The sequence below is a fragment of the Serratia sp. NFX21 genome (assembly GCF_048517035.1).
GTDB lineage: Bacteria > Pseudomonadota > Gammaproteobacteria > Enterobacterales > Enterobacteriaceae > Serratia > Serratia quinivorans.
This window is the reverse complement of record NZ_CP183196.1, coordinates 109,488-570,860: the sequence shown is the minus strand read 5'-3', so window position 1 is coordinate 570,860 and position 461,373 is coordinate 109,488. Positions and strand designations below refer to the sequence as shown.

General features: G+C 54.9%; 392 protein-coding genes, 6 tRNA genes, 6 rRNA genes, 1 pseudogene and 1 riboswitch (2 of these 406 running past the window's edge). Of the genes and pseudogenes, 190 read left to right on the top strand and 215 right to left on the bottom strand.

The window, feature by feature from the left end; all coding sequences use genetic code 11:
• The 3 genes from ACNT1W_RS02650 to ACNT1W_RS02640 form a co-directional block, all read right to left on the bottom strand.
• Positions 1-2,064, bottom strand: the 5' portion of a protein-coding gene (locus ACNT1W_RS02650) for an outer membrane usher protein (RefSeq protein WP_419246851.1). The gene continues 480 nt to the left of window position 1, outside the view; only the first 2,064 of its 2,544 coding nucleotides appear in the window; the start codon lies at positions 2,062-2,064; the stop codon falls past the left edge of the window.
• 148 nt (positions 2,065-2,212) lie between these two features.
• Positions 2,213-2,749: a fimbrial protein gene (locus tag ACNT1W_RS02645; protein ID WP_419246383.1), complete on the bottom strand. Its 537-nt coding sequence runs from the start codon at positions 2,747-2,749 to the stop codon at positions 2,213-2,215.
• An 87-nt stretch (positions 2,750-2,836) separates the two neighbouring features.
• Positions 2,837-3,364 carry a fimbrial protein gene (locus ACNT1W_RS02640; RefSeq protein WP_419246382.1) on the bottom strand — a complete coding sequence of 176 codons (528 nt, stop codon included), beginning with the start codon at positions 3,362-3,364 and terminating at the stop codon, positions 2,837-2,839.
• A gap of 431 nt (positions 3,365-3,795) precedes the next feature.
• Between ACNT1W_RS02640 and ACNT1W_RS02635 the strand changes: the two genes are divergently transcribed.
• Positions 3,796-4,593 carry a winged helix-turn-helix domain-containing protein gene (locus ACNT1W_RS02635; RefSeq protein ID WP_419246381.1) on the top strand — a complete coding sequence of 266 codons (798 nt, stop codon included), beginning with the start codon at positions 3,796-3,798 and terminating at the stop codon, positions 4,591-4,593.
• Position 4,594: 1 nt separating this feature from the next.
• A complete protein-coding gene (locus ACNT1W_RS02630) occupies positions 4,595-5,065 on the top strand; it encodes a hypothetical protein (RefSeq protein ID WP_419246380.1) in 471 nt (156 codons plus the stop codon).
• 80 nt (positions 5,066-5,145) lie between these two features.
• Here ACNT1W_RS02630 and ACNT1W_RS02625 read toward each other — a convergent pair whose 3' ends face one another.
• From ACNT1W_RS02625 to ACNT1W_RS02585, 9 genes are all read right to left on the bottom strand, one after another.
• Positions 5,146-6,504 carry an FKBP-type peptidyl-prolyl cis-trans isomerase N-terminal domain-containing protein gene (locus ACNT1W_RS02625; RefSeq protein WP_419246379.1) on the bottom strand — a complete coding sequence of 453 codons (1,359 nt, stop codon included), beginning with the start codon at positions 6,502-6,504 and terminating at the stop codon, positions 5,146-5,148.
• The gene (locus ACNT1W_RS02620; RefSeq protein ID WP_419246378.1) at positions 6,501-6,902 is read right to left on the bottom strand and encodes a hypothetical protein; all 402 of its coding nucleotides are present in this window, start codon (positions 6,900-6,902) and stop codon (positions 6,501-6,503) included. The genes ACNT1W_RS02625 and ACNT1W_RS02620 overlap by 4 nt, the downstream gene beginning before the upstream one ends.
• 3 nt (positions 6,903-6,905) lie before the next feature.
• Positions 6,906-7,520, bottom strand: coding sequence for a response regulator transcription factor (locus tag ACNT1W_RS02615; protein WP_419246377.1), 615 nt, complete (start codon positions 7,518-7,520; stop codon positions 6,906-6,908).
• Between the two features lie 940 nt (positions 7,521-8,460).
• The gene (locus ACNT1W_RS02610; protein ID WP_419246376.1) at positions 8,461-10,794 is read right to left on the bottom strand and encodes a primase-helicase zinc-binding domain-containing protein; all 2,334 of its coding nucleotides are present in this window, start codon (positions 10,792-10,794) and stop codon (positions 8,461-8,463) included.
• Positions 10,795-10,808: 14 nt separating this feature from the next.
• Complete coding sequence (locus tag ACNT1W_RS02605; RefSeq protein WP_419246375.1) at positions 10,809-11,144, bottom strand: DUF5375 family protein; 336 nt, start codon at positions 11,142-11,144, stop codon at positions 10,809-10,811.
• Entirely contained in the window at positions 11,141-11,404 is a 264-nt protein-coding gene (locus ACNT1W_RS02600) for a hypothetical protein (protein WP_141130869.1), read from the bottom strand. The genes ACNT1W_RS02605 and ACNT1W_RS02600 overlap by 4 nt, the downstream gene beginning before the upstream one ends.
• Entirely contained in the window at positions 11,401-11,829 is a 429-nt protein-coding gene (locus tag ACNT1W_RS02595; RefSeq protein ID WP_419246374.1) for a host cell division inhibitor Icd-like protein, read from the bottom strand. The genes ACNT1W_RS02600 and ACNT1W_RS02595 overlap by 4 nt, the downstream gene beginning before the upstream one ends.
• Positions 11,830-11,950: 121 nt before the next feature.
• Positions 11,951-12,196, bottom strand: a complete 246-nt coding sequence (locus ACNT1W_RS02590; RefSeq protein WP_419246373.1) for a hypothetical protein — start codon at positions 12,194-12,196, stop codon at positions 11,951-11,953.
• Positions 12,193-12,456, bottom strand: a complete 264-nt coding sequence (locus ACNT1W_RS02585) for a helix-turn-helix transcriptional regulator (RefSeq protein ID WP_419246372.1) — start codon at positions 12,454-12,456, stop codon at positions 12,193-12,195. Before ACNT1W_RS02585 ends, ACNT1W_RS02590 begins: the two co-directional genes overlap by 4 nt.
• A gap of 502 nt (positions 12,457-12,958) precedes the next feature.
• Between ACNT1W_RS02585 and ACNT1W_RS02580 the strand changes: the two genes are divergently transcribed.
• Positions 12,959-14,070, top strand: a protein-coding gene (locus ACNT1W_RS02580) for an IS3 family transposase (protein ID WP_419246371.1) whose coding sequence is annotated in 2 segments (ribosomal slippage) — positions 12,959-13,220 and positions 13,220-14,070 — 1,113 coding nt in all. Because the reading frame shifts where the segments join, the coding sequence is not laid out codon by codon here.
• Positions 14,071-14,795: 725 nt separating this feature from the next.
• On the opposite strand, the gene ACNT1W_RS02575 is transcribed toward ACNT1W_RS02580, so the two are convergent.
• The 7 genes from ACNT1W_RS02575 to ACNT1W_RS02545 form a co-directional block, all read right to left on the bottom strand.
• Positions 14,796-16,625, bottom strand: a complete 1,830-nt coding sequence (locus ACNT1W_RS02575) for a hypothetical protein (RefSeq protein ID WP_419246370.1) — start codon at positions 16,623-16,625, stop codon at positions 14,796-14,798.
• On the bottom strand, positions 16,618-17,091 hold the full coding sequence (locus ACNT1W_RS02570) for an ABC-three component system middle component 2 (protein ID WP_419246369.1): 474 nt from the start codon (positions 17,089-17,091) through the stop codon (positions 16,618-16,620). The genes ACNT1W_RS02575 and ACNT1W_RS02570 overlap by 8 nt, the downstream gene beginning before the upstream one ends.
• Positions 17,079-17,852, bottom strand: coding sequence for an ABC-three component system protein (locus ACNT1W_RS02565; RefSeq protein ID WP_419246368.1), 774 nt, complete (start codon positions 17,850-17,852; stop codon positions 17,079-17,081). Before ACNT1W_RS02565 ends, ACNT1W_RS02570 begins: the two co-directional genes overlap by 13 nt.
• 254 nt (positions 17,853-18,106) lie before the next feature.
• The gene (locus ACNT1W_RS02560) at positions 18,107-19,273 is read right to left on the bottom strand and encodes a tyrosine-type recombinase/integrase (protein WP_419246367.1); all 1,167 of its coding nucleotides are present in this window, start codon (positions 19,271-19,273) and stop codon (positions 18,107-18,109) included.
• 162 nt (positions 19,274-19,435) lie between these two features.
• Positions 19,436-19,530, bottom strand: a tRNA-Sec gene (locus ACNT1W_RS02555).
• A 101-nt stretch (positions 19,531-19,631) separates the two neighbouring features.
• Positions 19,632-20,978 (bottom strand): esterase-like activity of phytase family protein, encoded by a 1,347-nt coding sequence (locus ACNT1W_RS02550; protein WP_261099659.1) that lies wholly within the window; start codon positions 20,976-20,978, stop codon positions 19,632-19,634.
• A 76-nt stretch (positions 20,979-21,054) separates the two neighbouring features.
• Complete coding sequence (locus tag ACNT1W_RS02545) at positions 21,055-22,254, bottom strand: CynX/NimT family MFS transporter (protein ID WP_012004579.1); 1,200 nt, start codon at positions 22,252-22,254, stop codon at positions 21,055-21,057.
• A gap of 126 nt (positions 22,255-22,380) precedes the next feature.
• Here ACNT1W_RS02545 and ACNT1W_RS02540 point away from each other — a divergent pair, with 126 nt between their 5' ends.
• Positions 22,381-23,235, top strand: a complete 855-nt coding sequence (locus ACNT1W_RS02540) for a LysR family transcriptional regulator (protein ID WP_017891192.1) — start codon at positions 22,381-22,383, stop codon at positions 23,233-23,235.
• Between the two features lie 5 nt (positions 23,236-23,240).
• On the opposite strand, the gene ACNT1W_RS02535 is transcribed toward ACNT1W_RS02540, so the two are convergent.
• From ACNT1W_RS02535 to xylF, 6 genes are all read right to left on the bottom strand, one after another.
• On the bottom strand, positions 23,241-23,681 hold the full coding sequence (locus tag ACNT1W_RS02535; protein WP_017891191.1) for a hypothetical protein: 441 nt from the start codon (positions 23,679-23,681) through the stop codon (positions 23,241-23,243).
• Positions 23,632-24,252: a nucleotidyltransferase domain-containing protein gene (locus tag ACNT1W_RS02530; protein WP_259191402.1), complete on the bottom strand. Its 621-nt coding sequence runs from the start codon at positions 24,250-24,252 to the stop codon at positions 23,632-23,634. The genes ACNT1W_RS02535 and ACNT1W_RS02530 overlap by 50 nt, the downstream gene beginning before the upstream one ends.
• Before the next feature lie 67 nt (positions 24,253-24,319).
• The gene (gene xylR / locus ACNT1W_RS02525; RefSeq protein ID WP_017891190.1) at positions 24,320-25,498 is read right to left on the bottom strand and encodes a D-xylose utilization transcriptional activator XylR; all 1,179 of its coding nucleotides are present in this window, start codon (positions 25,496-25,498) and stop codon (positions 24,320-24,322) included.
• 104 nt (positions 25,499-25,602) lie between these two features.
• The gene (gene xylH / locus ACNT1W_RS02520; protein ID WP_017891189.1) at positions 25,603-26,787 is read right to left on the bottom strand and encodes a xylose ABC transporter permease XylH; all 1,185 of its coding nucleotides are present in this window, start codon (positions 26,785-26,787) and stop codon (positions 25,603-25,605) included.
• Positions 26,765-28,306, bottom strand: a complete 1,542-nt coding sequence (locus ACNT1W_RS02515; protein ID WP_112363441.1) for a xylose ABC transporter ATP-binding protein — start codon at positions 28,304-28,306, stop codon at positions 26,765-26,767. The genes xylH and ACNT1W_RS02515 overlap by 23 nt, the downstream gene beginning before the upstream one ends.
• A 29-nt stretch (positions 28,307-28,335) precedes the next feature.
• Positions 28,336-29,331, bottom strand: a complete 996-nt coding sequence (gene xylF / locus ACNT1W_RS02510) for a D-xylose ABC transporter substrate-binding protein (RefSeq protein WP_012004572.1) — start codon at positions 29,329-29,331, stop codon at positions 28,336-28,338.
• A gap of 366 nt (positions 29,332-29,697) precedes the next feature.
• On the opposite strand from xylF, the gene xylA reads away from it, so the two are divergent.
• The 5 genes from xylA (at position 29,698) to ACNT1W_RS02485 (ending at position 35,630) form a co-directional block, all read left to right on the top strand.
• Complete coding sequence (gene xylA, locus ACNT1W_RS02505) at positions 29,698-31,017, top strand: xylose isomerase (RefSeq protein ID WP_085115228.1); 1,320 nt, start codon at positions 29,698-29,700, stop codon at positions 31,015-31,017.
• A 42-nt stretch (positions 31,018-31,059) separates the two neighbouring features.
• Positions 31,060-32,511, top strand: coding sequence for a xylulokinase (xylB, locus tag ACNT1W_RS02500; RefSeq protein ID WP_419246366.1), 1,452 nt, complete (start codon positions 31,060-31,062; stop codon positions 32,509-32,511).
• A 146-nt stretch (positions 32,512-32,657) separates the two neighbouring features.
• On the top strand, positions 32,658-34,052 hold the full coding sequence (locus ACNT1W_RS02495; RefSeq protein ID WP_012004569.1) for an amidohydrolase family protein: 1,395 nt from the start codon (positions 32,658-32,660) through the stop codon (positions 34,050-34,052).
• A 100-nt stretch (positions 34,053-34,152) separates the two neighbouring features.
• Positions 34,153-34,704 carry a cysteine hydrolase family protein gene (locus ACNT1W_RS02490; protein ID WP_419246365.1) on the top strand — a complete coding sequence of 184 codons (552 nt, stop codon included), beginning with the start codon at positions 34,153-34,155 and terminating at the stop codon, positions 34,702-34,704.
• Between the two features lie 2 nt (positions 34,705-34,706).
• The gene (locus tag ACNT1W_RS02485) at positions 34,707-35,630 is read left to right on the top strand and encodes a GlxA family transcriptional regulator (RefSeq protein ID WP_419246364.1); all 924 of its coding nucleotides are present in this window, start codon (positions 34,707-34,709) and stop codon (positions 35,628-35,630) included.
• Here ACNT1W_RS02485 and ACNT1W_RS02480 read toward each other — a convergent pair.
• Entirely contained in the window at positions 35,625-36,617 is a 993-nt protein-coding gene (locus tag ACNT1W_RS02480) for an acyltransferase (RefSeq protein WP_419246363.1), read from the bottom strand. The genes ACNT1W_RS02485 and ACNT1W_RS02480 overlap by 6 nt on opposite strands.
• A 218-nt stretch (positions 36,618-36,835) precedes the next feature.
• Between ACNT1W_RS02480 and ACNT1W_RS02475 the strand changes: the two genes are divergently transcribed.
• Positions 36,836-38,083, top strand: coding sequence for an MFS transporter (locus tag ACNT1W_RS02475; protein WP_012004565.1), 1,248 nt, complete (start codon positions 36,836-36,838; stop codon positions 38,081-38,083).
• Between the two features lie 65 nt (positions 38,084-38,148).
• Here the strand turns inward: ACNT1W_RS02475 and ACNT1W_RS02470 are convergent, their stop codons facing one another.
• The 9 genes from ACNT1W_RS02470 to fdnG all read right to left on the bottom strand — a co-directional run bounded on the left by ACNT1W_RS02470 (position 38,149) and on the right by fdnG (position 48,723).
• Positions 38,149-38,331, bottom strand: coding sequence for a hypothetical protein (locus tag ACNT1W_RS02470; protein ID WP_126501188.1), 183 nt, complete (start codon positions 38,329-38,331; stop codon positions 38,149-38,151).
• A gap of 143 nt (positions 38,332-38,474) precedes the next feature.
• Positions 38,475-40,322, bottom strand: a complete 1,848-nt coding sequence (selB, locus tag ACNT1W_RS02465; protein ID WP_419246362.1) for a selenocysteine-specific translation elongation factor — start codon at positions 40,320-40,322, stop codon at positions 38,475-38,477.
• The gene (selA, locus tag ACNT1W_RS02460) at positions 40,319-41,710 is read right to left on the bottom strand and encodes an L-seryl-tRNA(Sec) selenium transferase (protein ID WP_419246361.1); all 1,392 of its coding nucleotides are present in this window, start codon (positions 41,708-41,710) and stop codon (positions 40,319-40,321) included. The genes selB and selA overlap by 4 nt, the downstream gene beginning before the upstream one ends.
• A 66-nt stretch (positions 41,711-41,776) precedes the next feature.
• Entirely contained in the window at positions 41,777-42,382 is a 606-nt protein-coding gene (locus ACNT1W_RS02455; RefSeq protein WP_012004562.1) for a glutathione S-transferase, read from the bottom strand.
• Between the two features lie 34 nt (positions 42,383-42,416).
• Positions 42,417-43,064, bottom strand: coding sequence for a DcrB-related protein (locus ACNT1W_RS02450; RefSeq protein ID WP_012004561.1), 648 nt, complete (start codon positions 43,062-43,064; stop codon positions 42,417-42,419).
• Between the two features lie 138 nt (positions 43,065-43,202).
• The gene (gene fdhE, locus ACNT1W_RS02445) at positions 43,203-44,132 is read right to left on the bottom strand and encodes a formate dehydrogenase accessory protein FdhE (protein WP_261132770.1); all 930 of its coding nucleotides are present in this window, start codon (positions 44,130-44,132) and stop codon (positions 43,203-43,205) included.
• On the bottom strand, positions 44,132-44,767 hold the full coding sequence (gene fdoI / locus ACNT1W_RS02440; protein ID WP_012004559.1) for a formate dehydrogenase cytochrome b556 subunit: 636 nt from the start codon (positions 44,765-44,767) through the stop codon (positions 44,132-44,134). The genes fdhE and fdoI overlap by 1 nt, the downstream gene beginning before the upstream one ends.
• On the bottom strand, positions 44,764-45,663 hold the full coding sequence (gene fdxH / locus ACNT1W_RS02435; RefSeq protein WP_012004558.1) for a formate dehydrogenase subunit beta: 900 nt from the start codon (positions 45,661-45,663) through the stop codon (positions 44,764-44,766). The genes fdoI and fdxH overlap by 4 nt, the downstream gene beginning before the upstream one ends.
• Before the next feature lie 12 nt (positions 45,664-45,675).
• Positions 45,676-48,723 carry a formate dehydrogenase-N subunit alpha gene (gene fdnG / locus ACNT1W_RS02430; protein ID WP_419246360.1) on the bottom strand — a complete coding sequence of 1,016 codons (3,048 nt, stop codon included), beginning with the start codon at positions 48,721-48,723 and terminating at the stop codon, positions 45,676-45,678.
• A 171-nt stretch (positions 48,724-48,894) separates the two neighbouring features.
• On the opposite strand from fdnG, the gene fdhD reads away from it, so the two are divergent.
• From fdhD to ACNT1W_RS02405, 5 genes are all read left to right on the top strand, one after another.
• The gene (fdhD, locus tag ACNT1W_RS02425) at positions 48,895-49,704 is read left to right on the top strand and encodes a formate dehydrogenase accessory sulfurtransferase FdhD (protein ID WP_419246850.1); all 810 of its coding nucleotides are present in this window, start codon (positions 48,895-48,897) and stop codon (positions 49,702-49,704) included.
• 127 nt (positions 49,705-49,831) lie between these two features.
• Complete coding sequence (sodA, locus tag ACNT1W_RS02420; RefSeq protein WP_012004554.1) at positions 49,832-50,452, top strand: superoxide dismutase [Mn]; 621 nt, start codon at positions 49,832-49,834, stop codon at positions 50,450-50,452.
• 127 nt (positions 50,453-50,579) lie between these two features.
• Positions 50,580-52,508, top strand: a complete 1,929-nt coding sequence (locus ACNT1W_RS02415; protein WP_419246359.1) for a methyl-accepting chemotaxis protein — start codon at positions 50,580-50,582, stop codon at positions 52,506-52,508.
• 93 nt (positions 52,509-52,601) lie between these two features.
• A complete protein-coding gene (gene yiiM, locus ACNT1W_RS02410; RefSeq protein ID WP_419246358.1) occupies positions 52,602-53,273 on the top strand; it encodes a 6-hydroxyaminopurine reductase in 672 nt (223 codons plus the stop codon).
• Positions 53,274-53,387: 114 nt separating this feature from the next.
• A complete protein-coding gene (locus ACNT1W_RS02405; RefSeq protein ID WP_419246357.1) occupies positions 53,388-54,167 on the top strand; it encodes a class I SAM-dependent methyltransferase in 780 nt (259 codons plus the stop codon).
• Between the two features lie 34 nt (positions 54,168-54,201).
• On the opposite strand, the gene ACNT1W_RS02400 is transcribed toward ACNT1W_RS02405, so the two are convergent.
• A complete protein-coding gene (locus ACNT1W_RS02400; protein WP_017891171.1) occupies positions 54,202-54,564 on the bottom strand; it encodes a YibL family ribosome-associated protein in 363 nt (120 codons plus the stop codon).
• 72 nt (positions 54,565-54,636) lie between these two features.
• Positions 54,637-56,103 (bottom strand): PLP-dependent aminotransferase family protein, encoded by a 1,467-nt coding sequence (locus ACNT1W_RS02395; RefSeq protein ID WP_218217377.1) that lies wholly within the window; start codon positions 56,101-56,103, stop codon positions 54,637-54,639.
• 139 nt (positions 56,104-56,242) lie between these two features.
• Between ACNT1W_RS02395 and ACNT1W_RS02390 the strand changes: the two genes are divergently transcribed.
• Entirely contained in the window at positions 56,243-56,851 is a 609-nt protein-coding gene (locus tag ACNT1W_RS02390; protein WP_012004548.1) for a LysE family translocator, read from the top strand.
• On the opposite strand, the gene ACNT1W_RS02385 is transcribed toward ACNT1W_RS02390, so the two are convergent.
• From ACNT1W_RS02385 to glyQ, 6 genes are all read right to left on the bottom strand, one after another.
• Positions 56,848-57,399, bottom strand: coding sequence for an MltR family transcriptional regulator (locus ACNT1W_RS02385; RefSeq protein WP_012004547.1), 552 nt, complete (start codon positions 57,397-57,399; stop codon positions 56,848-56,850). The genes ACNT1W_RS02390 and ACNT1W_RS02385 overlap by 4 nt on opposite strands.
• Before the next feature lie 94 nt (positions 57,400-57,493).
• Entirely contained in the window at positions 57,494-58,645 is a 1,152-nt protein-coding gene (locus tag ACNT1W_RS02380; RefSeq protein WP_112363455.1) for a mannitol-1-phosphate 5-dehydrogenase, read from the bottom strand.
• Positions 58,646-58,703: 58 nt separating this feature from the next.
• On the bottom strand, positions 58,704-60,623 hold the full coding sequence (locus ACNT1W_RS02375) for a PTS mannitol transporter subunit IICBA (protein WP_135344773.1): 1,920 nt from the start codon (positions 60,621-60,623) through the stop codon (positions 58,704-58,706).
• A gap of 549 nt (positions 60,624-61,172) precedes the next feature.
• On the bottom strand, positions 61,173-61,892 hold the full coding sequence (locus ACNT1W_RS02370) for a DUF3053 domain-containing protein (RefSeq protein WP_012004544.1): 720 nt from the start codon (positions 61,890-61,892) through the stop codon (positions 61,173-61,175).
• Positions 61,893-62,225: 333 nt separating this feature from the next.
• Positions 62,226-64,295, bottom strand: coding sequence for a glycine--tRNA ligase subunit beta (gene glyS, locus ACNT1W_RS02365; protein ID WP_112363456.1), 2,070 nt, complete (start codon positions 64,293-64,295; stop codon positions 62,226-62,228).
• A gap of 9 nt (positions 64,296-64,304) precedes the next feature.
• A complete protein-coding gene (glyQ, locus tag ACNT1W_RS02360; RefSeq protein WP_012004542.1) occupies positions 64,305-65,219 on the bottom strand; it encodes a glycine--tRNA ligase subunit alpha in 915 nt (304 codons plus the stop codon).
• Between the two features lie 262 nt (positions 65,220-65,481).
• On the opposite strand from glyQ, the gene ACNT1W_RS02355 reads away from it, so the two are divergent.
• Both ACNT1W_RS02355 and ACNT1W_RS02350 read left to right on the top strand, forming a co-directional pair.
• The gene (locus ACNT1W_RS02355; RefSeq protein ID WP_261277898.1) at positions 65,482-66,822 is read left to right on the top strand and encodes an MFS transporter; all 1,341 of its coding nucleotides are present in this window, start codon (positions 65,482-65,484) and stop codon (positions 66,820-66,822) included.
• Positions 66,823-67,185: 363 nt separating this feature from the next.
• Complete coding sequence (locus ACNT1W_RS02350; RefSeq protein WP_041418424.1) at positions 67,186-67,845, top strand: acyl-homoserine-lactone synthase; 660 nt, start codon at positions 67,186-67,188, stop codon at positions 67,843-67,845.
• On the opposite strand, the gene ACNT1W_RS02345 is transcribed toward ACNT1W_RS02350, so the two are convergent.
• Both ACNT1W_RS02345 and ACNT1W_RS02340 read right to left on the bottom strand, forming a co-directional pair.
• Complete coding sequence (locus tag ACNT1W_RS02345) at positions 67,804-68,550, bottom strand: LuxR family transcriptional regulator (protein ID WP_261414625.1); 747 nt, start codon at positions 68,548-68,550, stop codon at positions 67,804-67,806. The genes ACNT1W_RS02350 and ACNT1W_RS02345 overlap by 42 nt on opposite strands.
• A gap of 794 nt (positions 68,551-69,344) precedes the next feature.
• The gene (locus ACNT1W_RS02340) at positions 69,345-71,333 is read right to left on the bottom strand and encodes an autotransporter outer membrane beta-barrel domain-containing protein (protein ID WP_115183489.1); all 1,989 of its coding nucleotides are present in this window, start codon (positions 71,331-71,333) and stop codon (positions 69,345-69,347) included.
• Between the two features lie 198 nt (positions 71,334-71,531).
• Between ACNT1W_RS02340 and ACNT1W_RS02335 the strand changes: the two genes are divergently transcribed.
• From ACNT1W_RS02335 to ACNT1W_RS02290, 10 genes are all read left to right on the top strand, one after another.
• Positions 71,532-72,095 (top strand): DNA-3-methyladenine glycosylase I, encoded by a 564-nt coding sequence (locus tag ACNT1W_RS02335; RefSeq protein ID WP_012004537.1) that lies wholly within the window; start codon positions 71,532-71,534, stop codon positions 72,093-72,095.
• Positions 72,071-72,529 (top strand): N-acetyltransferase, encoded by a 459-nt coding sequence (locus tag ACNT1W_RS02330; protein WP_012004536.1) that lies wholly within the window; start codon positions 72,071-72,073, stop codon positions 72,527-72,529. The genes ACNT1W_RS02335 and ACNT1W_RS02330 overlap by 25 nt, the downstream gene beginning before the upstream one ends.
• A gap of 268 nt (positions 72,530-72,797) precedes the next feature.
• Positions 72,798-73,460 (top strand): OmpA family lipoprotein, encoded by a 663-nt coding sequence (locus tag ACNT1W_RS02325; protein ID WP_135314588.1) that lies wholly within the window; start codon positions 72,798-72,800, stop codon positions 73,458-73,460.
• A gap of 137 nt (positions 73,461-73,597) precedes the next feature.
• A complete protein-coding gene (locus tag ACNT1W_RS02320) occupies positions 73,598-74,614 on the top strand; it encodes a LacI family DNA-binding transcriptional regulator (protein WP_037410627.1) in 1,017 nt (338 codons plus the stop codon).
• 184 nt (positions 74,615-74,798) lie between these two features.
• Entirely contained in the window at positions 74,799-75,551 is a 753-nt protein-coding gene (locus ACNT1W_RS02315) for a sugar phosphate isomerase/epimerase family protein (RefSeq protein WP_112363460.1), read from the top strand.
• A gap of 6 nt (positions 75,552-75,557) precedes the next feature.
• Positions 75,558-76,517, top strand: a complete 960-nt coding sequence (locus tag ACNT1W_RS02310; RefSeq protein WP_012004532.1) for a sugar kinase — start codon at positions 75,558-75,560, stop codon at positions 76,515-76,517.
• Between the two features lie 97 nt (positions 76,518-76,614).
• Complete coding sequence (locus ACNT1W_RS02305) at positions 76,615-77,883, top strand: MFS transporter (RefSeq protein WP_012004531.1); 1,269 nt, start codon at positions 76,615-76,617, stop codon at positions 77,881-77,883.
• Between the two features lie 104 nt (positions 77,884-77,987).
• The gene (gene ghrB / locus ACNT1W_RS02300) at positions 77,988-78,965 is read left to right on the top strand and encodes a glyoxylate/hydroxypyruvate reductase GhrB (protein WP_218217369.1); all 978 of its coding nucleotides are present in this window, start codon (positions 77,988-77,990) and stop codon (positions 78,963-78,965) included.
• 160 nt (positions 78,966-79,125) lie between these two features.
• Positions 79,126-81,192: an alpha-amylase gene (locus ACNT1W_RS02295; RefSeq protein WP_419246356.1), complete on the top strand. Its 2,067-nt coding sequence runs from the start codon at positions 79,126-79,128 to the stop codon at positions 81,190-81,192.
• Between the two features lie 134 nt (positions 81,193-81,326).
• Entirely contained in the window at positions 81,327-82,580 is a 1,254-nt protein-coding gene (locus ACNT1W_RS02290; RefSeq protein ID WP_017891156.1) for a valine--pyruvate transaminase, read from the top strand.
• A gap of 54 nt (positions 82,581-82,634) precedes the next feature.
• On the opposite strand, the gene ACNT1W_RS02285 is transcribed toward ACNT1W_RS02290, so the two are convergent.
• The 3 genes from ACNT1W_RS02285 to ibpA all read right to left on the bottom strand — a co-directional run bounded on the left by ACNT1W_RS02285 (position 82,635) and on the right by ibpA (position 85,411).
• Positions 82,635-84,293: a putative transporter gene (locus ACNT1W_RS02285; protein WP_112363463.1), complete on the bottom strand. Its 1,659-nt coding sequence runs from the start codon at positions 84,291-84,293 to the stop codon at positions 82,635-82,637.
• A 167-nt stretch (positions 84,294-84,460) separates the two neighbouring features.
• Positions 84,461-84,889, bottom strand: coding sequence for a small heat shock chaperone IbpB (ibpB, locus tag ACNT1W_RS02280; RefSeq protein WP_012004522.1), 429 nt, complete (start codon positions 84,887-84,889; stop codon positions 84,461-84,463).
• 108 nt (positions 84,890-84,997) lie between these two features.
• On the bottom strand, positions 84,998-85,411 hold the full coding sequence (gene ibpA, locus ACNT1W_RS02275; RefSeq protein WP_004950577.1) for a small heat shock chaperone IbpA: 414 nt from the start codon (positions 85,409-85,411) through the stop codon (positions 84,998-85,000).
• 304 nt (positions 85,412-85,715) lie between these two features.
• Between ibpA and ACNT1W_RS02270 the strand changes: the two genes are divergently transcribed.
• On the top strand, positions 85,716-86,060 hold the full coding sequence (locus ACNT1W_RS02270; protein ID WP_012004521.1) for a YceK/YidQ family lipoprotein: 345 nt from the start codon (positions 85,716-85,718) through the stop codon (positions 86,058-86,060).
• A gap of 33 nt (positions 86,061-86,093) precedes the next feature.
• Here ACNT1W_RS02270 and ACNT1W_RS02265 read toward each other — a convergent pair whose 3' ends face one another.
• From ACNT1W_RS02265 to ACNT1W_RS02230, 8 genes are all read right to left on the bottom strand, one after another.
• Positions 86,094-87,374: a DUF3748 domain-containing protein gene (locus ACNT1W_RS02265; RefSeq protein WP_112363464.1), complete on the bottom strand. Its 1,281-nt coding sequence runs from the start codon at positions 87,372-87,374 to the stop codon at positions 86,094-86,096.
• A gap of 46 nt (positions 87,375-87,420) precedes the next feature.
• The gene (locus tag ACNT1W_RS02260; protein ID WP_259191373.1) at positions 87,421-88,713 is read right to left on the bottom strand and encodes an MFS transporter; all 1,293 of its coding nucleotides are present in this window, start codon (positions 88,711-88,713) and stop codon (positions 87,421-87,423) included.
• Between the two features lie 218 nt (positions 88,714-88,931).
• Positions 88,932-90,080, bottom strand: coding sequence for a galactonate dehydratase (gene dgoD, locus ACNT1W_RS02255; protein ID WP_419246355.1), 1,149 nt, complete (start codon positions 90,078-90,080; stop codon positions 88,932-88,934).
• On the bottom strand, positions 90,077-90,694 hold the full coding sequence (locus ACNT1W_RS02250; protein ID WP_012004517.1) for a 2-dehydro-3-deoxy-6-phosphogalactonate aldolase: 618 nt from the start codon (positions 90,692-90,694) through the stop codon (positions 90,077-90,079). The genes dgoD and ACNT1W_RS02250 overlap by 4 nt, the downstream gene beginning before the upstream one ends.
• Complete coding sequence (locus ACNT1W_RS02245) at positions 90,678-91,571, bottom strand: 2-dehydro-3-deoxygalactonokinase (protein WP_419246354.1); 894 nt, start codon at positions 91,569-91,571, stop codon at positions 90,678-90,680. The genes ACNT1W_RS02250 and ACNT1W_RS02245 overlap by 17 nt, the downstream gene beginning before the upstream one ends.
• Entirely contained in the window at positions 91,568-92,266 is a 699-nt protein-coding gene (locus tag ACNT1W_RS02240; protein ID WP_419246353.1) for a FadR/GntR family transcriptional regulator, read from the bottom strand. The genes ACNT1W_RS02245 and ACNT1W_RS02240 overlap by 4 nt, the downstream gene beginning before the upstream one ends.
• Before the next feature lie 243 nt (positions 92,267-92,509).
• Complete coding sequence (locus ACNT1W_RS02235) at positions 92,510-93,457, bottom strand: 2-hydroxyacid dehydrogenase (RefSeq protein WP_419246352.1); 948 nt, start codon at positions 93,455-93,457, stop codon at positions 92,510-92,512.
• Positions 93,450-94,766, bottom strand: a complete 1,317-nt coding sequence (locus ACNT1W_RS02230; protein WP_419246351.1) for an MFS transporter — start codon at positions 94,764-94,766, stop codon at positions 93,450-93,452. Before ACNT1W_RS02230 ends, ACNT1W_RS02235 begins: the two co-directional genes overlap by 8 nt.
• 274 nt (positions 94,767-95,040) lie before the next feature.
• Here ACNT1W_RS02230 and ACNT1W_RS02225 point away from each other — a divergent pair, with 274 nt between their 5' ends.
• Both ACNT1W_RS02225 and ACNT1W_RS02220 read left to right on the top strand, forming a co-directional pair.
• Positions 95,041-95,646 carry a helix-turn-helix transcriptional regulator gene (locus ACNT1W_RS02225; RefSeq protein ID WP_261099706.1) on the top strand — a complete coding sequence of 202 codons (606 nt, stop codon included), beginning with the start codon at positions 95,041-95,043 and terminating at the stop codon, positions 95,644-95,646.
• Positions 95,643-96,611, top strand: a complete 969-nt coding sequence (locus ACNT1W_RS02220) for a threonine/serine dehydratase (RefSeq protein WP_012004511.1) — start codon at positions 95,643-95,645, stop codon at positions 96,609-96,611. The genes ACNT1W_RS02225 and ACNT1W_RS02220 overlap by 4 nt, the downstream gene beginning before the upstream one ends.
• Positions 96,612-96,727: 116 nt before the next feature.
• On the opposite strand, the gene yidA is transcribed toward ACNT1W_RS02220, so the two are convergent.
• The 5 genes from yidA to dnaA form a co-directional block, all read right to left on the bottom strand.
• Positions 96,728-97,543 (bottom strand): sugar-phosphatase, encoded by an 816-nt coding sequence (gene yidA / locus ACNT1W_RS02215; RefSeq protein ID WP_259191364.1) that lies wholly within the window; start codon positions 97,541-97,543, stop codon positions 96,728-96,730.
• A gap of 123 nt (positions 97,544-97,666) precedes the next feature.
• Positions 97,667-100,081, bottom strand: a complete 2,415-nt coding sequence (gene gyrB / locus ACNT1W_RS02210) for a DNA topoisomerase (ATP-hydrolyzing) subunit B (protein ID WP_012004509.1) — start codon at positions 100,079-100,081, stop codon at positions 97,667-97,669.
• Between the two features lie 18 nt (positions 100,082-100,099).
• Positions 100,100-101,185: a DNA replication/repair protein RecF gene (gene recF / locus ACNT1W_RS02205; RefSeq protein WP_012004508.1), complete on the bottom strand. Its 1,086-nt coding sequence runs from the start codon at positions 101,183-101,185 to the stop codon at positions 100,100-100,102.
• Between the two features lie 111 nt (positions 101,186-101,296).
• A complete protein-coding gene (dnaN, locus tag ACNT1W_RS02200; protein ID WP_112362298.1) occupies positions 101,297-102,397 on the bottom strand; it encodes a DNA polymerase III subunit beta in 1,101 nt (366 codons plus the stop codon).
• 4 nt (positions 102,398-102,401) lie between these two features.
• A complete protein-coding gene (gene dnaA / locus ACNT1W_RS02195; RefSeq protein ID WP_012004506.1) occupies positions 102,402-103,793 on the bottom strand; it encodes a chromosomal replication initiator protein DnaA in 1,392 nt (463 codons plus the stop codon).
• 682 nt (positions 103,794-104,475) lie between these two features.
• Here dnaA and rpmH point away from each other — a divergent pair.
• From rpmH to ACNT1W_RS02145, 10 genes are all read left to right on the top strand, one after another.
• Entirely contained in the window at positions 104,476-104,616 is a 141-nt protein-coding gene (gene rpmH / locus ACNT1W_RS02190) for a 50S ribosomal protein L34 (RefSeq protein WP_003849659.1), read from the top strand.
• Positions 104,617-104,634: 18 nt separating this feature from the next.
• Positions 104,635-104,994 (top strand): ribonuclease P protein component, encoded by a 360-nt coding sequence (gene rnpA / locus ACNT1W_RS02185; RefSeq protein WP_004950547.1) that lies wholly within the window; start codon positions 104,635-104,637, stop codon positions 104,992-104,994.
• Complete coding sequence (yidD, locus tag ACNT1W_RS02180; RefSeq protein ID WP_012004505.1) at positions 104,958-105,215, top strand: membrane protein insertion efficiency factor YidD; 258 nt, start codon at positions 104,958-104,960, stop codon at positions 105,213-105,215. Before rnpA ends, yidD begins: the two co-directional genes overlap by 37 nt.
• Before the next feature lie 2 nt (positions 105,216-105,217).
• Entirely contained in the window at positions 105,218-106,855 is a 1,638-nt protein-coding gene (gene yidC / locus ACNT1W_RS02175) for a membrane protein insertase YidC (RefSeq protein WP_012004504.1), read from the top strand.
• A gap of 102 nt (positions 106,856-106,957) precedes the next feature.
• Positions 106,958-108,322, top strand: coding sequence for a tRNA uridine-5-carboxymethylaminomethyl(34) synthesis GTPase MnmE (mnmE, locus tag ACNT1W_RS02170; protein ID WP_012004503.1), 1,365 nt, complete (start codon positions 106,958-106,960; stop codon positions 108,320-108,322).
• Positions 108,323-108,351: 29 nt separating this feature from the next.
• Entirely contained in the window at positions 108,352-109,152 is an 801-nt protein-coding gene (locus tag ACNT1W_RS02165; protein ID WP_419246350.1) for an MBL fold metallo-hydrolase, read from the top strand.
• A 122-nt stretch (positions 109,153-109,274) separates the two neighbouring features.
• Positions 109,275-110,588 (top strand): lysine N(6)-hydroxylase/L-ornithine N(5)-oxygenase family protein, encoded by a 1,314-nt coding sequence (locus tag ACNT1W_RS02160; protein WP_419246349.1) that lies wholly within the window; start codon positions 109,275-109,277, stop codon positions 110,586-110,588.
• A 96-nt stretch (positions 110,589-110,684) separates the two neighbouring features.
• Positions 110,685-111,410, top strand: a complete 726-nt coding sequence (locus ACNT1W_RS02155) for a 4'-phosphopantetheinyl transferase family protein (RefSeq protein ID WP_112362302.1) — start codon at positions 110,685-110,687, stop codon at positions 111,408-111,410.
• Between the two features lie 174 nt (positions 111,411-111,584).
• Entirely contained in the window at positions 111,585-112,151 is a 567-nt protein-coding gene (locus ACNT1W_RS02150) for an NADPH-dependent FMN reductase (RefSeq protein WP_012004499.1), read from the top strand.
• Between the two features lie 95 nt (positions 112,152-112,246).
• Positions 112,247-113,299, top strand: a complete 1,053-nt coding sequence (locus ACNT1W_RS02145) for a hypothetical protein (RefSeq protein ID WP_218217351.1) — start codon at positions 112,247-112,249, stop codon at positions 113,297-113,299.
• Between the two features lie 173 nt (positions 113,300-113,472).
• On the opposite strand, the gene ACNT1W_RS02140 is transcribed toward ACNT1W_RS02145, so the two are convergent.
• Entirely contained in the window at positions 113,473-114,810 is a 1,338-nt protein-coding gene (locus ACNT1W_RS02140) for an NCS2 family permease (protein ID WP_012004497.1), read from the bottom strand.
• A 225-nt stretch (positions 114,811-115,035) separates the two neighbouring features.
• On the opposite strand from ACNT1W_RS02140, the gene yieH reads away from it, so the two are divergent.
• Positions 115,036-115,701, top strand: coding sequence for a 6-phosphogluconate phosphatase (gene yieH / locus ACNT1W_RS02135; protein WP_012004496.1), 666 nt, complete (start codon positions 115,036-115,038; stop codon positions 115,699-115,701).
• On the opposite strand, the gene ACNT1W_RS02130 is transcribed toward yieH, so the two are convergent.
• From ACNT1W_RS02130 to asnC, 23 genes are all read right to left on the bottom strand, one after another.
• Complete coding sequence (locus ACNT1W_RS02130) at positions 115,694-116,434, bottom strand: amino acid ABC transporter permease (protein WP_017894485.1); 741 nt, start codon at positions 116,432-116,434, stop codon at positions 115,694-115,696. The genes yieH and ACNT1W_RS02130 overlap by 8 nt on opposite strands.
• Before the next feature lies 1 nt (position 116,435).
• Positions 116,436-117,149: an amino acid ABC transporter permease gene (locus ACNT1W_RS02125; protein ID WP_012004494.1), complete on the bottom strand. Its 714-nt coding sequence runs from the start codon at positions 117,147-117,149 to the stop codon at positions 116,436-116,438.
• 77 nt (positions 117,150-117,226) lie between these two features.
• Entirely contained in the window at positions 117,227-118,066 is an 840-nt protein-coding gene (locus ACNT1W_RS02120) for an ABC transporter substrate-binding protein (RefSeq protein WP_012004493.1), read from the bottom strand.
• 168 nt (positions 118,067-118,234) lie between these two features.
• Positions 118,235-118,969, bottom strand: coding sequence for a phosphate signaling complex protein PhoU (gene phoU / locus ACNT1W_RS02115; protein ID WP_012004492.1), 735 nt, complete (start codon positions 118,967-118,969; stop codon positions 118,235-118,237).
• Between the two features lie 11 nt (positions 118,970-118,980).
• Positions 118,981-119,757: a phosphate ABC transporter ATP-binding protein PstB gene (gene pstB, locus ACNT1W_RS02110; RefSeq protein WP_012004491.1), complete on the bottom strand. Its 777-nt coding sequence runs from the start codon at positions 119,755-119,757 to the stop codon at positions 118,981-118,983.
• Positions 119,758-119,805: 48 nt separating this feature from the next.
• Positions 119,806-120,696, bottom strand: a complete 891-nt coding sequence (gene pstA, locus ACNT1W_RS02105) for a phosphate ABC transporter permease PstA (RefSeq protein ID WP_261099717.1) — start codon at positions 120,694-120,696, stop codon at positions 119,806-119,808.
• Position 120,697: 1 nt separating this feature from the next.
• The gene (pstC, locus tag ACNT1W_RS02100; protein ID WP_012004489.1) at positions 120,698-121,654 is read right to left on the bottom strand and encodes a phosphate ABC transporter permease PstC; all 957 of its coding nucleotides are present in this window, start codon (positions 121,652-121,654) and stop codon (positions 120,698-120,700) included.
• Between the two features lie 92 nt (positions 121,655-121,746).
• A complete protein-coding gene (gene pstS, locus ACNT1W_RS02095) occupies positions 121,747-122,787 on the bottom strand; it encodes a phosphate ABC transporter substrate-binding protein PstS (protein ID WP_012004488.1) in 1,041 nt (346 codons plus the stop codon).
• Positions 122,788-123,116: 329 nt separating this feature from the next.
• A complete protein-coding gene (gene glmS / locus ACNT1W_RS02090) occupies positions 123,117-124,946 on the bottom strand; it encodes a glutamine--fructose-6-phosphate transaminase (isomerizing) (protein WP_012004487.1) in 1,830 nt (609 codons plus the stop codon).
• Between the two features lie 211 nt (positions 124,947-125,157).
• On the bottom strand, positions 125,158-126,528 hold the full coding sequence (glmU, locus tag ACNT1W_RS02085) for a bifunctional UDP-N-acetylglucosamine diphosphorylase/glucosamine-1-phosphate N-acetyltransferase GlmU (RefSeq protein ID WP_115183504.1): 1,371 nt from the start codon (positions 126,526-126,528) through the stop codon (positions 125,158-125,160).
• A gap of 296 nt (positions 126,529-126,824) precedes the next feature.
• The gene (locus tag ACNT1W_RS02080; RefSeq protein WP_004950490.1) at positions 126,825-127,244 is read right to left on the bottom strand and encodes a F0F1 ATP synthase subunit epsilon; all 420 of its coding nucleotides are present in this window, start codon (positions 127,242-127,244) and stop codon (positions 126,825-126,827) included.
• 20 nt (positions 127,245-127,264) lie between these two features.
• Positions 127,265-128,647 carry a F0F1 ATP synthase subunit beta gene (gene atpD / locus ACNT1W_RS02075; protein ID WP_012004485.1) on the bottom strand — a complete coding sequence of 461 codons (1,383 nt, stop codon included), beginning with the start codon at positions 128,645-128,647 and terminating at the stop codon, positions 127,265-127,267.
• 32 nt (positions 128,648-128,679) lie between these two features.
• Positions 128,680-129,543: a F0F1 ATP synthase subunit gamma gene (gene atpG, locus ACNT1W_RS02070; RefSeq protein ID WP_012004484.1), complete on the bottom strand. Its 864-nt coding sequence runs from the start codon at positions 129,541-129,543 to the stop codon at positions 128,680-128,682.
• A gap of 58 nt (positions 129,544-129,601) precedes the next feature.
• Positions 129,602-131,143 carry a F0F1 ATP synthase subunit alpha gene (atpA, locus tag ACNT1W_RS02065; protein ID WP_012004483.1) on the bottom strand — a complete coding sequence of 514 codons (1,542 nt, stop codon included), beginning with the start codon at positions 131,141-131,143 and terminating at the stop codon, positions 129,602-129,604.
• Between the two features lie 12 nt (positions 131,144-131,155).
• Positions 131,156-131,689: a F0F1 ATP synthase subunit delta gene (gene atpH / locus ACNT1W_RS02060; protein ID WP_012004482.1), complete on the bottom strand. Its 534-nt coding sequence runs from the start codon at positions 131,687-131,689 to the stop codon at positions 131,156-131,158.
• A 14-nt stretch (positions 131,690-131,703) separates the two neighbouring features.
• Complete coding sequence (gene atpF, locus ACNT1W_RS02055) at positions 131,704-132,174, bottom strand: F0F1 ATP synthase subunit B (protein WP_004950476.1); 471 nt, start codon at positions 132,172-132,174, stop codon at positions 131,704-131,706.
• Between the two features lie 57 nt (positions 132,175-132,231).
• On the bottom strand, positions 132,232-132,471 hold the full coding sequence (gene atpE, locus ACNT1W_RS02050) for a F0F1 ATP synthase subunit C (protein WP_004093904.1): 240 nt from the start codon (positions 132,469-132,471) through the stop codon (positions 132,232-132,234).
• Between the two features lie 49 nt (positions 132,472-132,520).
• Positions 132,521-133,342: a F0F1 ATP synthase subunit A gene (atpB, locus tag ACNT1W_RS02045; protein WP_012004481.1), complete on the bottom strand. Its 822-nt coding sequence runs from the start codon at positions 133,340-133,342 to the stop codon at positions 132,521-132,523.
• A gap of 20 nt (positions 133,343-133,362) precedes the next feature.
• Complete coding sequence (atpI, locus tag ACNT1W_RS02040) at positions 133,363-133,746, bottom strand: F0F1 ATP synthase subunit I (protein WP_012004480.1); 384 nt, start codon at positions 133,744-133,746, stop codon at positions 133,363-133,365.
• Between the two features lie 640 nt (positions 133,747-134,386).
• On the bottom strand, positions 134,387-135,007 hold the full coding sequence (gene rsmG / locus ACNT1W_RS02035; protein ID WP_012147576.1) for a 16S rRNA (guanine(527)-N(7))-methyltransferase RsmG: 621 nt from the start codon (positions 135,005-135,007) through the stop codon (positions 134,387-134,389).
• A gap of 137 nt (positions 135,008-135,144) precedes the next feature.
• Positions 135,145-137,034, bottom strand: a complete 1,890-nt coding sequence (mnmG, locus tag ACNT1W_RS02030) for a tRNA uridine-5-carboxymethylaminomethyl(34) synthesis enzyme MnmG (protein WP_012147575.1) — start codon at positions 137,032-137,034, stop codon at positions 135,145-135,147.
• Positions 137,035-137,415: 381 nt separating this feature from the next.
• Positions 137,416-137,856: an FMN-binding protein MioC gene (gene mioC, locus ACNT1W_RS02025; RefSeq protein WP_012147574.1), complete on the bottom strand. Its 441-nt coding sequence runs from the start codon at positions 137,854-137,856 to the stop codon at positions 137,416-137,418.
• A 97-nt stretch (positions 137,857-137,953) separates the two neighbouring features.
• A complete protein-coding gene (gene asnC, locus ACNT1W_RS02020; protein WP_004950461.1) occupies positions 137,954-138,415 on the bottom strand; it encodes a transcriptional regulator AsnC in 462 nt (153 codons plus the stop codon).
• A 155-nt stretch (positions 138,416-138,570) separates the two neighbouring features.
• Between asnC and asnA the strand changes: the two genes are divergently transcribed.
• Positions 138,571-139,563 (top strand): aspartate--ammonia ligase, encoded by a 993-nt coding sequence (gene asnA, locus ACNT1W_RS02015; RefSeq protein WP_012147573.1) that lies wholly within the window; start codon positions 138,571-138,573, stop codon positions 139,561-139,563.
• 3 nt (positions 139,564-139,566) lie between these two features.
• Here the strand turns inward: asnA and viaA are convergent, their stop codons facing one another.
• Positions 139,567-141,030 carry an ATPase RavA stimulator ViaA gene (viaA, locus tag ACNT1W_RS02010; RefSeq protein WP_012147572.1) on the bottom strand — a complete coding sequence of 488 codons (1,464 nt, stop codon included), beginning with the start codon at positions 141,028-141,030 and terminating at the stop codon, positions 139,567-139,569.
• Between the two features lie 2 nt (positions 141,031-141,032).
• Positions 141,033-142,541 carry an ATPase RavA gene (ravA, locus tag ACNT1W_RS02005; RefSeq protein ID WP_419246348.1) on the bottom strand — a complete coding sequence of 503 codons (1,509 nt, stop codon included), beginning with the start codon at positions 142,539-142,541 and terminating at the stop codon, positions 141,033-141,035.
• A 283-nt stretch (positions 142,542-142,824) separates the two neighbouring features.
• Here ravA and kup point away from each other — a divergent pair, with 283 nt between their 5' ends.
• The 7 genes from kup (at position 142,825) to rbsR (ending at position 150,701) form a co-directional block, all read left to right on the top strand.
• Positions 142,825-144,693: a low affinity potassium transporter Kup gene (kup, locus tag ACNT1W_RS02000; protein ID WP_012147570.1), complete on the top strand. Its 1,869-nt coding sequence runs from the start codon at positions 142,825-142,827 to the stop codon at positions 144,691-144,693.
• A 190-nt stretch (positions 144,694-144,883) separates the two neighbouring features.
• Positions 144,884-145,303: a D-ribose pyranase gene (rbsD, locus tag ACNT1W_RS01995; RefSeq protein ID WP_012147569.1), complete on the top strand. Its 420-nt coding sequence runs from the start codon at positions 144,884-144,886 to the stop codon at positions 145,301-145,303.
• Between the two features lie 7 nt (positions 145,304-145,310).
• Positions 145,311-146,816 carry a ribose ABC transporter ATP-binding protein RbsA gene (gene rbsA, locus ACNT1W_RS01990; RefSeq protein WP_112362308.1) on the top strand — a complete coding sequence of 502 codons (1,506 nt, stop codon included), beginning with the start codon at positions 145,311-145,313 and terminating at the stop codon, positions 146,814-146,816.
• Between the two features lie 6 nt (positions 146,817-146,822).
• A complete protein-coding gene (rbsC, locus tag ACNT1W_RS01985; protein WP_419246347.1) occupies positions 146,823-147,788 on the top strand; it encodes a ribose ABC transporter permease in 966 nt (321 codons plus the stop codon).
• A 24-nt stretch (positions 147,789-147,812) separates the two neighbouring features.
• Positions 147,813-148,700 carry a ribose ABC transporter substrate-binding protein RbsB gene (gene rbsB, locus ACNT1W_RS01980; protein ID WP_041419089.1) on the top strand — a complete coding sequence of 296 codons (888 nt, stop codon included), beginning with the start codon at positions 147,813-147,815 and terminating at the stop codon, positions 148,698-148,700.
• A 67-nt stretch (positions 148,701-148,767) separates the two neighbouring features.
• The gene (rbsK, locus tag ACNT1W_RS01975) at positions 148,768-149,694 is read left to right on the top strand and encodes a ribokinase (RefSeq protein ID WP_218217345.1); all 927 of its coding nucleotides are present in this window, start codon (positions 148,768-148,770) and stop codon (positions 149,692-149,694) included.
• A gap of 5 nt (positions 149,695-149,699) precedes the next feature.
• Complete coding sequence (rbsR, locus tag ACNT1W_RS01970) at positions 149,700-150,701, top strand: ribose operon transcriptional repressor RbsR (protein WP_419246346.1); 1,002 nt, start codon at positions 149,700-149,702, stop codon at positions 150,699-150,701.
• Here rbsR and mdtD read toward each other — a convergent pair.
• Both mdtD and ACNT1W_RS01960 read right to left on the bottom strand, forming a co-directional pair.
• Positions 150,698-152,113 (bottom strand): multidrug transporter subunit MdtD, encoded by a 1,416-nt coding sequence (gene mdtD / locus ACNT1W_RS01965; RefSeq protein ID WP_012147563.1) that lies wholly within the window; start codon positions 152,111-152,113, stop codon positions 150,698-150,700. The genes rbsR and mdtD overlap by 4 nt on opposite strands.
• 64 nt (positions 152,114-152,177) lie before the next feature.
• Positions 152,178-152,867 carry a FadR/GntR family transcriptional regulator gene (locus ACNT1W_RS01960; protein ID WP_012147562.1) on the bottom strand — a complete coding sequence of 230 codons (690 nt, stop codon included), beginning with the start codon at positions 152,865-152,867 and terminating at the stop codon, positions 152,178-152,180.
• Between the two features lie 523 nt (positions 152,868-153,390).
• On the opposite strand from ACNT1W_RS01960, the gene ACNT1W_RS01955 reads away from it, so the two are divergent.
• The 4 genes from ACNT1W_RS01955 to rrf (ACNT1W_RS01940) all read left to right on the top strand — a co-directional run bounded on the left by ACNT1W_RS01955 (position 153,391) and on the right by rrf (ACNT1W_RS01940) (position 158,510).
• Positions 153,391-154,933: ribosomal RNA gene (locus tag ACNT1W_RS01955) — 16S ribosomal RNA — on the top strand.
• 143 nt (positions 154,934-155,076) lie between these two features.
• Positions 155,077-155,152, top strand: a tRNA-Glu gene (locus ACNT1W_RS01950).
• A 235-nt stretch (positions 155,153-155,387) separates the two neighbouring features.
• A 23S ribosomal RNA gene (locus ACNT1W_RS01945) occupies positions 155,388-158,297 on the top strand.
• A 97-nt stretch (positions 158,298-158,394) separates the two neighbouring features.
• A 5S ribosomal RNA gene (gene rrf / locus ACNT1W_RS01940) occupies positions 158,395-158,510 on the top strand.
• Together the 16S, 23S and 5S rRNA genes with 1 tRNA gene alongside form the textbook arrangement of a ribosomal RNA operon.
• Before the next feature lie 71 nt (positions 158,511-158,581).
• Here rrf (ACNT1W_RS01940) and mobB read toward each other — a convergent pair.
• Together mobB and mobA are read right to left on the bottom strand one after the other, a co-directional pair.
• A complete protein-coding gene (gene mobB, locus ACNT1W_RS01935; RefSeq protein WP_261278118.1) occupies positions 158,582-159,100 on the bottom strand; it encodes a molybdopterin-guanine dinucleotide biosynthesis protein MobB in 519 nt (172 codons plus the stop codon).
• On the bottom strand, positions 159,093-159,686 hold the full coding sequence (mobA, locus tag ACNT1W_RS01930; protein WP_419246345.1) for a molybdenum cofactor guanylyltransferase MobA: 594 nt from the start codon (positions 159,684-159,686) through the stop codon (positions 159,093-159,095). Before mobA ends, mobB begins: the two co-directional genes overlap by 8 nt.
• A gap of 152 nt (positions 159,687-159,838) precedes the next feature.
• On the opposite strand from mobA, the gene ACNT1W_RS01925 reads away from it, so the two are divergent.
• The 3 genes from ACNT1W_RS01925 to dsbA all read left to right on the top strand — a co-directional run bounded on the left by ACNT1W_RS01925 (position 159,839) and on the right by dsbA (position 161,852).
• Positions 159,839-160,108, top strand: coding sequence for a YihD family protein (locus ACNT1W_RS01925; protein ID WP_012147559.1), 270 nt, complete (start codon positions 159,839-159,841; stop codon positions 160,106-160,108).
• A gap of 104 nt (positions 160,109-160,212) precedes the next feature.
• The gene (locus tag ACNT1W_RS01920) at positions 160,213-161,199 is read left to right on the top strand and encodes a serine/threonine protein kinase (protein ID WP_112363676.1); all 987 of its coding nucleotides are present in this window, start codon (positions 160,213-160,215) and stop codon (positions 161,197-161,199) included.
• Between the two features lie 29 nt (positions 161,200-161,228).
• Positions 161,229-161,852 (top strand): thiol:disulfide interchange protein DsbA, encoded by a 624-nt coding sequence (dsbA, locus tag ACNT1W_RS01915; RefSeq protein ID WP_012147557.1) that lies wholly within the window; start codon positions 161,229-161,231, stop codon positions 161,850-161,852.
• Between the two features lie 44 nt (positions 161,853-161,896).
• Here dsbA and ACNT1W_RS01910 read toward each other — a convergent pair whose 3' ends face one another.
• Positions 161,897-162,787 (bottom strand): acyltransferase, encoded by an 891-nt coding sequence (locus tag ACNT1W_RS01910; RefSeq protein WP_012147556.1) that lies wholly within the window; start codon positions 162,785-162,787, stop codon positions 161,897-161,899.
• Between the two features lie 504 nt (positions 162,788-163,291).
• Between ACNT1W_RS01910 and polA the strand changes: the two genes are divergently transcribed.
• Positions 163,292-166,096 (top strand): DNA polymerase I, encoded by a 2,805-nt coding sequence (gene polA / locus ACNT1W_RS01905; RefSeq protein ID WP_017894471.1) that lies wholly within the window; start codon positions 163,292-163,294, stop codon positions 166,094-166,096.
• A 533-nt stretch (positions 166,097-166,629) separates the two neighbouring features.
• Here the strand turns inward: polA and yihA are convergent.
• On the bottom strand, positions 166,630-167,280 hold the full coding sequence (gene yihA, locus ACNT1W_RS01900; protein ID WP_012147554.1) for a ribosome biogenesis GTP-binding protein YihA/YsxC: 651 nt from the start codon (positions 167,278-167,280) through the stop codon (positions 166,630-166,632).
• A gap of 748 nt (positions 167,281-168,028) precedes the next feature.
• On the opposite strand from yihA, the gene yihI reads away from it, so the two are divergent.
• Positions 168,029-168,580, top strand: coding sequence for a Der GTPase-activating protein YihI (gene yihI, locus ACNT1W_RS01895; RefSeq protein WP_012147553.1), 552 nt, complete (start codon positions 168,029-168,031; stop codon positions 168,578-168,580).
• A 182-nt stretch (positions 168,581-168,762) separates the two neighbouring features.
• Positions 168,763-170,136, top strand: a complete 1,374-nt coding sequence (gene hemN, locus ACNT1W_RS01890) for an oxygen-independent coproporphyrinogen III oxidase (RefSeq protein ID WP_017894469.1) — start codon at positions 168,763-168,765, stop codon at positions 170,134-170,136.
• A gap of 47 nt (positions 170,137-170,183) precedes the next feature.
• On the opposite strand, the gene ACNT1W_RS01885 is transcribed toward hemN, so the two are convergent.
• The 4 genes from ACNT1W_RS01885 to glnA form a co-directional block, all read right to left on the bottom strand.
• Complete coding sequence (locus ACNT1W_RS01885; protein WP_017894468.1) at positions 170,184-170,306, bottom strand: YshB family small membrane protein; 123 nt, start codon at positions 170,304-170,306, stop codon at positions 170,184-170,186.
• 113 nt (positions 170,307-170,419) lie between these two features.
• On the bottom strand, positions 170,420-171,832 hold the full coding sequence (gene glnG, locus ACNT1W_RS01880; protein ID WP_012147551.1) for a nitrogen regulation protein NR(I): 1,413 nt from the start codon (positions 171,830-171,832) through the stop codon (positions 170,420-170,422).
• Positions 171,833-171,840: 8 nt separating this feature from the next.
• Positions 171,841-172,890 carry a nitrogen regulation protein NR(II) gene (gene glnL / locus ACNT1W_RS01875; protein ID WP_419246344.1) on the bottom strand — a complete coding sequence of 350 codons (1,050 nt, stop codon included), beginning with the start codon at positions 172,888-172,890 and terminating at the stop codon, positions 171,841-171,843.
• Positions 172,891-173,074: 184 nt separating this feature from the next.
• Entirely contained in the window at positions 173,075-174,484 is a 1,410-nt protein-coding gene (gene glnA / locus ACNT1W_RS01870) for a glutamate--ammonia ligase (RefSeq protein WP_012147549.1), read from the bottom strand.
• Positions 174,485-174,854: 370 nt separating this feature from the next.
• Between glnA and typA the strand changes: the two genes are divergently transcribed.
• From typA to fabY, 5 genes are all read left to right on the top strand, one after another.
• Positions 174,855-176,678: a ribosome-dependent GTPase TypA gene (gene typA / locus ACNT1W_RS01865; RefSeq protein WP_012147548.1), complete on the top strand. Its 1,824-nt coding sequence runs from the start codon at positions 174,855-174,857 to the stop codon at positions 176,676-176,678.
• A gap of 164 nt (positions 176,679-176,842) precedes the next feature.
• Entirely contained in the window at positions 176,843-177,433 is a 591-nt protein-coding gene (gene yihX, locus ACNT1W_RS01860; RefSeq protein ID WP_012147547.1) for a glucose-1-phosphatase, read from the top strand.
• 49 nt (positions 177,434-177,482) lie between these two features.
• Complete coding sequence (locus ACNT1W_RS01855; RefSeq protein WP_419246343.1) at positions 177,483-178,373, top strand: virulence factor BrkB family protein; 891 nt, start codon at positions 177,483-177,485, stop codon at positions 178,371-178,373.
• Complete coding sequence (dtd, locus tag ACNT1W_RS01850; RefSeq protein WP_012147545.1) at positions 178,370-178,807, top strand: D-aminoacyl-tRNA deacylase; 438 nt, start codon at positions 178,370-178,372, stop codon at positions 178,805-178,807. Before ACNT1W_RS01855 ends, dtd begins: the two co-directional genes overlap by 4 nt.
• 23 nt (positions 178,808-178,830) lie before the next feature.
• Positions 178,831-179,775, top strand: coding sequence for a fatty acid biosynthesis protein FabY (gene fabY, locus ACNT1W_RS01845; RefSeq protein ID WP_012147544.1), 945 nt, complete (start codon positions 178,831-178,833; stop codon positions 179,773-179,775).
• Between the two features lie 78 nt (positions 179,776-179,853).
• Here the strand turns inward: fabY and ACNT1W_RS01840 are convergent, their stop codons facing one another.
• The 3 genes from ACNT1W_RS01840 to ACNT1W_RS01830 all read right to left on the bottom strand — a co-directional run bounded on the left by ACNT1W_RS01840 (position 179,854) and on the right by ACNT1W_RS01830 (position 185,340).
• Entirely contained in the window at positions 179,854-181,797 is a 1,944-nt protein-coding gene (locus ACNT1W_RS01840; protein WP_419246342.1) for a S8 family serine peptidase, read from the bottom strand.
• Positions 181,798-182,147: 350 nt separating this feature from the next.
• The gene (locus ACNT1W_RS01835; RefSeq protein WP_419246341.1) at positions 182,148-183,809 is read right to left on the bottom strand and encodes an AsmA family protein; all 1,662 of its coding nucleotides are present in this window, start codon (positions 183,807-183,809) and stop codon (positions 182,148-182,150) included.
• A gap of 130 nt (positions 183,810-183,939) precedes the next feature.
• Positions 183,940-185,340 carry a nucleobase:cation symporter-2 family protein gene (locus tag ACNT1W_RS01830; RefSeq protein ID WP_419246340.1) on the bottom strand — a complete coding sequence of 467 codons (1,401 nt, stop codon included), beginning with the start codon at positions 185,338-185,340 and terminating at the stop codon, positions 183,940-183,942.
• A 242-nt stretch (positions 185,341-185,582) separates the two neighbouring features.
• On the opposite strand from ACNT1W_RS01830, the gene gltS reads away from it, so the two are divergent.
• Positions 185,583-186,794, top strand: a complete 1,212-nt coding sequence (gene gltS, locus ACNT1W_RS01825; RefSeq protein WP_017894460.1) for a sodium/glutamate symporter — start codon at positions 185,583-185,585, stop codon at positions 186,792-186,794.
• Between the two features lie 59 nt (positions 186,795-186,853).
• Here gltS and recG read toward each other — a convergent pair whose 3' ends face one another.
• From recG to gmk, 5 genes are read right to left on the bottom strand one after another with little or no spacing between them, the layout of a single operon-like run.
• The gene (gene recG, locus ACNT1W_RS01820) at positions 186,854-188,935 is read right to left on the bottom strand and encodes an ATP-dependent DNA helicase RecG (RefSeq protein ID WP_419246339.1); all 2,082 of its coding nucleotides are present in this window, start codon (positions 188,933-188,935) and stop codon (positions 186,854-186,856) included.
• Complete coding sequence (gene trmH / locus ACNT1W_RS01815; protein ID WP_012147538.1) at positions 188,932-189,627, bottom strand: tRNA (guanosine(18)-2'-O)-methyltransferase TrmH; 696 nt, start codon at positions 189,625-189,627, stop codon at positions 188,932-188,934. The genes recG and trmH overlap by 4 nt, the downstream gene beginning before the upstream one ends.
• A gap of 5 nt (positions 189,628-189,632) precedes the next feature.
• Entirely contained in the window at positions 189,633-191,744 is a 2,112-nt protein-coding gene (spoT, locus tag ACNT1W_RS01810; protein ID WP_012147537.1) for a bifunctional GTP diphosphokinase/guanosine-3',5'-bis pyrophosphate 3'-pyrophosphohydrolase, read from the bottom strand.
• 19 nt (positions 191,745-191,763) lie between these two features.
• Entirely contained in the window at positions 191,764-192,039 is a 276-nt protein-coding gene (gene rpoZ, locus ACNT1W_RS01805; RefSeq protein ID WP_004953385.1) for a DNA-directed RNA polymerase subunit omega, read from the bottom strand.
• A gap of 54 nt (positions 192,040-192,093) precedes the next feature.
• Entirely contained in the window at positions 192,094-192,717 is a 624-nt protein-coding gene (gene gmk / locus ACNT1W_RS01800) for a guanylate kinase (RefSeq protein WP_012147536.1), read from the bottom strand.
• Between the two features lie 284 nt (positions 192,718-193,001).
• Between gmk and ligB the strand changes: the two genes are divergently transcribed.
• Positions 193,002-194,723, top strand: a complete 1,722-nt coding sequence (gene ligB, locus ACNT1W_RS01795; protein WP_259191882.1) for an NAD-dependent DNA ligase LigB — start codon at positions 193,002-193,004, stop codon at positions 194,721-194,723.
• Here the strand turns inward: ligB and ACNT1W_RS01790 are convergent.
• Positions 194,713-196,284: an MFS transporter gene (locus tag ACNT1W_RS01790; protein ID WP_419246338.1), complete on the bottom strand. Its 1,572-nt coding sequence runs from the start codon at positions 196,282-196,284 to the stop codon at positions 194,713-194,715. The two genes, ligB and ACNT1W_RS01790, sit on opposite strands and share 11 nt — an antisense overlap.
• A gap of 116 nt (positions 196,285-196,400) precedes the next feature.
• On the opposite strand from ACNT1W_RS01790, the gene ACNT1W_RS01785 reads away from it, so the two are divergent.
• Positions 196,401-197,294 (top strand): LysR family transcriptional regulator, encoded by an 894-nt coding sequence (locus tag ACNT1W_RS01785; protein ID WP_419246337.1) that lies wholly within the window; start codon positions 196,401-196,403, stop codon positions 197,292-197,294.
• Between the two features lie 7 nt (positions 197,295-197,301).
• Here ACNT1W_RS01785 and ACNT1W_RS01780 read toward each other — a convergent pair whose 3' ends face one another.
• Positions 197,302-197,919, bottom strand: a complete 618-nt coding sequence (locus ACNT1W_RS01780) for a trimeric intracellular cation channel family protein (protein WP_017894457.1) — start codon at positions 197,917-197,919, stop codon at positions 197,302-197,304.
• A gap of 282 nt (positions 197,920-198,201) precedes the next feature.
• Here ACNT1W_RS01780 and ACNT1W_RS01775 point away from each other — a divergent pair, with 282 nt between their 5' ends.
• Positions 198,202-198,636 carry a DUF3574 domain-containing protein gene (locus tag ACNT1W_RS01775; RefSeq protein WP_259191880.1) on the top strand — a complete coding sequence of 145 codons (435 nt, stop codon included), beginning with the start codon at positions 198,202-198,204 and terminating at the stop codon, positions 198,634-198,636.
• Positions 198,637-198,673: 37 nt separating this feature from the next.
• On the opposite strand, the gene ACNT1W_RS01770 is transcribed toward ACNT1W_RS01775, so the two are convergent.
• Positions 198,674-199,858: a NupC/NupG family nucleoside CNT transporter gene (locus ACNT1W_RS01770; RefSeq protein WP_012147531.1), complete on the bottom strand. Its 1,185-nt coding sequence runs from the start codon at positions 199,856-199,858 to the stop codon at positions 198,674-198,676.
• A gap of 360 nt (positions 199,859-200,218) precedes the next feature.
• Between ACNT1W_RS01770 and ACNT1W_RS01765 the strand changes: the two genes are divergently transcribed.
• The 4 genes from ACNT1W_RS01765 to ACNT1W_RS01750 all read left to right on the top strand — a co-directional run bounded on the left by ACNT1W_RS01765 (position 200,219) and on the right by ACNT1W_RS01750 (position 204,894).
• Positions 200,219-200,614, top strand: a complete 396-nt coding sequence (locus ACNT1W_RS01765; protein WP_026142598.1) for a hypothetical protein — start codon at positions 200,219-200,221, stop codon at positions 200,612-200,614.
• 651 nt (positions 200,615-201,265) lie between these two features.
• Positions 201,266-202,804: a class I adenylate-forming enzyme family protein gene (locus ACNT1W_RS01760; protein ID WP_419246336.1), complete on the top strand. Its 1,539-nt coding sequence runs from the start codon at positions 201,266-201,268 to the stop codon at positions 202,802-202,804.
• 11 nt (positions 202,805-202,815) lie between these two features.
• A complete protein-coding gene (locus ACNT1W_RS01755) occupies positions 202,816-203,706 on the top strand; it encodes an SDR family NAD(P)-dependent oxidoreductase (protein WP_012147528.1) in 891 nt (296 codons plus the stop codon).
• 9 nt (positions 203,707-203,715) lie between these two features.
• The gene (locus ACNT1W_RS01750) at positions 203,716-204,894 is read left to right on the top strand and encodes an acetyl-CoA C-acyltransferase (protein WP_012147527.1); all 1,179 of its coding nucleotides are present in this window, start codon (positions 203,716-203,718) and stop codon (positions 204,892-204,894) included.
• Here ACNT1W_RS01750 and ACNT1W_RS01745 read toward each other — a convergent pair.
• The 7 genes and pseudogenes from ACNT1W_RS01745 to ACNT1W_RS01715 all read right to left on the bottom strand — a co-directional run.
• Positions 204,888-205,066 (bottom strand): annotated as a pseudogene (locus ACNT1W_RS01745) (integrase core domain-containing protein); the annotation flags it as partial. The gene ACNT1W_RS01750 and the pseudogene ACNT1W_RS01745 overlap by 7 nt on opposite strands.
• Before the next feature lie 14 nt (positions 205,067-205,080).
• Complete coding sequence (locus ACNT1W_RS01740) at positions 205,081-206,094, bottom strand: LysR family transcriptional regulator (RefSeq protein ID WP_419246335.1); 1,014 nt, start codon at positions 206,092-206,094, stop codon at positions 205,081-205,083.
• 122 nt (positions 206,095-206,216) lie between these two features.
• Positions 206,217-208,016: an SMP-30/gluconolactonase/LRE family protein gene (locus tag ACNT1W_RS01735; protein ID WP_419246334.1), complete on the bottom strand. Its 1,800-nt coding sequence runs from the start codon at positions 208,014-208,016 to the stop codon at positions 206,217-206,219.
• A 575-nt stretch (positions 208,017-208,591) separates the two neighbouring features.
• A complete protein-coding gene (pqiC, locus tag ACNT1W_RS01730; protein ID WP_419246333.1) occupies positions 208,592-209,140 on the bottom strand; it encodes a membrane integrity-associated transporter subunit PqiC in 549 nt (182 codons plus the stop codon).
• Entirely contained in the window at positions 209,137-210,780 is a 1,644-nt protein-coding gene (gene pqiB / locus ACNT1W_RS01725) for an intermembrane transport protein PqiB (RefSeq protein ID WP_419246332.1), read from the bottom strand. The genes pqiC and pqiB overlap by 4 nt, the downstream gene beginning before the upstream one ends.
• Positions 210,764-212,062 carry a membrane integrity-associated transporter subunit PqiA gene (gene pqiA, locus ACNT1W_RS01720; RefSeq protein WP_419246331.1) on the bottom strand — a complete coding sequence of 433 codons (1,299 nt, stop codon included), beginning with the start codon at positions 212,060-212,062 and terminating at the stop codon, positions 210,764-210,766. Before pqiA ends, pqiB begins: the two co-directional genes overlap by 17 nt.
• Positions 212,063-212,212: 150 nt before the next feature.
• The gene (locus ACNT1W_RS01715) at positions 212,213-212,842 is read right to left on the bottom strand and encodes a TetR/AcrR family transcriptional regulator (protein ID WP_419246330.1); all 630 of its coding nucleotides are present in this window, start codon (positions 212,840-212,842) and stop codon (positions 212,213-212,215) included.
• Between the two features lie 71 nt (positions 212,843-212,913).
• On the opposite strand from ACNT1W_RS01715, the gene ACNT1W_RS01710 reads away from it, so the two are divergent.
• Both ACNT1W_RS01710 and ACNT1W_RS01705 read left to right on the top strand, forming a co-directional pair.
• Positions 212,914-213,816 carry an alpha/beta hydrolase gene (locus ACNT1W_RS01710; RefSeq protein WP_419246329.1) on the top strand — a complete coding sequence of 301 codons (903 nt, stop codon included), beginning with the start codon at positions 212,914-212,916 and terminating at the stop codon, positions 213,814-213,816.
• A complete protein-coding gene (locus tag ACNT1W_RS01705) occupies positions 213,813-216,224 on the top strand; it encodes a membrane-bound PQQ-dependent dehydrogenase, glucose/quinate/shikimate family (RefSeq protein ID WP_419246328.1) in 2,412 nt (803 codons plus the stop codon). Before ACNT1W_RS01710 ends, ACNT1W_RS01705 begins: the two co-directional genes overlap by 4 nt.
• Before the next feature lie 272 nt (positions 216,225-216,496).
• Here ACNT1W_RS01705 and ACNT1W_RS01700 read toward each other — a convergent pair whose 3' ends face one another.
• Positions 216,497-217,360, bottom strand: coding sequence for a YicC/YloC family endoribonuclease (locus ACNT1W_RS01700; RefSeq protein WP_017894448.1), 864 nt, complete (start codon positions 217,358-217,360; stop codon positions 216,497-216,499).
• Positions 217,361-217,486: 126 nt separating this feature from the next.
• Here ACNT1W_RS01700 and rph point away from each other — a divergent pair, with 126 nt between their 5' ends.
• Both rph and pyrE read left to right on the top strand, forming a co-directional pair.
• On the top strand, positions 217,487-218,203 hold the full coding sequence (gene rph, locus ACNT1W_RS01695) for a ribonuclease PH (protein WP_012147518.1): 717 nt from the start codon (positions 217,487-217,489) through the stop codon (positions 218,201-218,203).
• Between the two features lie 91 nt (positions 218,204-218,294).
• A complete protein-coding gene (gene pyrE, locus ACNT1W_RS01690) occupies positions 218,295-218,936 on the top strand; it encodes an orotate phosphoribosyltransferase (RefSeq protein WP_012147517.1) in 642 nt (213 codons plus the stop codon).
• Positions 218,937-218,984: 48 nt separating this feature from the next.
• On the opposite strand, the gene slmA is transcribed toward pyrE, so the two are convergent.
• The 3 genes from slmA to coaBC form a co-directional block, all read right to left on the bottom strand.
• A complete protein-coding gene (gene slmA / locus ACNT1W_RS01685; RefSeq protein WP_012147516.1) occupies positions 218,985-219,581 on the bottom strand; it encodes a nucleoid occlusion factor SlmA in 597 nt (198 codons plus the stop codon).
• A 255-nt stretch (positions 219,582-219,836) separates the two neighbouring features.
• On the bottom strand, positions 219,837-220,295 hold the full coding sequence (dut, locus tag ACNT1W_RS01680) for a dUTP diphosphatase (protein WP_012147515.1): 459 nt from the start codon (positions 220,293-220,295) through the stop codon (positions 219,837-219,839).
• Positions 220,273-221,490, bottom strand: coding sequence for a bifunctional phosphopantothenoylcysteine decarboxylase/phosphopantothenate--cysteine ligase CoaBC (gene coaBC, locus ACNT1W_RS01675; RefSeq protein ID WP_012147514.1), 1,218 nt, complete (start codon positions 221,488-221,490; stop codon positions 220,273-220,275). Before coaBC ends, dut begins: the two co-directional genes overlap by 23 nt.
• A 180-nt stretch (positions 221,491-221,670) precedes the next feature.
• Here coaBC and radC point away from each other — a divergent pair, with 180 nt between their 5' ends.
• The 4 genes from radC to mutM all read left to right on the top strand — a co-directional run bounded on the left by radC (position 221,671) and on the right by mutM (position 223,922).
• Positions 221,671-222,354, top strand: coding sequence for a RadC family protein (radC, locus tag ACNT1W_RS01670; protein WP_012147513.1), 684 nt, complete (start codon positions 221,671-221,673; stop codon positions 222,352-222,354).
• Between the two features lie 263 nt (positions 222,355-222,617).
• Positions 222,618-222,854 (top strand): 50S ribosomal protein L28, encoded by a 237-nt coding sequence (gene rpmB / locus ACNT1W_RS01665; RefSeq protein WP_004953342.1) that lies wholly within the window; start codon positions 222,618-222,620, stop codon positions 222,852-222,854.
• A gap of 11 nt (positions 222,855-222,865) precedes the next feature.
• Positions 222,866-223,033, top strand: a complete 168-nt coding sequence (gene rpmG / locus ACNT1W_RS01660; protein ID WP_004392084.1) for a 50S ribosomal protein L33 — start codon at positions 222,866-222,868, stop codon at positions 223,031-223,033.
• 79 nt (positions 223,034-223,112) lie between these two features.
• Positions 223,113-223,922, top strand: coding sequence for a bifunctional DNA-formamidopyrimidine glycosylase/DNA-(apurinic or apyrimidinic site) lyase (gene mutM / locus ACNT1W_RS01655; RefSeq protein WP_419246327.1), 810 nt, complete (start codon positions 223,113-223,115; stop codon positions 223,920-223,922).
• Here mutM and coaD read toward each other — a convergent pair whose 3' ends face one another.
• The 3 genes from coaD to waaA are packed head-to-tail and all read right to left on the bottom strand — an operon-like array spanning position 223,923 to position 226,463.
• Entirely contained in the window at positions 223,923-224,408 is a 486-nt protein-coding gene (gene coaD, locus ACNT1W_RS01650; RefSeq protein ID WP_012147511.1) for a pantetheine-phosphate adenylyltransferase, read from the bottom strand.
• A 3-nt stretch (positions 224,409-224,411) separates the two neighbouring features.
• Positions 224,412-225,185 (bottom strand): glycosyltransferase family 2 protein, encoded by a 774-nt coding sequence (locus ACNT1W_RS01645; RefSeq protein WP_261100521.1) that lies wholly within the window; start codon positions 225,183-225,185, stop codon positions 224,412-224,414.
• Positions 225,186-226,463, bottom strand: coding sequence for a lipid IV(A) 3-deoxy-D-manno-octulosonic acid transferase (waaA, locus tag ACNT1W_RS01640; RefSeq protein WP_012147509.1), 1,278 nt, complete (start codon positions 226,461-226,463; stop codon positions 225,186-225,188).
• A 125-nt stretch (positions 226,464-226,588) separates the two neighbouring features.
• Between waaA and ACNT1W_RS01635 the strand changes: the two genes are divergently transcribed.
• Positions 226,589-227,602 carry a glycosyltransferase family 9 protein gene (locus ACNT1W_RS01635; RefSeq protein ID WP_012147508.1) on the top strand — a complete coding sequence of 338 codons (1,014 nt, stop codon included), beginning with the start codon at positions 226,589-226,591 and terminating at the stop codon, positions 227,600-227,602.
• A gap of 31 nt (positions 227,603-227,633) precedes the next feature.
• Here the strand turns inward: ACNT1W_RS01635 and ACNT1W_RS01630 are convergent, their stop codons facing one another.
• The 3 genes from ACNT1W_RS01630 to rfaQ are packed head-to-tail and all read right to left on the bottom strand — an operon-like array spanning position 227,634 to position 230,940.
• Positions 227,634-228,731, bottom strand: a complete 1,098-nt coding sequence (locus ACNT1W_RS01630) for a glycosyltransferase (protein ID WP_419246326.1) — start codon at positions 228,729-228,731, stop codon at positions 227,634-227,636.
• Positions 228,732-228,733: 2 nt separating this feature from the next.
• Positions 228,734-229,861 carry a glycosyltransferase family 4 protein gene (locus ACNT1W_RS01625; protein WP_261414131.1) on the bottom strand — a complete coding sequence of 376 codons (1,128 nt, stop codon included), beginning with the start codon at positions 229,859-229,861 and terminating at the stop codon, positions 228,734-228,736.
• Positions 229,858-230,940 carry a putative lipopolysaccharide heptosyltransferase III gene (rfaQ, locus tag ACNT1W_RS01620; protein ID WP_115183524.1) on the bottom strand — a complete coding sequence of 361 codons (1,083 nt, stop codon included), beginning with the start codon at positions 230,938-230,940 and terminating at the stop codon, positions 229,858-229,860. The genes ACNT1W_RS01625 and rfaQ overlap by 4 nt, the downstream gene beginning before the upstream one ends.
• Positions 230,941-231,152: 212 nt before the next feature.
• On the opposite strand from rfaQ, the gene ACNT1W_RS01615 reads away from it, so the two are divergent.
• Both ACNT1W_RS01615 and ACNT1W_RS01610 read left to right on the top strand, forming a co-directional pair.
• A complete protein-coding gene (locus ACNT1W_RS01615; RefSeq protein ID WP_012147504.1) occupies positions 231,153-232,109 on the top strand; it encodes a polysaccharide deacetylase family protein in 957 nt (318 codons plus the stop codon).
• A 1-nt stretch (position 232,110) separates the two neighbouring features.
• Complete coding sequence (locus ACNT1W_RS01610; RefSeq protein ID WP_419246325.1) at positions 232,111-233,214, top strand: glycosyltransferase family 9 protein; 1,104 nt, start codon at positions 232,111-232,113, stop codon at positions 233,212-233,214.
• Here ACNT1W_RS01610 and ACNT1W_RS01605 read toward each other — a convergent pair.
• The 6 genes from ACNT1W_RS01605 to rfaD are packed head-to-tail and all read right to left on the bottom strand — an operon-like array spanning position 233,211 to position 239,575.
• Positions 233,211-234,191 carry a glycosyltransferase family 2 protein gene (locus tag ACNT1W_RS01605; protein WP_419246324.1) on the bottom strand — a complete coding sequence of 327 codons (981 nt, stop codon included), beginning with the start codon at positions 234,189-234,191 and terminating at the stop codon, positions 233,211-233,213. The two genes, ACNT1W_RS01610 and ACNT1W_RS01605, sit on opposite strands and share 4 nt — an antisense overlap.
• Positions 234,192-234,195: 4 nt before the next feature.
• A complete protein-coding gene (locus ACNT1W_RS01600; protein ID WP_419246323.1) occupies positions 234,196-235,425 on the bottom strand; it encodes an O-antigen ligase family protein in 1,230 nt (409 codons plus the stop codon).
• Between the two features lie 22 nt (positions 235,426-235,447).
• Positions 235,448-236,611, bottom strand: a complete 1,164-nt coding sequence (locus tag ACNT1W_RS01595) for a glycosyltransferase (RefSeq protein WP_419246322.1) — start codon at positions 236,609-236,611, stop codon at positions 235,448-235,450.
• Positions 236,608-237,573 carry a lipopolysaccharide heptosyltransferase RfaC gene (gene rfaC / locus ACNT1W_RS01590; protein ID WP_419246321.1) on the bottom strand — a complete coding sequence of 322 codons (966 nt, stop codon included), beginning with the start codon at positions 237,571-237,573 and terminating at the stop codon, positions 236,608-236,610. Before rfaC ends, ACNT1W_RS01595 begins: the two co-directional genes overlap by 4 nt.
• A gap of 2 nt (positions 237,574-237,575) precedes the next feature.
• On the bottom strand, positions 237,576-238,622 hold the full coding sequence (gene rfaF, locus ACNT1W_RS01585; protein WP_012147499.1) for an ADP-heptose--LPS heptosyltransferase RfaF: 1,047 nt from the start codon (positions 238,620-238,622) through the stop codon (positions 237,576-237,578).
• A 23-nt stretch (positions 238,623-238,645) separates the two neighbouring features.
• Positions 238,646-239,575 carry an ADP-glyceromanno-heptose 6-epimerase gene (rfaD, locus tag ACNT1W_RS01580; protein WP_419246320.1) on the bottom strand — a complete coding sequence of 310 codons (930 nt, stop codon included), beginning with the start codon at positions 239,573-239,575 and terminating at the stop codon, positions 238,646-238,648.
• Between the two features lie 240 nt (positions 239,576-239,815).
• Here rfaD and kbl point away from each other — a divergent pair, with 240 nt between their 5' ends.
• Both kbl and tdh read left to right on the top strand, forming a co-directional pair.
• On the top strand, positions 239,816-241,012 hold the full coding sequence (kbl, locus tag ACNT1W_RS01575; RefSeq protein WP_012147497.1) for a glycine C-acetyltransferase: 1,197 nt from the start codon (positions 239,816-239,818) through the stop codon (positions 241,010-241,012).
• A gap of 9 nt (positions 241,013-241,021) precedes the next feature.
• A complete protein-coding gene (gene tdh, locus ACNT1W_RS01570; protein ID WP_112363650.1) occupies positions 241,022-242,047 on the top strand; it encodes an L-threonine 3-dehydrogenase in 1,026 nt (341 codons plus the stop codon).
• Between the two features lie 103 nt (positions 242,048-242,150).
• On the opposite strand, the gene adiA is transcribed toward tdh, so the two are convergent.
• Positions 242,151-244,436 (bottom strand): arginine decarboxylase, encoded by a 2,286-nt coding sequence (adiA, locus tag ACNT1W_RS01565; RefSeq protein WP_012147495.1) that lies wholly within the window; start codon positions 244,434-244,436, stop codon positions 242,151-242,153.
• A 132-nt stretch (positions 244,437-244,568) separates the two neighbouring features.
• On the opposite strand from adiA, the gene ACNT1W_RS01560 reads away from it, so the two are divergent.
• Positions 244,569-244,847 carry a hypothetical protein gene (locus ACNT1W_RS01560; protein ID WP_419246319.1) on the top strand — a complete coding sequence of 93 codons (279 nt, stop codon included), beginning with the start codon at positions 244,569-244,571 and terminating at the stop codon, positions 244,845-244,847.
• Here ACNT1W_RS01560 and ACNT1W_RS01555 read toward each other — a convergent pair.
• From ACNT1W_RS01555 to gpmM, 3 genes are read right to left on the bottom strand one after another with little or no spacing between them, the layout of a single operon-like run.
• Entirely contained in the window at positions 244,795-245,751 is a 957-nt protein-coding gene (locus tag ACNT1W_RS01555; protein WP_419246318.1) for a divergent polysaccharide deacetylase family protein, read from the bottom strand. The genes ACNT1W_RS01560 and ACNT1W_RS01555 overlap by 53 nt on opposite strands.
• A gap of 2 nt (positions 245,752-245,753) precedes the next feature.
• The gene (envC, locus tag ACNT1W_RS01550; RefSeq protein ID WP_026142594.1) at positions 245,754-247,088 is read right to left on the bottom strand and encodes a murein hydrolase activator EnvC; all 1,335 of its coding nucleotides are present in this window, start codon (positions 247,086-247,088) and stop codon (positions 245,754-245,756) included.
• A gap of 9 nt (positions 247,089-247,097) precedes the next feature.
• A complete protein-coding gene (gpmM, locus tag ACNT1W_RS01545) occupies positions 247,098-248,642 on the bottom strand; it encodes a 2,3-bisphosphoglycerate-independent phosphoglycerate mutase (RefSeq protein WP_129939594.1) in 1,545 nt (514 codons plus the stop codon).
• Positions 248,643-248,941: 299 nt separating this feature from the next.
• Between gpmM and ACNT1W_RS01540 the strand changes: the two genes are divergently transcribed.
• The 5 genes from ACNT1W_RS01540 to cysE all read left to right on the top strand — a co-directional run bounded on the left by ACNT1W_RS01540 (position 248,942) and on the right by cysE (position 252,130).
• Positions 248,942-249,376, top strand: a complete 435-nt coding sequence (locus ACNT1W_RS01540; RefSeq protein ID WP_012147491.1) for a rhodanese-like domain-containing protein — start codon at positions 248,942-248,944, stop codon at positions 249,374-249,376.
• A gap of 28 nt (positions 249,377-249,404) precedes the next feature.
• Positions 249,405-249,653 carry a glutaredoxin 3 gene (grxC, locus tag ACNT1W_RS01535; protein ID WP_012147490.1) on the top strand — a complete coding sequence of 83 codons (249 nt, stop codon included), beginning with the start codon at positions 249,405-249,407 and terminating at the stop codon, positions 249,651-249,653.
• A gap of 59 nt (positions 249,654-249,712) precedes the next feature.
• The gene (secB, locus tag ACNT1W_RS01530; RefSeq protein ID WP_017894429.1) at positions 249,713-250,183 is read left to right on the top strand and encodes a protein-export chaperone SecB; all 471 of its coding nucleotides are present in this window, start codon (positions 249,713-249,715) and stop codon (positions 250,181-250,183) included.
• On the top strand, positions 250,183-251,202 hold the full coding sequence (gene gpsA / locus ACNT1W_RS01525) for an NAD(P)H-dependent glycerol-3-phosphate dehydrogenase (RefSeq protein WP_012147488.1): 1,020 nt from the start codon (positions 250,183-250,185) through the stop codon (positions 251,200-251,202). Before secB ends, gpsA begins: the two co-directional genes overlap by 1 nt.
• A gap of 106 nt (positions 251,203-251,308) precedes the next feature.
• Positions 251,309-252,130: a serine O-acetyltransferase gene (gene cysE, locus ACNT1W_RS01520; RefSeq protein ID WP_419246317.1), complete on the top strand. Its 822-nt coding sequence runs from the start codon at positions 251,309-251,311 to the stop codon at positions 252,128-252,130.
• A gap of 63 nt (positions 252,131-252,193) precedes the next feature.
• On the opposite strand, the gene ACNT1W_RS01515 is transcribed toward cysE, so the two are convergent.
• From ACNT1W_RS01515 to cpxR, 4 genes are all read right to left on the bottom strand, one after another.
• Positions 252,194-252,865 carry a DUF3313 domain-containing protein gene (locus ACNT1W_RS01515; protein ID WP_012147486.1) on the bottom strand — a complete coding sequence of 224 codons (672 nt, stop codon included), beginning with the start codon at positions 252,863-252,865 and terminating at the stop codon, positions 252,194-252,196.
• A gap of 151 nt (positions 252,866-253,016) precedes the next feature.
• Entirely contained in the window at positions 253,017-253,490 is a 474-nt protein-coding gene (gene trmL, locus ACNT1W_RS01510) for a tRNA (uridine(34)/cytosine(34)/5-carboxymethylaminomethyluridine(34)-2'-O)-methyltransferase TrmL (RefSeq protein WP_012147485.1), read from the bottom strand.
• 63 nt (positions 253,491-253,553) lie between these two features.
• Positions 253,554-254,927 (bottom strand): envelope stress sensor histidine kinase CpxA, encoded by a 1,374-nt coding sequence (gene cpxA / locus ACNT1W_RS01505; protein ID WP_012147484.1) that lies wholly within the window; start codon positions 254,925-254,927, stop codon positions 253,554-253,556.
• Complete coding sequence (cpxR, locus tag ACNT1W_RS01500) at positions 254,924-255,622, bottom strand: envelope stress response regulator transcription factor CpxR (RefSeq protein ID WP_004953234.1); 699 nt, start codon at positions 255,620-255,622, stop codon at positions 254,924-254,926. The genes cpxA and cpxR overlap by 4 nt, the downstream gene beginning before the upstream one ends.
• A 149-nt stretch (positions 255,623-255,771) precedes the next feature.
• On the opposite strand from cpxR, the gene cpxP reads away from it, so the two are divergent.
• The 4 genes from cpxP (at position 255,772) to ACNT1W_RS01480 (ending at position 259,662) form a co-directional block, all read left to right on the top strand.
• Positions 255,772-256,266, top strand: coding sequence for a cell-envelope stress modulator CpxP (gene cpxP, locus ACNT1W_RS01495; protein WP_017894426.1), 495 nt, complete (start codon positions 255,772-255,774; stop codon positions 256,264-256,266).
• 116 nt (positions 256,267-256,382) lie between these two features.
• Positions 256,383-257,285, top strand: a complete 903-nt coding sequence (fieF, locus tag ACNT1W_RS01490) for a CDF family cation-efflux transporter FieF (protein WP_012147482.1) — start codon at positions 256,383-256,385, stop codon at positions 257,283-257,285.
• A 231-nt stretch (positions 257,286-257,516) separates the two neighbouring features.
• Positions 257,517-258,479 carry a 6-phosphofructokinase gene (gene pfkA / locus ACNT1W_RS01485; protein ID WP_012147481.1) on the top strand — a complete coding sequence of 321 codons (963 nt, stop codon included), beginning with the start codon at positions 257,517-257,519 and terminating at the stop codon, positions 258,477-258,479.
• Positions 258,480-258,672: 193 nt separating this feature from the next.
• A complete protein-coding gene (locus ACNT1W_RS01480; protein ID WP_261409604.1) occupies positions 258,673-259,662 on the top strand; it encodes a sulfate ABC transporter substrate-binding protein in 990 nt (329 codons plus the stop codon).
• Positions 259,663-259,728: 66 nt separating this feature from the next.
• On the opposite strand, the gene tpiA is transcribed toward ACNT1W_RS01480, so the two are convergent.
• Complete coding sequence (gene tpiA, locus ACNT1W_RS01475) at positions 259,729-260,496, bottom strand: triose-phosphate isomerase (RefSeq protein ID WP_012147479.1); 768 nt, start codon at positions 260,494-260,496, stop codon at positions 259,729-259,731.
• A gap of 127 nt (positions 260,497-260,623) precedes the next feature.
• Entirely contained in the window at positions 260,624-261,214 is a 591-nt protein-coding gene (locus ACNT1W_RS01470; protein WP_041419085.1) for a DUF1454 family protein, read from the bottom strand.
• 201 nt (positions 261,215-261,415) lie between these two features.
• Between ACNT1W_RS01470 and ACNT1W_RS01465 the strand changes: the two genes are divergently transcribed.
• Complete coding sequence (locus ACNT1W_RS01465; protein ID WP_112363578.1) at positions 261,416-261,841, top strand: DUF805 domain-containing protein; 426 nt, start codon at positions 261,416-261,418, stop codon at positions 261,839-261,841.
• Between the two features lie 9 nt (positions 261,842-261,850).
• On the opposite strand, the gene fpr is transcribed toward ACNT1W_RS01465, so the two are convergent.
• Together fpr and ACNT1W_RS01455 are read right to left on the bottom strand one after the other, a co-directional pair.
• A complete protein-coding gene (fpr, locus tag ACNT1W_RS01460) occupies positions 261,851-262,597 on the bottom strand; it encodes a ferredoxin--NADP(+) reductase (protein WP_419246316.1) in 747 nt (248 codons plus the stop codon).
• A 3-nt stretch (positions 262,598-262,600) separates the two neighbouring features.
• A complete protein-coding gene (locus ACNT1W_RS01455) occupies positions 262,601-263,224 on the bottom strand; it encodes a helix-turn-helix transcriptional regulator (RefSeq protein ID WP_261097189.1) in 624 nt (207 codons plus the stop codon).
• Between the two features lie 296 nt (positions 263,225-263,520).
• Between ACNT1W_RS01455 and emrD the strand changes: the two genes are divergently transcribed.
• Positions 263,521-264,705 carry a multidrug efflux MFS transporter EmrD gene (gene emrD / locus ACNT1W_RS01450; RefSeq protein ID WP_012147474.1) on the top strand — a complete coding sequence of 395 codons (1,185 nt, stop codon included), beginning with the start codon at positions 263,521-263,523 and terminating at the stop codon, positions 264,703-264,705.
• Between the two features lie 32 nt (positions 264,706-264,737).
• Here emrD and glpX read toward each other — a convergent pair whose 3' ends face one another.
• From glpX to ACNT1W_RS01435, 3 genes are all read right to left on the bottom strand, one after another.
• Complete coding sequence (gene glpX, locus ACNT1W_RS01445) at positions 264,738-265,748, bottom strand: class II fructose-bisphosphatase (RefSeq protein WP_017894418.1); 1,011 nt, start codon at positions 265,746-265,748, stop codon at positions 264,738-264,740.
• A gap of 130 nt (positions 265,749-265,878) precedes the next feature.
• Entirely contained in the window at positions 265,879-267,387 is a 1,509-nt protein-coding gene (gene glpK / locus ACNT1W_RS01440; RefSeq protein ID WP_017894417.1) for a glycerol kinase GlpK, read from the bottom strand.
• A gap of 43 nt (positions 267,388-267,430) precedes the next feature.
• A complete protein-coding gene (locus ACNT1W_RS01435) occupies positions 267,431-268,276 on the bottom strand; it encodes an MIP/aquaporin family protein (protein ID WP_012147471.1) in 846 nt (281 codons plus the stop codon).
• Positions 268,277-268,815: 539 nt separating this feature from the next.
• On the opposite strand from ACNT1W_RS01435, the gene zapB reads away from it, so the two are divergent.
• Entirely contained in the window at positions 268,816-269,055 is a 240-nt protein-coding gene (gene zapB, locus ACNT1W_RS01430; RefSeq protein WP_012147470.1) for a septal ring assembly protein ZapB, read from the top strand.
• A 56-nt stretch (positions 269,056-269,111) separates the two neighbouring features.
• On the opposite strand, the gene rraA is transcribed toward zapB, so the two are convergent.
• The 7 genes from rraA to priA all read right to left on the bottom strand — a co-directional run bounded on the left by rraA (position 269,112) and on the right by priA (position 277,196).
• Positions 269,112-269,597 (bottom strand): ribonuclease E activity regulator RraA, encoded by a 486-nt coding sequence (rraA, locus tag ACNT1W_RS01425; RefSeq protein WP_012147469.1) that lies wholly within the window; start codon positions 269,595-269,597, stop codon positions 269,112-269,114.
• An 80-nt stretch (positions 269,598-269,677) separates the two neighbouring features.
• A complete protein-coding gene (locus ACNT1W_RS01420; protein WP_012147468.1) occupies positions 269,678-270,595 on the bottom strand; it encodes a 1,4-dihydroxy-2-naphthoate polyprenyltransferase in 918 nt (305 codons plus the stop codon).
• Positions 270,596-270,687: 92 nt separating this feature from the next.
• On the bottom strand, positions 270,688-272,022 hold the full coding sequence (gene hslU / locus ACNT1W_RS01415; protein WP_017894416.1) for an HslU--HslV peptidase ATPase subunit: 1,335 nt from the start codon (positions 272,020-272,022) through the stop codon (positions 270,688-270,690).
• A gap of 12 nt (positions 272,023-272,034) precedes the next feature.
• The gene (gene hslV, locus ACNT1W_RS01410) at positions 272,035-272,565 is read right to left on the bottom strand and encodes an ATP-dependent protease subunit HslV (protein ID WP_012147466.1); all 531 of its coding nucleotides are present in this window, start codon (positions 272,563-272,565) and stop codon (positions 272,035-272,037) included.
• Positions 272,566-272,667: 102 nt separating this feature from the next.
• Positions 272,668-273,618, bottom strand: coding sequence for a cell division protein FtsN (ftsN, locus tag ACNT1W_RS01405; RefSeq protein ID WP_419246315.1), 951 nt, complete (start codon positions 273,616-273,618; stop codon positions 272,668-272,670).
• A gap of 65 nt (positions 273,619-273,683) precedes the next feature.
• Positions 273,684-274,712, bottom strand: a complete 1,029-nt coding sequence (gene cytR, locus ACNT1W_RS01400) for a DNA-binding transcriptional regulator CytR (RefSeq protein ID WP_012147464.1) — start codon at positions 274,710-274,712, stop codon at positions 273,684-273,686.
• 288 nt (positions 274,713-275,000) lie between these two features.
• Positions 275,001-277,196, bottom strand: coding sequence for a primosomal protein N' (gene priA, locus ACNT1W_RS01395; protein ID WP_112363574.1), 2,196 nt, complete (start codon positions 277,194-277,196; stop codon positions 275,001-275,003).
• A 198-nt stretch (positions 277,197-277,394) separates the two neighbouring features.
• Here priA and rpmE point away from each other — a divergent pair, with 198 nt between their 5' ends.
• A complete protein-coding gene (rpmE, locus tag ACNT1W_RS01390) occupies positions 277,395-277,610 on the top strand; it encodes a 50S ribosomal protein L31 (protein ID WP_012147462.1) in 216 nt (71 codons plus the stop codon).
• An 81-nt stretch (positions 277,611-277,691) separates the two neighbouring features.
• Here the strand turns inward: rpmE and metJ are convergent, their stop codons facing one another.
• Positions 277,692-278,009: a met regulon transcriptional regulator MetJ gene (gene metJ, locus ACNT1W_RS01385; RefSeq protein WP_012147461.1), complete on the bottom strand. Its 318-nt coding sequence runs from the start codon at positions 278,007-278,009 to the stop codon at positions 277,692-277,694.
• Between the two features lie 317 nt (positions 278,010-278,326).
• Here metJ and metB point away from each other — a divergent pair, with 317 nt between their 5' ends.
• The 3 genes from metB to metF all read left to right on the top strand — a co-directional run bounded on the left by metB (position 278,327) and on the right by metF (position 283,046).
• Entirely contained in the window at positions 278,327-279,487 is a 1,161-nt protein-coding gene (gene metB, locus ACNT1W_RS01380; RefSeq protein WP_012147460.1) for a cystathionine gamma-synthase, read from the top strand.
• Between the two features lie 2 nt (positions 279,488-279,489).
• Positions 279,490-281,925: a bifunctional aspartate kinase/homoserine dehydrogenase II gene (locus ACNT1W_RS01375; RefSeq protein WP_419246314.1), complete on the top strand. Its 2,436-nt coding sequence runs from the start codon at positions 279,490-279,492 to the stop codon at positions 281,923-281,925.
• Between the two features lie 227 nt (positions 281,926-282,152).
• On the top strand, positions 282,153-283,046 hold the full coding sequence (gene metF / locus ACNT1W_RS01370) for a methylenetetrahydrofolate reductase (protein WP_012147458.1): 894 nt from the start codon (positions 282,153-282,155) through the stop codon (positions 283,044-283,046).
• A 106-nt stretch (positions 283,047-283,152) separates the two neighbouring features.
• Here the strand turns inward: metF and ppc are convergent, their stop codons facing one another.
• Complete coding sequence (gene ppc, locus ACNT1W_RS01365) at positions 283,153-285,789, bottom strand: phosphoenolpyruvate carboxylase (RefSeq protein WP_012147457.1); 2,637 nt, start codon at positions 285,787-285,789, stop codon at positions 283,153-283,155.
• A 258-nt stretch (positions 285,790-286,047) separates the two neighbouring features.
• A complete protein-coding gene (argE, locus tag ACNT1W_RS01360; RefSeq protein ID WP_165366704.1) occupies positions 286,048-287,193 on the bottom strand; it encodes an acetylornithine deacetylase in 1,146 nt (381 codons plus the stop codon).
• A 216-nt stretch (positions 287,194-287,409) separates the two neighbouring features.
• Between argE and argC the strand changes: the two genes are divergently transcribed.
• From argC to argH, 4 genes are all read left to right on the top strand, one after another.
• The gene (gene argC, locus ACNT1W_RS01355; protein WP_012147455.1) at positions 287,410-288,414 is read left to right on the top strand and encodes an N-acetyl-gamma-glutamyl-phosphate reductase; all 1,005 of its coding nucleotides are present in this window, start codon (positions 287,410-287,412) and stop codon (positions 288,412-288,414) included.
• 29 nt (positions 288,415-288,443) lie between these two features.
• Positions 288,444-289,217, top strand: coding sequence for an acetylglutamate kinase (argB, locus tag ACNT1W_RS01350; RefSeq protein WP_012147454.1), 774 nt, complete (start codon positions 288,444-288,446; stop codon positions 289,215-289,217).
• A gap of 25 nt (positions 289,218-289,242) precedes the next feature.
• Positions 289,243-290,463 carry an argininosuccinate synthase gene (locus ACNT1W_RS01345; RefSeq protein ID WP_115183540.1) on the top strand — a complete coding sequence of 407 codons (1,221 nt, stop codon included), beginning with the start codon at positions 289,243-289,245 and terminating at the stop codon, positions 290,461-290,463.
• A gap of 77 nt (positions 290,464-290,540) precedes the next feature.
• Positions 290,541-291,914 (top strand): argininosuccinate lyase, encoded by a 1,374-nt coding sequence (argH, locus tag ACNT1W_RS01340; RefSeq protein WP_419246313.1) that lies wholly within the window; start codon positions 290,541-290,543, stop codon positions 291,912-291,914.
• Between the two features lie 64 nt (positions 291,915-291,978).
• Here argH and ACNT1W_RS01335 read toward each other — a convergent pair whose 3' ends face one another.
• Positions 291,979-293,427, bottom strand: coding sequence for a dihydrolipoyl dehydrogenase (locus ACNT1W_RS01335; protein ID WP_012147451.1), 1,449 nt, complete (start codon positions 293,425-293,427; stop codon positions 291,979-291,981).
• Positions 293,428-293,504: 77 nt separating this feature from the next.
• Positions 293,505-294,236, bottom strand: coding sequence for a glutathione peroxidase (locus tag ACNT1W_RS01330; protein WP_012147450.1), 732 nt, complete (start codon positions 294,234-294,236; stop codon positions 293,505-293,507).
• Between the two features lie 151 nt (positions 294,237-294,387).
• Here ACNT1W_RS01330 and oxyR point away from each other — a divergent pair, with 151 nt between their 5' ends.
• Complete coding sequence (gene oxyR / locus ACNT1W_RS01325) at positions 294,388-295,305, top strand: DNA-binding transcriptional regulator OxyR (protein WP_012147449.1); 918 nt, start codon at positions 294,388-294,390, stop codon at positions 295,303-295,305.
• Here the strand turns inward: oxyR and sthA are convergent.
• Complete coding sequence (gene sthA / locus ACNT1W_RS01320) at positions 295,288-296,685, bottom strand: Si-specific NAD(P)(+) transhydrogenase (protein ID WP_012147448.1); 1,398 nt, start codon at positions 296,683-296,685, stop codon at positions 295,288-295,290. The two genes, oxyR and sthA, sit on opposite strands and share 18 nt — an antisense overlap.
• A gap of 217 nt (positions 296,686-296,902) precedes the next feature.
• Between sthA and fabR the strand changes: the two genes are divergently transcribed.
• Entirely contained in the window at positions 296,903-297,535 is a 633-nt protein-coding gene (gene fabR, locus ACNT1W_RS01315) for an HTH-type transcriptional repressor FabR (protein WP_041418829.1), read from the top strand.
• A 13-nt stretch (positions 297,536-297,548) separates the two neighbouring features.
• Positions 297,549-297,917 carry a YijD family membrane protein gene (locus ACNT1W_RS01310; protein WP_012147446.1) on the top strand — a complete coding sequence of 123 codons (369 nt, stop codon included), beginning with the start codon at positions 297,549-297,551 and terminating at the stop codon, positions 297,915-297,917.
• Positions 297,918-297,961: 44 nt separating this feature from the next.
• Here the strand turns inward: ACNT1W_RS01310 and trmA are convergent, their stop codons facing one another.
• The gene (gene trmA, locus ACNT1W_RS01305; protein WP_012147445.1) at positions 297,962-299,065 is read right to left on the bottom strand and encodes a tRNA (uridine(54)-C5)-methyltransferase TrmA; all 1,104 of its coding nucleotides are present in this window, start codon (positions 299,063-299,065) and stop codon (positions 297,962-297,964) included.
• A gap of 120 nt (positions 299,066-299,185) precedes the next feature.
• Positions 299,186-299,399, top strand: a riboswitch (cobalamin riboswitch).
• Between the two features lie 67 nt (positions 299,400-299,466).
• Here trmA and btuB point away from each other — a divergent pair.
• The 13 genes from btuB to yjfF all read left to right on the top strand — a co-directional run bounded on the left by btuB (position 299,467) and on the right by yjfF (position 312,949).
• Positions 299,467-301,338 (top strand): TonB-dependent vitamin B12 receptor BtuB, encoded by a 1,872-nt coding sequence (gene btuB, locus ACNT1W_RS01300; RefSeq protein ID WP_012147444.1) that lies wholly within the window; start codon positions 299,467-299,469, stop codon positions 301,336-301,338.
• The gene (murI, locus tag ACNT1W_RS01295; RefSeq protein WP_012147443.1) at positions 301,283-302,146 is read left to right on the top strand and encodes a glutamate racemase; all 864 of its coding nucleotides are present in this window, start codon (positions 301,283-301,285) and stop codon (positions 302,144-302,146) included. Before btuB ends, murI begins: the two co-directional genes overlap by 56 nt.
• Positions 302,147-302,589: 443 nt before the next feature.
• Positions 302,590-304,132, top strand: a 16S ribosomal RNA gene (locus ACNT1W_RS01290).
• 102 nt (positions 304,133-304,234) lie between these two features.
• A tRNA-Ile gene (locus tag ACNT1W_RS01285) sits at positions 304,235-304,311 on the top strand.
• 124 nt (positions 304,312-304,435) lie between these two features.
• Positions 304,436-304,511 (top strand) — tRNA-Ala (locus tag ACNT1W_RS01280).
• A 193-nt stretch (positions 304,512-304,704) separates the two neighbouring features.
• Positions 304,705-307,614: ribosomal RNA gene (locus ACNT1W_RS01275) — 23S ribosomal RNA — on the top strand.
• 97 nt (positions 307,615-307,711) lie between these two features.
• Positions 307,712-307,827: ribosomal RNA gene (gene rrf, locus ACNT1W_RS01270) — 5S ribosomal RNA — on the top strand.
• Positions 307,828-307,921: 94 nt separating this feature from the next.
• A tRNA-Asp gene (locus tag ACNT1W_RS01265) sits at positions 307,922-307,998 on the top strand.
• 53 nt (positions 307,999-308,051) lie between these two features.
• Positions 308,052-308,127, top strand: a tRNA-Trp gene (locus ACNT1W_RS01260).
• Between the two features lie 319 nt (positions 308,128-308,446).
• Positions 308,447-309,403, top strand: coding sequence for a galactofuranose ABC transporter, galactofuranose-binding protein YtfQ (gene ytfQ / locus ACNT1W_RS01255; RefSeq protein ID WP_012147442.1), 957 nt, complete (start codon positions 308,447-308,449; stop codon positions 309,401-309,403).
• A gap of 23 nt (positions 309,404-309,426) precedes the next feature.
• Positions 309,427-310,941, top strand: a complete 1,515-nt coding sequence (ytfR, locus tag ACNT1W_RS01250) for a galactofuranose ABC transporter, ATP-binding protein YtfR (RefSeq protein WP_115183545.1) — start codon at positions 309,427-309,429, stop codon at positions 310,939-310,941.
• A 17-nt stretch (positions 310,942-310,958) separates the two neighbouring features.
• Positions 310,959-311,960 carry a galactofuranose ABC transporter, ATP-binding protein YtfT gene (ytfT, locus tag ACNT1W_RS01245; protein WP_041418828.1) on the top strand — a complete coding sequence of 334 codons (1,002 nt, stop codon included), beginning with the start codon at positions 310,959-310,961 and terminating at the stop codon, positions 311,958-311,960.
• The gene (gene yjfF / locus ACNT1W_RS01240; protein ID WP_012147439.1) at positions 311,957-312,949 is read left to right on the top strand and encodes a galactofuranose ABC transporter, permease protein YjfF; all 993 of its coding nucleotides are present in this window, start codon (positions 311,957-311,959) and stop codon (positions 312,947-312,949) included. The genes ytfT and yjfF overlap by 4 nt, the downstream gene beginning before the upstream one ends.
• Before the next feature lie 4 nt (positions 312,950-312,953).
• Here the strand turns inward: yjfF and hdfR are convergent, their stop codons facing one another.
• Positions 312,954-313,781: an HTH-type transcriptional regulator HdfR gene (gene hdfR, locus ACNT1W_RS01235; protein WP_026142584.1), complete on the bottom strand. Its 828-nt coding sequence runs from the start codon at positions 313,779-313,781 to the stop codon at positions 312,954-312,956.
• Positions 313,782-313,900: 119 nt separating this feature from the next.
• Between hdfR and ACNT1W_RS01230 the strand changes: the two genes are divergently transcribed.
• Positions 313,901-314,239, top strand: coding sequence for a DUF413 domain-containing protein (locus ACNT1W_RS01230; RefSeq protein WP_012147437.1), 339 nt, complete (start codon positions 313,901-313,903; stop codon positions 314,237-314,239).
• Positions 314,240-314,266: 27 nt separating this feature from the next.
• Here ACNT1W_RS01230 and ACNT1W_RS01225 read toward each other — a convergent pair whose 3' ends face one another.
• Complete coding sequence (locus ACNT1W_RS01225) at positions 314,267-315,790, bottom strand: YifB family Mg chelatase-like AAA ATPase (protein WP_419246312.1); 1,524 nt, start codon at positions 315,788-315,790, stop codon at positions 314,267-314,269.
• Between the two features lie 341 nt (positions 315,791-316,131).
• Here ACNT1W_RS01225 and ACNT1W_RS01220 point away from each other — a divergent pair, with 341 nt between their 5' ends.
• The 10 genes from ACNT1W_RS01220 (at position 316,132) to ACNT1W_RS01175 (ending at position 326,505) form a co-directional block, all read left to right on the top strand.
• The gene (locus ACNT1W_RS01220; protein ID WP_135344814.1) at positions 316,132-317,364 is read left to right on the top strand and encodes an MFS transporter; all 1,233 of its coding nucleotides are present in this window, start codon (positions 316,132-316,134) and stop codon (positions 317,362-317,364) included.
• A 133-nt stretch (positions 317,365-317,497) separates the two neighbouring features.
• Positions 317,498-317,596, top strand: coding sequence for an ilv operon leader peptide (ilvL, locus tag ACNT1W_RS01215; protein WP_015962288.1), 99 nt, complete (start codon positions 317,498-317,500; stop codon positions 317,594-317,596).
• A gap of 142 nt (positions 317,597-317,738) precedes the next feature.
• The gene (ilvG, locus tag ACNT1W_RS01210) at positions 317,739-319,385 is read left to right on the top strand and encodes an acetolactate synthase 2 catalytic subunit (protein WP_419246311.1); all 1,647 of its coding nucleotides are present in this window, start codon (positions 317,739-317,741) and stop codon (positions 319,383-319,385) included.
• Complete coding sequence (gene ilvM / locus ACNT1W_RS01205) at positions 319,382-319,639, top strand: acetolactate synthase 2 small subunit (protein ID WP_012147433.1); 258 nt, start codon at positions 319,382-319,384, stop codon at positions 319,637-319,639. The genes ilvG and ilvM overlap by 4 nt, the downstream gene beginning before the upstream one ends.
• 22 nt (positions 319,640-319,661) lie before the next feature.
• Positions 319,662-320,588 carry a branched-chain amino acid transaminase gene (locus tag ACNT1W_RS01200; protein ID WP_012147432.1) on the top strand — a complete coding sequence of 309 codons (927 nt, stop codon included), beginning with the start codon at positions 319,662-319,664 and terminating at the stop codon, positions 320,586-320,588.
• A 105-nt stretch (positions 320,589-320,693) separates the two neighbouring features.
• Positions 320,694-322,544, top strand: a complete 1,851-nt coding sequence (gene ilvD, locus ACNT1W_RS01195; RefSeq protein ID WP_012147431.1) for a dihydroxy-acid dehydratase — start codon at positions 320,694-320,696, stop codon at positions 322,542-322,544.
• Between the two features lie 5 nt (positions 322,545-322,549).
• A complete protein-coding gene (gene ilvA, locus ACNT1W_RS01190) occupies positions 322,550-324,094 on the top strand; it encodes a threonine ammonia-lyase, biosynthetic (protein WP_012147430.1) in 1,545 nt (514 codons plus the stop codon).
• 113 nt (positions 324,095-324,207) lie between these two features.
• A complete protein-coding gene (locus tag ACNT1W_RS01185; RefSeq protein WP_419246310.1) occupies positions 324,208-325,203 on the top strand; it encodes a hypothetical protein in 996 nt (331 codons plus the stop codon).
• A complete protein-coding gene (locus tag ACNT1W_RS01180) occupies positions 325,203-325,781 on the top strand; it encodes a hypothetical protein (RefSeq protein ID WP_419246309.1) in 579 nt (192 codons plus the stop codon). Before ACNT1W_RS01185 ends, ACNT1W_RS01180 begins: the two co-directional genes overlap by 1 nt.
• A 22-nt stretch (positions 325,782-325,803) precedes the next feature.
• The gene (locus ACNT1W_RS01175; protein WP_135344816.1) at positions 325,804-326,505 is read left to right on the top strand and encodes a DUF2461 domain-containing protein; all 702 of its coding nucleotides are present in this window, start codon (positions 325,804-325,806) and stop codon (positions 326,503-326,505) included.
• Here ACNT1W_RS01175 and ilvY read toward each other — a convergent pair.
• Positions 326,500-327,384: an HTH-type transcriptional activator IlvY gene (gene ilvY / locus ACNT1W_RS01170; protein ID WP_017894391.1), complete on the bottom strand. Its 885-nt coding sequence runs from the start codon at positions 327,382-327,384 to the stop codon at positions 326,500-326,502. The genes ACNT1W_RS01175 and ilvY overlap by 6 nt on opposite strands.
• A gap of 179 nt (positions 327,385-327,563) precedes the next feature.
• Between ilvY and ilvC the strand changes: the two genes are divergently transcribed.
• Positions 327,564-329,039: a ketol-acid reductoisomerase gene (gene ilvC / locus ACNT1W_RS01165; RefSeq protein ID WP_017894390.1), complete on the top strand. Its 1,476-nt coding sequence runs from the start codon at positions 327,564-327,566 to the stop codon at positions 329,037-329,039.
• A 197-nt stretch (positions 329,040-329,236) separates the two neighbouring features.
• Here the strand turns inward: ilvC and ACNT1W_RS01160 are convergent, their stop codons facing one another.
• Together ACNT1W_RS01160 and ACNT1W_RS01155 are read right to left on the bottom strand one after the other, a co-directional pair.
• Positions 329,237-330,169, bottom strand: a complete 933-nt coding sequence (locus ACNT1W_RS01160) for a sugar kinase (protein WP_259191168.1) — start codon at positions 330,167-330,169, stop codon at positions 329,237-329,239.
• A 165-nt stretch (positions 330,170-330,334) separates the two neighbouring features.
• The gene (locus tag ACNT1W_RS01155) at positions 330,335-330,538 is read right to left on the bottom strand and encodes a 2-hydroxymuconate tautomerase family protein (RefSeq protein ID WP_012147423.1); all 204 of its coding nucleotides are present in this window, start codon (positions 330,536-330,538) and stop codon (positions 330,335-330,337) included.
• A gap of 144 nt (positions 330,539-330,682) precedes the next feature.
• Here ACNT1W_RS01155 and pdeH point away from each other — a divergent pair, with 144 nt between their 5' ends.
• Together pdeH and ACNT1W_RS01145 are read left to right on the top strand one after the other, a co-directional pair.
• Entirely contained in the window at positions 330,683-331,468 is a 786-nt protein-coding gene (gene pdeH, locus ACNT1W_RS01150) for a cyclic-guanylate-specific phosphodiesterase (protein ID WP_259191172.1), read from the top strand.
• A 102-nt stretch (positions 331,469-331,570) separates the two neighbouring features.
• The gene (locus ACNT1W_RS01145) at positions 331,571-333,607 is read left to right on the top strand and encodes an AsmA family protein (RefSeq protein ID WP_419246308.1); all 2,037 of its coding nucleotides are present in this window, start codon (positions 331,571-331,573) and stop codon (positions 333,605-333,607) included.
• A 29-nt stretch (positions 333,608-333,636) separates the two neighbouring features.
• On the opposite strand, the gene ACNT1W_RS01140 is transcribed toward ACNT1W_RS01145, so the two are convergent.
• The 3 genes from ACNT1W_RS01140 to yhjD all read right to left on the bottom strand — a co-directional run bounded on the left by ACNT1W_RS01140 (position 333,637) and on the right by yhjD (position 337,179).
• Positions 333,637-334,434 carry a CDP-diacylglycerol diphosphatase gene (locus ACNT1W_RS01140; protein WP_419246307.1) on the bottom strand — a complete coding sequence of 266 codons (798 nt, stop codon included), beginning with the start codon at positions 334,432-334,434 and terminating at the stop codon, positions 333,637-333,639.
• A 74-nt stretch (positions 334,435-334,508) separates the two neighbouring features.
• Positions 334,509-335,831, bottom strand: coding sequence for an MFS transporter (locus ACNT1W_RS01135; RefSeq protein ID WP_012147419.1), 1,323 nt, complete (start codon positions 335,829-335,831; stop codon positions 334,509-334,511).
• 328 nt (positions 335,832-336,159) lie between these two features.
• Positions 336,160-337,179, bottom strand: a complete 1,020-nt coding sequence (gene yhjD / locus ACNT1W_RS01130; protein WP_419246306.1) for an inner membrane protein YhjD — start codon at positions 337,177-337,179, stop codon at positions 336,160-336,162.
• A gap of 340 nt (positions 337,180-337,519) precedes the next feature.
• Between yhjD and ACNT1W_RS01125 the strand changes: the two genes are divergently transcribed.
• Entirely contained in the window at positions 337,520-338,386 is an 867-nt protein-coding gene (locus ACNT1W_RS01125) for a crotonase/enoyl-CoA hydratase family protein (RefSeq protein WP_017894383.1), read from the top strand.
• A 16-nt stretch (positions 338,387-338,402) separates the two neighbouring features.
• Here ACNT1W_RS01125 and pdeR read toward each other — a convergent pair whose 3' ends face one another.
• Entirely contained in the window at positions 338,403-340,397 is a 1,995-nt protein-coding gene (pdeR, locus tag ACNT1W_RS01120) for a cyclic di-GMP phosphodiesterase (protein ID WP_017894382.1), read from the bottom strand.
• Between the two features lie 561 nt (positions 340,398-340,958).
• Here pdeR and spy point away from each other — a divergent pair.
• Positions 340,959-341,459, top strand: coding sequence for an ATP-independent periplasmic protein-refolding chaperone Spy (gene spy / locus ACNT1W_RS01115; RefSeq protein ID WP_012147415.1), 501 nt, complete (start codon positions 340,959-340,961; stop codon positions 341,457-341,459).
• Between the two features lie 128 nt (positions 341,460-341,587).
• Here the strand turns inward: spy and ACNT1W_RS01110 are convergent, their stop codons facing one another.
• The gene (locus tag ACNT1W_RS01110; protein ID WP_261133083.1) at positions 341,588-342,421 is read right to left on the bottom strand and encodes a phosphoenolpyruvate hydrolase family protein; all 834 of its coding nucleotides are present in this window, start codon (positions 342,419-342,421) and stop codon (positions 341,588-341,590) included.
• Between the two features lie 12 nt (positions 342,422-342,433).
• Positions 342,434-343,651, bottom strand: a complete 1,218-nt coding sequence (locus tag ACNT1W_RS01105; protein WP_419246305.1) for a Tm-1-like ATP-binding domain-containing protein — start codon at positions 343,649-343,651, stop codon at positions 342,434-342,436.
• 326 nt (positions 343,652-343,977) lie between these two features.
• On the opposite strand from ACNT1W_RS01105, the gene ACNT1W_RS01100 reads away from it, so the two are divergent.
• The 4 genes from ACNT1W_RS01100 (at position 343,978) to ACNT1W_RS01085 (ending at position 352,614) form a co-directional block, all read left to right on the top strand.
• Positions 343,978-344,613, top strand: a complete 636-nt coding sequence (locus ACNT1W_RS01100; RefSeq protein WP_261133087.1) for a TetR/AcrR family transcriptional regulator — start codon at positions 343,978-343,980, stop codon at positions 344,611-344,613.
• Between the two features lie 405 nt (positions 344,614-345,018).
• Positions 345,019-348,120, top strand: a complete 3,102-nt coding sequence (locus ACNT1W_RS01095; protein ID WP_419246304.1) for an autotransporter outer membrane beta-barrel domain-containing protein — start codon at positions 345,019-345,021, stop codon at positions 348,118-348,120.
• A 68-nt stretch (positions 348,121-348,188) separates the two neighbouring features.
• On the top strand, positions 348,189-351,290 hold the full coding sequence (locus ACNT1W_RS01090; RefSeq protein ID WP_419246303.1) for an autotransporter outer membrane beta-barrel domain-containing protein: 3,102 nt from the start codon (positions 348,189-348,191) through the stop codon (positions 351,288-351,290).
• A gap of 472 nt (positions 351,291-351,762) precedes the next feature.
• Entirely contained in the window at positions 351,763-352,614 is an 852-nt protein-coding gene (locus ACNT1W_RS01085; RefSeq protein WP_012147410.1) for a helix-turn-helix domain-containing protein, read from the top strand.
• On the opposite strand, the gene ACNT1W_RS01080 is transcribed toward ACNT1W_RS01085, so the two are convergent.
• From ACNT1W_RS01080 to ACNT1W_RS01065, 4 genes are all read right to left on the bottom strand, one after another.
• Positions 352,604-354,388 (bottom strand): hybrid sensor histidine kinase/response regulator, encoded by a 1,785-nt coding sequence (locus ACNT1W_RS01080; protein ID WP_129939700.1) that lies wholly within the window; start codon positions 354,386-354,388, stop codon positions 352,604-352,606. The two genes, ACNT1W_RS01085 and ACNT1W_RS01080, sit on opposite strands and share 11 nt — an antisense overlap.
• Positions 354,385-354,879, bottom strand: coding sequence for a molybdopterin-dependent oxidoreductase (locus ACNT1W_RS01075; protein WP_112363550.1), 495 nt, complete (start codon positions 354,877-354,879; stop codon positions 354,385-354,387). Before ACNT1W_RS01075 ends, ACNT1W_RS01080 begins: the two co-directional genes overlap by 4 nt.
• Positions 354,880-355,037: 158 nt before the next feature.
• Entirely contained in the window at positions 355,038-356,390 is a 1,353-nt protein-coding gene (gorA, locus tag ACNT1W_RS01070; protein WP_112363549.1) for a glutathione-disulfide reductase, read from the bottom strand.
• Between the two features lie 254 nt (positions 356,391-356,644).
• Positions 356,645-357,487, bottom strand: coding sequence for a 23S rRNA (adenine(2030)-N(6))-methyltransferase RlmJ (locus ACNT1W_RS01065; RefSeq protein ID WP_012147387.1), 843 nt, complete (start codon positions 357,485-357,487; stop codon positions 356,645-356,647).
• Positions 357,488-357,622: 135 nt separating this feature from the next.
• On the opposite strand from ACNT1W_RS01065, the gene ACNT1W_RS01060 reads away from it, so the two are divergent.
• Entirely contained in the window at positions 357,623-358,027 is a 405-nt protein-coding gene (locus tag ACNT1W_RS01060) for an ASCH domain-containing protein (RefSeq protein WP_419246302.1), read from the top strand.
• Here the strand turns inward: ACNT1W_RS01060 and ACNT1W_RS01055 are convergent, their stop codons facing one another.
• Positions 358,028-358,939, bottom strand: a complete 912-nt coding sequence (locus tag ACNT1W_RS01055; protein ID WP_261139723.1) for a LysR family transcriptional regulator — start codon at positions 358,937-358,939, stop codon at positions 358,028-358,030. It abuts the gene before it with no gap.
• Between the two features lie 108 nt (positions 358,940-359,047).
• Between ACNT1W_RS01055 and ACNT1W_RS01050 the strand changes: the two genes are divergently transcribed.
• From ACNT1W_RS01050 to ACNT1W_RS00995, 12 genes are all read left to right on the top strand, one after another.
• Positions 359,048-360,490: an amidase gene (locus ACNT1W_RS01050; protein WP_419246301.1), complete on the top strand. Its 1,443-nt coding sequence runs from the start codon at positions 359,048-359,050 to the stop codon at positions 360,488-360,490.
• A 91-nt stretch (positions 360,491-360,581) separates the two neighbouring features.
• Entirely contained in the window at positions 360,582-361,043 is a 462-nt protein-coding gene (locus ACNT1W_RS01045; RefSeq protein WP_261099919.1) for an HIT family protein, read from the top strand.
• A 303-nt stretch (positions 361,044-361,346) separates the two neighbouring features.
• Positions 361,347-362,423, top strand: a complete 1,077-nt coding sequence (locus tag ACNT1W_RS01040) for a mandelate racemase/muconate lactonizing enzyme family protein (protein WP_012147382.1) — start codon at positions 361,347-361,349, stop codon at positions 362,421-362,423.
• 10 nt (positions 362,424-362,433) lie between these two features.
• The gene (locus ACNT1W_RS01035; protein ID WP_017894362.1) at positions 362,434-363,207 is read left to right on the top strand and encodes an SDR family NAD(P)-dependent oxidoreductase; all 774 of its coding nucleotides are present in this window, start codon (positions 362,434-362,436) and stop codon (positions 363,205-363,207) included.
• Positions 363,197-364,222: a zinc-binding alcohol dehydrogenase family protein gene (locus tag ACNT1W_RS01030; protein WP_419246300.1), complete on the top strand. Its 1,026-nt coding sequence runs from the start codon at positions 363,197-363,199 to the stop codon at positions 364,220-364,222. Before ACNT1W_RS01035 ends, ACNT1W_RS01030 begins: the two co-directional genes overlap by 11 nt.
• 46 nt (positions 364,223-364,268) lie before the next feature.
• Positions 364,269-365,255 carry a C4-dicarboxylate TRAP transporter substrate-binding protein gene (locus tag ACNT1W_RS01025; protein WP_017894360.1) on the top strand — a complete coding sequence of 329 codons (987 nt, stop codon included), beginning with the start codon at positions 364,269-364,271 and terminating at the stop codon, positions 365,253-365,255.
• 54 nt (positions 365,256-365,309) lie between these two features.
• On the top strand, positions 365,310-365,780 hold the full coding sequence (locus ACNT1W_RS01020; protein WP_017894359.1) for a TRAP transporter small permease: 471 nt from the start codon (positions 365,310-365,312) through the stop codon (positions 365,778-365,780).
• Positions 365,777-367,054 (top strand): TRAP transporter large permease, encoded by a 1,278-nt coding sequence (locus ACNT1W_RS01015; protein ID WP_419246299.1) that lies wholly within the window; start codon positions 365,777-365,779, stop codon positions 367,052-367,054. The genes ACNT1W_RS01020 and ACNT1W_RS01015 overlap by 4 nt, the downstream gene beginning before the upstream one ends.
• Positions 367,055-367,096: 42 nt before the next feature.
• Complete coding sequence (locus ACNT1W_RS01010) at positions 367,097-367,789, top strand: FCD domain-containing protein (protein WP_012147376.1); 693 nt, start codon at positions 367,097-367,099, stop codon at positions 367,787-367,789.
• Positions 367,790-367,880: 91 nt separating this feature from the next.
• Positions 367,881-369,923, top strand: coding sequence for an oligopeptidase A (prlC, locus tag ACNT1W_RS01005; RefSeq protein ID WP_012147375.1), 2,043 nt, complete (start codon positions 367,881-367,883; stop codon positions 369,921-369,923).
• A gap of 8 nt (positions 369,924-369,931) precedes the next feature.
• The gene (gene rsmJ / locus ACNT1W_RS01000; protein ID WP_017894355.1) at positions 369,932-370,678 is read left to right on the top strand and encodes a 16S rRNA (guanine(1516)-N(2))-methyltransferase RsmJ; all 747 of its coding nucleotides are present in this window, start codon (positions 369,932-369,934) and stop codon (positions 370,676-370,678) included.
• A gap of 149 nt (positions 370,679-370,827) precedes the next feature.
• The gene (locus ACNT1W_RS00995; protein WP_419246298.1) at positions 370,828-372,726 is read left to right on the top strand and encodes a bifunctional metallophosphatase/5'-nucleotidase; all 1,899 of its coding nucleotides are present in this window, start codon (positions 370,828-370,830) and stop codon (positions 372,724-372,726) included.
• Positions 372,727-372,770: 44 nt separating this feature from the next.
• Here the strand turns inward: ACNT1W_RS00995 and ACNT1W_RS00990 are convergent, their stop codons facing one another.
• The 8 genes from ACNT1W_RS00990 to uspA all read right to left on the bottom strand — a co-directional run bounded on the left by ACNT1W_RS00990 (position 372,771) and on the right by uspA (position 381,858).
• Entirely contained in the window at positions 372,771-373,370 is a 600-nt protein-coding gene (locus tag ACNT1W_RS00990; protein WP_419246297.1) for a KpsF/GutQ family sugar-phosphate isomerase, read from the bottom strand.
• On the bottom strand, positions 373,370-375,007 hold the full coding sequence (locus ACNT1W_RS00985) for an FGGY-family carbohydrate kinase (RefSeq protein WP_012147371.1): 1,638 nt from the start codon (positions 375,005-375,007) through the stop codon (positions 373,370-373,372). The genes ACNT1W_RS00990 and ACNT1W_RS00985 overlap by 1 nt, the downstream gene beginning before the upstream one ends.
• Positions 375,008-375,017: 10 nt before the next feature.
• Positions 375,018-375,971 (bottom strand): ABC transporter permease, encoded by a 954-nt coding sequence (locus ACNT1W_RS00980; protein ID WP_012147370.1) that lies wholly within the window; start codon positions 375,969-375,971, stop codon positions 375,018-375,020.
• Between the two features lies 1 nt (position 375,972).
• Positions 375,973-376,962 carry an ABC transporter permease gene (locus ACNT1W_RS00975; protein ID WP_419246296.1) on the bottom strand — a complete coding sequence of 330 codons (990 nt, stop codon included), beginning with the start codon at positions 376,960-376,962 and terminating at the stop codon, positions 375,973-375,975.
• A complete protein-coding gene (locus ACNT1W_RS00970; RefSeq protein WP_419246295.1) occupies positions 376,955-378,454 on the bottom strand; it encodes a sugar ABC transporter ATP-binding protein in 1,500 nt (499 codons plus the stop codon). The genes ACNT1W_RS00975 and ACNT1W_RS00970 overlap by 8 nt, the downstream gene beginning before the upstream one ends.
• A gap of 100 nt (positions 378,455-378,554) precedes the next feature.
• Positions 378,555-379,541 carry an autoinducer 2 ABC transporter substrate-binding protein gene (locus ACNT1W_RS00965; RefSeq protein WP_012147367.1) on the bottom strand — a complete coding sequence of 329 codons (987 nt, stop codon included), beginning with the start codon at positions 379,539-379,541 and terminating at the stop codon, positions 378,555-378,557.
• 339 nt (positions 379,542-379,880) lie between these two features.
• A complete protein-coding gene (gdhA, locus tag ACNT1W_RS00960; protein ID WP_012147366.1) occupies positions 379,881-381,215 on the bottom strand; it encodes an NADP-specific glutamate dehydrogenase in 1,335 nt (444 codons plus the stop codon).
• Between the two features lie 196 nt (positions 381,216-381,411).
• Complete coding sequence (uspA, locus tag ACNT1W_RS00955; protein WP_012147365.1) at positions 381,412-381,858, bottom strand: universal stress protein UspA; 447 nt, start codon at positions 381,856-381,858, stop codon at positions 381,412-381,414.
• A 612-nt stretch (positions 381,859-382,470) separates the two neighbouring features.
• On the opposite strand from uspA, the gene uspB reads away from it, so the two are divergent.
• Positions 382,471-382,806: a universal stress protein UspB gene (gene uspB, locus ACNT1W_RS00950; RefSeq protein WP_026142575.1), complete on the top strand. Its 336-nt coding sequence runs from the start codon at positions 382,471-382,473 to the stop codon at positions 382,804-382,806.
• 74 nt (positions 382,807-382,880) lie between these two features.
• Here uspB and pitA read toward each other — a convergent pair whose 3' ends face one another.
• Positions 382,881-384,383, bottom strand: coding sequence for an inorganic phosphate transporter PitA (gene pitA / locus ACNT1W_RS00945; protein ID WP_115183577.1), 1,503 nt, complete (start codon positions 384,381-384,383; stop codon positions 382,881-382,883).
• Between the two features lie 299 nt (positions 384,384-384,682).
• Between pitA and ACNT1W_RS00940 the strand changes: the two genes are divergently transcribed.
• Complete coding sequence (locus ACNT1W_RS00940; protein ID WP_115184907.1) at positions 384,683-385,879, top strand: NAD(P)/FAD-dependent oxidoreductase; 1,197 nt, start codon at positions 384,683-384,685, stop codon at positions 385,877-385,879.
• A gap of 4 nt (positions 385,880-385,883) precedes the next feature.
• Here the strand turns inward: ACNT1W_RS00940 and ACNT1W_RS00935 are convergent, their stop codons facing one another.
• Positions 385,884-386,747 carry a helix-turn-helix domain-containing protein gene (locus ACNT1W_RS00935; protein WP_115183578.1) on the bottom strand — a complete coding sequence of 288 codons (864 nt, stop codon included), beginning with the start codon at positions 386,745-386,747 and terminating at the stop codon, positions 385,884-385,886.
• Between the two features lie 338 nt (positions 386,748-387,085).
• Here ACNT1W_RS00935 and ACNT1W_RS00930 point away from each other — a divergent pair, with 338 nt between their 5' ends.
• Together ACNT1W_RS00930 and ACNT1W_RS00925 are read left to right on the top strand one after the other, a co-directional pair.
• The gene (locus ACNT1W_RS00930) at positions 387,086-387,532 is read left to right on the top strand and encodes a nuclear transport factor 2 family protein (protein ID WP_112364434.1); all 447 of its coding nucleotides are present in this window, start codon (positions 387,086-387,088) and stop codon (positions 387,530-387,532) included.
• A 302-nt stretch (positions 387,533-387,834) separates the two neighbouring features.
• Positions 387,835-389,757 (top strand): NAD(P)/FAD-dependent oxidoreductase, encoded by a 1,923-nt coding sequence (locus ACNT1W_RS00925; protein ID WP_261099944.1) that lies wholly within the window; start codon positions 387,835-387,837, stop codon positions 389,755-389,757.
• A 112-nt stretch (positions 389,758-389,869) separates the two neighbouring features.
• On the opposite strand, the gene ACNT1W_RS00920 is transcribed toward ACNT1W_RS00925, so the two are convergent.
• On the bottom strand, positions 389,870-390,793 hold the full coding sequence (locus tag ACNT1W_RS00920; protein WP_419246294.1) for a LysR family transcriptional regulator: 924 nt from the start codon (positions 390,791-390,793) through the stop codon (positions 389,870-389,872).
• A 112-nt stretch (positions 390,794-390,905) separates the two neighbouring features.
• Between ACNT1W_RS00920 and ACNT1W_RS00915 the strand changes: the two genes are divergently transcribed.
• Together ACNT1W_RS00915 and ACNT1W_RS00910 are read left to right on the top strand one after the other, a co-directional pair.
• Positions 390,906-391,691 carry a hypothetical protein gene (locus ACNT1W_RS00915; protein WP_012147357.1) on the top strand — a complete coding sequence of 262 codons (786 nt, stop codon included), beginning with the start codon at positions 390,906-390,908 and terminating at the stop codon, positions 391,689-391,691.
• A gap of 133 nt (positions 391,692-391,824) precedes the next feature.
• Positions 391,825-392,586: an SDR family NAD(P)-dependent oxidoreductase gene (locus ACNT1W_RS00910; RefSeq protein ID WP_261099948.1), complete on the top strand. Its 762-nt coding sequence runs from the start codon at positions 391,825-391,827 to the stop codon at positions 392,584-392,586.
• 105 nt (positions 392,587-392,691) lie between these two features.
• Here ACNT1W_RS00910 and ACNT1W_RS00905 read toward each other — a convergent pair whose 3' ends face one another.
• Positions 392,692-393,114: an Lrp/AsnC family transcriptional regulator gene (locus ACNT1W_RS00905; protein ID WP_017894339.1), complete on the bottom strand. Its 423-nt coding sequence runs from the start codon at positions 393,112-393,114 to the stop codon at positions 392,692-392,694.
• 143 nt (positions 393,115-393,257) lie between these two features.
• On the opposite strand from ACNT1W_RS00905, the gene ctlX reads away from it, so the two are divergent.
• On the top strand, positions 393,258-394,184 hold the full coding sequence (ctlX, locus tag ACNT1W_RS00900; RefSeq protein ID WP_419246293.1) for a citrulline utilization hydrolase CtlX: 927 nt from the start codon (positions 393,258-393,260) through the stop codon (positions 394,182-394,184).
• On the opposite strand, the gene ACNT1W_RS00895 is transcribed toward ctlX, so the two are convergent.
• The 9 genes from ACNT1W_RS00895 to ACNT1W_RS00855 all read right to left on the bottom strand — a co-directional run bounded on the left by ACNT1W_RS00895 (position 394,176) and on the right by ACNT1W_RS00855 (position 403,196).
• Positions 394,176-394,787: a response regulator transcription factor gene (locus ACNT1W_RS00895; RefSeq protein ID WP_115183583.1), complete on the bottom strand. Its 612-nt coding sequence runs from the start codon at positions 394,785-394,787 to the stop codon at positions 394,176-394,178. The two genes, ctlX and ACNT1W_RS00895, sit on opposite strands and share 9 nt — an antisense overlap.
• A gap of 2 nt (positions 394,788-394,789) precedes the next feature.
• Complete coding sequence (locus ACNT1W_RS00890) at positions 394,790-396,424, bottom strand: Wzy polymerase domain-containing protein (RefSeq protein WP_419246292.1); 1,635 nt, start codon at positions 396,422-396,424, stop codon at positions 394,790-394,792.
• Between the two features lie 24 nt (positions 396,425-396,448).
• Complete coding sequence (locus ACNT1W_RS00885; protein WP_012147351.1) at positions 396,449-396,988, bottom strand: fimbrial protein; 540 nt, start codon at positions 396,986-396,988, stop codon at positions 396,449-396,451.
• Between the two features lie 18 nt (positions 396,989-397,006).
• A complete protein-coding gene (locus ACNT1W_RS00880) occupies positions 397,007-398,011 on the bottom strand; it encodes a fimbrial protein (protein WP_419246291.1) in 1,005 nt (334 codons plus the stop codon).
• 14 nt (positions 398,012-398,025) lie between these two features.
• Entirely contained in the window at positions 398,026-398,640 is a 615-nt protein-coding gene (locus ACNT1W_RS00875; RefSeq protein WP_017894335.1) for a fimbrial protein, read from the bottom strand.
• Positions 398,641-398,651: 11 nt separating this feature from the next.
• Positions 398,652-399,377: a molecular chaperone gene (locus ACNT1W_RS00870; protein WP_165366733.1), complete on the bottom strand. Its 726-nt coding sequence runs from the start codon at positions 399,375-399,377 to the stop codon at positions 398,652-398,654.
• A gap of 49 nt (positions 399,378-399,426) precedes the next feature.
• Positions 399,427-401,928, bottom strand: a complete 2,502-nt coding sequence (locus ACNT1W_RS00865; protein ID WP_017894333.1) for a fimbria/pilus outer membrane usher protein — start codon at positions 401,926-401,928, stop codon at positions 399,427-399,429.
• Between the two features lie 98 nt (positions 401,929-402,026).
• Positions 402,027-402,578 carry a fimbrial protein gene (locus tag ACNT1W_RS00860; RefSeq protein WP_012147346.1) on the bottom strand — a complete coding sequence of 184 codons (552 nt, stop codon included), beginning with the start codon at positions 402,576-402,578 and terminating at the stop codon, positions 402,027-402,029.
• Positions 402,579-402,665: 87 nt separating this feature from the next.
• Complete coding sequence (locus ACNT1W_RS00855) at positions 402,666-403,196, bottom strand: fimbrial protein (protein ID WP_006317526.1); 531 nt, start codon at positions 403,194-403,196, stop codon at positions 402,666-402,668.
• A 762-nt stretch (positions 403,197-403,958) separates the two neighbouring features.
• Here ACNT1W_RS00855 and ACNT1W_RS00850 point away from each other — a divergent pair.
• The 5 genes from ACNT1W_RS00850 (at position 403,959) to fetB (ending at position 407,441) form a co-directional block, all read left to right on the top strand.
• The gene (locus ACNT1W_RS00850) at positions 403,959-404,372 is read left to right on the top strand and encodes a hypothetical protein (RefSeq protein ID WP_012147345.1); all 414 of its coding nucleotides are present in this window, start codon (positions 403,959-403,961) and stop codon (positions 404,370-404,372) included.
• A gap of 2 nt (positions 404,373-404,374) precedes the next feature.
• Positions 404,375-405,523: an FKBP-type peptidyl-prolyl cis-trans isomerase N-terminal domain-containing protein gene (locus tag ACNT1W_RS00845; protein ID WP_261435556.1), complete on the top strand. Its 1,149-nt coding sequence runs from the start codon at positions 404,375-404,377 to the stop codon at positions 405,521-405,523.
• Positions 405,524-405,538: 15 nt separating this feature from the next.
• Positions 405,539-405,820 carry a FaeA/PapI family transcriptional regulator gene (locus ACNT1W_RS00840; RefSeq protein ID WP_041418798.1) on the top strand — a complete coding sequence of 94 codons (282 nt, stop codon included), beginning with the start codon at positions 405,539-405,541 and terminating at the stop codon, positions 405,818-405,820.
• Between the two features lie 183 nt (positions 405,821-406,003).
• Positions 406,004-406,681, top strand: coding sequence for an iron efflux ABC transporter ATP-binding subunit FetA (gene fetA, locus ACNT1W_RS00835; RefSeq protein WP_012147342.1), 678 nt, complete (start codon positions 406,004-406,006; stop codon positions 406,679-406,681).
• Entirely contained in the window at positions 406,668-407,441 is a 774-nt protein-coding gene (gene fetB, locus ACNT1W_RS00830) for an iron efflux ABC transporter permease subunit FetB (protein ID WP_012147341.1), read from the top strand. The genes fetA and fetB overlap by 14 nt, the downstream gene beginning before the upstream one ends.
• Positions 407,442-407,671: 230 nt before the next feature.
• On the opposite strand, the gene ACNT1W_RS00825 is transcribed toward fetB, so the two are convergent.
• On the bottom strand, positions 407,672-408,508 hold the full coding sequence (locus ACNT1W_RS00825) for a TIM barrel protein (RefSeq protein WP_419246290.1): 837 nt from the start codon (positions 408,506-408,508) through the stop codon (positions 407,672-407,674).
• A gap of 46 nt (positions 408,509-408,554) precedes the next feature.
• A complete protein-coding gene (locus ACNT1W_RS00820; RefSeq protein ID WP_419246289.1) occupies positions 408,555-409,982 on the bottom strand; it encodes a sugar porter family MFS transporter in 1,428 nt (475 codons plus the stop codon).
• A 563-nt stretch (positions 409,983-410,545) separates the two neighbouring features.
• Here ACNT1W_RS00820 and ACNT1W_RS00815 point away from each other — a divergent pair.
• Complete coding sequence (locus tag ACNT1W_RS00815) at positions 410,546-412,051, top strand: CoA-acylating methylmalonate-semialdehyde dehydrogenase (protein ID WP_012147338.1); 1,506 nt, start codon at positions 410,546-410,548, stop codon at positions 412,049-412,051.
• A 170-nt stretch (positions 412,052-412,221) separates the two neighbouring features.
• Positions 412,222-413,043, top strand: coding sequence for a 5-deoxy-glucuronate isomerase (iolB, locus tag ACNT1W_RS00810; protein ID WP_419246288.1), 822 nt, complete (start codon positions 412,222-412,224; stop codon positions 413,041-413,043).
• 117 nt (positions 413,044-413,160) lie between these two features.
• Here the strand turns inward: iolB and ACNT1W_RS00805 are convergent, their stop codons facing one another.
• Positions 413,161-413,997, bottom strand: a complete 837-nt coding sequence (locus tag ACNT1W_RS00805) for a MurR/RpiR family transcriptional regulator (RefSeq protein WP_012147336.1) — start codon at positions 413,995-413,997, stop codon at positions 413,161-413,163.
• Between the two features lie 197 nt (positions 413,998-414,194).
• A complete protein-coding gene (locus ACNT1W_RS00800; protein WP_012147335.1) occupies positions 414,195-416,123 on the bottom strand; it encodes a bifunctional 5-dehydro-2-deoxygluconokinase/5-dehydro-2-deoxyphosphogluconate aldolase in 1,929 nt (642 codons plus the stop codon).
• A gap of 534 nt (positions 416,124-416,657) precedes the next feature.
• Here ACNT1W_RS00800 and iolD point away from each other — a divergent pair.
• The 4 genes from iolD (at position 416,658) to iolE (ending at position 421,556) form a co-directional block, all read left to right on the top strand.
• The gene (gene iolD, locus ACNT1W_RS00795) at positions 416,658-418,598 is read left to right on the top strand and encodes a 3D-(3,5/4)-trihydroxycyclohexane-1,2-dione acylhydrolase (decyclizing) (protein ID WP_112364237.1); all 1,941 of its coding nucleotides are present in this window, start codon (positions 416,658-416,660) and stop codon (positions 418,596-418,598) included.
• Positions 418,599-418,662: 64 nt separating this feature from the next.
• Positions 418,663-419,676: a Gfo/Idh/MocA family protein gene (locus ACNT1W_RS00790; RefSeq protein WP_115183591.1), complete on the top strand. Its 1,014-nt coding sequence runs from the start codon at positions 418,663-418,665 to the stop codon at positions 419,674-419,676.
• Positions 419,677-419,715: 39 nt separating this feature from the next.
• The gene (locus tag ACNT1W_RS00785) at positions 419,716-420,600 is read left to right on the top strand and encodes a sugar phosphate isomerase/epimerase family protein (RefSeq protein ID WP_419246287.1); all 885 of its coding nucleotides are present in this window, start codon (positions 419,716-419,718) and stop codon (positions 420,598-420,600) included.
• Positions 420,601-420,659: 59 nt separating this feature from the next.
• Positions 420,660-421,556 (top strand): myo-inosose-2 dehydratase, encoded by an 897-nt coding sequence (iolE, locus tag ACNT1W_RS00780; protein ID WP_017894322.1) that lies wholly within the window; start codon positions 420,660-420,662, stop codon positions 421,554-421,556.
• 60 nt (positions 421,557-421,616) lie between these two features.
• On the opposite strand, the gene ACNT1W_RS00775 is transcribed toward iolE, so the two are convergent.
• Together ACNT1W_RS00775 and ACNT1W_RS00770 are read right to left on the bottom strand one after the other, a co-directional pair.
• Entirely contained in the window at positions 421,617-422,795 is a 1,179-nt protein-coding gene (locus ACNT1W_RS00775; RefSeq protein WP_419246286.1) for a P1 family peptidase, read from the bottom strand.
• Positions 422,792-423,310: a GNAT family N-acetyltransferase gene (locus ACNT1W_RS00770; protein WP_419246285.1), complete on the bottom strand. Its 519-nt coding sequence runs from the start codon at positions 423,308-423,310 to the stop codon at positions 422,792-422,794. Before ACNT1W_RS00770 ends, ACNT1W_RS00775 begins: the two co-directional genes overlap by 4 nt.
• A 387-nt stretch (positions 423,311-423,697) precedes the next feature.
• Here ACNT1W_RS00770 and ACNT1W_RS00765 point away from each other — a divergent pair, with 387 nt between their 5' ends.
• From ACNT1W_RS00765 to gntK, 4 genes are all read left to right on the top strand, one after another.
• Positions 423,698-424,393 (top strand): pirin family protein, encoded by a 696-nt coding sequence (locus tag ACNT1W_RS00765; protein WP_012147328.1) that lies wholly within the window; start codon positions 423,698-423,700, stop codon positions 424,391-424,393.
• 131 nt (positions 424,394-424,524) lie between these two features.
• Positions 424,525-425,520 (top strand): gluconate operon transcriptional repressor GntR, encoded by a 996-nt coding sequence (gene gntR, locus ACNT1W_RS00760; RefSeq protein ID WP_017894317.1) that lies wholly within the window; start codon positions 424,525-424,527, stop codon positions 425,518-425,520.
• A 330-nt stretch (positions 425,521-425,850) separates the two neighbouring features.
• Positions 425,851-427,167 (top strand): gluconate transporter, encoded by a 1,317-nt coding sequence (gene gntT, locus ACNT1W_RS00755; protein ID WP_012147326.1) that lies wholly within the window; start codon positions 425,851-425,853, stop codon positions 427,165-427,167.
• A 104-nt stretch (positions 427,168-427,271) separates the two neighbouring features.
• The gene (gene gntK / locus ACNT1W_RS00750; protein WP_012147325.1) at positions 427,272-427,799 is read left to right on the top strand and encodes a gluconokinase; all 528 of its coding nucleotides are present in this window, start codon (positions 427,272-427,274) and stop codon (positions 427,797-427,799) included.
• A gap of 48 nt (positions 427,800-427,847) precedes the next feature.
• Here the strand turns inward: gntK and ACNT1W_RS00745 are convergent, their stop codons facing one another.
• The gene (locus ACNT1W_RS00745; RefSeq protein ID WP_012147324.1) at positions 427,848-428,441 is read right to left on the bottom strand and encodes a YhgN family NAAT transporter; all 594 of its coding nucleotides are present in this window, start codon (positions 428,439-428,441) and stop codon (positions 427,848-427,850) included.
• 238 nt (positions 428,442-428,679) lie between these two features.
• On the opposite strand from ACNT1W_RS00745, the gene asd reads away from it, so the two are divergent.
• The 6 genes from asd (at position 428,680) to glgP (ending at position 439,852) form a co-directional block, all read left to right on the top strand.
• Positions 428,680-429,783 carry an aspartate-semialdehyde dehydrogenase gene (asd, locus tag ACNT1W_RS00740; RefSeq protein ID WP_115183594.1) on the top strand — a complete coding sequence of 368 codons (1,104 nt, stop codon included), beginning with the start codon at positions 428,680-428,682 and terminating at the stop codon, positions 429,781-429,783.
• A gap of 497 nt (positions 429,784-430,280) precedes the next feature.
• Entirely contained in the window at positions 430,281-432,467 is a 2,187-nt protein-coding gene (gene glgB / locus ACNT1W_RS00735; RefSeq protein ID WP_419246284.1) for a 1,4-alpha-glucan branching protein GlgB, read from the top strand.
• Positions 432,464-434,449, top strand: coding sequence for a glycogen debranching protein GlgX (gene glgX / locus ACNT1W_RS00730; RefSeq protein ID WP_419246283.1), 1,986 nt, complete (start codon positions 432,464-432,466; stop codon positions 434,447-434,449). Before glgB ends, glgX begins: the two co-directional genes overlap by 4 nt.
• A 12-nt stretch (positions 434,450-434,461) precedes the next feature.
• Positions 434,462-435,739 (top strand): glucose-1-phosphate adenylyltransferase, encoded by a 1,278-nt coding sequence (glgC, locus tag ACNT1W_RS00725; protein WP_012147320.1) that lies wholly within the window; start codon positions 434,462-434,464, stop codon positions 435,737-435,739.
• A 140-nt stretch (positions 435,740-435,879) separates the two neighbouring features.
• Positions 435,880-437,313 (top strand): glycogen synthase GlgA, encoded by a 1,434-nt coding sequence (glgA, locus tag ACNT1W_RS00720; RefSeq protein WP_012147319.1) that lies wholly within the window; start codon positions 435,880-435,882, stop codon positions 437,311-437,313.
• Between the two features lie 91 nt (positions 437,314-437,404).
• Complete coding sequence (gene glgP / locus ACNT1W_RS00715) at positions 437,405-439,852, top strand: glycogen phosphorylase (protein ID WP_012147318.1); 2,448 nt, start codon at positions 437,405-437,407, stop codon at positions 439,850-439,852.
• Positions 439,853-439,895: 43 nt separating this feature from the next.
• Here glgP and glpD read toward each other — a convergent pair whose 3' ends face one another.
• The gene (gene glpD, locus ACNT1W_RS00710) at positions 439,896-441,404 is read right to left on the bottom strand and encodes a glycerol-3-phosphate dehydrogenase (protein WP_112364245.1); all 1,509 of its coding nucleotides are present in this window, start codon (positions 441,402-441,404) and stop codon (positions 439,896-439,898) included.
• A 385-nt stretch (positions 441,405-441,789) separates the two neighbouring features.
• Here glpD and rhuM point away from each other — a divergent pair, with 385 nt between their 5' ends.
• The gene (gene rhuM, locus ACNT1W_RS00705) at positions 441,790-442,791 is read left to right on the top strand and encodes a RhuM family protein (RefSeq protein WP_012147316.1); all 1,002 of its coding nucleotides are present in this window, start codon (positions 441,790-441,792) and stop codon (positions 442,789-442,791) included.
• A 36-nt stretch (positions 442,792-442,827) separates the two neighbouring features.
• Here rhuM and ACNT1W_RS00700 read toward each other — a convergent pair whose 3' ends face one another.
• From ACNT1W_RS00700 to malT, 4 genes are all read right to left on the bottom strand, one after another.
• Positions 442,828-443,586: a DeoR/GlpR family transcriptional regulator gene (locus ACNT1W_RS00700; RefSeq protein WP_012147315.1), complete on the bottom strand. Its 759-nt coding sequence runs from the start codon at positions 443,584-443,586 to the stop codon at positions 442,828-442,830.
• Positions 443,587-443,622: 36 nt separating this feature from the next.
• Positions 443,623-444,459 carry a rhomboid family intramembrane serine protease GlpG gene (gene glpG, locus ACNT1W_RS00695; RefSeq protein ID WP_012147314.1) on the bottom strand — a complete coding sequence of 279 codons (837 nt, stop codon included), beginning with the start codon at positions 444,457-444,459 and terminating at the stop codon, positions 443,623-443,625.
• Positions 444,460-444,625: 166 nt separating this feature from the next.
• On the bottom strand, positions 444,626-444,952 hold the full coding sequence (gene glpE, locus ACNT1W_RS00690; protein ID WP_012147313.1) for a thiosulfate sulfurtransferase GlpE: 327 nt from the start codon (positions 444,950-444,952) through the stop codon (positions 444,626-444,628).
• Positions 444,953-445,035: 83 nt separating this feature from the next.
• Positions 445,036-447,750, bottom strand: coding sequence for an HTH-type transcriptional regulator MalT (gene malT / locus ACNT1W_RS00685; protein WP_017894307.1), 2,715 nt, complete (start codon positions 447,748-447,750; stop codon positions 445,036-445,038).
• A 151-nt stretch (positions 447,751-447,901) separates the two neighbouring features.
• Here malT and ACNT1W_RS00680 point away from each other — a divergent pair, with 151 nt between their 5' ends.
• The 3 genes from ACNT1W_RS00680 to malQ all read left to right on the top strand — a co-directional run bounded on the left by ACNT1W_RS00680 (position 447,902) and on the right by malQ (position 452,800).
• Positions 447,902-448,225 carry a hypothetical protein gene (locus ACNT1W_RS00680; protein ID WP_223272804.1) on the top strand — a complete coding sequence of 108 codons (324 nt, stop codon included), beginning with the start codon at positions 447,902-447,904 and terminating at the stop codon, positions 448,223-448,225.
• A gap of 69 nt (positions 448,226-448,294) precedes the next feature.
• Positions 448,295-450,700, top strand: a complete 2,406-nt coding sequence (gene malP / locus ACNT1W_RS00675) for a maltodextrin phosphorylase (protein WP_218218598.1) — start codon at positions 448,295-448,297, stop codon at positions 450,698-450,700.
• 9 nt (positions 450,701-450,709) lie between these two features.
• Positions 450,710-452,800, top strand: a complete 2,091-nt coding sequence (malQ, locus tag ACNT1W_RS00670) for a 4-alpha-glucanotransferase (RefSeq protein WP_419246282.1) — start codon at positions 450,710-450,712, stop codon at positions 452,798-452,800.
• 82 nt (positions 452,801-452,882) lie between these two features.
• Here the strand turns inward: malQ and nfuA are convergent, their stop codons facing one another.
• Together nfuA and gntX are read right to left on the bottom strand one after the other, a co-directional pair.
• On the bottom strand, positions 452,883-453,458 hold the full coding sequence (gene nfuA, locus ACNT1W_RS00665; RefSeq protein WP_012147309.1) for a Fe-S biogenesis protein NfuA: 576 nt from the start codon (positions 453,456-453,458) through the stop codon (positions 452,883-452,885).
• A gap of 67 nt (positions 453,459-453,525) precedes the next feature.
• Positions 453,526-454,209 (bottom strand): DNA utilization protein GntX, encoded by a 684-nt coding sequence (gntX, locus tag ACNT1W_RS00660; RefSeq protein ID WP_419246281.1) that lies wholly within the window; start codon positions 454,207-454,209, stop codon positions 453,526-453,528.
• A 42-nt stretch (positions 454,210-454,251) separates the two neighbouring features.
• On the opposite strand from gntX, the gene bioH reads away from it, so the two are divergent.
• Both bioH and ACNT1W_RS00650 read left to right on the top strand, forming a co-directional pair.
• Entirely contained in the window at positions 454,252-455,046 is a 795-nt protein-coding gene (gene bioH / locus ACNT1W_RS00655) for a pimeloyl-ACP methyl ester esterase BioH (RefSeq protein WP_259191281.1), read from the top strand.
• A gap of 244 nt (positions 455,047-455,290) precedes the next feature.
• Positions 455,291-455,572, top strand: coding sequence for a YdgH/BhsA/McbA-like domain containing protein (locus ACNT1W_RS00650; RefSeq protein ID WP_012147306.1), 282 nt, complete (start codon positions 455,291-455,293; stop codon positions 455,570-455,572).
• Between the two features lie 54 nt (positions 455,573-455,626).
• Here the strand turns inward: ACNT1W_RS00650 and ACNT1W_RS00645 are convergent, their stop codons facing one another.
• From ACNT1W_RS00645 to ACNT1W_RS00630, 4 genes are all read right to left on the bottom strand, one after another.
• A complete protein-coding gene (locus ACNT1W_RS00645; protein ID WP_012147305.1) occupies positions 455,627-455,866 on the bottom strand; it encodes a FeoC-like transcriptional regulator in 240 nt (79 codons plus the stop codon).
• Positions 455,866-458,181, bottom strand: coding sequence for a Fe(2+) transporter permease subunit FeoB (feoB, locus tag ACNT1W_RS00640; RefSeq protein ID WP_411227898.1), 2,316 nt, complete (start codon positions 458,179-458,181; stop codon positions 455,866-455,868). Before feoB ends, ACNT1W_RS00645 begins: the two co-directional genes overlap by 1 nt.
• 71 nt (positions 458,182-458,252) lie before the next feature.
• On the bottom strand, positions 458,253-458,477 hold the full coding sequence (gene feoA, locus ACNT1W_RS00635; RefSeq protein WP_012147303.1) for a ferrous iron transporter A: 225 nt from the start codon (positions 458,475-458,477) through the stop codon (positions 458,253-458,255).
• Positions 458,478-459,119: 642 nt separating this feature from the next.
• A protein-coding gene (locus ACNT1W_RS00630; protein WP_017894300.1) for a Tex family protein crosses the window boundary here: on the bottom strand, positions 459,120-461,373 show its 3' portion. It continues 80 nt past the right edge of the window; 2,254 of the gene's 2,334 nt are visible here — the last part of the coding sequence; the start codon falls outside the window, past its right edge; the stop codon is at positions 459,120-459,122.

Sequence of the window (461,373 nt, the reverse complement as noted above, 5' to 3'; positions counted from 1 at the left end):
CGGAATGTCCGGCACGCCGTCGGTATCCAGCAGCATGCGGGTACCGCCAATCATGCCGGAGCGATGCAATGCGGCACCTTTCAGGGTGGCGGTCGCGCCACCTTGTAACGACAGCCCTGCCGAGGAATAACGCCCCTCCTGATAGCTGGCATTGGCATTTACCTGAGCCAACGATCCCTGATGGGTGTAATAACCACTCGCCATACCTCCACTGCGCGACATGCCACTGTTCAATTGGTAGCTATCACCATTTTCGAGGCGATCGTAGTAACCCACCTGATGGCTACTATCGTTGCGATCATAGCTTCCGCTGTAGCTGACCGTGCCGCTGCCACCCAATGGCATCGACAACGAGAGGTACATGCCGTCATCATTGGTACCGTTAAATTTGTTGCGGTAGCCCGTCAGCGACAAGCTCAGGTTTCTGAACTGGCCAATGTCAAAGTTGTGCGACAACGTCAACGTGTAACGATCGTTGGCCGCACTGTTCCAATACGTCTGGTGGTTATAGTTCAGGTAGGCACTTAACCCGAGATCGCGAAAGTGCTGGCTGAGACTGATGGTGTACATCTCTTTGCTGTTCTGATTGCGCATGCCGTAGGTGCGAGCATCCAAATATTCGCTCATCGACATGTAATTGCGCTCCGAGAAGCGGTAGCCCGCGAAGGTCACCTGGCTGTCGTACTCGTCAAAGTTTTTCGAGTAACTCAACCGGTATGAACCGCCTGTGAGTGTGCCGTCTTCCAGCTGCGGCAAGCGCGCCCGTGATTGGGTGACGTCAAATGACAAGGCACCAAACATCATCAAATCGCGACCGATACCCACCGCCAGCGCGTTGTAATCCCCCCCTGCCACGCCACCGCCATACAGCGACCAGCCGTTGCTCACACCCCAGGAAAACTCACCGGTAGCAAATAACGGGCCATTGGTGCTGTGCTTCCAGTCCGAAGGTCGACCACTGGCCACCTTGTAACGCACGGTCCCCGGGCGGGTCAGGTACGGAATGCTGGCAGTATCGATGCGGAATTCCTGCACGCTGCCGTCCTGTTCTTCAATCCGAACATCCAACTGCCCGGAGACCGCATCATTGATGTCCTGAATTCGAAAGGGTCCCGATGCAACCTGAGTTTCGTACAGCACACGGCCCTGCTGGCTGATCACTACCTTGGCGTTGGTACGCGCTACACCGTTAACCTCCGGGGCATAACCCCTCAGGTTGGGTGGTAACATGCTGTCATCACTGATCAGGCTGGCGCCGGTAAAGCGGAAGCTGTCAAAAATATCGGAATACAGGTAGTTTTCGCCCACCGACAATTTTGCCCCCAGGCGAGGAATAGCCCGGTAAGCGTAATAACGGCTCCAGTCCCAGCTCTGACGTGTCGCCTCCCCACTGCCCGTTTGATGATCCAGCCGCGTTTGCCAGTCAGCACGCATACGCCAGGCCCCCAGGTTGGCACCAACGGTGCCGTTACCGCTAACGTTATACCCCTGCTCGCCACGCTGGTGCTGACGTTGTGTCTGGCCATTAAGGTAATAATCCAGCAGTAAGCCAGGAATACCTTCATCCCAGCGTGAGGGGGGGTCCCAGTTTTCAGCTGCATATTCCAGATAGGCCTGTGGCACGCTCACCGTCAGGCTGGCGCTCCCCAAATCGGCGCGTGCCGACGAACCCGGCAGGCTTTCCAGAGACAGGCAGTCCCCGTGATGCCACCAGGTGACTTTACTCATCATGTCCGGCTTTAAACCGAACTGTTCGACCATTGACGGGCCGATACAGGCGGCGCTGTCATTGGCGTCACTTTCTGTGGGGTAAAAAATCACGGATTGCTCAGGCAATTCCTGCTTATTAATGCGTATCAACATCATGTAATCGCCCGGCATGATGTAACCACCGCGAGAAAACTGGCCCAAATCAATGTTTCCGCGATCTTTTACATCCAGAACATCAGTATTGAACTGTATTTCTTCAGCACTGGCGTAATACCCTATGCCACTTAGCGCACTGGCTATATATATGCCCAATGCTCGTGGGCGAAAAGGTAATGCTAACCAGTTAGCTATCATCATGCTGCTTCAATCCCTTTTATATTTATTCACGCCAAAGCTATTAAGGAAAAACAGAGCCCTTCCATGCTCAATGGAATAAAAATTAACGAAAATCGAGTTGTTACTATTGAAAGTTTTTTAATACATATTCATAAGCAACCGATTTTTAGTAATAGTCTATTTTGAAGCGAATCGCCGAGCTATATTCCCCGGAGCGCAACACCTGAGAATTACTCACCAGACGCACGGAGTAATTCAACTGACTATCACCTTCACTGATATTTATGGCAGGCAGTGGCTTTCCTGGTGCAGCAATGTTTCCATCGTTGTCTGTCAGTTCTAAAGCAATCCCCTGAGCCGGGCCATCGACTGCGAATAGTCCATTATCACCCCGTCCATCAAACGTCACCTGAAAGCGTTGCCAGTCAGGTGATTTTTTATCTATTCGACCCAAAACACAATTAATCAGTCGTATATTGAACTCGCGTTTAAGCCCATGCCCATCACGGATTATTTGACTCAGTGGTAAAATAAACATATCAATAGTTTGATCACGGCTCTCGGTATCAATAGCGCAGGCCGTTTCAATCACAGCACCTTGCATGTTGACCCGTCCCCAGCCAGAAGCCTGCAGCGGAAAACTTACCAAAGGTAACAGTATCAACAGGCAAAATGCCGAATAGCGAGATAATACTTTTTCCATTGAAAATATTGCCTCTGTACTTGGTTTTTAATAAAAATACCTGTGGGAATGCCCCACAGGCATGATTAACAGGGTGAAAAAGTCAGATTATTTGTAGTCAAGAATGAAGTTGGCCACACTCTGGAACTTACCTGGGATAATTGACGTAGCATCGCCACCGTCACCTTTCAGATAAGCCGTGAAGCCCAGGGTCGCTTCGGTTGCACCCGCACTGATCAACTGACCGGTTGAAGGTTTACCCAAGGCAATAGGTGCATTACTGCCGTCAATAATAGCAATACTGGCACCTTGAGCGTCGCCGGTGATACCCAGCAAGCCGTCTTTCCCTGGTGCACCATCAAAGGTGGTCGTCACAGTTTGCGCGGTAGTCAGGCTACATTTTTCCAAACGAATTTCGAATGGTTTTGGTGAAGAAGTACCGCCATCCAGCAGAGCAACATTGGAAACAGCACCCAAATCAACCGTCTGGTCAACGGTATTAGGGTCAATTGAACACGGCGCATCAATAATAGAACCGGTAAAGGTGACAGTACCGTGGCCCTGGTCCGCAGCCTGTACACCAGATACGGTGCCAAATGCCAATACGGCTGCCATCATGACTTTATTCAATTTCATTTATTACTTATCCTTTAATAAAACAGTTTTGTCCTAATTGACGTTGTCATAAGTTCATTCACACAACCGCAGGGGAGGTATACTCCCCATTTACCAGCCAGCATCCCGGTAATGAATCTTGTTGACCGGACAAATCTTACTTGAGCAGCGCATCGGTTTATATTTAATTCTGTTTAATTGTAATTTTCAGATAAAAACTCGATTAATTAATGTTAATTAAGAATTAACTATCAAAAAGTGATAACAATGAAATACAGTGCAGTACGTAACTTCAATTAGAAAAACCATGAATTTTATGTGAAATAAATTAAATAAAGTAGAATTTGACTCCAGAGTGAAACCTCACTATCTTCCATCACAAGATAAAAATAAGACTAATCTTAATGGTAATTCTTAGTTAGATGCTCACACCAGAGGAATGAATCATCCCCATGAAATATATAATAAATACCATTATCGTTTTTGATCCGGTCACTCGAGATCTCGTGTTGAAAAACGACCCCCAGCTATCCGTCGAATTATCAAAACCGGCAAGTCGGCTGTTATGTGAGTTTATTGAGTACAATAATGTCACTCTTGTTAGAGAGGATATTATCAAAAGCGTATGGGAAGATTATGGTTTTACACCATCAAAAGGTAATTTAAGCAACAGTATTAGCGAGCTACGAAAAGCATTCGAAAGCTTGGGGCTCAATAAAGAAATTATCATCACCGTACCCAGAACCGGTTTCAAGATGAAAGCAGATATTCATCCGGTTATAAAAAATGAAGAAACCACCTCGGAGAGAGTGACAGAAGTCATAAAATCTGCGTCTACGGTGCCCCCTCCGCTTACATCTACAGATATGTTATCCAGCATAATAAAACCGGTAGATAGGAGAATCGCACAAAACAGTCGCTTGATTATTGCCGGTTCTGTTTCTATCACAATGATAGTCGGGCTTATTTTGTTCATGTGGCCTAAAAGCGAACAAATTCGCCTGGTAACCACCATAGGAATGTGCAACATCTTCGGTTTGAACAATGCCAAACCACCGTCTGATTTCACTATTAACGTAAATAAGATGATAGAAACTGAAGGGGTAAACTGTATCAATGAATCCGCTGACATTTATTACGCTGATCCCCGACCTAGCAATAGCCTTTTAAAGATACGCTTCATGGCAGTATGTAGAGACAATGGCACCTCCAAATATCAGAATTGCACCAATTACAAGGTCGTTAAGTAAGATGAAAATCAAAATAACCCTTACAATGCTGCTGATTACGCTTGTTCTCTGTAGCCTGCTTTACTATCACTACAAAAAAAATCGGCCATTTCGCTGTGATGCCCAGTTGGTTTCACATATGGAACAAGATGGCGGTAAGATTGATTTGAATTTAAATGCCAACATGATTTTCACTTTACATAATGAAAGCGTAGTTTCTTTTAATGGATCAGTTACTCAGGATGGGCAAGAATACCGTGTCAGCAGAAGGCTTTTTTTCACGATCACACCGTCAGAGTTAAACGGTGTCGATAAAACAAAAATTACACGTGAACAAATAAGTAAATTTGACAAACTGCCTGCGGGACTCTGGCAACAGTACATCTTTCAGGGAATCGAATTCTATACGCAAATGATAGCCGTCAATAATAACGGTTTTTTATTGCAAGACCTTTCAAATCCTTTCTTTGTCTGTGTTCGTTCAGATAATTAAGCTTAATTCTTTCATTTTTCACTCCCGATTAAATCGCTTACGCTATGTAAGCGATTTTTTATGGCTACAGATGATCTGGTTTATGGATACATTTCAGCAATCCGCAGGGTATACACCATGGTCGCATTAGGAGGTACTTTGGGAGGATATCCTTTATCACCGTACGCAAGTTCTGGAGGAACAACGAGCGTTATCGTTCCGTGATTTTTCAGTAGCTTAATTGCCTCTCTAAACAGGGGCGGGAACTGTTCAATGGGCTGAGACAAAGTTGCGCCACTGGCTTCCATATCCTGTATGACAGTACCATCGACCAAGGTTTCCTTAACTACAATATCGACGGCCGCTTTTTCGGGGAGCTTAGCATCACCCGCATAGTCAACACGGTACCAAAAACCGTAAGGCGCTTGGCTAACCCGCTTATCTTTCTTGAATTTATTTAGGTAGACACCACCACTTTGTTTTTGAGAAGTGATGATTTTCTCTCTCGCAACAGTAATCCGCTTTTCTGCAGTAGTTAATGCCTTATTTAGTTCATCATCCGTCAGCGATCGTTTGCCGGTAAAAGCGTCTGTAATACCCGCAAGGATCAGCTGTGTGTCTGCATTAACACCCCATTGGCGTCGTTCTTGCTGCATTTGCAAGATTTCTTCACCTAAAGATACCCCTGCCGCGTAATCCTCGCGTAACTCAGACTGTTTCAGTCTATCAGCATCTACCTGCCGGGGGAGCTTAGTCCGTAGGGAAGACAATTCTGTTCGCAAATTGGCCATTTCCCCTGCGGTACTGTCCAGTTCGCTTTGCATTAGCTCCCGCTGATGATGCAATTCTTGCTGCTGTTGCAGTAACGTTTTGTTTTCATTTTGTTCTACGGTCATCAACGCGTTTTGATTGGCTATTTCAGCGGATAGCGCTTGGCTCGATTTTTGAGCCTCAGACAACTGCTGCTGTAATTCGGTTTTATCCGTACGCCATTGTTGTTGCGCTTGTGCAATCAGTGTTTTTGCCTGATGTTCTGTCGGGGTAATGGCTAAAGCCTGACGAACACTCTGCGCTAGTTTACCTAACTGTGATAAATCCAGCGACGCGGTAGGTTTTGGCTTTTGCGCATGGGCAAGCTGCACCTCTAGTTGGTCAATGAGGGTTCGTTGTCGTTGAATTTCTTTATCTTTAATTTTCCAGGAACCACTTTGTGCAGATGGTTTTTTGTTAGCGCGTTGCTTCCCCTCACCGGGTTTGGCTGGAGGGGTAACAGCGGCTTTGTCATTGGAGCGGGGCTTTGTTTTTACCGGTAAATTTACATTTTCACTGTATTGTTCTGCAAATTGCAGCAATGCAGGTATGCCTGAGTCGCCCTCCTGCTGAGCGGCCAGAGACAATGTCGGCATTAAATGACTGAGTGCGAGGATACAGTACCAAGATGCAGCGCTTTTTAACTTCATTTGGGTAACTCAGCGCGTGTAACTAACACTTCAAGTGCCGCCTGCTGGATCTCAGAGCACAAATAACTTACCCGGTAACGGTACAGCGCATCAATAGTCTCCTGAGACTGATCGTTAACCTGGAAGCGCACTCCCGCATATTGTGAAGCACCCAGCATGAGGTTATCAAAGTCTTTCTTCAACGAGGGGTAAGATGTTGTCTGCAATCGACTAAGTACATTTAAATTTTTCTGGCACTGATTAAGCTCGCTGGCGTCACGCTCGGCCTTTTCATTCTTCATGGCCGGTGAAGCGGTAGCTGTAGTAACGGTTTTCTTTGATGACTGACAACCGCTGAGCAACAAACTTCCAAGTAACAAAGCCAAAGTGGCTGATATAGATGCAGTAGAATAACGCATATTTTATATTTCCCCTTCCATGCTGGATAACCCACCCTGTAACAGCCAATGGTATAATTCATGGTTGCGTTTGAAGTTCAATTTTCTCATCGCTGAACGTTTGTGCGTACTGACTGTTTTGTCTTTAAGGCTCATCACATTCGCCGTTTCCATCTGCGATTTCCCCTGTCTCAGGTAGCGCAGAACCTCACTTTCTCGCAGGGTAAGGTGCTGAGTTGTGCCCTCAAGTTCTGAACACGGAGGTTTGATTTGTTGCACAGATACCGCCTCTTCAAGTAGGCGATTAACCGTGTCGATCGATTGATGCCGGTATAACGTCCCGTTTTTTCGTACGGATTTAAATATATGTGATAACCGAATTTCTCTTTGATCCCGAATCAAAAAAAGCAATGGAGGAGCCATATCCTGTTGTAGCTTTTTCCAAACGGAAACAGTGACACCATAGCCAATCGATTGAAAAACGATATCTGCTGAGAATCCAGACACAGGCTGATTAATAAACTTCACGGCAATGCCTCTATTGAAATAAAAAACAGAGATCACATGCCGTAGCCCTTCCATAAAATACTCATCTTTGTCAATTATCAAAACGTTGACTTTTTTTATTGACTCCCACACGGTGGCACTCCCTCAAGTAAAAAACACCCAAACCTTCTCCCTGGCTTTAAATCTCCATATTATATGAAATAATTAAAAATAGGTTACATCTACATTCACAACGAATCAATTAAATTCATTAAAATTCAATAAATGTGAGATTTAATTCTTTTTTTAAAAAAAAATTAATAAGCTGATATGATTAAACTAACAAATGACATACTTTTGCCACACAGAAAAAAATAGTAATAATAATATTATAAATCAATATGTTATATAATTAATTTAAAATTAAAAGTATAAAAATCAAAGTCACCGGACAACAAAAACTGAAACAATCGGGAAGATAATGAAACAGTCGTCGGCATCAAAAAATAATAACAACCCACCGTATATGAGTTTTTTTCAATTTAATTTTATAGTGATATTAAAAATAATTTTTCATCCTCACCAACAAGAACTAACGAGACCATAGAAATGAAAAAAGAAACATCACACAACTGATGCGAATGTATCGCCATGGCATCGCGAGCTAAGTGGACGCTCTCTGGACAGTTTCCCTTTTTGTAACCTCGATGTAACTATAAACAGCATGTCATAAATTTAAGGTCATCATCTTAAACATCACGAAATCAATTATTTTATGCCCTGCATTCAGTAATTCAACCCTAATCAACAATGTCAGCATCCGCATAACCGAGCGGTGTCAGGCTTATACACGTAACTATCTACGTATCCATGACCTGAAGGGCATAGTCTCAGAGACAAAAAAACCGGCCGGAGCCGGTTTGGGGACTACTTTTATTATAATATCAGCCACAGTATGGCCCTAGTGATGCCCTGGTGTTGCCGTGTGTATTGTGTTCACTGCCACTATAGGCAACCTCATCAGCAGGCGTCCAATGGGTTCGGCAGATCAATAACCGCCGATTGATCGGCCACACCGATCGTCAACGCCACTTTATGCGATATCACACTTGGGCAACCAGTCCGCCTCGCACTCCTCACTCAACGTCAGGTTGGTTTGCATGCCCTGATTGGTTCTGCGTTTAAGCAATGTCAGCTCATGCTCCCTGAGCGTTTGTGGCACGGCTAACCCGAATGAGGTCAGGTTCATGGTATTTTGATGACCACGAGCCTCCATAAACGACAGGTAGGCATGGTAGAGGTAACGTCGTGGATTGGCCGGTCTGATATTGCCGTTCCCAATTAACATGCCCGCCGGGGTACTCAGGGTCGTCAAGTAGCCACAGAAGTCCATTAGCGGGTCTGATTGCCGCTTAATGGTTAACGCTTCCTCCGAAGTCTGTTGGGCCTGCAGCAAATCACGGGCATCATTCGGGTTGGCAAAGTGTTGCATCAGATGTCGGGCAATCACCGCCAACTCCCCACTGATTTTCTCCAACAGCTGTGGGTCACGCTCCTTCGCCGGTATCGCTTCGGGGAAGGTGATAATCACCCGACGACGCGAGACACCGCCGCTGCGGTCACTGAAACGCATCGGGTTGTTATTGACTGCCAGAATCACGGCAGGGATATAGGTTGAGTAGGCATCGCGGTATTTCGGGTCGATAGCCACCGCATCGCCCCCGGTGATGGCCTTGATACCCGCACCGTCACCGCTCCATTTCTCCTGGTCAGGCAGGATAATCAGCGAGAACCCGACCACAGAGGCGCGTTCCCGTGGTGATTCCAGGTTGTCGATGGTCGCAGAGGTGGTGTTGTCGGCTCCTGCCAGCAAACGGGCAATGGAGGCCATCACGCTTTTTCCGCTGCCACCGGGGCCGGTCACCTCCAGGAACAGTTGCCAGTCATACCGGTTCGCCAGCACCATAAACAGTGCCGCCAGAATGCGTTCCTGTTTATCGTGATTGTTCCCAGCCGCCCGCGTCAGCCACTGCCAGAAATGCGGCGCATGGTCGGCCAGGTTTTCTCCCGTGCGCGGCGGCGTGTAGTCCACGCTGTTGACGGTGCGTAGCCAATGTTCTTTACGGTGTGTGCTGAATTGTCCGCTGACGGTATCAAACACCCCATTGCGAAAGCCTATCAGGCGTCTCACCGGTTCGCCCATTTGTGGCACCATCAGCTTGAGCGTGTCCAGAATGCTGTTGATACCGGCCGCCGAGAACGGCGCACGGACCTTCTGAAACAGTGCGGCAATCTCCCGGCTGAGCTGCCGATGCGGCAGCACCTGCCAGGCACCCTGCGTATAGCGGCACAATTCCTCACCGACCAACGGCACCGCCAGGGTGTTGCCATAATGTTCAGCCAGGAGTTCTGCCTTCTCACTGGCGCTCATGGCTTTCAGGTCAGCATCGCTGAGCGTATCAAACGGGCTGGGCTGCTGGGGCTGGCTGAAAGCCGTCAATTGTGCGAGCGCGACCAGTTGGCCCTGTTGCAGGTAAACGTCGTTCCAGTCACCGGTTTCTGAGGGCAATGCAAGCTTGCCGCCGCTCAATTGGGCGGCCTCTGTTGCCCGGGTCTGCCCGGTGCCGTTCTCGTCATTATCGGCTGCCAGCAGCAACGCCGAATCAGGGTAACGGGTGCGCAGCTGTTGCGCCATCGCGGGCAGGTTATTGGCACTGAGCGCCACGCAGACACTTTCCCCTGTCAGTTGATGCACGGTCAGGCCGGTGGCATAACCCTCGGTCAGCCAGATAACGTCAGTATTCTGGCCGGACAAGAAATGACAGGCGTCTTTCACCTGCCCCCCGGCCAGCGTGCGCTTGTCGCCTGCGGTATTGATTAACTGGATGTTGACCACTTCCCCTGTGCTGTCGGTCAGGGGTAACAACAGGTCGCCGGGCTGGTAAGTGATACCGCCCACGCGCAATGACGGCCCCTGTAATGTCAGGGTATCGGTGTCCGGCCAGCCTTTGGCGGTCAGATAGGCATTCCCCGCGTGTTGCCGGGCGCTGGCAAATAGCTGTCTGGCCTGCTGTGCTGCGTTATTTCGCACCTGCGCTTTGTCCTGCTGTTTCTGTTGAAGGTTCTGCTCCGGCCATACGGGTTCGATTTGCTCACCCAATACCCCGGCCACCTTCACGGCGGCCTCTTTGGCGGTCACGGCCAGTGCTTTCTCAACCAGATTCAGACCATCGCCACTGCCGCACTGGTTACAGAACCAGGTACCGCGCCCCTGTTGGTTATCAAAACGAAAGCGGTCTTTGCCGCCGCAGGCCGGGCAGGGTTGCGGTTTGCCGTTCGGTTGCAGGGCAATGCCAAGGGCCGGGAGTATCACCGGCCAATGGCCGGTGGCGGTGCGTACGGTCTGTGAAACGAAATGGGCGTTCATCGTCTTGTTCTCCCTTAATGCACGGTGGCGTGACTGGCAGTTGCCATATGGTCGCAGCACAGCTCGTCCATCAGCTTCTGCCCCAGTGTGGTCAGGCGCGGTGGTGCCACCAACACATCTGGCTGCACCATGTCGCTGAGCATCGTGCACGCCATGTCCATACCTGCTTCTGCGCCGTGCTGTTGTACAAAGTACCCTTCCAGGCGCAGGGCAATTAGCATCTGCAACTCGTCCAGCGTGTAGCTGAGGCTCACCCGGTAAAAGGCACAGGTGTCCCTATAAGCCTGTGCCACGGCGCGACGGAAAACGGCGGTACGGACTTCAATCGGTAAACAGGATTGGGTACTCATGCGGCGGGTGCCTCCATGCTGGCAAGAAGTTGGGGTTCACAGGTGTTGACGACGTGGCCGAGCTGGTCAGTCAGCACGGCGATGACCGAGGCGAAAGCAGCCTGTTGAAAGCCATCTGGACATTGTCCACTCAGGTCAAGGCTGTCCAGCATGTCGAGGAACAGCACGCCGGTAGAATGCGCATGCTGAAGACGCAAGAAGTCCGCATGCGGAATGGCGTAATGGGTTTCACTGTGGAAACGGGCGGCGAGCGTATTCATGCCACCCCCTTTACGGGCAGGCGACCGGCAAACGCCAGAATGTAGTCACGCGCCAGCAAACGTCGGGCACTATGCTCAGAATCTGCCACGGTGCGCAGCATGCACGGGGTTGCCGTCAGGGCAGTACGGCGAATGGCCGCAAATAGAAAGCAGAATTTGGGGTGAGTCGTGGCAAGGATAGTAGCCATGGTGGCAGCCTCCAATAAGTATTGGTTATTGCTACCACCGAAGTTTCCACGCTTATGGGTGGTAGCCCAGACGGGGGTGGAAATACCGGCCTTATTGGAAACCGGCCTGACCGAAGTCAGCCCCGCCTGAGCCACCATTGTTTGACTGCTGCGATAGCATAACATCCATCGCGCAAAAAATGAGCGCACTAAGGCTACGACATAAAAAAACACGCCTGGCGCGTGTTGTGTCGCCAATAAGTTACTCGGGTTTCCACGCCCGGCTGCCGATTTTGCGACAGCGGAGGGACTATAGCGCAGGGCCGGACGTGGGGGCAAGCCGTAAGCCCCCCCGGACGTTCAATCGATCGCATAGTGATCAACGACCGGTTTGTAGGTGGTGATTGGTGTCGGCGGCTGCGTCGCTCAGAGACACCGGCCCGGCGCAAAACTGGTGAGGTGTGGCCTGGCGGCTGGTCAGACGGATGACACCGTGTTTAGTGCTGCGGTGTTCCGGCAAGACGATATCCGGGTGCTGGCGCTGCAGCAGGATAGCTTCGGCCACAAACAGCGCGTCGTTATCGTTCAGGGTAAAGCGGTGTCGGCCCAGGGTTAACTGCATCATGCGGTGGCCCCCTGATAACGGGTGGCAATGCGCTCATCCATCCACTGCTCCACTTCGGAGGCCAGCCAGGCGACATTTTTGCCACCCAGCGAGATTTGAGCTGGAAACTGTTTGCGGGTCATCATCTCGTAAACGGTAGAACGTGACAGACCGGTGGTGTAAAGCACTTCCGGCAGACGAATAAAGCGTTCGCGTGGGGTGTAATCACTGTGCACAGCAGGGGAAGGTGTGGCGTTAACGGGGCGGGAAACTGAAAGCATGTATTGCTACCTCTTTGTGTCCGGCCAGCTCTGACCGGGACTGTGTGAACTCTGGTAGCGCCCTATTATGTGAATATTTTGGGGGTTGGCAACAAGGGGATGTTGTGTGGTGGATTAGGAAATCGTATATAAAAACAACAAATTACACCGAATCACATTAACCCATCACTCTTCGTCATTCCTCGTTATTACCCCATAATTTTTAGCAATCAATGAGGGGTTATAAATAGGTAGGAACATCAAAAATAAGTCTAACTGCGGCTAGCCAGAGAAGAGATTATTTTTGGTTGAGTGCACAGTGGTGAACACTGAGTGATGAGTTTAAAACTCACTAGTCACGGTTTTATTTATTGATTTAATTATATTTTTACTTAATTGAACAGTAGTGAATAGTTTATATAAGAATTAAAACCTTGGTGGTGGTGTAAGTATCCCAGCAAAACGAACCATTCACTTTTAGAGATCTTCCGACATACTGATTATGTCCCTTGAGGAGATCGCCATGCGTAAAGCCCGATTCACCGAACACCAGATCATTACCGTTCTGAAATCCGTCGAAACCGGACGTACCGTCAAGGATGTCTGCCGTGAAGTCGGTATATCTGAAGCCTCGTACTACAACTGGAAAGCAAAGTATGGCGGTATGGAAGCCTCTGATATCAAAAAGATGAAAGACCTGGAGGATGAAAACCGACGCCTCAAACAGATGTTTGCTGATCTCAGCCTTGAGTGCCGGACACTTAAAGACGTCATCGAAAAAAAGCTTTAAAACCAGCGATAAAGCGTGAACTCGTCAGCTATCTGACGGCGCAATTTGCCATGAGTTTACGCCAGGCCTGCAGGACGTTATCGCTGAGCAGGACGGTATATTTTTATCAGCCCGATGCCCGGCGTGATGAACCGGTGATCCATGCGCTGACTGAACTGGCAGAACGCTATCCGCACTACGGTTTTAAGAAGCTGTTCCAGTTGCTGCGCAGACAGGGCAATACCTGGAACCATAAACGCGTTCACCGGATTTACTGCCTGCTGAAACTGAATTTTCGTCGTAAGGGAAAACAGCGGCTGCCAGTGCGTAATCCAGCACCACTGGCGACGCCGCAAGCGTTAAACCAGAGCTGGTCCATCGATTTTATGCACGATGCGCTGGTCTGCGGCAGACGCTTCCGGACCTTCAATGTGGTGGATGATTTTAACCGTGAAGCGCTGGCGATAGAAATCGACCTTAATATCCCGGCGCAACGCGTCGTCCGGGTGCTGGACAGGATCGTGGTAAATCGCGGCTATCCGTTGAAGATGCGGATGGACAACGGGCCAGAACTGGTTTCACTGGCGCTGGCGCAATGGGCCGAAGAACATGGCATGCAGCTCGAATTTATCAAGTCGGGTAAGCCAACACAAAATGCTTTTATCGAACGGTTCAACCGGACATACCGGACAGAAATCCTGGATTTTTACCTGTTCAGAACACTGAATGAAGCACGGGAAATTACAGAGCGCTGGCTGACGGAATATAACAACGAGCGGCCTCATGAATCCCTGAATAACCTGACGCCGGAAGAGTACCGGCTGATGGCTGAAAAACCGGAACTCTCAAAAAGTGCGTGGAACTAATGCTGGGATACTTACAGTGGTCTTTCAGCCAGCGTTTAGAACGGTTACCAAAAAAAACTCTACCGGGAAAACAGCGGTGCTGTACGGTAGCCGTGCCGATTGGCCCCATTGATCGCGCAGGCTAAATCAGAGATAAATCCTAACCATCAACATGATGTAATGACCAAGCGCACTGTCAAACTGATGTTGTAGCATCCTCAATCCTCACACGAAAACGGCCTTTTTCCTGGCTAGCCTGTGCCAAATTACGCGTGCATGCATAGGGTGCATGATTTTGCATGCAATAAAATGCATGTCGTAGACCTTCCCGCATCAGTACTGGCGCGGTTTGCATCCCTTAATGTACCTGCATGAAAAGCGACACATAAAGCGGGCAGGCGAGGCGGGGGTAGTATTGCGCGCGCAGAGGTTTGAGCAACTCTTCGTTTAGTGCGTCAGCGTGTCGCTGGGGCGTCTATTCATTGCGATTTAACTCAGTAGGGTGCTGGCACTATCATGCTGTGGCAAGGCGCTGAGTGCACTTCTTTTTGGTTTATGAGTATGCCAGCCCGCAATAGGGGGAGAACTGTACTATGAGTTAACTTGGTCGATCACTTGCATTATCGAGTTATAGCAGGCCGCCCAGCATTCTACTTTTTACAAAGTAAATGAGAGTGTGGCGGAGTGCTCAACCTGCCGCACGGCTCTACATTACTCACTTAATAATACACATACTAATGCCCATTTCAGATCAAATTATCCTTGGGGAAAATCCCTGCTGAGCCATCTAAATTTAAATCGACCAGCTTTATATCACCGCTATTATTCACTACAAAAGAAGGACCTTTGTTTTCTATCAAAACCACTTGAATATCTAATTGACAAGAAATTAAATGCTTATAAAAATTATCCGTTAGACTAATAGGGTTGACGTCTTTTTTTTGTATATCCCTTTTCTTATCAAAGTGAGTAACCAATGGACTATCTAATAAAACAAATCCAGTTTGAGGTTTGTTTTCTTTAGCAAGGAATTCAGCTAAAGATATTGTAAAACAAGCATATATAACAGCTCTACTACCTTTTCCATATAGCGATCTTTTCTTACCATTTATAATAAAGTCATAAGCATCATCATCAAAATAAACTTTATTATCACTACTATCATTAAATCTAATAGCATTAAGTCTATTTTTAAACTCTTCTACCAATCCATTTATTTCATATGTTTTTAAACTATCAAAATCACTAGGATCGAACTTATCCTCATCAATACTCTCTTCTTTTGACATCAATGAATCAATAATCTTGTGCTTAGTCAAATCAGATAAAATAAACTCCTTATACTCATAAAGATCTTCAATCTTCCTTCTTGAATCTTTCAAATCAATATTATGTAGTTGATCATGACCTTCTAACTCCTCATGTAGAATACGCTCACTATCCAAGATGGAGAGGGTCACATCATCAAGCTCTTTTTCATTTGATTCTATTGATTTGATTAACCCAGATAGCTGAGAGTTTATTTTTTTTGACTCTGCCATACAGGAAAAATGATAATCATCATAACTAATTTCAGGTGTGTTTTTTATTGAATGCCCGCATTTTTCGCATAATTCATCAGAAAAGTTCTCCAAAAAGAAGTTGGCTTGAGAAATAGAGTTTACTCTTTGTAAGTCTGATAGATAGCAATCCTTTAATATAGAAAACCTATTAATCAGCATGGCAAGATAACTCTCTTTGTTCTGTAGATTACTAATTTCGCTTCTAATTTCATTAATCAAAATTATTTTTTCATTATAGATGTCCAACAAGTCATCATTTTCTTTAATCAATTTATCTATTTCAATTTCAATGCTATCTATTCTTTCATTAATGGAAATAAGTGACAACTCAGGATATATAATACCTTTTCTTATTTCATCTATTAACTCATTCACTTGCCTTTTTAAAAAAACCTTTTCTTTCTTATTTGGCTTTTCCTCGCCTATAGTCGCGTCGTCTCTCTGAGTAATAAGAAATTTAAATTCAGATTTATTTTTGACATGATCTGCATATTGATCAGATAATAAAAGTGACTGTTTAGTTAAAATACGTATTTCATCTATAAAAAAGAAATTGAGTACATTTCCTAAATTTACCTTATTAATCCCACCACTTCCATTTACTCTAACCTGAGCTTTATTGAAGGATAGTTTGCCATAAAAAATAGTGTTGAAGCTATTTTTAGAACTTGCAGTCTTCATTATGTTTTTGATAAATGTATTAGGACCAGTCGTATCTATTCCACCCGAGTATAACTTATAGTTACTATTATCATGCAAACCCCTTTCTATTGTGAGATGCTCGTCCCCTAATGAAAACTCAATATAAGCCGTATCGTATCCCTTGGCTTCACCAATATCTGCATTTTCTAATTTCTCATCACCAAAAAGATAGCGGATCAGATTATAAAGATATGTTTTACCAGAGTCTGAACCTCCGACAATGATCGTCAACTTTGAGCCAAACTCTATCGAAACTGTAGTAGATAACATCCCGGTTATTGCTATTTTTTTAATGTTAAAATAACTACCCATTATTTAGCTCCATATCTAATCTCCCAAACTTTGATACCACCATCTTTTTTAATTCTTTAACACTCAAGGAACCAAACTCTTTTTTTATTAATTTTATATTTCGCTCCATTTTCACTATATATTCATTTTGTATTGCGTTGGTAAATGAAAATGTTTTATCCGTAACCATATATACAAATCCTTCTCTCGCAAATACCTCCGTTACTATTCTATATTTTTTCATCAACTCTAATGAATCGTTAAAAATCTTCCTCTTTATTGCTAATTGTGTATCTCTTCTTGGAATGGCTGGGTGCAGACTTTCTTGGTCAGGAAGAAAGTCCTTGAGATTGAGAACCAGAAAATCAATACAGACTATTCTCTCAATACTTAAACCAGTTGGGTTGAACTCCATTAATACTTTGGCTACACGTATAGATATCTCAAGGTTTGAATTATAAACACTAATCATAGCTATATCTTCCATTTCAGATCCCCATCGTTAATCAAATGATGGCAAATACCTTTCTTATCAGGAACCTCACATATTTTAGATAGAATAGGATGAGATATGTTTGTCAATGATGCCTGATTGAGAATATCATTACATCTATCAAACGAATTGCTATGTTTTTTATAAATTACGCTTTCGATAGAGGAACTAATATAGCTTTTGAATATCCTAAAATTATCTTCTATAAATGAATCCCTCATATATCTACTAAGAGACGATGCGAAATAAAAATCATTTCTACACCCTTTAAAATGATTATTATATGGGCTGATGAGACTTTTAAGATCCAAATTGTCCATTGCAGATACTTCAGAGTAGACATCTAACAACTGACCTACATATACAGATTCAATGATCGGGTCATATTCTGGTGTTACACAAGGAAACTCTCTAGCACAATAAAGTTCGTTGAAATATTTAAAAAACAATGGCTTTTTTGAAGTTTCACTCAATACTCTTGACAATGGTACCGAGTAAAAAATATCAAACTCAAAATCATTTATATAATTAATGAGATCTTGGTCAAGTGGAATTTTAGTTTTTTTTGTAATTTCCTTGCTAATTGACTTATCCCAACAGCCTAAAATTTTATCCTTCAATCCATCAGGATTTTTTAATAATTCTGAGAAAGCAGTAGACAGAATCTTTTGGTGCCACAAAATAGTACTTTTCTGGAACCGGAAAGTCACCGCACTTAGAAAAGTAGATAAGCTTTCCAAACTCAACAACAACATCTGAGAAACTCAATCTATTAGCATAAAACTTACATTGGTAATTATGCCATTTGTAACCATTTACATTAGGGTCAGTTAGGAAACCAACAATATCTCGTCCTTTATCACCAGCTCCCCCAAGCCTTTCATGAGTGATATAGGTAGTCGCATGACACTCTGTTAGCCAATCATGTATGAACTCTTCCCATGTAGCATCATCCCAAGTCATGATCGTCGCTAGTGGCTTCCCCATGCGATACATCCACCCTTTTAAGCTAAAAAGACAAGTTATTTGCATACCATTGCATCATATCTCTACGACTTTCAAGATATTGAGCATGATTATAAATTCCCCGAATGCCATTTTTATCCACATGAGCAAGTTGCATCTCAATCCATGCAGAATCAAACCCCTGTTCATGCAGGATAGTAGACATCGTATGCCTGAAACCGTGACCGGTGGCTCGCCCCTTATATCCCAGCAGCTCTATTACTTGATTCACACTTTCCTTACTTATAGGCTTTCTGCGGTTGTTTCGTCCAATGAAAATGTAAGGATAGTGACCTGTGATCGGTTGTAGCTGTTTAAACAGTTCAACCACCTGAGTAGAGAGTGGCACAATATGCGGGCGACGCATTTTCATGCGTGCTGCGGGGATCTCCCAGATTGCACGCTCAAAATCGATCTCTTCCCACGTGGCAAAGCGCATTTCTTGCGTGCGCACGCCGGTCAGCATAACGATCTTCGCTGCATTCTTGGTGATGATGCTGCCGGTATACCCTTCCAAATCCTTAACAAAGTAAGGCAGTTCCTCGGCCGAAAGGAACGGATGGTGCTTTTGTTTGGGAACGGCTAATGCACTGGCAAGATCAGGCGCTGGGTTGTATTCCGCCCTGCCGGTAATAATTGCGTAGCGGAAAACCTCTCCGCAACGCTGGCGTACCTTGCGGGTTTTCTCCAATGCCCCACGCTTCTCAATCCGTCGCAACACTTCCAGCAACTCCAAAGGCTTAATCTCAGCAATGGGGCGTTGACCAATATACGGAAACACATCCTGCTCAAAAGTGCGCATGATTTCTTCCCTGTAGGCCAGAGTCCATCGGTCAGCCTTGTTCGTGTGCCACTCGCGGCTAATTGCTTCAAAGGAGTTCTCGACAGAAAGCTTTTGGGCGAGCTTTAGCGCCTTTTTCTCGGCTACTGGGTCAATGCCATTCACAACCTGCTTACGGGCTTCCCCGCGCTTTTCTCGCGCTTCAGCTAGCGTCACCAAGGGGTAGGTGCCAAAGGACATCAACTTGGCTTTTCCGGCATAGCGATAGCGAAAACGCCAACCTTTACTCCCATCAGTATTGATAAGAAGGGACAGACCTTGGCCGTCGTTGATGGTGTAGGGCTTTTCCTGCGGTTTGGAGCGTCGAATTTGTATGTCAGTTAGAAGCATGTGTATAAGTAAATTCTGTGTATAAAAACTTTATACGCACCACTATACACATTTTTCACGGATTCAGGCAGTAGCGTACGGACTTATACGGACAGAAATACCAATCAATGCATTGATTTATATTGTTTTTATGGATTTACCAGGAACTATCAGGACAATGTTTGGCGGAAGATCACAGGAGTCGAACCTGCCCAGGACCGCTGGCGGCCCCAACCGGATTTGAAGTCCGGCCGCCCCACCGGGGACGAGGATCTTCCTTCGGGAACAGGAAGCAAGGGGCTGATTATAGCGCAGTTTACCCTTGGCGCTAAGAGGGAAATAGCGCTAGCCCCCGGCACTATGCCGGAGGCAGGCAGGGTTAAGGTTTCAACAGTTCCTTCACGTCCAGCAGGATAAACTCGTTGTCATCCGCCACGTTCGGCTGGCGGCTGGAGGAGAACGGGAAGTTATTATCGTTGCCGACGATGATATGGCTGCCGTCCACCACGTCCACGTTTTCAATGGTGAAGAACGGGAAGGTCAGCACGCCGTTGTTCAGCGGTTTGCGCGCCAATTTGTTCGGGTCCTGGATGTTCATCAGGTCAATATAGGCCAATTTATCGACCGGTTTACCGACGTTGTCGTCAGAAAAGGCAATTTTATATACCCGTTTAAACTTCGCCACCTGACTGAAGCAGTTGTCTGTGGGGGCACCCGCAGCGCAGGCTTGGTCCGCCGTGCCTTCGTTATTATCGCGCTCGATCACCAGGCCATGAGTGGCGTCGATCATATTAAAATCGCCAATGGCGTTCTGGTTGTCTTCCAACACGTATTGCCAACTGCGCCCGGTCCAGGCCTGTTGTTTCACGTCAAATTCCAGCACCCGCAGGTAGCGTTTGCCATCGATGTTCTCGAATTTTTCACCGTCCCACAGCGCGCCTTCCAGCAACGGGTACAATTTGCTGCCGTCCGGTGATGCCGCCATGCCTTCAAAACCCTTGGAACGTGCCACCTGGAAGTTCTGTTTGCCATCCGGTGCGCCCGGCAGGGTCAGCGTCGGGTTATCCGGCGACTTCACCACCTTGCCGTCGACCTTGGTATCGAACACCGCCAATACCTTACCGTTCAGATCGGCCTTAATCAGGTAGGGGCCAAACTCATCGCCAATCCACAGGGCATTATCGGCAAACTGGAAGCTTTCCGGGTCAAAGTCGCTGCCGGTCAGGTAACGTTTATCGGTGCTCTCATTGATGATATGGAAGGGAACATTTTTGTCCGGATCGTGCAGAAACACCGTTTTCAGCGGCGTCACCGTGCCGTTGTCAAAGTCGATTTTGTAGTGATTGAGGTACAGCATGGCGTCCGGCGAATTGGCCTTGCTGCCAAAACCATTGTCGGTCAGCACCCAGTAGGTGCCGTCGGGCATATGTTTGATGCCGGAATGGCCCTGCAGCGGCTGCCCGTTGATCGGCAGGCCAATACCGGTCATGCGATCGGCGGATTTACCCGCCACGCTGCCCAGTTCGGTCACGCGTTTGCCGCTGGTGTATTTACCGCTTTGCTGTAAATCGGCGGGGGCATCCTGCGGTGCGGCAACGTTGGATTTCACCGCCAGTAACGCGTGCCCGGCCAGGGTTGCCGGCACCGGTTGGGCTTGCGCCCATAGGTTAGTGCTCAGCGCCATACAGCCGGCCAACAGTGCCAGGCGGGTTTTGGTTATGTGCATGTCTTGGTTCCCTTTTTGTTGTTATCACCCAGAAGTAAAAGCAACGTCACTATAGGGAACCGCAATGACAGTAATATTATTCGGCGAACGCCCGCCGGTAGCTGTGCGGATGGAAGCACCAGGTGATGGCGATCAGCACCACCACCAGCAACGCATGGATTTGCCAATCCAGCACAAAACCGCCGCTGTAATCACGCAACAGGCCGGAAATATAAGGCGTGGCTCCCGCCAGCAGGAAACCTATGCCCTGCATAAAGGCCACCAAGCGCCCCGCGGCCGCCGGGTGCGGAATATGATCGAGCGCCAACACCAGGCACAGCGGGAAGGCGCCACCCAGCCCCAGGCCGGAAACCAGCACCCATAGCCACGGCAACGTCTGCGGCAGATAAATCAGGCCGATGAAGCCGATCAACTGCATGACTAATGCCAGCAATAACAACGGCCGTCGATCCAGCGATCGCGCCAGCGCTGGCAACAGCAGCGCCCCGACGACCTGCCCGAAGGTCATCAGTGCCAACAGCGATCCGCTGGCCTGCGGCTGCCAGCCGAGCTGCATATAATACGGCGGCAGCCAGGCGATCAGGCTGGTATAGCCGCCATTGATCAAACCAAAATAGGCACCGAGCAACCAGGCACGACGGCTGAACCACAGGCTCGGCCCAGAGGAGGTTCCGGATGGCGTCAGGCGTGCCAGGCCACGGCTGACCGGCCACCAAGCGATTAACGCCACCAGTGCAGGTACCGCCCACCAGGCCAATGCACGGTGCCAGTCATGGCCGACACTCATCAGCCAGGGGGTCATCGCCGCTCCCAGACCGCCACCGCCCATCAGAGCCGCCGACCATAGCCCGGCCACCAGCGCCATCTGCTTGAGAAAGTGATGTTTGATAATGCCGGGCATCACCGCCTGGATCACCCCAATCCCCAGTCCACCCAACACCGCGCTCAGCAGTAATTGCGTGCTGCCCGGTGCCAGCTCACGCCAGGCGGCCCCCAGGCCAATGGCCAACAGGCTCAGCACTACGCTGGTACGCTCGTCGAACAGGCGGTTGATCGCCCCACCCGCCAGCGCCATCAACCCCATCATCAGCACCGGCAAGGTGGTCAGCAACGCCGCACCGCCAAAGCTCAGCCCGGTGGCCTGCCGCAACGTCGGCAACAACGGGCCGATCGAGGTCAACAGCGGCCGCATATTCAGGCCAATCAGCACCAGCGCCCATAGCAGGGGGTTGAACCAGCGGCGTAAGAAAGGGGGAGCAACAAATTGATTTAACACGATCTATTCCTGAACTTCCGGGATGAAGAGTGCGGGGTCACAGAGTGGCAGCCGCAACGTTGCCTTACTCTAGGCTTCCCCGTTAGTATTGGGAAATTAAATAATAAAATAGCCAACAGTGGAAAAATGAATCGTTACCCGATGTTCAATCCGCAGTTACTGCTCAGCTTTGTCGCAGTATGCGACAGCAACAGCTTCACTCGCGCCGCAGAGCGGGTGTTTTTGTCGCAGTCGACCGTCAGCCAACAGGTGCGCCGCTTGGAAGAAATGCTGGGTAAACCCCTGTTTGAACGTTCGTCCCATCAGGTACTGCTGACCGAGGAAGGCGTCAAGCTGTTGAGCTATGCGCGGCGCATCATTGCGCTGAATGAAGAGGCGCACGACGCCTTGACCGGCATCTGGCGCGACGGCGTACTGCGGTTGGGGATGCCGGAGGATTTTGCCGCCCCCACCACCGAACTGCTGGCGGAATTCAGCCGGGCGCATCCGCATCTGCGGCTGGACGTCACCAGCGGCCTGAGCGCCGATCTGCACAGTGCCTACGCCCGTGAAGAGCTGGATCTGATCCTGGTTAAACAACGCCGTAGCCAGCCGCCGCGGGCCGCCCGGCCGGAACCGCTGCTGTGGCTGGACAGCCTGGCCTTCCCGGCAATAGAACAGTCACCGGTACCGCTAGCGGTATTCCCGCTCAATGGGTTATATCGCGATGATTTGTGTCAGGCGCTGGATAACCTCGGCAAGCGCTGGCGTATTGGCTACAGCAGCGCCAGCCTGGCCGCACTCACCGCCGCGTCTGCCGCCGGGTTGGGCGTCACCCTGCTGCCGGCCGGCTGCCGCTTGCCCAGCCATCGGGTTCTCGGCAGCGCCGAAGGGTTGCCGCCGATCGACAACATTGAGCTGGCGCTGTACTACCGCGACGGCGCCCCCGCAGCCACTCCCGCGCTGGCCGAGCGGCTGAAGGCGTTTTGTGGGCTGATGTGAGAAGATTATTCCAAAAATTGCGGATGTTTGAGTTGCAGCCAATCGTTAACCGCCAGCCAGAGTGCGCCTGCCTGTTCCAGACAGGCGGACACCGCCGCATCCGTCACCAAATCACCTGAATAATCGGCGATGTTACGTTGTTTCCTCAAAGCATCCAGACAGATCATTGCCTCACGCGAAATACCCAGGGTCAGCGGCAATGATTGGATCATGAGTTGATGATGACCGGGTTTATGGGTCGAGGTCCGAAAACCTTCCGCCTGCAGGGCTGCATTGGCGATTTGCATGACCGCTTTATACGCCGTGTCAAAACGCGTTTCATTGCTGAGCAGAGTGATACTGGCGTCATGTCGATTACGCGCAGCGGCGGAGAGTAATTTTCTGATTGCACCCGCGTCAGGCTTTATTGCCTCCAGGCCAAGGCCGATCAGGTTGTCTAACGTCATCCTTGTCTCCCAAAATCCCTAGCTGAGGCTTACTCATAATATCCTGAATAAAAGCTGAATTTTCCGCCAAAGCCGCCTGCCACTCGACTGGCGAGTACAGCTTGGGGTTAATTTCCCTACCCAGCTCCTGCTGCAGAGGGTAAAACGCGTTGATCACCTCTGAGAATGACAGGTTGCCGACGATCAGGACGTCTATGTCACTGTCATCCTTGGCCTTACCACTGGCAATCGAACCAAAAATAAAGGCCAGTTCAAACTCAGCGTTAAGTTCAACCAATGCCTGGCGCAAACGCTCGACCATCCCGGAGGTTTTGCGGAAAATAGCCACCAACTCAGGAAAAATCAGGCAATCAGGGTTAGCCCGATAGCAGATTTGGTTTCCCTGTTGCTGTCTGAGCAAGATGCCGCCCTGTGCCAGTTTGTTCAACTCTTTATGTAAGGTACCGGCCTGAGTTGCGGTCTGACGCGCAATTTCTCGCACATGAAATGCCTTTTCTGGCTTATTTAGCAACAAAGTTAACACTTTTCGCCGATATTCACTGAACAGGAGAGCAAGCAAAGGATCGTACATAGCGCCTCGTAATGTAGCCTTATTAGCTACAAATGTAGCCAATAAGGCTACATTAGACAAGCAAACCCTAATACCCAACCTCGCCATAACGCCCACGGTAATCTTTGGGCGTCATGTCATAACCTTTCTTGAACACCGAATAAAAATACTGCAGTGACGGGTAGCCACACATCTGTGAAATTTCGTTGATGGTCAACGAGGTAGCCGTCAGCAGGTTGCGGGCGCGATCCAGCTTTTCCTGATGGATCATATGGTGGATAGTTTCGCCGGTTTCATCCCTGAAGCGTTTTTCCAGGTTGGAGCGCGACAGGCCAATCGCGTCCAGCACCTGCTCGACCTTGATGCCCTTGCAGGCGTGATGACGAATGTAATGCATCGCCTGAATTACCGCCGGATCGCGCAGCGAGCGGAAATCGGTAGAACGACGTTCAATCACCTTCACTGGCGGCACCAGAATGCGCTGCAGCGGCAGCTCACGGCGATCGAGCAGTTGGTGCAGCAGCTTGGCGGCACGATACCCCATCTGACGGGTACCCTGCGCTACCGAAGACAGCGCCACCCGCGACAGGTAACGCGTCAGTTCTTCATTGTCGATGCCGATCACGCAAAGCTTTTCCGGCACCGCGATGTCCAGATGTTCGCACACCTGCAGCAAATGGCGCGCCCGCGCATCGGTCACCGCGATGATGCCGGTCTGCTGCGGCAAGGTCTGCACCCAGTCCGCCAATCGGTTCTGCGCGTATTGCCAGTTATCCGGCGCGGTGGCCATGCCCTGATACACCACGCCCTGATACTGCTCCAGCGCGACCCGCTGGCGGAAAGCATGCTCACGCTCCTGCGCCCAGCGTTTACCGCCTTCGCTGGGCAAACCATAGAAGGCAAAGCGATTAATGCCCTTTTCTTTCAGGTGACTGAATGCCGCCTCCACCAGCGCCTGATTGTCGGTAGCAATGTAGTGCACCGGCGGATAGTCCTCATCACGGTGATAAGAGCCGCCCACCCCGACAATCGGCACCCGGACGTTATGCAGCAGTTGCTCGATGGCCCCATCGTCGAAATCGGCGATCACCCCATCGCCCAGCCAGTCCTTGATGTTGTCGATACGGCAGCGAAAATCCTCTTCGATAAAGATGTCCCAGTCACATTGTGAGGCCTGTAAATACTCACCTACGCCCTCAACCACCTGGCGGTCGTACACTTTATTGGCGTTGAACAACAACGTAATGCGAAAGCGCTTTTCAAACATGCCACATCCCCGGTAAACGAACTGCCCTCTGGGTCTGGGATAGCACAACTATCTGCAAGAACAGCAGGCATCACCTCATAACTGTGAGCTCAGACGCTATTCTTTTATGCCCGGCGCTTGGTGGCGGAGTCCATCCATACCGCCAGCAGCAAAATGGCGCCCTTGACGATGTACTGCCAGAAGGTCGGCACGTCCAGCATGCTCATGCCGTTATCCAGCGACGCCATAATGAATGCGCCCATCACCGCGCCGGCCACGCTACCGATGCCCCCCGCCAGGCTGGTGCCGCCAATCACGCAGGCGGCGATGGCGTCCAACTCGGCGATATTACCCGCCGAAGGCGAACCGGCACCCAAGCGCGAACTAAGGATCAACCCGGCAATCGCCACCATCAGGCCGTTGATGGCGAACACCGCCAGCTTGGTGCGCTCGACGTTAACGCCCGACAGCCGCGCAGCGTCAATATTGCCGCCGATGGCGTAGATCCGACGGCCAAAAGCGGTGCGGGTGGCCATAAATATCCCCGCCAACATCAGTGCGGTGAGGATCAGCACCGGCGTCGGTACCCCACGGTAATCATTGAGCAAATAGATAGCCCCGAGCACCAGTAGCGCCAAAATGCTTTGTCGGGTGACGTCACCGCCTGCTGTCGCCACCGGCAAACCGAGCTGGGCACGCCGACTGCGTCGCCGCCACTGCCAGGCGACAAACAGCATCAACCCAACGGCACCGATGCCAAAACCCAGGCCGTTCGGCAAATAGCTCTGGCCAATTTGCGACATCGCTCCGCTGGTCGGCGCGACCGTGGTGCCATTGGTAATGCCGATCAGGATGCCGCGAAAGGCCAGCATGCCCGCCAGGGTAACGATAAACGACGGAACCTTGCGATAGGCCACCCACCAGCCGTTCCAGGCCCCCAACAGCAGGCCGGCCAGCAGCGTCACCACGATGGTCAGCGGCAGCGGCCAACCCAGCCAGACGTCAAAAATCGCCGCCGCCCCGCCCAGCAGGCCCATCATTGAGCCGACCGACAGATCGATTTCTGCCGAAACAATCACGAACACCATGCCGACCGCCAAAATACCGGTGATCGCCGTCTGGCGCAGCAAGTTGGAAATATTACGCGCGCTGAGATAGGCCCCTTCGGTGGTAAAGGTAAAGAACAGCATAATGACGACTATCGCCGCTAACATCACAAACACCTGCAAATTGATGGATTTTAGTTTCACTATGGGGTTTTTCTCCACCATTGCCGGCACGATCGCTTCAGACTGCGTGTTTTTCGACATCTGTTTCACTCCTCAATGCAGCTTCCATCACCTGTTCCTGGGTCAAACCCTGGTTGACCAACGAAGCCTTGATACGCCCCTGGTGCATCACCAATACCCGATCGCTTAATCCCAACACTTCAGGCAGCTCCGAAGACACCACGATCACCGAAATACCCTGCTGGACCAGCTGATTGATTAACTTATAGATTTCGTGTTTGGCACCGATATCGATACCGCGCGTCGGCTCATCCAGAATGAGAATTTTCGGCTTCAGTAGCAGGCATTTGGCGAGTATGGCCTTCTGCTGGTTGCCGCCGCTCAGCCGGGCTATCGCCAGTTCGGGTGAGGAAGTCTTCACTTTTAACTGCGCCAGCGATTGGCGAATGGTCGCCTGTTCCCGTGCATCATCAAGCACCGTCAGTACGCCGCTAAAGTCGCTCAGCGCCGCCAACGTCATGTTGGCCCCCACGCCCATCACCGGCACGATGCCATCACGCTTGCGATCTTCCGGCACCATGGCAATGCCATATCGCATCGCCTGGCGGCAATTGTTGATGACGGCCGGCTGGCCATTGAGGCTAATGCTCCCCTGCCAACGGCCAGGGTAGACGCCGAACAGGCACTGCATGGTTTCGGTGCGCCCGGAGCCAACCAACCCGGCGACCCCGAGGATCTCGCCGCGTCGCAGGCTGAAAGAAACATCGTCCACCCGACGAACGTGACGATTCACCGGGTGCCAGGCGGTGAGATTATCCACCTGCAGGATCACCTCTCCGATATCATGCTGTTGCTGCGGATAGAGCTCGGTTAATTCGCGCCCAACCATCATGGCGATAATGTCGTCCTCACTCATTTCCGCTGCCGGGCGCGTACCGATATGCTTGCCGTCGCGGATCACGCAGATCAGATCCGAGATCGCCTTCACCTCATTGAGCTTGTGCGAAATGTAAATGCAGGCGATACCGTGATCGCGCAGATCCTCGATGATCGCCAGCAGCGTAGCGGTTTCACTTTCGGTCAGCGACGCCGTCGGCTCATCGAGCACCAGCAGCCGCACCTGCTTGTTCAGCGCCTTGGCAATCTCCACCAGCTGTTGCTGCCCCAGGCCCAGTTCGCCGATCGGGGTGTTGGGATCCACCGCCAGCTTGACCTGCGCCAGCATCCGTCGGCAGCGCAGATACATGGCGTCATAATCCATTACGCCGTACCGGCGCCATTCATTGCCGAGAAACATGTTTTCCAGCACCGTCATCTGCTTCACCAGCGCCAGCTCCTGATGAATGATGGCGATGCCTTTCTGCTCGGTGTCGCGAATATTTTTCGCCGCTAATAAATCATCAGAGAAATAAATATCGCCCTGATAACTGCCATGCGGATATATACCGCACAGCACTTTCATCAGGGTGGACTTTCCCGAACCGTTTTCACCACACAGCGATAATACCTGGCCTGCCTCTAACTTCAGGCTGACATTATCTACCGCCTTGACCGCACCGAATTGCATGGTGATATTTTTCATTTCTAATAGGCTGGGCATTATTCCCTCCGGATTACCGGCTTGCGGAATTAATTAATCTCGGCTTTTTTATGGAAACCGTCGGCAACAATGGTGCTGTCGATATTCGATTTATCAACCGGAATAGGGGTTAATAACCAGGATGGCACGTCTTTGCTGCCGTTATTTAATGTGGCGTTAGCCTTCGGCTGTTCACCCTTGCCCAGTTGCACCGCGATGCCCGCCGCCTCGTCGGCCAGTTTGCTGATTGGCTTATACACCGTCATGGTCTGGGTACCGGCGACAATGCGCTTCACCGCCGCCAAATCGGCATCCTGACCGGAAATAGCCACCTTGCCCGCCAGGCCCTGCGCGGCCAGCGCCTGGATAGCGCCGCCGGCGGTGGCATCGTTGGAAGCCACTACCGCGTCAATCTTGTTATTGTTGGCGGTCAGCGCATTTTCCATGATTTTTAATGCGTTTTCCGGCAACCATCCGTCGACCCACTGATCGCCCACCACTTTGATTTTCCCGCCGTCAATCAGCGGTTGCAGCACCTTCATCTGCCCCTGGCGGAACAGCTTGGCGTTGTTATCCACCGGCGAGCCACCCATCAGGAAATAATTGCCCTGTGGCACCCGTTGCACCAGGCTTTGTGCCTGCAGCTCACCGACCTTTTCATTATCAAAGGAGATGTAAAAATCGATATCGGCGTTATTGATCATTCGATCGTAAGCCAGCACTTTAATGCCTTCCCGCTTGGCTTCGCTGATGACGTTACTCAACACCTTGCCGTTGTAGGGAATAATCACCAGCACGTCGACGCCGCGGTTGATCATATTTTCAATCTGCGCCATCTGGGTTTCTTCATTACCATTGGCCGACTGAACAAACACATCCGCCCCCAGCGCTTTGGCTTTGCTGACGAAGATGTCGCGGTCTTTCTGCCAGCGCTCCAGGCGCAGGTCGTCGATCGCCATGCCGATTTTGACTTCTTTGCTCTGCGCCGGTTGGCTCGCCAGCGCCAGCAACGCACAGACCGAAAGGAACACAGGTTTGAATTTCATCTTATATACCTTTGTTATTTAACGGGTAGGGGCAATAATTGAAACAGACTGGTGATGCAACTTAGAGCGGATTGTTATCGGTTATTTAATATTCAGCAATTACTGATTTTTACCGGCCAATTATGATTTTTGGTTTAATGTTGTTTTTATGATGGCGGTCATGCTTTCGCGCTGAAAAAAAGCAGGTCGACAAATAAAAGTGAATTAAGCCTTAAATAAACTGCGGTTAATAACCAATTATGAGATCTGTCGCACATTTAATAATTCTGTGAATTTAACTGTGAAATAACGTAATTGAGCAGCCTGTCGCAAACTCCGAAGATAAAGCCATCCCGTAAACCGGGCATTGCTACCCAGGAGTCGATAATGCAATCTTATTTTGATCAGCTTGAGCAAGTGCGCTACGAAGGCCCCACCAGTAATAATCCGCTGGCCTTTCATCATTACAATCCGGATGAACTGGTGCTCGGCAAGCGCATGGCGGAGCACCTGCGCTTTGCCGCCTGCTACTGGCACACCTTCTGCTGGAACGGTGCGGACATGTTCGGCGTCGGCTCGTTCGATCGCCCCTGGCAGCAGCCGGGCGACGCGCTGGCGCTGGCCAAACGTAAGGCCGACGTAGCGTTCGAGTTTTTCCACAAGCTGAACGTTCCCTATTACTGCTTCCATGACGTCGACGTCTCGCCGGAAGGCGCTTCGCTGAAAGAGTACCTGCACAACTTTGCGGTCATGACCGACGTACTGGAAGAAAAACAACACAGCAGCGGGGTAAAACTGCTGTGGGGCACCGCCAACTGCTTTACCCATCCGCGTTACGGTGCCGGTGCGGCCACCAACCCGGATCCGGAAGTCTTCAGTTGGGCGGCTACCCAGGTGTTCACCGCCATGAACGCCACCCAGCGTCTGGGCGGTGAAAACTACGTGCTTTGGGGCGGCCGCGAAGGCTATGAAACCTTGCTGAATACCGATCTGCGCCAGGAGCGTGAGCAAATTGGCCGCTTTATGCAGATGGTGGTGGAGCACAAGCACAAAACCGGTTTCCAGGGCACCCTGCTGATCGAGCCAAAACCTCAGGAGCCGACCAAGCATCAATACGATTACGACGTCGCCACCGTGTACGGCTTCCTCAAGCAGTTCGGCCTGGAGAAAGAGATCAAGGTGAATATCGAAGCCAACCACGCCACGCTGGCAGGCCACTCGTTCCACCATGAGATCGCCACCGCCATCGCGCTCGGCATCTTTGGTTCCGTCGATGCCAACCGGGGCGACCCACAGTTGGGCTGGGATACCGACCAGTTCCCGATCAGCGTGGAAGAGAACGCGCTGGTGATGTTCGAAATTCTCAAGGCCGGGGGCTTTACCACCGGCGGGCTGAACTTCGATGCCAAGGTACGCCGTCAAAGCACCGACAAATACGACCTGTTCTATGGCCATATTGGGGCTATGGATACCATGGCGCTGGCGCTGAAGGTCGCGGCTAAAATGGTGACCGACGGCCAGTTACATCAGCAGGTATCAAAACGCTATGCCGGCTGGAATGGTGAATTGGGCCAGCAAATTTTGCAGGGCAAACTGTCGCTCGAGGCGCTGGCGCAGTACGCTGAAGGACATGCACTGGCGCCACAGCACGTCAGCGGCCGCCAGGAACAGCTTGAAAACCTGATGAACCGCTATCTGTTCGGCTAACTGACCCCGCGCGGCACTCGCCGCGCCTTTAAGGATCTTTCCATGTATATCGGCATCGACCTCGGCACGTCCGGCGTAAAAGTCATTTTGCTCAGTGAGCAGGGCCAATTGCTCGCCAGCCACGGTGAGTCGCTGCCCATCTCCCGCCCTCATCCCTTATGGTCAGAGCAGGCCCCGCAGGACTGGTGGCACGCCACCGATCGCGCCATGCTGGCGCTGGGCAAGCAGCACAGCCTGCAACAGGTGAAGGCCATCGGTCTCAGCGGCCAGATGCACGGCGCCACGCTGTTGGACGCACGGCAACAGGTGCTACGCCCGGCCATTTTGTGGAATGACGGCAGAAGTGGCGCGCAATGCCTGGCGCTGGAACAGGCGGTGCCGCAATCGCGGCAAATCACCGGTAACCTGATGATGCCGGGCTTCACCGCCCCTAAACTATTGTGGGTGCAACAGCATGAACCCCAGGTGTTTGAGCGCATCGATAAGGTGCTGTTGCCCAAAGATTATTTACGCTGGTGCCTCACCGGCGACTTCGCCAGCGACATGTCGGACGCTGCCGGCACCGGCTGGCTAAACGTGGCGCAGCGCGACTGGAGCGCCGAGATGCTGGCCGCCTGCGGCCTGACCCGCCGCCAGATGCCGCAACTGTTCGAGGGCAATCAGGTCACCGGGCAAACGCATACCGAACTGGCCCGGCGCTGGGGCATGTCCCCGGTACCTGTGGTGGCCGGTGGCGGCGATAATGCCGCCGGGGCGATCGGTGTCGGGCTGTATCAGGCCGGGCAGGCGATGCTGTCGCTCGGTACCTCAGGGGTTTATTTTGCCGTCAGCGACGGCTTTCTCAGCAACCCGGCCAGCGCGGTGCACAGTTTCTGCCATGCGCTGCCCGACACCTGGCACCTGATGTCGGTGACGCTCAGCGCCGCCTCCTGTCTGGACTGGGTTTGCAAACTGACTAACGTCGAAGACGTCGCCACCCTGCTGCGCAATGTCGAACAGGCCCCCCCGGCGGCGGCTCCGCTGTGGTTTCTGCCCTACCTGTCCGGCGAACGGACGCCGCATAACAATCCGAACGCCAAGGGGGCATTCTGGGGCCTCACCCACCAACATGGCCCGAACGATCTGGCGCGTGCGGTGCTGGAAGGCGTCGGTTTTGCCCTGGCAGAAGGCATGGATGTGCTGCACGCCAGCGGCCTGCAGCCCACCAGCATCACCCTGATTGGCGGCGGGGCGCGTAGCCCGTTCTGGCGGCAAATGCTGGCGGACATCAGTGGTCAACGGCTGGAATACCGCACCGGCGGCGACGTCGGCCCGGCGCTGGGGGCCGCGCGGCTGGCTCAAATCGCACTGAACCCGCAGCGCCCACTCGGCGAACTGCTGCCCGAGCTGGCATTGGAGCAGGTGCATACCCCTAATGCCGAGCGCCACCAGCAGTACGCCGAACAGCGCAGCACCTTCCGCGAACTCTATACTCGCTTGTTGCCGCTGATGTAAAACCAGTGGGGGCATTAGCCCTGCCCCCTTATTATTGCCAAATCGAATAGTCGCCAGTGGCAAATGTCACTGCCAACCCGCCGGCTCCTCTCCTAAATTGGTGGCTGTCTTTTGACGCACTTCACCTCTGGATTAAGGAACTGAACGTGGAAAAAAACCAACAACAAAGCCGCAGAGCTTTCCTCAGCCAAACCGGCAAAATTACCACTGCCTGCGCGGTGATCGGCCTGACCGGCGGCGTGGCGCAGGCCGCCGTACCCACTGGCAGCCCTTGTTTACCGGAGGCCCAGCCCATGACCCTGACCGACAGCCACTACTGGCTGAGCGATGTCCGGCTGGAAGAGGGTTTCGAGTACGATGGCGACACGGTGATCGGCACCCGCACCGCGCTCTATCAGCTTGAAATCAAAGACGGCAAGATTGCGGCCATCCACCCGAAGGATGCCGCAGCACCCGCTGGCGTACCGCGCTATCAGGCACAGGGCCAGTTACTGTTACCGGCATTTCGCGACATGCATATCCATCTGGATAAAACCTTTTACAGCGGCCCATGGCAGGCACCGCGCCCGCGTCAGGGCAAAACCATCATGGATATGATCGCGCTGGAACAAACATTAATCCCCAAACTGTTGCCCACCTCGCAACAGCGCGCAGAAAACCTGATCGCCCTGCTGCAATCCAAAGGCAGCACCGTGGCGCGCAGCCACTGCAATATCGATCCGGTCAGCGGGCTGAAAAGCCTGGAACACCTGCAGCGCGCGCTGGAAAATCACCGGGCAGATTTTAGCTGTGAAATCGTCGCCTTCCCGCAGCACGGGCTGCTGCATTCAAAAGTCGACGGCTTGATGCGCGAAGCCATGCAGATGGGAGTGCAATACGTTGGCGGGCTGGATCCGACCAATGTCGACGGGGCGATGGAGCAGTCGCTGGATGCCATGTTCCAGATTGCGCTCGATACCGGCAAAGGCGTCGATATCCACCTGCACGAAACCAGCCCGGCCGGGGTGGCAGCCATCAACTACATGATTACCACCGTAGAAAAGAACCCTTCGCTACGCGGCAAAGTCACCATCAGCCATGCCTTTGCCCTGACCGCGCTGAACCCGAATGAATTAGAGGAAACCGCCACCCGACTGGCGGCGCAGCAAATCACCATCGCCTCGACGGTGCCGATCGGTGGGTTGATGATGCCACTGCCGCAGCTCAGTGAAAAAGGGGTATTTGTGATGACCGGAACCGACAGCGTGATCGACCATTGGTCACCGTTCGGCACCGGCGATATTCTGGAAAAAGCCAACCTTTACGCCCAGCTCTATCGGGGTTCCGACGAGTTCCATCTGTCGCGCGCCATGGCGATTTCCACCGGCGGCGTGCTGCCGCTGAATGACAAAGGCCAACGGGTGTGGCCCAAAGCCGGGGACAGCGCGGAGTTCGTGTTGATCGACGCCAGTTGCTCCGCCGAAGCGGTAGCCCGTCTGCCAACGCGCCGCACCACCTTCCATCAAGGGCGGCTGGTGGCCGGCCAGGTTGGCAAAGCCTGATACTGGTCCGCTAATGCCACCATGATGGCCGTTTTTGGCCTTCTCCCTTGCAGGATAACGGCTCAGTATGGCGTTATACCTAATTGGCGGAGGGCCGAAAATGTCATATAGCGCGTTATTGATCATCGATGTTCAACAATCATTTCAGCATCGTCCATTCTGGCAAGAGCAGGATCTCCCCGCTTTCCAACAGGCGCTGACGCGGCTGATTGAAGGCTGCCGCCAGCAGGGCGTAGCGCTGGTTGATGTATTTCATGTATCGCCAGAGGGGCCATTTTCGTTGGCGTCCGGCTGGGTAAAACGCCTGCCGTTCCTCGACCATCAGGCCGATGTCACCGTACACAAACAGGTGCACAACGCGCTGACCGAATCCGGCCTGGATGCCTGGCTGCTGGAGCGACACATCAAGCATTTGATTATTTGCGGCATTCGTACCGAACAGTGCTGTGAAACCACCGCCCGGGTGGCGGCCGATCTCGGCTATCAGGTGACTTTCGTGACCGAGGCCACGCTGACTTTCCCGATGCAGCATCCCGATGGAGAAGTCTTTACCACCGAACAACTCAAGCGGCATACTGAGACGGTGCTGGTCGACCGCTTCGCCCGCATCGCCAGCGTGGATGAGGCTCTGGCGCAACTCTCACAGGAGTAACCATGCCGCAGGCCGTCTACTTTCTGATGCTGCCCCAGGTGCTGTCGCTGGACGTTAGCGGCCCAGCCGAAACCCTGCGCCTGGCCGGGCAGTTCAGCCTGCACTACATCAGCCCAGTGCCGCAGGTTACCTGCTCGGTTGGCATGACGTTGAGTCAGCTACAGCCGCTGCCTGATCGGCTGGAAGACGGCGCTATTTTAGTGGTGCCGGGCGTCAGTGATTCGCTACATTTCTTCGCCAATGGGCCGGCCGAACAGGCCCGCCGCTGGCTGGCCGCGCTGCAACCCGACCTGCAACAGCAACGTATCACGCTGGTCTGTGTCTGTTCCGGCGCCCTGCTGGCGGCACAGGCCGGTTTGCTCGACGGTTACCAGTGCACCACCCATCACGACGTGATTGAACGCATGCGCCAGCAGGCCCCGGCAGCGCAGGTGAAAGAAAACCGCATCTTTGTTGAAGACCGCAGCGTTTACACCAGCGCCGGCATCACCGCCGGGATCGATCTGGCGTTGCACCTGATTAATCGCCAATGCGGCGCTAGCCGGGCGATGGAGATTGCCCGGGAAATGGTGGTGTATTTTCGCCGGTCCGGCGACGACCCGCAGCTTTCACCCTGGCTTCGCTACCGTAACCATCTGCACCCGGCAGTGCACCGGGCGCAAGACGTGATGGCCGCAGAGCCGGAAGCGGAATGGTCAGTACCGCAGGTGGCGGAAAAGGCCCATGTCAGCAGCCGCCATCTGGCACGGCTATTCCGCAGCCATGTTGGCATCAGCGTGCGTGAGTACCATGAACAATTACGACTGGCGGTGGCGCAGCAGCGCCTGCAGCAAGGCTATGGGCTGGAGAAAGCGGCGTTGGCCGCGGGATTTTCCTCCGGCCGCCAACTGCGCCGCGCCCAGCAGCGCGGCTCAATCGGCTTATGACACCAACCGTCGAGTGTCTATTTTCTGCAGGCCTATCGACAGCAGCAGGCTAAGCGCCAGCGCCACGCCAAACACCCAGAAGATATCCAGCAACGGATGACTGGTCAGTTCCAGGTGCCGGTTGCGCATAAAGTTAACGATAATGGCGTGAAAACCGTAGATCGCCAGCGAATGGCGGGAAAAAACGCCCAACCAGCCAATCGGTTCCGGCAGGCAGTTTTTAAACCAGATAACCAAAGACACCGCCGCGATAAACACCAGCGGGCCGCAGTAAATGTAATAGGTATCGGCGAAGTTGCCGTTGATAAACATCTGGCTTTTGGTGCCGTGGGTAATCAACGCCACGCTGGCTACAAACCCCAACGCCGCCAGCCCACTGACGCCCCGCCCCTGGGTGTCCATCATGCCAATCGCCCGTCCGGCCAACGCATACAGCAGGTAATAGAAAGTATCGCCGTAGATATACAGATTCACCGGTAACAGGTGCGTGTTACCCAGGGTCAGCGAGCTGGTATTGGGGTTGGCAATCACCGCCAGGATCACCAGCACCCCGGCCAGATAACGGCGCGATACCGGCTTGACGCTGACCAGCGGCGACAGCAAGTAAATCACCGCAATCGCATAGAAGAACCACAGGTGATAGAACACCGGCTTGAGTAACATGCCGCGCAGCGACGGCCAGAAGCCGATTTTGGTGAACGCCGCGATATAGATCAACGCGATGGTGCTGTAGAACAGGATGCAACAGCCAATGCGGATGAAATGTTTCTTACCTGCGCTTTTCTCACCGAAAAACAGATAGCCGGAAATCATGAAAAACAACGGCACCGAGACGCGTGACAGCGAGTTCAGCACATTGGCGATATCCCAGTTGTGTTCCCCCACCGCCACCCCGCTGGTGACGTAATAGGTGGTGGCGTGGATCATCACCACCATCATGCACGCCACCGCGCGCAAGTTATCTATCCAGCCAATTTTATTACTCAAAGGTCGCCCGCAATATTGTCATCTTCGTTTGTTATAAAGAGGTTAACCAGCGAAAGTGTGGGTGGCAACCCTGACGGGCAATATCAGAATGTGCTTAAACAACACCTGATGATTGCCAAGGTGAACAATTGGCGGCAAAATAGCCGCAACAACTCGCTCAGATAGCGTTCCCCGCCCTGACAGTTCCTTATTTATTCTTTACTTTCAGTACGATAACTATGAAAACAACATTACCACCTGCGGCTCGCTTGGGTCGACAGGCGCTTTTATTCCCTCTTTGTCTGGTGCTGTTCGAGTTCGCCACCTATATCGCCAACGATATGATCCAGCCTGGCATGCTGGCGGTGGTGGCAGATTTCAACGCCGGTGAAGAGTGGGTGCCAACCTCAATGACCGCCTATCTGGCCGGCGGTATTTTCCTGCAGTGGCTGCTGGGGCCATTGTCGGATCGCCGTGGTCGTCGCCCGGTGATGCTGGCGGGTGTGGCGTTCTTTATCGTCGCCTGCCTGGCGATTTTGCTGGTGACCAGCATCGAGCAATTTATCTTTATGCGTTTCCTGCAGGGGATTGGCCTGTGCTTTATCGGCGCGGTCGGCTACGCCACGATACAGGAATCTTTTGAGGAATCTGTGTGCATAAAAATCACCGCACTGATGGCCAACGTGGCGCTGATTGCCCCGTTGCTCGGGCCATTGGCCGGTGCTGCGCTGATCCACGTCGCGCCGTGGCAGAGCATGTTCGTGCTGTTCGCGGCGCTGGCGGCCTTTGCCTTCTATGGCCTGTGGAAAGCGATGCCGGAAACCGCGTCGCTGCAGGGTGAGAAACTCTCGGCCGCCAACCTGTGGCGTGACTATCGCCAGGTGCTGTCCAACCGTCGTTTTGTCTGCGGGGCGCTGGCCATTGGCTTCGCCAGCCTGCCGCTGCTGGCCTGGATTGCCCAATCACCGGTGATCCTGATCAGCGGCGAGTCGCTGTCGACGCTCGATTACGGCCTGCTGCAAATTCCGGTGTTCGGTGCGCTGATCCTCGGCAACCTGACGCTGGCGCGTTTGACCGGTAAAAACAGCGTACAACGCCTGATCAAACTGGGTGCAGGGCCAATGATGCTGGGGCTGCTGATCGCGGCGCTGGCTACCCTGTTCTCGACCCACGCCTACCTGTGGATGACCGCAGGCCTGAGCCTGTACGCCTACGGTATCGGGCTGGCCAACGCCGGGCTGTACCGCCTGACGCTGTTCTCAAGCTCCGTCAGCAAAGGCACGGTTTCCGCCACCATGGGCATGTTGAGCATGATGGTATTCACCGTCGGCATAGAACTGGCGAAAGTGGCCTACGTGTGGGGCGGCAGCGGGTTGTTCAATCTGTTCAACCTGATTAGCGGCCTGTGCTGGCTGGCGCTGGTAGCGCTGTTCCTCAGCAAACGCCGCAGCGGCGACGCAACGCCGACGCCTAACGCCGCATTGTAATGATCAGCACGTGAGGAGAGGTTATCTCCTCACGTGCTGTAAAGTTTGCATTGGATTCAACACCCTCAACTCCGTTTGTCAGCATCCAAATTTATCGCCCATGCTTGCACTTCCTCATGGCTGATAATATTCAGCTGTTCTACATCATTAAGTGCCTCTAGCGTCAAACGTCGCTGTTCTTCCTCTCGAACAGTTTTGTCAGTCCCTACGTTATTTTTTGCAACTAGCAGAAAAGTATTAATATTCATCCTGATCGCCTCGTCCCTAAACCAAAAAACGTAAGATACCCAAAATAATTGGAGTTGCATCAAGGCGGCAAGAGCATGAGTCCCCAGGAGCTTACTCAAGTAAGTGACTGGGGTGAGTGCTCGCAGCCAACACAGAGGCAGCTTCAAGTATGACGGGTATACAACCCACTGTCGCGCAGCAGGTGCTGGTTGCCCTTGCGGCGGGTGAAGCCGCTGCGGTCGAAGAACTCCAGCACCTGGATCGCCAGCTTGCGACCCACGCCGAGCCGGTCACGAAAATCGGCGGCATTGGTGCTGCCCTGCTCCACATCAAGCTCACGGATCAGTGCAGCGAACTGTTCAATGCGTTGGCTTAAGTAGTAACGATCCACCACTACCGCCGTGACATGCCCCAACTGTGCCGCTTTACGCAATGTCGCCCGTATCCGGGCCTCGTCTTCGCCCAGTTCGGTCGCCAAATCGCGAACCCACCAGGCTTCATCGCCAAACCGCGGCTCGATAATTTCCCACAGGGCCAGTTCTTCAGCACTGAACGCCAGGCCGTGTTCCGGCAGGTGCAACCAACCTCGGGTATTGTTTATCAATCCCTCGGCCAGCAGCCGATCGATCATCATAAATACCAGCGGCTCAGCAAGCTGAGGCAGTGCCATGCGCCGCAGCCGCGCCCGCCCCAGACCGAGCTGATCGCTATGCTGTTGGTGGTAGTCGGCCAATACCTGTAGCAGACGCTGTTGGCCCTGCTGCACATTATCTTGCGCCAGCGCCATATCGCCGGCAATCAGCAACTCACGGCCCACCAGCAATGCTGCCAGTTCGCCTGCCGTCAGTTGCCGGGCCCAGGCAAAGGCGGCCAGATCCAGTGCGCCATTAGGCAGATGCAACGCCAGCACCTGCCGGTCATCGTCGGCCTTTGCCAGCGCCGCCAGCCAGGCCAGATATTCAGGTTGACGCTTGCCTCGCTTCGGGGTGGTCAAACTCAGTACTCTGGCGCCCCCCAGCGTTTGGCGAGCGCCAATATCACGTAGCACCAGCCGATCGTTTTCCGCCAACCAGAGTGGACGATCGAGGATCAGCTCTGCCAGCCCCTCATTGAGCAGCGAAACTCGCCCGGTGATATGGCTGGCGGCATGATGCAGATGCAACGGTTGCCAGTGTTTTATCAGTTGGTCAGCATCCAGTGCGACCAAAATGCGCTCGGCAGCGGCCAGCGGCTTTTGCGCCAGCAGCCAGTCACCGCGCGCCACCTGTTCTTTACTGACGTCACCACTGATATTCAGTGCGATACGCTGCCCGGCCTGCGCCTGCTCAACCGGTTGGTTCTGCGCGTGCAGGCCTCGTACCCGCACCGGGGTATCGGCACCGGTCAACCACAGCTGATCACCCACGGCGACTTGCCCACCCAATGCGGTACCGGTCACCACCAGACCTGCGCCTTTAACGCTGAACGCGCGATCCACCGCCAGACGGAAGCGACGGGTTAACGCATGTTCGTCAGGCTGCAACGCCAGCAGATGCGCGCGCAGCGCGTCGATTCCCCGCGCCTGTAGCGTCGCAGTGACGAACATGGGCACCTGATGCCAACCCTGGCGCGCCAGCTCGTCACTTAGCTGACGTCGTACTTCTTCAATGCGGGCTTCATCCACCCGATCGGCCTTGGTCAGCGCCACCGTCAACGTCGGCCGGCCGCTCAACCGCAGTATCGCCAGGTGCTCGCGGGTTTGCGCCATCACGCCGTCGTCGCAGGCCACCACCAGCAGCGCATGGTCGATGCCGCCAACGCCTGCCAGCATATTGGCGAGGAATTTTTCATGACCGGGCACGTCGATAAAGCCCAGCACCCGGCCATCGGGCTGCGGCCAGTAGGCATAGCCCAGATCCAGGGTCATGCCGCGGCGTTTCTCCTCCGGCAGGCGATCGGCGTTGATCCCGGTGATCGCCTGCAGCAGGGTGGTTTTGCCATGATCGACATGACCGGCGGTAGCGATAATCATGCGCTCAGCGCCTCAATCAATGCGTCTTCCTGCTCCAGACAGCGTAGATCCAGCCACAGCCTGCCGTCGTTAATCCGGCCAATCACCGGCTGCGGCAGAGCGCGCCAGCGTTCCGCCAATGCTTCCAGCGTTGCGCCACGGCCGTCCTGCGGCGTAAAGGTCAATGCATAGCTGGGCAGCCGATCCACCGGCAATGAACCGCTACCGATCTGCGACCAGCACGGCTCGGCACGCAACTGGAAATGCCCGGTAAACTGCGGCGTCAGCACCTGTAACAGTCGCTCGGCGGCAGCCTGCATCGCCTGTTGTGGACGTGTCAGCAGCCGCAACGTCGGCAACTGTTGCCCCAGCAGTTCGGGTTGTTGATAGAGACGTAAGGTGGCCTCCAGCGCCGCCAGCGTCAGTTTGCCGACGCGCAGCGCGCGCTTTAAAGGATGCTGCTGCAACCTGGCAATCAGCGCCTTTTTACCGACGATGATGCCGGCCTGTGGGCCGCCCAACAGTTTGTCACCGGAGAAGGTCACCAGATCAACACCGGCAGCCAGCAGCCGCTGCGGCATAGGTTCGGCCGGCAGGCCGTACTGCGCCATATCAATCAGCGAGCCGCTGCCCAGATCGGTGGCGGTCGGCAGGCCGTGTTCGGCACCCAGCTGCGCCAGCTCGGCTTCGTCCACCGCCGCGGTAAAGCCCTGAATGCTGTAGTTGCTGGTATGCACCTTCATCAACAACCCGGTCTGATCGTTAATCGCGTTACGGTAGTCTTTCAGATGGGTGCGGTTGGTAGTGCCTACTTCAACCAACTGGCAGCCCGCCTGACGCATCACGTCGGGAATACGGAACGCGCCGCCAATTTCCACCAGCTCACCGCGCGACACCACCACTTGCTTGCCGGGGGCGATCGCCGCCAGCATCAGCAATACCGCGGCCGCATTGTTATTGACGATGCAGGCGTCTTCCGCGCCGGTCAGTTGGCACAGTAAATCCGCGATGGCGCGATCGCGATGCCCACGCCCGGCGCCCTCGAGATCGTATTCCAGCGTCACCGCCGCGCCCATCGAACGCGTCACCGCCTCTATCGCCGGTTGCGCCAGCAGAGCCCGGCCGAGATTGGTGTGCAACACGGTACCGCTTAGATTGAATACCGGTGCCAACGACGGGCGCTGCTGTTGTGCCAGCCTGACGCCAAGCGCCTGCGGCCAGTCAGCACACCAGTCAGGCAACCGTTGATGTTGTTTAATGGTCTCACGCGCCTGTAATTGCAGTTGGCGCAGTAGCTCGCTAATCAGCGTCTGGCCATATTGCGCCACCAGCGGTTCGATAGCGGGATCGCGCAACAGGCGGTCAATGGCGGGTAACTGGCTGTAAAGATGCTGGGATTCAGTGCTCATGGTCGCTCGGTTTTATTGTGTGGTCTCGGCATAAAGCAGAACCCCGCCGCAGCGGGGTGGGAGACATCAGGGGGGCGAGGTGCGGGCAAAGCTTTCGCGGGCAAACAGCCGTTCGGCCAGTTTGATCAACGCCGGTCGTTCGACGCACCAGTTGGGCATGATACGGCGGAAATTGAGATAACCCAGCGCGCAGCCGGTGGCGATATCCGCCAGCGTCAGCGCTTCGGTGTTCAGTAACGTTTTTTCCTGCGCCAGCTTTTCCAGCGCGTCCAGCCCGTGCGTCAGCTTGGCGCGCTGGCGCAGGATCCAGTTTTCGTCCTGTTTATCCGATGCCCGCTGGCTCTCGCGATACAGCGTGGCGGCGGCCTCGGTCACGCCATCTGCCAGGGCTTCCACCTGACGTATGCTCAATGCTGCCGCGCGATCGGCGGGTAAAAATGCCGGGGCGGCAGGCAGCAGTTCAAGGTATTCGGCGATCACCCGCGAGTCGTAAAAGACGCCGCCGTCGTCAGCCACCAGCACCGGAACCTTGGCGAGCGGATTCAGCTCCACCACCCTACTGCCCGGCTCATACGGCGGATCGTTAACGAATTCGAACGCGATGCCCTTTTCCAGCAGCATCACGGAAATCTTGCGGACAAAAGGGCTGGTGTAACTGCCAATAAGCTTCATCAGTCTTCCCCTCGGCTTGCAAACCTCAGCGTTATTAGTTCACCGTCAGCGTGTCGATAATCTGCTGAACCAGCGCCTGATGCGCCTCCGGCGTTTTGGCCGGCGACAGCATTTGCAGCGTCACCACTCGTTTGTTGAGCACCGTCAGCATGATGGTAGACACCACCTTCTGCCCGTTGATGCTCTGCTCGGTGTCCACCCGGCGGAATTTCTGCTTACCGACGGTGAAGTTCTCTTCTTTGGTGGTCTGGATATTTTGATAACGGTCTGCCAGCTCGGTAATCATGCTCTGCGTCAGATCTTTGAGCATTTTATCGCTGCTGTTGAGCTTCATGTCGTCAGGCGGGATCACTTCGGAAGAGACGGTGCTCTGGCGCGATTTGCCGTCCAGGAAGCGCTGAATGGTGGATTTGCTGTCGTTGATGATGCCGCTGTTCTCGGTCTGATCGCTAAAGCCCGATGGCAATTCAAAGGTGATCTTGCCCTTTTGCATCGAGACTTTCAGGCCCGGAGGCGGTGCGGGTTTTGTCTCCACCACCGGCGGTGTCGGTGCAGGCTGCGTGACGACCGGTTTGGTATCCGGTTTTGGCACTTCCGGTTTGGTATCGTCCTTGTTGTCACAGGCCGCCAGTCCGATGGCCAATACGGCAACCGCCGTAAATTTCGCAATGGTCTTCAACATCGTCAGTCCCTTTCCTTTCGCTTCGCGCGTCATTGCGTAAACGTAGCAAGTCGCCCCGGCGAATGCCAGAAGCCCAGTCCGAAATTAATCATCCGATAAATGATAAGGGCCGAATATATTCAGCCCATACGCCAGATATTACGAACCCGGGAACAGGAACGGGTTGATGCTGCTGCGGGCAAAGCCTTCATCTTCCATTTTGGCGTCGAGCACCAGCGTGGCCAGATCGTCGGCAACCGCTTCAACCTGCGGGTCTTTTTCCTGATACAAAATCTTCAGGTAAGTGCCGCAGTCACCGCAACTTTCCGCCTTTACCGCTGCCAGTTCGCTATCCAGCGACCAGTAGTTGAGGTCACGAGTCTGCTCGCAGTTGCTGCATTTGATTCGCACCACGTGCCATTCGCTTTCGCACAGGTTGCAGTGCAAATAACGCAGGCCGCTGACGGTGCCGATATGCACTACGCTGGAAACCGGAATACTGCCGCACACCGGGCAGAACTGGCGGTGTTCACCATATTCGGCGCGAGCCTTGCCGGGGATAAGACCGGCCATCTGCGCCCAGTAGAGCGACAGCGCGGCCCAGATAAACGGCGCTTTCTCGCTGCCAATCTTGCCGAAGTCCTGGTTAAGCAAGGCGTCGGCCAGCAATTCCAGTTCGTGCGACGAGGCCTTTTCCAGGTTATCCAGCACCGCCAGAATGTGCTCCGGCGCCTGCGGGCGCAACTCGGCAATCAGCGAAGCAAGCAGTTTGTGCCAGTGTTCACTGCGCGAAAAAACGCTCAGATCCAGCGGTGGTTTTCCGCTGGCTGCGCCCTGCTGCAACGCTTCGGTCAGATCCAACGTCAGCGGGTTGTCGTGCAGCGCGTGATGTTGCGCCTCGGCCAGTTGGGCGGCGAAGTTCAGGTAGTCGCCCAGCGGGTTGTCGGTCGCCAGCTTGCGCAGGCGCTCAGCACGGCGGCTGTAAAGGCTTTTCAGATTCGCGAAAAGTAACGGCGGGATGGTTTCCGCCGTTGTGGACTTCTCACGCTGTGCCCCTAACTGCTCTTTAGGAACAATGCGGATGCTCATCAGGGTTTGTCTTCCTGTTGTTTCTCGCGGACCTCTCGGTACCAACGCGGGTGATGTTTTTTAGCCCAGGCCGCCGGCACCCAGCCTTCCACCATCGCGGTAATGGTGCCTTTTACCCACAACGCGGCGTAAATATGCACCATAATCACAATGATAAGCCCCACCGCCGCCAGCGAATGCACCAGCAACGCGATACGGATCAGCGGTATTGGGAAGGACGGCGCAAAGTACGGCCGCCAGATCACCACACCGCTGGCCAGCAACAGCACCAGACTAATGATTGCCGCCCAGAATACGCACTTCTGACCGAAATTATAACGCCCGGTGTCACCCACTTCCTCGTTCATGACGATTTTTTGGATGTTTTTGGCCCAGACGATGTCTTCGCGGTTGATCAGGTTATGCTTCCAGTAGCGCAGGAACATCAGCAGGAAGGCCGCAAACATAATCACCCCAACGAAGGGGTGCAGAATACGCGCCAACTGCGGCGTGCCGAGAATGTTCATCAACCAGTTGAAGGAGGGGAAAAAGAACCCCAGCCCGCTGATGGCGGCGAATACAAAGCAGAACGCCACAATCCAGTGGTTAATCCGCTCCGGCGCGCTGTAGCGCTGAATACGCTTTTCCTTCTTCATTTGCGCGTCTCCTCATCGTGCAGCTCGTCGTGGTCTTCCTCTTCGACGCGGTTAGGACCGACGCCGACATAGTGGAACACGCTCGCTGCAAAGGTGGCGGCAAAGCCGATGGCCGCCAGGGGTTTCCACACGCCTTTCCAGAACGTGATTGCCGGGCTGATGGTCGGGTTATCCGGCAAACCGTGATACAGCTGCGGCTTGTCGGCATGGTGCAGCACATACATCACGTGGGTGCCGCCCACGCCCGCCGGATCGTACAGACCGGCGTTCTGATAACCACGGGTGTTCAGCTCGCTGACGCGCTCGGCGGCGATTTCCTTCATGGCGTCCTTGGTGCCGAAATGGATGGCCCCGGTCGGACAGGTCTTCACACAGGCCGGTTCCTGGCCGACATCAACCCGATCGACGCACAGGGTGCACTTGTACACCCGGTTGTCGTCCTTGTTCATGCGCGGCACATCGAACGGGCAACCGGCGATGCAGTAACCGCAGCCGATGCAGTGTTCGGACTGGAAATCGACGATGCCGTTGGCGTACTGGATGATGGCCCCTTCCGACGGGCAGGCCTTCAGACAGCCCGGATCGGCGCAGTGCATGCAGCCGTCCTTGCGGATCAGCCACTCCAGCTTGCCGTTTTCCTCCACCTCGGAAAAGCGCATCACCGTCCACGACTTGGCGGTCAGATCGGCGGGGTTATCGTACACCCCGACGTTGCTGCCGATTTCATCGCGGATGTCGTTCCATTCGGAACAGGCCACCTGACAGGCCTTGCAGCCGATACAGGTGGTGACATCGATCAGTTTGGCCACTTCCTCCTGGTGGTCACGGGCGCGCGGCGCCGGCGTGAAACCATTGGTGGCGGATTTACGAATGATGTCCTGAGATTGCATTGCCATAATTCGTCTCCGTTACACCTTTTCCACGTTGACCAGGAACGCCTTGAACTCTGGCGTTTGCGTATTGGCATCACCGACAAACGGCGTCAGCGTGTTGGCAATAAAGCCTTTCTTCGCCACCCCTTCGTAACCCCAGTGGATCGGGATACCTATTGTGTCGACGTCCTGGCCGTTCACCTGCAGGGTGCGGATACGTTTGGTCACCACCGCCTTGGCCTTGATAAAGCCGCGGTTGGAGCTGACCTTCACCGTATCACCGTGCTGAATGCCTTTTTTCGCCGCCAGTTTCTCGCCAATCTCCACAAACTGTTCCGGCTGCGCGATGGCGTTGAGTATCGCGTGCTTGGTCCAGTAGTGGAAATGCTCGGTCAACCGGTAAGTCGTCCCGACATACGGGAACTTGTCGGAAGTGCCCATCGCCGCCAGATCGTCCTTGAACACCCTTGCCGCCGGGTTGGAAACCACGTTCGGGTGCAGCGGGTTGGTACCGAGCGGCGTTTCAAACGGCTCGTAGTGTTCCGGGAACGGCCCTTCGGCCATTTTATCGGTGGCAAACAGACGGCCCATGCCTTCCGGCTGCATGATGAATGGCCCCACGTCACTGCCCGGTGCGGCGGCGCTGTAGTCCGGGATATCCACCCCGCCCCACTTGGTGCCGTCCCATTCCAGCAACTGACGTTTTGGATCCCAGGGCTTGCCCTGCGGGTCAGCGGAAGCACGGTTGTACAGAATGCGGCGGTTGAGCGGCCAGGCCCAGGCCCAACCCAGCGTATTGCCGAGGCCGGACGGATCGGCGTTATCGCGCCGCGCCATCTGGTTACCGGCCTGTGTCCAGCTACCGGCGAAGATCCAACAGCCGCTGGCCGTCGTGCCGTCGTCACGCAGGTGGGCAAAGGTGCTGAGCTGCTCACCTTTTTTCGCCAGCACTTTGCCGTCGGCGTCGAGAACGTCCGCCAGCGCCTTACCGTTGCTTTCCATCGCCACTTCTTCCGAAGCAGGATCTTCCGGTGTCAGGTAATCCCAGGTCATGTTCAGTACCTGCTCCGGTACTGCACCGCCGTCACGCGCATACATCTCACGCAGACGGATGAAGATGCCCGCCAGGATTTCCCCGTCGTGCTTAGCCTCGCCTGGGGCATCAGCCCCTTTCCAGTGCCATTGCAGCCAGCGCCCAGAGTTCACGATCGAACCGTTCTCTTCGGCGAAACAGCTAGACGGCAGCCGGAATACCTCGGTCTGAATCTTCGACGGATCGACGTCGTTGAACTCGCCGTGGTTCTGCCAGAAGTTGGAGGTTTCGGTATTGAGCGGATCAATGGTCACCAGGAACTTCAGTTTTGACAGCGAGGCCACCACCTTGTTCTTGTTCGGGAACGACGCCACCGGGTTGAAGCCCTGGCAGAAGTAACCGTTGACCTTGCCTTGCGACATCAGCTCGAAGTACTGCAGCACGTCGTAGCCTTTGTCCCACTTCGGCAACCAGTCAAAGCCCCAACCGTTTTCCTTCTGCGCCTTGTCGCCATAGAAGCTCTTCATCATGCTGACGAAGAATTTCGGGTAGTTGCTCCAGTAGTTCACCTGGCCCGGCAGCAACGCCTTCGGCGTATTGGCTTTCAGGTAGGTGTCGATATCGGTCTGTTTCTCCGACGGCAGCGTCATATAGCCCGGCAGGCTCTGCGACAGCAGGCCCAGGTCGGTCAGACCCTGAATGTTGGAGTGGCCACGCAGCGCGTTGACGCCGCCACCCGCCATGCCCATGTTTCCGAGCAACAGCTGGATCATCGCCATGGTGCGGATGTTCTGCGAGCCGACCGAGTGCTGAGTCCAGCCCAGGGCGTACAGGAACGACGCGGTTTTATCCGCCACGCAGGTTTCGGCGATGTATTCACAGACCTTGATGAAGTCTTCGGTCGGCGTACCGCAAATGTTGTTCACCACTTCCGGCGTATAACGGCTGACGTGCTGTTTCAGCAGGTTCCACACGCAACGCGGGTCCTGCAGCGTCAGATCGCGCTTGGCAAAGCCGTTTTCATCGAACTGGTAGTTCCAGGTGGTTTTATCGTACTTGCGGTTTTCCGCGTCATAACCGCTGAACAGGCCGTCTTCGAAGGTAAAGTCTTCCCGCACCAGCAGGCTGGCGTTGGTATAGGCGTGGACGTATTCGCGGTTAATCTTGTCGTTGGTCATCAGGTACAGCAACACGCCCGACAGGAAGGCAATGTCGGTCCCGGAACGGATCGGCGTGTAGAAATCCGCCACCGATGCGGTACGGGTAAAGCGCGGATCGATGACGATCAGCTTGGCTTTATTGTGTATTTTGGCTTCCATCGCCCAGCGGAACCCCACCGGATGCGCTTCCGCCGCATTACCGCCCATGACGATAATCAGATTCGCGTTCTTGATATCAACCCAGTGGTTGGTCATCGCACCGCGACCAAATGTTGGAGCAAGACTTGCTACCGTTGGTCCGTGTCAGACACGTGCTTGGTTGTCTACGGCAAGCATGCCGAGAGCGCGACTAAATTTTTGGGTTAAATAACCGGTTTCGTTACTGGAAGCGGAGGCACACAGCATGCCGGTGCTCAACCAGCGGTTGACGGTCACGCCCTGTTCGTTGGTTTTAACGAAGTTGGCGTCACGGTCTTCCTTCATCAGCTTGGCGATGCGGGTGAAGGCGTCGTCCCAGCTCAGGCGCTGCCACTTGTCGGAACCTGGCGCGCGGTACTCCGGATACTTAAGACGGCTGGCACTGTGGATGAAGTCGACCAAACCTGCGCCTTTCGGGCAAAGCGCGCCGCGGTTGACCGGGTGATCCGGGTCACCTTCAATGTGGAAAATGCTTTCTTTGGCGTTTTTGGCGCCATCACCAAGGCTGTACATCAACAGCCCACAGCCGACGGAACAATACGTACAGGTATTACGGGTTTCACGGGCGCGCAGCAGTTTGTACTGCCGGGTTTCCGCTAACGCCACTTCCGGGGCAAAGCCCAGAGCAGCCACCGTCGTCCCTGCCATACCGCCAGCGCAGATCTTAAAGAACTGCCTTCTGCTGACCTGCATGGGGGTCTCCTTTCACTTGCGATTGTCACATTGTTTCAAATGGCGCTTTCCCCCTGGAAGCGGGAAGCGCTAAAATTACTGTTGTTTTTACGCGGCAATATTACCACAGCGTATATGTGGTTGTTACAAACAGGTGCCACTTAAGTGAACAATATAAACCCAGACCAACATATCAATGATATCAATGAGACCTTGCTCACAGGGGTGACCCGGTCCCAGGTGTATCAACGCGGGCAACTCGCCACCGCACAGCAGGATTGGCTGGCGGAAGAAGTCCCGGTCGCACTGGTCTATAACGGCATTTCTCACGTGGTGATGATGTGCACTCCCAAAGATCTGGAGGCGTTCGCCCAGGGTTTTTCCCTGTCTGAAGGCATCATCGAGTCACCGCGCGATATTTACAGTATAGAGATTAACCAAACTTGTAACGGACTGGAGGTGCAAATTGAGCTGTCCAGCCGTCGCTTTGCCGGTTTGAAAGAGCGCCGCCGTGCCATGGCGGGCCGTACCGGCTGCGGCGTGTGCGGCATTGAACAGTTGGCAGATATTTTTCGCCCGCTGCCTGCACTGCCGTTTACCCAGACCTTTTCCCTCACCAATCTTGACTCTGCATTGAAACAACTGCGAGAAGTGCAGGAAGTTGGGCAACTGACCGGTTGCACCCATGCCGCCGCCTGGTTGTCGCCACAAGGGGAATTACTCGGCGGGTGTGAAGATGTGGGCCGTCATGTCGCCCTGGATAAGCTGCTCGGCGTACGCGCCAAACAGGGCTGGCAGCAGGGTGCGGTATTAACTTCCAGCCGTGCCAGCTATGAAATGGTGCAAAAATCCGCCATGTGCGGCGTCGAGATCCTGTTTGTGGTATCTGCCGCCACCTCACTGGCAGTGGAAATCGCCGAGCGCAGCAACCTGACGCTGGTCGGCTTCAGCAAACCCGGCCGTGCCACGGTGTTTACCCATCCGCAGCGCATTGTGGATTAACCAAAGACCACATAATAAGTAGGGCATTGATAATCATTTTCAATATCATTTAAATAACTATAATGATCCGACTGCTTACGCGGTGCTCACATAATGCGCCGCCCCTATACCATTGGAGATGATGATCATGAGTTACTCACTGCCATCCCTGCCGTACGCCTACGACGCACTGGAACCGCATTTCGACAAGCAGACGATGGAAATCCATCACACCAAACATCACCAGACTTACGTTAACAACGCCAACACCGTGCTGGAAGCTTACCCAGAACTGGCTCAATACAGCGTTGAAGACCTGATCCAGGATCTGGATAAAGTGCCTGCTGACAAGCGCACCTTCATGCGTAACAACGCCGGCGGCCACGCCAACCACAGCCTGTTCTGGAAAGGCCTGAAAATCGGCACCACTCTGGGTGGCGATCTGAAAGCGGCTATCGAACGTGATTTCGGCAGCGTTGAGAAATTCCAGGAAGAGTTCGAGAAAGCCGCAGCGACCCGCTTCGGTTCAGGTTGGGCCTGGCTGGTACTGAAAGGCGACAAACTGGCTGTAGTGTCTACTGCTAACCAGGACAGCCCGCTGATGGGCGAAGCCGTTGCTGGCGCTTCAGGTTTCCCAATCGTGGGCCTGGACGTGTGGGAACACGCTTACTACCTGAAATATCAAAACAAACGTCCAGACTACATCAAGGCATTCTGGAACGTGGTTAACTGGGATGAAGCGGCAGCACGCTTCGCTGCGAAGAAGTAATTCGCCCCCAGAAATGAAGATACCCGCTTGATGCGGGTATTTTTTTGACCAAAATTCGCTAAAGTTTGACCGTTCTTTGCCGATGGTTTGTTCAATTGACGTTCGCCCGAAGGAAAGGAAAATCATTATGGCGGCATTGAAAACCTTGGCAGGAAAGTTCGTTCATCTCACCGTGGGTAAAAAGCTCGGCCTCGGATTTGGCCTGATGCTGTTGCTGACGGCGATCATCGCCGGTACCGGCGCCCAGTATCTGAATATCATCGAATCCCGCGCCAACCGCATCGATTTCAGCAACCGGCTGAACGACGAGATCAATCAGGCCAAATACAACCGTGCGCTATTCGGCCAAACCTACAAACCGGAATACCTGAAAAATAACCGCACCAATATCGAAAACGCGGTCAAGCTGATCAACCAGGGCCAGGAACTGAACTGGGATGCGCAGAGCCGGAAAGACCTGCAGCGTTTGGTCGGGCTGATTGGCCAATACCAGCAACAGCAAAACGCCTTCGAAAAGGCAGTGGCGGCAAAAGATGCCGTACGCCAAAGCTGGAACATGTCGGAAGTGCAGGACAGCCTGAACCAGGTGGAGCGGCAAATCACCAATGCTGACCTGCAACTGGCCTTTATCCAGTTGAACCAAAAGCTGACCCTGGTGCGCTACGGTGCTCGCGGCCTGTTGCTGAGCCTGAGCGCGGAATCCGAAGCCCCGCTGGTGGCGGCCATTGACGATGCCCGCAGCGCGGCCAATGCGCTCAGTCGGCGACTCAGCGATGCTCAACGCCCCCTGCTGCAACCCCTGCTGAGCGCGCTCGACGACTACAAAAACCGTATCGAAGCCTACCTGCCGGCTTATCAGCAGGAACAAGCGGTCAGTCAGTTGCTGGGCAACAGCGCGCAAGAAGTCGGCACGCTGGTTAATGCCTTTATGCAGGACGAACTGACGCAAACCCATAACGACATCAATTCGGCGCAGTTGCAGATGGGTATCACCACGCTGATCGCCATTATCGCCGGATTACTGGTTGCCTGGCGCATCACGCTGCAAATAACCCGACCGCTGCAAAGCACGCTGGCGCTGGCGGAACGCATCGCCAGTGGCGATCTGCGTCAGGCGCAGACCAGTACCCGCCGCGACGAACTGGGCCAGTTATTGAACGCCGTGGCGGCCATGAGCCAGAACCTGCGCGATATGATTGAAAAAATCCAGATGGGCGTCAGCCAGGTGTCCACCGCCGCCGCCGAGATTGCCGCCGGTAACACCGATTTGTCCTCACGCACCGAACAGCAGGCGGCCGCAGTGGAAGAAACCGCCGCCAGCATGGAACAACTGACCGCCACGGTGAAGCAAAACGCCGAAAACGCCCATCATGCCAATCAGTTGGCTACCGATGCCTCGCAGACGGCCCAGCAGGGCGGCAAACTGGTGGAAAGCGTGGTCAGCACCATGCGCGATATTTCCAGCAGTTCGCAGCGGATCGCCGAAATTACCACCCTGATCAACGGCATTGCCTTCCAGACCAACATTCTGGCGCTGAATGCGGCAGTGGAAGCTGCGCGTGCCGGCGAACAGGGCCGTGGCTTCTCGGTGGTCGCCAGCGAGGTACGCAATCTGGCACAGCGCAGTGCCCAGGCAGCAAAAGAGATCGAAGGACTGATTGCCGAGTCGGTCAACCGGGTACAAACCGGCACCACGCTGGTGGAAAACACCGGCAATACCATGGAGCAGATCGTCCTGTCGGTCACCCACGTGCGTGACATCATGGCGGAAATCGCCGCGGCCTCCGACGAACAGACTCGGGGTATCGCCCAGATCGGCCAGGCGATTGTCGAAATGGACCACACCACCCAGCAGAACGCCGCACTGGTGGAAGAATCCGCCGCCGCCGCCGACTCGCTGGAAGAACAGGCAGAAATGCTGCTGCAGAGCGTTTCGGTATTCCGCCTGGCGGAGCATTCTGTGCCTGCCGCCGCGAAAACCGTCGCGGCCAAAGCCCCGATCGGCAAACAACCGGCCACCCAAACCGCCGGGCAAGACAACTGGACCACCTTCTGACCCTCTCCCGCCCGAAACCTCTCGGGCGGGTTATTGTTCCCCGCTGCCAACTCGGGCTATGCTGGGCCTTCGGCGCGAGACAAGGAGGCGCATATGCATCACCCAGAGGTTTACATCGGCACTATCCAACCCTACGAAGGCGGACGGCCCAGCGGCATCGCCAAGCGCCTGGTGGATGGGATCGTCAAACTGACCCCGCTCGGCCTGGAAGGCGACGAACAAGCGGAGAAAAGTTATCACGGTGGGCCGGATCGCGCGCTGTGTCACTACCCCCGTGAACATTACGAGCACTGGCGCGAACAGTTCCCGGCGCAGGCGGAACAGTTCTGCGCACCGGCCTTCGGTGAAAATATTTCTACCCTCGGGCTGACCGAACATAACGTGTTTATGGGCGATATCTTCCGCTGGGGCGAAGCGCTGATCCAGGTCACCCAGCCGCGCTCTCCCTGCTTCAAGCTCAATTACCATTTCGATATCGACGACATTTCGGTGCTGATGCAGCAAAGCGGCCGCTGCGGTTGGCTGTACCGCGTGGTATCCGCCGGTAAGGTCAGCGGCGATCGTCCGCTGGAGCTGGCAACGCGCAACAGCGACGTCTCGGTCGCCGAAGCCATCGGCATCGCCTGGCATATGCCGTTTGATGAAGAGCAGTATCGCCGCCTGTTGGCGGTGGCCGGGCTGTCCGCCAGCTGGAGTAAAACCATGCTGACGCGGATCAGCGAAGGCCGCCTCGAAGACTTTAATCGCCGCCTGCTGGGACGCTAAAATAGACCGGTTGAAAATAAAACCTGGCGCTGCCTACAGCGCTAAACATTTTCACCGGCCTATACTGTTCAGCGTCGGTCGTTCCGGCAACCTCATTCAGGCAGGAGCAAAGTTATGAACACCCCGTCTCATTCGATTCACCATGCCGCAGCCGAAGGCTACCAGGCCAACGCCGATCGTTACGTTAAAGGACGTCCGGACTATCCGCCGGAGATAACTACCTGGCTACGCGACACCATCGGCCTGCACGCCGGTATGACGGTGATCGATCTCGGTGCCGGAACCGGCAAGTTCACTCCGCGCCTGCTGGAAACCGGTGCGCAGGTGATCGCCGTCGAACCCGTGGCCCAAATGCTGGAAAAGCTCTCGGCGGCGCTGCCGCAGGTGAAAACATTGGCGGGCACCGCGGAGTCAATCCCATTGCCGGATGAGTCGGTCGACGCCGTGGTTTGCGCGCAGTCCTTCCACTGGTTTGCCACGCCGCGTGCTTTGGCCGAAATCCAACGTATCCTCAAGCCCGGCGGCAAGCTTGGCCTGGTGTGGAACATGCGCGATGCGCGCGTGAGCTGGGTGCGTAAGCTCAATCAGATTGTCGACCGTCACGAAGGCGACGCGCCGCGTTTCTACACCGGTGAATGGCGTAAACTTTTCCCGTCCAAAGGATTAGAACCGCTGCAGGAACAGGTGTTTATGCTCGGCCACCAGGGCGCAGTAGAAGATGTGATTTATAACCGGATGCGCTCCACCAGTTTTATCGCCGCCTTGCCGCTCGAGCAGCAGGAACAGGTGATCGAACAGATTCGGCAGTTGGTGGCAGAGGAAGGGGAATTGCAGGGCAAAGACACTGTGACCGTGCCCTATCAGACCAAGGCGTATTTCACCACCAAGCTTTGAAAACCGGGCGCCACAATCAACGGCGCCCCGGCAATCAGAATGCTTTTCTGGCGTAGCCGGTGACCACTTTCAGGCCCATTTCACGGCCCAGTGCGGTCATCGGATGCACTACGATCAGGCCGCGCACGTTTTTCTTCAACGTGCCCATATCCGCCTGCTCTTTCTTGGTGATTTCACGATTGAACGGCAGTTGGCTCAGCTTTTGCGCTTCAGCGCTCAGCTTCTCAACGCGCACGCCTTTCAGGCGCTCGATCTCCGCAGCCATCTTCTCTTTTTCTTTGGTGTGCTGAGCAATCAGGTCAAGATTCCCCTGTTGGATAATCAGGGTGTCTTTGTGCTTGAGTGCGTCCAGCAGGTCGCTAAGGCGCTTAATCTCTGCCTTTTCTATTTCTTTCATGGTTTCTGGCCTGTTGTGCCGATACGGCACGCTAATCAATGATGTCCACATTGTAGCAAAATGCGCGCGTGGTTACTCGTCTTGCGCAATGCCCGGCGGCAAGCCGCTCATCTCGCAGGCTTTGGCACCGACACGCGCCAGTGCCTGGCTGTAACGGGCATTAAACGGGTAGCAGCAGGAAAGCCGCAACGCGTTACGATAGCGGCCACTGGGGGAATACAGCGTGCCGGGCGTCAGGCAAATCTGTTCCTCCAGCATCTGATGGAATAGCGCTACGCTGTCGACCCCGACCGGGAACTCCACCCAGAATACAAAACCGCCCGCGGGTTGTGTCGCCCGGGTACCACGTGGGAAGTGACGCGCAATCAGCGCCCGCGCCTCATCCACCTGAGCGGCGTAGCGTTTTCGCAGGTTGCGCAGATGGTGATCGTAGCCGCCGGTTTCCAGAAACATCGCCAGGGTTTCCGACAGCAGCTGCGACTCGGACATCGACGACACCGCCTTCAGCTTGCGCAATGCCTCGTTAAAGCGGCCACCACTGATCCAACCGATGCGGAAATCCGGTGCCAAGGTCTTGGTAAAGCTGGAGCAGAACAGCACCCAACCGTCGCGATCGAAAGATTTTACCGCCGGGGACAGCGCATTGCCGAATTGCAGCTCGGCGTACAACCCATCTTCAATCAAGGGCACCTGGTGATCGTTCATCAGCCGCGCCAACCGTTTTTTCGCCGCCAGCGGCATGGTGCAGCCCAGCGGGTTTTGCACCGTCGGCATGGCAATCACCGCATTCAGCCGCTTCTCATTGAGCAACAGTTCCAGCGCATCCAGCGACAGCCCGTGCTGCGGATCGGTAGGAATTTCCAGCGCTTTCAACCCCAGGCTGGCCAGCAGCGGCAGCAGATAAAAATAGGTCGGTGATTCCAGGCCGATACAATCACCCGGTTTGGTGGTCACCCGCAGCGCCAGTTGCAGCGCCTCCATGCAGCCATGAGTCAGCGTGATATCGCCGGGCTCCAGCAGCATGCCCAGCGCCATCGAACGACGAGTGATTTGCTGTCGTAGCCTCAGGCTACCCGGCGGTAGTGCATATTGGCCGATCAAATTCGGCTGACGGCGTAACTGCGACGACAGCATCCGCCCCAACTTGCCGCCGGGATAAAAATCAGAAGTCTGCGGGCAGGCCAGCGAAAGATTGGTGAACGCCGAGTTTTGCTGGGCGGCAAACACCGTGTCGATCAACGCCAGTACGTCATCCGCCGGTGGCTCTATCCGGCTGCTGGTCGGTGAAGCGGCCTTCAACGCTGGTAAGGTGTTACACACATAAAAACCGGACTGTGGCCGTGCCTCTATCAGCCCGCGATCTTCCAGCGTGCGGTAAGCCGCCACCACGGTATTGATACTGACGCTGTGGCTCTGCGCACAGCGGCGCACCGAAGGTAAACGGCTGCCGGGTAGCAGCGTGCCGCGGCGTATGGCTTCTGCCAGCGTATCCGCCAGCTGCTGGTAGCGCGTTTCCGGCATTTCATCGAGCAAGGTCACAGTTTGTCTCCAGGTAATGGGTACAGTTTGAATTTGCTACAACTGTATCCATGACAATAGCGGGTTTTTGGTTCTGTCACCATCTGCCCGTAGGTTTTATGCTGGTTCCCTTGCTTCTTAGCCTTAAAAGGAACCCGTTATGCTGGACTCCGCCTTTATCAGTTATGTCACAGTCATGTCGATCACCCCTGGCCCCAACAATCTGCTGCTGGCCTCGTCCGGGGTCAATTTTGGGCTGCGTCGCACCCTGCCGATGGTGTTTGGCATTAGCGTCGGCTGTGCGGTGCAACTGGCCCTGACCACCACCCTGCTGGCGCTGATCCTGAGTTCGGCCGCCATGATCCGCTTTCCGTTAGCGGTGATCGGTTGCACCTACCTGCTGTGGCTATCATGGAAATTATTCAGGGCAGCCTCGCCCGACGGCAAGCAGCAGGCACAGCCGATGCGCTTAATCAGCGGCGCGCTGTTTCAGGCGGTGAATCCCAAAGCCTGGCTGATGGCGATTAACGTCGCCATTCTGTTCACCCCGCGAGAAGGTGCCAGCCTTGGCCATACGCTGATGATCATTGCCGGTTTCACCGCCCTGAACATTCCTTGCGTCCTGGTGTGGGCGATATTGGGCGATCGGCTGCGTGATGCGCTGCGCGTGACCTGGAAACTGCGGTTGTTTAACGGCGTCATGGCGGGCTTGATGGCAGCCACGGCACTGTGGCTGTTATTTGACGAGTGGCGCGCGGCCTTTGCTTAATTGCGGCCGAGCGGGGAAAGCCGGGACGGTTGTTTGGCACCGATACCGGCGATCAGATCGGTGACCGACAGTACCATTGTGGAACGTAACACCTGCTGGTATCGCTGACGCTGCATGGCGATCAGCGATTCTTCCGCTTCGCCGGGCTGCAGGAAGGTCGGTACCGGCGGCAGCGCAGCCACGCAATGCAGTTCGCCGAACGGCCCGAGGATTTCATCATCGACAAAACGGTATTCCGCCCCGTCGTGGTTCAGTTCTTCGCGCATCGCCATCAGCAGTTCGGCGTCTTCATATTCGTGACGTGAAATCACCCCCAGCCCATACATCAGCTTCAGGCGTACCGACAGCTCACCCAATGGACCGGCGCCGGACAATAGCGGTTCGACGGCATACTTCACCGCATAGTCATCTTTGCGGAACACCTGCACCACTAACACGTTCAGCGCCTCCGCCAGCAGCTCTACCGCCGCGATCAGGAAACTGCGCACCGTCTTGCCTGCGTTCAGCCGTTCCAGAACCTTATTTTCAAATGCCTGTGCTTCTTCCATCGTCGCTTTTCGAATGGCCTGGGTGGCGCCGTCAATGCCGAAGTCGGGGTGTAGGGGCGCAACTTGCTGCGCCCGAAGATTCATCATATTGAATCTACTTTTGCATGGCGTTATACACAGCAACCGCCTGTTCTACAACCTCACTTTCCGCCGGCAGGCCGGAAATTTGCGCCAGCGCCGCTTTTGGCCCCAGTTTGGCCAGCAGTTCCACCAGCTCTTTGGCCTGCGGATCCTGCTCGCTGCGGTAGCTCATGGCGGCGGCAATACCCTGGATCAGGTTGGCGTGCGGCAGACCGTACTCCAGCGTGCCGAGCAGCGGCTTGATCAGGCGATCGCCGGCGCTCAGCTTGCGCAGCGGCTGACGGCCCACGCGCTCCACGTCGTCTTGCAGATAGGGGTTTTCAAAGCGGCTGAGGATTTTGTCGATGTAAGCGGCGTGCTTGGCGGCGTCAAAACCGTAGCGTTTGATCAGCACCGCTCCGCTCTCTTCCATCGCGCCTTTCACCACCTGGCGGATTTTCGGGTCAAGAATGGCATCGCGAATGGTCTGCAGGCCGGCCTGTTGCCCAAGATAGGCGGTAATCGCATGGCCGGTATTGAGCGTGAACAACTTGCGCTCAACAAACGCCATCAGGTTATCGGTCAGTTCCATACCGGCAATCGCCGGTGGCTGGCCCTTGAACTGGGTTTGATCGACAATCCACTCGCTGAAGGTTTCTACCGTCACTTCCAGCGGATCGCTGCTGCCCGCTTCCGCTGGCGGTACAATGCGGTCAACCGCCGAATCAACGAAACCCACATGCTGTAGGGCCCATGCCTGATCTTCCTGCGGCAGGACATCAAATACGTGCTGTTTTAACTGGCTGGTGCCCCGCACCATGTTCTCACAGGCGATGATGTTCAGCGGTTGGCTGTTGCCCTGCTGGTGACGCTTGCTCAGCCCTTTGGCGATAGTCCCGGCAATTTTAGCCAGGATCTGCGGACCCACGGCGGTGGTCACGATATCCGCTTCGGCGATCAGCGCAACCGCCTCTTCACTGCCGCTGTTCACTGCGCTGACGTTGTTGACCTGTTCGACCCTGGCCTGTTCGCCGACCACGTGCACCTGATAACTTTTGCGGCTGTTCAGCAGGTCCAGCACCGTCTGGTTGACGTCGGCAAAGGTCAGTTCGGCCTGCGCGTCCGCCAGCAGTTTGCCGATAAAACCACGTCCAATATTTCCCGCACCGAAATGTAATGCTTTCATATTCCTACCTTTCTAATGTCGAAGGGTGCAGCAAGCTGCACCCCTTAAAATGATTCTGTTATCCGCGTTTTTTGCCGCCCAGCAGATCCAGCACTTCCTGCACGCTGCTGGTATTCGCCAGCCGCTCGATGACGCCGTCGTCATCCAACGCATTGGTCAGGCTGGTGATCACCTGGATATGTTCGTTATTGCGGGCGGCAATACCGATGACCAGCCGCGCCACCTCGTCCTCTTCATCACCGAAACGCACGCCCTGCGGGTATTGGCAGAACACCACGCCGGTGCGCAGTACCCGGTCTTTCGCTTCGATGGTGCCGTGCGGCACGGCGATCGACTCGCCCAGATAGGTGGAAGTCAGTTTTTCGCGCTCCAGCATCGCAGGAACGTATTCCGGCTCGACGTAGCCGCCCTTGACCAGTTGCTCACCGGCAAAGCGGATCGCCTGTTCCTTGTCGCTGGCCTGCAGGTTAAGGAACACGTTGCTTTCGCTGAGGCGGAACAGATTTTGCTCGCTCGCTTCAAAGCTGTCGTCCAGCGTGCTGATGACTTTCTGTTGGTTATCTGTGGTTTTGTTGGCCGCCACCAGACGCTCGGTCAGATCGCTGTACAGCTTGCTGTCGAGGAAGTTGGTCAGCGAGATATGCTGGGCCTGAGGCGCATGCCGCATCGCTCGCTCGGTCAGGTCGCGGTGAGTGATCACCAGATCCACATCGTCCGGCAGGCTATTGATGGCGCTGTTGGTCACCGAGATATTTTTCAGCCCGGCATCCGCCACTTTTTTGCGCAGCACCCCGGCCCCCATCGCGCTGGAGCCCATACCGGCATCGCAGGCAACGATGATTTTACGTACCGTGGTCAGATCGCCATCGACCGCTGCATGAGCCGCCGCGCCGCCTTTAGACTGCGACTTCATTTCTTGCATACGGCGAGTCGCCTCTTCCAGATCGTCCTCTTCTTTCACTTTTGAGGTTTTCAGCAGGAAGCCCGCGACCACAAACGACACCACAAAGGCCGCACCGATAGCCGCCAGGTTAGCGAAATAAGCGCCCTTCGGCGTCATCGCCAGCACCGCCAGAATCGAACCCGGTGAAGCCGGAGAAACCAGACCGCCGTGCAACATGGTCAGGGTGAATACGCCGGTCATGCCACCCAGGATCACCGCCAACAGCAGACGCGGGTTCATCAGCACGTACGGGAAGTAGATTTCGTGGATACCACCGAAGAAGTGAATGATCGCAGCACCACCGGCAGACTGCTTGGCACTGCCGCGGCCAAAGAACATGTAGGCCATCAGCACGCCCAAACCCGGGCCTGGGTTGGCTTCGATCAGGAAGAAGATGGATTTGCCGGTTTCGGTCGCCTGCTGGATACCCAGCGGTGAGAAGATACCGTGGTTAATCGCGTTGTTGAGGAACAGGATTTTCGCCGGTTCCACGAAGATTGACGCCAGCGGCAACAGGTTGTTGGTCACCATGATGTTCACGCCGGTAGCCAGGATATGCGACAAGCCTTCGACCAGCGGACCAATCGCCATAAACGACAGGATAGCCAGCAGCATACCGATAATGCCGGCGGAGAAGTTGTTCACCAACATCTCAAAACCGCTTTTGATTTTGCCGTCTACCCAGCGGTCAAAATGCTTGATCGCCCAGCCGCCCAGCGGGCCGGCAATCATCGCACCGAGGAACATCGGCATGTCTGCACCGACAATCACGCCCATGGTAGTGATGGCACCGACCACGCCGCCGCGATCGCCCCCCACCAGGCGGCCACCGGTGAAACCGATCAGCAGCGGCAGCAGGTAAGTGATCATCGGGCCAACCAACTTGGCTAAGGTTTCGTTCGGCAGCCAACCGGTAGGAATGAATAACGCGGTGATGATACCCCAGGCGATAAATGCGCCAATGTTGGGCATCACCATGTTGCTTAAGAAGCGGCCAAAGTTCTGAACTTTGACTTTGATGTCTGGTGAAAACATAAAACACACCCCTATTGTTACGCGCTGACAATAGAGCGCGTGATTATTGTTGTTACGATCCAGCTGTGTTGTGGCTGTATGCGAAATGGACTCTATCACGCTGTTTTTACCGTGCGAACTTCACTGATTTTTTGTGATGCAGATCACCAACAACACCCCATCCAATAGGCATTTATAGTGATATACATCACATTTAATCGGTGTAGAAAAAATACAACGCGCCAAATTCGCCCTAAAATCCCGACATAATGCGACGTTGATCACATTTTCATATTGCGTGTTTGTTTTTAAATTGTGACATCAATCACAATTTATTTGCTGATGGCTACCGGATCCTGGCCTGGGGGTGTTCTTCCCTGTGAGCATTCATCCCGTCGGGAAATAACAGTGCGATGAATGAAAGAAAACTACATGTCTGAAAAAGGTGATTAATTGAAGTGTAGTACAGAAGCGACGCGCAAGAAGTGAGCAAGTGATTGGAAAGACAGGGAGGGAACAGCGAAAGGGAAATGGCAGAAGCCGGGTATGCCGGCTTCTGCTTTTACACTATTACTGAGTGACGCTTGAGACGGTTTTCTGTGCGTTCAGTAAATCCTGCTGCTTGGCGACCAGATTCGACATCATGGTGTTGTACTGCGTTGCCTGCTGGGAAGTACGGAATTGCACGCCGTTATTGTTAAAGCTCACCTGATTACCCTGTGTACGCAGGAAATCCCCAACCTGCACCAGATCCTGAACGAAACTGGCGGTAGCAGGAATAACCGGCATCAGCGCATTGGCCGGCCCGGTGACAATCTTGTCGTAGGCCTGGTTATACACGGCTTTCAGATCGTCAGGTTGCTTCAACGTTGCCCGGGCGGTATCCGCCTGTGACTTGGCTGACTGGATCTGCTGCCCCAGCAGGTTCAGCGCCCCAACGGACTGTTGCAACGAATCGCGCTTGCTCATGTAGTCCTGTGCGGTGCGGATCTGGTTGATTTGATCCAACGCCGGCGTCAGGCTGGCGTCCAGTGACTTGGACAACTGCTGTGAAAAGCCGACCAAAATAGCGTAATCACCGGCATAGTTGCCGAACTTCTGTTTCTGATCTTCGCTCAGCGTCGGGATTTTCGCGCCGCTGCGCATCACCGTATTCTGTATGTAATCAATAAACGCCTTGCGTTGTTCCGGCTCTTTATCGCCGCAAGCAGTCAGTTGCATGACCACCAACAATGCCAATACCGGGGCCAACCAACGCGCGAAATTCCTGCTCTGGATCCCTACCGCCATGTGACATAACTCCTGTTATAAACCTGCTTTTTCATCGGACTCCGTCCCTTTTGCTGCACTCCCTGCGCCTATAAGAATAGATCAACTGAGTGCGATCCGATACGCGATTCACCTTTCGGGGCTTATTCTTCGGTGAAAGGGAAGTAATAGCGATACCTGAAACCAGGTCGAACATGATTTGAGAGCGCTGAAATCAAGCCCTACCCCCCAAGTCACCCCCCAAGTCGGTGAGCTATTGGCAGCGTTAAAAGAAACAGGTTTGACACAAAACCGCCCACTGCGCCGTCAGCAATAAAAAAGGCGCCCTGAGGCGCCTTTTCACAGCAGAACCGCTTATTGCAGCACGGAGATATCCGCGACCTGCAGGAACAGCTCACGCAGCTTGCTCAGCAGCGTCAGACGGTTCACACGTACCGCTTCGTCTTCTGCCATCACCATCACGTTGTCGAAGAACGCATCGACCGGCTCACGCAGGTCTGCCAGCTCCACCAGCGCATCCTGATAGTTGCCTGCCGCAAAATACGGCTCCAGCTTATCGCGAAGTACCACCAGATGGGTCGCCAGTTGGATCTCAGCCGCTTCTTTCAATACCGAGGCATGAACGCGGTCATTGAGCGTATCGGTAGATTTGGCCAGGATATTGGAAACGCGTTTGTTGGCCGCAGCCAGCGCAGCTGCCGCTTCCAGGGTACGGAAGTGGGTCACCGCTTTGACGCGCGCATCGAAGTCCGCCGGTTTGGTCGGACGACGTGCCAACACCGCCTGAATGGTGTCGACCGCGTGGCCTTCTTCCTGATACCAGGCACGGAAACGGCCCAGCATAAACTCGACGACCTCATCGACCACCTTGGCATTGGTCAGCTTGCTGCCGTACAGGCGCACGGCCTCTTCGGTCAGGGTCTGCAGATCCAGCGTCAGGTTTTTCTCAACGATAATACGCAGCACGCCCAGCGCAGCACGGCGTAGTGCAAACGGGTCTTTATCGCCTTTCGGATGTTGCCCGATGCCGAAAATACCGGCCAGGGTGTCCATCTTGTCGGCGATCGCCAGCGAACAGGCCACCAGCGACTCCGGCAGTGCATCACCGGCAAAGCGCGGCTGGTACTGTTCGTTCAGCGCAACCGCCACGTCTTCAGCTTCGCCGTCATGACGCGCGTAGTGCATGCCCATCACGCCCTGGGTGTCGGTGAATTCGAAGACCATGTTGGTCATCAGATCGCACTTCGACAGCAGGCCCGCACGGGTAGCGTGGTTAACGTCAGCACCAATCTGACCGGCAACCCAGCCCGCCAGCGCCTGAATACGGTCGGTCTTGTCGCGCAGGGTGCCCAGTTGCTGTTGGAACAGCACGGTTTCCAGACGCGGCAGGTTGTCTTCCAGACGTTTTTTGCGGTCGGTGTTGAAGAAGAACTCGGCATCGGCCAGACGCGGACGCACTACCTTCTCGTTACCGGAAATAATTTGCTGCGGATCTTTGGATTCGATATTGGCCACGAAGATAAAGTTCGGCAACAGTTTGCCCGCGGCGTCATACACCGGGAAATACTTCTGGTCGCCTTTCATGGTGTACACCAGCGCTTCCGCCGGCACCGCCAGGAATTTCTCTTCGAATTTGGCGGTCAACACCACCGGCCATTCCACCAGCGAGGCCACTTCTTCCAGCAGGCTTTCGCTCAGATCGGCCTTGCCGCCAATGGTCGAAGCAGCCAGCTCGGCGTCACGCTTGATCATTGCCTTACGGGTTTCGTAATCGGCGATCACCTTACCGCGCTCCAGCAGGATCTGCGGATATTGGTCGGCATTGTCGATAGTGAATTCCGCTTCACCCATGAAACGGTGGCCGCGAACCGTACGGGCAGAATCGATGCCCAGCACGGTGCCCGGGATCAGTTCCGCACCCAACAGCATCGTCACGGTGTGCACCGGACGCACAAACTGCACGTCGGAATCGCCCCAGCGCATCAGTTTCGGGATCGGCAGCTTGGCCAGAGAATTGCTGACCATGCCCGCCAGCAGCGCTTGCGCGGATTGGCCTTTAACATGGGCGCGATACAGCAGCCATTCACCTTTGTCGGTCGCCAGGCGTTCGGCCTGATCGACGGTAATACCGCAACCGCGTGCCCAACCTTCGGCCGCCTTGCTTGGCTTGCCTTCGGCGTCAAACGCCTGGGCAATGGCCGGACCGCGTTTTTCGACTTCGCGATCGGCCTGTGCAGCGCTCAAATTGGCCACTTTCAGCGCCAGGCGGCGCGGAGCGGCAAACCAGCTCACTTCGCCGTGTTCGAGGTTGGCGCTATCGAGCTCGGCGGTAAAATTCGCGGCAAAAGCTTCTGCCAGTGAACGAAGAGCCTTCGGCGGCAGCTCTTCCGTGCCGATTTCCACCAGGAAAGTCTGTTGAGTCATGGCTGCCTCTTAGCTCTTGTTCTTTTTGCACATTGGGAAGCCCAGCGCTTCGCGAGAAGCGTAGTAGGCCTCGGCAACGGCTTTGGTCAGCGTGCGGATACGCAGAATATAACGCTGACGCTCGGTCACCGAGATCGCCTTGCGCGCATCCAACAGGTTGAAGGTGTGGCCGGCCTTCAGAATACGTTCGTAAGCCGGCAGCGGCAGTGGTTTCTCCAGCGCCAGCAGCGACTGGGCTTCTTTCTCGTACTGCTCAAAGCAGGAGAACAGGAAGTCCACGTCGGCGTATTCGAAGTTGTAAGTGGACTGCTCCACTTCGTTCTGATGGAACACGTCGCCATAGGTGGTCACACCCAGCGGGCCGTCGCTCCACACCAGATCGTAGACGCTGTCCACGCCCTGGATATACATCGCCAGACGTTCCAGACCGTAGGTGATCTCGCCGGTTACCGGTTTGCACTCCATGCCGCCGACCTGCTGGAAGTAAGTGAACTGCGTCACTTCCATGCCGTTCAGCCACACTTCCCAGCCCAGGCCCCAGGCGCCAAGCGTCGGGTTTTCCCAGTTATCTTCTACGAAGCGGATATCGTGAATGGTCGGATCCAGACCCAGCTCTTTCAACGAGCCCAGGTACAGTTCCTGAATGTTGTCCGGCGATGGCTTAATCACCACCTGGAACTGGTAATAGTGTTGCAGACGGTTTGGGTTTTCACCGTAGCGGCCGTCGGTCGGGCGGCGGGACGGCTGCACGTAGGCGGTGGCCATTGGCTCCGGCCCCAGTGCGCGCAGGCACGTCATCGGGTGTGAGGTTCCCGCGCCGACTTCCATGTCCAATGGTTGAACGATGGTGCAGCCCTGGCGCGCCCAATAGTCCTGCAGTGTCAGGATCAGGCCCTGAAAGGTCTTGGTATCAAACTTTTGCATGTTGAATTCGCACGCGATACAAGTGGATTTAAATGGGATGCGCCAGTATACCCGTTGACCGTAAGATATACAGCCCGAATCCGGTAACAAGTGCGAATCATCAAAGAAGCGCGGTGTTTTTACGCACTGAAATGGGGCAAATGCGCCTGCATGGCACGGTTTCCCCCTGCGAATACACCACGGCCCCCCGCCCTCCATGATCTCCGAGACTGGCACCAACCTTGCTAGCGTCCTGATAACCAACATTTCAGGAGGTTCGCTGATGACTACCGCCTTAACCGACAGCCGCTATCGCTACCGTATTTTCGCCATGGTGTTCTTTATTGCGCTGATCAACTACGTCGATCGCGGTGCGCTATCCTTCGCCGCCAACGATATCTCCCGAGAATTCAACTTCAACAAGGCACAACTGGGCGCCGTGCTGGGCTACTTCGGCTTTGGCTATTTGTTCGGTTCGCTGTGCGGCGGTTTTCTGGCCGACCGCGTCGGCACCAAAAAGGTCTGGCTGATCGCCGGAGCGCTGTGGTCGCTGCTGGAGATCGCCACCGCCTGGGCGGGCGAACTGGGGGTAGCACTGTTTGGAGGGTCGGCGATCATGGGTTTCGCCGCGCTGCGTATCATGTTCGGTTTTGCCGAAGGTCCGGCCTATGCGCTGATGAACAAAACCATCGCCAACTGGGCACCGCGCAAGGAGCGTGGGTTTTCGCTGGGCATCGGCCTGCTGAGCACTCAGGTGGGGTCACTGCTGACCGCACCGCTGGCCGTGGGGCTGCTGCTGCTGACCGATGACTGGCGCAGCATGTTTATGCTGCTGGGTCTGTTCTCGCTGATCGCCATTCTGCTGTTTGCCCGTTTCTTCACTGACACGCCGGAGGAGCACCCTGAAGTCAACGCCGTCGAACTGGCGGCCATTAGTGCCGATCAGGACGCAGACAGCCAGCAACCACGCCTGCCGTGGTGGGCATTCTTTACCAACCGCACGCTGGTGTTTAACGCCCTGGGTTACTTCTCTTTCCTCTATGTCACCTTTGTGCTGGTGACCTGGGGCCCCAAATACCTGCAAGACACCTTTAATTACGATCTGCACTCGCTGTGGTATGTGGCGATGATCCCGTGGAGCGGAGCCTGTTTCACCGTTCTGCTCGGCGGCCGCATCGCCGACGCGCTGCTACGACGCTTTGGCAACCTGCGGCTGGCGCGCAACCTGTTCGCGGCAGTCACCTTGCTGCTGACCGCCACCTGTTTCCTGCTGATCCCCTTTATGAGCACGCCGACCGAAATCATTCTGCTGATGACGCTGGGTAACGCGCTGAATGCGCTGGTGAATAATGTGTATTGGTCGGTGGTGATCGACGTCACGCCCAAGGCTTCGGTGGGTGCCTACAGCGGCATGACGCTGGCGATCGCCAATATTGCCTCGATCACCGCACCGATGCTGAGCGGCTGGCTGGCACAACACCACGGTTATGGCGCGATGTTCTTCGCCACCGCCGTGGTGTCCTTCTGCAGCATGCTGTGCATGACCCTGCTGCAGCCTGAAAGAAAGATGGGAGCCGACAGCTCGCCGCACCACCGAGGTATTCAGCACGCAGCGCAGCGATAACAACAAAACCATGAGGCAAGGATGCCGTCAGGTTAGCGTCTTTCGAATTAAGTTAACTTCTGTACCTGCAGACAATAACATTTCTATTATTCACAGAATTGATAACATACCGACAATAATCGTGCTTAAAAAGACATCCTCATGTGAAACATTCCAAGAGATAATTCGCAAACAAAAATGTGATTGTTAAAATAACAATCATCACATAAAAGAAACACTTTATTATAAAAACCAATCATCAATTATTTACCTCACAGGCTAAAAATTTACTTGCCGACTTGACTCTGGTAGGATTGTCTACCGCACCCCAGCATTGTCGTAAGACGAAATTAAATTTAAAATTCGATTATGGAAGATGTAGAAATGATAGAAATCTTTGATGTGGATTACAATCTACTGTCGGATAACCGTTCTAAAGAATTATTCTCTTTAAGAAAGAGGACATTTAAAGACCGTCTCAACTGGATTGTTAATTGCGAAAACAATATGGAATTTGACGAGTATGATAACAATCATACTACGTACCTTTTTGGTATGTATGAAAATATGGTAGTCTGCAGTCTGCGATTTATAGAAACAAAATACAATAATATGATTACTGGCACGTTTAAATCCTATTTTAATAAAATAGAACTTCCTGAAGGTAACTTTGTTGAGGCCAGTAGGCTTTTTATCGATAAAGGACGTGTGCAGGCGATGAAATTACAAAATGAACCGATCAGTTCACTACTATTTTTATCTATGATCAATTATGCAAGAAATTATGATTACCAAGGGATTTATGCAATCATCAGCCATCCCATGCTGATTATCTTCCAAAGATCCGGTTGGGAAATTACAGTAGTCGAGCAAGGGCAATCAGAGAAAAACCAGCGAATTTACCTGATTTACATGCCGGTTGACGATCGCAACCAGCAGATATTGGTCGATCGCATCAACTTGGCCCACCCTGGCTTAACCCCGGACCGCGATGCCTGGCCATTAACCTTCCGTGTCAGGAAGCACGGGTCTGATCAGCTGTAGTTCAACGCCTAGCCTGATAGCATGTTTGGCGTTGGTAACGCCTAATTTTTTGACGGCATTACCAATATGATATTTTATTGTGGTGAGCTTGATCCCCAGGATGAGCGCAATCTCCTGATAGGATTTACCCATGCTTGCCCAGTAAATTATCTCATTCTCTCGCTTCGAGAATATTCCTTTATTGTTCATTTTGTCAAAGTAGGTAGGGCTATTAATTTCCTTGTAAAATGCAGTGAGCTTATCATGAGTAGTAATTAGCAGCATTTGAAGTTTGTCTTGGTTGGCTATTATTCTTTCTTCTATATTATAGTCGCAATGTTTATCAATCATAATAGAAAGCACCACCAAATTATGATTATGATCGTGCAGCACAAATGTATAGCCATTAACTACATTGTAATTCTTAGCCATATCAAAAATTCTTGGCAATTTTAACCCTGGATCAATCATTATATTTTCATCCCAGGAGAACGGAGTAATACGGCGCGAAGCAGTAATAAGAACCGGGTCGATAAATTGATAGTTATTTTCTGTATAAAATTCAAACCATTCAGTTCCATTCGAAATAATCGCAAAGTTCGCCGGGTTTCTTTTATTCATTATGGCAAAAGCGTACTTCACGTTACTATACTCGCTAAGTTTACCTTCCAAATCATTTTTTATGGTGGTGTTGATGGTTTCATCATTGAAGAATGAATTTGACACTGAACCCTCTCCTTAAAAAATAAAAATCCTTAGCTAATAAAAATTATAACATAAAAATTGCTGGCGGCATAACTGATAAAAAGTCAGGTTAAATTATTAAAATCGACAACAAAAATTATCTATACAATATAAATAATCACGGATTGGGATTTATTTATATTAATAAGCGCCATTTAGCCTCATAAAGGATAGGTAAAAAAGGAAAATATCGTGGTTATCTTCAAAAAATTTCAGATACATGTCATGTTAATTTTAATTACAAAATAAACAAAAACACTACATACGGAGTGAGGAGTTACGAGCAAGTACGGAGGAAGACACACGATTCGCCATCAGAGGAAAAAACCAATAACTTCCTCACCCCATCAAATGACAGGGTGAAAGAAAGAAATTGACAATCAAAATATATAAAACAATAATATTTAAAATTGTTTCCCTGGTGTTGGCCAAATTGGCTATCTGATCCTGATTCAGGATCAGTTTTTTTTATGTGTGTCTTGTTTTTCTGAGATAACAATAAAGTTTTTTAAACTCGAATGATAGTTGTACTAAAGTACAGTCAAATACTGTATTTCATCATGCAAAGAGCGAAAATTATCGCATTATAACGTTGATTCCCCCCACTCAGTGCCATAAATAATCCATAGCAAATCGAATAATCCCCCATACATCATAGATGTGCCCACACTGTTTAATTGGCCAGCATCAACATACCGTTATATCTGCGATCCGCCACATCAACCGGTATTGATTATGGGCCAGATGTCCGGGCCCCTTACTGATATATCAACCACTCAAAACCGCGCACTGACGCCGACGTTATACATAAACTGTTCGCCGCTGCTCAGGCCGCCGGTCTGCGAAACGGTGGCGAACGCGGCCACCTGATCTGTCAGCGGCATGTTCGCTCCCAGGGTCACATCCAGCCAGTTTTTATCCTGATTGGCGCTGTCGCGGGTAAAAGAGGTCTGGGTGGACTTCAGGCCGCCGCCGGCCCGATAGACATCATCGCCAAACTGATGCTGATAACTCACCTCGGCGTACGGGTTAAACAGGCCGAAATTGCTGTCTAACCGCCAGCCCAGCGCACCAATCTGCGAATGGTAGGTCTGGTCGTTAAACCTCATGGCGGTGCTGTCGTTGCCGTCCTCGCTGTAACCGGAGACGTTACTGTAATCCCAGGCGAACTGCGCCATCGGCCCGGTGGTCAGATAAGAAGTAACAGGGAAGTCATAACCGGCGGTGACCCTTGCGCCCCACTGCTTGCCATCGGTGCTGCCGGTTTCGGTGCGGGTTAACGACCCCAGTTGCATGCTGCGGCGAATATCATCGTAATCCATTGTCGCGTAATGCAGATCGGCGTTCACCCAACCGTGCTCAAACACGTCCAGGGCGGTAAAGGCCGAGAACAGCAGGCCACGCGCCTTATAGTCGTAGCGGCTGGAAGGCTGCTGATCGTCATTGGAACCGGAAATCAGCGCCCCAATTAACCAGCCGTCGGTCAACTGGTAATCCACCCCGACCGTCAGATTATGGGTGGTGGCGTTGCCGTCACCTGCCGCCAGATTGGCTGAATAGTCATAGTGTTGTCCGGCATAACCGCCGAACACGCCCAGCGCCCCTTGCGGATTGCCGCCATTGCGCAACTGTTGGAAACGGCTGTCGAGGGTAGCGCGGCTGTCACGCGCCATGGCCGCCGTCGCCTGATTCAGCGCCACCACCTGCGCCGGGCCGTCCAGCACCGCCTGAATGTAATCGGCGATCAGTTGATGTGCCTGCGGGCTGGGGTGGAAATGATCGGCAAACAGATAGGATTGGCTGCTGTCAAAACCCGGCATGGCGGAGCTGCACACAGCTGAAGAAACGCCCGGCGGGCAGGCCATACCGGCGGTATTGGTAAAGCCAAACTGCGCCGGATTGGCAATCGCCTCGCTAAACAGTTTGTTGACATCAACCCGAACGATATTGCCGCTGCCCAGTGCCAGCAGGCGGTCTTCGTTCTGGTTATAAAAATCGGTCAGTTGCCCGGCCTGAGCACTCAGGCTGTCAAAGGCGGCAATCAGCTGTGCGGCAATCGCCTGCTGCACCTGCGGGATGGTACTGCCCTGCGCCGCAGCGGCCGTCAGCGCCTGGTGGATGGCCTGAGTTCGCGAGTCATTGTCCGGGGTCGCCAGCGAATTCAGGGTGGCGTAGGCCGCCTGCACTGCCGCGTTTTGCACCGGCGTCAGCGCCTGTTGGATAATCAGCTCCATCAGCTGCGGCGTAGAGCCAATATTCGGCACCGTCGGGACAATCACCGTTCCGGCACCGGCATTTAACAACGAGTGAACCTGCGCTGCAGCGGCGGCCGCACTGTTGTAGGCCACACCCGGCGCAGTCGTCGGATTTAACGCCGCCGCCGCCAGGTCGTTGCCACCAATCCAGTGAATATACAGCCCATCACCATCGGCCCGGCCATTGACCCGGTTGAGGTAGCTCTGCACCTGATCCTGAGTGTTATCCGCCGGGTTAAGCGCCGGTACCGCCACGCCACCGCCCGCGGCATAGTTGTCACCGCCGTTATCCGATGCCACCAGCGCGGCACCAATACGTTGCGCCAGCACTTCGTCGTATAACAGATGTTTATTGCTGTCGTAGGTAAAGCGGCCATTGTTGCCGGTGTCGCTCAGACTGTCGCCAAAGACGTAGAGTTGGTCGTAGGCCAGCGCTGAGGTCGTCATACTGCATAATATTGCCACTGCAAGCACCGCCGGGCGGGGCATACGAGTTATTTTTAGAGGCATGAACAGACTCCTGAGAGCCAAGCAAATGAAGGAAAATACATTTTTATCATTGGCCTTTTTGGCTACCGGCCATCTAGTAAATATTGCTGGCTTTTTCGCCACGTCAAGCCGGTCGTTGATAAAACAATCAGGGGCTTGCCAAGTTCGCAACTTCGGGCGATGCTTACTGTAAATAAACACAGCACAAGGACAGTCAGTATGATCAACGAACGTTGCGGTTGGGTGACGGCAGATCCGTTATATCTCGAGTATCACGACAAGGAATGGGGCGCACCGACTACCGATGCGCGTGAACTGTTCGAAATGCTGTGTCTGGAAGGGCAACAGGCCGGACTGTCCTGGATCACCGTGCTAAAGAAACGTGAAAACTACCGTCGTGCCTTCCACAACTTCGATCCACAGCGGGTGGCGGCCATCAGCGAACAAGAGGTGGAAACCTTGCTGCAGGACAGCGGCATTATCCGCCACCGGGGCAAAATCGAGGCCATCATTGCCAACGCCAGGGCCTATCTGGCGATGGAAGCAGCCGGTGAAGATTTCGTCAGCTTTATCTGGACCTTTGTCGACGGCAAGCCACTGCTCAACCGTTGGCAACAATTGAGCGAAGTACCGGCGAAAACCGAACGTTCAGACGCCATGTCCAAGGCGCTAAAAAAACGCGGCTTCAAATTTATCGGTTCTACCACCTGTTATGCCTTTATGCAGGCCAGCGGGCTGGTGAACGATCATCTGACCGGATGCCTCTGCTACCCAAAGCCGTAGCGATCCACCCTTGCGGCCCGGCCGATCTGCCGCGGCTGATGGCCCTGTGGTTGCCCAGCACCATCGCCGCCCATCCGTTCGTGAAGGAAAGCTACTGGCGGGAAAGCGCAACGCTGGTACGGGAAAACTACCTGCCGCGAGCGCACAGTTGGGCGTATTGGCATGAGGGGGAGATCGTCGGCTTCATTAGCGTGTTGGATCAGCGCTTCATTGGCGCGCTGTTTGTTGAACAGGCGTTTCACGGTCGCGGCGTCGGACAGGCGCTGATGGCGCACGTACAACAACGCTATCCCCAGCTGAGCCTGGAAGTGTATCAGGAGAATCTGCGCGCCTGCGCGTTCTACCACAAGCAGGGTTTCCAGGTAACACAGCGCCTGTTAAATGAAGAAACTCAAGCCCATACGTTGCTCATGAACTGGGCCGCCAGCGTTTGATTTTTGTCACTTCTGGCTAAAAACAGCGCACTCCGCACCGGGGTGCGCTCAATTCAGAATCCGCTGCATGGTATTCCCCTCCGTTTTACCGGATAACAAGCGCAGCCCGTGAGCCGCTTATAATTTGTCACGTTTTTTTCCGGAACTGCCGGAGGAGATACGCGTCATAGTAGCGCCGCAACCTGGCATACCAGGCGGCCAACGGTTTTTTTAGCGTCCCCGAGATTGGACTGACGCACACAGATTCTGATGCCACAAAGGAAAAAACATGAATAAACGCATTGCGATTATTGCCGGCGCGGTGAGCCTTGCGCTCACGCTGTCAGCCTGTACCACCAACCCGTACACCGGGGAATCTGAAGCCGGAAAATCCGGCATTGGCGCAGGGATCGGCGCGGCATTGGGCGCAGGCGTCGGCATGCTGTCCTCGTCGAAAAAAGACCGCGGCAAAGGCGCACTGATTGGTGCCGCTGCCGGTGCAGCACTGGGCGGCGGTGCCGGTTATTACATGGACGTGCAGGAAGCCAAACTGCGCGACAAAATGAAAGGTACCGGCGTTAGCGTGACCCGTCAGGGCGACAATATCGTGCTGAACATGCCAAATAACGTCACCTTCGACAGCAGCAGCGCTACCCTGAAACCGGCGGGTGCCAATACCCTGACCGGCGTGGCCATGGTGTTGAAGGAATACCCGAAAACGGCGGTTAACATCATCGGCTACACCGACAGCACCGGTTCCCGTGCGCTGAACATGACCCTGTCTCAGCAACGTGCCGACGGCGTGGGTAGCGCGCTGATCACCCAGGGTGTTGCGGCCAACCGCATCCGCACCTCAGGTGCCGGTCCGGACAACCCGATCGCCTCCAACAGCACCACGGAAGGCAAGGCACAAAACCGCCGCGTTGAAATCACCCTCAGCCCGCTGCAGTAATCCCGTGCGGGGCGCTCTGCCCCGCCACTTCCTGTCCCCCGCCGCTCCGCCATTGGGCATTCCGGCTCTGCGCCGGGTGTGTTAGTCTCCTTGGCAATTAACCACAGGGGAGATCGGCTGTGAGCAGTGTTAAGGCAATTCGCGCCTCGGGGCGGGCCACCATCAGCGATGTGGCGAAAACCGCCAAGACGGGTAAAACCAGCGTATCGCGCTATCTCAATGGTGAGCAGCACCTGCTTTCTGACGATCTCAAACAGCGCATCGAACAGGCGATCCACCAGCTCGACTATCGGCCCAGCCAGATGGCACGCAGCCTGAAGGGCGGCCAAACGCGGCTGATTGGCCTGATCATCGCCGACATCACCAATCCCTACTCGGTGGACGTAATGCGCGGTATCGAAGCGGCCTGCCGCCAACACGGTTTTACCCTGCTGGTGTGTAATACCAATAACGAGGTCAACCAGGAACAGCACTACCTGCAATTGCTTAGCAGTTACCGGGTAGAGGGCATCGTGGTCAATGCCGTCGGTATGCGCGAAGAGGCGCTGTCGACCCTGCAACAATCGATGCTGCCGATGGTGCTTATTGACCGCAAAATCTCTGATTTCGCCTGCGATGTGGTGGGCCTCAACAATCACGAAGCGGCCACCGTCGCCACGGAACACCTGCTGCAACAGGGTTTCGAAGCCATTTTGTTTCTCAGCGAGCCAATCGGCACGGTCAATACCCGCCTGGAAAGGCTGCACGCCTTTAACCAGACCATGGCGCAACATGCCGGACTGTTGGCCGAACAGGCCGAAACTCCGCTTAACGACGTTAAGCAGCTGGAAGGCGTGATCCACGACTTTAACGCTCGCCATCGCGGTATGCGCAAGGCGGTGATTTCCGCTAATGGTGCCCTGACGCTGCAGGTGGCACGCGCCATGCGCCGGCTGGGTATCCAGTGGGGCAGCGATATCGGCCTGCTGGGCTTTGACGAGCTGGAATGGGCCGAACTGGCTGGGGTGGGCATCACCACCCTGAAACAGCCCACCTATCAAATGGGCCATGCCGCGCTGGAGCAACTGGTGCAACGCATTCAGGGCCTGAATACCCCCATCAGCGAACAGATGTTCCCCGGTGAGCTGATCGTGCGCGGCTCCACCACCCGATAATCTCTCCCCCTTTCCCGCAGGGGCGCGAGCTGTGCGCCCCTTACATCGCATCATCCAGACTATTTTTTGCTCAGGTTCGTGACTGCGATCATATTTTTACACTCTGTCGCTTTTGTCTGGAACCGGTACCATTTAACTTGTGGTTAACAGTATCGGTGGGACTAACACCACCTCAGGAGCAAAAATGACCAGAGAAATTATCATAGTGACCGGCGCCTATGGCACCGATACCGTCCAGCAGCTCGGTGGCCAGGCCGCTTTACTGCCGATCATCGCCGGTGCAGGTGCCGACGGCGTAGAAATTCGCCGCGAACTGTTTTCTGCTCAGGAGCTACAGGCCCTGCCGGCTCTGGCTCAGGCCATCGAACAGCAGCAACTGTTTGCCGTTTATTCCGCACCTGAAGCCCTGTTTACCCCGCAGCACACGCTGAACCCAAATCTGCCTGCACTGCTGGCGGAAGCCCAGACGTTGAATGCGCGCCAGTTAAAATTATCCCTGGGCCATTACCAGCCGGGCTTCGATTTTACCGAACTGAAAGTGGCACTGGAGCAGCATCCGGTCAGCCTGGTGGTGGAAAATGACCAGACCCCGGACTGCGGCATTCTGTCACTGCTGAACGCCTTTTTCCACGCGGCGGAAGATAACCGTCTGCCGGTCAGCATGACTTTCGATATGGCCAACTGGCACTGGGTCGGGCAAGACGCCTTCGCCGCCGCCGAGCGCCTGGCCCGCCACGTCAGCTACGTTCACGTTAAAGCCGCCACTCATAGCCTGAAAGGCTGGCGTGCCGTGGCGCTGGACGACAGTGACGGTAAATGGCGTGAGTTGCTGACCCGTCTGCCGCAGGATGTTCCACGTGGCATTGAATTCCCATTGCAGGGTGACAGTCTGGAAGACGTAACCCGCTACTACGTTAACCTGCTGCGTGCGGAGTAAAACATCATGACAACGCTGACAGCCGCGCATAGCGCACCATTGGACGTCGTCACCCTGGGTGAAGCCATGGCCATGTTCGTGGCAAGCCAAACCGGCGATATGGCGGAAGTGGAAACCTTCACCAAGCGCATTGCCGGTGCCGAACTGAACGTGGCGATCGGTCTGGCACGTCTGGGCCTGAACGTCGGCTGGGTCAGCCGCGTCGGCAATGACAGTTTCGGCCGCTTCGCCCTGCAACAATTGAAAAAAGAAGGCATTAACGCCCAGCAGGTAACGGTAGACGGCAATTATCCGACCGGTTTTCAGATCAAATCTAAAACCACGGATGGTACCGATCCCAAGGTGGAGTATTTCCGCAAAGGCTCGGCGGCCAGTCATCTTTCAGTGGACGATTTCAACCGCGAATACTTCGGTTCCGCTCGCCATCTGCACCTGAGCGGCGTAGCGGCGGCCCTGTCCGGTCAGTCGCTGGCGCTGTGTCACCATGCCGCACGTGAGATGCGTGCGATGGGCAAAACCATTTCGTTCGACCCTAATTTACGTCCGGTGCTGTGGTCCAGCCAACAGGTGATGATCGAACAGCTCAATAAGCTGGCGTTTGCCGCCGACTGGGTGCTGCCGGGGCTGAAAGAAGGGCAAATCCTCACCGGCCAATCAACGCCGGAAGGCATTGCCGATTTTTACCTAGAGCGCGGCGTACAGGCGGTGATTATCAAAACCGGCCCGGACGGCGCCTGGTTTAAAACCGCCGCCGGCGACCAGGCGGCCGTAGCTGCCATTAAAGTCGACAACGTAGTGGACACCGTGGGGGCAGGCGACGGTTTTGCGGTCGGCACCCTTAGCGCCCTGCTGGAAGGCAAAACGCTGAAACAGGCGGTTCAACGCGGTAACAAAATCGGCTCGCTGGCGATCCAGGCCATCGGCGACAGCGAAGGCTTGCCGACCCGCGCAGCACTGGCTGAATAAATATAACAAACATAATCGGTTAACCGACTTCTCCACATGACGTGTACCTCTGGCCCTACAACCAGGACGCGTTGAGAGAACACTGAGGAATCTGAACATGAACAAAGCGACTATCGCGGCTAAACGCTGGTGGTACATCATGCCCATCGTGTTTATCACCTACAGCCTGGCCTATCTCGACCGCGCCAACTTCAGCTTTGCTTCGGCCGCCGGCATTAATGACGATTTGGGTATCACCAAGGGCATGTCCTCACTGCTGGGCGCGCTGTTTTTCCTCGGCTATTTCTTTTTCCAGATCCCCGGCGCTATCTATGCCGAACGCCGCAGCGTTAAAAAACTGATTTTCTGGTGCCTGATCCTGTGGGGGGCCTGCGCCTCACTGACCGGCATGGTCAGTAATATCCCCATGCTGGCCGCTATCCGCTTTATCCTCGGCGTGGTGGAGGCCGCGGTCATGCCGGCGATGCTGATTTACATCAGCAACTGGTTCACCAAATCAGAACGCTCACGCGCCAATACCTTCCTGATCCTCGGCAACCCGGTCACGGTGCTGTGGATGTCGGTGGTTTCCGGCTACCTGATCCACGCCTACGGCTGGCGTGAAATGTTCATCTTTGAAGGCATTCCGGCGGTGATCTGGGCCTTCTGCTGGTGGGTGCTGGCCAAAGACAAACCCGCCCAGGCCAAATGGCTGAGCGACGGCGAAAAACTGGCGTTGCAGCAGCAGCTGGAAGAAGAACAAAAAGGCATTAAAGCGGTGCGTAACTACGGTGAAGCCTTCCGTTCACGCAACGTTATTTTGCTGTGCGCGCAGTACTTTGCCTGGAGTATTGGCGTGTATGGCTTCGTGCTGTGGTTGCCTTCCATCCTGCGCAGCGGCATGCAGATGGGTATGGTGGAAGCCGGCTGGCTGTCAGCGGTGCCTTACCTGGCGGCGACTATCGCCATGATCCTGGTGTCCTGGGCCTCCGACAAAATGCAAAACCGTAAGCTGTTCGTCTGGCCGCTGTTGCTGATTGGCGCGCTGGCTTTCTTCGGCTCTTACGCCGTCGGCGCCAACCATTTCTGGGTCTCTTACACCCTGTTGGTGATTGCCGGTGCCGCTATGTATGCCCCTTATGGGCCTTTCTTCGCCATCATTCCTGAAATGCTGCCGAAAAACGTTGCCGGTGGCGCCATGGCACTGATCAACAGCATGGGTGCGCTGGGTTCCTTCTTCGGCTCGTGGTTTGTCGGTTACCTGAACGGCGCTACCGGTAGCCCGGCGGCTTCTTATATGTTTATGGCCATTGCCCTGCTGGCGGCGGTGGTGCTGACGCTGGTCGTCAAACCCGCTCGCAACGAGGCCCAGCCACAACTGGCCTGATCTACCTGAATGACCGGGGTGACGGGCGCTGCGCCCTTCACCCTTTTTGCTTTATGTTATGTTGGATCCCCAACGTCCTAATCGTTAGCTTGCTGGAGTTCGTGATGAAGCCTTCTATCGTTTTATACAAAAACATACCCGCCGACCTGCGTGAACGACTGGAACAGCACTTCACCGTGCACGCCTTCGACGGCCTGACCCCGGATAACCACGATGAGCTGCGCCAGGCGTTGCAACAGGCGGAAGGGATCATCGGTTCCGGCGGTAAAATTGATGAGGCTTTCCTGCAGCAGGCGCCAAAACTGCGTGCGGCCTCAACCATTTCCGTCGGTTACGACAATTTCGACGTCGACGCGCTTAATGCTCATAACGTGCTGCTGATGCATACCCCTACCGTGCTGACCGAAACCGTCGCCGATACCATCATGAGTCTGGTGCTGGCGACAGCGCGCCGGGTGGTGGAAGTGGCCGAACGGGTAAAGGCCGGCGAATGGCAGGGCAGCATTGGAGCCGACTGGTTTGGCGTCGATGTACACCATAAAACCATCGGCATCCTCGGGATGGGCCGAATTGGCCTGGCGCTGGCGCAACGTGCGCACTTCGGCTTCGGCATGCCGGTGTTGTATAACGCCCGCCGCACGCACGAAGAAGCCGAGCAACGTTTTAACGCCCGCCGCTGTGACCTGGATACGCTATTGGCTGAATCCGATTTCATCTGCATTACGCTGCCGCTGACGGATGAAACCTTCCATATGATCAGCCGCGACCAACTGGCGAAAATGAAAAAGAGCGGCATCCTGATCAACGCCGGTCGTGGCCCGGTGGTGGACGAAGCCGCGCTGATAGAAGCGCTGCAGAACGGGACCATCCATGCCGCCGGGCTGGACGTTTTCGAAAAAGAGCCGCTGCCGGTGTCTTCTCCGCTGCTGACGCTGCCAAACGTAGTGGCACTGCCGCATATCGGTTCTGCGACCCATGAGACCCGCTATGGCATGGCCGAATGTGCCGTCGACAACCTGATTGCCGCCCTGACCGGCACGGTCAAAGAAAACTGTGTTAATCCGCAACTGCTGAAGAAATAGTCATGAAGGGCGGCGCCCGCCGCCCATTTCGTTCCATCCCTCTCCCCCCGCCATCTCCTCCCGGAAAATTATCTGTTGGGATGAGGCTATTTTTTTATCGTTGGTCACACTGGGCATTACCCTACGATAAAGACGCTTCCTGCCACGCGTAAGGAGAGCCATGAAACGCCTGACCCTTCCCCTGTTGATGCTGCTGTCACCGGCGGCAATAGCGAGCTGGACGCTGCAAAGCTTCCCGGCCTTTGACGAGTCCGCCAGCGGCTTGTTCACCAGCCACGCCACGTTGGCCAAGGGCGAACTGCCGCTGAAGATTTACCAGAACCAACAGTGCTGGCAGCCGACCACGGCGGCCAAACTGAATCAAGCCCTGTCACTGCAACCTTGCGGCGATAACCCACCGGTTAACTGGCGGTTGTTCCGCGCAGGCGAATATCAGGTGCGCATCGACACCCGCAGCGGTACACCAACGTTGCAGCTCAGCCTGAAAACCGCACCGGAAATCGCCGCCGCTTCGGTAGCACGCATCTGCCCACGCTGGAACGGCTTGCCGGTCACTCTTGACGTGGCGGCGACCTTTGCCGAAGGTGAAACGGTACGTGATTTCTATTCTGGCCAAACGACCAGGGTCAGCCAGGGCAAAGTCACCCTGCAACCGGCCGCAGGCAGCGGGGGGTTACTGTTGCTGGAGTCGGCAAGCAGCGAGAAAGCCGCGCCGTTCAACTGGCACAACGCCACGGTCTACTTCGCCCTCACCGATCGCTTTGAAAACGGCAACCCGGCCAACGACCACAGCTACGGCCGCCGCAGCGACGGCATGCAGGAGATAGGCACCTTCCACGGCGGCGATTTGGCCGGCCTGACGAAAAAGCTCGATTATCTGCAACAGCTCGGCGTCAATGCGCTGTGGATCAGTTCGCCGCTGGAGCAGATCCACGGCTGGGTTGGCGGCGGCACCAAGGGCGACTTCCCGCATTATGCCTATCACGGATACTACGCGCTGGACTGGACCCGGCTCGATGCCAATATGGGCAGCGAGCAAGATCTGCGCACGCTGGTCGAGCAAGCGCACCAGCGTGGTATCCGCATCCTGTTCGACGTGGTGGTGAATCACGTCGGTTACGCCACGCTGGCGGATATGCAGACCTTCCAGTTCGGCTCGCTGTATCTGAAAGGTGCAGAGATCGAAAAAACACTGGGTAAAAACTGGGGCGACTGGCGGCCGGGCACAGGACAAAACTGGCACAGCTTCAACGATTACATCAACTTCAGCGATAAGGCCGGCTGGGACGCCTGGTGGGGTAAAAACTGGATCCGCACCGATATAGGCGACTACGATCCACCGGGCTATGACGACCTCACCATGTCGCTGGCCTTCCTCCCGGACATCAAAACTGAAGCGTCCGGCGCCAGCGGTCTGCCGCTGTTTTATCGCCATAAACCCGACACCGCTGCGCACGAAATCCCCGGAGCTACTCCCCGCGACTACCTGACTACCTGGCTCAGCCAATGGGTACGCGATTACGGCATTGACGGCTTTCGCGTCGATACCGCCAAGCACGTGGAGAAACCGACGCTGGCGCTGCTGAAACAGCGTGCCACGGCGGCGTTGGCCGAGTGGAAAGCCGCTCATCCGCAACAGGCACTGGATAACGCCCCATTCTGGATGACCGGTGAAGCCTGGGGCCATGGCGTGATGAAAAGTGACTATTACCAGAACGGCTTCGACGCGATGATCAATTTTGATTTCCAGGATCAGGCGTCGCAGGCGCTGAGCTGCTTCTCCAGCATCGACGCCACCTATCAACAGCTGGCTGACAAGCTGCAGGATTTCAACGTGTTGAGCTACATCTCTTCGCACGATACCCGGCTGTTCTTTGCCAGTGATGCCAAAGGGTCGCTGGCGCTGCAGCAGCGTGCCGCCGACCTGCTGCTGCTGGCCCCCGGCGCGGTACAAATTTACTACGGTGATGAAAGTGGTCGTCAGCTTGGCCCGAGCGGTTCAGACCCGTTGCAGGGCACCCGTTCCGATATGAACTGGAGTGAGCTGCAGGGCGACAAAGCCCCACTGCTGGCGCACTGGCAGCGGCTGGGCCAATTCCGCGCTCGTCACCCGGCAATCGGTTCGGGTAAACAGCAGTCGCAACAAACGGCGCAATACTACGCCTTCAGCCGTCGGCTTGGCGACGATAAGGTGATGGTGGTGTGGGTCGGCGATCGGTCACAATAATTCAGCGCGATATGCTGGGAAATGTCCATCGGGCGAAGTTTACTCCCGGTGGCTGTTTTATGAACCGCATTGCGTCGGAAATTGACAGGCGGTATGGTGGGGAATTACCTGCTAAAAATAATACAGCTGCACCTATGACTTTTTCACTTTTCGGCGACAAATTTACCCGTTACGCGGGCATTACCCGTTTAATGGATGACCTGAACGAAGGCCTGCGCACCCCCGGTGCCATCATGCTCGGCGGCGGCAATCCGGCGCAAATTCCAGAGATGGAAAGCTACTTTAAACAGCTGTGTCAGGACATGCTCGACCAGGGCAAACTGACCGAGGCGCTGTGTAACTATGACGGCCCGCAGGGCAAAGACGCCCTGCTGAAAGCACTGGCCAAATTGCTGCGCGACGAGCTGGGCTGGCAGATCTCTCCACAGAATATTGCACTGACAAATGGCAGTCAGAGCGCGTTTTTCTACTTGTTTAACCTGTTTGCCGGCCGCTATGCCGACGGCAGCCGCCGCCGCGTACTGTTCCCGCTGGCGCCGGAATATATCGGCTATGCCGATGCCGGGTTGGACGAAGGGCTGTTTGTCTCGGCCAAACCCAACATCGAACTCCTGCCGGAAGGCCAGTTCAAGTATCACGTTGATTTCGAACACCTGAACATCGGCGATGATATCGGCATGATCTGCGTATCACGCCCGACCAACCCGACCGGCAACGTGATCACCGACGAAGAGCTGATGAAGCTCGACCGGTTGGCGCAGCAGCGCAATATTCCGCTGGTGATCGATAACGCCTATGGCGTGCCCTTCCCCGGCATTATCTTCAGCGACGCAACGCCGCTGTGGAACCCGAACATCATTCTGTGCATGAGCCTGTCGAAACTCGGCCTGCCCGGTTCGCGCTGCGGCATTGTGATCGCCGATGAAAAGACCATCAGCGCCCTGACCAACATGAACGGCATCATTAGCCTGTCACCGGGCAGCATGGGGCCGGCAATGGCAACGGAAATGATTGAACGCGGTGACCTGCTGCGCCTGTCCAACGAGGTGATCCGTCCGTTCTACAAACAGCGCGTCGAGCACACTATCGAGATCATTCGCCGCTACCTGTCACCAGAACGCTGCCTGATCCATAAACCGGAAGGGGCAATTTTCCTCTGGCTGTGGTTCAAGGACCTGCCGATTACCACTGAATTGCTGTATCAGCGCCTGAAAAAACGTGGCGTACTGATGGTACCCGGCCACTATTTCTTCCCTGGGCTGGAGCATGAATGGCCGCATACCCATCAGTGCATGCGGATGAACTACGTGCCGGATCCGGAGAAGATTGAGCGTGGCGTGGCAATCCTGGCGGAAGAGATCGAACGCGCGCACCAGGAAGCGGGCTGATCGTTGAGATGGGGCGCCCAAGTGGTGCCCCGTCGTCTTACATCGCCCAGTTTTTTACATCGCCCAGAACAAGACCGCCAGCAACTGTGGCGACATGATGCGCAGGAACATCGCCAAAGGATAAACCGTGGCGTAAGACAGTGCGGCAGCGCCGCTGGTCGGGTGCAGGCCGTTAGCGAAGGCCAGCGCCGGCGGATCGGTCATTGACCCTGCCAGCATGCCGGACAGCGTCAGGTAGTTCATCTTGCCCACCATCCGCGCCAATACGCCCACGCTAAACAGTGGGATCGCAGTAATCAGCGCGCCATAGCCAATCCATGCCAGCCCTTCGCCATTAATCAGCGTATCGACAAAATTACCGCCCGACTTCAACCCGACCACCGCCAGAAACAGCACTATCCCCAGTTCACGCAACGCCAGATTGGCACTGGGCGGCATAAACCAGTACAGCTTGCCGATGCTGCCAATACGCCCAAGGATCAGCGCCGCCACCAGTGGGCCACCGGCCAGCCCCAGACGCAATGCAGCCGGGAAACCCGGTATAAACAGCGGGATGGATCCCAACAGCACCCCCAGGCCGATTCCGATAAACACCGGCAACATCTGCACCTGCTGCAACTTCTGTTGGGCGTTGCCGACAATCGCCGCCACCGCCTCGATAGATTCGGGCCGTCCCACCAGGTTGAGGATGTCACCAAATTGCAGCGTCACATTGCTGCCGGCCACCAGCTCGACCCCGGAACGGTTGAGTCGTGAGATCACCACGTCGTATTTCTGCTTCAGGTTCAGATCGCGGATTTTACTGCCCAGCACCTTCTCATTGGTCACCACTGCTCTCACCACCTGCAGCTCTGTACCGCGCGTTGACAGTGAGACGTCGACCTCTTCGCCAATCACCAGCCGGGCATTTTCCAGGCTTTCGCGCTTGCCCACCAGATGCAGATAATCGCCCAGTTCCAACTTTTCAAGCGGTGCCGGCACCATCAGCAAATCGCCGCGTTTCAGGCGAGAACAGATGATGTCCTCGCCGTTCAGCAGCGGTACATTTTTGATAGCCATCCCCTGCAGATTCGGGTTACGCACCGCCACGTTCATGGTATGCAGCAGTTCGCGCTGGTTGCCCAGGCTGCTTTCAAACGCCTGCGCCTCTTGCTCGATGTTAATGCGGAAAAACAGGCGTATCAGCCACATCACCAATAAAATGCCGCAGATGCCAAACGGATAGGCCATGGCGTAACCCATACCCATGCGATCAACCAGTGCCGGATCTGAACCCAAATCGGTAAGGATTTGCTGCCCAGCGCCGAGCGCCGGAGTATTGGTGACCGCCCCGGAGAACACGCCAAGAATAATCGGCAACGGCACGGCAAACAGCTTGTGAACCACCGCCGCGACCAACCCACCGACCAGCACCAGTAAAATGGCGAAGCCGTTGAGCCGTAGCCCGGACACCCGCAAGGAGGAGAAAAACCCCGGACCGACCTGAATACCAATGGTGTACACGAACAGGATCAGGCCGAATTCCTGGATGAAATGCAGCATGTCGCCATTAAGATTGAGCTGCCAGCTCTGGGCGAAATGCCCAACGATAATGCCGCCGAACAGCACCCCACCAATGCCCAGCCCCACCCCATAGATCTTCCAGTTACCCATCCACAGCCCGAGAACGGCCACCAACGCCAACATGCTGACGGTCAGGGCGATTTCGCTCATAGCTCACATCCTTGCCAAAAGTTTAACAACCGGTTTGCGGTTAAAGACTCACAATTAACAGGGATTTTGGCACAGGCAGGAAAAGGTGACTGTGGCTTGCGCCACAGAAAGCAAAGGGGGAAGCCCGTTAGGACTTCCCCCTGAAAATTTAACTGTTTCTCAGTCGGTTATTTAGCTTCCAGCCCTGGCGTAGTGCCGATGGCGATCCGCTGTGGCTGCAGGGCTTCCGGTACCTGACGCACCAGATCAATATGCAGCAGGCCATTTTCAAACTGGGCCTCGGAAACCTGCAAATGCTCAGCCAGCGTGAAGGTCAGTGCGAACTCTTTGCACACCAACCCCTGATGCAGATATTCCACCTGTTTTTCCGACGGTGTCGGCTTACCGCGCACGGTCAGGCGTGGGCCTTCGACTTCAATATCCAGTTCGCTTTGTTTGAAGCCGGCCAGCGCCAGAGAAATGCGGTAGTGGTTATCGTCGCTTTTCTCGATGTTGTATGGCGGGAACCCTTGCGGCTCCTGGCCGCCCATTGAACTGGCCAATTTGTCAAAGCCGATCCACTGACGCAGTAGTGGGGATAAGTCGTAATTGCGCATAGTATTAACTCCTTCTATGAAGCGAGATGAGGTTTAATCGCCCCCTGACGGCAGGCAGTTAACTAACATTCATTGCACCAGCGGTTCATTCCGCCGATGAAATAAGAATTACTTAATTTCTATCCGGCGCGGTTTTAATGTTTCCGGCACGATGCGTTCCATATCGATATACAACAGGCCGTTTTCCAGTTTGGCGCCTTTAATTTGGATATGCTCGGCCAACTGGAATTTACGTTCAAAGTTACGTTCGGCAATACCTTGATATAAGTAGGTTCTTTCCGCCGGCTCATTATTATGAGCGCCACGTACAATCAACAGGTTATCCTGGGTGGTAATCTCGAGCTCTTGCTCGGCGAATCCTGCCACCGCGATCGCGATGCGGTAATGATTTTCATCCACCAGCTCAACGTTATAAGGAGGATAGCCGCCATTACCCTGACTCTGGCCTGCCTCCAACGCATTAAACAAACGGTCAAAGCCAATTGCAGAACGGTAGAGTGGAGAAAGATCGAAATTACGCATAAAACAGCCTCCTAAGGCACTTCAGCGAGGTTTAATAATTAAGCCTTCCATCATGGACAGGCTAAATAATCAGAATTCCCTTACGGCGAATTCTTAATTTGCTTCTGATAAGAAAATGGGGGTGACTTTCACCATTTCAACCGGCGATGATCAAAAAAATGATAATCAGTGCAGCGAAAGTTTTTTTATCCCTTACAATAAACTGAGACGGCCGCCACAGAGCGGGCTCTTGCTCCTTTTAAAACATCCACAAGATGTTATAGATCAGCAGATTTTGGGGAACAGCACCCTGCAGGATGGAATAATGAAAACGATAAGAGTCATAGCAACCAGTTGCATGCTGTTAGCGACCAACGGCTGCTCCAGCGTAATGAGTCACACCGGCCCGAATCAGGGCTACTATCCGGGTACCCGTGCCAGCATGAACGTGCTGAGGGACGACAATACCAGTTGGGCAATGATGCCACTGGTGGCGCTGGATCTGCCATTCTCGGCGGTGATGGACACGGTGTTACTGCCTTACGACTATATGCGCTCCGGCAGTGACGGTACCGCAGACTCGCCGAGAGCGCGCATCTTGCGTGGCGAAGAGCAGAATCTGGCCGCCAGCGGCGATCCAGCCCATGCGGCGGCTGCCACCCCACAGTAAAAAACCTGATGCGGGCTGTTCGCCCGCCGTTGCTCATACCTCGGCCACAAAAATCTGGCTGAACCCGTCGATCTCACGCATAAACGCCACTTTACTGCCGTCCGGAGAGAACACCACCGCATCACCCGATGGCGGTAGCGCAGTACGCTGCGTCAAACGCTGCATCCGCCCGCTGGCTACCTCACATAACATCAGGCTGTTATCACACACCAGCGCGATACGACCGCCCTGCGGATGCCAACTGAACGCCGATTGAATCCCCTGTTCACCCTGCGTGACCTGACGCGGGTCACCGCCGTTGGGTGAGACCACCCACAGCTGTACCACGCCCGCGTCATCCTTCATCAGGCAGGCAATCATACTGCCGTCGGGTGAACTGCGCAGCCAGTGGCGGGGAGTGGTCGCCACACCAGGGAAACGTCGCCGGCCAGTAAAGGTCAGCCGACGTTGGCGTACCCCCAGCGGGGGGGCAGGTATTTGGGTCGGGGTACCCTGCAACGGCCGGGCACCGGCTTTGGCGTAATCGGCATCATCCTGCGGCAGATCAACGATAAACACCTCAGGCAGCTTTTCACCGCTGCTGGAAATCGTATCGCCGATAAACGCCAGCGCCCAGCGCTGTTGCCGCCCATCAGGCCGGGTATAACCGCCTTGGCCAACCCAGCCCTCTTCATAAGCGCGATTAATTTGGTCACTGCCCGGCTGCGGTTGTGGCGTAGTCTCGCTGACCAATACGCAGTAATGGCTGCCGTCATATTCACGCGGATGCTGCTTGGGAGGGTTCACGCCCTGTAATGGCACGGCTACGCCCACGTTGCGCAGATCCAGCGCCGGGTCCAGCTCATGCATCACATGGTCATTATAGGTAAAGCTCAGGCGACTGCCGTCCGGACTAAAAACGTGCACGTGAGTGCCGCCGCGCAGTGCGCCGGGAGTATAGGGCGCGGTGATGTCCATCGCATCGAGGGTAATGGCCAGTTCGCGATCCGGTTCGCTGACAATCACCCCGCGACGATGGTGAAAATCATAATGCCAAACGCTATCTGGGTGCTCCGGGCCGTGGATAAAAGCATACCGGGCTGGTGCGTCCGGGCTGACGGTCACCACGCCCACATGAGCACCGTGCTGGGCACGGTACACCACTTCCACCACGCCGCTGTCGACGTTCACCCGTTCAATACTCAGGCCGGTGAAAGAGGCGCCGCTCGGGCGTACGTCGTAAGCCAGCCACTGGCTGTCCGGCGTCCAGACGTTAATATTGGTTAGCTGATGCCCACGTGGATCAAAAGTCAGCTGTTTTTCCCGATGGCTCATGGCGGCTCCCCTGCGCATGCTGGCACTGAGCCGCCATCTTACCGGATCAGCCAACGCGTTTCACATCACCCACCAACAACAGATACGACAACGCGCCGAGTAGTGCCACCACGGCGATATAAATCAGTGAGGGAGCAAAACCATAATCCTGCGCCAGATAACCGACCACCAAGGGTACCGTGATCCCCCCCAGCCCGCCGACAAAGTTAAACACCCCACCGGTCAAGCCAATCAACCGGGTCGGTGCCAGCGATGACACCAGCGACCAGGTAATGGAGGCGAAACCGTTGCCAAAGAACGCCAGCGCCATCAGCACCATAATCCACAGCGGATCGTTGGTGTAATTGGCCCCCATGATGCAGGTAGAGAGCAGTAATCCGCAGATGATAGGCGTTTTACGCGCAAAACCGATGGAACGGCCGCTGCGTAGCAAGCGATCGGCAACAAAACCGGATAACAACACGCCGCAGAACGCCGCCAGGAAGGGCACCGTGGTCATAAAACCGGCAGTCAGTGCGGCAATGTGCTTTTCCTGCGTCAGATAATTCGGGAACCAGGTGAGGAAGAACCACAGCGTTGAGGTAATAGCGAACTGGCCGAGATACACCCCCACCAGCTTGCGGTGAAACACCAGTTTCCAGTCGGCAGCGGTGAGCGCTACGCGGCTTTTCTTTTCCGACGCGACGTCGCCATCCACCATGCCGCCACCGTCCTGAATATATTTCAGCTCGGCGTCGTTCACCCCTTTGCTGTTGCGCGGCGACTGATAAACACGCTGCCACACCAACGCCCAGACGATGCCGACACCGCCGGTGATGATGAACACCCAGTGCCAACTGAGGATCTCTTGTACCCAGATCAATAGCGGCGTCAAAAACGCCAGCCCGACAAACTGACCGGAAGTATAGAACCCCACCGCCGAAGCCCGCTCCTGCTCGGGGAACCAACTGGTGACGATGCGATTATTGGTGGGAAATGCCGGCGCTTCAAACAACCCGGTTACCGCACGCAGGCCAATCAGTGATACCAGACCACTGGCGAACCCCTGCAGCAACGTCGCAATTGACCAGCCCATAATGGCAATAAAATAGGTCAGTTTTGAGCCGACGCGATCCAGAAACCAACCGCCAGGGATCTGACACAGGGTATAGGTCCAGGCAAAAGCAGAGAAAATATAACCCATCTGCGCCTTGCTGATGCCAAACTCCTGTTGAATATGCGCTGAAGCCACCGCCAGATTGGCACGGTCGACATAGCAGATCACCACGGTGACAAATATCATGAATAACGTTAAATAGCGGCGTTTACTTTTTGGTGCTGAGGTTAAGGTTATTTCCATTATTTTTATTCCGTTATTTTTCGGATTTTAAGACGGAAGAGAAGTAGGGGATCCCCTTCCGGGTTAACAGAATTATTTAATTCAATTGATGGTGTTTTTAATTTAGGACTACTTTATTTAGCCTTAACGCTATCGGTTATTACCCTGTAAATCGTCAATCCGTGACTGGGGTCAGTGCGTGCAGGTAATAACGCTGCGGTTTGAAAGATGACGGCTAATTACCACTCGGCAACTGCGCCGTCCGGATAACGCCACACGGGATTACGCCAGTCCGTCGCTTGTTTACTGCGCTCGATCACCAGCTCTTCGTTAATTTCCACCCCGAGGCCCGGTTTAGTCAGTGGGTAGAAGTGGCCGTCGGTCATTTTGAAATCGTCTTTATTCACTACGTAGTCCAGCAGTTCGGCCCCCTGATTGTAGTGAATGCCCATGCTCTGCTCCTGGAACACCGCGTTACGCGCCACAAAGTCCACATGCAGACAGGCAGCCAGCGCAATCGGCCCCAGTGGGCAATGCGGAGCCAGCGCCACATCATAGGTCTCCGCCATGGCGGCAATCTTGAAGCATTCGGTGATGCCACCGGCATGAGACAGATCAGGCTGAATAATCGCCAGGCCGCCATCTGCCAGCACCCGTTTGAAATCAAAACGTGAATACATACGTTCACCGGCGGCAATCGGGATATGCGTCTGCGCCGCCAGGCGCGGATAGTACTCTGCCTGTTCCGCCAGCACCGGCTCTTCAATAAACAGCGGACGGTACGGCTCCAGCTCTTTGATCAGGATTTTTGCCATCGGTGCATCGACGCGACCATGGAAATCCAGACCGAACTCGATACGGTTACCAAAGGCTTCGCGGATCTGCGCCACCACCGCCACTGAAGCATCCACCTTGCGCGCACTGTCGATAATGCCCATCTCTTCACAACCGTTCAGCTTAAAGGTGTCGAAGCCGATTTCCGTCAGCTTGTTGATGCCGGCAATCACGTCGGAAGGACGATCGCCGCCCACCCAGCTATACGCCTTGATTTTGTCACGCACCAATCCGCCCAATAGCTGATAAACCGGTACGCCCAGCGCCTTGCCTTTGATATCCCACAGCGCCTGATCAATACCGGCGATCGCACTCATCAGGATCGGGCCGCCGCGATAGAAACCGCCGCGGTAGAGGGTTTGCCAGATATCGTTAATCCGCGCCGGATCCTGGCCGACCACATATTCCGACAGTTCGTGCACCGCCGCCTCCACGCTGCGTGCGCGCCCTTCAATCACCGGTTCGCCCCAACCGACGATGCCTTCATCGGTTTCAATCTTCAGGAACATCCAGCGCGGCGGTAGCCGATAGGTGGTCATTTTGGTTATTTTCATTGAGTGGCTTCCTTATAGGCCCGAACGAAAGCGGCAGCCTGCTGAGCGGTGCGTTCCACCGATTGGCCGGCGCGATAGAGATCGCCCCCCAACCCGGCACCCACGCAGCCTGCGGCCAGATACAGATGCAAGTTTTCCGGCGTGATGCCGCCGACGGCAAAAACAGGGATCTGAGGCGGCAGCACCGCTTTCAGCGCCTTGATATAGTCCGGGCCAAAGGAGACTGAGGGGAAAATCTTCAATGCCTGAGCCCCGGCCTCCAGTGCGTTGAATGCTTCTGACGCGGTGGCGCAACCGGCGCAAACCGTCATGCCCAGCGCCACGGCCCTGCGGATCACCGCCGGTTGGGTATTGGGAGTCACCACCAGTTGCCCCCCCAGCGCGGCCAACTCTTCCACCTGCGCAGGTTGCAGCACGGTGCCGGCACCAATCAGGGCGCGATCGCCGAATTTCTTCACCGTATCACCGATGCTTTGCTGCCAGTCCGGCGAGTTCATCGGTATTTCAATCGCATCGAACCCCGCCTCAAGCAAGGTTTGTACGTGATCAGCCACCTCCTGCGGCGTAATTCCGCGCAGGATGGCGATTAGCGGCAGTTCAGTATTCCAGCTCATGCACAATGCTCCTTATTCCCGATTGGAAAGCCCGATCGCCATCCAGGATCTGGTGGCGTATCCCGGCCATAGTCAGTGCCTGGGCATAACGCTCACCAAGCTGCGGGTTGCCGATCACCGTTAATGCAGCATCCGGCGGCAGCGGGTATTCACGCTGCATCTGCGCCACCTCGTTGCCGATCAACAAGCCGGAAAGCCAGTCGCTGACGGCGCTTTTTTCCAGTTTGCCAAGCACGTGAGCGGCGCGGGTTTCAAATAAACGTCGCACGATGTGGCTTTCATTCATGCCGACTTCCAATCCGTTGATAAACGCCTGCGGATTAGGCCGTTGTTCACTTAGCCCCACGCCGATCAACGAATGGCTGAGCAGCAAATGATGCAATTCGCCTGTTATCACCGTGCGGAAATCCGCCAGGGTGTCGTCCTCCATGCGCACCCATTTGCTGTGGGTACCGGGCATGATATAAACCGCCGCCGGCTGTTCGGCATAGGCGCCAATCAACTGGGTTTCTTCACCACGCATGACGTTGTAGTTATCTTCACGTTCGATACAGATGCCCGGAATAATCCAGGCCCGGTAAGGTAAAGCCTGCTCTATCGCCGTTAACTGTTGGGCAACTTCGGTCAGGCGGGTTGGGCAATGCAGATAAGGCACCTGCAGCCAACCGGCATTGCTGCCGACCATCCCAGCCATCACCACCGGCAGCGGCTCAGCCCACCGCGCCATCAGCTCGCTGAAAACCTGCTGCGGCGTGCGGCCATCAAGGCGGGTAACACCGGCCTGCGACTGCAGGCTATCGACACAGACGCCCTGTTCGTAACGCCAGGCGCGCAGGTTGGTGGAACCCCAGTCAATCGCGATAAAGCTGTCACTCATGTTATGTCCTTTAGGCGTTTGGTTGAGCTGGCGATCATTGCCAGTGCCGCCTGCTCTGCGGCATCCGGATCCTGATGACGGATCGCATCATACAATTCCTGATGCTCGCGCAGAGTTCGTGGCATATTGTCCTCATCCGACATGTAGGTGCGCTCAAACACCGCGCGCTGCAGCGAGCTAATCGCCACGCTAAGCTGTTGCAAAACCGGGTTGTGTACCGCCGCCAGCACCGCTTCGTGATAGCGGATGTCGGCCTCATTAAAACGTTCGCGATCCTGGTGATGGATTTTCATGTCGTTCAGCGCCGCTTCGATCACCGCAAGTTCGCTAGAGGTAGCTCGCTCCGCCGCCCAGCGAGCAATCGTTGGCTCCACCAGGTTACGAACCTCACTCATCGAGGCGATCAGCCGTGGATCATAATCCTGCGCCAGCACCCAGTTCAGGACGTCGGTATCCAGATAATTCCACTGGCTGCGTAGCGTTACGAATGCGCCACGATAACGCTTCACCTCCACCAACCGCTTGGACATCAGCGCACGCAAGACTTCGCGGATGATATTGCGCGAAGTTTCAAACTCTTCGCACAGTTCCGTTTCTGCGGGTAATGCCGCCCCCGGAATATACTTACCGCCGACGATCTGCTGGCCCAGCTCGATAATGATGCGGTCGGTTTTACCGATCTGCTGCTTGTTCATGATTTCTCCGTGGCGTTCGCCATGCTGTGATAACGGATTTACTTTACCCGCGTCTCCCATTGGCGTCCTGCAGTTGCAGCACAATCTTGATAACTTCCCTAAACAACCACCGCCTTATTGTAGTACCTATATATTTTGTTGTACTACAATCAAGATCACAAAACAGACAACAAGTTTGCGTGACGTACCAAAACAGACCACCGTTGTTGGGCGATAAACAGGCTGGAAACAGAGGCAATGCCACTACGGGTTGGGGCTTTCCGTTACCGGCGTTGGCAAAGCCCGACCGGCAAAATAAGCGGCTATGTTGTCGAACACCAGATCGGCCATCATCCGCCGCGTGCTGTGGGTCGCACTGGCCATATGCGGCGTTAGTACCACATTGTCCCGCCCCATCAACCCGGCGGGAACCTGCGGTTCGCATTCAAAAACATCCAGACCAGCACCGGCAATTACCCCTTGGTCAATCGCCTTTACTAATGCCGCTTCGTCGACCACCGAACCCCGCGCAATGTTGATTAAGATGCCGTTAGCGCCCAATGCCGCTAACACCTTTGCATCCACCAGCGCCCGCGTCGCCCCCCCTCCGTTGGTGCAAACCAACAGAAAGTCGCAGTGCTCGGCCAGTGCCTGAGGGGTCGCAAAAAAACGCCCGCTAAAATCGGCATATTGTTGGCGGGAATGATAACTGACGGCCATATTGAAGGCGGTTGCCCGCTGAGCTATCGCCCGTCCGATCCTTCCCAATCCAAGAATGCCCAGGCGTGCGCCGCTAACCTTGCGCGTCCAGGGATAGCCGCCCTGCAGCCAGTCACCGCGCTCGATAAAACGTTGGGCGCCGCCAATCTGCCTGGCCGTCGCCAGCAGCAGCCCGATCGCCAGATCGGCAACGTCATCGGTCAGCACCCCCGGCGTATGCGTGACGCGCACACCCTGAGCCCGTGCGGCCAACACATCCACCCGCTCGTAGCCCACACCAAATACGGCAATCAGTTTTAACTGCGGCAAAGCGGCAATTTGTGCCGCACTGACCGCCGTTTCGCCATCAACCAGCAGGACGGTGAATTCGCTGGCTCGGGCCGCCAGCGCCAAAGGGGCCAATTCGCGCTGATCCACCAATGGGAAATGTTGACGCAGTTGCACCACCAACCTTTGCGGCAAAGGTGAGGCCTGCAAAATGGTCTCAGCCATGGTTGTTCTCCCGCAGTGCAACCTCGCCTGTGGCCGCTGATAGCGGCCTGCCAAGCCGCAGGCCGATAATGCCGCCAGCCACCAACGCCGCAGCGATGGCCATCAGCGCAATATCATAGTTGCCGGTAATATCTTTAATTCGCCCCATGACCGGTGGAAAGACCAGGCCGGCAATATTGGCCACCGCATTAATCAAGGCTATTGACGCCGCACCAGCCACGCCGGCGATAGATTCGGTGGTTACCGCCCAGAAAATAGGGGTGATCGCCCAGTTCAACGCGACGGTAAGCACCAACATGCCGTAGGCCAACACCAGATTTTGACAATAAATCGCCGCCAGCAGCAGCAGACCGGCGGCAATCAGCGGGCCCCCCAAATGCAGGGATCGTTCACCGGTCAAATCGGAGTGCCTGCCATTGAAGTACATGAAAATGCAGGCAAAGAAAAACGGAATGGCGGAAAGGACACTGACAACAAAGGAGCTTTGCTCCGTGACTACGCCCTTGACGATTAAAGGCAAAAATAGCGTGATACCTATGGTGCCGAACGCCTGCAACAGCCACATAAAGCTCAGCGCCCAAACCCGCCGGTTGTTCAACGCCTGGCTCCAGCGATGTGATTGTCCGCCAGCGGTCTCCGCCATTTCACCGGCCATTTTATTGACCAGCCACTGACGTTGCGGCGGCGCCAACCATTTTGCCTGTTGCGGCGCATCATCGAGGTAAAAATAGGTGACGATGCCCAGCAACACCGCCGGGATACCTTCCAGCAGGAACAGCCAGCGCCACCCTGCTATGTCAAATAAACCATGCATATTCAGGATGCTGCCGGACAGCGGCAGGCCAATAACCGAAGCCAGGGCTGCACCGATGTAAAACATCGACATGGCACGCGCACGGTCACTGCGCGGATACCAACAGGAAAGATAATAAATAATGCCAGGGGTAAACCCGGCCTCCGCCACGCCGAGTAAAAAACGCATCACATAGAGTTGCGTTGGCGTTTGCACCAGGCTCATACCGGCGGCGATGATGCCCCAGGTGACCATGATGCGCGCAATCCATATCTTGGCACCGATACGGCTCAATAATATATTGCTGGGGACTTCAAAAATAATGTAGGAAATATAGAAAATCCCTGCGGCAATACCATACATCTCAGCGCTAAGCGCCAAATCGGCATTCATCTGCAATGCAGCAATGGAAATATTAGATCTGTCTATATATGCAATAAGATAAAGCAGCATAATAAATGGAATAATACGTCGATTCATCCTTTTGATTGTCGTGGAATAAGTACTGGAATCCATAATTCATCCCCCAGAGCAATTCATTAATTTCTGCACGATCTGTTCCTGACAAATCACGCATCCAGTGGTGTTTTCATCTCGTCATCAGAAAAAACTCGTTGTTGAATATAAAAATCGGTTGGTTGTTTAATAGGCTAGCGTACATTGTAGGCACGAAAATCCATCTTGTAATACAAGATAGATCACAAAAAAACACCGAGCCGGGGGTCGGAATGATTTACAAAGTAGAAAATTAATTCTAAATTAGATTTTTAAATCCAAAAAAAAGATCACCATGCTGAGCCGCTACCACGCCATCGCCGATGCCATTACGCTGTTGTTTGCCCCTTACGCCGAAGTGGCACTTCATGATTTGGCCAGCCAGACGCTGGTTTACATCACCAATAACCGATCGCAGCGTGAGCTGGGCGAAAGTTCCAACCTGAGCGAGTTACAGGATGAACCTGGTTTACAGGTGATTGGCCCCTACCTGAAGCGCAATTGGGATGGCAGCCAACTGCGGTCTATCAGCGCGGTCCTGCGCGATGACAGCGGCAATCCCATCGGGCTGATGTGCATCAATCTTGATATCACCGTGCTGGAAAGCGCTAAAGCCGCGCTGGATATCTTTCTGGCGGGCAACGCCTTGCAGCCGCAGCCGGATGTGTTGTTCCAGGACGACTGGCAGGAGCGCATTAACACCTTCATTTATCAATGGTTGCAACAACGCCAGCAGACGCTCAGCGCACTTAACGGCGCAGGGCGGCGAGCACTGGTGGAGGCGCTGTATCACCAGGGTGCTTTCAAAGGAAAAAATGCCGCCGGCTATGTCGCCAAGATCCTCGGCATCGGCCGCGCCACCGTCTATAACTACCTGAAAAATATCAAGGAGTCTGTATGAGTCAGTTATTTGACGCGATTGTTTCCGCCCATCAGCAATTGCGTCCGCAGGTTCGCGTGACCCCGCTGGAACGCAGCGTATTGCTGTCACAGCAGTTGGGTTGCGAGCTGTATCTGAAATGCGACCATCTGCAACCTACCGGCTCTTTTAAGTTTCGCGGCGCCAGCAACAAGCTGCGGTTGTTAAGTGACGAGCAACGTCAACGCGGGGTGATCGCGGCTTCCAGCGGTAATCACGGCCAGGCGATGGCGCTGGCAGGCAAACTGACGGGAGTCAGCGTGACGGTGTATGCCCCGGAAACAGCGGCAGCGATCAAACTGGAAACCATCCGCGCGTTGGGCAGCGAAGTGGTGACGGTACCGGGAGATGCCCTGAAAGCGGAACAGGCGGGGGAAAAAGCGGCGCAGGAACAGGGCAAGGTGTATGTCTCCCCCTATAACGACGAGCAGGTGATCGCCGGTCAGGGCACCTGCGGCATGGAGTTGGTCGAGCAGCAAGCGGATTTGGATGCAGTATTTATCGCCGTGGGTGGTGGTGGCTATATTTCAGGAATTGGTACCGTTTTGCAGCAATTATCGCCGAAAACGCAGATTATTGCCTGCTGGCCAGAAAACTCCACCAGCATGTACAGTGCTCTGCAGGCCGGTCATATTTATCCAGTCGAAGAGCAGGACACGCTGTCAGATGGCACCGCCGGCGGCGTTGAGCCGGGTGCGATCACCTTCCCACTGTGTCAGCAGGTGATTGACCGCAAAATATTGGTCAGTGAAACTGAGATCAAGCAGGCCATGCGTCAGATTGCCGCCAGCGATCGCTGGATTATCGAAGGCGCAGCCGGGGTGGCCTTAGCCGCCGCCATCAAACTGGCTCCGGAATTTCAGGGCAAAAAAGTGGCGGTGGTGCTGTGCGGGAAAAACATTGTGCTGGAGAAATACCTCAAAGCGATCGCCGATGAAAATCATTAACAAACGGCAGTTTCGATCGGGCCGGCGATACAGAGCGGACAGATTGTGAAGCGTATTTTAGCGCGGTTATAGCCTGCTTTCAGGGGCGCGGTGGCGCCCCTGTGATGCCAAAACCATCAGGCATTCAGCACAAACTTCTCGATGGCGCGGGCTACACCGTCTTCGGTATTGGTGCTGGTAACAAACTGCGCTACCGCTTTCAGTTCCGGGATAGCATTGCCCATCGCCACGCCCAACCCGGCATACTCAATCATCGCCGTGTCGTTGGCCTGATCGCCCAACGTCATCACGTTTTCACGCGCAATACCGAGATGATCGGCCAGCATTTTCACCCCAGCCCCCTTATCCACTTTCTGGTGCAAGATTTCCAGGTAATAAGGCGCGCTTTTCAGGATGGTGTAACGTTCCCGCGTTTCTGCCGGGATGCGAGCGATAGCGCGATCCAACAGCTCAGGCTCGTCGATCATCATCACTTTAGGGAAACGAATCGAAGGATCCATCTCTTCCACGCTGCGGTATTTCAGCGGAATACCGGTCATCTCAGACTCATGCACGGTGTATTTGCCGATATCCTTGTTCGGGGTATACAGGGTATCGAAATCAAACGCCTGGAAATGGACGCCAAACTCGCGAGCCATCTTCTCGAAGTGCAGGTAATCCTCAAAACCCAATGTTTCCTGCAGGATGCATTCACCATCTACTGCCTTCAACACCAGCGCGCCATTATAGGTAATACAGAAATCACCGGGCCCCTGAATGTCCAACTGACGCAGATAATCCTGCACGCCGACGTAAGGCCGCCCGGTGGCCAGCACCACATGCACCCCTTTGCGGCGTGCCTCGGTGATCGCCTGCTTTACCGCCGGCGTAATCTGGTGCTGCGGGTTAAGCAGCGTGCCGTCCATATCAATCGCAATCAGTTCAATAGCCATTCGAGCCTCTCCCAGTGGTTTTGCCCCATGCTAACGCGTTTCAGCCCGTAATGTCAGCGCCAAAAAAGGCGTAAAAAAATCCGCGCGGGTCGCCCGGCGCGGATTTTTACAGCCATCAATGCGTTAGATATCGATGTTTGCCGCTTTCAGGGCATTTTCTTCGATAAAGGCACGACGAGGCTCAACCGCATCACCCATCAGGGTGGTGAACAGTTGGTCAGCAGCAATGGCGTCCTTCACGGTCACGCGCAGCATGCGGCGGCTTTCCGGATCCATGGTGGTTTCCCACAGCTGCTCTGGGTTCATTTCACCCAGACCTTTATAACGCTGTACTGCCAGCCCACGGCGTGACTCTTTCACCAGCCACTCCAATGCCTGTTCGAAGCTTTCAACGGGTTGACGACGCTCACCACGTTCGATGAAGGCATCTTCTTCGATCAGGCCGCGCAGTTTCTCACCCAGCACGCAGATCTTGCGATATTCGCCGCCGTGGATGAAGTCGAAGTCCAGCGCGTAGTCGGTATCCACACCGTGGGTACGGATGCGCAGTACCGGCTCAAACATCTGGCGCTCACGGTTCTCAAAGATCACCGAGTCATAGCTGCTGCCATGCTGCTCTTTGTCGTTCAGCAGTTTCACCAGCGAATCAATCCAGGTTTTAACCTTGGCCTGATCGCTCAGATCGCCCTCTGCCAAAGTTGGCTGGTAAATCAGGTTGTTCAGCAGTGCACGCGGGTAGCGGCGCTCCATACGACCGATCAGCTTCTGCACGCTGTAGTGCTCGGCAACCAGTTTTTCCAATGGCTCACCGGCAAGTGCTGGTGCGCTGGCGTTGGTGTGCAGGGTTGCGCCGTCCATTGCGATAGATATTTGGTACTGATCCATCGCTTCGTCATCTTTGATGTACTGTTCCTGCTTGCCTTTTTTCACCTTGTACAGCGGCGGCTGAGCAATGAACACGTGGCCGCGCTCAATGATTTCCGGCATCTGACGGTAGAAGAAGGTCAACAGCAGCGTACGGATATGCGAGCCATCGACGTCGGCATCGGTCATGATAATGATGCTGTGGTAACGCAGTTTGTCCGGGTTGTACTCATCGCGGCCAATGCCGCAGCCCAGTGCAGTGATCAGCGTCGCCACTTCCTGCGAAGACAGCATCTTGTCGAAGCGTGCTTTCTCAACGTTGAGGATTTTACCTTTCAACGGCAAGATTGCCTGGTTCTTACGGTTACGCCCCTGCTTGGCAGAGCCGCCCGCTGAGTCCCCTTCCACCAGGTACAGTTCGGACAGCGCCGGATCGCGTTCCTGACAGTCTGCCAGTTTGCCCGGCAGGCCAGCCAGATCCAATGCGCCTTTGCGACGGGTCATTTCACGCGCTTTACGCGCTGCTTCACGAGCACGCGCCGCATCGATGATTTTGCCGACGACGATTTTCGCGTCGCCCGGGTTTTCCATCAGATAATCGACCAGCTTTTCATTCATCAGCGTTTCAACCGCGGTTTTCACCTCGGAAGAAACCAGCTTGTCTTTGGTCTGAGAAGAGAACTTCGGATCCGGCACTTTCACCGAAACCACGGCAATCAGGCCTTCACGCGCATCGTCACCGGTGGCGCTGATTTTGGCTTTTTTGCTGTAGCCTTCTTTATCCATGTAGCTGTTCAGGGTACGGGTCATCGCGGTACGGAAACCGACCAGGTGGGTACCCCCATCACGCTGTGGGATGTTGTTGGTGAAGCAGTAGATATTTTCCTGGAAACCGTCGTTCCACTGCAGCGCCACTTCCACACCGATGTCATCTTTCATGGTCGAGAAATAGAACACGTTTGGATGGATCGGGGTTTTGTTCTTGTTCAGATACTCAACAAACGCCTTGATACCGCCTTCGTAGTGGAAGTGGTCTTCTTTGTCGGTACGTTTGTCTTTCAGGCGGATAGACACGCCCGAGTTCAGGAATGAGAGTTCGCGCAGGCGCTTGGCCAGAATATCGTACTCAAATTCGACATTATTGGTGAAGGTTTCATAGCTCGGCCAGAAACGCACCGTGGTGCCGGTCTGATCGGTTTCACCGACCACTTTCAGCGGCGCCTGTGGCTCGCCCATGGCGTAGGTCTGTTCGTGCACCTTGCCTTCGCGACGGATAACCAGTTCCAGCTTCTCGGACAAGGCGTTAACAACAGAAACGCCCACGCCGTGCAGACCGCCGGATACCTTGTAGGAGTTGTCATCAAATTTGCCGCCGGCATGCAGCACGGTCATGATCACCTGCGCCGCAGAAACCCCTTCCTCTTCGTGAATACCGGTCGGGATACCACGGCCGTCATCCTGTACCGAAACGGAGTTATCGGCATGGATGGTCACCTGGATGTCACTACAGTGGCCAGCGAGTGCTTCGTCGATAGCGTTGTCCACAACCTCGAATACCATGTGGTGCAGACCGGTGCCATCATCGGTGTCGCCGATATACATGCCCGGGCGCTTACGCACCGCGTCCAGCCCTTTTAATACCTTGATACTTGAGGAGTCATAAGAATTCGACATCAACGTTTCTCGCTCATTTTAGTCCTGTGGTTGAACCTCTATTTTACCTTGTTCCACGCGGAACATCTTGCCCTTTTCACCGGCCATATCGGTCACTTGTTCAGCGCTTACGGCACTGACAAAGACCTGGGCCTGGGTGGCTTTCAGGCGATCGGCCAGCAACCGGCGACGGCCGGTGTCCAGCTCGGAGGCAAAATCATCAATCAGATACAGGCAACGCCGCCCGCTCTGCCGGGTGAGAAACTCACCCTGCGCTAAGCGCAACGCGCACATCAGCAGTTTAAGCTGACCGCGCGATAACAAATCCTCTACCGGCGTGCCGTCGGCACGAATGCGGAAGTCCGCCTTATGCGGCCCCACCGCGGTATAGGTTAACGCCCTGTCACGCTCAAACTGGCGCTCCAGCAGCTCTCCGTAGTCACTCTCTTTGTCCCAGCCACGCTGGAAAGAGAAACTCAGGGCAAATTCGGGCAAAAACTGCGCGCATGTCGCGGTAATATCCGCGGCAATCGCGTCGCTGTAAGCTGCCCGCCACTCGCTGATACGCTCGGCCAAGGGGATCAGTTCCTGATCCCAGGCGCGGATCTGCGCATAGCGACTGACCTGGCGCAGCGCGGCATTGCGCTGCTTCAGTAACCGTTTCAGGTTGCTCCAGGCGGTGAAAAAACCGGGTTCGTTATGAAAACAGCCCCAGTCCAGGAAGGCACGCCGAAATTTCGGCCCACCGTTTAGCAGGGTAAAACCTTCGGGGGTAATCAGTTGCATCGGCAATAACTGCGCCAGTTCAGCCACTTTGTGGCCGTCGCTGCCATCGATGCGTACCTTGCTGTCCCCCTGACGGCTCTTGCTTAATCCTACGGAAATTTCACGCTCTGCACCGTCAATACGGCCGTGCAAAATAAACTCCGGCTGGTCGTGGCGGATCACCCGCCCGGCCTGCAGGCTGCGAAACGCCCGCCCGTGCCCAAGGGTGTAAACCGCCTCAAGCACGCTGGTTTTTCCGCTGCCATTGGCACCCACCAGAAAGTTGAATCCCGGCGCCAGCGCCAAATCGGCAGCTTCTATATTACGGAAATCTTTAATCAGTAAACGCGTCAGAGCCATGCAATCTCTTTACCCATGACGGTAAGTTATTCAACCTTATATACCCTATGGATTTCAAGTTGCAGCTAGTGCAGCCAACAACGCTGCAGCTTGAAAGACGACGGGTATGAACTACAACCGCATTGGCATGACGACGTAGGCAGCAGACTTACTGGCACCGTCTTCGATCTGCACGCTGGAAACCGAGTCGGTCAGCAGCAGGCGCACATCTTCACACTTGAGCGCGTTCAATACGTCCAGCACGTAGCTGACGTTGAAACCAATTTCCATCTCGGTGCCGTCGTAGCTGACATCGAGGATCTCTTCCGCCTCTTCCTGTTCCGGGTTGTTGGCAGTGATCTTAAGCTGGTTTTGGCTGACATACAGCCGCACACCGCGGAACTTCTCGTTCGACAAAATGGCCGCACGAGCAAACGCCTGCTTGAGCAGATCGCAGCCGGCTTCCAGCGTTTTGTCCGGATTCTTCGGCAAGACGCGACGATAGTCAGGGAAACGGCCATCAACCAGCTTGGAGGTGAAGATAAAGTCACCGACGTGGGCGCGAATGTTGTTACTGCCGATTTGCAGTTGCAGCAGCGTATCGCCACCGTCCAGCAAACGCACCAGCTCCATCACGCCTTTACGCGGCACGATCACCGAATGCGACGGCAATTGCTGACCGATCGGCATCGAGCACACCGCCAGGCGGTGGCCATCGGTCGCCACGGTACGCAGTTCTTCACCTTCGGTTTCGAACAGCATGCCGTTTAAGTAGTAGCGCACGTCCTGATGAGCCATCGAGAACTGCGTGGCTTCGATCAGGCGCTTAAGGGTCGCCTGTGGCAGAGAAAATTCAACTTCGCTCTGCCAGTCGTCCAGGTTCGGGAAATCCACCGCCGGCAACGTAGAAAGAGAGAAGCGACTGCGGCCGGAACGCACCAGCATACGCTCGCCTTCCAGCGTCACAGTGATCTCGGCCCCTTCGGGCAAGCCACGGCAGATATCAAATAATTTACGCGCGGGGACGGTAGTCGCGCCCGTTTCATGAGGTTGGGACAGGGCAACGCGTGCCACCATCTCCATCTCCAGATCGGTGCCGGTCAACAGCAGGCAGCCTTCCGTCACCTGCAACAGCAGGTTACCCAGAATTGGCAGCGTTGGGCGGCCGCCCAGCGGGCTGCTCACCTGTTGCAGTGGTTTTAGCAGATGCTCACGTTCAACGATAAATTTCATAGCGCTAGGAAGATAATGTTCTGATTAAATTGGAGAAATCTTCTTTGATGTCGTGACTTTCCTCACGCAACTGCTCGATCTTCCGGCAGGCGTGCAACACCGTGGTATGGTCGCGGCCACCAAACGCATCGCCGATTTCTGGCAGGCTGTGGTTGGTGAGCTCTTTTGCCAACGCCATCGCCATTTGGCGGGGACGGGCAACGGAACGCGAGCGCCGCTTGGACAACAAATCAGCGATTTTAATTTTATAGTATTCCGCCACCGTCTTTTGAATATTATCGATGGTGACCAGCTTTTCCTGCAATGCCAGCAGATCGCGCAGCGCTTCACGCACGAAATCAATGGTAATGGCACGGCCGGTAAAGTTTGCGTTGGCGATCACGCGGTTCAACGCCCCTTCGAGCTCACGCACGTTGGAACGCAGGCGCTTGGCGATAAAGAACGCCACTTCGCCCGGCAGACGGATATTATTCTCGTCGGCCTTTTTCATCAGGATCGCTACGCGGGTTTCCAGCTCCGGCGGTTCGATCGCGACCGTCAGCCCCCAACCGAAGCGGGATTTCAGACGATCTTCCACGCCGTTAATCTCTTTCGGATAACGGTCCGAGGTCAGGATAATCTGCTGATTGCCTTCCAACAAGGCGTTAAAGGTATGGAAGAACTCTTCCTGCGAACGCTCTTTATTGGCAAAAAATTGGATGTCATCGATCAGCAGCGCATCGACCGAACGGTAATAACGCTTAAATTCTTCAATGGCATTGTTCTGCAAGGCTTTGACCATGTCCTGCACAAAGCGTTCCGAGTGCATATAGACCACTTTGGCGTTGGCCTTGCGTGCCATGATGCCGTTACCCACCGCGTGCAACAGGTGAGTTTTACCCAGGCCGGTGCCGCCATAAAGGAACAACGGGTTATAGGCACCACCCGGGTTATCCGCCACCTGACGGGCCGCCGCGCGCGCCAACTGGTTGGATTTACCCTCAACAAAGTTATCAAAGGTGTGCTTTGGGTTAACGTTGGAGCGGTAAGAAAGTTCAGGCTGCGGCGCTGCGTTGTCCCAGCTTGGGCGGGACGGCGCGGCAACACGCACTATTGGCGCGCTGGGTGCACTGACGCTGGCAGTAACGGTCTGGCTGATGATTTGGGAGAGGGGCTTACTGCCCACTTCAAAACGCAGCAATGGGGCATCCGTACCGCAGAAATCATTCAACAGACCATTGATATTGTTTAAGTATTTATCGCGAACCCAATCCAGCACAAAACGATTGGGCGCATAAAGCGCCAGGGTGTTGTCACTCAGTTCCGCCTGCAATGGGCGTATCCACATACTAAATTCTGTGGCAGGTAACTCATCCTGCAATCGGGCAAGACACTGCTGCCAAAGCGAAAGTGACACGGCGGACTCCACTCGAACAAGATCAATAAAAGAAAAGAATCAGGCTAATTTTTTATAACTCATGATTTTTGACACATACCCGGCATCGGCTGTTTGCCTGTGGGGGATGCGAACCGCCTTTCACGGTTTATGTCCCTCACGATCCCCGCTTGAGAGATCGCGATCGGAATGACGGATCATAGCGCAATCCGCGCAAGAGATCCTCCTCTTCATCACAGATTAGATCCATTTTATCCACAGGCCCCGGCCTGCGGCGATCTTTTCGCCAGCCTCGCCAAATTGCAGGCAAAAACCCGCCTGCGGAAAGGTATTTTTTACATTGTCAACCGGTTATACCCTGTTATCCACGCCCGATCCTTGGCTTTGCCCCCAAGGATCGCATCGGGATCCTTGCGATTTACCCCCGAGTCCGTATAATCTTCGCCCTACGTGTGTACCTGGTTCCTAAATGGTGTGTCATTAACCGGACAGGATTCTGCGGTGACCACGGGCCAAGACCGGATTTTACTCCGAATTGGCAGACAACCAGGTAGGCTAGCGCAATGTGAATTGACTCAGGACTGTACAATTATTACAATCCCGCCTCTTTATATATTGCGATTGAGGCGTCGGTCGTCTTCACGCCGAATAGCCAAACGCGTTTACTGATCAGTAATTATTTTAAGTTTAGGTAGAAATCGCCATGAAACGCACTTTCCAACCGTCCGTATTGAAGCGTAACCGTAGCCACGGTTTCCGTGCTCGTATGGCCACCAAAAATGGTCGTCAAGTTCTGGCCCGCCGTCGTGCGAAAGGCCGTTCTCGTCTGACTGTTTCTAAGTAATAAAAGCTAACCCGCTGAGTGGTTAAGCTCGCTTTTCCCAGGGAGTTACGTTTGTTAACTCCCACTCACTTCACTTTCGTCTTCCAGCAGCCACAACGGGCTGGCACGCCGCAAATCACCATCCTCGGCCGCCTGAACCAGCTGGGGCATCCCCGCATCGGTCTTACCGTCGCCAAAAAACACGTCAAACGCGCGCATGAACGCAACCGGATCAAACGCCTAACCCGCGAAAGCTTCCGTTTACGTCAGCACGAGTTACCGGCGATGGATTTTGTCGTGGTGGCCAAAAAAGGGATAGCGGATTTGGATAACCGTGCACTGACGGAAGCTTTGGAAAAATTATGGCGTCGCCACTGTCGCCAGGCTCCCGCATCCTGATCGGGCTGGTGCGGGCTTACCAGCTCGTCATCAGTCCGCTGCTTGGGCCTCGTTGTCGCTTCCAGCCGACATGCTCTCATTACGCAATTGAGGCATTAAGCAGGTTTGGCATGATAAAAGGCAGTTGGTTAGCATTGAAACGCGTATTAAAATGCCACCCCTTGAACCCAGGTGGCGATGATCCCGTGCCGCCGAAACCCGACGATAACAGAGAACACTAACGATGGATTCGCAACGCAATCTTCTCCTCATCGCTCTGCTGTTCGTGTCTTTCATGATCTGGCAAGCCTGGCAAACGGACAATGCTCCGCAACCAGTCGCGCAGACCACGCAACAGACTTCGAACCCAGCTACCGGTGATGCCGCAAGCTCAGCAGTTCCAGCCAGTGGCCAAGGTAAACTGATTACCGTAAACACTGACGTGCTGTCGCTGACCATCAACACCCGTGGTGGTGATATCGAGCAGGCTAAACTGTTGGCCTACCCTGACACTCTGGGTTCATCGACGCCATTCCAGCTGCTGGAAACCACACCGGCATTTGTTTATCAGGCGCAAAGCGGCCTGACCGGCAGAAACGGCCCGGATAACCCGGCAAATGGCGAACGTCCTCTGTTCCAGGCGGCGCAGGACAGCTACACCCTGCCGGAAGGCCAGGAAGAGTTGCGCATCCCGCTGACCTTTACCGGTAAAGATGGCGCTATCTACACCAAAACTTTCGTGCTCAAACGCAATCATTACGCGGTTGCCGTTGACTACAACGTCGACAACAAGAGCACCACTCCGCTGGAACTGACCCTGTTCGGCCAACTGAAGCAGACCACCGAGCTGCCTAAGCACCGTGACACCGGCAGCAACAACTTTGCCCTGCACACCTTCCGTGGCGCGGCTTACTCTTCCAGCGATGACAAATACCAGAAGTATGCGTTCGATAAGGACGAGAACCTGAGTGTCACCACCCAGGGCGGTTGGGTTGCAATGCTGCAACAATACTTCGCCACCGCGTGGGTACCGGCAACTCAGGGTAGCAATACCTTCTATACCGCCAAGCCTGGCGACAACCTGTCTACCATCGGCTTCAAATCTACTCCGGTAGTGGTGCAGCCAGGTGCGCAGCAGCAACTGAACGCCACCCTGTGGGTAGGCCCGGAACTGCAGGATCAGATGGCCCAACTGGCGCCGCATCTGGACCTGACCGTGGATTACGGTTGGTTGTGGTTCATCTCCCAACCGCTGTTCAAACTGCTGAAGTTCATCCACGGCTTTATCGGTAACTGGGGCTTCTCAATTATCATCATCACCTTCATCGTGCGCGGCATCATGTACCCGCTGACCAAAGCGCAGTACACCTCGATGGCGAAAATGCGCATGCTGCAGCCAAAACTGCAGGCGATGCGTGAGCGTATCGGTGATGACAAACAGCGCATGAGTCAGGAAATGATGGCGCTGTACAAGTCTGAGAAAGTGAATCCGTTGGGGGGTTGTCTGCCGCTGGTTATCCAGATGCCAATCTTCCTGGCGCTGTACTACATGTTGATGGGCTCGGTTGAGCTGCGCCACGCGCCGTTCGCTTTGTGGATCCACGACCTGTCGGCGCAAGACCCGTACTACATCTTGCCAATCCTGATGGGCGTGACGATGTTCTTCATTCAGAAGATGTCGCCGACCACCGTGACTGATCCGATGCAGCAGAAAATCATGACCTTCATGCCGGTGATCTTCACAGTGTTCTTCCTGTGGTTCCCGTCCGGTCTGGTGCTGTACTACATCGTCAGTAACCTGGTGACCATCCTCCAGCAGCAGTTGATTTACCGCGGCCTGGAAAAACGTGGTTTACACAGCCGCGACAAGAAAAAAACCTAAGCGTATTGTAGGGGTTCGGCGCGCTGAACCCTTGCAGTAACACCAAGAGGCGGTCATTAGACCGCCTTTTTGCATATTGAATTGTCAGAGAAGAGAATCACTATGAGCACCACCGATACCATCGTAGCCCAAGCCACCCCGCCGGGACGCGGCGGCGTCGGCATTCTGCGTATTTCCGGCCGTGGCGCCAAAGATGTCGCCCAGGCCCTGCTCGGCAAGCTACCCAAGCCGCGTTACGCCGATTACCTGCCATTCCGGGATGCCGCAGGTGCCACCCTGGATCAGGGCATCGCACTGTGGTTCCCAGGCCCTAATTCGTTTACCGGCGAAGACGTGCTGGAGCTGCAAGGCCACGGCGGGCCGGTGATCCTCGATCTGCTGCTCAAACGCGTGTTGGCGCTGCCAGGCATGCGTATCGCGCGGCCCGGCGAGTTTTCCGAACGCGCATTCCTCAACGACAAGCTGGATCTGGCGCAGGCCGAGGCGATTGCCGACCTGATCGATGCCAGTTCCGAGCAGGCGGCACGTTCAGCCATGAACTCGCTGCAGGGGGCTTTTTCCACCCGCATCCACCAGCTTGTGGAAGCACTTACTCACCTGCGGATCTATGTGGAAGCGGCCATCGACTTCCCCGATGAGGAAATCGACTTCCTGTCTGACGGTAAAATCGAAGCGCAGCTCAACGGCGTTATGGCCGATCTGGACAGCGTACGCGCCGAAGCGCGCCAGGGCAGCCTGCTGCGTGAAGGGATGAAGGTGGTGATCGCCGGGCGGCCAAACGCCGGTAAATCCAGCCTGCTGAACGCATTGGCCGGCCGTGAAGCGGCGATTGTTACCGACATTGCCGGCACCACCCGCGACGTTTTGCGCGAACATATTCACATCGACGGCATGCCATTGCACATCATCGACACCGCCGGCCTGCGTGAAGCCAGCGACGAAGTTGAGCGCATCGGTATCGAACGTGCATGGAATGAGATCGAACAGGCGGATCGCGTGCTGTTTATGGTCGATGGCACCACCACCGCGGCCACCGAACCGGCTGAGATTTGGCCAGAGTTTATGGCACGTCTGCCGCACCGCTTGCCAATCACCGTGGTGCGCAATAAAGCCGACATCACCGGTGAAACGCTGGGCATGACAGAAGTAAATGGTCACTCACTTATTCGCCTGTCGGCGCGTACCGGCGAAGGCATAGATCTGCTGCGCGACCACCTGAAGCAGAGCATGGGCTTCACCAGCAATATGGAAGGTGGCTTCCTGGCGCGCCGTCGCCATCTGCAGGCGCTTGAGCAAGCGGCCCAGCATCTGGTCGAGGGCAAAGAACAGTTAGTGAGCGCTTACGCGGGGGAGCTGCTGGCCGAGGAATTGCGCCTGGCGCAGCAAGCGCTGAGTGAAATTACCGGCGAATTTACCTCCGATGACCTGCTGGGGCGCATCTTCTCCAGCTTCTGTATCGGCAAGTAAACCCTCATCCTTCTAAGGAAAGAACAGGCATGGCATTAACGCTCAGAGTGTTACTGGAAAACCGCCGCGCCACCGGCGCGGACAAATCGCTGCGGGTGAAAGCCGGGCTCAGCCTGTTGATTCAGGATGAAACGGACTCAATTTTGTTCGATACCGGCCCCGATGGCAGTTTTCTGGATAACGCAGCGCTGATGGGCATTGACCTGTCAGGGCTAACCGCGACCGTACTGTCACACGGCCATTATGACCACTGCGGCGGTGTCCCCTGGTTACCCGATAACAGCCGCATCATTTGCCATCCGCAAATAGCCGATGAACGCTATTCGGCGGTAAAACTGCTTGGCCATAGCCGGAAAATCAAAAAATTATCGCTGGATATCGATTACTCCCGCCATCGTATGGAATACAGCCGTGAGCCACTGCATATCAGCGAACGCTTTATGTGGTCAGGGGAGATCGCGGTGGCCGAGCCGAAGGCCTATGGCGTGATCGGCGGAAAAACTGAGGCTGTGGATTACGTTATCGACGAAGGCGTGCTGATTTATAAGTCCGATCGCGGGCTGGTGATTATTACCGGCTGCGGGCATCGCGGGATCATTAACATCGTGCGCCACTGCCAAAAGATCACCGGGGTCAATAAGATCCATGCGTTGATCGGCGGTTTCCACCTGCGCTGCGCCTCACCGCGCCTGATATGGCAGGTCAGGCAATTTCTGAATCAGCAAAAACCCGATAAGCTCATGGGATGCCATTGTACCGGCGCATGGGGGCAGCTGTGGTTACCGGAGATGATATCGCCGGCGACGGGGGACACTTTCGTTCTGGAATAAAACGCTAATAAGCACATTAGTTTTTACCGCCCTACCACTGAACAACAATCGCTATCTCCCCTGGCTTGCCAAAAATCACCTAAGCTTATCTCAGCGATTTTTGGCGGGAGAGATAAGAAAAAATGAATGAACCACTGGATTTACTGGGTATCGGCCTTGGCCCCTTCAACCTCAGTCTGGCCGCGCTGGCCTATGAAAGTGGCGTCCTCAATTACACCTTTCTCGATCGAAACGCCAGCTTCCGCTGGCACCCCGGCATGCTGCTGCCTTCCGCCTATATGCAGACCTATGTACTGCAGGACCTGGTTACGGCGGTAACACCCCGTAGCCAATTCTCCTTTATCAATTACCTGGTCGAGCAGAAAAAAATCTATCGATTTTTGATCACCGAACAGCAAATTATCAGCCGTGAAGAGTTCTCTGACTACCTGAGTTGGGCCTGCGATAGATTAGATGGACTACAGTTTTCACAGTCGGTTGAAAGTATTGATTTTGACGATGACAAGCAGCTGTTCGAAGTCCGCACCATCAACCAGACTTTGTGGGCAAAGAATATCTGCCTGGGTACCGGCCACGCCCCCTGGTTGCCGGAGGAGTTTTACCCTGCGCTGGGCGAAAACTGCCTGCATGCCGCCGAAATTGCCATTCGCAACCCGGATCTGACCGGTAAGCGGGTCACCGTTGTCGGGGGAGGCCAAAGTGGTGCAGATATTTTCCTGAACGCGCTACGCGGCCATTGGGGAGAAGCCGCACAGCTGGACTGGATTTCCCGCCGGCCTAACTTCCAACCGCTGGACGAGTCCGCCTTCACCAATGAATATTTCACCCCGGAATACGTCGATTATTTTTATACGCTGCCGCAGGAAATCCGCGAACGCGAAATCAAGGCTCAGAAGTTACCTGCAGACGGCATCAGTAATCATACGCTGCGTACGCTGTACCGCGAGTTGTACCTGCGTTTCGACGTAATGCACCAGCCGCGTAATGTCCGTCTTTTACCACACCGTACGCTGCTGGCGATCGAACCGACGGACAAAGGCTATCAATTACGCACCCGCCACGGTTTGGAAAACCGCCAGGAAGGGTTTCACGCCGACGTCGTCATTTTAGCGACAGGTTACCGCCCTTCGTTGCCGTCCTGCCTAAAGCCGCTGCTGTCACGCATTCCTTTCGACAACAAACAGCGCTTGCCGCTACAGCCGGATTTTAACCTTGAGTGGCAGGGGCCTGAACAGAATCGTATTTATGCGGTGAATGCCGGAATACACAGCCACGGCAGCGCAGAAGGGGGACTCAGCCTGATGGCCTGGCGCTCGGCCCGCATCCTCAATCATCTGCTCGGCAAACCCCATTTTGATCTGACGCCGAACGCATCGATGATCCAATGGTGGAGTGATGCTCCTCCGGACAATGATATTGCTTATCCAGATAAATAGGATAAAACGCATACTGTTTTTTAATGATAAATCCTCGACTTATGCTTAATCTAACTCCCCAGCGTTTTCAGCGCCCCCTCTGTCACGGAGTGAATAATGGCATGTCATTTTGCCCGATGGATCCCCACATCCACCGCACTGGATACCCGGAGATTATCCGCCGAGGTCGTTGCTGCAACCGCTGCTTTTTCCGTTAAACGCCGCCAGCGCTTCCTGCAGGGGCGCATCCTGCTCGCAGAAATGATGTTTTATCTTTATGGCTTGTCGACATTGCCGGCTCTCGCCACCACCCCCACCGGACGCCCCTGTTTCGTCGACAATCACCTGCCCGATTTCAGCCTGGCCTATGCCAGCGATACGGTGGGGGTTTTGCTCAGCCAGGAAGGCAAGGTAGGCCTGGATATCGAAGTCATGCGTGCCCGTGCCGGGCAACATAGAGAGCTGCAACACCAATACCAAACGCCGGCAGAAAACGCCTGGATCAGCGCACAGTACGACCGGCTGGAGGCGGAAACCCAACTGTGGAGCATTCGCCAGAGCGTGCTGAAGCTTTCCGGCCTGGGTAACAGTGGACAATCGACGCTGCTGCTGCACCCTTTTTCCGGCCATTTGCGCTCCAGCATTACCCCCCAGGTTCATGTGATGAGCGATGCCGACGAATACCTGAGTTGGGCTTGCGCACGTGAACCCAACCTGGAGCGCTTAATCTGCTGGCAATACGAAGCGGGGAAAGGCCTGCACAAGCACGGCGAAATCTCCCCGCGAGCCCCTGCGCTCTCTACCCGCTTTGTGAAATTAACCAGTCTGGCGCTCCACCGCTGACATCGACGATTTATGGCTAATCTGTAAGATAAAACTTTCTTTAACGGATAAATTTCTGCATAAAACTGCAAAGTCAGCCAATTATTCAGTAATCATCTATTCTCCCCGCCCTTCTTGCCCTACTATCTTTGGGTGTTCCAAGCTGAATCTGTTCATTCGAAAGGGAGAATCACCATGTCAGACCAAGCATTAAAAATCGTCACTCTGCTCGGCAGCCTGCGTAAAGGCTCTTACAACGCGATGGTCGCCCGCGCCCTGCCAGGCCTCGCGCCACAGGGTGTCACCATCGAAGCACTTCCCTCTATCCGTGATATCCCGCTGTACGATGCCGATGTACAACAAGAAGAGGGCTTCCCCGCTTCGGTGGAAGCCATTGCCGAACAAATCCGCCAGGCCGACGGTGTGATCATCGTGACCCCGGAATATAACTATTCGGTACCCGGTGGGTTAAAAAATGCCATCGACTGGCTGTCCCGCCTGCCGAATCAGCCGTTAGCCGGTAAACCGGTGGCGATCCAAACCAGTTCCATGGGGCCGATTGGCGGCGCGCGCTGCCAGTATCATCTGCGCCAGATCCTGGTGTTCCTCGATGCGATGGTGATGAATAAGCCGGAGTTTATGGGCGGCGTGATCCAGAACAAAGTGGATGCGCAGGCTGAGGAACTCATTGACCAGGGAACGCTGGATTTCCTGACCGGGCAACTGTCCGCCTTCAGCGATTATATTCGCCGTCTGAAATAAATGTCTTTTTTGACGCCTTCATAAAAAATTCGATTGAAGGCGTCATTTCAATCAGAGAGTTACTACCAACCCATTAAAATTAAAGTCATAAAATTATGTATTTTTTTATTTTAGCCATCTTACTGGCTTTCACCACCAGACCACTATTAGCCACAGAAATGCGTTATCCCGCCGGAGAAGAGCCGATCGAGCTACCGGTACATAGCCCACTCAGCACCCAACTGCCACGCACCACCCAGAGCCAGGAAGATAAAAAGATCGCAGCCATGTCGTTGTATCTGACGCTGATGCGTGAAGACGGCCGTAACATATGGGCACCTTATCAACTGGCGGCTTCCTCAGCGGAAAAGGGCCAGACCGAACTGGCAGAACGCTATCTGCAACTGAGTGCCGATCGCGGGTTATGGTATTACTACAATCTGCTGGAGGACGACGCCTTCAACAATATCCAACACGGCAGTACCTACCAGTCAATTCTGGCGGCAACCAAAGCCCGTTATCTGCAACATGCTCATTGGTTCGAAGGCAAAGCCAGCTATGCCATTCCTGACGGCCCACCGCCGCCCGGAGGCTGGCCAACGGTGGTGTACCTGCACACCTATGGCAAAAGCGCCGGTATCACACCGGAAGAACGCTTGTTTTTTAGTGAGATTGGCGTCGCCTATATAGAGATCAACGGCACCCAGATGCTGTCGGAAAACAGTTTCCGCTGGTCAAATTACAGTGACGAAAGCACCCAGAGCGCGATCCAGCGGGTTCTGCAGCCATCCACCGAAGAATTAAAGCTCAATCCGCAGAAAATCTACCTTGCCGCCCGCGGACAGGGGGCGCTACATGCCGCCAATCTGTTGGCCAAATACCCGCAACTTTATGCCGGTGCGCTGCTGATTGCCCCAAATGGCGGGATCAAACAGGCACAGCAATCGCTGGCGACCCATAAGCGGCTGGTGGTGGCCTACTACGAACGGCAAAACTTCAGCGATCAGGCACTGGCAATGCACTTTGCCAATCTGTTCGGTGAGAATAATCAGGTGAAGGTTTTGCATTTTTCCCAGGGCGAGAGCCCCGATGGCGGCTGGCGGGCGCGTTTTAAACGGCCGTTGCAGTGGATGTTGCATCAGGCACCCGATGCAACGCCGGGCGCCTAAGATAACTACACGCATTGGCTTGCAGGCTACGGAGAAAGTTAGTTATTAGGGAGAGCGTGCCGAAGGGGTCGTAGCAGCTTCAGCTGCCGGAGCGCCCCTCGGTGCGCTAGGCCCGAGTATCTCAGGCTAAAAGCAAACCCCAGGCCGACATTTGTCGGCCCTCTTCTTTCGTATCAGTGACCGTCGACAAAAACAATCTTCAGCACAAACAGCAGCGCTACCACTACCACGCATGGGCTGATTTCACGCCAGCGGCCGGTACCCAACTTCATCACGCAGTAAGAAATAAAGCCGAGCGCGATACCCTCGGTAATTGAGAAACTGAACGGCATCATCACCGCGGTCACAAACGCCGGTACTGCTTCGGTCAGGTCATCCCACTTCACCCGCGCCAGGCTGGATGTCATCAGCACGCCCACGTAGATCAACGCGCCGGCAGCCGCATAAGCCGGAACCATGCCTGCCAATGGCGACAGGAAAATCACCAACAGGAACAGAATACCGGTAACCACCGCGGTCAGACCGGTACGGCCGCCGACGGAAACCCCGGCGGAACTTTCAATGTAGGCGGTAACGGAAGAGGTGCCGACAAACGAACCGGCCACCGAACTGATGCTGTCCACGTACAGCGCCTGCTTCATGCGCGGGAATTTACCCGTCGCGTCGGTCAGACCCGCCTTATCGGTCACGCCAATCAAAGTGCCGGAGGAGTCGAACAGATTCACCAACATAAAGGAGAAAATCACCCCTGCCAGGCCAATGTTCAGCGCCCCCGCCAAATCAACCTGACCCACCACCGAAGTAATGTTCGGAGGCATGGAGAACACGCCGCCGTATTTCACATCGCCCAGCGCCCAGCCGATCAGGGTGGTTACCACGATGGAAACCAGCACCGCCGCATGGAAATTACGTGAGGACAGCACGGCAATAATAAAGAAGCCCAGCGCACCCAGCAGCACGTTGTGCGAGGTCAGACTGCCGATGGTCACCAGCGTATCCGGGTTCGCCACCACGATACCGGCATTTTTCAGCCCCATCATGCCGATAAACAGGCCGATACCGCTGGTGATCCCCACCCGCAGGCTCATGGGAATATTGGCAATCATCCAGTAGCGGACGCGGAAAATGGTCAGCAGTAACAAACCGACCGCGCCCCAGAAGATGGCTCCCATGCCGACCTGCCATGAAATGCCCATTGCGCCCACGACCACAAAGGCGAAGAACGCATTGAGGCCCATAGCCGGCGCCAGCGCCACCGGCAGATTCGCCAGCAGGCCCATAAAAATACTGCCGAAAGCGGCAATCAGGCAGGTGGTTACGAACACCGCCTGCGTATCCATGCCCGCCGCACCCAGAATTTGAGGGTTAACGAACACGATATACACCATGGTCAGGAAGGTAGTAATACCGGCAATCGTTTCCGTACGCGCCGTGGTGCCATGTTGCTTGAGCTTAAACACGCGCCCAAGCAAGCCTTGCTCAACGTCAAGGCCAGTGACTTGTTTGTTCATTTTCAGAAATTCCGAAGAAGGGAATGGACCGTCGCCGGCTATCCTATAACAAAAAGTCAGGGTTTTGACGCCGCTCACAGCTTTTTTTCGCCGTCTTTACGGCTAAAAACTTCAACAGATTGTATTTCCTGAGATTGATCGGCAATCCGTGATTCTGGGGTCGCAATCCTGCCTGATGCGGTTAAAGTGGCATTATCACCGCATAACCGAAGGACACGGCCCCTGATGAACCAAATTGACTGTATTTTGTTTGATTGCGACGGCACGCTGGTGGACAGCGAAGTGCTGTGCAGCAAAGCCTATGTGCACATGTTTGCCCACTATGGCATTCACCTTTCGCTGGACGAGGTATTCAGGAAGTACAAAGGGGTAAAGCTGTACGAGATTATCGAACAGGTTAATGCGGAGCACGGCGTCGCCTTGCCGAAGGAAGAGCTGGAGCCTTTATACCGTCAGGAAGTGGCCCGTCTGTTTGACAGCGAATTGCAGCAGATTGCCGGTGCGCGCGAGCTGCTGGCGCAGGTGACAGTACCAATGTGTACCGTGTCTAACGGCCCGGTCAGCAAAATGCAGCACTCGCTCGGCCTGACCGACATGCTGCACTATTTTGATGACCGGTTGTTCAGCGGCTATGACATTCAGCGCTGGAAACCGGACCCGGCGATCGTGTTTCACGCCGCCGAAAAAATGCGGGTGCCGGTGGAGCGTTGCATCCTGGTGGACGACTCCGCTGCCGGTGCGCAGGCGGGGATCGCCGCCGGGATCCCGGTATTTTACTTCTGCGCCGATCCGCACAACCAACCGATCGACCATCCGCTGGTCACCGCATTCGACGATTTGGCGCAATTACCAGCGCTGTGGCGTGAACGCGGCTGGCAGTTGACTAGCTAGCCGGCAACGGCGGCTTATTGCGCCACCAGCGCCATGAGCGTTTCAACGCCCGGGTCTGCGGGCTAAAGCGGCGGTTGACCGCATTGGCCAGCAGATCCAGCGCCAGACAAAACACAAAGTACACCAGGGCGATAAACAGGAAGACTTCCATCGGGTACACCATGCTGCGGTTGTTGACCTGGGTCGCCAGGAACGTCAGCTCACCGACGCCGACGATATAGGCCAGCGAAGTGTCCTTGATCAACGAAATCCACTGGTTGATAAACGAAGGCACCATCATGCGCAGCGCCTGAGGCAGCACGATCATCCGTAGCGTTTGCCAGCGAGTCAATCCTAGCGATAAACCCGCCTGCCACTGCCCCGGACCGATGGCGGCGATCCCCGCCTTCACCGCGTGAGCCAGATAGGCCGAGGCGATCAGCGCCAGGGCGCAAACCACGGTGGTGATTTCCGGAATATCCACGCCAAAAACGATCGGTAACAGGAAATAGGTCCAGAAAATCAGCATGATCACCGGGATGGCGCGGAAAAACCCCAGCAGCATGGCCAGTAACCCGGCCGCTACGCCGCGTGACATCGCCAGTGCCACCCCCAACAGCGTGCCGATAATGGCCGAAGCCACACCGGCCATCAGGCTGATCGCCAACGTCAGCGCTGCGCCGCCCAGCGGGCCGTCCGGCCAGGTGCCCCACAGCAGATAACCCAGATTATCGTAAATGACGCTGAAATCCATCTTAATGCCCTCTCAGCGGTTTACGCTGCTGTCGCCACATACCCCAGCCTTCCAACAGGGCAATGATGGCGATGTACAGCACCGTCGCCACGCCAAACGCCTGGAAGGTGCGCAGCGTCTCGGTTTCCACCTGACGCGAAGCATAGGACAGTTCGGCAACGCCGATCGCCATGGTCAGCGAGGAGTTTTTTATCACGTTCATGTACTGGCCCAGCAGCGGCGGCATGGCGATTTTCAGCGCCTGTGGCAGCACCACGTAGCGCATCGCCTGCCAGCCGGTTAATCCCAGCGCGTTGGCCGCATATTTTTGCCCACCGGCGACACCACGGATGCCGGAACGGATCTCTTCGGCGATAAAGGCACTGGAGTACAGCGTCAGACCGAAAAAACCGGCGAGAAATTCAAACGACGGCCACTCAAGCGGGCCTATTTGATGTGAAGTATTCAGCCACTGCATGGCGGCGGACGGCAGGATCTGCCCGGCGGCGAAATACCAGAAGAACAGCTGTACCAGCAACGGCGTATTGCGAAACAACGAACTGTAACCCACCGCCAACCAACGCAGTGCCCGCAGGCGGCTGTCACGCATCGCGGTCAGTAAAAACCCCAACAGCGTGGCGGCCAGGCTCGCGCAGGCGGAAAGCCACAGCGTCAGCAGGAAACCCCGCCACAGCCAGCTCAGATACTCCGGCGCCAGCAGCCAGTCCAGATTCATGGTCAATCCTTGTCTTGCAAAATGCGTCAGGGGCGCAGCAAGCTGCGCCCCTCCAAACATATTTCAGCCCGTGAAAATCAGGCCTTCGGCTGTTGATCCAAAGGCGCGATTTTGAAGTCGCCGCGTGGCTGCGCGGTTTTGGTTTCCGGGCCAAACCAGCGATCGTAGATCTTCGCCGCTTCACCGTCTTTTTCCAGCTTGATCAGCGTGTCGTTAACGCTGGCGGTCAGGCGATCTTCGCCTTTAGGAATGCCAACCCCCTGGTATTCTTTGGTAATGCTGAACGGCGAGATCTCGAAATCTGCCTTTTGTGCCGCCGGCAGATTGCCGAGCAGGCCCACCAGCTTGGCATCATCCTGAGTGATCGCCTGCACGTTGCCGTTGCGCAGGGCGACGAACGCCAGCGGAGTGTCGTCGTAAGAGATCACTTTGGCCGTCGGGTAATGTTCACGCAGGGTAATCTCCTGCACCGTGCCTTTGTCCGCGCCGATACGCAGTTTTTTGATGTCTTCCGGGGTTTTCAGCACGCCTTTATGGGCGATAAATTTCTGGCCGGTAGCGAAGTACGGCACGCTGAAGTTCACTTCCTTGGCGCGCTCGTCAGTAATGGTGAAGTTGGCGGCGATCAAATCGACCTTTTTCGACACCAGCAAAGGAATGCGGTTGGCCGGGTTAGTGGCACGCAGCTCCACCTTCACCCCCAGCGCCTTGCCGATCGCATCGGCCACATCAACGTCATAACCCACCAGCTTTTTGCTTTGCGGATCGATATAACCGAATGGAGGGTTGCTGTCGAACACCGCGATACGCACTACGCCGGCTTTCTTGATGTCGTCGAGTTTGTCCGCGTGCGCGGCACCGGTGGCGAGGCTGGTCAGGCTGGCTAACAAAGTTAAGGCCAAAACGCGATGTTTCATGAGTTGCTCCTAAGGGGTTGATGTCCTGCTGGCTGCTACGCTAGCAAGACCCACTTAGGTCAGGAAATAATATAAAAAGCTATATTTATAACCATTTTGTCTTTAGGGGTTTTAAACGGCATAAAGGCGCAGTTTTCTGCGCCTTTTAAGAGCTGACCCGAGGGGATATTACTCTTTTTCCTCGTCTTTACCGTCGGAGGACAACAGTTTTTCCAGCGCATCGCCACCAATATGACGGAAGTCCTGGCCTTTCACGAAATAGAAGATAAATTCGCAGATGTTCTGGCAACGGTCACCGATACGCTCGATTGAACGGGCGCAGAACAACGCAGTCAGCACGCTGGGAATGGTGCGTGTGTCTTCCATCATGTAAGTCATCAACTGACGCACGATGCCTTCATATTCCTGATCGACCTTCCTGTCTTCACGGTAAATTCGGATCGCTTCATCCAGATCCATACGCGCGAAGGCGTCCAGCACGTCATGCAGCATCTGCACGGTATGGCGGCCCAGCGACTCCAGGCTGACCAACAGTGGCTGGTGCTGGTGCGAGAACTTTTCCAGCGCGGTGCGGCAGATTTTGTCCGCCACGTCGCCGATACGCTCCAGCTCGGAGATGGTTTTGATGATCGCCATCACCAGGCGCAGGTCGCTGGCGGTCGGCTGGCGTTTGGCAATGATGCGCACGCAGGCCTCGTCGATCGCCACTTCCATCATATTGACCTTGGCGTCGCCTTCGATCACCCGCTTGGCCAACTCACCGTCCTGGTTGTGCATCGCGGTAATGGCGTCGGTCAATTGCTGCTCCACCAGCCCGCCCATGGTCAACACCTGGGTGCGGATGTGCTCAAGTTCTGCGTTGAACTGGCCGGAAATGTGTTTATTTAAATTCAGGTTATCCATGATGCATCCTATCAACCATAACGGCCAGTGATGTAGTCTTCGGTCTGTTTTTTCTGTGGCGCGGTGAACAGGGTGTCAGTATCACTGAACTCGATCAGTTCGCCCAGATACATAAATGCCGTGGAGTCAGAGCAACGTGCGGCCTGCTGCATGTTGTGGGTGACGATCACCACGGTGTAGTCAGACTTCAGTTCGCTGATCAGCTCTTCAATTTTACCGGTAGAAATCGGATCCAGCGCCGAGCAGGGCTCATCGAGCAACAAGACGTCCGGACGAATAGCGATGCCGCGGGCGATACACAGGCGCTGCTGCTGGCCGCCGGACAGGCTGTAACCGCTCTGGTGCAGCTTGTCCTTGGTTTCGTTCCACAGCGCCGCCTTGGTCAAAGCCCACTGCACGCGCTCATCCATGTCGGCACGCGACAGCTTTTCAAACAGACGTACACCGAAGGCTATATTGTCGTAAATCGACATCGGGAAAGGCGTCGGCTTCTGGAACACCATGCCGACCTTGGCACGCAGCAGGGCGATATCCGAGTTGTCGGTCAGAATGTTCTGCCCATCCAGCAGGATGCCGCCTTCTGCACGCTGCTCAGGGTATAACTGATACATCTTGTTGAAAGTGCGCAGCAGGGTTGATTTGCCACAACCGGATGGACCGATAAACGCGGTAACCTTGTTCTTGGCGATATCCAGCGTGATGTTTTTCAGCGCATGGAATTTGCCATAGTAGAAGTTCAGATCGCGTACCTGAATTTTGCTGCTGGAAGCGTCGTTAACCATACTCATCAAGACTTCTCTCTTTTCATCAGCGCCGCCAGGGCCGCGCTCAAAATTTTATGAATGCTTTTGCTTGGCGAAAACTACTCGCGCCAAGATATTCAGTACCAATACACACAGGGTAATCAACAGCACCCCGGCCCAGGCCAGCTCTTGCCATTCGGCGAACGGGCTCATGGCGAATTTGAAAATGGTCACCGGCAGGTTGGCGATCGGCTGCATCAGGTCGGTGCTCCAGAACTGATTCGACAGCGAGGTAAACAGCAGCGGTGCGGTTTCCCCGGCGATACGCGCAATTGCCAGCAACACACCGGTGATAATGCCGGAGACCGAGGCTTTCAGCGTAATGGCGGAAATCATGCGCCATTTCGGTGTACCCAGCGCGTAAGCCGCCTCACGCAGCGTATCCGGCACCAGTTTCAGCATATTTTCAGTGGTTCGAATTACGATCGGCACCTGTAACAGCGCCAGTGCGATAATCCCGGCCCAACCGGAGAAGTGCTGCATCTTCGCCACCACGATGGTGTAGACGAACAGGCCCACGACGATCGACGGTGCCGATAACAGGATGTCGTTAATAAAGCGGATGACTTCCGCCAGCCAGGATTTACGGCCGTATTCTGCCAGGTAAATGCCGGCCATGATGCCCAGCGGTGTGCCAAAAATCGTCGCCCACATGATCAACAGCCCGCTACCGGCGATGGCGTTAGCCAGGCCGCCGCCCGCAGTGTTCGGCGGCGGCGTCATTTCGGTGAACAGCGCCAGCGACATGCCGTCGATGCCTTTGGTCACGGTGGAAAACAGGATCCACACCAGCCAGAACAGGCCAAACGCCATGGTCGCCATCGACAAGAACAGTGCCAGGCGGTTTTTCTGACGGCGCCAGGCCTGCATTTTGCGACGGCTTTCCAACAGCGCCAGGTTGTTTTGCATTTCCATAGTCGCCACGTTAGCGTCCCTCCTTCTTGGCCAGACGCATAACCATCAACTTCGACAGCGCCAGGACGATAAAGGTGATAACAAACAGGATCAGGCCCAGCTCCATCAACGCGGCGGTGTGAACCCCAGACTCCGCTTCGGCGAATTCGTTGGCCAGCGCAGAGGTAATACTGTTGCCCGGCATATACAGTGAGGCGCTGTCGAGCTGGTAGGTGTTACCGATGATAAAGGTCACCGCCATGGTTTCCCCCAGCGCGCGGCCCAACCCCAGCATCACACCGCCAATCACGCCATTCTTGGTAAACGGCAGCACGATACGCCAGATCACTTCCCAGGTGGTGCAGCCGATGCCATAGGCCGACTCTTTCATCATCACCGGGGTCTGTTCGAACACATCGCGCATCACGGCGGCGATGTAAGGAATAATCATAATCGCCAGGATCACCCCGGCAGCCAGAATACCGATACCGAACGCCGGGCCAGAGAACAACTCACCGACAATCGGAATGCCGGACAGCACGTCGCCAACCGGAGTCTGGAAATATTCGGCAAACAGCGGAGCAAACACGAACAGGCCCCACATGCCGTAAACGATACTTGGAATTGCCGCCAGCAGTTCAATGGCGATCCCCAGCGGGCGTCGCAGCCAGTTTGGCGCCAGCTCGGTCAGGAACAGGGCAATACCAAAACTGACGGGTACGGCGATAATCAGTGCGATCAACGAGGTCACTACGGTGCCGTAAATCGGCACCAGCGCACCGAACTGTTCGGCAGGCGCGTCCCACTCTTTGGTCCACAGGAAGGAGAAACCGAATTTCTGGATGCTCGGCCAGGAGGCGAAGATCAGCGAAACAATAATGCCGCCCAGCAACAATAGGGTAATCAGCGCTGCCAGTTTAACCAGCGCGCTGAAGATGACGTCACCATTTTTACTCGGTGCTTTCATGGTCGGCTTGTACTCAGCCATAGATCACTCTCTGTTTTAACCCTGGCAGGCCCAACATGGGTCAGGCCCTGAAAAACTGAGTGGGGCGCGCCGAATCACGCGCCCCTGCGTTGTTAGTACAGCGCTTTACCGGAACTGTCTTTTACGTTGGTTTTCCATGCTGCACGCACCTGCTCGATCACTTCATTCGGCAGAGTGGCGTAATCCAGGTCATTAGCCTGCTTGGCGCCCGTTTTGTACGCCCAGTCAAAGAACTTCAGGACTTCGGTGCCCTGAGCCGGGTTTTTCTGCTCTTTGTGCACCAGGATGAAGGTGGTGGAAGTGATTGGCCAGGCGTTGTCGCCTTTCTGGTCAGTCAGGTCCTGTGCGAAGGTCTTGCTCCAGTCCACGCCTTTGGCAGCGGCGCTGAAGCTCTCTTCCGTCGGGCTAACCGCTTTGCCATCGGCAGAAATCAGCTTGGTGTAAGCCAGGTTGTTCTGCTTGGCGTAAGCGTATTCAACGTAGCCGATAGAACCTGGCAGACGCTGTACGAAGGCTGCGATACCGTCGTTACCCTTGCCGCCCAGACCGGTTGGCCAGTTAACGGTAGAGCCTGCGCCGATTTTCTCTTTCCACTGCGCGTTGGCTTTAGACAGATAGCTGGTGAACACGAACGAGGTGCCTGAACCATCAGCACGACGCACAACGGCAATGTTCTGATCCGGCAGCTTAACGCCTGGGTTGAGCTTGGTGATCGCCGGGTCGTTCCATTTTTTCACGTTACCCAGATAGATATCGCCCAGAGTTTTACCGTCCAGGGTCAGCTCACCGGATTTAATGCCCGGGATGTTTACTGCCAGCACCACGCCACCGATCACGGTAGGGAACTGGAACAGGCCATCAGCAGCCAGTTTTTCGTCACTCAAAGGCGCATCGGAAGCACCAAAGTCAACGGTGTTGGCGATGATTTGCTTCACGCCACCAGAAGAGCCGATGCCCTGATAGTTAACTTTGTTGCCGGTTTCTTTCTGATAAGAATCTGCCCACTTGGCATAAACCGGAGCGGGGAATGTCGCACCTGCACCGGTCAGGCTAGCAGCAGCGAACGCGGACACGGCGGTCAGGGAGAAAGTCGCTGCCACAATACTGGCGACGGTGGTACGCATCAGTTTCATAATCACTCCTAATGGGGTATTCAAAAATCGATCTAGGTCGTTTTGAGTAAGTATTGCTGCAGGAGGGAAAATAGGACAGTTTGGTGACAGTTAAATGTACGAAATATGACAGTTATATTACAGTGAGGGCGCTGTGCTATCTACTCATTTAAAATCAGTCAGTTAAAGAATGAAACACTCAGTAATTAATCAATGAAAAAACCCGTTCCACCTCACCTATCCGCTTGAATATGACAACTTTTATCCCTGCTGTCGCACCATTGTCATATTTGATCCAATCATGAAAAAGCCGGCACAGTGGCCGGCTTTTAGAGGTTAACAGCAGCGAGTTACTCTACCGTGACAGACTTCGCCAGGTTGCGCGGCTGGTCAACGTCGGTGCCTTTGATCAGGGCCACGTGGTAAGACAGCAGCTGCAACGGTACGGTGTAGAAGATCGGTGCCACGATTTCTTCGACGTGCGGCAATGGGATGATAGTCATACCCTCGCTGCTGACGAAACCGGCATCCTGATCGGCGAACACGTACAACTGGCCACCGCGCGCGCGCACTTCTTCAATGTTGGACTTCAGCTTTTCCAACAGTTCGTTGTTCGGCGCCACCACGATCACCGGCATATCGGCATCGATCAACGCCAACGGGCCGTGTTTCAACTCACCGGCCGCATAGGCTTCCGCGTGAATATAGGAGATCTCTTTGAGCTTCAGCGCACCTTCCATCGCGATCGGGTACTGATCGCCACGGCCGAGGAACAGCGCGTGATGCTTGTCGGAGAAGCCTTCCGCCAACGCTTCAATGTTTTTGTCCAGCGACAGCATCTGTTCGATACGCGCCGGCAATGCCTGCAGGCCGTGCACGATTTCATGCTCAACGCTTTCCGCCATACCTTTCAGTCGGCCCAAACGCGCCACCAGCATCAACAGCACCGCAAGCTGGGTGGTAAAGGCCTTGGTGGAGGCAACACCGATTTCGGTACCGGCCTTGGTCATCAGTGCCAGATCGGATTCACGCACCAGTGAAGAACCGGCCACGTTGCACACGGCTAACGAACCGAGGTAACCCAGCTCCTTCGACAGGCGCAGTGCCGCCAGCGTATCGGCAGTTTCACCGGACTGCGACAAGGTAATGATCAGACTGCCCGGACGCACAGCAGATTTGCGATAGCGGAATTCTGACGCGATTTCCACGTCGCAAGGCACGCCGGCCAGCGATTCGAACCAATAGCGGGCAACCATGCCGGAGTGGTAAGACGTCCCACAGGCAATGATTTGCACGTGCTGCACCTTCGCCAACAGTTCATCGGCACGCGGGCCCAGCTCGCTCAGGTTGATTTTGCCCTGGCTGAAACGCCCTTCCAGGGTGTTCTTCAGCGCCAGTGGCTGTTCGTAGATCTCTTTTTGCATGTAGTGACGGTAAGCACCTTTGTCACCGGCGTCGTACTGTACCTGGGATTCTATTTCAGGACGCTCAACGGCGTTGCCCTGCTTATCGAAAATGTTGACGGTGCGGCGAGTCATCTCCACCACGTCACCTTCTTCCAGGAAGATAAAGCGGCGGGTTACCGGCAACAATGCCAGTTGATCGGAAGCCAGGAAGTTTTCACCCACGCCACGGCCGATAACCAGCGGGCTGCCGGAGCGCGCAGCCACCAGCACGCTAGGGTCGCGGCTGTCCATCACCACGGTGCCGTATGCGCCACGCAACTGAGGGATCACGCGCTGAACCACTTCCAGCAAGGTGCCCCCCTGGCGCTGTTCCCAATGCACCAGGTGAGCAATCACCTCGGTATCGGTTTCAGAGCTGAAGTGATAACCGCGTTCGATCAGCAGTTCACGCAGCGGTTCGTGGTTTTCGATGATGCCGTTATGCACCACAGTAATGTAATCAGAAACATGCGGGTGCGCGTTAGCTTCGGTAGGTTCACCGTGCGTTGCCCAGCGGGTGTGAGCAATACCGGTGCCCCCATGCAATTCATGTTGTTCAGCGGCTTCGGTCAGTTTGTTAACCTTGCCCACGCGGCGTAAACGGTTGACGTTGCCTTCGGCATCCACCACCGCCAAACCGGCGGAGTCGTAGCCACGGTACTCAAGGCGGCGTAACCCTTCCAACAGAATCTCTGCAATATCACGTTGCGCTACTGCGCCTACAATTCCACACATCAGTTGTATTCCTAATTAAACGCCTTTCGGGGCGCTTTCGATGCCTTGACCTGATTTTGCCGGTTTTTACCGTGCGTCCCCGAGCCTGTAGAGAATGGGGATTATTATGTTTTGCCCTGCACTCTGCACCAAAGCACAGGGCAAAACAGAGTGAGGAGCCGTCAGCCCCCTCACCCCGGCCCTCTCCCAAAAGGAGAGGGAGTCTAAGTTGTTACTTCTTCTTGACCGGACGCTGCCAGCCCTGGATATGCACCTGCTTGACGCGGCTCAGCACCAGTTCGTCTTCGCCGATATCACGGGTCACCGTAGTGCCTGCGGCAATGGTAGAACCTTTGCCGACAGACACTGGCGCCACCAGTTGGGTATCGGAACCGACAAACACGCCGTCGCCGATAATGGTTTTATACTTATTGGCGCCATCATAGTTACAGGTGATGGTACCGGCACCAATATTCACATCGTCGCCAATCTCGGCGTCGCCCAGGTAGCTTAGATGGCCCGCTTTAGAACCTTTGCCCAAACGCGCCTTTTTCATTTCGACGAAGTTGCCGACATGGGCACCCACCGCCAGCTCAGCGCCAGGACGCAGGCGGGCAAAGGGACCCACGGTGCATTCCGCTGCCAGCACGGCATCTTCCAGCACGCTGTACGGGCTGATTTCGCAGTCATCGCCGATCACGCAGTTTTTCAACACGCAGCCGGCACCGATTTTCACTCTATCCCCGAGCTTGACCGTGCCTTCAATAATCACGTTGGCATCAATAGAGATGTCGCGACCGTGCACAAGTTCCCCACGCAGGTCAAAACGCGCCGGATCCAGCAGCATTACGCCGGCCAACAGTAATTTTTCAGACTGTTCTGCCTGGTAGATACGCTCAAGCCGCGACAGTTGCAGACGGTTATTCACGCCTTCCACTTCACTCAGGCGTGACGGATGCACGGCTTCAATTTTCTTGCCGTCGGCATGGGCCAGCGCAATGATATCGGTGATGTAGAATTCACCCTGTGCGTTGTCGTTATTCAGCATCCCCAACCAGCGCTTGAGATCGCGGCCGTTGGCCACCAGGATGCCGGTGTTGATTTCATTGATATGGCGTTGGGCTTCGCTGGCATCTTTATGCTCAACAATCCCCACCACCTGGTCGTTTTCACGCACGATTCGTCCGTAACCGCTCGGGTCAGCCAGCTTCACCGTCAGCAGGCCAATGCCGCCCTGGGGTTTCGCGGCCATCAGACGCTGCAAAGTATCGACAGAAATCAGCGGGACGTCGCCGTACAGCATCAGCACGTCTTCATCATCGGCAAAATGCGGGGCCGCTTGCTGCATGGCATGGCCGGTACCCAATTGCTCGGCCTGCAGTACCCAGTTCAGTGCGCCGTCGGTCAGGGTGTTTTTCAGCAAGTCGCCGCCATGGCCGTACACCAGATGGACGTTTTTCGCGCCCAGTTTCATCGCGGCATCAATGACGTGCTGCACCATCGGCTTGCCGGCCAACGGATGTAACACCTTGGGAAGATCGGAATACATGCGTGTTCCCTTGCCCGCGGCGAGGATCACCACACTCATTGCGCTGTTCGACATAAGCAACCTGATAACTCCATTTTAATAGACGAAAGTAGAACTCTTTAGTGACGGTATTACTACATATTTCTCTGCACGAACCCAGCTCAGGCCTTGGGGCACTAAGCACGCCGAAGTTAAGGATCTAGTAACCCAATGCTGAGGATAACTGTCGGCGATCGGCGACATTTCCAGCCTCTATTGAAGGTTATACCTCACAATGCCTGCCGGGGTATCAGGCTTATTTTAAAACAAAAAAAAAGCGACCCAATAGGCCGCTTTCTTAATTTTGGCTGCGTTATGCACGCGCCAAAATATTACATCGATCTTCTGGTGAGCTCGATAACGCGAAGTTTCGCGATCGCTTTCGCCAGTTCTGCAGATGCCTGAGCATAGTCGACATCGCCATGAGAGCTACTGATATGTTCTTCAGCTTTACGCTTGGCTTCCAGCGCTCTCGCTTCGTCGAGGTCCGTTCCACGGATAGCAGTGTCAGCCAGCACGGTGACCACGCTCGGTTGTACCTCAAGGATACCGCCGGACAGGTAGATGAACTCTTCTTCACCGTGTTGTTTAACAATACGCACCATGCCAGGCTTGATGGCAGTCAGCAGCGGCGCATGACCAGGGAAAATCCCCAGTTCGCCTTCGCTACCTGTCACCTGGATCTTTTGCACCAGGCCGGAAAACATATGTTTTTCCGCGCTGACTACATCCAGATGGTAAGTCATAGCCATATCACCCTCCTCTCAAGACGTTACAGTTTCTTGGCTTTTTCCACTGCTTCTTCAATGGTGCCAACCATGTAGAACGCTTGTTCAGGCAGGTGGTCATAGTCGCCGTCCATAATGCCTTTGAAACCACGAATGGTGTCTTTCAGCGATACGAACTTGCCCGGAGAACCGGTGAAGACTTCTGCCACGAAGAACGGCTGAGACAGGAAGCGTTGGATTTTACGCGCACGGGATACAACCAGTTTGTCTTCTTCAGACAGCTCGTCCATACCCAGGATTGCGATAATATCTTTCAGTTCCTGATAGCGTTGCAGAATGGACTGCACGCCACGCGCTACATCGTAGTGCTCCTGGCCAACTACCAGCGGATCCAGCTGACGGCTGGTAGAATCCAGCGGGTCAACGGCCGGGTAGATACCCAGAGAAGCGATATTACGGCTCAGTACCACAGTTGCATCCAAGTGAGCAAAGGTGGTGGCTGGTGACGGGTCAGTCAAGTCATCCGCAGGGACGTAAACGGCCTGTACGGAGGTGATTGAACCGGTCTTGGTAGAGGTGATACGTTCTTGCAGAACACCCATCTCTTCCGCCAGCGTTGGCTGATAACCTACCGCCGATGGCATACGGCCCAGAAGTGCGGACACTTCGGTACCGGCCAGGGTATAACGGTAGATGTTATCAACGAACAGCAGAACGTCACGGCCTTCGTCACGGAATTTCTCCGCCATGGTCAGACCGGTCAGAGCAACGCGCAGACGGTTACCCGGTGGCTCGTTCATCTGGCCGTAAACCAGGGATACTTTATCCAGTACGTTGGAGTCGTTCATTTCGTGGTAGAAGTCGTTACCCTCACGAGTACGCTCACCCACGCCCGCAAACACAGAATAACCGGAGTGCTCGATCGCGATGTTACGGATCAGCTCCATCATGTTTACGGTTTTACCAACACCCGCACCACCGAACAGACCGACTTTACCACCCTTGGCGAACGGGCAGATCAGGTCCATTACCTTGATACCGGTTTCCAGCAGATCCTGGGAGTTGGCCAAATCTTCGTAGCTTGGCGCCGGACGGTGAATCGCCCAACGTTCTTCTTCGCCGATATCGCCCTTCATGTCGATTGGTTCACCCAATACGTTCATGATACGGCCCAGGGTAGCTTTACCTACCGGTACTTCAATTGGGTGGTCCAGGTCAGTGACTTTCAGACCGCGACGCAGACCATCAGAGGTCCCCATTGCGATACAGCGAACCACGCCACCGCCCAACTGTTGCTGAACTTCCAGCACCAGCTTATTGGCACCGTTTTCTACCTCAAGAGCGTTGTACACTTTTGGTACGGCATCCTGAGGGAACTCGACGTCCACTACGGCGCCGATTACCTGGATAATCTTTCCAGTAGCCATCTTGAATCCTCTACGTAATTCGTAAACCTAGCTTAAACCGCGGAGGCTCCCGAAACGATCTCGGTGAGTTCCTGAGTGATGCTGGCCTGACGAGCCTTGTTGTATACCAACTGCAGCTCTTTGATCAGGCTACCGCCGTTATCGGTTGCGGCTTTCATCGCTACCATTCGTGCGGCCTGCTCGCTGGCCAGGTTTTCCACGACGCCCTGATAAACCTGAGATTCCACATAGCGACGCAGCAAGGTATCAAGCAGCACTTTTGGATCGGGTTCATACAGGTAATCCCAAGATTTTTTCTTCAGCTCACCGTCTTCGGCAGGCGGCAACGGCAGCAGCTGAACGATCTGTGGTTCTTGGGACATCGTATTGATAAATTTGTTACTGACAATGTACAGCTTGTCCAAACGACCTTCGTCGTAGGCTTGCAGCATCACTTTCACCGGTCCGATCAGCTCCGACAGGGAAGGGTTATCCCCCATGCCGGTGACCTGGGCAACCACGTTGCCGCCCACGGAACCAAAGAAAGAAGCCGCTTTAGAGCCAATCAGTGCCAAATCTGTTTCGACACCTTTTTCGGACCAGCCTTTCATCTCTGCCAACAGGCGCTTGAACAGGTTAATGTTCAAGCCACCACAGAGACCGCGGTCAGTAGACACCACCAGATACCCGACGCGCTTAACATCACGCTCATCCAGGTACGGGTGCTTATATTCCAGATTACCCAACGCAAGGTGACCAATCACTTTGCGCATGGTCTCTGCATAAGGACGGCTGGCCGCCATGCGTTCCTGCGATTTACGCATTTTGGAGGCGGCGACCATTTCCATCGCTTTAGTGATCTTTTGCGTGTTTTGCACGCTCGCGATCTTACTACGTATCTCTTTTGCGCCGGCCATGTCTGCTTCTCCTCATTGCCAGACGGCCTGCTGTTTTACAACTGCAGGCCGCTGAGCGTTACCAGGACTGGGTTTTCTTGAAGGTCTCGAGGATGCCTTTCAGCTTGCCCTCGATCTCATCGTTGAAATTGCCAGTTTGGTTGATGTGGTTCAGCAACTCGGCATGCTCGCGGTCTGCGTAAGCAACCAGCGCGGCTTCGAAGCTCACGACTTTCGCGACTTCAACGTCGTTCAGGAAGCCACGTTCTGCGGCAAACAGCACCAGAGACTGTTGTGCGACGGACATCGGCGCATACTGTTTCTGTTTCAGCAGCTCGGTCACTTTCTGACCGTGGCTCAGCTGTTTGCGGGTCGCATCATCCAGATCGGAAGCGAACTGAGAGAACGCAGCCAGTTCACGATACTGTGCCAGCGCGGTACGAATACCACCGGACAGTTTTTTCATGATCTTGGTTTGCGCTGCACCGCCCACACGGGATACGGAGATACCCGGGTTAACTGCCGGACGAATACCGGAGTTAAACAGGTTGGATTCCAGGAAGATCTGACCATCGGTAATCGAGATTACGTTGGTCGGAACGAACGCGGAAACGTCACCCGCCTGGGTTTCAATGATCGGCAGAGCAGTCAGTGAACCGGTTTGGCCTTTGACTTCACCTTTGGTGAAGGCTTCAACGTATTCGGCGTTAACACGCGCAGCACGCTCCAGCAAACGGGAGTGGAGATAGAATACGTCGCCTGGGTAAGCTTCACGACCTGGTGGACGACGAAGCAGCAGGGAGATCTGACGGTATGCAACGGCCTGTTTGGACAGGTCATCATAAACAATCAGCGCATCTTCACCGCGGTCACGGAAGTATTCACCCATCGCACAACCGGCATATGGCGCCAGGTATTGCAATGCAGCGGATTCAGACGCGGTAGCAACCACAACGATGGTGTTTGCCAGTGCGCCGTGCTCTTCCAGTTTGCGCACCACGTTAGCGATGGTGGACGCTTTCTGGCCGATAGCCACGTAAACACATTTGATGCCGGAATCGCGTTGGTTGATGATCGCATCGATCGCCAGGGCAGTTTTACCTGTCTGACGGTCACCGATCACCAGCTCACGCTGGCCACGGCCGATTGGGATCATGGCGTCAACAGATTTATAGCCAGTTTGAACCGGCTGATCTACGGACTGACGCTCGATAACACCAGGGGCAATAGCTTCAACCGGGGAGAAACCGTCGTTATCAACCGGGCCTTTACCGTCAATAGGTGCGCCCAGGGTGTTAACTACACGGCCCAGCAGGCCACGGCCAACCGGAACTTCCAGAATACGGCCGGTACATTTTACCTTCATGCCTTCGGCCAGATCCGCGTACGGACCCATAACCACAGCACCTACGGAGTCGCGCTCCAGGTTCAATGCGATTGCGTAACGGTTGCCTGGCAGTGCGATCATTTCGCCCTGCATAACTTCGGCCAGACCGTGTACGCGGATGATCCCGTCACTGACGGAAACAATAGTACCTTCATTGTGAGCTTCGCTCACCACATTGAACTGAGCAATGCGCTGCTTGATCAGTTCGCTGATTTCGGTGGAATTCAGTTGCATGCTCCAGTCCCCTTAAGACTGCAAGACGTCTGTCAGGCGTTCAAGACGACCGCGAACGCTGCCATCAATCACCATATCGCCAGCACGGATAATTACGCCGGCCAGTACAGACTTGTCAATTTTGCAATTCAGCTTAACTTTGCGTGACAGACGCTTTTCCATCGCAGCGGCAATATTAGCCAGCTGTTTGTCGTTCAGTGCGCTCGCAGAGAGCACCTCGACTTCGACGGTGGATTCCAGCAAAGCGCGCAGTTCGATGAACTGCTGCAGCACCGCAGGAAGAACCAGTAAACGTCCATTTTCGGCCATTACACGGATAAAGTTCTGGCCATGTTCGTCGAGTTGTTCGCCACATACCGCGATGAACGTTCTGGACAGCGTCTCCGGTGCGACAGCACCAGCCAGCAGTTCAGAAATCTGTTCATTGCGAGTGACATCAGCCGCAAACGCCAGCATATCCTGCCAGCGATCCAAGCTTTGATGCTCAACGGCAAAGTCAAAAGCTGCTTTGGCGTAGGGGCGAGCTACAGTTACAAATTCAGACATCAGCCCCTCCCTCCTTACAGTTCAGCGACCAGTTTATCAACGATGTCGCTGTTAGCAGCTTCATCCACGGAACGTTCGATGATCTTCTCGGCGCCGGCAATTGCCAGCATCGCGACTTGCTTACGCAACTCTTCACGAGCGCGCTTACGTTCGGCTTCGATCTCAGCCTGAGCCTGCGCCACGATTTTGTTACGTTCCTGCTCGGCTTCGGCTTTCGCTTCATCCATGATCTGAGCTTTGCGTTTGTTTGCTTGCTCGATGATCACCTGAGCTTCTGCTTTAGCAGTTTTCAGCTGGTCGGTCGCATTGGCTTGCGCTAAGTCCAAATCTTTTTTGGCACGTTCTGCAGAAGCGAGACCGTCAGCAATTTCTCCCTGACGCTTCTCGATGGCTGCCATGATCGGCGGCCATACGTACTTCATGCAGAACCAGACAAACAGAACGAACGCGATGGCCTGGCCGAGGATTGTTGCGTTAAGATTCACAGCACAATGCCTCTTTAAAAGTTAATAGTGTGGTTTCAGTGTAGAGAAGTTCTCTACTTACGCGACAGCAAACATCACGTACAGACCCAGACCAACAGCGATCATCGGGATGGCGTCAACCAGACCCATAACGATAAAGAACTGTGTACGCAGCAAAGGAATCAGGTCAGGCTGACGTGCAGCGCCTTCCAAGAATTTACCACCCAGGATGCCGATACCGATCGCAGCACCGATTGCCGCTAAACCCATCATCACAGCGGCAGCCATGTACAGCAGATCCATACTCAGGTTTTCCATGACAGTCTCCAGTTTGTTTCAGTTTAAAAGTACAAGTGTTTTAAGAAAATCAGTGCTCTTCAGATGCCATCGAGAGATAGACAATCGTCAGAACCATGAAAATAAAGGCTTGAAGCGTAATGATCAGGATGTGGAAAATAGCCCAAGGCACATTCAGAAGCCACTGTGACCACCACGGCAACAAACCGGCAATCAGGATGAAGATCAACTCACCCGCATACATGTTGCCGAACAGTCGCAGGCCCAGTGAAACAGGCTTGGACAGCAGGCTGACACCTTCAAGAATCAGGTTGATTGGAATGAATAACGGATGGTTGAACGGCTGCATGGTTAACTCTTTAACGAACCCACCAACGCCTTTCATTTTGATGCTATAGAACAGAATCAGGATAAATACGCCCAACGCCATCGACAGTGTAATACTCACGTCTGCGGTAGGGACGACACGCAGTGCCGGCAAACCAAACACATGCTCGCCAATAAACGGCAGCAGATCGATTGGCAGCAGATCCATCATGTTCATCAGGAATACCCAGACAAACACGGTCAGCGCCAGCGGAGCAATAACCTTGCTCTTGCCGTGATACATATCACGAACGCTACTGTCGACGAAGCCCATGATAAGTTCGACGGCAGTTTGAAGTTTCCCCGGTACACCGCTGGTGGCTGTATTGGCTACTTTCTTGAAGATAAACAAGAACAGCGCGCCCAACACCACAGAGAAGAACAATGAGTCAATGTTCAACGTCCAGAATGTCGGGGTACCAGAGTGTGGTTCAACTAACTGAAAAGTACGCAGATCCAACTGAAGGTTATTCAGATGGTGGCTGATATAGTCCTTTGCAGTCCCATTTTCTCCAGATGCAGACATGATGCCTCTTACCCTTTTAGTTAAGTTCGGTAACTGTTAATCACGGCCGGTGCCACTATCTGCACCACTAACACCGCTAAATAGGTCAGGCCAAGCGGTACAAACGCCGCTTTAAACACCCCAAGCGCCACGATCAACAAAACTATGGTGATCAGGACCTTTAATCCCTCGCCGATGGCGAACGACCAGGCAACCCGACCGGGTGCCGGCGTCTGCGCCTGATGGCGCAAGGCAAACAGCATAAACATGGTGCTCGGCAACCAGGCAGCGAGACCGCCCGCCAATGCCGAACCGCTCCATTCCAGGCTTTTCAGACCGAAAGCAGCGCTGATCAGAACAAAAGTCATTAACTGCAGAAACAGCAATTTGCGAGCAACTTTTCCGCTGTAAAGGGACACAGACATGACGTTTGTTCTCTCCGTACCCCTGAGGAGGTATGCTGAGTGACGTATAAAACTTTCTTTACTGCTCTGAGTCAAGCAGCAAAAAACGAGCAAATTATACGGGGCATACCAACGAATTCAATCGATAAGTAGCGAAAAGGTGAACAATTATTTAAATTCCCCCATTTCAGGCTATTTTCACAAGAAAACGGTCGGAATAATAGGGCTCATTTAATTGTCTGATTATTCCAGTGTTACAGCAAGAAACGTGTAGTTGCTCACAATAATACCTATTTCTGATTTATAGCCCACGGCCAACCAAAGCGTCTTTAGCAAATCGGGCGATCAAAAAGATATTATAAATCAGAATATTACAAGTTAACTGTTCAAAAACAATCCGTCTACCCGCTAAAAACCTTTTATTGACAGCTTCAGGGATAATATTCCAACAGCTAATTAACATTAGCAGCAAAGCAAGATCCTTCACTTATGGTTGCTAACGAAACTATTACGATCTGCAATTACCCTATTGTCACCAATTGGTGGCTATTTTTGTGTTAATAAAAAGTAAATTAACTAAAAAAACCACCCATTGATTAGTCTGCTTACTTTAACCATGGGCACTATCTTTTAATTAGCGCTTACTTGATCAAAAACAAACTCAGTTTGCCTTAAGGATAACCAGATGACGTTCACCTTCGAGTTCCGGTACCTGCAGACGTACGACCGATTCCAACTCAATGCCCGGCGGCAACTGCGTAAGCTCTTCGTCTGGGCGTACTCCTTTCAGCGCGTAGAAACGCCCCTGCCCTTTTGCCGGCAAATGATGACACCAGGACAGCATATCCTGCAGTGAGGCGAAGGCGCGGCTGATGACGCCGTCAAACGGCGGCTCCGCAGGAAACTCCTCAACGCGGCTCTGAACCGGCTCTACGTTGGTCAAACCCAGTTCATGCTGCACCTGACGCAGGAAGCGTACACGCTTGCCCAGGCTGTCGAGCAAGGTGAAATGGGAATCGGGACGAACAATGGCCAGCGGAATGCCTGGCAAGCCGGGACCGGTGCCCACGTCGATAAAACGCTTACCCTGCAGATGCGGGTTAACTACGATGCTGTCGAGAATATGGCGAACCAGCATTTGCTGCGGATCGCGCACCGAAGTGAGGTTATACGCCTTGTTCCACTTATCCAGCATGCCGACATAGCCCAGCAACTGCTGTTTTTGCCGATCGGGAAGCGTAATGCCTGCCGCTTTGAGCAACGAATCTAATTTTTTCTGCACAATGAGTCCTTAGACTGGCGCACAACGGCAAGCCAGGTAGGGGCTGCCCAAGAAGGTGACCATAATAATTCAGGCCAGAAACGATGTCAGCGGCCGTTTGCCGATCAAATAATCAAACGGCCGCCCAAAAACAGGATTTATGCGCTGCGGCGCAGCAGCCCCTGCTTTTTCAGCCAAATCAGTAGAATTGAGATCGCCGCCGGCGTGATGCCAGAAATGCGTGAAGCCTGGCCGATCGAATTCGGCTTGTGGTCATTCAACTTGGCGATCACTTCATTCGACAGGCCAGAAACCTGCTGGTAATCGAGATCCAACGGCAGCACGGTGTTCTCATTGCGCTGCTGTTTTTCGATCTCTTCCTGCTGGCGAGCAATATAACCTTCGTATTTTACCTGGATCTCAACCTGCTCGGCTGCCTGAGTATCGGCCAGCGGCGGCGCAAATGCCGCGACGGAGGTCAATTGGGTGTAATCCATTTCCGGGCGGCGCAGCAGTTCTTCACCGTTGGCTTCACGCGACAGCGGTGCTTTCAGCAGCGCATTCACCTGCTCGACGTTTTCGGCGTGCGGGTGCATCCAGATGTCGCGCAGGCGCTGACGTTCCTGTTCGATGTGCTCGAGTTTTTCGCTAAAGCGTGCCCAGCGGGCATCGTCCACCAGGCCCAGTTCGCGGCCTTTTTCCGTCAGGCGCAGATCGGCATTGTCTTCACGTAACATCAGGCGGTATTCGGCACGTGATGTGAACATGCGGTACGGCTCTTTGGTGCCCAGGGTGCTGAGGTCGTCCACCAGCACGCCCAGATAAGCCTGATCGCGGCGTGGTGACCAGCCTTCGTCTTCATTGGCGTAGCGCCCGGCATTCAGGCCGGCCAACAGGCCTTGCGCTGCAGCCTCTTCGTAACCGGTGGTGCCGTTGATCTGGCCGGCGAAGAACAGGCCCTGAATAAATTTGCTTTCCAGCGTCGGCTTCAGATCGCGAGGATCGAAGAAATCATACTCGATGGCATAGCCTGGTCGAATGATCCGGGCATTTTGCATCCCTTCCATCGAACGGACGATCTGCATCTGTACGTCAAACGGCAGGCTGGTGGAGATGCCGTTTGGATAAATTTCATTGCTGGTCAGGCCTTCCGGCTCAAGGAAGATCTGGTGCGCGTTACGATCGGCAAAACGCATCACCTTGTCTTCGATCGACGGGCAGTAACGCGGGCCGATCCCTTCGATGATCCCGGCATACATCGGGCTGCGATCGAGGTTATTACGGATCACATCATGGGTTTTTTCATTGGTGTAGGTGATGTAACACGCCATTTGTTCAGGGTGTTGCCCAGCGTTGCCCATGAACGAGAACACCGGGATCGGTGTATCACCGTGTTGAGGTGCCAATACGCTGAAATCTATGCTGCGGGCATCGATACGCGGCGGTGTGCCGGTTTTCAGTCGGTTAACACGCAAAGGCAATTCACGCAGTCGCTGTGACAGTGAGATCGATGGCGGATCTCCAGCACGGCCACCGCTGTAGTTTTCCAGGCCAATGTGGATCTTGCCGTCCAGGAAGGTACCTACGGTCAGTACTACCGCCTTGGCGCGGAATTTTAGCCCCATTTGGGTCACGGCACCGACAACGCGATCGTTTTCCACGATCAGATCTTCGACCGGTTGCTGGAAGATCATCAGATTGGGCTGGTTCTCCAGAGCAGTACGTACCGCTTGACGATACAGTACTCGGTCAGCCTGAGCCCGGGTGGCTCGTACCGCAGGGCCTTTGCTGGCGTTTAGTATCCTAAACTGGATACCGGCATGGTCGATCGCCGTGGCCATCAGGCCGCCAAGTGCATCAATTTCCTTAACCAGATGCCCTTTACCAATACCGCCAATCGCCGGGTTGCAAGACATTTGCCCCAGCGTATCGATATTGTGAGTCAGTAATAAAGTCTGACGTCCCATACGTGCCGCAGCCATAGCGGCTTCGGTACCGGCATGGCCACCACCGATGATGATGACGTCAAATTGCTCTGGATAAAACATGGAACTGCACCTCGTCGTATTGCGAACGATCGTTGTTTGCCCTGGGGTGATGGATTCTACTCAAGTTTAGTCGATCGACCAAGTGGTCAGGATCCTTGAGTAATTAAAAGAAGATCTTTTTATTTAAAGATCTCTTTATTAGATCTCTTATTAGGATCGCGATCTTCTGTGGATAAGTGATTATTCGCGATTGAGATCAGCTAATTAAGGAGGATCGTTAGCTGTGAATGATCGGTGATCCTATGGCTTATAAGCTGGGATCTAAATGGCATGTTATGCACAGGACAAAAAGCGACCTAAGGTTGTTATTGGGATAACTACCGGTTTTACCCTGCTTTTAAGCATAGTTATCCACAATCGTTCGGGTGATCTTTGAACAAATTAGAGTAAATTAATCCAATTTTTCACCCATTCCTCTGCTGGATCCTCAGGAATTTCGTGTTCAGTCACGTCGATCTCGAGCCGATCGCCGATCCTTTTCGCTCCACGGGCAATCAGAAGATCGTCGATCCGTTGGATCGCACCACAGAAAGTGTCGTATTCAGAGCTGCCCAAACCGACTGCACCGAACTGCACCTGGGATAAATCAGGAAGCTGTTCTTCTATTTGTTCCAGCAGCGGTTGCAGGTTATCCGGTAAATCCCCGGCGCCATGGGTCGAAGACACCACCAGCCAGCGTCCGGACAGGGTCAATTCATCCAATTCAGGGCCGTGCAGGGTCTCGGTAGTAAAGCCTGCCGCTTCCAGCTTTTCAGCCAGGTGCTCGGCTACGTACTCGGCACTGCCAAGCGTACTGCCACTGATCAGAGTAATGTCTGCCATGAAATGAATGATCCCAACCTTCTCAAAGTGGCAGCATTGTACGCTGTGAATCGGCTGGGATCTACCTGTGGATAATATGGGTATAGTAAATAGTTGGCTAGGGAGTGATGGTACGCATGATGGGGTTCTGCAGCGAGATCAGGGTTTCAGTTGACTGGATCTCGTCGATAGTCTGGATCTTGTTGATAAGTACTTGTTGCAGCGCATCTATCGAGCGGCACATCACTTTGATAAACACGCTGTAGTGGCCGGTGGTGTAATAGGCCTCGACCACTTCCTCCAGGCTTTCGAGCTTTTTCAGTGCAGAAGGATAGTCTTTGGCACTCTTTAATATAATGCCGATAAAACAGCAGACGTCGTAGCCCAGGCGTTTGGGATTCACGTCTACCCTTGCTCCGGTGATGATACCGGCCTGCTTCATCTTCTCTACTCGCACGTGAATGGTTCCGGGACTGACGGCAAAGTTCTTCGCCAGTTCGGCATAAGGCGTGCGCGCGTTTTCCATCAAGGCATTAAGAATGCCTCGATCGAGATTATCGATCTGATAATTTTCAGCCATTTAATCCCCCACTAATTGCTGATTGTTGAATTATTACCGCATCAAAATGAACGATTAAAAGTGAAAAGGCAATATTGATTAGCGGATATTGAATTGTGGTGCCGTTCTGTTGCTTAATCGTTGGCAACAGAGACAGGTTTATAAGAGATACGGCAATGAAAAAACAGTTTATTCAAAAACAACAACAAATCAGCCTGGTTAAATCCTTTTTCTCCCGCCAGTTGGAACAACAGCTTGGCCTGATCGAAGTACAGGCGCCGATCCTCAGCCGTCTGGGTGACGGCACCCAGGACAACCTGTCCGGTAGCGAGAAAGCGGTACAGGTAAAGGTGAAAACCCTGCCGGACGCCACCTTCGAAGTGGTGCACTCACTGGCCAAATGGAAGCGTAAAACGCTGGGCAGCTATGACTTTGGCGCCGGTGAAGGCCTGTATACCCATATGAAAGCACTGCGTCCGGACGAAGATCGTCTGAGCGCCATCCATTCGGTTTACGTTGATCAATGGGACTGGGAGCGGGTGATGGGCGATGGCGAACGCAGCCAGGATTACCTCGAAAGCACCGTGCGCAGTATTTATGCGGCGATTAAGGCTACCGAAGGGGAAGTGAGTCGCGAATACGGCTTAACGCCGTTCCTGCCGGAGCAAATCCATTTTGTGCACAGCGAAACCCTGCTGCAACGCTACCCTGAACTGGATGCCAAAGGCCGTGAGCGGGCGATTGCTAAAGAGCTGGGCGCGGTATTTCTGATCGGTATTGGTGGCAAATTGTCACACGGCAAATCACACGATGTGCGTGCGCCGGATTATGATGACTGGACCACCCCAGCAGCTGAAGGGTTGGCCGGCCTGAACGGTGACATCCTGGTATGGAACCCGGTGCTGCAGGACGCCTTCGAACTTTCTTCTATGGGGATCCGCGTTGACGCCAGCGCGCTGAAACGCCAATTGGCACAGACCGGTGATGAAGATCGCCTGGCGCTGGAATGGCATCAGTCATTGCTGCGTGGCGAGATGCCACAAACCATCGGTGGCGGTATCGGTCAGTCGCGCCTGGTGATGCTATTGCTGCAACTGTCGCACATCGGGCAGGTACAGTGCGGCGTGTGGTCACCTCAGGTACGTGAGGCGGTAGAAGGGCTGCTGTAATACTCAGCGCCGCCAGCGGCGCATTAAGCGGCTTTTTAACCCGGTATCAAAGCGCCAGATATGATCGAAGATGCGCATGATACCGGGCTTGCCGTAGTTGGACATCGCCACTGCGTGAAAGCGCTGCTGGTGGTTTTGCTGCTGTTGTTTAACCTTCTTTATTATCTCCTCCGGCAATCGCTGGGCAATAAAGTCAGAAATGATCACCGCGTCGGCGTCGAACCAGCCGCTTTCCGTCATTTTGCTCACCGTGGCATTCAGGCAGGCCGCCAGATCGGTGCCGCCGCGAAAATGCTGACCGAGAAAGCGAACCGCCTGCTCAATACCGCTGGCGGCGGTCAGTTCGTAATGCACTATCTGGTTGGCGAACAGCATGATGTAGCAGCGGCGATTATCCGCCAGCGCAATGCGCAACAGCGCCAGACAGAAAGCCTTGGCGCACTGCTCGTTGAAACCGCCCATCGAACCTGAGGTATCCACGCAGACAATAAACGGCCCGCGAGGTTGTTGATCCTGCTGCTGGTGAGTGACCTGACGGATATGGATCTGTTCCTGCCAGACATCGCCCTGCAGACGATAGCTCAAAAGCCGTTTTTCCAGCAGGCGGCGGTAAAACTCAAACTCCAGCTCTTCAATGCCCAGCGTGACCAACTCGGGCGGCAGCAGGCGCAGAATATCGTCGCTCTGGTGAATGCCGCTGACCTCTTCCGGTAGCGTGGCCGGCACCTGCACCATCACGCGGAAAGGCTCCGGCAACGCGTCCTGCTGTTGCACCGCCTTGGCCTGATAGCTGCGCCCAAGCTGCTGTGCCAGCTTTTTCAGTTCCGGTTGCTGCTGCAAGAAATTGCCGTATTCCACCAGCCGTTGATAATCACCCCGTTGCAGATGGCCTTTACTCATATCCCACAGCCGCCCGGCAGCGGTGTCGTTTTCCGACAGCAGCGGCTCCAGGGCGCCACTCAGCGCCAGACGTTCCTGCAGCTCCGCCATCAGCTGTTCGCGTTCCTGTTCCAGCAATTGGTGATGCATCATGGTGGCCTGCAGCGTCAGGCTGATGCGCCAGCGCTGCAGAAACAGGGTTTGGAAGCTGTCATCCAGTGGATGGTTGGGCAGATCGGCGGCGTCCACCAGTGAGCGCGCCTGCTCATAAAAGGGAGAAACCAACTGACGCAGCAGATCCAGGGTGTCGTTAAGGTTGTGGAAGAACTGGGTGTTGTTCTCTAGCTGACACTGTTGATAACGATAGAATTCCTGTGCCAGCGCGGGCGGCACCATGGCTTCATGCAGGCGTTCTTTCAGCTGTAGCTTCCAGCGTGGCAGGTCGCGATCCAGCGCCCGGCGGATCGCCGGAAACTTTTTGAAGAAAATCGACAGCTGCGGTGCCGCCAGCATACCGATGATCATCTCCTCGATCAGTTCACCTTCGGTGATCGCCAGCAGCAGATCGAGCGTCTCCAGGCTGAGCATAATTACTGGCCGCGCATTTGCTGGTGCTGCTGTTTGATTTGTTCCGCCACCTGCAGCAGGCTGGCCTCAATTTTTGCCAGCCTGGCGACAGGGGTAAACAGGCAGGGCTGATGCTGACTGAATAACCGACGCTGTTCTGCCAGGCGCTGTGCAAGCTGATCCATTTCGTCCAGCATTGCCTGCGGCGTGCCGCTGGTCTGCTTGCCGGGCTGGGCCAGTAAAGAGGGCTGGCGGCTGACGTCCAGTACCGTCAGATGCAGTTGCTCGTCCACTTCCAGGTCAATCTGCTGAGCAAAGCCAATGCCGTTCAGTTTGGCGCGCACGTCGCCGCCTTTTTGCAGCCAGTTTTCCAGCGCGATGTTTTCAATACTCAGATGGTTGACCTGAATATCATGCAGCTGCAGCGGTTTTTGCAGCAACAGGGTCAGGGTGCCGGTACCGAGTGGCGTGGCCAGGGCAAACTGGGGCTTTCTGCTGAACATGCCGCCCTTTTTTACCAATGTAATAGCCTGGCTGTCGCTCTGCTGTTGCTGATGCTGTAGCCAGCGGGTATGGATCTGTTGCAGTTGGATCAGCAAGGTTTGCTGTTGATAGGCCGACTCGTTCAGCAACTGCTCAACTTGCTGTTGCAGCAGTTTCAGCGAGCTGAGGTCGTGCCACAGGCAGTCTTTCAGCAGCAGCAGATCGATTGGGGCCACGGTGTCGCGACCACTGAAGAAAGCACAGGCCTGCAACAGCCGCAGCGCTTTTTTCCAGCGACGATCGGAAACGTAAGGGGCACTTTCCAGTGCATCCAGCCGCTGGCGCAGTTGGAATATCAGTTCAAAGCAATTCTCAGGCAGTTTGATTTTGTCGATCTGCGATTGCCACTGGTGATATTCCTCGTCACTGATGCTCAGTGCTTCGGGCACCGGGTTTTCATTCTCGTTCTGGCGGCTGACCAGCAGTGAGCGGAAATTCTGTTTGTCCTGCACTTTATCCAACCACAGGCGTATCAACATGCGGTCATACAAGGCTTCCAGACTGTTGTCGGCTTCCGGCAGTTCGTTGGAGGCGGTGACCAGCAGCCGCAGTGGGATGGGTTCTTCGTTATTACCGTTACGGAAGCGGCGTTCGTTAATCGCCGTCAGCAGGGTATTGAGGATCGCCGGGCCGGCCTTCCAGATCTCATCCAGAAACACGATTTCCGCTTCGGGCAGGTAGCCGGTGGTCAGACGTTGGTAGCGGCCTTCGTCCTTTAACGCCTGGATCGACAATGGGCCGAACACTTCTTCCGGCGTTGAGAAGCGCGTCATCAGGTATTCAAACGAGCGCGCGCTGCGAAAGGCGAATTTTAGCCGACGGGCAATCAGGCTTTTGGCGATGCCCGGTGGGCCAAGCAGAAACACGCTTTCACCGCTGAGCGCCGCCAGCAAACACAGGCGAATGGCTTCCTGCCGTTCATAAAGACCGCTCTCCAGCGCGCTGCTGAGGCGGGAAATCCGTTCTGCAAGAAGTGATGATGACGCCATATTATTGTCGTGTTGTCCGAGGGTTAGCCAATCTTGGTGGATAATCCGATGATAAACCACCATTATTTTTAATGGTATAGCTTGTTGATTAGTAAAATCTTTCTATTATCAAAAGGGTGGCTGGTTCACATTTTGTTTATTTTTAAGCTCTGATATAAGGATAGGCAAGCAGTATAAATCGTGCATACTGTGCGCCTTTTAGTGGGCGTAACGGATCTTAGAGCCCGTATCTCTGGCGGATGCGGATGCATCGCTAACGGATGTTCTAATAAAGAAACGAATTATGAGCACAGAGCATAAACAGTCCTTATCGGCGGTAACCCTGGCGGCAATTGGGGTGGTTTACGGTGATATCGGCACCAGCCCTCTCTATACTCTCCGAGAGTGTTTCTCCGGCCATTACGGCTTCGATGTTCGTCCAGACGTGGTTTTCGGTTTTCTTTCGCTGATCTTCTGGATGTTAATCATCATTGTTTCCCTCAAGTACCTCACCTACGTCATGCGGGCGGATAACGCCGGTGAAGGGGGGATACTGACGCTGATGTCGCTGGCCGGGCGCCATACTTCGGCGCGGACAACGTCCATATTGGTGATCCTGGGTCTGATTGGCGGCAGCTTCTTCTATGGCGAGGTGGTGATCACCCCGGCGATATCGGTGATGTCGGCGATAGAAGGTTTGGAAATTGCCGCGCCGTCGCTGGATGGCTATATAGTCCCGCTGTCGATTCTGGTATTGACCCTGTTGTTCGCCATCCAAAAGCACGGTACCGGCAGCGTCGGCAAGCTGTTTGCGCCGGTCATGCTGCTGTGGTTTATCGTTCTGGCGGTGCTGGGGGCTCGTAGCATCATGGCCAACCCGGAGGTGCTGCAGGCGCTGAACCCGAAATGGGCGCTGAACTTCTTTATCGAATATAAGAAGGTTTCGTTCTTTGCGCTGGGTGCGGTTGTGCTGTCGATCACCGGCGTTGAGGCGCTGTACGCCGACATGGGTCACTTTGGCAAATTCCCTATTCGTCTGGCCTGGTTCACCGTGGTGCTGCCTTCGCTGGTGCTGAATTATTTCGGCCAGGGTGCCTTGCTGCTGAAAAATCCTGAGGCAATTAAAAACCCGTTCTTCCTGCTGGCACCGGACTGGGCGCTGATCCCGCTGTTGATTCTGGCAACGCTGGCTACGGTTATCGCCTCACAGGCGGTGATCTCCGGCGTGTTCTCGCTGACCCGCCAGGCGGTGCGTCTGGGTTACCTGTCGCCGATGCGCATCATCCATACTTCGGAGATGGAATCCGGTCAAATCTACATCCCGGTGATCAACTGGACGCTGTATATCGCGGTCGTGCTGGTGATTATTGGTTTCGAACATTCCAGTAATCTGGCGGCGGCATACGGTATTGCGGTGACCGGCACCATGGTATTGACCAGTATTCTGGTGACCTCGGTGGCGATCAAAAATTGGCACTGGAACCGCTTCTTCGCCGTTGGCATTCTGGTTATCTTGCTGATTATTGATGTGCCGATGTTCTCCGCCAACGCCCTGAAGCTGTTCTCTGGCGGTTGGCTGCCGTTGCTGCTGGCACTGGTGATGTTCATCATCATGACCACCTGGAAAAGCGAGCGTTTCCGCCTGTTGCGCCGCATGCACGAACATGGCAATTCCCTCGAGGCAATGATCGCCTCGCTGGAAAAATCACCGCCGGTACGGGTGCCCGGAACTGCGGTCTTTATGTCGCGTGCCATCAACGTGATCCCTTTTGCGCTGCTGCATAACCTTAAACACAATAAGGTGCTGCATGAGCGAGTGGTGCTGTTGACGCTGCGCACTGAAGATGCTCCTTACGTCCACAACGTGCGGCGGGTAACTATCGAACAACTTTCGCCAACCTTCTGGCGGGTGGTGGCCAGCTACGGCTGGCGTGAAACGCCGAACGTGGAGGAAGTGTTCCACCGCTGTGGGTTGGAAGGGCTGCCGTGTCGGATGACGGAAACCTCGTTCTTTATGTCGCATGAGTCGTTAATCCTGACCAAGCGGCCGTGGTACCTGTTCCTGCGCGGCAAGCTGTTTATCGCACTGAGCCGAAACGCGCTGCGTGCGCCGGACCAGTTTGAGATCCCACCCAATAGGGTGATCGAGCTGGGAACCCAGGTCGAGATTTAACTTCCCCCTCAAGGGCTCAGCAACCGCTGGGCCCTTTCTGTTTATGTTCTCGGTAACTATGTTCTCGGTAACACCAGCGAAACGTTTCGATAGCGATCACATTTCTGCACTGTCCCGGTTGCCTTCTGTTGGCGTTTTTTTAAACTCCAGACACAAGCGAAACGTTTCGCTGGTGGAGTGAGAAGAAAAAATGAAAAAAGGCGTGCTGCTGAATGCTGATGTTTCTGCCGTGGTTTCCCGCCTCGGCCATACCGACCAGATCGTCATCTGTGATGCGGGGTTGCCTATTCCGGCGGCAACGCAGCGTATCGATCTGGCGCTGACCCAGGGTGTACCGACGTTTTTGCAGGTGCTCGGGGTAGTGACGCAGGAAATGCAGGTAGAGAGCGCCATTCTGGCGGAAGAGATAGTTAAACAAAATCCGCAGCTCCATCGTGCGTTGTTGGCTCAACTGACCGAACTTGGCCAACACCAGGGCAATACCATCAGCGTGAGCTATATCAGCCACAGTGCGTTCAAAGCGCAAACTGAACATAGCCGGGCAGTGATCCGCAGCGGGGAATGTTCGCCGTATGCGAATGTCATCCTCTGCGCCGGCGTAACTTTCTGAGGCATTTATGCAACCTTTACTGCAACTGAAAGGGATCGATAAAGCCTTTCCCGGCGTGAAGGCGCTTTCCGGCGCCGCACTCAGCGTTTATCCCGGCAAGGTGATGGCGCTGGTGGGGGAAAACGGTGCCGGGAAATCCACCATGATGAAAGTGCTGACCGGTATTTATAACAAAGACGCCGGCAGTCAGTATTTTCTCGGTAAAGAGGTGGCATTCACTGGGCCAAAGGATTCGCAAGAAGCGGGTATTGGCATTATCCATCAGGAACTGAACCTGATCCCGCAGTTGACGATCGCGGAAAACATCTTCCTCGGCCGCGAATTTGTGAACCGTATTGGCCGCATCGACTGGAAGCGCATGTATGCCGAAGCCGACAAGCTGTTGGCGCGGTTAAACCTGAGTTACAGCAGCCACCGGTTAGTGGGCGAGCTGTCGATCGGCGATCAGCAGATGGTGGAAATAGCCAAGGTGCTGAGCTTCGAATCCAAAGTGATCATTATGGATGAACCGACGGATGCGCTGACCGACACTGAAACCGCCTCTTTATTTAAAGTGATCAACGAGCTGAAGGCCGAAGGGCGCGGCATTGTTTATATTTCGCACCGGCTGAAAGAGATTTTTGAAATTTGCGACGACGTCACGGTGTTTCGTGACGGGCAGTTTATTGCCGAGCGTCCGGTCAGCGAGCTGCAGGAAGATTCGCTGATAGAAATGATGGTCGGCCGCAAGCTGGAAGAACAGTACCCACGCCTGAATCTGCCGCGCGGCGAAAAACGGCTGGAGGTCAGCCAGGTTTCCGGTCCGGGTGTGGATGATGTCAGCTTTACCCTGTACCGGGGCGAAATACTAGGTGTGGCCGGGCTGATGGGCGCCGGGCGTACCGAGCTGATGAAAATTCTCTACGGTGCCGCACCGCGCAAATCCGGTACCGTCAGCCTCGATGGCCGCCCGGTGGTGACCCATTCTCCGCAGGACGGTCTGGCGAACGGCATTGTGTATATCTCCGAAGACCGCAAGCGAGATGGTCTGGTGCTGGGGATGTCGGTGAAGGAAAATATGTCGCTGACGGCACTGCGCTATTTCAGCCGTGCCGGCGGCAGCCTGAAACAGGCAGAAGAGCAACAGGCCGTGGGTGACTTCATCCGTTTGTTCAATATCAAGACGCCGTCGATGGAACAGCCGATTGGCCTGCTCTCCGGCGGCAACCAACAGAAAGTGGCGATCGCCCGTGGCCTGATGACGCGGCCAAAGGTGCTGATCCTCGATGAGCCGACGCGCGGTGTCGACGTCGGTGCCAAAAAAGAAATCTATCAGTTAATCAACCAGTTCAAGCAGGAAGGGCTGAGCATCATTCTGGTGTCTTCGGAAATGCCGGAGGTGCTGGGCATGAGCGACCGCATCCTGGTGATGCACGAAGGACATCTCAGCGGTGAATTCCCGATTGAACAGGCCACCCAGGAAGCGTTGATGGCTGCGGCCGTTGGCAAGCAATACGGCGTAAAGCAGGAGTAATCAGATATGAGTTCCCAGAGTGCGGCAAAACGCTGGTTCAGTAAAGAGTGGCTGTTAGAGCAAAAATCACTGATTGCTCTGCTGGTGCTGATCGCCGTGGTCTCTTCAATGAGCCCGAATTTCTTCACCGTAAACAACCTGTTCAATATTCTGCAGCAAACCTCGGTGAACGCCATTATGGCGGTGGGGATGACCTTGGTGATCCTCACTTCCGGCATCGATCTGTCGGTGGGATCGCTGCTGGCGCTGACCGGTGCGGTGGCGGCGTCGATCGTCGGTTTTGAAGTTAACGCGGTGGTGGCCGTGGCGGCGGCGCTGGCATTGGGAGCGGCAGTCGGCGCCTGTACCGGGGTGATCGTGGCCAAAGGCAAGGTGCAGGCGTTTATCGCCACTCTGGTGATGATGCTGTTGTTGCGCGGCGTCACCATGGTCTACACCAACGGCAGCCCGGTGAATACCGGCTTTACCGTCGTGGCCGATACCTTCGGCTGGTTCGGCATCGGCCGTCCGCTGGGCGTTCCCACGCCAATCTGGATTATGGCGATCGTGTTTATCGCCGCCTGGTACATGCTGCACCATACTCGTCTGGGCCGTTATATTTATGCTCTGGGCGGTAACGAAGCGGCGACCCGCCTGTCCGGCATCAGCGTCGATAAAGTGAAGATTATCGTTTATTCGCTTTGTGGACTGCTGGCGGCGTTGGCGGGGGTGATCGAAGTGGCACGCCTGTCTTCCGCGCAGCCAACCGCCGGTACCGGCTATGAGTTGGACGCCATTGCCGCGGTGGTGCTGGGTGGTACCAGCCTGGCCGGTGGCAAGGGTCGTATTGTTGGTACGTTGATCGGGGCACTGATCCTTGGCTTCCTGAACAACGGTCTGAATTTACTGGGTGTTTCTTCCTACTACCAAATGATCGTGAAGGCAGTGGTGATACTGCTGGCGGTTCTGGTAGAGAACAAAAGCAACAAATAACCTCCCCCTACAGGAATCACGATGATGAAAATGAAAAAACTGGCAATTCTGGCTTCAGCCTTCGCGCTGAGCGCCTCCCTTAGTGCTAACGCGCTGGCTAAAGACACCATCGCGCTGGTGGTTTCTACCCTGAATAACCCGTTCTTTGTGTCAATGAAAGAGGGCGCACAGCAGGAAGCCAATAAGCTGGGTTACAACCTGGTGGTGCTGGACTCGCAAAATAACCCGGCGAAAGAACTGGCGAACGTACAGGATCTGATGGTGCAGGCACCCAAGTTGCTGCTGATTAACCCAACCGACTCCGATGCGGTCGGCAACGCCATCAAGATGGCCAACCAGGCCAAGATCCCGGTCATTACCCTGGACCGTGTGGCGAGCAAAGGTGAAGTGGTCAGCCATATCGCTTCTGATAACCGCGTCGGCGGTAAAATGGCCGGTGACTTTATCGCTAAAAAAGTGGGTACGGACGCTAAAGTGATCCAGCTGGAAGGGATCGCCGGTACCTCCGCCGCCCGTGAACGTGGCGAAGGCTTTAAACAGTCGCTGGATCAGAACAAATTCAAACTGCTGGCCAGCCAGCCGGCAGACTTCGACCGTACCAAGGGCCTGAACGTGATGCAGAACCTGCTGACCGCTCACCCGGACGTACAGGCGGTATTTGCCCAGAATGATGAAATGGCGCTGGGTGCACTGCGTGCGTTGCAAACCGCCGGTAAAACCGACGTGGTCGTGGTAGGCTTCGACGGCACCGCTGACGGCGTGAAAGCGGTTGAAGGCGGCAAACTGGCGGCGACCGTGGCGCAGCGCCCGGATCAGATCGGCGTAATCGGCGTAGAAACGGCGGATAAAGTGTTGAAAGGCGAAAAAGTGCCGGCCACTATCCCGGTTGATCTGAAACTGGTCACTAAATAACACTCTGTAGCACCAGCGCCATCAAAACGGGGCGTTTATGATGGCGCACAATTCAGGAATCAATGCGATGGCAACAGGTAAGCTGGTGGTTTTGGGCAGTATCAATGCCGACCATATCCTTAATATTGAGCAGTTTCCCCGTCCGGGTGAAACGGTGATCGGGAAGCAGTATAAAGTGGCGTTTGGCGGCAAAGGCGCCAACCAGGCGGTGGCGGCAGGGCGCAGCGGCGCGGATATCGCTTTTATCGCCTGCGTGGGCGCTGATGACATCGGCGAACGCATTCGTCAGCAACTGGCTACCGATCGCATTGATACCCAACCGATAGAGGCGATTGCCGAAAACACGACCGGCGTAGCGCTGATTTTTGTTAATGCTGAAGGCGAGAACGTGATCGGCATTGATGCCGGCGCCAATGCGGCAGTGACTCCTGACTATCTGGCTCGCTATCAGCAAAAAGTGATCGATGCCGACGCGTTGTTGATGCAGCTCGAGTCTCCGCTGGAGACGGTTATCGCCGCCGCCAGCCTGGCGAAACAGCATCAGACTCAGGTGATCCTCAATCCTGCGCCGGCACGTGAACTGCCGGACGAATTATTGGCAATGATCGATATGATTACGCCAAACGAAACTGAAGCCCAGCGCCTGACCGGTATTGCGGTCAATAATGATGATGATGCCGCGCGTGCCGCACAGGCTTTGCATGATAAAGGCATTGCCACTGTGATCATCACCCTCGGCAGCCGTGGCGTTTGGCTGAGTGAAAACGGCAAGGGTAAGCTGGTGCCCGGCTTCAGGGTTAAAGCCGTAGACACCATCGCCGCTGGCGACACCTTCAACGGGGCGCTGGTCACGGCGCTGCTGGAAGGCAAAACCATGGCGGATGCGGTACGCTTTGCCCATGCGGCGGCGGCCATTGCGGTGACCCGTCCAGGCGCCCAGCCTTCGGTGCCCTGGCGCGAAGAGATCGACATCTTCTTGCAGCAGCAGGAGTAATCCCCTTGGCCACCATGAAAGACGTCGCCCGCCTGGCGGGCGTTTCAACCTCGACGGTCTCGCACGTCATTAATGACAATCGCTTTGTCAGCGACAGCGTGCGGGCCAAAGTCATGGCGGCCGTTGAACAACTGAACTATGCGCCTTCTGCACTGGCGCGCAGCCTCAAACTGAACCAGACGCGTACCATCGGCATGCTGGTTACCTCCAGCAATAACCCGTTTTATGCCGAAGTCGTGCGCGGCGTTGAGCGCAGTTGCTATGAGCGTGGCTACAGTCTGATCCTGTGCAATACCGAAGAAGATGCCGCACGCATGAATCGCAACATGGAGACGCTGTTGCAAAAACGCGTCGATGGCTTGCTATTAATGTGCACCGAAAATCATCGGCCATCGCAGGACGCGCTGAGTCGCTATCCTTCGTTGCCGATCGTCATGATGGATTGGGCGCCGTTCGAAGGGGCCAACGATATCATTCAGGACAACTCGCTGCTGGGCGGTGAGATGGCGACCTATCACCTGATCGCCCGTGGGTATCGCAAGATTGCCTGCATCGCCGGCCCACAGGATAAAACTACCGCACGCCATCGGCTGGAAGGCTACCGTCGCGCCATGCAACGCTCCGGATTGGCAGTCTTGCCGGGGTACGAAGTGCACTGCGATTTTGAGTTTGAAGGCGGCGTGGATGCCATGAAGCAACTGCTGGCGCTGGCTGAACCCCCGCATGCGGTATTCGCCGGTAACGATGCGGTAGCCGTAGGTGCCTATCAGGCGCTGTATCAGGCCGGATTGTCGGTGCCGCAAGACATGGCGGTGATGGGCTACGATGATATAGAGCTGGCCAAATATCTGGCCCCACCGTTAAGTACTATTCACCAACCGAAAGATTCACTGGGGGAGTTGGCGATTGATACGCTGATTAACCGCCTGCAGAACCCGGACCGCGAAGCCCAGGTTCTGGTGTTGACCCCTGAGCTGGTGGAGCGTGCTTCGGTCGGTTACCGTTAACCCGCGGTTTTAACCGGTTTCTTCGGGTCCTGGCCGCTGATCAGGTTACGGCCGTCCTTTCTTCTCAGTAACATAAACACAAACGCCGAGGCCACGGTGACAATCCCCATGGTAATAAAGGTGTAGTGGAAGTGATCGACCATGGTCCCCAGCGACATGGTTTGATAGAAACGCAGTACCGCCGCGCTGATCGCCACCCCGAAGCTGATGGAAAGCTGTTGAGTTACTGCCAGCACGCTATTGCCGGAGCTGGCGTTGGCGTCATTCAAATCTGCCAGGCTGATGGTATTCATGGCGGTGAATTGCGTAGACATCGCCATCCCCAGCACGAACAACGGCAGGATCATCAACCACAGCGGCATTCCTGGGCTTTGCAGCGCGAACTGAGCAATCAGCACGCCAATAATGACGGTGATGCCGACCAGCGTTTTACGATAACCGAACCAGCGCAGCACCTGAGTGACGGTGGATTTCGCCATCAATGATCCGACCGCGGTCGGCGCCATCATGCAACCGGCAATAATCGCCGAGTAACCGAAACCCACCTGCAACATCAGTGGCATCAGGAAGGGTACACAGCCGGTGCCCAGCCGTGAGGCGACGTTACCGGCAATCCCCACCGAGAAGGTTCGGGTCTGGAACAGGTCCAGGCCAATCAGCGGTTGAGGATGCCTGCGGGCATGGGCGATATAGCCGAACAGCATCACCACGCCGCTGAGCAGAATGCCCAATGAGATATAGCTGGCCAGCACCTGCTCACCAAACAGTTCCAGCCCGGTAGAAACCAACACCAGGCTCAGGCCAAACAGCATAAAGCCAATGAAGTCGAAGCGGCGCTTGGGGGTGGTAAAGTCCGGCATATATTTACGCGCATAGAAGATGCCGAGCAGGCCAATCGGGATATTGATAAGGAAAATCCAGTGCCAGGTGGCGTAGGTCACCAGCCAACCGCCCAGCATCGGCCCCATGATTGGCCCAACCAGCCCCGGCATGGTCACGAAGTTCAGCACCGGTAACAGCTCGCTGCGTGGGTAGGCGCGCAGCAGAGCCAGGCGCGCCACCGGCATCATCATCGCACCGCCGACACCCTGAATGACTCGTGAAGTTACCAACAGGCTTAACGTCGGAGAAAGCGCACACAGCAGCGAACCGAGAGTAAACAGAGAAACGGCGATGATAAACACCCGGCGGGTACCGAAGCGATCCGCCAGCCAGCCGCTGACCGGGATCAGCATCGCTACCGTCAGGGTATAGCTGATAACCGCCGACTGCATCGCCAACGGCGAGCGCTCAAGACTTTGAGCTATCGCCGGCAACGCCGTATTGAGGATGGTGGCATCCAGTGCCTGCATAAAGAACGCCATGGCGGCGATCCAGGGTAGTCCTGCCATACTGCGCGCGGATTTGGTCATTGTGAGTCCCGGTTAACTGTCGTCTTCGTCCCTTTCATCTTCTTCTATATATAAGTAGGGGGCGTTAGTCTTTCTCTCTAAGCAAAACCTGGCAGGCGGTTAATGCCTCCGCGCTGTCACCGGCGAGTATCGCATCGACGATGGCCTGGTGGTGCTGGAGCTTAATCACTTCGTTGCCGGTGATGGCGCGGAAGTAACTTTGATATACCGAACTGAACAGATTGGCAAATGAGGTCAGAAATGGGTTGCCGCTGGCTTCATAGATGAGCTGGTGGAATTGGGTATCCACCTGGATCCAGTGCTCTCGGTCGAACTGGATATGCAGGGCGCGCATTTCTGCCATCAGTTCAGCCAGTCGTGCGGTTTGCTGATGGCTGGCATTGGCCGCCGCCAGCGAGCAGGCCTGAGGTTCCAGAGAGGTGCGCAATATAAGGAAGTGCTGCATGACCTGATCGAAGTTTTCCTTGGTCATCCACCAGGTCAGCAAATCCTGATCGAGAAAGTTCCACTGGCTTTGCGGCATCACCCGGGTCCCAATGCGTGGTCGGGGCAATAACATGCCTTTGGCTGCCAGCATCTTCACCGCTTCGCGTACCGCCGTGCGGCTAACGCCGAATTGTTCGCCCAGTTCCATCTCTCCGGGCAGGATGCTGCCGGCCTGATAATCGCCTGCCAGAATTTGTTGGCCGAGTTTTTCTGCAAGTAGATAAGAAAGATTGCGTTGGGCGGCCTGTTGTTGAGCATTAAATTGCATGGCTGCGAGTCCTTAACTGACATTGTTACTCTTATTTTACTCTACGGATCGCCAGCTTTTGTGGCTGTTTACCGGAAAAAGTGACGAAAACGCTGACTTGTGCAGCGCTTTGTTGAAATAATCCGCGCTTGAAAAGTTTTTTGCATTTAGGGGTTGCGGCCTTCTGAGAACTCCCTATAATGCGCCTCCACTGACCGGGAACAACGACTCCTCTAACGAGAACCAAGTCGCCCAGTCGGAAAGAGAAAAGCGAAATAAACGCTTGACTCTTCGGGTGAAAAGCGTAATATACGCCACCTCGAGATAGCAAGCTACGGCGGCTAACTCACTGCTCTTTAACAATTTATCAGACAATCTGTGTGGGCACTCCACAAGACGATATCCAGAACCTTCGGGTTCGAAAAAATATCAAGTCTTGAAGAGTGACCAAGCAATAAGTTGTTTTGTTGGCTTGTCCAACTGAACGACTATTACGAAAGTTATTTTCGAGCATCGCTTCACGAGTTGAAGCAAATCAAGCTTTTAATTGAAGAGTTTGATCATGGCTCAGATTGAACGCTGGCGGCAGGCCTAACACATGCAAGTCGAGCGGTAGCACAAGAGAGCTTGCTCTCTGGGTGACGAGCGGCGGACGGGTGAGTAATGTCTGGGAAACTGCCTGATGGAGGGGGATAACTACTGGAAACGGTAGCTAATACCGCATAACGTCTTCGGACCAAAGTGGGGGACCTTCGGGCCTCACGCCATCAGATGTGCCCAGATGGGATTAGCTAGTAGGTGGGGTAATGGCTCACCTAGGCGACGATCCCTAGCTGGTCTGAGAGGATGACCAGCCACACTGGAACTGAGACACGGTCCAGACTCCTACGGGAGGCAGCAGTGGGGAATATTGCACAATGGGCGCAAGCCTGATGCAGCCATGCCGCGTGTGTGAAGAAGGCCTTCGGGTTGTAAAGCACTTTCAGCGAGGAGGAAGGGTAGTGTGTTAATAGCACATTGCATTGACGTTACTCGCAGAAGAAGCACCGGCTAACTCCGTGCCAGCAGCCGCGGTAATACGGAGGGTGCAAGCGTTAATCGGAATTACTGGGCGTAAAGCGCACGCAGGCGGTTTGTTAAGTCAGATGTGAAATCCCCGCGCTTAACGTGGGAACTGCATTTGAAACTGGCAAGCTAGAGTCTTGTAGAGGGGGGTAGAATTCCAGGTGTAGCGGTGAAATGCGTAGAGATCTGGAGGAATACCGGTGGCGAAGGCGGCCCCCTGGACAAAGACTGACGCTCAGGTGCGAAAGCGTGGGGAGCAAACAGGATTAGATACCCTGGTAGTCCACGCTGTAAACGATGTCGACTTGGAGGTTGTGCCCTTGAGGCGTGGCTTCCGGAGCTAACGCGTTAAGTCGACCGCCTGGGGAGTACGGCCGCAAGGTTAAAACTCAAATGAATTGACGGGGGCCCGCACAAGCGGTGGAGCATGTGGTTTAATTCGATGCAACGCGAAGAACCTTACCTACTCTTGACATCCAGAGAATTCGCTAGAGATAGCTTAGTGCCTTCGGGAACTCTGAGACAGGTGCTGCATGGCTGTCGTCAGCTCGTGTTGTGAAATGTTGGGTTAAGTCCCGCAACGAGCGCAACCCTTATCCTTTGTTGCCAGCACGTAATGGTGGGAACTCAAAGGAGACTGCCGGTGATAAACCGGAGGAAGGTGGGGATGACGTCAAGTCATCATGGCCCTTACGAGTAGGGCTACACACGTGCTACAATGGCGTATACAAAGAGAAGCGAACTCGCGAGAGCCAGCGGACCTCATAAAGTACGTCGTAGTCCGGATCGGAGTCTGCAACTCGACTCCGTGAAGTCGGAATCGCTAGTAATCGTAGATCAGAATGCTACGGTGAATACGTTCCCGGGCCTTGTACACACCGCCCGTCACACCATGGGAGTGGGTTGCAAAAGAAGTAGGTAGCTTAACCTTCGGGAGGGCGCTTACCACTTTGTGATTCATGACTGGGGTGAAGTCGTAACAAGGTAACCGTAGGGGAACCTGCGGTTGGATCACCTCCTTACCTAATGATATTGATTGCGTGAAGTGCTCACACAGATTGTCTGATGAAAAAGTAATGAGCAAAAGCGCTACCTGTTGATGTAATGAGTCTCTGACTCATGCTGATACGAACCGATTAAGACGTGAGTCTAATCGGAATTTCGTGTCCCCATCGTCTAGAGGCCTAGGACACTGCCCTTTCACGGCTGTAACAGGGGTTCGAATCCCCTTGGGGACGCCATTCCGATAATGAGTGAAAGACATTATCACCGGTGCTTGCTGCACCGAAAACATCTTAAAGATGACTTTAACGAGTCGTGTTTAAGATATTGCTCTTTAACAATCTGGAACAAGCTGAAAATTGAAACATGACAGCTGAAACTTACTCCTCCGTAGAAGTATTGGAGTAAGGAGTACCCTGTCATAGAGTCTCTCAAATGTAGCAGCATGAAAGTGGAAACACTTTTGGGTTGTGAGGTTAAGTGACTAAGCGTACACGGTGGATGCCTAGGCAGTCAGAGGCGATGAAGGGCGTGTTAATCTGCGATAAGCGTCGGTAAGGTGATATAAACCGTTATAACCGGCGATACCCGAATGGGGAAACCCAGTGCAATTCGTTGCACTATCATACGATGAATACATAGTCGTATGAGGCGAACCGGGGGAACTGAAACATCTAAGTACCCCGAGGAAAAGAAATCAACCGAGATTCCCCCAGTAGCGGCGAGCGAACGGGGAGGAGCCCAGAACCTGAATCAGTTCTTGTGTTAGTGGAAGCGTCTGGAAAGTCGCACAGTAAAGGGTGATAGTCCCGTACACTAAAATGCATTAATTGTGAGTTCGATGAGTAGGGCGGGACACGTGACATCCTGTCTGAATATGGGGGGACCATCCTCCAAGGCTAAATACTCCTGACTGACCGATAGTGAACCAGTACCGTGAGGGAAAGGCGAAAAGAACCCCGGCGAGGGGAGTGAAATAGAACCTGAAACCGTGTACGTACAAGCAGTGGGAGCCTACTTTGTTGGGTGACTGCGTACCTTTTGTATAATGGGTCAGCGACTTATATTTTGTAGCAAGGTTAACCGTATAGGGGAGCCGTAGGGAAACCGAGTCTTAACTGGGCGAATAGTTGCAAGGTATAGACCCGAAACCCGGTGATCTAGCCATGGGCAGGTTGAAGGTTGGGTAACACTAACTGGAGGACCGAACCGACTAATGTTGAAAAATTAGCGGATGACTTGTGGCTGGGGGTGAAAGGCCAATCAAACCGGGAGATAGCTGGTTCTCCCCGAAAGCTATTTAGGTAGCGCCTCGTGAACTCATCTTCGGGGGTAGAGCACTGTTTCGGCTAGGGGGCCATCCCGGCTTACCAAACCGATGCAAACTCCGAATACCGAAGAATGTTATCACGGGAGACACACGGCGGGTGCTAACGTCCGTCGTGAAGAGGGAAACAACCCAGACCGCCAGCTAAGGTCCCAAAGTCATGGTTAAGTGGGAAACGATGTGGGAAGGCATAGACAGCCAGGATGTTGGCTTAGAAGCAGCCATCATTTAAAGAAAGCGTAATAGCTCACTGGTCGAGTCGGCCTGCGCGGAAGATGTAACGGGGCTAAACCATGCACCGAAGCTGCGGCAGCGACGCTTAGGCGTTGTTGGGTAGGGGAGCGTTCTGTAAGCCGTTGAAGGTGGTCTGTGAGGATTGCTGGAGGTATCAGAAGTGCGAATGCTGACATAAGTAACGATAAAGCGGGTGAAAAACCCGCTCGCCGGAAGACCAAGGGTTCCTGTCCAACGTTAATCGGGGCAGGGTGAGTCGACCCCTAAGGCGAGGCCGAAAGGCGTAGTCGATGGGAAACAGGTTAATATTCCTGTACTCGGTGTTACTGCGAAGGGGGGACGGAGAAGGCTAGGCTAGCCGGGCGACGGTTGTCCCGGTTTAAGCGTGTAGGGGGAGTGACCTGGTAAATCCGGTGACTTATCTAACCCTGAGGCGTGATGACGATGCACTACGGTGCAGAAGTAGTTGATGCCAAGCTTCCAGGAAAAGCCTCTAAGCATCAGGTAACACAGAATCGTACCCCAAACCGACACAGGTGGTCAGGTAGAGAATACCAAGGCGCTTGAGAGAACTCGGGTGAAGGAACTAGGCAAAATGGTGCCGTAACTTCGGGAGAAGGCACGCTGGCGCGTAGGTGAAGAGACTTGCTCTCGGAGCCGAAGCCAGTCGCAGATACCAGCTGGCTGCAACTGTTTAATAAAAACACAGCACTGTGCAAACACGAAAGTGGACGTATACGGTGTGACGCCTGCCCGGTGCTGGAAGGTTAATTGATGGGGTCAGCCGCAAGGCGAAGCTCTTGATCGAAGCCCCAGTAAACGGCGGCCGTAACTATAACGGTCCTAAGGTAGCGAAATTCCTTGTCGGGTAAGTTCCGACCTGCACGAATGGCGTAATGATGGCCAGGCTGTCTCCACCCGAGACTCAGTGAAATTGAACTCGCTGTGAAGATGCAGTGTACCCGCGGCAAGACGGAAAGACCCCGTGAACCTTTACTATAGCTTGACACTGAACATTGAGCCTTGATGTGTAGGATAGGTGGGAGGCTTTGAAGCGTGGACGCCAGTCTGCGTGGAGCCAACCTTGAAATACCACCCTTTAATGTTTGATGTTCTAACTCGGCCCCATAATCTGGGGTGAGGACAGTGTCTGGTGGGTAGTTTGACTGGGGCGGTCTCCTCCCAAAGAGTAACGGAGGAGCACGAAGGTTAGCTAATCACGGTCGGACATCGTGAGGTTAGTGCAAAGGCATAAGCTAGCTTGACTGCGAGAGTGACGGCTCGAGCAGGTACGAAAGTAGGTCTTAGTGATCCGGTGGTTCTGAATGGAAGGGCCATCGCTCAACGGATAAAAGGTACTCCGGGGATAACAGGCTGATACCGCCCAAGAGTTCATATCGACGGCGGTGTTTGGCACCTCGATGTCGGCTCATCACATCCTGGGGCTGAAGTAGGTCCCAAGGGTATGGCTGTTCGCCATTTAAAGTGGTACGCGAGCTGGGTTTAGAACGTCGTGAGACAGTTCGGTCCCTATCTGCCGTGGGCGTTGGAAGATTGAGAGGGGTTGCTCCTAGTACGAGAGGACCGGAGTGAACGCACCACTGGTGTTCGGGTTGTCATGCCAATGGCATTGCCCGGTAGCTAAGTGCGGAAAAGATAAGCGCTGAAAGCATCTAAGCGCGAAACTTGCCTCGAGATGAGTCTTCCCTGGGAACTTGATTCCCCTGAAGGAACGTTTAAGACTAAGACGTTGATAGGCTGGGTGTGTAAGTGCAGCGATGCATTGAGCTAACCAGTACTAATGATCCGTGAGACTTAACCTTACAACACCAAAAGTGTTTTGATTTGAGAGATTTTCAGCGAGTTCCGAGATTGGTTCTGGTGGTTACTGAGGTAACGGCTGGAATGAAACAGAATTTGCCTGGCGGCAATAGCGCGGTGGTCCCACCTGACCCCATGCCGAACTCAGAAGTGAAACGCCGTAGCGCCGATGGTAGTGTGGGGTCTCCCCATGCGAGAGTAGGACACTGCCAGGCATCAATTAAGCCAAGAGGCCATCCGCAAGGATGGCCTTTTTGCTGTGTACGAAAGACAAAAACAGACGCAGCTACGCTGCGCCTTTCAGCCATTCGGTGATGAAATCGGCGATGCTCTCCGGCTGGTTGAGATCCAGGGATCTTGTCTTGACCGCTATCGATTTATCGCTGGCAACGGCGATAACGAACTCATCCAACATATCTTCAAGCGGCCTGCCTATCTCTTCACGATAGAGAATGATTTTACTGATGGGCTCATGTTTAAACCCCTCGACTAAAATCATATCCACCTTGCTACGATCAAAACGACTGGCCAGATAGTGAAGATCCAAAGGTTGCTGTTCCGGCGTTTCGGTCATTAATGCCCAGCGACGATCGCTGGCGACCAAGGTTTGGTCGGCGCCCGCTTTGCGCAGTTCATAACTGTCTTTGCCTGGTGTATCCACGTCCATATCATGATGCGTATGCTTGATCAGTCCTACGCGGATTTTCCGCTGCTTTAATAAAGGAATTAATTGCTTAAGTAGCGTGGTTTTACCCGTTCCGCTATAGGCGGCAATTGCCAGCAAGGGGGGAAGAGCCTTATTCATTGGTGAGTCCTTTTTCCTGCTGCCAGCGCAGGCAGTCTTCCCGGGTATTAAGATTATGGAATGCTGCTTGTTGACCACTAAACGCTATTTTCCGTGCACCTGCCACATCCAGGAACAACATCAATTTGCGTTCCCCACGGGCCAGATACTCTTTTAACTGAGGCGCCAGGCTGGTATGCAACAGTGCCAGTGTGGGGTGTGCCCGCTCTCCATCGCTGGCATAGGCGGCCAGAGAGCTGCCTTTCTGTTGCCAGAGTTGATCAACCAGCGTAGCGGGAAAATCGGGGACGTCGCAGGGGACAAAAACGACCCATTCGGTGGCCGCGTGTTTCAATCCGGCCAGCATACCTGCTAGCGGGCCAGAAAAGTCTGGTGTCAGATCGCTGACGATTGGCAGACCGCTTTCGCCATAGCGCGCCTGATTGCGATTGGCACTGATGGCCATCAGGCTTACCTGCGGGCGTAACCGAGAAAGTACGTACTGATACAGAGGTATGCCGGCAATCTGAATCAGGCCTTTATCTTCCCCGCCCATACGTGTGGCGCGCCCACCGGCTAAAATAATGCCGGTAATCTCCTCATGCATATCTATCATCCCGAATTTATGGCTAACGCCCTGATTGTAGCGCTAAAGAGGGTGCGACATCAGGATTTACCTTTATTGACAAGCTGCTTCTTTCACTGCGTTGTTAAGCCTGTTACTTTGTGTGTTTATTGATTCTATTGGATGATATTGCGATGAAAACGCACCGCGTAAACGAGCTGATTGAGCTGCTACAGCCGGCCTGGCAGGAAGATCCAGATCTTAACCTGATCCCGTTTTTGCAAAAGCTGGCACAGGAAGCCGGTTTTCAGGGCAATCTGGCCGACCTGAGCGATGATATCCTGATCTACCATCTGAAAATGCGTGGTAGCGCCGGCACCGAACAGATCCCTGGCCTGAAAAAGGATTACGAAGAAGACTTCAAAACGGCATTGCTTCGTGCCCGTGGGGTGATCAAGGATTAGCATTCGTGCGGTAAGGTGAACCAGTTACTCGTGAAACCTGCCATTAATGCTACTATTTCTCATTCCCGGCACAGTGATGTCACCAACCGAAACCGAATGTTGTTATGAACAACTCAGCTTTTAATTTTCAGACCCTGTCGCCCGACCTGATTATGGACGCGTTGGAGGGGGTTGGTCTGCGTGTAGATTCCGGGCTGACAGCGCTTAACAGCTATGAGAACCGCGTCTATCAGTTTATGGACGAAGATCGTAAGCGTTACGTGGTGAAGTTTTATCGGCCTGAACGCTGGAGTGCAGAGCAAATTGGTGAAGAACATCAGTTCTCTCATGATCTTGCCCTGGCAGAGATCCCGGCAGTTGCGCCACTGGCCCTGCAGGGCCAAACGCTGCATACACACAGCGGTTTCTTTTTTACTGTTTTTCCCAGCGTTGGCGGGCGGCAGTATGAGATCGATAATCTCGATCAACTGGAGTGGGTGGGGCGTTTCCTGGGGCGTATTCATCAGGTAGGCAGTGAAAGCCTGTTTGTGGAGCGCCCGACAATGGGCATTGAGGAATATCTCACTACACCACGTCAGGTATTGGCTAGCTGTGAACTGTTGCCGAAGGCCCAGCGCGAAAATTTCCTGAATGCGACCGACAGATTGATTGAGGCGATTAAGCAACATTGGCATCTGGACTGGCAGCCGCGACGTTTGCACGGTGATTGCCACCCGGGCAATATCCTGTGGCGTGATGGTCCGCTGTTTGTTGATCTGGATGACGCGCGAAATGGGCCGGCAATACAGGATCTGTGGATGCTGTTGCATGGTGAACGTCGCGATCGCTTGATGCAGTTAGATATTCTGCTGGAAGCTTACTCCGAGTTTGCCGAGTTTGATCAAAGTGAATTAGCGTTGATCGAGCCGCTGCGGGCCATGCGGATGGTGTACTACCTGGCATGGGTTGCTCGTCGTTGGCAAGATCCCGCGTTTCCTAAAAGTTTTCCGTGGATGGCGGAGTCTGATTTTTGGTTATCTCAGACGGCGGCATTCACCGAGCAGGTTAAGCTGTTGCAGGAACCCCCTCTGCAGCTGATGCCAATGTATTGAAGCTTTAACACAATGGAGAGTTTAGTCTTATGAAGAAAATTTGGTTGGCACTCGTTGGCATGGTAATGGCATTCAGTGCCTCGGCTGCGCAATTTAGCGATGGTGCTCAGTACGTAACCCTGGATAAGCCGGTGACTGGCGAACCTCAGGTACTGGAGTTCTTTTCCTTCTATTGCCCGCACTGCTATCAGTTCGAGCAGGTGTATCACGTTTCCGAAAATGTGAAAAAAGCGCTGCCTGCGGGCACTAAAATGACCAAGTACCACGTTGAATTCCTGGGGCCGTTGGGTAAACAACTGACTCAGGCCTGGGCTGTGGCAATGGCGCTGGGCGTGGAAGATAAAGTTAGCCCGCTGATGTTTGAAGCGGTGCAGAAAACCCAGACCGTGCAAACTCCGGATGATATCCGCAATGTGTTTGTGAAGGCTGGCGTGAGTGCAGCTGATTATGATGGGGCCTTGAACAGCTTCGTGGTTAAATCCCTGGTGGTTCAACAAGAGAAAGCTGCAGAAGATCTGCAACTGCGTGGTGTGCCGGCAGTATTTGTTAACGGCAAATACATGGTTAAAAACGATGGCCTGGATACCAGCTCGATGGATGCTTACGTGAAGCAATTCGCCGAAGTGGTTAAATTCCTCAGCGAGCAGAAGTAACCGAAATTTAAAGTGAAAAGCCGGCGTAGCCGGCTTTTTTTACTCTACGATTGCTTCAACTTATCCAGCAGCCGGTCTTTATCCTGCCACAGCGTATTCAACCAAAGCTGGAAGCGCCGCTTAAACTGCTTATCGTTAAAGTAATCGCCATGCATGGTTTCATCGACTGGCAGCAGCTCAATTCTTACCACCACGCGTTTTAATCGTCCGCACAACATATCCAGAAAAGGCCGCTCAGTATTCTCAGGATAAAGCAGGGTGACGTTTAACACTTTATCGAACTGCTTACCTAATGCACTGAGTGTAAAAGCAATGCCGGCGGCTTTTGGGGCCAGTAAATTGCGGTAGGGCGAGTTGGTTTTAATTTTCTTGGCTTCAGTAAAGCGCGAGCCTTCTACAAAATTGACGATGGTGGTTGGACGCTTACGGAATTTTTCGCAGGAACGGCGCGTGGTTTCGATGTCATTACCGCGTTTTTCTGGGTGTTTAAGCAAATAGGCACGTGAATAACGTTTCATGAATGGCATATCCAGCGCCCAGCAGGCCAGGCCGACAAAGGGCACCCAGGCTAGCTGTTGCTTAAGAAAGTATTTATTCATTGGAATATGGTTACGGAACAACACGCACAGCACCACAATATCCGACCAACTTTCGTGATTGCTGATCAGCAGATACCAGTTTTTTCGTTCCAGCCCTTCCAGCCCTTCAATATCCCAACGCAATTGCCCATTAATGCGTAATAGCAGTGCCAACCCTACGCACCAGCACCACATCATAAAATCGGCAAAGGCTGAGATACGTCGCCAGACGGCAGGAAAGGGCACCAGTAGCTTAATGATACCGGCCAGCGTGATGGGGACTGAACAGAGTACGGTCACCAAAATGGCGAGCAGGGCAGAAAGTATAAAAATAACAGGGGATAACAATCTTGGCATGGTTATGGGCTGACGGTTGTTGGTAACAGCGTTACATGCCGGTATGCATGAACAAAAAAATATTTTAACAGAAACCATAGGGGGAAAGCGCCCGTTAACAGTAACTGTTTTAAAGAGGAGGAAATAGGCATTTGCTGCGTTTTCGTGCAACTTGCTCATCTTGTGCTATGGTAATTGAGGCGCCAAATTTGATAAATAGTGCGATTAAAATTGGGTGCAAGATATATCCACAAATTGTGTAAAAGTCGATAAATACCCTCAATTAAAATAACGCAATTTAACGCAGTGATTTCAATAGGAATTTTATTTGCACTTATAACGATAAATGCATCGTTATAATTTGCTGTCTTTTCTATGCACAAAGTTATCCACAGGCAGGATCTTGCGGATCGCTTCGCAAGATCGCATGATTTTCATCTTCATTGCACTCTAAGGTTCGTCTCCAGCGGCCAGCTATGGCATGCTTACCGCCATGTCCGATCACGATAAAGATAAAGTAACGCTATGGCTCAAATTGCAGAAAACCCACTAATCCTGGTTGACGGTTCCTCTTACCTCTACCGCGCTTATCACGCCTTCCCTCCGCTGACCAACTCCGCGGGTGAACCGACCGGGGCAATGTACGGCGTGCTGAATATGCTGCGTAGCCTATTGCTGCAGTACCAGCCAAGCCATGTTGCGGTGGTGTTTGATGCCAAAGGAAAAACCTTTCGTGATGAGCTGTTCGCAGAATACAAATCACACCGGCCACCTATGCCGGACGATCTGCGCGCGCAAATCGAGCCGTTGCACAAAATGGTCAAGGCCATGGGGTTGCCGCTGTTGGTCACGCCCGGCGTCGAAGCCGACGACGTCATAGGCACGCTGGCGCTGGAAGCTGAAAAGGCCGGTCATGCGGTGCTGATCAGCACTGGCGATAAAGACATGGCGCAGTTGGTCACGCCGAACGTCACCTTGATCAACACCATGAACAACACCATTCTCGGCCCGCAGGAAGTGTGCGACAAATACGGTATTCCGCCGGAGCTGATTATCGACTTCCTGGCGCTGATGGGGGATGCCTCGGATAACATCCCAGGCGTACCAGGCGTGGGTGAGAAGACCGCGCAGGGGCTGTTACAGGGCCTGGGTGGGCTGGATGTGCTCTATGCGAATCTGGACAGTATCGCCACGCTCAGCTTCCGTGGAGCCAAGACCATGGCGGCCAAACTGGAGCAGAACAAAGAGATGGCATACCTCTCTTACAAGCTGGCCACTATCAAAACTGACGTTGAGCTGGATATTACCTGCGCCGATCTCCAGGTGTCTCCGCTGGACGTCGATACGTTGCAACAGTTGTTCAAACAGTATGAATTTAAGCGCTGGCTGGCAGATGTCGAAGCCGGCGTTTGGCTGGAAGGCAAGAAAGGTGCCGGTGTGAAAGCAACCAGCGCGGCGAAATCTTCTGCCAGTGCAGTGGCGGAAACCGGAAAAGCCCCGGCAGAAGCAACGCTATCGCAAGAGGGTTACGTCACCATTCTGGATGAAGACACCTTCACTGAGTGGCTGGAAAAACTGAAAAAAGCCGAAGTGTTCGCGTTTGATACCGAAACCGACGGCCTGGATACCCTGACCGCTAACCTGATCGGCCTGTCATTTGCCATTGCTCCGGGTGAAGCCGCTTATCTGCCGGTGGCACATGACTATCTTGATGCGCCAACGCAGTTGGATCGCGCTCATGTCCTGGCTACGCTGAAGCCGCTGCTGGAAGACGAGAAAGCGTTGAAGGTCGGGCAAAACCTGAAGTTTGATATGAGCCTGCTGGCGCGTTACGACATTACGCTGCGCGGTATTGCCTTTGATACCATGCTGGAGTCCTATGTGCTGGACAGCGTGGGCGGCCGTCACGATATGGACAGCTTGTCCGATCGTTACCTTGGTCATAAAACCGTGACCTTCGAAGAGATTGCCGGTAAGGGTAAAAAGCAGCTCACCTTCAACCAGATTGCACTGGAGCAGGCAGCACCTTACGCCGCTGAAGATGCGGACGTGACGCTGCAATTACATTTGGCGATGTGGCCGCAATTGAAGGAAAGCGCTGAGCTGTTGACGGTTTTCAATCAGATTGAAATGCCGCTGTTGCCGGTGTTGTCGCATATCGAGCGAACCGGGGTGCTGATTGATCAAAGCATTTTGGCCACCCATTCCATCGAATTGACCAAGCGCCTGGCTGAGTTGGAAATTCAGGCCCATGAACTGGCGGAAGAGCCTTTCAACCTGGCGTCGACCAAACAGTTGCAGGCGATCCTGTACGAAAAACAAAAGTTGCCAATACTGAAGAAAACTCCGGGCGGTGCGCCTTCGACTAATGAAGAAGTGCTGGCTGAGTTGGCGTTGGATTACCCATTACCGAAAGTAATTCTGGAATACCGTGGCCTGGCGAAGCTGAAAACCACCTATACCGACAAGCTGCCGCTGATGATTAACCCGGTCAGTGGTCGGGTGCATACTTCCTATCATCAGGCGGTGACGGCTACCGGGCGTCTCTCTTCCAGCGATCCCAACCTGCAGAATATTCCGGTGCGTAACGACGAAGGGCGCCGTATCCGTCAGGCATTTATTGCTCCTGAAGGCTACCGCATTGTTGCTGCCGACTATTCACAAATTGAACTGCGTATTATGGCTCACCTGTCACAGGATGAGGGGTTGCTGAAAGCCTTTGCGGCTGGTGAGGATATTCACCGCGCCACGGCGGCCGAGGTGTTTGGCCTGCCGCTCGATAAGGTGACCAACGAGCAGCGCCGCAGCGCCAAGGCGATTAACTTCGGTCTGATTTATGGCATGAGCGCGTTTGGTCTGGCGCGCCAGTTAGGGATCCCACGCGGTGAAGCGCAGCGCTATATGGATCTTTACTTCGAACGTTATCCGGGCGTGCTGGAGTATATGGAGCGCACCCGTCAGCAGGCCGCCAGCCAGGGCTACGTCAGCACGCTGGATGGCCGCCGTCTGTATCTGCCGGATGTCAGCTCCAGTAACGGTATGCGTCGCAAGGCGGCCGAGCGAGCGGCGATTAATGCCCCAATGCAGGGGACGGCAGCCGACATCATCAAGCGTGCGATGATCGAAGTGGACGCCTGGCTGCAAGCTCAGGAAAAGCCACTGGTACGTATGATTATGCAGGTACACGATGAACTGGTGTTCGAGGTACATGAGTCGGTGCTTGAGGAATCCAACCAGCGTATTCGTGAGCTGATGGAAAACAGTATGGCGCTGGCCGTGCCGCTGAAAGTCGACGTTGGCGTGGGTGCCAATTGGGATGAAGCGCACTGATAATGCGGTGGTTCGTCAGCCAACCTTCAATGGCAGAGCTAACTGGCGATAACCTAAGCAGTTTTTGTAATTAAGCTACAAGATACGGCGATTGTTTCCGCAACCTCGCCGTTATTACGCTCTAAACTGTGTAAGTAAACTACAAAAAATTCTTTTGCACTGCGAAAAAATCATGTAAAGTTACTCGCGTAGGGTACAGAGGTAAGATGTTCTATCTTTCAGACCTTTTACTTCACGTAATCGGATTTGGCTGAATATTTAGCCGCCCCAGTCAGTATTGACTGGGGCGTTTTTTATTGTAAAAACAAAGCCAAGCCATAAGTTTTTCCTATTCTCTCCGAAACGCTTTTTCCTCGTTTGATCCCCTGAATTTGCTCATCCGCTGAGCTCTCATCGTTAAATGGTCATAAGAATTTATGATGATTTTCAGTCAAAACTGTAATTAGATAACGAAAAAGGCCTGATTTCGCGGATCGCAGACGCAAAAAAGCCGATGTGTTTCCACATCGGCTACTGCGGCACCTGGGGCGTTGTTATTCGCCGGCGGTGTCGTCATCTTCCGGCAGTACTTCCGGTGGGATCTCGTTAAACCAGGTGTTCAGTTTCTGGCTCAGCTTGTCGACGCCGATTTTTTTCGGTGAGGAGAAGGCTTCAACCTGGATATCGCCCATAAACGGCACTACCGCTTCACGCACCATATTGAGCTGCGCCTTGCGCGCGCCAGATGCCAGCTTGTCCGCTTTGGTCAGCAGGAGCAGGACCGGCGTACCGACTTCGACGGCCCACTGAATCATCTGTTGGTCGAGATCTTTCAACGGATGGCGGATATCCATCAGCACCACCAGGCCTTTCAGGCAGTTACGCATTTGCAGGTATTCACCCAGCGCACGCTGCCATTTGCGTTTCATCTCTTCAGGAACTTCGGCGTAGCCATAACCTGGCAGGTCGACGAGGCGAATGCCTTCTTCCACTTCAAACAGGTTAATCAGCTGGGTACGGCCCGGCGTTTTACTGGTACGCGCCAGACCTTTCTGGTTGGTCAGGGTATTTAACGCGCTGGACTTACCGGCATTAGAGCGACCGGCGAACGCAACTTCAATACCTTCATCCCCCGGAAGATGGCGAATATCGGGCGCACTGGTGACGAAATGGGTCACATGATAATTGTAATTCTTGCTGGTCAAAATTTTTCGTCTCCGCAAGGATGGCTAACTGGTTGGCGATTATAACTGCATCAGCGGTAAAAATGGTGTGTTTCTCTGTTTTTAAGCATCGGGCCAGCAGGGCGTGGCAGTCAGACCTCAGCGAGCTTGTGAGACATTCGCCATTCGAATAGGGGGCAATGTCGCTTTATTCGAAAGCTGTTTTTATTCTTTACCTTTAAAAACAGAATGTTAATTCTCCGATGTGTTTTTTGTTATGCCAATTGCCCGGCCGCTACCTTGAGCCTAACTCCTGATAGCGTAAAGTAGGTTGCAGCACAAGGCTGTGCAGGATTAAGGAACATCCGGGAAGGGTGATAAATCTCATGGAGTGCACAGGAAGTGCTGGAGTGCCAGGATGAACCCAGAAGGAATTGACCTATTTGCATCTGAATTTGCGAATAGCACAAGGATGGTGAAGTCACTGCAATTTGGATGCCCGCAGGAAGCGCGCTCAGGAAGAGTGGATGTGCAGGGATTGTGCCAGGGACGATTTTTCTTTCAGGATGAAGGACGTAGTGCGGCAGGGAATGCGTTTATAGCAAAAGGAAAAACCAGGATGTTGAGTGTGCGCACGGAGCGCGTAGCAGGAATATCCTTCGAAAGAGGGTGCAAAAAGGCGGCAGGTTTAACCTGCCGCCTTTTTTCTTTGTCCGCTTTCTGCTAGATTCCGCCGCAATCGTATAGCATCTATCTCTATACTGAATCTACATACCTAAGAGCATACGCTATGAACCAGCCATCAAAAGCACCTCGCGCCCCACGCAGCAGCGCGGCGACGCCGAAAAACAAAAAGAAAAGCCGTGCGGAGCTCGATCAGGAAGCCCGTGAACACAAGCGTGCGAAAAAACGCCGTGGTCTCGCTTCCGGTTCTCGCACCCAGGTTGAGTCCACCAATCAAAAAAATAAAGCGGCGGCCCAGGCCAAAGATCCGCGTATCGGCAGCAAAGTGCCGGTAGCGCTGGTGGTTGAAGATAAGCCAAAAGCCAAACCGCAACCCAAGCCGAAAGCTGAAGCCAAGCCTAAGCCACGTCTGACGCCGGAAGAAGAACTGGCCAAGCTGGAAAATGATGAGCGTCTGGACGCACTGCTGGATCGCATTGATGACGGCGAGACTCTGAGCGCCGAAGATCAGAAATATGTTGATCAGACGCTGGATCGTATCGATGCCCTGATGGAGCAATTGGGCATTGAATTGGGTGATGACGACGAAGAAGAAGAAGAGAAGCGGGAAGATATCCTGAAGCTGCTGAAAGGCGGTAACCCAAAAGACGTAATTTAACGCGTCATGTGGCTGATCCTGACAATAGCCCTACTCTTGATGTGTTATCTGCTGTGGTTATTCGGTAAACTATGGCGGCTGTCTAAACGCAAAACGCGTTTTCGCAGCGCTTCCGCGGCCAGACAGCGTAGACAACTGCCCATTTCCCGGCCCGGTAGAAAAAAATATCGGAAGGAGTGAGCATGTCAGAGCAGGCAATTGTCTGGGATCTGGCCCTGATCCAGAAATATAACTATTCAGGGCCGCGTTATACCTCATACCCCACAGCGCTGGAGTTCAACCAGGGCTATGACGAAGCGGCGTTTCAACGCGCTGCTGCGCGCTATCCAGAACGTCCGCTGTCGCTGTATGTGCATATCCCTTTCTGCCACAAACTCTGCTATTTCTGTGGCTGCAATAAACTGGTGACGCGTCAGACGCACAAGGCCGATGAATATCTGGCGGTGCTGGCACAGGAAATCGCCCAGCGCGCGCCTCTGTTTGCCGGGCGTAAAGTTGGTCAGTTGCATTGGGGTGGCGGCACGCCGACCTACCTGAGCAAGTCGCAAATCAGCAAGCTGGTGGCAATGCTGCGCCAACACTTTGATTTTCTCCCCGATTTGGAAATGTCGATCGAAGTCGATCCGCGTGAGATTGAGCTGGATGTGCTCGATCATTTACGCAGCGAAGGCTTTAATCGCCTGAGCATGGGGGTGCAGGATTTCAATAAAGAAGTGCAGCGGCTGGTGAACCGTGAGCAGGATGAAACCTTTATCTTCGCTCTGATCGCTCGCGCCAAGGCTTTGGGCTTTAACTCCACCAATATTGATTTGATCTACGGGCTGCCAAAGCAGACGCCGGAGAGCTTTGCTTACACCCTGCAGCGGGTGGCGGAACTCAACCCGGATCGTCTCAGCGTATTTAACTACGCCCACATGCCGAACCTGTTTGCAGCCCAACGCAAAATCAAAGATGCGGATTTGCCGAGCGCGCAGCAGAAACTGGATATCCTGCAGCAGACCATCGCCTCGCTGACCGAGTCCGGCTATCAGTTTATCGGCATGGACCACTTTGCCCGCCCGGATGATGAACTGGCCGTGGCACAGCGCGAAGGGAAACTGCACCGCAACTTCCAGGGGTACACCACTCAGGGTGACAGCGATTTGCTGGGGCTGGGCGTATCCGCCATCAGCATGCTGGGGGACAGCTATGCCCAGAACCAGAAAGAGCTGAAGACCTATTACAGTAGCGTTGAGGCGCAGGGGCATGCCTTGTGGCGCGGCCTGGCGATGACGGAAGACGACTGTCTGCGGCGTGAGGTAATCAAAACGCTGATCTGCAATTTCAAACTGGACTATCTGGCAATAGAGCAACAGTTCGCTATCGACTTCGCCGGCTATTTTGCCGAAGACCTGCAACTGCTGGCACCGTTTGAACGTGATGGGCTGGTGGAGCGTGACGAGCAGGGTATTCGCGTTACACCGCGCGGTCGGTTGCTGATCCGCAATATTTGCATGTGTTTTGATATCTACCTGCGACAACAGGCGCGCACTCAGCAATTCTCTCGGGTTATTTGATCGATAAAGAAACGGCCGCATTAGCGGCCATTTTTTTAATTAGAAATTTAACTGAAGAAATTAATCAGTGCGGCGCACAACACCGCAGCAACGGCTGCCTGCGGTGTGTGGCTGGCGGCAGAGCCAAGCTCCGCGCCTTGGGAAATGAATGCGACCAATGAGTCCAGCATCGAGAGCCTCCAGAGTGTGCGCCCCGATCATACTGCCGGCAGAGCGGCTGTAAAGCCTGAAGTCGTCGATTTTTTGTGCGCTTGATTGTGTTTTTTATAATCAACAACGCAAACTATTCCATTCCCAACTCTTTCAACTTGCGCGTTAACGTATTGCGGCCCCAACCCAACAAGCGAGCGGCTTCCTGCTTATGCCCCTGGGTATGGCGCAGCGCGGTAGTGAGCAAAGTGCGCTCCATTTCCGGTTGCGCTTCCGACAGCAAGTTTTGATGACCGGAACGCAGTGCCCGGTCGGCCCACTGCGCCAGTAGCGTAGCCCAACTGTCCGGCAAGCTGTGGCCGGCCGTTTCCGGCGCAGCGGTTTCAAACAGCTCACTCGGCAGATCCTGAATCAGCACTTCCTGCCCGGCGGCCATCACGGTTAACCAGCGACAGGTGTTTTCCAACTGACGCACGTTACCTGGCCACGGCAGGCGGGTCAGGGCGGTTTCGGTTTCCGGATGCAGATTCTTCGCCTCAACGCCCAGCTCTTTTGCCGCCACTTGCAGGAAGTAGCGCGCCAGACGAGGTATGTCCTCACGACGTTCACGCAACGGTGGCAGATGTACGCGAATGACGTTCAGGCGATGGAACAGATCTTCACGGAATTTACCTTCCTGTACCCGCAGCTCCAGGTTCTGATGGGTGGCGGCGATAATGCGCACGTCCACCTTCACCGGCGCGTATCCACCGACCCGGTAGAATTGACCATCGGCCAGCACCCGCAGTAAACGGGTTTGAACATCCAGCGGCATATCGCCGATTTCATCCAGGAACAGTGTCCCGCCATCGGCCTGCTCAAAACGGCCCTGACGGATCTGATTGGCACCGGTAAAAGCCCCTTTTTCGTGGCCGAACAGCTCGGATTCGATCAGGTCTTTAGGGATCGCCGCCATATTCAACGCGATAAACGGAGATTTGGCTCGCGGGCTGTGGCGATGCAGGGCATGGGCCACCAGCTCTTTACCGGTGCCGGATTCGCCGTTGATCAGCACGCTGATCGATGAACGCGACAGACGGCCAATGATGCGGAACACGTCCTGCATCGCCGGGGCTTCGCCGATAATGTCCGCCACCGGGTCGTTGGCCGGCTGGCTGCGCGCCGGTTGTTGCTGTTCCTGATAATGGCTGATGGCGCGCTCTACCAGCGCGACCGCTTCATCGATATCAAAGGGTTTTGGCAGGTAATCGAACGCTCCTTGCTGGTAGGCGCTGACCGCGGCGTCCAAATCCGAATGTGCCGTCATTATGATGACCGGAAGCATGGGGTGACGCTGCTTGATCTGCTTGAGCAACGCCAGACCATCCATACCCGGCATGCGGATGTCAGACAGCAACACGTCAGGAGTTTGCGTGGCCAGGGCTTCCAGTACCGCATTGCCATTTTCAAAGGTCACGCAACTCACACCCGCTCCAGTGAGCGCGCGTTCAAGCACCCAGCGGATGGAGCTATCGTCATCGACGATCCAGACTATCCCTCGTTGCATAGAAAACCTCACTGGCGAATAGGCAGGTAAACCGAGAATTCGGTATGTCCTGGCCAACTGTTAAATTCAATTTTTCCGCAATGCTGATCGATAAGATTACGGGCGATGGATAAACCCAGGCCGGTTCCGCCTTCGCGGCCGCTGACCATTGGGTAAAACAGCGTGTCCTGCAACTGCGCCGGTACGCCGGGGCCGTCATCTTCAATATCGATACGTGCCGCTAACCGGTAGCGGGTGCCGTGCAGGGTGATCTGGAATGCGGTTCGGGTGCGCAGCGTAATGGTGCCACCGGCTTCACCCAGCGCCTGCAGCGCATTGCGAGTGATGTTCAGCAACACCTGTTCGATTTGATCCGGGTCGTGCGCCAACTCCGGCAGGCTCGGGTCGTAGTCGCGTACCAGCGTTACGTTATCCAGCTTCTCCAGCGACACCAGTTGGCAGACTCGCTCCGCCACCTGATGAATACTTTGAGTAATGTGCTGGCCTGGCCGTTGTGGGCCCAGCAGGCGATCGACCAGATTGCGCAGGCGGTCGGCCTGTTCAATGATCACCTTGGTGTATTCGGTCAGCGACGGATCGGGCAGAGCCTTGGCCAGCAACTGCGCCGCACCGCGCAGCCCACCAAGCGGATTTTTAATCTCATGCGCCAGGCCACGAACCAGATCGCGGGCGGCAACCTGCTGGGCGTGCTGCAGTTGTTCCTGGCTCAGGCGGCGTTGGTTATCCATCGGCGCCAGTTCGATCAGGATATAGCCTTCAGACAGCGTCTGGGCGGTCAGGGAGAGGATATGCGCGCGCCCGTCAACCACCAGGGTCACTTCGCTATCGGTAAAGCCCTGGCCGGCGCGCAGGCTCTCACGCATAAGATCGACATTCAGCGAAAAATAGCCGAGCAGATCGGGTAACGGTGTACCGAAAAGTTTACGGGAACTTTGTGCCAGCAGTTGTTGTGCCGCCGGATTGGCGTAATGAACCGCCAGCGAGTCATCCAACAGCAGGATGCTGTTGATGAGAGAATTGAGGATCTGCCCAGCATCGGGCAGCTTGCCAGTTGCCATATAGCAGACTCCTGCACCTTTTTAGTGCATCTATCCTACTCCATCCGCCCTGCGTGCGGCACGGAATAGTTTTGCAGAAAATACGGTGGAGAAAAAAACCCATCCGAAGATGGGCAGAAAGTTTCCACGGCAACAAAAAAAGACAACTAAATCTGAGCGCCGTCCGCAGACGGCGCGGTAAAACTTAAACGCTGTAGTACAGTTCGAACTCAACCGGGTGTGGCGTCATGCGAACGCGGTCCATTTCTTCTTTACGCAGATCGATGTAAGCGTCGATCGCGTCGTCGGTGAATACGCCACCGCGGGTCAGGAACTCGCGGTCTTCGCTCAGTGCAGCCAGCGCTTCATCCAGAGAGCCTGCAACTTTTGGAATTTCAGCTTCTTCTTCCGGTGGCAGGTCATACAGGTTTTTGTCCATGGCATCGCCAGGGTGGATTTTGTTAATCACACCGTCCAGGCCTGCCATCAGCAGAGCTGCGAAGCACAGGTATGGGTTGGCCGCTGGATCCGGGAAACGGGCTTCGATACGGCGCGCTTTCGGGCTGGCTACCACTGGGATACGGATGGAAGCCGAACGGTTACGGGCTGAGTAAGCCAGCATCACCGGTGCTTCGTAACCTGGGACCAGACGCTTGTAAGAGTTGGTGGTCGGGTTGGCCAGGGCGTTGATCGCTTTGGCGTGCTTGATGATGCCGCCGATGTAGAACAGGGCAGTTTCAGACAGGCCGCCGTATTTGTCGCCGGCGAACAGGTTAGTCCCGTTCTTGGACAGTGACATGTGGCAGTGCATACCGGAGCCGTTATCACCGAACATAGGTTTCGGCATGAAGGTCGCGGTTTTACCAAATGCGTGAGCCACGTTGTGAACCACGTATTTGTAGATTTGGATTTCGTCGGCTTTCTTGGTCATGGTGTTGAAGCGGGTTGCCACTTCGTTCTGACCTGCGGTTGCCACTTCGTGGTGGTGAGCTTCAACCACCAGGCCCATTTCTTCCATGGTCAAACACATGGTAGAACGGATGTCCTGTGACGAGTCGACCGGAGGAACCGGGAAGTAACCGCCTTTGACTGCCGGACGGTGACCTTTGTTGCCGCCATCGTATTTGGTGCCGGAGTTCCATGCGCCTTCGATATCGTCGATAGCTACGTGGGAACCACGGATGCTGCTGCCGAAACGAATATCATCGAACAGGAAGAATTCTGGCTCAGGCCCGAACAGCACGGTGTCCGCGATGCCGGAAGAACGCAGGAAGTCTTCTGCACGCTTGGAGATTGAACGCGGGTCACGGTCGTAGCCCTGCATGGTGCCTGGCTCGAGGATATCGCAGCGAATGATCAGAGTGGATTCTTCGAAGAACGGATCCAATACCGCCGTGCTGGCGTCTGGCATCAGCACCATGTCAGATTCGTTGATGCCCTTCCAACCACCGATCGAGGAGCCGTCAAACATTTTACCTTCTTCGAAGAAGTCGGCATTTACCTGATGAGAAGGGATGGTAACGTGCTGTTCCTTACCCTTGGTGTCAGTGAAACGCAGGTCTACGAATTTCACTTCATGCTCATTCAGCATCGTCAAAACGTGTTCAGCGGACATACTTAACTCTCCCGGATTTGTCATTGTCTTCGTCGTGGAACGAATCTGTGGAACTGGCTTTTTTTGTCTTGAAAAGACTAAAGCGAAAACTGTGCCAACTTTGCGAAAGCGCTTTAATCGCCTTTCTGCGCGGCTTTTGCACAGAATCAGTATGCACCATCAGTGACGGTTTGCACCTAAATGGTGCAATCAATGCGTGATGGAGCACTGTAATGGTGCAAAAGTGCACCAGATGCTGCTTTTTGCACCGTGAAAGGGATCACATACTGACCTGTACACAGTTGTTTATAAGAGACTGTTGTGATCTTGTTTAGTCCCTCGCTTAATACGTGTACAATAGCGCGCTATTTCTAATGCCTGAGGCAAAGCTGTGATCGAAAATTTGCGTAACATCGCCATTATTGCCCACGTTGACCATGGTAAGACCACCCTGGTTGATAAGCTGCTGCAACAATCCGGTACTTTCGGAGAGCGTGTAGAAGCCACCGAACGCGTAATGGACTCCAACGATTTGGAGAAAGAGCGTGGGATTACCATCCTCGCTAAAAACACCGCCATTAATTGGAAAGACTACCGCATCAACATCGTGGATACCCCAGGACACGCCGACTTCGGCGGTGAGGTTGAGCGTGTGATGTCAATGGTTGACTCGGTGCTGCTGGTTGTGGATGCAATGGATGGCCCAATGCCGCAAACCCGCTTCGTGACCAAAAAAGCGTTTGCTAATGGTCTGAAGCCGATCGTGGTAATCAACAAGGTTGACCGTCCAGGCGCACGTCCTGATTGGGTTGTTGATCAGGTCTTCGACCTGTTCGTTAACCTCGACGCGACCGACGAGCAGCTCGACTTCCCAATCATCTATGCTTCTGCACTGATGGGGATCGCGGGTACTGACCACAACGAGATGGCGGAAGACATGACCCCGCTGTATCAGGCGATCGTAGACCACGTGTCTGCACCGCAGGTTGAGCTCGAAGCACCGTTCCAGATGCAGATCTCTCAGCTGGACTACAACAACTACGTGGGCGTTATCGGCATCGGCCGTATCAAGCGTGGTAAGGTCAAGCCGAACCAACAGATCACTATCATTGATAGCGAAGGCAAAACCCGTAACGGTAAAGTTGCCAAGGTTCTGACCCACATGGGTCTGGAGCGTATCGAAGCGCCTATCGCTGAAGCGGGTGACATCATCGCTATCACCGGTCTGGGCGAGCTGAACATCTCTGACACCATCTGTGATGTGAACGCGGTTGAAGCGCTGCCGGCACTGTCTGTTGATGAACCGACGGTAACCATGTACTTCAACGTCAACACCTCTCCGTTCTGTGGTAAAGAAGGCAAGTACGTGACTTCACGTCAGATCCTCGACCGTCTGAACAAAGAGCTGGTGCACAACGTGGCACTGCGTGTTGAAGAAACCGAAGATGCTGATGCATTCCGCGTATCTGGCCGTGGTGAACTTCACCTGTCGGTTCTGATCGAAAACATGCGTCGTGAAGGTTTCGAGCTGGCGGTTTCCCGTCCTAAAGTTATCAACCGTAAAATCGATGGCCGCATGCAAGAGCCATTCGAAAACGTGACGCTGGATATCGAAGAACAGCACCAGGGTTCAGTCATGCAAGCCATGGGTGAGCGTAAAGGTGACGTTAAGGACATGATCCCAGACGGCAAAGGTCGTATTCGCCTGGATTACCTGATCCCTGCGCGTGGCCTGATCGGTTTCCGTACCGAGTTCATGACCATGACTTCCGGTACCGGCCTGCTGTACTCCACCTTCAGCCACTACGATGACGTGCGCCAGGGTGAAATCGGCCAGCGCCAGAACGGCGTGCTGATCTCTAACGGCCAGGGCAAGGCAGTAGCATTCGCCCTGTTCGGTCTGCAAGATCGCGGCAAGCTGTTCCTGGGTCACGGTGCAGAAGTGTATGAAGGCCAGATCATCGGTATTCACTCACGTTCTAACGACCTGACCGTGAACTGCCTGACCGGTAAGAAGCTGACCAACATGCGTGCTTCCGGTACTGACGAAGCGACTACCCTGGTTCCTGCTATCAAGATGTCCCTGGAGCAAGCTCTGGAATTCATCGATGATGACGAACTGGTAGAAGTTACGCCAACGTCCGTACGTATTCGTAAACGTCACCTGACTGAAAACGATCGTAAGCGTGCAAGCCGCGGTCCTAAAGAAGCTTAATCGCTGATTTAGTCTGCAACACTTAGGGCGCGTCCAGCGCCCTGAGTTTTTTCCTCTGTCTTTTCCCATTTCTGCCGCGTGCTATACGCTTTTCCACCTGCTCTCTATTCAGCCTCTGTTTTTCCCGCTACAGTAAAATCTCACCGGCCCATCAGGAGAGGACTATGCTGTATATCTTTGATTTAGGTAATGTGATCGTCGATATCGATTTCAAACGTGTACTGGGTGTATGGAGCAATTTAAGCGGTACGCCGCTGGCGGTCTTGTCCGAACGTTTCACCATGGGCGAGCTGTTCCAACAGCATGAGCGCGGTGAAATCAGCGATGAAGATTTTGCCGGGCAACTCAGTGAAGAGATGGGTATCGCTCTGAGTTTCGAACAGTTCGCTACCGGTTGGCAGGCGGTGTTTGTCGCCCTGCGCCCGGAAGTGATCGACATCATGAAACGTCTGCGTAGCGAAGGTCACCGTGTCGTGGTGCTGTCGAACACCAACCGCCTGCACTGCAATTACTGGCCGCAACACTACCCGCAAGTGGCGGAAGCCGCCGATCATCTGTACCTGTCTCAGGACATCGGTATGCGCAAACCGGACGCCAACATCTATCAGCACGTTCTTAACGCAGAAAATACCCCGCCGGACCAGGCCGTGTTTTTTGATGATGTGGCGGCCAATGTAGCCGCGGCTGAAGCTCTGGGGATTAAAGGGGTGCACGTGACCGATCCTGACGTGGTGCCGGCTTATTTTGCCCAATGACCGCAAAGGGTTAAGCTTAAGGCGTACAAACTGACATCAAGGAGTGGCTATGTCATTTTTCCGCCGCAAGAAGCTGCCTTCTGCGATCAAACCCGGCGTCACCTTTGGGCGGCTGCTGATCAAACGCATCGACAGCGATGGCCTGACTATGCTGGCAGGCCATTTGGCTTACGTTTCCCTACTGTCGCTGGTGCCACTGGTGACCGTGGTGTTCGCACTGTTTGCCGCCTTCCCGATGTTCTCCGATATCAGTGTCCAACTGAAGAGCTTTATCTTCTCCAACTTCATGCCGGCCGCCGGCAACGTGATTCAAAATTATCTGGAGCAGTTTGTCGCCAACTCCAACAAGATGACCGCCGTCGGCACTTGCGGGCTGATTGTCACCGCGCTGTTGTTGATCTCCTCGGTGGACAGCGTGCTCAATACCATCTGGCGCAGCAAAAATAAGCGTCCAATCGTGTTTTCTTTCGCGGTGTACTGGATGGTACTGACCCTGGGCCCGCTGTTGGTGGGGGCCAGCATGGCGATCAGCTCCTATCTGCTGTCGCTCAACTGGTTGGCGCAGAGCGGTGTCAACAGCCTGGTGGATCAGGTACTGCGTATATTTCCGCTGATCCTGTCATGGATATCCTTCTGGCTGCTGTATTGCATTGTGCCGACGGTGCGGGTGCCACCCAAGGATGCACTGATCGGTGCGCTGGTGGCCGGGGTGCTGTTTGAGCTGGGCAAGAAGGGTTTTGCCTTGTACATCACCATGTTCCCGTCTTACCAGCTGATTTACGGCGTGCTGGCGGTGATCCCCATTTTATTCCTCTGGGTCTACTGGAGCTGGTGTATCGTGTTACTCGGTGCGGAAATCACGGTGACCATTGGGGAATACCGCGACTACCGCCAACAGAAGGCGGAACAACAGGCTCAGCCACCAGAAGGGCAGTTATGATTGCGTTAATTCAGCGGGTATTAAATGCCAGCGTCACGGTCGAAGGTCAGACAGTAGGCAACATCGGTCCAGGTTTGTTAGTGTTATTGGGCGTGGAACAGGACGATAACGAGCAGAAGGCCGTTCGCCTGTGTGAGCGTGTATTGGGATACCGCATCTTTGGCGATGAGAACGACAAGATGAATCTCAATGTCCAACAGGCAGGGGGCAGCCTGCTGGTGGTCTCGCAGTTCACGCTGGTGGCCGACACGCAAAAGGGGATGCGTCCGAGCTTCTCTCGCGGTGCGGTACCGCAGGAGGCCGACCGGTTGTACCAATATTTTGTTGGCCAGTGCCGTGAGCGCGGCATAGAAACTCAAACCGGTGAGTTTGCGGCCGATATGAAAGTCGCGCTGGTGAACGACGGGCCAGTGACGTTTTGGCTTCAAGTCTAAGTATTCTGAGAGAGAAAGCGTCTATGTATCACCTACGAGTACCGGTAACAGAACAAGAACTGAAGGATTATTACCAGTTCCGCTGGGAAATGCTGCGCAAGCCGCTGCACCAGCCGGTGGGGTCGGAAAAGGATGCCTATGACGCCATGGCGCATCACCAAATGGTGGTGGACGAGGGCGGGAAAATTGTCGCTATTGGGCGGCTGTATATCAATGCGGACAACGAGGCGGCGATTCGTTTTCTGGCGGTAGACCCGACGGTGCAGGACAAGGGCCTGGGTACGCTGGTGGCCATGACCCTGGAGTCCGTGGCACGCCAGGAAAGCGTAAAGCGGGTGGTGTGTAGCGCCCGTGAAGATGCGGTGGATTTCTTTGCCAAACTGGGCTTCGTCAATCAGGGTGAGATCACCGCTCCGCAGACCACGCCGATTCGTCACTTCCTGATGATCAAACCCGTGGCGACGCTGGACGACATTCTGCATCGCCCCGACTGGTGCGGACAGCTGCAGCAGGCCTGGTACGATCATATCCCGCTCAGTGAGAAAATGGGTGTGCGTATCAGCCAATACACGGGTCAACGCTTTGTCACCACCATGCCGGAGATCGGCAACCAGAACCCGCACCATACGCTGTTTGCCGGTAGCCTGTTTTCGCTGGCGACCTTGACCGCCTGGGGATTAATCTGGTTGTTGCTGCGTGAGCGCCATTTGGGCGGCACCATTATTCTGGCCGATGCGCATATCCGTTACAGCAAGCCGATCACCGGCCGACCGCGGGCAGTGGCGGATCTCAGTTCGTTGAGCGGTGATTTGGCGCGTCTGGCACGCGGCCGCCGTGCTCGAGTACAGGCGGAAGTCCACCTGTTCGGAGACGATGACAGAGGCGCGGTGTTTGAAGGGACTTATATGGTGCTGCCCGCCGAGCCGGAAGTGCCCCTGGACCAGGGTGGTTGCGAGGCGATTGCCTGACGGCATTAGTAAAAGAGTTACCTGGTTTGTACGAGGCCGGTGGTTTCTACAAACAGGTAACTCTCGATGGGTTAGCGGTTAGCAGCCAGGGTGCATGTTAGCCGCGCCTTTTACGCGCCATACGCCCCATTCACCGGCAGCACCGGGCACATCGCCTCGGGTCCACCAACCGTTCTGCCACTCTTTGCCGTCATAGGCCACGCTACTGCAGAGCTTGTCATAGGCCTTGTTACTGTCCCAGGGCGCTGCCGATGAGGCATCAGTCAGCGTAAAGCTCAGCGTTTCCTGTTTAACCGTCTCCCCTTTCTCATTGCCGGCCTTATATCTTAATGAATACTTACCCGCGGTAACGTCGGTCAGAGGGATATGCACGGTGACGCTGTCGTTTTCAATTTTCTGTTTAACAACGCCTTTTTTATTACCTTGTCGATCCGTGACTTCAGCCTCCAGCGTCATGCTTCCTTCCGCCCGAACGCTAAAACTCAGGATTGAACGCCCTTGTTGGATGATTTCCGTCCGCAAATTAGAAATGGTCAGGTTTTCATTTACCGGGGTTTCGTCCAGCATTTTTTCCGCCGCCTTCATTAAATCAGGCTGGGTGCCAACCGGCTGATGGGTATCCACCAACGGGGTGCCGGTTTCGGTCAGTAGCTTACGCAGGTGCCTTGGTGTGAGTAACCTGCCGTATTGTTTCGCTATCCCCGACAGGCTGGCGGCAGCCCCGGCGATAATGGGATTAGCCGCTGAAGTGCCTGAGTATGCTTGGGTATATTGCGCATTAGGTTCAGTCCATAGGTTGGCTTTATAGTCTACTGTGGTAGTGACAATGTCCCAGCAACCCCAGCTTGCGCTATCGATTCTGGAACCATAAGTGCTGAATATGGCCTTTTTGCCATCGTCCCCACAAACGGCTCCGGCAATAATGGCGCCAGAATCCCTGATGCTACGATCAAATCTCCCCTGGAAAACCGGGTGATCAAGATTTACGTTACCATTACCTGCGGCCATAATGACGTGAATGCCGCTGTCAGTAGCGGTCTTAATCGCATCAAACCAGGCCTGCTCAATTTCTACCGGCACAAAACAATTACCAGACCGGCATGTAGAAGCTGGAATAAGAGATGTTAATCTTTGCTGACCAACCTGGATTACATCCCCTGCTTTTAGTAAGTTTATTCCATCTACAAAATTAGAGACTTGCCAGGCTACATAGGCAAATTGAGCCTGATGGGCAATGCCCAATACGCCAAAGTCGTTGTCTTTTCCGGCCATAATACCCAGAGACATCGTATCGTGATAACGAGAGGCTGCAATATCTTCGCCGATTGAGAAAATGGCTCTTGGCAGGTCTATATGATCGTTATTCCAACGTCCGTTTTCGTTGGACATCACCGTTACCCCTTCACCTTTAGCGCCAGGATAATGCTTGTGTGCATTTAACGCATTGACGCCCCCCAGAGCATAACCGGTTCGCTGTTCATCCGGTGATTTAAGATAATCTTGCATATCGACAAAGGAGGGAACGTGGCGGGTGTTGCGCTCGGGTAATGAAGGTTTATTATCGTCTAATGAGAAATGGCGAAGCTCTCCAGATGCGCTGACGTATTCATCCATGGATGCTGGTTTGGCTGCAGGATAAATAACATCGATATCTTTATCATTTTCAAACATTCTGACGATATTGTTTATGTATTCGACATCGTTGGATTTTTCGTCAGGAATTTTCACCACAAAATACTTGTTTAAGCCATTAGCATTGCCGGCACGGCCAATCAGTGAGCTGCGTTGGGTCTCCTTAAACAGCTTTTCAAACCTCATCTCAATCCCGTCACTGCCGTACAGCGACAGGCTTTGCCCGCCATTCCTGCTTTGTATGCCTTCGCCTATATCCTTCAGACCCTGGTCACTTAATTTAATCACGACTGACGAGTAATCGATGTTTTCGCCGGCATAAAAGTCCGCCTTGGCCATGCCATTAACTGAATAGATAGCAAGTAGGGTAAGAAGTAATGACTTTCTCATAATAGCCTCTAATTTTTTCTTTATATAAGAACTCAGGCAGGGGTATATTTATAAATAATGAAAATTAAATAGATTGTCCCCTGACGGCTAGAAATTTAAAAGGAGACAAATATATACGTTAATTTTTACATTGCTTTTATTAAGAAATATAAAAATTCATGTTTTTTATTATTAATATGGAAATTATATCAATGGTAAGTAGGGCGTCATAATGCCACTGACATTATCTCTGTGCTGTTAATATGGGTTATTTTAAGGTGAGTAAGGGTATTTAAGATGGGGTTTTCAGCTTATATCGGTTATTGGGCGGCACACCACGCTAAATCACGCGGGTAGGCCGCCCCTTTCCATCAAGGCAGTTGTTGTTCCAGTGTTTGCCCGTTTTTGCTGGTGGCCTGCAGCCGGCCCTGCAAAGAAGCCTTAAACGGCCCGTCGCTGTTCAGTAGACCTTTCAACTGTAATTGCAGGTTACCGTCACCTTCCAGTGGTACCTGCTGCCATCCCCATTGTTGCAGGGTGTTCACCGGTACGGAGCGCCCGTTGAGCGACAGCGTAAAGGGTTTACCCGGCAGTTGCTCGATGGTGGCTTTGGCTTCCAGCAATCCCTGCGGCATAAAGGCACTGAGATCGGTGACGTTGATCTGCCCGTCATTGGCGTTCAGCGCCAACGATGGGCGGCGAACGTCTATCTTGTTGAAGGTGGCTTCGCTGCCATTGAGGTTCAGCGTACCGGACCAGATGCCCCATTGGTGGTCGCGTGCCAGCAGCAGGTTACTGCCGTAGCCGTCCAGCGCGGTTACCTGGAAAGGGAAGGCCGGGTTGATATCGATGATCAGGTTGCGGTTGGTGGTCAGCTTGTTGACGTATACCTCCGCCAACCAGTGTGGCAGCGTTTGTAGCCACAGCCCGCGCCAGTTGCTCGGCAAGGTGTATTCCAACGCGGCGACCGCCACCTCATCGAGTTGCAGTCGGTTATTGGCGCGCAGCCAGTTGCCGGAAGTGCGCAACAGCCCGCCTTCCCAGCGGGTGGTGAACTGTTGAATGGCAATGCCGGCCGGCGAGAGGCGCATATTCATGATTGGGTCAATCAGGTGGAAGCCGCCGTTGATCAAATCGCTGGCGTTGAAGTTCAGCGAACCGTCCGGACTGCTCCAGTCGCCCTGCTGGAAGGTGACGTTTTGCAGCGACAGATCGAGATCGTTGAATGCCCATTCTTTGCCTTCCAGCCGCGCATCGATCAGATCAAAACGTTTGAGTGTGATCGGCGGCAGGGCAGTAAAGCGCTGCCAGAACTGTTCCAGCGTCAGTGGTGTCTGCATACGTACGCCACTCAGCCGCAGGCGTTCTACCTGCCAACTGCCATTGGCGGCGCGGGTGGCTACGCCAGTCAAATCACCTTGCGCCAGATCGGCGCCGAAGTTGCTGAGCAGCAACTGGTTTTGTTTGAGTTCGCCCTGTACCAATACCTGAGAGGCGGGGATGCCGTTCAGCGTCATGGAACCGGCGCTGAACTGGAATTGATGGTTCTCACCCAAGGGATGACCGGCTTTCGGTTGCCATGGCGTAATACCGGCATTGACCCGTTGCGCATTGAGCTGCCAGATTTCATCGTTGACTTGCAGTGCCATATTGCTCAGTTGCAGCACATCGGCCTGAATCGGCAATACAGCATTTTGCTGAGGTAGCTTAAGCGTACCGTCTCGTAGCGTTACGCTATGGAAATAACGCGGCTCGGTAAGTTGGCGCAGGCTGAGGCCTAAATCCAGTCGCTTGGCGACCAGCGAGGGTGGCTGATTCTTTGTCGCTAATTGAACGTCTTCCAGGCTGATTTGACCCGGCTGGTCCCACGAGTGCGAGATCTTCGCTACCGACAGGCGATATTCACTGTTATCGCTGATCCAGCGGCTCAAGTAGCCCGCGGCCCAACGGGTTTGCCCAATGACGTACAACAGCGCAATGGCAAGCACTACCAGCAGCAGCAACGTCAGCAACAGTTTCCCGATAAATTTCATCGTCTACATCCGCGTCGGTCAAAAAAGATACCCTGTTTATGCCGCAATTGGCCGGGCATCTCAAGTGCAATGGTCTGATAGGCAATAAAAAAACGGCCGCGAGCGGCCGTTTGACTGTCAGCGTGGCCGATTATGGCTTTTCGTGTTCGTGTGGGAACACCAGGTTCAGCACGATAGCGGTGATACCCCCGGCAGCAATGCCTGAGGAGAGCAGGGTTTTCAGCCAGTCCGGAGCGAACTGCAGGATCAGCGGCTGTTGCGACACGCCCATACCCACCGCCAGAGACAGCGCCATGATCATGATTGCGCGGCGATTCAGTCGTTCGCGAGACACGATACGCACGCCAGATGCGGCGATGGTGCCGAACATCACCAGGGTTGCACCGCCCAGAACCGGTTCGGGAATATGTTGCACGAAACCGGCCACCGCCGGGAACAGCCCCAGTACGATCAGCATCAGCGCCACCACGAAACCGACATAGCGGCTGGCAACGCCGGTCAGTTGGATCACGCCATTGTTCTGACCAAAGCAGGAGTTGGGGAAGGTGTTGAATACTGCCGACAGCATCGAGTTCAGGCCGTTAGCCAACACGCCGCCCTTCAGACGCTTCATATACAGCGGACCGCTGACCGGCTGTTCCGACACGTCCGAGGTGGCGGTGATATCGCCGATGGTTTCCAGTGAGGTGACCATAAAGATCAACATCAGAGGTAACAGCAGGTTCCAGTCAAAGCCCAGACCGTAATAGAGCGGCGTTGGGATGACGATGGCTGCCGTCTCGAGAGCCGGTTGGCTTTGCGGCAACATATCCATGGCCCAGGCCAGCAGATAGCCGACCGCCATGGCAATCACCAGTGAGGCAACGCGCAGGTAGGGGTTGCGCTGACGGTTAAGCAGAATGATGACCAATAATACCGCACCGGCCAGCAGCAGGTTTTTAGGGGCGCCGAAGCTGCCCCCGTTCATCGCGGCATAACCGCCGCCGATGGAGGTCAGCCCGACCTGGATCAGCGATAAACCGATAATCATCACCACAATGCCGGAGACCAGCGGGGTGATAATACGGCGTGCCAGATGAAGGACGCGCGACAACAGGATTTCGGTGCAGGAGGCGACCATTAGCGTGCCAAACAGCGCTGCCATCATGGTCGGCACGTCGGCACCGCCGTTTTTCAGCGCCAGACCGCCCATAATCAGCGGTGAGACAAAGTTAAAGCTGGTGCCCTGAATGGACAGCAGGCCAGAACCGACCGGTCCCCAGGTTTTAATTTGCAGGATCGAGGCCAGACCGGAGGCAAACAGCGACATGCTGATAATGTGCTGAGTATCTTGTGCCGGTAACCCTAACGCCTGACAAATCAACAGCGCCGGGGTGATCACCGCAACAAACATTGCCAACAGGTGCTGACCGGCGGCAAACAGCGTTTGCGGCAGAGGTGGGCGGTCTTCCAGGCGATAAATCAGCTCGCTGTTAGGGGGGGTGGCAGTGGTTTTTTGCGCGGCATCGAGCTCGGCGGATGGCATGGTCATGGTGTGGCATTTCCAGAAACGGCAAAGCAGGCATTTTAATGATTTGACCCACAAAAGCAAACGGTTGCGCGTTAAAGTTATGTTAGCTTTATCGCCGGTTATGTCGCATTTTCATTCATTTTTTCTTGTGTTATCAGCGTTTTTTACTTCTAATCCCGCACTCATCAAGTTTTAAAAACTAAGCGGTTTTCTATAACTTATTATTTCTTAATTGGATCTTTCCCCTTACATGGAGTACCTGGATGTTTCATCTTGATACTTATGGCACGTTAGTCGCGGCAACATTGGTTTTGCTCCTCGGGGGCAAATGTGTCACCAGCATTCCCCTGTTGAGAAAATACACTATCCCCGCCCCTGTCGCCGGTGGTTTGCTGGTGGCGCTCCTGTTGTTAGCCTTGAAAAAGCTGGTTAACTGGGAAATCAGCTTCGATATGTCGCTAAAAGACCCGTTGATGCTGGCCTTCTTCGCCACCATCGGTCTGAATGCCAACCTGGCGCGATTGCGTGCGGGCGGCAAGGCATTAATGGTGTTCCTGTTTGTGGTGCTGGGCCTGCTGCTGGTGCAGAACGCCATCGGCATCGGCATGGCAAAAATGCTGGGTCTGGATCCGCTGATGGGTCTGATTGCCGGCTCCATCACCTTGTCCGGTGGCCATGGCACCGGGGCGGCCTGGAGCAAGCTGTTTATTGAACGCTACGGGTTTGAAAACGCCACGGAAGTGGCGATGGCCTGCGCCACCTTCGGGCTGGTACTGGGTGGCCTGATCGGCGGCCCGGTTGCGCGTTATCTGGTGAAACACTCGTCCACGCCGGAAGGCACGCCGGATGACAGCGTCCAGCCAAGCGGTTTTGAAAAGCCGGAGAGCGGTCGTTTGATCACCTCGCTGGTCATGATTGAAACCATCGCCATGATCGCCATCTGTCTGAGTCTGGGGCAGCTTATCGCCGGCCTGTTGAATGGTACGGTGTTTGAACTGCCAAACTTCGTCTGCGTGCTGTTTGTTGGCGTGATCCTCAGCAACACCCTGGCCTTTACCGGCTTTTATACCGTGTTTGAACGCGCGGTATCGGTGCTGGGTAACGTCAGCCTGTCACTGTTCCTGGCCATGGCGTTGATGAGCCTGCGGCTATGGGAACTGGCTTCGTTGGCGCTGCCGATGTTGGCGATCCTGGCGGTGCAAACGCTGGTGATGGCGCTGTACGCGATTTTCGTCACCTACCGGGTGATGGGCAAAAACTACGATGCGGCGGTTCTGGCCGCTGGCCACTGTGGCTTCGGCATGGGCGCGACGCCAACGGCGATTGCCAATATGCAGGCGATTACCGATCGCTTCGGCCCATCGCACCTGGCGTTTCTGGTGGTGCCGATGGTGGGGGCGTTCTTTATTGATATCGCCAACGCGATTGTGATTAAGCTGTATCTGCTGTTGCCGGTGTTCCCGGCGATAGGTTGATTAGCAGATAGCAATAAACCAGAAGGGCGCCGATTGGCGCCCTTTGTTTTGGCAGGGAATTAGGCGTTTGAGTAACGCGCTTTTTCCGGTAACCAGCGTTCAATCAGGGCGTGGGCATGTTGCGGGTATTGCTGATGGATATGACGAGCGACGCGTTGTACTTCCGGGATCATCGCCTGATCGCGTAGTAAATCGGCTACCTTAAACTCGGCGCTGCCGGTTTGGCGTGTGCCAAGCAGCTCCCCGGGGCCACGGATCTCCAGATCCTGCTGGGCAATGACGAAGCCGTCATTGCTGTCACGCAGCACCTGCAGCCGCTTCTGTGCGGTTTTGCTCAGTGGCGTTTTGTACAGCAACACGCAATGTGACGCCACGGCACCACGGCCCACGCGGCCACGCAGCTGATGCAACTGTGCCAGTCCTAACCGCTCTGGGTTTTCGATGATCATCAGGCTGGCATTCGGCACGTCGACACCGACTTCGATCACCGTCGTCGCCACCAACAGCTGGAGCTCGCCTTGTTTAAAGGCCTGCATCACCGCCTGCTTCTCTTGCGCTTTCATTCGGCCATGTATCAACGCGACTTTCAGCTCCGGCAGCGCGGTTTTCAGTTCTTCCCAGGTGGCTTCTGCGGCCTGGGCTTCGAGTAGTTCAGACTCTTCGATCAGCGTACAAACCCAATATGCTTGCCGGCCTTCTTCCAGGCAGGCGCTTTTCACCCGCTGGATTATATCGGCGCGTCGGGTATCGGGTATCGCGACGGTAGTGACCGGCGTTCTGCCCGGGGGCAGCTCGTCGATCACCGAGGTGTCGAGATCGGCATAGGCGGTCATTGCCAGCGTGCGTGGGATGGGCGTGGCGGTCATGATCAACTGATGGGCATGGAAGCCTTGCTCCTCCCCCTTTTCCCACAGTGCCAGTCGCTGGTGGACGCCAAAACGGTGCTGTTCGTCGATGATCACCAGTGCCAGGCCGGAAAATTTCACCTGTTCCTGGAAGATGGCGTGCGTGCCGACCACCATCGACACCTGACCACTGGCAATAGCCTCTTGCTGTGCGATACGCGCCTTGCCTTTTTGCTTGCCGGCCAGCCAGCCAACTTCTAATCCCAGCGGTTCAAACCACTGGCGGAAATTGTTGGCATGCTGTTCGGCCAGCAGTTCCGTAGGCGCCATCAATGCCACCTGCTTGCCGTGGGCGATAGCGCGTAGCGCGGCCAGTGCAGCCACCAGCGTTTTACCGGAGCCGACGTCGCCCTGTACCAGGCGCATCATCGGGAAGCCTTTTTGCATATCGGCTTCTATATCGGCCACCACGCGGTCTTGGGCGCCGGTCGGTGTAAAGGGTAACTGGGCGAGAAATTGTGTTTTAAGCCGATCATCCGGCATCAGAGGCAGCGCCTGATAGCTCTGAGCGCCGGCGCGTACCGCCAGCATACTGAGGTTATGCGCCAGCAGCTCTTCCATGATCAGTCGTTTTTGCGCCGGGTGTTTGCCCTGTTCCAAATCAACCAGCTGGATATCCGGCGGCGGGCGGTGCAGGGTATGCAATGCCTGTGGCAGACTCATCAAACCACCGCTCAGTTCCGACGGCAGCAGTTCGGTGATGGCGCAGGTATCCAACAGTTCCAGAGCCTGATCGGTCAGTTTGCGCAGCGTAGCCTGCCGGATACCTTCAGTCGTTGGGTAGACCGGGGTCAGTGATTCTTGCAGCTCAACCTCGCTGCTTTCTCCCTGAATGCGGTATTCCGGGTGAATAATTTCTGCGCCGTGATTGCCGCGTTTGACTTCACCATAGGCGGTTACGCGACGGCCGGTTGCCAGGCTGTTTTTCATCGCCGCATTGAAGTTGAAGAAGCGCATGGTGAGCAGGCCGGTACCGTCACTGATCTGGCAGGTCAGCATACGTCGACGGCCAAAACTGATGTCCGTACGCAGTACTTCACCTTCCACCGTGGCAAAAATGCCCGGCTGCAGGTCGTTTATTGGATAGAGGCGGGTGCGGTCTTCGTAGCGCAGTGGCAGGTGCAGCAGCAAATCCTGAATGGTTTCCAGGCCAATTTTGGCCAGTTTTTCCGCCTGGCTGGCACCCACGCCGGAAAGTGTGGTGAGTGGGACAGCATCCAGCAGGCGGCCTTTCATTTGCGTACCGTCGCTTGCATGGCTGCCCACCATTCGGCATCGGCGACCACCTGGCCCTGTTCATCAATGTGCGGACGCGGCAGCCTTTTGCGTTTGGCGACGTTGGCCAGCACCGGATAACCACCTTCAAACAGCAGGCGCTGTTGTTCTTCCTGGTCGAGCATGCTGTGCTCACGACGATACAGACCGGCATTTTGCCGCTGGCGTTGTGCTTCGTACAGGATCAATGCTGAGGCGACCGACACGTTGAGTGACTGCACCATACCGATCATTGGAATGATGATGTCCTGATCGGCAAGCCGCAGGGCTTCTTCGGTAATACCGGTTTTTTCCTGGCCCAGCAGCACGCAGGTCGGGCGGGTGTAATCCACCTCGCGGAAGTCTACTGCGCGGGCGGAGAGGTTGGTTGCCAGAATCTGCATACCCTGATCTTTCAAATGGGTCACGGCGTCGACGATGGTGGGATGGGTTTTGACATTCACCCAACTGTTGCTGCCGGCGGCGGAGGAAACCAGGGTTCGCATGCGTGGGGTTGGCCACACGGCATGCACCTGATGCACGCCGACGGCGTCGGCGGTGCGGATAATGGCGGAGACGTTATGCGGTTTGTGAACCTGTTCCAGGCAGACGGTTAAATCCGGCTGCCGGGTGGCCAGCATTTCACAAATCCGCGCATAGCGTTCAGGACTCATAAGCGCTAATTTCGGTTACGGTTAACTTTAATCACATCCGGCATGATACGGATTTTACGCATAATATTTGCCAGATGGATGCGATCGCGGGTGGTCAAACGGATAAATGCACTATAAACCCGGCCGTCTTTTTCTTCGGTATTCAGGCTTTGAATATTGGACTCAGCCGCATTGATGGCTGCCGTCAGGTTGGCCAGTGCCCCCTGATGATTAAACATGTCCACTTTGATCTCGGCGATGAATTCCTGTTCGATGTCTTGATCCCACTCTACCGCCATGAATTTTTCAGGTTCTTTCTGGTAGCCGCGGATATTTCGGCAGGACTCATGGTGGATCACCAGGCCTTTGCCTGGGCTGACATGGGCGATGATCGGATCGCCTGGAATAGGTCGGCAGCATTTAGCGAAGGTGATCAGCACGCCGTCTGAGCCCTTGATCGCCAGATTACGAACCCCAGAGGAGGCCCCCAGATTAGACTGGTCACCCTGCAGGTTTTTCGCTACCACCACGCTCATGGCATTGCCCAAGCCGATTTCAGCCAACAGGTCGTCCAGCGTCGCCAGTTTCATGCGATCCAACTCGTGTTGGATATTTTCTGCCGGAACCTCTGCCAGTTTGCGACTGCCGCCCAATGCATGATTTAACAAGCGGCGGCCGAGGCCGACTGAATCATCGCGTTTGAGGTTTTTCAGCATCTGGCGGATTTTTGCGCGCGCTTTTGAGCTGACGACAAAGTTCAGCCAGGCGGCGTTAGGCCGCGCACCAGGAGCCGTGATGATTTCGACCGTTTGCCCGCTGGTCAAGGACTGTGACAGCGGGTATGGCTGGCGATCAACACGTGCGCCAACGCAGGCGTGGCCGATATCGGTGTGCACCGCGTAGGCGAAGTCGACCGGCGTTGCGCCCGCAGGCAATTCAACAATGCGACCTTCCGGGGTGAAAACGTAAATCTCATCCGGGAACAGATCGGATTTTACGCTCTCGATAAATTCAAACGAACTGCCGGCGCTTTGTTGCAGCTCCAGCAAGCTCTGCATCCAGCGCTGAGCGCGGATTTGTGCGGTGGTGCCGGTTTCGCCCTGTTCTTTTTCTTTATAAGCCCAGTGCGCGGCGACCCCCATTTCGGCCATCTGATCCATATCTTCGGTACGGATCTGCACTTCAACCGGTACGCCATGTGGGCCGATCAGTGAGGTGTGCAGCGATTGATAGCCGTTGGCCTTAGGAATGGCGATATAGTCTTTGACCCTGCCCGGACGCGGTTTGTACAGGCTGTGAGCCTGGCCCAGCACGCGGTAGCAGGTGTCGACTTCCTTCACGATCACCCGGAACGCGTAGATATCCATAATCGAATGGAAACGCTGTTCTTTCAGGTGCATCTTGAGGTAGATGGAATACAGATGTTTTTCCCGTCCGCTGACGCGGCAGGGAATGCCGGCCTCGGTCAGTCGCCCTTCGATCTCGGAGAGAATCTTCTGGATCATCTCTTTACGGTTACCGCGTGCGGCTTTCACCACTTCTTTGATTACGCGATAGCGGTTCGGGTACAACGCCTCAAAACCCAGCTCTTCCAGCTCGGTTTTCAGGTGGTGAATACCCAGGCGATGGGCCAGGGGGCTGTAGATTTCCAGGGTTTCACGTGCAATACGCCGCCGTTTGTCAGGACGCAGCGAACCGAGAGTGCGCATGTTGTGCGTACGGTCGGCCAGCTTGATCAGCACGACGCGGATATCCTGCACCATCGCCATGATCATCTTGCGGAAGTTTTCCGCCTGAGCTTCTTTTTTATCCTGGAACTTCAGCTTGTCGAGCTTGGATACGCCTTCAACCAGTTCGGCAACGCTTTTGCCGAATAGCTGTTCCATATCCTGGTAGGTGGCCGGGGTATCTTCGATGACGTCGTGCAGCAGGGCTGCCATCAGCGTCTCATGATCGAGACGCATTTCCGCCAGAATGCAGGCCACGGCAACCGGGTGAGTAATGTAGGGCTCACCGCTGGAGCGTGTCTGTCCCTCGTGAGCATCACGTGCAACGAGGTATGCCTGTTTGAGGCGCTTAATCTGCTCCTCAGGCAGGTAACGTTGAATCAGCAGATTCAGGCTTTCAAACAGGTACAAAGGCAGACTCGCAGTCTAATTAACGACGACCTTCAGCAATGGCGGTAACCGCTTGAATCTCTGCGGCTTCCTGCTCTTGCTGCTCCTGACGATCACGAACATCGAGGATTTGGCTGGTGATCAGGCCTTCTTCGATTTCGCGCAGCGCGATAACGGTGTACTTGTCGTTTTCTTCCGGAACAAGTGCATCTTTACCGCCAGTCTGGATTTGACGTGCCCGACGAGCAGCGACCAACACCAGGTCAAAACGGTTACCAATTTTCTCTACAGCGTCTTGAACAGTTACGCGTGCCATATTTGTGCTACTCCACAGGTGACGAAAAGACTGGGCATAATACTGAAACTGTCTTCAGTCTGCCAATAGTTTGCTGATTAAAGCGTCATGCCGCAGTAATTGGCGGCCTAAACGCAGGCGTTCGGCGCGAATAATGGTTTTCAGATCGGACAGGGCCAGATCGAAATCATCGTTCACGATTAAATAATCATACTCCGCGTAGTGTGCCATTTCGGCCACGGCCTGAGCCATGCGTTTGGCGATCACCTCATCCGAGTCTTGCCCGCGGCCACGCAGGCGACGGCCAAGTTCGTCCTTCGACGGCGGCAAAATAAAGATGCTGCGCGCCTGTGGCATTTTGGCGCGAATTTGCTGTGCGCCCTGCCAGTCGATATCCAGGAAAACGTCTACGCCGGTCGACAACACTTGCTCAATAGCGGCACGTGAGGTCCCGTAATAGTTGCCGAACACTTCCGCGTGCTCAAGAAACGCATCCTGCTCAATCATTTGGCAGAATTCATCTTTTGAGACGAAGAAATAATGATCGCCGTGCTGTTCACCCGGGCGGCTGTCGCGCGTGGTGTGCGAAACCGAAACCTGCGTGTCGTACAGCGGTTGCGTCTTTAACAAAGCCTGAATCAGACTTGATTTCCCTGCGCCACTGGGGGCAGAGACAATATAAAGCGTGCCTTGAGCCATGATGATGTTCGTTGATAGCGGTTGATATGCCAATAACAGCGGATGTGTATTTTCTCCGCACAGTATACACGGCTAACGAGCCGGATGCAGCGTTAGCTCGCATTTTGCCCGCCGCTTTGTGCTGAAAAAACCTCAAACTGGCGAGTTTGCGCAGCGTATCGCTAAGTTTTGGCAGTTTTCTGCAACGCGATCTGTTTTTCTCGAGCCGTTTTGCATAACGACTCATTGGCCATTGCCGTGCCTTCACTTCCCGGATTTACTGCCGGTTATCAGGGAGGTGCTCAATGCATAAGGGTGTCATGGGGATCGGGATGATCCTGCTGGGTTGTTTGGCGTTTAGTGGGTCGCTATGGGCGGAGACTTGCCCGACATGGCGACCTGAGCGGCTGCAACTGGAGATAACCACGTTAAAAAACCAGCTTGAGCGCTGGGATGTGGCTTATTACCAACAGGGAAACAGTTTAATTGAGGATGAAGTGTACGACAGCCTGCGGAAAAAGCTGCGGCTGTGGCTAGGTTGCGCCGGGCTGGCACCGGCAGATGAACCTGTTCCGCTTTTACCGGCGGGCAAGGTGTCGCACCCGGTTGCGCATACCGGATTACGTAAATTGCCGGATACGGCTGCTGTGGCCCAATGGCTACATGGCCGTAGCGATCTTTGGGTGCAACCCAAGGTGGACGGCGTGGCCATTACGCTGGTTTATCGTGACGGAGAACTGGTGGCGGCCATCAGTCGGGGAAATGGGCTAAAGGGGGAGAATTGGCTGGAAAAAGTACGTGCGATACCGGCAGTACCCGCCAGTATCAAGGGGTCTCCACAGACGCTGACTCTGCAAGGTGAGCTGTTCCTGATGGTGAACGGTCATCAACAGAAAATCAGCGGCGGCATCAATGCCCGGGCGAGGGTTGCCGGTGCATTAATGAAAAAGCAGCTTTCGCCGCTATTGCAACAGATTGGCCTGTTTGTCTGGGCTTGGCCGGACGGTCCTCAGGCCATGCCGCAGCGTTTGCAGCAGCTTGCCGCAATGGGATTCCCCTTGGCCCAGGCTTACTCGCAACCGGTGAAATCATTGGCGGAAGTGCAGCAATGGCGGGAGCACTGGTACCAGGCGGCCTTGCCTTTTGTTACCGATGGTGTGGTGATTCATCAGGCGCGTTCACCGCAGGGACGGTATTGGCAAGCGAAGCCCGGCGATTGGGCCGTGGCCTGGAAATATCCGCCTGTGCAGCAGGTTACGCAGGTCAATGGGGTCGATTTCAATGTGGGCCGTACCGGGAAAATCGCCGTGGTACTGAGGCTGGAGCCTGTCAGACTGGACGACAAATGGGTGGCACGGGTTAATCTCGGTTCGCTGTCACGTTGGCGACAGTGGGCGGTTGCGCCAGGAGATCAAGTGGCGATCAGCCTGAAGGGGCACGGTATTCCACATCTGAATAAAGTGGTCTGGCGGGTAAAAGAAAGGTCAGTACCCAGTGCGCCATCCGCAGAAGATTATCATCCGTTGAGTTGCTTTAGCTGGCGGCCGGATTGTCGTCAGCAATTTCTTGCCCGGCTGGCATGGCTAAGTGGCCGACAGGGGTTAAATCTGCACGGCGTCAGTGAATCCACCTGGCAGGCATTAATCGATCAGGGGTTGGTACGGCATCTGTTGGACTGGCTGATGCTGACGCCGGAACAGTTGATGTCTGCCTCTGGTATTGGTGATAAGCGAGGGCAGAGTATTTACCGGCAATTTCAGTTGGCACGGCAGCAGCCATTCGCCCGCTGGTTAATTGCTTTAGGTGCGCCGCTGTCCCCACAGCAAGCGGTGACGTTGAAAAACTGGCATCAGGCCCAGCAATTGCCAACCGAGGCGTGGCGGACAATGGCCGGTATTGGTACCAAAAGGGCGCGGCAGGTTGTCGATTTTCTTCAACACCCGCCACTGCTGGCCCTGGTCAGCACGCTGGCATCCCAGCAAATAACCGGTTTTGCAGAACCCATTAATGCGGTATTTACTCCGTAGGTTTCTCAACAAGCGAGTTTACGGTTGTCGTCAAAGTGTTGGCGATCGGCGGAGGCAAGGCATGGCGCAGGAAAATAAAAACGACGCCTGCTGAAATCGCTGTCATTAGCGCCAGAATATACAGCAGGTTATGAAATGCGGCTTCGTAGCTCTGCTTCAACGTTGCAGTATCGATATTCAGCAGTGCAGCCGCTTGCGGTAGGTCACCCATTGCCAGCCGATGGGCACCAGCGGCTGCGTTAGTCAGCGCGGTGCCCGGTAGGTGCTGTTCAACCAAAGTGGCCAACAATGCGCCCACCACGGCGAGTGCGATGCCTTCGCCCGCCACCCGAATGGTGCTAAAAATACCCGTAGCCATGCCTGCGCGATCCTTCGGTACCACGCTGACCGCCAGGCCATCCATTAATCCCCAGGGCAGGCTGATGCCACAGCCAATGGTCAACAGCGGCAAGATAAGCAGCAGGAACGGCTGGCCAGGCGAATATTGCGCCAGCCATAGCAGGCCGAAGGCGCAGATCAGCAGGCCCAGGCTGGAAATGACGCCGGCGGAAAACCGGTGAGCCAACATGCCGGCCAACATCGGCAGTACCAGCATTGGCGCTGAGAGTGTGAACATAATGATACCCGCCTCCAGGGTGCCGTAACCTTCGATGCCAATAAAGCGCAGCGGGAGTAAAACCAGCAGTACCACATAGGAATAGGCCGGGGCAGCCGCCAAAAACTGCACGCCAATAAAGCGTGGATAACGGAATAAAGACAGATCAAGCATTGGCCTGCGCACGCGATTCTCTATCAGGATAAAGGCAACCATAAAAAGCAGCGCGCCGCTGAACAGGGCGATGACTTCGCGGCTGCCCCAACCGCTGTCGGGGGCCTGCAATACGGCATAGGTCAACAACGTCAGAGCCAGCGTAAAAGTGGTCGCGCCGGGCCAGTCAAGTTTGGCCGCTGAAGGATCGCGCGACTCATGCATATAACGCATTCCGGTGAACAAGGCGATGGCACTGAGCAGCGACACGCTGATAAAAATTGAGTGCCAGCCAAAATGCTGCCCCAGAAACCCTGCCAGCAGCGGGCCAAATGCCAGACCGATGCCAAAGGTGGTGCCCAGCAGGCTGAAGGCCTTGGCGCGTTCTGCGCCATCGAATACCTGAGCCAGGCCGGCGGTTCCCCCGGCAAACGCCGCTGCGGCGGCAATACCCTGCAACGCACGGATCAAATCAAAGGAGATGATGTCCTGCACCATCAGCATAGCCAGTGAGCTTAGGGTCATCACCATCAGGCCGCTGATGAACACGCGTTTACGGCCAAAGCGATCGGCGAGCGCACCGGCAATCATCAGGCTGCAGCCAAAGGTCAGCATAAAGGCATTAGTGACCCAACTGAGGGCGATGACACTGCCACCCAAACTGGTGGCGATAGCGGGTAGAGAGACTGCCGGGCCAGTAAAGTTAATCGGCATGATCAATCCGGCGAGGCAGACTGAGAACAGGGTAACCCAACGCTGTGGGTGCTCAGACAGGGCTGGGGGAAGGGTTGGCAGACGTAAAGGGGTGGTCATGATTGACTCCAGCGAAAGTATTGTTGGCTGGATTGGATGATAAAGAGGATTTAATTGGCCAAAAATGGGGCTTTACTCCACTCTTTAAGGACAATAACTCTCTAATTGGAGCGCAGATGGACAGTCTCAGCGGCTTATTGGCTTTTGTGCGCGCTGCCGAGCTACACAGTTTTGTCGCCGCAGGTGAACGGCTGGGTATATCTGCTTCCGCCGTAGGGAAAAGCGTAGCCAGGCTGGAGGAATCATTGGGTGTCAGGCTGTTTAACCGCAGCACCCGGCGCATCAATTTAACCGAGGAAGGCGCACTGTTTTTTGAACGTTGCCAACGCATCGTCAGCGAAATTGAAAATGCAGAAGCCGAAATGGCGAGGATCTCTGATGCGCCGCGCGGCAAGCTACGCGTGAGCATGCCGGCTATTGGCTATCGAATGTTGGTCCCGCTGCTGGCTGATTTCAGTGAGCTTTATCCCGAGGTTGAGCTGGATGTGGATTTTAATGACCGGATGGTGGATCTGATCGCCGAAGGTATTGACGTGGCGGTGCGCAGCGGTGATCTGGCGGACTCCAGGCTGATGGCTCGGCGGCTGGGGCCGTTCCGGTTGATACTGGCGGGAGCGCCGGAGTATTTCCAGCGGCGGGGCATGCCGCAGGTACCGGAAGATTTACTCAGCCATGCCTGCTTACGCTATCGCTATCCAGGGGGGCAGCAACTGCAGGAGTGGACATTGTTTGCTGATGGGGAACCGGTTTCCCTTCGAGTCCCGGTGACGCTGAGTTGCAACAGTATCGAAGCGTTGATCCACGCCACCCAAGAAGGGTTGGGTATCGCCTACCTGCCGGATTTTACGCTGTGTCAGGCTGTTAACGCCGGACGGCTGACGGCGGTGTTGGATCAATACACGCAGGATCAGGGCTTTTTCTCTGCCCTGTGGCCGTCAAGCCGCCATATGCTGCCAAAGGTGAGGGTCTTTGTAGACTACCTGGCGCAGCATATGTTGCCCTTGAGATGAACCATTATTAATGATCCGGGTGCTGGTAATTAAATACCGGCAGGCCCAGACGAAAGCGCAGGGCGAGCAAGCGGGCGCTGAGGCCGACGACCAGCGTGATGATCACCACCATGTTATGCGGCAGGCTGAAGTGTTGCAGGCCGATATACAACCAGGCGGCGCCAAAGGAGATACCGGCATAGATTTCCTTCTGGAAAACCAGCGGAATGCGGTTGCAGAGCATATCGCGCAGTACGCCGCCGAACACGCCAGTGATCACGGCGGCAATCGCAGCGATGATGGCGCCATGGCCCATATCCAGCGCGACCTGCGCACCGATGATTGAAAACACAATCAGGCCAACGGCATCCAAAACCAGGAACAGGCGGCGCAGGTGACGCATCAGGGGGGCCAGCCAGGTAGTGACAATCGCGGCAATGGCGACGATAACGATATATTCAGGATGTTTGACCCACCCCAATGGAAAATGCCCGAGCAGCATATCGCGTACCGAACCGCCACCGATCGCGGTGGCCGAAGCGATAATAATTACGCCAAACATATCCATCTGGCGACGGCCTGCGGCCAGTGCGCCAGTCATGGCTTCGGCAGTGATGCCAATGATATAAAGAATGCTCAGTAACATAAGGTATTCACAGGGTGGGCGGGAATGGGTGTAATGGTGGAAGGGTAATCGCCGACGGGATATATCGCTACTGAGTTTTTCTAACCGGTGACGCTTCGGATTACTTTAATTAATCCATTGGTGGTTTTTTTAACTTGTTTATTGCCTTTTCTAGTCTTTTATTGCTAATCGATGCATTAGAAATTCAGTGTTAGTTTCTATGGCTGACTATATTTATTGCAGTAGGTCTGAGGCGGCTGGTCGACAACGGATAATGGCATTCACTAAGGAACATAAAGATAAATGAAAAATACTCTCCTGCTGGCGACGGCTTTAACCGCTGCCTTGCTGACTAGCGGTTGTGTTGCTCCGGTTCCAAACACCGCGCAGCAAAAGACGGCGACTTGCTCCGTAGGCGATCCCATGACGCAAACCACGCTGTATTTTGGTCTGAATCGCCCGACGGGACCGGTGATTAGCGCAGCAGAGTGGCAGAGTTTTGTGGATCGGCAAGTGACGCCGCGCTTTAAAGATGGGCTGTCGGTATTTGATGCCAAAGGGCAGTGGCTGGGTAATGACGGCAAGCTGGCACGTGAGAACAGCAAAGCGCTGATGCTGATCCATGCACTGGGCAAGGAAAGTGAAACCAATATCGAGGCGCTGCGTAGCAGTTATAAGCAACAGTTTGCCCAGGATTCTGTGATGCGGGTTGATACCCCTGTCTGTGTCGCGTTCTGAGGAAGTCCCGGCCCGCAGGCCGGGATATGAGTTTGGCTTATAGCACCAGCCCGGCGATTGCCGCCGACAGCAGGCTAACCAGCGTTGAGCCGTAGACCAGCTTCAGGCCAAAACGAGAAACCACGTTGCCCTGTCGTTCGTTAAGCCCTTTGATTGCCCCGGCCACGATGCCGATAGAGGCAAAGTTGGCGAAGGACACCAGGAATACCGACAGGATGCCCAGGCCGCGTGGTGTTAGCTCCGCCGCAATTTTCTTCAATTCAATCATTGCCACAAATTCATTGGCTACCAGCTTGGTCGCCATGATGCTGCCGGCTCGCAGCGCATCCGGTGCCGGGATGCCGATTAACCAGGCCAACGGATAGAATACGTAGCCCAGGATCTGCTGGAAGCTGATACCGAACACGGCGGAGAACAGGGCGTTTACCGCAGAAATCAGCGCAATAAAGCCGATCAGCATGGCAGCGATAATCATCGCAATTTTGAAGCCCGCCAAAATGTACTCGCCCAGCATTTCAAAGAAGCTCTGATCTTCATGCAGCTTGCTCAGCTTCAGCTCAGGTTCATCGTCCAACTGATAGGGGTTGATGATCGACAAAATGATAAAGGTGCTGAACATATTCAGGATCAACGCAGCGACTACGTATTGCGCATCTATCATCGACATATAGGCGCCAACGATGGACATGGAGACTGTCGACATGGCGGTTGCCGCCATGGTGTACATGCGGCGCGGAGAGATATCACCAATGATGCCCTTGTAGGCGATGAAGTTTTCCGATTGTCCGAGCACCAGCGTGCTGACGGCGTTGAACGACTCCAGCTTGCCCATGCCGTTAACTTTGGAAAGCAGGGTACCGACCACACGAATAACCAGCGGCAGAATGCGGAAATGCTGCAAAATACCGATTAGCGCGGAAATAAAGATAATCGGGCACAAAACCCCAAGGAAGATGAACGCCAACCCGTCTTTGCTCATGCCGCCAAACACAAAGTCGGAGCCTTGCGCAGCGTATGTCAGCAGCGTTTCAAAGAAGCCGGCGACGTGTCTGATGACGCTAAGGCCACTTTCTGAATGCAGGAAGAAATAGGCGAGTGCGCCTTCAATGACCAAAAGTTGAATAATATAACGCAGGCGGATTTTTTTGCGGTCGTTGCTGACCAGCAGCGCCAGGGCGATGATCACCACCAGGGCAAAAATAAATTGCAGAATTTGCGGCATAAAGGGTCCGTACGGCTTGCGGGCATGAAAAAACACATTTAGCCACAGCTTGGCCCACCTTTCATTACCTTAGGTGATAATTGGAATAAAATACTATCAGTCAGCGAGATAAGTTACCCATTGGCATCCGTGCCTGCTCGGTCGCAGTTTTTCATAAACCCACGCCGTTCCGTATCCGATGTGATTTTTGCGTTATGGCGCTCAAAGGTTCTCCTCTTCTATGGTTGTTGCATAACGGCTTGGAACCCAATGCGCAGAATGCACAACGGGTTGCGCTAATAGATTGGTTTATTGAGGAGTAACCAGGAAGATACTCTGACATTTTGTCGTAGAAGATCACTCAGGATGAGGATACAGATGATGAACACCAGCACCTTATTGCGGGCTTTGGCAAATGGCGTTAATCCCGATACCGGCGAGTTATTGAAACCTGCCTCAATGGCCAGTTCGCCGGAAGCGATACGCCTTTTGTTCGCTCTGGCCGAGGAGTTTCAGAGTGAAACTGAACGCCAGAAAAAGACCAAGCTAACGCCGGAGGAACGGCGACAGAAGAATATTTTTGAGGGGCGGCCGGCAAAATCTTATTTCCCGTGGGATGAAGAAGAGAAGCAGCGGTTGCAGGAAAGCCACGCAGCCGGCATGACGCTGGAGATAATGAGCAGCGAATTTGAACGCTCAACCTGGGGCATTGCCGTTCAACTGCAGAAAATGGGCTTGATTACCGAAGAGCAGGCTGCTGGTTTACCCAGAGCATAGCCGTAAAAAAGCCCGCTGACGCGGGCTCAGACTACTGACAAACTCCGTTATTAGGGAGAGCGTGCCGAAGGGGTCGTAGCGGCTTGCCCGCCGACCAATTTGCCGGGAGCAAATTGGAACGACTTTGTCGGCCCGCAGGGTGGGACACATGGACGTGTCCCATAATGGCCCCTCGGTGCGCTAGGCCCGGGTATCTCGGGTTCAAAGACCACTTTGTCATCAAACTCAGCCCGCTGATGCGGGCTTAAACGAATGAAAGAACATAGCACTCGACATTCTGGATTTGTTGTTTTTCTTTTTTATTTAATTGTTTTTTTATTGTAATTATCCACATTTGGCACGCTATTTATTACATGCGTTATTGTCATCAGTAGGAAATTGATTTTATTGTTTTTTTATAAAAAATAAATAGTTATTAACCGAAGGAGATGTTGATCACAAATAATCACATTGAAAATTAAAATCGTCTATTTTTACGGATGATTTCCCTCTGTGATTATATGTGTAAATCGCAATGTTATTGTTTTTTAAGTAATTAATGTGTTTTTGTTTTTATGGTTTCATTTTTGAAACGACTGGTTTCATTGCGGTGGCTAGTCAAAATTTAAATGCATGTCGATAGTGAGTGAATTGATAATGAGGATTCTTTTCATGGAAACAATTCATCTTGGTAAAAGTAATTTTTCATCTATATCTGAGTTGATCTCGATTCATGCTATCGAACGTGCTGACACTGTCGCTTTACGGTACAGGGATACAGTTGTTACTTATAAAGAATTGCAGCGTTATTCTGAACAGATCTTGGCAGCGATACAGTATAATGATATCCCCCCGCGCACGGCTATTGCTATTGCTTCGTCCAATCCATTGCTATCCACTTTGGCCCTTCTCGGCGTTATTAGTGCCGGTTGTGTCGCTGTACCTGTCGCTTTATCGTCGTCTCCCGAACAAATAGCATCGGTAATTGCAGATGCATGTATTCCTTTGGTCTTTTTGGATAGCGAGTTTCTTGAGGGTTTGCCATCGATTGGTGCCAGGGTCGCTAATCTTGACGAATTCGATAGCTGGTTAGCACCTGAGGGGTTTGCTGCCACGCATGTTGAGCTGTCGCCGGCAGACCCCTTTAACATTATCTATTCATCAGGGACCACTGGTACGCCAAAGGGAATTATCCATACGCATGGTATGCGTTGGAGTCAAATAGCGGCATATGGGCAGATTGTTCCGCAATGTGACTCTGCCGTCACTTTGATCGCCACGCCGATCTATTCCAATACGACAATAGTCAGTTTGTTGCCGTCGCTTGCCTACGGAGGGACTGCAGTGCTGATGGGTAAATTCGATGCTTATGAGTATTTAGTCGAAGCGCAGAACTCACGGGCTACCCACACCTTGATGGTCCCTGTGCAGTACCAACGTATTATGGCTTTAACAAAATTCGACGATTTTGATCTTAGTAGTTTCATTTTTAAATCATGCACGGGCGCACCTTTTTCTCCCGAGTTGAAGGCCGATGTAATCCGTCGCTGGCCAGGAGCCTTGCTCGAAATTTACGGGATGACAGAAGGAGGGGGGACCTGTGTTCTCAGGGCAAATGAATGTCCTGAGAAACTCCACACGGTAGGTCAGCCTGTGCCTGGCTGTGAAATTCGCTTGATTGATGCACAAGGGAATGAAGTCAATTCTGGCGAGATCGGTGAGATCGTGGGGCGCTCAAATATGATGATGACTGGTTATCATGGGCGCCCGGACACGACCCGTGAAGCCACCTGGATTGATGCTAATGGCAATAGATATATACGGCACGGGGACCTTGGGCGTTTCGATGAAGAGGGTTTTTTGACACTCCTTGGGCGCATTAAAGACATGATCATTAGCGGTGGTTTTAATATATATCCATCAGATATAGAAGCAGTTTTGCGGTTACATCCTTCCATTGCAGATTGCGCGGTTATAGGTATTCCCTCGGTTACCTGGGGGGAAACTCCCTTCGCCTTCTACGTCCCCAAAAACGACTCGCTCAGCCCTAACGAAGTCATCACTTGGGTTAATCAGCGTATGGGTAAGACACAGCGTTTATCCGACGCACAGGCCATTGCTCAATTGCCACTTAGCGCTACGGGAAAAGTACTGAAACGTGAACTGCGCGTGCTCTTTCTGACCGAACACCCTACCCCATTTGCATTATAAGGAACTGAATTATGAAACCCGACCTGCAGGATCGTGTTGCGATTATTACCGGAGCCGGAGGCGGGCTTGGCCGAGCACACGCACATCTGCTAGCCCGTTATGGTGCGAAAGTTGTGATCAATGATATCGGGCTGGGTGCCGACAAGGTTGCCGAAGAAATCAACTCATCGGGAGGGGATGCCATTAGTTTCCAAGCCTCTGTGACTGATGAAGAGAAAATAAAGGCCATGGTCACGGAAACTATAGAACGGTGGGGAAGGGTCGATATTCTGGTCAACAATGCAGGCAACCTGCGTGACAAGACTTTTGCCAAAATGACGCTAGATGATTTTCGCTCTGTGTTGGACGTACATCTAATGGGGGCAGTGATTTGCACCAAGGCCGTATGGGAGCATATGCATCGCCAAAAGTATGGGCGCATCGTGTTCACGACGTCCTCTTCTGGTCTTTATGGCAATTTCGGGCAGGCCAATTATGCAGCGGCGAAAATGGGGCTGGTGGGGCTGATGCAAACACTGGCACTCGAAGGAGCCAAGAGTAACATTTTGGTGAATTGTTTGGCGCCGACTGCAGCGACCGCTATGAGCGATGGGCTTTTGATGCCGCAAGCAAAGCGTGTATTACAACCTGAAGCAGTGAGTCCGGCACTGTTGCCGCTGGTTTCGCAGTGTGCTCCTACCAGGGCTATTGTTTGCGCTGGTGCGGGTAATTTTGCGCGCGCCTACATAACGTTGACCGGTGGACGCTTTTTGGGCAACGACGCACATACCATCAATCGTATTTTCGCCGACTGGCAAGTGATCGGCGATCGCGAATCAGAGCAAGTTCCTGAGTCTGCCACTGCGCAGGTTCATCAAGAACTCATCGCTGCTTTCCGTTCAGAATCCGAAAATAACCAGTGAGAATCTACTATGCGTGATGCCGTTATTGTTTCTACAGCCCGAACTCCGATTGGCAAAGCCTATCGTGGCGCTTTCAATGCCACCCCATCTGCAACACTGGCTGGGCATGCAATTAAGCATGCTGTCGAGCGAGCAGGAATTTTAGGTAGTGAAGTGGATGATGTGTTACTCGGTTCAGCCTTGCAGCAAGGTGTGCAAGGTTTGAACATTGGCCGCCTGGCTGCATTGCGGGCCGGGTTGCCCACGTCAGTTTCAGGTATGTCGTTGGATCGCCAGTGCGCCTCGGGTCTTATGGCTGTTGCCACGGCTGCCAAACAAATCATTGTCGATGGTATGAGCATTGCCGTTGCGGGAGGTGTGGAATCCATCTCGATGGTGCAGACTGACCGGATACGCATTGAGCCGGATATGGAGCTTTTCGCGCTGTATCCAGCTGCATATATGCAAATGGTGGATACGGCTGACATAGTGGCAAAGCGCTATGAGATCAGCCGGGAAGCCTGTGACGAATACTCGCTGCGCTCCCAGCAACGAACGGCAGCAGCACAATTAGAAGGGCTGTTCGACAAGGAAATTGTTCCTATGCGTTCTTTGATGGCCTACAACGATCAGGAAACCGGCGTATTGGCTTATAAAGAGGTATTGCTGGAGCGTGACGAAGGCAATCGCCCACAAAGTACCCTTGAGGATTTGCAGGCTCTCTATTCCGTCAAAGGACCTGGCAAAAATGTTACCGCCGGCAACGCCAGTCAACTCTCCGATGGTGCCTCAGCGCTAGTGCTGATGGAAGCCAAAGAGGCCGAACGAAGGGGCCTGCAGCCGTTAGGTCGCTATGTAGGTATGGCCGTAGCGGGTGTTGATCCGGACGAGATGGGAATTGGCCCAGTGGCGGCGGTGCCTAAATTGCTGCATAGCAATGGTCTAAAGATTGATGATATCGGATTATGGGAGCTCAATGAGGCATTTGCAGTACAAGTACTCTATTGTCGAGACCGACTGGGCATTCCGGACGACAGGCTGAACGTGAACGGCGGCGCAATTGCAATCGGGCACCCCTACGGCATGTCCGGCGCCCGTATGACAGGCCATGCGCTGATAGAAGGAAAGCGTAGAGGCGAACGCTACGCCGTAGTGACGATGTGTATCGGTGGGGGAATGGGGGCAGCGGGTTTATTCGAAATCTATTGAGAGCAGCGCTTCAGTTGTTTAACTCTCAAATTTCCGTTTCGCCATCCTGCTGCAAATTCCGAAGGTAATTGATAATTCAACGAAGAATGGGGCCGACATTCGTTATAGGCCTGCCCCATTCATTAATAATTTCTCTTGCATGAACAACATCACAGAACCAGTATTCATTAAGGTTTTAATCACTCGTCAGGAGTCATTCCTGGTTTGGAAGTTTATAGGCGGGAAAAGGACGAGGTTCTGTTTCGGAAAGAGTTTATCGGCCTGGGGTTGCCACTCTTTTGTAAGGCGCTTAACGACTTCCTCAATGAAATCTAGAAATACTTTTAACTTGGGTATTGATGCCAGCCGATCGAGATATAAAGCATAAAGTTGCGGCGACTCGCTTATTTCATAATCGGGTAAGATACGAACTAACTCTCCTGAGAGTAGTCCTGGCAGTGCCCAAATACCGGTAATGGGTGCAATGACGCGGCCATGTTTCACCAGTTCGAGGATTTGCGAATGATCGGTCGATAAAAATCTACGGTATGTCGGTAACGTAAAGCGTTCCTGGCCCCGAGATATTTCAAGCCTGGGCACATAAGCAGGCAAAGGGCCTGGCTCAATCGCCGCTGCGTCGAGGTAGAAATTACCGATGATGGCATGATCTTCGAGATCGTCTGGAGAGGTTGGTATTCCGTTGGCTTGTACGTATTCTCGACTTGCTACCAGGATGTTTTTTACCTCTGCGATTTTTCGAGCAGTCAAACGAGAATCCGACAACCATCCGCAATGGAGAACGACATCGAGAATGTTAGATTCTGGGAGTAATCTTTCCCCCACTCGTACACGAACATCAATCTCTGGATAGTTAGCCAGAAACTCGGGTAAGTTGGGAGTGAGGAGCGTTTTAGCGACATCACTGGTACAGCCTATGCGCAATATACCGGCCGGACTACTCCTGTAGGTTGCAATCTCAGCGTCAGCGTCTTCCATTTCTTCTCGTATGCGAATACAACGTGCGTGTAAAACACTCCCCACTTCGGTGAGTGTTATCCGCCGTGTAGTTCGTTCGACTAGTCTGACGTTGTAGAGGGACTCCAAACGAGATACTGCCCGGCTTACCGTTACTTTAGACTCACCCAGTGCACGCGCTGCGCCAGAAATAGATCCCCGATCACCGACCATTGCAAATATTTTGAAAGCATCGCTTTTCTCCATTTTTTATCCTCTGGCTGTAACATTCTCATTAATTAAGAAATTCGAGTGCTATTTAACATTAAACCAATAAAAGCGAAGGCTCGGATTAATGTTCTAATGCGATGACCCGTTTTTGTTGGCCACTATCGTTTAGGCATCGACGTAATATCAAGGACAGCAATACCGTCAGCCTCAACAGAGGCCATATACAGCCGACCATTTGTTTCCACCACTCCTGTGGCTGCGAAGAAGTTATCCGCGCTGCCTTGCATATCGGCTAACACTTCGCCAGCATCATTAAAGGCCATAGCCCACACTGTTCGAGCCGTTTTAGGCAGCATAAATTTTGGAAGGCGCCAAATGAGCTTACGAAGGAAACCCGGCATGGTTCCCATGCTGTCCAGGCGTTTATTGCGTGGCGTAACCATGGCCACCCAAAAATAACCATTTTGCATGCGCGAAATGTTGTCAGGGAAACCCGGCAGATTATCTGCAAAGATCTCCAGACACCCAGCCTTCGGGCCTTTCACCCAGAGCCTGCGTAAGCGGTAGGCATCTGTTTCTGCAAAAATGACAGATCTCTCCGAACTATCTAAAGTGATGCCATTAGGGAAATGCAGACCGTCCAATAGCACATGAACCTGTCCATTCGTATCACGTCGCAGAAGCTGCCCTGACCCCCTGTGTTCAATCATTGCCCCTTGGTAATGCTCGAAATCATAGCGATTCGTCGATTGAGTAAACCAAATTGTTCCATCAGTGCTCGCGGTGGCATTCGAGCAGAACCGTAATGGGAGGCCATGAACTCGTTCTACCAATGTTTCTATATGGCCGTCTAATCTGACCTTAAGCAAACCGCGGTGGGCATCACAAACCAAGAGAGAGCCGCATTTCAGCCATTCAAGACCCAGCGGTCTACCGGCCGTATCCGCTATAATGGTTTCGTTCTCAGTTTCAGGATCATACCGATAAATTTTTCCGCCTTTTCCTCCGTAATAAATGTTGCCTGCCATATCAGAGATAACGTCTTCTGGCCTTTTAACTGCACTTTTTAGTAGTCCACGCATTTTGAATGGAGTCGTACCTGTGGGTTGATAAGTACGCTCAGGGGGATGAGAAAGAACGCGTCGTACAGGTTCTAATCGAGGTTTCGCACCAGGTTTGAGTTGCGGTATTGTTGTCCGCCCGTCAACCCGATTGATCAACGTGTTAGCGACCGAATAAGCGTGTATTACAGAACAATGATATGCAATTTCACTATTGAGGCTGGCTACCTGAGCCAGAGCTGACAGCAATCCGGCATTATCATTCGCACCTATGACAATTGATGCATGGTACTGATACTCGGGTGCCACGTTATGAGCAGCACTGGGTGCATTCCACAAAGCCTTAAACCATGGCACAAAGACCTGGCTGCGGATTTCAATGACATTGGCATTGAGGCCGAGTTGATGAGCAAGGCCGTTATGAATAAAGCGCTTGAAATCGCTTAGAGAGCCATTCTCCCTTCGACGAATCAAAACAACGCATCGAGCATAAATATTTTTATAGTCGCCGGTTTTAACAACCCTTCCTCCACCTAATGTCGTCATGTTTAAAGTTGTGCGACAGAAGGCATTCTCTTTGTCTTTAAAAATACGTCGATTAGAGCGAATGCTCAGGGGGAGTTTAATGATAGAGTCTAAAATTATTTCAGAAACGCCATCGATCCGTTTATCGGTTGGAATAATCGTTACCACTTCAGGTGTTAAGGGCCATAAACCCGCTACATCATCGTTGAAGTGATGCTGATTATAATCACGGATGAATCCATTGCGAGAGACCAGATCGGCATGGGGCCCTCCCCAATAAGCAAAACACGCATCTCTTGCAAGATCCGTTCGAAGCCAATTAAGGGTCGTAATGCCCAGAAACTTCTTCTGATTTAAAATTCGCTTACTCATATTGAGTCCTCTTTTCGCCCACTAAGGTCCCGTGTGTGGCTGTCAAGGTTTCTGCTATTCAACGGCATACACAGTTCTACAGGGCACTGCTTGGCCAGGCGCATAGTTCTGGATAGGTGTTCAGCAACCTATAAACTACCCAGGGTTGCGGTAGAAAATGACGAGGAATGAAGTGATCTGATCTTGGCGTAGTTTAAAAATAAACCTGGATATGAAATTGCCGACGTTTTTTAGAAAGTATCACTTCCATTATTAAACGAAATGACAAAATCAACCAGTCAGTAAAGTGAAACTCGGCGTTTCAAAAATGAAACGAAGATCCAGAAGACATGATTTCTCGGCCCAATTGCAGTATAAAAACACATGTAACGGTTAATATATTTCCGGAGTCGGAAAAATTTATTTTCACCTTCCTTATTTCAATGGCTTTAAAGGTCAGGAGGGAAATTACTCCTGACCTTTTATTTGATTATTGATTCATGTTAAGCCGTATGTTTCAAGGTGGGAGCATTGTATTAACTCTGGTTTGTCACAATGTTTTTTAATGTTCCGCCAAGAAAAACAAAGCCCATTATCTATAACTGAAAGGCTATTGATTTCGCTTCCTTCTGCCATCCTTCTGCCAGGGTACGCACCAGTGCATCATAGCCGTCTTCGCTCTGCTTCAACTCCAGGTTGAACGGCCGTTTGGTAAGGCGGCCCTGGTGATTCAGCACCCACTCGCCGCGGATGACAGCCTTGCCGTCAAAGCGGCCGTGGAAACCGCTGATGGTGACGTTGAGCACATCCTGATCGCTGCTCATCGGCTGGGAGGAGACCACCCAACCCGGCAGCGCGCTGCTCAGGTTGGTGACCAGCGTCTGCTGCAGCTGCTGGTCGAGCGGGCTGGCCCACAGGTTGTTTTGGGCGATGGCGTACTGTACGCCGTTAGTCTGATAAACCACGCCATTTTGCATGAGATAATCGGCCACGAAAACATGCTCTAACCACAGTTGGCGCGTTGACGCGCCGCTGTTCACCTGAGCTGGCGTGCCCAACGCCGGCAACTGATAGTAGGTTTTTTGGGGGGTGTTGCTACAGGCGCTGAGCAACAGCGCCAGGGCTACCGGGAGCCATTTCATCATTTGTTGGCCTTCTTAGGCTGAGGGTCATTGCTGGCGGCGGCTTCAAATACCAGCGCGTTGCTCTTTTCATTCAGGGTGTGCAGCACCGGCTGCAGTTCACGCAGTACCTGATCCAGACGTTGCATGTCCCCTACCATTTTGTTGTAGGCCGGTGATCCCGGTTGGAACCCTTTCATGCTGCGATTGAGTTCCTGCAGCGTTTTCTGCATCTCCTGCGGCAGCGCCTTCACCTCTTTACTGGAGATGATGTCGTTTAACGACTTCATGGTCTTCTGGGTCGACTTCATGGTCCTCTGGCTTTCCGCCAGCGTTTTGGTCGCTTCGTTGATCATCGGAGTGAGCGGTATCGCGTTGATCTTGTCCAGCGTCTGCACCAGTTTTTGCTGGATCTGCGCAAGACCACCGCTGGTTGTAGGTATCAGCGGATAACCGAACAACTCGTGCGGTCCATCCCAGGGTTTGTCCTGCGGGTTAAAGTCCAGATCGATATAGAGTGAACCGGTCAGCAGGTTGGCTGACTTCAGGGAAGCGCGTATGCCGCGTGATTCCGCGTCTTTCAGGCTGCTATCAAAATCGAAGTCCTTCCCTAACGCCTTGAGGCGTTCAGGCTCGATGTGGATTAACACCGGAATGCGGTAATCGTTTTTCAAACGATGCTCAATACCTTCTTTAAAGAACGGCACCTGCGCCACAGTACCGAGGCGAATGCCGCGGAACTCCACCGGCGCGCCCGGCTGCAGGCCGCGGACTGAGTCGGAGAAGAACATCAGGTAGTCTTTATGTACGGTATACAACGAATCCTGAATACTGCGCTGGTTGTCGAACAGCCGGTACTCCGCCTTCTCTTTCGCCTTTTCGCCCCTATCCCAGCTATCCGGCACGTCAAAGCTCACGCCGCCGCTGAACAGGGTCGCCAACGAGCCCATTTCCACGCGCATGCCCTGTGCCGACATGTCGAACGTCACGCCGCTGTCTTTCCAGAAACGTACGTTGCTGGTAACCAGCTGATCGTAAGGCGCCGAGATAAACAGCTGATAGCGCATGGCGCGCTGTTTGGGATCGAAATAGCTGGTTTCCACCGAACCGACGCGGTAGTTGTGAAATAGCACCGGATCGCCGGCGTTCAGCTGGCCCGATTTCTCGCTGTCAAGCACGATGCGCAGCCCTTTGGCGTCCGGTGAGGCCAGCGGTGGCGCATCCAGCAATTGGTAAGTGTCCTTGCCGTCCTTGCCCTTGGTACCCGGCTGCAGCTCGATATAAGCGCCGGATAACAGCGTGCCCAGGCCGGAAACCCCTTCGCGGCCAATCTGCGGCTTCACCACCCAAAAGGCGGTATCTTGCCGCAGCAGCTTATCCATGCCGGAGTTAAGGCGCGCCTGCACCCGCACCTTGCTCAGGTCGTCGCTCAGCGTCACGGTCTCGACGACGCCAACGTCGACGCTGCGGCTTTTGATTTTGGTTTTGCCCGCCTCCAGCCCTTCGGCGGTAGTGGTAACCAGCATTACCACCGGCCCCTGATGGCTGAAGTGATAAAACAGGATCCAGGCGCCGATCAGCGCGGTGACGATGGGGACGATCCACACCGGCGACCAGCGCGTAATCTTCTCGACACCCGCGATGTTATTATTGTTTTCGGTCACCTTGCGGCTCCTTTTTTATTGTTTCGTTTACGCGATCCCAGGTCAGCCGGGGGTCGAACGCCATGGCGGCGAACATGGTGAGGATCACCACCAGAGCGAATAGCAGCGCACCGGTTGCAGGATAGACGCTCATCAATAGGCCTATATGTACCAAAGCAGACAGTACGGCGATGACAAACACGTCGATCATTGACCAGCGGCCAACGAATTCGACCACTTCATAAATCAGATGCATGCGTTCGCTGTCGGCGCGGTTTTTCCCTTTGTCGTTGGCGTCCCAGCACAGCCAGCCGATCGCCAGCATCTTCAGCGACGGGACCATGATGCTGGCGATGAAAATCACCATCGCCACCGGGTAGGACCCTTCTCCCCACAGCAGGATCACCCCGGCCATGATGGTCGAATTCATTTTGTTGCCCAGCGCCTCGGTGACCATGATCGGCATCAGGTTCGCCGGGATATACAGCATGACCGAGGTCGCCAGCAGCGCCAGCGTCCACTGCAGGCTGTTGCGGCGGCGTACATAACCACTGGTATGGCAGCGCGGGCAATGGGTCAGATCGGCCGGCAGGATAGCCGTGCAGCAGCGGCAAGAGCGCACGCCCTGGCGCATGCCGGTGCGTCCTACCGTTAAAGGACGATCCAGGTGCGGTGCCGGTTCGATGTCCTGCCACAGCCAGCGGCGGTCTACGCACTGAAAGGCACGTACTTGCAACAGACAGAACAGGCAATAAGGCACAAAGCTGCTGCCGATACCGATATCGCCATAGGCCATCAGCTTGACGAAACTGACCAGCACCCCAGCGAGGAAGACCTCCACCATGCACCAGGTTTTAAACTGGAACAGCATCTTGGCCATCCATTCTTTTAATACCAGCGGCATACGCACCCTGGCACACAGCAGAATGATAGCCAGCATGCAGAATGCGGGGATCAGTTGTACGAGCAGCATAAACAGCGTGGCCATGCTGGTGTAGTTTTCTTCCAGCATCACCTGAGGGATATTAATCAGCTTGATTTCGTTACCGAAGCCGGCAACGCGCATATTGATAAACGGGAAAATATTGGCCAGCAGCAGCATGAACAGCGCACTGAGGGCGTAACCTATCGGCCGCTTGCGCGGTTCATCCCAGCGGGCGCTGAGAGTCGTACTGCAACGTGAGCATACCGCTTTGGTGCCAGTGCTTAAGGGCGGTAACGCCACCAGTAAATCGCACTGCGGGCATAGCATTAGCTCATCACTGGAAGGCTGCACTTGTCGTATCGCTACAATTATTCGCATATGAGATTCAACGGCCCAGATCACTGTGTCCCAACAGAGTTTCATGCTCTTTGGATGACAGAAGCTGTAGAGAAACCCAAGCAGGGCCGTATTCCTTGCGGAACGTACCGTCGAGAGTTATGTCGCCCGTGTATGTGCAGCAGGCCATAGCTACCGGGATAACAAGGGGAGAAGAACGTGATCCACCACTTCAACGATCAGTTCGTTGTCGACTATCTGGTTGCGCTCGGTATGGCGGAATTGAATAACACCAGGCAACAAGTCGATGAGCAGATCCAGGTTCAGTTGGGCTGAAACGCGCAGCTCACCACGGCCAATTGCACGTTCAATTATTTCCAGGACTCGAACACGACGACTATTCAGCCAGCCAGGGATTTCCTGTTCTACCCAACCGCTCATGATGCGATGGTTTCCCAGAAACTCAATAACTGCGACGCGAATGTCAGGGTCGTTCAGGCCGTAGAAGTGTTCATAAACGGCGATGAGGTCTCCACGCAATGTGCCCGTATCGATGGGCAGATCGGTGGGTGAGAAGGCCAGTAGCGCATCAGCCAACAGGGCGTCACGAGACTTCCAGCGTCGATACAGTGACGCTTTACCTGCTCCAATCCGTTTAGCTACCGCATCCATTGTAAGTGAATGGAAGCCTCCCTCCGCTACCTGCGCTAGCGCGGCTCGCATGATCCGCAAGTCTAATTCAGCATCGCGGGGGCGCCCCACGGCCGGTTTGGTGGTTTCCGGTAGCAAAGGGGGGAGATCTGTTGGCGTGATTTTCGACATAATTATGAACCTTGACAGTTTCGATACTGAATCGTATCGTAAATTGACAACTACTTCTATGGAAAATTCACATGAGCGTGTTTCTCTCCTGCGCAAGATACTTGATGGGGCTTGCGCCAAAAATTCTTGGCGATGACGCGAAGTTGCACAAGTACCTGCTAAATCGGGACGCCCCTCAGGCCGCGCGTATTCCAAGAGCACTTCGTTCTTCATGCCATATCAAGGAGCGCATATACCAAGAGCAAAGGGTCGTGACTCTGACGCCACGGACAGGAAAGCGCGATCTACATGTGCTCTATCTGCACGGCGGCGCCTACGTGAACCCACTGCTTGGCGTACATTGGAGCATCATCAGCGCTGTTATCAAAGCGACCGGCGCTACCGTCACTGTTCCGCTGTATGCCCTTGCTCCCGAAAATGACTATCGCGTTGGCACCGCTTTGATCGATACGATCTTTGACAGCATCGTTTCTGCCCGAAAGGGTGAGAAAATCGTCGTGATGGGCGACAGTGCGGGGGGCAATGCTGCACTTACGCTTGCGCTTCGTCGACGCGATAACGGACTGCCGCTCCCTGACCATCTCTTCCTGTTTGCCCCCTGGTTGGACCTCTCTATGAGGGACGCCGAAATGAGAGAACTGGAGAGTAGGGACATCATGCTTACCGTGGATGGCCTTCGGGTATGCGGGAGAATGTGGGCAGGAGACATTTCCCCCTCTGCGCCCTCCATGAGTCCGCTCTACGCTGACTTGCGGGGGATGCCGCCGATGAGCATATTCCAGGGCGACCGCGATATATTTGTTGTTGATACGCGAAAGTTTGCAGTAAAAGCGCAAGTCGCAGGCGTCACAGTCGATTACCATGAGTATCCAGGTGGTTTCCACGTCTTCATGGCTGTCACTTTCCTGCCGGAAGCGAAGGAGGTCTTTCGCCAAGTTAAAGCAGTGGCTAAATACCTGGGGAATGCCTCATGACAACCAGCAATACAAAGACCGGCGGCTCTTACCGCTGGGTCAGTGCCTTGCTGGGGCTTATCCTGTTACTCACCGGCGTTGCCATGCTGTACGGCGGTATCCGCCTCATCACGCTGGATGGCTCCTGGTATTACGCGATCGCAGGCATCGTGTTGCTGATAACGGCACCGTTATTGCTGCTGGCACGCCGCAGCGGCTTCGTGCTCTATGCCGGTTTTTGCGCAGCAACGTTGGCCTGGGCTTTGTACGAATGCGGCTGGAACCCCATTGCGCTACTGCCGCGGGTGCTGTTCTTTCTGGTGTTGCTCATCGTAATGTTGTTGACCTGGCGCTGGTTCGCCCGTCCATTTTTTGCGCGCCATAGCAAACGGGTGCGCGGCACCAGGCCGGCACTGCTGGTCGGCAGTGCGTTGACGTTGTTACTCTTTAGCCTGTTCGTGGCCGGCTTGCAGCCTTTCCATGGCATCGATCTGGCTGCGGCATTGGAGCAATATCCCGCCGAAAACACGCCAGTCGATTCGGCATTGATCGCCCCCGGCGATTGGCCGAACTACGGCCGAACACCCGGTGGCCAGAGGTACTCGCCGCTGGAGCAAATCACTCCGGCCAACGTTGCCGATCTCACACTGGCCTGGAGTTTCCACTCCGGTGCAACCGGCCTGCCCCAGGGCAATAAAGCGAGCGAGCTGATGTTCGAGGCAACGCCATTGAAGGTGCGCGACAAACTCGTGTTCTGCACCCCACATGATGAAGTCATCGCCGTTTCGCCGGAGACAGGCAAATCGATTTGGCGCTTCAACCCGAATGCGAATCTGAGAGCAGTACCCTTTCTTGCCTGCCGTGGCGTATCCTATGACGAAACGCCAATGGCCACCGGCTTTTGCGCACATCGGATTATCACCGCCACGCTGGATGCCAAAATGTACGCGCTGGATGCCGATACCGGCCAGCGCTGCCCGGCGTTCGGCCAGAACGGCGAAATCGACCTGACCGCAGGCATGGGCCTGGTCAAGCCGGGTTTCTACTACGTCACCTCGCCGCCCTCGATCGTGCACGGCAAGGCGGTAATCGGTGGGTGGGTGTACGATAACGTGGAACGCGGCGAACCTTCCGGCGTCGTGCGCGCATTCGATACCCGAAGCGGCAAACTGGCCTGGGCTTTCGACATGGGCCGCACCGATCGTACGACACTTCCACCCGAAGGCGAGTTCTACACGCGCGGCACGCCCAATGTATGGGCGCCGATCAGCACTGATCCGGTGTTGGGTTTGGTCTATCTGCCAACCGGTAACGAAACGCCGGATTTCTTCGGCGGCGGCAGGCAAGCCGTGTCGGAAAAATACGCCAGTTCGCTGATCGCTGTCGATGCGGATAGCGGAAAGATCCACTGGCACTTCCAGACCACTCACCACGACATCTGGGACTACGATGTCCCGGCGCAACCGACTACGGTCGATTTACCTGGCGCACAGGGCAAGCCGCCGGTACTCGCCTTACTGGTACCGACCAAGCGCGGCGAGTTGTTCATGCTCGACCGGCGCACGGGTGCCCCGCTGACTCACATCGAGGAGCGGCCGGTGCCGCAAGGGGCTGTGCCAGGCGAACACCTGTCACCTACCCAGCCCTTCCAGACTGACATGCCGACGTTTGCACCAGCCACGTTGCGCGAAAGCGACATGTGGGGAGCTACGCCGCTCGATCAGCTGTATTGCCGCATCCGCTTCAAGGAGTTGCGCTACGAGGGCGCGTTTACGCCACCATCGGTGCAAGGTTCACTGGCGTATCCCGGCTCGGCGGGTGTCTTCGAATGGGGTGGCGTGTCGGTCGACCCTTTGCGTCATATCGTCGTGGCGAACAACAACTACATGGCGATCATCAACAAGCTGACACCGCGCGACCAGGTTTCAGCCAGCGGTAAGCAAGGCAACAAAGGCGGTGACTTCGGCGGCCCGCAGCTGGGTACACCTTATGCCATCAGCGCCGCGCCGTTCCTATCGCCATTGGCCATCCCTTGCAATCAGCCACCCTGGGGCATGCTCAGCGCGCTCGACCTGAAAACCCGCAAGCTCCTCTGGCGCCATCCGCTGGGCAGCGCTTACGACAACGGCCCCTTCGGTATTTCCTCGCATGTGCCGCTGCAGGTGGGCGTGCCGAACATGGGTGGCTCGGTGGTGACCCGCAGCGGCCTGATCTTTATCGCCGCCACCGCCGACCGCACGCTACGGGCGATTGATCTGCGTACCGGCCGCGAGTTGTGGCACGCCACACTGCCGTTTGGCGGTATTGCCACACCCAGCGTCTACGAAGGCAAGGATGGACGCCAATACATAGTCATTGCCGCAGGCGGCCATACCGGCCTTGGCAGTTCAGGCGGCGACGCGGTGATGGCGTTTGCATTGCCGAAATAACCTTGAAACAAGAGAATTCAAGGCATCGCACTGGAGCGCGGTCATTGCGTTATGAAACGCGTTCATATGATCCGCTCTCTCTATTTCCTGGCTGATACCCACGTTCAATGACTACCTTGTACCAAAAGTGTATGTACCATATTTATGGTGGGTACCGTCTAAGGTGCATCAAAACGATGAGATTTGAGTAGGTGGGAGTGAATGAGATGAATAAAGCCCGTAACTAACGGGCTTTTATAGATATTTTATATCGCATGATACATGCTGACATATTACTCGATGTTCTGAATCTGCTCGCGCATCTGCTCGATCAACACTTTCAGCTCGATGGCGGAGGTGGTGACTTCGGCATTGATCGACTTGGATGCCAGGGTGTTAGATTCGCGGTTGAACTCCTGCATCATAAAGTCGAGGCGGCGACCTACGGCTTCTTTTTTCTTCAGGATGTTGTGCGTTTCTTTTACGTGCGCCTCCAGGCGATCCAGCTCTTCGGCGACGTCAACACGCTGCGCCATCAACACCAGTTCCTGTTCCAGACGGGTATTTTCCAGCTGTACCTGAGCTTCTTCCAGCTTACTGACCAGACGCTCACGCTGCCATTGCAGAATGTTTGGCATCTGGGCACGTACCTTGATCACTTCGGCACTAACGCCGTCCAGACGCTGTTCAATCAGCGCTTTCAGTGCGGTACCTTCGCTTTCGCGAGCAATAATGAAGTCATCCAGTGCGCCGTCCAGCGCCTGCATGAGCTGTGCGCTGATAGCGTCCAGATCCTGCTCCTGGGCAGACATCACGCCTGGCCAACGCAGTACGTCGATAGGATCAATTTCACCTTCGTCGCTCTGCATTTTTACCCAGTTGGCGGCTTCAACCAGCTGTTTGGCCAGTTTTTCGTTCAGGATCATTGAGCTTTGTGCGCTCGGATCCAGTTCGAAGCGCAGGTTGCACTCCACTTTGCCACGGGTCAGGCGGCCACGAATACGTTCGCGGATCACCGGCTCCAGGCTGCGGAACTGCTCCGGCAGGCGGATGTAGGTTTCTAGATAGCGTTGGTTCACGGAACGCAGCTCCCAAGCTGCGCTGCCCCATTCACCCTTGATTTCACGCCGGGCGTAGGCTGTCATGCTGCGGATCATTGATGCGTACCCGTAATAGGAAAAGATGAAGCGATTATAGCGTTGGAGATGCGGGCAGGATAGGCATTACGTCACTAAGCCCGTATAATGCGCAGCCAATCGTTGATTAGAAGCCGGAGAGAGCCCATGCGTCCTGCAGGCAGAGCACCACAACAAGTTCGCCCACTGACACTGACCCGTCACTACACCAAACATGCAGAAGGCTCAGTGCTGGTTGAGTTTGGCGATACCAAGGTTTTGTGCACCGCCACGGTAGAAGAGGGCGTTCCGCGCTTCCTGAAAGGTCAGGGCCAGGGTTGGATCACCGCTGAATACGGCATGCTGCCGCGTTCTACCCACAGCCGTAACGCCCGCGAAGCCGCAAAAGGCAAGCAGGGTGGCCGTACGCTGGAAATTCAGCGTCTGATCGCCCGTTCACTGCGTGCAGCGGTAGATCTGAAAAAGCTTGGTGAGTTCACCATCACGCTCGACTGCGACGTCTTGCAGGCCGATGGTGGCACCCGTACCGCGTCTATTTCCGGTGCCTGTGTTGCGTTGGCCGATGCGTTGAATGCGCTGGTGGCTAACGGCAAGCTGAAAGCCAACCCGATGAAAGGGCTGGTCGCTGCAGTTTCCGTCGGCATTGTTAACGGCGAAGCGCTGTGTGATTTGGAGTACGTCGAAGACTCTGCAGCAGAAACCGATATGAATGTGGTGATGATGGAAGATGGTCGCATGATCGAGGTGCAGGGCACCGCCGAGGGCGAGCCGTTCAGCCACGATGAGCTATTGGCGCTGTTGGCGCTGGCCCGAGGGGGCATCGATACCATCTTCCAGGCGCAGAAAGCGGCGCTGGCAGACTAATTATTAAGGCGACTCAAGGGTCGCCTTTTTTACGCCCGGCGATCGGGCGGCAGTATTAACAGATCTAACGACCAGACGAGGAGAAGCAGTAATGAAAGCCTATCAGCGCCAGTTTATCGAGTTCGCGCTTAACAAGCAGGTATTGAAATTCGGCGAGTTCACCCTGAAATCCGGCCGCACCAGCCCGTATTTCTTTAATGCCGGCCTGTTTAATACCGGGCGTGATCTCGCGCTGTTAGGGCGCTTCTATGCCGAAGCGCTGGTGGATTCCGGTATTGAGTTCGACCTGCTGTTTGGCCCGGCCTACAAAGGCATTCCGATCGCGACCACCACGGCGGTTGCATTGGCAGAACATCATGAGCGTGATGTGCCGTACTGCTTTAACCGTAAAGAAGCCAAAACCCATGGCGAAGGGGGCACTCTGGTAGGCAGCCCGCTGCAGGGCCGTGTAATGCTGGTGGATGACGTCATCACTGCCGGTACGGCGATCCGTGAATCGATGGAAATCATTGGCGCTGGTGGTGCCACCCTGGCTGGGGTATTGATTTCTCTCGATCGCCAGGAGCGCGGCCGCGCGGATATTTCTGCCATTCAGGAAGTTGAGCGTGACTATCACTGCAAGGTCATTTCCATCGTGACGCTGAAGGATTTGATTGTTTATCTGGAAGAAAAACCTGAAATGGCGGATCACCTGGCGGCAGTTCGTGCTTATCGCGAGCAGTACGGGGTTTAACGCGGAGTCTACTATGCCGGGCGCAACCAAACGCGCCCGGCATAGGGTTTATTGCAGTTGTGCCGCCAACAGTGGCCAGCGGCCATCGAATTCTTGCGTTGGGCGGTAGCGGAATTCGGAGCGTACGTAGCGTGACAGCATGCCTTCACAAAACGCCAATAACTGGCTGGCCAGCAGCGTTTCATCCACGATAAAGCCTTTGCCTTCCCGCAGTTTGCGTTCTTTCAACACCTGGCGCAGTTGCGCCTCGATGCGTTCAAACAGCTGGTTGATTCGCCCCTGTAGCCGATCCTGCTCAAACATTAGTGCGTGGCCGGTCATGATACGCGTCAGGCCCGGGTTGCGTTCGGCAAACCCCAGCACCAGTAGCAGAATCAAACGCAGGCGGTTAAAGGTTTCTTTCTCATCCTGCAGGATCAGGTTGATGCGCGTGATCAGGCTGTCTTCAATGAACTCGATCAGACTGTCGAACATCCGTGTCTTACTGGGGAAGTGCCGGTACAGTGCAGCTTCGGAGACTCCGACGTTAGCGGCAAGCTTAGCGGTGGTAATACGCTGGCTGCCGTCGCTGGATTCCAGCATTTGGGCTAACGCCTGCAGTATTTCTTCGCGCCGGTTCCTTTTGATTTTTTCTTTTTCTGCCATGTCTGATTAGACCCTTGCTAAAACTGCTTAGACTTTCGAAAACCCGGGCATCGGCCGCTGCAGAGATTATCTCTGTGCGGCTTATGTGATGGCTTTTTTTACGATGCTGGGGTCAGCGGCCTTAACGACCTGTATTCTCCGCGCGTCCTGGTCTGCGCTGAAATCGTAGCCGGGCAAACCTTGCCGTAGAGCTGTCCTTCTCTCCGGTGTGGCAAGATTTCAGGCGACGTTTCCCTGTCGGCAATCGGATATCGCTTAGTGGCGGCCGGAGTGGCCAAAACCACCGGCACCACGTTCGCTGCTGTCGAATTCTTCAACCAGATTGAACTCAGCTTGTACCACCGGCACAAATACCATCTGCGCGATACGTTCGCCGGGTTCAATAGTGAAGGATTTTTGACCGCGGTTCCAGACGGAAACCATCAGTTGACCCTGATAATCGGAATCGATCAGGCCGACCAGGTTGCCCAGCACTACGCCGTGTTTATGGCCCAGACCGGAACGTGGCAAGATCACTGCCGCAAGATCGGTATCGGCGATGTGAATAGCCAGGCCGGTAGGCAGCAGCTGGGTTTCACCCGGTGCCAGTTCAACTGCGCTGTCCAGGCAGGCGCGCAGATCGAGGCCTGCAGAGCCAGGGGTGGCGTAGGTCGGTAATGGGAAATCCTTGCCAATACGCGGGTCCAGGATTTTAACGTCGATTTTTTTCATCATAACGGCTGACTATCTCGTCTATTAAACGTTGGCCAAGGAGTGCCTTGTCGCTCAGCGCCAGGCGCTTTTCTCCATCCTGCCAAAAAAGGTGCAAGGCATTGGTGTCACTGTTAAACCCATGCTCTGCAAGCGATACATCATTAGCGCAAATTAAATCCAGTTTCTTACGCGCCAGTTTTTGTCGCGCGTATTCTTCCACATTCTGGGTTTCGGCGGCAAACCCCACGACAAAGGGGCGCTTTTTCGTCATTGCGGCAACGCCGGCAACGATGTCGGGGTTTTTTACCATTTTGAGGATGATTTCATCACCCTGTTTTTTTATTTTTTCATCGGAAATCTGTTCCGCACGGTAATCGGCTACTGCGGCGCAGGAAATAAAAATATCTTGCGCTGCGGCGCGCTGCTGTACCGCCTGCTCCATTTCCAACGCGCTGACGACGTCAACCCGGGTGACCCAGGGAGGGGTTGGCAGATTGACCGGCCCGGCTATCAACGTGACCTGTGCACCCCTGGCAGCGGCGGCGCGGGCGATGGCAAAACCCATCTTGCCGGAGCTGTGATTGCTGATGAAACGTACCGGATCCAAGGCTTCACGCGTCGGGCCGGCGGTGAGCATAATCTTTAAATGTTGCAGATCTTGTGGTGCAGAGAAATGGCTGTTCGCCAGTTCGACAATTTCCAGCGGATCGAGCATGCGACCTGGGCCGACGTCACCGCAGGCCTGGCTGCCGCTGTCTGGCCCCCACAGCAGCATGCCGCGTGCCTGCAGAGTTTGCAGGTTGGCTTGGGTGGCGACAGCACGATACATCTGCTGGTTCATGGCGGGGGCAGCGGCAATGGGTGCCGCGGTGGCCAGGCAAACCGTGGTCAGCAGATCGTTGGCCATGCCGGCGGCGACGCGCGCCAGCAGATCGGCGGTGGCCGGAGCCAGGATCACCAGATCTGCCCATTTACCGAGCTCGATATGGCCCATTGCCGCTTCGGCAGCGGGATCCAGCAGATCGTCTGAGACCGGATGGCCGGAAACGGCCTGCAGCGTCAGCGGCGTGATAAAGGCTTTCGCCGCGCTGGTCATTATCACACGCACTTCGGCGCCTCTGTCACGCAGGCGGCGTACCAGTTCTGGGCATTTGTATGCGGCGATGCCGCCACTGATGCCAAGCACAATATGTTTGCCGGAAAGTCCCGTCATCATGATTGTCCGATTGAATCCGAAAGATGTGCCATTTTAGCATAACCGCCAGACAGGTGAGCGATTCCGCTGTGTCTGCAGTGCGTTACATTGTGCTTTGCGCAGTACTTCGCAATGTTATCAAACACCTGTCGTTGGCCTCTCCGCTGCGTGGCATGCTGTGGCGTTTTCAGGGAGGCGAAGATGAGCAGTCAGGGAATCACCTTGTGGCCGGACACGCTGGCACCACGGGAGAAACTATTGCGTTACGGAGCATCGGCACTGTCTGATGCGGAGCTGTTGGCCATTTTTCTGCGCACCGGTTTTCCGGGGGTGCACGTCATGCAACTGGCTGAACAGTTGTTGGAGCAGTTTGGCTCGTTGTATCACCTGATGTCGGCGGATCATTCGGTTTTTTGCAGCCACAAAGGGCTGGGCAACTCCAGCTATTCGCAACTGCAGGCGATTTCCGAGTTGGCGTTCCGCTTCTTTTCCAGCCATCTGGCGCAGGAAAATGCCATGCTTAACCCCAGGATGACCCAGCATTATTTGCAAAGTTTGCTGGTTCATCATGAGCGGGAAGTGTTTTTGGTATTGTTTTTAGACAATCAGCACCGTGTTATTCGCCATCAGGAGATGTTTGCTGGTACCATCAGCAGCGTTGTCGTATACCCGAGAGAAATTGTGCGTGAAGCGTTGAAGGCTAATGCGGCCGCCATTATTCTGGCGCATAATCACCCTTCGGGTAAGGCGGAACCCAGTCATGCCGATCGTTTGATAACCGAGCAAGTGGTTAATGCCTGCCTGTTATTGGAAATCCGAGTGCTCGATCATTTGGTGATAGGTCGGGGTGAATGTGTCTCTTTTGCCGAGCGCGGATGGCTTTAAGCGATTTTTTCGCGATCCTTCTGGGATCTTTAGCTGTTCGGGACTTGAGCACTTACGCTTCAGAGCGTATACTACGCCACCTTTGAGAATCTTGGGTTTGGCGTAAGAGCCTATCTCAGCAGGTTTCTAACCTGATGTGTGGTTTCTAACCTGATGACGAGAGTCTCCTCAGTATGAAGTTTGCTGAGATGGGCTCTAAAAGCCTGACGAGGCGGCCATACTCTATACGAAGCTCGAGCTGATTTGATTTTTGGAGAATAGACATGTCACGAGTCTGCCAAGTTACTGGCAAGCGCCCGGTGAGCGGTAACAACCGTTCCCACGCAATGAACGCGACCAAACGCCGTTTTCTGCCGAACCTGCACTCACACCGTTTTTGGGTTGAGGCTGAGAAGCGCTTTGTAACGCTGCGTGTATCTGCTAAAGGTATGCGTGTTATTGATAAGAAGGGTATTGAGACGGTCTTGGCCGATCTGCGTACCCGTGGTGAGAAGTATTAAGGAACTGCATCATGGCTAAAGGTGTTCGCGAGAAGATCAAGCTGGTTTCTTCTGCTGGTACTGGTCACTTCTATACCACCACGAAGAACAAGCGTACTAAGCCGGAAAAATTGGAACTGAAGAAATTCGATCCAGTTGTCCGCCAGCACGTGATCTACAAAGAAGCTAAAATTAAATAATTTTAGTGGATTAATAAAAACCCGGCTCAGGCCGGGTTTTTTGCATTCTAAAGGTAGAAAACCGTCAGGAGAGCGCCAGATGCCTGAATTACCAGAAGTTGAAACCAGCCGCCGCGGTATTGAACCTTACCTGGTTGGCCATAGTATTCAATATGCCGTGGTACGCAATGCACGCCTGCGCTGGCCGGTCTCCGAGCAAATTCTGGCGTTGAGCGACCAGCCGGTACTCAGCGTACAGCGTCGCGCCAAGTATCTGCTGATTGAACTGGCTAGCGGCTGGATTATCGTCCATCTGGGGATGTCGGGCAGTCTGCGGATGTTGGCGGAGGAAACCGAGGCTGGAAAGCACGACCACGTCGATCTGGTGATCAGCAATGGCATGACGCTACGTTATACCGATCCGCGCCGTTTTGGTGCCTGGCTATGGTGTGACGATCTGGCGACCAGCAATGTGCTGGCTCACCTTGGACCGGAACCCTTGAGTGAAGCCTTTACCGGTGCCTACCTGTACGAAAAATCACGCAACAAGCGGACGCTGATCAAACCCTGGTTGATGGATAACAAGCTGGTGGTGGGCGTGGGCAATATCTACGCCAGTGAATCGTTGTTTACCGCCGGGATCCTGCCTGACCGGCCTGCAGGCTCGCTGAGCAAGGTAGAAGCCAAAGTTTTGGTGGCAACCATTAAGGCGGTATTGCTGCGTTCGATTGAGCAGGGCGGTACCACGCTGCGTGATTTCTTGCAGTCGGACGGCAAGCCGGGTTATTTTGCGCAGGAACTGCAGGTGTATGGGCGAGCGGGTGAGCCTTGCCGCGCGTGCGGCACGCCGATCGAGTCCGCCAAGCACGGGCAGCGCAGCACTTTCTTCTGCCCACGCTGCCAGCGCTGATTATTGCGCGGCGAGTTTTTCGAACAATGCCTGGGTAACCACGGCCGGCAGGAAAGGGGCGATGTCACCGCCGTGGCGCGCCACTTCTTTCACCAGCGAGGACGAGATAAACGACCACTCTTCGGAAGGCATCAGAAACACACTTTCCAGCGTCGGCATCAAATGGCGATTCATATTGGCCAACTGCAGTTCATATTCAAAATCAGATACCGCACGCAGGCCGCGAACCAGAATATTGGCATTCTGATGAGCAGCAAAATGTGCCATCAGTTCACTGAACCCCAGCACTTCCACATTATCCAGATGAGAGGTCACCTGGCTGGCTAAAGCTACGCGCTCATCGAGTGTGAACAGTGGTTTTTTACTCGGGCTGGCGGCAATCGCCAAAATGACGTGATCGAACATCAATGACGCACGGGTTACCAAATCCAGGTGGCCGTTGGTCATGGGGTCGAAAGTACCGGGATAAATGGCTTTACGGGTCATGATTCACTTCTCTGAATAGTTGCGGCCCAATGCCCAGAGTGCGGCATATTTATTGAAAGTATATTGCGCGTTGACCACGGCTAACAGCAACCCCTGTTTACCGTCCAGAAAGCCGGCACGCAGCAGCCAGGTTTTGCAGAAGGCACCCACAGTGTGGGTCAGTATCGAGAGATAGCCGCAGCGCTTGCCGGCCTGGTGGCGTTGATTGGCCCATTCTTCGGCATAACGCAGCTGTTTGCGTTGGAAGGCAAAAAAGTCGCGACAGGTCAGATGCAGTAGATCGCCGTTAAGCGGCACCACTTTCGCCCCGTTGGTATTGAGCGACTCATGCACCAGATTGTCGTTATAGCGATAGCGCTGGTTGGCGTACAACCGGTTGACGCGATCCGGGTACCAGCCGCTGTGACGCATAAAACGCCCGAGGAACAGGTTGCGGCGTGCGCAGCTGTAGACTTGATTATCGTCCGGCGCAGTCAACGTTTGTTCAATTGACTGGCGCAGTTCCGGGGTAACGCGTTCGTCGGCGTCGATCATCAGAATATAGTCGTGGCTGGCGTAACTCTGAGCCAGTTGGCGCTGCTTACCAAATCCCTGCCAGTCGACGTGGGTGAATACTTTGGCGCCCAAACTTTCGGCCACGGCGACGCTGTCATCCTGACTGCCTGAGTCGAGCATGACGATTTCGTCTGCCCAGGCTACGGATTGCAGACAATCCGGCAGCAGCCCGGCTTCGTTCTTGGCGATAATCACCACCGACAGACTTTTGCGCGCGCTCACTTAATGACTCCGGGGCGGCAGATGCGGTTCTAACAATTGCAGCAGGCGCTGCAGCGCTCCCTGGTTTTGATACAGCACTTCTACCGCGTGGCGGCCGTAATAGCGGCGATAGTCTTCGTCGGTGAGCAGCGTAGCCACTTCCTTGACCAGCGAATCTTCATCGGTCACGGTGATCAGACCTTCGGCCTGTGACAGCTTGGCGCAGATATCCTTGAAGTTGAAAATATGTGGCCCCATCAGTACCGGGATGGCGTGCGCAGCAGCTTCCAGCGGGTTATGTCCACCGCGCTCCACCAGGCTGCCGCCAACGAAGGCCAGGTCGGCAATGCCGTACAGCAGCATCAGTTCGCCCATGGTATCGCCGATCACCACCTGGGTACCGCCGGAAGGGATTTCACCACTGCTGCGCAGGGTGTAGCTGAAGCCGGCTTTTTGCACCAGCTCTTTGGCCGTAGCGAAGCGTTCCGGGTGACGTGGCACCAGGATCAGCAGCAGGTCAGGGTGTTTTTCCAGTAGCTTACGGTGCGCGGCCAGCAGAATGCTTTCTTCACCTTCGTGGGTGCTGGTGGCGATCCACACCGGGCGACGCGGCGCCCATTGGCGGCGTAACGTGATTGCACGCGCAGCCAGCTCAGGCGTAACGGAAATATCGAATTTCAGGCTGCCGGTTACGGTCAGTTGTGAGCGTTTCAGGCCGAGTTCGACAAAACGTTCGCCATCTTCCTGATTTTGCGCGGCGATCAACGTAATGCGGCGCAGCATATCGCGGACAAAACCGCCGATTTTTTTATAGCCTGCGGCAGAGCGGGCGGAAAGTCGGGCGTTGGCAATGACCAGAGGGATCTGACGCTGATGCAGGGCGTTAATCAGATTGGGCCACAGCTCGGTTTCCATGATGATGACCAGCTTGGGGTTCACCTGATCCAGAAAACGATGCATCGAGCCTGGCAGGTCGTAAGGGAGATAAACATGATGAACGTCTTTACCGAAGGCGGACTGCACGCGTTCTGAACCAGTCGGCGTCATGGTGGTCACAGTAATCGGTAAATAGGGGTAGCGGTGGCGCAGTGCGCGGACCAACGGGATGGCCGCCAGCGTTTCACCCACGGAGACGGAGTGCAGCATGATGCCACCCGGTACGACTTTTCCGGCGCAGAAGCCATAGCGTTCTGCCCAGCGTTTACGGTAGGCTGGAGCTTTGCGGCTGCGCAACAGTAAGCGGAGCCAGATCAGGGGTTGGATGAGGTAGAGTAGTACCTGATATAAACGCAGCAACATTCTATCAATTTCATTTATATGGGTTATTCAGAATAGTACCATAACTGGAAGGGAAAGGCGCTAATTTGGTAACCTTGGGTGTCAGTTTCAGACAACAGGCGAGAGATTTCGCTGATAGGCTTGGAATGAAGAATATTTTAATTATTCGCCGTGACAATATTGGCGATCTTGTTTGTACCACTCCGCTGATCGAAGGGGTGAAAATTGCCTATCCGGATGCCAAACTTTATCTGTTAATCAATAAAGTCAGTCAGGATGTTGTTAAAAATAACCCGCACCTTGAAAAGGTCTTCGTCTATAAAAAGGCAAAGCACAAGGCGAAAAATGAAACCACATTGGGGGTTTATTTCGAACGCCTGATGATTTTTCTTAAACTGCGTAAAATAAAATTTGATGCGGCGATCCTGGCCAACCCGGTTCCCTGCAAGTACAGCCTGCGATTGGCAAAAATGGCGGGGATCGGCAATATTATTGGTGCAGATTTGGGTACGCCTGAGATTCATCATCCTTTTCGTAAGGAGAATTTCAGCGGCAAGCATCAGGTAGAGCACACCTACAGCTACCTTTCGGCGATTACCGACCAGCGTATTCCCATCCCCCCGGTGCGGGTGTACCTGACGGCTGAAGAGCGCCAGCAGGCGGCGCAGCGTTTGCAACAATGCCTGCCGCCGGTCGAGCGAGTTTTCGCGGTTCATATCAGTAGCCGCAGCCCTAAACGGCGTTGGCCGATCGAGCGCTATGCCGAAATTATCAACCGCTTACTCGCCGAACAGAATACGGCGATACTGATTTTCTGGTCGCCACAAGGCACGCTAACGCCGGATGATGTCGGCGATCAGAAACGCGCAGAGCAGTTGTTGGCGTTATGTCAGAGTGAGCGCGTGGCGCTGTACCCAACGGCGTCGGTGCGTGAACTGCTGGCTGGTTTTGATTTATGCGACAGAGTGCTGTGCAGCGATGGCGGGCAGATGCATCTGGCGGCGGCGTTGAATAAAGATATGGTGGTGTTCTTTGGCGATACGGATAAAGAATCCTGGCATCCATGGTCTGGACGCTATCAGATTCTGCAAACCGAATCGGGCGACTGTATTGATGTTCCTGTGGAAGACGTCTGGCAAAAAATACAGGCGCTAAATTAATTAACTATAAGGCAGGGATCCCCTGCCTTATTTATTTCTTGAGTGCCAGGTATTGCTGACAAATAGGCTCTAGTCCATAGCTCAACAGTTGTTGGTAATTAATCTCTGGTGGGTTGGCATAAATGTCTGCCATTTTCTCCGCCAGTGATTTTTCATTAAGTTCCGCCAGTGCGTTATCCATTCCCGCTTTTTCCAGAATTTCCGCAGGCCCGCCGGGGCAACGGGTGCTGACCACCGGAGTACCACAGAGTAGCGCTTCCACCAGCACGTTACCAAAGCCTTCGCTGTCGGAGCTTAGTACCAGCAGTGATGCATGCCGAATAAACGGATAAGGATTGGCCTGAAAGCCGAGGAACAGTACTCGGTCTGCGATACCCAACTGGTTTGCCAGTTGTTTCACTTCCCCTACGCTGGCTTCGCTGCCGGTGCCGATCAACGCCAGCGGGGCTTGTATGCCCGATTGGGCATAGGCCTTCAACAGCCGATCGTGCCGTTTGTGCGGATGAAAGCGCCCGACATGCACCAGATAATCTTTGCCTGCCAGCTCACAGGGTTCCGCCGCCTGCTGCTCGATGGCGGCAATATCAAACGGATTATTGATCACCGCCAATCGGTTTGGGCGGATCGGCAAGTTCTGCTGCAAATCGTCCCCCACGGCTTGCGAGACGGCAACGATATTCCTGCCCTGGTAAACCTGGGTGATTTTCCGTTGTTTCAGCCAACGATCCAGCCCCTTGCGATGGCCCAGATAAGAGGTCGACAGGATACCGTGAATGCAGAACCACAGGCGGTCTGACGAGAGCAACTTGCTGCGGCTGACGATGCGATCGGTTTTATGCAGGTTGGAGAACACCAAATCATAGGCACCCTGTTGGCGCTCATTGTCGGCGATCGCCCGATCCAGTGCGGCGGCGCGGCGTGACAGTTCTGTCAGTTTGCGCCATGGTGAGCGGCTATGGTCCGCGACCACCTGATAGTGAATGCCGGCGGGAATTGGATAGTTACAGACGTCGCGCAATGAAATCAGGCTGACGTCATGACCCATTTGCTGCATTCCCTGGCACAGGGTCAGCACCACTTTTTCGGCGCCTCCGCCTGGCAGGCCGTCGATAATCATCAGAATACGCATAGTTAATCCAGCAGCCGGTTATAAAGGGAGATCAGCTGTTCCGACAAGCGTGCCGGGGTAGCCGACATAATACGCGCTCTTGCTGCCTCACCCATGGCGGAGCCCAGGGCCTGGCGTGGTAGCGCTACGATCGCCGCGACCAGCGCGGGGACATCAAGGGCATCGGTAACAAAGCCATTTTGCCCCTGGGTGATAAACTCCGAGCCGCCGCAGGTGGTGCTGGTAATGACCGGCAAACCGCAGGACATGGCTTCCAGAATCACGTTGGGGAACGGATCGTACAACGTGGGCAGCAACAGCGCATCGGCGGCCTGATAGAACGGCAGCGTTTGTTTCTGCACCCCCATAAATCGCACCCGATCGCTGCAGCCCAGTGATTGCGCCAGCGCCTGATAACGTTTTTCCGCCTTATCCTTACCTACCACCAGCAGATAGCTGTCGGTCGCTGCGACGGCACGGATGGCAGCGGCCAGCCCTTTGCGTTCAAAACCGGAACCGACAAAAACCAGGCAGTGAGCCTGCTGCGGGATCTGATACTGCAGACGCAACTGCTGGCGCAGTTCGGCATCGGCGGGCGGAAATTTTTGATTATCAATGGCATTGTAGATCACCGTGATTTTATCGGCGGGGACTCCGAAGTCATCGATGATTTCCTGCTTAATCATTTCGGCATTGCAGATAACGGCCTTCAGCTCCGGCGCAGCGTACATTGCCCGTTCTGCGCACATCACGTAACGGTGATAGCGATTGGAGAACAGCCATTTACGACGCCACTCCGGCAACAAACGAGCCCGCTGCAGTAACCAGCGGCGATGCACGCCATCACCGGCGCGGTAAATATCGCAGCCTGGGATGCGTTCATGGCTTTGCACCAGATCGAAGTTTTCTTTCTGCCACAGTGCTCTGGCCGCTTCGGCAAAGCCACGTTCACGGCTGATGCGGCCGAATTTTAGCGGGTTACACAGGTGGATATGCCAGTTTGGATTGGCGTCACCCTGCCATTCGCGGGTGATAACGTTCAGGTCGAGGTCCTGTTGTTCCAACGCCTCAAGGGCGCGGGAAACGAAACGCTCAGCGCCACCGTCCGGGCGGTATTTTTGGCGAACGATCGCCAAACGAAATGCTTTCATGCAAGCTGGCTCCGCGCGGCTGCAATCACCGCGTCTGTAGGAATAAGGTCCAGATAACGTTCATCGGTGCCGGTATCGATGGCGTCCGGATCGGGTAAGTCGCCGTAGTCTCCGGCCCATATCACGTTGCCAATGACCTGCCAGGGGCGCCAGAACACCAGTTTGGAAGGGCCAAACAGTGCTATGCAGGGGGTCTGCAGCGCCGCGGCCATGTGCATAGGCACCGAATCTACGCCGATAAACAGTTTAGCGTGGTCGATCAGGGCGGCCAGTTGCCTCAGCGTCAGCTGACCCGCTAGCGAAATTACGCCCTGTGGCGGGCAGAGTGCCAAGATGCGCTCCACCATTTCACGTTCTTTTGCGTCCGGCCCGGAGGTGACCACCAATTGGTGACCATCGGCCTGTAACGCGCTGATAGTAGCCGCCATTTTTTCTTCGCTCCAGCATTTGAAGAACCAGCGGGAAGTGGGCTGCACCACAATAAAATCACCGCTAATGCCCTGTTGCTGCAACAACTGTTCGCAGGTCTGCCAGTCCTGCGGCGGGTAGCCCATGGTCACCTGTTGGCTAATATTTGGCAGGTTGAGTGGTTCTAACAGTGACAGGTTCTGTTCAACCGTATGCAACCGGGCGTGATCGCTCACCGGTACCAAATGGGTATGACAATGGCGCCATAAGAAGCCCTGACGTTTGGGAAAATCGAAACCCAGACGAATACGCGCGCCGGTCAGCCTGGAGAGCAGGGCGCTGCGCCACTGATCGGCCAGATTGACCACCAGATCGTAACTTTGGGCCTTGAGCTGCCGAATCAGGTTAAGTTCATGGCGCAGATGCGCTTTAGTGCCCTGTTTTTTCCATTGACGATCGATAGCGAAGACGTTTGTCAGAGCCGGGTGGCTGGCCAGCATCTCCTGGGTTTCTTTATACAGCAGTACGTCGATCTGCGCCTGCGGGTAATTTTGCCGCAGGGTATTGATGACCGGTGTGATCAGCAACATGTCGCCGTGGTGGCGAAGTTTAACGATCAGAATACGCTGTATCGAGGTATCAGGAGCAAGGGCTGGCGCGTCGTTCATCATGAGTCGCTTTCAGGGAAACCAATCTTTGATTCTAAATGACCCGATCGCATGTGGCTACTGTTGCTCGGTTTTCTTGCCGCGAAGCGAAAAAATAGCGTAGAGGAGAGACAAAAGGCCTTCAACGTTGTCCAAACCAGGCAGCGAAGTCGTTTGCCCTGGCGAAACGCCCTGCGTAACATAATGTATATCTATGGATATCAGGCTTTCTATTTATGACCAAACCGGCATTTCTCATCACCATTGATACCGAAGGCGACAATCTGTGGCAAAACCACGATCGTATTTCGACCGAAAACACGCGCTTTTTGCCGCGCTTTCAGGCGCTGTGTGAGAAATATGGCTTTAAGCCGGTGTACCTCACCAACTACGAAATGGCGGTGGATGCGGAGTATGTCGAGTTCGCCCGTGATGTGATTGCGCGTAATACCGGGGAAGTTGGCATGCATCTGCATGCCTGGAACAGTCCGCCGCTGACGCCATTAACCGACGACGACTGGCGACATAAACCCTATCTGATCGAATACCCGGCCGATCAAATCCGTGCCAAGGTCGATCATATGACCAAACTGCTGGAAGACAGCTTCCAGACCAAGATGCTCAGCCACCGTGCCGGGCGCTGGGCTTTTAATGAATACTATGCGGCTTTGCTGCTGGAATATGGCTATCAGGTGGATTGCTCGGTGACGCCGCGAGTTAACTGGCAATATTCACCGGGTAATCCACAAGGTAACGGCGGTACCGACTATCGTAACTTCCCATCGCAGGCCTATTTTATAGATCCGGAAAATATCGCCAGGGCGGGTTCCTCACCGCTGCTGGAAGTGCCGATGAGCATTCAGTATAAGCATTCGGCACTGATGAATACGTTAAAGCAGGGTTACGATAGCCTGCGTGGCAAACAGCGTTCACCGTCGGTCCACTGGCTGCGGCCCAGTGGCGGTAATCTGGAAAAAATGAAGTCGGTGGCTGAGCAATGTCTGGCGCAGGGGCATGACTACGTTGAGTTTATGCTGCACTCGTCCGAGTTTATGCCCGGCGGCAGCCCGACCTTTAAAACGCAGCAGGATATTGAAGTGTTATATCGTGATTTGGAGCAGCTTTTTGCCTGGCTGCAGCAACGCACGGTGGGTATGACGTTGGCCGAATATTATCAACTTAAAGTGAACTGACATGTCGAAAAAATGGAAAATTAAGGTCGCGGATTGGTTTTTGCGACGCTATACAGCAAAGACCGACCGCTTCCAGGATAAAGCGACTTTCGACAGTCAGCTGCAGTTTGACAATATCGTCATCTATTCGACCACTGCGTTGGGTGACTTTATGTTTAACACACCTGCGTTGCGTGCGATGCGGGAACGCTACCCTGATGCATATATTACGTTGGTGGTGCATAAAAAGAACCAGGAACTGGTAGAGAACGGCCGCTATTATGATCGGGTGGTGTACTGGGATAGCAAAATCAAAACCATGCGCCCATTGCTAAAATCATTGCGTGAGCATCGACCTGACCTGGCGTTGATCCTGCACTCACATCTGCCGTATGACATTATTAGCGCCGTTTTATCCGGGGCTAAATATATTATCAGGGATAACTACAGCTCAGGTATTTGCGGGCTTGAACCCTGGCTGACCAACTATATCTTCCATTACTACGGCCACTTTATTCGTCGCAAGCTGGAGCTGATTTCAATTCTGGGCTGCCGTAGCGATGATCCCACTATGGAAATTCCAGCGCCCTACCAGCCAGGTGTCAAAAGCAGTGAGCACTGTACGATTGGATTCCAGCTTGGGGCCTCTACCGAATCACGTTGCTGGCCGGTTTCGCATTTTGTCCGGCTGGCCGATGAACTGGTGGCCAGGCAGGCCAACGTGCGTATTGTACTGATTGGCGGGCCTTTTGATGAAGGGAAAGCGCAGCAATTCCTGAGCCAGATCAGTCCTGAAACCCGGACATGCGTCGACAATCAGATTGGTAAAACGGGGTTGCAGGGGCTGCTGACGCTGATCGACAGCTTCCACGTGTTGATCACCGGCGATACCGGACCGTTGCACCTGGCGGTGGCGCTGAAGGTAAAAACCATCAGCCTGTTTGTCACCGCCGATTCACGCTCTACCGGGCCGATTCAGGATCTGGAACTGCATCGGATCATTCAGGTTTCCCGCACCGGCTATACCATGCCGCTGGAGGTGGAAAGCCCGATGGGGGTGATCCAGCCACAGCGCATTTACGCCGAAGTGGTGGATCATCTGTCGTTGGATAAAGCGCAGCTTTAGCCGCGCTTTATCCATTGCCAGCGGATTTTTGACACGCAGGTATCGATCCAGGCGTACCGCATTTGCCGGATTTTCTTATGCGGTACGCCGCTGTTGCGGCATACGTCAGCCAGGCGCTTGAAGGTACGCAGCGCTTCCGGCTCATAGTGATAGTAACCGTGCAGCGCTTTCGACATTCCTCTGATTTCTGAGAAACAGTTCCCGAGCATCAGAGCCGCCAGCTGGCGCAGTGGCTCGTCACCTCGGTGCTGTTCGACAAAACTCAGCATTTTCTTGAGTGCAAATAACATATCTTCAATATCCGTAGGCCGGATATTGCGGGTAATACCTTGGCTGTTATCTCGGTAAAAGTAGAGCGCGTGGTCGAGATGGGTTATTTTCCGCGTTTTGAAATACTGAAAAGGCGTGAAAATGACATCTTCATAGCGCCGACCGTTTTCAAGATTCTCGCCCTGAAGCAAATTGCGGCGGTACACCCTGGTCACCATATGCCACAGTGATTTTTCAAATACGGGAAGTAAGGCATAAATTCCATTTGATTCAATGTCATAGTCCGTTTGACGGACAACATCAAAGGGCTCATCCTCTGGGGCTGACGTATCAAATTTATGATAATCGAAATCAACCAGATCGTACTTGCCAGACTGTAAAAGTGGGCGCAGCGTTTGAATATATTGACGGCTAACGACATCATCGCTGTCGAGAAAAGTGACGTACTGACCCCGAGCATTTCGTAACCCGGTGTTTTTTGCATGTGCGACGCCTTGATTCTCTTGAGAGATGAATTTGAAATGCTCATGATCCTTAATGTAATTCAGAACTTTCTCTTCTGAACCATCAGTAGAACCGTCATTTATAATGATAACCTCAATATCACGGTCCAACTGAGGATGTAATGACTGCAGGCAGGCAATAATGAAATCATCACTGTTGTACAGAGTGATGATGATACTAAGCAAATAAGATGATGATGTCATAAGCTTATACCTGTGTTATCGTTTTCTTTACAATGAGTGTGCTGAGTATTATAGCAAGGCAGAAAACAATAGTTACCTCACTGCTGAAGAATACGACGTCGCTGCAGCCATAGGCAAAAAGAGCGATAGTGACCGATAACAGCATAGGGTTACGATAGGGTTTGAATGAGAAATAAAACAAACCAATATAGAGGGCCAGTAAAAACACCACGCCCCAAATGCCTTTTATTGAAAACGTTTCAATAAATTCGTTATGCATATGGACGGTCAAATAAGGCAAGACGCCAGATAAAAGAGGTCTCTGGGCGACCAGTTCGGTGATCTCATGGGCACGTTGCTCTGCAGATTGCCCTAACGGCGCGGACAGACCAGCTTGCATTCCTACTTTTTGCATTGAAAGTCTTGATGTTATGGAGTTCTCTCTTTGCGTTTGGGCTGCAAGTTGCAAATCTGTTTGGAAAGCCTGTACTCGCCTTTCTATCTCTCCTTTAAAAATGAAACCGCATAGAACAAAAATTGCTACCAAGCTTAATGAAAGCTTGGCTTTATTTTTGGCAATAATTGAATCTCTGCTTGTCAATATTGAGATGCCCAAGGCAATAGGGTAAATGATTATCGCCGAACGGGTTCCGGTCAGAATTATAGAGGAGAAAGTTAACAAGAATGCGGCAGAGTAGAGATATAGGCGATAGCGGTTTTTAAGCGTAAGTATAGAATACATTACTACCAGATTTACTGCGGTAATGATATAGGCCGCCGCAGTGGAACGGTCAAAGTCGAGTTCTACACGCTCTATGCTAGTCCATGCCCCTTGATAAATGGCATATGCATTCACTGCTATTCCACAGAGTATGACAATGCTTATCAGGTGTTTTTTAAAGTATAATCGTTCATTTACAGCTATTAAAAGTATAAATGCTGTGGCGATCTGTAATTTCCCGGATGAGGTATATGAACGGTATATATTTATGTAGTCCCCAGGTTGTTTAAAATATGAAACCCAGAGTACACTTGCCATGCCAATGGTGAAGAATAGTATCGGAAGAATTAAATTTTTATAGTTTTGTGTGTAAAATTTAAAGTTAAAAATAAGTGCGATAAAAGAGATGTAGCTGGATATGTAAAACATATCCCTTCCAGTATGCGAGTTAAAAGGTGTGGTACAGAATGCGATAGCACAACCTAAATAAATTAAATAACTAAATAGGGGGTGCGGCGTTTTTTCTTTTAGCATGGGGTTTCAGCTCACATTACGTTTAAGCAATAAATGATTGCAGTGTGTTGTCAAATTCGGCTTTGAACCGAGAATAGTCGAAGTGTTCGGCGGGATAACGTTGTGCGTTTTCGCTCATTTTTTTATAGGTTTCTGTGACTAACAATTTCTCTACGGCGTCTGCGCAGTCAATATGAGACAGCAACTTTGGCATCACCAATCTATCGGTGAGCGGATCGTACACATCATGCGGGAAGTCTACGTTGATACCTGACAATGTGTAGTGTTCTTCAATACTGACGACGGGCGGCAGCCCAATACCGCAGTGCCCATCTTTAATCACCTCAGGTTGGCCATCGACCTGCGGGAAAATCACCGGGACGCCGAAATATAACGATTCCATGCAGGATAAACCAAAGGGCTCGGTGATCGGTGTACTCATATAGATATGCGTGCGGTTGAAGAAGTCGGCGACGTTATCCTGAAAGCCGCTGAAAGTGACCCGGTCGCCCAGCTCAAGTTTTTGCGCCAAGGCTTCAAATTCTTCCCTGTCGGGTCCCTTGCCTGCAATTTCCAGAGTAACATCGTGCCCACGACGCAGCAGTTCTTGCATCATCAGCAACGACACGCTGATGCCTTTCAGGCTGACCAGACGCGAGGCGGTGCCGATCCTGATCGGTTTACTGAGCGGTTTCAGGTTATCGCTGATACCGGAGGGCGTTTTCAGCCGATTGATCACCACGTGATTCGGGCAGGGCAAATTAAAGCGCAGTTCCATCACCCGTTTTGAGGCAAATGAGGCCGAGATCACCCCATCCAGCATGGCGAGAAAACGTAAGGTCTTTTGATTCTTTGGGTAGCGCCATGAACAGCCGTGATCGTAGTAAACCAGCTTGCCGCGTTTCGGTTTGGCGGCCAGACCGGGCACCAGGTCCCAAACGATCACCACGTCGGCGTTGGCCCGCTCGATTTTTCTTTTCAGCAGGTATTTGCGCAAAAATTGCGGGCAGCGTAGTGGCAGTGAGTTGATCAATCGATTGGCAAAGGTAACTTTCTGGCCAGGCATTTGCCGGCGAATCTCTTCGCCGATTTCACTGCTGATACAAATCACCTCGTTGCTGCCGTCGCTGGTGTCGTTGATGTACTGCAGGAACAGGCGTTCAACGCCCCCCATTTTCCCCAAATTGATAACATGCAGCTTTTTCATCCAATAACCTTTTGCAACTCTGCCCAGACTGCGTCGGCGGTGAGGGTCGCCATGCTTTTTTCTGGGGAAATCAATGAGTGTTGATTCTGACCGTAACCGCCGATCAATCCTGGATCGGTGGGGCCGAACAGCGTGATGTTCGGCCTGTCTAGCGCGGCGGTCAGGTGGCTGAGGCCGGTATCAACCGAGACCACGCATTTCGCACCGGCCAGCACTTCGGCCACCTGCTGCAGGCTGAGCTTGGGTAAAACCTCGACGTGCGGAAAACCTTCTGCCATACGCAGTGCGCGTTGACGCTCGTGCTCTGCGCCCCACGGAAGTTTGATCTTCAAACCGGTTGGCTCAGTTAACGCAATCAGCGCACGCCAGTGTGTTTCCGGCCAGTGTTTCTCATCGCGAGTGGTAGCATGTAAAAACACCAGATACTGGCCGGCATCGGCCGGCAGATGGCTGAGAAAACGGGCCGCAATGGCGTAATCACCGACGCTGTCGGGTTTTTCGTAGCCCAGGCTTTTGGCAAACAGCTCGCGCGTACGCTCAACGGCATGTTGCTGTTTGTCGATATCGTAGCGGTGGTTGTAGAACCAGCTGGCGAAGGGCTCACGGGCGCTTTTGCTGTCCTGACCGTGTTTGCTGCCTTTGGCGATGCGGGTGATCAGTGCGGCGCTTTTGATTAGCCCCTGGGCGTCGATCACCGCGTCGTAATTTCGTTCCTGCACCACACGTTTAAAGTCGCAGCGTTGCTGGCGAGTTTCGCTGCCAAACCAGTTTTTTCGCCAGCGGCGGATTGCCACCGGGATCACGCGGTCTACCGCCGGATGCCAGGTGGGAATTTGGCTGAAACCTTCCTCTACCACCCAGTCAAAGCGAATGCCGGGGATCGCCCGCATCGCGTCGGTTAACGCCGGCAGCGTATGGAGCACATCTCCCATGGAGGAAGTTTTTACAATCAACACCTGCATGTTTATTCCTCGCTGGCGGCAAGTAACGGCGTCAGCGCGTCCAACACCTGCTGTGGCTGAATATCAATCAGGCTCTGATGGTAACCCTGATCGGCATCGCCTTTGCGTATCTTATGGTAACCGCTAATTAATCGGATCACTTTGGCCTTGTCGGACAGCGGCGGCGTGAAGTCCGGGCTGCTTGGGCCGTACAAGGCAATCAGTGGCTTATTCAACGCGGCTGCTACGTGCATCAAACCGGAGTCGTTACTGACCACGGCCGAACAGGAAGCCAGCAGGATCACCGCTTGCTCAAGCTGGGTTTCCCCGGCCAGATTCATGCAAAAGCCACGGGAGTCATCATCCAGCGCGGCCCGTATCTGCTCACCCGCTTCATTATCCTTGGCGGAGCCAAACAGGGCGATTTGATAACCCCGGTCGATCAGCTTCTGCGCCAGAGCGGCATAGTGATAGTGCGGCCAGCGTTTGGCCGGACCAAATTCGGCACCGGGGCAAAAGCCGATAATCGGCCGATGATCGGTCAGGTTGAAGGCGGCGGTAGTTTCGGCAATCTCTTCGTCGCTGACCTGCAGTTGCGGCCACAGTAGCGGCTGCGGCAGATCTTCGGCGCGCTGAATGCGTTGTTTATCGTAGGCCAGTGCCACGTAACGCTGCACCATCAGCGGGAAGGCGGCTTTGTCCAGCAAGCGAATATCATTCAGCACGCCATAGCGCATTTCCCCGCGCCAGCCGGTGCGTTGCGGCACCTTGGCAAAGAAGGGCACCAGCGCAGATTTGAACGAGTTCGGCAGCACATAGGCGCGATCGTAGCCGTTGGCTCGCAGGGCATGCCCCAGTCGTCGACGTTCACCGAGTGCCAGCGCACCGTGGCCCAGTGGCATCGACAGGGCCTGATTGACCTCTGGCATGCGCGCCAGTAATGGACGACACCAGGCCGGTGCCATCACATCAATTTCTGCCGTCGGGTGCTCGGCCTTCAGGGTGCGGTAGAGACTTTGCGACATCATCATATCGCCAACCCAAGAAGGGCCGATAACCAGTATTTTCATACCCTACGTCAAATCCCTTCAGCTTAAGCGGTGCGGTTTAACCAGGTCATGTACTCTTTCACGCCTTCGGCGACCGTTTTGAACGGTGCATCATAGCCGGCAGCGCGCAGTTTGGTCAGGTCGGCCTGAGTGAATGCCTGGTAGCGACCCTTCAGTTTTTCCGGGAACGGAATGTTTTCTACCGCACCTTTCTGGTGGAAGTCGACCACGGCATCGGCGACCGCCTGGAAGGTTTCCGCACGGCCGGTGCCGCAGTTGAAGATGCCGGATACGCCGCTTTTCAAGAACCACAGGTTCACTGCCGCCACGTCGCCGACGTAGATGAAGTCACGCTTGAAGTCCTGGCTGCCGTCGAACAGTTTTGGGTTCTCGCCACGGTTGATCTGGCCGTTCAGGTGGAACGCCACGCTGGCCATGCTGCCTTTGTGGCCTTCGCGCGGGCCGTAGACGTTGAAGTAACGGAAGCCGCAGATCTGTGATTCTGCCTCAGGCAGAATTTCACGGACATATTGGTCGAACAGGAATTTTGAGTAGCCGTAGACGTTCAGCGGTGCTTCAAATTGGCGCTCTTCGATAAATTCTTCGCGGCCGCCGTAGGTGGCAGCAGACGAGGCATACAGGAACGGGATCTCACGATCCAGGCAGTAGTGCAGCAGGTCTTTGGAGTACTGATAGTTATTGTCCATCATGTACTTGCCGTCCCACTCGGTGGTGGAAGAGCAGGCGCCCTCATGGAAGATGGCGTCGATTTCGCCCAGATCGTCACCGGCAATGATGTTGGCGATGAAATCTTCTTTATCGATATAGTCGGCGATATCGAGATCAACCAGGTTGGCGAATTTGGTGCCGTCTTTCAGGTTATCTACCACCAGGATATCGCGATACCCTGTGTCATTCAGCGCCTTAATGATATTGCTGCCGATCATGCCGGCGCCACCAGTGACGATAATCATTGGGTTACCCCTGTTATTCTGCCCGGTGGGACAGGCTGTCCCACACACAATGTCGCTTATAATAGCATTTCATGTCGTCGCAAACATCGGACGGGCTCCGAATATCCCGCGTTGTCGAGTGCTGCAGCACTTTGCCGTGATATCTGCTGCAATTTTCATATTCTCTCCCGCAGATTCTCGTCAGTTTGGTTACAAATCAGTAAAATATGTTGAAAACAGACCAATCCTGGAGATAACCGAATGTCCGCGTCTTTTTATCAGCAGTTGGAACAACAACTTGAGACCACCCGCAGCGAAGGTTTGTTCAAAGAAGAACGCATTATTACCAGCGCTCAGCAGGCGGATATTGCCGTTGCTGACGGCCGCCATGTGATCAACTTCTGCGCCAACAACTATCTTGGCCTGGCCAACCACCCGGCAATGATTGCGGCAGCCAAGGCCGGTATGGACAGCCATGGTTTCGGCATGGCGTCGGTACGCTTTATCTGCGGCACCCAGGACAGCCATAAACAGCTGGAGCAAAAGCTGGCCGATTTTCTCGGCATGGAAGACGCCATTTTGTACTCCTCCTGCTTTGATGCCAACGGCGGGCTGTTCGAAACCCTGTTGGGCCCGGAAGACGCGATTATCTCCGATGCGTTGAACCATGCGTCGATCATTGACGGCGTTCGCCTGTGCAAGGCGAAGCGCTACCGTTACGCCAACAACGACATGACCGAACTGGCCGCGCAGCTTGAGCAGGCGAAAGCCGACGGCGCACGCCACATTATGATCGCCACCGACGGCGTGTTCTCAATGGACGGTGTGATCGCCAACCTGAAAGGGGTGTGTGACCTGGCAGACCAATATCAGGCGCTGGTGATGGTCGATGACTCCCACGCGGTCGGTTTTGTCGGGGCCAACGGGCGCGGCACCCACGAATATTGTGAAGTCATGGGTCGCGTCGACATTATTACCGGCACCCTGGGCAAGGCATTGGGCGGCGCTTCCGGCGGTTATACCGCAGCGAAGAAAGAAGTGGTGGAGTGGCTGCGTCAGCGTTCGCGCCCCTATCTGTTCTCCAACTCGTTGGCACCGGCGATTGTCGCCGCTTCGATTAAAGTCCTGGAACTGCTGGAGCAGGGTGACGCGTTGCGCGACCGCCTGTGGGCCAATGCCAGCCTGTTCCGTGAAAAAATGACCGCGGCGGGCTTTACGCTGGCCGGGGCCGATCACGCCATCATCCCGGTGATGTTGGGTGAAGCAAAACTGGCGCAGGAATTTGCCAATGCGTTGCTCAAGGAAGGCATTTATGTAACGGGTTTCTTCTATCCGGTGGTGCCGAAAGGCCAGGCGCGCATCCGTACCCAGATGTCCGCCGATCATACCCCGGAGCAAATTGAACGTGCGATTGCGGCGTTCATTCGTATCGGTAAAGATCTTGGCGTTATTGCATAAGGTAAAACCATGAAAGCATTGTCAAAACTGAAAGCGGAAGAAGGGATTTGGATGACCGATGTGCCTCAGCCGGAGCTGGGCCATAACGACATCATGATTAAAATCCGTAAAACTGCGATCTGCGGTACCGATGTTCATATTTATAACTGGGATGAATGGTCACAGAAAACCATCCCGGTCCCTATGGTGGTTGGCCACGAATATGTGGGTGAAGTGGTCGCCATCGGCCAGGAAGTCAAAGGCTTCACCGTCGGTGACCGCGTTTCCGGCGAAGGTCATATCACCTGCGGCCATTGCCGTAACTGCCGTGGTGGCCGTACGCACCTGTGTCGCAACACCACCGGCGTGGGCGTGAACCGTCCAGGCTCATTTGCTGAATATCTGGTGATCCCGGCGTTTAACGCCTTCAAAATCCCGGACAATATTTCCGATGAGCTGGCGTCTATCTTCGACCCGTTCGGCAATGCGGTTCACACCGCGCTGTCGTTTGATCTGGTTGGCGAAGACGTGCTGGTTTCTGGCGCCGGGCCGATCGGCATCATGGCGGCGGCGGTGTGCAAGCACGTTGGTGCCCGCCATGTGGTGATCACCGACGTTAACGAATACCGCCTGGATCTGGCGCGCAAAATGGGCGTGACCCGTGCGGTGAACGTCAGCAAAGAAAACCTGAATGACGTGATGGCCGAACTGGGCATGACCGAAGGGTTTGACGTTGGGCTGGAAATGTCCGGTGCGCCACCGGCGTTCCGTACCTTGCTCAATGCGATGAACCACGGCGGGCGTATTGCCATGCTGGGTATTCCACCGTCGGATATGTCGATCGACTGGAATCAGGTGATCTTCAAAGGGCTGTTTATCAAAGGGATTTACGGCCGCGAAATGTTTGAGACCTGGTACAAGATGGCAGCGCTGATCCAGTCTGGCCTGGATCTGACACCTATCATCACCCACCGCTTCACAATCGACCAGTTCCAGCAGGGCTTTGACGCCATGCGCTCCGGTCAGTCGGGCAAAGTGATACTGAGCTGGGATTAGTTTTTAAATCCGGGTTCGATGTGGGTAAAAAGGGCCGGAATTTCCGGCCCTGAATGCGTGCTCAAGTATTAATTGCACGGGCCATGCATGGTACTTCCGTCAGTTAGGATTTAATACACAGCACCTGGTACTCGCCCTTATCGGTAATGGTAATGCCTGCGGTTTCGTGTTCAAACCCTGCGAAGGTGTCATCCCATTTTTGCAATGCGAGCAGGTAGGCAATTTGCGCACTTTCCTTGTCGCCCACGCGTTCACCGAACTTCTCACCGGACATCAGCATAGGAATGCCGGGTGGGTAAGGAAGAACCGCATTGGCTGCTATCCTGCCATGCAGGTCCTTAAGGCTGACCGGTTCAACGTCGTAGCGAACCAGTTTTTGGTACGCGGCACGCGGTGTTAATACCGGTGTTGGCAGAGCGTCATAGGCCTGGTTAAGCAACTTGCCGAGGTCATCTTGTTTCAGGAAGGCAAACATCTTATCGCCGAGATCTTTCAGGCCCAGTGCGCCATACTCCGCGCTGTATTTTGCGGCGAGATCCGGCAGCACTTCGGACAGCGGGGTGTTGGCGTCATAATGACGTTTAAAGGACAGCAGCGCTTCCAGTAGGGTACCCCATTTCCCTTTGGTCACCCCCATAGAGAACAGGAACATCAGTTGGAAGTCGGTGGTGCGGGTTGGCACAATGCCGTTGCGGGCTAACCAGGCATTAACCAATGCTGCCGGTACCCCGGTATCTTCCAGCGTACCGTCCACTTTAATGCCTGGAGCCAGGATGCTGACTTTGACCGGGTCGATCATTGCCCAATCCGCGTCGAGATTTTTGAAACCATGCCACTTATCTTCAGGCTTCATCACCCAGTAGCTTTGATCGGTAGCCAGAGCCTCTGCGGGGATATCTTGGAATGGGACGTCTTTTTCCTCCCCGGGTTTGCGACCTTTTTCGATATTCCAGGGTTTAAAGAACCACTCTTCCTTCGCCTTGAATTCAGTATGCAGACGGGCTAATGCCTGACGGAAGTCCACTGCTTCATTGATGGCCTCTTGGGTCAGCGATTGGCCTGATTCGCCATCCATCATATTTGCAGCAATGTCGTTAGACGCGGCAATGATATAAGACGGTGAGGTGGTGGTGTGCATCATATAGGCTTGGTTAAAGCGTGGGAAATCTAAGGGTTTCTTACCGTTACGGATATGGATATATGAGGCGGGTGACAGCGCATTGAGCATTTTATGGCTGGACTGGGTAGCGACGACCGTTGATAAATCCGAGGTATGATCTTTTGGGTCGCCGCGCATAGCAAAGTAGTTGTTATACATCGGGTTAAAGCGTGCATAGCCGTACCAGGCTTCATCGAAGTGAACTACTGGGATAAAAGTCCCCTTACCCTCGATAACGTTTACTACCTCTGCCGCGTTATAGCAAATACCGTCATAAGTGCAGTTGGTTAACACAAAGTAATCTATTGATGTGATGCCAAGTGGATTTTCATCCATTTTAGTCTTTATGGTATCAGGGAGCATCTCTGATTTTGGCACCGGGCCGATAATCCCATAAGGGTTGCGGCTGGGGATCATGTAGGTCGGTGTAGCACCGGTGAGGATCAGCCCCTGCTCGATCGATTTATGGCAGTTGCGGTCAACCACCGCCCCACGATCTTCGGTTAAGCAGGCCTGCATCACGCTGCGATTGGAGCCAGAGGTACCCACCACGCCGGAATAGGATTTTTCAGCGCCAAACACGCGGGCAATATTTGTTTCGCTGTCTTTGAAAGAGCCGGTGTGATCCAGCAATGAGCCCAGCGCGGTTCGCTCGATGCCTGAATCGGTACGAAACAGGTTCTCGCCATAGAAATCGTGAAATACGCGGCCGGCCGGCGTTTTGGTAAAGCCGACCCCGCCCTGGTGCCCTGGCACCGCCCAGGAATATTCATGGGTCTGGTTGTATTTCATTATGGCCGACATCAGCGGCGGCAGTAGCAGCTGCCGATAGCGTCTAATGGCGGCCATAATGCGCCCGGCGATAAAATCAGCCGAGTCTTCCAGGATCCAGGCGAACTCACTGATTTGTTCCATCATGTCGAGGCTGAGTTCTTTGGTGACGGTGCCGCGGTCGCTCAGCAGAAACACTGGTGCATTTTCTTGGCGCTCATGCAGTTTATCCAATAATTTCTGTGCGGGATCGGCTGCTTTCTTATCGGGCATGCTGCGGGCCAGCAGCAGACAATCAATGGGTTCGTTAGCGTCAATAATGGACTCACCGTCCTGCAAAGAAGTGGCGCGCATGACTTCAACATCACGGCCATTCAACTGCTCAATCAGGCGTCCAATGGCGGCGGTGGGGTAACCGCCCGGTGTTGTAAACTCGCTTTCTACCAGTAATGCTTTCATATCAATAAACTCCATTTATGTATTGATCGTTGTTTAACCTATGCCTGTTTTGCCGACGTATTATTGATATAGATTAATAAAAATTAACATTTGCGGTGGTTATTAATGTTTTTTTCGATCATATGAAATGGAATGATTGGTATGGTTTTTAATTTAAATTATTTGATTTATATTGTTTTTATTGCTTTGTTTTCTATATTTCTGCTATTTAAAAATGATATTTTCATCATCATAATTAAAGAATTATTAATGAGTTTGTCGGGTGTGATGATCGGGGTTACGGGCAGGCGCGAGGGGATTTCAGAAAAAGAAAAGCGACAAGCAGAGCCTCTGCTTGTCGCCTGTTTTAGCGGGAAACTTATGACTTGGTTTGTTCCGGCCCTGTCCAGCGTTGCCACTGGCGTTGAATAAATGTCACGGCGGGTGACTGCGCCACGCTTTCGCCGATCACGCTCATCACCTTGCCGGCGTTGACTTTTTCTTTCGGCAACTTGACCTTGCACTGCTTGATACCGCCGGTGAACGGGTTCTTCGGCTGCGGTTTCGGCGGTTTGGCCACTGGTGGGACGTAACTGCCACCGCTGCCGCCCTGCGGTTCATTCAGCAGGGAGCTCGGTTTTACCAGTACGATATCGGCCGGCAGCGTCGGCAGCATTTGCTGCAACACTCTTACCGTCGCCGGGCGCGGGTGGCCAATGGCGATGGCGGAGCCGTTGCGTCGTGCCAGCTCGACCGCGCGGTTGAACTGACGGCGGATGTCGGCTTCGTTGGCGGTATCGTCCAGGAATACCTTCCGCTTGATCACCTTCACGTGTGTGCCGGCGGCAGCGCGGGTGGCCTGGCTATTGCCAATGGTCATGCTGTCGAGGAAATAGAGCTGGTAGCTGTCGAGCGCCTGCATCACTTTCTGCATGCCCGGCAGGCTGGAGGTCATGGCGCTGCCCATATGGTTATTCATACCCACCGCATAGGGCACATTATTGACCGCATTGCGGATAATGCGCTGGATCTCTTCGCTACTCATGGAGGGCTGTAACGTATCGCGTTCCAGCGGTTGCTTGCTGAGCGGTGCCATCGGCATATGGATCAGCACTTCGCGGCCCTGACTATGGGCGCGGGTGGCCATTAAATGGGCATGAGGGGCGTTGGGCAGTACGGCGACGGAGATAGCCGTCGGCATCTGCAGCACGGCACCTTCCTCATGCGGGCGATAACCCACGTCATCGATTACGATGGATAACTTCCCTGCCTGTGCGGCACAAACCTGCAGCAGACAGCCAATCAATACGACAGTACGGGTTTTGATATAGCGCAAATCTATCTTCCCAACCACGGCAGTGGGTTAACGGCCTGACCCTGGCGACGAATTTCGAAATAGAGCGACGGCGTTCCCTGGCCCCCGCTGGTACCCACTAAGGCGATTGGTTGACCGGCACGCACCTGCGCCCCGACATTGACCAACGCGCTTTGGTTGTAGCCATACAGACTCATGTCACCCTTACCGTGCTCGATGACGACCACCAGGCCATAGCCCTGTAACCAGTCGGCCAGCAATACGCGGCCATCGGCAATGGCTTTCACTTCGCTGCCTTCTCTGGCCTCGATGACCATGCCTTTCCAGCGTAGCTCGCCCTGCAGCTGTTCGCCGAAACCGTGCAGTGTGCGGCCGCGCACCGGCCATATGGCCTGTCCGTTTGGTCGACCGAGGCCGCCGGTACGGGCCATCAGTGAACGGTCGGCTTCGCTTGGTTTATAGCTGGTGCCGGTTTTCTTCGCCTGCTGTTCTTTGACGCGAACCTGTTCGCGCACCTTGGCGGCTTCACGCGCTTCGCGTTCCGCACGGGCGCGGGCTTCTCGTTCGGCCCGGGCAATTTTGTCGCGCATGCGGGTTTCGTTCTGACGCAGTTCCACCAGACGTTGCTGATCTTTTTCCAGCGAGGCTTCCAATGCGGTTAGCGTTTTCTTACGTGCTCCGCGTGCCTGCTCCAGCTTCTGTTGCTGCGTCTGTTGCTCGCCCAGCAGCGATTTCTGTTGGCCTTGCTTGGCGACCAGCGTGGTTTTTTGCTTGGCCAGTTCGGCGCGGGTTTGTTTCAGCTCTTCAATCGTTTGCTGGCGTGCTTCGTTCAGATAACCGAAGTAAGCCAAAATACGTTCGCTGCGTTGGCTCTCTTCACCGCTAAGCACCAACTGGACGGCGCTGTGCTGGCCCTGCCTAAAGGCGGCATCGAGTTGCTTGGCAAGGATTTCCTGCTGGGTTGACTGCTGTTTTTGCAGCTTGGCGATTGAGGCGTTCAGGCCGGAGATATCTTTCCCCAGCTGGCTCAAAGTGCCCTGGGTATCACGCAGCAGGCGGCTGGCCTGCGCGATGGTTTTTTCTTGCTGCTTAAGCTGATCTTGCAGTGAGCTGCGCTGTTGCTGCTGCTGTTTAACCGCCTTTTCTTTCTCGGCGATGCTCTGCTGGATGTCTTTGAGTTGGGATTTGTTGTCTTCCGCCGCCTGGCTGGCTAACGGCAACAACAAGACGCCAGCGTAAAATACGCTGGCGCACATGGTGGTCAACTTCCTTGGCGCGGTGCGTTCAGGCAGCGGTTGGCTGCCTGCGTTTGCGCTTCGGGTTACCCTTGATAGTGCAAAAAACGCCTTTTCCCTCATGGAGAAGGATTATTCCACGATGAACAGCGGCTTACCAGTCATCTCTTGCGGGATTTCCATTCCCATCAGCGCCAGCATGGTTGGCGCGATGTCCGAAAGCTTGCCACCATTGACTGCGCTGGCAGGCTTGCCGATGTAAATCAGCGGTACCGGCAGGCTGGTGTGAGCGGTATGCGCCTGGCCGGTAGCCGGATCGCGCATTTGTTCGGCGTTGCCGTGATCGGCGGTGATCAGCAACTGCCCGTCGACGGCCTTAACTGCCTCAACCACCTGAGCAATGCAGTTATCCAGAGTTTCTACTGCCTTCACTGCCGCGTCGTAGACCCCGGTATGGCCCACCATGTCCCCATTCGGATAGTTGCAGATAATGGCGTCGTATTTACCACTGGCAATGGCGGCCAGCAGTTTGTCGGTCAGCTCGGCGGCGCTCATTTCCGGCTGCAGATCGTAGGTAGCGACCTTCGGTGAGTTGATCAGCACGCGATCTTCACCGGTGAAGGGTTCTTCAATACCGCCGTTAAAGAAGAAGGTGACGTGAGCGTATTTTTCGGTTTCCGAGATGCGTAGCTGGGTCTTGTCGTGTTTCATCAGCCACTCACCGAAGGTATTGCTCAGCGATGCAGGCGGATAGGCGCAAGGGGCTTTGATGTCGGCGGCATACTCGGTCAACATCACGAAATCACCAAAATTGATGATTTTGGCGCGAGGGAAACCGTCGAAATCGGCATTAACGAAAGAGCGGACGATCTGGCGTGCGCGATCGGCACGGAAGTTCATGAAGATCAGTGCGTCGCCATCATGTAATTCGGCCTTGGCTTCACCGGCGGCTTGCAGCACGGTCGGCTTGACGAATTCGTCGTTTTCACCGCGCTCGTAAGCGGCCTGCAGAGCACCCACGGCGTTATCGGTGACGTAATCGCCCTTGGCCTGGGTCAGCAGATCGTAGGCCAGTTGAACGCGGTCCCAACGGTTGTCGCGGTCCATGGCGTAATAACGGCCAATCAGCGACGCGATGCGCCCGGTGCCCAGTTTGGCAAAGGCATCGCTAAAGCGTTGCAGAGAGGCTTCTGCGCTGCGTGGCGGGGTATCGCGACCGTCCAGGAAGGCGTGCAGGTAAACGGCTTTGGCGCCGCGCTGCGAAGCCAGTTCAATCATCGCCAGAATATGGTCTTCGTGGCTGTGGACGCCGCCCGGTGACAGCAGGCCCATGATATGTACCGCTTTGCCGGCTTGTACGGCCTTATCGACCGCCGCCGTCAGCGTCGGGTTGGCGAAGAAATCGCCTTCTTTGATTTCTTTATCCAGTCGGGTCAGGTCCTGATAAACGATGCGCCCGGCACCCAGGTTGACGTGGCCGACTTCCGAGTTACCCATCTGACCGTCAGGCAGGCCGACATCCAGCCCGGACGCGGCGATCAACTGGTGTGGCTGCTGTTGCCACAGACGGTCCATTACCGGCGTTTTGGCGTTCAGAATGGCGTTGTCCTGTTGCTCCTCGCGGTGGCCGTAACCGTCCAGGATCACCAGTACCATCGGCTTTTTGTTACTCGACATTGCGTTAACCTCGTTATGAACTTTTAAGTTGTGAATAGTCATCAACCCCTGGCCGGGCGGATGACTATTCACTCTCAAAACCGCCCGATTTTACAACGCGACCGCTTAAAAAGAGCCCAGAGAGATCAAAGTTGCGGTGAACAAGGGCGGCTTTTATGCTGTGGCATCGTGAATTTCTCAGCGTAGCCCGCAGTTTCTGCAATAGCGCTTGCTTATTGGCTGTATTTGCTGCACTCGGCAGGTATACTCTGGAACCTTGAGTTATTTTTTCCCTTAACTAACGGGAGTTGTTACACCCCATGCTGCAAGAAATTATGCAATTCGTTAGCAAGCATCCCATACTGAGCCTGGCCTGGATCGCCCTGCTGGTTGCGGTGATCGTCATGACGTTCAAGAGCAGTTTCTCCAAGGTGAAAGAGATCACCCGTGGTGAAGCCACCCGCCTGATTAATAAAGAAGATGCCGTTGTGGTTGATACCCGCAGCCGTGATGATTTCCGCCGTGGCCACCTGGCCAACGCCATCAACCTGACCGCCAGCGAAATCAAAAGCGGCAGTCTGGGCGAGCTGGAAAAACACAAGGCTCAGCCGATCATCGTGGTTTGTGCCAACGGCACCACCTCCCGCGAGCCGGCAGAGAACCTGAGCAAGGCCGGTTTTGAAAACGTAGTTACGCTGAAAGACGGTATTGCCGGCTGGAGCGGGGAAAACCTGCCGTTAGTGCGCGGTAAGTAATTCTTTAACGTATTTGAGGTGGTAATCCATGGCTAACATTGATATCTACACCAAAGCGACCTGTCCGTTCTGTCATCGCGCCAAAGCGTTGCTGAACAGCAAGGGAGCCGCGTTTAACGAAATCGCCATTGATGGTGATAATGAAAAACGCGAAGCGATGATTGCGCGCAGTGGGCGCACCACCGTGCCTCAGATTTTCATCGACGGCCAACATATTGGCGGCTGTGATGATTTATATGAACTCGATGCTCGTGGTGGTCTGGATCCGCTGCTTTAAGCGGATGACTGCCGGTTACTGAGTATCAATAAGGACGTTTAACCAAGGGTATTACACACATGTCAGAACAAAACAGCACAGAGATGGCTTTCCAGATCCAGCGTATTTACACCAAGGATATCTCCTTCGAAGCGCCAAAGGCTCCGCAGGTTTTCCAGCAGGAATGGCAGCCAGAAGTTAAACTGGATCTAGATACCGCTTCCAGCCAGTTGGCTGATGAAGTGTATGAAGTTGTACTGCGCGTAACCGTGACGGCCTCTCTGGGCGAAGAAACTGCGTTCCTGTGTGAAGTGCAGCAGGCGGGTATCTTCTCCGTAGCGGGCATCGACGGTACTCAGTTGGCGCATTGCCTGGGTGCATACTGCCCGAACATTCTGTTCCCGTATGCGCGTGAGTGCATCACCAGCCTGGTTTCTCGCGGTACATTCCCGCAGCTGAACCTGGCACCGGTTAACTTTGACGCGCTGTTCATGAACTATCTGCAGCAGCAGTCAGAAGGCGAAGGTGCCACACCACATCAGGATGCCTGATGAACACCGTCAATGCTTCAATGACTGTAATCGGTGCCGGCTCGTACGGCACCGCATTAGCTATTACGCTGGCGCGTAACGGCCACTCCGTGGTGCTGTGGGGCCATAACCCCGAGCAAATTCAAAAGATGCAGCGCGATCGCTGCAATCAGGCATTTCTTCCCGATGTCGCTTTCCCCGATACGCTGTTGCTCGAAGCCGATCTGGCGCGCGCGCTGGCTGCCAGCCGCGATGTGCTGGTAGTGGTGCCAAGCCACGTGTTCGGTGACGTGCTGCGCCAGTTGAAACCGCATCTGCGTCCGGATGCCCGCATTGTGTGGGCCACCAAAGGGCTGGAAGCGGAAACCGGCAGGCTGTTGCAGGACGTGGCACGCGAAGCGCTGGGCGAGGCTATTCCGCTGGCGGTGGTCTCAGGGCCGACGTTTGCCAAAGAGCTGGCCGCTGGGCTGCCGACCGCGATTGCGCTGGCTTCTACCGACGCGCAGTTCGCCGAAGATCTGCAGCAGTTGCTGCACTGTGGCAAAAGTTTCCGCGTGTACAGCAACCCCGATTTTATCGGCGTTCAACTGGGCGGGGCGGTGAAGAACGTGATTGCCATCGGTGCCGGGATGTCAGACGGTATCGGGTTTGGCGCCAATGCGCGTACGGCACTGATTACCCGTGGCCTGACGGAAATGACCCGCCTTGGCTCTGCGTTGGGGGCTGACCCATCGACCTTTATGGGCATGGCCGGGTTGGGCGATCTGGTGTTAACCTGCACCGATAATCAATCGCGCAACCGCCGTTTCGGTATTATGCTGGGACAGGGTAAAGGCGTGCAGGAAGCGCAGGACAGCATCGGTCAGGTGGTCGAAGGCTATCGCAATACCAAAGAGGTATTGGCACTGGCGCAACGCTACGGCGTGGAAATGCCGATTACCGAACAGATTTATCAGGTGTTGTATTGCCATAAAAATGCCCGGGAAGCTGCGCTGAGCCTGCTGGGGCGTACCAGAAAAGACGAAAAGCACAGCGCATAACCTATAAAACTGATATGCGGGGCGGCATGCTGACCCGGCAATTGAATTGGGCTGCCTGACTGCGATGCGGTGAGGCAGCCTGTTTTGCAAGGCGGAGAGGAACCTGATGTCGTCAGAAGAGTTAGAGCAGGTCTGGAATAGCATCAAATCAGAGGCGAGAGAGCTGGCTGAGTGTGAACCGATGCTGGCTAGCTTTTATCATGCGACGTTGCTCAAGCACGACAACCTGGGTGGTGCGCTCAGCTATATTCTGGCAAACAAGTTGGCCAACCCGATTATGCCCGCTATTGCGGTGCGTGAAGTGGTGGAAGACGCTTACCTGGCCGATCAGCAAATGATCGTTTCGGCGGCTCGCGACATCCTGGCGGTGCGCTTGCGTGACCCGGCAGTAGACAAGTACTCGACGCCGCTGTTGTACCTGAAAGGCTTCCACGCGCTGCAGGCATACCGTATCGGCCACTGGCTGTGGTTGCAGGGGCGACAGGCGCTGGCGATTTATCTGCAAAACCAGATTTCGGTCGCTTTTGGCGTGGATATCCATCCGGCTGCGACCATTGGCTGCGGCATCATGCTCGACCACGCTACCGGCATTGTGATCGGTGAAACCGCGGTGGTAGAAAATAATGTCTCTATTCTGCAATCGGTCACCCTTGGTGGTACCGGAAAGACCAGCGGCGATCGCCACCCGAAGATCCGCGAAGGCGTAATGATTGGCGCCGGGGCTAAAATTCTCGGCAATATCGAAGTGGGTAAAGGCGCGAAAATCGGTGCCGGTTCGGTGGTGCTGCAATCGGTGCCCCCGCATACTACGGCTGCCGGTGTGCCGGCGCGCATTGTCGGTCGACCGGAAAGCGATACGCCATCGATGGATATGGATCAGTACTTCAACGGTACCGACCACGGTTTTGAGTACGGCGACGGCATTTAAGCCGGTGGGTTCAAGAATAAATTCAGGGGAGCTTCGGCTCCCCTGATGCTTTCTGACGCGGGATTAACCCTGTTTCGGGAAGTTGGTGATGTCGGTGACGACGTCGTCGATCGCCGCTTTCACATCCTCTGCAGTGACCGGCGTGCTGTCGTTGCTAACGGTTTTGCCGTAGGTTTTACGCACGACTTCCAGCACTGTTTTACCGGTGTCCTGATCGATCAACTCACCTTCAATATAAAGCGTGGTGTTTTGAGTTCTGTGGCCACTGGCAGCCATGGTGCCGGCAACCACCGCGGCAACTGGAACGACCTCATAGAATTTCATGTCTTCATCTTCAGCGGAGACGGCGGTAATGGCGAGTTTGGCCACCAGAACGCGCGAACCGGCCGGACTTTTCAGGATGGTAAAGCGATCCTGAAGCGCAGCTTTTATCCGCTGGGTGGAATAGGCCTTGATTTTATTCAGCGTGTCCTGGCTCACACGTGTGGTCGGTTTTTCCGCTGGGAAATAGACGACCGGCTGGAAATACAGGCCGCGGTAGTTGGATTCTTTGTAGCTTGGGTCGATCCAACGCAGCGTTTTATGGCCGCTTGGCGACGTCGTTTCTTGCAATTTGCTGTAGTCAGACAGGAACCCCGAGTACTGCTTTGTAGTGGTCACTTTGGACGAACAACCCGCCAGCAACAAACTCACTGCCAATGCCGCCATGGCAACGCTCAAGCGTTGTTTTTTCATACGATTTCCTATGATGAGTGCCGATAACCCTTACAAAAGATAGCTCATTATCTTCTGCCATAGCGAATGTTTTGGCGCTGTGCGTGCCATGTTACGGGGCGGCCTATCAGGATCGTGATGTGCAGCTTGTTTTTACCTGCAAAGCGCGTAGTCAGGATTTGATCAGCGCACCCGCATAGTCCAGTTGCCGCCAGGCTTCATACACCACCACGGCCACGGCGTTGGACAGGTTCATGCTACGGCTTTGTGCCTGCATCGGAATGCGGATTTTCTGTTGTGCCGGCAAGGCTTCGAGGATTTCAGCAGGCAGCCCGCGGGTTTCCGGCCCAAACAGCAAATAGTCGCCGGCCTGATAGCTGACCGCGCTGTGCGCGGGGGTGCCTTTGGTGGTCAGGGCAAACAGCCGCTGCGGATTTTCGCTGGCGATAAAAGCGGCGTAGTCGGCGTGACGTCGGATGCTGGCGAATTCATGATAGTCCAGCCCGGCGCGGCGCAGGCGTTTGTCGTCCCACGGGAAGCCCATTGGTTCTATCAGGTGCAGTTGAAAACCGGTATTGGCACACAGGCGGATGATATTGCCGGTATTGGGTGGAATTTCGGGTTCGAATAAAACAATGTTCAACATGTAAAAAGCCCCTCATGACGAGGGGCGCAGAATAGCAAAATCTTACCGGCCTGTCTTAGGCGATCAGCGCTGATGCAACGGTAACCACAGGACTAACCGCAGGCCACCGAGCGGACTGTCTTCCGCTTTTACCCAGCCGCGATGCTGGTTGACCGCCGCCTCTACGATCGCCAGGCCCAAGCCGGTGCCGCCGGAGGCGCGATCGCGTGCTTCGTCGGTGCGATAAAACGGTCGGAAAATTTGCTCGCGATCTTCCGTACTGACGCCTGGGCCATCATCGTCGACCACAATGGTAATGCCCTGGTTGTCCGCGCTAAACGCCACGGCGATCCTGGTGTTCGAATAGCGCAGTGCGTTACGCACAATGTTTTCCAGTGCGCTGTCCAACGCGCCGGCGTTGCCGAACAGCGTCCATGGACCGGGAGGGGCGGTGACTTCCAAATGCTTGCCCATTTGCTCGGCTTCAAAGCCGGCGTCATCGAGTACATTGGCCCAGAGTTCATTGGCCAGCAGCCGCTCACGGACCAACTCGCTTTTCTGCTGTCCTCGTGACAGCACCAACAGATCGTTGATCATCGAGTCCAGACGCTGCGCCTCGGTTTCGATGCGCTCCAGCTCACGCCCTTCGCCGTGGCGACGACGCATTAACGCGGTAGCCAGCTGCAGACGGGTTAGCGGGGTGCGCAGCTCATGCGAGATGTCGGAGATCAGCCGTTGCTGAGCGGTCATCATGCGTTCCAGCGAACTGACCATTTGGTTGAAACTGGCGCCGGTCGCCAGAAACTCTTGCGGCCCGGCTTCCAGCTCCGGATGCTGTTTCAGATTGCCACGGGCAACGTCATCGGCCGCGTTTTTCAGCTTGCGTGCCGGTTTCGCCAGGCTCCAGGCCAGCCATAGCAGCAATGGGGCGCTGATCAACATGGTGACGATCAGCAGCAGCAGCGGCCGGTCGAACATCAGGTTGATGAAGTCGGATTGTGGGCTGTTGGCCGGACGAATTAAGTACAACTGGTAGTTGTCTTCACCATCGCGTACGGAGAAGGGGCCGACCAGTTCGACGCGGCCGTATTTTTTCTTCTTCGGGTGGTCGGAATTATCAGATTGGCCGATAAAATTACGCACCAACTGCATTTCGTTGCGTTGCATGTTGCCAATCACCCGGCCTTCGCTGGTGACCAGGATCAGGCGCTGCCCTGGCGGGGCCCATTTTTCAATGGCGCGGAATAAACGCCGCCACCACATCAGGTCGTTGGCCGGATCGTTTTGCAACTCGGCCTCGACATGTTGTTCCAGCATCAGCCCCTGCCGCTGCTCGCTGTCGAGCAGCGAGGTCATTTGGCGGGAGTCGAGCTTGGGCACCATCAACACCAGCATCAGCACCAGGGCCAATGTGAACCAAAAAATGGCGAAGATACGTGCCGTCAAACTGTTGATCATGTTGCAGATACCATTAAGTAACCCCGTCCACGCAAGGTTTTGAACCACGGGTGGCCGTCTTTGCGGTTCGGCAGCTTACGTCGTAAGTTAGAGATGTGCATATCGATGGCGCGATCAAACGGCGTCAGACGTTTGCCCAGCACTTCCTGGCTCAGCAGTTCACGAGAGACTACCTGGCCGAGATGCTGTGCCAACAGGTACAACAGGGTAAATTCGGTACCGGTAAGATCCAGCGTTTGGCCGTCGAAACTGGCTTCCTGGCGGCCCGGGTTGAGTTGCAAACCGTCAACGTCCAGCGTGGGTGCGCCGGTATCGACATTTTGCTGCTGCTCGCTCCAGTTGGAGCGGCGCAGAATCGCGCGAATACGTGCAACCAGTTCGCGATCGTTAAAAGGTTTTGGCAAGTAGTCATCGGCACCCAGTTCCAGACCCAGTACCCGGTCCAATTCGCTGCCGCGAGCGGTCAGCATAATGACCGGCGTCTGGTGGTGCTGACGCAGCTCTTTTAACGTATCGATACCGTTTTTCTTCGGCATCATGATATCGAGCAACAGCAGATCAATGGAGCTGTCCAGAAGCGACAACGCCTGTTCACCATCGTAGGCCACGACGATAGTAAAACCTTCCATTTCAAGAAGTTCTTTTAACAGCGAGGTCAGCTCGCGGTCGTCGTCAACTAACAGAATTTTGTTCATTGTATTTTTTCCTCCTGACGCAAAATACGTCATCAACTGTTGGCATTCCATGACTTTACGTAGTTTTACATGCACTGACGCATGTTTGCAGGTGCAGCAGTACACTGCTCCTCGTTGATTCGCAAAGTGAGAAAGCACGAGGAGTTAAAATGCGTAAGGTGACCGCATTAGTTATGGCATCAATGCTGGCAATAGGTTCTACCGCTGCGTTTGCTGCTGACACTAAATCGGAAACTGTACCGACTCCCGGCAACGACGCGATGACCCGAGCACCAGGTCAGCACCACATGTTTGACGGTGTCAGCCTGTCTGAACAGCAGCGTCAGCAAATGCGCGATTTAATGCGCCAGGCGCGCCACGATCTGCCTGGTGTCAATGTAGCTGAAATGGAAGCCATGCATAAGCTGGTGACCGCAGACAAATTTGATGAAGCCGCCGTGTATGCCCAGGCGGAACAGATGGCTCAGCAACAGGTTAAGCGCCAGGTCGAAATGGCCAGAGTGCGCAATCAAATGTATAACCTGCTGACGCCACAGCAAAAAAGTGTTTTAGACCAGAAACATCAGCAGCGAATGCAGCAGATGGAGCAACAAATTTCTGGTTTGCAGCAAACTTCTGCCCAGAAGTTAAGTATGACTGAGTAGTCCCTGTTTTTCCTTGCCATAGACACCATCCCTGTCTTCCCCCGCCATGATGGCGGGGTTTTTTTTGTCCATCATTCCGCTATATTGGCCCTCTCAACGTTTAACCTGGATGGGTTATGGAACCGCAATATGCGCGTTTGGTGAAATCTGCCGCGTTAGCTGCCACTGCGTTGGCCTCGATACTGCTACTGATCAAAATTGTCGCCTGGTACCACACCGGTTCGGTGAGCCTGCTGGCCGCTTTGGTAGATTCCCTGGTGGATATCGCCGCGTCGCTGACCAACTTGCTGGTGGTGCGTTATTCGCTGCAGCCGGCCGACGAGGAACACACCTTCGGGCATGGTAAGGCCGAGTCGTTGGCTGCGCTGGCGCAGAGCATGTTTATTTCCGGCTCGGCACTGTTTCTGTTCCTGACCGGCTTCCAGCATCTGTACTCTCCGGAAACGCTGCGCGATCCCGGTGTTGGTATTGCCGTGACGGTGGTGGCGTTGTTCAGCACCTTGCTGCTGGTCACCTATCAGCGTTGGGTAGTAAGGAAAACCCGTAGTCAGGCCGTACGAGCAGATATGCTGCATTATCAGTCAGATGTCATGATGAATGGTGCTATTCTTATAGCGCTTGCGCTAAGCTGGTACGGTTTTCAACGGGCGGATGCGCTGTTTGCATTGGCCATTGGCGTCTACATTCTTTATAGCGCGCTGCGGATGGGCCATGAGGCGGTGCAATCGCTGCTGGACAGGGCATTGCCGGACGATGAGCGTCAGGCAATTATTGATGTGATTTCTTCCTGGCCAGGGGTGAAAGGTGCGCATGACCTGCGGACCCGCCAGTCCGGTCCGACGCGTTTTATCCAGTTGCATCTGGAAATGGACGATGCGCTGCCGCTGATGCAGGCGCATCTTCTGGCCGAGCAGGTGGAACAGGCACTGTTGCATCGTTTCCCCGGAGCGGATGTCCTCATTCACCAGGATCCCTGTTCCGTGGTGCCAGAGGGCCGACAGGGGCGTTGGGAGCTATAATCAATACAGAGCCTGTAAGATCGGTGCAACGGGTGAATGGCGGAGTTAGCTCAGCGTGCCATGATGGTTTTTTACCGCAATATTGCGTGACTTGAATCAATTCAGCTGGGTGTTTTTGTTATAATATCCAGCAATAAGCCGTAAAGCTGATTTTCTACAGCCGGAGAGGTTCCAGGACAATCGGCGAATACAGAATTCTTAAGAAATTGCATCTACAGTTCAGAGGTAGTCATGATCAAGAAAATCGGTGTACTGACAAGTGGCGGTGATTCGCCGGGTATGAACGCTGCGATCCGTGGCGTTGTGCGTGCTGCACTTTCAGAAGGTCTGGAAGTTTTTGGTATTTACGATGGCTACCTTGGCTTGTACGAAGATCGCATGGAAAAATTGGACCGCTACAGCGTGTCCGATATGATCAATCGCGGCGGCACCTTCCTTGGTTCAGCCCGTTTCCCGGAGTTCAGAGACGACAGCGTACGTGCCAAGGCGATTGAAAATCTGCAAAACCGCGGCATTGATGCGCTGGTGGTGATTGGCGGTGACGGTTCCTATATGGGGGCTAAACGCCTGACGGAAGAAGGTTTCCCTTGTATTGGCTTGCCGGGCACTATCGATAACGACGTGGCCGGTACCGACTACACCATCGGTTTCTTCACCGCGCTTGAAACCGTGGTGGAAGCGATTGACCGCTTGCGCGATACCTCATCTTCACATCAGCGTATTTCTATCGTTGAAGTGATGGGGCGTTATTGCGGCGATCTGACGCTGGCGGCGGCGATTGCCGGCGGTTGCGAGTTCATCGTGTTGCCTGAAATTGAGTTCAACCGTGAAGATCTGGTTTGTGAAATCAAAGCCGGCATCGACAAAGGTAAAAAACACGCGATTGTGGCAATCACCGAGCATATCTGCGATATCGATGAGCTGGCGCGCCATATCGAGCAAGAAACCAAGCGTGAAACCCGCGCTACCGTGTTGGGGCATATTCAGCGCGGTGGTTCACCGGTAGCCTACGACCGTATTCTGGCTTCCCGTATGGGTGCTTACGCCATCGAGCTGTTGTTGCAGGGCTACGGCGGCCGCTGTGTCGGTATCCAAAACGAGAAGATGGTGCACCACGACATCATCGATGCGATCGAAAACATGAAGCGTCCATTCAAGGGCGACTGGCTGGAAACGGCGAAAAAACTGTACTGATCCCGTTTTAATTCAGTCAACAGAAGCCTCCGCATGCGGAGGCTTTTTTTATGCCTGCTGCGGTTATATTCCAGAATCGTCTAGCCCAACATTTTTTATTCTTTAATTGATAGCCGAGTTTCTGGCAGGCTCTGATGCTAAATCAACCGATTGAGGTTGCGATTATTTTTCCTGGGGGAGCGAGTCGATGCGTATGCGTAAATGGGGTGTAGGTCTGACAATAATGCTGCTGGCGTCCGGCGCCATGGCGAAAGATATCCAATTGCTGAACGTTTCATACGACCCGACGCGTGAGTTCTATCAGGAATATAACACCGCATTCGGTAAATACTGGCAGCAGCAGACCGGCGATAAAGTTACGGTGCGTCAGTCGCATGGTGGCTCCGGCAAGCAGGCGACTTCGGTGATTAACGGCATTGAGGCCGACGTAGTGACACTGGCACTGGCCTATGACGTGGACGCTATCGCTGAGCGCGGGCGCATTGATAAAGAGTGGATCAAACGTCTGCCGGACAACTCGGCACCTTATACCTCGACCATTGTGTTCCTGGTGCGCAAAGGTAATCCAAAGCAAATTCACGATTGGGCGGATTTGATCAAACCGGGCGTCTCGGTAATCACCCCGAACCCGAAAACCTCTGGCGGCGCGCGTTGGAACTATCTGGCGGCCTGGGGTTATGCACTGCATCAGAACAATAACGATCAGGCCAAGGCGCAAGAATTCGTTAAAAACCTGTATAAGAACGTCGAAGTGCTGGATTCCGGTGCGCGCGGTTCAACCAATACCTTCGTTGAACGCGGTATCGGTGATGTGCTGATCGCCTGGGAGAACGAAGCGCTGCTGGCGGAAAAAGAGCTGGGCAAGGACAAGTTTGAGATTATCACCCCAAGCGAATCGATTCTGGCCGAGCCGACCGTGTCGGTGGTGGATAAAGTGGTTGATAAGCGCGGTACCCGTGATGTGGCTACGGCTTACCTGAAGTATCTGTATACGCCGGAAGGGCAGACCATCGCGGCGAAAAACTATTACCGTCCACGCGATGCGGCGGTAGCGGCCAAGTTTGCCGCTCAGTTCCCAAAACTGAAACTGTTCACCGTGGATGATACTTTCGGCGGCTGGACTCAGGCGCAGAAGGTGCACTTTGCCACCGGCGGCGTGTTTGACGAAATCAGCAAACGTTGATGCTCAATGGGCACCAATAAAAAACCCCGGCAAGCCGGGGTTTTGTTATTTATAAGCCGGGAGAAATCAGGCTTTTTTAGCAGCAGCAGCGGCTTTGACGATCACGGCGAAAGCATCGGCTTTCAGTGATGCGCCGCCAACCAGCGCGCCGTCGATGTCCGGCTGAGTGAACAGCTCGGCAGCATTTTTGTCGTTCACGGAGCCGCCGTACTGGATGATCACTTCTGCAGCCACGGCTGCGTCCTGCTTGGCGATGTGATCGCGGATAAATTTGTGTACTGCCTGTGCCTGCGCAGGAGTGGCAGACTTGCCGGTACCGATAGCCCAAATTGGCTCATAAGCGATAACCGCGCCTTTAAAGGCTTCTGCACCCTGGGTTTTCAGTACGGCGTCGATCTGACGTGCGCAAACTTCTTCGGTTTTACCCGCTTCGTTTTCAGCGTCAGTTTCACCGATGCACAGCACTGGGATCAAACCCGCAGTTTTCAGCACGGCAAATTTCTCGGCGATCGCAGCGTCAGTTTCTTTGTGGTAAGTACGACGCTCGGAGTGGCCGATGATGATGTATTGCGCACCAATATCTTTCAGCATGTCGGCGGAAACTTCACCGGTGAATGCGCCGGACAGGTTCACGTCTACGTTTTGGGCACCCAGAGCGATGCGGCTGCCGGCCAGCGCGTGCTTGGCCTGGTCCAGGTACATGACCGGTGGTGCGATAGCGACGCCACAACCGTCAACACTGCTCAGTTCATTGCGCAGTGCGGCGATCAGTTCGTTAACCATGTGAGTGCTGCCGTTAAGCTTCCAGTTACCCATAACTAATGGATGACGCATGTTTTTTCCTCCAACAAGGGAACGCGAGAGTCGAAATAACCACTGCCGGACCGGCAGTTTACCTGCCCAACAGTATAGAGATGATTAAGCGCGAAGGCTTTGCTTTTCGTCATTAAATGACCGGCTGTTACGGCTCGGATAGCGTCAGCTTAACCGGTTCAACAGCGAAAGTTACCCCTTTATCGCCGTTGTCCGCGACCACATAACGGATCGCACCGACCTGCTGTTGGTAAAAGCGTGACCCTTTGCCTTTCTCCAACAGGTTGGCCACTTTGCTCAGGCTTTTTTCCACCGTCAGCGCCGGTTCAAACTGGCGCATCAGTGCGGCCATATAGTTGATGGCAATGGTGCGGGCCGCCTTTTCTTCGCTGCTTTGCTGCAGCGGCAGATGGGTAATTTGCAGCGTTTTGATTTTGCCGGTGCCCTTTTCCAGCGCAGTGGAGGCGTAGAGATTTTCGTTCAGCTTGCTGGCGGCACGCGTCAGCAGTGGCGTATCGTCCTCTGCGGTTGCGATGGCGCGAAATTCGCCAATCGGCAGCGTCGGGTTGTCGCGGTTATATTTTTCGCGGAATTTGACCACCGTCAGATCAAAGGTCGGTGCCCCGGCCAGCAGATACGGCGCGGTGGGCGATGCACTGACGGCGGCATCCGGCGGATCGGCCCAGGCGCTGCTGATACTCAGCAACAGGCAGGCGATGGCGATGGTTTTTCTCAGCATGGTATAACACGGCATCAAGAACAAAGATGGCTCCGATTAAAGCGATAACCCAGGGGGATTGTCAAAGATCCCGCGCCATTATCGCTTGCTGACAGGAAAGCTGTGCGTTACTCCGCGTAATGCAGGGCAGAAATCTTCGCCCGGCAGCGCCTATGTTACACTGCACGGCAGAATATGGGCAGGCTAACAACGCAGGATTCAATGACAATACAACAGTGGTGCTTTTCGTTTAAGGGCCGAATTGGGCGGCGTGACTTTTGGATTTGGATGGTGCTGTGGCTGGTGCTGATGGTTGTGGCTTTTTCTCTCGCCAGTCGTGAACTGGTGGATATCCAGACCATCGCATTCTTTATCGTGGGCTTGCTGTGGCCGACGGCGGCGGTGTTGGTGAAACGGCTGCACGACCGCAATAAAGCCGGCTGGTGGGCGTTATTGCTGATCCTGGCGTGGTTGCTGGCGGCGGGCAACTGGCAGATGCTGGCACCGCTCTGGCAATGGGGCGTCGGGCGTTTTATCCCGACGCTGATCATTGTGATGATGATGATCGATTTGGGCGCCTTTGTCGGCACGCCCGATGCCAACCGTTTTGGTCCGCCGGCCGAGCCGGTGAAGTTCAGCGCACAATGAGGCCGTACGCTACCAGTATTGCTCGCTGGTGATATGGCCAGGCTTGCGGCGCAGGTGCTTGCGCATCTGCCGCTGATCCTTCAGCGTTTGCTGGGTATCCCGCACCATTTGCGGGTTACCGCACAGCATGACGTGGTCGGTTTCCGCGTCGAGGGGTAATCCCACCGCCGCTTCCAGCCGTCCATCCTCGATCAGCGCCGGTACGCGGCCGGTCAACGAGCCGGTGACTTCTTCGCGGCTGACAATAGTCTGAATGCGCAGTTTGCCGTTGTAACGCTGCTGCAATTGCTGCATCAGCGGCAGGTAGCTGAGATCGCGCGCAAAGCGGGCGGCATGCACCAGCACCAGATTTTTGAAGCGATCCAGGTCTTTGCCTTCCTGCAGCATCGACAGGTAAGGGCCGATGGCGGTGCCTGTCGCCAACATCCACAGGGTGTCGCATTCAGGCACTTCCTCCAGCACGAAAAATCCGGCGGCCTCTTTGGTCACCATCACTTCGGAACCCGGTCGCAGTTGATTGAGGCGTGGGCTAAGTTTGCCTTCCGGCACGGTGACCAGGTAAAACTCCAGGTTCGGATCGCTGGGGGCGTTGACGTAGGAATAGGCGCGCTGCACGCGTTCGCCGTCAATTTCCAGCGCCAGTTTGGCAAATTGCCCGGCGGTAAAGGGAGCAATGGGGGCATGGACGGTGATGCTGAACAGCCCGTCGGTCCATTGCGTGACTTGTGTAACCTTGCCATTAACCCAGTCAGCCATACTCTAAAGCTCCAATGGTCGAATCAAATAAGCGCAATGTCGTGAGCCGGAAATAGCATGCGCAGTACGCTCTATGCGATAACCCTGGCCAAACAGACGGTTAAACAGTTGCAGCTCCGAGTTGCACAGGCTGCTGCAGGCGGTGGCCGCCACGCCGATTGGGCAGTGGTTTTCCACTAGCAGCATGCCTTGCGGGTGCTCTAACAGTTCGGCCATGTAGCCATCATGCTGCCGCAGGCGCACCAATCGGGCGAGTTTGGCCTGATGGCAGTCTTCCTCAGACAGTTCTTCAGCATAGCGCTGATAAAGCTTGTCTTCGCGCGCGCTGAGCAACTGCTCCACCCCTTCGGTGCCAAACAACTGATGGGCGGATCCCAACAGCTCTGTCGCCAGCCGATCGTGGCCATTGGCAAACTGGGCGTGGCCCTGCTGGGTCAGCGACCAGTAGCGTGTGGGGCGACCTACCTTGGTACGCGCTTCCTCGTAACCCACCAGCTCACGTTTTTCCAGAGATTGCAGATGCTGACGGATACCCATGGGGGTGATGTCCAGACGCTCAGCCAGCATTTTGGCAGAGTGCGGCCCCAAGGTTTTTAACTGCAATAAAATCAGCTCTGTTGTCTTCATAAACCCAATCCCTATGGCGTTATTTTATTTCAAGATGATGAAAATAATTATCGATTAAATGCTAAAGCCAAACTATTGAAAGTTTGCCATTTTTAACCCATAAGCAGTAGACGTACAGTTTAATTTACGAGGCTGGTTGGCTTTGCTGCCACTGTGACGGAGATCAATATTTGCCGGAAACTCGCTAAAAAAATTAAATTTGTTAGCTTATGCCGCCATAGAGGGCTGCTCGCCGTTCTGGCTGAATTAGGGGCCATACCGGGACGCTGTGACGAGTTAATACGTTAACGAAGATAATGAGAAAAATAGAAAACTTTCACCTGTTGGTGATGCTTACCCTGTTAGTGGCCGTCGGTCAGATGGCACAAACCATTTATGTCCCCGTGATTGCTGATATTGCCAAGGATCTGTCGGTGCGCTCCGGTGCCGTGCAGCGCGTGATGGCGGCTTATCTGATGACCTATGGTTTCTCGCAGTTGATTTACGGCCCGCTGTCGGACCGTATTGGCCGTCGGCCGGTGATCCTGGCCGGGATGATGATTTTTATGATGGGTGCGCTTGGCGCGCTGTTGTCCACCAACCTGACGATGCTGGTTGCCGCCAGTGCCATTCAGGGGATGGGGACCGGCGTGGCGGGGGTGATGGCGCGAACCATGCCGCGTGACCTGTATGCCGGTACTTCGCTGCGCTATGCCAACAGCCTGCTCAACATGGGCATTCTGGTCAGTCCGCTGTTGGCACCGATCATCGGTGGGGCATTGGCGATGATATTTGGCTGGCGCGCCTGTTATGCCTTCCTGTTGGTGTTGTGCGCCGGCGTGGCCTTCGCCATGTTCCGCTGGCTGCCGGAAACCCGACCGCAGCAGACCGAAAAACGGCGCATGCTGGCAAGCTTCCGCAAGCTGCTGGCGGACAGCACTTTCAGCTGTTATCTGGTGATGCTGATCGGTGCTCTGGCGGGGATCGCGGTCTTTGAAGCCAGCTGCGGCGTGCTGATGGGCGGCGTACTCGGCCTTAGCGGACTGACCGTCAGTATCCTGTTTATTCTGCCAATCCCGGCGGCGTTCTTTGGTGCCTGGTATGCCGGTCGTGACGGCAAAAGCTTCCACAGTCTGGTGTGGCATTCGGTGATCAGTTGCCTGTTGGCGGGCCTGATGATGTGGATCCCCGGGTGGTTTGGCGTGATGAATATCTGGACGCTGATTGTGCCGGCTGCGCTGTTCTTCTTCGGTGCCGGGATGTTATTCCCGCTGGCCACTACCGGGGCGATGGAGCCGTTTCCTTATCTGGCCGGTGCGGCCGGCGCATTGGTCGGGGGCATGCAGAACATGGGCTCCGGCCTGGCGACCTGGCTTTCCGCCATGCTGCCGCAGACCGGGCAGTTCAGCCTCGGCCTGCTGATGTTTGCCATGGCGTTACTGATTTTGCTGTGCTGGTGGCCGTTATCGCACCGGATGCAGCATCAGGGACATACCGTATAAAACTGACAGGGCGCCGAAGGCGCCCTGATTATTTACAGCAGGAACTCGTGCAGCGCCGGGTCTTTACGATCCAGATAGTGGGTTGAGCGGATACGGCGGATAGTGCGTGATTTGCCGCGGATCAGCAGGGTTTCCGTGGTGGCCATATTGCCCTGGCGGCTAATGCCTTCCAACAAATCGCCCTTGGTGATGCCGGTGGCGGAGAAAATCACGTTGTCGTTGCGCGCCATATCATCCAGCAGCAATACCTTGCCGGCTTCAATTCCCATCTCTTTGCAACGCGCCAGTTCTTCCTCACCGATGCGGCGATTCTCGGCGCTGTCGCCCTTCACCTGGTGGCGCGGCAGCAGGCGTGCCTGCATATCGCCGTCCAGAGCACGGATCACCGCGGCGGAAATGACCCCTTCAGGCGCGCCGCCGATACCGTACATCACGTCGACTTCACTGTCGGGCATACAGGTCAGGATTGAGGCCGCCACATCGCCGTCGGGGATAGCGAAGACTCGTACCCCGAGTTGCTGCATCTGGGCAATAACGCCGTCGTGACGCGGCTTGGCCAGAATGACCACCGTCAATTGACTCAGCGGTTTGCCCAGACAGACCGCGACCTTGTTCAGGTTCTCGGCCAGCGGCAGGTTAAGATCGATCGCGCCGCGCGCTGCCGGGCCCACTACCAGTTTTTCCATATACATGTCAGGGGCGTGCAGGAAGGTGCCGCGATCGCCCACCGCCAGTACAGCCAACGCATTGGGCTGACCCATGGCGGTCATGCGGGTGCCTTCGATCGGGTCGACGGCGATATCCACCGCGTCGCCCTGGCCGCTGCCGACCTGCTCGCCGATATACAGCATTGGCGCTTCATCAATTTCGCCTTCGCCGATCACGATGCGGCCATCGATATCCACTTTATTAAGCATAATGCGCATTGCGTTGACCGCAGCACCATCGGCGGCGTTCTTATCGCCGCGTCCCAACCATTTGTAGCCCGCCAGCGCGGCAGCTTCGGTAACACGGGAAAATTCGATGGCTAATTCACGTTTCATGGCAAAACCTGTCTGTGAGAAAGGGAGAAAATATCGACAAAGTTTATCACAGCGGGCGATGGTGGGGCGGGGCAAAAAAAACGCGCCACCCGGAGGCAGCGCGTGATGAGGTCAACAAAGCAAAACAGCGTTAGTCGTGCTCTTCCCATGCTTGCGCGCGGGCAACCGCTTTTTTCCAGCCGCTGTAACGGAAGTTACGCTCGGTGGTTTCAATGCTTGGACGGAACTCACGCTCGATGACCGCCTTGCTCTTCACTTCATCCAGGTCATTCCAGTAGCCGATAGCCAGGCCTGCCAGGAATGCGGCACCCAGTGCAGTCGACTCACGCACCTCAGGACGCTCTACACGGGTCCCGAGGATGTCAGACTGGAACTGCATCAGGAAGTTGTTGGCGACCGCACCACCGTCCACACGCAGCGATTGCAGGCGGGTGTTGGAGTCGGCCTGCATCGCATCCAGCACGTCGCGCGTCTGATAGGCAATGGATTCCAGCGTGGCACGGATAATGTGGTTGCTGTTCGCGCCACGGGTCAGGCCGAAGATCGCGCCACGGGCATACGGGTCCCAGTAAGGCGCGCCCAGACCGGTAAAGGCAGGCACCACATATACCCCGTTGCTGTCTTTCACCTTGGTGGCGAAGTATTCGGAGTCGGCCGCATCGCTGATCAGTTTCAGCTCATCGCGCAGCCACTGAATAGAAGCGCCGCCGATGAAGACTGCGCCTTCCAGCGCATAGTTCACTTCGCCGCGTGGGCCGCAGGCGATAGTGGTCAGCAGGCCGTGGCTGGAACGTACTGCTTCTTTGCCGGTGTTCATCAGCAGGAAGCAGCCGGTGCCGTAGGTGTTTTTCGCCATGCCCGGTTGAACGCACAGTTGGCCGTACAGTGCCGCCTGCTGGTCACCGGCAATACCGGCGATAGGAATACGCGTACCGCCTTTACCACCGATGTTGGTCTGGCCGTACACTTCAGAGGATGGACGGACTTTCGGCAGCATCGCGCGCGGGATATCCAGCGCTTCCAGCATGCGCTCATCCCAGTCCAGCTCATGGATATTGAACATCATGGTGCGCGAGGCGTTGGTGTAATCGGTCACATGCACCCGCCCCTGGGTCATTTTCCACACCAGCCAGGTGTCGACGGTACCGAACAGCAGCTCGCCGCGCTTGGCGCGTTCACGGGCACCTTCAACGTGATCGAGGATCCATTTTACCTTGGTGCCGGAGAAGTACGGGTCAACCACCAGGCCGGTGTTGTGACGGATGTACTCTTCCATGCCGTCGCGTTTTAGTTTTTCACAGATATCGGCGGTGCGGCGGCATTGCCAGACGATGGCGTTATAGATCGGTTTGCCGGTGTCTTTTTCCCAGACGATGGTGGTTTCGCGCTGGTTGGTGATGCCGATGCCGGCGATCTGATCGGAATTGATGTCGGCTTTCGCCAGCACTTCCACCAGCGTGGAGCTCTGTGATGACCAAATCTCCATTGGATCATGCTCAACCCAGCCGGCTTTCGGGTAAATCTGCGTGAATTCACGCTGCGACACCGCAACAATATTGGCATCGTGGTCTAGCACTACGGCACGTGAACTGGTAGTTCCCTGGTCGAGAGCGACAATGTATTTTTTTTCTACAGTCATGATTTTAGTCCTGCTGTTGTTAACCGTTTTAAAACTGTGCCAATCACGCTTTACGCTGCTGAGCCTTGGCGGCGGGTTTTTCTTCTTCTACGCAAACGTCACACGGCAGATTGCGGCCAATGAGCATGCGGTAGCCGAAGGCACCCAGGCAGGCACCGATGATTGGGCCAAAGATTGGCACCAGGAAGTACGGGATATCACGCGCACCGGTGAAGGCCACTTTGCCCCAGCCGGCCAGATAAGCGAACATTTTCGGACCGAAGTCACGGGCCGGGTTCAGCGCAAAGCCGGTCAATGGTCCCATAGAGGCGCCGATCACGGCAATCAGAATACCGATTAACAGCGGTGCCAGCGGGCCACGTGGAATGCCGTTGCCGTCGTCGGTCAGCGCCAGGATCAGGCACATCAGGATCGCGGTAATCACCGTTTCAACCAGGAAAGCCTGACCCACGGAGATGTGTGCATTAGGGTAGGTGGAGAAAATGCCGGCCAGGGCCAGGCTTTCGTCGCTGCCACGTACCATATGGTTGGCCGCTTCAAAATCGAAGAACAGGTTGTAATACAGCCCGTAGACCAGCGCTGCGGCGCAGAAGGCACCGGCGATCTGCGCGACGATGTAAGGCAATACTTTGCGTCCGTCAAAGCAGGCGAACAGCCACAGTGCGATGGTGACTGCCGGGTTGAGATGCGCACCAGAGATGGCAGCGGTCAGATAGATGGCCATGGCAACGCCCAGGCCCCAAATGATACTGATTTCCCACTGGCCGAAGCTGGCGCCAGCCAGTTTCAACGCGGCAACGCAGCCTACGCCAAAAAATATCAACAGGCCGGTGCCGAGAAACTCGGCGATACATTGGCCTTTTAGGGTCGGACTGGTGGTTTGGCTCATAATGTTGTTGTCCTGCAAAACGGCGGTTATGGGTTTATAGGCTCTGGGTGTGTATCGATCTGGCCTATGGGTACAGTTTTTTTCATCTCGTCCAATTATTAATTGAGGACGTGATGTAAATTTATCGTTAACGAACATAAACGAGAAATAGCGAAATCAAAATGTGTGTGCTTCGTCATAAAATTGAGCGAATTCGCGTCGTTTTGTGTTCTTTCTGCTCCATGAAACTGTGATCTGACCAGTGATTTGGCCACCGTTCGTTAACAAAGCGATTTACGCGTGGTGAGTATTTTCAGTTTTTGCTGATAGTGGCGGCAGGAAAATTGCAACAGACTGCGCGTTGAGCCGGATGTTGCTAGACAGTCGGGGACAGGCTACTTACAATCGTTTTTATCGAAAGAAGCGTTTTATCGAGACAGGCGCGTTATTTTCAATAAAAGCGTGTGTCACTTGGCGCGATGCATATTCGCAGCAGTTGCAACCAAAGTTGCGGCCGTTACCTATAGATGTACGCCTTGCTATCATGAGGGGACTGAAGAATGTCATTTGAAGTATTTGAGAAATTGGAATCAAAAGTTCAGCAGGCGATCGATACCATCACCCTGCTGCAGATGGAAATTGAAGAGCTGAAAGACAAAAACAACACTCTTTCACAGGAAGTTCAGGCTGCCTCTGGCAACCACGAATCGTTGGTACGCGAGAACCAGCAACTGAAAGAAGAGCAGCACGTATGGCAAGACCGTCTGCGTGCGCTGTTGGGCAAAATGGAAGAAGTCTGATTCCGTATTGCACGATCGAAAAGGGCGCCTTAGGCGCCCTTTTTCCTGTCTGAAAATCACTCGATATCGAGTGGATCCTCGGACAGGATAATACCGGTATTGTCGGCATACAGATGATCGCCGGAGAAGAAGGTCACACCGCCGAAGTTAACGCGGATGTCGCTTTCGCCAATGCTCTCACTGGCGGCGCCGACCGGAATGGCCGCCATTGCCTGAATGCCGATGTCCATCTCTTCCAGATCGTCTACCTGGCGAACCGCGCCGTACACCACGATGCCTTCCCACTCGTTCTGGGTGGCCAGACGTGCCAGTTCTGCGTTGATCAGGGCACGACGTACCGAGCCGCCACCGTCAATCACCAGGACGCGACCACGGCCGTTTTCTTCAAGCAGCTCGAATAACAGACCGTTATCCTCAAAGCATTTCACCGTAGTGATTTGCCCGCCAAATGAAGTACGCCCGCCAAAATTGGAGAATAGAGGCTCAACTACGTTCACCTCTTCGTGATAGATGTCGCAAAGTTCGGAAGTATCGTATTTCATAGGATTTTACGTCTGTTTGCCGCTGGAATAACCAGTATATCCCTTTATTCGCCCTGTTGGCAAAATCATCAGTTCGATGGCTAACTGAGCACCACGCCGATAGCGAACAATATATTGGCCAGCAGCGCCGCCTTGACCATATGTTCAAGCATCGGCCGCATACCGGCTGGCGTAGGGTCACGCAACACGCGTAAGCCATGGCGTACCAGCAACGGGATAGCCAAGACAAACAACCAGCCCCACAGGCTATGCAGGTTGAGCAACGTGAACAGCGTAAAGCACGCCACCGCGCCGATCAGCAGCAACAGGTGGTAATAACGCGCCTTCTGCGGCCCGAGTCGGACTGCCAGGGTATTCTTGCCGTTGGCGCGATCGCTTTCGATATCGCGCAGATTATTGATATTGAGCACCGCCGCTGCCAGCAGGCCACAGGCGGTGGCCGGCAGCATCACGATGCTGTCAAAGGCGTGGGTTTGCAGGTAGAAAGTGCCTGCGACGCTCAGCCAGCCGAAGAACACCAGCACCGAGATATCGCCCAAGCCCAGATAGCCGTAAGGTTTGTTGCCGACGGTATAGGTAATGGCTGCGACGATAGAAAGCCCGCCCAGCACCAGGAAGCCCACCACATCGCTGGGTTGTTCACAGGCTACGGCAATTAGCGAACTGCCGGCGATGGCGATCAGTACCACCGTTACCACCAAAGCCCGTTTCATCTGTGCCTGGGTGATCATGCCTTTTTGCATACCACGTAGCGGCCCGATGCGGTCTTCCTTGTCGCTGCCTTTTACCGCATCGCCATAGTCGTTCGCCAGGTTGGAGAGAATTTGCAGCAGGCCGGCCGTCAGCAGCGCCAGCAGCGCCACGCCGGGCTTCAGGCTACCTTGCCAGGCGGCAATGGCGGAACCGACGACGATCGAGGCAAAGGCCAGCGGCAGGGTGCGCGGTCGTAAACTTTCAAGCCAGGCTCTGGCCGGGGAGATGGTAGTTGATGAGCTCATTTTTCGCTTCAGAGTTAGTGGCTGTGTCCGTTAGAAATAGTTGTGGGAGGCAAATGCCTCCCACAGATGACTGACTGGACATGATTGAGCGATTATAGGATAAAACGACTCAAATCTTCATCCGCTACCAGTTCATCCAGATGATTACCTACGTAATCCGCATCAATTGTAATGGATTGACCGTTAATTTCACTCGCATCATAAGAAATATCTTCCATCAGACGCTCAAGCACGGTGTGCAAACGACGTGCGCCGATGTTTTCGGTGCTTTCGTTAACCTGCCATGCGGCTTCGGCGATGCGGCGGATACCTTCGGCGGTGAACTCGATATTGACGCCTTCGGTGCCCATCAGTGCTTTATACTGCTCGGTCAGCGAAGCGCTTGGCTCGGTCAGAATACGCTCGAAATCTTCGGTGGTCAGCGCCTGCAACTCAACGCGGATCGGCAGACGACCCTGCAGTTCCGGGATCAGGTCTGAAGGGCTGGCGGTCTGGAATGCGCCGGAAGCGATAAACAGAATGTGATCGGTTTTCACCATCCCGTGCTTGGTGGAAACGGTACAGCCTTCCACCAGCGGCAGCAGGTCGCGCTGCACGCCTTCGCGAGACACGTCCGGGCCGGAGCTTTGGCCGCCGCGCTTACAGATTTTGTCGATCTCGTCGATAAACACGATGCCGTGCTGCTCAACCGCTTCGATCGCCTGTTCTTTCAGCTCTTCCGGGTTCACCAGCTTGGCGGCTTCTTCTTCCACCAGCAGTTTGAAGGCTTCTTTGATCTTCAGCTTGCGTGGTTTCTGCTTCTGGCCACCGAGGTTCTGGAACATTGACTGCAACTGGTTGGTCATTTCTTCCATGCCAGGAGGGGCCATGATTTCTACGCCCATCGGTGCGGCAGCCAGATCGATCTCAATTTCCTTGTCGTCCAACTGGCCTTCACGCAGTTTCTTGCGGAATGCCTGTCGTGCCGAGGACGGCTCCTGATGCTCTTCCGCCTGGCCCCAGTTGTTCTTGGCCGGTGGGATCAACACATCAAGGATACGTTCTTCCGCCAGCTCTTCGGCGCGGGTACGGTTCTTGTCGATTGATTGCAGACGCACCATTTTGATCGCAGCATCGGTCAGGTCGCGGATAATAGAATCCACTTCTTTCCCAACGTAGCCCACTTCGGTGAACTTGGTGGCTTCAACCTTGATGAACGGCGCGTTGGCCAGTTTCGCCAGACGGCGGGCGATTTCGGTTTTACCGACGCCGGTCGGGCCGATCATCAGAATGTTCTTTGGCGTGACTTCGTGGCGCAGCATCTCGTTGAGCTGCATCCGGCGCCAGCGGTTACGCAGGGCGATGGCAACGGCACGTTTGGCTTTGTTCTGGCCAATGATGTAACTGTCCAGTTCGCTGACGATCTCGCGCGGGGTCATTTCAGACATAGTATTCGATCCTTACGCTTTGGAAGGCAATTCTTCAATGGTGTGGAAATGGTTGGTGTAAATACAGATGTCACCGGCGATGTTGAGAGACTTATCAACAATTTCGCGGGCGCTCAGTTCGGTATTTTCCAACATCGCGCGGGCGGCTGCCTGGGCGTACGGACCGCCGGAGCCAATCGCAATCAAATCATTTTCAGGCTGGATCACGTCACCGTTGCCGGTGATGATCAGCGAGGAGTTTTCATCCGCGACTGCCAGCAGCGCTTCGAGCTTGCGCAGCATGCGGTCGGTGCGCCAGTCTTTCGCTAATTCAACGGCTGCTTTCACCAGGTGACCCTGGTGCATTTCCAGCTTGCGCTCGAACAGCTCAAACAGCGTGAAGGCATCCGCGGTGCCACCGGCAAAACCGGCAATCACTTTGTCGTTATACAGGCGACGCACTTTCTTGACGTTGCCCTTCATTACCGTATTGCCCAAGGTAGCCTGGCCATCGCCACCGATCACTACCTGGCCGTTACGGCGTACGCTTACAATTGTTGTCACGAGCAGACCCTCGTTGAAGACGGAAAGAAGCCCTCGCAGTATCTGCTTGCGCAGACACTACGAGGCATATTGAGAGTATAGATGGGGGGGGATTGAAGCTTTTCAACCCCCAACGGAGAGGGGAATGCAACTTGACATGCCTACGCCCTTCAGGCGCGACAGGGTTTTGTCCGCAGCAGCCCGGCTGCTGTATGGGCCGAGCACCACACGATTCCAGCCGCCGCCGGCGGTGATACGGCTTTCAATACCTTCAAACGCCAGGCGCGCACGCACGGATTCTGCCTGGTCGGTTGCACGGAACGAGCCACACTGCACCATCCATTTTTGCTTCGACTCTGGCTTGGTTTCCTGCTTGGCCGTTTCCTGTTTCACTTCCGGCTTGGTTTCCGGTTTGACCTCAGGTTTCGGCTGCTTAATCTGCACCGGCGGCTGCGTTACCGGCTGCGGCTGCGGCTTGGGTTGTGGCTTCGGCTGAGCCGGCTGCTGTACCGGTGCTGTCGTCGCGCCGTTGTTAAACGGGTTACGCGGTTGAGTCACCGGTGGTTGCTGCACCTGTTGCTGCTGAATCTGCTGTTGTTGCACCTGCTGCTGCTGCTGCTGACGGCTACGTGCGGCGGCCTGGGAAGGGTCGTTATACGGCACTTCATTGAGCTGTGTCGGACGTTGTTGCATATCCGCCTGCATTTGATCCAGCAGTTGGCGTTGCTCTGCAGTCAACTGAGTCTTGGAGTTGGCTTCACCGCCTGCCGTAGGTTCGGTCGGGGTTTGCACGCCAATCTGACGATTCTCCAGCTCTTTGATGTAGCGCCAGCGTTCCTCCGGTTTCGGCGGCAAGCCGTTACCTGGACGATTGCTGTGCACAGGCAGCAGCGGCGCATCATCCGGCTTGTTGTGCGTAATGAAATAGAGGCCACCGATAAAGACAACCAGAAGTGCGACGGCTAACGCCAACACGGTTTTGGAAACCTTCGGAGAACTGCGTTTTTTACGGCTGGGGGTTTTACGCTTAGCTCCTGCTGCGCGCCCACGGCTTACATAGTCTTTTTGTGCCACTATTATTCCGCTGTGTCCTGATGAGGGGATAAGTCCGTCATGTTACTGAACCCTAAAATATTTGACTAGCGTTTCGGGGCAGCGGTGCTGCCTCTGATAATCAATTCACTGTCCAATAGCCGGGAGCCGCTTGCCACGGTCTGCCCGTGTAGCTGCTCCAACAGCAATAACATGGCCTGCTGGCCAATCTGGTAGCGCGGTTGAGCCACTGTGGTTAACGGTGGATCGCAATACTGCGCCAGTTTGATGTCGTCAAAGCCGATGATAGAAAGGTCCTGCGGTACCCGCAGCCCCATCTTTTTCGCCTGCGACAGCACGCCAATGGCCATCACATCACTGTGGCAGAACACTGCCGTCGGCGGTTTTGGCTGTGCCATCAACGTTGCCAGCGCCTGAGCGCCAGCCTCGTAGGTGAAATCACCCCGGGTAATATAGCTGCTTTCGACGGTAATGCCATTACGACGTAGCGCCTGAATGTAACCTTGCAGGCGATAATGGCTGAGCGGCATCTGTTCCGGCCCGGCGACACAGGCGATTTGCTGGTGGCCGAGCTGATGTAAATAATGCACGGCTTCGAAGGCGGCGGTCAGGTTATCGATGTGCACCGTCGGCAGTTCCAGCTCCGGAGCAAACTCGTTGGCCATCACCATCGGCGGCAGGTTACGCTGCTCTTCCTTGCTGGCATCGAACGGCAGGTTAGAGCCGAGCAGCAGCATGCCATCGATTTGTTTGGTAATGATCAGGTTGACGAAGGTGCGTTCCTGCTGGTTTTGCTGAGCACAGTCACCAATCAGCACCAGGTAGCCCTGTTGTGCGGCGGTTTGCTCGATCCCCTGGATCACATCGGCGAAAAACGGATCGCAAATGTCGGGGACGATCACCAGGATAGTCCGGGATTCGTTACGCTTGATATTGCGAGAGAGGGCATGAGGAGAATAGCCCACGGCCAGTACGGCCTGTTCCACTTTCTGACGCGTCGGCGTTGACACCTTTTCCGGGTTCATCAGCGCACGCGACACGGTTGCCGTTGAAACGCCCGCCATTTCGGCAACGTCTTTCATGGTTGCCATGGATAATTCTTTCTTGTGTTCCAACGCCTTTCTCCTTGCGTTAGCCCCATGCCAACGCGACGACTTCAGTTTGCTCACAAATTCTGGCGTGCGGTGGTGTTGTTATCATTTAGCGCCATCCGCGCTCAAACATTCCATCACTGTCCTGCAAGAGGTGACAAATTGCCTTCGCAGTTATTCTAAACAGAATACGTCCTGCCTTTGTTACCTAATTTGCATAAAAAGTGTGACCTGGGAAGGTTTTTTAGCGTTCGCTCGCAATTTCAAGGGTAAACGTTTGCATTGGATGAACTGAATCGGACTTTTCTGGGTTCAGCTATCTATCGGATCGATATCCAGCGTCCATTTCACCTTACGTGCCTGTGGCAGGGTACTGACCAGCGGCAGGGAGCTTTTCATTAACTGTTGCAGTACCCGCCGGGAAGGGTGTTGCAGCAGCAGTTGCCAGCGGAAACGACCGCCGCGTTTCGACTGCAGCGCCGGGACCGGCCCCATCACCCATAGCGAGTCGTCTTTCAGCGGGCTGGCTTCCAGCAGATTGCGCAGTTGCTGCAGGAACTGGGGGGCCTGCTGGTTATCGTGATCTTCCGAACGCACGATGATATGGCTGGTATAGGGCGGCAGGAACACGCTGTTGCGCTCCGCCAACGTCTGTTTGGCAAAGGCGTCGTAACCCTGTTGCAGCAGAATTTGCAGCAGTGGGTGTTCCGGGTGGTGAGTCTGCAACAAGACCTCGCCGGGCTTACCGGCACGGCCGGCGCGGCCGGAGACCTGGGTATACAGCTGGGCAAAGCGCTCGGCGGAACGGAAGTCGGCTGAGAACAGAGCGCCGTCGACATCCAGCAGGGCTACCAACGTCACATCCGGGAAATGGTGGCCCTTGGCCAGCATCTGGGTGCCGATCAAAATGCGCGAGCCGCCGCGGTGAATATCCGCCAGATGCTGTTCCAGCGAGCCTTTGCGGCTGGTGGTGTCGCGATCGATACGAGTGATCGGCGTTTCCGGGAACAGCGGCGCCAGTTCATGTTCCAACTGTTCTGTGCCGACGCCGACCGACACCAGATGAGTAGAGCCGCATTGTGGGCACTGGTGGGGGACCGGACGCTGGCTGTCGCAGTGGTGGCAGCGCAGTTGACGATGATTCTGGTGGAAGGTGTAGTAATGATCGCAGCGCTGACACTCGGCGATCCAGCCGCACTCGTGGCACAACAGCGCCGGTGCGTAGCCGCGCCGGTTAAGAAACAGCATCACCTGATTACCGGCCTTCAAATGGTGCTGCATGCTTTTCAGCAACGGCTGCGAAAGACCCACCTTCAGCGGCAGGCCTTTCAGATCGATCAGATGCTGCGTCGCCGGTTTGGCATTACCTGCACGCTGGGTGAGTTTGAGCTGGCGATATTTACCCAGTTGCACATTGTGCAGCGTTTCCAGTGCCGGCGTGGCGGTGCCCATCACCATCGGGATGTTTTCCTCGCGGGCACGGAATACCGCCAGATCGCGGGCGTGGTAGCGCCAGCCTTCCTGCTGTTTATAAGAGCTGTCGTGTTCTTCATCGATGATGATCACGCCCAGGCGCGAAAACGGCGTAAACAGCGCCGAGCGGGTGCCGATTACAATTGCCGCCTCGCCGCTGCGGGCGCGCAGCCAGACTGCCAGCCGTTCACTGTCGTTAAGGCCGGAGTGCAGCACCTCCACCGGGGCGTTGAAGCGTTCGCGAAAACGGGCAATGGTCTGCGGCGTCAGGCCGATTTCCGGCACCAGTACCAATGCCTGTTTGCCCTTCGCCAGGATGTTTTCCAGTACGCTGAGATAGACCTCGGTCTTGCCGGAACCCGTGACCCCGGCCAGCAGCCAGGTGGCGAACTGCTCGTCTTCGCTGCGAATGGCACCCACGGCGGTCGCCTGCTCGGTGTTAAGCCGCAGCCGTTCACCCAGCACTTCAAAACCGGGCCGCCAGTCCTGCACCGCCAACGTTTGAGAGCGTAAATCGATCAGCCCCTTGGCGCGCAATGCCTGCAAGGCGCTCTCGGTTAATTCCAGTTCACTGACCTGATGGCGATAGACCGGACGTTGCAGCAACGCGGCCAGCGCTTGCTGCTGCTTGGGCGCGCGTTTCAGGCTTTCCGGCAGCGTAGCGCGGCCCTGTTCGGTAGCGAACCACTGCCACAGCGGTGCCGCTTCAGCCGGTTTTCCCTGACGCAGCAGGATAGGCAATGCGTGGAACAGCACTTCACCGATGGGGTAATGATAATAGTCGCTGGCCCAGCGCAGAATGCGCCACAGGCTGGGTGAGAACAGCGAGGCGCTGTCGAGCACGCTGTCGATGGGTTTAAGCTTGTCCAGCGGCAATTCGCTGGTTTCGCTGCAGCCGGTGACGATACCGATCGCCCGTTGCTTACCCCAGGGCACACCTACGCGCGCGCCGACCGCCGGCTGCAGGCCTTGCGGCAGCAGATAGTCGAAGGTGCGGGCGAGGGGGACCGGCAAAGCAACGTGAACAACAGGCATGGGGTCATCCAGAGTGAAAAAAAGAGTCCATCAGTTTACACTGCGCATCGGCAAATGTACGGTTCCGATTGCGCGGTACTTTTAATTCTGTATAATTTGCCGCCTTTGGTATAATTCGATACCAAATTCTTTATCAACCACGTGTGGTGTCTGGCGAAACAGGGCTGGATAGCGACACGGCCTTAACTGAGGTTTCCCATGAAACAAGGTATCCACCCAAAATACGAAGAAGTTACTGCTAACTGCTCTTGCGGTAACGTGATCAAAATCCGCTCTACAGTGGGTCACGATCTGAACCTGGACGTTTGTGGCGAATGTCACCCGTTCTACACTGGCAAGCAGCGTGATGTTGCTACCGGTGGCCGCGTTGACCGCTTCAACAAGCGTTTCAGCGTGCCAGGCGCTAAGAAATAAGATTTCTTATCGTCAGATGAAAAAGGCGCCTTCGGCGCCTTTTTTCGTTTCTACCGTCTGCAAGCAAGTGCAGACCGGCGCTTAGTATTCCCAGGTATCGGGATCCACACCCAATTCACGCATCAGCAGTTTCGCGGCTTCCGGGATTTCATCGCTGCGTTCTTTGCGCAGGTCTTCGTCGTTCGGCAGCGGCTGGCCGGTAAAGGCGTGCAGAAATGCTTCGCACAGCAATTCGCTGTTGGTGGCATGGCGCAGGTTATTCACCTGGCGACGCGTCCGTTCATCGGTAAGGATTTTCAGGACCTTCAGCGGAATGGATACCGTGATTTTTTTTACTTGCTCGCTTTTTTTACCGTGTTCAGCGTAAGGGCTGACATACTCGCCGTTCCACTCAGCCATGGGACACCTTAAAATTGTCAGAAAAATTACAAAATTCTAAAAACCGGCCAATTATGCCCGATCTTCACTGTTCTCACTAAATAAATGTCAATTTTACGCGACCAGGGTCACTGAATGCGGACGATCAATAGGCGTCGCCTATGCATTCCGGGTTAACATCGTATCGTCATCTAAAACTGGCATAATTTTAGCGGGTATTAGGCTTTTGCTCAATCTATACGCAAAGAAGTTTAGATGTCCAGATGTATTGACGTCTATCCTCACTGCGATTAATCTTTAGGCCTCATTCATCCCAATCCCGAGAGCCGAGAGACCCTATGACGCGTAAACCTGCCACGATTGCCGTACGTAGCGGCCTGAACGATGACGAACAGTACGGCTGCGTTGTCCCGCCGATCCACCTTTCCAGCACCTATAATTTCACCGACTTCAACCAGCCTCGTGCTCATGACTACTCACGTCGCGGTAACCCGACGCGTGACGTGGTCCAGCGTGCGCTGGCGGAACTGGAAGGGGGCGCCGGTGCGGTGATGACCAGCAGCGGGATGTCGGCAATCCATCTGGTGACCACGGTATTCCTGCAACCCGGCGATCTGCTGGTGGCGCCACATGATTGCTATGGTGGCAGCTACCGTCTGTTCGATAGCCTGAGCAAGCGTGGCGCTTACCGCGTGCTGTTTGTCGATCAGGGGAATGAAGAAGCGCTGCAGCAGGCGTTGGCGCAAAAGCCCAAGCTGGTGCTGATTGAAAGCCCAAGCAACCCACTGCTGCGTGTGGTGGATATTGCGGCGATTTGCGATGCGGCACACGCCGTGGGGGCCTTGACGGTGGTGGACAACACCTTCCTCAGCCCGGCGCTACAGCAGCCGATTGGGCTGGGTGCCGATTTGGTGGTGCATTCCTGTACCAAATACCTCAATGGCCATTCCGACGTGGTGGCCGGCGCGGTGATCGCCAAAGATAAAGATCTGGCGGTGGAATTGGCGTGGTGGGCCAATAATATCGGCGTGACCGGTGGCGCGTTCGACAGCTATTTGTTGCTGCGCGGCATGCGCACGCTGTCACCGCGTATCAAGGCGGCGCAACAAAACGCCGATGCGATTGTCAGTTATTTACAGCAGCAACCCTTGGTGAAAAAGCTGTATCATCCTTCTCTGCCTCAGAACCCTGGGCACGAGATTGCACGTCGTCAGCAACGCGGCTTTGGCGCGATGCTCAGCTTTGAACTGGACGGTGATGAAGCGCTACTGCGCCGTTTTCTGTCTGCCCTTGAGCTGTTTACTCTGGCAGAATCCTTGGGCGGCGTAGAAAGCCTGATCTCGCATGCAGCGACCATGACCCACGCAGGTATGGCGGCAGAAGCCCGTGCGGCGGCCGGTATTTCCGAGAGCCTGCTGCGTATCTCCGTGGGTATTGAAGACAGTGAAGATTTGATTGCCGATCTGGAACGAGCCTTCCAGGCGGCGGCAACGAGGTAAGCATGAATGCAATTGCGGTAGCAGGGCCGGTGAGCGGGCGTCAACTACACAAGTTTGGCGGCAGCAGCCTGGCAGACGTGAAGTGTTATCTGCGGGTGGCCGGGATCATGGCCGAATACAGCCAACCGGGTGACATGATGGTGGTATCGGCTGCCGGCAGCACCACCAACCAACTGATTAGCTGGCTGAAGCTCAGTCAAAGCGATCGTCTTTCTGCACATCAGGTTCAGCAGACGCTGCGTCGCTATCACAGCGAATTGATTGGCGGCCTGCTCCCACCGGAAACTGCCGAGCCGTTGATCGCCGATTTTATTCAGGATCTGGAGCGTCTGGCGGTGTTGCTGGACGAAAAGCTCGACGACGCCGTATACGCCGAGGTCGTTGGGCACGGTGAGATTTGGTCGGCGCGGCTGATGGCGGCGGTACTGAACAAGCTGGATATGCAGGCCGCCTGGCTGGATGCGCGTGACTTCCTGCGCGCGGAGCGTGCCGCTCAACCCCAGGTTGACGAAGGCCGCTCTTATCCATTGCTGCAACAGTTGCTGGCTCAGCACCCGGGCAAACGCCTGGTGGTGACCGGCTTTATTTCACGCAACGACGCCGGTGAAACCGTGTTGTTGGGGCGTAACGGCAGTGACTATTCCGCTACCCAGGTCGGCGCGTTGGCCGGTGCGGAGCGCGTGACCATTTGGAGCGACGTGGCCGGGGTTTACAGCGCCGATCCGCGCAAGGTAAAAGATGCCTGCCTGCTGCCACTGTTGCGGTTGGATGAAGCCAGTGAACTGGCTCGCCTGGCGGCACCGGTGCTGCATACTCGCACCCTGCAGCCGGTGTCCGGCAGTGATATCGATCTGCAACTGCGCTGTAGCTATCAGCCGGAACAAGGCTCAACGCGTATCGAACGCGTGCTGGCCTCCGGCACCGGCGCGAAGATTGTCACCAGCCATGACGACGTGTGTTTGATTGAGCTGAACGTTGCCAGCCAGCATGACTTCACACTGGCGCAGAAAGAGCTGGATTTGGTACTCAAGCGCGCGCAAATCAAACCGCTGGCGATCGGCATTCACCCTGACCGTAATCTGGTTCAACTGTGCTACACCTCGGAAGTGGTCAATAGCGTGCTGCGTACCTTGCAGGAAGCGTCATTACCGGGTGAGCTGCGGCTGCGTGAAGGCCTGGCGCTGGTGGCGCTGGTGGGCGCGGGCGTTTGCAAAAATCCGCTGCACAGCCACCGTTTCTATCAACAGTTGAAAGACCAGCCGGTAGAATTTATCTGGCAGGCCGAAGACGGCATCAGCCTGGTGGCGGTACTGCGTCAGGGGCCGACCGCGTTGCTGATCCAGGGCCTGCACCAGACCCTGTTCCGCGCCGAAAAAAACATTGGCCTGGTGCTGTTCGGTAAAGGCAACATCGGCGCACGCTGGCTGGAGCTGTTTGCCCGCGAGCAGAAAAATATTTCCGCCCGCAGCGGCTTTGAGTTCAGCCTGGCGGGCGTGGTGGACAGCCGCCGCAGCCTGCTCAATTACGATGGGCTGGATGCCAGCCGCGCCCTGGCGTTCTTTGAGGACGAAGCACAGGAGCTGGACGAAGAGTCACTGTTCCTGTGGATGCGTGCGCATCCGTTCGACGATCTGGTGGTGCTTGACGTGACCGCCAGTGAGGAGCTGGCCGAACAATATCTGGATTTCGCCAGCTATGGCTTCCATGTGATCAGCGCCAACAAGCTGGCGGGCGCGTCTTGCAGCGATAATTATCGCCAAATCCGTGATGCTTTCGCCAAAACCGGCCGCCACTGGCTGTATAACGCTACCGTCGGTGCCGGCCTGCCGGTTAACCATACGGTGCGGGATTTGCGTGACAGCGGCGACAGCATTCTGGCGATCAGTGGGATCTTCTCCGGTACGCTTTCCTGGCTGTTCCTGCAGTTCGACGGCACGGTGCCGTTCACCGAGTTGGTGGATCAGGCCTGGCAGCAGGGGCTGACCGAACCGGATCCGCGGGTCGATCTCTCCGGCCAGGACGTGATGCGCAAGCTGGTGATCCTGGCGCGTGAAGCGGGCTACGATATTGAGCCGAATCAGGTACGAGTCGAATCGCTGGTGCCTGCGGGGGCCGAACAGGGCTCTGTCGATCAGTTCTTCGAAAACGGCGATGCGTTGAACCAGCAGATGCTGCAACGTTTTGAGGCCGCCAGTGAAATGGGGCTGGTGCTGCGCCACGTGGCGCGTTTCGATGCCAATGGTAAGGCGCGTGTCGGCGTGGAAGCGGTACGGCCTGAACATCCGCTGGCATCGTTGCTGCCGTGCGATAACGTGTTCGCTATCGAAAGCCGCTGGTACCGCGACAACCCACTGGTGATCCGCGGGCCGGGTGCCGGGCGTGACGTCACTGCCGGTGCGATCCAGTCAGACCTTAACCGTTTGGCGCAGCTGCTTTAATTTTCTTGTGGGCGCGGATCAACCGCGCCCCTCGTTTTTCCTGCCATAATTATTCTTATTCTGAACGTGAAATTCTTTCTCTTAACGGGTGAGGATTAATCATCTTATTCCCCTCAGTTTCCTGTTGACTCTTTAGTCAACATACGGCATTTTCTATCTAGACGTCTAAACGTATAGACGCTTAATAAGATAAAGCAAAACAGCGATCGATAAGAGGCGGACAGGGTATGAGTTTTTTTCACGCAAACCAGCGGGAAGCGCTGAATCAGAGTCTGGCAGAGTTAAACGGCCAGATTAACGTATCATTCGAGTTCTTCCCGCCGCGCACCAGCGAGATGGAAGACACCCTGTGGCAGTCCATCGATCGTCTGAGCAGCCTGAAACCTAAATTTGTCTCTGTGACCTATGGTGCCAACTCCGGCGAGCGCGATCGTACCCACAGCATTATCAAAGGGATTAAGGAGCGTACCGGTCTGGAGGCAGCACCGCACCTGACCTGCATCGACGCCAGCCCGGCTCAGCTGCGTGAGATTGCTACCGACTACTGGAACAGCGGCATCCGTCATATCGTGGCGCTGCGTGGCGACCTGCCACCGGGCAGCGGTAAGCCCGATATGTACGCTACCGATTTGGTGGCCTTGCTCAAAGACGTCGGCGATTTTGATATCTCGGTGGCGGCCTACCCTGAAGTGCACCCGGAAGCCAAAAGTCCGCAGGCGGATCTGATTAACCTGAAGCGTAAAATCGATGCCGGTGCCAACCGCGCGATTACCCAGTTCTTCTTTGATGTGGAAAGCTACCTGCGTTTTCGTGACCGCTGCGTGGCGACCGGTATTGACGTGGAAATCGTGCCGGGCATTCTGCCGGTGTCCAACTTCAAGCAGTTGCAGCGTTTTGCCACCATGACTAACGTGCGTGTGCCGAGCTGGATGACCAGCATGTTTGAAGGGCTGGACGACGATGCCGAAACCCGCAAAATGGTCGGTGCCAATATCGCGATGGATATGGTGAAAATTCTCAGCCGCGAAGGGGTGAAAGACTTCCACTTCTATACGCTGAACCGCGCCGAGATGAGTTACGCCATTTGCCATACGTTGGGCGTGCGCCCGGCGGCGGCATAATCTACTCTATTTGTCATTGAGAAGGGCGCTGGGTAAAGACGGCGCCCTTTTTGTTGGATAAAAAAACGGCCCCTGTGAGCAGGAGCCGTTTTTTACAACGCTCTACCTAGCCGGTGTTGCGCATCCCGGCGGCGACGCCGGCAATGGTCACCATCAGCGCCTGCTCAACGCGGGCATCCGGTTGTTCCTGTTGACGCGAACGATGCAGCAGTTCCGCCTGCAGTACGTTGAGCGGATCGGTATACACGTTACGCAGCGCAATGGATTCGGCGATCCACGGCAAGTCTTCCATCAGGTGCGCGTCATTAGCGATGGTCAACACTACCTTGATGTCGCTTGCCAGCTGGTCGCGCAATTGCTGGCCCAGTGGCCACAGCGATTTGTCCACCAGACGCTGATCGTAGTATTCCGCCAGCCACAGGTCGGCCTTGGCGAACACCATTTCCAGCATCGCGATGCGGGTGGAGAAGAATGGCCAGTCGCGGCACATGGCTTCCAGTTGATCCTGCTTACCGGCCTTCACTGCCTCTTGCAAACCGGCACCGGCACCCAGCCAGGCCGGCAGCATCAGGCGGTTCTGCGTCCAGGCGAAGATCCATGGAATGGCACGCAGGCTTTCAACGCCGCCGTTTGGCTTGCGTTTGGCCGGGCGTGAACCCAATGGCAACTTGCCCAGTTCCAGTTCCGGCGTCGCGGCGCGGAAGTACGGCACGAATTCCGGATTTTCACGCACGTAACCACGATACATTTTGCATGAGGTGTCTGACAGGTCATCCATCAGTGCACGCCACTCTTTTTTCGGCTCCGGCGGCGGCAACAGGTTGGCTTCCAGGATCGCACCGGTGTACAGCGCCAGGCTGCTGATGGTGACTTCCGGCAGGCCAAATTTGAAGCGGATCATCTCGCCCTGTTCGGTGACGCGCAGGCCGCCTTTCAGGCTGCCCGGCGGTTGCGACAGCAGTGCCGCATGCGCCGGGGCGCCACCACGGCCAATCGAGCCGCCGCGACCGTGGAACAATGTCAGCGCCACGCCGGCTTTCTCACAGGTTTTGATCAGTGCGTCTTGCGCGCGGTACTGCGCCCATGAGGCGGCCATCACTCCGGCGTCTTTTGCCGAGTCGGAATAGCCAATCATCACCATCTGTTTGCCCTGGATAAAGCCGCGGTACCAGTCAATATTCAGCAACTGGGTCATTACGTCGTCGGCGTTGTTCAGGTCGTCGAGGGTTTCGAACAGCGGGGCCACCGGCAGGGCGAACGGGCAACCGGCTTCTTTCAGCAACAGGTGAACCGCCAGCACGTCAGAAGGCGTGCGGGCCATGGAAATCACATAGGCGGCAATCGAACCCTGTGGCGCTTCGGCGATCACCCGACAGGTTTCCAGCACTTCCTGGGTGTCGGCACTCGGCTCCCATTTCAGTGGCACCAGCGGGCGTTTGGAGTTCAGCTCGCGGATCAGGAATGCCTGTTTGTCGGCTTCCGACCAGCTTTCGTAGTCGCCCAGCCCCAGATAGCGGGTCAATTCGGCGATGGCTTCGGTGTGGCGGGTACTTTCCTGACGCACGTCGATCCGCACCAGCGGCACGCCAAAGCAGCGCACGCGACGCAGGGTATCGAGCAACTGGCCATTGGCGATGATGCTCATGCCACAGGCCTGCAGCGACTGGTAACAGGCGAACAGCGGTTCCCACAGCTGTTCGTTATTCACCAGCAGGTCGTGCGGTTTCAGTACGCGCTCACCCTTCAGGCGACCTTCCAGATAAGCCTGAGAGCTCATCAACTGGCTGCGCAGTTGCTTCATGATTTCGCGGTACGGCTCTTGCACCTCGTCGCCACCGGCCCGTGCACGCAGTTCCGGGGTACATTCGGTCATCGACAGCTCGGAGACCAGCACCTGAATATCGCGGGTGAACAGGTCGCAAGCCTTCCAACGGCTGAGCAGCAGTACATGGCGGGTAATTTCAGCCGTCACATTCGGGTTGCCGTCGCGGTCACCGCCCATCCAGGAGGTGAAACGTACCGGCACCGCTTCCGCCGGCAGGCTGTAATCGATGGAGTTTTCCAACTGTTCGTTGAATTCGCGCAGGAAGGCAGGCACCCCTTCCCACAGGCTGTTTTCCACCACCGCAAAGCCCCACTTGGCTTCGTCGATCGGGGAGGGACGATGTTTGCGGATCTCGTCGGTATGCCAGGACTGGGCCACTAATTGGCGCAGACGGCGCATGATCTTGTTGCGCTCGTAGTCGGCCAGATCGTTATGGTCGAGTTGGCTGAGGCAGGTGTTGACCTCAACCAGCTTGTGGATCAGGGTGCGGCGAGTGATTTCCGTCGGGTGCGCGGTCAGCACCAGTTCGATGGACAGCTGTGACACCGCATTTTGCAGCTCCTTGGTGCTGAGCTTTTTGTCTTTCAGCCGGGTGAACAACTGCGCCAGCGCTTCCGGGTTGCTGGCGGCTTCACCATTGGGTGAAATGCTGTGGTACTGCTCGGCGACGTTGGTCAGATTAAGAAACTGGCTGAAGGCGCGTGCGACCGGCAGCAACTCGTCGTTGGACAGGTTTTGCAAGGTAGAAAGCAGCTCCTGGCGATGCGCTTCGTTACCTGCACGTGAAGATTTGGAAAGCTTACGGATAGTTTCAACGCGATCGAGAATATGCTCGCCCAGCGCTTCTTTGATGGTATCGCCGAGCAATTTGCCGAGCATACTGACATTACTTCGCATTGCCGAATATTGTTCGTTCATATAACCCCTGACCCAGTTCTGTATGATTTTTATCTTGTAAGTAAATTTCACGTGTCAGGCGAACAGCGCCTGTTTCATCTCGCCACGTTCCTGTCCAATGGTCAATTGACACTATTTTTAGCAAAAAAACATCAAAATCGGCGCATTTTCTGAAATTTAATTACGCTGCGCCGGTTATCAGTCTGGCTTATTTCCTTGGTTTGCTACTTATTAGTGGGTAGGGAGATGATAAATCATTAACCCTACCCTGTGTCAGGTTTATTGGCGGCAGAAGTGGCTGACCAACTGACCCAGCAGCTTGCGCGTCGGTTCGATAAAGCCGGTATCTATGTATTCGTCCGGTTGATGCGCCTGGTCGATAGAGCCAGGGCCCAACACCAGCGTCGGGCAGACCTGCTGGACGAAGGGAGCCTCAGTGCAATAGTTGACCACCTGCGTGCGGGTGCCCAGCAGTTTCTCAATCACCGCCACCATATGGTGATCGGTCGGGCACTCATAACCCGGAACCGAGGCATGCAACTCCTCAATGCTCAGGCGGCCCGGCCAGCGTTGGCTGACTGGCTCCAGCGTTTGCTGCATCAGTTCGTTGATGTTGTCGAGCGTCATGCCCGGTAACGGGCGGATATCCAGATGCAGCTCGCAGCAGGCGCAGATGCGGTTGGCCGCATCGCCCCCGTTGATATGACCGAAGTTCATGGTCGGGTAGGGCACGGCAAAGGCCGGGTTGTTAAAGCGCTCTTGCAGCGTTTTGCGCAGTTCCATCAGGCGGCCGATGGTTTCATGCATCAGATCGATGGCGTTCACGCCGCGCGCCGGGTCACTCGAGTGGCCGGATTGGCCGACGATGCGGATGGCGTTGGCTATGTGGCCCTTGTGCGCGCGTACCGGCTGCAGCGAGGTTGGCTCACCGATAATGGCGAAGTCCGGACGGATGCTGGTCGAGGCGGCGAAATAACGTGCGCCGGCCATCGTCGTTTCTTCATCTGCGGTGGCCAGAATGTATAAAGGCTTGGTCAGTTGGCTGGCGTCGATGTCGCGTACCGCATCCAGAATAAAGGCAAAGAAGCCTTTCATATCGGCAGTGCCCAGACCGTACAGCTTATTGTCGTGTTCGGTCAGGGTGAAAGGGTCGCGCGTCCAGCGGCCTTCATCATAAGGCACGGTGTCGGTGTGACCCGCCAGCAGCAGGCCACCGCTGCCTTCGCCAATGCTGGCCAGCAGGTTGAATTTGTTGCGGCTGTCCGGCACCGGCTGCACGTCGACGCGGAAGCCCAAATCGGCAAACCAGCCGGCCAGCAAGTTGATTAACGCTTCATTACTCTGATCGAGGGCGCCATCGGTGGCGCTGATCGACGGAGTGGCGATCAACGCCCGGTACAGCTCAATAAATGGAGGTAATTTCATCTTCACTGTTGACAGCCTTTGGTTAGGTTGGTATCAATATTCATGCATTTATTGTGAATAAAAATACAATAAGCTGGAGCGTAAGGGAACCCGATTCCCGGATGATTATAAAAACATCAACGCTCGACCTCGTGGGTGAACGGCAAAACAACGCTGGTGAGCCTGGAAACCTGAGTCGAATACGACCCAACGCAAGTCTAGAAGGTGAAAGGCCCCATGTTGAATACGCTGATTGTCGGTGCCAGCGGTTATGCCGGAGCAGAGCTCACGGCGTACCTTAATCGTCACCCACACATGAACATAACCGCTTTAGCGGTTTCAGCGCAAAGTGCAGATGCAGGAAAATTGCTTTCCGATTTGCACCCCCAGTTAAAAGGCATCGTCGATCTCCCCTTGCAGCCGCTGGTTGACGTAGCCGCCGCCGCTGCTGGTATCGACGTAGTGTTCCTGGCGACGGCACACGAGGTCAGCCACGATATCGCGCCGGCATTCCTGGCCGCAGGTTGCGTGGTGTTCGATCTCTCCGGCGCATTCCGCGTGAAAGATACCGCCTTCTACAGCCAATATTACGGTTTTGAACATCAGCATGCCGACTTGCTGGAGCAGGCGGTGTATGGCCTGGCGGAATGGCAGAGCGACAAAATCAAACAGGCTCAGCTGATCGCCGTACCGGGCTGTTATCCGACGGCGGCGCAGTTGGCGCTGAAACCGTTGATCGACCAGGAGTTGCTGAACCTTGATCAGTGGCCGGTGATCAACGCGACCAGCGGCGTCAGCGGTGCGGGCCGCAAGGCCAGCGTGACCACCAGTTTCTGTGAGGTGAGCCTGCAGCCGTACGGTATTTTCAACCACCGTCACCATCCGGAAATCGTCGCGCATTTGGGCGTGCCGGTCATTTTTACGCCACATTTGGGTAACTTCCCGCGTGGTATTCTCGAAACCATTACCTGTCGCCTGAAAGCCGGTGTGACCGCGCAGGATGTGGCTGCCGTTTATCACGCCGCCTATGACGACAAACCGCTGGTGCGGCTGTACGACCAGGGCGTACCGGCATTGAAGTCAGTCGTCGGGCTGCCGTTCTGCGACATCGGCTTTGCCGTGCAGGGCGAACACCTGATTGCCGTGGCGGCGGAAGACAACCTGTTGAAAGGCGCAGCCGCTCAGGCGGTGCAATGCCTGAATATCCGTTTTGGGTTCCCTGAAACCCAGTCATTACTTTAATAAATCACCAGCGTGGGATGTAAACAGCGATGAATCCGTTAATTATCAAGTTAGGTGGCGTGTTATTAGACAGTGAAGAGGCGCTGGAGCGTCTGTTTACCGCACTGGACAGCTACCGTCAGCAGCATCAGCGCCCGTTGGTGATCGTTCACGGCGGCGGTTGCCTGGTCGATGAGCTGATGAAAAAGCTTTCCCTGCCGGTGGTGAAGAAGAATGGCCTGCGTGTGACCCCGGCCGATCAGATTGACATTATTACCGGCGCGCTGGCCGGCACCGCCAACAAAACCTTGCTGGCGTGGGCCATCAAGCACCAGATTAACGCGGTTGGCCTGAGCCTGGCGGACGGCGGCAGCGTGACTGTCACCCCGCTGGATCCAGCGCTGGGCCACGTGGGCAATGCGCAACCGGGCTCCCCGCTGTTGCTCAATACCCTGCTGGGCGCCGGTTATTTGCCGGTGATCAGTTCCATCGGTATTACCGCCGATGGGCAGTTAATGAATGTGAACGCCGATCAGGCGGCGACGGCTCTGGCCGCCACCCTGGGTGCGGATTTGATCCTGCTGTCGGATGTCAGTGGCATCCTCGATGGAAAAGGGCAACGCATCGCAGAAATGACGGCGCAAAAAGCGGAACAACTGATTGCCCAGGGCATCATCACTGATGGTATGGTGGTGAAGGTGAATGCGGCGCTCGATGCGGCCCGCACCCTCGGTCGCCCGGTAGATATCGCCAGTTGGCGCCATGCCGATCAGCTTCCTGCACTGTTTAACGGCGTGTCAATTGGCACCCGGATCCTCGCTTAAATATAGAATTAAAAAGGAAAAGACCATGCAAAACCAAGGCATCAAAAAAATCGTTCTGGCGTACTCTGGCGGTCTGGACACTTCGGCCATCATTCCCTGGCTGAAAGAAAACTACGGCGGCTGCGAAGTGGTAGCCTTCGTGGCGGATATCGGCCAGGAGCGCAGCGATCTGGAAGGTGTGGAGCAAAAAGCCCTGCAATCCGGTGCCTCTGAGTGCCACGTGGTTGATCTGCGTGAAGAATTCATCCGTGATTACGTTTACCCGGTACTGCAGACCGGAGCCCTGTATGAAGGCAGCTACCTGCTGGGCACCTCCATGGCGCGCCCGATTATCGCTAAAGCGCAGGTTGAACTGGCGCTGAAAGTGGGTGCTGACGCGGTGTGCCACGGCGCAACCGGTAAAGGTAATGACCAGGTGCGTTTCGAAACCACCTATACCGCACTGGCCCCACATCTGAAAGTGGTTGCCCCTTGGCGTGAGTGGAACCTGCGTTCCCGTGAAGCGCTGCTGGACTACCTGAAAGAGCGCAACATCCCGACCACCGCGTCGCTGGAAAAAATCTACAGCCGTGACGAGAATGCCTGGCATATCTCTACCGAAGGCGGCGTGCTGGAAAGCCCGTGGAACGCACCGAACAAAGACTGCTGGGTCTGGACTGTCGATCCGCAGGAAGCGCCGGATCAGCCTGAGCAAGTGACCATCACCGTAGAGAAAGGCTGCGTAGTGGCGGTTAACGGTGAAGTTCTTAGCCCGTACAAATGTTTGGAAACCCTGAACGTGCTGGGTGCCAAGCATGGCGTGGGCCGTATTGATATCGTAGAAAACCGTCTGGTAGGCATCAAATCCCGCGGCTGCTACGAAACCCCGGGCGGCACCATTATGGTGGCGGCACTGCGTGGCGTTGAACAGCTGGTGCTGGATCGCGACAGTTTCAAATGGCGTGAGCAACTGGGCCTGGAAATGTCTTACGTGGTATACGATGGCCGTTGGTTTGCTCCACTGCGTCGTTCACTGCAGGCTTCCGCCGAAGCGCTGGCCGAAGAAGTTAACGGTGAAGTGGTGTTGCAGCTGTACAAAGGCCAGGTGACGGCGATTCAGAAGAAATCCGCCAACAGCCTGTACTCCGAAGAGTTCGCGACCTTCGGCGAAGACGAAGTTTACGATCACAGCCACGCGGGCGGTTTTATCCGTCTGTTCTCACTCTCTTCACGCATTCGCGCGCTGAACGAGATCAAGAACAAGTAACTTATTAATTATTCGGCGTGACTTGATAGGGGCGCAGCGTGCTGCGCCCCTATTCGCATAAAAATCAGGAGTAAGGTATGGCACTTTGGGGCGGACGGTTCAGTCAGGCGGCAGATCAGCGGTTCAAACAATTAAACGATTCTCTGCGCTTCGATTATCGCCTGGCGGAACAGGACATTGTGGGTTCGGTGGCCTGGTCGAAAGCGCTGGTCACCGTCAACGTATTGACGGCAGCCGAGCAGCAGCAGCTTGAGCAGGCGTTGAACGGGCTGTTGGCAGAAGTGCAGGCCGATCCGCAGGCGATTCTCAGCAGCGATGCAGAAGATATTCACAGTTGGGTGGAGCAGAAGCTGATCGACCAAGTCGGCGATCTGGGCAAAAAACTGCACACCGGCCGTAGCCGTAACGATCAGGTCGCGACCGATCTGAAATTGTGGTGCAAGCAGCAGATCGGCGAACTGCATCAGGCCATCGTGCAGCTGCAACAGGCGCTGGTGGAAACTGCCGAAGCCAATCAAGACGCGGTGATGCCGGGTTATACCCACCTGCAGCGTGCGCAGCCGGTGACCTTTGCCCACTGGTGCTTGGCCTATGTGGAAATGCTGGCGCGTGACGAAAGCCGTTTGCAGGACACGCTGAAGCGCCTGGACGTCAGCCCATTGGGCAGCGGTGCGCTGGCCGGCACCGCCTACCCGATCGACCGTGAACAACTGGCCGGTTGGCTGGGCTTTGCCTCGGCCACCCGTAATAGTCTGGACAGCGTTTCCGACCGCGACCACGTGCTGGAGTTGTTATCCAATGCTTCTATCAGCATGGTGCACCTGTCGCGCTTTGCCGAAGACCTGATTTTCTTCAACAGTGGCGAAGCAGCCTTTGTCGATCTGTCTGACCGTGTGACCTCCGGCTCATCGCTGATGCCGCAGAAGAAAAACCCGGATGCACTGGAGCTGATCCGTGGCAAATGTGGCCGCGTGCAGGGTGCATTGACCGGTATGATGATGACGTTGAAAGGCCTGCCGTTGGCATATAACAAAGACATGCAGGAAGACAAGGAAGGGCTGTTCGACGCGCTTGATACCTGGATGGATTGCCTGCAGATGGCTGCGCTGGTGCTGGATGGTATCCAGGTGAAACGTCCGCGCTGTAAAGAAGCGGCGGAGCAGGGCTACGCCAACTCGACCGAACTGGCGGACTATCTGGTCGCCAAAGGCGTGCCGTTCCGTGAGGCGCACCATATCGTCGGTGAAGCGGTAGTGGAAGCCATTCGTCAGGGCAAGGCGCTGGAAGCCCTGCCGTTGACTGATTTGCAGAAATTCAGCGCAGTGATTGGTGACGATGTGTACCCGATCCTGGCATTGCAGTCTTGCCTGGATAAGCGCTCGGCCAAAGGCGGCGTTTCTCCTCAGCAGGTCGCCAGCGCGATCGCCGCAGCGAAACAACGCTTGGCTTAATTAGGTTACTCAGTATCAAGGGCGCAGTTCATAGGCAGAACTGCGCCCTTTTTTTTTAGAAAGATTACTCGCCCGGGCAGCGCTGGCAGCGTTCCGCCTCGGCCTCACCCAGTTTAAGCTTGGCCTGCAGATCGCGCAGCGCGGTGCGCAGACCTTCTTCGATCACCGGATGATAAAACGGCATGTCCAGCATCTGATTGATGGTCATTTGCTGCTGATGCGCCCAGGCCAGCAGATGGGCGATATGCTCAACCTCCGGCCCCATCATCTCTGCACCGAGGAAACGTCCGGTGCCCTGTTCGCCGTAGACGTGCAGGATACCTTTGTTACGTAGCATCACGCGTGAACGCCCCTGGTTCTCGAATGACACCTCACCGATTTCAAAACAGCCACAGGCGCTGAATTTCTCGCTCAGTTCACGGAAGGTGGAACCGACCATGGCAATCTGCGGATCGGAGAATACCACCGAGATCGCGCTGCGTCGCAGGCCCGGCGCGACTTCCGGGTAGCTGCCGGCGTTGCTACCGGCAATGCGCGCCTGATCGCTGGCTTCGTGCAGCAGCGGCAGTTGATTGCTGGCGTCACCGGCAATAAAGATATGTGGCACGCTGGTTTGCATCGTCAGGCGATCGGCCTGGGGTACGCCCCGAACGTCGAGTAGCAGGCCGGTATTCTCCAGGCCCAGATTATCGACGTTCGGTCGGCGACCGGTGGCGGCCAACACATAATCCACCATGATCTCCTGCGTCTTGCCGTGTAAATCCTGATAACGGATAAACACTTTGTCGCCTTCGCGCTGCATCATCTCCACTTTCACATCGGCATCAAGATAGAACTCTTCGCCCAGGGTTTTAGCGGCGTAGTTGCGTACCGTGCTGTCAGTCAACGGGCCGACGGCGCCGCCAACGCCAAACACTTTGGTCTCAACCCCGAGACGATGCAGCGCCTGACCCAGTTCCAGGCCAATCACACCTGGCCCGAATACCGCGACCGACTGCGGTAAATCATCCCAGTTGAAGACGTCGTCATTGACGATCAGTCGGTCACCCAGTGTATTCCAGGGCGCGGGCCAGCTTGGGCGGGAACCGGTGGCGATAACAATGCGCTGTGCCACGATGCGCGTATGTTCATCCACCTGCAGGGTGTTGTCGTCGATAAAACGGGCGTAACCGCTAATTTTGTCGGCCGCCGGGATCTCGTCGACACCTTCCAATACAAAGCCGACGAAACGGTCGCGTTCGCGTTTGACGCGGTCCATCACTTCACGACCGTTAATGGTGGTTTTACCGGCGGGATATACGCCAAAGCCTGGCGCACGCTCGATTTGATGCACCGCCTCGGCGGCAGCAATCAGCAATTTTGATGGCATGCAGCCAACGCGGGCACAGGTGGTGCCGTAGGCCCCGCCCTCAATCATGACTACGCTGGGAGTCGAAAGCTTGGCGGCGCGATAGGCGCCCAGACCGGCGGTGCCGCCACCGATAACGGCGACGTCAACATTCAACTGTTTCATATCCGCTCCTGAAAGCTAAAAAAAGGGCGGGCCGGAGCCCGCCAAAAGTTCACGTTGGCTTTGTTATTACTTATAAATCAGGCTGACAGGAAGCTTTCCAGGTCATCGCTACCGCCAATATGACGGCCGCCGATGAACACCTGCGGTACCGTGGCACGGCCGCTGACGGCGCGCAGGCTGACGGTCGTCGCGTCCTGACCCAGTACGATCTCTTCATACTGAATGCCACGTTCCTGCAGCATTTGTTTGGCTTTGGCGCAGAACGGGCAGCCCGGCTTGGTAAACAGCGAAACCGACTCCTGCACTTTGAATTCTGGCGCCAGGTATTTCAGCATGGTGTCGGCGTCAGACACCTCAAACGGGTCGCCCGGCTTGTTGGGCTCGACAAACATTTTTTCCACTACGCCGTTACGCACCAGCATCGAGTAACGCCATGAGCGTGGGCCAAAGCCCAAATCGGCTTTCTCGACCAGCATGTTCATGCCTTTGGTGAATTCACCGTTGCCGTCCGGCACGAAGGTGATGTTTTCAGCATGTTGATCGGCTTTCCAGGCGTTCATCACGAAGGTGTCGTTCACCGAGACGCACAGAATGTTGTCAACGCCGTGCTGCTTGAATACGCTGGACAGCTCGTTGTAGCGCGGCAGATGGCTGGAAGAGCAGGTCGGAGTGAACGCGCCCGGCAGTGAAAATACGATGACGGTTTTATCTTTAAACAGGTCGTTGGTAGTCACATCGATCCATTGGTCACCCTGGCGGGTGTGGAAGGTCACCTGAGGAACTTTTTTGCCTTCTTGACTGGTAAACATGAATTAACCCCTTAATTAGGAAAAATAATTTTTAGCTTTCAGCGTTATGCCGCTTTGATGGGACACATTATTGCCGCCGGGGGTTGATAGATCTAATCGCTCATTGCTATCTTATCTATCGCCATGAGCTATCGTGGTCTGGAGGGAAACAATGAATATTCGTGATTTAGAGTACCTGGTCGCCTTGGCCGAGCACCGGCATTTCCGCCGTGCCGCCGATTCATGCCATGTTAGCCAACCCACGCTCAGTGGGCAGATCCGCAAGCTGGAAGACGAACTGGGTGTGATGTTGCTCGAGCGCACCAGCCGCAAGGTGTTATTTACCCAGGCGGGCCTGTTGCTGGTGGAGCAGGCGCGTACCGTGCTGCGCGAAGTCAAAGTTCTGAAAGAGATGGCCAGCCAGCAGGGCGAAGCCATGTCCGGGCCGTTGCATATCGGCCTGATCCCGACCGTCGGGCCTTATTTGCTGCCGCAGATCATCCCTACGCTGCACAAAACCTTCCCCAAGCTGGAAATGTACCTGCATGAGGCGCAAACCCAACAGCTGCTGGCGCAACTCGACAGCGGTAAACTGGACTGTGCGATCCTGGCGTTGGTGAAGGAAACCGAAGCCTTTATCGAAGTGCCGTTGTTTGATGAGCCAATGAAGCTGGCGGTGTACTCCGATCACCCATGGTCGCAGCGTGACCGTGTGGCGATGCCGGATTTGGCAGGGGAAAAACTGCTGATGCTGGAAGATGGGCACTGCTTGCGCGATCAGGCAATGGGCTTTTGCTTCCAGGCCGGTGCCGACGAGGATACCCATTTCCGGGCGACCAGCCTGGAAACGCTGCGCAATATGGTGGCGGCGGGCAGTGGTATTACGCTGTTGCCTTCATTGGCGGTGCCGCCACAGCGTGAGCGTGACGGCGTGTGCTATCTCGACTGTTATAAACCTGAACCCAAGCGCACCATTGCGCTGGTGTACCGCCCCGGCTCCCCATTGCGCAGTCGTTATGAGCAATTGGCCGAGGCGATCCGCGAGCACATGCAAAACTACCTGGGTACCACGCTAAAACAGGCGGTTTAAGCCGTTCAGCGCTGCCACCCGGTAGGCTTCGGCCATGGTCGGATAGTTGAAGGTCGTATTAACGAAATACTCGATAGTATTGCCTTCACCTTTCTGTTCCATGATCGCCTGACCGATGTGAATGATCTCCGCCGCACGCTCACCGAAGCAGTGGATCCCGAGGATCTGCAGGGTGTCGCGATGGAACAGGATCTTCAGGCTGCCGACGTTCATCCCGGCAATCTGCGCACGCGCCAGATGCTTGAACTGGGCGCGGCCCACTTCATACGGCACCTTCATCGCCGTCAGTTCCTGTTCGGTTTTACCGACGGAGCTGATTTCCGGAATGGTATAAATACCGGTCGGGATGTCTTCAATCAGATGCCCGCTGGCTTCGCCTGAAGCAATCGCCTGCGCGGCAATACGGCCCTGATCGTAAGCGGCAGATGCCAGGCTTGGATAACCAATTACGTCACCCACGGCATAAATGTGCGACAGCGCAGTCTGGTACATGCTGTTCACTTTCAGCAGGCCACGGCTGTCTGACTCCAGACCGACGTTCTCCAGCCCCAGCGAGTCGGTGTTACCGGTACGGCCGTTGGCATACAGCAGGCAGTCCGCTTTCACTTTTTTGCCGGATTTCAGGTGAACAATCACGCCGTCGTCGGTGCCTTCGATTTTCTCGAATTCTTCGTTGTGACGGATCACCACGCCGTTGTTCCAGAAGTGGTAAGACAGTGAGTCTGACATTTCCTGGTCGAGGAACGCCAGCAGGCGATCGCGGGTATTGATCAGATCGACCTTCACGTTCAACCCGCGGAAGATAGATGCATATTCGCAGCCGATAACCCCGGCGCCATAAATGATCACGTGGCGCGGTTCGTGGTTCAGTTCGAGGATTGAATCGCTGTTGTAAATGCGCGGATGGTTAAAATCGACGCTCGACGGATTGTAAGGGCGCGAACCGCAGGCGATGACGATATGGTCGGCGCGGATAGTGTCCTGAGTGCCATCCATATAGCTGACGCTGACGGTGTTGGCGTCGATAAAGCGTGCGTCGCCGGCAAACAGCTTGCATTGGTTACGCTCATAGAATCCCTGGCGCATCCGGGTTTGCTGGTTAATCACGTTATCGGCATGGCGCAAAATATCAGGGAATGTCGCGCTGAGCGTGCGTGAGTTGTTATAAAGCGGGTTCTGGTTGAATTCGATAATGCGGCTAACGGCGTGGCGGAGGGCTTTGGACGGGATGGTACCCCAGTGGGTACATCCGCCGCCTACGTTATTGTACCGTTCGATAACGGCCACGCGGGCGCCCTGTTTCACCAACCCCATAGCGGCACCTTCACCACCAGGGCCCGAGCCAATAACTATGGCATCAAATTGATAGTGCTGTTGCATAGGGGAGAGACCTGTCTTAATTACAAAATTACAACGGTATCTTAACATCATAGCGCTGAGTGCCCAATCACCATTAGGCTTTTTGAGGCAAAGCACAAATGGTGCAGGCGGAAACTGTGACAGGGCGCGTTTGTATAAATGCTGTTGCAATAAAATTTGCTATATTGCCGGGTCTACGGCGTTAGACTGACAAAATGGATCTTATCTGGATATGCATATGGGCGTCAGAGCACAACAAAAAGAACGGACGCGTCGTTCCCTCATCGAGGCGGCCTTCAGCCAGCTAAGCGCCGAACGCAGCTTCGCCAGCCTGAGCCTGCGTGAAGTCTCGCGTGAAGCGGGCATCGCACCGACGTCATTCTACCGCCACTTTCGTGACGTGGATGAGCTGGGGCTGACCATGGTTGATGAGAGCGGCCTGATGCTGCGGCAACTGATGCGTCAGGCACGCCAGCGTATTGCCAAGGGCGGCAGTGTGATCCGCACCTCGGTCTCCACCTTTATGGAGTTTATCGGCAATAATCCCAACGCCTTCCGTTTGCTGTTGCGTGAGCGCTCCGGTACCTCGGCGGCTTTCCGTGCGGCAGTAGCGCGTGAGATCCAACATTTTATCGCCGAACTGGCAGATTACCTCGAGCTGGAAAACCATATGCCGCGCAGTTTTACCGAAGCGCAGGCGGAAGCCATGGTGACCATCGTGTTTAGCGCCGGTGCTGAAGCGCTGGATATCGATATCGAACAACGGCGTCGGCTTGAGGAACGTTTAGTGCTGCAACTGCGGATGATTTCCAAAGGTGCTTATTATTGGTATCGCCGCCAACAAGAAAAAGCTTCTGTATCCCACGTATAAAAGGTAGAAAGCGATGGAAAAACCAAGCCGTGAGAATGGCACCTTACTGCTGGCGTTGATTGCCGGCCTCTCGATCAACGGTTCGTTCGCCGCGTTGTTCAGCTCGGTGGTGCCGTTTTCGATTTTCCCTATCCTGACTTTGGTGCTGGCGGTTTACTGTCTGCACCAGCGTTATTTGCACCGTGCGATGCCGGACGGCATGCCCAAGCTGGCCGCAGCAACCTTCCTGTTGGGGGTGTTGTTGTACAGTGCGATCGTCCGGGCCGAATACCCGCAGATTGGCTCTAACTTCCTGCCGGCGATTATTTCCGTGGCGTTGGTGTTCTGGATTGGTATCAAGCTGAAGGCGCGCAAGGCGCTGGATGAGAATACGCCGGCCTGATGGGCGTAAAGCAGGGGCGCAGCAATAATGGCGCCCCTGTCAGATTAGACGCGTTTTTCCAACAGCACGCCGCATTCCATGTGATGGGTGTACGGGAACTGATCGAACAGCGCCAGGCGGCTGATGCTGTGGGTTTGCTGCAAGGTCTCCAGATTGGCACACAGCGTTTCCGGGTTGCATGAGATATACAAAATACGCGGATAGGCCTGCACCATTTTCACCGTTTCATCGTCCAGCCCACTGCGTGGCGGATCGACGAAAATGGTTTCGCAGTTATAGCTGCTTAAATCGATACCCTTCAACCGATTAAACTCACGCACTCCGTTCATCGCCTGGGTAAAGTCTTCCGCTGCCATACGGATAATCTGCACGTTATCGATCTGGTTGGCCGCAATATTGTACTGTGCCGCAGCGACCGAAGGTTTGGCGATTTCGGTAGCCAGAACCCGCTCGAAGTTACGCGCTAATGCCAAAGAGAAGTTACCGTTACCGCAATACAACTCCAGCAAATCGCCTTTAGAACCGGTGGTGACGTCCAGCGCCCATTCCAGCATCTGTATATTCAGCGCCGCATTCGGCTGGGTGAAGCTGTTTTCCACCTGGCGATAGATCATGTCGCGGCCGGCAACCGGCAGCACTTCGTCTACATAATCCTGATCCAGCATGATTTTCATTTTAGACGCGCGGCCAATCAGTTGCAGGTCAAAGCCTTGCGCGCGCAGATCATCACGCAGCTTTTCTGCCTGCTGCTGCCATTCGTCGTCCAGCTTGCGGTGATACAGCAGTGAGGCGATGATTTTGCCGCTGCGGGTCGACAGGTAGTCAATCTGGAAAAGCTTACGGCGCAGAATCGGCTCCGGCTTGATGGCAGCGATCAGGGCGCTCATCAGGCGGTTAATCAATTCACTGGCGGCAGGAAACTTGTCGACGCGGATGCGTTGTTTGGTCTGCTGATCAAACATGATGTGGTACATCTCGTCTTCATCATGCCAGATGCGGAATTCGGCGCGCATGCGGTAGTGGCTTACCGGCGAGCGGAACACTTCCGGCTCGGGTGCCGTGAACGGAGACATCAGCGTTTTCAGCCGGGCAGTTTTCTCCGCCAGTTGGTCATCGTAACGTTCAATAGGCAAATTCTCGGGCGTCATGTTTCTTCTCGTCAGGCAAAATTGATCAGCGGGGATTGTAGGGAATCAGTCCGTGAAGTCCAGTTTTGTCGTGTTTATTATTTGTAACACTGATAGCAGTCTAGACATCTATTTACATTGATCGTAGCATTGTCGTCCGGCCTCAAGCAGCGAGTGAAAAGGGAATCCGGTTCGAATCCGGAGCTGACGCGCAGCGGTAAGGGGAAGTCACGGCGATAGCGTTTTACGCAGACACTGTCCATTGCAGGATGGGAAGTCATCGCCCGGTGCTGGTCGCTCACAGGCTACCTGCAACTCCCAAGCCCGAAGACCTGCCGGTGTTACGTCGCAATGTCCGTGGCCGTCGCGAAATACCGGCCATGATCCTGCGGCATCCGCCAATTAAGTTTGGATGCTTTTTCATGACAATTACAAAAAATACACTGCTGGCGGTGGTTTCTTCCATCACGGCTTTTTCTGGATGGGCGCAAGACAACACCACAGCCAATAACAGCGATGACCTGGTGGTTTCCGCCAACCGCTTCCCACAGCCGGTTTCTTCCGTGCTGGCACCCACCTCTGTCGTTACCCGTGACGAAATCGACCGCTGGCAGGCAAAAAGCCTGACCGATGTGATGCGCCGTCTGCCGGGGGTGGATGTTGGGCAGAATGGTGGCCTGGGACAAAAAAGCTCGCTGTTTATCCGCGGTACCAACTCCAGCCATGTCCTGGTGCTGATCGACGGTATTCGCCTTAACCAGGCCGGTATCAGTGGTTCCTCCGACCTCAGCCAGATCCCGATTTCGCTGGTGCAGAAAGTCGAATATATTCGCGGACCGCGTTCGGCTGTCTATGGTTCCGATGCCATCGGTGGCGTGGTGAACATTATTACCACCCGTGAAAAGAACGGCACTACGCTTTCTGCCGGTATGGGTTCAAACGGCTATCAGGCCTATGACGCTTCCACTCAGCAACAGTTGGGTGACAGCACGGTGGCGACGCTCGCCGGCAACTATACCTATACCAAAGGCTATGATGTAGTGGCTTACGGCAGTACCGGTATGCAGAGCCAGCAGGATCGCGATGGCTACATGAGTAAAGCGCTGTACGGCGCTGTTGACCATCAGTTCAATGAGGCCATTAGCGGCTTTGTGCGTGGTTATGGTTATGACAACCGTACGGCTTACGATGCATATTATTCCTCCCCGACCAGCCCACTGGTAGATACCCGCAAGCTGTACAGTCAGACCTGGGATACCGGCCTGCGTTATAAAGAAGGTATCTACGCGACACAACTGATTGGCAGTTATAGCCATAGCAAGGATTATGATTACGATCCTCGACTGGGTATGCATGACAGTTCGGCAAGTTTGGTGGATTCAGAGCAATACAACCTGCAGTGGGGGAATACCCTGCAGTTGGGCCAGGGGACGGTCAGCTCAGGGGTTGATTGGCAACACCAGGAGATCAAGCCGAACTCCACTACGGTCAACGGTGAGAAAAGTCAGCGTAACGCCGGTATCTATCTGACCGCTCAGCAGTTGGTTGGCCCGGTAACCCTGGAAGGGGCGGTGCGTGGTGACGATCATTCTGAATTCGGCTGGCATGGTACCTGGCAAACCAGCGCGGGCTGGGAGTTTGTCGAAGGGTACCGCTTTATTGCTTCCTATGGTACGGCGTTTAAAGCCCCAAATATGGGCCAGCTGTATGGCAACTTTGGTAATAATACCGATTTGAAGCCGGAAGAAAGTAAACAGTGGGAAGGCGGTTTTGAAGGTTTGACAGGTCCAGTGACCTGGCGCGTTTCCGGCTACCGTAACGATATTGATAACCTGATTGATTCCACTGGGGAGACCAATTACGTTTATTACAATATCGGCAAGGCTACTATTAAAGGTATAGAAGCCACGGCTTCGTTTGATACCGGGCCGTTAACCCACCATATCGGCTACGACTATGTCGACCCACGCAATGCCAAAACCAACGAAGTGCTGCTGCGTCGCGCCAAACAGCAGGTGAAGTATGAGCTGGACTGGCAGGTCTATGATTTTGACTGGGCGGTCACCTATCAATACCTGGGGGAGCGCTATGACAAAGACTACAGCACCTACCCCGAGCAAAGCGTCAAACTTGGTGGCGTCAGCCTGTGGGATCTCGCAGTTTCGTATCCGGTCACATCTCATCTGACAGTTCGTGGTAGAATCGCCAACCTGTTTGATAAAGATTATGAGACGGCTTATGGCTACGCTACTCCAGGAAGAGAATACTACCTCACTGGAAGCTATACCTTCTAACACCACCGCGAAGACCCGTCCGACGGTACTGGTATTTGATTCCGGCGTCGGCGGGTTATCGGTGTATCAAGAGGTTCGGCAACTGCTGCCGGACCTCCACTATATATACGCTTTCGATAATGTGGCGTTTCCCTACGGTGAGAAATCCGAAGAGTTTATTGTTGAACGCGTGCTGGAGATTGTCAGTGCGGTGCAGCAGCGCCATCCTCTGGCGATAGTCATCATCGCTTGTAACACCGCCAGTACCGTATCCTTACCGGCCTTACGTGAACGCTTTACCTTCCCGGTCGTTGGTGTGGTACCTGCCATCAAACCTGCCGCCCGTCTGACCGCCAATGGCGTTGTCGGCCTGCTGGCTACCCGCGGTACCGTACAGCGCACCTATACTCATGAGTTGATTGCCCGCTTCGCCACCGATTGCAAAATTGAGCTATTGGGGTCCTCAGAGCTGGTGGAACTGGCAGAAGCCAAGCTGCATGGCGAAGCCGTACCCTTGCCAACGCTGAAGAAAATCCTGCATCCATGGCTGAGCATGCGTGAGCCGCCGGATACCGTAGTTCTCGGTTGCACCCACTTCCCTTTATTAGCAGAAGAGTTAATGCAGGTGTTGCCTGAGGGAACCCGGCTGATCGATTCCGGCGCGGCAATCGCCCGTCGTACCGCCTGGTTGATCTCGACACAGGAAAATCTGGTGTCTACGCAGGAAGATAATCTGGCGTATTGCATGGCGTTAAATGAAGACACTGACGCTTTATTGCCCGTTCTGCAGGGATATGGCTTTAAATCGTTGAAAAAACTGCCTGTTTAAGAGCGTTTTGGTTAAACATTCAACGGTCGGAAAAAATATTGAAATTAGGGGTTGCGGCGTTCTGAGAACTCCCTATAATGCGCCTCCACTGACCGGGAACAACGACTCCTCTAACGAGAACCAAGTCGCCCAGCCAGGAAGAAGCAAGTCGGTGAAAACACCGTTTCTTAATAAGAAAAAAGCTTGACTCTTCAGCGGGAAAGCGTAATATGCACCTCCCGCGTTACCGAGAGTTATCTCCGTAACGAACGCTCTTTAACAATTTATCAGACAATCTGTGTGGGCACTCCACAAGACGATATCCAGAACCTTCGGGTTCGAAAAAATATCAAGTCTTGAAGAGTGACCAAGCAATAAGTTGTTTCGTTGGCTTGTCCAACTGAATGACTATTACGAAAGTTATTTTCGAGCATCGCTTCACGAGTTGAAGCAAATCAAGCTTTTAATTGAAGAGTTTGATCATGGCTCAGATTGAACGCTGGCGGCAGGCCTAACACATGCAAGTCGAGCGGTAGCACAGGAGAGCTTGCTCTCTGGGTGACGAGCGGCGGACGGGTGAGTAATGTCTGGGAAACTGCCTGATGGAGGGGGATAACTACTGGAAACGGTAGCTAATACCGCATAACGTCTTCGGACCAAAGTGGGGGACCTTCGGGCCTCACGCCATCAGATGTGCCCAGATGGGATTAGCTAGTAGGTGGGGTAATGGCTCACCTAGGCGACGATCCCTAGCTGGTCTGAGAGGATGACCAGCCACACTGGAACTGAGACACGGTCCAGACTCCTACGGGAGGCAGCAGTGGGGAATATTGCACAATGGGCGCAAGCCTGATGCAGCCATGCCGCGTGTGTGAAGAAGGCCTTCGGGTTGTAAAGCACTTTCAGCGAGGAGGAAGGGTAGTGTGTTAATAGCACATTGCATTGACGTTACTCGCAGAAGAAGCACCGGCTAACTCCGTGCCAGCAGCCGCGGTAATACGGAGGGTGCAAGCGTTAATCGGAATTACTGGGCGTAAAGCGCACGCAGGCGGTTTGTTAAGTCAGATGTGAAATCCCCGCGCTTAACGTGGGAACTGCATTTGAAACTGGCAAGCTAGAGTCTTGTAGAGGGGGGTAGAATTCCAGGTGTAGCGGTGAAATGCGTAGAGATCTGGAGGAATACCGGTGGCGAAGGCGGCCCCCTGGACAAAGACTGACGCTCAGGTGCGAAAGCGTGGGGAGCAAACAGGATTAGATACCCTGGTAGTCCACGCTGTAAACGATGTCGACTTGGAGGTTGTGCCCTTGAGGCGTGGCTTCCGGAGCTAACGCGTTAAGTCGACCGCCTGGGGAGTACGGCCGCAAGGTTAAAACTCAAATGAATTGACGGGGGCCCGCACAAGCGGTGGAGCATGTGGTTTAATTCGATGCAACGCGAAGAACCTTACCTACTCTTGACATCCAGAGAATTCGCTAGAGATAGCTTAGTGCCTTCGGGAACTCTGAGACAGGTGCTGCATGGCTGTCGTCAGCTCGTGTTGTGAAATGTTGGGTTAAGTCCCGCAACGAGCGCAACCCTTATCCTTTGTTGCCAGCACGTAATGGTGGGAACTCAAAGGAGACTGCCGGTGATAAACCGGAGGAAGGTGGGGATGACGTCAAGTCATCATGGCCCTTACGAGTAGGGCTACACACGTGCTACAATGGCGTATACAAAGAGAAGCGAACTCGCGAGAGCCAGCGGACCTCATAAAGTACGTCGTAGTCCGGATCGGAGTCTGCAACTCGACTCCGTGAAGTCGGAATCGCTAGTAATCGTAGATCAGAATGCTACGGTGAATACGTTCCCGGGCCTTGTACACACCGCCCGTCACACCATGGGAGTGGGTTGCAAAAGAAGTAGGTAGCTTAACCTTCGGGAGGGCGCTTACCACTTTGTGATTCATGACTGGGGTGAAGTCGTAACAAGGTAACCGTAGGGGAACCTGCGGTTGGATCACCTCCTTACCTAATGATATTGATTGCGTGAAGTGCTCACACAGATTGTCTGATGAAATGAAAGAGAGCATAAGGCTTAATCTTCGCGGTTAAGTCTTAAAGCACCTTGTCGGGTCTGTAGCTCAGGTGGTTAGAGCGCACCCCTGATAAGGGTGAGGTCGGTGGTTCAAGTCCACTCAGACCCACCAATTCTCTCCTATCCTGCGTTGTCGCCCTATTCGTTTATGTGAATAAACGTCGTAGGACTTCGCTTTGACTAGAAGCGAATTGGCGAAGGTAGTAGATAAGGTGTGAAAAATGCTTTTCTGATATGGGGCTATAGCTCAGCTGGGAGAGCGCCTGCCTTGCACGCAGGAGGTCAGCGGTTCGATCCCGCTTAGCTCCACCATATCAAAAAATCTTAAAACTGATTCGCAAGAGTCATGTTTAAGATATTGCTCTTTAACAATCTGGAACAAGCTGAAAATTGAAACATGACAGCTGAAACTTACTCCTCCGTAGAAGTACTGGAGTAAGGAGTACCCTGTCATAGAGTCTCTCAAATGTAGCAACATGAAAGTGGAAACACTTTTGGGTTGTGAGGTTAAGTGACTAAGCGTACACGGTGGATGCCTAGGCAGTCAGAGGCGATGAAGGGCGTGTTAATCTGCGATAAGCGTCGGTAAGGTGATATAAACCGTTATAACCGGCGATACCCGAATGGGGAAACCCAGTGCAATTCGTTGCACTATCATACGATGAATACATAGTCGTATGAGGCGAACCGGGGGAACTGAAACATCTAAGTACCCCGAGGAAAAGAAATCAACCGAGATTCCCCCAGTAGCGGCGAGCGAACGGGGAGGAGCCCAGAACCTGAATCAGTTCTTGTGTTAGTGGAAGCGTCTGGAAAGTCGCACAGTAAAGGGTGATAGTCCCGTACACTAAAATGCATTAATTGTGAGTTCGATGAGTAGGGCGGGACACGTGACATCCTGTCTGAATATGGGGGGACCATCCTCCAAGGCTAAATACTCCTGACTGACCGATAGTGAACCAGTACCGTGAGGGAAAGGCGAAAAGAACCCCGGCGAGGGGAGTGAAATAGAACCTGAAACCGTGTACGTACAAGCAGTGGGAGCCTACTTTGTTGGGTGACTGCGTACCTTTTGTATAATGGGTCAGCGACTTATATTTTGTAGCAAGGTTAACCGTATAGGGGAGCCGTAGGGAAACCGAGTCTTAACTGGGCGAATAGTTGCAAGGTATAGACCCGAAACCCGGTGATCTAGCCATGGGCAGGTTGAAGGTTGGGTAACACTAACTGGAGGACCGAACCGACTAATGTTGAAAAATTAGCGGATGACTTGTGGCTGGGGGTGAAAGGCCAATCAAACCGGGAGATAGCTGGTTCTCCCCGAAAGCTATTTAGGTAGCGCCTCGTGAACTCATCTTCGGGGGTAGAGCACTGTTTCGGCTAGGGGGCCATCCCGGCTTACCAAACCGATGCAAACTCCGAATACCGAAGAATGTTATCACGGGAGACACACGGCGGGTGCTAACGTCCGTCGTGAAGAGGGAAACAACCCAGACCGCCAGCTAAGGTCCCAAAGTCATGGTTAAGTGGGAAACGATGTGGGAAGGCATAGACAGCCAGGATGTTGGCTTAGAAGCAGCCATCATTTAAAGAAAGCGTAATAGCTCACTGGTCGAGTCGGCCTGCGCGGAAGATGTAACGGGGCTAAACCATGCACCGAAGCTGCGGCAGCGACGCTTAGGCGTTGTTGGGTAGGGGAGCGTTCTGTAAGCCGTTGAAGGTGGTCTGTGAGGATTGCTGGAGGTATCAGAAGTGCGAATGCTGACATAAGTAACGATAAAGCGGGTGAAAAACCCGCTCGCCGGAAGACCAAGGGTTCCTGTCCAACGTTAATCGGGGCAGGGTGAGTCGACCCCTAAGGCGAGGCCGAAAGGCGTAGTCGATGGGAAACAGGTTAATATTCCTGTACTCGGTGTTACTGCGAAGGGGGGACGGAGAAGGCTAGGCTAGCCGGGCGACGGTTGTCCCGGTTTAAGCGTGTAGGGGGAGTGACCTGGTAAATCCGGTGACTTATCTAACCCTGAGGCGTGATGACGATGCACTACGGTGCAGAAGTAGTTGATGCCAAGCTTCCAGGAAAAGCCTCTAAGCATCAGGTAACACAGAATCGTACCCCAAACCGACACAGGTGGTCAGGTAGAGAATACCAAGGCGCTTGAGAGAACTCGGGTGAAGGAACTAGGCAAAATGGTGCCGTAACTTCGGGAGAAGGCACGCTGGCGCGTAGGTGAAGAGACTTGCTCTCGGAGCCGAAGCCAGTCGCAGATACCAGCTGGCTGCAACTGTTTAATAAAAACACAGCACTGTGCAAACACGAAAGTGGACGTATACGGTGTGACGCCTGCCCGGTGCTGGAAGGTTAATTGATGGGGTCAGCCGCAAGGCGAAGCTCTTGATCGAAGCCCCAGTAAACGGCGGCCGTAACTATAACGGTCCTAAGGTAGCGAAATTCCTTGTCGGGTAAGTTCCGACCTGCACGAATGGCGTAATGATGGCCAGGCTGTCTCCACCCGAGACTCAGTGAAATTGAACTCGCTGTGAAGATGCAGTGTACCCGCGGCAAGACGGAAAGACCCCGTGAACCTTTACTATAGCTTGACACTGAACATTGAGCCTTGATGTGTAGGATAGGTGGGAGGCTTTGAAGCGTGGACGCCAGTCTGCGTGGAGCCAACCTTGAAATACCACCCTTTAATGTTTGATGTTCTAACTCGGCCCCGTAATCCGGGGTGAGGACAGTGTCTGGTGGGTAGTTTGACTGGGGCGGTCTCCTCCCAAAGAGTAACGGAGGAGCACGAAGGTTAGCTAATCACGGTCGGACATCGTGAGGTTAGTGCAAAGGCATAAGCTAGCTTGACTGCGAGAGTGACGGCTCGAGCAGGTACGAAAGTAGGTCTTAGTGATCCGGTGGTTCTGAATGGAAGGGCCATCGCTCAACGGATAAAAGGTACTCCGGGGATAACAGGCTGATACCGCCCAAGAGTTCATATCGACGGCGGTGTTTGGCACCTCGATGTCGGCTCATCACATCCTGGGGCTGAAGTAGGTCCCAAGGGTATGGCTGTTCGCCATTTAAAGTGGTACGCGAGCTGGGTTTAGAACGTCGTGAGACAGTTCGGTCCCTATCTGCCGTGGGCGTTGGAAGATTGAGAGGGGTTGCTCCTAGTACGAGAGGACCGGAGTGAACGCACCACTGGTGTTCGGGTTGTCATGCCAATGGCATTGCCCGGTAGCTAAGTGCGGAAAAGATAAGCGCTGAAAGCATCTAAGCGCGAAACTTGCCTCGAGATGAGTCTTCCCTGGGAACTTGATTCCCCTGAAGGAACGTTTAAGACTAAGACGTTGATAGGCTGGGTGTGTAAGTGCAGCGATGCATTGAGCTAACCAGTACTAATGATCCGTGAGACTTAACCTTACAACACCAAAAGTGTTTTGATTTGAGAGATTTTCAGCGCGTTCCGAGATTGGTTCTGGTGGTTACTGAGGTAACGGCCGGAATGAAACAGAATTTGCCTGGCGGCAATAGCGCGGTGGTCCCACCTGATCCCATGCCGAACTCAGAAGTGAAACGCCGTAGCGCCGATGGTAGTGTGGGGTCTCCCCATGCGAGAGTAGGACACTGCCAGGCATCAATTAAACGTTATCGGTTTGACACCCGGTAATGAGCAGGATCGCCAAGAGCGATTTTGCCACATCGAAAGATGTAACGTGAAAGAACCGGTGGAGCGGTAGTTCAGTTGGTTAGAATACCTGCCTGTCACGCAGGGGGTCGCGGGTTCGAGCCCCGTCCGTTCCGCCACTTATTTAAATTATGCCTGCTAACTTTAGCAGGCATAATGTTAAGCATGATTTAGGGGCGTAGCTCAGTTGGTAGAGCACCGGTCTCCAAAACCGGGTGTCGCGAGTTCGAGTCTCTCCGCCCCTGCCATATTAGAAACCCTTTGCGAAAGCGAAGGGTTTTTTTTGCTTTCAACTTTCCCTAATCTTCGCTATTCCTCTGATAAATTGCCTAAAAACCCTGCCGAAATTGTTCCAAATTTAGACATTTTTAGCTGGATCCATGTACAAAATGGTTGTTCTCCCGTGATGTGATGCCGCTCATTATTCCTGCCTGATTTTCGACTACACCTAATGGGTGTCCGAGTCTTTGGATACCCACTTCACCAGAAAAATATGCAGCATACACAACAACAGTTACCACTGCCTGAGGCCGCCTGATGCCTGGGCAGTGCGGGGAGAACACAAACATGATTAAACGTCTGCTGTTAGCGGCCGCCATCACTGGCGCATTGATAAGTACGGTACAGGCGGCACCGCTGGTTGTCGGTTTTTCTCAGATTGGTTCGGAATCGGGCTGGCGTTCTGCCGAAACCAAGGTGTCGAAACAGGAAGCGGAAAAACGCGGTATTACGTTAAAAATAGCCGATGCGCAGCAAAAACAGGAAAACCAGATCAAAGCGGTCAGATCCTTCATCGCCCAGGGTGTTGATGCCATTTTCATTGCACCGGTAGTCGCCACCGGGTGGACCCCGGTACTGCAAGAGGCCAAAGAGGCCAAGATCCCGGTATTCCTGCTCGACCGGATGATCGAAGTGAACGATCCCTCGCTCTATACCGCAGCCGTGGCGTCCGACAGCGTGCATGAAGGTAAAGTCGCAGGAGAGTGGCTGGTGAAAGAGGTCGCCGGCAAGCCCTGTAACGTGGTGGAACTGCAGGGGACCGTGGGCTCCAGCGTCGCCATTAACCGCAAGAAAGGCTTTGCCGACGGCATAGCCACCGCTGCCAACGTTAAAATCATCCGCTCGCAATCCGGCGACTTTACCCGCAGCAAGGGCAAAGAAGTGATGGAAAGCTTTATCAAGGCCGAGCAAAACGGCAAAAATATTTGTGCGGTGTATGCGCATAACGACGATATGGCGATTGGTGCTATTCAGGCAATCAAAGAGGCGGGTTTAAAACCGGGCTCACAGATCAAAATTGTCTCTATCGACGGTGTTCCTGACATATTCAAAGCGATGATGAATGGTGAAGCTAATGCCACGGTTGAACTGACGCCGAATATGGCTGGCCCGGCGTTCGATGCGTTGTTGGCGATGAAGAAAGATGGCACTCAGCCGCCGAAGTTTATCCAGACTGAATCGAAACTGCTGCAGCCAGATACAGCGAAACAGGAATTCGAGCTGAAGAAAAGTATGGGTTATTAATCCACTTACCGGCGGGACAGAAGATGGACACATCTCAGACCACGTTATTGGCGATTAAGGGATTATCCGTTGAGTTTCCTGGCGTTAAAGCGCTGGAGCAGGTTGATATCACGTTGCAGCGCGGAGAGATCATGGCGTTGCTGGGTGAAAATGGCGCGGGCAAATCCACGTTAATCAAAGCGTTAACCGGGGTCTATCAGCGTTCCGCCGGTGAGATACTGCTGGAGGGGCGCGCGATCGCCCCACAGAGCACCGCACAGGCACAAGTGCTGGGGATTGGTACGGTTTATCAGGAGGTTAACCTGCTGCCGAATATCTCGGTGGCGGCCAATCTGTTCATTGGTCGAGAGCCAACGCGCTTCGGCCTGGTTGATCAAAAAAAGTTGCTGCGCCAGGCTCAACAGCTTTTATTGGGGTATGGATTACAGTTGGATGTCAGCCAGCCATTGGGCAATTACTCCATTGCGATCCAGCAGATTATCGCTATCGCGCGGGCGGTCGACCTGTCAGCAAAAGTCCTGATCCTGGATGAGCCAACTGCCAGTCTGGATGCTAAAGAAGTCAGCATGCTGCTGGGTATTCTCAGCCAGCTCCGCACCCAGGGCATGGGGATGATATTTGTCACCCACTTCCTCGATCAGGTTTACCGTATTTGCGATCGCATCACTGTACTGCGTAACGGTAAGTTAGTGGGAACCAAGATTACCGCTGATTTACCGCGTCTGGAATTGGTACAGATGATGCTTGGCCATGCCTTTGACGAATCGCTGCTCAAACGCGGTGAGCACGGGCTAACTGAGGCGCCATCTCTGGTCGAATTCAGTGGTTACGGGCGACGCGGCATGGTTGAACCCTTCGATCTGCAAATACGTCCGGGCGAGATAGTTGGCCTGGCCGGCCTACTGGGATCGGGGCGCACGGAAACGGCTCAGCTGATATTCGGCATCAAACCTCGTGATAGCGGTAGTGCCAAAGTCGGGGGACGTACGGTGAACATCCGTACGCCTCGTAAAGCGGCCAGTCTCGGTTTCGGCTATTGCCCTGAGGATCGTAAAACCGACGGGATTGTCGGCGCTGCAACGGTGCGGGAAAACATCATTCTGGCTCTGCAGGCACAACGCGGTTGGTTAAAACCCTTATCGCTGCGGGAACAAACCCGCATTGCCGAGAGTTATATCCAACTGCTGGGCATCCGTACTCCGGGGCCGGAACAGCAGATCCAATATCTCTCCGGTGGCAATCAGCAGAAAGTGTTGCTGTCCCGCTGGTTGGCGACCAAACCGCGTTTTTTGATCCTGGATGAACCGACACGCGGAATAGACGTTGGCGCACATGCTGAAATCATTCGTTTAATTGAAAAACTCTGTGATGAAGGGCTGGCGCTGCTGGTGATTTCTTCCGAACTGGAAGAGCTGGCGGGCTATGCCGATCGTATCTTGGTGCTACGCGACAGAAAGCACGTGGCGCAGCTTGAACATGACGCCATTACGGTGCCTGCAATCATGCAGGCGATTGCCGCGCAACAGGGGGTTGAATGAACCTCAGGAGTTTTTCCATGTCCGGTGGGCCACGCAAGGTCAGATGGGTGTTCCCCGCTGGGGCAACGCAACTGGGGGCGCTGGCGGTGATTTTGCTGATCGACAGCCTGGTCGCCCCGAATTTCTTTTCCATCCACATTCAGGACGGCCGACTGTTTGGTAGCGTGATCGACATCGTTAACCGTGGCGCGCCGGTAGCGTTATTGGCATTGGGCATGACGTTAGTGATCGCCACCGGGGGTATCGACCTTTCCGTGGGGGCGGTGATGGCGATAGCCGGTGCCACGGCCGCAACCTTGACCAGTGCCGGTTATCCGCTGGGGTACGTGCTGGCCGCTGCTTTGGCGGCCGGAGCGCTGTGTGGCTTGTGGAACGGTTTTCTGGTGGCGGTACTGCAGATACAACCGATTGTTGCCACGTTGATGCTGATGGTGGCCGGTCGTGGCATTGCACAACTGATCACCGAAGGACAAATCGTCACCTTTGAACGAGAAGGGTTGGCGTGGCTTGGTAGCGGCGCGCTGATGTATTTGCCGCTGCCGGCGATCATTGCCGCAGTGATGCTGCTGTTGATCTGGCTGCTGACGCGTAAAACGGCGCTGGGGCTGTTTATCGAGGCTGTGGGCATCAATCTGCGCTCGGCCCGCAATGCGGGGGTCAGTACGCGCTGGGTGGTGATGGCGGTATATGTGATCTGCGGGCTCTGTGCTGCGGTGGCCGGGATCATAGTTACGGCGGATATCCGGGGTGCAGACGCCAACAATGCCGGGCTGTGGCTGGAGTTGGATGCAATCTTGGCGGTGGTGATTGGCGGCGGTTCATTGCTGGGGGGGCGTTTTAACCTGCTGTTGTCGGTGGTGGGGGCATTAATTATTCAGGGGATGAATACCGGTATTCTGCTCTCCGGCTATCGGCCGGAGTTTAATCTGGTGCTGAAAGCGATCGTGGTGCTGGCGGTGCTGATGGTGCAATCACCCAGCGTTTCGTTGCGTCAACTGCTTAGGAGAAAAAGGCCATGATCAAGCGTAATCTGCCACTGTTGATGACTGTCCTGGTGTTCCTCCTGGGCTATGGTTTTTGCCTTACTCAGTTCCCCAGCTTTGCCTCAACGCGTGTGTGGTGTGACTTGCTGACCGACAACGCCTTTCTTGGCATTGTCGCGGTAGGCATGACGTTTGTGATCCTTTCCGGCGGTATTGATCTGTCGGTCGGCTCGGTGATCGCCTTCACCGGGGTGCTATTGGCCAAATTGATCGGAACCTACGGTATTGCCCCGGGCTATGCGTTTGTTATTGCGCTGCTGATGGGGGCGTCGTTTGGCGCACTGATGGGCTGGATCATCGATGTGTTGAAGCTACCGGCGTTTATCATCACGCTGGCCGGAATGTTCTTCGTGCGGGGCATGAGTTTTATCGTCTCGGAAGAGTCGATTCCCATTGATCACCCGTTGTATGCCACGCTGGCGAACTACGCCTGGAAACTGCCGGGCGGCGGCCGTTTCACGCTGTTGGCGTTGGTGATGCTAATGGTGGTGGCGGTCGGCATAGTGTTGGCGCACCGCACCCGATTTGGCCACAACGTCTACGCCATCGGCGGTAATCGGGTGTCTGCGGCGCTGATGGGCGTACCGGTGCAACGGACTACGGTGCTGATTTATATGCTCTCAGGCACTTTGGCTGCGTTGTCCGGGATTATTTTCTCGTTATATACCTCAGCGGGCTACGCGCTGGCGGCCAGCGGGGTCGAGCTGGATGCCATTGCTGCGGTAGTGATTGGTGGCACCTTGTTGACCGGTGGGGTCGGCACCGTATTAGGCACGCTGTTCGGCGTGCTGATCCAGGGGCTGATACAGAGTTACATCACGTTCGACGGCACGCTCAGCTCCTGGTGGACCAAAATTGTCATCGGCATTCTGTTGTTCGGCTTTATCGGCCTTCAGAAGGCGATGAGCGCGTTTTGGCTCGGTAGACGAACCAAACCCCGGCATCCTCGCTTAACGCCGTTATAACGCCTCATGCCGTAGTATTTAAAGGTATTTTCAGCAGTTGCCGGATCAGCGGCTGCTGATCGCTATTTTGCAGCCAAACGGCATACAGCGGGCGGATTATCGGCGGGATGTCGGCAATGGCGGCCAACTGCGGGTAGTCCTTCTCCCATTGACTGGGCAGGAAGGCGCAGCCGCCGGTGGTTTCCAGCAGTTGTCGGGTCAGGTGTGCGGAGGTTGTGGTGAGTACCGGCAAATTATCCCCCTCCAGCATACGGCTCTCCTGCTGATGAAAATCCGCCCCCCATTCCAGCTTGATATACGGCATCGGCGCATGTTTATCACGCAGGGTGGAGGAGAACAGCCGCAGCGAGAAATTGCCCAACAGCTGGCTGGCCAGTTCATCCATTTTTGGCGGCTCAGTGGTGATGAGCAAATCGAGCTGTCTTTCATGCAGCTGTTTTACCAAAGAGTGCCGTAACGCCACCCTGGCTTCCAGCTGTAACGCCTCGCGTTGTTGGTACAACGATTGCAGCCACGGGGTCAGATAAGCTTCCCACAATGACGCGGTGGCACCGATGGACAATTCAGTATGCTGCAGCGAACGTACCACCTCTTTTTTCGCCAATTGCCAGGTGGTCATCAGGCTCTCAGCATAGGGCAGAAGCCGCTCCCCTGCTGGCGTCAGACGGATATTGTTACGATGTCGGGTGAATAAATTCGCGCCCAATTGGGTTTCTAACTGGCGGATACGAAAACTAACGGCAGACTGCGTTAAGTACAAGGATTCTGCGGCTCGGCCAAAGTGACGCGTTCTACTGACCTCCAAAAAGGTTTTCAGTAATTCGGTATCCACACCCATCTCCAGAAATTTTTATCGTTAAGATTTAAATGTTTTGTTTTACACAATGTCAAGCCTATCTAATACTCCGCGCCATAAACAGCACGGCCATGAGAGAATTAGGAGCGTGTCAGATGGCGGATAGCTTCACCACGACCAGTCGTTTTTTTGATAATAAACATTATCCTCGCGGGTTCTCCCGTCACGGCGATTTCACCATTAAAGAAGCGCAATTGCTAGAGCGTTTCGGGTATGCGTTCAATGAGCTGGACGCGGGCAAACGTCAGCCGGTCACTGAAGAAGAACAGTTGTTCGTCGCAGTGTGCCACGGTGAGCGTGAGCCGGTTACCGAGCAGGAAAAAGTATGGGCTAAATATCTGGTGCGCACACGCCGCCCGAAAAAATTCCATACCCTGTCCGGCGGCAAGCCGCAGGCTGATGCGGTGGAAGATTACACCGACAGCGACGATTGATAACGATGGGGCCTTTGGGCCCCATTTTTACTCCAGGCTGCGGTGCAGCTGCAGCAACAGGCGATCCATACTGCGATAGCCCAACGCTTCGCTCAAATGGCGCTTATCAATATCCCGATCTCCTGCTAAATCCGCCAGGGTACGAGCCACTTTTAAAATCCGCTGCCAGGCGCGAACCGATAATCCCAATCGATTTAACGTCGTCTCAAGAAAATCTGCGTCCGCCTCGCTCAGTGCGCAATCACGCTCTACCTCGTGATTATTCAGCAGGGCGTTGATTTTCCCTGAACGGTTGAGCTGCCTTTCGCGTGCCAGCAGCACCCGCTTTCGTACCTGAGTACTACTTTCACTGGCGATGCGTCGTTTGCTCAGCACGCCCGGTGGCAGCAGTGGCACTTCAATCGATAAATCGAAGCGATCGAGAAACGGCCCTGAAAGCCGCCCGAGATAGCGCAGGATCTGTTGTGGGGACGCACGGTTATGCATGCCCTGATAATGCCCGGTGGGGCTGGGGTTCATGGTGGCAATTAGCTGCACTCTGGCCGGAAAGCAGACCTTGGCCGTAGCGCGAGAAATGACTATTTCGCCGGATTCAAGGGGTTCACGCAGGGCATCCAGCACTCGTCTTTCAAATTCGGGCAACTCATCAAGAAACAGCACGCCGTTGTGCGCCATGGATATCTCACCCGGCCGCGGCAGTGAGCCACCGCCGACCAGCGCGGCCATCGAGGCACTGTGATGCGGTGCGCGAAACGGCCGCTGTCGCCATGGCAGCGCTTGTGCAGGGTGATGCAGCAGACTGGCTACCGCGATGCTTTCCAGTGCCTCTCGTTCGGTCAGCGGGGGCAGCAGGCCATTCAAACGGCTGGCCAGCATGGTTTTCCCGGTTCCCGGTGGGCCGACCAGCAGCAGGTTGTGACCCCCGGCTGCGGCGATCTCCAGCGCCCGTTTAGCCTGTTCCTGGCCCAGGATATCTTGCAGGTCGGCAGGTTCTTGCGCGCTCTCCATTGCCGGCGGCGCGCTGGCTATCGGTAAGTCCCCTTTACCCAGCAGAAAGGCGCACACCTCCAGCAGGTGTTCTGCCACCAGGGTTTCGCTCTGGGTAATCAACCCCACCTCCCGGCCATTGGTGGCAGCCAGAATCAACTGCCTGCCCGCATCCATTGCGGCCAGCGCGGCGGGTATCGCACCGCTGACTCCCCGTAGTGCGCCGGATAGCGCCAACTCCCCAAGGAACTCATAACGAGCCAGCTTATCGGCCGGTAACTGTTCGGAGGCGGCGAGGATCGCCAAAGCGATCGGCAGGTCATAACGCCCACCTTCCTTGGGTAAATCGGCCGGTGCCAGATTGACGGTGATACGCCGCGCGGGAAAGGTGAAGCCATTGTTGATCAACGCACTGCGTACCCGATCGCGGGCTTCTTTCACCGTAGTTTCCGGCAGGCCGACCATGGTCAGACCGGGTAGCCCGTTGCTGATATGCACTTCCACCGTAACCGAAGGGGCCTGAACGCCCAGCGTGGCTCGGGTATAGATAACCGCCAGTGACATATTGCTCTCCTTGCTGTAGGCAACATGATGCGGCAAAGGCCCTGGCAGGGCGCGGTAACCTTGGAATGTTTGCGTGGAAAGCCGCAATTAAAACAATGAATTTCATAGGGATAACGGATTTTTGTGCAGCACTGCGCAAGTTGCGGCAATACCCCTTAACAAATACGTGAATGCTGCAACAAATTAGCAAGCTAACCAAGTTGCAGTGAGAGGGGGAATGGGTGTATTTAACAATTGATTAAAATAAAAATCACTTCGTTAACAAACTCCGACCGCCGTCGCCTTCCGCTGCGGCAGCCGCTAAACCTCATGACCTCGTATTCCAGAGTAGGGATAACACTATGTTTGGTTGGACCCCGCTGCAACGCAATGCAGCCATCGCCAGCTTTTCAAGCTGGACGCTTGATGCTTTCGATTTTTTCGTGCTGGTCTTTCTGCTCAGCGATATCGCGCAATCTTTCCATGTCGGCATGGAGGAGGTGACGCTGGCTATCTTGCTGACGCTGGCGGTGCGACCGATTGGTGCACTGATCTTCGGCCGGGCGGCGGAAAAATACGGCCGCAAACCGATTTTGATGCTGAATATCGTGTTCTTCTCGATCTTTGAACTGTTGTCCGCAGCGGCGCCGTCGTTGACGGTATTCCTGTTACTGCGGGTGCTGTACGGCGTGGCGATGGGCGGGATCTGGGGCGTCGCGTCGTCGCTGGCGCTGGAGACCATTCCGGATCGTTCGCGTGGCCTGATGTCGGGGATTTTCCAGGCCGGTTACCCGTTCGGTTATCTATTGGCGGCGGTGGTGTATGGCCTGCTGTTTGAGGTGATTGGCTGGCGCGGCATGTTTGTGATCGGGGCGGCACCAATTTTACTGCTGCCGTTTATTTACTACTGCGTGCAGGAGTCGCCGGTGTGGTTGGCGGCGCGTGAACGCAAGGAAAGCAGCGCCCTGCTGCCGGTGCTTAAGAGCCACTGGAAGCTGTGCGGCTATCTGGTGTTACTGATGGCGGCATTCAATTTCTTCTCGCACGGCACCCAGGATATGTATCCGGTGTTTTTGAAAGTTCAGCACGGTTTCGATCCTAAAACCGTCAGTATCATCGCTATTAGCTACAATATCGCGTCAATTATCGGCGGTGTTTTCTTCGGTTCGCTATCGGAAAAAATCGGCCGCCGGAAGGCAATTATCATCGCCGCATTATTGGCCTTGCCGGTGATCCCGCTGTGGGCATTTTCCAGCGGCTCGTTGATGCTGGGGATTGGCGCATTTCTGATGCAGTTCATGGTGCAGGGCGCCTGGGGCGTGATACCGACTTATCTCACCGAACTGGTGCCGGCCAATACCCGTGCGGTGCTGCCAGGGTTTGTTTACCAGTTGGGTAACCTGATTGCTTCGGTCAACGCCACGCTGCAGGCGACCATCGCCGAACATCACGGCCATAATTATGGCCTGGCGATGGCGATTATTGCCGGCACGGTGGCGATTGTCATTGCGCTACTGGTGTTCTTTGGCAAGGACACGCGCGGCAAGGCAATCTCGGGTGAGGTTAACTCTTCGGGTGTGCAGGCTAACGTTTGAAATCCGGGCATTTTGCATGAGGTATGACCAGATTGCGCCGAATAATAACGCAAAAAAAGTGTTGTCATGCCGCGCGGGACTATGGTACCTCTGTAGGCATTAGTTCGAAACGAGCACAGTGAACAAACCTATTATGAAAGCCTTTGCCCAAGTGATTAGCCTAGTCGTGATTAGCGTGGTGGTGATTATTATCCCACCGTGCGGGGCTGCACTTGGACGAAGAATGGCTTAGAAAACAAGTCGGAATCGCAAGAGAACCCCCGCACCGAAAGGTCCGGGGGTTTTTTATTGGCAAGAGAAAAGTGAAACGAGGATAACAATATGAATAACAGAACAAAATCCTGCAGTTGTCGAAGTAAGGCGGGGAAATAACTATGAACGGGGCTCAGTGGGTAGTACAAGCATTGCGTGCACAGGGAGTTGATACGGTTTTCGGCTACCCGGGTGGCGCAATCATGCCGGTCTACGATGCATTGTATGACGGTGGGGTGGAACACCTGCTGTGCCGCCACGAGCAAGGCGCCGCGATGGCTGCCATTGGTTATGCCCGTTCAACCGGCAAGGTGGGCGTTTGTATCGCCACTTCCGGCCCCGGCGCCACCAACCTGATCACCGGCCTGGCCGATGCGCTGCTGGATTCTGTTCCGCTGGTAGCGATCACCGGTCAGGTAGGCTCCGCACTGATTGGCACCGATGCCTTTCAGGAGATCGATGTCCTCGGCCTGTCTCTGGCCTGCACCAAACACAGCTTCCTGGTGGAATCACTGGATGCGCTGCCGGGCATCATGGCGGAAGCCTTCGCCATCGCCAGCAGCGGTCGTCCTGGCCCGGTGCTGATCGATATCCCGAAAGACATCCAACTGGCACACGGCGAATTACACCCGCACCTGATGCCGGTAGAGGAAGAACTGCACTACCCGGTTGCGGAAATGGCGCAGGCCGTCGAATTGCTGGCGCAGGCGCACAAGCCGATGCTGTACGTCGGCGGCGGTGTTGGCATGGCGCAGGCGGTACCGGCGCTGCGAGAGTTCATCGCGGTGACCCAAATGCCCAACGTTGCCACGCTGAAAGGGCTGGGCGCACCGGACGCTGAGCAGCCGTACTACCTCGGTATGCTGGGAATGCACGGCACCAAGGCCGCCAACCTGGCGGTGCAGGAATGCGATTTGTTGATTGCCGTTGGCGCGCGTTTTGACGATCGCGTAACCGGTAAACTGAATGCTTTCGCCCCGCATGCCAAGGTGATCCACATGGATATCGACCCGGCGGAAATGAGCAAGTTGCGCCAGGCGCACGTGGCGCTGCAGGGCGATTTGAAAGCCTTGTTACCGGCATTGCAGCAGCCGTTGAAGATCGCCGCCTGGCAGCAGCGAGTGGTTGAACTGAAAGAAACCCATACCTGGCGTTACGACCATCCAGGCCAGCCGATCTACGCGCCGCTGTTGTTGAAGCAGCTGTCCGAGCGCAAGCCGGCCAACAGCGTAATCACCACCGACGTGGGCCAGCACCAGATGTGGACCGCGCAGCACATGACCTTTGAACGCCCGGAGAATTTCATCACCTCCAGCGGTTTGGGCACCATGGGTTTTGGTGTGCCGGCCGCGGTTGGCGCCCAGATGGCCCGCCCGGAGGATACGGTGGTTTGCGTATCGGGCGACGGTTCTTTCATGATGAATGTGCAGGAGCTGGGTACCATCAAACGCAAACAGTTACCGCTGAAAATCGTTTTGCTGGATAACCAGCGTTTGGGAATGGTTCGTCAGTGGCAGCAGCTGTTTTTTGACGGACGTTACAGCGAAACCAATCTCTCCGATAACCCCGATTTCCTGATGTTGGCCAATGCCTTTGGCATTCCCGGCCAGCGAATTACCCGTAAAGACCAGGTAGCAGGCGCGCTCGACGCCTTATTCAACAGCGAAGGGCCTTACATGCTGCACGTGTCGATCGATGAGCTTGAAAACGTCTGGCCGCTGGTGCCGCCGGGTGCCGGTAACGAAACCATGTTGGAGAAAATATCATGATGCAGCATCAACTCTCGATCCAGGCCCGTTTTCGCCCTGAAATGTTAGAGCGCGTATTGCGTGTCGTGCGTCATCGTGGCTTTCAGGTTTGTGCTATGAATATGGCAACGGCGGCAAATACCGACAAGATTAATATTGAATTGACCGTTGCCAGCCAGCGCCCGGTGGATCTACTGTCATCTCAGTTGAGCAAACTGATGGATGTCTCCTGCGTTGAGATCCAGCAACAAACATCACAACAAATACGCGCCTGACGCGCGAGAAGGATAAATAACAATGACGAAGAAAGCCGATTACATTTGGTTCAATGGTGAGATGGTTCCTTGGGCTGACGCCAAAGTGCACGTGATGTCGCATGCGTTGCATTACGGCACTTCGGTGTTTGAAGGGGTCCGTTGCTACGACTCCCATAAAGGCCCGGTGGTGTTCCGTCACCGTGAACATATGCAGCGCCTGCATGACTCGGCGAAAATCTACCGTATGCCGGTATCGCAAAGCGTTGATGAACTGATGGAAGCCTGCCGCGCCACGCTGCGTAAAAACAATCTGGGCAGCGCTTATATTCGCCCGTTGGTGTTTGTCGGTGACGTCGGCATGGGGGTTAACCCTCCGGAAGGTTACAAAACAGACGTGATTATCGCGGCGTTTCCTTGGGGTGCGTACCTGGGTGAAGAGGCGCTGGATCAAGGTATCGATGCGATGGTTTCGTCCTGGCACCGCGTGGCGCCAAACACCATCCCAACCGCGGCCAAGGCCGGCGGTAACTATCTTTCCTCCCTGCTGGTGGGCAGTGAAGCGCGCCGCCACGGTTATCAGGAAGGGATCGCGCTGGATGTGCACGGCTACATTTCCGAAGGCGCAGGTGAAAACCTGTTTGAAGTGAAAGACGGCGTGCTGTTCACCCCGCCGTTTACCTCTTCCGCGCTGCCGGGCATTACCCGCGATGCCATCATCAAGCTGGCGAAAGACATGGGCTTCGAAGTGCGTGAACAAGTGCTGTCGCGCGAGTCGCTGTATCTGGCCGATGAAGTGTTCATGTCCGGTACCGCCGCAGAAATTACCCCGGTTCGCAGCGTTGACGGCATCAAGGTCGGCATTGGTAAATGCGGCCCGGTGACCAAACAGATCCAACAGGCGTTCTTTGGCTTGTTTACCGGCAAGACCGAAGACAAATATGGTTGGCTGGATCCGGTAAATCCATAAAATCCTTACCCGCAACCTGAAAGGCAACGGGTAAATCGACAGACAGATAAGAATATCCAGGCGGTTCGTTCGCCGCCTGTAATAAATACATTTGGAGTGAAGAGCATGCCTAAGTACCGTTCCGCCACCACCACCCACGGCCGCAACATGGCGGGTGCCCGCGCATTATGGCGCGCGACCGGAATGACCGACGACGATTTTGGCAAACCCATTATTGCGGTGGTCAACTCATTTACCCAGTTCGTTCCGGGCCATGTGCACCTGCGTGATTTGGGCAAACTGGTTGCAGAACAGATCGAGGCCTCAGGTGGCGTCGCCAAAGAGTTCAACACCATTGCGGTGGATGACGGTATCGCCATGGGCCACGGCGGCATGCTCTATTCCCTGCCGTCGCGCGAATTGATCGCCGACTCGGTTGAATACATGGTGAATGCCCACTGCGCGGATGCGATGGTGTGTATCTCCAACTGCGACAAGATCACCCCAGGGATGCTGATGGCGTCACTGCGCCTGAATATTCCGGTGATTTTCGTTTCCGGCGGCCCGATGGAAGCCGGCAAAACCAAGCTTTCCGACAAGATCATCAAGCTGGATCTGATCGACGCCATGATCCAGGGCGCCAACCCGAACGTCAGCGATGCCGACAGCGCGCAGATCGAACGTTCCGCCTGTCCGACCTGCGGCTCCTGTTCCGGTATGTTCACCGCCAACTCGATGAACTGCCTGACCGAAGCCCTGGGCCTGTCCCAACCGGGCAACGGCTCGCTGCTGGCGACCCACGCTGACCGTAAGGATCTGTTCCTCAACGCCGGTAAACGCATCGTTGCGCTGACCAAGCGCTACTACGAGCAGGACGACGAAAGCGCACTGCCACGCAGCATCGCCAACAAGGCCGCATTCGAAAACGCCATGACGCTGGACATCGCCATGGGCGGTTCGACCAACACCGTGTTGCACCTGTTGGCGGCGGCTCAGGAAGGTGAAATTGATTTCACCATGGAAGATATCGATCGTCTGTCGCGCAAGGTACCGCACCTGTGCAAAGTGGCGCCAAGCACTCAGAAATACCATATGGAAGACGTACACCGTGCCGGTGGCGTACTGGCGATTCTGGGTGAGCTGGATCGTGCGGGTCTGATGAATCGCGACGTCGATAACATCCTGGGCCTGAAGCTGACGGAAACGCTGAACCAGTACGACATCATGCTGACTCAGGACGAAGCGGTGAAGAAAATGTTCCGCGCCGGTCCAGCGGGTATCCGTACCACCCAGGCGTTCTCGCAGGATTGCCGCTGGGACACGCTGGACGATGACCGCGCAGAAGGCTGTATCCGTTCGCTGGAAAATGCCTTCAGCCTGGAAGGTGGCCTTGCCGTGTTGTACGGCAACATGGCACTGGACGGCAGCATTGTGAAAACCGCCGGTGTCGACAAGGACAACCTGACCTTCCGTGGCCCGGCCAAAGTGTATGAAAGTCAGGACACCGCGGTAGAAGCGATCCTCGGCGGCAAAGTGGTTGCCGGCGACGTCGTGGTGATCCGCTATGAAGGGCCGAAGGGTGGGCCGGGCATGCAGGAAATGCTCTATCCAACTACTTACCTGAAATCCATGGGCCTGGGTAAGGCCTGTGCGCTGATCACCGACGGTCGTTTCTCTGGCGGGACTTCGGGTCTGTCTATCGGCCACGTTTCTCCGGAAGCGGGCAGCGGCGGTCTGATTGCGCTGATCGAAGACGGCGACATGATCGACATCGATATTCCAAAACGCAGCATGGTGCTGGATGTCAGCGACAGCGAACTGGCGGCACGCCGCGAAGTTGAACTGGCACGTGGCGATCGGGCCTGGACACCGAAAAACCGTGAGCGCCAGGTTTCCTTCGCTCTGCGCGCCTACGCCACACTGGCGACCAGCGCGGACAAAGGCGCAGTACGCGACAAGAGCAAGCTGGGAGGCTAAGCATCATGGCGGTATCGCAACCCCTACCCGACGCCCCCTGTGGCGCGGAGTATTTGCGAGCGGTGCTTCGCTCGCCGGTTTACGAGGTGGCTCAGGTCACCCCGTTACAGACCATGAGCAAAATCTCTTCGCGGCTCGGCAATACTATTTTGGTGAAGCGCGAAGATCGTCAGCCAGTACACAGCTTCAAGCTGCGTGGGGCCTACGCGATGATCGCCAGCCTGAACGAAGAGCAAAAGGCGCGCGGCGTGGTGACGGCTTCGGCCGGCAACCATGCGCAGGGCGTGGCCTATTCAGGCAAACGGCTGGGGATCAAAACGCTGATCGTGATGCCGGTGACCACCGCAGACATCAAAGTGGATGCGGTACGCGGCTTTGGTGGCGAGGTGCTGTTGCACGGTGCCAACTTTGATGAAGCCAAGGCCAGAGCGATAGAGCTTTCACTCAAGCAGGGCATGACCTTCGTGCCACCGTTCGACCACCCAACGGTGATCGCCGGGCAGGGCACGCTGGCGATGGAACTGCTGCAGCAGGACGCACATCTCGACCGGGTGTTTGTTCCGGTTGGCGGTGGCGGTCTGGCGGCGGGCGTGGCGGTATTGATCAAGCAACTGATGCCGCAGATTAAGGTGATCGGCGTGGAGGCGGAAGACTCTGCCTGCCTGCGCGCGGCGCTGGATGCCGGGCATCCGGTGGATCTGGCGCGTGTTGGGCTGTTTGCCGAAGGCGTGGCGGTAAAGCGCATCGGTGACGAAACCTTCCGCCTGTGTCGGGAATACCTGGACGACGTGATCACCGTCGACAGCGACGCCATCTGTGCAGCGGTCAAAGATCTGTTTGAAGACGTGCGTGCCATTGCCGAGCCGTCCGGTGCGCTGGCGCTGGCCGGACTGAAAAAGTACGTACAGCAGCACAACATCCAGGGTGAACGCCTGGCGCACGTGTTGTCCGGCGCCAACCTGAACTTCCACGGTTTGCGCTATGTGTCGGAACGCTGCGAACTGGGCGAACAACGCGAAGCCCTGTTGGCGGTCACCATTCCTGAGCAGAAAGGCAGTTTCCTGAAGTTTTGCCAACTGCTGGGCGGGCGCTCGGTCACCGAGTTCAACTACCGTTACGCCGATGCCGATAACGCCTGTATTTTCGTCGGTGTCCGCCTGACGCGCGGCCATGCCGAACGCCTGGAAATCATCGATGAACTGCAGGCCGATGGTTATCAGGTGGTGGATCTGTCCGACGATGAAATGGCCAAGCTGCACGTGCGTTATATGGTGGGGGGGCGTCCTTCGAAGCCGTTGCGCGAGCGTCTGTACAGCTTTGAATTCCCGGAGTCACCGGGCGCGCTGCTGAAGTTCTTGCAGACGTTGGGCACCCATTGGAATATTTCACTGTTCCATTACCGCAGCCACGGCACCGATTTTGGCCGCGTGCTGGCAGGTTTTGAACTGTCGCAGACCGAACCCGAGTTTGAGCAGCACCTGCAGGCGCTGGGCTATGACTGCCACGATGAAACCGACAACCCGGCGTTCCGCTTCTTTTTGCAGGGTTGATAAGAAATACATAAGTAATCGTGACCTATAATCCAGTTTATAGGTTGCGTTGTTGTGATTTTGTTGTGCATTTTTATACTGCCAAGACTTTTGACGTATAGGGATGCGCGACAATGACAACGGCTTTTTCTTCGCCATTTGGTTCTCCCGAAGATCAATTAACCAGCGCCGAGTTCGCACGAATGCTCGGTAACGGCAATGTGCAGGCAATGTATCGGGATATTGATTTACAAGCCCTGCAAGACTCCCTGGATTGCAGTATCGCTTTTCATGGGGTAGGGATTATTTTTTCTGACGGCCAAAATTCGTATTTGGTCAGGCCGACCAAACATACCGGTTACTCAACGTCCTCACAGGTCACCCACGTGGTTATCACCAAAACCATTGCGCATACTTCACGTACCGCGGCGACCAATACCCTGTCTGAGGCTTTGACCAAACCGAACGTCGGCAAAGAACTGGCTTCGGCAGCGCTATCTTGCGGCACACTGCTGGTCTCCGTTTTTTTACTGGCGTCGGGGAGTGTTGCGGTACCCTTTACCGGTGGCACCAGTTCGGCCATCGCCTATTTAGGCTATGCCGGCATGGCTGCCAGTGCCTTACAGTGCGGTAATGGCTTGTATCGCGTGAATAAGCTTTATGATGGGAAAGGCGATGAGCTTGCGCAGTTAGATTCAGAGCAATGGTATGTCGCCACCAGCACCATTCTGGATGTGATCTCTTTGGCTAGCGCCGGGGCAGCATTGAAAGAAGCGGCCATGACTTATCGTGCCATGCGAAGAGTTTCATCGCGTAAGGCGACGGAGTGGCTAAAAAGCATGCCACGAAGTGAAAGGAAAAGGCTCACTGAGAGCATCATCAGGGCGGAGAATCCGGGCATTTCCAATCAAGTGTTAAAACAGATGGTTAATGCGGGCTTGTACCCGAAACGCTACCCAACGCAAGCCCTTCAGAACGGACTTCGACAGCAATTACGGTCGGCGCTGAATAACTCGATGGCCTTTGTGGGCAGCGGTATCAGCGGCACTTTGTCCTCGCCTGCTAATGTGAAGGAAACCGGGCAATATTTTGTTGGGATCATGCAAAAATTACCGCAGATGGTGAGGTAATGTCGGACTGGATGATTAACCGCCTGATATCTCAAGGGCGAGAAATGGAACAGCAAATCCTGCGGCGGGATCCGGCGGTATATGCCGGCGTGGATGCGCAGCTTGAGCAACATTTTTTGACGCCGGGGCAGCGTTTGTCGCCGCCGGGCGTGGGCAATGTCATGTTGCTGCTAATTTGTCTTACGCTGGGGTTGGCGGGAACCATGGGTTTATTGGCCGATATAGCCCTTGCGGTAACCGGCAGTGCCTCTGCTGCCACCTTATTAGGCAGCGGCGCCATCATGGCCGTGTGGATGACGCTTGTCCTGTTTCACCTGGTTCAGGGTAAAAATACAGGGGTAGTATTGCTGAAATATTATCTTGGCATGCTGGCCGCGCTTTTGGTCGGTGCAGTAGCGGCCTGGGCAGTAAACATCACCGGCATTGCCAATGGCCTGATGTTGCTGTGTGCCTGCATTGGCGGGATTATTTTCAGTAACCGGGCGGTGTTTTATCTGTATGTTGCCTATTTCAGGACGCGCCGGCGCGTTTTTCTAAAGCGCCGTTGGCAGATGGAAGCCATGCATAACCCCCGCTAGAAAGCTTGTTACGGGAAGGAACATGACGCAGCAATTTAATGGTTTTAGCCAGCAGGGCCTGAATTTTCTTCAGCAGGTGCGCATTGAGAACGACAAGGAATGGTTTGAGGCCAACCGTGACGTTTACGATCGTGAACTATTAACGCCATTCCGTACGTTGGTAGCCGAACTGAGTCCGGCGATGTTGGCGATCGATCCCTTGTTCGAGACCCGGCCGGCGATCGGCAAAACGCTGTCGCGCATACATCGCGACACGCGTTTTTCCCACGACAAATCGCGCTACCGCAGCCGCATGTGGCTGACGTTCAAACGGCCAAGCAAAGACTGGAAGGACGCGCCGGTCTACTTCTTCGAACTGGGGCCGGACATGTTGCGTTACGGGCTGGGTTATTACAGCGCCAACAAACCGACCATGGATCTGTTTCGCCATACGCTGCAACGCCGACCGCAGCCCTTTTTAGAGGTCGCGGCCTGCTGCCGGCCACCGTTCGAGCTGGTGGGTGAAAGCTACAAGCGGCCGTTGGTGAAAGAGCAGGCGCCAGAAATCGCCACTTGGTACAACCGCAAATCCTTTGCGGTGATGGCGACCGACAGTCAGGTGGAAAAGTTGTTCAACGCCGGGTTGGTGCAGACTCTGGCGCAAGGCTTTCTGCAACTGGAACCGCTCTATCACTGGCTGATGCAGGTAGAGGCGATGAAGCAAGTCGATCCAGCGGATTTATGAAAGTAAGCGCCAGAAAGCGTCGATCAGCGGATCGCTGAGGCGTTTTTTCTGCACGCAGACCCCCAGCTCGAACGGCTCGACCATGGAAATATTCTCCAGTTGCGAAATACGATTACGCACCGGCTCCGGGCTGTTGTCCACCACCACGCCGGGGATCAGTGCGATGCCGCAGCCCAGAGCCACCATCGAAACGATGGCCTCGTGGCCGCCAACGGTGGCGTAAATCAGCGGATTGGCGATGCGCTGGCGACGGAACCACAGTTCGATGCGTTTTCGCGACGGGCCGTGCTCCGGCAGGATAAACGGAATATTGGCCCAGTCGGGCTGTTCGGCAAATGCCTGGCTGCGTACCGCGCAGGGCAGCGCCGGAGCAATCAGCACCAGCGGGATCTCACCGATTTTAGTGAACGCCACGCTGGTGGGCAGGGTTTCGGGCCGCCCGGCAATGCCGAGATCGGCTTCGTTGGACTGCACTTTGTCGACCGCATCGGCGGCGTCACCGGTGGTCAGTTTTATTTCTACCAGTGGATGCTGCGCGCGGAAGCGATCGAGGATCGGAGGCAGGTGGCTGTAGGCGGCGGTAACCGAGCAAAACAGCCGTAATTCGCCGCTTAGCGAAGGGCCATGTTGGCCCAGCGAATGTTTCAGTTGCTGGTACTGCAGCAGCGTCTGCTGGGCAAAATCTTTTAACTGTTCACCGGCGTCGGTGAGCTGCACGGTGCGGTTATCGCGCAAAAACAGCGGCTGCCCGAGGATCTCTTCCAGCCGTTGGATCTGGCGGGACAGCGTCGAAGGACTGACGTGCATCGCCTTGGCGGTGCGGCCAAAGTGATGGCTTTCAGCCAGATGGAGGAATAGCTTTAAATCACGCAAATCCATATCAGTACGCTCGCAGCAAGAGTGTTGCATAAATTGCAATGTCACATTCGTAATATATCAATTTAAGCAACGCGTTTCCTGTTATACATTGAGTTTAACGAATCTCCGCACAGACAGGGCGGAGAATGAAAATAACATCGATACCCATAGTCGACACAACATCTAACTGGAGCACCACCATGGCTAACTATTTCAACACCTTGAACCTGCGTCAGCAGTTGGCGCAATTGGGCAAGTGTCGCTTTATGGCACGTGAAGAATTTGCTGATGAAGCCGGCTACCTGAAAGGCAAAAAAGTGGTGATTGTCGGCTGTGGCGCGCAGGGGCTGAACCAGGGCCTGAACATGCGTGACTCCGGCCTGGACGTGGCCTATGCCCTGCGTAAGGAAGCCATCGACGAAAAACGTCCTTCATGGCGTAAAGCGACCGAAAACGGCTTCAAGGTAGGGACCTACGAAGATTTGATCCCACAGGCAGACCTGGTGGTTAACCTGACGCCGGACAAGCAGCATACCTCGGTCGTTCGTGCCGTACAGCCGCTGATGAAAGACGGTGCGGCGCTGGGCTACTCCCACGGTTTCAACATCGTAGAAGTGGGCGAGCAGGTACGTAAAGACATCACTGTAGTGATGGTAGCGCCAAAATGTCCGGGCACCGAAGTGCGTGAAGAATACAAACGTGGTTTCGGCGTGCCGACTCTGATTGCGGTTCACCCGGAAAACGATCCGAAAGGCGAAGGCATGGCGATTGCCAAGGCCTGGGCAGCGGCGACCGGCGGCCACCGTGCGGGCGTACTGGAATCTTCCTTCGTTGCCGAAGTGAAATCGGACCTGATGGGCGAGCAGACCATTCTGTGCGGCATGCTGCAGGCGGGTTCGCTGCTGTGCTTCGACAAACTGGTTGCTGAAGGCACTGACCCGGCTTATGCAGAAAAACTGATCCAGTTCGGCTGGGAAACCATCACCGAAGCGCTGAAGCAGGGTGGCATCACCCTGATGATGGATCGCCTGTCCAACCCGGCCAAACTGCGTGCCTATGCGCTGTCTGAGCAGTTGAAAGAGATCATGGCACCGCTGTTCCAGAAACACATGGACGACATCATCTCCGGCGCTTTCTCCGGTGGCATGATGGCTGACTGGGCAGAAGACGACGTGAAACTGCTGAACTGGCGTGAAGAGACCGGCAAATCGGCGTTCGAGAATGCGCCACAGTTCGAAGGTAAAATCAGCGAGCAGGAATACTTTGACCATGGCGTGTTGATGGTAGCCATGGTGAAAGCCGGTGTTGAGCTGGCATTCGAAACCATGGTTGACGCGGGTATCATCGAAGAATCCGCTTACTACGAATCACTGCACGAGCTGCCGCTGATCGCCAACACCATTGCGCGTAAGCGTCTGTACGAAATGAACGTGGTTATCTCTGATACCGCAGAATACGGCAACTACCTGTTCGCCAACGCGGCAGTGCCGCTGCTGAAAGAGTTCATGACCACCCTGCAGGCGGGTGACCTGGGCAAATCCGTGGCCGGTACTTCGGTAGACAACGCGCAACTGCGTGACGTGAACGAAGCGGTGCGTAATCACCCGATCGAATCCGTTGGCCGCAAGCTGCGCGGGTATATGACCGATATGAAACGCATCGCGGTAGCAGGCTAAATACCCGGAGTCTTTCAAGCTGTAGCGTTGTTACCTGCACTATCACACCCCAGTCACTTACTAAAGTAAGCTCCTGGGGATGAGATAGCTTGGCGCCTAGCTACAACTTGAAATCCATAGGGTATTAAGATTGGTTTTCGAGTCCAATAAAAAGGCCAGCGTTGTTGCTGGCCTTTCGCATTTTTGGAGATCAGGAATTATTGCGGCATGGCCGCCAGTGGAATAATGGCTCCGCGGTGTTGGATTACCGTGCTGGCGGTCAGATGACCGCGCTGCGCCGCCTGCACGGCATCACCACCGGTTAAACGCACTGCCAAATAACCGGCGCTGAAGGAATCGCCTGCCGCAGTGGTATCCACCACCTTTTCTTTTGGCAGGCGCACTGCCGGGATTTCAAATTCGCTGCCTTCGGCGCTGAACACCAGGCAGCTATCCGCGCCACGTTTAATCACTATCTCCGTTACCCCGAGCTGCTGAGTGCGCTGCACCACCTGTTCCAGCGGCAGTTTGCCCCATAGCAGATCTTCGTCATCCAGGGTCAGGAAGGCAATGTCGGTGCAGGCCAGCACTTCGCGGTAAACCTGCTGGGTTTCTTCCCGGCTTTGCCACAGGCGCGGCCGATAGTTGTTATCGAAAATCACCTTGCCGCCGTTGGCGCGACACTGTCTTAGCAATGTCAGCAGCTTGCTGCGGCTGACCGTATCGAGGATTGCCACGCTGATGCCGCTGAGGTACAGATAATCGAATTGGGCCAGTTGCTCGCACAAATTCTCCGCCTGTGGGCCAGCCAGCAAGTAGCGAGCGGCAGCGTCGTTGCGCCAGTAATAGAAGGTGCGTTCGCCGGTGGCATCGGTTTCAATCACGTACAGCCCCGGCAGCTTGTTCTCCAGCCGTTGTATCAGGCTGGTGTTGACCTTTTCCTGCTGCCACGCCTGCAGCATTTCCTGGCTGAAACTGTCGGTGCCGAGTGCGGTCACGTAATGCACCTGCAGCGTGCTTTCCGCCACCTGGCGGGCAATGTAGACGGCGGTGTTTAACGTATCGCCGCCAAAACCGCGGCTCAGATCCGCGCCTTTCTGCGACAGCTCAATCATGCATTCGCCGATCACGGCAAGATTTTGGGTGGTCATAGTCAACGAGCCCTGGCTGAAAGAAGAAGATGAATTGATGCGAAATACAGCCAGTCTCAATGCAAGGGATGGGGGAGTCAATAAAAATAAAACAACGTTTTAATTTATTTATGACGGCGATCGGGAAACTAAAAAGTTTCCCGATGCGTAGCCAACCTGCGGCCGTTATTTAGCGGCGGCGCGCAGGTCGGTGACGCTTTGGCCACCAATACCCCAGTTGTCGGTTTCTACTTCGTCAATGACCACCACGGTGGTAGCCGGGTTCTTGCCCAGCGTATCTACCAGCAGTTGGGTCACCCCGGCGATCAGCTGTTTCTTTTGCTCCGGCGTCGCGCCTTCGCGGGTAATTTTGATATTTACGTAGGGCATGTATTTTCCTTGGGTTTTAATACCAGTATTCAATGTAGAAGGCTTTCGCCGCCGCTTAAAGTTTTATCGCCCGCTGCCGATAAATCAGGGAGGCAATCATGCAAGCCTGAGCGTTTTCATTTCCCTTCGATGGCAATAGTACCAATGACAACCAAGATGACTTCGGGTCTGCTGGCGCCACTCCTCGCCGTATGCACGCATATCAAAGCGCAGCATTATTGGCGTCAATGCCGCCGTCAGTACACCTTCCAGCCGATCTACCGCACCTGTGGCGCTTTACTGGCGCTTGAACTACTAACCGCGGTATCTCATCCGTCCGCGCCGGACAAACGACTGTCCCCGGAGCACTATTTCGCCGCCCTCGACGTCCGCAAGCGCCTGCAGATCATTCAGGAACAGCTGGAACTGCTGCAGTACTGGCAGCCGCTGCTGACCCGCCACGGGTTGATGGTGTCGGTCAATATCGACGGTATTGCCTTGCAGGCATTGCAGCAGCACGGCGCGTTGCAACGTCAGATTGCCGGCATGCCCTATCTGCGCTTTGAGCTGGTGGAGCACGCCGGGATGGCATTAAACGGCCCGTTGCAGCAGATTGCCGGTGCAGATCGGCTGTGGCTGGATGACTTCGGTAGCGGCCTGGCGAATTTCTCGGCCGTCAGCACCTGGCGTTATCAATACATCAAGGTTGCGCGTGAGTTATTCACCTTGCTCAAGCAAACGGAAGATGGCGTCCAGTTACTTGTTACCCTGATCAAAATGATGAACCAGCATAGCGAAGGGGTGATCGTCGAAGGGGTGGAGACCGAGCAGGAATGGTTGCTGGTACAGCGCTCTGGCGCGCTGGCCGCTCAGGGTTACTTTCTTTCTCGTCCGGCCCATTTCGACACCCTGCAAAGCCTGCCTACACGATTTTCCATGCCTGTCGCCTGAGCCCCGTCTCCCTCTAAAGCGTGAACTCTTGCCTATCCTCGGCTAGGCTTGGTAAAGCCACTTATCAATTTATGGGTAAGCTATCGCGTTCAGGGAGCCGTTATGACAAGAACAGGAAAAGCGTTCACTTGGGTTGGCGGCATTGTGCTGCTGATCATCGCCGCGTTGGTGGTCTTTGTGCTGACCTTCGACTGGAACCGCCTCAAACCGACCATCAATGACAAGGTGTCGGCCGAGTTGCATCGTCCGTTCGCCATCCGTGGCGATTTGGGGGTGGACTGGTCACGCGATGATAAAGATATAGGTGGCTGGCGCGCCTGGGTGCCCTGGCCGCGAATTCATGCCGAAGATGTGGTACTGGGTAACCCGAAAAATATCCCTGGCGACAGCATGGTGCAGTTACAGCGCGTCGAAGCGAGCATTTCGCCGCTGGCACTGTTGGGCAAACAACTGTTGATCCCGCGTATCTGGCTGAAGCAGCCGAACGCCAGCTTGCAGCGGTTGGCCAACGGTGAGAATAACTGGACCTTCAACCTGGCCGGTGACCCTAACCAGCCGCCGTCTGCCTGGTCGGTGAATATTCATGACATCGTCTTCGATCGCGGCCAGATTGCTTTCAAGGACGCCACGCTGAAGGCTGATTTTCGCGCGGAAATTGATCCACTCGGCAAGCCTTTGCCATTTAGTGAAGTCACCGGCAAAAAAGATGCCGGCACGACGATCCCCCAAAACTATATTTTCGGCTGGAAGGTGAAAGGCAAATACAACGGCGAGCCGTTATCGGGCAGTGGCAAGATTGGCGGCATGCTGTCGTTGCAGAATGCCGAGGTGCCCTTCCCGCTGCAGGCCGACGTACGCTCCGGTTCCACTCGGGTGGTGGTGGCGGGGACGTTGTCCGACCCGATGAACCTTGGCGGGTTGGATCTGCGGCTTAAATTCTCCGGCGACAGCCTGGGTAACCTGTATGCCCTCACCGGCGTGCTGTTGCCCAATACCCCGCCATACTCCACCGATGGCCACCTGACTGCCCGACTGCACGAGAAAGGCGGCGCGGTGTTCCAGTACCAGAAATTCGACGGCAAAATTGGCGACAGCGATATCCACGGCGATTTGAAATATGTCGCCGGCAAACCCCGGCCAACGCTGAGCGGCGAAGTGTTGTCGAAACAGCTGCGTTTTGCCGATATGGCACCGCTGATTGGTGCCGACTCCAATACGCAAAAAGCCGGTCGCGGTGAGAAGAGTCGCCAGCCAGCGGGCAAAGTGCTGCCGGTAGAAAAGTTTGATACCAAAAGCTGGAAGGTGATGAATGCGGACGTCAAATTCACCGCCAAACGCATTGAACACGGCAGTTCGCTGCCGTTGAGCGATCTCTATACCCATCTGCAATTGGATAACGGCGTCATAGTGATGGATCCGCTGCGGTTCGGCGTGGCGGGCGGTAACCTCAATTCGACCGTCCGGCTCGATGGCAGCAAAAATCCGATGCAGGGTCGGGCTGATTTGCATGCGCGTAAATTCCAGCTCAAGCAGTTGCTGCCGGATGTAGGCTCGATGAAGCGTAGCCTGGGGCAATTGAACGGCGATGCCAAACTGACCGGCAGCGGCAATTCGGTGGCCGATCTGCTGGCGACCAGCAGCGGCGATTTGCGCATGGTGATTAACAACGGGGTGATTAGCCGCAGCCTGATGGAAATTCTCGGATTGAACGTCGGCAACTATCTGGTGGCGCAATTATTTGGTGACGACGTCGTGGGGATAAACTGCGCGGCGGCGGATGTTGGTATCCGCGACGGCGTGGCGGCACCTCGGCTGTTTGTGTTCGACACCGAGAACGCGATTATCAACATCAGCGGCAATACCAACTTCGCCACCGAGCGGCTGGACCTGTCCATCGATCCTGAAAGCAAGGGCATGCGGGTGCTGACGCTGCGTTCACCGCTGTACGTGAAAGGCACCTTCGCGCACCCGGATGCCGGTGTGAAGGCCGGCCCGCTGATTGCACGTGGTGCGGCGGCGGTGGCACTGGGCGTGGTGCTGACGCCGGCAGCAGCCCTGCTGGCATTGGTTTCGCCCAGCGAAGGCGGTGAAGAAAACCAGTGCGGGAAAATCCTTCAGCAGATGAAGCAGAAAAAATGATCGCTAACGGCCCGCACTGCGGGCCATGCTTACTGCAGAACCCGGCAGTCGTGATCCTGGATCTCTTCTGACGAAGCCAGCGTAAACGGCAGCAGGCTGCGCTCGGTGGCCAGCAACAGAAAATCGCCGCCCGGCAGTGCGGTCATCGCCAGGCCAAAGCTCCCCATGCGCCCCTTTGAGCGTGCTACCTCATCTGCCAGCAGGCGGAAAGCACCCTGTTTGTGCAACTCTTCAGGCGTCACCCGGCGCACCAGATAGTCATGGCCCAGCAGGCCGCCAGGCAACGGTTCCCACCGCTGGCTGTAATCTGCCGCATACTGCGTCAGCTGCGTTTTTACCGCAGGCAGCAGGCAGGAGATATGAATGTGCAACTGGTTCTGAGTGCGGCCATAGGCCGAATTAATCGCCAACGAAATATCGGCGTCATCAATCTCTTTACCATATTTATCCGCCATAAAGTGTCGTGCCTGCCAGGCTTGCTCAAAGAAGTTTGGGGTCGTGGCAGCCAGTACTTCTGGGCTTTCAATGCCGGTAATTTTAGCGCTTGGCATCAACAGATATTGTAGTGGCCCGTTACGGTCCTTAAACACCACAAAACCGGCCTGAGGGTCCACCTGCGCACAGGGCGCCGGGTTGTTGTTTGCCTGTTGGTTGGGCAGACACTGTTGGCTGACGATGCGCCACAGCGCGCTCGACTGGGGTGGCTTCACCCATATCCAGAGCGCACCAGCAATGACAATGGCGGCCATTAGCAACGGCGCAACGTACAAAAACAGCCTGCGGCGCAAAGACATGATTGATTTCCATTTCCGTAAAAGGAGAAGCATTCAGCATAGTCTGATTTTATGACAGGAGACAACGCGGGGAGTGCGGCCCGCAGGCAGGGGCCGCATAAGCAGGGTTACAGCGACTGGTCGCGGGTTTCTTTCATCAGCAACAGGGCTATCAGCGTGAGACAGGCCATGGATGCCAGATACAGCCCGACGTAGAACAGGCCGTAGTGGGTTGCCAGCCAGGTAGCGATATAAGGTGCCACTGCCGCCCCGAGGATTGACGCCACGTTGTACGAGAACGAAGCCCCGGTATAACGCACTTCGGTCGGGAACAGCTCTGGCAGCAGCGCGCCCATCGGGCCGAAGGTCAGGCCCATGATGCTCAGACCACACAGCAGGAAGCCCATCACCAGCGCCTGGTTACCGGAGCCCAGCATGCTTGGGAACAGGAAGGCGAAGGCGATCATCAGCAGAGTGATAACGATCATGGTCTTGCGGCGACCAAAGGCATCGGCCAGCAGGCCGGCAATCGGCACCATCACACCAAAACCAATCACTGCCACCATCAGCATCCACAGGAAACTGTTGCGTGAGTAGCCCAGCCCCAGCGGCTGCGCCGTGGTGCCGTAGGTCATTGAGTAAACCGTCATCAGGTAGAACAGGGTATAGGTCGCCAGCATGATAAAGGTGCCGAGGATGGTCGCCTTCAAATGCTTGCTCAGCAGGGTTCCGAGCGGGATTTTCACCTGTTTGCCGGCTTTGGCCACCTTGGCGAACACCGGAGTTTCATGCAGCGACACGCGCACGTACAGGCCGATCAGCACCAGGGCGGCGGACAGGATAAACGGCACGCGCCAGCCCCATTCCATAAATTGTTGGTCAGTCAGCAGCCAGGAGAGCAGCAGGAAGGTGCCGTTAGCGAAGAAGAAACCGATAGGCGCGCCCAGCTGTGGGAACGAACCATACAGCGCCCGCTTCTTGGGAGGGGCGTTCTCGGTTGCCAGCAAGGCGGCTCCGCCCCATTCACCCCCCAGCCCCAGGCCCTGACCGAATCGCGCCAGCGCCAGCAGGATAGGGGCGAAGATGCCGATGGTTTCGTAGCTTGGCAGCAGGCCGATCAGCACGGTGGAAATCCCCATGGTGAGCAGCGAGGCGACCAGCGTCACCTTGCGCCCCACGCGATCGCCAAAGTGGCCGAACAGCGCCGAGCCAATCGGACGCGCCACAAAGGCGACGGCAAAGGTAGCCAGTGATTGCAGCGTTGCGGTGGTGGGATCGCCCTGCGGGAAGAAGATATGCGGGAATACGATCACCGCTGCGGTGGCGTAAATATAGAAATCGAAAAACTCGATGGCGGTCCCGACCAGCGAGGCGACAATCACTTTTCCGCGTGAGTTGACTGGTGTTGGCGCGTCGTCGGCGTCCAGAGTTGGTGCGATGGAGGCTTGCATAATTTTTCTTATATTTTGGATTGGTAAAAATCCATCTTAGTCATAGCAAAATGCCTTTTCAATGGTGAAACTTTGTACAATACCGCAATTAACCGGTTAAAAAGCTTAATGTTTCATTGGCGTGTTTCTGCGTGGTTTTTAACGTTGCCAAATGAATGATTTGCAGACTTAACATCTGTAAAAGCCGCAAAGAAAAGTTATCAGGTAGTTTGTTATGCTGGATTTGCTAGGTGTGGTGTTGATATTTTGGTTTTATGTGCTGGGTTTTAGGCTGAATTCCGGAATAAAAAACCAGCCACCAGAGAGTGGCCGGTATGATTGCATTGCTTTAGGGGGCGGATTGCTCGGAGGCTGGCAGAGTTTTGTCTTCTTTATACTGCGCGGTGGCGATCCAGGCGGCGCAAAAAAGCGTCAGTCGGGCAAAGAAATAGAAAAACGCCATCAACCCGATTACCGAACCAAAGGCGGCACCGGAAGGCGATTTAGCCACCTGTGGCAGCGTCATGGTCATCACAAACTTAATCACTTCGAAGCCAATGGCGGCAAGCAGCGTGCCACGCAGCAGCGCCTTCTTCTTCGGCTTATGTCGCGGCAGCATCCAGAAGATCCACAGGAACAGCAGATAGTTGGCGAAGATGGAGATCGACAGCGCAATCAGCGTCATCGCCGGCCGCAGCCACTCGATGCCCTCCAGGCCCAGTGCACGGACAATGGCCGCCTGTGCCGAACCGGCGATGGAGGTCAGCGTCAGGGTGATAATCAGCGCCACCACCAATCCACTCAGCGAAATAAAGTCGCGGGTGTATTTGAAGTAGATTTTTTCCTGATCTTGCGGATTACGTTCCCATACGTCACGCGACTGCGCGCGGATCGCCTCACGCAGGTTACCCATCCAACTGATGCCTGAATACAGCGCCAGTGCCAGACCGGTCAGCCCCACGGTGGTGCGTTGCTGAATCGCCGTATTGACGGTGTTTTTCAGCGTGCTGGCCAGCGTAGGGTCACTGATGCTGCCGACAATCTTATTAATCAGCTCAGTCAGCAGGTCAGGATTGGATGCCAGCACAAAGCCGACGGCGGCAAACGACACCATCAAAATCGGGATCAGCGAAAGAAACGAGAAATAGGTGATAGCGGCGCCGAACTGGCTGCCCAGACGATCGTTAAAGCGCTCGGTGGCGCGCAGCAGGTGAGCGATGCTTGGCCAGGCCTTGATGCGTTCGACCAGGCGTGAAAAACCGGAGATGCGGCGGTCAATAGTCTGGTGGCCGGTTTTGATGGCGATCAGCGGCTTTTGCGGCGCTTCACTGCTGGGCTGTCGGGGGTCTTTATCTGATCCTGTAGGCATTACGTCACGATTTCCTTAACGATAAATAGGCTCTCTCAGCCTTGATTATAGCCAAAAGGCGCGCTGATTTGGCCGCCGGGTGGGGCAACCGGCTAATTTGTGAGCTTAACGCGTTCGTTCACCGGGTGAAATGTTACGGCCTGCCGATAGGTAAAATTCTTATGTCAGCCCCGTGCCAGCGGGGTTTTTTTCGTTCATCGACCTCCAATTTTTATCTGTTTCATCACCAAGAAAGCGTTTACTCATGATGTGGCGCTGCGGTTTACCAGCCGCCGCGTGACTGCAGCCGTAGGGGCTGGAACGGTTTCACCTGTTATCACTGGATAAAATGGAAGGTCATATGAAATTACTTAATCACCCCACCTGTCGTCCGTTTACCGAAGCGGGCAATTTGACACAGATTTCCGCTTACTATGAAGAAGGGCGACACATCATGTGGATGCTGCTGCGTGCGGAGCCGCGCCCTTGTTTTAATCAGGCGTTAATTGAAGACATCATGACGTTGGCGCAGGCAGCCAAAGAATCATCATTGCAGTTTGATTTTTGGGTCACTGGCTCGTTGGTGCCCAATATGTTCAACGTGGGTGGCGATTTGCAGTTCTTCGCCGAGGCGATTAAAAATCGCAAACGTGAGGCGATGATGGCTTACGCACGGGCCTGCATTGATTGCGTGCATGCGGCGGCTCGCGGATTTGATACCGGAGCGGTTAGCATCGCGATGGTCGAGGGCAGTGCACTGGGCGGCGGCTTTGAAGCGGCGCTGGCGCACCATTTCGTTCTGGCGCAGAACAATGCGCGCATGGGCTTCCCGGAAATTGCGTTTAATCTGTTCCCCGGCATGGGCGGTTATTCGCTGGTGGCGCGTAAAGGAAACATGCGCCTGGCGGAAGAGCTGATTTGGGGCGGCGAGTCGCATACCGCGGAATGGTTTGAAAGCCGTGGCCTGGTCGATCAGTTATTCCAGCCAGGCGACGCTTATATAGCGACCCGTACCTTTATCGATACCATTCGGCCCAAACTGAACGGCATGCGTGCCATGCTGCGTGCCCGTCAGCGGGTGTTGCAGTTGACGCGTTCGGAACTAATGGACATTACCGAAGACTGGGTGCATTCGGCCTTCACTATCGAGGAGAAAGATCGCGCCTATATCGAACGTCTGGTGATGCTGCAGGATCGTCATACCCTGAACCTGCGTCGTGCCGGCTAATGTTGCCCTGCCCGCCTCACGCTGAGGAGGATGGCGGGCGATAAGACTGCAGCCAATGCTCCAGCTGTTCCGGGAGCATTGGCCGCGCAAACAGGAACCCCTGTTTTTCATCCACGCCGATTTCATCGAGGAACCGATTTTCGCTTTCTGTTTCCACGCCTTCGGCGATCACCCGGAATTTAAGTGCTTCAGCCGCCGCGACGATGGCACGCACCAGCGATTGTGAAACCGGATTGTCATTCACTCCGCGCACAAAGCTTTTATCCAGTTTAATCGCATCCAGCGGAATACGCGCCAGTTGTGCCAGCGAAGAGTAGCCGGTGCCAAAATCATCAAGATGGACCTGTGCGCCCAGCTCGCGTAGCCGGGTGATCACTTCGCGAGCGCGTTTCTCATCCTCAATCAGGCTGCTTTCCGTGAGTTCGAAATCCAGCAGGCAGGGGGTCAACTGATTGTGCTGCAACACCTGGGCCAGATCTTCAACGATAGAGTCATCCACCAACTGGCGGGCGGAAAGATTGACCGCGACCCGCAGTTGCAACCCCTGTCGTTGCCACAGAGCGGCCTGTTTGGCGGCGGTTTGCAGCACCCAACGGCCGAGTGGGCCGATCAGACCGGACTCTTCCGCGTAAGAGATAAACTGTAGCGGCGGGATCAGGCCGCGCTCGGGGGAATCCCAGCGTACCAGCGCTTCCACGCTGCATACCCTGCCGCTGAGCGCCTCTATTTTTGGCTGGTAATACACCACCAGTTGATTTTGTTCCAATCCCTTACGCAGGTTGGTGTCCAGCCACATGTATTCCGCGACGCGTTTATTCATTTCCGGCGAGAACACGGTATAGGTCCGTTTGCCGTGCTCTTTGGCGACATACATGGCGGTGTCGGCACTGCGGATCAGGCTGTCGAGGTCGTTGCCGTGTTCGGGACACAGGGCGATACCAATAGAACAGCCGGTATAAACTTCGATAAGCCCTATGCGGAACGGCGTTTTCAGCCGGTCGATAATGCGCTGGGCCAGGCGTTGCAGCATTTCGCGGTCGGCCTGCTGGGCCAGCACCAGGAATTCATCTCCCCCCAGGCGGGCCAGGGTTTGGTCGTTATCCAGACAGCCGAGCACCGCCAGCGACACCTCTACCAATAAACGGTCGCCGAACATATGGCCGTAGGCGTCGTTAACCTTTTTAAAATTGTCGAGATCGAGGTACACCAGCCCAACACTGTGGCCATCGCGAGTGGCGATCGACTGGGTTATTTTGTCCTGAATGGCATTGCGATTGGGCAGGCCGGTAATGATGTCGGTATTGGCCAGCACCCGCAGACGTTCCTGGGCGCGGCGTTCTTCGGTGATATCGGTACCGGAGCAAATCAAAAAAACTTCATTTTTGCCGCTGCCGCTGTGGACGAACTTGTTGCGGAACAAAAACAGCCGCTCGCCTTTCACCGTTTTGATCCAGCGTTCTACCTCATAGGAGGAACCATTACGGAAAAAACCGGCGATGTTGCGCCGTGATGCCGAGGCTTCCTCCGGGCTCATAAATAATTGAAAGACGTTTTTACCAATAACATCATGTTCGTGCAGGCCGGTGTACTCTTCGCTCAGGCGGTTGAAACGCTGAATGCGGCCGTGTTGATCGACAATCACAATCACGGAGTTGGCTTCGGACACCACCTGCTCGGCAAAGGATAGGCCGTGTACCAGGTCACGGGCGACCGATTGAGTGTCGCTGAAGGCGGAAGCGGTGCCTGCCCATTCCAGATTGTTGACTCGTCGGCCGACCAGATGCAGATGTATCGGTTCGCCGCCGAGCGTGATGGTGATATCAAGGCTGGCGGTAATGCCGCTCAGGCGACGGATTTTAGCCGCCTGCATGGCGCTGAGCGCCACGGCCATATGAGTTTTACCTTTGACTGCCGACAACGCCAACGCATTGCTGTCAAACGCCAACCGCCAATAAGGGCTGTTGGTGCCGAAGTGAGCGTTAAGAAGCATAGGGCCTTGGTCTGCGAACATGATGATTCCTCAAAAGGGCACGACAGCCAGGTCTGTGCGATGAGCGCAGCCGCAGGTTTCTGGCCCGGGAGTGGCCGTAGTGCACGTATCTCCATCATATAACAGGTTTTACACCGGCGGGGGATGAAACTATTATATAAGCAATAATTAGTTTTGCCCTGTAATCGTCAAATTGCCGCACGTTTTAAAGTGTAAGTGAGAACCGGGAATTTCGAGAGATTGATGCGATCCTGGTGCTTCGCGCACTGCGATCATTTTGTTGCCGGGCGGTTGTAGCGGAGGGGGCTACATTATAATAAAGTGGGCCGCTGGTGGGAATAATCCTATAGAAAAAGACATCATGTTGTGGTGGTTTTTATGCTCTGGGAAACCAAACTTTCCAAATAATACGCATTATCTTCATAATTCATTCATTATTGATGGATAAAAGTGTTTCGGGCTTTAATAAATTTACACACAATCGCATTACTATATATTTATCGGCCTATTATTATCTCCGACGAAAGATGAGCCTGTTCACGTACAGCGCTCCTGATGAAGAATAATTTTAAGGAAATGAATATGCGTAAACTGACCGCTTTATTTGTCGCTTCAACTCTGGCACTGGGTTCTGCTTCTATGGCTTTCGCTGCAGATACCACGGCAGCACCGGCTACTACAGACGCCGCCCCGATGAACATGAAAATGATGCATCATAAAGGTGAAGGTAAAGGAGGGCCATTTGCCGGCCTGAACCTGACCGAGCAACAGCGCCAGCAAATGCGCGATATCATGAAAGAATCGCACCAGAAACGCGGCGAAGGTACTAAAGAAGAACGCCAGGCATTGCATAGTATGGTCGCTTCCGACAGTTTCGATGAAGCCAAAGCGAAAACCCAAATTGATGCCATCAGCAAAGCACAGTCCGAACATATGCTGGAGCGCGCCAAGGCTGAAAATAAAATGTATAACCTGCTGACCCCTGAGCAGAAAAAACAATACAATGAGAATTATCAGAAACGCGAACAAAAAATGATGGAACACATGAATAACATGAAGTCGAAAATGACGAATTCACAGTAATAAATTCATGCGGTGAATATAAAAAGGGCCAGATTAATCTCTGGCCCTTTTGCTTATCTCACTGCTACTTCACTTCCCGTTAAACAACGGGTTTCCCTGGTGTTGTGCGCGAGTAAGCTATTTTCCTGTCAATCTCTGTTAATTTTTTTAAATTGGCGCGTGGTTTCAGTTAACGCCAGTTCCGTAGGTAAGCGCTCCATCGAGCTGGCGCCGTAGAAACCATCGACTAACGGACAGTGCTGCATGATATACGCAGCATCTTCAGGCGTGGCTATGGGGCCGCCGTGACACAGGACGATTACGTCTTCGCGGACCTGTTTGGCGGCCTGGGCCCATTCGTTAATCAGAGGGACGCAATCAGCCAGTGTCAGCGAGGTTTCTGCGCCAATACTGCCGCCGGTTGTCAGCCCCATGTGTGGGACGATGATATCTGCCCCTGCTTCGGTCATCGCGATCGCATCTTGCGCATTAAAAACGTAGGGGGTGGTCAACAGGTCTTTCTCATGCGCCAGCCGAATCATATCCACCTCTAACGCATAGCCCATCCCGGTTTCTTCCAGGTTGGCGCGGAAATTGCCGTCAATCAGGCCGACCGTTGGGAAGTTTTGTACGCCGGCGAAACCCGTGTTTTTAATCTCATCGAGAAACTTATCAAAGTGGCAAAAAGGATCAGTGCCGTTGACCCCAGCCAGAACCGGGGTCTGCTTGACCACCGGCAGGACTTCTTTGGCCATGTCCATCACGATTTCATTGGCGTTGCCATACGCCAGCAGGCCAGCCAGGGAACCTCGGCCCGCCATGCGGTAGCGACCCGAGTTGTAAATGACGATCAGATCGATACCGCCGGCCTCTTCACACTTGGCCGAGAGCCCGGTGCCGGCACCGCCACCGATGATCGGTTCGCGGCGAGCAATCATTCCCCTGAATTTGGTCAGTAATGCCTGTCGAGTGTGTTTGGCCATGTGTAACTCCAATCAATAAGAATGAGAGATCTCCCGGAACTGTTGCACGGCGGCGTCGGCAAAGCGGGGATCGTTGATGTTGTAAGGGATCTTGATTAGGCGCTGTTTTTCTTTGGGTTGCCAAGTCGCTTCCAGTGCATTGACGAAAGCGGTCAACGCCTCAGGATCCCAAAATGCCTGCCCGGGTGAATCAAGTGCTGAAACACCTCCTTCAGGGATCAGGAAGCGAATCTCCCCTGCGCATGCGTTCAACTTTTTACCGATCCAGCGGCCCATTTGGGTATTTTCTTCTGGTGTAGTCCGCATCAGCGTCACTTGGGCATTATGGTTGTAAAACTGGCGTTCGGCGTAGCGAGCAGGGATGGTTCCGGGATGACCAAAGTTGATCATATCCAGCGCACCGCAGGACATGACGCAGGGAATGCCGGTACGGGCTATCGCGTCGAAGCGATCTTCAGTACAGGCCAGCACCCCGCCAAACAGATGGTCACAGACTTCGGTGGTGGTTAAATCGAATACCCCGTTCAGCAGATGGCTGTCGACCAGTTTTTCCATTGCCTGGCCACCGCTGCCTGTTGCATGAAATACCAGGCAATCCCACTCATTTTCAATTGCCGCAGTTACTGCCTGAATGCAGGGAGTCGTGACACCGAACATGGTAAGCCCAACGGCAGGTTTACTGTCTGTATCAATCGGTGTGGCAAAGCGAACGGCACCGGCAATTTGATGTGCGGCATTGCCCAGCACGAGGCGGGAAATACGATTCAGCCCGGCGACGTCGGTAACCGAGTACAACATGCCAATATCGCTGGCACCGACATAGCCGGAAGTGTCACCGGAAGCCATGGTCGACACCATCAGCTTTGGCAGGCCAATGGGTAATTGTTGCATGGCAGGTGTAATCAATGCGGTGCCGCCGGAACCGCCAAGGCCAAGCAGGGCTGCAACATCCTGGCGTGAGAGCATGAATCGCTCGAAAGCAATGGCCATGGCGGCAATGGCTTTACCACGGTCGTCACAAAATACGGCATTCTCGCCTTCAGGATGATAACTGGCGACGGTGGTGGCGGAAACATCGGCAGGGTAGCTGGCCGGGATATGATGAGTAGATAAATCGACGGTTAGCGTGGGTAATCCGGTATCGGCGATCAGGCTGCGAACATAAGCCAGTTCTCGTCCTTTAGTATCCGCCGTTGTCGCAATATAGATGATTGCCTGATTATTGTTCATTAGCCTGTTCCTGAATTGTAGGTTCGGATGGCCGCCACGCTGTTTGATAATTTTATTATAATTTAATTAGTTATCTAAATTGAATCCCTGGTGCTGACTAAGGTTGCTGAGCGTAGTCGGTGAATTCATCATCATAATGAGACTGTAGTATCATTTATGCAAGTGGGTTTGATGGAAAAATGAGATTAATGTCTCATTAGCTAAGTGAAAGGATAGAATTGCGTCTTCTCCTGGATAGCACAGAGTCAGGCAAGTTTGTTACAGTGGGCTATATTTGCCTGAGCTCTTGTTCTGGCCTGCGTTAGATTGGTGAGAAAGGGGTCATCGTGCCATTAAATCTACCCGAAAATTTGACTCATACACGAGCCAGAACCCGCAAGCTGTTGCTCGCCAGCGCGATGGTATTGTTCGATGGTGGGGCCTTTCCCTCCATTACTGAATTGGCCCAGCACGCGCAGGTTTCCCGCGCGACGGCCTATCGTTATTTTCCTACTCAGAGCGCATTGATCACGGCGGTGGTTGCAGAGAGTTTGGGACCTATTCTTGAATGGCGGCCGATAGACAATGATGCTGGGGCGCGGATCCAACAATTACTGAGTTTTGCTTATCCGCAAATGGAGCAACATGAGGGCGCTTTGCGCGCGGCATTGCTATTGTCCCTCCAGCAATGGGCCGAGGCACAATCGAGCACCATTAAACCTGTTGAAAAGTTCGTCCGCGGCAACCGCAAACGGCTGCTGAATCTGGCAGTAGAGCCGTTGCAGGATAAACTACCGCCCGAGGCGTTACAGCGGGTGATTCATTCTTTCTCGCTGATCTATGGTTCGGAAGTTTTCCTGGTACTGAAAGATATTTGGGGACTGGATCTCGGTGGCATCCAGGATGTGACGCAATGGATGGCGAAAGCCATTATTCGCCAGGCTGAAGAAGATGCGATGAACAGCAGAAAACCGCTAGCATGATAGTCCAATTTTTACGGTCATTCTCGGCGAAAACCAGCACATTTCACTGAGTGAGTATTGGCAATAGTTATAATTAAAACTGATAAAAAGAGCGTCTTAAGCATTTTTTTACCGGCCGCATGGAGATGTCCCTGCGGCCTTTTTTGTTTCTATTATCCCTATTTTTCATTGAATTATATTTTATCCTCAGCACCCTAAATTCACGCTTCTCGCTGGTGATAGCCATCGAAGATCCTTATGCCTTTCCCCCTGTTTTCTCGATCCTTAGATTTGCCGTTTAGGTCATCCAGTGCCTTGACCCATTAGGCGCGCTTGAGATTGTTGTGCTTTATTTATTTGGTGTTACGAAACTGTTACACAAAAAATCAATAAGACATTTGCAAACAACAATGGACGGTATCTGGGATGGAAAATAGACGTAGAGGAGTCAAGCCTGTTCAGGCGGCCTTCGGCTGGCCTGAAATTGGTGTTAATCGCGCACAGTGGAGTGCTGTGCTTTTTTGTCTGGCGGCGATCGGTGGAGCGCAGGCTGCACCTTATGTAGAGAGCGGTAAGCCGGGCGATCCTGCGAGTTGGCGCAGTAATGAATTCAACGCCGAATGGGGCCTGGGAGCGATCCACGCCGATCAGGCCTACGCCGCCGGTTATAGCGGGAAAGGCGTAAAACTCGGCATTTTCGATCAACCGGTATATGCCAAACATCCGGAGTTTGCCAGCCAGGGCAAAGTGATCAATCTGGTCACTACCGGCATTCGCGAATACACCGACCCTTACATTCCGGTGAAAAAAGGCGACGTATTCCGCTATGACGGCACGCCGAGCGTGGATTCCGACGGCACCCTGGGTTCACACGGCACCCATGTGGGCGGCATTGCTGCCGGCAACCGCGATGGTGGTGAGATGCACGGCGTGGCGTTCAACGCACAAATCATCAGCGCGGAAAACGGCGACCCCGGGCCGGAAGACGGCATCATTCTCGGTAACGATGGCGCGGTGTACCAGGCCGGCTGGGATGCGTTGATCGCCAGTGGCGCGCGCATTATCAACAACAGCTGGGGTATTGGCATCACTGAGAAGTTTGATCAGGGCGGCAAGGATCCGGCCTATCCCCACTTCACGCTCGCCGACGCGCAAAAGCAATTCGATCAAATCAAACAGATCCTCGGCACAAAAGCCGGTGGCGCTTATCAGGGCGCGATCGATGCGGCACGCAGCGGCATCGTCACCATTTTTGCCGCCGGTAACGATTACAACCTCAATAACCCGGACGCCATGGCCGGGCTGGCCTATTTCGTGCCGGAGATAGCCCCTAACTGGCTGTCGGTCGCCAGTCTGCAGGATCCGAATAACACCGGCGACTACAGCATCAGCACCTTCTCCTCCCGCTGTGGCTATACCGCCAGCTTCTGCGTTGCCGCGCCGGGCAGCAAGGTGTACAGCTCAATCATCGAAGGCAACAGCGTAGATAACCTGACCACCGGTTATGCCAAATACAGCGGGACCTCAATGGCGGCGCCACACGTGGCCGGCAGCATTGCGGTGCTGATGGAGCGCTTCCCGTACATGACCGGCGCACAGGTTGCCTCGGTGCTGAAGACCACCACCACCGATATGGGCGCACCGGGTATCGATGCGCTGTACGGCTGGGGGATGATCAATCTGGGCAAGGCGATTAACGGTCCGGGCATGTTTGTTACCGAGCAGGATATTCCTGAAGAGTTTCGGGTTAGCGGCGCTTACGGCCCGGAGCAGTTCGTGGTGAATCTGCCGGGCGTCGGTGCGGTGCTGGACAAGGGCAAACCGACCGAACGCGTGTGTGACGATACGCATTGCGGGTTGGATGTCTGGAGCAACAACATTTCCGGTCACGGCGGCCTGACCAAACAGGGTATCGGCACCCTGGTGCTGACCGGCAACAACAGCTACGCGGGGTCGACGCTGATCAATCAGGGCCTGCTGGCAATCAACGGCTCGGTGACTTCCGACGTCACGGTGCAAAACGCCGGCGTGCTGGGCGGTTCCGGCACGGTCGGTTCACTGAGGGCTCGCAGCGGCGGTACCGTGGCACCGGGCAACTCGATCGGTACGCTGAACGTGACGCGTAACGTCAGCTTCGAGCCGGGTTCCCGCTATGCGGTGGAAGTGGCGCCCAATGGCCAGAGCGATCGGATCCAAAGCAGCGGATCGGCGACGATCGGCGGCGGTGAAGTCGTGGTGTTGCAGGAACAAAACGCCAATCTGCTGTCGCAAAGTGAAGTCCGCAGCCTGCTGGGCCAGCAGTACAACATTCTGGCCGCTCAGCAGGGTATCAGCGGGCAGTTTGATTCGGTGGCTCCAAACTACCTGTTCCTGGGTACCGGGCTGACTTACCAACCCAATCAGGTCACGCTGAACGTTGGCCGTAACGACACCTCCTTTGCCAGCGTGGCCGCCACTCAGAACGAGCGTGCGGTAGCGGCAGCGGCGGATGCCCTGGCGGCGGGCAACCCGGTGTACGAGAGCATCCTCAATGCTGGCTCTACAGGGGAAGCGCGTCAGGCGTTCCGTCAGTTGTCCGGGCAGATCCACGCGGATATCGCCTCGGCACAGGTTAACGACAGCCGTTATCTGCGTGACGCGTTGAACGGCCGTCTGCGACAGGCGGAAGGGCTGGCAACCTCGCCGGACATCAAGGCGGACGACGACGGCGGTGCCTGGGCGCAGTTACTGGGGGCCTGGGACCATGCGTCGGGCGATGCCAATGCGACGGGCTATCAGGCATCGACCTACGGCGTGCTGGTGGGGCTGGACTCGGCGCTGGCGGACGACTGGCGGCTGGGGGTGGCGACCGGTTACACCCGCACCTCGCTGGACGGCGGCTACGGCTCGAATGCCGACAGCGACAACTACCACCTGGCAGTGTACGGCGGCAAACAGTTCGGTGAACTGGCGCTGCGTGCCGGTGGGGGCTACACCTGGCACCGCTTCGATACCTCGCGTTCGGTCAATTACGGCATGCAGTCAGATCGGGAAACCGCGAAATACAGTGCGCGCACCGAGCAGGTGTTTGCCGAAGCGGGTTACAGCGTGAAGGCTGATTGGGTGAATCTGGAGCCGTTCGCCAACCTGGCGTACATCAACTTCCAGAACAACGGTATCTCGGAGGACGGCGGCGCGGCGGCGCTGCACGGCGACAAACAGCACACCGACGCCACGGTATCGACGCTGGGGCTGCGTGCGGATACCGAGTGGCAGGCGAGCAAAACCACGTCGGTGGCGCTGCGCAGCGAACTGGGCTGGCAGCATCAGTACGGCGACCTGGATCGCGGTACCGGGCTGCGCTTCAACGGGGGTAATTCCCCGTTCGTGGTGAACAGCGTGTCGGCCTCGCGTGACGGTGCGGTGCTGAAAGCCAGTGCGGAAGTGGCGGTGAACAAGAACGCCACGCTGTCGCTGGGCTACGGCGGGTTGCTGTCGCAAAACTACCAGGACAACAGCGTCAACGCTGGCTTCACCTGGAAATTCTGATCTTAAAAAACAGAGGGACAAACCGCCTCGTCGGGGGGCGGTTTGACTAAAACAAAAAGGATAAGGGAATGAAGCAAGCTACAGGAAAGAATAAACCGGCATTGACGCCGACATGGAAACTGAACGCCTTGCTGTGCGCGCTGTTGGCGGCCGGTGGCGTACAGGCTGCGCCCTATACGGAAGGCGGTAAGTCAGGCGATCCGGCAAGCTGGCGTAGTAATGAATTCAACGCCAACTGGGGGTTGGGGGCGATTCACGCTGACGAGGCCTATGCCGCGGGTTATACCGGTAAAGGGCAAAAGGTGGGCATCTTTGATACCCCGGTGAACAAACACCCTGAATTCGCCGGTGACGGCAAACTGGTGAACGTGGTGACCCAGGGGAACCGCGCCTATACCGATCCGCATCGGAAGGGGATTAAGGCCGGCGATCGTTTTTACTTCGACGGCACCTTCCATTTCTATAATGGCGATGGAGTGACGCTGGTTAACCACGGCGTACATGTGGCCGGCATCAGCGGGGCCAATCGCGACGGTACCGGCATGCATGGCGTGGCCTTTGATTCACAGGTCATCAGCGTTGATAACGACAATGATGGCCCGGCCTATGGCGAATTCCTCGGGCTGGATGGTAGCGTAACCAACGCCGGTTGGCAGGCGATGATCAACAATGGCGTGCGGGTTATCAATAACAGTTGGGGCGTCAGTATTCCCGATTTCTTATCGGATAATGGCAAAAAACCAGACGCGCTGCATTTCGAACTGAAAGACGCACAGGAACAGTTTGATCAGGTGAAACCGCTGCTGGGCAGCTTGGCGGGAGCGGGGTATCAGGGCGCGATCGATGCGGCACGTAAAAACATTTTGGTCTTGTTCGCCGCCGGTAACGACGGCAACTACAACCAACCTGACGTGATCAGCGGTCTGGCCTATTTTGTGCCGGATATTGCTCCTAACTGGCTGTCGGTTGCCAGCGTCGCACAGGATGATGCCTCCACCAACAGCGTGCCTTATACCATCAGCAGCTTCTCTTCACGCTGCGGCTATACCGCCAGTTTCTGCGTCTCGTCACCGGGCAGTAAAATCTACAGCACCGTGGCCAACGGTTCCGATCCGAATCAATTGGTCTCGGATTATGGCAATAAAAATGGGACCTCAATGGCGACGCCGCACGTGACCGGCGCGGTTGCCGTGTTACTGCAGCGTTTCCCGTACATGACGTCGGCGCAAATTGCCGACGTGTTGAAGACCACCGCCACCGATATGGGCGCACCGGGGATCGATGCGCTGTACGGCTGGGGGATGATCAATCTGGGCAAGGCGATTAACGGTCCGGGCATGTTCTATACCGTCGAAGACATTCCTGAAGAGTTCCGCATTCCGGATCCGACAGGCGTGGCTTACGGCTCGTCACAGTTTGTCGCCAACATTCCCGGCTTCGGGGCGCAAATCGATCAAGGCACGCTGCAGGCTCGTATTTGTGATGACTACCACTGTTCGGTGGAGGTCTATTCCAATGACATCTACGGCCATGGCGGCCTGACCAAGGAAGGCCAGGGGGCGCTGGTACTGACCGGCACCAATACCTATACCGGCCCGACCTGGGTAAATACCGGCCTGCTGGCGGTTAACGGTTCGGTCACATCAGACGTCACGGTGCAAAACAGCGGCGTGCTGAGTGGTTCCGGTACGGTCGGGTCACTGACCGCCCGCAGCGGCGGTACCGTGGCACCGGGCAACTCGATCGGCACGCTGAACGTGACGCGTAACGTCAGCTTCGACCCGGGTTCCCGTTATGTGGTGGAAGTGGCACCCAATGGCCAGAGCGATCGGATCCAAAGCAGCGGATCGGCAACGATCGGTGGCGGTGAAGTCGCTGTTTCGCTGGAGAACAGCACCAATCTGCTGTCGCAAAGCGAAGTCCGCAGCCTGCTCGGCCAGCAGTACAACATTCTGACCGCTCAGCAGGGTATCAGCGGGCAGTTTGATTCGGTGGCTCCAAACTACCTGTTCCTGGGCACCGGGCTGACTTATCAACCCAATCAGGTCACGCTGAACGTTGGCCGTAATGACACCTCCTTTGCCAGCGTGGCAGCAACTCAGAACGAGCGCGCGGTAGCGGCAGCGGCGGATGCCCTGGCGGCGGGCAACCCGGTGTACGAGAGCATCCTCAATGCTGGCTCTACAGGGGAAGCGCGTCAGGCATTCCGTCAACTGTCCGGGCAGATCCATGCGGATATTGCCTCGGCACAGGTTAACGACAGCCGTTATCTGCGTGATGCGCTGAACGGCCGTCTGCGGCAGGCGGAAGGGCTGGCAACCTCGCCGGACATCAAGGTGGACGACGACGGCGGTGCCTGGGCGCAACTGCTGGGGGCCTGGGACCATGCGTCGGGCGATGCCAATGCGACGGGCTATCAGGCATCGACCTACGGCGTGCTGGTGGGGCTGGACTCGGCGCTGGCGGACGACTGGCGGTTAGGGGTGGCAACCGGCTACACCCGCACCTCGCTGGATGGCGGCTACGGCTCGAATGCCGACAGCGACAACTACCACCTGGCGGTATACGGCGGCAAACAGTTCGGTGAACTGGCGCTGCGTGCCGGTGGGGGCTACACCTGGCACCGCTTCGATACCTCGCGCTCGGTCAATTACGGCATGCAGTCAGATCGGGAAACCGCGAAATACAGTGCGCGCACCGAGCAGGTGTTTGCCGAGGCGGGTTACAGCGTGAAGGCTGATTGGGTGAATCTGGAGCCGTTCGCCAACCTGGCGTACATCAACTTCCAGAACAACGGTATCTCGGAGGACGGCGGGGCGGCGGCGCTGCAGGGCGACAAGCAACACACCGACGCGACCGTCTCGACGCTGGGGCTGCGTGCGGATACCGAGTGGCAGGCGAGCAAAACCACCAGCGTGGCGCTGCGCAGCGAACTGGGTTGGCAGCATCAGTACGGCGATTTGGATCGCGGCACCGGGCTGCGCTTCAACGGGGGTAATTCCCCGTTCGTGGTGAACAGCGTGTCGGCCTCGCGTGACGGTGCGGTGCTGAAAGCCAGTGCGGAAGTGGCGGTGAACAAGAACGCCACGCTGTCGCTGGGCTACGGCGGGTTACTGTCGCAAAACTACCAGGACAACAGCGTCAACGCCGGTTTCACCTGGAAGTTCTGATCCCCCTATCTTAATTTTGTTAACGAACACTGGGGCCAGCTTGCTGGCCCTATTTTTTTGGATTTTAACGGGGTGATGACGGAGGGAAAACGTATGATGCATCACGCCGCTTTGCGGTAAAAACGACAAAAAAAAACGGGACCCTTGCGGATCCCGGTTCAAAACGCGGTAAAACAGATTAGCGCTACGGCCCAAATTACGACGAGGATCTATTGCATACATTCTCTCACGTCGTAACTGAAACGAGCTTTCCCTGGTGTCATTATGATTATTGGTGATGCGATCTTACTATTGTTATATTTTTATTGTGGTGTTGCTGTGTGTCTCTTCTGATACCATGTTTGACTATATAATGTGGTATGTCAAGCAATGTTTAGGTTATACATTGTACCATATACCAGTTTTGGATCGCTTTTTTGCACGGCAAGTATGAAAACGACTGAAAAAACAGCAAAAAAAATCGAAGGAAAAAATGGATAACAATCACCAGAAATTCGATTCACAGTCGATAGCAAACCGGGTCAGGGAACTGTTTGTACATTATGGGATTGGTAAGCGTCAGCATGCCAAAGAGCTCAGCCGCATTCTGGATCTGAGTTTTTCGCATGCGCATCGTAAGCTGAAGGGGCAAAGTCCCTGGACTCTGGAGCAAATTAACAACGTCGCTGCGGCATTAGGGGAAACGCCCGCCGCGATCGTGGACACCGGCCCTGAAAATGTCATCTCTGCGCAAACTATGGTGCGAGATGCCATCTTTTACGTGGGTGGTGTGGAACTGGGTTGTGTGGCTTATATCGGCCATGAGCTGGTTGGCGGACGTTCGTCGGAATATGTCGCGTTGCAGCAGGCGGGGCAATGGTGTCTTTATCGTGCGGATGATGCGCCGCTGGGGCAGCGTTTTTGCGTGGAGCTGATCGAGCTTCGCTCAGCCGCCGTCGAAGATGAGCGCCTGAGCATTGCGGTACTTGATGATTCACATCAGGCGGCCGATGAGCTGACCAAATACCTAAACAGCCGTGGTTTTCATGCGGTGGCATTTTATGATGTCAGCAGTTTTAACCTGGCGTTGCAGCAGAGCCTGTTCGATGGTTATGTGGTCGACTGGTTGATTGGTCAGGAAACGGCAGACCAATGTATTGCAGCCATCCGCGCCTCGGATAACCCGGATGCGCCGGTTCTGGTTCTCACCGGCCAGTTAGGGACCGATCAGCGCGAATCTGAAATCGCCAGGGCGATGCGCGACTATGACGTACTGGGCCCTTATGAAAAGCCAGTACGGCTCCATGTGATTGAAGCCGCACTGTTGCGCTGTTTTAATCTCTAGCGGCCAGCAGTGAAGCCAGTGCGGAAGACAACGCGTCCAGCCTGACCGGCTTCATCAGGTAATTGTCGAACAGCGCCCGCTGTTCGGCAGACAGTTGTTCCGGGGTGTAAGCGCTAATGCCCACGATCGGAATACCACGGTTGGGGCCACGTTGGCTGCGTAATTGTTTAGCCAGCGCGGCACCGTCAATGCCGGGCATTTGCAGATCCAGCAGTAATGCGTCATAAGGGCGACGGAGCAGCTTTTGCAGCGCCCGTTCCGACGAATTGCACAGTTCATGTTGATAGCCGAGCTTGTCCAGCAGCGCCGCGAAGGCGTCACTCACCGATTTGTTGTCATCAACCACCAAAATATGCCGCTGTTTTTGCAGCAGGCCCTGGTGGTGGTGAGGTATTTCGTCGAGCCGTTCTTCGTTGCTGACTTCAACCGGAATACTGACGATGAAGGTGCTGCCTTTTTTGGGCTCACTGTAGACGGTAATGCTGCCGTCGAGCAGCGTGACCAGTCCGTGTACAATCGCCAACCCCATGCCGACGCCGCCATACTGCCGGGTATGCGACTGATCGAGCTGGGTGAAGGGCTGGAATATCTGGTCGAGCATCTCCTTTTCGATACCGATACCGGTATCCGTGACCTCAATAATCAATGCATTGCCGTTAGGCTGGCGCCGCAGGCTGCTATACAGCGTGATGGTGCCGCTTTCGGTATATTTGAACGCGTTGGTCAGCAGGTTGACGATAATTTGCCTGATGCGCAGTGGGTCGGAATGTATCTGCAGATGACCGCACTCCACTTCACACAACAGCGTCACCTGATCTTTCTGACTCAGCGTATTGATTTCATTAGCCGTTTCCTCGACCAGCCGCTGAACGTCGAAGGGGGCGATGCGCAGCTCCATCATTCCGCTGTCCAGGTGCGCGTAATCGGTCAGATCTTTCATCTGGCTTTCAATTTGCTGCGCGGCAGTTTCCAGACGTTGGAAGGTGTCCGCATGTTCGGCCGACACCTTGGTATTCACCAGCACATCAATGGCAGACATAATACTTTGCAGCGAGGTGCGCAGTTCGTGACCAATGGCCCCCAGGAAGGCGTTTTTGGTGCGAGTGGCTTTCTCCGCCTCAATCGCTTTGGCCTGCTGCCGGATTGTCAGGCGCTGCTGGCGCAGCACAATCAGGGTGATGGCGATCAGCGCGATCACCGAGAACATCACGATCACCAGACCATAAAAAATGATGTGTCGTTTTTCGATATAGTCTTCGTAGGCGGCGGTGCGCTGCTTCACTTCAGCGTGATCGGTCAGGTTGGCCATCTCAATCGCATAGGGCTTGATTTGCCTCATGGCCTGCGAAATCAACGAGAAATCAATCTTCGGGCTGTTGAGCAAATGATCAATCTGATCCATTTTCTCGCGCATGTGCGTGACCACCTCGGGATAACCCGGTTCGGCGTACAGTGGCTGGGTGGATTCGGACACCGTTTCCAGCACGTAAAAGCGAGAGTAAAGGATTTCAAATTTAAGCCGCAGATCCTCGGCGTCCACCTGCGGCGCATTTTTCAGCTGTTCGACCAGCGTATCAAACTCGGCCAGCTTGATGGAGAACTTGGCGATCGACCAGGAGTAATTCTCCTGGGTGCCGGCGATAGCATACAGCCCCTTCTTTGACAGGGTTGCGCTGTAGTAATACAGCGTCACCGTAGAGGCAACCAAAAACAGTGCGGCAAAAATAGCCGGGATCGCCAGCCTGCTGTTGCTTTTAAACCCTGTGAGCTTCATTTGATCACAATCCTGTCCACTTGCCAGATAAAGCGTGAGTTGTAGAGCGGGGAATTCAACTCAGGCCCTGCGGCATCCCTGGGATAAACCAAAAACAGCGGGCCGAAGTTTCTGATCTTCAGCATTTCGCCGTCCATCTTGTAAGCCAAAATCATATTGTATTTCTCGACGTCGGACAGCGGCACGTCGATGTAATAATCGTTCAGCGCATAAAACGTCAGCGTGCTGCCCTTGGCCCCGACACGCGCCAAAATGTCCGCCACGGCAACCCCTTCGAACTTTCTTTGCGGCGTCCAGGAGGTTGAGGTGGTGATGCTGCTCACCGGCATCGCCAACAGTTGTTTATCGGTAAACAGGTAGTTTTTCTTTACCGGGTCGGTGGTGTTTTGGATGTTGCCCGAGACTTCCAGAGTAAAACTCAGTGCGCTGGATTGGACGACCATCAACGCAACAAATGCCAACGTGATGTTTTTAAATAACTTGAACAGCATCGGTGTCCTCCCGTGTCGCGGATGCTTGCATGAGCTCCGCCCATTGATCAGGCAAAATAATGGCAGAAAATAACAGTTTGTGTTGAAGGAAAGGGCAAAGAGCACGAAAAGAAAAGGCCAGGGATTGCCCTGGCCTCGGTTTGTGCTGATTTTTGCGCTTAACGCATGGTAACGAACTCTTCCGCAGCGGTCGGGTGGATCGCGACGGTGTTGTCGAAGTCTTTTTTGGTGGCGCCCATTTTAATCGCCACGGCGAAGCCCTGCAGGATCTCGTCCATGCCGAAGCCAATGCCGTGCAGGCCAACAATCTTCTCTTCCTTACCCACGCACACCAGCTTCATGCGGCACGGCTGGCGGTGTTGCGTTACGGCGCTGTACATGGCGGTAAATGAAGATTTATACACTTTCACGCTGTCCGCGCCGAATTTCTCGATTGCTTCCGGTTCGGTCAGGCCGATAGTGCCGATCGGCGGGTGGCTGAACACTACGGTGGCGATGTTGCTGTAATCCAGGTGTTCTTCTGGTTTGTTGTTAAACAAACGCTCGGACAGACGGCGGCCTGCGGCCACGGCAACCGGGGTCAGTTCAACGGCACCGGTGTTGTCGCCCACCGCGTAAATGCCTTTTACGTTGGTGTTCTGGTATTTATCGACGTCGATATAGCCATTTTCGTTGGTTTTCACCCCGGTCACGGCCAGGTTCAGGTTATCGGTCGCCGGTTCACGGCCGATCGCCCACACCAGGCTGTCGACGGTGAATTCTTTGCCGTTTTCCAACTGCAATGTCAGGCTGCCGTCGGCGTTTTTAACGATGGCCTTCGGCACCGATTCGGTGTGCAGGCTTGGCCCTTCGGTGTTCATCACTTCCACCAGGGTTTCGACAATCATCGGATCGAAGCTGCGCAGCGGTGCGTGTTTACGCACGAACAGGTGCGTCTCGGCACCCAGCGCGTTCATCACGCCGGCGATTTCCACCGCGATATAGCCCGCGCCCACGACCGCAACGCGTTTTGGCATCGCGTCCAACTCGAAGAAACCGTCGGAGTCGATGCCGTATTCTGCGCCCGGAATGTCTGGGTGGCTTGGGCGTCCGCCAGTGGCGATCAGAATATGATCGGCGGTGATTTTCTCACCGTTGACTTCCACCGTGTTAGCGTCGATAAAGCGCGCAAAGCCTTTGATCACGTCGACTTTGTTTTTGCCCAGCACGTTGTCGTAGGAATTATGGATGCGGTCGATATAGGCGGTGCGGTTAGCCACCAGCTTTTTCCAGTCAAAGGCATTGACGGTGGTATCGAAACCGTAATCCGGGCCGTACATATGAATGGCCTCGGCGATTTGCGCCGCATGCCACATAACTTTTTTCGGTACACAACCCACGTTGACGCAGGTGCCGCCCAGTTCTTTGGCTTCAATCAGTGCGCATTTCTGGCCATACATGGCTGCCCGGTTGATCGATGCGATGCCGCCGCTGCCGCCGCCAATTGCTAGATAATCGTAATGTTTGGTCATCTGGGATTTCCATGAATTGTGTGAATCGAAGAGCGTAAGAGTTTAACGCCTGATGCAGGTTTGTCGCAAAGGTTGCGTCGATGGTTGCGATAGGTGGGGTATACCCGTCATCTTTCAAGTTGCAGCGTTGTTATCTGCACTCGCTCACCCCAGTTACTTACTTAAGTAAGCGCCTGGGGATGAGCGAGTTGGCCGCCTAGCTGCAACTTGAAAGCTATAGGGTATAAAGGCGCGGCAGGCCGCGCCCCGGAAGCTTATTCCGGCACCACCCAGTTCACCAAATGGTGACCATGGCCCGACGGCACCAATATTTTGTGCAGCCATGGCAGCACGTTTTTCATTTGTTGTTCCAGCTTCCACGGCGGATTAATCACGATCATGCCAGAGGCAGTCATGCCGCGTTGGTCGCTGTCGGGTTTTACCGCCAGTTCGATCTGCAGAATATTTCGGATGCCGGTGGCTTCCAGCTCTTTGAGCATACGTTTGATCTGCTGGCGCATCACCACCGGATACCACAGCGCGTAAGTGCCGGTGGCAAAGCGCTTGTAGCCTTCCTGCAGGCCTTTGATCACGTCCTGATAATCGGTCTTCATCTCGTACGGCGGATCCATCAGGATCAGCCCACGGCGTGACAGTGGCGGCAACTGGGATTTCAACTGTTGGTAGCCATCGGCGCGTTGCACCTTGGCGCGTTCGTCCTTCTGAAATTCGCTGCGCAGCAGTGGGAAGTCGCTCGGGTGCAGCTCGGTCAGGTGGATTTTATCCTGCGGGCGCAGCAGCTGGCGGGCAATCAGCGGTGAGCCAGGGTAGTAGCGCAGCTTTTCGGTACGGTTAAAGTGGTGCACTACACCCATGTAGGCCGCCAGTTCTTCCGGCAGATCGTCACGTTGCCACAGCAGACCTATGCCTTCCAGGTATTCCCCGGTGCGTTCGGCGTGCTCACCGCTCAGCTGATAGCGCCCTGCGCCGGAATGGGTATCCAGGTACAGGAAGGGTTTGTCTTTTTCTTTCAGCGATTCAATGATCAGGCTCTGAACGGTGTGCTTGAGCACGTCGGCGTGGTTGCCGGCGTGGAAACTGTGGCGGTAACTTAACATGGCTTGTGGTAATTCCTTGTGCTCCCGACGGAGCGTGCTGAACAGAATAAAGGCTTATATTCTGCACAGTATAAACTGTCTGGGCGGGAAAAACCGGAATGCGTTACCGCAGACCCTCTATCAAGGAGCAGGACAATGACCGAATCGACTATTCTGGCTAAGTATCCCGGCGCATCGCGCTGGCAATTCGGCGACAGCCCGGCGCTGGCGGACGAGCTGTTGCAGTTGGTGCTCGACGGCGACAAAACCGCAACCTGTGGTTCCTATGTTGCCTATCAACAAGAGAAATCACCGATGGTCGGGGATTATAACGTGATCCTTAATGGCTGGGGTGAACCCGCCTGTGTCATCAGAACGCTTTCACTGAAGCTGACTCGTTACTGTGATGTCACCGCCGAGATGGCCGCGCTGGAAGGCGAGGGGGATAAGAGCCTGGCCTTCTGGCGTGAGGGACATCAGGCGTTTTTTACCCGAGAAGGCACTTTTTCGCCGCAAATGTGGCTGGTATTTGAAGAGTTTGACCTGGTCGATGTCCTCTAGTTACGCAGCTGATGACTCCAGGGCGGCAACCACCTGCTCGCGCAGCCAGCTATGGGCCGGATCCAGGTGCGATCGCTCATGCCAAACCATCACCATGTCATAGCCGGGTAGTTCCAGCGGCACCGGGCAGGTGCGCAGACTGCCGAGCAGTTCCCCCAGCATGCGTGAAGGCAGCATCGCGACCATATCGGATTTTGCCAGCAGCGCGGGAATGAACAGGAAGTGCGGCAGCGACATCACAACGCGCCGCGCTAATCCCTGTGCTTCCAGCAACGTGTCGGTCAGGGTACGGAAACCGCCACCGTCCTGTGAAACCATGACAAACTCCAACTGGCAGAACTGCTCGAGCGTAGGCGGTGTCTGCAATAACGGGTGGTCACGACGGCCTACCAGCAGGTAATTCTCGTGAAACAACGGGCGATGACGTAGCTCGGCGGGCGCCTCTTCACGGGCCAGAAAACCCAGGTCGATCACGCCGTCCGCCAGATCGCGACTCATGTTTTTGGGTGAAGCTTCGCGGATCGCCAGACGGGAATGGGGTGCCGCCAGCCGCAGTTTGGGCAGCATCGGCAGCAGGATGGCATATTCGGCCGCGTCGGCGGCGGCCAGTTGCCAGGTCATTTTGGCCTGTAGCGGATCAAACGGCTGTTCCGGTGCCACCAGGCGGCCGAGATCGGCCAGCGTCTGGCGCAGCGGCGTCAGCAGGCCGAGTGCGCGTGCCGTGGGCAACATGCCGCGTGAGCCGGGTAATAGCAGGGGATCATGGTAAATCTCGCGCAGTTTGGCGAGCTGAATGCTGACCGAGGGTTGGCTCAGGTTAAGGCGTGCGGCCGCCCGGGTTACGCTGCGCTCAGTGAGCAGCGCTTCCAGCGTGACCAATAAATTGAGATCGACCCGCTTTAAATTGTTGATAACTATTCCTCATATTAAATCTATCAATTTCAACTATAGCGTTAATCCCCCTACCGTGGAACGGACGGCGGAAAAGCCGACGAAACTGCTACGGATAAGGACGAAACGATGAAATTGAGCGAGTACGTTAGCTACGATGCGCTGGGGTTGGCCGAACTGGTACAGCGTAGCGAAGTCAGTGCGCAAGAATTGCAGCAGGCGGCGCAGGCCGCGGTTGAGGCGGTGAACCCGGCGATTAACGCAGTGGTGGAACATTGGACGCAGCCGCTATCGGAGGGGGATGGCCCACTGTCTGGCGTGCCTTTCCTGATTAAGGATATCGCCATCAGCATGGCCGGTAAGCTCTCGGAACTGGGCAGCCGGTTGGCGCAGGGTAATATTGCCACTACAGACAGTTATCTGATGAGCAATATTCGTCGAGCAGGGCTGGTCACTTTCGGTCGCACTACCACGCCGGAAATGGCGTTCAGCACCACCACCGAAGCGGTGCTTTACGGCGCGACGCGCAATCCCTGGAACCCGGATTTCAGCGCCGGCGGTTCCAGCGGCGGAGCCGGTGCGGCGGTGGCTGCCGGGATCGTGCCGATTGCTCACGCTACGGACGCCGCCGGCTCGATCCGCGTACCTGCCTCGTCGAATGGCTTGTTCGGTCTCAAACCGACGCGTGGCCGGGTATCGCATGGCCCGGCGATGGATGAAGTGTTCAACGGTTTTGGCGTCCAACTGGGGCTAAGCCGTTCGGTACGTGACAGTGCGGCCTTGCTGGATGCCCTGCAGCATCCACATCCCGGCGAACCCTATTACACCGCGCCTCCGGCACAGAGTTGGCTGTCACAGGTCACGTCAGAACCCGGCCGACTGCGCATCGGCATGATGACTCAGGCGTGGAACGGCGGCAAAACCGATCCGCAAATCGCTCAGGCCACGGCCGACACTGGCGTGCTGCTGAGTGAGTTGGGCCATCAGGTTAGCGAAGTGGATATGGCGATCGGCGTCAGTTGGCAGGAGCTGGTGTTCGCCAATGCGCAAATCTGGTGTGCCAATCTGGTCGGTTGGCTAGATGGTTTGAGTCAGGCGGCCGGGCGGCCGATTTCAACCGAAACGCTGGAGCCGGAAACGCTGGCCTGTTACCGCTACGGTTTGGCTGCCAGGGCGGTGGATATGGTCGCTGCGCTTGAGGTGCGTAATCGGGTGACTCGCGGCGTCGCGGCTTATTTTCAGCAGTATGACCTGCTGCTGACCCCAACTCTGCCCGACTTGCCCTGGCGGATTGGCCGTTACGGCACAGGAGCGGCGGAGATGAGCGGCCTGGAGTGGACGGCGCATTTATTCGATCACTCGCCGTTTACGCCGGTCTTTAACGTGGCGGGCGTGCCGGCGATGTCGGTGCCGTTGGCGCATGATGCGCAGCATAACCTGCCGATTGGCATGCAATTCGTCGCCGGTTTTGGCCGAGAAGATTTGCTGCTGCAACTGGCCGGCCAACTGGAGTGGGCGGCACCCTGGCAGCAGCGACGTCCTGCGATTTGGGCGGGAAATGCACGGCCGTAGCAGTCAAAAGGCAAAATATCGGCTATGTTGCTAAAAGGTTTTTTGCGGCGGGCCGGGTGGCTCGTCGCTTCATTCGGTAGCAGGAGGCGTGATGAGCTGCATATTTTGTGAAATGGTGGCAGGCCGGGTGCCGTGCCATAAAATTTGGGAGGACGACGGCCACATGGCGTTCCTTTCCATCTTTCCGAATACCGAGGGTTTCAGCGTGGTGATCCCCAAGGCGCACTACGAGAGTTACGCTTTTGCCGTAGCGGACGACGTGCTGAGCGAACTGATGCTGGCGACCAAACGGGTGGCGCAGTTGCTCGACCGGGCGTTTGACGATGTGGGCCGCTGCGGCATGGTGTTCGAAGGCTATGGCGTCGATCACCTGCACGCCAAACTGATCCCGATGCACGGCACCGCCGCACTGGAACAATGGCAGCCGATCGAGTCGAAATCGACGAAGTTCTTCGACCGCTACGAAGGTTACCTGTCTTCCCACGACGCTGCCCGTGCCGACGACGATCGTCTGGCCGCCCTGGCGGCGCAGATCCGTCAGAGTGCGGTTTAAGGCACTATCCATCAACACCGGCCATTGATTTTCCTGCGCCGGTTTCCGCCATTCGGCAGAAAATTTCGTGCACTGCTAGTGCAACCCGCTGTGGGTTGGATCCAGATACGATTGTTCATGCCAAACCCTCACCCTGTCTGCCAATAGTTTTTGTTAACGAGATCTCCTTTAGGGTTGTTTGTTTTTGCATCAACCGATATATCGGTGTATCGTTGCTTTGCGTCGAGGGTTACAGACAGTGAAGTCACTTAGTCGTTTGTTTTAATAGGTTTTTAATTCCTGTGCCGACTTTGGAGTATGCCAATGGACAAAATAAAACAGGTCAATCTCTATCGAGCCGTATCGCCTTTATCTCGCCCTATCGCGGATTCCACTCATTACATCAATGAAATTTCCTTTGTGGTTGCCGAAGTGGTGCTGGCCAGTGGCATCACTGGCGAAGGGTATTTGCTTTCTTTCCACTATTCGCCCGAGGCCATTGCCGGAGCAATGAAAGATCTCCAACAGTTTGCCGTGGGTTATCACTGTTGGCAGACCGGTAAATTCCTGCGGGACGTGGCGGCAGAGCACGAATACTTTGGCCACAACGGTTTGCAGAAGTGGGCGGCGGCAACGCTCAATGTCGCGATGTGGGACGCATGGGGTAAGACCCTGCAACAGCCGATCTGGAAGATGTTGGGCAACACCGTCGATCGCGTGCCGGTGTATGGCAGTGGCGGTTGGTTGTCATACAGCGAGGCCGAACTGCTGGAAGAAGTGCTGGAATACCAGGCGCGTGGCTTGCAGGCCGTGAAGATAAAAGTGGGTTCGCCGGAGGTAGAGCAAGACATCATGCGTTTGCGCAAAGTGCGGGAAGTGGTTGGCCCCGGGATGAAAATCATGATGGATGCCAATCAGGGGATGACTCTGCCGGATGCGCTGAAGTTATCGACGCAGGCGGCAGAAATTGGCATCCACTGGTTCGAAGAACCCTTGGTGCATACCGATTTTGACGGCTATCAGCAGTTGCGCCAGAAAACCGGCATCGCACTGGCAATGGGCGAGCGGGAATATGACATGGAACCGCTCAAGGCCTTGATCGCCCGTAATGCGCTGGATTTATGGCAGCCGGATCTGATCCGCATCGGCGGCGTTGAACCCTGGCGTGAGTCGGCGATGCTGGCACATGCCCATCACCTGCCGGTATTACCGCATTACTACAAGGATTATGACGTGCCGCTGCTGTGCACTATCCCCAACCCTTACGGTGCGGAATCTTTCGACTGGATCGACAGCATTATCGATAACCCGATGACCATTGACGGCGGCTACGCTTTTCCGCGCTCGGGTGCAGGCTGGGGTTTTAATTTCAACCCGGCATCTCTGACAGAAATCAAATAGGGACAGGGTGATGAAACAGGACGTTTTAACTCAGTATTTTTCATTACAGGGCCGGACCGGCATTGTTACCGGCGCATCATCCGGTATTGGGCGCGGCATTGCTCATTTGCTGGCAGATGCCGGGGCACGGGTATTCAACTTCAGTCTGGAAGCCACGCAGACTACCGGCATTGATTATGCATTGAACCCCGGAGTGGTTGATATACAAGTGGATATTACCGATCGCGAACAATTACAGGCCGCAGTCGATAGGGTCGCGGCTGATGGGGCGATCGACTTCCTCATTAATAATGCAGGCATTACCAAGCGTGTGCGCGCCGAACAGGTTGATGAAGCCTGGTGGCGGAAAATTCACCAGATTAACGTTGATGCCGTATTCTTCCTGTCGCAACTTTGTTTCCCGCATTTGACCCGCTCGGCGTATATCGGCCGTATCGTCAATATTTCCTCAATGGCGGCGCATCTGGGTTTTAGCGAAGTGGTGCCCTATTGCTCGACCAAGGCAGCGGTCACTGGCATGACCCGTGGGTTGGCTGTGGAATGGGCGCAGGAAAACATCCGCGTCAATTCGGTGGCACCGGGTTGGATCCAGACCAATATGACGCAGGTGGTCGCCGATCCGCAGCGGCTGGAACGTATTATTAACCGGATGCCGCTGCACCGTTACGGCCATCCGCGTGAAGAACTGGGTGCCATGGTGTGGTTTTTGGTCAGTGAGGCCTCGCGTTACATCACCGGGCAGGATTTTGCCGTGGACGGGGGGGCGCTGAGCTATGGCTTCTGAAATGAAGGTATTAGTGTGCATCAAACCGGGCCAACTGAGCCAACAGCGGCGGCCAATACCGCTGCCGGGGACTGGAGAAGTCCTGCTGAAAATGTGCGCTTTGGGAGTCTGCGGTTCGGATACTCACGCTTTCCACGGACGCCAACCGATGATGCAGTACCCGGCGGTGCTGGGGCATGAAATCAGCGCCGAAGTGGTGGCCTGCGGGCAAGATGCCGCGCTGTATCAACCCGGTCAACAGGTGGTGGTGATCCCCTATCGTCATTGTGGGCGGTGTGCGGCCTGTCGGCGTGGACGCACCACTTGCTGCACTTCTTTGTCGGTGATGGGAATTCATCGAACCGGAGCGATGCAGGAATATGTGACAGTGGCTGAAGATGCTCTGCTGGCGGTCACGGGGATCCCTCATCTTCAGGCAGCGTTAATTGAGCCTTATGCCATTGCTGCCCATGCGGTACGGCGCAGTGGGGTGACCCACGGAGTGAGCCTGTTGGTGGTGGGGGCGGGAGCTATCGGATTAGGCATTGCGGATATCGGGCGTAGCCTGGGGGCCGAAGTGATAGTGGCAGAAGCCGATCCGCAGCGTCAGGCATTTGCTGGCGAGCAATATGGTTTTACCGACGTATTGAACCCATTAGATGCCGATTTTGAGCAACAATTGCGGGTGTTGACCCACGGCGATGGCCCACAGGTGATTATTGATGCGACGGGCAACCCGGCTTCCATGAACAGTCAGGTAGAACGGATCGCCGCAGGCGGGACGTTGGTGTTTGTCGGCCTGCATACCGGTGAAGTGAGCTTCAATGACCTGGCTTTCCATAAAAGGGAATTGGAACTGCTCGGTAGCCGTGCAGCGGATCGCGAAGACTTCATCAAGGTAATCACTTTACTGCAGCAGGGAAAAATCAGCCCGGAAAAACTGTGCACCCGGGAAATACCTTTCTCTGAATTAGATCAATATCAATTTGAACAACTCAATCAGCCAGGCAATGTGAAGTCGGTCATTCTATTTTAAGCATCCGCAGTCGGTTACCTGAATAATTGAACTGGAGATTATTATTATGAAAGGACAACTTAAGCGCTGGGTCATATTGACCTGCGCATTATTTTCTTTACTTGTTTTCAGCGCGGAATCAATTTCAGCAAAATATACTATACGGGTTTCTTATGAAAATAACCCGGGTGAGCCTTTTGATCTGGCGGTAAGAAAGTGGGCTGAACTCTTTAAAGAAAAAACTAACGGCCAAGGCGAACTTATTTTGTTCCCGAGTTCTTCATTAGGATCAAAAAAAGACGTGATGGAGCAAATCAAGCTGGGGAGTGCGATGATCACCCTGGCAGATGGGGCCTTTTTTGCCGACTATATACCCGATTTCGGCATTATGATGGGGCCGTATCTGGGGCGCGATTACAACGATATTTTCACCTTGACCAAAACGCCCTGGTTTACCGACCTGTCACGCCAACTGGACGACAAAGGGTTTCATATCCTGGCGGCTAACTGGCTGTACGGTATCCGCCAGATGGTGGTGAACAAACCCATTCATACCCCGGCGGACCTGAAAGGCGTAAAAATCCGCGTCGCCAACAGCCGTATCTTTATTGAAGCCATCAAGGCGATGGGGGCAACCCCAACCCCCATGCCATTGGGCGAAGTGTATACCGCGTTGACTACCGGAGTGATCGACGGTGCGGAAAACCCAATCCCGGTACTGTACGGCCAAAAGCTTTTTGAACCGGCCAGGTACCTGATCATGACCGGGCATATTGATAATGTCACCCAACTGATCATTGGTCAGAAATATTACAGCCAACTTCCTGATGAGATTAAAAAAGCGTTAACGCTATCCTGTGAGGAAGCCGGTAATTATATGACCAGGTTAATTATCCAGGCTGATAAGCAAGATCGGGAAAAAATGAAAGCGGCGGGCGTGACGGTGATTGAGGTTGACCGTGAATTATTCCGGCAGGCGTCAAAGTCGGCCTATCAGAAATTCCCGGAATGGACGCCGGGATTATATGACAAGCTTCAGGGCTATTTAGAATAATTGACTGCCATTCTTTGACAACTTCCGCTGCATCGCACCGGGGGAGTGATAATCATGATCCGAAAGTTATTGGTTAATCTTGACGATATTCTCGCCTGCCTGGTGTTGACTGCGATTGTGGCGGTAACGGTACTGGCGGTAGTGATGCGTTACCTGGTGCATGCGCCGTTGCCCTGGGTGGAAGAGCTGCAATTAGCGCTCTATCTGTGGGCCATCATGCTGGGGGCAGTCAGCGCAATGAAGCGGCGCAAGCATGTCGGCATTGATGTTTTTGTCAATCTGTTGCCCGCAAGTGCCCGCCGGCTGGTGCTTTATTGGAACGATGCCTTGAGCATAGTTGTCTTGCTGTCGTTTGCCTGGCTTGGTTTGATGCTGGCGGAAGGTGCGGGAGAAAAGATCACCCCGATCCTCGGTATTCGTTACCGCTGGATCGATATGGCGATCCCGGTGGGGTCATTGCTGATGGTGCTGCAATTGGTCGTCAACCTATGTTACCGCGACAAACGCATGGGAGAATCATCATGACGGTAGCGATCTCCTGCATTATTTTACTGCTGGGTTTTATTAGCAGATTACCGATATTTATCAGTGTGATCCTGGCGGTATTGAGTTGGTTTTTCCTCGCGGGCGATCCCTCGCCGCTCATTGCAGCACAAAGGATCGTTGGAGCCAGTGAGAACACCACGCTGCTTGCGATCCCCTTCTTTATCTTGCTGGGCAATTTGTTGAATTACACCGGTATTACCCGAAGAATGCTGACGCTGGCGGAATTACTGACGCGCAAATTCTACGGCGGACTGGCGCAGGCCAATGTGCTACTCAGTACCTTGATGGGCGGCCTTTCGGCCTCCAGTTTGGCGGACTGCGCCATGCTGTGCAAAATGCTGGTGCCGGAAATGACGCGCAAAGGCTACAGCAAGGCCTTCGCTACGGTGGTGACGGCGGCGGGGTCGTTGATCACGCCAATCATCCCGCCGGGTATTGCCCTGATTATTTACGGCTATGTGGCTGATGTGTCGATCGGCAAAATGTTTCTGGCGGGTATCGTGCCGGGAATATTGTGCTGTGCGGCGCTGATGCTGACTATTCGCCATCTTTCCCGGCGGCGCAATTACCAGGCCAGTAATACCGATGCACCGAACTGTCGCGAGCTTGGGCAAGCGCTGTGGCAGGCGATGCCGGCGCTTGTTCTGGTGCTGGTGATTATCGGCGGGATCCGCATCGGTGCTTTCACACCGACCGAAGCGGGGGCGATTGCGGTGGTGTTTGCCATTGGCATCGGCCTGTTTTTCACCCGTGAAATGAAGGTGGCCGATATCGGTGAGGCCCTGTTGGATACGGCCGCTTCTACGGCGGGTATTATGCTCATTATCATGGCCTGCTCAGCATTCGCCTGGATATTGAGTTGGGAACGAACCGCCCAGACGGTCGCGGAGATGATTACGTCACTGTCGGATAACCCACTGTTGTTCCTGTTGGCGCTCAACCTGTTTTTACTGGTCCTGGGGATGTTTATTGAAGGTAATTCGGCAATTATCGTGTTGGTACCGCTGCTGATGCCAACGGTGAAGGCTCTGGGGATCGATCCGATCCAATTTGGCATTCTGATCATTCTTAATCTGGCGATTGGCAGCCTGACACCGCCGATGGGCACCATTATGTTTATTGCCAATTCGATTACCGGTACCCAGGTTTCTGCCTTTATCAAAGAGGTCTGGCCGCTGTTACTGGCATTGCTGACGGTATTGCTGTTGGTGACGCTGGTACCGGCGATTTCGACCTTTTTACCTGGGCTATAGCTTTGTAAACAGTGGGAGAATACTATTTCAGAAATACCACTTATGAGATCCGTTATGAGTCGGCTGCTGTTGGATCGGGAAAAACCCGTCAAGATGCAAATTTACCATTGGCTGAAGGAACGCATTATTTATGGTGAGTTTGCGCCGGGAATGATCCTGGAAAAAAACGAACTCGCGCATCAATTGAATGTATCGCCCACGCCATTGCGAGAAGCTTTGATTTTGTTGAAGCATGACAACTTCATCGATATGGTGCCGAACCTGCATACACGGGTAAAACTGATAGAAGTCAAACGGGTAGAAGAGAACGCTTTTATCCGTGCGGCACTGGAAGGTGCGGTCGTCGAGCAATTGGCATTAAGCGGTATCAGTAAAACGGTGGAAAAAGCCTGCCAAAAACTGATCGATAGCCAGCTTGGCGCTTTTGACAAGCAGGACTACGCCAGCGTGTTTCGTTTTGATCTGGAGTTCCACCACCGGTTGGTCGACCAGCTGACGCTGGATTCGCTGTGGGATAATCTGTATGCCAATCGCGCCCATCTGGATCGCGCTCGCCAGTGTTCACCGGTGAATGTGGCAGGTATTCGCCGCTCCATAGAACAACATCAGCAACTGCTGCAGTTGATCGTCAGTGGGCAGGTGCAACCCGCGCGGGAACTGATTAAAGCCCATGTTTGGTCAGTGTTTGATGATTTGAAACAGATCGCACCGGAATACCTTAGCCGCGATCATTGATTTTCCTGCCGCTTGGCTCCATGTTAGATATTCATACGCATTTTAAGGCCTGCCCGCTGCGGCGGGCCCCAACGCTAATCAGGACTGCCCTATGACAAATCCGTTGCTGACCCCGTTTTCCCTGCCACCGTTTTCCGCCATTCGCCCAGAAGATATCGTGCCTGCGGTGCAATCCGCATTGGCCGATTGCCGCGCTGCGGTAGAGCGCGTTGTCGCGCAGCCGGGGCCATTCACCTGGGATAACCTGTGTCAGCCGCTGGCGGAGTCTGACGATCGCCTGTCGCGCATCTGGTCGCCGGTGGGGCATTTGAACTCGGTAAAAAACAGCCCGGAACTGCGTGCCGCCTATGAGCAGGCGTTGCCGTTGCTGTCTGAGTACGGCACCTGGGTTGGGCAACACGAAGGTTTGTATCAGGCGTACCGCAGCCTGAAAGAAGGCGAAGCCTTCAATCAACTGACCGCACCACAGCGCAAGTCGGTAGAAAATGCGCTGCGTGATTTTGAGCTGTCGGGCATCGGCCTGTCGCCGGAAAAACAGCGTCGCTATGGTGAAATCGTCGCGCGTCTGTCCGAGCTGGGTTCTACCTACAGCAACAACGTGCTCGACGCCACCATGGGTTGGAGCAAGCTGATTACCAATGAAACCGAGCTGAGCGGCCTGCCGGAAAGCGCGTTGGCCCAGGCTCAGGCGATGGCGCAGGCCAAAGAGCAGGACGGCTGGCTGCTGACGCTGGATATGCCGAGCTATCTGCCGGTACTGACCTACGGCGACAACCGCGCACTGCGTGAAGAGATGTATCGCGCCTTCGCTACCCGCGCTTCCGATCAGGGGCCGAATGCCGGTAAGTGGGACAACAGCGAAGTGATGGCGGAAACGCTGGCGCTGCGCCATGAACTGGCCCAACTGCTGGGCTTTGACAGCTACGCCGACAAATCGCTGGCGACCAAAATGGCGGAAAACCCGGAGCAGGTGCTCGGTTTCCTCAGCGATCTGGCCAAACGCGCCCGTCCACAGGCCGAGCAGGAATTGGCGCAGCTGCGCGCCTTCGCCAAACAGCATTACGGCGTAGATGAACTGGAAGCCTGGGACATTACCTATTACGGCGAAAAACAGAAACAACACCTGTTCTCGATCAGCGACGAGCAACTGCGCCCGTACTTCCCGGAACAGCGGGTGGTGGAAGGGCTGTTCGAAGTGGTCAAACGCATTTACGGCATCACTGCCAAAGAGCGCAAGGATGTGGATACCTGGCATCCAGAGGTGCGCTTCTTTGATCTGTTCGACGCCAACGGCGAGCTGCGCGGCAGCTTCTACCTTGATCTGTATGCGCGTGAAAACAAACGCGGCGGGGCGTGGATGGACGACTGCGTCGGCAGCCTGCGCAAGGCCAACGGCGAGCTGCAAAAACCGGTCGCCTACCTGACCTGTAACTTTAACCGTCCGTTGGGCGACAAGCCGGCGCTGTTCACCCATAACGAAGTGACCACCTTGTTCCACGAGTTCGGCCACGGTCTGCACCATATGCTGACCCAGATCGACACCGCCGGCGTTTCCGGCATCAGCGGTGTGCCATGGGATGCGGTCGAACTGCCAAGCCAGTTTATGGAAAACTGGTGCTGGGAGCCGGAAGCGCTGGCGTTTATCTCCGGCCACTATCAGAGCGGTGAACCGCTGCCGAAAGAGATGCTCGACAAGCTGCTGGCCGCCAAAAATTACCAGGCGGCGCTGTTTATTCTGCGTCAGTTGGAATTCGGCCTGTTCGACTTCCGCATGCACGCCGAATACAACCCTTCAAGCGGCGCGCAGATCCTGCCAACCTTGGCGGAAGTGAAGAAAATGGTGGCGGTGGTACCTTCACCAAGCTGGGGCCGTTTCCCACATGCTTTCAGCCATATCTTCGCTGGCGGCTACGCGGCGGGCTACTACAGCTACCTGTGGGCGGAAGTGCTGTCGGCCGATGCCTATTCGCGCTTTGAGGAAGAGGGGATTTTCAACGCCGAAACCGGTAAATCCTTCCTCGACAACATCCTGTCGCGCGGCGGTTCGGAAGAGCCGATGGAACTGTTCAAACGCTTCCGTGGCCGTGAGCCGCAGCTGGATGCTATGCTGCGCCATTACGGCATTAAAGGATAACCCCACCGGTGAGCGTGTGTTTATTGTGTGAAGAAGGCGCCGACCCCGGCGCCTTGTCTATTCTGGCGCAGCGCTGGCAGTTAACTTCGGACGACGAGGCGCTGATGGCGCTGGTATTGACGCCCGAAAGGCTGGAGCTGCGCAAGCGTGACGAACCCAAACTCGGGGCGATCTACGTCGATTTTGTCTCTGGCGCCATGGCGCATCGGCGCAAATTTGGCGGCGGGCGCGGTGAAGCGGTGGCGAAGGCGGTTGGCATCAAGGGCAGTTACCGGCCTGACGTGGTAGACGCCACTGCCGGCCTGGGGCGCGATGCCTTTGTGCTGGCCTCTCTGGGTTGCCGGGTGCGGATGCTGGAGCGTAATCCGGTGGTGGCGGCATTGCTGGATGACGGCCTGCAGCGTGGCTATCAGGATGCGGAAATCGGCCCGTGGCTGCGTGAGCGCATGACGCTGTTGCATGCCTCCAGCCTGACGGCGTTGGGGGATATTGATCCACGGCCGGAGGTGGTGTACCTCGATCCGATGTACCCGCATAAGCAGAAAAGTGCGTTGGTGAAAAAGGAGATGCGGGTGTTCCAGTCGCTGGTGGGCAGCGATGATGACGCAGATGGCCTGCTGGAACCGGCACGTCGTCTGGCGACCAAGCGCGTGGTGGTGAAACGCCCGGATTACGCCCCGCCGTTGGCTAACGTACAGGCGCATGCGGCGTCGACGACAAAAAGTCACCGTTTCGATATCTACATGCCCGTGTAAATATTTATGCCCGCGGGCTCAGAGTGCTGAGTTCGCGGTTCAATCTGATCTACCTCCCAATTCTCTGAATCCGCTTGAAATCCCACTGGCAAATATGCCGACCAGATCGCATGATTCCTGTTCATTTCCACTCCTATAATTAGATGATAATGAAGAAGACACTCCTTGCCGTTTTGCTTTGCCTGGGTACCTCTGTGATGGCCTCTGAACCTGTCAATATCACCATTCTTGGCACTTCCGATCTGCACGGCACCTTTGTGCCCTGGGATTATTCTACCGACACCGCCAATCTGGCCGGCAGCCTGAGCCAAATTGCCACTCAGGTGCATCAGGTGCGCGCCCAGCAGCCGAACGTGATCCTGGTCGATGCCGGTGACACCATTCAGGGCAACTTTGTCGAGACCTTTAAGAACGACAAAACCAGCCCGATGATCCTCGGCTTTAACGCGCTGGACTATGACGTCTGGGTGATGGGTAATCACGAATTCGACTTCGGCCTCAAACCGCTTTCCACTTCACTCAATCAATTCAAAGGCACGGCACTGGCCGGCAACATTCTCTGGGACAGCGGTAAGCCCTACCTGCCGGCGTATAAAATCATTGAACGCCAGGGGGTGAAAATTGGCATTATCGGCATGGATACGCCGATGACTGCCGAATTCGCCAAAGGCACCGATCGGGTGAAAGGGCTGAACTTTACCAACCCGGTCGAGGCGGTGAAGCAGGTGATCCAGCAGATCCAGGGGCAAGTGGACGCCATCGTGCTGGTGGCACACATGGGGATCGACAACGAGAACCAGCGGCCGGGTACTGGCGTGGGCGATATTGCCAGGGCCAACCCGGAACTGGCGGCGATCGTCGCCGGGCATATGCACGTAAAAGTCGATAAAGAAGTGATTAACGGCGTGATCGTCACCGAACCGGACAAATATGGCCGCGCGCTGTCACGCATCGATCTGCAGTTTGAGCAGCACAACGGCAAGTACGTGCTGATCAACAAAGACAGTTACACCTACCCGATTAAAGGCATCGCCTCGGATAAAAAACTCGAAGAGATTTATCAGCCGTACCACAAGATTTTGCGCGCTAACGCCAACCGACCGATTGCTCAGCTCAGCGGCCAGGATCTGGTACCGCCGGATGCGGTGAAGGGCATTCCGCAGGTGCACGTGCAGGATACCGGTATCAGCAAGCTGTATCAGGAAGCCGGGCATTACTATGCACCGCAGGCGCAGGTGATCGCGTTGCAGATTGATAACGACCGCCCGAAGCTGAACGTCGGTACCATCACAGCCAAGGACATTGCTTTCAACTACCAATATGCCGGTGGTGAGATCACCGTTTATCAGCTCAGCGGCAAAGAATTGAAGAAGTATATGGAATGGTCGGCGGGCTACTTCAATCAGCTGCATGACGGCGACGTGACCTACAGTTTTAACCCGCAGCGTCGCGCGTCCAAATATTCCACCAATGATTTCTTCGATGGCGTGACCTACAAAATCGACCTGCGCCAACCGGCCGGGCAGCGCATCCGTGACCTGAAAATGGCCGACGGCACGCCGGTGACGGACAGCACGCCGATCCGTCTGGGAATGAACAGCTACCGCATGGGGCACCTGACGCAAAAAGGCGGCGCGCTGGAAGGCATGCAGTTCCCGGTGCTGTCTGACAGCAAGGTGGAATACGGTGAAGAGGCCGGTACCATCCGCAATCTGACCATTCGCTATCTGACCGAGGTGAAAAAGGGCCAGTATCAGGGGCAGGCGGTGCAGCGCTGGCAGTTGGTCGGGCTGGAAGGCTACGAACGTGAGCGCAAAATCGTCGAAAAACTGCTGAACGACGGCAAAATCAGCGTACCCACCAGTGAAGATGGGCGTTACGGCAATGTCGCGTCATTCAACGTGAAAGGGTTGCTGATCGGCGAACCGCAGGTCCGTCAGCAGCAACAGGCGGCGTTGCAGGCACAGTTGAGCGCCGCCAGCGATCCGCTGGTGAAAAAGCGTTTGAGTGACCAGTTGGTGATTATCGAGGCGATTAACAAAGCCTGAGGGTGATAACGGGCTCGGCATGTGAATGCTGAGCCCTATCGGCACTAATTCCCCTGCCGTAAACGCTTGCCGACGTCACCGCCCGGGTGTACCGCCAGCAGCGTTTCCTTGTCGTAGCCACTGCGCTCCATCAGACAGGCGCAGGCGGCATCGAAAATCGCCAATACCAGCACGATAGAAGTCGTTGCCAGCATGTTCAGCGGATCTATCTCATTTTCAACCCCGGTGCGGACCGTCAGCTGCGCTGCCTGAGCGATCGCCGAATCCGGGTTTTCCGTCACGCCAATCACGGTTACGCCCTTGGCCTGCAGCGTCGGCAGCAGGCGGGTCAACTCGTCGGAATTGCCGCCGCGTGAAATCAGAATCATCAGATCATCACCGCGCAGAAAACCCAGATCGCCGTGCGCCGCATCGGTAGCGTTCAGGTAAATAGCCGGTCGCTCCACACAGGCCAGCATATGGGCAATTTTTCGTGCCGCGATGCCGGAAGTGCCAACGCCGGTGACCACAATTTTACCCTGGCACTCCGCCAGCAGGGTCAACAGCCGTTGCCAGGTTTGTGGGTCGATGCGCTGGCCCAACTGCGCTAGCTCCCGACTGTAGATTGCCCAGGCCTGCGTTGCCCGTTGCCATTCCTGCTGCATCAGGCGTCCTCCTGCATCAGTTGGCGGTATTTCATATGGTCGTTATACAGCTCATGGAACACGCGGTATTTACGATCGTAATAGCGTTTGATCTTGTTGGTCTGCGGCGTCACGGTTTTGCCGATGCGGCTCATGGCGCTCATCGCTTCCGGCAGGCTGTCGAATACCCCGGCCGCCACGGTGCCCATCATCGCGCCGCCCAGCAGCATCGCCTCGCTCTCTTCCGGCAACAGCATGGCACAGCCGGTGGCATTGGCATGTTCCTGCACGAAAATCGGGTTCTTGGTGCCGCCGCCGCTGGCCATGATGGTATCGATGCTGTAACCGCTTTGATTCATGGTTTCGATAATATGACGGGTACCGAGGGCGATGGCCTGGATGGTGGCCAGATAGTGCAACGCCATGTCTTCCGGGGTGCGTGACAGCTTCAGCCCGGTCAGGGTGCCGGTTAGCGTCGGATTGGCACGCGGCGAACGGTTGCCGTGGAAATACGGCAGCATATGAATGTCTTTGGTCAGGTAGGCAATATCCTCCGGCTCGCCCGCCATCCGACGCAGCAGGGCGTTCAGCACCTCATAGATGGTCTGCCCCTGAGTTTTTGCCTGCGCCAGCAGCTCCTGATAGCAAGGATGTGACTGGATGATGTGGTCAATCAGCGCGCCGGTGGCGGACTGGCCGCCTTCGTTCAGCCAGTATTCCGGCAGAATGGCCGAGTAATAAGGCCCCCACACGCCGGGGATAAAACGTGCAGTGCGCGACATCGCCATATGCCCGGTCGAGGTGCCGCCGATCAGTGCGACACGGCGATTAAAGTCTGCCACTTCACCGGAAGCCCCGGTAGCCCCCAGCGTGCCGAGAGTACCGGCGTGGGCATCAATGATCGACACGCTGACCGCGGTGCCGGCAATCAACCCCATCTCACTGGCGGCGCGCTGGGTCAGGCCGTGGCCCAGCGGTTCACCCATCATTTTGACGTCGCTGCCAATTTTGGCGGCATCGTGTTCCAGTACGTCTTCCAGCCCAATCTGTTTGAAATAGCTTTTGTCCCAGCGCTGTTCATGGCCGAGATAAGTCCATTTGCACACCGTCGAACACAGCGAACGGGTGGCGTCCTGCGTGGCGCGCCAGGTGAGGAAGTCCGGCAGATCAAACAGGTAACCGGCGTTGGCCCAGGTGGTCGGCATATGCTGCTTGAGCCACAGCATTTTAGGGGTCTGCATCTCCGGCGAGATGATGCCGCCGACGAAATCCAGCACCCGGTGTTTGGTGGCGTTAATACGCTCGGCCTGGGTGATGGCCCGGTGATCCATCCACACGATAATGTTCTGTTCGGTACGGCCGGAAGGGCTGATGGTCAGCGGCTTCCCCTCTTTGTCCAGCACCACCAGCGAGCAGGTTGCGTCGAAACCCAGCCCCTTGACCTGAATCGGGTTGATATCGGCCTGATTAACCGCATCGCGCACCGCGTTGCACACCGCCTGCCAGATATTGTCCGAGGACTGTTCAACAAAGTCTGCCTTTGGACGATACAGGTCGATAGCCCGGCTGGCCTGCCCGACCATATGGCCGTTGAGATCGAATACCCCAGCGCGCGCACTTCCGGTGCCTACATCTACGCCAATAAAATAGCTCGCCATTATTTTTCTCCTAGGCTTTTCGATTCTGTAACGCGATAAACAAGATCAACACCGCACCCCACAGGGCCATGGTCAGATAGCTGCTGACGCCCAGCAGGTTGAGGCCGCTTTCCAGCATTTGCAGCACAATCAGTGCCAGCACCAGGCCAAGCACCCGGCCAAACCCGCCGTCCGGGTTAATCCCACCCAGCACCGAGGCCAGAATGGTCACCAGCAAATAGGATTCGCCGTAGCCGGCCTTGGCCGAGTTGAACTTGGCCATCATCAGCAACGCCGCACCCCAGCCGAGCAGGGCGGACAGCACATACACCGCGATTTGCACCCGGGCGGTGTTCACCCCGCTGAAACGGGTAGCCTGCTCGTTGGAGCCGATTAAATACAGGCTGCGCCCCAGCGTGGTGTGCTCCAGCAACAGCCACAGGCCCACGGCGACCAGCAGGAACAGCAGCAGCGCCACCGGAATGCCGAGCAGGCTGCCGTTGCCGAGATACTGAATCGCCGCCGGGAAGCCGGAGATCACCGCGCCGTTGGACAACAGAATATTCAGGCCGGTGATCAGCGTCATGGTGCCGAGAGAGGCAAGGATCGGCGAAACGCCGACCCAGGCGACCAGCACGCCGTTAAGCGCGCCAATGGCGACGGCGACCAGCAATCCGGCCAGCAGCGCCAGTACCAGAAACAGCGGTTGGTCCGGGTGGCTGACGATAATTGCCGCCATCACCAGCGAGCAGGCGTTGGCCCCGGCGATAATCGACAGGTTGATACCGCCGGTCAGCATGGTAATGCCCATGCCGAGCGCCAACATGCCGAGGATCGGCAACTGCGAGGCGATCGACTGGAAATTACCCAGGCTGAAGAAGCGCGATCCAAGCAGCCCGGCGAACAGCAGCGCCACGACGATAATGATCGCGCTTTGCAGGCGGATGATCCGATCGCTTGGGATCAGGCGGGTTAACTGGGTCATCTCATAGCTCCTTGGCCAGCTTGCGTTTTTCATTCCAGGCAGTGCTGCTGATGCTGATCAAAATGATCGCGCCGCTGAACACCTGGTGCCAATAGGCCGATACGCTGAGCAGCGTCAGACCGTTCTGCAGGAACGCCAGCAGCACTACGCCCAGCAGCGTACCGGTCAGCGAGCCGCGGCCGCCGGTCATGCTGGTGCCGCCCAGTACCACCGCCGCCAGCACCGTCAGTTCGAAGCCGAGCAGGGAGTTGGGCGCTACCGACTGGGTGATCTGCGCCTGCACCACGGCGGCGATACCCGCCAGAATGCCCATGTAACCGTAAACGTAGAAGTGCAGACGCAGCAGGTTCAACCCCAGACGCGATGCCGCATCGCGGTTGCCGCCCATGGCGAAAATCTGGCGGCCAAGACGGGTGAAGTTCATCAGCACGCCGGTGACGATAATCACCGCCAGCAGGCACAATAGCGGCAGCGTCAGGCCGTAGTCGTAGCCGTCGGCGCCCTGGAACGAGAACCAACTGATGCCGTCCATAAACCAGTCGGGGAAACCGTACAGCCAGGTGCCGTTGGTGGCGTACACCAGCAGGCCGTAGAACAGGTTCAGCGTGGCGATGGTGATGATGATTGCCGGTACTTTCAGCCAGTAGACCAGAAAACCGTTCACCAGCCCGAGCAGCAGGCCGACGCCTATCGCCAGAGCGAACGCCAGCGGGAAACCGCCGCCGTGCTGGATCACCCAACTGGCCATCACGTACTGGGCGATAGCGGTGATCGCCGGGAACGAAATGTCGATGCCACCGGCAATCAGCACCACGAACAGGCCGCAGGCAAGAATGCCGAGAATGGCATAGCTGGTGGTGACGTCGGTCAGGTTGCCCAGCGTCAGAAACTCGCTGGTGCTAACGCTCAGGCCGATGGCCAGCAACAACACCAGCAGGCCAAGGTAAAACTCGTGCCGCCCGGCCAGGCGGGCCAGTAATGACTTATCCATTCACCACCTCGGCGATCTGTTGTTCGGTACTCTGGTGCGGCGAAAACTCGGCGATCAGCTCGCCCTTGCGCATCACCAACACCCGATGGCTGTTGTAATAGGCTTCCGGGATCTCGTCGCAGATCATCAGCACCGCCATGCCTAGCGCCGCCAGATCTTTGGCGATCTGGTAGATCCCCTCTTTGTTGGCGATATCTACCCCGACGGTCGGCGAGTCGAGGATCAGGATCTTCGGCTGCGTGGCCACCCACTTGGCGATAGCGATGCGCTGCGCGTTGCCGCCGGACAGGGTTTTGACCGGTAGCGCGCTGTCGGAAACCTTAATGTTCAGATCGTGGATCAATCGGTTCACCAACGCGGTCGCTTTGGCGTGATCCAGTAGCCCGAGCGAGGTATGCAGTTGATCAAACACCGTGACAATGGTGTTGTCGTAGATCGACTGCTCCATGATCAACCCCTGCGTTAGACGATCTTCCGACACATAGCCGATACCCTGGCGCACCGCTTCGCGGTTGTTATGTAGCCGCACTGGCTGGCCGTCGATCCTGATTTCGCCGCTGTCCGGATGGGTCATGCCGAACAGGCTGAGGCACAGCTCGGTGCGGCCTGCGCCCAGCAAGCCGAGGATCGAGACGATCTCGCCGCCGTGCAGTGAAAGATTGATGTCCTGATATTTACCGCGTCGGCTGAGATTGCGCACTTCGAGCAGCGGCGCACTCTCGGCTGCGGGCCGTGGGGGTAACTGGCTGTAGTGGAAGCGTTGGCCGGTCATCAGGAACGCCAGCTCATGGCTGTCGAGTTCACTTGCCGGGTAAGTACCGACCAGTTTGCCGTCGCGCATCACGCTGATACGGTCGGCGACTTCCATCACCTCGTCCAGCCGGTGGCTGACAAACACCACGCAGATGCCGGCCGCTTTCAGTTCGTTAACCACCCGCAGCAGGCCGTCGACCTCCTGACGCGTCAGCGAGGCGGTAGGTTCATCCATAATCACCAGCCGCGCTTCGGCAGCGATGGCGCGACAAATCGCCACCAGTTGGCGATCGGCAATCGACAGTTTTTCGACTTTCTTGTCGGGATCGATATGCACGCCGACGCGCGCCATGGCAGCCAGCGCCGTCTGACGCATCACCCGTTTGCGCACCCAGAAATGACCGCCGGGCAGGTAGCGGTGAATGGCAATATTTTCCGCCACCGTCAGATTGGGGAATAACGAAAGATCCTGATAAATCACCTGAATGCCGTAATAACCGGACAGCTGCGGCGTCAGTGAATGAAAGAGTTTGCCTTCCAGCGAAATATTGGCGCCTTTTTCCGGCTGATAAACGCCGGAAATAATTTTAATTATGGTGCTTTTGCCACAGCCATTTTGTCCGGCCAGGCAGTGCACTTCGCCAATATTCAGCGTCAGGTTGATCTGGTCCAGTGCCAGCACGCCCGGAAACTTTTTACTGATATTTTCCAGGCTGATAAATGCGGTGGATGTGGTCATAGCTGTAACCTGTGCAGGTTTTTATTATCGTCGGGGCGCGGTAAGCTGCGCGCCGACGTTATTTAATGATTTTCCCGGTGTGGAGCAATATTACTTAAGGTTAGAAGCCTAGCGATTTGGCATTATCTTTGGTCACTTCAAGAATTTTATTAAACCGAATCACTTTCTTATCCATATCGACGTCGGCCTTACCCAAACCTTCGATCGACAAGTCTTTGGTCACTTCTTTGCCCTGCAAGAGCTGATCGGCCACCGTCACCAGCGCGTAGCCGGCGTCTTTCGGATCCCACAGCAGCGCTTTCTTGATGTCGCCGCGCATCAGGTAAGGGGCGGCCTGCGCCGGCATGGCTATACCCACCACGGCAATCTTGTCCTTGGCGCGTTTCTTGGCGACCGCCTGACCGGCACCAATCGGGCCGAGGGAGCCAAAACCGATAATGCCTTTCATCTGCGGGTAGGTTTTCATCAAATCCAGCGTGGTGGCGTAGGATTTATCAATGCTTTCGGCCACCGGCAGACGTGACGTCACTTCGAACATATCCGGATATTTGGCTTTCTGGTACTTGATGGCGGAATCCGCCCAGGCGTTATGCAACGGCACGGTCAGCGAGCCAACGTAAATGGCATAGCCACCTTTGCCGCCCATGTCTTTTGCCAGTTCATCGACGTTGGCCTGCGCATACTTCTCGCTGTCGATGGTTTCGATGTCCCACTGACCAATCTGCTGGTCCGGCGATTCATGGGTCAGCACCACGATGCCTTTATCACGCGCCTTCTTCAGCACTGGCTCCAGCACCTTGGCGTCGTTCGGCACCACGATGATGGCGTTAACGTTCTTGGCGATCAGGTCTTCAATCACTTTGACCTGTGCCGCGGGATCTGGGGTCGCAGGCCCGGTCTGATAGGCATTAACGTCGAGCTTTTTCGCCGCTTCGTTGACGCCGACTTCCATACGGTTGAACCAGGGAATGCCGGTCACTTTAGCGACCACGGCAATTTCGTACTTTTCAGCAGCCAGAACAGGTGTTGTCGATAACATGCACGCAGAAACCACACATGCATTTAATAATGCGAGGTTAAATTTCATTTCGCTGTACCTTTTTTATCTGTAGGGGTGGTTGTTTTTCCACCTGAGCAGATTACAAAGGAAAGGAAGAGGGAGCGTAACGAGAGTAGAGAAATTGTGATCTGTGCACATTGAAGTAAAATTACGACGGTTTTAATGTTAATTAAATGTTGAATAATTCGGTGGTGGTAATTTTACCACCTAAAAACGTCATTAAATTAACATAATAAATCATAGTTATTAACAATACATAAACAGTAAGAATGGAAGGACGAGGGTTTTCGGCGGAAAAAATGCCGGCTTGAGCGCCGGCATGGAAGCATTTGATCGATGTGTGAACAAGATCACCTTATGCGGCGGTTACAGCACGCCCTGTGCCAGCATGGCGTCGGCAACCTTGACGAATCCAGCGATATTAGCACCCTGTACGTAGTGGGTTTGCTTGCCCTCACCGCCGTATTCCACGCAGGCTTGATGAATATCCGCCATGATATGTTGTAAACGTACATCCACCTTTTCCGCTCGCCAGCCGATGCGCGCGGCATTCTGCGCCATCTCCAGCCCGGAGGTTGCCACCCCACCGGCGTTGGCGGCCTTGCCCGGCGCGAACAGCACGCCGGCATCCAGGAACGCATCGGTCGCCTGAATGGTGGTTGGCATATTGGCGCCTTCGGCCACGGCTTTGACCCCGTTGCGGATCAGCGTTTGTGCCGCTTCCAGATCCAGCTCGTTTTGGGTGGCGCACGGCAGGGCGATATCTACCGGGACGCTCCAGGGCTGCTGGCCGGCCAGATAGGTCAGGCCGCGTTCACGGGCATAGTCTTCTACCCGGCCATAACGCTGGTTTTTGATCTCTGCCAAATGGGCCAGTTTTTCGGTGGTGAAGCCTGCCTCATCGACCAGCGTACCGCCAGAGTCAGAGACGGTGATCACCCGTGCATCCAGTTCCAGCGCCTTTTCAATGGTGTACTGCGCCACGTTACCTGACCCGGAAACCGCCACCCGCATGCCTTCAAAACCCAACCCGTGACGTTGCAGCATGGCATCGGTGAAGTACACCAGGCCATAGCCGGTGGCTTCGGGGCGGATCAGACTGCCGCCGAATGACAGACCCTTGCCGGTAAACACGCAGGCGGTGTTGTTGGACAGCTTCTTCATCATGCCGCTCATAAAGCCGACCTCACGGCCGCCAACGCCAATATCCCCGGCAGGCACGTCGGTGTCTGGCCCCAGATGGCGGTACAGCTCGGTCATCAGCGACTGGCAGAAACGCATGATCTCCGCCTGGCTTTTGCCTTTCGGATCAAAGTCCGAACCGCCTTTGCCGCCGCCCATTGGCAGCGTAGTCAGCGCATTCTTGAAGGTCTGCTCGAAGCCGAGGAATTTCAGAATCGACAAATTGACCGACGGATGAAAACGCATGCCGCCTTTATAAGGCCCAATCGCGGAGTTGAACTGCACGCGCCAGGCGCGGTTAACCTGCACCTGGCCACGATCGTCGACCCAACTGACACGGAACTGGATGGTGCGTTCCGGTTCCACCAGGCGTTCCAGCAGGGCATATTCACGGTAGCGCGGGTTACGCTCGATAAACGGCCACAGCGAGGTGAAAACTTCTCTAACCGCCTGCAGAAACTCCGGCTGATGAGGATTATGCTGTTGTAGTGAGGACAAAAATGATTCTACCGATTCCATGGATAACTCCTTGTAGCATTGAATTTCCCCCACCATTTTTATAGCTATAGGTTTAGGTAAAGCGTGGGGAATGATGTTGTGTCTTTAGCGACTATATCATCGGAGGGCGGTTGATTATCAAGCGATTAATGATGGCGGCAGAATGAAAAACGCCCGCAGCAGCGGGCGTTGGGGAATTTAGTTAGTGGGCGCTTACTTAGTCTTCAGCTTTTTCGTCTTCATCGCGCAGTGGCACGATCAGCATGTCGATGTGCACGGTGTTGATCAACTGACGCGCGGAGGACATCAACTTGCTCCAGAAATCCTGGTGGTGGCCGCACAGAACCAGGTCCATATCGTACTTCTTGATGGCGTCGACCAGCACCTGCGCCAAATCGCCGCTGCCACTGAGGGTTTCGGTAATCGGATAACCGGCATTTTGTGACAGCTCGGTCAGGGCATGGTGGGTTTCTTCCGAGATACGTTTTTGCATATCGCCGAGATTAACGTCGATCAGGCCGGTATACAGGTCGGAATAGTTAACATCTACGTGGATCAGGGAAACTTTGGCGTTGTACGGACGCGCCATAGATACGGCTTTCTCCACCAGGATTTTACTTTCCGGGGACAGGTCTACCGCGATCAGAATGTGTTTGTAAGCCATGAGAATACTCCTTCCATATAATGCCGATTAAAAGGTTAGCAGGCATTCAGCGTACCAGCCTGGCGCTTTAGGTTTCATTTTATCATTCAGTTAACGCAATGATATGTTGAGGCGATCACACTGCATCGCATCAAAAAATCTCTTTATTTCAATCCGGTCAGTTTTACACCCGCCAGCCGGAAAATCCTATCGCTCGTGGTGCTATTGGCGTGTTGACCGCTTGAAATATAAGCATTCTTAAACAGAGTATAGTCCCAAATGTCCCATCGGACAGGAGAAAAGCCCCGGTGGGCTATTCAGCGCGGTAATCAGTTATAACTAATGAGTCGCTGACAAATCGGCGGGATGCGGTAAATTTTATCTACTGCTCAGGCCAGTTTGCGTTTCATTAACCTACAATAATGAATATGGGCCTTATCATTACTCCACTGAGTGAAACCCTGCGTTGAGTCTCTGCGTGGCGAGGGTTTGCTTTCAGTGGCGGTGGGTTATGCGCGGCCTGTGCGGTGCCAAGGGGATCGGAGCGGTAGGCTCCCGCAGTAATGGGTAATAGAGGTAGGGCAGTTGGACCCGGCGGAGCGCCGTGGATTACAACGCCTTGAGGAGGCAATCATGATCAGTACCGTCGCGCTGTTTTGGGCTCTGTGTGTGGTGTGTGTGTTAAACATGGTGCGGTATTACTCTTCTCTGCGCGCGCTGTTGGTAGTTTTGCGCGGCTGTGACCCGCTGCTGTACCAATATGTTGACGGTGGTGGTTTCTTTACCGCCCATGGTCAGCCGAGCAAGCAGATACGGCTGGTGCGTTATATCTTCTCACAGCGCTATATCGAGCATCACGATCCGGAGTTTATCCGCCGCTGCGAACGGGTGCGCGGGCAGTTTATGCTGACTTCCGCCCTGTGCGGGCTGGTGGTGATCAGCCTGCTGGCGTTGATGATCTGGTATTAAGCCCGGCCTGTTTGCCCTGCAACAGATAAAGAAAAGGCGGCCATTTAGGCCGCCTTTCATATGGAGCAAACTGCTTAGATCACCTTAAGCGCCAACCAGTACAGCGAACCGGAAAGCAGAATCGAAATCGGCAGGGTCAACAACCAGGCCAACAGGATATTCTTCACGGTTTTGCTTTGTACGCCGCCGCCGTCCACGATCATGGTCCCGGCTACTGCCGAAGAAAGCACGTGGGTGGTGGAAACCGGCATACCGGTATAACTGGCGACACCAATCGACAAGGCTGCGGTCATCTGAGCCGACACGCCCTGAGCGTAGGTCATGCCCTTCTTACCGATCTTCTCGCCAATGGTGGTGGCTACACGCTGCCAGCCGACCATGGTGCCGAGTGACAACGCCAGAGCAACCGCGACGATAATCCAGATCGGTGCATACTCAACGGTTTGCAGCAGATCCTGACGCAGGTTTTTCAGGAAACGTTGGTCCTGGCTTGAGGTTTCCGGCAGCTTGGCAATCTTGTCTGCGGTGTCTGTTACGCACATCAGCAGGCGGCGCAGGTGGCTGCGCTGATCTACCGACAGTTGATCGTAACTTTGCAGATTGTTCAGCAACCCGGAGGCAAGCTGAATTGCCGGCATGGCGCGGGCACTGTCACAGTGGAACTCGACGGGTTTATCCGGCGAGACGTCCTCATCCGGGCTTGGCACCAACGGAGTGAGAGCGACCACGTGCGACAGGGCATCGCTGTGCTGCTCATAATATTGCTGCAGGTGGGCCACGGCATCACGAGTACGGGTGATGTCATAACCGGTTGCATTCATATTGAGCACGAAGCCGGCCGGTGCAACGCCGATCAGCACCAGCATAATCAAGCCGATACCTTTCTGGCCGTCGTTGGCGCCGTGCGAGAAGCTAACGCCGATAGCCGACAGGATCAGAGCGATACGGGTCCAGAACGGCGGCTTGCGTTTGCCGTCGACCTTTTCACGTTCAGCAGGGGTCATGTGGATACGCTGGCGTTTCTTGGTGCCACTCCAATAGCGGCGCAAGGCAAACACCATCAACCCGGCGACCATCATGCCAACCAGTGGCGAGATGAGCAATGACAGGAAAATACCAATCATTTTCGGGACGTTAAGCGCATCCACCACCGAAGTGTGGGTCATCAGTGCGTTGGTCAAACCCACACCAATAATTGCGCCAATCAGCGTATGAGAACTGGAGGCCGGCAGACCGAAATACCAGGTGCCGAGGTTCCAGATGATAGCCGCCAGCAGCATGGAAAAGACCATGGCTAATCCGTGTGCTGAACTGACGTTCAACAACAGATCTGTTGGCAACAGGTGAACAATGGCGTAAGCAACACTCAAACCACCGAGCATCACGCCAAGAAAGTTGAACAAACCAGCCATCACGACCGCAAGTTGCGAGCGCATGGCACGGGTATAAATTACTGTAGCAACCGCATTGGCCGTATCATGAAAACCATTAATGGCTTCATAAAACAACACGAACAACAATGCGAGAATTAACATCAGGCCGGTATGGAAATCCAGGCCAGCGAACAAATGCAGCATAAGCGTTACGCCAGTTTGTGGACATGAACGCCGCGCATTATCCGTGACAACCGGGCCCGGGGAAAAGGAAAATATGACGTTTTTTTGATTTGGACATGACGAAATGATGGCGATGGCATGACAAAGATATGAAATATCAGCGCGTTATGCTGCCTGGTCCGTTGTAATATTTTCTTACTATGGCGTTGTCAGCGTCATGGCTTTACAATCTGCCGCCGTAAAGTTGCCGGTTACCGGTAGCGATTCGGCGTAATATGGCGGCCTTTTGTCGCGATTGTGGTTTTTATAGAGAGGCGCAGGTGGAACAGTTTGATGTCGTGGTAATAGGTGCGGGCGCAGCGGGTATGTTTTGCGCGGCGCAGGCAGGGCAACTCGGTCGCCGGGTGCTGCTGCTCGACAACGGCAAAAAACCGGGCCGCAAAATCCTGATGTCCGGCGGCGGACGCTGTAACTTTACCAATATGTACACCGAACCGGCCGCTTACCTGTCGAATAACCCGCATTTTTGTAAATCTGCACTGGCGCGTTACACCCAGTGGGATTTTATCGATCTGATCAATCGCCACGGTATTGCCTATCACGAGAAAACGCTCGGGCAGCTGTTTTGCGACGACTCGGCGCAGCAGGTGGTCGAACTGTTGGTTAAAGAGTGCGAGCTGGGCCAGGTGACGACACGTCTGCGCAGCGAAGTGCTGGCGGTGGAAAAAACGGACGAAGGCTTCGAGCTGGTGCTGAATGGCGAGAAAGTGAGCGCTCGCTCACTTGTGGTGGCCAGCGGTGGTCTGTCAATGCCGGGGCTGGGCGCTTCCCCGTTCGGCTACAAGCTGGCGGAGCAGTTTGGCCTGAAGGTTCTGCCGACGCGCGCCGCGCTGGTGCCTTTCACGCTGCATAAACCGTTGCTGGAACACCTGCAAACCCTGTCTGGAGTCTCTGTACCGGCGGTGATCACTGCCGAAAACGGCGTTAGCTTCCGTGAGAGCCTGCTTTTCACCCACCGTGGCCTGTCCGGCCCGGCGGTATTGCAGCTTTCCAGCTACTGGCAACCCGGTGAGTTTGTAAGCGTTAACTTACTTCCTGCGCTCGATCTGGCGGGCTTCCTCAATGAGCAACGCCAGGCTCATCCGAATCAAAGCCTGAAAAACACCCTGGCGCTGCACCTGCCAAAGCGTCTGGTGGAATGTTTACAGACGCTGGGGCAATTACCAGAAGTTACCTTGAAGCAGTTGAACCCGACACAGCAGGCTGCGCTGGTCGAAACATTGCAAAATTGGCGGGTACAGCCGAACGGCACCGAAGGCTATCGCACGGCGGAAGTGACGCTCGGCGGGGTCGACACCAAAGAGTTGTCCTCCAAGACCATGGAGGCCGCCAAGGTGTCGGGCCTGTACTTTATCGGCGAAGTGGTGGATGTGACAGGGTGGCTGGGGGGCTATAACTTCCAGTGGGCCTGGAGCTCGGCCTGGGCCTGTGCCCAGGCGCTGGCAGCCGAAGACTAAGCCGCTATCTCCCGAGAGTCAGCCGCATGGCGGACGGCGTCAGGCCAAAATAGCGACGAAATTGGGTACTGAATTGCCCCGGTGAACTAAATCCGCATTGCAGCGCGATGGCGGTCAGCGTGAGCGTCGTTTGGGTCACTTGCTGCCTGGCCCGTTCCAGGCGCCGCGATAAGACGTATTGATAGGGCGGTAAACCAAAGTGTTGCCGGAAAGCACGCGAAAAATGAAAGATGCTCAGTTCGGCAATCTGCGCCATCGCCTGCAAGGTAATATTCTCCCCCAGACTGTCCTCGATATAACTGGCCAACCGTTCGCGCACTGGCCGGGAAAGCGTTTCCCGGTGTAACCCATCAGGCGTTGCCGCGTGCTGATAACGCGCCGCTTCTGCCAGCATCGCCATCATCAGTGATGAAGCATGCAACTCGCTGTCACTTTCCTGCAGGCCAAGACACAGTTGTTTAAGTAGCGGATTACGCAGATTTGCTCCGGGTTCGATAATCAGGCCGGCCTTCCCACCCGGCATTTGTTCAATCAGCCGCGGGGAAATGGAGATTGCCGTATAACTCAGGGTACCTTCGGCATAGCTGATGGCGTCAAAATCGCATCCGGATGGAATGATATCGGCAACCTGGCCTATCACTCGGGTTGCCGGCGTGCGTTTTTGGTCAAACCAGACATCCCCGTTGATGGTGGTGTTGCCATCGGCCGAGTGGTAACCGTCATAGACGATTAGCGTGTGCGCCGGACGAACCAGACGCGCCTGATGGGGGCCGCTGACTCGCACGCGATCGACCCGACCATAGTCCCAGCAACAGGAAGATAGCTGTAATTCTTTTTCGTCCGAATAGACTAATCCATCAGAGCCCATGGTTAACCTTCCTAATCAATGGAAACCTATTGCATATTATAAATAGGCTTCGCTCAACAACGCTATGGGGCGATTATGCACATATTCTTTGACGAGATAATCAATAACCCATGTCAATATGATATACCGCAAAAAAACAGCAAATTGATTCTGACGGAATGGATTACATGATGTAATTTCTTATTTTACCACGAGGGCGTTTACAACGTTTTTTTTAAAATATAGCTTTGCTGCTGTGAACTACAGGGAACGTATCTGAAATTTCTCGGTGTGCAGCGTGAAGTCATACCTGGAAACTTTTAGATAACTCTTCTTTTCAATCATAGAGAGAGCGAATCATGCACCATCAAGATTTAAATCATGCTGCTGAGCTGATGAAAAAAATGTTGGACAATTTTGCTAATAATCCGGAAAAAATCATCGATCTGTTTTCCGAGGATGCTGTGGTTGAGTTTCCTTATGCCCCGGGAGAAGCGTTAGGTTTCCCTAAAAAATTGACTGGGAGAGCCGCTATTTTAACCTATGCCAAAAGCTTAGGGCTATCCTTGCGCGATTACAAAATAAACCCCCTGAGCGATTGGGGTCGCTACACCTTGAGCGGTACAAAAACCTATCTCTTCGAGTATACCGGGGATGCCACTACGGTGCCGGGGAACAAGCCTTATCATCAGGATATACACGCATTTGTGGAAATAACGCACGGCAAAATTTCACATTTTTGCGAGTATTGGGATCCGTTCTATGCTTTGACCGTATTCGATATGGTCACGGTGAAGACAGCCTGATCTCTTCATAAAGCGCGCTATGGTGACAACTAGCGCGCGTTTAAAATAATTTCATGCTGGTTATATTTATTCTTGGAACTATTTCTCCCTGTTTATGGGCGCCTGTCTATGATTTCACAAGAGTCATAACAGATTATATTCGTCATTCCTTTCAATAATACCCATCTCCATCAGTTCATTAACAAAACAAAACCAATAAAAGCCAAAATAACACATTTAAGAACAGGCACAGATAATCAAAAATAAAAATAACCCATTATGGTTAAATGTCGGCAAGAATAATTAAATTAAGAAGATATCTTATGTTCAAGAAACTATTTACACCTGGGCGTATTGGAAAGCTCAGGTTAGAGAATAGGATGATTGTGACGTCTATTTCTACCTTGACGGCGACTGATGAAGGCTATGCGACTGAGCAGTTGATGGCATATTTGGAGCGCAAGGCCCAGGGGGGATGGGCAATGATCATTACGGAATATTACGCCATAGCGCCTCATGTCGGTTTTTTCCCCCGGGCGTTAGGGATTTGGAATGATGATCTGATAAAAAATCATAGTGAATTGACTCGGCGAGTACACGGTGCCGGGGCGAAAATTGCCGCACAGATATCCCATGCCGGCAGGGAGATTTATCGCGATCACCCAAGAGAAAATGCCGTCAGTTCCTCGGCGCTGAAAGACGTCTACGGCGAGTTCAGACCGCGAGAAATAACCCTGCCAGAAATCAAGAAAATCGTCTCGCAGTATGGCGATACGGCCAAAAATCTTAAAAAGGCCAATTTTGACGCGGTGGAAATTTATGCGGCGCATGGTTTCCTTATTTCAAATTTTTTATCGAAATATACTAACCATAGAACTGACGAGTATGGCGGCAGTTTGAGAGATCGCATGCGGTTTCTGGAGGAGATCGTTAAGGACGTCAGAAGCAAAGTGGGCGCCGATTTCCCCGTATTGGTAAGACTATCCACCAAGGAGTTCGTGCCTGGGGGACTATCGCTGGCAGAGACCCGGGTCATCGTCAAAAGGATGGAAGAGCTCGGCATCGATGCCATTAATTGCTCTCAAGGCATTGTCACCGTCTCCAATAATATCGTTGAACCCTTCCAGGTGGGGAATGCGCCTTTTGTGGATATTGCTGAGGAAATCAAGAAAATCGTCAGTATCCCGGTGATCACGACCGGGAGAATTAATGATGCGGATCTCGCTGAAACAACCCTATTGGCCGGGAAAAGTGATTTTATTGGTATGGCGCGGGCCTCACTTGCGGATCCTGATCTGCCGAAAAAAGTGTTGGCAGGGCGCTGGGATGAAATTCGGCACTGTATCGGCTGTAATCAGGGATGTATCGGTAACAACATGCGCGGGGAGGTTTGCCGTTGTATGGTTAATCCGGAGATCAATCGCGAATATCTGCTGGATCTGAATCCCGCCGTAGAGAAAAAGAACGTCACCATTATTGGCGGAGGCATTGCCGGTTGTGAAGCAGCTATTGCCGCCGCACGCAAAGGCCATAATGTCACCTTGCACGAAAAATCAGATCGGCTGGGGGGCACCTGGTTAATAGCCAGCTTGCCTTTATCTAAAGGGGAATTGGTTTCTCTGGTTAAATGGCAAATCAGTGAAATGAAACGGCTGAATATTCATCTATGCGTTAATTCTTCCCCTACGGTGGAGGAAATTGTGGCGTCTTGCCCGGATAAGGTAATTATTGCTACCGGCAGCCAGCCTATTTTACCGCCGATTAAAGGGATTGAGAGTAAAATTGTCGTGCAGGCCAATAAAATATTAACGCAGGATGCGCCATTCGGGGAAAACGTTGTGGTTATCGGCGGTGGATCTGTAGGTGTAGAAACGGCTGAGTATATGGCCTTTTGCGGCAGTTCTATTACCCTGGTGGAAATGAGAAATGAAATTCTACCGGGCCTGGAGCGAGAAACGAAAATCGGCCTCAAAGAGGCGATTCGTCATTACCGTATGAACGTTATAAAGTCAGCAAAAGTGGTGGGTATTGGTGAGGATCATGTGATTATCGAGAAAAACGGTAAACAGATCACTCTCGATGAGGTCGATACCCTGGTGGTCGCGGCAGGCTCCCGCTCTATCAACCTGCTGGAAACTCCACTGCGCGAGGCGGGGCTGTTAACCCAGGTGATTGGTGATGCCAAACAGGTGCGCAACGGCCTGGCTGCCATGCACGAAGGCTATCTTGCCGGCTATGGAGTATGAACAACGCTCTGAGGATCGTTTCAATATTGCTCACTCTTTAACGTCAGGCTTTATTCTCGGCCGCGTGCCGGCTCCCCTCAACGGCCATGGGAGCCGGCTTCACGGCCGAAGGTTATTGTGGCGCAGCCGGCTGCAGCGTGGCGACTAAAAAGTCCATCAGGCTGCGCAGCGCCAGTGACTTATGCCGCTGATGCGGATAGACCATAATAAAGGGCCGCGTGGTGCCGCCATATTCTGTCAGGACCTCCACCAGTTCACCGCTCGCCAGTAAGTCCGCTACGGTAAAGCGATAAGTTTGAAAGACGCCCATGCCATGTTTTGCCAGCGTTAACCCCCCCAAAAAATCCCCGTTGCAGCTCACGTTGCCGCGCGTGGTGACATCTATCGATTTGTTATGGTGCCTAAGCGTCCACGGGGCGCTTTTGCCGGTGCTGGGTAGCTCAAACTGAATGCAGTTATGCTGGGCCAGATCTTCCGGGTGAACGGGGGTACCCGCTCGCGCCAGGTAATCCGGTGCGGCAACCACCACCAATTCGGCATCCTCCAGCTTGCGGGCAATCAAGTTTGAGTCTGCAGGGTGGTAACCGCGAATGGCCAGGTCGTATCCCCCATCAGTGAGGTCAACGTTAGCGTTATTGAGATTCAGCGCCAATTGAATTTTAGGATAGCGTTGGCTAAAGGCGGCCAGGACCGGCAACAGGCGGTAGTGGGCGTAGGGGGTGGGAATGCTGACGCGCAGCAGCCCGGCTGGCTCTAACTGCTGGCCTTGTATTTGACGCTCGGCATTATCAATGAGGGCGATCGCCTCCCGACATTGCTCGGCATAGCTCTTACCTGCATCAGTCAGATGAATATGACGAGTGGAACGGACAAACAGCCGAACCCCTAACCGATCCTCCAGCCGGGCGATGGAACGGCTGACCGCTGCGGGGGTAATACCCGAAGAGACGGCGGCGGCCGAAAAACTGCCCACCTCTGCAACCAGGCAAAATAGCTCCAGCGTGCCTAATTGGAGATCGTCAAATTTTCTCTGCAATCTATTACTCCATGTAATAAGCCATGTGTTCTCCACCTTATTTATCATCCCACCGTCGGGAAGTACAGTGGCTTTCTCTTAGGAAGCACGGGATATTTAACGGAGAGAACTGATGACTATTTTGGGTTATGAAACGGGCGAGATCCTCGCCAAAGCGGCAATGACTTCCGATTTTGAATTAGTGGGTGATATTCCAAACCAGGTGCTGGTTGATCAGATGGAAATAGAACGTCGCAGCATGGATATTCGTCCTGGCATGAACCGTAAGTATTCACCGCTGGGTTACCATGCTGCCACGGGCGTTCAGACCAACGGCGGGCGATATCTGTTTGATACCTGGGAAAATGTTTGTGACTACGCGCGTTTTACCAGCGAAGAGCTGGAGTTCGAACCGGGCGTTAAATTCTGGGATCGCGATATTTTTGGCCAGGTGGATCGTCATATCTGGAAAGTGATCGGCGCCCACGACTTTACGCCATTAGCGACCACTCACCATGTGAATCGCTTTGAGCGCTGGACATTTAATGGCGACAACCCGGAGCTGCTGCTGACTCGCATCTGGCCAACCGTGCGTAAGCAAGCCGAAAAGCATGGGCTGGCGGCGGTGTGGTTAATGTACCAGCCGGATGAAAAGCAAATAGCCATTTTGTCCGTTGCCGACAAGGTAGAGGGGGACCAGCCGCTGGAGGTTGTGACACGTTCTATCGATCGTCTGGCGTTAATTCCGTCAGCAGAGCCGCTGCTGCCGTTAGAACTGAACGTGCAGAAAGTATTTGAACGCACTACGCCGATCCTGACGATGTGGTTACCGCTGTCACGTCATTTGCATGGCGCGCCTTCGGCTTACCCAATGTCACCTCCTTTCTGTCAACCGCAGGTTGCACCGCAGCGCGTATAACAGAGTTATTCGCGTAATTTGAATTTAACCGGGGCCGCATAAAGTCAGCGGCCCATTTCATTATTTATATTTCAGAGATGATATTCCGCGATAAATCGCTTAATAAGCCCGGTTTCTTGAGTAAGGAAATACTATGTTTGCAGAAAAAACGATATTGATCACTGGCGCTTCCTCCGGTTTGGGAAAAGCGATGGCCGAACACTTTTTGGCTAAAGGCGCCAATATTGTTATTAATGGCCTGACCGCGTCGAAGTTAGACAAATTTCTTGCCGAACACCTTGCCGATAAAGATCGCATTGCGTTGGTTGCCGGGGATATTGGCCTGAAAGCCACCAGTGATCGTATGGCCCAGGCCGCGCTGGATAAATTCGGCAGCATGGACGTGCTGATCAATAACGCCGGTATCTTTGTGCCCAAGCCATTCCTTGATGAAACCGAAGAGAATTTGGATCGCTATTACGCCAGTGGCGTCAAGGGGCCGTTCTTTGCGTCACAGGCGGTGATCCCCACCATGATCAAGCAGGGCGGTGGTTCCATTATCAATATCGGTTCAATGTGGGTAGAGCACCCGCTGGAAGCGACACCGAGTTCCGCTTCGCAGGTGGCCAAAGGCGGCATGCATACCCTGACCCGTCATCTGGCCATCGAGTTTGCCAAAGACAATATCCGGGTTAACACTGTCGCACCGGGCGTCATTGAAACCCCGTTGTACGACGACCTGATGGATAAAGAGGCGTTCCGCGCGCTGGCTAACCTGCATCCACTACGCAAACTGGGCAAAATATCAGACATTATTGCCTGGGTAGATATGTTGGCCGGTGAAGGCAGCCGCTTCGTGACCGGGCAAACCCTGTTTATCGACGGTGGCATCACCGCAGGTAACCATGTTAATTGAGACCGCGATATTTTCTGTCGCCTGATTTGGATCCCGACGGTCGCTACGCGGCGCTGATTGTGGAGATGCTGGAGGCCATGTTCCGCCGTCGCGAGCCATAAACTCCTAAGCCTTGTGCGTCGACAGCAGGATGCTGGTCTCGGTGCCGGCAATGCCGGCAATACGCCGGATGCGGCCCAAAATTTTATCGAAGCTCTCCAGGCTGTCGGTGCGGATCTCCACCAGAATATCCCACTTGCCGTTGGTGGTGTGCAGGGTGAAGACCGAAGGTTCGCCACGCAGTTGCTGCAACACGCTGGGCGCCTTGGTGCCTTCTACCGCCACACACATCCAGGCGCGGATGCGGTTATGCTCCACGCCCGGTTTGATGCGGATGGTATAGCCGGTAATGATCCCCTGTGCTTCCAGCGCCTCAATTCTTTTTTGTACAGTAGCGCGTGAAACCCGCACCTTGCTGGCGATCTCGGTGATGGAGGCACGGGCGTTTTCGCGCAGCAGCGCGAGGATCTGGCGATCGGTATCATTCATGTTGTCAATGTGTCACTGATTTGTGGCTATTTGTCAAAATATAGAGCAATTTAATCATTTTTCACACTGACTGGTTTCAAATTGATTATCCATAATGGTGTCGCGCCAGCCCCTGGCTAATCCTGAACCCGGTGAAAAATAACATGCAAACCACCCAGTCCGTTTTTATGATCAGGCCGTCTGGCTTTACCGCTAATCCGGAAACCCGGCACAGCAATTTTTTCCAGAAAATCACCGAGAAGAATGAGGATCACAAGGCTGGGGCCGTCATTGCCTTTAACGGCTACGTTGATGCATTACGGCAGGCCGGTGTCGACGTCAGGGTGATTGATGAGATTGACGGGCAGGAAACGCCGGACGCGTTATTTCCCAATAACTGGATTGCCCTGTTGGGGGACGGCACCCTGTTCACCTTTCCGATGGAAGCCGTCAACCGACGACGGGAACGCCGACAGGACATTATCGCGCAGCTCGCTAATGACTTTGTGGTTGAACGATGTGTCGATCTTTCAGCCCACGAACTGGCCGGGCGCTTTCTGGAAGGTACCGGCTCGCTGATCCTGGATCGTCAACACCAGCTGGCTTACTGCTGCCAGTCGTCCCGCAGCTCGCCGGAGGTCGGTGGCGAATTTGAGCGCCATTCGGGTTATCAGATTGTCTGGTTTGACGCCGTAGATGCTAATAATCAGCCGATCTATCACACCAATGTGATGATGAGCGTCGGAGTGCAATACGCCATTATTTGCCTTGAAAGCATCCGCAACGAGGTGCAAAAAAGCAGGTTGATCGCCACGCTGGAACGCAGCGGAAAAACCATTATTGACGTCAGTTTCGCTCAGATGGAAGCTTTCGCCTGCAACGTATTGGAACTGCGAGCCGGGGACGGCAGCCCGGTCTATGCCATGTCGACCCGCGCCTGGGCCAGTTTCACCCCGCAGCAGCAGGCGCTGATCGGCGATTATGCCCGGCTGGCGCTAGGATCGATCGACATTATTGAAGATCTTGGCGGTGGTGGCGCACGCTGCATGCTGGCGGAGATCTTCCTGCAAAAGAAACCGCTGTCAGTTTAATCCCATCTGATTTAACAGCATTTTGTTCAGCTCGGTGCTTTTATGCACGTTCAGTTTGCGCATCGCCGAGCGTTTATGGGCGCTGATGGTCTTCTGGCTGCGGTGCAACATACCGGCTATGGTGCAGGCGGACATGCCGGTGCTCATCAGTTTCAGCACCTTCTTTTCGCAACTGCTCAGGGCGGCGATGCGGCACTGCCGGCATTTCCAGATGCCGCTGGCGTGCAGTGCCACCCAGGGCTGCTGGCAAAACTGTTCCAGCGCCATCTGCAACTTGTTGCGGACAGTCGCGGTGGCGTCACGGCGGTTAATACTGAACAACGCCGGATGGGCGTGCGAATAACGGGTGTCGCGATCGTCGAGGATCAACACGGTCATTTGCCGGTGGCGCGGCGTCTGGTGCGGGCTTTGATAGCAACGTGCGCAGCCGCAAGCATCTTCCAGAGTACGAAACACGATTTCTATCGGCTCCAGATTTTGCAGATCGACCTGATATCTACGGCTGCTGGTGTTCAGATCATGCAGATACTCTTCCAGCAGCAGCCGTAAGCCGAATTGATAAAAGTTATCGCTGCCCAGTAGGGTGAACCGAATATTAAGCATGATTACTCCTCAAAACGCATATCGTGCGGGAACAGTCGACGAGCCTGATGTTGCAGTTCGGCGGCCCGCTGGGGCTGTTGCAGTAAGCGGCTGACCGCTACCAGATTGATGTAGATATTGGCGTCCGGCCGCACGCGGATTTCGTTTTCTGCCCACTGCCGGTAGCTCAACAGCGTGGCGGTATCGCGGGTTTGCGGATATTGCAGCAGCCGCTGCAACTGGACGTCGTAGTCATAACGTACCTGCCAGGGCGTCGGCGTTATCACCCGGCTCATGGGGCCAAACTGCCGCAGGCCGCTCTTCTCCACAGCGGTAACGATCAGTGCGCTGTGCAGGCCGTTGAACAGATAGGGCAGGATCAGTAAGGCAGCGGCACCGATAAGCAGACGCAGTGTCTGTTGCGACCTGCGAGGTAACCGCCAGCGGCGGCGTACGTCACCCGCGCGCAAGATTGCCAGCAGCAGCACGGCGTGGGCGGCGGAAAGATAAAGTGGGTACTCCACCATCATATGCAACAAGATTGGCAGCGCAGCCATCCAGGGGGCAGGGCGCAGTGGCAGTACTCGAGTGCGTCGCAGCAAACACCATAATCCCCAACCGACCATGACAATGCCGCTCAGGCCGAGCAGGCCACCTTCGATGCCCCACAGCAAAATTTCGTTGTGTGGGTGGCTGATGGCGACGCTTTCCATTCCACTGCTATGGGTGGTGTAGAAATGATGCAGGAAATCGTGCTGAAAATGGCCGTAACCCCAGCCAAACCACGGGCGTTCGGCGATCATGCGCAGTGCTTCTTGCCAGTAAGCCAACCGGTAGAAAATCGGTTCTGTCACTGTGACCGCCCGTGTCGCACCGTTGAGCAGCACCAACAGTACCCCGGCGGCTACCCCGGCTAGCAGTAGCAACAGAGAGAAGGTGGCGCGGCGGCGATTAAGGCGATATAGCATCCACAGTTGCAGTGGTGACAGCAGCAGGGCAGCCAGTAGCCCGACGCGCGAAGCAATAACCACCAGCAACAGCGGTGCCAGTACCAACATGGTGGCGCTCAACCATTGCAGGCTACGCGACAAGGGGCGACGACTGCTGAGCAAATACAGCGCCAGCGCCAGACCGGTCGCCATAAAGCTGGCCATCAGGTTCCACTGCTGGAAGATGCCGTAAGGGCGGTTTTTCAGGCTGTTATAGCCGATCCAGTTACCCGGCTGCAGCAGGCTGTATTGCACCAGGCCGAACAGGGCTTCGATCACCGTTGCCGCCAATAACAGAGTCAGCAGCCTGCGCCGCCCTTGGCGGCTGAGCGGGATCTGCAGCAGTGCGAAGTAGGCCATGATGCCCAGTGCCAGACTCATCAGGCGCGGTAGGGCTTCGCTTAGCCAGGGTTGTTGCGCCCACAGCAGCGGCAAAAATAAAATCAGGCCCCCCAGCGCCAGCCGGTTAAAAAAGCCGGAGACCGCCAGCGGCGGTCGGCAAAACAGCAGGGTGCCGAGGATCGTCAGGGCGATAAATATCCCACCAACCAGATTCCACGGCAGATAAAAACCGCTGCCACCGCGATTGGGCCAGTAAATATGCATGGCAATCAGGCAATAAAACGCCGCCAGCCCGAATAACCAGGCTGTTTTGGATTTGGATATCATCACTTCTTCCTGCAGATGCCGGGCTTATTGATAGGCCAGCACGAAATTGGCCACCGAGCTGAACTCACCCTCGGTAATGGTTTTATTCTGTATCGCGCTGGGGTGGCCCTGCACATAGGCGGTAAAGTTCAGAATGTTGGCGCCATCCTGCAATGCCACCGCGCTGGTGGCCTGGTTCAAATCAATATCGGCCCCCTTGCTGTCAAACAGGGCGATAGCGGCGCCGTTGGTGCCGTTATTGATCGCCAGTTTGCCCGGCAGTTCACTGTCTTCGGTACCGCTGAAGGTAACGTTGACGGATTTGAATACCGACGTTTTACAGTCGGTCAGCTTGATGTTGAACGGTACCGGGTTGCTATGCCCATAGCGGTACAGGGTTTTGACGATCACCGTGTCCATTTCCACCACCTGATCGGCCGATTGCGGCTCAATATTGCACGGCCGGCTCACCACGGTGCCGTGGAACTGCAGCGGAGACCCGACCAACTCGGTATCCGCCAGAGTCGGCAATGTTGTAAACCAAAAGGGCGTGCAACTGAGCATCGCTAAAGCGCGTAAACGCATCGTCTGTTTCTCCCTGAATTACTCGAAGGCCGCCACAATGGTGGCCGAGGCGTTAAATTCCCCTTCTGCGATTTCCTTGCTACCGTTGGCCAAGGGGGCGGCAACCAGGTTCCAACTGCCGCCGTTACCGATATTCGGCACCGGGTAAAACTCATTCGGGATAACCAACTGGCCGTTATGTTTGATCTCGATGCCGAGATCGGTTTTATCGGTCTTAAACGCGTTATTGGTGAAGGGCGCCGGGGTGCCGGAGACCGCCAGTTTGATATTCAGCGTGCCGTCCTCGAAACTGCCGCCTTCACACTGGAAGCGCACCGGGATGCTTTGTGGATAATTTTTGCCGTCCAGGTTGCTGCCGCTGATTTCACCGAACTCAACGTTGATCAACTGCCCTTCGTTCACCACGCATTTATCCGGTACGTAGAGGATGGCGGACTGAATAAATACCTGCGCCATAGGGTTGGGGCCGAAACCGCCGTCGGTCGACCCTAAGCGGCCATACATCTCGATGATTTGGCGGTCATTAATCTGTACGCCGTTGATGATTTTTTTGCGCACCCGGAAGGTGATCTTGCCTTTAGATCCGCTGCCGTAGTTATTGACCTGCAAATAGGGTGGCCGACAGGAATGTTGGCTTAACAGGTTGGACTCGTTATAAAACGGCACCGTGATATAGGCGTTTTTATTACCGGCGATCCAAACCTCGGCTTTTAAATCCAGGAAATCATTAAGTTTTAAATAACCGTTACCGTATTCGGAAGGCGGTAACGCCGAATCCGATTTATAAAAGTGCGGGCTGGTAGGAATTGGCGTATCGCAATAGACTTTGCCGGTATAGGTACCGCCGAGATCATAGAGAAACTGCTTGGTAAAGCCGACGGTATTGGTAATGTTGCTTTCATTCAGGTCGATATAAAACTGCTTCGGGCCACCATCCGGCGTTACATAACCGTTGGCCCAGACGGCAGGGGCTGACAGCAGCAACGCCAGTGGCAAGCAGTGGCTCAGGTAGGTTTTTTTCATCGTGTTTGTGAACCTCACAGGTAAATCACCTGAATATGTGCCACGCCGGAAAAACCGGCCGCCATTACCGCCCGCTGGGTGGATTCCACGCTGGCACTGAACCACAGCGTATTGCTGCCGGGCTGCAGAATGTAAGGCCGACTCTGTTGGTTGAGCGCCAGCGCACGGCCTTGTTGATCCTTCAACCGCAGGCCGATGCCCTGTACGCCGCCGTTAAGTTTCAGCAGCTCCGGGTTGTTGACATCGCTGTCGCCGAGAAACACCAGCGTGGCAGCCTGCTCACCCTGTAAATAAAGCTGCGCGGCATCGCCGTTGCGCTGCCCTGCCGGGTTATCCGCCAGCGCTTTGGCACCCAGCAGGCAGTTGCGGAAAGAGAGGCGAAAGCGCACCGGCGTGCTTTGGTCGCCGGCATTCTGGAAGTCACGCGCGTTAACATCACCCAGATCAATCGCCTGATCCTGGCTGTCCGGCGTCAGGCTGCAGGGGGAACTGAGCAGGCCGCCATGAAAGCTGACGGTGCCGGTGGTGCCTTGGATCACGCCCAGTGGCGTCGCCGCCGTTGCGCTGCCGGTGAACAGCAACGCGCCGAGCAGCAGGGGCCGCAGGCGGCCGCCGGTGAATTCAGCCATGCGCTATCTCCTTATTTTTTGCTATCGGGCACGGCGTTGCAGACGCTGCCGTTGCAGGCGAAGCGCAGCTCCGGATGGCCGCCGTAGTCATTGATATAGCTGACGACAAAGCCGCTGAGGCCAGTGTCGCTCAGCTTGAGGGGCTCGCTGGATTTCGGCTTCAGCATCACCGGCTGGAAGCCACCTAGTGCACCGCCGCCCTGTTTCTGCGTCTGACGGGTCATACCGGTCAGGGTGATATAAAACGGCGTTGGGTTCTCAACGGTAAAACCGCCGGCGCTTTTGTGAAACACCAGCTTCTCCTGCCATACTTCGCCTTTAGGCGCGACGATGGCCTTCGGGCGATAAAACAGTTTTATCTGGGTTTGCAACGCCAACTGCATCACATTGGTTTTGCTGCTTTTCGGCGGGATCTCTCGCAGGTTGAAATAGAACACCGATTCGCGATCCTGTGGCAGGCGATCGGCCTCCGGCGTCTTGGTGATACGCACCACGCTGCGTTCGCTGGCCTCAACCCGTTGCAATGGCGGCAACACCACCAGCGGTGAGGTGACTTTCTGGTGCTGCTCGTTTTCCAGCCAGGACTGCGCCAGGAAGGGCAGTTCCTTGTTTTCATTGACGATATTCAGGCTGATCGATTTCGCGTCGCTGAGGTAAACGGCGCGGGTGCGATCCAGCGATATCGCCGCGTTGGCGACGGGGGCTGCGGCGGCCAATGCCAGGCCCAGCGAGGCCATTTTTGCTAACGGAAAGTGGTTCATCATCTTCAATTCTCTGCGTTACGGATTACAGTTTGGCGCACGGCAGCAAGAGCTGATCCAGCGGCTTGGCGGCGCCCGGTATGACAATGCGGCACTGACGCTGGCCTTCCCAGGCGACGTCGAGTTGCTCTTGCGGCTGTACGCCGGTCAGGTAGACCGAGCCACCGTCGTTCACTACGGCCACTTCGCGGCCTTTTTCGCTCAGCACCGTGGCACCAAACGGCGGTTCACTGCCGTCGGCCAGTTTGATGGTGGCCAGCAGCTTGCTGCCTTTCACCACCTCAAAGTGGCGGTAGCCGATGGCCCCTTCGGTCAGCGTGCCCTGTACTACGGCGCGGGTGGCCTCCACGTCGTCCGCCAACGTATTGACGTCGATGCGGGTGTCGGTGTTGTAGTAGCTGGTGATGTCGGAGATCACCGCCAGGCCGAAACGGTTGCTGTAGGCGCGGCCGTTGTTGATTGGCACCCCGGCAATGCCGTCGGTATCGAGCATCATCCGGCTGCCGCCGTTGCTGGAGTTCTGGTGTGCGGCTATGCCGTGTCGGGTGGCGGTAATGCCACTGCGGAAGGTACCGCCGATCGACGAATAACTGTCCTGTTGATAAGAGGCGCTGGCGTTGAGCGAACCAAACGAAGCGTTATGGCTGTAGTAACCACGGGCCAGTGATTTGCCTGACTGGTTAAAGCCACCGCTGACCTGCCAGGTGTTGTTCGGATCGGTGTAGTCGTTGTAGGACGCCATCTGCGTCACGTCGCTGTTGCTGGTTTGCAACGAGTAACCGACCCGACGGCGATCGCCAATCGGCACGCTGAAATTCACCATCACGCTGTCGTCGGTGCGGCCGTGATAAGTGGTGCGATAGGCCGACAACGAGGCGGTGATGTTGCTGACATTGCCGACGTTGAACAGTTTACTGGCAGACAACCCGTAACGATCCTGCGCCCTGGCATCCCAATAGGTTTGGTGCGAATAGGTCAGGTAAGCGGTGATCGCCTTGGCGCTGTCTTCCGCCATAAAGGTTTTGCTGGCGGTAATGGTGTACAGCTCTTTTTGCCGCCCGTCGTAGCGCTCGTCGTAATCGTTGTAGCGTTCCTGCAGATATTGCGACATGTTCATGAATTTGCGCTGTGAGAAGCGGTAGCCGGCAAAGGTGATCTGGCTGTTCATCTCATCAAACCGCTTGGCATAGTTGACCTTGAACGACAGGCCGCTGGCGGTCGGCTCATTGGGCAAACGAGCGATAGACTGCGTCACGTCCACCGACATGGCGCCAAACACGTTCAGGTCACGACCCAGGCCGAGTGCCCAGGCGTTGTAATCGCCGCCAAGCAACGCGCCGCCGTACAGCGACCAGGCGCTGGTTAATCCCCAGGAGAAATCACTGGCGGAGAATAGCGGCCCTTGCGTACGGTGATCGTAAGCCGAGGGCTTGCCCACGGCGACGTTGTAGCGGACATAGCCGGGGCGCGTCAGGTAAGGAATGGTGGCGGTGTCTACCTGGAAGGTCGATACGCTGCCGTCCTGCTCTTCTACCTTCACATCCAGCCGACCGCGTACCGAACTGTTGAGATCCTGAATGGCGAACGGCCCGGCGGGCACGGTGGTTTCGTACAGCGTGCGGCCTTCTTGCGACACGGTGATCTTGGCGTTGCTTTTGGCAATGCCGCGCACTTCCGGTGCATACCCCTGCAGGTTTGGCGGCAGCATACGCTCGTCGCTGGCCAGGTTAAGGCCGGTGAAGCGGTAGGAGTCGAACACGCCCGAATCGAGGAAGATTTCGCCGAGCGTCAGCTTGGCAGCCTGCATTGGCAGCGCGCGATAGGCGTAAATCTGGTTCCAGTCGAAATTGCTGTCGCGCTGACCGGCCTGCTGATTGTAGGTGGCCTGATAATCGGCGCGCAGACGCCAGGCTCCCAGGTTGGCGCCGACCGTCCCGTAGCTGCTGAGGTTTTCTGCGGTGTTGTTATTGTGGCTTTGCTTACCGACCTGGCCGCTGATGCTGTAGTCCAGCAACAAACCAGGGATGCCGTCATCCCACTGTTCCGGTGGCGTCCAGTCCGGATCGGAATATTTCATCCAGGCCTGTGGAATAGTGATCGCCAGCACGCCCCCGCCGATGCGGTCGGAAATGGTCGCCCCTTTGATGCCGCTGATATCGGCGCAGCTGTTGTCGTGCCACAGGGTGATTTTTTTGACGACTTCTTCTTTCAGCGCCATTTTCTCTATCAGATCCGGCGGCAGACAGACACGGGAACGATCCTTTTGGTCCGGCGACGGGTAATACTGGATGCTGCGCTGCGGCAGGGTTTTCTGGTTGATCTTGATATCCAGCAGATAGGCGCCGGGCATGACGTAATCGGCGTCGGAAAAACGCGATAAATCCACTTTGCTGCGATCGCCAATATCTAATACGTCGGTATTAAATTCCGTGGCGGAAAAAGCCGAATGCACCCAGAGGAAAGATAGAATGACGGTGAGGGGTATTTTTTTCCGTGTCAGTAATGACGTCATAGAATAATCACTCATGGCAAATCCGCGCCCAATAGCAGGTCATCCTGTACGACCTGAATACGTAATACGTGATGTCATTCAGTGCCCTATGCAGGCACCCGCCTAACGAGGCGTTACAGATAAGACAGGGTGAATTTCGCCAGAGAGCTGAATCCGCCGGCTCGGGCCCTGTCAGGGTGAATTCGTAGCTGAGCGCTAAAGCGCAGCGTATTGTCGCCGGCGACAATCTGATAATCCGCCGTGGTGCTACCCAGCGGGATCGGGATACCGGCAGCGGTCAGCAGCTCAATGGCCACGCCTTGCGCTTCGCCGTAAACGGCCAATAACTCGGGATCCCGGCTGTCAGCCGTGCCGTCGAAGGTGACGGTGGCTGCGCGGTAGATAAAGTCGGGTTTTACCTGGCTGGCCAATTCGCAATTCACCAGCTTGATTTCAAAGTTGCGGCGACTGCCAATCAGCACCGGCTGCGTATCCAACGCGGCATCAGTCATGGATATCAGCCCGAAATCAACGGTCTGGTCCAGGCTTTCGCTGGCAATCCCACAGGGGGTTTCGACGATCTCGCCGCCCAGGTTGAGCGTGCCGTGGCCCTGATTTTTTGCCGTCGCTTCGGCGCTGCAAACGCTGAGCGCGATAAGCACTACGCCCCAAATCCGCTTGGTCATGCTGGCTCTCCCTGTTGCCGTTGGTGCCGTTACCCAATATCCGTGCAGGTAAAGCGGGGATACCGCAGTGATATCCCCAGCGAGGGATTACAGGTAGGCCAGAGTGAAGTTTGCAACGCTGGTGAATTCGCCTGGAACCACGGCGCCAGAAGCGCTGCTGCCTTGCAGATAGGCGGCGAATTTCAGGGAGTTATTGCCTTCGGTCAGGCCCTGACCATCGGTCGCGGTGCCCAGCTCAACGTCTTTGGAGTGCAGGTTGTCATAGATCATGATGCCAGCGCCGGTTGCGGTGCCGCTCAGAGCCAGCAGTTTGCTGTTATCTGGATCCGGAGTCCCGGTGAAGGTCACCTGGACGTTCTTCATCGTGGCGATGGAACAGTCTTTCAGTTCAATGCTGAATGGCTCAGAGCTGGATTTACCTTCTTTGGCCAACAGACGGCTGCTGATTTGGCCCATTGGCACAGTTTGGTCAACAGATTCCGGTGCTACGCTGCATGGCGCATCAATAATTTCACCGGTAAAAGTGACTTTACCGCTACCCTGGTTAGATGCGGCGTGAGCAACAGATGCAGAAGCGAAAGCAATCACGGTTGCCAGCATTAATTTATTCAGTTTCATTTCTCAAGTTCCTGTAGAGAGTATTTAAATAAAAAGAACAGCACATCTAAATCCCCCACAGCGGCAGCAACTTCATGTCACCGACGCGGTAGTTGGAGCCAGATCCTTTTGCTCTGGGCAATACGCCACCGTCCGTTATTCATGAGTGAATAACGAAAGGTTTTGTAAGTCGAATAGGCGAAATCCATAGAATTAAAATAGGTATATCGCCGTAGCGTTTTGCTGGGATTATTCTTGCAAATAATAGGCTTGATTGGAAATAGCTTTTATTAAGTTGAGTCAAATACAGAATATAAACCCAAAAGGAAAAAGAAATATATATGATTGAAAATCAATAGATCGTATACAACTATTATCCAGAATAAATGACTATATAAATAGCAATATGCGAGATATTAGATCGCCAGAATTAGTCTTCACACTACAATTAGCAATATTGTTTTGATAATATCGCCCTCAGACAGCAGATGATGAATTCTGGCTGTTAATCATAAGTTAAAAGTTAACTCGTTGTTTTGAAAGGTGTGTTAGCCATAAATACTGGCTTGTATGCGGACTTTATTCATTGTGGCGCGGCTAACTCTCCTCGTGAAATTAACAAATTTATAACAATGTGATTGGCTGTCGGATTATTACCAATATCCGCCTGTTGCCGTGCGATTTTGTTATTTAACTCGTTAGGATTAATCAGAAGAAGTGAGATCTGGCAGGGCTTCGCGACACAATAATGACCTAAGTGATAATTAAGGGATGATAAACGGAATGATTACAATAACTGATGATTCAACTCGCCGTTCTGCTACCGTTATGGCCGCGTTGATAATGACATGTTTACTGTTGTCCGGCTGTGTTGGAAAAAATAGCACGGGTAACGTTGCCGTGAAAAAAGTTTCACAGAATAATCCTAAGGAAAACACTGATGAGCAACGCATTGCGCTTTGTCAGCAACGGGTCAATTCGCTCAAGGATATTAATCCGCAAAGCTACCAGAAAAGGATAGCTTATTTTAACGGACTGTTATCCAACGCCTCCGGATATGCCGGCATTCGCAGTAATGTCGATGAAAGTACCCGTAAGGCTATAGACGCACTTTATAAATACAAGACCGAGAAGTTCTGCGCCGACGTTGAACATGAGCTGATGTCCAGTCTGTCCAGCCGGGTGGAGAGCCTGTAGCCATGAAAAAGTACGCGGAAGGAGCCGCGGCTTTACTGCTGTTGATTGCAGGAGGCAGCGCGTTAGCGGCAGGTAATGCGTCTGGCGGGGATGACGGCATCCCTGCATTGCTGAAATTTGCCGAGCAACAGCAGGCCGTGCCGGTGGTGGAAAAAGTGCCGCCGACGCCCCCGCCTGCGGCCAGCAAGCCAAAACCTGCGCCCGTTCCGCGTGGGGATAACGCTCGGCTAGCGGCGTTGAATCAGGCGTTACAGCGGCAGGCCGACACTATCCGCCTGTTGGAACAGCAGTTGGCAACTCAGGCTCAACCAACGATGCCGGTACCGCTACCCAAGGCTGCACCTGTGGATATCCGGCCGCTGGTGGCGGCGTTGAAAGGCGTTCGCCGGGCCATTGCCACACCGCCGGATCTGCTTGCCATGGCGGCAGCACTGGCACGGCAGCAGCGGTTGGTCGCGGAGCAAGAGCGGCAATTGCAGCAGCTCAACCGCCAGCTTCAGCCACCGGAGCTGGTCAGTGTGGCAGATAAACAGGCTTACGCCGCCGGGGTTTCGCTCGGACGCGACATTCTGCGGCTGCAGGAAGAGAACCAACGGCTGGGGATTGAGGCCGATCGGTCACGCCTGCTGGCGGGTATTGGCGATACGTTGGCGGGCAAGCCGCGGCTGGACAACGCCGCTATCGACAGTGCGCTGCAGGCTGCAGACGCTGCATTGCAGCAGGCCCGGCAGCAACGGCAACAGGACATACGGCAGGATGGCAAAGCCTATCTTGCCGATTTTGCCAAACAGCCGGGGGTACAAAAGGATGAACTCGGCTTCTATTACCGTGTGGATTACGCCGGCAGTGGGCAGATAGCCGCAGGCGACAATGTCGATATTGTGGTGCGTGAAAGCCTGCCCGACGGGCAAGTGATCAAGGATATGGAGTTGGCCGGCACGGTGATCTCACAACCCCTGGCACAGTACCCGGCTCTCTTCCGCGCGGCCATCGGCAAACTGAACAAACACGGTTCGATGACTCTGGTGGTGCCGGCGGCGCTGGCCTATGGCGATAAGGGAAGCCCACCCGCCATACCACCTGGGGCCACCATGATTTATACCCTGCGCGTGGCCGATGCGCTGCCGCAGGACAGGAGCAGGCAAAAGTAACTCAAGGAGAACGCGATGGCCAAGGTGCCGATAACATATGAAATCAGGAAGTCACATATGCTAAACGTGTTACGAAAACTGTGTATGGAACGTGCGGCCGGAGCCGATGGACAGCATCCACCCGCGCCGGAACACTGGCCCAAAACCAGGGAGTTGGCGGATAAATGCGGTGAGAATATTTACACTACGCGTACCTTGCTATTGGCGTTGGAAAAAGAGGGCAAAGTGAGTTGTACCCATCGCAGCATCAATAATTCGTTGCGCTGGTATATTTGTACATCAGCCAAAAAAGCGTAATTCCTTTCCCGTTTTGTGTTTTGACTACCTTTCACAGCAGAGATTTATAGGGCTGACGGAGCGAAATGCCCCTCAGCCCGACTCCTTTGTTACGGCTAATGACCAACCATTGTCAGTGCATTTTTTTAAGCTCTATACTGGTGGCCTGAGCGCCAATATTTTTATGAGGGATGCGGTTTTATAATGAAGGAAAGCAAAGAAATACTGTTGTTGGATGATATTCATTATCAAATAGGTGAGCAGGTTATTCTGGATTCTGTCTCTTTCGGCCTGAATCAGGGTGAATTTAAACTGATTACCGGGCCGTCCGGCTGCGGGAAAAGTACGCTGCTTAAAATCGTTTCCTCGCTGATCGACCCGACCCGTGGAAAAGTTATTTTTGCCGGTAAGGCCATCACCGAAATACCTCCGGAAGAATATCGCCAGCAGGTGTCTTACTGTTTTCAAACCCCCTCGCTGTTTGGCGACAGCGTGTATGACAATATTGCGTTGCCTTACCAGATCCGTAAGCAAAAACCGGACGAGAAAAAAATGCAGGCCGATCTGGTGCGCTTTGGGCTGCCGGAAAATATGCTGAAGAAAAGCGTGAATGAATTATCCGGTGGGGAGAAACAGCGCATTTCCTTGATCCGTAATCTGCAATTTATGCCCAGAGTGCTGTTATTGGATGAGATTACCAGTGCGTTGGATGAAGATAATAAGCGCAATGTAAACGAAATTATTCATCAACTGGTAGAGCAGCATGGCGTGGCAGTGCTGTGGGTCACGCATGATAAAGATGAAATCAAACATGCGGATGATGTGATTACCCTGAGTGCGCACGGTGCTCGCGCACAGGAGACAAACGATGAACCAGCATAATATCAGCAATGAGTCCCTGGTGCTGTCGATGGTATTGGTGATGATCGCCATTTTCATCAGCCATAAAGAAAAATTGGCGTTGGAAAAAGACATTATCTGGAGCATTTGCCGCGCGGTGGTGCAGCTGATTATCGTCGGCTATGTGCTGAAGTACATTTTTGATGTGAACAACGCTATTCTGACCGTGCTGATGGTGCTGTTTATCTGCTTTAACGCCGCTTACAACGCGCAAAAGCGCAGTAAATATATCGGTCATGCGTTCATGACATCATTTATCGCCATTACCACTGGTGCGGTACTGACGCTGGTGGTGTTGGTGCTGACCGGCTCGATAGAATTTACCCCGATGCAGGTGATCCCGATTTCCGGCATGGTGGCCGGTAATGCGATGGTGGCGGTGGGACTGTGCTACAACAATCTGGGGCAGCGTTTCAAAAGCGATCAGCAGAAGATTCAGGAAATGCTCAGCCTGGGGGCATCACCGAAGTTTGCCTCGGCTGCGTTGATCCGCGACAGCATCCGCGCTTCGTTGATCCCGACGGTAGACTCGGCCAAAACCGTCGGCCTAGTCAGCCTGCCGGGCATGATGTCCGGTCTGATCTTCGCCGGTATTGACCCGGTGAAGGCCATTAAGTACCAGATTATGGTGACCTTTATGCTGCTTTCCACCGCCAGCCTGTCGACCATTATCGCCTGCTATCTGGCCTACCGTAAGTTCTACAATGCCCGCCATCAACTGGTGGTGAGCACGCTGAAATAGCGCCATAAAAACGGCCTCGGAAGAGGTAATGCTTGTAAGTTAAGGTGATATTGTTCCCTCTCCTTTGGGAGAGGGTCAGGGTGAGGGGATACATACCAACGCGAAAGCCCCTCACCCCGGCCCTCTCCCTCGGGAGAGGGGGACGCCCACTTAAACAACGTCGTACATTCTTATTCAGAACTTTGCTTAACTGATCGGCATTACCTCCGAAGAGGCCGTTTTACTGTCGATTACCCTTGCAGCAGAGCGATGCTCTGGCGGATTTCACGTTCGATATCCGCCTCTGTCCAGCTATCCAACTGCGAAGAGAACGGCTCGAAGGCGTAAATGCCGGTGTAGCCCAGGCGCTCCAGATTCTGCACCTGCTTTTTGCTCTCCAACCGATCCTGTTGACTCAACATAATGCGTTCTTCGTCGCTGAGCGCGCTTTTGCTTCGCGCATCTTCCACCCCGGAAAGGTGTACCAGACCGATACCCTCAATCTGAATCTGCTCATCAAACTCAGGCTGCGTCACATCACTTAAATAGTGGTGGAAGGTATCCAGCACGATCTTGTACGGCGCGCCGGAGTCGCGAATCAGGGATTGCGTCAGCAGCGATGAGCGCAGTGAACTGATACCGAACCCCAGCGGCTCGACGTAGCCCTGCACGCCATATTGCTTGAACAGGGGAGCCAGCAGCTTCAGCGCCGCCAGCGTATCGGTTTTTTTCTGCTCCTCACTGCGCCGATCGTCCGCGCTGCAGTGTGGACACAGTACCAGCGCCTGGCTATGGATCGCCTGAGCCTGCACCAACAGCGCCTCGGCGTTTTGCAGCAATATGGCACTATCGCCTGGCAGGTTAAACTTGCCGAGGGCGTTAATGGTGACGATTTCGATACCGTATTTGGCCGCCAAAGCATTTAATTGATCGTTGCTCAGGTTATCTGTCACCTTGCCGCTCGGCATATCGTTGCGCAGCTCAACTTTGCTGAGCCCGCACTTTTTTACCAGGCTGAAAAACGGCTCCAAATCGAGATTGGGGGCGATCTTGCGGTTGATACAAAAACGGTCTGGCGCAATGGTCATGATGCATTACTCCTGAATGGTTTGATACAGCCTGAGAATTGCCGACTTACAGCGGCGTGCGTTGTGTTTCGGGTGGCGTTTGGCGATAGCGTTTGGCCATCACCACGTCTTCCATTTTTTCCAGCGAGACGCCTTTGGTTTCCGGTATATAGCGTCCGATGAACCAGTAGCTAAACAGGCAGCAGGCGGCAAAGACCCACATCGGGAAGGCGCCATGGAAGCTGGAGAACAGATAAGGATTATCGTTGATCATCGGGAAGCTCTGCGAAACGACAAAGTTGGCCAGCCACATGCAGCCGACGGCGATGCTCATGCCCTGCGCTCGCATGCGATTTGGGAAAATTTCCGACACCAGAACCCAGGCACCCACTCCCCAGGACAGGGCGTAAAACACCATAAAGAACAGCATGCCGAACAGGGCAAGGTAGCCGGTGGCCTGGGTGTAGAGCGCATAAGAGGTGATAAGCAACCCGGCAATGGCGCCAAGTGTGCCGTAACGCATCAGCGGAATGCGGCCCATGCGATCCATCAGCATGGCGCCAATCACCGAGCCGACCAACTGCAGCACGCCGATCCAAATGGTTTGGAACAGTGCCTCCTGGGCATTTTCGGTAACGGTTTTCAGCACCATTGGCGCGTAGTACATCATTACGTTGACGCCGGTGACCTGTTGCAGCATGGCGATCATACAGCCGACAAAAAGAATGAAGCGCACCCGCACTTCGCCGAAGTTCAGCTTCTGCTGGTGTTTTTGCCGGTCCTGCTGCAATGAGTCTTTGATTTCCTGCAGTACGCTTTGCGCATGGGCAGCGTTGGAGACTTTGGTCAACATCGCCAAAGCCTGGCTGTCACGGCCGACCATGACGCTCCAGCGCGGCGATTCCGGAATGATAAACACCAGCATCAGGAACAGCATGCACGGGATCACTTCCGACCCTATCATCCAGCGCCAGCCCATCTCCACCAGCCAGGCTTCGCTGGCGATGCTGGCGATTTTGAAGTTAACGTAGAAAATCACAATTTGGCCGAACACGATGGCGAACTGCTGCATGCTGAGCGCTCGACCACGCATGTCTTTAGGTGAGACTTCCGACATATACATCGGTGAGACGGTGGCGGCAATACCGACGGCCAAACCGCCAATAATGCGGTAAATCACAAACCAGGTGAAGGTCATGGCCAGGGCTGCACCGACCGCTGAAATAGTGAACAGCACCGCCGCCAGCATCAGGGCCTTTTTACGGCCGTAACGCGCAGCCAATGGCCCGGCACCAAAGGCACCAACCACACAGCCGATCACCACGTTAGAGACTGCCCAGCCGGTTTCAAGCGGGCTGAGGTCAAAATAGGTTTTTAGGGCATCGATCGCGCCGGAGATCACGGCGGTGTCATAACCGAACAGAATGCCGCCGAGTGCTGCAATACCGCAAATTCGCAGTATGTACCCGGTGTTGTGCTTACGCTGATGTGACATGTGTTGCTCCGATTTTTTCCTGGCTTCCACCCGCGCAGTAGGTTGTAGGGAATAGGGAGGCGGAAGGGTGTGAACCGTGCCTGTCATCAAGGCGGTGATATTTGAATGAATCTTCTCTAAACAAGAACATTTATTTCATAATTAGTGAATAATGAAATATTGATTTTTAGATCCAGTTCAAAAAAAACCGCAAACAGCCAACAAGGGTTGCCGGGCGATCCTATTGCGGCAGGTTTCGCTATTTTGTCCGGTGGGCCGCCTATTTCTGTATAAAAGTCAGGGCTAATTCCCGCCGCCCGACGGAGAAGTGGTACGGCGAGTTTTTTCCGGCATGTAATGGCTTTGCACAAGGGCATGGCAAAATTGCGACCTTCCGCACTAAAAACAAATTTTCTAAAATAATTTATTTGAAACTTTTTTTTCAATGAAATAGAGTTTGCTTCATCCGGTCAGGATTTAGCCTGCTTGTGGGCCGTTTCCGGCAGGCGGTGTGATGAAAACGCCACCGCTTGCGGCAGTGCCGCAGGCAGTCAGGCGACAGCGGACTTAAAAGAGGGTGAGACATGAAAACCGTGGGTAACTTTATTGGCGGGCAGGTGTGCCTGAGCAGCAGCAATCAAACCGTCGACGTTCATAACCCGGCTACCGGGCAGGTCGAACGTCGCGTTACGCAGAGCACTGCCGCCGAGGTGAAGCAGGCCATTGATGTGGCTCACCAGGCCTTTGCCGACTGGTCGCGCACCACGCCGCTGCGCCGGGCGCGCATCATGTTCAATTTTAAGGCGCTGCTGGAACAGCATCGCGACGAGCTGGCAGCGCTGATTGTCAGTGAGCACGGCAAGGTTTACTCCGATGCGCTGGGCGAACTGACCCGCGGCATTGAAGTGGTCGAGTTTGCCTGTGGCATTCCGCATTTGATCAAGGGTGAGTATTCGGCGGACGTCGGCAGCGGCGTTGACAGCTTCTCGCTGATGCAGCCGCTGGGCGTGGTCGCAGGTATCACCCCGTTCAACTTCCCGGCGATGGTGCCGATGTGGATGTTCCCTATCGCGTTGGCCTGCGGCAACACCTTCGTGCTTAAGCCACCGGCGCTGGTGCCTTCGGCTTCTGTGCGGATGGCGGAATTACTGAAAGAAGCCGGCCTGCCGGATGGCGTATTCAACGTGGTGCACTGCGCTAACGAAGATGCCGCGCAGTTGTGCACCGACCCGTATATCCAGGCGGTGAGCTTTGTCGGCTCGTCCGCCGTGGCGGAACATATCTATACTACTGCCAGTGCCCACGGCAAGCGGGTGCAGGCCTTCGGCGCGGCGAAAAATCAGGCGATTATCATGCCGGATGCCGATTTGGACGCGACGGTAAATGCCCTGATGGGCGGGGCTTTCGGCTCTGCCGGCGAACGCTGTATGGCGCTGCCGGTGGCGGTGGTGGTCGGTGACGACACGGCCGATAAACTGATCGCCAGACTGAAACCGTTGATCGCTCAACTGCGCGTTGGCCCAGGCATTCAGCAGGGCGGCGAAGAGAACGAAATGGGGCCGCTGGTCTCCTCGGCGCACCAGAAAAAAGTATTGGGTTATATCGATCTTGGCGTCGAAGAAGGCGCAACCCTGGTGGCCGATGGCCGAAATTATCAGGTGGCGGGCTACCCGGACGGCTACTATGTCGGCGGCACCCTGTTTGACCACGTCAAACCAAACATGCGTATCTATCGCGAAGAGATTTTCGGACCTGTGTTGGGTATTGTCCGCGTGCCGGACTACCAGACCGCCATCGACACGGTCAACAGCCACGAGTTTGGCAACGGCAGCGCCATCTTTACCAGCAACGGCCACTACGCGCGTCAGTTCGTGCAGGAAGTGCAGGCCGGTATGGTGGGGGTTAACGTACCGGTGCCGGTTCCTATGGCATTCCATAGCTTCGGCGGCTGGAAGCGCTCGGTATTTGGTGCGCTGAACGTGCATGGCACCGACGGTGTACGTTTCTACACCCGCATGAAAACCGCCACCGCCCGCTGGCCAACCGGACAGCAAACGGTGTCTGAATACAGTATGCCGACGTTGGGTTAAAGTTCTACGTTTGAATTGATTAATGCCCATACCCTATGGATTTCGAGTTGCAGCTAGGCGCCCAGCTCGCTCATCCCCAGGCGCTTACTTTAGTAAGTAACTGGGGTGAGCGAGTGCAGGTAACAACGCTGCAGCTTGAAAGACGACGGGTATTTAATTCGGAGGAATATATGTCTTCACTACTCGCCAAGTGTCAGCAGCCGGATGGCCAGGGGCGCATCCAGCATGTCACCCCAGAGAACGCCGACTGGCGCTTTGTCGGCTTTGATGTTTATCGCCTTGAGGCCGGCCAGTCGCTGCGGTTGGAAAGTGGCGACAAAGAGCTGTGCCTGGTGTTGGTCGCCGGCATCGCCTCCGTCGCCACTCTGCGTGCGGAATACCCGAGCATCGGCAAACGCATGAGCCCGTTTGAACGCACACCGCCTTATGCGGTATACGTGCCGCATCACGACAAGATTGAAGTGCGGGCGGAAAGCGCCCTGGAATTGGCGGTCTGCAGCGCCCCGGGTCATGGGCACCTGCCGTCGCGCTTGATCACCCCGGCGGAGGTCGGCGTCGAACGTCGTGGCAAAGGGCGTAACCAGCGTCTGGTACACAACATTCTGCCGGACAGCGAACCGGCTGACAGCCTGCTGGTGGTGGAGGTGTATACGGATGAGGGTAATACCAGTTCGTACCCCAGCCACAAGCATGACCAGGAAGACTCGCCGGATGAAACCTACCTGGAAGAGACCTATTATCACCGGATCCAGCCGGAGCAGGGTTTTTGCATGCAGCGGGTGTATACCGACGATCGCTCACTGGATGAGTGCATGCCGGTGTATAACCGTGACGTGGTCAAGGTGCCGCGTGGCTACCACCCGGTGGCGACGCTGGCCGGTTACGACAGCTACTATCTCAACGTGATGGCCGGGCCGGTGCGGCTATGGAAGTTCACCTGGGAAAAAGAGCACGCCTGGATTAACACCGACGGCTATCCCGCAGCAAAATAATTGCCTATTTACGACGTTGCCAAGATGAGCGTCACCCTCTCCAGGGGGAGAGGGCCGGGGTGAGGGGATTTCACGCCACTATGCCTACCCTTTCCCAAGGGAGAGGGTAATTCTTCGTTACTCTTCTTTGGCGTTATTCAGCGCCAGCGATACTGCCAGGGTCTGCGCCAGACACATTGAAGCAACCTGGGAGCGGAAGCCATCCACCTGCGCCTCTCGTACCACAAAGCACACGTCGCTGAAGGCAGCCAACGGGCTGACCTGGCTGTCGGTTATGGCGATCTGCTGCGCTCCGTTCTTGGCACCTAATTCAACCAGTTCCAGTGCTTCCTGCGCATACGGCGAATAGCTGATGGCAATCACCACGTCATTCGGCTTCACCATGCTGAGCTGTTCGGTAAACATGCCGCCCAGCCCGTCGATCAGGAACGCCCGGCGCTCCAGATGGCGCAACGCATAGGTGAGATAGGATGCGACGCTAAATGAGCGACGCAGGCCAATCACGTAGATATTCTCGGCGTTGTTCAGCAGTTCAACCGCCCGATCCAACTGCTCGGAACTGGTTTGCATCGCCAATTGTTGCAGCGCCTGGGCATTGACCATGGTGAAAACGTTAAGGATTTCCGCCGGCTTTTCCGGGGCCACGTTACCGTCGGTAGAGGTCTGCCGGAACAGGCGTGCCCGTTCGGTATAGTTGACCGTTTCCTCCATCAGGTGCTGGCGGAAAACCTGTTTCATTTCGTTGAAACCGCTAAAGCCAAAGGCGTTGGCAAAGCGGATCAGGGTTGAAGGGGGGACGCTGGCCTGTGCGGCGATGGAGGCGACGGTATCGAAAGCAATGCTGTTACTGTTATCCAAAATGTAACGCGCCACCTGTTTTAAACGCTTGCTCAGCGTTTCATAACGGTGGCGGATCTCGTCCTGTAACAGCGAAAGTTGAGTTGGGTTGTTCATCCATTCGGCTCGCAGTGGGGGCTAAGGCGTATCGGCCTGACGCCTGAGTTATTGACAGGTTATTCTAACAGATGGATTGGAAATTTCATTTCAACAAAAAGCGATTTATTCGATTGCAAGTTGCGTTACTTCACAGAAAAAAGGCAAAAAAATCCCCTTAAAGCGGCGAAAATCCGTTTAAGGGGAGGGTTCGGCAATTAATGCTGGTGAGAGGTTGGGCGATATTGACGCCAGAAACCAATCAGCGTCAGGTATTTTTGTTTCACCTGCTCGATTAACGCGGCGTCATCCAGCTCACCCTGCAGCCAGCGGCGTGAAGGTTGGCCAAAAATGGTGCGCCCGACGGCAAAACCTTTTACCCAGCGTGCATCCGCCGCCGCGGCAAAGCCCGCCTTCAGCGTTTCTTCCGGCGAATCCAGCCCCAGAATCAGCACCCCGCGACACTGGGGATCGTTAGCGTCGATCAACGCGCCGACCTGCTGCCAGTTCTCAGCACTCAACGGCGGCAACTTCCACCAGTCCGGTTTAATTCCCAGTTGATAAAAGTGCTGCAGCATTTCCAGATAGTGGCTTTCATCCTTGTCGGCGTTGCTTTCCGGCAGGATCACTTCCAGCAACAGTTCATGGCCGGATTTGCAGCAGCCGCGATACACATCGCCAATTAGTTCATCCTGCTCACGGCGCAGTTCGGCGGCGTCATGCGGATGGTAAAACACCAGACATTTCACTACGTGCTCCTGCGGCCAGTCGATCAGCTGCGAGCCAATATTGCCGTGCTCCAACCGCAGCGGACGTGAGCCGGGCAGTTCGACCGGTCGGCCTATCCACCAACCCTGCCCGGTGATCTGGTTCAGCGCCGCCTGCCCATAGGTGGTATCGGCCAGAATGCCGCTGTTGCCCTTCAGCCCGGCGGTCTCTGCGGCCTGTTGCGCCGCCGTCAGCAGCAGGGTTTTCAGTTTGGGGATGCGTTCTTCGCTGACGTTGGCTTCTCGCGCCATATCCGCCAGCTGTTTGCGGTGATCGAAGGCGAACACGCACAGTTCCGGCCATTGCTGTTTGCGGGTGGTGACCCTATGCAGATGGTTAAGCCGCTCATCGCGGTCCGGGCGTTTCACTTGCTGTTCGCGTTGCAGATAGTCATCCAGCTCCTGCTTGCTGGGCATCGCCGGGGCGCAGCCGTGGCGCGAAACCACCAATGCGCCGCAGGCATTGGCATAGCGGCAGGCCTGATCCCAACCTTCATCGTTCAGATAGCCACGCAGCAGGCCGGACATAAAGGCATCGCCTGCGCCCAGCACGTTCAGCACTTCAACCCGCACCCCGGAATGCAGTTTTACCTGCTGCCAGTCGGCGGCGATCTCGCCTTCGAATACCGAACAGCCCTGTGCGCCGCGCTTACAGACCAGCGTGGCCTGGGTCGCTTTACGCACGTTTTTCAGCGCGGTCAGGGTGTCGGTGCTGCCACCGGCAATATGAAACTCTTCTTCGGTGCCGACGATCAGATCAAAGTGATGCAGCACCTCCTGCAGTTCGCGGGTCACTTTCTCTGACTCGACAAAGCGGGTTTCACCGTCACCCAGCGACGTCAGACCCCACAGCACCGGTCGGTAGTCGATATCCAGCGCGGTGCGCAGGCCATGGCGGCGGGCGTATTCCAGCGCTTTTAATACCGCGGCGCGGGTGTTTGGGTGTGACAGGTGAGTGCCGGTTATAGCCAGCGCGCGTGATGACGCGATGTAGGACTCATCGATATCGTCCGGCGTCAGCGCCATATCGGCACAGTTCTCACGGTAGAAAATCAGCGGGAAGGTCTCCTGATCCTTGATGCCGAGGATCACCAGACCGGTCAGCCGCTGGGGGTCGGTGATCAGGCACTGGGTGTCGGCTCCGACGCGTTGCAGTTCTTCACGCAGGAAACGGCCCATATGCTCGTCGCCGACGCGGGCCAGCATGCCGGACTTCAGGCCCTGAATGGCGGTGCCATAAGCCACGTTGCCGGAAGAGCCACCGAGATATTTGGAGAATGTGCTGGCATCTTCCAGGCGTGCGCCGATCTGTTGTGCATAGAAATCGACGGCAATACGCCCGAGACAAATGACATCAAGCTGTTTTTCTTGTGTAGCCATACCCGTTTCCTTCTGTATTAAGCCAAACCCCGACTACGAAGCATTTTTGGAGTATGAGGAATAAAAATTTCAATTTCAAGATTGAATGAAATTTATACCCCAAAAATGTGATGCATTTAAAACGGCGCCAATACGTTAGCTGAAAGCACTAAAAACCGCGTCCTGCCTGATACGAAAACACCGGTTAACGGCAAGGTTATCGCTTGTGTCACAAGCTGACGATGCCAAGGGTTGCGGTACCCTCGGCTGCTGCTGGACTGAGGTGTCGGCGGGAGCTGGAGCGCTAAGTCAGTGAATTCTAAAGGCATGAATGAAACGTCGTTTTCATCAATATGCGATCTTTATCGCAAAATGAAATGTTTCTTCTGTAATGTGATTTTATGAAAAATATATTTGTTTATAATCGCTTCACGTTTCAGGTTGTCGGCCTAAGTAGCGCAGCGCGCTTGAAGGCAACGGGGACCACAGAGATTCCAGGCTCGGCATGCAGGTATTTTGCCGGAGCGGGCGCGACTAATCTAAAAGGGTGAGCAAATGGGCAAGATCCGGTTAACCATGGCACAGGCACTCGTCAGGTTCCTTGATAACCAGTATCTGGTAGTCGACGGCGTGGAAACCAAATTCGTCAAAGGCATCTTTGCGATTTTCGGTCACGGCAACGTACTCGGTCTGGGGCAAGCGCTGGAACAGGACAGCGGTGATCTGATCGTGCATCAGGGGCGTAATGAGCAGGGCATGGCTCACGCAGCGACCGGTTTTGCCAAGCAGAAACTGCGTCAACAGATCTACGCCTGCACCTCTTCTGTCGGTCCCGGCGCCGCCAATATGATCACCGCCGCTGCGACGGCCACCGCCAACCGCATTCCTTTATTACTGCTGCCGGGCGATGTTTACGCTTCACGTCAACCGGACCCGGTGTTACAGCAGATTGAACAGTCCTACGATCTCAGTATCAGCACCAACGACGCTTTCCGCGCGGTGAGCAAGTATTGGGATCGCATTGTGCGACCGGAACAGTTGATGAGCGCCTGTATCAACGCGATGCGCGTGCTGACCGATCCGGCGGAAACCGGTGCGGTGACGCTGAGTTTGCCGCAGGACGTACAGGGTGAAGCCTATGACTACCCTGACTACTTCTTCCAAAAACGCGTGCACCGGCTGGATCGCCGTCCGGCGACCGAAGGCATGTTGGCCGACGCGCTGGCGCTGCTGACCACCAAGCGTCAACCGCTGCTGGTGTGCGGCGGTGGGGTGAAATATTCGCAGGCCGGTCAGGCGTTGCGCGAGTTCGCAGAACGCTTCCAGATACCGTTTGTGGAAACCCAGGCCGGCAAGGGCACAGTCCCGTCCAACCACCCGTTTAACCTGGGCGGCATTGGTGAAACCGGCTGTCTGGCGGCCAATACCCTGGCCAGACAGGCCGATCTGGTGATTGGCGTGGGCACCCGTTATACCGATTTCACTACTTCGTCCAAATGGCTGTTCCAGAATCCTGACGTTGATTTTCTCAACGTCAACGTCAGCGCCTTCGACGCCGGTAAGCTCGACGGCCTGCAGGTACTGGCCGATGCCCGTGAGGCACTGTCTGCCCTGGGGGCATTATTGGCTCAGGCCGATTACCGCGCCGGCTGGGGCAACGCCATTGCCGAAGCGCGTAGCGCACAACAGCAGGAAACCGCCCGAGTTTATGCGGTGGAATACACCGGCGAAGGTTTTGTACCGGAAATTGACGACCACCTCGATCGCGACAGCGTGTTTGCCGAATTTATCGAAAAGACCGATTCACTGCTAACCCAAAGCCGGGTGCTGGGGGTGCTAAACCAGCATCTGCCGCAGGACAGCGTGATCGTCGCCGCTGCCGGTAGCCTGCCGGGGGATTTACAGCGCGTGTGGCAGAACCATGGCGAGCACGGCTACCACGTGGAGTACGGTTATTCCTGCATGGGTTACGAGGTCAACGCCGCGCTGGGGGTCAAGCTGGCAGAGCCGCAGCGTGAAGTGTACGCGATGGTCGGCGATGGTGCCTTTATGATGCTGCACTCCGAGCTGGTCACCTCAATTCAGGAAGGCTGCAAAATCAACGTGGTGCTGTTCGACAACATGACCAACGGTTGCATCAACAACCTGCAGATGGAACACGGTATGGACAGCTACACCACCGAATTCCGCTTCCGCAACCCGCAGGGTGGCAAACTCGACGGCAAACTGGTTCCGGTCAACTTCGCCATGCTGGCGGCGGCTTACGGTTGTAAAACCTACAGCGTGACCACCGAACAACAGCTGATCGAGGCGCTGGCTGATGCTCGCCTGCAAAGCGTTTCTACCCTGCTGGACATCAAAGTGCTGCCAAAAACCATGGTGCACAAATATCTCAGCTGGTGGCGCGTGGGCGGTGCTCAGGTGGCGGACAGCGAAAAAATTGTCGCCGTGGCCCGCAAGCTGCAAGAGAACATCGACAAGGCCCGCGACTACTGATTAACACATTGCTTGATGACCCAGACCTTGCGTCTGCCGCAACTATTTGAAGAGGATAACGAAAATGACACTGAACATTGGGGTTATTGGTACCGGCGCAATAGGTCGGGATCACATTCGTCGCTGCAGCAAAGTGTTGCAGGGCAGCCGCATCGTGGCGGTCAACGATATCAATCGTGACAACGCCGCCAAGGTGGTGAGCGATCTGAAGCTGGACGCCAAGGTGTATGACAATGGCCACGATCTGGTCAAGGCCGCGGACGTGCAGGCGGTGCTGGTGACCTCCTGGGGCCCGAGCCACGAAGAGTTCGTGCTGGCGGCGATTGCCGCCGGCAAGCCGGTATTCTGCGAGAAGCCGCTGGCGGTCACTGCGCAGGGCTGTAAAAACATCGTTGAGGCAGAAGCCAAACACGGCAAACGCCTGGTGCAGGTAGGCTTTATGCGCCCTTACGATCAGGGCTACCGAGCACTGAAGCAGGTGCTGACCAGTGGGCAAATCGGCGAACCGCTGATGCTGCACTGTGCACACCGCAACCCCACCGTGGGTGAAGCTTACACCACGGATATGGCGATCACCGACACCCTGATCCACGAGATCGACGTGCTGCGCTGGCTGCTGGATGACGACTATGTTTCGGTTCAGGTGGTGTTCCCGCGCAAAAGTACCAAGGCATTCCCGCACCTGAAAGATCCGCAGATCGTGCTGTTTGAAACCGCCAAGGGCACGCGCATCGACGTCGAAATCTTCGTTAACTGCCAGTACGGCTATGACATCCAGTGTGAAGTGGTGGGTGAAACCGGCATTGCCAAACTGCCGGAGCCGTCTTCAGTACAGATGCGCAGCGGGGCCAAACTCTCTACCGAAATTCTGACCGACTGGAAAGATCGCTTTATTGATGCTTACGACGTTGAGCTGCAAGGCTTTATCAACGACGTGCTGGCCGGCAAGTTGACCGGCCCTTCCGCCTGGGACGGCTATGCTGCAGCCGTGACGGCCGATGCCTGCGTGGCTGCGCAGCTCAGCGGCGAGATCGTACCTGTGACTCTGCCGCCGCGCCCGGCGTTCTACAACAAGTAGTGTGCTGAACGCGGTACTCACGTTTAAAGGGGAATCACCATGAAGATCGCTTTTGATGTTGATGTCATCAGGGACCTGGGCATCACTAAAATGGTTCAGCAGGTGGCGGACTGGGGCTATCAGTATATTGAGCAGTCGCCGCATCCGCAGATCAATCCGTTCTACAAGCACCCGAAGGCCGGGCGTGAAGTGATGGCGGAATACAAAAACGCGCTGAAGGCCACCGGCGTGGAGATTTCCTCATTTATCGTGGTGTATCGCTGGTCCGGCCCGGGGGAAGATCGTCGCCAGGCGGCGGTCAAAAACTGGCGCAGGATGATAGAGATCGCGGTGGAAATGGGCGTGCAGGTGATCAACACCGAACTGGCGGGCAACCCTAATGAACCGGAGATCTGTGAAGAGCTGTGGTATCGCTCCATGGAAGAGCTGTTGCCGATTATCGAGCGCGAAGGTATTCGCATGGAGATCCAGTCTCACCCGTGGGACTTCTGCGAGTTGAGCAATGAAACCGCCGATATCGTTAAATCGCTACGTAGCGATCACGTCAAGTACCTCTACAGCGTGCCGCACACCTTCTACTACGACAAAGGCCAGGGTGACGTGGCCGGCATGCTGAAATATGCCGGTGACGATCTATCGCACGTGTTGATCGCCGACACCATGAACCATACCAAACACTGTCGCTATATCGTCAACCCGCCGGGTGTCGATGCCGCAGTGCACCAGCATATGGGCATCGGCGAAGGGGAAGTGGACTTCGATACCCTGTTCCAGACCCTGCGCGATATGGAGTTTGCCAACCGCAGCTTTAAGGTCGGCGGTGAGTCGATTATCTGCACCTCGCTGTTTGGTTATCCGGAAAGAATGAAAATCCAGGCGGTAGCGACCCGCGAGCGCATCGAAAAAGAGCTGCTGGGTAAATAAATTTCTCGGCTGCGCGGGGTGGCATCACCGTCGGGCCGTTTCGATTATTGAGGCTGAAAATGAATAAAGACAACGTAAAACTGGCCATCGCCCCGATTGGCTGGACCAATGACGACATGCCTGACCTGGGCAAAGAGAATACTTTCCAACAGTGCGTCAGTGAAATGGCGCTGGCCGGGTTCACCGGTAGCGAAGTGGGCAGCAAGTACCCGCGCGATCCGGCGGTGCTGAAACCGATGCTGGATATCCGCGGCATTCAGATCTGCAACGCCTGGTTCAGCACCTTCTTCGCCGATGGCCTGAAAGAAAAAACCATCGATGAGTTTATTAACCATATGAATTTCCTGCATGCGATGGGCGCCAAAGTGATTGGCTGTTCCGAGCAGAGCAAGAGCATTCAGGGCACTACCAAAGGGGTGTTCGAAGAGAAGCCGTATTTCAGTGATGAAGAGTGGCAGCGAGTGGCCGATGGCTACAATGAGCTGGCTAAAATTGCCGCTGACAAGGGGATGCAGGTCTGCCTGCACCACCATATGGGCACCGGCATTCAGACTACCGCGGAGATTGACCGCTACATGAGCATGGTGAACGACGACGTCTACCTGCTGTTTGATACCGGCCACGCCTACTACTCCGAAGGCAGCCAGCAGGCGATGATGGCAATTCTGGAAAAATATCTGCCGCGCATTAACCATGTGCATTTGAAGGACGTGCGCGACGAAGTGGTGGCAGAGGTGAAGGCCAACAAACTGAGCTTCCTCGACGGCGTGAAGAAAGGCACCTTCACCGTACCGGGTGACGGAGTGATCGACTTCCGGCCGGTATTTAAACTACTGGACGAGCGCGGTTATAAAGGCTGGATGGTGGTGGAGGCCGAGCAGGATCCGGCGTTGGCCAATCCGTTTGAGTATGCGGTGAAGGCACGGCGTTATATCAAAGAGACTGCCGGCATTTAATCCGGCCGTGATCTGCAAGGGGCGCTTGATTAATCAATGCGCCCCTTTTTATTCCGGCTGTCAGGCGAGGGTTTTCCAGGTGGTGACCTGTCCGCCGGGCCATGGGGTTGCCGCGTACACGCCACGGGCGATCGCTCGCGCCAGAGTGTCCGCCGCCAGCGCACCAATCTGCAGCACCGCCAGCTCTCGGCTGCCTTCGACTTTACGCTGGCCAGTGGACAGGGCAAACACCACGTCGCCGTCGAATGGGCTATGCAATGGGCGAATAGCCCGCGCCATGCCGTCCTGTGCCATCATTGCCACGCGTTTAAGCTCTACCCGGGTCAATGTCAAATCGGTGGCGATACAGGCCAGGGTGGTGTTCTTCCTGCCGCCCGTCGGTTCTTCGGGCATCCAGTCTTCGCCCTGGCCGTGCAGTTGTGCCAGTGCCGAGGCCCCGCCATTGCCAAACTCGCCGTTGATTTCATAAGGTGTAGCCCAGAAGGCGCGGGTGCCGGGGGCCACCACAGAACCCAGGCTGTTGACCGCTACCAGTGCGCCGACGGTAGCGCCATTAGCCGCCATGATTGAAGCCGACCCGAGGCCGCCTTTCAGCTTGCCCATGCCGGTCATGGCGCCATAGCCTGCGCCTACGGTACCGAGCGGGAAGTCGTGACCTGCTGTGCTCGCAGCCTCGATCCCCAGCTGACGATAAGGAGGATTAAGCTGCCAGTCTTTATCGCCGGCGTTGCTTAGATCGTACAGGCAGGCGGTGGGCACGATCGGGGAGACCGGCACGCCCGGAGCCGGGCGCAGCGCATAGCCTTTGCCCTGTTGCCCGAGCCAGGCGGCCACGCCATCCGCCGCCGCCAGGCCATACACCGAGCCGCCGCTCAGCACCAGCGCATCGAGGGTTTGCACCAGGTTATCTTCACCCAGCGCATCGGTTTCACGGGTTGCCGGGCCGCCACCGCGTACGTCGACGGCGGCTGTCGCCGGGCGATCCGGCAAGATCACCGTGGTACCGGTACGCACCCGACTGTCCTGGGCGACACCGACCCGCAGACCGGGCACGTCGGTAATCAGGTTACGGGCGCCGGTACGGACGGCTGGAGAGGTTGGCATCGCGGCCCCCAGAAAGGTGGTGGGAGAAAGGATGCCGATAGCACCCGTTACGCAGGCCAGCGTTTGCACAAAGGTGCGGCGGCTGACGGTGAAGGGGCGGTTTGCCGCCCCTGATCCACTTTTGCTTTCACTCATAATGAGGTTTTTTTCTGCTGTTCGCTGCGAAAACGCGCCATGTGATGGGAATCGACCAGCTCGCCGTCGCGCATGGCATAGGCGCGGCTGGTGCCTTCAATTTCAAAACCGAACTTGCGGTAAAGCGCAATGGCGGCCTGATTGTCGGTAAACACCGTCAGTTCGATGCGTTCGATGGCCGCCCAATTGTCGCAGAGGTCAATCATCGCGGTCATCAGACTGCTGCCGACGCCTTTGCCCTGATGACGGTCATCAACGCCAATGCCAAAGCTCGCCACGTGACGGCGGCGCACCCGCTGGTTCAGCATAAGGCCCAGTTGGCCGACGATCTGCCCGTCGATGCAGGCCACCAGGCTATGGGTACCCGGTTCAAGGTTGGCAAGGCGTTGGTGCCACGACTCGATTGAATGTAGTGGAAGATGTAGCGTGTCACGGTAAGCCTTCGGCTGAGAATAGAGTTGATGCAGGGCCTGTGCATCTGCCGTTTCCACGTGACGAACTACGATTTCACTCATTACGCTGCTCCTTTGGCTTACCGGTTGAATAACCTCTGAATTTATCCGTTTAATGTTTCGAGTCAATATTATTTCGGATTGGTTAAAAAAACGCTTTACAGATACGAATGATAATGATTATTATTGCGATGCGTTCTCGGGAGAGTATCAACCTTTGGTACCCTCGCTACGAAGGCACGACATTGCTCACATTGCTTCCAAGTATTACTTAGCCAGCTCGGGTGCTGGCTTTTTTTTTGCCTGCGTTCCGCCCTCCAAGCCTCCTCCAAATTCACTGCCCATGGCTCCAGAACTCCATCTAATTTTTTGAACAGAGGGAAGAGTTTTTTGCGCTTTCTTATTCTGCTGTCAGGACTAGACTGTAAAAAACATTGAGGAGAGTTGAATATGATTTATTTACGTAAGGCAGAAGATCGCGGTCATGCCAATCATGGTTGGCTGGACAGCTGGCACACCTTCTCATTTGCCAACTATCACGATCCTGATTTTATGGGTTTTTCGGCGCTGCGGGTGATCAACGAAGACGTGATTGACGCAGGGCAGGGTTTTGGCACCCACCCGCATAAAGACATGGAAATCCTGACCTACGTGCTGAGCGGCACGGTAGAACACCAGGACAGCATGGGCAATAAAGAGCAGATCCAGGCCGGTGAATTCCAGATCATGAGTGCCGGCACCGGAGTACGTCACTCCGAGTACAACGGCAATAGCGATCGTCCGTTGCACCTGTACCAGATTTGGATCATTCCCGATCGGGTCGGGCTGGAACCGCGTTATGAGCAACGCATGTTTGATGCGCCGCAGGGCCGTCAACTGGTGCTGTCGCCGGACGCACGTGAAGGTTCACTGAAGGTGTTCCAGGACATGACGCTGTCCCGTTGGGCGTTAGGTAAAGACGAACTGGCGGAGTGCCCGATTGAAGCCGGACGTCGCGTGTGGATCCAGGTGGTACGCGGCAAGGTGACGGTCAACGGTCAACAGGCCGGCACCAGCGATGCTTTCGCGGTGTGGGATGAAACTGCACTGTCGATTAAGGCCGATGAAGACAGCGAAATCTTGCTGTTCGATCTGCCGCCAGTCTGATTAAGCGGTAAATATCAAGGGCTCACGCGGTGGGCCCTTTTTGCGTCATACCTTCCAACAACCAACAATATCGGCCCCGGTTTTTTTTTGCTAAAATGAGCGCCCATTCACGGTTAGCCAGTTCATTGATAATGAAGAAAAAACGGCCGGTACTCCAAGATGTTGCAGACAAGGTTGGCGTAACCAAGATGACGGTGAGCCGTTATCTGCGTAATCCCGATCAGGTTTCTGCCGTCTTGCAGCAAAAAATTGCCGTCGCGCTTGATGAGCTGGGCTACATTCCCAACCGTGCGCCGGATATCCTTTCCAACTCCACCAGCCGCGCCATTGGCGTCCTGCTGCCGTCGCTGACCAACCAGGTGTTTGCCGAAGTATTGCGCGGCATCGAGAGCGTCACCGATGCGCACAATTACCAGACCATGCTGGCGCACTACGGCTATTTGCCGGAGCGTGAAGAACAGCGCCTGACCTCGTTGCTGTCTTACAATATTGATGGGTTGATCCTGTCTGAACGTCACCATACGCCACGTACCATGAAAATGATCGAGGTTGCGGGTATCCCGGTCGTCGAGCTGATGGACTGCGTTTCGCCCTGTATCGATCTGGCGGTAGGTTTCAATAACTTTGAGGCCGCACGCCAGATGACTCAGCAAATCATCGCGCACGGCCATCGCCATGTGGTGTATTTCGGCGCGCGTCAGGACGAACGTACCATTATCAAACAGCAGGGCTATGAACAGGCGATGCGTGAATCCGGCCTGCAGCCGTACAGCGTGATGACGGCGCGTTCGTCTTCTTATTCCGCCGGGGGAGAATTGCTGCGTCAGGCGCAACGCGACTACCCGCAGATTGACAGTATTTTCTGCACCAACGATGACCTGGCAATAGGGGCTACCTTCGAGTGCCAGCGGCAGGGGCTGTCGATCCCCAACGATATGGCGATTGCCGGTTTCCACGGCCACGATATCGGTCAGGTGATGGTGCCGAAGCTGGCCAGCGTGTTGACGCCGCGTGAACGTATGGGGCAAATCGGCGCCGAACGCCTGTTGGCCCGACTGCGGGGTGAAACGGTCAGCCCGCGCATGGTGGACGTTGGTTTCACCGTGATCCCCGGTGGCAGTATCTGATCGGTTTTAAGCCATTTTAATTTTGGAACCGCGCTGCTTGGCGCGTTTTCATTTCCCTCTGTAAGCCTGCCCCCTGTTACCCCCATAAGTTTGATCTCTATCCCAGAACGGGAATTTTAGCCCATTACCCGGTTCCGGCGATCGGGTTGTTACCGGTATCATGATACCGGTAACAATGAGTGTGCGGTGATATTGATCGAGATAGAACCTTTGCCTCAGCACCACCTACAGCTCGTCTTCTAACACCGGGAAGAGCCTAAAAATACAACAAACGCGCGCTTTACGATCTATCGTAAAGAGGGTCTGCGATAAAAAGGTTGGAGAAAAATTATGCCATTAGTGATTGTTGCAGGCGGCGTAGCGCTGCTGCTGCTGCTGATGATTCGCTTTAAGCTGAACGGTTTTATCTCTCTGATTCTGGTTGCTCTGGCGGTCGGGATCACCCAGGGGATGCCGGTCGATAAAGTGATCGGCTCCATCAAGGCCGGCGTTGGCGGCACGCTGGGCAGTCTGGCTTTGATCATGGGTTTTGGTGCCATGCTCGGCAAGCTGCTGGCGGACTGCGGCGGCGCCCAGCGCATCGCCACTACGCTTATAGAAAAGTTCGGTAAAAAACACATTCAGTGGGCAGTGGTGCTGACGGGCTTTACCGTCGGCTTCGCGCTGTTCTATGAGGTGGGTTTCGTGCTGTTGCTGCCGCTGGTATTCAGTATCGCCGCTTCCGCGCGCGTTCCTCTGCTGTATGTCGGCGTGCCAATGGCGGCTGCGCTATCGGTAACCCACGGTTTCCTGCCGCCGCACCCTGGCCCAACGGCGATCGCCACCATCTTCCATGCCGATATGGGTAAAACCCTGCTGTACGGTACGCTGCTGGCTATCCCGACGGTGATCCTGGCCGGTCCGGTTTATGCCCGCTTCCTGAAAGGTATCGACAAGCCGGTACCGGAAGGCCTGTATAACCCAAAAATCTTCACCGAAGCGGAAATGCCAAGCTTTGGTATCAGCGTGGCAACCTCTTTGGTTCCGGTGATCCTGATGGCGCTGCGCGCGGTAGCCGAAATGGTGCTGCCGAAGGGTCATAGCCTGTTGCGCTTTGCCGAGTTCTTCGGCGATCCGGTAATGGCGACGCTGATTGCGGTGCTGATTGCTATCTTCACCTTTGGCCTGAACCGTGGCCGCACCATGGATGAAGTGATGGGCACCATCACCGACTCCATCAAGATTATCGCCATGATGCTGTTGATCATCGGCGGTGGCGGCGCGTTCAAGCAGGTGCTGGTCGACAGCGGCGTAGAGAAATATATTGCCGCCCTGATGGAAGGCAGTAACGTCTCGCCGATCCTGCTGGCATGGTCGATTGCCGCCGCACTGCGTTTGGCACTGGGTTCGGCTACCGTGGCGGCGATTACCGCCGGGGGTATCGTTGCTCCGCTGATCGCCACTACCGGCGCCAGTCCGGAACTGATGGTGATCGCGGTCGGTTCAGGCAGCGTGATTTTCTCTCACGTCAATGACCCGGGTTTCTGGCTGTTCAAGGAGTACTTCAACCTGAGCATCATGGAAACCATTAAATCCTGGTCGGTGCTGGAAACCATCATTTCAGTCTGTGGTTTGGTAGGTTGTCTACTGCTGGCGACGGTCGTCTAAAATACTGAGGTTTCCGGCACCTTGGCGGTGTCGGAAACTATTTTGAGTTTGGGGCGCATTTGATGACGCTGCCAGCGTCATCTGATCCCATAAGGGCATGACATATGAGCAATCCACAGCACCACGTATTTATTTTGATGGGCGTTTCAGGCAGCGGAAAATCCGCCGTGGCCAACGCCGTTGCCCATGAGGCCAATGCCGCCATGCTGGACGGCGACTACCTGCACCCGCGTGCCAACATCAATAAAATGGCCGCCGGGCATGCATTGGATGATAACGATCGTGCCCCGTGGCTGGCGGCGTTGAATGACGCGATTTTTGCCATGGAGCGCACCAACGATGTTTCACTGCTGGTCTGTTCGGCGTTGAAAAAGAGCTATCGTGACCGTCTGCGCGAAGGTAACCGCAACCTGCATTTCATCTATCTGAAGGGTGACAAGGCGGTGATTGAAGAGCGCCTGAAGCAGCGCAAGGGCCATTTCTTCAAGCCGCAGATGTTGGTTTCCCAATTCGCTACTTTAGAAGAGCCGAACGAGCAAGAACAAGACGTGCAGGCGATCGAGATTGACCAACCGCTGGACGGCGTGGTGGCCGATACCCTGGCCTATATTCGTCGTGTTGCAGCCCAGTAACCCGGGCTGCCGCCACTTCTCGGCGCCGCACTGGCGCCAGTAGCTTCACTACAACTTCATGTAAGCTCTCACGCCGTCCAGGAACATCTGGGTCGACAGCATCACCAGAATCAGCCCCATCAGCCTTTCCAGCGCACTCACCCCTTTGCTACCCAGCAGGCGCAGGAACAGGTTCGACATCAGCAAAATAGCGGCGGAAATCCCCCAGGCAATCAGCAGTGCCACCACCAGATATGAAATCTGGTTTGGATACTGGTGCGACAGCAGCATCAGCGAGGCCAGAATCGAAGGGCCGGCCACCAGCGGGATGGCCAGTGGCACCAGGAAAGGTTCTTCACCGGCGGAAAGCCCGCTGCTGTCACCCTCCTGCGAGGGAAAAATCATCTTGATGGCGATCAGGAACAGAATAATCCCGCCGGAAATGGATACGGTTTCGGTGCGCAGATTAAGGAACGCCAGAATTTTTTCACCGGCAAACAGGAAAATCAGCATCAACAGCAGGGCGATCAGCAGTTCACGGATCAACACCACCCGACGACGACGCGGCTCCAGGTGCTTGAGCACCGACATGAAAATCGGCAAATTGCCCAGCGGATCCATGATTAAAAACAGCAACACCGTGACCGAAATCATCTCTGTCATTACTACCTCTGAATCTGAAAAGTGCGTCGGTCATCCCGACCGCTTAATAACCTATACCCTATGACTTTCAAGTTACAGCCAGGCGACCAGCTGGCTCATCCCCAGGTATATAAGAAGGATTGCTGAGAATCGCTCACCCATCGAATAAATTCACTTTGCGCCTGCGCCGACATTTTGTAAGGTGGAGAGATATTGCACACAACTTATAGCAGTCATCCTCCAAGGCAGGACAGTCATTATGAAAAACGTTGGTTTCATCGGTTGGCGCGGAATGGTCGGCTCCGTACTCATGCAACGCATGACACAAGAGCGTGATTTTGACGCCATTCGCCCGGTCTTTTTCTCCACCTCGCAACACGGCCAGGCGGCACCCACCTTCGGCGGCCAGCAGGGCACGTTGCAGGATGCTTACGATGTTGATGCGCTGAGCGCGCTCGACATTATTATTACCTGCCAGGGCGGCGATTATACCAACGAAATTTACCCAAAGCTGCGTGAAACCGGCTGGCAGGGGTACTGGATCGACGCCGCTTCTTCTCTGCGCATGCAGGATGACGCGATCATCATTCTGGATCCGGTCAACCGTGACGTGATTCAGCAGGGCCTGGATAAAGGCATCAAGACCTTTGTCGGCGGTAACTGCACCGTCAGCCTGATGCTGATGTCGCTGGGCGGCCTGTTCGCCAATGATCTGGTGGAGTGGGCGTCCGTTGCTACCTATCAGGCGGCTTCCGGCGGTGGCGCGCGTCACATGCGTGAGCTGCTGACTCAAATGGGCATGCTGCACGCCGACGTGGCGAAAGAGCTGCAGGACCCGGCTTCGGCGATTCTGGATATCGAACGTAAGGTCACTGAGGCCACCCGCAGCGGCAAACTGCCGACCGATAACTTTGGCGTGCCGCTGGCCGGCAGCCTGATCCCCTGGATTGACAAGCAGCTCGATAACGGCCAGAGCCGTGAAGAGTGGAAAGGTCAGGCGGAGACCAACAAAATCCTGAACAGCGGCCTGGTGATCCCGGTCGACGGTCTGTGCGTGCGCGTCGGCGCGCTGCGCTGCCATAGCCAGGCGTTTACCCTGAAGCTGAAAAAGGACGTTTCGCTGCCGGAAATCGAACAAATGCTGGCGACCCATAATGACTGGGTGCGGGTGATCCCGAACGATCGTGAACTGACCATGCGTGAACTGACGCCGGCAGCGGTCACCGGGACGCTGAACACTCCGGTCGGTCGCCTGCGCAAGCTGAATATGGGGCCGGAATACCTGTCTGCGTTCACCGTGGGTGACCAGTTGCTGTGGGGTGCGGCCGAGCCGCTGCGCCGCATGCTGCGCATCCTGCTGTAAACCTGAACTGTACTTCCCGGGGGCTGACCTCTTTTGGCCCCCAAAAGCCTTATTTTCTTCCTTTTTCTTCGTTTCTGCGCGCTATGGACCAAATCGCTGCAAAGGGGGAAAAGCACACAAGTCATCAGCACTTCTCCACGCGGGCAGCAGCGCAAAGACGCTGTCAGGCTGGCAGTTTTCTTAATGAAGAGTTTTCCTTGCTAATGGGCAATGTTTTTAACCGGCATTGGCTATGCTTAAAGGGCTGGCGGATACATTTTCACCAGCGCTAAAAATAAGCATAAAGAGCGGAATTCGGGCCGGGAAGGTGAGAATTGATCAATAACCGACCGCAATCACGCTTTAGATACCGAATGAATTGCATGATAACCAAAACGGCTATGGATTAAGCGTTACGCCCTGTGGATCTCAAGGTGCAGCCATTTCGCGGCAACCTGAAAGACGATGAGCTTACGCGGCCCCTTATAAATCATGCTCTTAATCTTAGGAAGAAGACTATGCCTGTACTTCCCGATCGTGACGTGATTGATCAGCTTTTCTCCGGCAATTCTGCCGACCCCTTTTCTCTGCTGGGTATGCATGCGGCCGATAACGGCCTGCAGGTGCGTGCGCTATTGCCTGATGCCAGCGAAGTCTGGCTGCTGGAGCAGCAAACCGGCCGGCGTCTGGTGCAGCTAAACTGCGACGATGCGCGCGGCTTTTTCAGCGCCACGGTACCGCGTCGCAAAACCCCGTTCCGCTATCAATTCGAAGTTCGCTGGCAGGATCATCAGCAGATCGTCGACGATCCCTACCGTTTCGGCACCCTGCTGCAGGATATTGACAGTTGGTTGCTGGCCGAAGGCACCCATTTGCGTCCTTATGAACGTCTGGGGGCACACCTCAGTACGCTTGATGACGTCGAAGGCGTCAGCTTCGCCGTTTGGGCGCCGAATGCCCAGCGCGTCTCGGTGGTTGGCGAATTCAACTTCTGGGACGGCCGCCGCCATCCGATGCGCCTGCGGCGTGAAAACGGGATTTGGGAGCTGTTCCTGCCGGGGGTGAAAGCCGGGCAATTGTACAAGTACGAAATTATAGACTGCTATGGCAATACCCAGTTGAAGGCCGATCCTTACGCCTTCGAGGCGCAAATGCGGCCGGATACCGCGTCGCTGGTGACGCCGTTGCCGGAGGTGGTGGAAAACACCCCGCAACGCCAGCGGGCCAATGATTTTGACCGACCGATTTCGATCTACGAGGTGCATCTTGGCTCGTGGCGGCGTCACACCGACGATAATTTCTGGCTCAGCTATGGCGAACTGGCCGTGCAGCTGATTGATTACGTCAAGGATATGGGGTTCACCCATATCGAGCTGCTGCCGATTAACGAGCATCCGTTTGACGGCAGCTGGGGCTATCAGCCGTTGGGGTTGTATGCCCCGACCCGGCGTTTCGGCACCCCGGCCGACTTCAAAGATTTTGTCGCGGCGGCGCACCGGGCGGGCATCAACGTGATCCTGGACTGGGTGCCGGGGCATTTCCCCAGCGATGCCTATGGCCTGGCGAATTTCGACGGCACCGCGCTGTATGAATACGCCGACCCGCGTGAAGGCTTCCATCAGGACTGGAATACCCTGATTTACAACTATGGCCGCCATGAAGTGCGTAACTATCTGGCGGGTAATGCCCTTTACTGGTTGGAACGCTATGGCATCGACGCATTGCGTGTCGATGCGGTGGCTTCGATGATCTACCGCGATTACAGCCGTGCCGAAGGCGAATGGGTACCGAACTACTACGGTGGCAACGAAAATCTGGAGGCCATTGCCTTCCTGCGTTACACCAACCAGAGCATCGGCAAGGAGCGGCCCGGTGCGGTGACGCTGGCGGAAGAGTCCACCGATTACCCAGGGGTAACGCTGCCGCCGGAATCTAACGGGCTGGGGTTCCACTACAAATGGAATCTGGGTTGGATGCACGACACGCTCAACTACATGCAATGCGACCCGGTACACCGCAAGTATCATCACAATCAGATGACCTTCGGCATGTTGTACGCCTACACCGAAAACTTCGTGCTGCCGATTTCCCATGACGAAGTGGTGCACGGCAAGAAATCGATTCTCGACCGCATGCCCGGCGACGCCTGGCAGAAGTTTGCCAACCTGCGTGCCTACTACGGCTTTATGTGGGCGCACCCGGGCAAAAAACTGCTGTTTATGGGCTGCGAGTTCGCCCAGGGGCGTGAATGGAACTTCGACAGCAGCCTCGACTGGCATCTGCTGGAAGGGCTGGACGGCTGGCATCACGGGGTGCAGCGGTTGGTGCGCGATCTTAACCATTGCTATCAACAGCAGGCGCCGTTGTATGAGCGTGACTACCGGCCGGACGGCTTTGAGTGGCTGGTGGTGGACGACCATGACAATTCGGTGTTTGCCTTCGCTCGCTATGATGCGCATGGCAATGAGCTGATCGCAGTCAGCAACTTTACCCCGGTGCCGCGTCACCACTATCGCATCGGTATTTCCCGCCCCGGTGAGTACCGGGAAATCCTCAATACCGACTCGCACCATTATCACGGCAGCAATACCGGCAACCAGGGGCGCGTGGTGTCCGAACAGATTGGCAACCACGGCCGCGAGCATTCGATTAGCGTGACCGTACCGCCGCTGGCGACCATCTACCTGCTGCGGGAGGCGCAATGACTGAGCTGACGCCCGGCATCGCCGCGCCTCTCGGGGCGCACTATGACGGTAACGGCATCAACTTTAGCCTGTATTCCGCCCATGCTACCGGGGTGGAGCTGTGTCTGTTTGACGAACAACAGCGTGAAGTTCGCCTGCCGCTGGCGACGCGCAGCGGTGATATTTGGCACGGTTATCTGCCGGGCGGCAAACCGGGCCAGCGTTATGGATACCGGGTGCATGGCCCGTTTGATCCTGCGCAGGGGCTGCGTTTTAACCCCAATAAGCTGCTGCTGGATCCCGCCGCCCGCGCGGTCGAGGGGCCGGTGGCCGATGACCCCTACCTGCATGGTGGCTATGACCGGCCGGATCGGCATGACAGCGCCGAGCTGATGCCAAAGTGCGTGGTGATCGACGAAGCCTACGACTGGCAGGATGATTGCCCGCCGGCCACGCCGTGGGGCAAAACGGTGATCTACGAAGCGCATGTGCGCGGTCTGACCCTGCAACATCCGGATATCCCGCAGGTGCTGCGTGGCAGTTTTGCCGCGCTCGGCCACCCGGTGATGATCGCCTACTTCAAGCGCCTTGGCATTACCGCGCTGGAACTGCTGCCGGTGCAGCAACACAGCTCCGAGCCGCGCCTGCAGCGCCTCGGGTTGATTAACTACTGGGGCTATAACGTGCTGGCGCCCTATGCGCCGGATAACCGTTACTCCAGCCTGCGTACCGACATGACGCCGCTGCGCGAATTCCGCGACGCGGTGAAGGCGCTGCATAAGGCCGGGATTGAAGTGATCCTCGACGTGGTATTCAACCACAGCGCCGAGCTGGATACCGACGGGCCGACGCTGTCGCTGCGTGGCATCGATAACCCGGGCTATTACTGGCTCACTCCTGAGGGAGGCTACGTGAACGATACCGGCTGCGGTAACACGCTGCGGCTTGATCAACCACAGGGCGTAGCCTGGGTGATGGACTGCCTGCGTTTTTGGGTGGGGGAGTGTCACGTAGACGGCTTCCGCTTTGATCTGGGTAGCGTGCTCGGCCGCACGCCAGCGTTCGATCGCGACGCGCCGCTGTTCCAGGCGATGCTGGCCGACGACCTGCTGTCGCGCTGCAAGTTGATTGCCGAACCCTGGGATATTGGTCCCGGCGGCTATCAGGTGGGTGAGTTTCCCGGGCGTTTTGCCGAGTGGAATGACCATTACCGGGACGATATGCGCCGCTTCTGGCTGCAGGGCGATATTTCGCTCGGCCAGTTCGCCCAGCGTTTTGCCGCTTCCAGTGACCTGTTCAACCAACGCGGGCGTGCGCCGTACGCCAGCATCAACATGCTGACCGCTCATGACGGTTTTACCCTGCAGGATCTGGTCAGCTTTAGCCGTAAGCACAACCAACTGAACGGCGAAGGTAACCGCGACGGCAGCGACCGTAACTTTAGCAACAACCACGGTGTTGAAGGCCCGATAGCCGACGACGCCATTGTGCAACGCCGTAGGGCCAGCTGGCAGGCACTGCTTGCCACGTTATTGCTGTCCCAGGGAACGCCGATGCTGCTGGCCGGCGATGAACATGGACACAGCCAGCAGGGCAACAACAATGCCTATTGTCAGGACAACGCTATCACCTGGCTCGACTGGGCCACGGCGGATGACTCACTCACCGCTTATACCGCCGCACTGATCCACCTGCGCCAACAAATTCCCGCCCTGCAGCATGACCGCTGGTGGCAGGAGGGCGACGGTAACGTGCAGTGGCTGAACGCGCAGGGGCAATCGCTCAGCGCGCAACAGTGGGAGCAGGGAGATCTGCAGTTGCAGATCTGTCTGTCACAACGCTGGCTGGTGGTAGTGAACGCCACGCAGCAGGCGGTGGAGATGACGTTGCCTGCCGGCGATTGGCAGCTTGTCGCCCCCTTTACTCAGGAAGATTCGCGGGCGGTCTTACCCGCCTGGAACCAGGCTGCGCACTCGATTTGCGTGCTGGTCAAGAAAAAATAAAAGGAGTCAGCTATGGTTAGGTTTGAAAATAAAGACCCCCTGATGTTGGCACGCCAACTGCCGATTAAGTCCGTCGCCCTGATTTTGGCCGGTGGCCGCGGTTCGCGTTTGAAAGATTTAACCTCAACCCGTGCCAAGCCGGCCGTCCACTTTGGCGGTAAATTCCGCATCATTGATTTTGCCCTGTCGAACTGCCTGAACTCGGGGATCCGTCGCATCGGTGTAATCACCCAATACCAGTCTCATACCCTGGTGCAGCATATTCAGCGCGGCTGGTCGTTCCTCAACGAAGAGATGAATGAGTTTGTCGATCTGCTGCCGGCCCAGCAACGCCTCAGTACCGAGCACTGGTACAAGGGCACGGCGGATGCGGTGTACCAGAACCTGGACATCATTCGCCGTTACGACGCCGAATATGTGGTGATCCTGGCGGGCGATCACATCTACAAGATGGATTACTCGCGCATGCTGATCGATCACGTGGAAAAGGGCGCGCAGTGTACCGTTGCCTGCCTGCCGGTGCCGCGCGATGAGGCCAGCGAGTTCGGCGTGATGGAAGTGGACGAGAACGATCTGATCCTCGAATTTCTGGAGAAACCCAGCAACCCACCGCCGATGCCAGGCAATCCTGATATGTCGCTGGCCAGCATGGGGATCTACATTTTTAACGCCGACTACCTGTTCCAACTGCTGGAGGAGGACATGTCGACACCGGGCTCAACCCATGACTTCGGCAAGGATCTGATCCCGAAAATCACCGCCCAGAAAGCGGCGTGGGCGCACCCGTTCACGCTGTCCTGCGTAACCTCCAACCCCGAGTTGCCGCCGTATTGGCGCGACGTGGGGACGCTGGAAGCCTACTGGCGCGCCAACCTTGATTTGGCTTCGGTGACGCCGGAGTTGGATATGTATGACCGCGCCTGGCCGATCCGCACCCATATGGAGCCACTGCCGCCGGCCAAGTTCGTGCAGGACCGTTCCGGCAGCCACGGGATGACCATGAACTCGCTGGTGTCCGGTGGCTGTATTGTCTCCGGTTCGGTGGTGGTGCATTCGGTGCTGTTCCCGCGGGTGCGGGTGAACTCGTTTTGTACCATCGACTCTACTGTATTGTTGCCGGACGTTAACGTCGGCCGTTCCTGCCGTCTGCGACGCTGCATCATTGACCGCGCCTGCCATATCCCCGAGGGCATGGTGATTGGCGAAAACGCCGATGAGGACAGCAAACGCTTTTATCGCTCGGAAGGCGGCATTGTGTTGGTCACGCGCGAAATGTTGTCAAAATTGTGAGTTAAGGTATCCGGCAGAACGATAGCCTGCCGCCATGTAAACGGATTGACTGATGGCTTGCAAAACGCGGATTAACAACAGCGGCAAGCCTGCTTTATTTCTTATCCAGAGGCATTTTTTGCCGACTCTCAGGAGTGATAATGCAGGTTTTACACGTATGTTCTGAAATGTTCCCCCTGTTGAAAACCGGGGGGCTCGCAGACGTGGTTGGCGCATTACCGGCGGCTCAGATCGCCGAGGGCGGCGATGTTCGGGTGTTATTGCCCGCTTTCCCTGACGTTCGTAATGGCATACCGGATTCCGTGCTGGTGGCGGAAATCGACTCGTTCGCCGGCCGGGTCGGTCTGCGTTACGGTACCTATCACGGTGTGGGCATCTACCTGATCGACGCCCCCTGGTTGTACGAACGCCCCGGCAGCCCTTATCACGACCAATCCATGAATGCCTATTCCGACAACCACCGGCGCTTTGCCCTGTTGGGTTGGATGGCCTGCGAACTGGCCAAGGGGCTGGACCGCTACTGGCGGCCACAGGTGGTGCATGCCCATGACTGGCACGCCGGGCTGGCTTGCGCCTATCTGGCGGCTAACGGCCACCCGGCGCGTTCTGTTTTCACCGTGCACAACCTGGCCTACCAGGGGCTGTTCTCCGCCCATCACGTGCCGGAACTGTGGTTGCCGCCTTCGTTCTTCAACATCTATGGCCTGGAGTTTTACGGCCAGATGTCATTCCTGAAGGCCGGTCTGTTCTACGCCGACCATATCACCGCCGTCAGCCCGACCTATGCGCGTGAGATCACCCGGCCGGAGTTCGGCTACGGCATGGAAGGGCTGTTGCAGGAACGCCAGCGGCAGGGGCGTCTTAGCGGCATTCTTAACGGCGTGGATGACAAGATTTGGGACCCGTCCCACGATCCGCGCCTGACTGCGCGCTATGACGCCGACAATCTGAAAAACAAGGCCAAGAATAAACTGCACCTGCAAAAAGCCATGGGGCTGAAAGTGGATGAGTCGCTGCCGCTGTTTGCGGTCGTCAGCCGTCTGACCAGCCAGAAAGGTCTGGATTTAGTCCTGGAAGCGCTACCGGCGCTGCTGGAGCAGGGCGGTCAACTGGCGCTGTTAGGGGCCGGCGATGCGGTGTTGCAGCAGGCATTTCTGGCCGCGGCCGCCGACTACCCTGAACAGGTTGGCGTGCAGATTGGTTACCACGAGGCCTTCTCGCACCGGATCATCGGCGGGGCCGATGTGATTATGGTGCCGAGCCGTTTCGAGCCCTGCGGGCTGACCCAACTCTATGGCCTGAAATATGGCACGCTGCCGCTGGTGCGTCGCACCGGTGGGTTAGCGGATACGGTAGTGGACTGCGCGTTGGAGAACCTGGCCGACGGCAGCGCCAGCGGGTTTGTTTTTGATGATTGCGACGCCGTCGCTCTGGGTAACGCCATTCGGCGTGCCATGGTGCTGTGGAGCCGACCCAAGCATTGGCGTCACGTCCAGCGCCACGCCATGAGCGTGGATTTTGGCTGGCAAGTCGCGGCACAGGAATATCTGTCGCTTTATCAACGCTTATCGTAACTATTGTTATGCCCTATGAATTTCAAGCTGCAGGTAACAAGGCTGCGGCTTGAAAGGCGACGGGCAATCACGCACTTGGGATCGAAAAACTATGACGTTACCGATTAGTTACACCTCACCCACGGTCAGTGTTGAAGCGCTGAAACACTCCATCGCCTATAAATTGATGTTTATTGTCGGCAAGGACCCGGCAATTGCCAACCAGCATGACTGGCTGAATGCCGTGTTGTTTGCGGTTCGCGACCGTATGGTGGAACGCTGGTTGCGTTCTAACCGTGCGCAACTTTCACAGGATGTGCGTCAGGTGTATTACCTGTCAATGGAGTTCCTGATCGGCCGCACGTTGTCCAACGCCCTGCTGTCGATGGGCATTTATCAGGATATTGACGACGCATTGAATGAGATGGGGATGAGCCTGGGCGAGCTGCTGGAGGAAGAGAACGATCCGGGCCTCGGCAACGGTGGCCTGGGGCGGCTGGCGGCCTGTTTCCTGGATTCGCTGGCGACGCTGGCGCTGCCGGGACGTGGCTACGGTATTCGTTACGAATACGGCATGTTCAAACAAAATATCGTCAACGGTCAGCAGATGGAATCGCCGGACTACTGGCTGGAATATGGTAACCCGTGGGAATTCCCACGTCACAACACGCGCTATAAGGTGCGTTTTGGCGGCCGCATTCAACAGGAAGGTGCCAAGGCTCGTTGGGTAGAAACCGAAGAGATTATTGCCACCGCTTACGATCAGGTGATCCCCGGTTTTGATACCGATGCGACCAACACGCTGCGGCTATGGAGCGCCCAGGCCAGTAATGAAATCAACCTGGGTAAATTCAACCAGGGCGATTACTTTGCGGCCGTTGAGGATAAAAACCACTCGGAGAACGTGTCACGCGTGCTGTATCCGGATGATTCCACCTATTCCGGGCGCGAACTTCGCCTGCGGCAGGAGTATTTCCTGGTGTCGGCCACGGTGCAGGATATCCTCAACCGCCACTGGACGATGCATAAAAGCTTCGACAACCTGGCAGACAAGATTGCCATTCACCTGAATGACACTCACCCGGTCCTGTCGATCCCGGAACTGATGCATAGGTTAATCGACGAGCATAAATTCAGTTGGCTGGATGCCTGGGCCGTGGTGGAAAAGGTGTTCTCCTATACCAACCACACGCTGATGAGCGAAGCGCTGGAAACCTGGCCGCTGGATATGATCGGCCGGATCCTGCCGCGTCACCTGCAGCTGATTTTCGAGATTAACGATCACTTCCTCAAACACGTACAGGAAGTCGCGCCGGGTGACAATGACCTGCTGGCTCGAGTGTCTATCATTGATGAAACCAATGGCCGCCGGGTACGTATGGCCTGGCTGGCGGTGGTGGCCAGCCACAAGGTTAACGGCGTTTCTGCGCTGCATTCCGAACTGATGGTGCAATCGTTGTTTGCCGATTTTGCCCATATCTTCCCCGATCGCTTCTGCAATAAAACCAACGGTGTTACGCCACGCCGCTGGCTGGGGCTGGCTAACCGTCCGTTATCCGCCGTACTCGATGACAGTATCGGCCAGACCTGGCGCACCGATCTCAGCCAACTGAGCGAGATCAAGGCCAATGTCGACTACCCGAGTTTCTTGCAGGCTGTGCAGGCCGCCAAACGGCAGAACAAGGAGCGACTGGCTACCTACATCGCCAAAACGCTGAATGTGGTGGTCAACCCGGATGCGCTGTTCGACGTACAGATCAAGCGTATCCACGAATATAAGCGGCAGTTGCTCAACGTACTGCACGTGATCACGCTGTATAACCGTCTGCTGCAGGATCCGGAAACCGAGCGGGTGCCGCGGGTGGTGATCTTTGCCGGCAAGGCGGCCTCGGCTTATTACGCCGCCAAGCAGATCATTCGCTTGATCAACGATGTCGCCAAGGTGATCAACAACGATCCGCGCGTGCATACGCAGTTGAAAGTGGTGTTTATCCCGAACTACGGCGTCAGTCTGGCGCAGATGATCATTCCGGCGGCGGATCTTTCCGAGCAGATCTCACTGGCGGGCACCGAGGCGTCCGGCACCAGTAATATGAAGTTTGCGCTTAACGGTGCGCTGACTATCGGCACGCTGGACGGTGCCAACGTCGAGATGCTGGAACACGTGGGTGAGGAGAATATCTTTATCTTCGGCAATACCGCCGAGCAGGTTGAGGAGCTGCGGCGCAACGGTTACAACCCGCATCTTTACTATGAGCAGGATCCCGAGCTGCATCAGGCGCTGACTCAGATCGCCACCGGTGCTTTCAGCCCTGAGGAGCCAAAGCGCTACAGTAACCTGTTTGATTCACTGGTTAACCTGGGCGATCACTATCAACTGCTGGCCGATTATCGCAGCTATGTGGATACGCAGGACAAGGTGGATGAGGTGTATCGCAATCAGGATGACTGGACGCGGCGGGCAATATTGAATATCGCCAACATGGGCTACTTCTCTTCCGACCGCACCATTCAGGAGTATGCGGACGAGATCTGGCACATCAAGCCTATCAAGCTGTAAATACAAAAGGGCCGGATATCCGGCCCTTTTTAGCTTTGGCGAGTTACGATGCCAGTGACAGGGTTTTCGCTTTCGCGTGTTCCGCCAGCCAGGCTTTTACCCGCGCCTGCTGCGCTTCGTCCAGCCACATACCCAGCTTGGTACGGCGCCAGATAGCGTCATCGAGTTCCACCACCCATTCTTTGTCGATCAGGTAGCGCAATTCGGCTTCATGCAGGCCATGACCGAAATCTTCGCCCAGGTCGCTGAGGCTATTGGCATTGGCCAGGATCAGCTCGCTGTGGCTGCCGTAGGTGCGTGCAAAGCGGCGTGCCAGAGATTCCGGCAACCAGCTGTGTTCACGGCGCAGTTTTGCGGCGTAGCTGTCGCGATCGCCACCGATGTCACCACCTGGCAGCGAACCGTTTTTGGTCCACGCCGGGCCACAACCAGGGTAGTAGTGCGCCAGTTTTTCCATCGCATGCTCAGCCAGCTTGCGGTAGGTCGTCAGTTTGCCGCCGAATACGGAAAGCAACGGCGCTTTACCCTGCTCGTCATGCACGTCCAGCGTGTAATCACGGGTCACCGCCTGCGGTGAATCGGACTCGTCGTCGCACAGCGGACGCACACCAGAGTATGTCCAGACGATATCGTCACGGCCCAACTGCTTCTTGAAGTGGTCGTTATACACTTTCAGCAGATAGTTGATTTCGTTATCGTCGATCTTCACATCTTTCGGATCGCCGTGATACTCCACGTCGGTGGTGCCGATGATCGAGAATTCGTCATTCCAAGGGATCACGAAGACGATACGATGGTCTTCGTTTTGCAGAATATAGGACTGTGGCTGATCGTGTACACGCGGTACCACGATGTGGCTGCCTTTGATCAGACGGATGCCATAAGGGGATTTCAGCTTCAGACCATCGTCGAAGAAGTGTTTCACCCATGGACCGGTGGCGTTCACCAGGCCCTTGGCGCGCCAGGTAAAGGTTTTGCCACTGTCGACGTCGACCGCTTCCACCATCCACAGGCCGTTTTCACGCCATGCACGGGTCACTTTGGTGCGTGTGCGCACTTCGCCACCGCGCTTTTCCACTTCCTGGGCATTGAGTACCACCAGGCGAGCATCGTCGACCCAGCAGTCAGAATATTCGAAACCGCGCTTCAATTCAGGCTTCAGCACCGATTCTGGTCCAAAGCGCAAACCCTTGCTGCCTGGCAGACTGGTGCGTTTCCCCAGGTGATCGTACAGGAACAGGCCGATACGGATCATCCAGGCCGGGCGCAGGTGCGGCTGATGCGGCAGACGGAAACGCATTGGGAAGGCGATGTGTGGTGCCAGTCGCAGTAACACTTCACGCTCGGCCAGCGCTTCGCTCACCAAACGGAATTCGTAGTGTTCCAGGTAGCGCAGGCCGCCGTGGATCAGTTTGGAACTGGCGGAAGACGTAGCACAGGCCAAGTCTTGCGCTTCCAGTAGCAGAACGGACAGCCCGCGCCCGGCAGCATCGGCCGCGATGCCGGCACCGTTGATGCCGCCACCGATAACGATCAAGTCTTTGGTTTCCACGTCAACTTCCTCCAGATGTTCGAAATAGCTCTTTCATGTTCGTTTTCGCTCATGATTGTAATCAAAAACCAACAAACAAGCCAAGACTTAACCAAACAAAAACATTTAGGCGTGATAGAGGTAACAGTTTGATGATAGTAGTTATACAAAAAGGAGGGGTATTAGGCATTGCGAGCATTGCCCTGAGCAGTGTGTTAACCGAGCTACTAATAAACCAGATGAATAATAAATGCTTATCTATCTAGAAGTTACAAGATGCTAGAGTTTTTGAATCGTCAGAGTATATTTCTAAGTCGGATGTAGGAAAGTTCACGGGATTAAAACAGGAAAAACAGATGCAGAAGCGGCAAACAGCGTATCACGCTGTAACTCAAGGATGGCTAAAATGTCTGATAATGATCTGATTCTCTACACTTCTGAAGACGGTAAATCTCAGTTTATTCTACGTTCATTGGAGGGGCAGGTATGGCTTACGCAGTTAGAAATGGCCGAACTTTACCAAACCAGTAAGCAGAATATTGGCAAACATGTAAAAGGAGTGATCGCAGATAAAGAGCTGGCTGAAGGGGCAGTTGTAAACCGCAAGTTTACAACTGGGGCGGACGGTAAAGAGTACCTAACGCTGCTGTACTCTTTACCGATGATTATCTCTGTGGGTTATCGGGTTCGCTCAACTCGTGGTACGCAGTTCAGACAATGGGCCACTCGGACGCTGGGTGAATATATGCTCAAAGGCTTCGCTATGGATGACGAACGCCTGAAAGATCCCAAATGGGATTACTTCGACGAGCTTCTTGAGCGCATCCGTGATATTCGCACTTCCGAGTTACGCTTTTATCAAAAAATCCGCGATCTGTTTACGCTATCAGAAGATTACAGAGCTAACGAAAAAGACACTGGGTTATTGTTTGCTGAAGTGCAGAACAAACTGTTTTTTGCTGTTACAGGATATACCGCCGCAGAACTGGTAGTGCAGCGTGCTGATACTACTAAATCCAATATGAATCTGACGAGCTTCAAAGGCCCCAGAGTACGTAAGGCCGACGTGGTAGTCGCCAAAAATTATCTTAACGAAGATGAGCTGGATAGTTTAAATCGTCTGGCCTCTATGTTCTTCGAATTTGCAGAGTTTCGGGCGAAGAGTAAACAGCATCTTAAATTGGCTGATTGGCGGCAGTATATCGATAATTTTATGGCTTTCAATGAACAGCCACTGTTGAGCCACTGTGGCTCCGTAAGTCGTGAACAGATGAAGTCTGTTGTACACCAACGTTATGAATCCTTCGATCAGCAAAGAAAAATGACTGATGCACGTGAGGCCGACCGAATTGAACTGGAACAACTTGAGCAGCTTGAAAAACGCTTAAGCAGGAAAAATGCTCCCTAGCACCTTCTCCAAAAGGAGAAGATGCGAGAGAAGGGCTTAACACAACTCCAGCTGTACGTCGTACTGCTCGATGATTTTCATCACGCTTGGCGGCGGTAGTTGATCGGTAAACAGGTAGTCGATCAGGCTCATATTGCCGAGGTTAACCATCGCGTTGCGGCCGAATTTGGAATGGTCGGTGACCAACATCACGCAGCGTGAATTTTCGATAATTGCGCGTTTGGTGCGCACTTCGTGATAGTCGAATTCAAGCAGCGAGCCGTCCATATCGATGCCGCTGATACCCAGAATGCCGTAATCGAGACGGAACTGGGAGATAAAGTCCAGCGTGGCCTCACCCATGATACCGCCGTCGCGGGTACGTACCTCGCCACCGGCCAGGATCAGACGGAAATCTTCCTTGGCGGTCAGCAGAGTGGCGACGTTCAGGTTATTGGTCACCACGCGCAGGTTCTTGTGATTCATCAGCGCATGGGCGACCGCTTCCGGGGTGGTGCCGATGTCGATAAACAGCGTGGCGCCGTCCGGGATCTGGCTGGCGACGCGTTGAGCGATACGCGCTTTCTGTTCCGACCACATCACTTTGCGATCGTTGTAGGCGGCATTGACCGAACTGGAAGGCAAGGCTGCCCCACCGTGGTGGCGTTGGATTTTGTTCTGATCGGCCAGGTCATTCAAATCACGACGAATCGTTTGCGGGCTAACGTCAAAATGTTCGACCAGCTCTTCGGTACTGACATAACCCTGCAGGCGCACCAGTTCGATAATAGCGTCATGACGCTGTGTTTGCTTCACGGTAATCCCCTAAAACGCCTGGCTTGTACCTGGCTGTTATTGTTCGTTATGCGCGCGATGACGCGTGTCCCAAAATGCCATCAATAACCCTAACACTAAACCGGCTACGTGTGCCGCGTTAGCGATCGACATTCCTAAAATATCGAAATATCCGGCCACCAGCCACAGGACGGAAAACACCATCAGGCCGCGCGGCAGCATCAGACCGCGTTCCGGTGCTCGCTCGCCGCTGAGCCAGCAGTAGCCCATCAGCGCGTAGACTACGCCGGACAGGCCGCCGAACAGGGCACCGCTAAACAGTGACTGCGCCCAGCCGCTGAAGAAGGCCGAGACCACTGCCAGCACGAACAGTTTGCCGCTGCCGAGGCGTTTTTCCAGCGGGCCGCCGAGATACCACCACCACAGCAGGTTAAAGGTGATGTGCAGCAGTGAGAAATGGAGGAAAGCGTGGCTGACCCAGCGCCACAGCTGCAGGTACTGGCTGCTGTCTTGCGGCCAGGAGAGCCAGTACATCAGGGTATCATCGCCCAATATCTGCATCAGGATATAGACCACAATGCACAGAGCCATCACGCCGAGCGTCAGCGGCCCGGCCTTGCTGCGCAGGGTTTGCAGATAGGAAAAGCCCTGATAGTGCAGGTCGGCATCGGTATTGCCGGCCTGCCAACTGGCGGCGCGATAGCGACTGTTAAGCGGGTCGATCAGAAACTGCTGCAGTTCGTGCTGCACCTGCTCCAGATGGCTGTCGTCTGCCAGCCAGATTTCCGCCGCCTCGCCGGTATTGTGCACCCTAAGCTCAATGCCCTGTGTCGTCATGTAGTCGACAAAGGCCTGCGCCAGGCGGGGATTGGATACGGCGATTACTCTAACCATTGCTCTTCCGTCTAAGTGAATGATTTTAGCCGCCGGTGACCCGATGGCGTTGACGGCCGATTATAGCGTCGAAATCCTGAGCGCAGGCAAAGGATCTGCGAAAAACCAGTAAAAACACTCACTAACGGCGCGAGGAAGGAACCCGCCGCCGCGGGCGGGAAGAGGATTATGCGGAGGTTTCAACGTCCTGCGGATACTGACGCGCCCAGGCCTCAAAGCCACCGTCGATGCTGTATACCGCGTCAAACCCCTGATGCAGCAGGTATTGCGCCGCGCTGCGGCTGCTGTTGCCGTGGTAGCACATCACCATCACCGGCCGTTCAAAATCATTCTGCTGCATAAAAGTCTGCAGGCTGGCGTTGGTGAGATGAAAAGCGCCCGGTGTGTGCCCGGCTTCAAAACTCTGTGGATCGCGGATATCAACCAGGGCGGCGCTGCCGTCTTTCCAACGGCTGTATGCCTGCTCAACGTTGATCGCTTCAAACTGTTCCATGACTTCCGACTGCCTCGTAATTAAATAATGTCGCTATTGTAACCAACTCCGAGGCAATTAAGACCAGAGCGACGTTGTGGTTTTTAAGCGCCATATCCCATCATCTTCAGCAGCTGTTGTGCCTGCTGCACTGCTTCCTGGCGGTGGGCCACACCCAGCTTCTGGTACAGGTTACGAATATGGGTTTTGATGGTGGTGGCGGCCACTGCCAGTTCACCGGCGATCTGGTCGTTGCTGTAACCGGAATAAATCAGCCCCAGCACCTGCCATTCGCGCTGTGTCAGCGGACTGGTGCGGATTAACTCGGGCACCTGTGGATGAGTTAGCAGCTTATCGACGAAGTTCTCGTCAAAATGCGCAAACTTATGCCGATGATGCTGGTTGATGTCGCGCAGGATACGTTGGGCGCGGTGGTTTTCCAGCTCCGGCAGCGTATTGAGCTGGATCAGTTGGCGTAGCTGTTGCGCCATCGCCTCGCCTTCAATGACGAAGTGACTGATAAATCCGGTGCGGCTGGCCAGTGACAGCGCTTCCATCAGCACCTTTTGTGCGTCGCTTTTGCGCTCCATCTGCCAGTAAAGTTGATTGCTGAGCAGCAGGTTACGGTTCAGATCGCTGACCAGCCGCAGGCGTCTGGCGTTTTCGTTGAGTTCATCCAATACCACTTCGGCCTCTTCATACTGGCCCAGCATGATTTGTACCCGGGCAATGTTGCGCCACTGGCCCTGCATAAAGTGGTTATCCGCCATGCCCGGCTTTTCAGTCTGGCGCAGCCATTGGGCAGCGGCGGTAGTATCGCCGGTCATCTGCCAGTGGATCACCCGCGGTTTGTCGGCGTTGGTCAGCCAGTCGCGATGGTACTGGGTACCGTGCAGCAGCACTTCGCAACGCTGCATGTGCGCATTGGCGTTATCGAGATCGCCACGGGCCAGAGAACACTTGGCCAGCATGGCGATGCACTGCAACTGTTGCTGGGGCTGGTAGTTGGCCAGGATTTTCAGACCTTCGCGCGCCGCGTCTTCCGCTTCGTCCAGCCGCGACCATGACCACAGGATCTGTGAACGGATGCGCAGCAGGAACTCATGCATCGGCAACTGTTCCAGATGTTGTTCGCGTACCAGTTCAAACGCCTTGTCCTGTGTCTCAAAGGCGGCCTGCAGGAAACCCTGAGCAATCAGAATTTCGCTCTGCTGCAACAGCGCCCACAGCGCATAGTGGTAAGCCTGATGACGCCGTGCCATCTGTTCGGTTTGCTGCATCATCGGCAGCGCACGGGCCAGTTCGCCCTTGCAGTGGTGGACTTCGCCGGTCACCGAGGTGGCGACAATGCGGCTGTAATAGCTGGATAGTGGCAGGAACTTCAGCGCCTCGGTCGCCAGGCGCTCGGCCTCTTCCGGTTTACCGGCGTTGATCGCCACCTGGGCGCGCAGGGCGTCAAATTCGGCCTCCAGGGTGCGATCGACCTCAATTTTTTGCTCGCGCATCGCCTGTTCGGCGCGTTCCAGCAGGGTGTTCACTTCGCTGTAGCGGTGTTGACTTTGCGCCAGCCAAGCCTGCAGCAGCGCCAGTTTGGGATTTTGGATCAGCCGTTCATAGGGGAGCGCATTCAGACACTCTTCCAGCAAGGCCAATTCGCTGTGATGGAACAGCGACCAGGCGTGCTGCAGCAGGATGTCGCGCAGCATGCTGACGTCGCTGGCGGCCAGCGCGTGGTGAATAGCCTCTGCCGGGTAACCCAGTGCCAGCCAGCCTTCGGCGGCGGCACGGTGCAAGCCGGGCAGCTCCAGCGCCAGCTCCCATTGGCAGCGTTGACGCAGGAAAGTGGCGAACAGCGGATGGAAGCAGAACCATTCACCGCTGTCGTCCATACGGTGGATAAATAACCCCTGACGTTCCAGCTCTTCCAGCCGTTGCTGGCCGTTGTCTTCGCCGGTCAGACGTACGATCAGTGCATCATTCATCGAGCGCAGCACCGAACAGCGCAGCAGAAAGGCGCGCGCCTCGGCGTCGACGTGATCCAGCACTTCGTCCACCAAATAATCCGACAGATGGCTGGCGTTCAGCCCGGCCAGGCGCTTGGCGGACTGTTGGGCGGAGGAGGTCGACTGCCGGGCGGACAGGGCGATCAACTGCAGCGCGGTGGCCCAACCTTCAACCTCATCGCACAGGCGGCTGCTGTCTTGCGATTCCATTGGTGACACCAGGCGGCAGTCGAAGAACTGTTTGGCTTCCTGATGGGTAAATGCCAACTGTTGCGTACCCATTTCCAGCAGTTGGTCGCGCACGCGCAAATTGGCAATGCCGAGCGGCGGCAGGGTGCGGGACAGCAGGATCAGCGTCAGGTTTTCCGGCTGGTGGCGCAGGAAGAAGCGCATGGCTTCATGAATGACATCATTGGTGATCAGGTGATAGTCATCAATCACCAGATACAGCGGTTGGTGCCAGTCGGAAAGTTCGATAAACAGTTGGGCAAACAGCGCCGACAGGCTGGCGTACTGATGCTTTTGGCTCAGCGCCTCGCTCTTCACGCAGTGACCGCCGCTGGCGAGTTGCAGGGCGGCGATCAGATAGCTGGCGAAACGCTCGGGCTGGTTGTCGCTTTCATCCAGCGAGTACCAGCCCAAATCTGATTTGCCGGCCGCCCATTGTGCGACCAGCGTCGTTTTTCCGTATCCCGCAGGGCAATTGACCAATGTCAGGCGATAGTTGGCCGTGCTGGCCAGTTTGGCCAACAGGCGATCGCGGATCACGGTATTTTGCAGCCGTACCGGGCGGCTCAGTTTTGATGGGATCAGCATAGTATTCCAGAGTGAAAAGCGCGGTTCCCGCCGCCGTAGGCCTGCCCGATGGCGTTTTATTCATCGCGACGCCTGCCGGGATCGGAGTGAGGCTAATTATTTTATGGCTCGTAATTAATCCCCCTCCTAACTTCTGACAACGTTAAACGTATTGCAACAAGGTTCAGCATTGGCTTGGAGTTATATTGCTATTGATCACACTTTTTTACGTTTGCAGGCAAATCCCTGTGGAATCGCGGCGTGGTGGCGCGGTTTGGTGACGCAGATGCAGAAAAGCATTTCCGGCTGTGTGCAACACTATAGCCGCTGCAATAACTATGCTAACGTTATTGAACAAGTTTTCACCTTATTCTCGGTGCTCGCTGCCTTCGTCGGTGGGCTTTTTTGCATGATGCAAGGGAGTCAAAAAGTGCCTGAGATCACAATTTTAGCTACGCCCCAATCCTCCTCCCCAGCTAATCCCCAGGCGGGATGATGCCTTCACTCTTTCTCCCCGGCACGATAACGGTAATTTGACCCACTTACTGGATAGAGAGTTTTCCTTATGTCACAGCCTATGCTTAAAAAGGATGCTTTTCTGGCGGCACTGACCCGTCAGTGGCAACAGTTTGGCCTCAGTTCTGCACAACAGATGACCCAGCACCAATGGTGGGAAGCAGTCAGCCGCGCCCTGGCCGAGCAGCTTGCTGCACAGCCTGCGCCGCGTAAAAGCAATAAGCCGCTGCGCCATGTGAACTACATTTCGATGGAGTTTTTGATTGGCCGCCTGACGGCTAACAACCTGATTAACCTGGGCTGGTACGACACCGTCGAACAGGCATTGGCGGAACAGGATATCAAGCTGGCGGACCTGCTGGAGCAGGAAACCGATCCGGCGTTGGGCAATGGCGGGCTGGGGCGTCTGGCGGCCTGTTTCCTGGATTCGATGGCCACAGTGGAACAACCGGCCACCGGCTACGGGCTGAATTACCAGTATGGGCTGTTCCGTCAGTCATTTAGCGGCGGCCAGCAGCAAGAAGCCCCGGACAACTGGCAGCGCGAAAGCTACCCGTGGTTCCGCCACAATGCGGCGCTGTCGGTGGATGTTGGTATCGGTGGAAAACTGGAGAAACTGGCCGATGGCCGCGAGCTGTGGCGCCCTGAGTTTACCCTGCGCGGTGAAGCCTGGGATCTGCCGGTGTTGGGCTTCCGTAATGGCGTGACCCAACCGCTACGCCTGTGGCAGGCCACCCATCAGCATCCGTTTGATCTGAGCGATTTCAACGATGGCAAATTCCTGCAGGCGGAGAAGCAGGGCGTGGAAGCCGCCAAGCTGACCAAGGTGCTGTATCCGAATGACAACCACCAGGCGGGCAAGCGCCTGCGCCTGATGCAGCAATACTTCCAGTGTGCCTGTTCGGTGGCGGATATTCTGCGTAAGCACCATTTGGCGGGCCGCAAGATTGAAGACCTGCCGAAGTACGAAGTGATCCAGCTGAACGATACTCACCCGACCATCGCCATTCCGGAAATGCTGCGCATTCTGCTCGATGAGCATCAGTTGGACTGGGATGCCGCCTGGGCTATTACCAGCAAAACCTTCGCCTACACCAACCATACCCTGATGCCGGAAGCGCTGGAGTGCTGGGATGAGAAGCTGGTGCGCAGCCTGCTGCCGCGTCATTTCTCCATCATCAAGCAGATCAACGCCAACTTCAAAAAGCTGGTGGATAAACATTGGCCGGGCGACGACGCGGTGTGGGCCAAGCTGGCAGTGCATCATGATAAACAGGTGCGGATGGCAAACCTGTGCGTGGTCAGCGGCTTTGCGGTCAACGGCGTGGCACAGTTGCACTCCGATCTGGTGGTGAAGGATCTGTTCCCGGAATACCACCAATTGTGGCCCAACAAATTCCATAACGTCACCAACGGCATTACGCCACGCCGCTGGTTGAAGCAGTGTAACCCGGCGCTGTCAGGGCTGATTGATGAAACGCTGAAGGTGGAGTGGGCCAACGATCTCGACGCCCTGAAAGGGCTGGAGAAATACGCCGATGATGCGGCGTTCCGTCAGCGTTATCAGCAAATTAAGCGCGATAACAAAGTCGTGTTGGCAAACTATGTGCACGACGTGATGGGGCTGACGCTCAATCCGGACGCGATTTTCGACGTGCAAATTAAACGCCTGCACGAATACAAACGCCAGCATTTGAACCTGCTGCACATTCTGTCGCTGTATCGCCAACTGCGCGATAACCCGCAGTTGGATATCGTGCCGCGGGTATTCCTGTTCGGCGCCAAAGCGGCACCGGGTTACTACCTGGCCAAGAACATCATTTACGCGATCAACCAGGCGGCGGAAAAGATCAACAACGATCCGCTGGTGAAGGATCGACTGAAAGTGGCGTTTATCCCTGACTACCGCGTGTCTGTCGCTGAATTGATGATCCCGGCGGCGGATATTTCCGAGCAGATCTCCACCGCAGGCAAAGAAGCCTCCGGTACCGGCAATATGAAGCTGGCGTTGAATGGTGCGCTGACCGTCGGCACCTTGGATGGCGCCAACGTGGAAATCGCCGAGCAGGTGGGTGAAGACAATATCTTTATCTTCGGTAACACCGTGGATCAGGTGAAGGCGCTGCTGGCGAAAGGCTATGACCCGCTCAGCTATCGCAAGAAAGACAAGCACCTGAAGGCGATCCTGGACGAACTGGCGAGCGGCGCATTCAGCCACGGCGACAAGCATGCTTTCGACATGATGCTGCACAGCCTGCTGGAAGGTGGCGACCCTTATTTGGTGCTGGCGGACTTTGCTTCTTATTGCAAAGCTCAACAGCAGGTAGATGAACTCTATCGTGACCGTGATGAGTGGACGCGCCGTACTATTCTTAACACCGCGCGGGTCGGTATGTTCAGTTCGGATCGCTCGATCCGCGACTACCAACAGCGTATCTGGCAAGCCAAACGTTAAGGAGAGCGAATGGATCGCAAGGTCATCGATCAGGCGGCAGCTCAGGCGGGTATCGCTGCCGATTATATTAATGCCCACGGTCAACAGCAGGCGATCGCTGAGGACACCAAGCGCCGACTGCTGGACGCCATGGGGCGCAGCACGACCCCGCAGGAGGCCGTAGTACTGCCACTACCGGCGGTGAAGGTCTTCTATCAGGGGGCGCCGGTGGCATTGCCGCTGGCAGGGAGCGGCGAGTATCTGTGGACGCTGCAGCGCGAAGACGGTGGTCAGCAACAGGGGCGCGCCAGTGCGCGTAAAACCTTTACCCTGCCGGTTGAGTTACCTCCGGGGTATCACCAACTGACGCTGAAACAGGGCGAGCAGCAGTGGCAGTGCCGGCTGATCGTGGCACCGAAACGCTGCTATGAACCGGATGCCTTGCTGACCGGAAAGAAGTTGTGGGGCGCTTGCGTCCAGCTTTATACCCTGCGATCCGACAGTAACTGGGGTATCGGTGACTTTGGCGATCTGCGCCAGATGGTGGAGCAGGTCGGTGAAAGGGGCGGTGCTTTCGTTGGACTGAACCCGATCCATGCGCTGTATCCTGCCAACCCGGAAAGCGCCAGCCCGTACAGCCCGTCATCGCGCCGCTGGCTGAACGTGATTTATATCGATGTGAACGCGGTGGAAGATTTCCAGCGCAACGAGGCCGCGCAGCGATGGTGGTTGAAACCGGCCACGCAAAAGAAACTGGCCGCCGCGCGCAGCAGCGAACTGGTGGATTACAGCACGGTGACGCAGCTTAAGCTGGCGGCGTTGACGCTGGCGTTCCCGCAGTTCCAGGCGCGCAAAGCGGGTGACGAGCAGCGTCAGGCATTTGAGCAGTTTGTTCTCGACGGTGGTGACAGCCTGTATCAGCAGGCGGCCTTTGATGCGCTGCATGCCCATTTGGCAGCCGTTGACAGCAGCCTGTGGGGCTGGCCGGCCTGGCCTGAACAATATCAACAGGGCGACAGCGCTGCGGTGCAGCAATTTTGTCAGCAGCAGCAGGATCAGGTGCAGTTTTACCTGTGGCTGCAGTGGCTGGCCGCCAGCCAGTTCGCCGATTGTTTCCGCCTGAGTCAGCAACAGCAGATGCCGATTGGCCTGTACCGCGATTTGGCGGTCGGCGTGGCAGAAGGGGGCGCGGAAACCTGGTGTGAGCGCGATCTTTATTGTCTGAAAGCCTCGGTGGGGGCGCCGCCGGACATTCTGGGGCCGCTCGGACAAAACTGGGGCCTGCCGCCGATGGACCCGCATGTGATGGCGGCGCGCGGCTACCAGCCGTTTATCGATCTGCTGCGTGCCAATATGACCAGTTGCGGCGCGCTGCGCATTGATCATGTGATGGCGTTACTGCGCCTGTGGTGGATCCCCTACGGTGAAACTGCGGTTCACGGTGCCTATGTGAAATACCCGGTGGATGACCTGTTGGCGGTGCTGGCGCTGGAAAGCCAACGCCACCGCTGTATGGTGATTGGCGAAGACCTCGGTACCGTTCCGGTTGAGATTGTCGCGAAGTTGCGCGACAGCGGGGTCTATTCCTATAAGGTGCTGTATTTCGAACGTGACGGTGAGAACCATTTCCGCGCGCCGCAGGCCTATCCGGTGCAGGCCATGGCGACCATTACCACGCACGATCTGCCAACGCTGCGCGGCTATTGGCAAAGTGGTGACCTGCAGTTGGGCAACCAACTGGGGTTGTATCCGGATGCGGAGATCCTCAAAGGGCTGTTTGCCGACCGCGAACGTGCCAAGCAGGGGTTGCTGGACGGGCTGCACCACTATGGTTGTGTGCCGCAGAAGGTGGGCAAAAAGGCGGCGTTGTTGAATATGAGCCCGCTGCTTAACCGGGGCTTGCAGCGTTACGTTGCCGACAGCGCCAGCGCGTTGCTGGGTCTGCAGCCGGAAGACTGGCTGGACATGGCGGATCCGGTCAATATTCCCGGTACCAGCAGTCAGTACCCTAACTGGCGGCGTAAACTGACCCAAACGCTGGAGGAGATGTTTGCCGATCAACAGGTTAACCGATTGCTGAAGGATTTGGACAAGCGGCGGCGTAAGGTATCGGTAGGCTAATTGAGGTAAAAATGCCGGATTGGGTAAACCGAATCCGGCATTTTTTTATCCGCTGTGGGGCATGTTGCCCTGGAACAGGGGATTAATAATAAGAGTGCTCGCCGCGCTGGTGTTCGGTCAAATCGCGCACGCCTTTCAGTTCAGGGAACTTCTGCAGCAGCTCTTTCTCGATGCCTTCCTTCAGGGTCACATCGACCATGGAACAACCGTTACAGCCGCCACCGAACTGCAGGATCGCCAGGCTGTCATCAGTGATTTCCATCAGCGTCACACGGCCACCGTGGCCTGCCAGCTGTGGGTTGATCTGTGACTGCAGTACGTATTCAACGCGCTCCATCAGCGGTGCGTTGTCGTCCACTTTGCGCATTTTGGCGTTTGGCGCTTTGAGCGTCAGCTGCGAGCCCAGTTGGTCGGTGACGAAGTCAATTTCGGCATCGTCCAGATAAGGTTTGCTCAGTTCGTCGATATAGGCGGACAGTTTTTCGAACTTCAGCTCGGTGTCTGTTGCTTCAACCGCGTCCGGCGGGCAATAAGAGACACCGCATTCGGCCGTAGGCGTACCCGGGTTGATCACGAATACGCGGATTTGGGTGCCTTCCTCTTGATTTGCCAGCAGTTTGGCAAAGTGTTCCTGTGCAGTATCTGTTATACGAATCATGGCATTAGCTCGTTAGTTCAAATAGTTGACTTCTATACTAGGTTATAATACGCCCATTGCCGTGGCACTACAACGTGCGGCAAACGCACCAAATCTGTATTGATGCCACGCCCTGCCGCTGCAACAACCTGGCAATTTCCGCCACCGTGCTGCCCGTCGTGACTACATCGTCCAGCAGGGCGATGTGTCGGCCCTCGAGGGATTCGTGGCAACGAAATGCTCCGCGCAGATTACGCCGCCGCATGCGGGCCGGCAACCCTTGCTGTGGGGCAGTTTTGCGTACCCGGCTCAGGGCGGCGGGGCGGTAGTCGCAGCCCAACCAGTAGGCCAGCGGTCGTGCCAGCAGGCTGCTCTGGTTATAGCTGCGTCGCCAGCAACGTTTTGCCTGCAAGGGTACCGCTAAAATCACATCGGGTCTGTTCAAATACTGCTCTCGATGCGCTTGTTGCCAGTTTAGCAAAATTAGCCGAGCCAGCAGCGGCGCCAGCTCCGGCGTATGCTGAAACTTGAATTTTTTGATTAGCTGACGCAATGGGGCCTGATAATCGCTGACGAACACCAGTGCCTGCCAAGGGGGCGGTTGCTGCAGGCAGCGGCCACAGGGTAATGCGGCATCGCCGGCGGGCAGGCCGCAGCGGGGGCAGCATAAGGGCTTGGTCGGCAGGTGGCGCAGGCAATAGCTGCAAATGCCATGATGGCTGAGGCGTAATGGCTGTCGGCATAGCCAACAGCGGCTGTAGATTGATAGCATAGCCGTCCTCCCTGACGGATGAGAATGAAAGGACAATAACCGATGACAGCGTTGTACTGGCAAACAATAGGTGAAGGCGATCGCGATCTTGTGCTGCTGCACGGCTGGGGGCTGAATGCGGAAGTATGGAGTTGCATGCTTGAGCGGCTGACGCCGCATTTTCGTCTGCATCTGGTCGATCTGCCGGGTTATGGCCGCAGCCAGGGATTTGCTGCCATGTCGCTTGAGCAAATGGCGGAAATTGTGTTGGACGCCGCGCCGGCGCAGGCCTGGTGGTTGGGTTGGTCGCTCGGTGGGTTGGTGGCCAGCCAGATTGCGTTGACGCAGCCACATCGGGTGCATGGGTTGATTACCGTGGCCTCTTCACCCTGCTTTGCGGCACAGGATGATTGGCCGGGGATCCGCCCGGAGGTGCTAAGCGGTTTTCAGCATCAGCTGAGTCAGGATTTCCAGCGCACCGTAGAGCGTTTTCTGGCATTACAAACGTTGGGCACGGAAAGTGCGCGGCAGGACGCCCGTTTGCTGAAATCGGTAGTGCTTAACCAGCCGATGCCGAGCGTTGAAGTACTGAACGGCGGGCTTGAGATACTGCGGACCGCTGACTTGCGCCAGTCGCTGGCGGGGCTGTCACTGCCACTGTTGCGGATTTACGGTTATCTGGACGGATTGGTGCCGCGTAAGGTCGCCGGATTGCTCGACGTCAGTTGGCCTCACTCATCATCAATCATCATTGCGAAAGCGGCTCATGCGCCATTCATTTCCCAGCCTGATGAATTTGCAGAAATTATTGGCACTTTTGTGGCCGAAAATGGGATCTGCCGCCAAAACGCACAATAAAGCGCTAAAAAAAGAGCAGTTTAGTGGATAAAAAATAAAGCTGTCCGATACTTAAGGGGGTAACTGCGTTGGTTGAAAATGAAAAAATCACCCATGGTTTTTTCACTTTGGCGTTTCGTCTCTGGGAAACGGCTCTCGTCAGGGAAAGCAACGAGGTCAGCAGATGTCACGGCAACTGGTGTTATGACGCATTTACTCTGGACAGCTTTCATAATAAATAAACTATCCATTGAGAGGTAATGTAATGAAATCTTTGAAAATGATTATTGCCGCGTTAGTTGTAGGTTCAGTGTCTTTCAGCACCATGGCAGCCACCCTGCTGACCAAGGAAGATCTGGCCAAGAATCCGGGTAAATACGAGAAAGTGGGTTCGGTGTCTACTACCGCACAGACCACGTCGCCAATGGATGCAAAAGAAGAACTGTCCAAACTGGCTGATGAGAAAGGCGGTCAGTATTATGTGATTATTGCTGGCCGTGAACACGGTAAATTCAGCGCTACTGCTGACGTGTATAAAGACAAATAATAACGATTGAATCAGTTAAGTTGGGGCGTGCTTTGTGCTGCGCCCCAACCTCCATTACTTCAAACGATACACCACGGTACTGCTGCACTTCTGGCCCTCAGGGCAACTTTTGCAACTGCCGCTCAGGCAGGCGCTGTTATCCTGCTCGATTCGCTCTACTTTCCCCATCGCGATTAAACGCTCCAGCATGGCCTGCACTAACGGCAGCGGGGCGGCCAACTGACGGCTGAGTTGCAGCGCCTGCACGTTTCCGTGCAGCGCCAATGCATCGCGGATCTGCAACAGGCCGGCCATCAGTGACAGTTTCCCTTGCCACCCTGACAGCATGCCGCAGGTGTGGCGTTGCCCAGGCGAACCGTTACCCGGCTGCGCGCCCGGCGCAGGCCGAACAGGATCAACAGATTGAACAGCACCACAATGACGATCGCCGTCAGGCTGTACTGCGGGTGCTGGCCGAAGGTGGCGACCTGATAAAACAGCGTGGCCAACGAGTAAGCGACATTCAGCCCCCAGAGAATGGAGAAGGTCATCCAGCCACGGCTGGATTCACGGGCGATAGCCCCCATGACCGAGACGCAGGGGACGTACAGCAACACGAAAATCAGGTAGCTGTAGGCGGAGATTCCTGAACCGAATTTACTGCTCATCACGCCCATCGAACCGACGTCCATTTCCCCGTCACCCTTGCTGGCCTCAATCGGGTTGGACAGCACGCTCAGGCTGAAGGTGTCTTTCAAGCCCTGCCAGGTGGTATCAAGGGCACCGCCCAGTTCGTCCAACAGATTAAAGTTGGCGGCGTCAAACTCGGTGTTATTGATGCGTTCGGCGGTGTACAGCGTGTTCAGCGTGCCGACCACCACTTCTTTCGCCATGGCCCCGGTGACCAGGCCGACGGTGGCCTGCCAGTTATCATTGTGTACGCCCATCGGCTCTAGCAGCGGTGTCAGCACCTTGGATACCGACGCCAGCGCGGAGTCATTGATGTTATCCACCGGCTTGCCGCTGAATGAAAAGCTGTTCAGGCCACCAATGAAGATGCTGGCAATCACAATCACTTTACCGGCGCGAAGCACGAAGCCTTTCAGCCGCTGCCAGGTTTGCAGCAGCAGACTTTTCAGGTGCGGCACGTGGTAAACCGGCAGCTCCATAACGAAGGGGGAAGCTTCGCCGCGCATGATGGTGTATTTCAGCACCAGCCCGGTGAGGATCGCCACCACAATGCCGAGCATATACAGGGAGAACACCACGCCCGCGCCGTCCTGGCCGAAGAAGGCGGCGGCAAACACGGCGAAGATTGCCAACCGGGCGCCACAGGACATAAATGGCGCCATCATGATGGTCATCAGGCGTTCGCGCTGAGCATCCAGCGTGCGGGCGCCCATGATGGACGGCACGTTGCAGCCGAAACCGACAATCAGCGGCACGAAAGATTTACCCGGCAGCCCGAGTGCCTGCATCAGACGATCCATCACGAAGGCCGCCCGCGCCATGTAGCCGGAGTCTTCAAGGAATGACAGGAACAGATACATCATGCCGATTTGTGGCACCAGCGGCAGCACGGTATTGATACCGCCACCGACCCCCTGCGCCAGGAAAATCGTCAGCCATTCAGGGAAATGCAGGGTGTAGCCCAACCATTGAATGCCCTGGATAAAGATGGCCGCTGAGCCAATATCGAAAATAGGCTGTAGCGCGCCGCCGATGTTGATCGCCAGCAGGAACATCAGATACATCACCAACAGGAAGATCGGCACCCCCAGCCAGCGATTGAGGATCACTTTATCCAATGCTTCGGTCAGGCGGTTCGGCATCGCCTGCTGAGAATTACTGACGGCGTCACACAGGGTGGTGATTGACTGATAGCGCGCATCGGCGATCACCAGTGCCGGGTCTTCCTGTTGCTGCTGTCGCAGTGCCTCTTTGGCTGCCGGCAGCAGAGCTGCTGCCGGGCCGGCCAAAGTATGGCTGTAGATATCGCCCTCCAGCATCTGCAGTGCCAGCCAGCGACGCTGTTCGCTTGGCAAGTTTTGCGGCATCGCGTCGCTCAGCGTGGTCATTTCTTTCAGCAGCACCGGTGGGTAGAGCACCAGCGCTTTCAATTCGTTGAACTGATGATTGTCGATCATTTGCTTTAACACGCCAATACCGTCGGCCTTGGTGGAGACCAGCGGTACCACCGGGCAGCCGAGGCGTGCGGACAGTGCGGCAATATCAATATCAATTTTCTGACTTCTGGCAATATCCAGCATGTTCAGCGCGACGATGCAGGGAATACCCAGCTCCAGCAGTTGCAGCGTCAGGTACAGATTGCGCTCCAGATTGGAAGCGTCGACCACGTTGATCAGCAGATCGGCGTCGCCGCTCAGAATGTAGTGGCAGGCGATCTGTTCGTCGAGTGAGGTTTGCTCCGAGATGGTGGTCAGGGAGTAGGTGCCGGGCAGATCGACCAGCTTGACCTGGGATTGCGGCGTGGTGAACAAGCCTTCTTTACGTTCTACCGTCACCCCCGCCCAGTTCCCGACCCGCTGGCGCGCCCCGGTAAGCTGGTTAAACAGCGTCGTCTTACCGGAATTAGGATTTCCTATTAAGCCAATAGTGAGTTTTTTCATAATGTTGCGTGATATCAGTCAAGGGAAATGGGGCCAGGCGATGTGCATGGCCAAGGCAAGGCGGCTCAGCGTCAGGATTGGCCGTCGAGCAGGATCAGGGCCAGATCTTTCCTACGCAGCACCAGGCTGACGCGGCGGGTTTTAATTTCTATTGGGTCACCCAGCGGCGCTACGCGTACTACTTCAAACGATGAACCCGGCAGCATGCCGAGGGATAAAAGTTTCTGGCGGTAGGCTGGGCCAATGTCATTGGCGAAGCCGGCGATCTTATACGATCGTTTAGGCTGAAGATGCATGTAACCTTCCCTGAGCCCAGCTTATTGGGCCGATGATGATAAAAGAACGTTCCTGAGGAAGCGCCGAGCAAAGCTACGGGCTGCCGACGTTTTCAATCCATGAGGTAATGCAGTGAACACGCAAAATAATAATAGTGAGAATCATTATCGTATTCAATACAAAAAATAGGGGTATTGGTAACCAAAGGTTGTGGCGATCACATTTTACGATCGGGATTGCCTGACAGGACTACTTTTATCACCCGCTCTGGCGGGGTGCAAATGCGAATGGTGAGTTAAATCAGTTACGTGATTGTAGTGATTTTTTCCAGTTTGAAAAAATTAGCGACAAATTCAATAGTCATAATCCGGCAGCGTTACTATTGGTATTTATTTGGCAACATCTCATCGGCTGAATACGAGCAGTAACTATTTGTGTTTCTCTGAGAAATACCAAAATGAGAACATGATGTTAATAACGGTGTTAATCGATGGCTATGCAGCGCTATTTTCAGGCCTGAAACAGCGGGTCATTATGGTTGTTGGCAAGATTGAAGAAATATGCAGGTTTATTGAGGCGGGTCAAAAAATTGCGGGGATAGTTCGGCAGGAAAGGGCGGAGTGAACTCCGCCCTGCATCCCATAGGCCTGGTCAGGGCCTGATTAAGATTTTTTGCCGAATGCCGCCGCCAGCGCATCACCCATGGCGCTGTTACCCGCCGAGGTATTGTTGTTGCCGCGCGGTTTGGCCTTATTGGCCGGCGCCCGGTTGGCGTTGTCCCTGGCCGGGGCGGCGTTACCGCCGCGGCGTGGTGAACCTTCACCCGGTTGCTCGTCCAGACGCATGCTCAGCGCGATGCGTTTGCGCTGCAGATCCACTTCCATCACCTTCACTTTGACGATGTCACCGGCTTTCACCACGGTGTGCGGATCTTCGACAAACTTGTCCGCCAACGAGGAGATATGCACCAGACCGTCCTGATGCACGCCGATATCCACAAAGGCCCCGAAGTTGGTGACGTTGGTCACCGAGCCTTCCAAAATCATCCCCGGCTGCAGGTCGCTCAGGGTTTCAACGCCCTCGGCGAAGGTGGCGGTTTTGAATTCCGGACGCGGATCGCGGCCCGGTTTCTCCAACTCCTTCAGGATGTCGGTCACCGTTGGCACGCCGAACTTGTCGTCGGTGAAATCGCTGGCCTTCAGGCTGCGTACCGCTGCCGGGTTACCCATCAGATCTTGCAGTGCCTGGCGGGTGGCGGCCAGAATACGTTCGACCACCGGGTAGGTTTCCGGGTGAACGGTCGAGGCGTCCAGCGGGTTGTCGCCGTGGTTGATACGCAGGAAGCCGGCGCACTGCTCAAAGGCTTTTGGCCCCAGGCGGCTGACTTTCAACAGCTGTTCGCGGTTGCTGAAACGGCCATTCTCATCACGCCAGGTAACGATGTTCTGCGCCATCATGCGGGTCAGGCCGGCCACGCGGGTCAGCAGCGGCACCGAAGCGGTGTTCAGATCAACCCCGACGGCGTTTACGCAGTCTTCAACCACCGAATCGAGTTTTTTCGCCAGTTGGCTTTGGCTGACATCGTGCTGGTACTGACCAACACCGATGGATTTCGGATCGATTTTGACCAGTTCGGCCAGCGGATCCTGCAGGCGACGGGCGATGGAGACGGCGCCACGCAGCGAGACGTCGAGATTCGGGAACTCCAGCGCCGCCAGTTCGGAGGCGGAATACACCGAGGCACCGGCTTCGCTGACGATCACTTTCTGCGCTTTGACTTCGCCGAATTGCTGTTGCAAATCAAGATAAAAACGCTCGGTCTCACGCGATGCGGTACCGTTGCCGATGGCGACCAGTTCCACTTTGTGTTTGATGCACAGTGCCGCGACGATGGCCGCGGCTTTGGCGGCCTGGCCGGTGTGCGGGTAGACGGTGTCGGTGGCGACCAGTTTGCCGGTGGCATCCACCACCGCCACTTTGACTCCGGTACGCAAGCCCGGATCCAGCCCCATGGTTGCGCGCATGCCGGCCGGTGCGGCCATCATCAGGTCGTGCATGTTACGGGCGAAGACGTTGATTGCTTCATCTTCCGCACGTTCGCGCAGGGTGCTCATCAGTTCGGTTTCCAGATGCAGCAGCACCTTGATGCGCCAGGTCCAGTTGACCACGGCTTTGCGCCAGGCGTCTGCCGGGGCGTTATTCAGGCGCAGATCGAGATGGCTGATGATGATCTGTTCCGCCTGGCTTTCGCGCGGGGCTTCTTCAAACTGTGGGTCGGCGTTCAGCGCCAGTTGCAGCACGCCTTCGTTGCGGCCACGGAACATGGCCAGCGCACGGTGTGAAGGCACCTGGGCAATAGGTTCGTGGTGATCGAAGTAGTCGCGGAATTTCGCGCCGGCTTCTTCTTTGCCTTCCACCACTTTGGAGACCAGATGCGCGTGCTTCCACAGGTAATTACGAACCTTGGCCAGCAGCGCGGCGTCTTCGGCAAAGCGCTCCATCAGAATGTAACGCGCGCCGTCGAGGGCGGCTTTAACGTCCGCTACGCCCTTGTCGGCATCAACGTAGCCTTCGGCCAGTTGTTCAGGCTGCTGCTGAGGATCTTGCCACAGGGTGTTTGCCAGGGGCTCCAGACCGGCTTCAATCGCGATCTGCCCACGGGTGCGGCGCTTGGGTTTGTACGGCAGGTAGAGATCTTCAAGTTCGGTTTTGCTTTGCGTGGCGGTGATCGCCCCCGCCAGTTGTTCGGTCAGTTTGCCCTGCTCGTCGATTGATTTAAGGATGGTCTGACGGCGGTCTTCCAGTTCACGCAGATAACCCAGGCGGGTTTCCAGCTGGCGCAGTTGGGTATCGTCCAGACCCCCGGTGACTTCCTTACGATAGCGTGCAATAAAGGGCACGGTATTACCTTCATCC

Coding starts and splice junctions, on each gene's coding strand:
- ACNT1W_RS01020 (WP_017894359.1), top strand. CDS start 365,310: ATGATCCGAAAGTTATTGGTTAATCTTGACGATATTCTCGCCTGCCTG.
- glgP (WP_012147318.1), top strand. CDS start 437,405: ATGACGTTACCGATTAGTTACACCTCACCCACGGTCAGTGTTGAAGCG.
- ACNT1W_RS01075 (WP_112363550.1), bottom strand. CDS start 354,879: ATGCTGTTCAAGTTATTTAAAAACATCACGTTGGCATTTGTTGCGTTG.
- ACNT1W_RS00845 (WP_261435556.1), top strand. CDS start 404,375: ATGAAAAAGTACGCGGAAGGAGCCGCGGCTTTACTGCTGTTGATTGCA.
- ACNT1W_RS01710 (WP_419246329.1), top strand. CDS start 212,914: ATGAGCGTGTTTCTCTCCTGCGCAAGATACTTGATGGGGCTTGCGCCA.
- ACNT1W_RS01610 (WP_419246325.1), top strand. CDS start 232,111: ATGTCGAAAAAATGGAAAATTAAGGTCGCGGATTGGTTTTTGCGACGC.
- ACNT1W_RS00745 (WP_012147324.1), bottom strand. CDS start 428,441: ATGACAGAGATGATTTCGGTCACGGTGTTGCTGTTTTTAATCATGGAT.
- ACNT1W_RS00770 (WP_419246285.1), bottom strand. CDS start 423,310: ATGAGTGAAATCGTAGTTCGTCACGTGGAAACGGCAGATGCACAGGCC.
- grxC (WP_012147490.1), top strand. CDS start 249,405: ATGGCTAACATTGATATCTACACCAAAGCGACCTGTCCGTTCTGTCAT.
- ilvY (WP_017894391.1), bottom strand. CDS start 327,384: ATGGATTTGCGTGATTTAAAGCTATTCCTCCATCTGGCTGAAAGCCAT.
- ACNT1W_RS01060 (WP_419246302.1), top strand. CDS start 357,623: ATGACCGAATCGACTATTCTGGCTAAGTATCCCGGCGCATCGCGCTGG.
- ACNT1W_RS01175 (WP_135344816.1), top strand. CDS start 325,804: ATGACGCAGCAATTTAATGGTTTTAGCCAGCAGGGCCTGAATTTTCTT.
- rfaF (WP_012147499.1), bottom strand. CDS start 238,622: ATGAAAATACTGGTTATCGGCCCTTCTTGGGTTGGCGATATGATGATG.
- secB (WP_017894429.1), top strand. CDS start 249,713: ATGTCAGAACAAAACAGCACAGAGATGGCTTTCCAGATCCAGCGTATT.
- ACNT1W_RS01025 (WP_017894360.1), top strand. CDS start 364,269: ATGAAAGGACAACTTAAGCGCTGGGTCATATTGACCTGCGCATTATTT.
- sthA (WP_012147448.1), bottom strand. CDS start 296,685: ATGCAACAGCACTATCAATTTGATGCCATAGTTATTGGCTCGGGCCCT.
- rhuM (WP_012147316.1), top strand. CDS start 441,790: ATGTCTGATAATGATCTGATTCTCTACACTTCTGAAGACGGTAAATCT.
- malP (WP_218218598.1), top strand. CDS start 448,295: ATGTCACAGCCTATGCTTAAAAAGGATGCTTTTCTGGCGGCACTGACC.
- ilvA (WP_012147430.1), top strand. CDS start 322,550: ATGGCGGTATCGCAACCCCTACCCGACGCCCCCTGTGGCGCGGAGTAT.
- ACNT1W_RS00790 (WP_115183591.1), top strand. CDS start 418,663: ATGACACTGAACATTGGGGTTATTGGTACCGGCGCAATAGGTCGGGAT.
- mnmG (WP_012147575.1), bottom strand. CDS start 137,034: ATGTTTTATCCAGAGCAATTTGACGTCATCATCATCGGTGGTGGCCAT.
- ctlX (WP_419246293.1), top strand. CDS start 393,258: ATGCAAACCACCCAGTCCGTTTTTATGATCAGGCCGTCTGGCTTTACC.
- ACNT1W_RS01780 (WP_017894457.1), bottom strand. CDS start 197,919: ATGTTACTGAGCATTCTTTATATCATTGGCATCACTGCCGAAGCCATG.
- ACNT1W_RS02490 (WP_419246365.1), top strand. CDS start 34,153: ATGTCATATAGCGCGTTATTGATCATCGATGTTCAACAATCATTTCAG.
- ACNT1W_RS01220 (WP_135344814.1), top strand. CDS start 316,132: ATGTTTGGTTGGACCCCGCTGCAACGCAATGCAGCCATCGCCAGCTTT.
- rfaC (WP_419246321.1), bottom strand. CDS start 237,573: ATGCAGGTGTTGATTGTAAAAACTTCCTCCATGGGAGATGTGCTCCAT.
- ACNT1W_RS01560 (WP_419246319.1), top strand. CDS start 244,569: ATGATTGGTATGGTTTTTAATTTAAATTATTTGATTTATATTGTTTTT.
- ACNT1W_RS01715 (WP_419246330.1), bottom strand. CDS start 212,842: ATGTCGAAAATCACGCCAACAGATCTCCCCCCTTTGCTACCGGAAACC.
- emrD (WP_012147474.1), top strand. CDS start 263,521: ATGAGAAAAATAGAAAACTTTCACCTGTTGGTGATGCTTACCCTGTTA.
- ACNT1W_RS02600 (WP_141130869.1), bottom strand. CDS start 11,404: ATGAATACGCTCGCCGCCCGTTTCCACAGTGAAACCCATTACGCCATT.
- ACNT1W_RS00815 (WP_012147338.1), top strand. CDS start 410,546: ATGAAAACCGTGGGTAACTTTATTGGCGGGCAGGTGTGCCTGAGCAGC.
- ravA (WP_419246348.1), bottom strand. CDS start 142,541: ATGGCGTCATCATCACTTCTTGCAGAACGGATTTCCCGCCTCAGCAGC.
- ACNT1W_RS02630 (WP_419246380.1), top strand. CDS start 4,595: ATGAAAATCAAAATAACCCTTACAATGCTGCTGATTACGCTTGTTCTC.
- ACNT1W_RS01830 (WP_419246340.1), bottom strand. CDS start 185,340: ATGACCATGCCATCCGCCGAGCTCGATGCCGCGCAAAAAACCACTGCC.
- ACNT1W_RS01010 (WP_012147376.1), top strand. CDS start 367,097: ATGAGATCCGTTATGAGTCGGCTGCTGTTGGATCGGGAAAAACCCGTC.
- ACNT1W_RS01455 (WP_261097189.1), bottom strand. CDS start 263,224: ATGAAGACAACAGAGCTGATTTTATTGCAGTTAAAAACCTTGGGGCCG.
- glyS (WP_112363456.1), bottom strand. CDS start 64,295: ATGACTCAACAGACTTTCCTGGTGGAAATCGGCACGGAAGAGCTGCCG.
- ACNT1W_RS02160 (WP_419246349.1), top strand. CDS start 109,275: ATGAATGAACCACTGGATTTACTGGGTATCGGCCTTGGCCCCTTCAAC.
- mioC (WP_012147574.1), bottom strand. CDS start 137,856: ATGGCAGACATTACTCTGATCAGTGGCAGTACGCTTGGCAGTGCCGAG.
- ACNT1W_RS01065 (WP_012147387.1), bottom strand. CDS start 357,487: ATGTTAAGTTACCGCCACAGTTTCCACGCCGGCAACCACGCCGACGTG.
- ACNT1W_RS01330 (WP_012147450.1), bottom strand. CDS start 294,236: ATGTTTACCAGTCAAGAAGGCAAAAAAGTTCCTCAGGTGACCTTCCAC.
- ACNT1W_RS02285 (WP_112363463.1), bottom strand. CDS start 84,293: ATGAGCGAAATCGCCCTGACCGTCAGCATGTTGGCGTTGGTGGCCGTT.
- zapB (WP_012147470.1), top strand. CDS start 268,816: ATGTCATTTGAAGTATTTGAGAAATTGGAATCAAAAGTTCAGCAGGCG.
- ACNT1W_RS02130 (WP_017894485.1), bottom strand. CDS start 116,434: ATGGATTTCAGCGTCATTTACGATAATCTGGGTTATCTGCTGTGGGGC.
- glpG (WP_012147314.1), bottom strand. CDS start 444,459: ATGGTTAGAGTAATCGCCGTATCCAATCCCCGCCTGGCGCAGGCCTTT.
- ACNT1W_RS02125 (WP_012004494.1), bottom strand. CDS start 117,149: ATGAATCTGGACTGGCTGCTGGCGCCGGAGTATCTGAGCTGGCTGTGG.
- rbsC (WP_419246347.1), top strand. CDS start 146,823: ATGAGTTCCCAGAGTGCGGCAAAACGCTGGTTCAGTAAAGAGTGGCTG.
- ACNT1W_RS02540 (WP_017891192.1), top strand. CDS start 22,381: ATGAATCGTTACCCGATGTTCAATCCGCAGTTACTGCTCAGCTTTGTC.
- rpmG (WP_004392084.1), top strand. CDS start 222,866: ATGGCTAAAGGTGTTCGCGAGAAGATCAAGCTGGTTTCTTCTGCTGGT.
- ilvM (WP_012147433.1), top strand. CDS start 319,382: ATGATGCAGCATCAACTCTCGATCCAGGCCCGTTTTCGCCCTGAAATG.
- ACNT1W_RS01050 (WP_419246301.1), top strand. CDS start 359,048: ATGAAATTGAGCGAGTACGTTAGCTACGATGCGCTGGGGTTGGCCGAA.
- ACNT1W_RS02245 (WP_419246354.1), bottom strand. CDS start 91,571: ATGAGTGACAGCTTTATCGCGATTGACTGGGGTTCCACCAACCTGCGC.
- mobB (WP_261278118.1), bottom strand. CDS start 159,100: ATGAATAAGGCTCTTCCCCCCTTGCTGGCAATTGCCGCCTATAGCGGA.
- ACNT1W_RS01140 (WP_419246307.1), bottom strand. CDS start 334,434: ATGCTTCTCCTTTTACGGAAATGGAAATCAATCATGTCTTTGCGCCGC.
- rbsD (WP_012147569.1), top strand. CDS start 144,884: ATGAAAAAAGGCGTGCTGCTGAATGCTGATGTTTCTGCCGTGGTTTCC.
- dnaN (WP_112362298.1), bottom strand. CDS start 102,397: ATGAAATTTATCGTTGAACGTGAGCATCTGCTAAAACCACTGCAACAG.
- dgoD (WP_419246355.1), bottom strand. CDS start 90,080: ATGAAAATAACCAAAATGACCACCTATCGGCTACCGCCGCGCTGGATG.
- ytfQ (WP_012147442.1), top strand. CDS start 308,447: ATGATTAAACGTCTGCTGTTAGCGGCCGCCATCACTGGCGCATTGATA.
- yihI (WP_012147553.1), top strand. CDS start 168,029: ATGAACCAGCCATCAAAAGCACCTCGCGCCCCACGCAGCAGCGCGGCG.
- rbsK (WP_218217345.1), top strand. CDS start 148,768: ATGGCAACAGGTAAGCTGGTGGTTTTGGGCAGTATCAATGCCGACCAT.
- iolE (WP_017894322.1), top strand. CDS start 420,660: ATGAATAAAGACAACGTAAAACTGGCCATCGCCCCGATTGGCTGGACC.
- ACNT1W_RS02370 (WP_012004544.1), bottom strand. CDS start 61,892: ATGGCGGTAGGGATCCAGAGCAGGAATTTCGCGCGTTGGTTGGCCCCG.
- ACNT1W_RS02405 (WP_419246357.1), top strand. CDS start 53,388: ATGAACACCCCGTCTCATTCGATTCACCATGCCGCAGCCGAAGGCTAC.
- rraA (WP_012147469.1), bottom strand. CDS start 269,597: ATGAAATACGATACTTCCGAACTTTGCGACATCTATCACGAAGAGGTG.
- ACNT1W_RS02140 (WP_012004497.1), bottom strand. CDS start 114,810: ATGAACAAACAAGTCACTGGCCTTGACGTTGAGCAAGGCTTGCTTGGG.
- coaD (WP_012147511.1), bottom strand. CDS start 224,408: ATGACCCGTAAAGCCATTTATCCCGGTACTTTCGACCCCATGACCAAC.
- mnmE (WP_012004503.1), top strand. CDS start 106,958: ATGAGCACCACCGATACCATCGTAGCCCAAGCCACCCCGCCGGGACGC.
- yidD (WP_012004505.1), top strand. CDS start 104,958: ATGGCGTCGCCACTGTCGCCAGGCTCCCGCATCCTGATCGGGCTGGTG.
- slmA (WP_012147516.1), bottom strand. CDS start 219,581: ATGGCAGAAAAAGAAAAAATCAAAAGGAACCGGCGCGAAGAAATACTG.
- feoB (WP_411227898.1), bottom strand. CDS start 458,181: ATGAAAAAACTCACTATTGGCTTAATAGGAAATCCTAATTCCGGTAAG.
- ACNT1W_RS02535 (WP_017891191.1), bottom strand. CDS start 23,681: ATGACGTTAGACAACCTGATCGGCCTTGGCCTGGAGGCAATAAAGCCT.
- ACNT1W_RS02290 (WP_017891156.1), top strand. CDS start 81,327: ATGACTTTTTCACTTTTCGGCGACAAATTTACCCGTTACGCGGGCATT.
- rpmE (WP_012147462.1), top strand. CDS start 277,395: ATGAAACAAGGTATCCACCCAAAATACGAAGAAGTTACTGCTAACTGC.
- ACNT1W_RS01470 (WP_041419085.1), bottom strand. CDS start 261,214: ATGCTGAGAAAAACCATCGCCATCGCCTGCCTGTTGCTGAGTATCAGC.
- ACNT1W_RS01230 (WP_012147437.1), top strand. CDS start 313,901: ATGGCGGATAGCTTCACCACGACCAGTCGTTTTTTTGATAATAAACAT.
- ACNT1W_RS02530 (WP_259191402.1), bottom strand. CDS start 24,252: ATGTACGATCCTTTGCTTGCTCTCCTGTTCAGTGAATATCGGCGAAAA.
- ytfT (WP_041418828.1), top strand. CDS start 310,959: ATGTCCGGTGGGCCACGCAAGGTCAGATGGGTGTTCCCCGCTGGGGCA.
- ACNT1W_RS02570 (WP_419246369.1), bottom strand. CDS start 17,091: ATGGAAGATATAGCTATGATTAGTGTTTATAATTCAAACCTTGAGATA.
- glgX (WP_419246283.1), top strand. CDS start 432,464: ATGACTGAGCTGACGCCCGGCATCGCCGCGCCTCTCGGGGCGCACTAT.
- atpI (WP_012004480.1), bottom strand. CDS start 133,746: ATGTCTGTGTCCCTTTACAGCGGAAAAGTTGCTCGCAAATTGCTGTTT.
- ACNT1W_RS00970 (WP_419246295.1), bottom strand. CDS start 378,454: ATGACCACATCCACCGCATTTATCAGCCTGGAAAATATCAGTAAAAAG.
- rbsA (WP_112362308.1), top strand. CDS start 145,311: ATGCAACCTTTACTGCAACTGAAAGGGATCGATAAAGCCTTTCCCGGC.
- fdxH (WP_012004558.1), bottom strand. CDS start 45,663: ATGGCAATGCAATCTCAGGACATCATTCGTAAATCCGCCACCAATGGT.
- yjfF (WP_012147439.1), top strand. CDS start 311,957: ATGATCAAGCGTAATCTGCCACTGTTGATGACTGTCCTGGTGTTCCTC.
- pitA (WP_115183577.1), bottom strand. CDS start 384,383: ATGCTGCATTTGTTCGCTGGCCTGGATTTCCATACCGGCCTGATGTTA.
- ACNT1W_RS02080 (WP_004950490.1), bottom strand. CDS start 127,244: ATGGCTATGACTTACCATCTGGATGTAGTCAGCGCGGAAAAACATATG.
- ppc (WP_012147457.1), bottom strand. CDS start 285,789: ATGAACGAACAATATTCGGCAATGCGAAGTAATGTCAGTATGCTCGGC.
- ACNT1W_RS02220 (WP_012004511.1), top strand. CDS start 95,643: ATGAGTCAGTTATTTGACGCGATTGTTTCCGCCCATCAGCAATTGCGT.
- ACNT1W_RS00910 (WP_261099948.1), top strand. CDS start 391,825: ATGTTTGCAGAAAAAACGATATTGATCACTGGCGCTTCCTCCGGTTTG.
- gntT (WP_012147326.1), top strand. CDS start 425,851: ATGCCATTAGTGATTGTTGCAGGCGGCGTAGCGCTGCTGCTGCTGCTG.
- feoA (WP_012147303.1), bottom strand. CDS start 458,477: ATGCATCTTCAGCCTAAACGATCGTATAAGATCGCCGGCTTCGCCAAT.
- pfkA (WP_012147481.1), top strand. CDS start 257,517: ATGATCAAGAAAATCGGTGTACTGACAAGTGGCGGTGATTCGCCGGGT.
- atpH (WP_012004482.1), bottom strand. CDS start 131,689: ATGTCTGAATTTGTAACTGTAGCTCGCCCCTACGCCAAAGCAGCTTTT.
- asd (WP_115183594.1), top strand. CDS start 428,680: ATGAAAAACGTTGGTTTCATCGGTTGGCGCGGAATGGTCGGCTCCGTA.
- cysE (WP_419246317.1), top strand. CDS start 251,309: ATGTCGTCAGAAGAGTTAGAGCAGGTCTGGAATAGCATCAAATCAGAG.
- dtd (WP_012147545.1), top strand. CDS start 178,370: ATGATTGCGTTAATTCAGCGGGTATTAAATGCCAGCGTCACGGTCGAA.
- fetB (WP_012147341.1), top strand. CDS start 406,668: ATGAACCAGCATAATATCAGCAATGAGTCCCTGGTGCTGTCGATGGTA.
- ACNT1W_RS01030 (WP_419246300.1), top strand. CDS start 363,197: ATGGCTTCTGAAATGAAGGTATTAGTGTGCATCAAACCGGGCCAACTG.
- ACNT1W_RS01045 (WP_261099919.1), top strand. CDS start 360,582: ATGAGCTGCATATTTTGTGAAATGGTGGCAGGCCGGGTGCCGTGCCAT.
- ACNT1W_RS01540 (WP_012147491.1), top strand. CDS start 248,942: ATGCTGCAAGAAATTATGCAATTCGTTAGCAAGCATCCCATACTGAGC.
- bioH (WP_259191281.1), top strand. CDS start 454,252: ATGACAGCGTTGTACTGGCAAACAATAGGTGAAGGCGATCGCGATCTT.
- ACNT1W_RS02385 (WP_012004547.1), bottom strand. CDS start 57,399: ATGGAAGAAGCACAGGCATTTGAAAATAAGGTTCTGGAACGGCTGAAC.
- ACNT1W_RS02585 (WP_419246372.1), bottom strand. CDS start 12,456: ATGCTTTCAGTTTCCCGCCCCGTTAACGCCACACCTTCCCCTGCTGTG.
- ACNT1W_RS01095 (WP_419246304.1), top strand. CDS start 345,019: ATGGAAAATAGACGTAGAGGAGTCAAGCCTGTTCAGGCGGCCTTCGGC.
- ACNT1W_RS01160 (WP_259191168.1), bottom strand. CDS start 330,169: ATGACCACCCAAAATCTTGCCGTGATCGGCGAATGCATGATTGAGCTG.
- cpxP (WP_017894426.1), top strand. CDS start 255,772: ATGCGTAAGGTGACCGCATTAGTTATGGCATCAATGCTGGCAATAGGT.
- atpA (WP_012004483.1), bottom strand. CDS start 131,143: ATGCAACTGAATTCCACCGAAATCAGCGAACTGATCAAGCAGCGCATT.
- ACNT1W_RS01080 (WP_129939700.1), bottom strand. CDS start 354,388: ATGAAGCTCACAGGGTTTAAAAGCAACAGCAGGCTGGCGATCCCGGCT.
- ACNT1W_RS01605 (WP_419246324.1), bottom strand. CDS start 234,191: ATGACATCATCATCTTATTTGCTTAGTATCATCATCACTCTGTACAAC.
- fabY (WP_012147544.1), top strand. CDS start 178,831: ATGTATCACCTACGAGTACCGGTAACAGAACAAGAACTGAAGGATTAT.
- yidC (WP_012004504.1), top strand. CDS start 105,218: ATGGATTCGCAACGCAATCTTCTCCTCATCGCTCTGCTGTTCGTGTCT.
- glgC (WP_012147320.1), top strand. CDS start 434,462: ATGGTTAGGTTTGAAAATAAAGACCCCCTGATGTTGGCACGCCAACTG.
- ilvC (WP_017894390.1), top strand. CDS start 327,564: ATGGCTAACTATTTCAACACCTTGAACCTGCGTCAGCAGTTGGCGCAA.
- ACNT1W_RS01185 (WP_419246310.1), top strand. CDS start 324,208: ATGACAACGGCTTTTTCTTCGCCATTTGGTTCTCCCGAAGATCAATTA.
- ACNT1W_RS01465 (WP_112363578.1), top strand. CDS start 261,416: ATGACAATACAACAGTGGTGCTTTTCGTTTAAGGGCCGAATTGGGCGG.
- ACNT1W_RS01420 (WP_012147468.1), bottom strand. CDS start 270,595: ATGAGCTCATCAACTACCATCTCCCCGGCCAGAGCCTGGCTTGAAAGT.
- prlC (WP_012147375.1), top strand. CDS start 367,881: ATGACAAATCCGTTGCTGACCCCGTTTTCCCTGCCACCGTTTTCCGCC.
- fdhE (WP_261132770.1), bottom strand. CDS start 44,132: ATGAGCATCCGCATTGTTCCTAAAGAGCAGTTAGGGGCACAGCGTGAG.
- murI (WP_012147443.1), top strand. CDS start 301,283: ATGGCTACGCTACTCCAGGAAGAGAATACTACCTCACTGGAAGCTATA.
- ACNT1W_RS00805 (WP_012147336.1), bottom strand. CDS start 413,997: ATGAACAACCCAACTCAACTTTCGCTGTTACAGGACGAGATCCGCCAC.
- ACNT1W_RS00895 (WP_115183583.1), bottom strand. CDS start 394,787: ATGCTTAATATTCGGTTCACCCTACTGGGCAGCGATAACTTTTATCAA.
- metF (WP_012147458.1), top strand. CDS start 282,153: ATGAGTTTTTTTCACGCAAACCAGCGGGAAGCGCTGAATCAGAGTCTG.
- ACNT1W_RS01145 (WP_419246308.1), top strand. CDS start 331,571: ATGACAAGAACAGGAAAAGCGTTCACTTGGGTTGGCGGCATTGTGCTG.
- ACNT1W_RS00840 (WP_041418798.1), top strand. CDS start 405,539: ATGGCCAAGGTGCCGATAACATATGAAATCAGGAAGTCACATATGCTA.
- radC (WP_012147513.1), top strand. CDS start 221,671: ATGAGCAGTCAGGGAATCACCTTGTGGCCGGACACGCTGGCACCACGG.
- xylF (WP_012004572.1), bottom strand. CDS start 29,331: ATGAAATTCAAACCTGTGTTCCTTTCGGTCTGTGCGTTGCTGGCGCTG.
- ACNT1W_RS02400 (WP_017891171.1), bottom strand. CDS start 54,564: ATGAAAGAAATAGAAAAGGCAGAGATTAAGCGCCTTAGCGACCTGCTG.
- ACNT1W_RS00850 (WP_012147345.1), top strand. CDS start 403,959: ATGATTACAATAACTGATGATTCAACTCGCCGTTCTGCTACCGTTATG.
- ACNT1W_RS00855 (WP_006317526.1), bottom strand. CDS start 403,196: ATGAAACTGAATAAATTAATGCTGGCAACCGTGATTGCTTTCGCTTCT.
- ACNT1W_RS00985 (WP_012147371.1), bottom strand. CDS start 375,007: ATGGCGAGCTATTTTATTGGCGTAGATGTAGGCACCGGAAGTGCGCGC.
- ACNT1W_RS01125 (WP_017894383.1), top strand. CDS start 337,520: ATGAAATTACTTAATCACCCCACCTGTCGTCCGTTTACCGAAGCGGGC.
- malT (WP_017894307.1), bottom strand. CDS start 447,750: ATGCTGATCCCATCAAAACTGAGCCGCCCGGTACGGCTGCAAAATACC.
- ACNT1W_RS02295 (WP_419246356.1), top strand. CDS start 79,126: ATGAAACGCCTGACCCTTCCCCTGTTGATGCTGCTGTCACCGGCGGCA.
- ACNT1W_RS02250 (WP_012004517.1), bottom strand. CDS start 90,694: ATGAGCTGGAATACTGAACTGCCGCTAATCGCCATCCTGCGCGGAATT.
- asnA (WP_012147573.1), top strand. CDS start 138,571: ATGAAAAAACAGTTTATTCAAAAACAACAACAAATCAGCCTGGTTAAA.
- ACNT1W_RS01085 (WP_012147410.1), top strand. CDS start 351,763: ATGGATAACAATCACCAGAAATTCGATTCACAGTCGATAGCAAACCGG.
- ACNT1W_RS00800 (WP_012147335.1), bottom strand. CDS start 416,123: ATGGCTACACAAGAAAAACAGCTTGATGTCATTTGTCTCGGGCGTATT.
- ACNT1W_RS01335 (WP_012147451.1), bottom strand. CDS start 293,427: ATGAAACAGTTGAATGTTGACGTCGCCGTTATCGGTGGCGGCACCGCC.
- ytfR (WP_115183545.1), top strand. CDS start 309,427: ATGGACACATCTCAGACCACGTTATTGGCGATTAAGGGATTATCCGTT.
- gpsA (WP_012147488.1), top strand. CDS start 250,183: ATGAACACCGTCAATGCTTCAATGACTGTAATCGGTGCCGGCTCGTAC.
- gltS (WP_017894460.1), top strand. CDS start 185,583: ATGTTTCATCTTGATACTTATGGCACGTTAGTCGCGGCAACATTGGTT.
- fpr (WP_419246316.1), bottom strand. CDS start 262,597: ATGGCTGACTGGGTTAATGGCAAGGTTACACAAGTCACGCAATGGACC.
- ACNT1W_RS01595 (WP_419246322.1), bottom strand. CDS start 236,611: ATGAAAAAGCTGCATGTTATCAATTTGGGGAAAATGGGGGGCGTTGAA.
- ACNT1W_RS01480 (WP_261409604.1), top strand. CDS start 258,673: ATGCGTAAATGGGGTGTAGGTCTGACAATAATGCTGCTGGCGTCCGGC.
- ACNT1W_RS01310 (WP_012147446.1), top strand. CDS start 297,549: ATGGAAAAACCAAGCCGTGAGAATGGCACCTTACTGCTGGCGTTGATT.
- glgA (WP_012147319.1), top strand. CDS start 435,880: ATGCAGGTTTTACACGTATGTTCTGAAATGTTCCCCCTGTTGAAAACC.
- ACNT1W_RS01345 (WP_115183540.1), top strand. CDS start 289,243: ATGCAAAACCAAGGCATCAAAAAAATCGTTCTGGCGTACTCTGGCGGT.
- dut (WP_012147515.1), bottom strand. CDS start 220,295: ATGATGAAAAAAATCGACGTTAAAATCCTGGACCCGCGTATTGGCAAG.
- hemN (WP_017894469.1), top strand. CDS start 168,763: ATGTCAGAGCAGGCAATTGTCTGGGATCTGGCCCTGATCCAGAAATAT.
- ACNT1W_RS02355 (WP_261277898.1), top strand. CDS start 65,482: ATGACTACCGCCTTAACCGACAGCCGCTATCGCTACCGTATTTTCGCC.
- ACNT1W_RS01755 (WP_012147528.1), top strand. CDS start 202,816: ATGAAACCCGACCTGCAGGATCGTGTTGCGATTATTACCGGAGCCGGA.
- ACNT1W_RS02155 (WP_112362302.1), top strand. CDS start 110,685: ATGGCATGTCATTTTGCCCGATGGATCCCCACATCCACCGCACTGGAT.
- ACNT1W_RS01910 (WP_012147556.1), bottom strand. CDS start 162,787: ATGCCAAGATTGTTATCCCCTGTTATTTTTATACTTTCTGCCCTGCTC.
- ACNT1W_RS02165 (WP_419246350.1), top strand. CDS start 108,352: ATGGCATTAACGCTCAGAGTGTTACTGGAAAACCGCCGCGCCACCGGC.
- ACNT1W_RS02575 (WP_419246370.1), bottom strand. CDS start 16,625: ATGGGTAGTTATTTTAACATTAAAAAAATAGCAATAACCGGGATGTTA.
- glnG (WP_012147551.1), bottom strand. CDS start 171,832: ATGCAACGAGGGATAGTCTGGATCGTCGATGACGATAGCTCCATCCGC.
- ACNT1W_RS02265 (WP_112363464.1), bottom strand. CDS start 87,374: ATGAGCCATCGGGAAAAACAGCTGACTTTTGATCCACGTGGGCATCAG.
- ilvL (WP_015962288.1), top strand. CDS start 317,498: ATGAAAGCCTTTGCCCAAGTGATTAGCCTAGTCGTGATTAGCGTGGTG.
- ACNT1W_RS02350 (WP_041418424.1), top strand. CDS start 67,186: ATGATAGAAATCTTTGATGTGGATTACAATCTACTGTCGGATAACCGT.
- dsbA (WP_012147557.1), top strand. CDS start 161,229: ATGAAGAAAATTTGGTTGGCACTCGTTGGCATGGTAATGGCATTCAGT.
- phoU (WP_012004492.1), bottom strand. CDS start 118,969: ATGGATAACCTGAATTTAAATAAACACATTTCCGGCCAGTTCAACGCA.
- nfuA (WP_012147309.1), bottom strand. CDS start 453,458: ATGATTCGTATAACAGATACTGCACAGGAACACTTTGCCAAACTGCTG.
- ACNT1W_RS02635 (WP_419246381.1), top strand. CDS start 3,796: ATGAAATATATAATAAATACCATTATCGTTTTTGATCCGGTCACTCGA.
- atpB (WP_012004481.1), bottom strand. CDS start 133,342: ATGTCTGCATCTGGAGAAAATGGGACTGCAAAGGACTATATCAGCCAC.
- ACNT1W_RS02330 (WP_012004536.1), top strand. CDS start 72,071: ATGCCTCTGCTACCCAAAGCCGTAGCGATCCACCCTTGCGGCCCGGCC.
- glmS (WP_012004487.1), bottom strand. CDS start 124,946: ATGTGTGGAATTGTAGGCGCAGTAGCGCAACGTGATATTGCAGAGATT.
- yhjD (WP_419246306.1), bottom strand. CDS start 337,179: ATGCCTACAGGATCAGATAAAGACCCCCGACAGCCCAGCAGTGAAGCG.
- asnC (WP_004950461.1), bottom strand. CDS start 138,415: ATGGCTGAAAATTATCAGATCGATAATCTCGATCGAGGCATTCTTAAT.
- ACNT1W_RS00875 (WP_017894335.1), bottom strand. CDS start 398,640: ATGGCTGAATTCACCGGCGGCCGCCTGCGGCCCCTGCTGCTCGGCGCG.
- ACNT1W_RS00930 (WP_112364434.1), top strand. CDS start 387,086: ATGCACCATCAAGATTTAAATCATGCTGCTGAGCTGATGAAAAAAATG.
- ACNT1W_RS02375 (WP_135344773.1), bottom strand. CDS start 60,623: ATGTTTTCACCAGACATCAAAGTCAAAGTTCAGAACTTTGGCCGCTTC.
- argB (WP_012147454.1), top strand. CDS start 288,444: ATGAATCCGTTAATTATCAAGTTAGGTGGCGTGTTATTAGACAGTGAA.
- ACNT1W_RS01735 (WP_419246334.1), bottom strand. CDS start 208,016: ATGAGTAAGCGAATTTTAAATCAGAAGAAGTTTCTGGGCATTACGACC.
- ACNT1W_RS02390 (WP_012004548.1), top strand. CDS start 56,243: ATGCTGGACTCCGCCTTTATCAGTTATGTCACAGTCATGTCGATCACC.
- ACNT1W_RS00935 (WP_115183578.1), bottom strand. CDS start 386,747: ATGGGCTCTGATGGATTAGTCTATTCGGACGAAAAAGAATTACAGCTA.
- glpX (WP_017894418.1), bottom strand. CDS start 265,748: ATGAAACGTGAATTAGCCATCGAATTTTCCCGTGTTACCGAAGCTGCC.
- ACNT1W_RS02450 (WP_012004561.1), bottom strand. CDS start 43,064: ATGTTGAAGACCATTGCGAAATTTACGGCGGTTGCCGTATTGGCCATC.
- mutM (WP_419246327.1), top strand. CDS start 223,113: ATGCCTGAATTACCAGAAGTTGAAACCAGCCGCCGCGGTATTGAACCT.
- argE (WP_165366704.1), bottom strand. CDS start 287,193: ATGAAATTACCTCCATTTATTGAGCTGTACCGGGCGTTGATCGCCACT.
- ACNT1W_RS02225 (WP_261099706.1), top strand. CDS start 95,041: ATGCTGAGCCGCTACCACGCCATCGCCGATGCCATTACGCTGTTGTTT.
- viaA (WP_012147572.1), bottom strand. CDS start 141,030: ATGCTCAGCCTGGAGACGCTCGATCTGCTGCTGGCGATCACCGAAGGT.
- metJ (WP_012147461.1), bottom strand. CDS start 278,009: ATGGCTGAGTGGAACGGCGAGTATGTCAGCCCTTACGCTGAACACGGT.
- rpmB (WP_004953342.1), top strand. CDS start 222,618: ATGTCACGAGTCTGCCAAGTTACTGGCAAGCGCCCGGTGAGCGGTAAC.
- ACNT1W_RS02625 (WP_419246379.1), bottom strand. CDS start 6,504: ATGAAGTTAAAAAGCGCTGCATCTTGGTACTGTATCCTCGCACTCAGT.
- ACNT1W_RS01740 (WP_419246335.1), bottom strand. CDS start 206,094: ATGGAGAAAAGCGATGCTTTCAAAATATTTGCAATGGTCGGTGATCGG.
- glpK (WP_017894417.1), bottom strand. CDS start 267,387: ATGACTGTAGAAAAAAAATACATTGTCGCTCTCGACCAGGGAACTACC.
- ACNT1W_RS02315 (WP_112363460.1), top strand. CDS start 74,799: ATGACCAGAGAAATTATCATAGTGACCGGCGCCTATGGCACCGATACC.
- envC (WP_026142594.1), bottom strand. CDS start 247,088: ATGAGGGAAAAGGCGTTTTTTGCACTATCAAGGGTAACCCGAAGCGCA.
- ACNT1W_RS00890 (WP_419246292.1), bottom strand. CDS start 396,424: ATGATATCCAAATCCAAAACAGCCTGGTTATTCGGGCTGGCGGCGTTT.
- sodA (WP_012004554.1), top strand. CDS start 49,832: ATGAGTTACTCACTGCCATCCCTGCCGTACGCCTACGACGCACTGGAA.
- iolB (WP_419246288.1), top strand. CDS start 412,222: ATGTCTTCACTACTCGCCAAGTGTCAGCAGCCGGATGGCCAGGGGCGC.
- gpmM (WP_129939594.1), bottom strand. CDS start 248,642: ATGTCGAGTAACAAAAAGCCGATGGTACTGGTGATCCTGGACGGTTAC.
- pyrE (WP_012147517.1), top strand. CDS start 218,295: ATGAAAGCCTATCAGCGCCAGTTTATCGAGTTCGCGCTTAACAAGCAG.
- ACNT1W_RS02325 (WP_135314588.1), top strand. CDS start 72,798: ATGAATAAACGCATTGCGATTATTGCCGGCGCGGTGAGCCTTGCGCTC.
- gntX (WP_419246281.1), bottom strand. CDS start 454,209: ATGCTATCAATCTACAGCCGCTGTTGGCTATGCCGACAGCCATTACGC.
- ACNT1W_RS01625 (WP_261414131.1), bottom strand. CDS start 229,861: ATGAAAGCATTTCGTTTGGCGATCGTTCGCCAAAAATACCGCCCGGAC.
- ACNT1W_RS01765 (WP_026142598.1), top strand. CDS start 200,219: ATGAACACCAGCACCTTATTGCGGGCTTTGGCAAATGGCGTTAATCCC.
- xylR (WP_017891190.1), bottom strand. CDS start 25,498: ATGTTTGAAAAGCGCTTTCGCATTACGTTGTTGTTCAACGCCAATAAA.
- pdeR (WP_017894382.1), bottom strand. CDS start 340,397: ATGTTCGCAGACCAAGGCCCTATGCTTCTTAACGCTCACTTCGGCACC.
- pdeH (WP_259191172.1), top strand. CDS start 330,683: ATGACAACCAAGATGACTTCGGGTCTGCTGGCGCCACTCCTCGCCGTA.
- ACNT1W_RS01515 (WP_012147486.1), bottom strand. CDS start 252,865: ATGAAAAAACAACGCTTGAGCGTTGCCATGGCGGCATTGGCAGTGAGT.
- ACNT1W_RS01105 (WP_419246305.1), bottom strand. CDS start 343,651: ATGAACAATAATCAGGCAATCATCTATATTGCGACAACGGCGGATACT.
- fdoI (WP_012004559.1), bottom strand. CDS start 44,767: ATGAAGAAGGAAAAGCGTATTCAGCGCTACAGCGCGCCGGAGCGGATT.
- ACNT1W_RS01855 (WP_419246343.1), top strand. CDS start 177,483: ATGTCATTTTTCCGCCGCAAGAAGCTGCCTTCTGCGATCAAACCCGGC.
- ACNT1W_RS01885 (WP_017894468.1), bottom strand. CDS start 170,306: ATGCTGGACTCATTGGTCGCATTCATTTCCCAAGGCGCGGAGCTTGGC.
- ACNT1W_RS01700 (WP_017894448.1), bottom strand. CDS start 217,360: ATGATCCGCAGCATGACAGCCTACGCCCGGCGTGAAATCAAGGGTGAA.
- priA (WP_112363574.1), bottom strand. CDS start 277,196: ATGCCTGTTGTTCACGTTGCTTTGCCGGTCCCCCTCGCCCGCACCTTC.
- ACNT1W_RS02605 (WP_419246375.1), bottom strand. CDS start 11,144: ATGAGTACCCAATCCTGTTTACCGATTGAAGTCCGTACCGCCGTTTTC.
- ACNT1W_RS00975 (WP_419246296.1), bottom strand. CDS start 376,962: ATGGATAAGTCATTACTGGCCCGCCTGGCCGGGCGGCACGAGTTTTAC.
- ACNT1W_RS01770 (WP_012147531.1), bottom strand. CDS start 199,858: ATGCCGCAAATTCTGCAATTTATTTTTGCCCTGGTGGTGATCATCGCC.
- ACNT1W_RS01960 (WP_012147562.1), bottom strand. CDS start 152,867: ATGCAATTTAATGCTCAACAACAGGCCGCCCAACGCAATCTTTCTTAT.
- pqiC (WP_419246333.1), bottom strand. CDS start 209,140: ATGATGAAATGGCTCCCGGTAGCCCTGGCGCTGTTGCTCAGCGCCTGT.
- ACNT1W_RS02560 (WP_419246367.1), bottom strand. CDS start 19,273: ATGCTTCTAACTGACATACAAATTCGACGCTCCAAACCGCAGGAAAAG.
- ACNT1W_RS02455 (WP_012004562.1), bottom strand. CDS start 42,382: ATGAAGCTTATTGGCAGTTACACCAGCCCTTTTGTCCGCAAGATTTCC.
- ACNT1W_RS01775 (WP_259191880.1), top strand. CDS start 198,202: ATGAAAAATACTCTCCTGCTGGCGACGGCTTTAACCGCTGCCTTGCTG.
- ACNT1W_RS02335 (WP_012004537.1), top strand. CDS start 71,532: ATGATCAACGAACGTTGCGGTTGGGTGACGGCAGATCCGTTATATCTC.
- trmH (WP_012147538.1), bottom strand. CDS start 189,627: ATGAGTCCTGAACGCTATGCGCGGATTTGTGAAATGCTGGCCACCCGG.
- trmA (WP_012147445.1), bottom strand. CDS start 299,065: ATGACGCCCGAGAATTTGCCTATTGAACGTTACGATGACCAACTGGCG.
- ACNT1W_RS00995 (WP_419246298.1), top strand. CDS start 370,828: ATGAAGAAGACACTCCTTGCCGTTTTGCTTTGCCTGGGTACCTCTGTG.
- waaA (WP_012147509.1), bottom strand. CDS start 226,463: ATGTTGCTGCGTTTATATCAGGTACTACTCTACCTCATCCAACCCCTG.
- atpG (WP_012004484.1), bottom strand. CDS start 129,543: ATGGCCGGCGCAAAAGAGATACGTAGTAAGATCGCGAGCGTGCAAAAC.
- selA (WP_419246361.1), bottom strand. CDS start 41,710: ATGAGCACTGAATCCCAGCATCTTTACAGCCAGTTACCCGCCATTGAC.
- metB (WP_012147460.1), top strand. CDS start 278,327: ATGACGCGTAAACCTGCCACGATTGCCGTACGTAGCGGCCTGAACGAT.
- rph (WP_012147518.1), top strand. CDS start 217,487: ATGCGTCCTGCAGGCAGAGCACCACAACAAGTTCGCCCACTGACACTG.
- selB (WP_419246362.1), bottom strand. CDS start 40,322: ATGATTATCGCTACCGCCGGTCATGTCGATCATGGCAAAACCACCCTG.
- ACNT1W_RS00905 (WP_017894339.1), bottom strand. CDS start 393,114: ATGAATGATACCGATCGCCAGATCCTCGCGCTGCTGCGCGAAAACGCC.
- argH (WP_419246313.1), top strand. CDS start 290,541: ATGGCACTTTGGGGCGGACGGTTCAGTCAGGCGGCAGATCAGCGGTTC.
- ACNT1W_RS02645 (WP_419246383.1), bottom strand. CDS start 2,749: ATGGAAAAAGTATTATCTCGCTATTCGGCATTTTGCCTGTTGATACTG.
- xylA (WP_085115228.1), top strand. CDS start 29,698: ATGCAATCTTATTTTGATCAGCTTGAGCAAGTGCGCTACGAAGGCCCC.
- ghrB (WP_218217369.1), top strand. CDS start 77,988: ATGAAGCCTTCTATCGTTTTATACAAAAACATACCCGCCGACCTGCGT.
- ACNT1W_RS00965 (WP_012147367.1), bottom strand. CDS start 379,541: ATGAAATTTAACCTCGCATTATTAAATGCATGTGTGGTTTCTGCGTGC.
- ACNT1W_RS02565 (WP_419246368.1), bottom strand. CDS start 17,852: ATGTTGTTGTTGAGTTTGGAAAGCTTATCTACTTTTCTAAGTGCGGTG.
- iolD (WP_112364237.1), top strand. CDS start 416,658: ATGGGCAAGATCCGGTTAACCATGGCACAGGCACTCGTCAGGTTCCTT.
- ligB (WP_259191882.1), top strand. CDS start 193,002: ATGCATAAGGGTGTCATGGGGATCGGGATGATCCTGCTGGGTTGTTTG.
- gyrB (WP_012004509.1), bottom strand. CDS start 100,081: ATGTCGAATTCTTATGACTCCTCAAGTATCAAGGTATTAAAAGGGCTG.
- mobA (WP_419246345.1), bottom strand. CDS start 159,686: ATGCATGAGGAGATTACCGGCATTATTTTAGCCGGTGGGCGCGCCACA.
- ACNT1W_RS00645 (WP_012147305.1), bottom strand. CDS start 455,866: ATGGCCGGCCTGTTGCAGATCCGCGATGCATTGGCGCTGCACGGAAAC.
- xylB (WP_419246366.1), top strand. CDS start 31,060: ATGTATATCGGCATCGACCTCGGCACGTCCGGCGTAAAAGTCATTTTG.
- ACNT1W_RS01750 (WP_012147527.1), top strand. CDS start 203,716: ATGCGTGATGCCGTTATTGTTTCTACAGCCCGAACTCCGATTGGCAAA.
- ACNT1W_RS02515 (WP_112363441.1), bottom strand. CDS start 28,306: ATGCCCAGCCTATTAGAAATGAAAAATATCACCATGCAATTCGGTGCG.
- ACNT1W_RS01375 (WP_419246314.1), top strand. CDS start 279,490: ATGAATGCAATTGCGGTAGCAGGGCCGGTGAGCGGGCGTCAACTACAC.
- ACNT1W_RS02260 (WP_259191373.1), bottom strand. CDS start 88,713: ATGGAAATAACCTTAACCTCAGCACCAAAAAGTAAACGCCGCTATTTA.
- ACNT1W_RS02340 (WP_115183489.1), bottom strand. CDS start 71,333: ATGCCTCTAAAAATAACTCGTATGCCCCGCCCGGCGGTGCTTGCAGTG.
- ACNT1W_RS02240 (WP_419246353.1), bottom strand. CDS start 92,266: ATGAACAAGCAGCAGATCGGTAAAACCGACCGCATCATTATCGAGCTG.
- ACNT1W_RS01110 (WP_261133083.1), bottom strand. CDS start 342,421: ATGGCCAAACACACTCGACAGGCATTACTGACCAAATTCAGGGGAATG.
- ACNT1W_RS01785 (WP_419246337.1), top strand. CDS start 196,401: ATGGACAGTCTCAGCGGCTTATTGGCTTTTGTGCGCGCTGCCGAGCTA.
- ACNT1W_RS00650 (WP_012147306.1), top strand. CDS start 455,291: ATGAAATCTTTGAAAATGATTATTGCCGCGTTAGTTGTAGGTTCAGTG.
- rfaQ (WP_115183524.1), bottom strand. CDS start 230,940: ATGATGAACGACGCGCCAGCCCTTGCTCCTGATACCTCGATACAGCGT.
- ACNT1W_RS00980 (WP_012147370.1), bottom strand. CDS start 375,971: ATGACCCAGTTAACCCGCCTGATCCCAAGCGATCGGATCATCCGCCTG.
- ACNT1W_RS00915 (WP_012147357.1), top strand. CDS start 390,906: ATGACTATTTTGGGTTATGAAACGGGCGAGATCCTCGCCAAAGCGGCA.
- hslU (WP_017894416.1), bottom strand. CDS start 272,022: ATGTCTGAAATGACCCCGCGCGAGATCGTCAGCGAACTGGACAGTTAC.
- ACNT1W_RS01015 (WP_419246299.1), top strand. CDS start 365,777: ATGACGGTAGCGATCTCCTGCATTATTTTACTGCTGGGTTTTATTAGC.
- cpxA (WP_012147484.1), bottom strand. CDS start 254,927: ATGATCAACAGTTTGACGGCACGTATCTTCGCCATTTTTTGGTTCACA.
- pstB (WP_012004491.1), bottom strand. CDS start 119,757: ATGAGTATGGTTAACGACGCTTCCAGCAGCAAAATTCAGGTACGCGAT.
- rfaD (WP_419246320.1), bottom strand. CDS start 239,575: ATGATTATCGTCACTGGTGGCGCCGGCATGATCGGCAGCAATATCATT.
- uspB (WP_026142575.1), top strand. CDS start 382,471: ATGATCAGTACCGTCGCGCTGTTTTGGGCTCTGTGTGTGGTGTGTGTG.
- gntK (WP_012147325.1), top strand. CDS start 427,272: ATGAGCAATCCACAGCACCACGTATTTATTTTGATGGGCGTTTCAGGC.
- oxyR (WP_012147449.1), top strand. CDS start 294,388: ATGAATATTCGTGATTTAGAGTACCTGGTCGCCTTGGCCGAGCACCGG.
- ACNT1W_RS02305 (WP_012004531.1), top strand. CDS start 76,615: ATGAACAAAGCGACTATCGCGGCTAAACGCTGGTGGTACATCATGCCC.
- fabR (WP_041418829.1), top strand. CDS start 296,903: ATGGGCGTCAGAGCACAACAAAAAGAACGGACGCGTCGTTCCCTCATC.
- glyQ (WP_012004542.1), bottom strand. CDS start 65,219: ATGCAAAAGTTTGATACCAAGACCTTTCAGGGCCTGATCCTGACACTG.
- ACNT1W_RS01600 (WP_419246323.1), bottom strand. CDS start 235,425: ATGCTAAAAGAAAAAACGCCGCACCCCCTATTTAGTTATTTAATTTAT.
- glnL (WP_419246344.1), bottom strand. CDS start 172,890: ATGGCAACTGGCAAGCTGCCCGATGCTGGGCAGATCCTCAATTCTCTC.
- ACNT1W_RS02415 (WP_419246359.1), top strand. CDS start 50,580: ATGGCGGCATTGAAAACCTTGGCAGGAAAGTTCGTTCATCTCACCGTG.
- ACNT1W_RS01925 (WP_012147559.1), top strand. CDS start 159,839: ATGAAAACGCACCGCGTAAACGAGCTGATTGAGCTGCTACAGCCGGCC.
- ACNT1W_RS01225 (WP_419246312.1), bottom strand. CDS start 315,790: ATGTCACTGGCGGTTATCTATACCCGAGCCACGCTGGGCGTTCAGGCC.
- rbsB (WP_041419089.1), top strand. CDS start 147,813: ATGAAAATGAAAAAACTGGCAATTCTGGCTTCAGCCTTCGCGCTGAGC.
- atpE (WP_004093904.1), bottom strand. CDS start 132,471: ATGGAAAACCTGAGTATGGATCTGCTGTACATGGCTGCCGCTGTGATG.
- ACNT1W_RS00870 (WP_165366733.1), bottom strand. CDS start 399,377: ATGGCCTCGCTGGGCCTGGCATTGGCCGCCGCAGCCCCCGTCGCCAAC.
- pstC (WP_012004489.1), bottom strand. CDS start 121,654: ATGGCTGAGTACAAGCCGACCATGAAAGCACCGAGTAAAAATGGTGAC.
- ACNT1W_RS00775 (WP_419246286.1), bottom strand. CDS start 422,795: ATGAGTGAAAGCAAAAGTGGATCAGGGGCGGCAAACCGCCCCTTCACC.
- gdhA (WP_012147366.1), bottom strand. CDS start 381,215: ATGGAATCGGTAGAATCATTTTTGTCCTCACTACAACAGCATAATCCT.
- tdh (WP_112363650.1), top strand. CDS start 241,022: ATGAAAGCATTGTCAAAACTGAAAGCGGAAGAAGGGATTTGGATGACC.
- fieF (WP_012147482.1), top strand. CDS start 256,383: ATGGAACCGCAATATGCGCGTTTGGTGAAATCTGCCGCGTTAGCTGCC.
- ACNT1W_RS02380 (WP_112363455.1), bottom strand. CDS start 58,645: ATGAAAGCATTACATTTCGGTGCGGGAAATATTGGACGTGGTTTTATC.
- ACNT1W_RS01790 (WP_419246338.1), bottom strand. CDS start 196,284: ATGACCACCCCTTTACGTCTGCCAACCCTTCCCCCAGCCCTGTCTGAG.
- ilvG (WP_419246311.1), top strand. CDS start 317,739: ATGAACGGGGCTCAGTGGGTAGTACAAGCATTGCGTGCACAGGGAGTT.
- ACNT1W_RS02270 (WP_012004521.1), top strand. CDS start 85,716: ATGAAAACGATAAGAGTCATAGCAACCAGTTGCATGCTGTTAGCGACC.
- ACNT1W_RS02235 (WP_419246352.1), bottom strand. CDS start 93,457: ATGGCTGAGACCATTTTGCAGGCCTCACCTTTGCCGCAAAGGTTGGTG.
- ACNT1W_RS00925 (WP_261099944.1), top strand. CDS start 387,835: ATGTTCAAGAAACTATTTACACCTGGGCGTATTGGAAAGCTCAGGTTA.
- yieH (WP_012004496.1), top strand. CDS start 115,036: ATGAACCAAATTGACTGTATTTTGTTTGATTGCGACGGCACGCTGGTG.
- rpmH (WP_003849659.1), top strand. CDS start 104,476: ATGAAACGCACTTTCCAACCGTCCGTATTGAAGCGTAACCGTAGCCAC.
- ACNT1W_RS00860 (WP_012147346.1), bottom strand. CDS start 402,578: ATGACCAAGCGGATTTGGGGCGTAGTGCTTATCGCGCTCAGCGTTTGC.
- glgB (WP_419246284.1), top strand. CDS start 430,281: ATGCCTGTACTTCCCGATCGTGACGTGATTGATCAGCTTTTCTCCGGC.
- yihX (WP_012147547.1), top strand. CDS start 176,843: ATGCTGTATATCTTTGATTTAGGTAATGTGATCGTCGATATCGATTTC.
- polA (WP_017894471.1), top strand. CDS start 163,292: ATGGCTCAAATTGCAGAAAACCCACTAATCCTGGTTGACGGTTCCTCT.
- gmk (WP_012147536.1), bottom strand. CDS start 192,717: ATGGCTCAAGGCACGCTTTATATTGTCTCTGCCCCCAGTGGCGCAGGG.
- atpD (WP_012004485.1), bottom strand. CDS start 128,647: ATGGCTACTGGAAAGATTATCCAGGTAATCGGCGCCGTAGTGGACGTC.
- ACNT1W_RS02475 (WP_012004565.1), top strand. CDS start 36,836: ATGAAAACAACATTACCACCTGCGGCTCGCTTGGGTCGACAGGCGCTT.
- rpoZ (WP_004953385.1), bottom strand. CDS start 192,039: ATGGCACGCGTAACTGTTCAAGACGCTGTAGAGAAAATTGGTAACCGT.
- ACNT1W_RS01835 (WP_419246341.1), bottom strand. CDS start 183,809: ATGAAATTTATCGGGAAACTGTTGCTGACGTTGCTGCTGCTGGTAGTG.
- glnA (WP_012147549.1), bottom strand. CDS start 174,484: ATGTCCGCTGAACACGTTTTGACGATGCTGAATGAGCATGAAGTGAAA.
- ACNT1W_RS01635 (WP_012147508.1), top strand. CDS start 226,589: ATGAAGAATATTTTAATTATTCGCCGTGACAATATTGGCGATCTTGTT.
- kbl (WP_012147497.1), top strand. CDS start 239,816: ATGTCCGCGTCTTTTTATCAGCAGTTGGAACAACAACTTGAGACCACC.
- pqiA (WP_419246331.1), bottom strand. CDS start 212,062: ATGCGAATAATTGTAGCGATACGACAAGTGCAGCCTTCCAGTGATGAG.
- tpiA (WP_012147479.1), bottom strand. CDS start 260,496: ATGCGTCATCCATTAGTTATGGGTAACTGGAAGCTTAACGGCAGCACT.
- spy (WP_012147415.1), top strand. CDS start 340,959: ATGCGTAAACTGACCGCTTTATTTGTCGCTTCAACTCTGGCACTGGGT.
- ACNT1W_RS02590 (WP_419246373.1), bottom strand. CDS start 12,196: ATGATGCAGTTAACCCTGGGCCGACACCGCTTTACCCTGAACGATAAC.
- mdtD (WP_012147563.1), bottom strand. CDS start 152,113: ATGACCAAATCCGCGCGCAGTATGGCAGGACTACCCTGGATCGCCGCC.
- ACNT1W_RS02150 (WP_012004499.1), top strand. CDS start 111,585: ATGTCAGACCAAGCATTAAAAATCGTCACTCTGCTCGGCAGCCTGCGT.
- ACNT1W_RS01040 (WP_012147382.1), top strand. CDS start 361,347: ATGGACAAAATAAAACAGGTCAATCTCTATCGAGCCGTATCGCCTTTA.
- xylH (WP_017891189.1), bottom strand. CDS start 26,787: ATGTCGAAAAACACGCAGTCTGAAGCGATCGTGCCGGCAATGGTGGAG.
- argC (WP_012147455.1), top strand. CDS start 287,410: ATGTTGAATACGCTGATTGTCGGTGCCAGCGGTTATGCCGGAGCAGAG.
- recF (WP_012004508.1), bottom strand. CDS start 101,185: ATGGCTCTGACGCGTTTACTGATTAAAGATTTCCGTAATATAGAAGCT.
- coaBC (WP_012147514.1), bottom strand. CDS start 221,490: ATGATGACGGGACTTTCCGGCAAACATATTGTGCTTGGCATCAGTGGC.
- ACNT1W_RS02485 (WP_419246364.1), top strand. CDS start 34,707: ATGCCGCAGGCCGTCTACTTTCTGATGCTGCCCCAGGTGCTGTCGCTG.
- ACNT1W_RS00865 (WP_017894333.1), bottom strand. CDS start 401,928: ATGAGTGATTATTCTATGACGTCATTACTGACACGGAAAAAAATACCC.
- yidA (WP_259191364.1), bottom strand. CDS start 97,543: ATGGCTATTGAACTGATTGCGATTGATATGGACGGCACGCTGCTTAAC.
- ACNT1W_RS02610 (WP_419246376.1), bottom strand. CDS start 10,794: ATGAACGCCCATTTCGTTTCACAGACCGTACGCACCGCCACCGGCCAT.
- ACNT1W_RS01630 (WP_419246326.1), bottom strand. CDS start 228,731: ATGCGTATTCTGATGATTATCGACGGCCTGCCAGGCGGAGGCGCCGAA.
- glpE (WP_012147313.1), bottom strand. CDS start 444,952: ATGGAACAGTTTGAAGCGATCAACGTTGAGCAGGCATACAGCCGTTGG.
- ACNT1W_RS01180 (WP_419246309.1), top strand. CDS start 325,203: ATGTCGGACTGGATGATTAACCGCCTGATATCTCAAGGGCGAGAAATG.
- ACNT1W_RS00885 (WP_012147351.1), bottom strand. CDS start 396,988: ATGCGTTTACGCGCTTTAGCGATGCTCAGTTGCACGCCCTTTTGGTTT.
- ACNT1W_RS00765 (WP_012147328.1), top strand. CDS start 423,698: ATGATTTATTTACGTAAGGCAGAAGATCGCGGTCATGCCAATCATGGT.
- ACNT1W_RS01705 (WP_419246328.1), top strand. CDS start 213,813: ATGACAACCAGCAATACAAAGACCGGCGGCTCTTACCGCTGGGTCAGT.
- yiiM (WP_419246358.1), top strand. CDS start 52,602: ATGCATCACCCAGAGGTTTACATCGGCACTATCCAACCCTACGAAGGC.
- kup (WP_012147570.1), top strand. CDS start 142,825: ATGAGCACAGAGCATAAACAGTCCTTATCGGCGGTAACCCTGGCGGCA.
- btuB (WP_012147444.1), top strand. CDS start 299,467: ATGACAATTACAAAAAATACACTGCTGGCGGTGGTTTCTTCCATCACG.
- ibpA (WP_004950577.1), bottom strand. CDS start 85,411: ATGCGTAATTTCGATCTTTCTCCACTCTACCGTTCTGCAATTGGCTTT.
- ACNT1W_RS01435 (WP_012147471.1), bottom strand. CDS start 268,276: ATGAGCCAAACCACCAGTCCGACCCTAAAAGGCCAATGTATCGCCGAG.
- ACNT1W_RS02620 (WP_419246378.1), bottom strand. CDS start 6,902: ATGCGTTATTCTACTGCATCTATATCAGCCACTTTGGCTTTGTTACTT.
- ACNT1W_RS00990 (WP_419246297.1), bottom strand. CDS start 373,370: ATGCAGCAGGAATGGCAACGGGCAACGCAGGCCTGGGCAATCTACAGT.
- gntR (WP_017894317.1), top strand. CDS start 424,525: ATGAAGAAAAAACGGCCGGTACTCCAAGATGTTGCAGACAAGGTTGGC.
- ACNT1W_RS01035 (WP_017894362.1), top strand. CDS start 362,434: ATGAAACAGGACGTTTTAACTCAGTATTTTTCATTACAGGGCCGGACC.
- ACNT1W_RS02640 (WP_419246382.1), bottom strand. CDS start 3,364: ATGAAATTGAATAAAGTCATGATGGCAGCCGTATTGGCATTTGGCACC.
- trmL (WP_012147485.1), bottom strand. CDS start 253,490: ATGTTGAACATTGTTTTATTCGAACCCGAAATTCCACCCAATACCGGC.
- ACNT1W_RS00785 (WP_419246287.1), top strand. CDS start 419,716: ATGAAGATCGCTTTTGATGTTGATGTCATCAGGGACCTGGGCATCACT.
- ACNT1W_RS02120 (WP_012004493.1), bottom strand. CDS start 118,066: ATGAAACATCGCGTTTTGGCCTTAACTTTGTTAGCCAGCCTGACCAGC.
- glmU (WP_115183504.1), bottom strand. CDS start 126,528: ATGTCGAACAGCGCAATGAGTGTGGTGATCCTCGCCGCGGGCAAGGGA.
- ACNT1W_RS01090 (WP_419246303.1), top strand. CDS start 348,189: ATGAAGCAAGCTACAGGAAAGAATAAACCGGCATTGACGCCGACATGG.
- gorA (WP_112363549.1), bottom strand. CDS start 356,390: ATGACCAAACATTACGATTATCTAGCAATTGGCGGCGGCAGCGGCGGC.
- ACNT1W_RS01155 (WP_012147423.1), bottom strand. CDS start 330,538: ATGCCCTACGTAAATATCAAAATTACCCGCGAAGGCGCGACGCCGGAG.
- recG (WP_419246339.1), bottom strand. CDS start 188,935: ATGAAAGGCCGCCTGCTGGATGCTGTCCCACTCACCACACTTTCCGGC.
- ACNT1W_RS00820 (WP_419246289.1), bottom strand. CDS start 409,982: ATGTCACATCAGCGTAAGCACAACACCGGGTACATACTGCGAATTTGC.
- ACNT1W_RS02310 (WP_012004532.1), top strand. CDS start 75,558: ATGACAACGCTGACAGCCGCGCATAGCGCACCATTGGACGTCGTCACC.
- ACNT1W_RS02550 (WP_261099659.1), bottom strand. CDS start 20,978: ATGCACATAACCAAAACCCGCCTGGCACTGTTGGCCGGCTGTATGGCG.
- ACNT1W_RS01760 (WP_419246336.1), top strand. CDS start 201,266: ATGGAAACAATTCATCTTGGTAAAAGTAATTTTTCATCTATATCTGAG.
- fetA (WP_012147342.1), top strand. CDS start 406,004: ATGAAGGAAAGCAAAGAAATACTGTTGTTGGATGATATTCATTATCAA.
- ACNT1W_RS02470 (WP_126501188.1), bottom strand. CDS start 38,331: ATGAATATTAATACTTTTCTGCTAGTTGCAAAAAATAACGTAGGGACT.
- cpxR (WP_004953234.1), bottom strand. CDS start 255,622: ATGAACAAAATTCTGTTAGTTGACGACGACCGCGAGCTGACCTCGCTG.
- ACNT1W_RS00825 (WP_419246290.1), bottom strand. CDS start 408,508: ATGACCATTGCGCCAGACCGTTTTTGTATCAACCGCAAGATCGCCCCC.
- pstS (WP_012004488.1), bottom strand. CDS start 122,787: ATGAAACTGATGCGTACCACCGTCGCCAGTATTGTGGCAGCGACTTTC.
- ACNT1W_RS01135 (WP_012147419.1), bottom strand. CDS start 335,831: ATGCAAGCCTCCATCGCACCAACTCTGGACGCCGACGACGCGCCAACA.
- ACNT1W_RS02230 (WP_419246351.1), bottom strand. CDS start 94,766: ATGGATTCCAGTACTTATTCCACGACAATCAAAAGGATGAATCGACGT.
- ACNT1W_RS02145 (WP_218217351.1), top strand. CDS start 112,247: ATGTATTTTTTTATTTTAGCCATCTTACTGGCTTTCACCACCAGACCA.
- adiA (WP_012147495.1), bottom strand. CDS start 244,436: ATGAAAGCATTACTGGTAGAAAGCGAGTTTACAACACCGGGCGGTTAC.
- ACNT1W_RS01840 (WP_419246342.1), bottom strand. CDS start 181,797: ATGAGAAAGTCATTACTTCTTACCCTACTTGCTATCTATTCAGTTAAT.
- ACNT1W_RS01615 (WP_012147504.1), top strand. CDS start 231,153: ATGACCAAACCGGCATTTCTCATCACCATTGATACCGAAGGCGACAAT.
- ACNT1W_RS01200 (WP_012147432.1), top strand. CDS start 319,662: ATGACGAAGAAAGCCGATTACATTTGGTTCAATGGTGAGATGGTTCCT.
- uspA (WP_012147365.1), bottom strand. CDS start 381,858: ATGGCTTACAAACACATTCTGATCGCGGTAGACCTGTCCCCGGAAAGT.
- ilvD (WP_012147431.1), top strand. CDS start 320,694: ATGCCTAAGTACCGTTCCGCCACCACCACCCACGGCCGCAACATGGCG.
- ACNT1W_RS00880 (WP_419246291.1), bottom strand. CDS start 398,011: ATGAAAAAAACCTACCTGAGCCACTGCTTGCCACTGGCGTTGCTGCTG.
- ACNT1W_RS01920 (WP_112363676.1), top strand. CDS start 160,213: ATGAACAACTCAGCTTTTAATTTTCAGACCCTGTCGCCCGACCTGATT.
- malQ (WP_419246282.1), top strand. CDS start 450,710: ATGGATCGCAAGGTCATCGATCAGGCGGCAGCTCAGGCGGGTATCGCT.
- ibpB (WP_012004522.1), bottom strand. CDS start 84,889: ATGCGCAATTACGACTTATCCCCACTACTGCGTCAGTGGATCGGCTTT.